At 54.3% G+C, this 461373-nt stretch carries 450 protein-coding genes, 12 tRNA genes, 1 other RNA gene and 4 pseudogenes (2 of these 467 cut by a window edge); 189 read left to right on the top strand and 278 right to left on the bottom strand.

Features of this window, described 5'->3' with window-relative positions; genetic code table 11:
* Together ACTU44_RS10985 and ACTU44_RS10980 are read left to right on the top strand one after the other, a co-directional pair.
* A protein-coding gene (locus ACTU44_RS10985) for an EAL domain-containing protein (protein ID WP_114097582.1) crosses the window boundary here: on the top strand, window positions 1-1120 show its 3' portion. 143 nt of this gene lie to the left of the window's left edge; only the last 1120 of its 1263 coding nucleotides appear in the window; its start codon lies beyond the left edge, outside the window; it ends in the stop codon at window positions 1118-1120.
* A gap of 162 nt (window positions 1121-1282) precedes the next feature.
* Window positions 1283-2650, top strand: coding sequence for a DNA polymerase IV (locus ACTU44_RS10980; RefSeq protein ID WP_462095393.1), 1368 nt, complete (start codon window positions 1283-1285; stop codon window positions 2648-2650).
* Between the two features lie 82 nt (window positions 2651-2732).
* Here the strand turns inward: ACTU44_RS10980 and ACTU44_RS10975 are convergent.
* The 6 genes from ACTU44_RS10975 to ACTU44_RS10950 form a co-directional block, all read right to left on the bottom strand.
* Window positions 2733-2808: transfer RNA gene (locus tag ACTU44_RS10975), tRNA-Glu, on the bottom strand.
* Between the two features lie 39 nt (window positions 2809-2847).
* Window positions 2848-2923, bottom strand: a tRNA-Glu gene (locus ACTU44_RS10970).
* 32 nt (window positions 2924-2955) lie between these two features.
* Window positions 2956-3031: transfer RNA gene (locus ACTU44_RS10965), tRNA-Glu, on the bottom strand.
* Window positions 3032-3267: 236 nt separating this feature from the next.
* Window positions 3268-4518, bottom strand: a complete 1251-nt coding sequence (locus ACTU44_RS10960) for an MFS transporter (RefSeq protein ID WP_462095392.1) — start codon at window positions 4516-4518, stop codon at window positions 3268-3270.
* Window positions 4519-4637: 119 nt separating this feature from the next.
* Entirely contained in the window at window positions 4638-6398 is a 1761-nt protein-coding gene (recJ, locus tag ACTU44_RS10955; protein ID WP_462095391.1) for a single-stranded-DNA-specific exonuclease RecJ, read from the bottom strand.
* 112 nt (window positions 6399-6510) lie between these two features.
* Window positions 6511-7047, bottom strand: a complete 537-nt coding sequence (locus tag ACTU44_RS10950) for a peroxiredoxin (RefSeq protein ID WP_336080663.1) — start codon at window positions 7045-7047, stop codon at window positions 6511-6513.
* Between the two features lie 203 nt (window positions 7048-7250).
* On the opposite strand from ACTU44_RS10950, the gene ACTU44_RS10945 reads away from it, so the two are divergent.
* A complete protein-coding gene (locus ACTU44_RS10945; protein ID WP_258548652.1) occupies window positions 7251-7568 on the top strand; it encodes a hypothetical protein in 318 nt (105 codons plus the stop codon).
* Here ACTU44_RS10945 and ACTU44_RS10940 read toward each other — a convergent pair whose 3' ends face one another.
* From ACTU44_RS10940 to ACTU44_RS10915, 6 genes are all read right to left on the bottom strand, one after another.
* Window positions 7569-8861, bottom strand: a complete 1293-nt coding sequence (locus tag ACTU44_RS10940) for an Hsp70 family protein (protein WP_114097762.1) — start codon at window positions 8859-8861, stop codon at window positions 7569-7571.
* Between the two features lie 79 nt (window positions 8862-8940).
* Window positions 8941-9333 carry a hypothetical protein gene (locus ACTU44_RS10935; protein ID WP_336080662.1) on the bottom strand — a complete coding sequence of 131 codons (393 nt, stop codon included), beginning with the start codon at window positions 9331-9333 and terminating at the stop codon, window positions 8941-8943.
* Window positions 9334-9419: 86 nt separating this feature from the next.
* Window positions 9420-10379 (bottom strand): class II fructose-bisphosphatase, encoded by a 960-nt coding sequence (gene glpX / locus ACTU44_RS10930; RefSeq protein WP_114097576.1) that lies wholly within the window; start codon window positions 10377-10379, stop codon window positions 9420-9422.
* A 145-nt stretch (window positions 10380-10524) separates the two neighbouring features.
* Entirely contained in the window at window positions 10525-11829 is a 1305-nt protein-coding gene (locus ACTU44_RS10925; protein WP_114097575.1) for a homoserine dehydrogenase, read from the bottom strand.
* A gap of 123 nt (window positions 11830-11952) precedes the next feature.
* Window positions 11953-13194: an LL-diaminopimelate aminotransferase gene (locus ACTU44_RS10920; protein ID WP_114097574.1), complete on the bottom strand. Its 1242-nt coding sequence runs from the start codon at window positions 13192-13194 to the stop codon at window positions 11953-11955.
* Window positions 13195-13570: 376 nt separating this feature from the next.
* Window positions 13571-14869, bottom strand: coding sequence for an OmpA family protein (locus ACTU44_RS10915; protein WP_462095390.1), 1299 nt, complete (start codon window positions 14867-14869; stop codon window positions 13571-13573).
* A gap of 327 nt (window positions 14870-15196) precedes the next feature.
* Here ACTU44_RS10915 and ACTU44_RS10910 point away from each other — a divergent pair, with 327 nt between their 5' ends.
* The gene (locus tag ACTU44_RS10910; protein WP_114097572.1) at window positions 15197-16999 is read left to right on the top strand and encodes a PHA/PHB synthase family protein; all 1803 of its coding nucleotides are present in this window, start codon (window positions 15197-15199) and stop codon (window positions 16997-16999) included.
* A gap of 40 nt (window positions 17000-17039) precedes the next feature.
* Here ACTU44_RS10910 and ACTU44_RS10905 read toward each other — a convergent pair whose 3' ends face one another.
* Complete coding sequence (locus tag ACTU44_RS10905) at window positions 17040-17867, bottom strand: hypothetical protein (protein ID WP_462095389.1); 828 nt, start codon at window positions 17865-17867, stop codon at window positions 17040-17042.
* 85 nt (window positions 17868-17952) lie between these two features.
* Between ACTU44_RS10905 and ACTU44_RS10900 the strand changes: the two genes are divergently transcribed.
* Window positions 17953-18825, top strand: coding sequence for an NAD(P)-dependent oxidoreductase (locus ACTU44_RS10900; RefSeq protein ID WP_462095388.1), 873 nt, complete (start codon window positions 17953-17955; stop codon window positions 18823-18825).
* Here ACTU44_RS10900 and ACTU44_RS10895 read toward each other — a convergent pair.
* From ACTU44_RS10895 to ACTU44_RS10880, 4 genes are all read right to left on the bottom strand, one after another.
* Window positions 18822-20081: a cytochrome-c peroxidase gene (locus ACTU44_RS10895; protein ID WP_462095387.1), complete on the bottom strand. Its 1260-nt coding sequence runs from the start codon at window positions 20079-20081 to the stop codon at window positions 18822-18824. The two genes, ACTU44_RS10900 and ACTU44_RS10895, sit on opposite strands and share 4 nt — an antisense overlap.
* A gap of 174 nt (window positions 20082-20255) precedes the next feature.
* On the bottom strand, window positions 20256-21155 hold the full coding sequence (locus ACTU44_RS10890; protein WP_114097569.1) for a DMT family transporter: 900 nt from the start codon (window positions 21153-21155) through the stop codon (window positions 20256-20258).
* Between the two features lie 152 nt (window positions 21156-21307).
* Window positions 21308-22096 (bottom strand): substrate-binding periplasmic protein, encoded by a 789-nt coding sequence (locus tag ACTU44_RS10885; RefSeq protein WP_462095386.1) that lies wholly within the window; start codon window positions 22094-22096, stop codon window positions 21308-21310.
* Between the two features lie 211 nt (window positions 22097-22307).
* Window positions 22308-22835 carry a gamma carbonic anhydrase family protein gene (locus tag ACTU44_RS10880; RefSeq protein ID WP_114097567.1) on the bottom strand — a complete coding sequence of 176 codons (528 nt, stop codon included), beginning with the start codon at window positions 22833-22835 and terminating at the stop codon, window positions 22308-22310.
* Window positions 22836-22986: 151 nt separating this feature from the next.
* On the opposite strand from ACTU44_RS10880, the gene ACTU44_RS10875 reads away from it, so the two are divergent.
* Complete coding sequence (locus ACTU44_RS10875) at window positions 22987-23862, top strand: substrate-binding periplasmic protein (RefSeq protein ID WP_462095385.1); 876 nt, start codon at window positions 22987-22989, stop codon at window positions 23860-23862.
* A gap of 12 nt (window positions 23863-23874) precedes the next feature.
* Here ACTU44_RS10875 and ACTU44_RS10870 read toward each other — a convergent pair whose 3' ends face one another.
* Window positions 23875-24747 carry a DMT family transporter gene (locus ACTU44_RS10870; RefSeq protein ID WP_462095384.1) on the bottom strand — a complete coding sequence of 291 codons (873 nt, stop codon included), beginning with the start codon at window positions 24745-24747 and terminating at the stop codon, window positions 23875-23877.
* 109 nt (window positions 24748-24856) lie between these two features.
* On the opposite strand from ACTU44_RS10870, the gene ACTU44_RS10865 reads away from it, so the two are divergent.
* Window positions 24857-26272 carry an aminotransferase-like domain-containing protein gene (locus ACTU44_RS10865; protein ID WP_462095383.1) on the top strand — a complete coding sequence of 472 codons (1416 nt, stop codon included), beginning with the start codon at window positions 24857-24859 and terminating at the stop codon, window positions 26270-26272.
* Window positions 26273-26341: 69 nt separating this feature from the next.
* Here ACTU44_RS10865 and argC read toward each other — a convergent pair whose 3' ends face one another.
* The 8 genes from argC to ACTU44_RS10825 form a co-directional block, all read right to left on the bottom strand.
* Window positions 26342-27388: an N-acetyl-gamma-glutamyl-phosphate reductase gene (gene argC / locus ACTU44_RS10860; protein WP_462095382.1), complete on the bottom strand. Its 1047-nt coding sequence runs from the start codon at window positions 27386-27388 to the stop codon at window positions 26342-26344.
* A 185-nt stretch (window positions 27389-27573) separates the two neighbouring features.
* Entirely contained in the window at window positions 27574-28866 is a 1293-nt protein-coding gene (locus ACTU44_RS10855) for a hypothetical protein (protein ID WP_462095381.1), read from the bottom strand.
* Window positions 28867-28943: 77 nt separating this feature from the next.
* Entirely contained in the window at window positions 28944-29843 is a 900-nt protein-coding gene (locus ACTU44_RS10850) for a GNAT family N-acetyltransferase (protein ID WP_462095380.1), read from the bottom strand.
* A 131-nt stretch (window positions 29844-29974) separates the two neighbouring features.
* Window positions 29975-30460, bottom strand: coding sequence for a 30S ribosomal protein S9 (gene rpsI / locus ACTU44_RS10845; protein WP_114097560.1), 486 nt, complete (start codon window positions 30458-30460; stop codon window positions 29975-29977).
* On the bottom strand, window positions 30460-30927 hold the full coding sequence (gene rplM, locus ACTU44_RS10840; protein WP_114097559.1) for a 50S ribosomal protein L13: 468 nt from the start codon (window positions 30925-30927) through the stop codon (window positions 30460-30462). The genes rpsI and rplM overlap by 1 nt, the downstream gene beginning before the upstream one ends.
* 155 nt (window positions 30928-31082) lie before the next feature.
* Window positions 31083-31523, bottom strand: a complete 441-nt coding sequence (locus tag ACTU44_RS10835; RefSeq protein ID WP_114097558.1) for a PaaI family thioesterase — start codon at window positions 31521-31523, stop codon at window positions 31083-31085.
* A gap of 180 nt (window positions 31524-31703) precedes the next feature.
* A complete protein-coding gene (locus ACTU44_RS10830; RefSeq protein ID WP_114097557.1) occupies window positions 31704-31991 on the bottom strand; it encodes a hypothetical protein in 288 nt (95 codons plus the stop codon).
* A 253-nt stretch (window positions 31992-32244) separates the two neighbouring features.
* Window positions 32245-33021: a hypothetical protein gene (locus tag ACTU44_RS10825; RefSeq protein WP_462095379.1), complete on the bottom strand. Its 777-nt coding sequence runs from the start codon at window positions 33019-33021 to the stop codon at window positions 32245-32247.
* Between the two features lie 301 nt (window positions 33022-33322).
* On the opposite strand from ACTU44_RS10825, the gene ACTU44_RS10820 reads away from it, so the two are divergent.
* Window positions 33323-34117, top strand: coding sequence for an enoyl-CoA hydratase (locus tag ACTU44_RS10820; protein WP_462095378.1), 795 nt, complete (start codon window positions 33323-33325; stop codon window positions 34115-34117).
* Between the two features lie 96 nt (window positions 34118-34213).
* Window positions 34214-34849, top strand: coding sequence for a LysE family translocator (locus ACTU44_RS10815; protein WP_114097554.1), 636 nt, complete (start codon window positions 34214-34216; stop codon window positions 34847-34849).
* Here the strand turns inward: ACTU44_RS10815 and ACTU44_RS10810 are convergent.
* The gene (locus tag ACTU44_RS10810; protein WP_462095377.1) at window positions 34821-35702 is read right to left on the bottom strand and encodes a protein-methionine-sulfoxide reductase heme-binding subunit MsrQ; all 882 of its coding nucleotides are present in this window, start codon (window positions 35700-35702) and stop codon (window positions 34821-34823) included. The genes ACTU44_RS10815 and ACTU44_RS10810 overlap by 29 nt on opposite strands.
* 196 nt (window positions 35703-35898) lie before the next feature.
* Between ACTU44_RS10810 and ACTU44_RS10805 the strand changes: the two genes are divergently transcribed.
* On the top strand, window positions 35899-36321 hold the full coding sequence (locus ACTU44_RS10805; RefSeq protein WP_114097759.1) for a CoA-binding protein: 423 nt from the start codon (window positions 35899-35901) through the stop codon (window positions 36319-36321).
* 95 nt (window positions 36322-36416) lie between these two features.
* Here ACTU44_RS10805 and ACTU44_RS10800 read toward each other — a convergent pair whose 3' ends face one another.
* Together ACTU44_RS10800 and ACTU44_RS10795 are read right to left on the bottom strand one after the other, a co-directional pair.
* Entirely contained in the window at window positions 36417-37061 is a 645-nt protein-coding gene (locus ACTU44_RS10800; protein WP_462095376.1) for a hypothetical protein, read from the bottom strand.
* Window positions 37062-37234: 173 nt separating this feature from the next.
* The gene (locus tag ACTU44_RS10795) at window positions 37235-38134 is read right to left on the bottom strand and encodes an OmpA family protein (RefSeq protein WP_462095375.1); all 900 of its coding nucleotides are present in this window, start codon (window positions 38132-38134) and stop codon (window positions 37235-37237) included.
* 226 nt (window positions 38135-38360) lie between these two features.
* On the opposite strand from ACTU44_RS10795, the gene ACTU44_RS10790 reads away from it, so the two are divergent.
* The 3 genes from ACTU44_RS10790 to ACTU44_RS10780 all read left to right on the top strand — a co-directional run bounded on the left by ACTU44_RS10790 (window position 38361) and on the right by ACTU44_RS10780 (window position 40579).
* Complete coding sequence (locus ACTU44_RS10790; protein ID WP_462095374.1) at window positions 38361-39329, top strand: mechanosensitive ion channel family protein; 969 nt, start codon at window positions 38361-38363, stop codon at window positions 39327-39329.
* 193 nt (window positions 39330-39522) lie between these two features.
* The gene (locus tag ACTU44_RS10785) at window positions 39523-40104 is read left to right on the top strand and encodes a DJ-1/PfpI family protein (protein WP_114097549.1); all 582 of its coding nucleotides are present in this window, start codon (window positions 39523-39525) and stop codon (window positions 40102-40104) included.
* 160 nt (window positions 40105-40264) lie between these two features.
* The gene (locus tag ACTU44_RS10780) at window positions 40265-40579 is read left to right on the top strand and encodes a ribbon-helix-helix domain-containing protein (RefSeq protein WP_462095373.1); all 315 of its coding nucleotides are present in this window, start codon (window positions 40265-40267) and stop codon (window positions 40577-40579) included.
* 37 nt (window positions 40580-40616) lie between these two features.
* On the opposite strand, the gene ACTU44_RS10775 is transcribed toward ACTU44_RS10780, so the two are convergent.
* The 3 genes from ACTU44_RS10775 to pyk form a co-directional block, all read right to left on the bottom strand.
* Entirely contained in the window at window positions 40617-41573 is a 957-nt protein-coding gene (locus ACTU44_RS10775; RefSeq protein WP_336080643.1) for a hypothetical protein, read from the bottom strand.
* 5 nt (window positions 41574-41578) lie between these two features.
* Window positions 41579-43093: a DUF2336 domain-containing protein gene (locus tag ACTU44_RS10770; protein ID WP_462095372.1), complete on the bottom strand. Its 1515-nt coding sequence runs from the start codon at window positions 43091-43093 to the stop codon at window positions 41579-41581.
* Window positions 43094-43513: 420 nt separating this feature from the next.
* Window positions 43514-44932, bottom strand: coding sequence for a pyruvate kinase (pyk, locus tag ACTU44_RS10765; RefSeq protein WP_114097545.1), 1419 nt, complete (start codon window positions 44930-44932; stop codon window positions 43514-43516).
* Window positions 44933-45208: 276 nt separating this feature from the next.
* Here pyk and ACTU44_RS10760 point away from each other — a divergent pair, with 276 nt between their 5' ends.
* The 12 genes from ACTU44_RS10760 (at window position 45209) to ACTU44_RS10705 (ending at window position 54726) form a co-directional block, all read left to right on the top strand.
* On the top strand, window positions 45209-45682 hold the full coding sequence (locus ACTU44_RS10760) for a deoxycytidylate deaminase (protein WP_114097758.1): 474 nt from the start codon (window positions 45209-45211) through the stop codon (window positions 45680-45682).
* A gap of 280 nt (window positions 45683-45962) precedes the next feature.
* Window positions 45963-46457 (top strand): response regulator, encoded by a 495-nt coding sequence (locus ACTU44_RS10755; RefSeq protein WP_068519226.1) that lies wholly within the window; start codon window positions 45963-45965, stop codon window positions 46455-46457.
* Complete coding sequence (locus ACTU44_RS10750; protein ID WP_114097544.1) at window positions 46454-47008, top strand: transcriptional regulator; 555 nt, start codon at window positions 46454-46456, stop codon at window positions 47006-47008. The genes ACTU44_RS10755 and ACTU44_RS10750 overlap by 4 nt, the downstream gene beginning before the upstream one ends.
* Before the next feature lie 296 nt (window positions 47009-47304).
* Window positions 47305-47381 (top strand) — tRNA-Asp (locus tag ACTU44_RS10745).
* Window positions 47382-47705: 324 nt separating this feature from the next.
* Window positions 47706-47782 (top strand) — tRNA-Asp (locus ACTU44_RS10740).
* A 184-nt stretch (window positions 47783-47966) separates the two neighbouring features.
* A tRNA-Asp gene (locus tag ACTU44_RS10735) sits at window positions 47967-48043 on the top strand.
* Between the two features lie 422 nt (window positions 48044-48465).
* Entirely contained in the window at window positions 48466-50055 is a 1590-nt protein-coding gene (locus ACTU44_RS10730; protein WP_336080641.1) for an ABC transporter substrate-binding protein, read from the top strand.
* 16 nt (window positions 50056-50071) lie between these two features.
* The gene (locus ACTU44_RS10725) at window positions 50072-51139 is read left to right on the top strand and encodes an ABC transporter permease (RefSeq protein ID WP_114099992.1); all 1068 of its coding nucleotides are present in this window, start codon (window positions 50072-50074) and stop codon (window positions 51137-51139) included.
* Window positions 51140-51141: 2 nt separating this feature from the next.
* Complete coding sequence (nikC, locus tag ACTU44_RS10720) at window positions 51142-52065, top strand: nickel transporter permease (protein ID WP_336080640.1); 924 nt, start codon at window positions 51142-51144, stop codon at window positions 52063-52065.
* 2 nt (window positions 52066-52067) lie between these two features.
* Window positions 52068-52910 (top strand): ABC transporter ATP-binding protein, encoded by an 843-nt coding sequence (locus tag ACTU44_RS10715; RefSeq protein ID WP_114099994.1) that lies wholly within the window; start codon window positions 52068-52070, stop codon window positions 52908-52910.
* Between the two features lie 4 nt (window positions 52911-52914).
* Window positions 52915-53679, top strand: coding sequence for an ABC transporter ATP-binding protein (locus tag ACTU44_RS10710; RefSeq protein ID WP_114099995.1), 765 nt, complete (start codon window positions 52915-52917; stop codon window positions 53677-53679).
* A 39-nt stretch (window positions 53680-53718) separates the two neighbouring features.
* On the top strand, window positions 53719-54726 hold the full coding sequence (locus tag ACTU44_RS10705) for a dipeptidase (RefSeq protein ID WP_462097422.1): 1008 nt from the start codon (window positions 53719-53721) through the stop codon (window positions 54724-54726).
* A 45-nt stretch (window positions 54727-54771) separates the two neighbouring features.
* Here the strand turns inward: ACTU44_RS10705 and ACTU44_RS10700 are convergent, their stop codons facing one another.
* Complete coding sequence (locus ACTU44_RS10700; RefSeq protein ID WP_462097421.1) at window positions 54772-55641, bottom strand: LysR family transcriptional regulator; 870 nt, start codon at window positions 55639-55641, stop codon at window positions 54772-54774.
* A gap of 95 nt (window positions 55642-55736) precedes the next feature.
* Between ACTU44_RS10700 and ACTU44_RS10695 the strand changes: the two genes are divergently transcribed.
* Window positions 55737-56726: a zinc-dependent alcohol dehydrogenase family protein gene (locus tag ACTU44_RS10695; RefSeq protein ID WP_462097420.1), complete on the top strand. Its 990-nt coding sequence runs from the start codon at window positions 55737-55739 to the stop codon at window positions 56724-56726.
* A gap of 136 nt (window positions 56727-56862) precedes the next feature.
* Here ACTU44_RS10695 and ACTU44_RS10690 read toward each other — a convergent pair whose 3' ends face one another.
* Entirely contained in the window at window positions 56863-57288 is a 426-nt protein-coding gene (locus tag ACTU44_RS10690; protein WP_114100006.1) for an acyl-CoA thioesterase, read from the bottom strand.
* A gap of 293 nt (window positions 57289-57581) precedes the next feature.
* On the opposite strand from ACTU44_RS10690, the gene parE reads away from it, so the two are divergent.
* Window positions 57582-59564 carry a DNA topoisomerase IV subunit B gene (parE, locus tag ACTU44_RS10685; protein WP_114100007.1) on the top strand — a complete coding sequence of 661 codons (1983 nt, stop codon included), beginning with the start codon at window positions 57582-57584 and terminating at the stop codon, window positions 59562-59564.
* 240 nt (window positions 59565-59804) lie between these two features.
* Here parE and ACTU44_RS10680 read toward each other — a convergent pair whose 3' ends face one another.
* Complete coding sequence (locus ACTU44_RS10680; RefSeq protein ID WP_462097419.1) at window positions 59805-60506, bottom strand: outer membrane protein; 702 nt, start codon at window positions 60504-60506, stop codon at window positions 59805-59807.
* Window positions 60507-60859: 353 nt separating this feature from the next.
* Between ACTU44_RS10680 and ACTU44_RS10675 the strand changes: the two are divergent.
* The 3 genes and pseudogenes from ACTU44_RS10675 to ACTU44_RS10665 all read left to right on the top strand — a co-directional run.
* Window positions 60860-60922, top strand: a pseudogene (locus tag ACTU44_RS10675) (hypothetical protein); the annotation flags it as partial.
* A 171-nt stretch (window positions 60923-61093) separates the two neighbouring features.
* A pseudogene (locus ACTU44_RS10670) lies at window positions 61094-61504 on the top strand (DNA topoisomerase IV subunit B); the annotation flags it as partial.
* Window positions 61505-61707: 203 nt separating this feature from the next.
* The gene (locus ACTU44_RS10665; protein ID WP_462097418.1) at window positions 61708-62292 is read left to right on the top strand and encodes a hypothetical protein; all 585 of its coding nucleotides are present in this window, start codon (window positions 61708-61710) and stop codon (window positions 62290-62292) included.
* Between the two features lie 86 nt (window positions 62293-62378).
* On the opposite strand, the pseudogene ACTU44_RS10660 reads toward ACTU44_RS10665, so the two are convergent.
* A pseudogene (locus ACTU44_RS10660) lies at window positions 62379-62858 on the bottom strand (dihydrofolate reductase family protein); the annotation flags it as partial.
* A gap of 48 nt (window positions 62859-62906) precedes the next feature.
* Here ACTU44_RS10660 and ACTU44_RS10655 point away from each other — a divergent pair.
* The gene (locus ACTU44_RS10655) at window positions 62907-63464 is read left to right on the top strand and encodes a hypothetical protein (protein ID WP_462097417.1); all 558 of its coding nucleotides are present in this window, start codon (window positions 62907-62909) and stop codon (window positions 63462-63464) included.
* An 11-nt stretch (window positions 63465-63475) separates the two neighbouring features.
* Here the strand turns inward: ACTU44_RS10655 and ACTU44_RS10650 are convergent, their stop codons facing one another.
* Both ACTU44_RS10650 and ACTU44_RS10645 read right to left on the bottom strand, forming a co-directional pair.
* Window positions 63476-64237 carry an alpha/beta fold hydrolase gene (locus tag ACTU44_RS10650; RefSeq protein ID WP_462097416.1) on the bottom strand — a complete coding sequence of 254 codons (762 nt, stop codon included), beginning with the start codon at window positions 64235-64237 and terminating at the stop codon, window positions 63476-63478.
* Window positions 64234-64794, bottom strand: coding sequence for a hydrolase (locus ACTU44_RS10645; RefSeq protein ID WP_114100013.1), 561 nt, complete (start codon window positions 64792-64794; stop codon window positions 64234-64236). The genes ACTU44_RS10650 and ACTU44_RS10645 overlap by 4 nt, the downstream gene beginning before the upstream one ends.
* Before the next feature lie 211 nt (window positions 64795-65005).
* Here ACTU44_RS10645 and ACTU44_RS10640 point away from each other — a divergent pair, with 211 nt between their 5' ends.
* Window positions 65006-66850, top strand: a complete 1845-nt coding sequence (locus ACTU44_RS10640; protein WP_462097415.1) for a DEAD/DEAH box helicase — start codon at window positions 65006-65008, stop codon at window positions 66848-66850.
* A gap of 93 nt (window positions 66851-66943) precedes the next feature.
* Here the strand turns inward: ACTU44_RS10640 and ACTU44_RS10635 are convergent, their stop codons facing one another.
* Both ACTU44_RS10635 and ACTU44_RS10630 read right to left on the bottom strand, forming a co-directional pair.
* Window positions 66944-67390 carry an Rrf2 family transcriptional regulator gene (locus ACTU44_RS10635; RefSeq protein ID WP_114100015.1) on the bottom strand — a complete coding sequence of 149 codons (447 nt, stop codon included), beginning with the start codon at window positions 67388-67390 and terminating at the stop codon, window positions 66944-66946.
* Between the two features lie 3 nt (window positions 67391-67393).
* Window positions 67394-67891, bottom strand: a complete 498-nt coding sequence (locus tag ACTU44_RS10630; protein ID WP_462097414.1) for a GNAT family N-acetyltransferase — start codon at window positions 67889-67891, stop codon at window positions 67394-67396.
* 455 nt (window positions 67892-68346) lie between these two features.
* Here ACTU44_RS10630 and ACTU44_RS10625 point away from each other — a divergent pair, with 455 nt between their 5' ends.
* Window positions 68347-68826, top strand: a complete 480-nt coding sequence (locus tag ACTU44_RS10625; protein ID WP_114100017.1) for an Lrp/AsnC family transcriptional regulator — start codon at window positions 68347-68349, stop codon at window positions 68824-68826.
* A gap of 267 nt (window positions 68827-69093) precedes the next feature.
* On the opposite strand, the gene ACTU44_RS10620 is transcribed toward ACTU44_RS10625, so the two are convergent.
* Window positions 69094-70431 (bottom strand): MATE family efflux transporter, encoded by a 1338-nt coding sequence (locus tag ACTU44_RS10620; RefSeq protein ID WP_462097413.1) that lies wholly within the window; start codon window positions 70429-70431, stop codon window positions 69094-69096.
* Window positions 70432-70968: 537 nt separating this feature from the next.
* On the opposite strand from ACTU44_RS10620, the gene ACTU44_RS10615 reads away from it, so the two are divergent.
* The 4 genes from ACTU44_RS10615 to ACTU44_RS10600 all read left to right on the top strand — a co-directional run bounded on the left by ACTU44_RS10615 (window position 70969) and on the right by ACTU44_RS10600 (window position 76486).
* Window positions 70969-71667: an alpha/beta hydrolase gene (locus ACTU44_RS10615; protein ID WP_462097412.1), complete on the top strand. Its 699-nt coding sequence runs from the start codon at window positions 70969-70971 to the stop codon at window positions 71665-71667.
* 323 nt (window positions 71668-71990) lie between these two features.
* On the top strand, window positions 71991-73691 hold the full coding sequence (locus ACTU44_RS10610; RefSeq protein ID WP_114100020.1) for a methyl-accepting chemotaxis protein: 1701 nt from the start codon (window positions 71991-71993) through the stop codon (window positions 73689-73691).
* Between the two features lie 258 nt (window positions 73692-73949).
* Entirely contained in the window at window positions 73950-75656 is a 1707-nt protein-coding gene (locus ACTU44_RS10605; RefSeq protein WP_114100021.1) for a methyl-accepting chemotaxis protein, read from the top strand.
* A gap of 107 nt (window positions 75657-75763) precedes the next feature.
* Complete coding sequence (locus ACTU44_RS10600; protein ID WP_462097411.1) at window positions 75764-76486, top strand: glycoside hydrolase family 25 protein; 723 nt, start codon at window positions 75764-75766, stop codon at window positions 76484-76486.
* 81 nt (window positions 76487-76567) lie between these two features.
* On the opposite strand, the gene ACTU44_RS10595 is transcribed toward ACTU44_RS10600, so the two are convergent.
* The 7 genes from ACTU44_RS10595 to ACTU44_RS10565 form a co-directional block, all read right to left on the bottom strand.
* The gene (locus ACTU44_RS10595) at window positions 76568-77149 is read right to left on the bottom strand and encodes a YceI family protein (RefSeq protein WP_462097410.1); all 582 of its coding nucleotides are present in this window, start codon (window positions 77147-77149) and stop codon (window positions 76568-76570) included.
* A complete protein-coding gene (locus tag ACTU44_RS10590; protein ID WP_114100024.1) occupies window positions 77149-77742 on the bottom strand; it encodes a cytochrome b in 594 nt (197 codons plus the stop codon). The genes ACTU44_RS10595 and ACTU44_RS10590 overlap by 1 nt, the downstream gene beginning before the upstream one ends.
* 80 nt (window positions 77743-77822) lie before the next feature.
* Entirely contained in the window at window positions 77823-78416 is a 594-nt protein-coding gene (locus ACTU44_RS10585; RefSeq protein WP_114100025.1) for a YceI family protein, read from the bottom strand.
* Between the two features lie 341 nt (window positions 78417-78757).
* A complete protein-coding gene (locus ACTU44_RS10580) occupies window positions 78758-79204 on the bottom strand; it encodes a DUF2155 domain-containing protein (RefSeq protein ID WP_336080625.1) in 447 nt (148 codons plus the stop codon).
* An 8-nt stretch (window positions 79205-79212) separates the two neighbouring features.
* On the bottom strand, window positions 79213-79455 hold the full coding sequence (locus ACTU44_RS10575) for a hypothetical protein (protein ID WP_114100027.1): 243 nt from the start codon (window positions 79453-79455) through the stop codon (window positions 79213-79215).
* 154 nt (window positions 79456-79609) lie between these two features.
* Complete coding sequence (mlaD, locus tag ACTU44_RS10570) at window positions 79610-80062, bottom strand: outer membrane lipid asymmetry maintenance protein MlaD (RefSeq protein WP_114100028.1); 453 nt, start codon at window positions 80060-80062, stop codon at window positions 79610-79612.
* Between the two features lie 155 nt (window positions 80063-80217).
* Window positions 80218-80580 carry an NADH:ubiquinone oxidoreductase subunit NDUFA12 gene (locus ACTU44_RS10565; protein WP_114100029.1) on the bottom strand — a complete coding sequence of 121 codons (363 nt, stop codon included), beginning with the start codon at window positions 80578-80580 and terminating at the stop codon, window positions 80218-80220.
* Window positions 80581-81518: 938 nt separating this feature from the next.
* On the opposite strand from ACTU44_RS10565, the gene ACTU44_RS10560 reads away from it, so the two are divergent.
* From ACTU44_RS10560 to ACTU44_RS10545, 4 genes are all read left to right on the top strand, one after another.
* Window positions 81519-85232, top strand: coding sequence for a vitamin B12-dependent ribonucleotide reductase (locus tag ACTU44_RS10560; protein ID WP_462097409.1), 3714 nt, complete (start codon window positions 81519-81521; stop codon window positions 85230-85232).
* 98 nt (window positions 85233-85330) lie between these two features.
* On the top strand, window positions 85331-85903 hold the full coding sequence (locus tag ACTU44_RS10555; RefSeq protein ID WP_462097408.1) for an isochorismatase family protein: 573 nt from the start codon (window positions 85331-85333) through the stop codon (window positions 85901-85903).
* 386 nt (window positions 85904-86289) lie between these two features.
* The gene (locus tag ACTU44_RS10550) at window positions 86290-87960 is read left to right on the top strand and encodes an autotransporter domain-containing protein (protein ID WP_462097407.1); all 1671 of its coding nucleotides are present in this window, start codon (window positions 86290-86292) and stop codon (window positions 87958-87960) included.
* A gap of 324 nt (window positions 87961-88284) precedes the next feature.
* Window positions 88285-89112: a DODA-type extradiol aromatic ring-opening family dioxygenase gene (locus ACTU44_RS10545; RefSeq protein WP_462097406.1), complete on the top strand. Its 828-nt coding sequence runs from the start codon at window positions 88285-88287 to the stop codon at window positions 89110-89112.
* A 62-nt stretch (window positions 89113-89174) separates the two neighbouring features.
* Here the strand turns inward: ACTU44_RS10545 and ACTU44_RS10540 are convergent, their stop codons facing one another.
* The 4 genes from ACTU44_RS10540 to ACTU44_RS10525 form a co-directional block, all read right to left on the bottom strand.
* Window positions 89175-89897: a copper resistance protein B gene (locus tag ACTU44_RS10540; RefSeq protein WP_114100035.1), complete on the bottom strand. Its 723-nt coding sequence runs from the start codon at window positions 89895-89897 to the stop codon at window positions 89175-89177.
* A gap of 6 nt (window positions 89898-89903) precedes the next feature.
* A complete protein-coding gene (locus ACTU44_RS10535; protein WP_462097405.1) occupies window positions 89904-91613 on the bottom strand; it encodes a copper resistance system multicopper oxidase in 1710 nt (569 codons plus the stop codon).
* A gap of 77 nt (window positions 91614-91690) precedes the next feature.
* Complete coding sequence (locus ACTU44_RS10530; protein ID WP_462097404.1) at window positions 91691-92248, bottom strand: cupredoxin domain-containing protein; 558 nt, start codon at window positions 92246-92248, stop codon at window positions 91691-91693.
* A 126-nt stretch (window positions 92249-92374) separates the two neighbouring features.
* Window positions 92375-92695 carry a hypothetical protein gene (locus ACTU44_RS10525; RefSeq protein ID WP_462097403.1) on the bottom strand — a complete coding sequence of 107 codons (321 nt, stop codon included), beginning with the start codon at window positions 92693-92695 and terminating at the stop codon, window positions 92375-92377.
* A 101-nt stretch (window positions 92696-92796) separates the two neighbouring features.
* Between ACTU44_RS10525 and ACTU44_RS10520 the strand changes: the two genes are divergently transcribed.
* Window positions 92797-93321 carry a secondary thiamine-phosphate synthase enzyme YjbQ gene (locus tag ACTU44_RS10520; protein WP_462097402.1) on the top strand — a complete coding sequence of 175 codons (525 nt, stop codon included), beginning with the start codon at window positions 92797-92799 and terminating at the stop codon, window positions 93319-93321.
* A 9-nt stretch (window positions 93322-93330) separates the two neighbouring features.
* Here ACTU44_RS10520 and ACTU44_RS10515 read toward each other — a convergent pair whose 3' ends face one another.
* From ACTU44_RS10515 to ACTU44_RS10505, 3 genes are all read right to left on the bottom strand, one after another.
* Entirely contained in the window at window positions 93331-93951 is a 621-nt protein-coding gene (locus tag ACTU44_RS10515) for a TetR/AcrR family transcriptional regulator (protein WP_114099906.1), read from the bottom strand.
* Between the two features lie 66 nt (window positions 93952-94017).
* Complete coding sequence (locus ACTU44_RS10510; RefSeq protein WP_462097401.1) at window positions 94018-95709, bottom strand: phosphoethanolamine transferase; 1692 nt, start codon at window positions 95707-95709, stop codon at window positions 94018-94020.
* A 191-nt stretch (window positions 95710-95900) separates the two neighbouring features.
* The gene (locus ACTU44_RS10505; protein ID WP_462097400.1) at window positions 95901-96800 is read right to left on the bottom strand and encodes a DMT family transporter; all 900 of its coding nucleotides are present in this window, start codon (window positions 96798-96800) and stop codon (window positions 95901-95903) included.
* 295 nt (window positions 96801-97095) lie between these two features.
* Between ACTU44_RS10505 and ACTU44_RS10500 the strand changes: the two genes are divergently transcribed.
* The gene (locus ACTU44_RS10500) at window positions 97096-97560 is read left to right on the top strand and encodes a RidA family protein (protein ID WP_462097399.1); all 465 of its coding nucleotides are present in this window, start codon (window positions 97096-97098) and stop codon (window positions 97558-97560) included.
* Window positions 97561-97696: 136 nt separating this feature from the next.
* Window positions 97697-98617 carry an NAD-dependent epimerase/dehydratase family protein gene (locus tag ACTU44_RS10495; RefSeq protein ID WP_462097398.1) on the top strand — a complete coding sequence of 307 codons (921 nt, stop codon included), beginning with the start codon at window positions 97697-97699 and terminating at the stop codon, window positions 98615-98617.
* Here the strand turns inward: ACTU44_RS10495 and ACTU44_RS10490 are convergent.
* Window positions 98614-98940, bottom strand: a complete 327-nt coding sequence (locus ACTU44_RS10490; RefSeq protein ID WP_114099902.1) for a DMT family transporter — start codon at window positions 98938-98940, stop codon at window positions 98614-98616. The genes ACTU44_RS10495 and ACTU44_RS10490 overlap by 4 nt on opposite strands.
* A gap of 292 nt (window positions 98941-99232) precedes the next feature.
* On the opposite strand from ACTU44_RS10490, the gene ACTU44_RS10485 reads away from it, so the two are divergent.
* Window positions 99233-100423, top strand: coding sequence for an FAD-dependent oxidoreductase (locus ACTU44_RS10485; RefSeq protein WP_462097397.1), 1191 nt, complete (start codon window positions 99233-99235; stop codon window positions 100421-100423).
* An 82-nt stretch (window positions 100424-100505) separates the two neighbouring features.
* On the opposite strand, the gene ACTU44_RS10480 is transcribed toward ACTU44_RS10485, so the two are convergent.
* On the bottom strand, window positions 100506-101885 hold the full coding sequence (locus tag ACTU44_RS10480; protein ID WP_462097396.1) for an ATP-binding protein: 1380 nt from the start codon (window positions 101883-101885) through the stop codon (window positions 100506-100508).
* 67 nt (window positions 101886-101952) lie between these two features.
* Window positions 101953-102612, bottom strand: coding sequence for a response regulator (locus tag ACTU44_RS10475; protein WP_114099900.1), 660 nt, complete (start codon window positions 102610-102612; stop codon window positions 101953-101955).
* A gap of 208 nt (window positions 102613-102820) precedes the next feature.
* On the opposite strand from ACTU44_RS10475, the gene ACTU44_RS10470 reads away from it, so the two are divergent.
* The 4 genes from ACTU44_RS10470 (at window position 102821) to ACTU44_RS10455 (ending at window position 105413) form a co-directional block, all read left to right on the top strand.
* Window positions 102821-103141 (top strand): PepSY domain-containing protein, encoded by a 321-nt coding sequence (locus tag ACTU44_RS10470; RefSeq protein WP_462097395.1) that lies wholly within the window; start codon window positions 102821-102823, stop codon window positions 103139-103141.
* A 93-nt stretch (window positions 103142-103234) separates the two neighbouring features.
* Entirely contained in the window at window positions 103235-103768 is a 534-nt protein-coding gene (locus tag ACTU44_RS10465; RefSeq protein ID WP_462097394.1) for a cytochrome b/b6 domain-containing protein, read from the top strand.
* A gap of 254 nt (window positions 103769-104022) precedes the next feature.
* Window positions 104023-104637 carry a hypothetical protein gene (locus tag ACTU44_RS10460; RefSeq protein WP_462097393.1) on the top strand — a complete coding sequence of 205 codons (615 nt, stop codon included), beginning with the start codon at window positions 104023-104025 and terminating at the stop codon, window positions 104635-104637.
* 89 nt (window positions 104638-104726) lie between these two features.
* Entirely contained in the window at window positions 104727-105413 is a 687-nt protein-coding gene (locus tag ACTU44_RS10455) for a hypothetical protein (RefSeq protein WP_462097392.1), read from the top strand.
* Window positions 105414-105446: 33 nt separating this feature from the next.
* On the opposite strand, the gene ACTU44_RS10450 is transcribed toward ACTU44_RS10455, so the two are convergent.
* From ACTU44_RS10450 to ACTU44_RS10410, 9 genes are all read right to left on the bottom strand, one after another.
* Complete coding sequence (locus ACTU44_RS10450; protein WP_462097391.1) at window positions 105447-106004, bottom strand: sugar O-acetyltransferase; 558 nt, start codon at window positions 106002-106004, stop codon at window positions 105447-105449.
* Between the two features lie 88 nt (window positions 106005-106092).
* Window positions 106093-107181 (bottom strand): patatin-like phospholipase family protein, encoded by a 1089-nt coding sequence (locus ACTU44_RS10445; protein ID WP_462097390.1) that lies wholly within the window; start codon window positions 107179-107181, stop codon window positions 106093-106095.
* A 125-nt stretch (window positions 107182-107306) separates the two neighbouring features.
* Entirely contained in the window at window positions 107307-108137 is an 831-nt protein-coding gene (locus tag ACTU44_RS10440) for a phosphodiesterase (RefSeq protein WP_462097389.1), read from the bottom strand.
* 39 nt (window positions 108138-108176) lie between these two features.
* Entirely contained in the window at window positions 108177-109358 is a 1182-nt protein-coding gene (locus ACTU44_RS10435) for an ABC transporter ATP-binding protein (RefSeq protein ID WP_462097388.1), read from the bottom strand.
* On the bottom strand, window positions 109358-110173 hold the full coding sequence (locus ACTU44_RS10430; RefSeq protein ID WP_114099895.1) for an ABC transporter permease: 816 nt from the start codon (window positions 110171-110173) through the stop codon (window positions 109358-109360). Before ACTU44_RS10430 ends, ACTU44_RS10435 begins: the two co-directional genes overlap by 1 nt.
* A complete protein-coding gene (locus ACTU44_RS10425; protein WP_462097387.1) occupies window positions 110170-110997 on the bottom strand; it encodes an ABC transporter permease in 828 nt (275 codons plus the stop codon). Before ACTU44_RS10425 ends, ACTU44_RS10430 begins: the two co-directional genes overlap by 4 nt.
* A gap of 76 nt (window positions 110998-111073) precedes the next feature.
* Entirely contained in the window at window positions 111074-112078 is a 1005-nt protein-coding gene (locus tag ACTU44_RS10420; RefSeq protein ID WP_114099893.1) for an ABC transporter substrate-binding protein, read from the bottom strand.
* A gap of 11 nt (window positions 112079-112089) precedes the next feature.
* Window positions 112090-113121: a LacI family DNA-binding transcriptional regulator gene (locus tag ACTU44_RS10415; RefSeq protein WP_462097386.1), complete on the bottom strand. Its 1032-nt coding sequence runs from the start codon at window positions 113119-113121 to the stop codon at window positions 112090-112092.
* 246 nt (window positions 113122-113367) lie between these two features.
* Window positions 113368-114345, bottom strand: a complete 978-nt coding sequence (locus ACTU44_RS10410; protein WP_462097385.1) for an alpha/beta hydrolase family protein — start codon at window positions 114343-114345, stop codon at window positions 113368-113370.
* A 214-nt stretch (window positions 114346-114559) separates the two neighbouring features.
* Between ACTU44_RS10410 and ACTU44_RS10405 the strand changes: the two genes are divergently transcribed.
* A complete protein-coding gene (locus ACTU44_RS10405; protein ID WP_462097384.1) occupies window positions 114560-115147 on the top strand; it encodes a TetR/AcrR family transcriptional regulator in 588 nt (195 codons plus the stop codon).
* A gap of 88 nt (window positions 115148-115235) precedes the next feature.
* Here the strand turns inward: ACTU44_RS10405 and ACTU44_RS10400 are convergent, their stop codons facing one another.
* Together ACTU44_RS10400 and ACTU44_RS10395 are read right to left on the bottom strand one after the other, a co-directional pair.
* The gene (locus tag ACTU44_RS10400; RefSeq protein ID WP_462097383.1) at window positions 115236-115700 is read right to left on the bottom strand and encodes an Sbal_3080 family lipoprotein; all 465 of its coding nucleotides are present in this window, start codon (window positions 115698-115700) and stop codon (window positions 115236-115238) included.
* A 46-nt stretch (window positions 115701-115746) separates the two neighbouring features.
* Window positions 115747-116895 carry a LysR family transcriptional regulator gene (locus ACTU44_RS10395; RefSeq protein ID WP_462097382.1) on the bottom strand — a complete coding sequence of 383 codons (1149 nt, stop codon included), beginning with the start codon at window positions 116893-116895 and terminating at the stop codon, window positions 115747-115749.
* 582 nt (window positions 116896-117477) lie between these two features.
* Here ACTU44_RS10395 and ACTU44_RS10390 point away from each other — a divergent pair.
* A complete protein-coding gene (locus tag ACTU44_RS10390) occupies window positions 117478-120516 on the top strand; it encodes an FAD-binding and (Fe-S)-binding domain-containing protein (RefSeq protein WP_462097381.1) in 3039 nt (1012 codons plus the stop codon).
* Window positions 120517-120771: 255 nt separating this feature from the next.
* Window positions 120772-121083 carry a Dabb family protein gene (locus tag ACTU44_RS10385; protein ID WP_462097380.1) on the top strand — a complete coding sequence of 104 codons (312 nt, stop codon included), beginning with the start codon at window positions 120772-120774 and terminating at the stop codon, window positions 121081-121083.
* A gap of 24 nt (window positions 121084-121107) precedes the next feature.
* Here ACTU44_RS10385 and ACTU44_RS10380 read toward each other — a convergent pair whose 3' ends face one another.
* Window positions 121108-121860: a Cap15 family cyclic dinucleotide receptor domain-containing protein gene (locus ACTU44_RS10380; protein ID WP_462097379.1), complete on the bottom strand. Its 753-nt coding sequence runs from the start codon at window positions 121858-121860 to the stop codon at window positions 121108-121110.
* 87 nt (window positions 121861-121947) lie between these two features.
* Between ACTU44_RS10380 and ACTU44_RS10375 the strand changes: the two genes are divergently transcribed.
* The 3 genes from ACTU44_RS10375 (at window position 121948) to ACTU44_RS10365 (ending at window position 123903) form a co-directional block, all read left to right on the top strand.
* Window positions 121948-123042, top strand: coding sequence for a cyclic GMP-AMP synthase DncV-like nucleotidyltransferase (locus tag ACTU44_RS10375; RefSeq protein WP_462097378.1), 1095 nt, complete (start codon window positions 121948-121950; stop codon window positions 123040-123042).
* Window positions 123030-123695 (top strand): hypothetical protein, encoded by a 666-nt coding sequence (locus ACTU44_RS10370; RefSeq protein ID WP_462097377.1) that lies wholly within the window; start codon window positions 123030-123032, stop codon window positions 123693-123695. The genes ACTU44_RS10375 and ACTU44_RS10370 overlap by 13 nt, the downstream gene beginning before the upstream one ends.
* A gap of 70 nt (window positions 123696-123765) precedes the next feature.
* Window positions 123766-123903 carry a hypothetical protein gene (locus tag ACTU44_RS10365; RefSeq protein WP_462097376.1) on the top strand — a complete coding sequence of 46 codons (138 nt, stop codon included), beginning with the start codon at window positions 123766-123768 and terminating at the stop codon, window positions 123901-123903.
* Here the strand turns inward: ACTU44_RS10365 and hydA are convergent.
* The 5 genes from hydA to ACTU44_RS10340 form a co-directional block, all read right to left on the bottom strand.
* Window positions 123900-125315, bottom strand: a complete 1416-nt coding sequence (gene hydA / locus ACTU44_RS10360; RefSeq protein WP_462097375.1) for a dihydropyrimidinase — start codon at window positions 125313-125315, stop codon at window positions 123900-123902. The two genes, ACTU44_RS10365 and hydA, sit on opposite strands and share 4 nt — an antisense overlap.
* Before the next feature lie 17 nt (window positions 125316-125332).
* Window positions 125333-126583 carry a cysteine desulfurase-like protein gene (locus tag ACTU44_RS10355; protein ID WP_462097374.1) on the bottom strand — a complete coding sequence of 417 codons (1251 nt, stop codon included), beginning with the start codon at window positions 126581-126583 and terminating at the stop codon, window positions 125333-125335.
* A 33-nt stretch (window positions 126584-126616) separates the two neighbouring features.
* On the bottom strand, window positions 126617-127357 hold the full coding sequence (locus ACTU44_RS10350) for an amino acid ABC transporter ATP-binding protein (protein WP_114099913.1): 741 nt from the start codon (window positions 127355-127357) through the stop codon (window positions 126617-126619).
* The gene (locus ACTU44_RS10345) at window positions 127357-128028 is read right to left on the bottom strand and encodes an amino acid ABC transporter permease (RefSeq protein WP_462097373.1); all 672 of its coding nucleotides are present in this window, start codon (window positions 128026-128028) and stop codon (window positions 127357-127359) included. Before ACTU44_RS10345 ends, ACTU44_RS10350 begins: the two co-directional genes overlap by 1 nt.
* Window positions 128029-128124: 96 nt before the next feature.
* Window positions 128125-128922, bottom strand: coding sequence for an ABC transporter substrate-binding protein (locus ACTU44_RS10340; protein WP_114099879.1), 798 nt, complete (start codon window positions 128920-128922; stop codon window positions 128125-128127).
* Between the two features lie 175 nt (window positions 128923-129097).
* On the opposite strand from ACTU44_RS10340, the gene ACTU44_RS10335 reads away from it, so the two are divergent.
* Window positions 129098-129787: a FadR/GntR family transcriptional regulator gene (locus ACTU44_RS10335; protein WP_114099878.1), complete on the top strand. Its 690-nt coding sequence runs from the start codon at window positions 129098-129100 to the stop codon at window positions 129785-129787.
* A gap of 11 nt (window positions 129788-129798) precedes the next feature.
* Here ACTU44_RS10335 and ACTU44_RS10330 read toward each other — a convergent pair whose 3' ends face one another.
* On the bottom strand, window positions 129799-130722 hold the full coding sequence (locus ACTU44_RS10330; RefSeq protein WP_462097372.1) for a LysR family transcriptional regulator: 924 nt from the start codon (window positions 130720-130722) through the stop codon (window positions 129799-129801).
* A 120-nt stretch (window positions 130723-130842) separates the two neighbouring features.
* Here ACTU44_RS10330 and ACTU44_RS10325 point away from each other — a divergent pair, with 120 nt between their 5' ends.
* The 8 genes from ACTU44_RS10325 (at window position 130843) to ACTU44_RS10290 (ending at window position 140868) form a co-directional block, all read left to right on the top strand.
* Window positions 130843-132147 (top strand): aspartate aminotransferase family protein, encoded by a 1305-nt coding sequence (locus ACTU44_RS10325; RefSeq protein WP_462097371.1) that lies wholly within the window; start codon window positions 130843-130845, stop codon window positions 132145-132147.
* 38 nt (window positions 132148-132185) lie between these two features.
* A complete protein-coding gene (locus ACTU44_RS10320; RefSeq protein WP_462097370.1) occupies window positions 132186-132536 on the top strand; it encodes a Dabb family protein in 351 nt (116 codons plus the stop codon).
* A 214-nt stretch (window positions 132537-132750) separates the two neighbouring features.
* Window positions 132751-133056, top strand: coding sequence for a hypothetical protein (locus ACTU44_RS10315; RefSeq protein ID WP_462097369.1), 306 nt, complete (start codon window positions 132751-132753; stop codon window positions 133054-133056).
* Between the two features lie 214 nt (window positions 133057-133270).
* Window positions 133271-133645, top strand: a complete 375-nt coding sequence (locus ACTU44_RS10310) for a hypothetical protein (RefSeq protein ID WP_462097368.1) — start codon at window positions 133271-133273, stop codon at window positions 133643-133645.
* A gap of 263 nt (window positions 133646-133908) precedes the next feature.
* Entirely contained in the window at window positions 133909-134919 is a 1011-nt protein-coding gene (locus ACTU44_RS10305) for an HlyD family secretion protein (RefSeq protein WP_462097367.1), read from the top strand.
* The gene (gene rbbA / locus ACTU44_RS10300) at window positions 134919-137690 is read left to right on the top strand and encodes a ribosome-associated ATPase/putative transporter RbbA (RefSeq protein ID WP_462097366.1); all 2772 of its coding nucleotides are present in this window, start codon (window positions 134919-134921) and stop codon (window positions 137688-137690) included. The genes ACTU44_RS10305 and rbbA overlap by 1 nt, the downstream gene beginning before the upstream one ends.
* 4 nt (window positions 137691-137694) lie before the next feature.
* Window positions 137695-138837, top strand: coding sequence for an ABC transporter permease (locus ACTU44_RS10295; protein WP_114099874.1), 1143 nt, complete (start codon window positions 137695-137697; stop codon window positions 138835-138837).
* A 105-nt stretch (window positions 138838-138942) separates the two neighbouring features.
* Window positions 138943-140868, top strand: a complete 1926-nt coding sequence (locus tag ACTU44_RS10290; protein WP_462097365.1) for an alkyl sulfatase dimerization domain-containing protein — start codon at window positions 138943-138945, stop codon at window positions 140866-140868.
* A gap of 124 nt (window positions 140869-140992) precedes the next feature.
* On the opposite strand, the gene ACTU44_RS10285 is transcribed toward ACTU44_RS10290, so the two are convergent.
* Window positions 140993-141069: transfer RNA gene (locus ACTU44_RS10285), tRNA-Val, on the bottom strand.
* 16 nt (window positions 141070-141085) lie between these two features.
* Window positions 141086-141162 (bottom strand) — tRNA-Val (locus ACTU44_RS10280).
* Window positions 141163-141421: 259 nt separating this feature from the next.
* Between ACTU44_RS10280 and ACTU44_RS10275 the strand changes: the two genes are divergently transcribed.
* On the top strand, window positions 141422-142288 hold the full coding sequence (locus ACTU44_RS10275; RefSeq protein ID WP_114099873.1) for an N-formylglutamate amidohydrolase: 867 nt from the start codon (window positions 141422-141424) through the stop codon (window positions 142286-142288).
* Window positions 142288-142863 (top strand): GNAT family N-acetyltransferase, encoded by a 576-nt coding sequence (locus tag ACTU44_RS10270; protein WP_114099872.1) that lies wholly within the window; start codon window positions 142288-142290, stop codon window positions 142861-142863. The genes ACTU44_RS10275 and ACTU44_RS10270 overlap by 1 nt, the downstream gene beginning before the upstream one ends.
* A gap of 807 nt (window positions 142864-143670) precedes the next feature.
* Here ACTU44_RS10270 and ACTU44_RS10265 read toward each other — a convergent pair.
* From ACTU44_RS10265 to dgcN, 3 genes are all read right to left on the bottom strand, one after another.
* Entirely contained in the window at window positions 143671-144642 is a 972-nt protein-coding gene (locus ACTU44_RS10265) for a GGDEF domain-containing protein (RefSeq protein WP_258548805.1), read from the bottom strand.
* 600 nt (window positions 144643-145242) lie between these two features.
* Complete coding sequence (gene dgcA / locus ACTU44_RS10260; RefSeq protein ID WP_114099870.1) at window positions 145243-146223, bottom strand: N-acetyl-D-Glu racemase DgcA; 981 nt, start codon at window positions 146221-146223, stop codon at window positions 145243-145245.
* 1 nt (window position 146224) lies between these two features.
* Window positions 146225-147229 carry an N-acetyltransferase DgcN gene (gene dgcN / locus ACTU44_RS10255; RefSeq protein ID WP_114099869.1) on the bottom strand — a complete coding sequence of 335 codons (1005 nt, stop codon included), beginning with the start codon at window positions 147227-147229 and terminating at the stop codon, window positions 146225-146227.
* A 270-nt stretch (window positions 147230-147499) separates the two neighbouring features.
* On the opposite strand from dgcN, the gene ACTU44_RS10250 reads away from it, so the two are divergent.
* The 5 genes from ACTU44_RS10250 (at window position 147500) to ACTU44_RS10230 (ending at window position 153496) form a co-directional block, all read left to right on the top strand.
* Entirely contained in the window at window positions 147500-148849 is a 1350-nt protein-coding gene (locus tag ACTU44_RS10250; protein ID WP_114099910.1) for a glutamine synthetase family protein, read from the top strand.
* A gap of 224 nt (window positions 148850-149073) precedes the next feature.
* A complete protein-coding gene (locus tag ACTU44_RS10245; RefSeq protein WP_114099868.1) occupies window positions 149074-150174 on the top strand; it encodes a polyamine ABC transporter substrate-binding protein in 1101 nt (366 codons plus the stop codon).
* Between the two features lie 399 nt (window positions 150175-150573).
* The gene (locus tag ACTU44_RS10240; RefSeq protein ID WP_114099867.1) at window positions 150574-151740 is read left to right on the top strand and encodes an ABC transporter ATP-binding protein; all 1167 of its coding nucleotides are present in this window, start codon (window positions 150574-150576) and stop codon (window positions 151738-151740) included.
* The gene (locus ACTU44_RS10235; RefSeq protein ID WP_336080576.1) at window positions 151737-152666 is read left to right on the top strand and encodes an ABC transporter permease subunit; all 930 of its coding nucleotides are present in this window, start codon (window positions 151737-151739) and stop codon (window positions 152664-152666) included. The genes ACTU44_RS10240 and ACTU44_RS10235 overlap by 4 nt, the downstream gene beginning before the upstream one ends.
* Entirely contained in the window at window positions 152663-153496 is an 834-nt protein-coding gene (locus ACTU44_RS10230) for an ABC transporter permease subunit (protein ID WP_462097364.1), read from the top strand. The genes ACTU44_RS10235 and ACTU44_RS10230 overlap by 4 nt, the downstream gene beginning before the upstream one ends.
* A gap of 98 nt (window positions 153497-153594) precedes the next feature.
* On the opposite strand, the gene ACTU44_RS10225 is transcribed toward ACTU44_RS10230, so the two are convergent.
* The gene (locus ACTU44_RS10225; RefSeq protein ID WP_114099864.1) at window positions 153595-154308 is read right to left on the bottom strand and encodes a TetR/AcrR family transcriptional regulator; all 714 of its coding nucleotides are present in this window, start codon (window positions 154306-154308) and stop codon (window positions 153595-153597) included.
* A 359-nt stretch (window positions 154309-154667) separates the two neighbouring features.
* Window positions 154668-155126 (bottom strand): Lrp/AsnC family transcriptional regulator, encoded by a 459-nt coding sequence (locus ACTU44_RS10220; protein WP_114099863.1) that lies wholly within the window; start codon window positions 155124-155126, stop codon window positions 154668-154670.
* A gap of 204 nt (window positions 155127-155330) precedes the next feature.
* Here ACTU44_RS10220 and ald point away from each other — a divergent pair, with 204 nt between their 5' ends.
* Window positions 155331-156446, top strand: coding sequence for an alanine dehydrogenase (gene ald, locus ACTU44_RS10215; RefSeq protein WP_462097363.1), 1116 nt, complete (start codon window positions 155331-155333; stop codon window positions 156444-156446).
* 74 nt (window positions 156447-156520) lie between these two features.
* Here ald and ilvD read toward each other — a convergent pair whose 3' ends face one another.
* Entirely contained in the window at window positions 156521-158374 is a 1854-nt protein-coding gene (gene ilvD / locus ACTU44_RS10210; RefSeq protein WP_462097362.1) for a dihydroxy-acid dehydratase, read from the bottom strand.
* A gap of 503 nt (window positions 158375-158877) precedes the next feature.
* On the opposite strand from ilvD, the gene ACTU44_RS10205 reads away from it, so the two are divergent.
* A complete protein-coding gene (locus ACTU44_RS10205) occupies window positions 158878-160950 on the top strand; it encodes an O-linked N-acetylglucosamine transferase, SPINDLY family protein (RefSeq protein WP_462097361.1) in 2073 nt (690 codons plus the stop codon).
* A gap of 20 nt (window positions 160951-160970) precedes the next feature.
* Here ACTU44_RS10205 and ACTU44_RS10200 read toward each other — a convergent pair whose 3' ends face one another.
* A complete protein-coding gene (locus tag ACTU44_RS10200; RefSeq protein WP_462097360.1) occupies window positions 160971-161612 on the bottom strand; it encodes a D-glycero-alpha-D-manno-heptose-1,7-bisphosphate 7-phosphatase in 642 nt (213 codons plus the stop codon).
* Window positions 161613-161805: 193 nt separating this feature from the next.
* Between ACTU44_RS10200 and ACTU44_RS10195 the strand changes: the two genes are divergently transcribed.
* Window positions 161806-162681, top strand: coding sequence for an AEC family transporter (locus ACTU44_RS10195; RefSeq protein ID WP_114099858.1), 876 nt, complete (start codon window positions 161806-161808; stop codon window positions 162679-162681).
* A 3-nt stretch (window positions 162682-162684) separates the two neighbouring features.
* Here the strand turns inward: ACTU44_RS10195 and ACTU44_RS10190 are convergent, their stop codons facing one another.
* The 4 genes from ACTU44_RS10190 to glmM form a co-directional block, all read right to left on the bottom strand.
* Window positions 162685-163032, bottom strand: coding sequence for a hypothetical protein (locus ACTU44_RS10190; protein WP_462097359.1), 348 nt, complete (start codon window positions 163030-163032; stop codon window positions 162685-162687).
* A gap of 21 nt (window positions 163033-163053) precedes the next feature.
* A complete protein-coding gene (locus tag ACTU44_RS10185) occupies window positions 163054-163596 on the bottom strand; it encodes a DinB family protein (RefSeq protein WP_462097358.1) in 543 nt (180 codons plus the stop codon).
* Window positions 163597-163645: 49 nt separating this feature from the next.
* Window positions 163646-164443, bottom strand: a complete 798-nt coding sequence (gene thiD / locus ACTU44_RS10180; RefSeq protein WP_336080571.1) for a bifunctional hydroxymethylpyrimidine kinase/phosphomethylpyrimidine kinase — start codon at window positions 164441-164443, stop codon at window positions 163646-163648.
* Window positions 164444-164506: 63 nt separating this feature from the next.
* Window positions 164507-165856 carry a phosphoglucosamine mutase gene (glmM, locus tag ACTU44_RS10175; protein ID WP_114099854.1) on the bottom strand — a complete coding sequence of 450 codons (1350 nt, stop codon included), beginning with the start codon at window positions 165854-165856 and terminating at the stop codon, window positions 164507-164509.
* 245 nt (window positions 165857-166101) lie between these two features.
* Here glmM and ACTU44_RS10170 point away from each other — a divergent pair, with 245 nt between their 5' ends.
* Together ACTU44_RS10170 and ACTU44_RS10165 are read left to right on the top strand one after the other, a co-directional pair.
* Window positions 166102-168141, top strand: coding sequence for a sensor histidine kinase (locus ACTU44_RS10170; protein WP_462097357.1), 2040 nt, complete (start codon window positions 166102-166104; stop codon window positions 168139-168141).
* Window positions 168142-168199: 58 nt separating this feature from the next.
* Window positions 168200-170152, top strand: a complete 1953-nt coding sequence (locus ACTU44_RS10165) for a sensor histidine kinase (protein WP_462097356.1) — start codon at window positions 168200-168202, stop codon at window positions 170150-170152.
* 36 nt (window positions 170153-170188) lie between these two features.
* Here the strand turns inward: ACTU44_RS10165 and ACTU44_RS10160 are convergent, their stop codons facing one another.
* From ACTU44_RS10160 to ACTU44_RS10090, 15 genes are all read right to left on the bottom strand, one after another.
* Window positions 170189-170977, bottom strand: a complete 789-nt coding sequence (locus ACTU44_RS10160) for a response regulator transcription factor (protein WP_114099909.1) — start codon at window positions 170975-170977, stop codon at window positions 170189-170191.
* Between the two features lie 266 nt (window positions 170978-171243).
* Window positions 171244-172359 (bottom strand): dihydropteroate synthase, encoded by a 1116-nt coding sequence (gene folP, locus ACTU44_RS10155; protein WP_114099851.1) that lies wholly within the window; start codon window positions 172357-172359, stop codon window positions 171244-171246.
* A 12-nt stretch (window positions 172360-172371) separates the two neighbouring features.
* Entirely contained in the window at window positions 172372-174315 is a 1944-nt protein-coding gene (gene ftsH / locus ACTU44_RS10150; RefSeq protein WP_462097355.1) for an ATP-dependent zinc metalloprotease FtsH, read from the bottom strand.
* An 84-nt stretch (window positions 174316-174399) separates the two neighbouring features.
* Window positions 174400-175851 (bottom strand): tRNA lysidine(34) synthetase TilS, encoded by a 1452-nt coding sequence (tilS, locus tag ACTU44_RS10145; protein WP_462097354.1) that lies wholly within the window; start codon window positions 175849-175851, stop codon window positions 174400-174402.
* A gap of 21 nt (window positions 175852-175872) precedes the next feature.
* Window positions 175873-177003, bottom strand: a complete 1131-nt coding sequence (gene ybgF / locus ACTU44_RS10140) for a tol-pal system protein YbgF (RefSeq protein ID WP_462097353.1) — start codon at window positions 177001-177003, stop codon at window positions 175873-175875.
* A 153-nt stretch (window positions 177004-177156) separates the two neighbouring features.
* The gene (gene pal / locus ACTU44_RS10135) at window positions 177157-177651 is read right to left on the bottom strand and encodes a peptidoglycan-associated lipoprotein Pal (RefSeq protein WP_068518111.1); all 495 of its coding nucleotides are present in this window, start codon (window positions 177649-177651) and stop codon (window positions 177157-177159) included.
* 129 nt (window positions 177652-177780) lie between these two features.
* Complete coding sequence (tolB, locus tag ACTU44_RS10130; RefSeq protein WP_114099847.1) at window positions 177781-179151, bottom strand: Tol-Pal system beta propeller repeat protein TolB; 1371 nt, start codon at window positions 179149-179151, stop codon at window positions 177781-177783.
* Between the two features lie 40 nt (window positions 179152-179191).
* Complete coding sequence (locus ACTU44_RS10125; RefSeq protein ID WP_336080563.1) at window positions 179192-180148, bottom strand: energy transducer TonB; 957 nt, start codon at window positions 180146-180148, stop codon at window positions 179192-179194.
* 6 nt (window positions 180149-180154) lie between these two features.
* Window positions 180155-180607 carry a protein TolR gene (gene tolR, locus ACTU44_RS10120; protein ID WP_114099845.1) on the bottom strand — a complete coding sequence of 151 codons (453 nt, stop codon included), beginning with the start codon at window positions 180605-180607 and terminating at the stop codon, window positions 180155-180157.
* Window positions 180608-180609: 2 nt separating this feature from the next.
* Window positions 180610-181341, bottom strand: coding sequence for a protein TolQ (gene tolQ, locus ACTU44_RS10115; RefSeq protein ID WP_114099844.1), 732 nt, complete (start codon window positions 181339-181341; stop codon window positions 180610-180612).
* A gap of 7 nt (window positions 181342-181348) precedes the next feature.
* On the bottom strand, window positions 181349-181810 hold the full coding sequence (locus ACTU44_RS10110) for a YbgC/FadM family acyl-CoA thioesterase (protein ID WP_336080562.1): 462 nt from the start codon (window positions 181808-181810) through the stop codon (window positions 181349-181351).
* Complete coding sequence (gene ruvB / locus ACTU44_RS10105; RefSeq protein WP_114099842.1) at window positions 181810-182883, bottom strand: Holliday junction branch migration DNA helicase RuvB; 1074 nt, start codon at window positions 182881-182883, stop codon at window positions 181810-181812. The genes ACTU44_RS10110 and ruvB overlap by 1 nt, the downstream gene beginning before the upstream one ends.
* Complete coding sequence (gene ruvA / locus ACTU44_RS10100; RefSeq protein ID WP_336080561.1) at window positions 182880-183566, bottom strand: Holliday junction branch migration protein RuvA; 687 nt, start codon at window positions 183564-183566, stop codon at window positions 182880-182882. The genes ruvB and ruvA overlap by 4 nt, the downstream gene beginning before the upstream one ends.
* On the bottom strand, window positions 183563-184093 hold the full coding sequence (gene ruvC / locus ACTU44_RS10095; protein WP_462097352.1) for a crossover junction endodeoxyribonuclease RuvC: 531 nt from the start codon (window positions 184091-184093) through the stop codon (window positions 183563-183565). Before ruvC ends, ruvA begins: the two co-directional genes overlap by 4 nt.
* 130 nt (window positions 184094-184223) lie before the next feature.
* Window positions 184224-184970 (bottom strand): YebC/PmpR family DNA-binding transcriptional regulator, encoded by a 747-nt coding sequence (locus tag ACTU44_RS10090; RefSeq protein WP_114099839.1) that lies wholly within the window; start codon window positions 184968-184970, stop codon window positions 184224-184226.
* Window positions 184971-185455: 485 nt separating this feature from the next.
* Here ACTU44_RS10090 and ACTU44_RS10085 point away from each other — a divergent pair, with 485 nt between their 5' ends.
* The 3 genes from ACTU44_RS10085 to ACTU44_RS10075 all read left to right on the top strand — a co-directional run bounded on the left by ACTU44_RS10085 (window position 185456) and on the right by ACTU44_RS10075 (window position 192807).
* Entirely contained in the window at window positions 185456-187630 is a 2175-nt protein-coding gene (locus tag ACTU44_RS10085) for a HAMP domain-containing methyl-accepting chemotaxis protein (protein ID WP_336080560.1), read from the top strand.
* A 362-nt stretch (window positions 187631-187992) separates the two neighbouring features.
* Window positions 187993-190215 (top strand): methyl-accepting chemotaxis protein, encoded by a 2223-nt coding sequence (locus tag ACTU44_RS10080; protein WP_336080559.1) that lies wholly within the window; start codon window positions 187993-187995, stop codon window positions 190213-190215.
* 369 nt (window positions 190216-190584) lie between these two features.
* On the top strand, window positions 190585-192807 hold the full coding sequence (locus ACTU44_RS10075) for a methyl-accepting chemotaxis protein (RefSeq protein WP_462097351.1): 2223 nt from the start codon (window positions 190585-190587) through the stop codon (window positions 192805-192807).
* Between the two features lie 81 nt (window positions 192808-192888).
* Here the strand turns inward: ACTU44_RS10075 and ACTU44_RS10070 are convergent, their stop codons facing one another.
* The 5 genes from ACTU44_RS10070 to ACTU44_RS10050 all read right to left on the bottom strand — a co-directional run bounded on the left by ACTU44_RS10070 (window position 192889) and on the right by ACTU44_RS10050 (window position 195210).
* The gene (locus tag ACTU44_RS10070; protein ID WP_114098691.1) at window positions 192889-193704 is read right to left on the bottom strand and encodes a TIGR00282 family metallophosphoesterase; all 816 of its coding nucleotides are present in this window, start codon (window positions 193702-193704) and stop codon (window positions 192889-192891) included.
* A gap of 133 nt (window positions 193705-193837) precedes the next feature.
* A non-coding RNA gene (gene ssrS, locus ACTU44_RS10065) (6S RNA) lies at window positions 193838-193998 on the bottom strand.
* A gap of 167 nt (window positions 193999-194165) precedes the next feature.
* Window positions 194166-194504 (bottom strand): cell division protein ZapA, encoded by a 339-nt coding sequence (locus ACTU44_RS10060; protein WP_462097350.1) that lies wholly within the window; start codon window positions 194502-194504, stop codon window positions 194166-194168.
* Window positions 194505-194507: 3 nt separating this feature from the next.
* Window positions 194508-194774: a hypothetical protein gene (locus ACTU44_RS10055; protein ID WP_114098693.1), complete on the bottom strand. Its 267-nt coding sequence runs from the start codon at window positions 194772-194774 to the stop codon at window positions 194508-194510.
* A complete protein-coding gene (locus ACTU44_RS10050; RefSeq protein WP_462097349.1) occupies window positions 194749-195210 on the bottom strand; it encodes a hypothetical protein in 462 nt (153 codons plus the stop codon). The genes ACTU44_RS10055 and ACTU44_RS10050 overlap by 26 nt, the downstream gene beginning before the upstream one ends.
* On the opposite strand from ACTU44_RS10050, the gene tkt reads away from it, so the two are divergent.
* The 12 genes from tkt (at window position 195199) to ACTU44_RS09990 (ending at window position 208225) form a co-directional block, all read left to right on the top strand.
* The gene (gene tkt, locus ACTU44_RS10045) at window positions 195199-197181 is read left to right on the top strand and encodes a transketolase (protein ID WP_114098695.1); all 1983 of its coding nucleotides are present in this window, start codon (window positions 195199-195201) and stop codon (window positions 197179-197181) included. The genes ACTU44_RS10050 and tkt overlap by 12 nt on opposite strands.
* Before the next feature lie 113 nt (window positions 197182-197294).
* Window positions 197295-198302, top strand: a complete 1008-nt coding sequence (gene gap, locus ACTU44_RS10040; protein ID WP_114098696.1) for a type I glyceraldehyde-3-phosphate dehydrogenase — start codon at window positions 197295-197297, stop codon at window positions 198300-198302.
* A gap of 124 nt (window positions 198303-198426) precedes the next feature.
* A complete protein-coding gene (locus ACTU44_RS10035; RefSeq protein ID WP_462097348.1) occupies window positions 198427-199149 on the top strand; it encodes a polyamine aminopropyltransferase in 723 nt (240 codons plus the stop codon).
* 12 nt (window positions 199150-199161) lie between these two features.
* A complete protein-coding gene (locus ACTU44_RS10030; RefSeq protein ID WP_462097347.1) occupies window positions 199162-199590 on the top strand; it encodes a hypothetical protein in 429 nt (142 codons plus the stop codon).
* Between the two features lie 77 nt (window positions 199591-199667).
* Window positions 199668-200309 (top strand): thiamine phosphate synthase, encoded by a 642-nt coding sequence (thiE, locus tag ACTU44_RS10025; protein WP_114098700.1) that lies wholly within the window; start codon window positions 199668-199670, stop codon window positions 200307-200309.
* A 196-nt stretch (window positions 200310-200505) separates the two neighbouring features.
* Window positions 200506-201072, top strand: coding sequence for an elongation factor P (gene efp, locus ACTU44_RS10020; RefSeq protein ID WP_114098701.1), 567 nt, complete (start codon window positions 200506-200508; stop codon window positions 201070-201072).
* A gap of 67 nt (window positions 201073-201139) precedes the next feature.
* The gene (locus ACTU44_RS10015) at window positions 201140-201949 is read left to right on the top strand and encodes an inositol monophosphatase family protein (RefSeq protein ID WP_220150324.1); all 810 of its coding nucleotides are present in this window, start codon (window positions 201140-201142) and stop codon (window positions 201947-201949) included.
* A gap of 267 nt (window positions 201950-202216) precedes the next feature.
* Window positions 202217-203422, top strand: a complete 1206-nt coding sequence (locus ACTU44_RS10010) for an OmpA family protein (protein WP_462097346.1) — start codon at window positions 202217-202219, stop codon at window positions 203420-203422.
* Between the two features lie 12 nt (window positions 203423-203434).
* A complete protein-coding gene (locus ACTU44_RS10005; protein ID WP_462097345.1) occupies window positions 203435-204619 on the top strand; it encodes a flagellar motor protein MotA in 1185 nt (394 codons plus the stop codon).
* Window positions 204620-204623: 4 nt separating this feature from the next.
* Complete coding sequence (locus tag ACTU44_RS10000) at window positions 204624-205787, top strand: peptidoglycan -binding protein (RefSeq protein ID WP_114098705.1); 1164 nt, start codon at window positions 204624-204626, stop codon at window positions 205785-205787.
* Between the two features lie 122 nt (window positions 205788-205909).
* The gene (locus ACTU44_RS09995) at window positions 205910-206884 is read left to right on the top strand and encodes a hypothetical protein (RefSeq protein WP_462097344.1); all 975 of its coding nucleotides are present in this window, start codon (window positions 205910-205912) and stop codon (window positions 206882-206884) included.
* 159 nt (window positions 206885-207043) lie between these two features.
* Window positions 207044-208225, top strand: a complete 1182-nt coding sequence (locus ACTU44_RS09990; RefSeq protein ID WP_462097343.1) for a benzoate/H(+) symporter BenE family transporter — start codon at window positions 207044-207046, stop codon at window positions 208223-208225.
* Window positions 208226-208284: 59 nt separating this feature from the next.
* On the opposite strand, the gene ACTU44_RS09985 is transcribed toward ACTU44_RS09990, so the two are convergent.
* The 5 genes from ACTU44_RS09985 to ACTU44_RS09965 all read right to left on the bottom strand — a co-directional run bounded on the left by ACTU44_RS09985 (window position 208285) and on the right by ACTU44_RS09965 (window position 214225).
* Complete coding sequence (locus tag ACTU44_RS09985) at window positions 208285-210069, bottom strand: SulP family inorganic anion transporter (protein ID WP_462097342.1); 1785 nt, start codon at window positions 210067-210069, stop codon at window positions 208285-208287.
* Between the two features lie 58 nt (window positions 210070-210127).
* Window positions 210128-211801, bottom strand: coding sequence for a bifunctional protein tyrosine phosphatase family protein/NAD(P)/FAD-dependent oxidoreductase (locus ACTU44_RS09980; RefSeq protein WP_114098708.1), 1674 nt, complete (start codon window positions 211799-211801; stop codon window positions 210128-210130).
* 18 nt (window positions 211802-211819) lie between these two features.
* Window positions 211820-212704, bottom strand: coding sequence for an MBL fold metallo-hydrolase (locus ACTU44_RS09975; RefSeq protein ID WP_336080548.1), 885 nt, complete (start codon window positions 212702-212704; stop codon window positions 211820-211822).
* A gap of 219 nt (window positions 212705-212923) precedes the next feature.
* Window positions 212924-213577 (bottom strand): Crp/Fnr family transcriptional regulator, encoded by a 654-nt coding sequence (locus tag ACTU44_RS09970; RefSeq protein WP_462097341.1) that lies wholly within the window; start codon window positions 213575-213577, stop codon window positions 212924-212926.
* 201 nt (window positions 213578-213778) lie between these two features.
* Window positions 213779-214225 (bottom strand): VOC family protein, encoded by a 447-nt coding sequence (locus ACTU44_RS09965; protein WP_462097340.1) that lies wholly within the window; start codon window positions 214223-214225, stop codon window positions 213779-213781.
* A gap of 396 nt (window positions 214226-214621) precedes the next feature.
* Here ACTU44_RS09965 and ACTU44_RS09960 point away from each other — a divergent pair, with 396 nt between their 5' ends.
* The gene (locus ACTU44_RS09960; protein WP_462097339.1) at window positions 214622-218104 is read left to right on the top strand and encodes an indolepyruvate ferredoxin oxidoreductase family protein; all 3483 of its coding nucleotides are present in this window, start codon (window positions 214622-214624) and stop codon (window positions 218102-218104) included.
* Window positions 218105-218161: 57 nt separating this feature from the next.
* Here the strand turns inward: ACTU44_RS09960 and ACTU44_RS09955 are convergent, their stop codons facing one another.
* The 4 genes from ACTU44_RS09955 to ACTU44_RS09940 form a co-directional block, all read right to left on the bottom strand.
* On the bottom strand, window positions 218162-218608 hold the full coding sequence (locus ACTU44_RS09955) for an MmcB family DNA repair protein (RefSeq protein ID WP_462097338.1): 447 nt from the start codon (window positions 218606-218608) through the stop codon (window positions 218162-218164).
* A 76-nt stretch (window positions 218609-218684) separates the two neighbouring features.
* Complete coding sequence (locus ACTU44_RS09950) at window positions 218685-218930, bottom strand: DUF2312 domain-containing protein (protein WP_007090950.1); 246 nt, start codon at window positions 218928-218930, stop codon at window positions 218685-218687.
* 100 nt (window positions 218931-219030) lie between these two features.
* On the bottom strand, window positions 219031-220200 hold the full coding sequence (locus ACTU44_RS09945; RefSeq protein ID WP_462097337.1) for a carboxylate-amine ligase: 1170 nt from the start codon (window positions 220198-220200) through the stop codon (window positions 219031-219033).
* A 1-nt stretch (window position 220201) separates the two neighbouring features.
* Window positions 220202-221002 (bottom strand): N-formylglutamate amidohydrolase, encoded by an 801-nt coding sequence (locus ACTU44_RS09940; RefSeq protein WP_462097336.1) that lies wholly within the window; start codon window positions 221000-221002, stop codon window positions 220202-220204.
* Between the two features lie 286 nt (window positions 221003-221288).
* Between ACTU44_RS09940 and ACTU44_RS09935 the strand changes: the two genes are divergently transcribed.
* Both ACTU44_RS09935 and ACTU44_RS09930 read left to right on the top strand, forming a co-directional pair.
* The gene (locus tag ACTU44_RS09935; protein WP_114098716.1) at window positions 221289-222038 is read left to right on the top strand and encodes a FadR/GntR family transcriptional regulator; all 750 of its coding nucleotides are present in this window, start codon (window positions 221289-221291) and stop codon (window positions 222036-222038) included.
* Between the two features lie 55 nt (window positions 222039-222093).
* Window positions 222094-223356 carry a glycerate kinase type-2 family protein gene (locus ACTU44_RS09930; protein WP_462097335.1) on the top strand — a complete coding sequence of 421 codons (1263 nt, stop codon included), beginning with the start codon at window positions 222094-222096 and terminating at the stop codon, window positions 223354-223356.
* A gap of 33 nt (window positions 223357-223389) precedes the next feature.
* Here the strand turns inward: ACTU44_RS09930 and otnI are convergent, their stop codons facing one another.
* The gene (gene otnI, locus ACTU44_RS09925; protein WP_462097334.1) at window positions 223390-224181 is read right to left on the bottom strand and encodes a 2-oxo-tetronate isomerase; all 792 of its coding nucleotides are present in this window, start codon (window positions 224179-224181) and stop codon (window positions 223390-223392) included.
* A 59-nt stretch (window positions 224182-224240) separates the two neighbouring features.
* Window positions 224241-225155, bottom strand: a complete 915-nt coding sequence (gene gcvA, locus ACTU44_RS09920) for a transcriptional regulator GcvA (RefSeq protein WP_462097333.1) — start codon at window positions 225153-225155, stop codon at window positions 224241-224243.
* 122 nt (window positions 225156-225277) lie between these two features.
* Between gcvA and ACTU44_RS09915 the strand changes: the two genes are divergently transcribed.
* The 3 genes from ACTU44_RS09915 (at window position 225278) to hemN (ending at window position 228050) form a co-directional block, all read left to right on the top strand.
* Entirely contained in the window at window positions 225278-225967 is a 690-nt protein-coding gene (locus tag ACTU44_RS09915; protein ID WP_462097332.1) for an FMN-dependent NADH-azoreductase, read from the top strand.
* A 206-nt stretch (window positions 225968-226173) separates the two neighbouring features.
* Window positions 226174-226602 carry an HIT domain-containing protein gene (locus ACTU44_RS09910; protein ID WP_114098722.1) on the top strand — a complete coding sequence of 143 codons (429 nt, stop codon included), beginning with the start codon at window positions 226174-226176 and terminating at the stop codon, window positions 226600-226602.
* A 92-nt stretch (window positions 226603-226694) separates the two neighbouring features.
* Window positions 226695-228050, top strand: coding sequence for an oxygen-independent coproporphyrinogen III oxidase (gene hemN / locus ACTU44_RS09905; protein WP_462097331.1), 1356 nt, complete (start codon window positions 226695-226697; stop codon window positions 228048-228050).
* A 69-nt stretch (window positions 228051-228119) separates the two neighbouring features.
* On the opposite strand, the gene ACTU44_RS09900 is transcribed toward hemN, so the two are convergent.
* Together ACTU44_RS09900 and ACTU44_RS09895 are read right to left on the bottom strand one after the other, a co-directional pair.
* Window positions 228120-228944, bottom strand: a complete 825-nt coding sequence (locus ACTU44_RS09900) for an aldo/keto reductase (RefSeq protein ID WP_462097330.1) — start codon at window positions 228942-228944, stop codon at window positions 228120-228122.
* A 91-nt stretch (window positions 228945-229035) separates the two neighbouring features.
* On the bottom strand, window positions 229036-230220 hold the full coding sequence (locus ACTU44_RS09895; RefSeq protein WP_462097329.1) for an MFS transporter: 1185 nt from the start codon (window positions 230218-230220) through the stop codon (window positions 229036-229038).
* A gap of 168 nt (window positions 230221-230388) precedes the next feature.
* Here ACTU44_RS09895 and ACTU44_RS09890 point away from each other — a divergent pair, with 168 nt between their 5' ends.
* Window positions 230389-231270, top strand: coding sequence for a LysR family transcriptional regulator (locus ACTU44_RS09890; protein WP_462097436.1), 882 nt, complete (start codon window positions 230389-230391; stop codon window positions 231268-231270).
* Between the two features lie 15 nt (window positions 231271-231285).
* On the opposite strand, the gene ACTU44_RS09885 is transcribed toward ACTU44_RS09890, so the two are convergent.
* Complete coding sequence (locus ACTU44_RS09885) at window positions 231286-232236, bottom strand: EamA family transporter (protein WP_336080534.1); 951 nt, start codon at window positions 232234-232236, stop codon at window positions 231286-231288.
* 65 nt (window positions 232237-232301) lie between these two features.
* On the bottom strand, window positions 232302-233309 hold the full coding sequence (locus ACTU44_RS09880) for a mitochondrial fission ELM1 family protein (protein WP_336080533.1): 1008 nt from the start codon (window positions 233307-233309) through the stop codon (window positions 232302-232304).
* 238 nt (window positions 233310-233547) lie between these two features.
* Between ACTU44_RS09880 and ACTU44_RS09875 the strand changes: the two genes are divergently transcribed.
* From ACTU44_RS09875 to ACTU44_RS09845, 7 genes are all read left to right on the top strand, one after another.
* Complete coding sequence (locus ACTU44_RS09875) at window positions 233548-235563, top strand: sensor histidine kinase (protein ID WP_336080532.1); 2016 nt, start codon at window positions 233548-233550, stop codon at window positions 235561-235563.
* Between the two features lie 47 nt (window positions 235564-235610).
* Window positions 235611-236987 carry a sigma-54-dependent transcriptional regulator gene (locus tag ACTU44_RS09870; RefSeq protein ID WP_462097328.1) on the top strand — a complete coding sequence of 459 codons (1377 nt, stop codon included), beginning with the start codon at window positions 235611-235613 and terminating at the stop codon, window positions 236985-236987.
* Between the two features lie 282 nt (window positions 236988-237269).
* Window positions 237270-238259, top strand: coding sequence for a TRAP transporter substrate-binding protein (locus ACTU44_RS09865; RefSeq protein ID WP_114098731.1), 990 nt, complete (start codon window positions 237270-237272; stop codon window positions 238257-238259).
* A gap of 42 nt (window positions 238260-238301) precedes the next feature.
* Window positions 238302-238880, top strand: a complete 579-nt coding sequence (locus tag ACTU44_RS09860; RefSeq protein ID WP_258548731.1) for a TRAP transporter small permease — start codon at window positions 238302-238304, stop codon at window positions 238878-238880.
* Window positions 238881-238901: 21 nt separating this feature from the next.
* Window positions 238902-240311 (top strand): TRAP transporter large permease, encoded by a 1410-nt coding sequence (locus ACTU44_RS09855; protein WP_114098732.1) that lies wholly within the window; start codon window positions 238902-238904, stop codon window positions 240309-240311.
* Between the two features lie 359 nt (window positions 240312-240670).
* Window positions 240671-241924: a multidrug effflux MFS transporter gene (locus ACTU44_RS09850; protein WP_336080530.1), complete on the top strand. Its 1254-nt coding sequence runs from the start codon at window positions 240671-240673 to the stop codon at window positions 241922-241924.
* Window positions 241925-241950: 26 nt separating this feature from the next.
* A complete protein-coding gene (locus ACTU44_RS09845; protein ID WP_336080529.1) occupies window positions 241951-242460 on the top strand; it encodes a DinB family protein in 510 nt (169 codons plus the stop codon).
* Between the two features lie 8 nt (window positions 242461-242468).
* Here ACTU44_RS09845 and ACTU44_RS09840 read toward each other — a convergent pair whose 3' ends face one another.
* From ACTU44_RS09840 to ACTU44_RS09830, 3 genes are all read right to left on the bottom strand, one after another.
* Window positions 242469-243254: an enoyl-CoA hydratase/isomerase family protein gene (locus ACTU44_RS09840; RefSeq protein WP_462097327.1), complete on the bottom strand. Its 786-nt coding sequence runs from the start codon at window positions 243252-243254 to the stop codon at window positions 242469-242471.
* A 116-nt stretch (window positions 243255-243370) separates the two neighbouring features.
* Window positions 243371-245128, bottom strand: coding sequence for a SulP family inorganic anion transporter (locus tag ACTU44_RS09835; RefSeq protein ID WP_462097326.1), 1758 nt, complete (start codon window positions 245126-245128; stop codon window positions 243371-243373).
* Window positions 245129-245252: 124 nt separating this feature from the next.
* Window positions 245253-245525 (bottom strand): helix-turn-helix domain-containing protein, encoded by a 273-nt coding sequence (locus ACTU44_RS09830; protein WP_114098737.1) that lies wholly within the window; start codon window positions 245523-245525, stop codon window positions 245253-245255.
* Window positions 245526-245803: 278 nt separating this feature from the next.
* Here ACTU44_RS09830 and ACTU44_RS09825 point away from each other — a divergent pair, with 278 nt between their 5' ends.
* On the top strand, window positions 245804-246493 hold the full coding sequence (locus tag ACTU44_RS09825) for an orotate phosphoribosyltransferase (protein WP_462097325.1): 690 nt from the start codon (window positions 245804-245806) through the stop codon (window positions 246491-246493).
* Window positions 246494-246586: 93 nt separating this feature from the next.
* On the opposite strand, the gene ACTU44_RS09820 is transcribed toward ACTU44_RS09825, so the two are convergent.
* On the bottom strand, window positions 246587-247291 hold the full coding sequence (locus tag ACTU44_RS09820) for a glutathione S-transferase family protein (protein ID WP_462097324.1): 705 nt from the start codon (window positions 247289-247291) through the stop codon (window positions 246587-246589).
* A gap of 38 nt (window positions 247292-247329) precedes the next feature.
* The gene (locus ACTU44_RS09815) at window positions 247330-247701 is read right to left on the bottom strand and encodes a VOC family protein (protein WP_462097323.1); all 372 of its coding nucleotides are present in this window, start codon (window positions 247699-247701) and stop codon (window positions 247330-247332) included.
* Between the two features lie 119 nt (window positions 247702-247820).
* Between ACTU44_RS09815 and ACTU44_RS09810 the strand changes: the two genes are divergently transcribed.
* The 7 genes from ACTU44_RS09810 (at window position 247821) to ACTU44_RS09780 (ending at window position 255117) form a co-directional block, all read left to right on the top strand.
* Window positions 247821-248693, top strand: coding sequence for a LysR family transcriptional regulator (locus tag ACTU44_RS09810; protein WP_114098877.1), 873 nt, complete (start codon window positions 247821-247823; stop codon window positions 248691-248693).
* Between the two features lie 183 nt (window positions 248694-248876).
* Window positions 248877-249434, top strand: coding sequence for a hypothetical protein (locus tag ACTU44_RS09805; RefSeq protein WP_462097322.1), 558 nt, complete (start codon window positions 248877-248879; stop codon window positions 249432-249434).
* A gap of 150 nt (window positions 249435-249584) precedes the next feature.
* Window positions 249585-250427 carry a universal stress protein gene (locus tag ACTU44_RS09800; protein ID WP_114098743.1) on the top strand — a complete coding sequence of 281 codons (843 nt, stop codon included), beginning with the start codon at window positions 249585-249587 and terminating at the stop codon, window positions 250425-250427.
* Window positions 250428-250625: 198 nt separating this feature from the next.
* Window positions 250626-252017 (top strand): aspartate aminotransferase family protein, encoded by a 1392-nt coding sequence (locus tag ACTU44_RS09795; RefSeq protein ID WP_336080522.1) that lies wholly within the window; start codon window positions 250626-250628, stop codon window positions 252015-252017.
* Window positions 252018-252542: 525 nt separating this feature from the next.
* Window positions 252543-253760 carry a 5-aminolevulinate synthase gene (hemA, locus tag ACTU44_RS09790; RefSeq protein ID WP_336080521.1) on the top strand — a complete coding sequence of 406 codons (1218 nt, stop codon included), beginning with the start codon at window positions 252543-252545 and terminating at the stop codon, window positions 253758-253760.
* Between the two features lie 238 nt (window positions 253761-253998).
* The gene (locus ACTU44_RS09785; RefSeq protein WP_114098746.1) at window positions 253999-254538 is read left to right on the top strand and encodes a hypothetical protein; all 540 of its coding nucleotides are present in this window, start codon (window positions 253999-254001) and stop codon (window positions 254536-254538) included.
* A 72-nt stretch (window positions 254539-254610) separates the two neighbouring features.
* Entirely contained in the window at window positions 254611-255117 is a 507-nt protein-coding gene (locus tag ACTU44_RS09780; protein WP_114098747.1) for a GNAT family N-acetyltransferase, read from the top strand.
* A 51-nt stretch (window positions 255118-255168) separates the two neighbouring features.
* Here the strand turns inward: ACTU44_RS09780 and ACTU44_RS09775 are convergent, their stop codons facing one another.
* A complete protein-coding gene (locus tag ACTU44_RS09775; RefSeq protein ID WP_114098748.1) occupies window positions 255169-255912 on the bottom strand; it encodes an SDR family NAD(P)-dependent oxidoreductase in 744 nt (247 codons plus the stop codon).
* A gap of 201 nt (window positions 255913-256113) precedes the next feature.
* Between ACTU44_RS09775 and ACTU44_RS09770 the strand changes: the two genes are divergently transcribed.
* On the top strand, window positions 256114-256800 hold the full coding sequence (locus tag ACTU44_RS09770) for an SOS response-associated peptidase (RefSeq protein ID WP_462097321.1): 687 nt from the start codon (window positions 256114-256116) through the stop codon (window positions 256798-256800).
* 42 nt (window positions 256801-256842) lie between these two features.
* Here the strand turns inward: ACTU44_RS09770 and ACTU44_RS09765 are convergent, their stop codons facing one another.
* On the bottom strand, window positions 256843-257028 hold the full coding sequence (locus ACTU44_RS09765; RefSeq protein ID WP_114098750.1) for a hypothetical protein: 186 nt from the start codon (window positions 257026-257028) through the stop codon (window positions 256843-256845).
* A gap of 206 nt (window positions 257029-257234) precedes the next feature.
* Complete coding sequence (locus tag ACTU44_RS09760; RefSeq protein ID WP_462097320.1) at window positions 257235-258092, bottom strand: universal stress protein; 858 nt, start codon at window positions 258090-258092, stop codon at window positions 257235-257237.
* A gap of 326 nt (window positions 258093-258418) precedes the next feature.
* Between ACTU44_RS09760 and ACTU44_RS09755 the strand changes: the two genes are divergently transcribed.
* Window positions 258419-258727, top strand: coding sequence for an ArsR/SmtB family transcription factor (locus ACTU44_RS09755; protein WP_336080517.1), 309 nt, complete (start codon window positions 258419-258421; stop codon window positions 258725-258727).
* 88 nt (window positions 258728-258815) lie between these two features.
* On the opposite strand, the gene pdxH is transcribed toward ACTU44_RS09755, so the two are convergent.
* Window positions 258816-259436: a pyridoxamine 5'-phosphate oxidase gene (pdxH, locus tag ACTU44_RS09750; RefSeq protein WP_462097319.1), complete on the bottom strand. Its 621-nt coding sequence runs from the start codon at window positions 259434-259436 to the stop codon at window positions 258816-258818.
* 134 nt (window positions 259437-259570) lie between these two features.
* Here pdxH and ACTU44_RS09745 point away from each other — a divergent pair, with 134 nt between their 5' ends.
* From ACTU44_RS09745 to ACTU44_RS09705, 9 genes are all read left to right on the top strand, one after another.
* Window positions 259571-260062 carry an RT0821/Lpp0805 family surface protein gene (locus ACTU44_RS09745; RefSeq protein ID WP_336080515.1) on the top strand — a complete coding sequence of 164 codons (492 nt, stop codon included), beginning with the start codon at window positions 259571-259573 and terminating at the stop codon, window positions 260060-260062.
* Window positions 260063-260258: 196 nt separating this feature from the next.
* Entirely contained in the window at window positions 260259-261185 is a 927-nt protein-coding gene (locus tag ACTU44_RS09740; RefSeq protein WP_336080514.1) for a J domain-containing protein, read from the top strand.
* Between the two features lie 98 nt (window positions 261186-261283).
* Window positions 261284-261697: a hypothetical protein gene (locus ACTU44_RS09735; RefSeq protein ID WP_336080513.1), complete on the top strand. Its 414-nt coding sequence runs from the start codon at window positions 261284-261286 to the stop codon at window positions 261695-261697.
* Window positions 261697-261948 carry a hypothetical protein gene (locus ACTU44_RS09730; RefSeq protein WP_114098755.1) on the top strand — a complete coding sequence of 84 codons (252 nt, stop codon included), beginning with the start codon at window positions 261697-261699 and terminating at the stop codon, window positions 261946-261948. Before ACTU44_RS09735 ends, ACTU44_RS09730 begins: the two co-directional genes overlap by 1 nt.
* An 88-nt stretch (window positions 261949-262036) precedes the next feature.
* On the top strand, window positions 262037-263365 hold the full coding sequence (locus ACTU44_RS09725) for a mechanosensitive ion channel family protein (RefSeq protein ID WP_462097318.1): 1329 nt from the start codon (window positions 262037-262039) through the stop codon (window positions 263363-263365).
* A gap of 106 nt (window positions 263366-263471) precedes the next feature.
* Window positions 263472-264170, top strand: coding sequence for a thermostable hemolysin (locus ACTU44_RS09720; RefSeq protein WP_114098757.1), 699 nt, complete (start codon window positions 263472-263474; stop codon window positions 264168-264170).
* Between the two features lie 2 nt (window positions 264171-264172).
* Window positions 264173-266209, top strand: a complete 2037-nt coding sequence (locus ACTU44_RS09715; RefSeq protein ID WP_462097317.1) for an AMP-binding protein — start codon at window positions 264173-264175, stop codon at window positions 266207-266209.
* A complete protein-coding gene (locus tag ACTU44_RS09710; protein ID WP_462097316.1) occupies window positions 266199-266987 on the top strand; it encodes an SDR family NAD(P)-dependent oxidoreductase in 789 nt (262 codons plus the stop codon). Before ACTU44_RS09715 ends, ACTU44_RS09710 begins: the two co-directional genes overlap by 11 nt.
* The gene (locus ACTU44_RS09705; RefSeq protein ID WP_462097315.1) at window positions 266984-267649 is read left to right on the top strand and encodes a tetratricopeptide repeat protein; all 666 of its coding nucleotides are present in this window, start codon (window positions 266984-266986) and stop codon (window positions 267647-267649) included. The genes ACTU44_RS09710 and ACTU44_RS09705 overlap by 4 nt, the downstream gene beginning before the upstream one ends.
* Window positions 267650-267732: 83 nt before the next feature.
* Here the strand turns inward: ACTU44_RS09705 and ACTU44_RS09700 are convergent, their stop codons facing one another.
* The gene (locus ACTU44_RS09700; protein WP_462097314.1) at window positions 267733-269091 is read right to left on the bottom strand and encodes a YihY family inner membrane protein; all 1359 of its coding nucleotides are present in this window, start codon (window positions 269089-269091) and stop codon (window positions 267733-267735) included.
* A 204-nt stretch (window positions 269092-269295) separates the two neighbouring features.
* On the opposite strand from ACTU44_RS09700, the gene fabI reads away from it, so the two are divergent.
* The 5 genes from fabI (at window position 269296) to ACTU44_RS09675 (ending at window position 273876) form a co-directional block, all read left to right on the top strand.
* Window positions 269296-270126, top strand: a complete 831-nt coding sequence (gene fabI, locus ACTU44_RS09695) for an enoyl-ACP reductase FabI (RefSeq protein WP_114098762.1) — start codon at window positions 269296-269298, stop codon at window positions 270124-270126.
* 82 nt (window positions 270127-270208) lie between these two features.
* On the top strand, window positions 270209-271312 hold the full coding sequence (aroC, locus tag ACTU44_RS09690) for a chorismate synthase (RefSeq protein WP_462097313.1): 1104 nt from the start codon (window positions 270209-270211) through the stop codon (window positions 271310-271312).
* A 36-nt stretch (window positions 271313-271348) separates the two neighbouring features.
* Window positions 271349-272563 (top strand): hypothetical protein, encoded by a 1215-nt coding sequence (locus ACTU44_RS09685; protein WP_462097312.1) that lies wholly within the window; start codon window positions 271349-271351, stop codon window positions 272561-272563.
* A gap of 197 nt (window positions 272564-272760) precedes the next feature.
* Complete coding sequence (locus tag ACTU44_RS09680) at window positions 272761-273366, top strand: TetR/AcrR family transcriptional regulator (protein ID WP_114098765.1); 606 nt, start codon at window positions 272761-272763, stop codon at window positions 273364-273366.
* A gap of 42 nt (window positions 273367-273408) precedes the next feature.
* Window positions 273409-273876, top strand: coding sequence for a DUF2269 family protein (locus ACTU44_RS09675; RefSeq protein WP_462097311.1), 468 nt, complete (start codon window positions 273409-273411; stop codon window positions 273874-273876).
* A gap of 13 nt (window positions 273877-273889) precedes the next feature.
* On the opposite strand, the gene ACTU44_RS09670 is transcribed toward ACTU44_RS09675, so the two are convergent.
* A complete protein-coding gene (locus ACTU44_RS09670) occupies window positions 273890-274867 on the bottom strand; it encodes a DMT family transporter (RefSeq protein WP_462097310.1) in 978 nt (325 codons plus the stop codon).
* A 145-nt stretch (window positions 274868-275012) separates the two neighbouring features.
* Here ACTU44_RS09670 and ACTU44_RS09665 point away from each other — a divergent pair, with 145 nt between their 5' ends.
* Together ACTU44_RS09665 and ACTU44_RS09660 are read left to right on the top strand one after the other, a co-directional pair.
* Window positions 275013-275888, top strand: a complete 876-nt coding sequence (locus ACTU44_RS09665; protein WP_462097309.1) for a LysR family transcriptional regulator — start codon at window positions 275013-275015, stop codon at window positions 275886-275888.
* A gap of 111 nt (window positions 275889-275999) precedes the next feature.
* Window positions 276000-276428, top strand: coding sequence for a GlcG/HbpS family heme-binding protein (locus ACTU44_RS09660; protein WP_167721798.1), 429 nt, complete (start codon window positions 276000-276002; stop codon window positions 276426-276428).
* A gap of 32 nt (window positions 276429-276460) precedes the next feature.
* Here ACTU44_RS09660 and ACTU44_RS09655 read toward each other — a convergent pair whose 3' ends face one another.
* Window positions 276461-277201, bottom strand: a complete 741-nt coding sequence (locus ACTU44_RS09655; protein ID WP_114098769.1) for a TlyA family RNA methyltransferase — start codon at window positions 277199-277201, stop codon at window positions 276461-276463.
* Window positions 277202-277276: 75 nt separating this feature from the next.
* Window positions 277277-277954 (bottom strand): GntR family transcriptional regulator, encoded by a 678-nt coding sequence (locus ACTU44_RS09650; RefSeq protein WP_114098770.1) that lies wholly within the window; start codon window positions 277952-277954, stop codon window positions 277277-277279.
* A gap of 318 nt (window positions 277955-278272) precedes the next feature.
* Between ACTU44_RS09650 and dctP the strand changes: the two genes are divergently transcribed.
* The 7 genes from dctP to ACTU44_RS09615 all read left to right on the top strand — a co-directional run bounded on the left by dctP (window position 278273) and on the right by ACTU44_RS09615 (window position 286120).
* A complete protein-coding gene (gene dctP, locus ACTU44_RS09645) occupies window positions 278273-279280 on the top strand; it encodes a TRAP transporter substrate-binding protein DctP (protein WP_114098771.1) in 1008 nt (335 codons plus the stop codon).
* 103 nt (window positions 279281-279383) lie between these two features.
* The gene (locus ACTU44_RS09640) at window positions 279384-280073 is read left to right on the top strand and encodes a TRAP transporter small permease (RefSeq protein WP_336080500.1); all 690 of its coding nucleotides are present in this window, start codon (window positions 279384-279386) and stop codon (window positions 280071-280073) included.
* A 12-nt stretch (window positions 280074-280085) separates the two neighbouring features.
* Window positions 280086-281402 carry a TRAP transporter large permease gene (locus tag ACTU44_RS09635; protein ID WP_462097308.1) on the top strand — a complete coding sequence of 439 codons (1317 nt, stop codon included), beginning with the start codon at window positions 280086-280088 and terminating at the stop codon, window positions 281400-281402.
* Window positions 281402-282718 (top strand): malonyl-CoA decarboxylase, encoded by a 1317-nt coding sequence (locus ACTU44_RS09630; protein WP_114098774.1) that lies wholly within the window; start codon window positions 281402-281404, stop codon window positions 282716-282718. The genes ACTU44_RS09635 and ACTU44_RS09630 overlap by 1 nt, the downstream gene beginning before the upstream one ends.
* A 12-nt stretch (window positions 282719-282730) precedes the next feature.
* On the top strand, window positions 282731-284257 hold the full coding sequence (locus ACTU44_RS09625) for a malonate--CoA ligase (RefSeq protein ID WP_181850296.1): 1527 nt from the start codon (window positions 282731-282733) through the stop codon (window positions 284255-284257).
* 253 nt (window positions 284258-284510) lie between these two features.
* Window positions 284511-285224, top strand: a complete 714-nt coding sequence (locus ACTU44_RS09620) for a YkgJ family cysteine cluster protein (RefSeq protein WP_462097307.1) — start codon at window positions 284511-284513, stop codon at window positions 285222-285224.
* Between the two features lie 113 nt (window positions 285225-285337).
* Window positions 285338-286120, top strand: coding sequence for a glucose 1-dehydrogenase (locus ACTU44_RS09615; protein ID WP_462097306.1), 783 nt, complete (start codon window positions 285338-285340; stop codon window positions 286118-286120).
* A gap of 85 nt (window positions 286121-286205) precedes the next feature.
* Here the strand turns inward: ACTU44_RS09615 and dxs are convergent, their stop codons facing one another.
* The 5 genes from dxs to ACTU44_RS09590 form a co-directional block, all read right to left on the bottom strand.
* Window positions 286206-288125, bottom strand: coding sequence for a 1-deoxy-D-xylulose-5-phosphate synthase (dxs, locus tag ACTU44_RS09610; RefSeq protein WP_114098778.1), 1920 nt, complete (start codon window positions 288123-288125; stop codon window positions 286206-286208).
* A 100-nt stretch (window positions 288126-288225) separates the two neighbouring features.
* Window positions 288226-289194 (bottom strand): alpha/beta hydrolase family protein, encoded by a 969-nt coding sequence (locus tag ACTU44_RS09605; RefSeq protein WP_462097305.1) that lies wholly within the window; start codon window positions 289192-289194, stop codon window positions 288226-288228.
* Between the two features lie 23 nt (window positions 289195-289217).
* Window positions 289218-290114: a polyprenyl synthetase family protein gene (locus ACTU44_RS09600; protein WP_114098780.1), complete on the bottom strand. Its 897-nt coding sequence runs from the start codon at window positions 290112-290114 to the stop codon at window positions 289218-289220.
* 28 nt (window positions 290115-290142) lie between these two features.
* Window positions 290143-290406: an exodeoxyribonuclease VII small subunit gene (locus ACTU44_RS09595; protein ID WP_114098781.1), complete on the bottom strand. Its 264-nt coding sequence runs from the start codon at window positions 290404-290406 to the stop codon at window positions 290143-290145.
* Window positions 290407-290518: 112 nt separating this feature from the next.
* Entirely contained in the window at window positions 290519-291448 is a 930-nt protein-coding gene (locus ACTU44_RS09590) for a histone deacetylase family protein (RefSeq protein WP_462097304.1), read from the bottom strand.
* Window positions 291449-292130: 682 nt separating this feature from the next.
* On the opposite strand from ACTU44_RS09590, the gene ACTU44_RS09585 reads away from it, so the two are divergent.
* Window positions 292131-292448: an ArsR/SmtB family transcription factor gene (locus ACTU44_RS09585; RefSeq protein WP_068518198.1), complete on the top strand. Its 318-nt coding sequence runs from the start codon at window positions 292131-292133 to the stop codon at window positions 292446-292448.
* Window positions 292449-292549: 101 nt separating this feature from the next.
* Here the strand turns inward: ACTU44_RS09585 and ACTU44_RS09580 are convergent, their stop codons facing one another.
* From ACTU44_RS09580 to ACTU44_RS09565, 4 genes are all read right to left on the bottom strand, one after another.
* Window positions 292550-293404 (bottom strand): EipB family protein, encoded by an 855-nt coding sequence (locus tag ACTU44_RS09580; RefSeq protein WP_462097303.1) that lies wholly within the window; start codon window positions 293402-293404, stop codon window positions 292550-292552.
* Window positions 293401-294351, bottom strand: a complete 951-nt coding sequence (locus ACTU44_RS09575) for an SPOR domain-containing protein (protein WP_462097302.1) — start codon at window positions 294349-294351, stop codon at window positions 293401-293403. The genes ACTU44_RS09580 and ACTU44_RS09575 overlap by 4 nt, the downstream gene beginning before the upstream one ends.
* A 156-nt stretch (window positions 294352-294507) precedes the next feature.
* The gene (gene aspS / locus ACTU44_RS09570; protein WP_114098881.1) at window positions 294508-296295 is read right to left on the bottom strand and encodes an aspartate--tRNA ligase; all 1788 of its coding nucleotides are present in this window, start codon (window positions 296293-296295) and stop codon (window positions 294508-294510) included.
* 244 nt (window positions 296296-296539) lie between these two features.
* A complete protein-coding gene (locus ACTU44_RS09565; RefSeq protein WP_462097301.1) occupies window positions 296540-297094 on the bottom strand; it encodes a SixA phosphatase family protein in 555 nt (184 codons plus the stop codon).
* 178 nt (window positions 297095-297272) lie between these two features.
* On the opposite strand from ACTU44_RS09565, the gene ACTU44_RS09560 reads away from it, so the two are divergent.
* The 10 genes from ACTU44_RS09560 (at window position 297273) to ACTU44_RS09515 (ending at window position 308545) form a co-directional block, all read left to right on the top strand.
* The gene (locus ACTU44_RS09560; RefSeq protein ID WP_114098784.1) at window positions 297273-299420 is read left to right on the top strand and encodes an RNA degradosome polyphosphate kinase; all 2148 of its coding nucleotides are present in this window, start codon (window positions 297273-297275) and stop codon (window positions 299418-299420) included.
* A 45-nt stretch (window positions 299421-299465) separates the two neighbouring features.
* The gene (locus tag ACTU44_RS09555) at window positions 299466-300944 is read left to right on the top strand and encodes a Ppx/GppA phosphatase family protein (RefSeq protein WP_462097300.1); all 1479 of its coding nucleotides are present in this window, start codon (window positions 299466-299468) and stop codon (window positions 300942-300944) included.
* A gap of 158 nt (window positions 300945-301102) precedes the next feature.
* Window positions 301103-302389, top strand: coding sequence for a DUF1835 domain-containing protein (locus ACTU44_RS09550; protein ID WP_462097299.1), 1287 nt, complete (start codon window positions 301103-301105; stop codon window positions 302387-302389).
* A 134-nt stretch (window positions 302390-302523) separates the two neighbouring features.
* The gene (locus tag ACTU44_RS09545) at window positions 302524-303405 is read left to right on the top strand and encodes a glycosyltransferase family 2 protein (RefSeq protein ID WP_462097298.1); all 882 of its coding nucleotides are present in this window, start codon (window positions 302524-302526) and stop codon (window positions 303403-303405) included.
* Between the two features lie 55 nt (window positions 303406-303460).
* Window positions 303461-304231, top strand: coding sequence for a glucose-1-phosphate cytidylyltransferase (gene rfbF / locus ACTU44_RS09540; RefSeq protein WP_462097297.1), 771 nt, complete (start codon window positions 303461-303463; stop codon window positions 304229-304231).
* 5 nt (window positions 304232-304236) lie between these two features.
* Window positions 304237-305322 carry a CDP-glucose 4,6-dehydratase gene (gene rfbG, locus ACTU44_RS09535; protein WP_462097296.1) on the top strand — a complete coding sequence of 362 codons (1086 nt, stop codon included), beginning with the start codon at window positions 304237-304239 and terminating at the stop codon, window positions 305320-305322.
* Window positions 305319-306551 (top strand): class I SAM-dependent methyltransferase, encoded by a 1233-nt coding sequence (locus ACTU44_RS09530; RefSeq protein WP_462097295.1) that lies wholly within the window; start codon window positions 305319-305321, stop codon window positions 306549-306551. The genes rfbG and ACTU44_RS09530 overlap by 4 nt, the downstream gene beginning before the upstream one ends.
* Window positions 306548-307084: a dTDP-4-dehydrorhamnose 3,5-epimerase gene (gene rfbC, locus ACTU44_RS09525; protein WP_462097294.1), complete on the top strand. Its 537-nt coding sequence runs from the start codon at window positions 306548-306550 to the stop codon at window positions 307082-307084. Before ACTU44_RS09530 ends, rfbC begins: the two co-directional genes overlap by 4 nt.
* On the top strand, window positions 307081-307974 hold the full coding sequence (locus ACTU44_RS09520) for an NAD-dependent epimerase/dehydratase family protein (RefSeq protein WP_462097293.1): 894 nt from the start codon (window positions 307081-307083) through the stop codon (window positions 307972-307974). The genes rfbC and ACTU44_RS09520 overlap by 4 nt, the downstream gene beginning before the upstream one ends.
* Entirely contained in the window at window positions 307964-308545 is a 582-nt protein-coding gene (locus ACTU44_RS09515; RefSeq protein ID WP_462097292.1) for a CatB-related O-acetyltransferase, read from the top strand. Before ACTU44_RS09520 ends, ACTU44_RS09515 begins: the two co-directional genes overlap by 11 nt.
* A gap of 28 nt (window positions 308546-308573) precedes the next feature.
* Here ACTU44_RS09515 and ACTU44_RS09510 read toward each other — a convergent pair whose 3' ends face one another.
* Window positions 308574-309488, bottom strand: coding sequence for a LysR family transcriptional regulator (locus ACTU44_RS09510; RefSeq protein WP_462097291.1), 915 nt, complete (start codon window positions 309486-309488; stop codon window positions 308574-308576).
* A gap of 102 nt (window positions 309489-309590) precedes the next feature.
* Here ACTU44_RS09510 and ACTU44_RS09505 point away from each other — a divergent pair, with 102 nt between their 5' ends.
* Both ACTU44_RS09505 and ACTU44_RS09500 read left to right on the top strand, forming a co-directional pair.
* On the top strand, window positions 309591-310454 hold the full coding sequence (locus ACTU44_RS09505) for an SDR family oxidoreductase (protein ID WP_462097290.1): 864 nt from the start codon (window positions 309591-309593) through the stop codon (window positions 310452-310454).
* Window positions 310451-310906 (top strand): nuclear transport factor 2 family protein, encoded by a 456-nt coding sequence (locus ACTU44_RS09500; RefSeq protein ID WP_114098796.1) that lies wholly within the window; start codon window positions 310451-310453, stop codon window positions 310904-310906. Before ACTU44_RS09505 ends, ACTU44_RS09500 begins: the two co-directional genes overlap by 4 nt.
* 342 nt (window positions 310907-311248) lie before the next feature.
* On the opposite strand, the gene ACTU44_RS09495 is transcribed toward ACTU44_RS09500, so the two are convergent.
* Both ACTU44_RS09495 and ACTU44_RS09490 read right to left on the bottom strand, forming a co-directional pair.
* Entirely contained in the window at window positions 311249-311713 is a 465-nt protein-coding gene (locus ACTU44_RS09495) for a nuclear transport factor 2 family protein (RefSeq protein WP_462097289.1), read from the bottom strand.
* 95 nt (window positions 311714-311808) lie between these two features.
* The gene (locus ACTU44_RS09490) at window positions 311809-312357 is read right to left on the bottom strand and encodes a carboxymuconolactone decarboxylase family protein (protein WP_114098797.1); all 549 of its coding nucleotides are present in this window, start codon (window positions 312355-312357) and stop codon (window positions 311809-311811) included.
* 178 nt (window positions 312358-312535) lie between these two features.
* On the opposite strand from ACTU44_RS09490, the gene ACTU44_RS09485 reads away from it, so the two are divergent.
* The gene (locus ACTU44_RS09485) at window positions 312536-313114 is read left to right on the top strand and encodes a TetR/AcrR family transcriptional regulator (protein ID WP_462097288.1); all 579 of its coding nucleotides are present in this window, start codon (window positions 312536-312538) and stop codon (window positions 313112-313114) included.
* Window positions 313115-313183: 69 nt separating this feature from the next.
* Here ACTU44_RS09485 and rnd read toward each other — a convergent pair whose 3' ends face one another.
* The 7 genes from rnd to ACTU44_RS09450 form a co-directional block, all read right to left on the bottom strand.
* Window positions 313184-314347 (bottom strand): ribonuclease D, encoded by a 1164-nt coding sequence (gene rnd, locus ACTU44_RS09480; RefSeq protein WP_462097287.1) that lies wholly within the window; start codon window positions 314345-314347, stop codon window positions 313184-313186.
* A 130-nt stretch (window positions 314348-314477) separates the two neighbouring features.
* Window positions 314478-315557: a succinylglutamate desuccinylase/aspartoacylase family protein gene (locus ACTU44_RS09475; protein ID WP_114098800.1), complete on the bottom strand. Its 1080-nt coding sequence runs from the start codon at window positions 315555-315557 to the stop codon at window positions 314478-314480.
* Between the two features lie 4 nt (window positions 315558-315561).
* Window positions 315562-316467 carry a 30S ribosomal protein S6--L-glutamate ligase gene (gene rimK, locus ACTU44_RS09470; RefSeq protein WP_114098801.1) on the bottom strand — a complete coding sequence of 302 codons (906 nt, stop codon included), beginning with the start codon at window positions 316465-316467 and terminating at the stop codon, window positions 315562-315564.
* A 137-nt stretch (window positions 316468-316604) separates the two neighbouring features.
* Complete coding sequence (locus tag ACTU44_RS09465; protein ID WP_462097286.1) at window positions 316605-317105, bottom strand: ATP-dependent zinc protease family protein; 501 nt, start codon at window positions 317103-317105, stop codon at window positions 316605-316607.
* An 83-nt stretch (window positions 317106-317188) separates the two neighbouring features.
* On the bottom strand, window positions 317189-317974 hold the full coding sequence (locus tag ACTU44_RS09460) for an HdaA/DnaA family protein (RefSeq protein WP_462097285.1): 786 nt from the start codon (window positions 317972-317974) through the stop codon (window positions 317189-317191).
* Window positions 317975-317981: 7 nt separating this feature from the next.
* Window positions 317982-319079: an AI-2E family transporter gene (locus ACTU44_RS09455; RefSeq protein WP_336080483.1), complete on the bottom strand. Its 1098-nt coding sequence runs from the start codon at window positions 319077-319079 to the stop codon at window positions 317982-317984.
* Window positions 319080-319177: 98 nt separating this feature from the next.
* Window positions 319178-320302, bottom strand: coding sequence for a DUF2066 domain-containing protein (locus ACTU44_RS09450; protein ID WP_258548734.1), 1125 nt, complete (start codon window positions 320300-320302; stop codon window positions 319178-319180).
* Between the two features lie 363 nt (window positions 320303-320665).
* Here ACTU44_RS09450 and purM point away from each other — a divergent pair, with 363 nt between their 5' ends.
* The 4 genes from purM to ACTU44_RS09430 all read left to right on the top strand — a co-directional run bounded on the left by purM (window position 320666) and on the right by ACTU44_RS09430 (window position 323198).
* A complete protein-coding gene (gene purM, locus ACTU44_RS09445; RefSeq protein WP_462097284.1) occupies window positions 320666-321739 on the top strand; it encodes a phosphoribosylformylglycinamidine cyclo-ligase in 1074 nt (357 codons plus the stop codon).
* A complete protein-coding gene (gene purN / locus ACTU44_RS09440; RefSeq protein ID WP_462097283.1) occupies window positions 321727-322401 on the top strand; it encodes a phosphoribosylglycinamide formyltransferase in 675 nt (224 codons plus the stop codon). The genes purM and purN overlap by 13 nt, the downstream gene beginning before the upstream one ends.
* 177 nt (window positions 322402-322578) lie before the next feature.
* Entirely contained in the window at window positions 322579-322962 is a 384-nt protein-coding gene (locus tag ACTU44_RS09435) for a hypothetical protein (protein WP_147252008.1), read from the top strand.
* 107 nt (window positions 322963-323069) lie between these two features.
* A complete protein-coding gene (locus tag ACTU44_RS09430; protein ID WP_220150325.1) occupies window positions 323070-323198 on the top strand; it encodes an aa3-type cytochrome c oxidase subunit IV in 129 nt (42 codons plus the stop codon).
* 75 nt (window positions 323199-323273) lie between these two features.
* Here the strand turns inward: ACTU44_RS09430 and ACTU44_RS09425 are convergent, their stop codons facing one another.
* On the bottom strand, window positions 323274-323819 hold the full coding sequence (locus ACTU44_RS09425; protein WP_462097282.1) for a P-loop nucleotide/nucleoside kinase family protein: 546 nt from the start codon (window positions 323817-323819) through the stop codon (window positions 323274-323276).
* A 347-nt stretch (window positions 323820-324166) separates the two neighbouring features.
* On the opposite strand from ACTU44_RS09425, the gene ACTU44_RS09420 reads away from it, so the two are divergent.
* Window positions 324167-324304 (top strand): aa3-type cytochrome c oxidase subunit IV, encoded by a 138-nt coding sequence (locus ACTU44_RS09420; protein ID WP_147252010.1) that lies wholly within the window; start codon window positions 324167-324169, stop codon window positions 324302-324304.
* A 91-nt stretch (window positions 324305-324395) separates the two neighbouring features.
* Here ACTU44_RS09420 and ndk read toward each other — a convergent pair whose 3' ends face one another.
* A complete protein-coding gene (gene ndk, locus ACTU44_RS09415; protein WP_068518216.1) occupies window positions 324396-324818 on the bottom strand; it encodes a nucleoside-diphosphate kinase in 423 nt (140 codons plus the stop codon).
* Window positions 324819-325241: 423 nt separating this feature from the next.
* Here ndk and ACTU44_RS09410 point away from each other — a divergent pair, with 423 nt between their 5' ends.
* Window positions 325242-327149 carry an ABC-F family ATP-binding cassette domain-containing protein gene (locus tag ACTU44_RS09410; protein ID WP_462097281.1) on the top strand — a complete coding sequence of 636 codons (1908 nt, stop codon included), beginning with the start codon at window positions 325242-325244 and terminating at the stop codon, window positions 327147-327149.
* 180 nt (window positions 327150-327329) lie between these two features.
* The gene (locus ACTU44_RS09405; protein WP_462097280.1) at window positions 327330-328376 is read left to right on the top strand and encodes a helix-turn-helix domain-containing protein; all 1047 of its coding nucleotides are present in this window, start codon (window positions 327330-327332) and stop codon (window positions 328374-328376) included.
* 12 nt (window positions 328377-328388) lie between these two features.
* Here ACTU44_RS09405 and ACTU44_RS09400 read toward each other — a convergent pair whose 3' ends face one another.
* Both ACTU44_RS09400 and ACTU44_RS09395 read right to left on the bottom strand, forming a co-directional pair.
* A complete protein-coding gene (locus tag ACTU44_RS09400; protein WP_462097279.1) occupies window positions 328389-330302 on the bottom strand; it encodes an autotransporter family protein in 1914 nt (637 codons plus the stop codon).
* A 219-nt stretch (window positions 330303-330521) separates the two neighbouring features.
* The gene (locus tag ACTU44_RS09395) at window positions 330522-332483 is read right to left on the bottom strand and encodes a diguanylate cyclase domain-containing protein (RefSeq protein ID WP_462097278.1); all 1962 of its coding nucleotides are present in this window, start codon (window positions 332481-332483) and stop codon (window positions 330522-330524) included.
* A gap of 311 nt (window positions 332484-332794) precedes the next feature.
* Between ACTU44_RS09395 and ACTU44_RS09390 the strand changes: the two genes are divergently transcribed.
* Window positions 332795-333433 (top strand): LysE family translocator, encoded by a 639-nt coding sequence (locus tag ACTU44_RS09390; RefSeq protein ID WP_114098815.1) that lies wholly within the window; start codon window positions 332795-332797, stop codon window positions 333431-333433.
* A 134-nt stretch (window positions 333434-333567) separates the two neighbouring features.
* On the opposite strand, the gene ACTU44_RS09385 is transcribed toward ACTU44_RS09390, so the two are convergent.
* The 3 genes and pseudogenes from ACTU44_RS09385 to ACTU44_RS09375 all read right to left on the bottom strand — a co-directional run.
* Window positions 333568-334368 (bottom strand): MetQ/NlpA family ABC transporter substrate-binding protein, encoded by an 801-nt coding sequence (locus ACTU44_RS09385; protein ID WP_114098816.1) that lies wholly within the window; start codon window positions 334366-334368, stop codon window positions 333568-333570.
* Window positions 334369-334425: 57 nt separating this feature from the next.
* Complete coding sequence (locus tag ACTU44_RS09380) at window positions 334426-335085, bottom strand: methionine ABC transporter permease (protein WP_114098817.1); 660 nt, start codon at window positions 335083-335085, stop codon at window positions 334426-334428.
* Window positions 335086-335166: 81 nt separating this feature from the next.
* Window positions 335167-335895, bottom strand: a pseudogene (locus ACTU44_RS09375) (methionine ABC transporter ATP-binding protein); the annotation flags it as partial.
* Between the two features lie 323 nt (window positions 335896-336218).
* Here ACTU44_RS09375 and ACTU44_RS09370 point away from each other — a divergent pair.
* Genes ACTU44_RS09370 through ACTU44_RS09360 form a run of 3 tightly spaced genes read left to right on the top strand, consistent with a single transcriptional unit; the run spans window position 336219 to window position 340101 of the window.
* A complete protein-coding gene (locus ACTU44_RS09370) occupies window positions 336219-337115 on the top strand; it encodes a hypothetical protein (protein ID WP_462097277.1) in 897 nt (298 codons plus the stop codon).
* A gap of 7 nt (window positions 337116-337122) precedes the next feature.
* A complete protein-coding gene (locus tag ACTU44_RS09365; protein ID WP_462097276.1) occupies window positions 337123-339453 on the top strand; it encodes a protein-arginine deiminase family protein in 2331 nt (776 codons plus the stop codon).
* Window positions 339454-339483: 30 nt separating this feature from the next.
* Window positions 339484-340101: a hypothetical protein gene (locus tag ACTU44_RS09360; RefSeq protein ID WP_462097275.1), complete on the top strand. Its 618-nt coding sequence runs from the start codon at window positions 339484-339486 to the stop codon at window positions 340099-340101.
* A gap of 17 nt (window positions 340102-340118) precedes the next feature.
* Here the strand turns inward: ACTU44_RS09360 and ACTU44_RS09355 are convergent, their stop codons facing one another.
* Window positions 340119-340574: a DNA polymerase III subunit chi gene (locus ACTU44_RS09355; protein ID WP_336080470.1), complete on the bottom strand. Its 456-nt coding sequence runs from the start codon at window positions 340572-340574 to the stop codon at window positions 340119-340121.
* An 82-nt stretch (window positions 340575-340656) separates the two neighbouring features.
* Window positions 340657-342126: a leucyl aminopeptidase gene (locus ACTU44_RS09350; RefSeq protein ID WP_114098885.1), complete on the bottom strand. Its 1470-nt coding sequence runs from the start codon at window positions 342124-342126 to the stop codon at window positions 340657-340659.
* Window positions 342127-342368: 242 nt separating this feature from the next.
* On the opposite strand from ACTU44_RS09350, the gene ACTU44_RS09345 reads away from it, so the two are divergent.
* Window positions 342369-343601: an NnrS family protein gene (locus ACTU44_RS09345; protein ID WP_462097274.1), complete on the top strand. Its 1233-nt coding sequence runs from the start codon at window positions 342369-342371 to the stop codon at window positions 343599-343601.
* Window positions 343602-343613: 12 nt separating this feature from the next.
* Here ACTU44_RS09345 and ACTU44_RS09340 read toward each other — a convergent pair whose 3' ends face one another.
* The 3 genes from ACTU44_RS09340 to amrS form a co-directional block, all read right to left on the bottom strand.
* The gene (locus ACTU44_RS09340) at window positions 343614-344075 is read right to left on the bottom strand and encodes a GNAT family N-acetyltransferase (protein ID WP_336080468.1); all 462 of its coding nucleotides are present in this window, start codon (window positions 344073-344075) and stop codon (window positions 343614-343616) included.
* 234 nt (window positions 344076-344309) lie between these two features.
* A complete protein-coding gene (locus tag ACTU44_RS09335) occupies window positions 344310-344708 on the bottom strand; it encodes a (R)-mandelonitrile lyase (protein WP_462097273.1) in 399 nt (132 codons plus the stop codon).
* Between the two features lie 21 nt (window positions 344709-344729).
* Entirely contained in the window at window positions 344730-345827 is a 1098-nt protein-coding gene (gene amrS, locus ACTU44_RS09330) for an AmmeMemoRadiSam system radical SAM enzyme (protein WP_462097272.1), read from the bottom strand.
* 623 nt (window positions 345828-346450) lie between these two features.
* Between amrS and amrB the strand changes: the two genes are divergently transcribed.
* The 6 genes from amrB to ACTU44_RS09300 all read left to right on the top strand — a co-directional run bounded on the left by amrB (window position 346451) and on the right by ACTU44_RS09300 (window position 352848).
* The gene (gene amrB / locus ACTU44_RS09325; protein WP_462097271.1) at window positions 346451-347920 is read left to right on the top strand and encodes an AmmeMemoRadiSam system protein B; all 1470 of its coding nucleotides are present in this window, start codon (window positions 346451-346453) and stop codon (window positions 347918-347920) included.
* A complete protein-coding gene (locus ACTU44_RS09320; RefSeq protein WP_462097270.1) occupies window positions 347913-348302 on the top strand; it encodes a DUF2750 domain-containing protein in 390 nt (129 codons plus the stop codon). Before amrB ends, ACTU44_RS09320 begins: the two co-directional genes overlap by 8 nt.
* Window positions 348303-348395: 93 nt before the next feature.
* Window positions 348396-349211: a 3'(2'),5'-bisphosphate nucleotidase CysQ gene (gene cysQ, locus ACTU44_RS09315; RefSeq protein WP_462097269.1), complete on the top strand. Its 816-nt coding sequence runs from the start codon at window positions 348396-348398 to the stop codon at window positions 349209-349211.
* Window positions 349212-349637: 426 nt separating this feature from the next.
* Window positions 349638-350633: an L-threonylcarbamoyladenylate synthase gene (locus ACTU44_RS09310; RefSeq protein ID WP_336080459.1), complete on the top strand. Its 996-nt coding sequence runs from the start codon at window positions 349638-349640 to the stop codon at window positions 350631-350633.
* A 13-nt stretch (window positions 350634-350646) separates the two neighbouring features.
* On the top strand, window positions 350647-352059 hold the full coding sequence (locus ACTU44_RS09305) for an FAD-binding oxidoreductase (RefSeq protein ID WP_462097268.1): 1413 nt from the start codon (window positions 350647-350649) through the stop codon (window positions 352057-352059).
* Between the two features lie 39 nt (window positions 352060-352098).
* Window positions 352099-352848, top strand: coding sequence for a DUF4336 domain-containing protein (locus ACTU44_RS09300; RefSeq protein WP_462097267.1), 750 nt, complete (start codon window positions 352099-352101; stop codon window positions 352846-352848).
* Between the two features lie 63 nt (window positions 352849-352911).
* Here ACTU44_RS09300 and ACTU44_RS09295 read toward each other — a convergent pair whose 3' ends face one another.
* The 9 genes from ACTU44_RS09295 to ACTU44_RS09255 all read right to left on the bottom strand — a co-directional run bounded on the left by ACTU44_RS09295 (window position 352912) and on the right by ACTU44_RS09255 (window position 362330).
* Window positions 352912-353766 carry a 5'-nucleotidase, lipoprotein e(P4) family gene (locus ACTU44_RS09295; protein ID WP_114098886.1) on the bottom strand — a complete coding sequence of 285 codons (855 nt, stop codon included), beginning with the start codon at window positions 353764-353766 and terminating at the stop codon, window positions 352912-352914.
* A 177-nt stretch (window positions 353767-353943) separates the two neighbouring features.
* Window positions 353944-354258 carry an acylphosphatase gene (locus ACTU44_RS09290; RefSeq protein ID WP_114098838.1) on the bottom strand — a complete coding sequence of 105 codons (315 nt, stop codon included), beginning with the start codon at window positions 354256-354258 and terminating at the stop codon, window positions 353944-353946.
* A 30-nt stretch (window positions 354259-354288) separates the two neighbouring features.
* Window positions 354289-354672 (bottom strand): DUF1244 domain-containing protein, encoded by a 384-nt coding sequence (locus ACTU44_RS09285; RefSeq protein ID WP_462097266.1) that lies wholly within the window; start codon window positions 354670-354672, stop codon window positions 354289-354291.
* Entirely contained in the window at window positions 354665-355399 is a 735-nt protein-coding gene (locus ACTU44_RS09280; protein ID WP_114098839.1) for an HAD family hydrolase, read from the bottom strand. Before ACTU44_RS09280 ends, ACTU44_RS09285 begins: the two co-directional genes overlap by 8 nt.
* A gap of 236 nt (window positions 355400-355635) precedes the next feature.
* Window positions 355636-357636, bottom strand: coding sequence for an acetyl-CoA carboxylase biotin carboxylase subunit (gene accC / locus ACTU44_RS09275; RefSeq protein WP_114098841.1), 2001 nt, complete (start codon window positions 357634-357636; stop codon window positions 355636-355638).
* Between the two features lie 27 nt (window positions 357637-357663).
* Entirely contained in the window at window positions 357664-359196 is a 1533-nt protein-coding gene (locus ACTU44_RS09270) for an acyl-CoA carboxylase subunit beta (RefSeq protein ID WP_114098842.1), read from the bottom strand.
* 307 nt (window positions 359197-359503) lie between these two features.
* On the bottom strand, window positions 359504-360892 hold the full coding sequence (locus ACTU44_RS09265; protein ID WP_462097265.1) for a diguanylate cyclase domain-containing protein: 1389 nt from the start codon (window positions 360890-360892) through the stop codon (window positions 359504-359506).
* Window positions 360823-361344, bottom strand: a complete 522-nt coding sequence (locus tag ACTU44_RS09260) for a PAS domain S-box protein (protein ID WP_462097264.1) — start codon at window positions 361342-361344, stop codon at window positions 360823-360825. The genes ACTU44_RS09265 and ACTU44_RS09260 overlap by 70 nt, the downstream gene beginning before the upstream one ends.
* Window positions 361345-361610: 266 nt before the next feature.
* Window positions 361611-362330, bottom strand: a complete 720-nt coding sequence (locus ACTU44_RS09255) for an ATP12 family chaperone protein (RefSeq protein WP_462097263.1) — start codon at window positions 362328-362330, stop codon at window positions 361611-361613.
* 271 nt (window positions 362331-362601) lie between these two features.
* On the opposite strand from ACTU44_RS09255, the gene ACTU44_RS09250 reads away from it, so the two are divergent.
* From ACTU44_RS09250 to ACTU44_RS09240, 3 genes are all read left to right on the top strand, one after another.
* Window positions 362602-363624: an ABC transporter substrate-binding protein gene (locus ACTU44_RS09250; protein WP_114098845.1), complete on the top strand. Its 1023-nt coding sequence runs from the start codon at window positions 362602-362604 to the stop codon at window positions 363622-363624.
* Between the two features lie 94 nt (window positions 363625-363718).
* Complete coding sequence (locus tag ACTU44_RS09245; RefSeq protein WP_462097262.1) at window positions 363719-364513, top strand: ABC transporter ATP-binding protein; 795 nt, start codon at window positions 363719-363721, stop codon at window positions 364511-364513.
* 18 nt (window positions 364514-364531) lie between these two features.
* A complete protein-coding gene (locus ACTU44_RS09240; RefSeq protein ID WP_114098846.1) occupies window positions 364532-365302 on the top strand; it encodes an ABC transporter permease in 771 nt (256 codons plus the stop codon).
* Between the two features lie 79 nt (window positions 365303-365381).
* Here ACTU44_RS09240 and ACTU44_RS09235 read toward each other — a convergent pair whose 3' ends face one another.
* Window positions 365382-366206, bottom strand: coding sequence for a dienelactone hydrolase family protein (locus ACTU44_RS09235; RefSeq protein ID WP_114098847.1), 825 nt, complete (start codon window positions 366204-366206; stop codon window positions 365382-365384).
* A gap of 261 nt (window positions 366207-366467) precedes the next feature.
* Here ACTU44_RS09235 and ACTU44_RS09230 point away from each other — a divergent pair, with 261 nt between their 5' ends.
* Window positions 366468-367082: an HAD family hydrolase gene (locus ACTU44_RS09230; RefSeq protein ID WP_114098848.1), complete on the top strand. Its 615-nt coding sequence runs from the start codon at window positions 366468-366470 to the stop codon at window positions 367080-367082.
* Window positions 367083-367153: 71 nt separating this feature from the next.
* Here ACTU44_RS09230 and ACTU44_RS09225 read toward each other — a convergent pair whose 3' ends face one another.
* Together ACTU44_RS09225 and ACTU44_RS09220 are read right to left on the bottom strand one after the other, a co-directional pair.
* Complete coding sequence (locus ACTU44_RS09225) at window positions 367154-367630, bottom strand: SRPBCC family protein (protein WP_462097261.1); 477 nt, start codon at window positions 367628-367630, stop codon at window positions 367154-367156.
* On the bottom strand, window positions 367617-368315 hold the full coding sequence (locus ACTU44_RS09220) for an HAD-IA family hydrolase (protein WP_114098850.1): 699 nt from the start codon (window positions 368313-368315) through the stop codon (window positions 367617-367619). Before ACTU44_RS09220 ends, ACTU44_RS09225 begins: the two co-directional genes overlap by 14 nt.
* Window positions 368316-368517: 202 nt before the next feature.
* On the opposite strand from ACTU44_RS09220, the gene ACTU44_RS09215 reads away from it, so the two are divergent.
* The gene (locus ACTU44_RS09215; protein ID WP_114098851.1) at window positions 368518-368778 is read left to right on the top strand and encodes a hypothetical protein; all 261 of its coding nucleotides are present in this window, start codon (window positions 368518-368520) and stop codon (window positions 368776-368778) included.
* A gap of 122 nt (window positions 368779-368900) precedes the next feature.
* On the opposite strand, the gene ACTU44_RS09210 is transcribed toward ACTU44_RS09215, so the two are convergent.
* The 49 genes from ACTU44_RS09210 to ACTU44_RS08970 form a co-directional block, all read right to left on the bottom strand.
* A complete protein-coding gene (locus tag ACTU44_RS09210) occupies window positions 368901-370001 on the bottom strand; it encodes an RluA family pseudouridine synthase (RefSeq protein WP_114098852.1) in 1101 nt (366 codons plus the stop codon).
* Window positions 369998-370390, bottom strand: a complete 393-nt coding sequence (gene crcB, locus ACTU44_RS09205; protein WP_114098853.1) for a fluoride efflux transporter CrcB — start codon at window positions 370388-370390, stop codon at window positions 369998-370000. Before crcB ends, ACTU44_RS09210 begins: the two co-directional genes overlap by 4 nt.
* 156 nt (window positions 370391-370546) lie before the next feature.
* Window positions 370547-371014, bottom strand: a complete 468-nt coding sequence (locus ACTU44_RS09200; protein WP_462097260.1) for a DUF1499 domain-containing protein — start codon at window positions 371012-371014, stop codon at window positions 370547-370549.
* Window positions 371015-371288: 274 nt separating this feature from the next.
* Window positions 371289-371894, bottom strand: a complete 606-nt coding sequence (locus ACTU44_RS09195) for an FMN-dependent NADH-azoreductase (protein WP_336080446.1) — start codon at window positions 371892-371894, stop codon at window positions 371289-371291.
* A 118-nt stretch (window positions 371895-372012) separates the two neighbouring features.
* Window positions 372013-373323 carry a replication-associated recombination protein A gene (locus ACTU44_RS09190; protein ID WP_462097259.1) on the bottom strand — a complete coding sequence of 437 codons (1311 nt, stop codon included), beginning with the start codon at window positions 373321-373323 and terminating at the stop codon, window positions 372013-372015.
* A 27-nt stretch (window positions 373324-373350) separates the two neighbouring features.
* Window positions 373351-374817: a DegQ family serine endoprotease gene (locus tag ACTU44_RS09185; protein ID WP_462097258.1), complete on the bottom strand. Its 1467-nt coding sequence runs from the start codon at window positions 374815-374817 to the stop codon at window positions 373351-373353.
* A 240-nt stretch (window positions 374818-375057) separates the two neighbouring features.
* On the bottom strand, window positions 375058-375489 hold the full coding sequence (gene rplQ, locus ACTU44_RS09180) for a 50S ribosomal protein L17 (RefSeq protein ID WP_114098859.1): 432 nt from the start codon (window positions 375487-375489) through the stop codon (window positions 375058-375060).
* 189 nt (window positions 375490-375678) lie between these two features.
* Window positions 375679-376695: a DNA-directed RNA polymerase subunit alpha gene (locus ACTU44_RS09175; protein WP_462097257.1), complete on the bottom strand. Its 1017-nt coding sequence runs from the start codon at window positions 376693-376695 to the stop codon at window positions 375679-375681.
* A 122-nt stretch (window positions 376696-376817) separates the two neighbouring features.
* A complete protein-coding gene (gene rpsK, locus ACTU44_RS09170; protein ID WP_044828432.1) occupies window positions 376818-377210 on the bottom strand; it encodes a 30S ribosomal protein S11 in 393 nt (130 codons plus the stop codon).
* Window positions 377211-377225: 15 nt separating this feature from the next.
* Window positions 377226-377594, bottom strand: coding sequence for a 30S ribosomal protein S13 (gene rpsM / locus ACTU44_RS09165; RefSeq protein ID WP_114098860.1), 369 nt, complete (start codon window positions 377592-377594; stop codon window positions 377226-377228).
* A gap of 118 nt (window positions 377595-377712) precedes the next feature.
* Window positions 377713-378357, bottom strand: a complete 645-nt coding sequence (locus ACTU44_RS09160) for an adenylate kinase (protein WP_114098861.1) — start codon at window positions 378355-378357, stop codon at window positions 377713-377715.
* A gap of 29 nt (window positions 378358-378386) precedes the next feature.
* Window positions 378387-379733 carry a preprotein translocase subunit SecY gene (secY, locus tag ACTU44_RS09155; protein ID WP_114098862.1) on the bottom strand — a complete coding sequence of 449 codons (1347 nt, stop codon included), beginning with the start codon at window positions 379731-379733 and terminating at the stop codon, window positions 378387-378389.
* Window positions 379734-379816: 83 nt separating this feature from the next.
* Entirely contained in the window at window positions 379817-380299 is a 483-nt protein-coding gene (rplO, locus tag ACTU44_RS09150; protein ID WP_114098863.1) for a 50S ribosomal protein L15, read from the bottom strand.
* Window positions 380300-380328: 29 nt separating this feature from the next.
* Window positions 380329-380523 (bottom strand): 50S ribosomal protein L30, encoded by a 195-nt coding sequence (gene rpmD / locus ACTU44_RS09145; protein WP_007091489.1) that lies wholly within the window; start codon window positions 380521-380523, stop codon window positions 380329-380331.
* Between the two features lie 6 nt (window positions 380524-380529).
* Entirely contained in the window at window positions 380530-381105 is a 576-nt protein-coding gene (gene rpsE, locus ACTU44_RS09140; protein WP_008892191.1) for a 30S ribosomal protein S5, read from the bottom strand.
* Window positions 381106-381116: 11 nt separating this feature from the next.
* The gene (gene rplR, locus ACTU44_RS09135) at window positions 381117-381470 is read right to left on the bottom strand and encodes a 50S ribosomal protein L18 (protein WP_114098864.1); all 354 of its coding nucleotides are present in this window, start codon (window positions 381468-381470) and stop codon (window positions 381117-381119) included.
* A gap of 11 nt (window positions 381471-381481) precedes the next feature.
* Window positions 381482-382015, bottom strand: coding sequence for a 50S ribosomal protein L6 (gene rplF, locus ACTU44_RS09130; RefSeq protein WP_114098865.1), 534 nt, complete (start codon window positions 382013-382015; stop codon window positions 381482-381484).
* An 11-nt stretch (window positions 382016-382026) separates the two neighbouring features.
* Window positions 382027-382425, bottom strand: coding sequence for a 30S ribosomal protein S8 (gene rpsH, locus ACTU44_RS09125; protein ID WP_114098866.1), 399 nt, complete (start codon window positions 382423-382425; stop codon window positions 382027-382029).
* A gap of 12 nt (window positions 382426-382437) precedes the next feature.
* On the bottom strand, window positions 382438-382743 hold the full coding sequence (gene rpsN / locus ACTU44_RS09120; RefSeq protein ID WP_114098867.1) for a 30S ribosomal protein S14: 306 nt from the start codon (window positions 382741-382743) through the stop codon (window positions 382438-382440).
* Between the two features lie 13 nt (window positions 382744-382756).
* Window positions 382757-383296: a 50S ribosomal protein L5 gene (gene rplE, locus ACTU44_RS09115; protein WP_114098868.1), complete on the bottom strand. Its 540-nt coding sequence runs from the start codon at window positions 383294-383296 to the stop codon at window positions 382757-382759.
* An 11-nt stretch (window positions 383297-383307) separates the two neighbouring features.
* Window positions 383308-383625 (bottom strand): 50S ribosomal protein L24, encoded by a 318-nt coding sequence (rplX, locus tag ACTU44_RS09110; protein WP_114098869.1) that lies wholly within the window; start codon window positions 383623-383625, stop codon window positions 383308-383310.
* Complete coding sequence (gene rplN, locus ACTU44_RS09105) at window positions 383625-383993, bottom strand: 50S ribosomal protein L14 (protein WP_033067181.1); 369 nt, start codon at window positions 383991-383993, stop codon at window positions 383625-383627. The genes rplX and rplN overlap by 1 nt, the downstream gene beginning before the upstream one ends.
* A gap of 34 nt (window positions 383994-384027) precedes the next feature.
* The gene (gene rpsQ, locus ACTU44_RS09100; RefSeq protein ID WP_008892183.1) at window positions 384028-384261 is read right to left on the bottom strand and encodes a 30S ribosomal protein S17; all 234 of its coding nucleotides are present in this window, start codon (window positions 384259-384261) and stop codon (window positions 384028-384030) included.
* 27 nt (window positions 384262-384288) lie between these two features.
* Window positions 384289-384489, bottom strand: coding sequence for a 50S ribosomal protein L29 (rpmC, locus tag ACTU44_RS09095; RefSeq protein WP_114098870.1), 201 nt, complete (start codon window positions 384487-384489; stop codon window positions 384289-384291).
* A 6-nt stretch (window positions 384490-384495) separates the two neighbouring features.
* Complete coding sequence (gene rplP / locus ACTU44_RS09090) at window positions 384496-384915, bottom strand: 50S ribosomal protein L16 (RefSeq protein WP_114098871.1); 420 nt, start codon at window positions 384913-384915, stop codon at window positions 384496-384498.
* A 12-nt stretch (window positions 384916-384927) separates the two neighbouring features.
* Window positions 384928-385614, bottom strand: coding sequence for a 30S ribosomal protein S3 (gene rpsC, locus ACTU44_RS09085; RefSeq protein WP_114098872.1), 687 nt, complete (start codon window positions 385612-385614; stop codon window positions 384928-384930).
* Window positions 385614-385994 (bottom strand): 50S ribosomal protein L22, encoded by a 381-nt coding sequence (gene rplV, locus ACTU44_RS09080; protein ID WP_114098873.1) that lies wholly within the window; start codon window positions 385992-385994, stop codon window positions 385614-385616. The genes rpsC and rplV overlap by 1 nt, the downstream gene beginning before the upstream one ends.
* A gap of 2 nt (window positions 385995-385996) precedes the next feature.
* Window positions 385997-386275: a 30S ribosomal protein S19 gene (gene rpsS, locus ACTU44_RS09075; RefSeq protein ID WP_008892178.1), complete on the bottom strand. Its 279-nt coding sequence runs from the start codon at window positions 386273-386275 to the stop codon at window positions 385997-385999.
* A gap of 16 nt (window positions 386276-386291) precedes the next feature.
* Window positions 386292-387119 carry a 50S ribosomal protein L2 gene (gene rplB, locus ACTU44_RS09070; RefSeq protein ID WP_068518269.1) on the bottom strand — a complete coding sequence of 276 codons (828 nt, stop codon included), beginning with the start codon at window positions 387117-387119 and terminating at the stop codon, window positions 386292-386294.
* Window positions 387120-387123: 4 nt separating this feature from the next.
* Window positions 387124-387426, bottom strand: a complete 303-nt coding sequence (locus ACTU44_RS09065; protein ID WP_068518270.1) for a 50S ribosomal protein L23 — start codon at window positions 387424-387426, stop codon at window positions 387124-387126.
* Window positions 387423-388043 carry a 50S ribosomal protein L4 gene (rplD, locus tag ACTU44_RS09060; RefSeq protein ID WP_114098874.1) on the bottom strand — a complete coding sequence of 207 codons (621 nt, stop codon included), beginning with the start codon at window positions 388041-388043 and terminating at the stop codon, window positions 387423-387425. Before rplD ends, ACTU44_RS09065 begins: the two co-directional genes overlap by 4 nt.
* Window positions 388044-388048: 5 nt before the next feature.
* On the bottom strand, window positions 388049-388765 hold the full coding sequence (gene rplC / locus ACTU44_RS09055) for a 50S ribosomal protein L3 (protein WP_114098875.1): 717 nt from the start codon (window positions 388763-388765) through the stop codon (window positions 388049-388051).
* A 16-nt stretch (window positions 388766-388781) separates the two neighbouring features.
* The gene (gene rpsJ, locus ACTU44_RS09050; RefSeq protein ID WP_007091508.1) at window positions 388782-389090 is read right to left on the bottom strand and encodes a 30S ribosomal protein S10; all 309 of its coding nucleotides are present in this window, start codon (window positions 389088-389090) and stop codon (window positions 388782-388784) included.
* Between the two features lie 120 nt (window positions 389091-389210).
* A complete protein-coding gene (gene tuf, locus ACTU44_RS09045) occupies window positions 389211-390401 on the bottom strand; it encodes an elongation factor Tu (RefSeq protein ID WP_462097256.1) in 1191 nt (396 codons plus the stop codon).
* Window positions 390402-390429: 28 nt separating this feature from the next.
* Window positions 390430-392511, bottom strand: coding sequence for an elongation factor G (gene fusA / locus ACTU44_RS09040; RefSeq protein WP_114100162.1), 2082 nt, complete (start codon window positions 392509-392511; stop codon window positions 390430-390432).
* Between the two features lie 27 nt (window positions 392512-392538).
* A complete protein-coding gene (gene rpsG, locus ACTU44_RS09035; protein WP_114100161.1) occupies window positions 392539-393006 on the bottom strand; it encodes a 30S ribosomal protein S7 in 468 nt (155 codons plus the stop codon).
* A gap of 12 nt (window positions 393007-393018) precedes the next feature.
* Complete coding sequence (rpsL, locus tag ACTU44_RS09030) at window positions 393019-393390, bottom strand: 30S ribosomal protein S12 (RefSeq protein WP_007092427.1); 372 nt, start codon at window positions 393388-393390, stop codon at window positions 393019-393021.
* A 370-nt stretch (window positions 393391-393760) separates the two neighbouring features.
* Window positions 393761-397954, bottom strand: coding sequence for a DNA-directed RNA polymerase subunit beta' (gene rpoC / locus ACTU44_RS09025; RefSeq protein WP_336084065.1), 4194 nt, complete (start codon window positions 397952-397954; stop codon window positions 393761-393763).
* Window positions 397955-398062: 108 nt separating this feature from the next.
* Complete coding sequence (rpoB, locus tag ACTU44_RS09020) at window positions 398063-402229, bottom strand: DNA-directed RNA polymerase subunit beta (RefSeq protein WP_462097435.1); 4167 nt, start codon at window positions 402227-402229, stop codon at window positions 398063-398065.
* Window positions 402230-402608: 379 nt separating this feature from the next.
* Window positions 402609-402986: a 50S ribosomal protein L7/L12 gene (gene rplL / locus ACTU44_RS09015; protein ID WP_114100159.1), complete on the bottom strand. Its 378-nt coding sequence runs from the start codon at window positions 402984-402986 to the stop codon at window positions 402609-402611.
* 55 nt (window positions 402987-403041) lie between these two features.
* Window positions 403042-403560 (bottom strand): 50S ribosomal protein L10, encoded by a 519-nt coding sequence (rplJ, locus tag ACTU44_RS09010; RefSeq protein WP_114100158.1) that lies wholly within the window; start codon window positions 403558-403560, stop codon window positions 403042-403044.
* Between the two features lie 282 nt (window positions 403561-403842).
* A complete protein-coding gene (rplA, locus tag ACTU44_RS09005) occupies window positions 403843-404541 on the bottom strand; it encodes a 50S ribosomal protein L1 (protein WP_114100157.1) in 699 nt (232 codons plus the stop codon).
* Window positions 404542-404545: 4 nt separating this feature from the next.
* On the bottom strand, window positions 404546-404974 hold the full coding sequence (gene rplK / locus ACTU44_RS09000) for a 50S ribosomal protein L11 (RefSeq protein WP_114100156.1): 429 nt from the start codon (window positions 404972-404974) through the stop codon (window positions 404546-404548).
* A gap of 104 nt (window positions 404975-405078) precedes the next feature.
* Window positions 405079-405609: a transcription termination/antitermination protein NusG gene (gene nusG, locus ACTU44_RS08995; protein WP_114100155.1), complete on the bottom strand. Its 531-nt coding sequence runs from the start codon at window positions 405607-405609 to the stop codon at window positions 405079-405081.
* Window positions 405610-405611: 2 nt separating this feature from the next.
* Complete coding sequence (gene secE / locus ACTU44_RS08990; RefSeq protein WP_040824880.1) at window positions 405612-405809, bottom strand: preprotein translocase subunit SecE; 198 nt, start codon at window positions 405807-405809, stop codon at window positions 405612-405614.
* 51 nt (window positions 405810-405860) lie between these two features.
* Window positions 405861-405936: transfer RNA gene (locus ACTU44_RS08985), tRNA-Trp, on the bottom strand.
* A gap of 132 nt (window positions 405937-406068) precedes the next feature.
* Window positions 406069-407259, bottom strand: a complete 1191-nt coding sequence (gene tuf, locus ACTU44_RS08980; protein WP_462097256.1) for an elongation factor Tu — start codon at window positions 407257-407259, stop codon at window positions 406069-406071.
* Between the two features lie 77 nt (window positions 407260-407336).
* Window positions 407337-407410: transfer RNA gene (locus ACTU44_RS08975), tRNA-Gly, on the bottom strand.
* Between the two features lie 37 nt (window positions 407411-407447).
* A tRNA-Tyr gene (locus ACTU44_RS08970) sits at window positions 407448-407532 on the bottom strand.
* Between the two features lie 196 nt (window positions 407533-407728).
* On the opposite strand from ACTU44_RS08970, the gene rlmB reads away from it, so the two are divergent.
* The gene (rlmB, locus tag ACTU44_RS08965) at window positions 407729-408601 is read left to right on the top strand and encodes a 23S rRNA (guanosine(2251)-2'-O)-methyltransferase RlmB (protein ID WP_336083351.1); all 873 of its coding nucleotides are present in this window, start codon (window positions 407729-407731) and stop codon (window positions 408599-408601) included.
* Window positions 408602-408699: 98 nt separating this feature from the next.
* Window positions 408700-408776 (top strand) — tRNA-Thr (locus ACTU44_RS08960).
* 62 nt (window positions 408777-408838) lie between these two features.
* Here the strand turns inward: ACTU44_RS08960 and ACTU44_RS08955 are convergent.
* The 8 genes from ACTU44_RS08955 to ACTU44_RS08920 form a co-directional block, all read right to left on the bottom strand.
* Window positions 408839-409246 carry a GFA family protein gene (locus tag ACTU44_RS08955; protein WP_114099349.1) on the bottom strand — a complete coding sequence of 136 codons (408 nt, stop codon included), beginning with the start codon at window positions 409244-409246 and terminating at the stop codon, window positions 408839-408841.
* Between the two features lie 262 nt (window positions 409247-409508).
* On the bottom strand, window positions 409509-410381 hold the full coding sequence (locus tag ACTU44_RS08950) for an isocitrate lyase/PEP mutase family protein (protein ID WP_462097255.1): 873 nt from the start codon (window positions 410379-410381) through the stop codon (window positions 409509-409511).
* Window positions 410382-410399: 18 nt separating this feature from the next.
* A complete protein-coding gene (locus ACTU44_RS08945; RefSeq protein WP_114099348.1) occupies window positions 410400-411671 on the bottom strand; it encodes a TRAP transporter large permease in 1272 nt (423 codons plus the stop codon).
* A complete protein-coding gene (locus ACTU44_RS08940) occupies window positions 411668-412156 on the bottom strand; it encodes a TRAP transporter small permease (protein ID WP_336083354.1) in 489 nt (162 codons plus the stop codon). The genes ACTU44_RS08945 and ACTU44_RS08940 overlap by 4 nt, the downstream gene beginning before the upstream one ends.
* A 222-nt stretch (window positions 412157-412378) precedes the next feature.
* Window positions 412379-413368 carry a TRAP transporter substrate-binding protein gene (locus ACTU44_RS08935; protein ID WP_114099346.1) on the bottom strand — a complete coding sequence of 330 codons (990 nt, stop codon included), beginning with the start codon at window positions 413366-413368 and terminating at the stop codon, window positions 412379-412381.
* Window positions 413369-413668: 300 nt separating this feature from the next.
* The gene (locus ACTU44_RS08930; protein WP_336083356.1) at window positions 413669-414220 is read right to left on the bottom strand and encodes a GNAT family N-acetyltransferase; all 552 of its coding nucleotides are present in this window, start codon (window positions 414218-414220) and stop codon (window positions 413669-413671) included.
* Between the two features lie 21 nt (window positions 414221-414241).
* Complete coding sequence (locus ACTU44_RS08925) at window positions 414242-414796, bottom strand: helix-turn-helix domain-containing protein (RefSeq protein WP_114099344.1); 555 nt, start codon at window positions 414794-414796, stop codon at window positions 414242-414244.
* A 138-nt stretch (window positions 414797-414934) separates the two neighbouring features.
* Entirely contained in the window at window positions 414935-415339 is a 405-nt protein-coding gene (locus ACTU44_RS08920; RefSeq protein ID WP_462097254.1) for a RidA family protein, read from the bottom strand.
* A gap of 143 nt (window positions 415340-415482) precedes the next feature.
* Here ACTU44_RS08920 and ACTU44_RS08915 point away from each other — a divergent pair, with 143 nt between their 5' ends.
* Complete coding sequence (locus tag ACTU44_RS08915) at window positions 415483-416085, top strand: TetR/AcrR family transcriptional regulator (protein WP_462097253.1); 603 nt, start codon at window positions 415483-415485, stop codon at window positions 416083-416085.
* A 79-nt stretch (window positions 416086-416164) separates the two neighbouring features.
* On the opposite strand, the gene ACTU44_RS08910 is transcribed toward ACTU44_RS08915, so the two are convergent.
* Complete coding sequence (locus ACTU44_RS08910) at window positions 416165-416503, bottom strand: rhodanese-like domain-containing protein (RefSeq protein WP_462097252.1); 339 nt, start codon at window positions 416501-416503, stop codon at window positions 416165-416167.
* Window positions 416504-417107: 604 nt separating this feature from the next.
* Between ACTU44_RS08910 and ACTU44_RS08905 the strand changes: the two genes are divergently transcribed.
* The 3 genes from ACTU44_RS08905 (at window position 417108) to ACTU44_RS08895 (ending at window position 422176) form a co-directional block, all read left to right on the top strand.
* Entirely contained in the window at window positions 417108-419054 is a 1947-nt protein-coding gene (locus tag ACTU44_RS08905) for a PrkA family serine protein kinase (RefSeq protein WP_114099340.1), read from the top strand.
* A 195-nt stretch (window positions 419055-419249) separates the two neighbouring features.
* Complete coding sequence (locus ACTU44_RS08900; RefSeq protein WP_336083366.1) at window positions 419250-420587, top strand: YeaH/YhbH family protein; 1338 nt, start codon at window positions 419250-419252, stop codon at window positions 420585-420587.
* Window positions 420584-422176 (top strand): SpoVR family protein, encoded by a 1593-nt coding sequence (locus tag ACTU44_RS08895; RefSeq protein ID WP_462097251.1) that lies wholly within the window; start codon window positions 420584-420586, stop codon window positions 422174-422176. The genes ACTU44_RS08900 and ACTU44_RS08895 overlap by 4 nt, the downstream gene beginning before the upstream one ends.
* 82 nt (window positions 422177-422258) lie before the next feature.
* Here the strand turns inward: ACTU44_RS08895 and ACTU44_RS08890 are convergent, their stop codons facing one another.
* Window positions 422259-423095: a transporter substrate-binding domain-containing protein gene (locus ACTU44_RS08890; RefSeq protein WP_114099337.1), complete on the bottom strand. Its 837-nt coding sequence runs from the start codon at window positions 423093-423095 to the stop codon at window positions 422259-422261.
* Between the two features lie 69 nt (window positions 423096-423164).
* Between ACTU44_RS08890 and ACTU44_RS08885 the strand changes: the two genes are divergently transcribed.
* From ACTU44_RS08885 to ACTU44_RS08855, 7 genes are all read left to right on the top strand, one after another.
* Window positions 423165-424136: an amino acid ABC transporter permease gene (locus ACTU44_RS08885; protein WP_462097250.1), complete on the top strand. Its 972-nt coding sequence runs from the start codon at window positions 423165-423167 to the stop codon at window positions 424134-424136.
* Between the two features lie 409 nt (window positions 424137-424545).
* Entirely contained in the window at window positions 424546-426078 is a 1533-nt protein-coding gene (locus tag ACTU44_RS08880; RefSeq protein WP_462097249.1) for a multicopper oxidase domain-containing protein, read from the top strand.
* Window positions 426078-426419, top strand: a complete 342-nt coding sequence (locus ACTU44_RS08875; RefSeq protein WP_462097248.1) for a c-type cytochrome — start codon at window positions 426078-426080, stop codon at window positions 426417-426419. Before ACTU44_RS08880 ends, ACTU44_RS08875 begins: the two co-directional genes overlap by 1 nt.
* A complete protein-coding gene (locus ACTU44_RS08870) occupies window positions 426419-427114 on the top strand; it encodes a phytochelatin synthase family protein (protein WP_462097247.1) in 696 nt (231 codons plus the stop codon). The genes ACTU44_RS08875 and ACTU44_RS08870 overlap by 1 nt, the downstream gene beginning before the upstream one ends.
* Window positions 427111-427569, top strand: a complete 459-nt coding sequence (locus ACTU44_RS08865; RefSeq protein WP_114099332.1) for a hypothetical protein — start codon at window positions 427111-427113, stop codon at window positions 427567-427569. The genes ACTU44_RS08870 and ACTU44_RS08865 overlap by 4 nt, the downstream gene beginning before the upstream one ends.
* The gene (locus tag ACTU44_RS08860) at window positions 427569-429173 is read left to right on the top strand and encodes a GMC family oxidoreductase (protein WP_462097246.1); all 1605 of its coding nucleotides are present in this window, start codon (window positions 427569-427571) and stop codon (window positions 429171-429173) included. Before ACTU44_RS08865 ends, ACTU44_RS08860 begins: the two co-directional genes overlap by 1 nt.
* Window positions 429170-430594, top strand: a complete 1425-nt coding sequence (locus ACTU44_RS08855) for a hypothetical protein (RefSeq protein WP_462097245.1) — start codon at window positions 429170-429172, stop codon at window positions 430592-430594. Before ACTU44_RS08860 ends, ACTU44_RS08855 begins: the two co-directional genes overlap by 4 nt.
* 623 nt (window positions 430595-431217) lie before the next feature.
* On the opposite strand, the gene ACTU44_RS08850 is transcribed toward ACTU44_RS08855, so the two are convergent.
* Entirely contained in the window at window positions 431218-432018 is an 801-nt protein-coding gene (locus ACTU44_RS08850) for a DNA adenine methylase (protein ID WP_462097244.1), read from the bottom strand.
* Window positions 432019-432146: 128 nt separating this feature from the next.
* Here ACTU44_RS08850 and ACTU44_RS08845 point away from each other — a divergent pair, with 128 nt between their 5' ends.
* Window positions 432147-432665 (top strand): hypothetical protein, encoded by a 519-nt coding sequence (locus tag ACTU44_RS08845; protein WP_462097243.1) that lies wholly within the window; start codon window positions 432147-432149, stop codon window positions 432663-432665.
* On the opposite strand, the gene ACTU44_RS08840 is transcribed toward ACTU44_RS08845, so the two are convergent.
* The 38 genes from ACTU44_RS08840 to ACTU44_RS08655 form a co-directional block, all read right to left on the bottom strand.
* Complete coding sequence (locus tag ACTU44_RS08840; RefSeq protein ID WP_462097242.1) at window positions 432666-433331, bottom strand: DUF4376 domain-containing protein; 666 nt, start codon at window positions 433329-433331, stop codon at window positions 432666-432668.
* A gap of 12 nt (window positions 433332-433343) precedes the next feature.
* On the bottom strand, window positions 433344-436088 hold the full coding sequence (locus ACTU44_RS08835) for a hypothetical protein (RefSeq protein ID WP_462097241.1): 2745 nt from the start codon (window positions 436086-436088) through the stop codon (window positions 433344-433346).
* Window positions 436089-436091: 3 nt separating this feature from the next.
* Complete coding sequence (locus tag ACTU44_RS08830) at window positions 436092-436679, bottom strand: hypothetical protein (protein ID WP_462097240.1); 588 nt, start codon at window positions 436677-436679, stop codon at window positions 436092-436094.
* Between the two features lies 1 nt (window position 436680).
* Window positions 436681-437265, bottom strand: coding sequence for a YmfQ family protein (locus tag ACTU44_RS08825; protein ID WP_462097239.1), 585 nt, complete (start codon window positions 437263-437265; stop codon window positions 436681-436683).
* 5 nt (window positions 437266-437270) lie between these two features.
* Window positions 437271-438341: a baseplate J/gp47 family protein gene (locus tag ACTU44_RS08820; RefSeq protein WP_462097238.1), complete on the bottom strand. Its 1071-nt coding sequence runs from the start codon at window positions 438339-438341 to the stop codon at window positions 437271-437273.
* Window positions 438341-438790: a phage GP46 family protein gene (locus tag ACTU44_RS08815; RefSeq protein WP_287465591.1), complete on the bottom strand. Its 450-nt coding sequence runs from the start codon at window positions 438788-438790 to the stop codon at window positions 438341-438343. Before ACTU44_RS08815 ends, ACTU44_RS08820 begins: the two co-directional genes overlap by 1 nt.
* On the bottom strand, window positions 438790-439407 hold the full coding sequence (locus tag ACTU44_RS08810) for a phage baseplate assembly protein V (RefSeq protein WP_462097237.1): 618 nt from the start codon (window positions 439405-439407) through the stop codon (window positions 438790-438792). Before ACTU44_RS08810 ends, ACTU44_RS08815 begins: the two co-directional genes overlap by 1 nt.
* Complete coding sequence (locus ACTU44_RS08805) at window positions 439395-440456, bottom strand: phage baseplate assembly protein (RefSeq protein WP_462097236.1); 1062 nt, start codon at window positions 440454-440456, stop codon at window positions 439395-439397. Before ACTU44_RS08805 ends, ACTU44_RS08810 begins: the two co-directional genes overlap by 13 nt.
* Entirely contained in the window at window positions 440449-441642 is a 1194-nt protein-coding gene (locus tag ACTU44_RS08800; RefSeq protein ID WP_462097235.1) for a DNA circularization protein, read from the bottom strand. Before ACTU44_RS08800 ends, ACTU44_RS08805 begins: the two co-directional genes overlap by 8 nt.
* The gene (locus ACTU44_RS08795; protein ID WP_462097234.1) at window positions 441642-443336 is read right to left on the bottom strand and encodes a tape measure protein; all 1695 of its coding nucleotides are present in this window, start codon (window positions 443334-443336) and stop codon (window positions 441642-441644) included. Before ACTU44_RS08795 ends, ACTU44_RS08800 begins: the two co-directional genes overlap by 1 nt.
* Window positions 443337-443345: 9 nt before the next feature.
* Window positions 443346-443465, bottom strand: coding sequence for a GpE family phage tail protein (locus ACTU44_RS08790; RefSeq protein WP_353799161.1), 120 nt, complete (start codon window positions 443463-443465; stop codon window positions 443346-443348).
* Entirely contained in the window at window positions 443465-443752 is a 288-nt protein-coding gene (locus ACTU44_RS08785; RefSeq protein WP_297020806.1) for a phage tail assembly protein, read from the bottom strand. The genes ACTU44_RS08790 and ACTU44_RS08785 overlap by 1 nt, the downstream gene beginning before the upstream one ends.
* A complete protein-coding gene (locus tag ACTU44_RS08780) occupies window positions 443752-444120 on the bottom strand; it encodes a phage tail tube protein (protein ID WP_462097233.1) in 369 nt (122 codons plus the stop codon). Before ACTU44_RS08780 ends, ACTU44_RS08785 begins: the two co-directional genes overlap by 1 nt.
* A 25-nt stretch (window positions 444121-444145) precedes the next feature.
* Window positions 444146-445621, bottom strand: a complete 1476-nt coding sequence (locus tag ACTU44_RS08775) for a phage tail sheath subtilisin-like domain-containing protein (RefSeq protein WP_462097232.1) — start codon at window positions 445619-445621, stop codon at window positions 444146-444148.
* A gap of 1 nt (window position 445622) precedes the next feature.
* Window positions 445623-445982, bottom strand: a complete 360-nt coding sequence (locus ACTU44_RS08770) for a DUF2635 domain-containing protein (RefSeq protein ID WP_462097231.1) — start codon at window positions 445980-445982, stop codon at window positions 445623-445625.
* On the bottom strand, window positions 445979-446545 hold the full coding sequence (locus ACTU44_RS08765; RefSeq protein ID WP_462097230.1) for a hypothetical protein: 567 nt from the start codon (window positions 446543-446545) through the stop codon (window positions 445979-445981). Before ACTU44_RS08765 ends, ACTU44_RS08770 begins: the two co-directional genes overlap by 4 nt.
* Window positions 446542-447054 carry a hypothetical protein gene (locus ACTU44_RS08760; protein ID WP_462097229.1) on the bottom strand — a complete coding sequence of 171 codons (513 nt, stop codon included), beginning with the start codon at window positions 447052-447054 and terminating at the stop codon, window positions 446542-446544. Before ACTU44_RS08760 ends, ACTU44_RS08765 begins: the two co-directional genes overlap by 4 nt.
* A gap of 3 nt (window positions 447055-447057) precedes the next feature.
* A complete protein-coding gene (locus tag ACTU44_RS08755; RefSeq protein WP_462097228.1) occupies window positions 447058-447720 on the bottom strand; it encodes a hypothetical protein in 663 nt (220 codons plus the stop codon).
* A 111-nt stretch (window positions 447721-447831) separates the two neighbouring features.
* Window positions 447832-450189 (bottom strand): phage major capsid protein, encoded by a 2358-nt coding sequence (locus ACTU44_RS08750; protein ID WP_462097227.1) that lies wholly within the window; start codon window positions 450187-450189, stop codon window positions 447832-447834.
* Complete coding sequence (locus ACTU44_RS08745; RefSeq protein WP_287465569.1) at window positions 450189-450557, bottom strand: hypothetical protein; 369 nt, start codon at window positions 450555-450557, stop codon at window positions 450189-450191. The genes ACTU44_RS08750 and ACTU44_RS08745 overlap by 1 nt, the downstream gene beginning before the upstream one ends.
* 295 nt (window positions 450558-450852) lie before the next feature.
* Window positions 450853-451743 carry a phage minor head protein gene (locus ACTU44_RS08740; RefSeq protein ID WP_462097226.1) on the bottom strand — a complete coding sequence of 297 codons (891 nt, stop codon included), beginning with the start codon at window positions 451741-451743 and terminating at the stop codon, window positions 450853-450855.
* A complete protein-coding gene (locus ACTU44_RS08735; RefSeq protein WP_462097225.1) occupies window positions 451740-453155 on the bottom strand; it encodes a hypothetical protein in 1416 nt (471 codons plus the stop codon). The genes ACTU44_RS08740 and ACTU44_RS08735 overlap by 4 nt, the downstream gene beginning before the upstream one ends.
* Window positions 453146-454537, bottom strand: a complete 1392-nt coding sequence (locus ACTU44_RS08730) for a terminase large subunit domain-containing protein (protein ID WP_462097224.1) — start codon at window positions 454535-454537, stop codon at window positions 453146-453148. The genes ACTU44_RS08735 and ACTU44_RS08730 overlap by 10 nt, the downstream gene beginning before the upstream one ends.
* Window positions 454534-455091: a DUF3486 family protein gene (locus tag ACTU44_RS08725; protein ID WP_462097223.1), complete on the bottom strand. Its 558-nt coding sequence runs from the start codon at window positions 455089-455091 to the stop codon at window positions 454534-454536. Before ACTU44_RS08725 ends, ACTU44_RS08730 begins: the two co-directional genes overlap by 4 nt.
* Window position 455092: 1 nt before the next feature.
* Window positions 455093-455392 carry a VpaChn25_0724 family phage protein gene (locus tag ACTU44_RS08720; RefSeq protein ID WP_287465561.1) on the bottom strand — a complete coding sequence of 100 codons (300 nt, stop codon included), beginning with the start codon at window positions 455390-455392 and terminating at the stop codon, window positions 455093-455095.
* Between the two features lie 2 nt (window positions 455393-455394).
* Window positions 455395-455745: a DUF2730 family protein gene (locus ACTU44_RS08715; RefSeq protein WP_287465560.1), complete on the bottom strand. Its 351-nt coding sequence runs from the start codon at window positions 455743-455745 to the stop codon at window positions 455395-455397.
* A 3-nt stretch (window positions 455746-455748) separates the two neighbouring features.
* The gene (locus tag ACTU44_RS08710; RefSeq protein WP_462097434.1) at window positions 455749-455913 is read right to left on the bottom strand and encodes a TraR/DksA C4-type zinc finger protein; all 165 of its coding nucleotides are present in this window, start codon (window positions 455911-455913) and stop codon (window positions 455749-455751) included.
* Between the two features lie 31 nt (window positions 455914-455944).
* Complete coding sequence (locus tag ACTU44_RS08705) at window positions 455945-456148, bottom strand: hypothetical protein (protein ID WP_287465558.1); 204 nt, start codon at window positions 456146-456148, stop codon at window positions 455945-455947.
* On the bottom strand, window positions 456145-456744 hold the full coding sequence (locus tag ACTU44_RS08700) for a hypothetical protein (protein ID WP_462097222.1): 600 nt from the start codon (window positions 456742-456744) through the stop codon (window positions 456145-456147). The genes ACTU44_RS08705 and ACTU44_RS08700 overlap by 4 nt, the downstream gene beginning before the upstream one ends.
* Entirely contained in the window at window positions 456731-457261 is a 531-nt protein-coding gene (locus ACTU44_RS08695) for a hypothetical protein (RefSeq protein ID WP_462097221.1), read from the bottom strand. Before ACTU44_RS08695 ends, ACTU44_RS08700 begins: the two co-directional genes overlap by 14 nt.
* 75 nt (window positions 457262-457336) lie before the next feature.
* Window positions 457337-457717: a hypothetical protein gene (locus tag ACTU44_RS08690; RefSeq protein ID WP_287465555.1), complete on the bottom strand. Its 381-nt coding sequence runs from the start codon at window positions 457715-457717 to the stop codon at window positions 457337-457339.
* Entirely contained in the window at window positions 457710-458444 is a 735-nt protein-coding gene (locus tag ACTU44_RS08685) for a DUF2786 domain-containing protein (RefSeq protein WP_462097220.1), read from the bottom strand. The genes ACTU44_RS08690 and ACTU44_RS08685 overlap by 8 nt, the downstream gene beginning before the upstream one ends.
* Before the next feature lie 105 nt (window positions 458445-458549).
* Window positions 458550-458816, bottom strand: coding sequence for a hypothetical protein (locus ACTU44_RS08680; protein ID WP_462097219.1), 267 nt, complete (start codon window positions 458814-458816; stop codon window positions 458550-458552).
* Window positions 458813-459517, bottom strand: coding sequence for a gp16 family protein (locus tag ACTU44_RS08675; protein WP_462097218.1), 705 nt, complete (start codon window positions 459515-459517; stop codon window positions 458813-458815). The genes ACTU44_RS08680 and ACTU44_RS08675 overlap by 4 nt, the downstream gene beginning before the upstream one ends.
* 262 nt (window positions 459518-459779) lie before the next feature.
* Window positions 459780-460196, bottom strand: a complete 417-nt coding sequence (locus ACTU44_RS08670) for a helix-turn-helix domain-containing protein (RefSeq protein WP_462097217.1) — start codon at window positions 460194-460196, stop codon at window positions 459780-459782.
* The gene (locus ACTU44_RS08665; protein ID WP_462097216.1) at window positions 460193-460849 is read right to left on the bottom strand and encodes an MT-A70 family methyltransferase; all 657 of its coding nucleotides are present in this window, start codon (window positions 460847-460849) and stop codon (window positions 460193-460195) included. Before ACTU44_RS08665 ends, ACTU44_RS08670 begins: the two co-directional genes overlap by 4 nt.
* Window positions 460842-461141 (bottom strand): hypothetical protein, encoded by a 300-nt coding sequence (locus ACTU44_RS08660; RefSeq protein ID WP_462097215.1) that lies wholly within the window; start codon window positions 461139-461141, stop codon window positions 460842-460844. The genes ACTU44_RS08665 and ACTU44_RS08660 overlap by 8 nt, the downstream gene beginning before the upstream one ends.
* 225 nt (window positions 461142-461366) lie before the next feature.
* Window positions 461367-461373, bottom strand: partial view of a hypothetical protein gene (locus tag ACTU44_RS08655; RefSeq protein WP_287465545.1) — the final stretch only. Its footprint extends 218 nt past the window's final position; 7 of the gene's 225 nt are visible here — the last part of the coding sequence; its start codon lies off the right edge, out of view; it ends in the stop codon at window positions 461367-461369.

The raw sequence follows: 461373 nt of genomic DNA, 5'->3' as shown, positions 1-461373 counted from the left end.
CTATCACATTCGTGTGGCGACCAATACCTTTGAAAGCTATGTGAAGCTGTATGTCGGGCGTATCTTTGTTCTGACCAACAATGATCTGATCTTTGTCTGGAAAGACAAATCGATCGCCGATGTCGAACCGGCTGTTGATACCCTGCGCTATCTGTTCCGCGATGATCCCCTGTCACAGGATGACAGCGAAGAAACCGGTTTTTGCACATGGTACAACCTCAATACCGAGTTTCAGGAATTCCTTCTTCTGTGCCAGCACCTTGACGAGCGTGCCAAGAAGCTGCAGCAAAGCAGCAACATGCGCACCGCCCTTCAACGTGAAAAGGATCAGGCGCTTAGCCCGATCAACGCTGAAAATCTGGCCCAGCTCGAAGAAACCATCCATACAGCCGATTTGTCCGAGCATATCCGCCAGCAACCGGTTTGCGTCTTTGCCCATGGCGGATCCAAGGAACTGCATCCGGTCTTTGACGAATTCTTTGTATCGATTACGGATTTGCGCAATGCGCTGATGCCCAATATCGATCTGGCGTCGAACCGCTGGCTGTTCCAGCACATGACCGAAGTTCTGGACAAACGCATGCTCAATTACCTGTGCAAGCGGACGTTCAAGACCCATGCCAGCTCGTTCTCGATCAACCTTAATCTTGGAACCCTGACCTCCAAGGATTTTGACAAGTTCGATGAAACCGTGCGCAGCAAATGGCCGGGCAATGTGATTATCGAGCTTAATCAGGTTGATCTGTTTTCGAACCTTGAAACCTATCTCAGTGTGCGCGATGACTTCCACAAGCGCGGCTATCGCATTCTGATCGATAACCTGACGGTGGAATCGCTTTCATTTGTTGATCGCAACAGGCTGAAGGCCGACTTCATCAAGGTCGCCTGGCGCGAAGAAATGACCGATAATGTCATTCGCAAGAAATATTCCGAGATGGACAACCTTGTGAAAAATTCCGGTCGTGAACGCGTTATTCTGTGCCGGTGCGATACGCCGACCGCGATAAAATTCGGCCAGTCGCTTGGCATTACCCTGTTCCAGGGACGCTATATCGACAATATGATTGCCCGTCAGCGCCGTGCAAAGCGTGCCCAGAAGGCTGCGCAAAAGCAAAAGTGATCTGACGCCACGTGTGATCAACACCTAACAGGCCGGGGATTTCCCCGGCTTTTTCTGTTCAGAACCACCTCCTGACAAAGACTGACAGGAACCTTTGATCATCAGGTGGATTTGCACATTTCACCCCTTGGCACCAAAGGAACAAAAGAAGTACAAATAGATATGTTGTACGCGCTTTGCCCAGACTGCCATCACAAATGGCGACTGCATCTTGACAAGACACTGCCCAAAAGCGGTGCGGGTTCCTATATGCCTTGCCCGGCCTGTGGCGGCAAACGCGCGATTGCCCATGCCGAACTGCCCGAACTTTGCATCGGACATCTTGATTGCGACGCGTTTTATGCATCCATTGAAAAGCGCGACCGGCCGGAATTGATTGATGCCCCTGTCATCATCGGCGGCGGCCATCGCGGGGTTGTCTCGACCTGCTGCTATGTCGCGCGCAAATATGGCGTCCGTTCAGCCATGCCTGCCTTCAAGGCGCGGGAATTGTGCCCGGACGGTGTTTTTCTGAAACCTGACATGGCCAAGTATCAGCGCGAGGGATATCGCATTCGTGACATGATGCGGGCGCTTACCCCGGATATCGAACCACTATCGATTGATGAGGCCTTTATGGACCTTTCCGGTGCACAGGACACCCATGGCAAATCAGCCGCCGAATGTCTGGTAGAGCTGCAATCAACCATCCGCAAGGAAGTCGGCATCACCGTTTCCATCGGTCTTTCCTATAACAAGTTTTTGGCCAAGATCGCCTCAGACCTGAACAAGCCGTTCGGATTTTCCATGATCGGTGCGGCCGAGGCCGTTGATTTTCTCGCCGACAAGCCTGTGCGCATGATGTGGGGCGTTGGCCCGGCCATGGAGCGCAAGCTCCATGACGATGGCATCACCAGCATCGGACAGCTTCAGGAGCTTGATATCCATGCCCTGCAGGGGCGCTATGGCAGCATCGGCAAGCGGTTCTACTATTTCTCGCGCGGGCAGGATAATCGCCGTGTTGAACAAAGCAGCGAACGCAAAAGCCTGTCATCGGAAACCACATTCAATGACGATATCGCGGGTCTCGATGAACTGACCGCCATCGCCACCCGTCTGACCGCGCGCGTTGCCAGCGATCTGGCGCGCAAGGAAATCGCCGGACATACCGTGGTCCTGAAATTGAAATCATCGGATTTCAAACTCCGCACCCGCAATATGCGCCTGACCTATCCGTCGCTGCGTGAAGACGTAATCCTCGAAGCCGCACTGACATTGCTGAAAAAGGAAATCGACGGCACAAAATACCGGCTTCTCGGCGTCGGGGTCACCGATCTGTTTGCCGCCGATCAGGCCGACCCGGTCGATCTGTTTGCCGATACAGCATCCGAAAACGATTTGACCGATGATGACGCCAATCCGGGCACGCCTGCCCCGCGCGCACCCATCGAACTGCCGCGCCCGACGGCAGAACAGCTGCGTGAAAGCCTCACACGGCGGTATCGTCAGCACAAAAAGAAAATCGTGCGACAGCAGCGCTTCAGATTTTAGGGAACAAGCCAGAAATGAAAAATGCCCGCCAGCTGATCGCTGCGAGCATTTACCACTTGGCCAAATCTTTCTTAAAGAAAGATGGCGTCCCCTAGGGGATTCGAACCCCTGTTGCCGCCGTGAAAGGGCAGTGTCCTAGGCCTCTAGACGAAGGGGACACAAGCACGATGTGCCAATGTCAAATGACTTTCGGTTGGTGGCGTCCCCTAGGGGATTCGAACCCCTGTTGCCGCCGTGAAAGGGCAGTGTCCTAGGCCTCTAGACGAAGGGGACATAGCACCAATCGAAGTCATCATGTTAACGAGTGGCGTCCCCTAGGGGATTCGAACCCCTGTTGCCGCCGTGAAAGGGCAGTGTCCTAGGCCTCTAGACGAAGGGGACGCAGCGCGTTAACGAGGCCGGTTTTTAGCGATTGGGTCGGGTCAGGTCAAGCGGCTTTTTCGCCCTTATGACGTTTTTTTTAATCCCCCACCGAAAATAGGGCGATATCCCGCCCAATCCCGAAAAAACCAGGCCTTGATGTTTAACCTGATGGTTCATTTTTTCCATCCACCTGCCAGATGAGAATGAATTCATCCCCCGTCAAGGTCGATATGGATGGAAAAAATATTTCCAGATCAGTCCTTTTTGCGTTTTGCACCGAACCAGAAGGTAATCCCCGCAACGCCAAGACCGATTCCCAAAAACACAAACATTGACTGATATGCTTCCGGTGCACCGGCCTCAAACTGTCCGATGATCAGACCGGCAACGCCCTGCAACACAAAAAGCCCGGCAAAGGTCGCCAGATTGACAGTGGTAAGCGCACGGCCAATCTGATGTTCCGGGACAGCCTGCCGGGAAGCAGCATAGCTCAGCGTTGCACTGGACCCGATAAAGCCGTGAATCAGCATCAGAACAGCCGCCACGCCAACGCCCCAAGGCCCGAGAAAGGCCTGAAGCAAACAGGCCCCTGCCCCGACCAGAACGGCAAAGACAATCAGTCCCTGGGTCTTGGCCGGAAATTTACGTGAAAGCTGTCCATAGGCTGGCGGCCCAAGGATCATGCCGATTGTCATGATCAGCAACACATTGCCAACTTCGACCGGGCCAAGTGCGAAGACATCATGCAAATACGGCCCGCCCCACAATCCGCGTACTGTAAGGATCGCCGGATAGCTAAAGAATGCGACACCCGATAACAGCCAGACCTGACGATTCTTCCAGACAGACACCATGCCCTTAAGGGCATCAAGGACCGTTTCGCCCTTGCGATCAACAACCGCATGACCGGGAGGCATATCGCGCACGAACAAAAGATCAAGCACCACCGAAACCAAACTGATCGCGGCCAGACCAAAATAAACTGTTCGCCAGCCATGAGTTTCGACAAGGGCTGCCAGTGGCGTTGCCGAGGCCAGAACACCCAGCAGGCTAAAGGAGACAATAAGTCCCGATGCGGCTGCGAATTTTTCGGGTGCAGTCCAGCGCGCGGCAAGAACAAGCGCGGCCATGAAAGCTGCTGAACAGCCAAGCCCGATCACCGCCTGCCCGATCATCAGACCGATGACGCTATGAGCATTGGCAAAGATGATCACGCCCGCCACCGTGCCAAGCATCAGGATGCCATTGGTAAGGCGCGGCCCATAGCGGTCAAGCATCACGCCAACCGGTATCTGCATCAGGGCAAAGGCAAAGTGGAAGCTGCCGGAAACCAGCCCAAGCTGTTCCGGGGTGACGGCAAGTTCAACACGCAAGGGTTCGGCCAAAAGAGCCTGGGCCGAACGGAAAAACTGGCTGAGCGAGAAAGCCAGAAGGATCGGCGCGAGCACCAGAATGAAATGACTGGTCCGCGCAATGGGGGGCGAGTGTTTTGTGTGTTCTGTCATGATGTTATCTGGGATAATCCCATCATCACGGAACGGCAAGCCTTTGCATTACATGGCAGCTGCCAGAATTTTTGACACCGCTCTGGAACCGGTGCCCGCCATCCAAAACCGCTGATAGATCAAACAGGTAATGCAACGTCGTCAATAATCAGCTGCACACCCTCATTGCCCTGCCAGGTGTCACGACGCAGATGTCCGAGAATATGCAACGGACGCCCGCCATGCTTGATCAGGATCTGCCCCATATCGTTATCAAGGCATCTGAAAGCAATTGCCTTAAGCCGTCCCTTGCCATTGGCCCCGGTCAGGATACAACGCACATGATCGGCACCGACCACATCGGCTTTGATCGCACGACAATCAACAAACACGAACCGCGGCTCGGCATTGCCTGCCCCGAACGGGCCAAGCTTTTCGAGCGCATTGATCAGCTCAATCGTTGCCCCATGGGCATGAAGCGCGCCATCCACCGTGATGGTTGGGCGAATATCATTTTCTTCGATGATTTTGGCAAACCGTTCTTCAAGAAAGGCCTCAAATGCATCGCGCTTTTCGGGATCAAGTGTAAAGCCCGCCGCCATGCCATGGCCACCGCCATTAATCAGGAGCCCTGCCTGCCGCGCTGCAATGATCGCAGCACCAAGATCTATACCGCGCACAGAACGGCCCGACCCCTTATAAACGCCATCCACAAGCCCCATCACAAGCGACGGCACGTGATAGCGATCCTTAAGCCTGCTGGCGACGATGCCGATCACGCCGGGATGCCAGTCATCCCCGCCGACCAGCACCATTGACGCTACCTTTGACTGTCCTTCGACCGCGCTGATCGCCTGATCAAGGACGATATCCTCGATTGCCTTGCGTTCGCGGTTATATTCATCAAGCTTGCGCGCGATATCTTGCGCCTGGGCGGGGTTATCCCCTGAAAGCAGGGTGGTACCCAGAAAACTCTCACCAACGCGCCCACCGGCATTCACACGCGGCCCCAGCACATATCCAAGGTGATAGGCACTTGGCGTTTCATTCACCCCCGCCACATCGGCAAGGGATGTCATGCCGACATTTGAGCGATGCTTCATGACCTTAAGCCCCTGCGTGACAAAGGCGCGGTTCAGTCCGCGCAACGGCACCACGTCACACACGGTCCCAAGCGCCACCAGATCAAGCCAGTTGCGCAAATCCGGGGCGCGAATACCGGCCTTTTCAAGCCAGCCGCGATTGCGCAATTCACGCAGCATCGCCACACACAGCAAAAACGCCACGCCAGCGGCACATAAATGCCCAAGGCCGCTTTCATCATCAAGGCGATTGGGGTTGACCACCGCAACGGCGGGCGGCAATTCAGGCTCGGCAGCATGGTGATCGACAACAATGATCTCGATCCCGGCATCTTTGGCTTCCTGCAACGGGGCATAGGCCGTCACCCCGCAATCCACGGTCAGGATCAGGTTGGCACCATTGCGTTGCAAGGCCAGAAGTGCGGGCGCATTCGGGCCGTACCCCTCGGTCATGCGATCAGGAATATGGACCGGAACATCCGCGCCCAGCGCAGCAAAGAAACGCTTTAACAGTGCCGTACTGGTTGCGCCATCAACATCATAGTCGCCGAAAACGGCGATTTTCTCGCCCTTTTCAATCGCATCGGCAATGCGCGATGCGGCCTTGTCCATATCCTGCAAGGATGATGGATCCGGCATCAGATCGCGCAAGGTCGGCGACAGGAAACTTTCGGCATCATCAAGACCAATGCCCCGATTTGCCATCACCCTGCCAACGATTTCCGGCACGCCAAAGCGTTGCGAAATCGTGGTTGCCAATCGTTCATCGCTTGCACGTTCGCGCCACCATTTGCCGGTGACGGAACGTTCGATACCCATGAATGTCGTTTCTTGTGCGTGATCTTTCATGCCCTATGAAATAGCGCAATCTCGGGCACGCTTAAACCGGATAATTTGAAGTTCGGCAAACTTCGTCACCGGCCATACGATTTCACCCGCGCGGGTTGTCTCCACACCATTTAAGGACATTCTCGGCATCGGCTGCCGGATCATCGACGGGATAGAAAACCTTGGTGATTTTGCCATCATCAATGACCATGGTCAGCCGCTTGAACAGGCGCATGCCATCGGCTTCGAAATCGGGCATTGCCATGGCTTCCTTGAAGCGGTGATCGGCATCGGACAACAGCGCAAATGGCAGATGAAGGCGTTCAGCAGCCTCTTTCTGATAGTCTGTGGTCTGGCTTGAAAGCCCGTAAAGGTTTTCCACCCCGACTGCCCGCAATTCGGCCGCATGGTCGCGGAACGAACAGGATTGCGGCGTGCAGCCCTTGGCACCGGGGATTTCATCCCATCCTTCGGGCGACGGAACACCCGGTTCGGCTGTGCGCGGATAGGCATAAACGACGGAGCGCCCCGCAAGACTTGAGATATCAACCATCTGATCATTGGTCGCACCAAGCGGCAAGGCTGGCAGGTTTTGGCCGGTCAGCCGTTCGATCACATGTGCGTCACTTTCGCTATTCATTTGCGTTCCTCCCTGAACACCATTTCTCTGATCCTGTTTCGACAGACCGGGCTTATTGAGATTCAAGATAGGTGTGATTTCTCAAACCGAAAAGAAGATGCGTTTGCGCATTGTGGAAAAGTTCACAATGTCACGATGACTTGCAGACAACTCAAAGCTGTGCAGACTGTGACAACAATCAATAAAACAAACGGATACGAGCAATGAACCAGAAAAAGGGCCTGCGGATCGGATTGACCGTCCTTTCCGTGCTTGGTGCTGTGATGTCGATGCCTTTGGTGATGTTCTCACCCATGATGTTCGACGCCCCGGGGTCAGAGGAAAACATCCTTACCCAGTTCCTGTTTTTCAGCGTCCTCGCCTTCCCGGTACTTTGCCTTGCCGGTGGCATTCTGCCATGGGTGTTTCGACGTCATCAGCTTGGCATCTGGCTTTATGCCCTGAGCGGCCTTGCCATCGGGCTACTGGTCAGCGCCTTTGTGTTGCTTGATGTCATGTGCAGCGGGGATTTCAGCTGCTGATCAAACGATGCCTTCGTCAGCAGCAATAAGCGCCAGACCATGCGCAACCGACAGGAACGGCTGGCCGATTTCGATCCGATCCTTGCCAAAGCCGTCTTCAAAGATTTTCCGAACGGCCGGGACATAGGATGTGCCGCCGGTCATGAAGACTTTTGACACATCGCGGGCATCAAGACCGGATTGCTCAAGGCAGTTCTTCGCCGCCTGTTCAATATCGGCAAGATCGGGTGCAATCGCGGTTTCGAAATCGGCACGGGTCAGTTTTTCTTCGATCTCGACCCCGCCATGGGAGAATTGCAGGATTGTGCTATCGCGATCTGACAGTTCTGCCTTGGCCTTGGACACCGTCTGATAAAGGTGGAAGCCCATTTCATCCTCGATGATAGCCACCAGATCTTCAATATCATCCGGGCGCGTTGCCGAACGGATCAGGCTTTTGATTTCGTTGATGGTTTTGGGCTGGTTCATCATGGCAAGTTCATGCCAGCGCGAAAAGGCCGTGTAATATTGACGCGGCACCGGCAACGTCGCGCCCATCGACTTATATTCCGAGCCAAAGCCAAGGCGCGGCCAGACGGCCTTTTGAATGATGCGATAATCAAACCGGTCGCCTGCAATGCCAAGACCGGTATGGGCCAAGGGTTGCACGCCGCGAATGCCAAGACCGGGCGTAAAGCGGATCAGCGAAAAGTCACTGGTCCCCCCGCCAAAGTCGGCCACCAGAACGGTTTCGGGTTTATCAAGCTCGCGCCCGTAATAATAGGAAGCTGCGAGCGGTTCAAACACCATGGCTTCAACATCGAAACCGGCCTGTTCATAAGCCCCGCGCAGGCGCATTTCGGCAAAATCATTGTCGGGATTGCTCCCCGCAAAGGCGACAGGACGCCCGGAAATCACCCGCTGCCCCAACCAGCCAAGGCTGTGCTGCGCGAAGTGATGGATTTGCGTCAGGAACGTGCCAATCAGGTCTTCAATCGAATAGGTCGTTCCGAAAATTTCGGTGCCCTCAAAATCCTTGGCCGCAAGGTAGGATTTCATCGACTGGATCAGACGGCAGTCGTGGCTTTCCTTAAGATATTCGGCAATCGCGAACGGGCCGGAACAGCTTCTGGAATGGGTCGGCGCGCCGGGCGCTGTCAGCTCCTGTTCCTCCCAGAAATAGAGGATCGTGCGATAGGTATCAAAGCTGTTGGCACCGACTTCAAACTTTGCCGACTGAACATTGCCTGCGCTGTCTGCGACCGCAAGAACAGAATTGGTCGTACCGAAATCAAGGGCAATAATTTCAGACATCAGGCAGGCTCCAGAACTTCATCAACGGAATTGGGCCGGAGGGTTTAGCGCAAGCCAGGCGGACACACAAGAAGCAAACTTAAATCGCCTTCGACAAACGCAAAAACCTGCGCATAACAAACATCGCGCCCAGTCCCGAAATATATAACAGGACCCAGTATCCGATTACATTGAAGTAGTACATCGAAAAGGATGTCGACATCAGTGTCTTGGTGACAACCAAGCTCAGACCGAACATCAAAGCCAAATCCGCGGCGATAAAGAGCACGGTACTTATTGCAAACAGCCAAAAATCCAGAACAGAGATAACTACCAAAGCTATCGAAACATAGGAAATCGCCAACATGACGCCTGTTGGCACATCTGCACCGGCTAGTCCCCAAGCATAATGCGCGAAAATGATAACGCTGGGCAGGAACCTAACCGCATGCAATGCAGACATTCCAAGATATGTTGCAATCTTCGCAGTCATTTCTGCCCCAATGAAAAAGTCCCCGACTGAGCGGGGACTTTAAACGCAGAATATATATGTGCAACCTAAACCTTTGGCTGCAGAGATTACTTGTACCAGATTTTCCGGCTGAAATCGTGAACAGCACGGACGTAGCGCACGGTACCGGACTGCGAACGCATCACGATGCTTTCGGTTTCAGCACCGTTGGCAAAACGGCGCACACCGCGCAGCATCGCACCATCGGTCACACCGGTTGCGGCAAACATGACATTGCCCTTGGCAAGCTCACCAAGCTTGTATTTGCGGGTCAGATCTTCGATGCCCCATTTCTTCGCACGCGCGATTTCATCGTCGTTGCGGAAAACAAGACGACCCTGGAACTGACCACCGATGCAACGGAGGGCTGCTGCGGCAAGAACGCCTTCCGGTGCGCCGCCAGTCCCCATGTAAAGATCAATGCCCGAGGTTTTCTGCGAGGTCGCGATCACACCGGCAACGTCACCATCACCAATCAGCATGATGCGCGCACCAGCTTCGCGGGTTTTGGCGATGATTTCCTGATGGCGCGGGCGATCAAGAATGCACACAACCAGATCGGCAACATCGCAACCCTTCGCCAGTGCAAGGCTTTTGAGGTTTTCTTGCGGGGTCGCGTCAAGATCGACAACATCCTCGGGAAGACCGCCACCAACGGCGATTTTGTCCATATAGGTATCAGGCGCATTCAGGAAGCCGCCCTTTTCTGCCATCGCGACAACGGCCAAAGAGTTCGGGCCACCGGTTGCGCAGATGGTCGTACCTTCAAGCGGATCAAGCGCAATGTCGATTTCCGGGCCATTGCCCGAACCGACTTCTTCGCCAATGAACAGCATCGGGGCTTCGTCGCGTTCGCCTTCGCCGATCACGACCGTGCCTTTGATATCCATGCTGTTAAGCGCGTTACGCATCGCGTCAACGGCGGCCTGGTCGGCTGCCTTTTCGTCGCCACGTCCCATCAGGCCCGAGCACGCAAGTGCTGCTGCCTCGGTCACGCGAACCGTTTCAAGCGCTAGATTTCGATCCATATTATCTTCCTCGTAGTGTGATGCAGGGTCTGGGGGCCCCGTCTCGTTGTTGTCTTCTATTTCTTGATTTTGTTATTTTTGCGTCGAAACTTTACAACAGCGCCCCGCATCTTGACAGGTACGAGGCGCTTTGAGCTTTAAAGTTTTAAGATGCGAAGCTTTCGATCCGCATCAGAACCGGCGGCTGCGAATTGCTTTCGAAGGCTGCGATATCATGCACTGCACCCGACATCGCCGCTTCGGTCGTTTCGTGGGCGACGATCACAACCGGCACAACACCGCCTTCGGTTTCGGCCCGGCCATGCTGGATCATCGATGCCATCGACACTCCATGCTTGGCAAGGGTCGCAGTGACTTCGGCCATGACACCCGGACGATCCCATACCATCAGGCGCAGGTAATAGGCGCCGGTATGCTTTTCGAGTGACGCACGCACATTCTTCTTAAGACGTTCGGCAGGAACACCGAATACAGGGGCATTGCGGCCCGCAGCAATATCAACGATATCGGCCACCACCGCCGATGCAGTCGGACGTTCCCCCGCCCCGCGGCCCTGAAGAACCACCGGACCAACATAGTCACCTTCAAGGGCAACGGCGTTAAACACGCCCTCGACCTTGGAAATCTGGGTTGAACGGCTGACCATGACCGGGGAAACGCGCTGTTCGATGCCTTCGGCAGTCTGTTTGGCAATACCAAGCAGCTTGATGCGATAGCCAAGTTCTTCGGCAAGCTGGATATCAAGGGCCGACACACTGCGAATGCCTTCGACAGCAACCGCGTCAAAATCAACTTCGACCCCGAATGCCAGGCTGGCAAGAATTGCAAGTTTGTGCGCGGCATCAATGCCATCAACGTCAAAGGTCGGATCGGCCTCGGCATAGCCAAGTTTCTGTGCCTCGGCCAGAACATCGGCAAAGTCGCGCCCCTGTTCACGCATGGTGGTCAGGATATAGTTGCACGTGCCGTTCAGAATGCCGGTAACGCGAGAAATCGCATTCCCTGCCAGACCTTCACGCAGCGCCTTGATCACCGGAATACCACCGGCAACTGCTGCTTCATAGGCGATGGTGACATTGTTGGCATCGGCAATCTGGGCCAGTTCAACGCCCTTGAGTGCAATCAACGCCTTGTTGGCGGTGACGACATGCTTGCCGTTTTCAAGGGCGGTCTTGCAGACATCATAGGCGATGCCTTCGGAGCCACCGATCAGTTCGACCAGAATGTCGATTTCCTTGTCCGCAGCAAGATCGCGGGCGTCGTCGTACCAGGTCAGGCCTTCTGTCGAAAAACCACGATCACGAGTTCGATCACGCGCCGATACCGCTGTAACGACGATCTGACGACCCGAACGGTCGGCCAGAATGTCGCGATGTTCACTCAGCAGCTTAACGGTTCCGGCACCGACCGTACCCAGGCCTGCCACACCGATTTTTACGACGTCTTTCACGATAACTCCTTAAGCACGTGGTTCGTTTCGCAAGCGCGCAGATAACCGAAACCGGTTATCGCGTCCTGATAAAATAACGCCCGGGACATGTCCCGGGCGAAACACAGAATGCTTTATCGGATATCAGAAAGATTTCTTCAACAGTTCACGTGCAGATTCTGCATCAGGACATTTGGCAAAGAACTGTTTGATGTTCCGGTTGGCCTGACGGATGCGGTGTTTGTTCTCGACCAGTGCAATGCGCACATGACGATCACCATATTCACCAAAGCCAAGACCCGGTGCCACAGCCACCCCGGCTTCCTGTAAAAGAAGCTTTGAGAAATCAAGCGATCCCAGTTCTACGAACGGTTCGGGGATCGGTGCCCATGCAAACATGGTTGCCGCCGGGCTCGGAATGTTCCAACCCGCACTTTGCGCACCTTCGATAAAGATATCACGACGTTCACGATACAGATTACGGAAACCTTCGACGCAATCCTGCGGGCCATTAAGTGCCGCCGTTGCCGCGACCTGAACCGGGGTAAAGGCACCGTAATCGAGATAGGATTTGATACGGGTCAGCGCATTGATCAGCTTTTTGTTGCCGGTGGCAAAACCGATACGCCAGCCTGCCATCGAATAGGTTTTCGACAGCGAATAGAATTCAACAGCAATATCCTTTGCCCCCTTGCATTGCAGGATCGAGGGCGGCGGGTTGCCATCAAAATAAATCTCGGCATAGGCGATATCAGACAGGACATAGATTTCATGCTTGCGGCAGAAATCAACCACCTCCTGATAGAAGGCCAGATCAACCACCAGTGCAGTCGGGTTTGCCGGGAAGTTCAGAACGACCGCACTTGGTTTCGGGACCGAATGTTTCACCGCGCGATGGAGCTGCTCCATAAAGCTTTCGGTGTTAAACGTTCCCTGATCATCATGCCCGATCGGAATATGGCGCAAAGCCGCACCGGCAATGATAAAACCGAAGGCATGGATCGGATAGGACGGGTTTGGCACCAAAAAGATATCACCCGGGCTGGTAATCGCCGCAGCAAGGTTCGCAAGACCTTCCTTGGAACCAATGGTGACAACGGTTTCGGTTTCCGGATCGATATCAACACCAAAACGACGATCATAATAGGCCGCAAGCGCCTTGCGCAGGCCGGGGATCCCGCGCGACATCGAATAACCATGGGTGCGCGGGTTCTGAACAGTCTCGACCAGTTTGTCGACAATGTGTTGCGGCGTGGCCGGATCCGGATTGCCCATGCCGAAATCGATAATGTCCTCACCCGCTCGCCGCGCCGCCGCCTTCATCGCATTTACTTCTGCGAATACATAGGGCGGGAGACGTTTTATGCGGTGGAAGTCTTGGGACATTATCCTACATCCTCATCAAATTGCCGAATTTCGAATTTTATGCGAAAAGCACATCGTCGAATTCACGAAAATTGCGTTTGAGCCATCAAAACAGGCCCGAAGCAGCGTACAATTCGAAGGATGTACCTTTTATGGAAATCATACTCAACGAATTAATGCGCCCGATCCATGGTTAATTCGCGTTTGCGGCAAACCGACGGCGCAAATTCGGCAATATTTCCGAAGTTCAGGATTAATCGCAGCCTTGCAGGCGTCATTGCAAAAACCATCTTGAAACGACAACAGCGCGAAAGGATTTCTCCCTTCGCGCTGCCAAAAGCGTCACCCGGCAAGTCTGCCAGACACCATGTTCAATCGATCACCTCGCCAGTGGCGATCAGTAATCCAGATAGATTTCGACACGACGGTTCCCGGCTTCACCTGCCGGAACACCTTCGTAATAACGCGGATCAGCTGATCCGTCGGCACCGACAAAAATCGCATTCGGGCTGACACCCATCGCCAACAGGCGTGAGACGACCGAGGATGCACGACCTTCGGACACACGACGGTTCACCGCCTGATGCTGTTCAAGCGACATATTGCCGGTGCGCATCGACGCGTGACCGATGATGCGCAGAACTCCACCCGTCTGCTGCCAGGTGCTTGCAACCTGTTGCAGGACGGCATTGTCGGTTCCGCCAAGATTGGTCGAACCATGGGCGAACTGGATCTGGGCGATCTGCATGCCGTTAATGGCCGGCGGCAACTGGTCAACGGAACCGACACCAAGACGCGCGGCAAGTGCATCATTGGTCACGGTCATATCGACCATGCCGGATTCGCCATAGACCGGGGCACTGCCGCCAAGCTGGCTTTCATCGACAATGACCGACCCGTTATCGGAATAAAGCGAATAGTCAAATCCCTGACCGGAATCGACCGCAACACCGGGTTCATCGGCAAAGACGCCCTGACCTTCGGCAAGGCGACGCTGATACTGATCCATCACCGGATCACCTGACGACTTCTGGGCAGCCTCATAGGCAGCAAGCTGCTGGGCGCGCGGATCGGCGGCAGAACCGCCCGATGCCCCTGCAACTGCGGCACCACCGGCGGCGGCACCGGCAATCACTGCCGGGCGTTCAGGTGCGGGTTCCGGGGTTGGAACCGGACCGGATACAGGCGACTTGGCATTCCATTCATCGGCGATTGACGAGCCGGTCGGTGCCGAAGTAACGGCACTGGTTGTTGCAGCGGTCGTCGCAGCAGAAGCCGACGTTGTCGAAGCCATAGCACTGGTCGTAACCGGGGTGGTCGGCGCCGGAGCAATAACCGGCTGGGCAGCGGTTACTTGCGGCGCGGCTTCAAGAGCATTGACCGGCGGGCTGCTTTGACGGCGGCCAGACTGGGAATATTGTGCATTGGCGCGATCGGCAGCAAGACCAGCGATCAGCGCATCGCGTTCGGCATCACCAGTAACAATCGGCTTGTTCGGGGTATCGGAAAGATTCGGATATTCGCCATCTTCACCGGGAATCGCTTCCCCGGATTTGGCACCGGCTGTTTCGTCATCGCCGTCAAACATGTCCCCGACCGACTTCCCCCATTCGACCGGATTGATGGCATCAGGAACAGAGGAACAGGCGCCCAAAGTCAGCACCACCGCCAGCGCAGAGCCGGTCTGCAGAACCATCCGCAGCTTCCCCCTTGCAGTTTCCTGCCACGACCACTGCCCTGTCGTCGATTTCAGAACGCCCATTTGTTTTCGCTGCTCCAAATTCAGTTGGATGACCCTTGCGTTAAAATATCCGCAGAAACGTCACCTTATAATTCTTGTACTACCCCTTGGCGACGCGCTAGGCTAAGACCATGATAAGCTTGGGATCAAGCAGAGTTTCAACCCGGAGCGCCTTTCAGATACCGAACACATAAAACGCTAAAAGTCTTGCGATATTGCAAAGAAGCCCAAAACGTTTTGAAGTCACCGAGTATCTGCGGCGGTATCATAAGGGAATGCCCCATGAGCGATCAACAGGCCATCGAAACCGAAATCACGCACCCGGATCCCGAAAAACTATCTGCAGCAATGGCAGAAATTGCCGAGAGAAGTCAACGACTTGTGTCTGAATTTCTTGCAAAACAGGCAGAAGACCCGGAAATCTCGGACCCGGATCCGCTCAATATCGGGTCGGCATTTGCCGAACTGACCACCCATATCATGCAAAATCCGGCCAAGCTGGTCGAAGCCCAGATGGAACTTTGGCAGCAATATTATACGCTGTGGCACAACACCACCTTGCGCATGCTGGGCGAAGAATCCGAACCGGTCGTCACACCCCAAAAGGGTGACCGTCGCTTCCGCGACGAGGCATGGGAAAACAACGAACTGTTTGATTACATCAAGCAGTCCTATTTGCTTTCGTCGCAATGGATGCAGAATCTGGTCCATGATGTTGACGGGCTGGACGACAAGACCGCCCAGAAAGTCGAATTCTATACCCGTCAGTTTGTCGATGCGATTTCGCCAACCAACTTCCTGATGACCAATCCGGAAGTTCTGCGCACCACCATCGAAACCGGTGGCGAGAACCTGCTCAAGGGCTTGCAGAATCTTTTGGGCGATCTTGAACGTGGCAAGGGCAAGCTGCAAATCCGCATGACGGATCTTGATGCCTTCAAGATCGGGGAAAATGTCGCCACCAGCAAGGGATCGGTGATCGGCAGAACGCCCTTGATGGAATTGCTGCAATACAGTCCCAGCACCGATCAGGTCGCCAAACGCCCGCTGATGATCGTTCCACCATGGATCAACAAATATTACATCCTTGATCTGCGCCCGGAAAATTCCTTCATCAAATGGGCGGTTGATCAGGGGCATACCGTGTTTGTCCTGTCGTGGGTCAACCCTGACAGCAAACTTGCCGAAAAGTCGTTCGAAGATTACGCCAAGGAAGGCGTGCTTGCGGCGCTCGACATGATCGAACAGGCCACCGGTGAAACTGAGATCAACGCCATTGGCTATTGTCTGGGCGGCACACTTCTTAGCTCCACCCTTGCCTATATGGCCAAGACCGGTGACGAGCGGATCAAATCGGCGACGTTCTTTACAACACTCACCGATTTTGAAAAGCCGGGTGAACTTTCGGTCTTTGTAGATGACGAACAGATCGAAAGCCTTGAACGCAACATGTCCAAGGAGGGCTATCTCGATGGCCGGGATATGTCGATGTCGTTTAATATGCTGCGTGCCAATGACCTGATCTGGTCCTTTGTCGTATCAAATTACATGCTGGGCAAGGATCCCTTCCCGTTTGACCTGCTGTACTGGAATTCCGATTCCACCCGCATGCCCAAGGCCATGCACAGCTTCTATCTGCGCAACATGTATAACAAGAACCTGTTGCGCGAACCGGGCGGCATCTCGATTCTCGGTCAGCCGATTGACCTGCGCGATATCAAGATCCCGGTTTACTTCCTGTCGACCCGCGAAGACCATATCGCGCCCTGGCAGGCGACCTATGCCGGAACGCAATTGATGTCCGGACAGGTGAAATTTGTCCTGTCCGCGTCGGGCCATATTGCCGGCGTGGTCAATCCGCCGGCGGCCAAGAAATATTGCTACTGGACCTATAACCGTACGCCCGCCAACCCCGATGACTGGATGGCCAAGGCCACCCAGCACGAAGGGTCATGGTGGACGGACTGGCAGAACTGGATCAGCCGCCGCTCCGGCGGCAAGGTCCCGGCGCGCAAGGAAGGTGACGGCAAGCTCAAGGTACTTGGCCCGGCACCGGGTGAATATGTAAAGGTCACCCTGTCGTAATCCAAAACCAGCACACGCCCCGGCGACGGCTATTTACCCCCTAAGGCATCAGATAGTCGTCGCAGTCGGGCAACCGCACATCCGGTTCATAACGCCCGTTTGCGACATCAAACCGAAAGATACGGTCAAAACTGCATCTTTCATCGACCCTTTCCACAAGGTCTTCATCTCGCAAGCCTGGCAACTGCGTTGAATCCTGATCAAGCAATGCGGTCGCGGGAAATGCCGTTGCCCTGCTTGCATATTCGATCTCTGGCAAACCAACCACCCCGTGGTGGCTCAAACGAATATCGGCCGCAAACCGATATTCGTCGTGGCAGACATCCCGGCGCTTTTGAATGTCGGCTTCGCTAAAACAGGCCCGGATCATTTTCACCGCACCAATTGGCACCGACAGGACAACCGGGTTTGTCGATAACGACGGACCGTCACCTGCATCCAGCCTGATCACGTCAAGAAAATGCGCCTCGATACCGCCACCGGAATAGCCAACATTGACGGCACTGATCACCCCGACAAGAACATCGGCTGACCTGTCGGAATCCGTGATCAGAAACGGCCAAACTTCGCGATCTGTCCCGCCAAAGGAATCGGCATCAGCTAGGATATCATAAGCCAGTGTCCGTTCGCGGCGCGGTTTACCATCCCGTGTGACGGAAACCATAACGCCTCCCGTGTCGGCATCCTGGGCAAGCAGCACGCACCATTTTTGATCCTGTGAACAATGCTTTTCTCCGTCCGGATCAGGCACAAGCGGGATCATGCGATAAGACGCAATATCCGAACTGTTTGCCCCCCAGTCACATCCGCACATCAGAAGTGTACCCAGGACGGCGATTACATTTAAACAGGTGGTGTTTCTTTGCACTTCAGCTTCCCGCCGGGTAATCAATTGACTGCGCACGATCTTTGCGAAACCATCGGAAAACATTTACCAGTTAAAAGCAACGCACATGACACAGAAAATCGGTTTTCTCGGCGCAGGTCGCATGGCCGCCGCCATGATCAAACGCCTTCTTTCCAAAGGCTATCAGATACAGGTCTGGAACCGCAGCCCGGACAAGCTTGAACCGCTGGTCGCACTGGGTGCAGTTGCCTGCGCCACCCCTGCACTTGCCGCCACCGGCGTCGATACCATCATTTCATTCATGGCAGACGACAAAGCTGCAAAAGCCGTGTGGCTTGGTGATGACGGCGCGCTTGAGGCAATGAGCCCCGGGACAATCGCCATTGAATGCTCCACCCTTTCGCATGCCTTTGTGCTTGATCTTGCCAGGACGGTTTCAAATACCGGACATACCTATATCGACGCACCTGTCACGGGTATTCCCGCCGACATCGAAGCAGGCAACACAATATTTTTGATTGGCGCAGAACCGGCCGATCTTGACCGCATCCGGCCGATCCTTGAGGACACAGGCAAACGGATCGTGCATTTCGGCCCGGTAGGGTCAGGAACGGTTTACAAACTGATGCATAATTTGCTGGGCGCAGTTCATATAGCCGCTGCGGCTGAATTGGTGGCGGTTGCCCAGAAGGCCGGATTGGACGGCGCAACCGTGGCCGAAACATTTTCAATTGGCGCGAATGCCAGCGGGTCGGGACTTGTAACCGTACCGGGCATGATTAGCGGAAACCACCATGAGGGGATCCATTTCACCACGGCACTTCGGGCAAAGGATGCATCCTATGCGCTTGCCATGACCAAAGAATATGGCATTTCTGTCCCGGTCGGACAGGCAGCATACGATGTATTCGAAACTGCCAGCCGGGCCGGTTTTGGCGACCTTGCGCAAAGTGCGGTGATCGAAACGCTCAAGCCCTAATTGGCGGCTGCTTTTTCGTGTTCGACCAAAAGCGGTTCATATCGTGCATCAGTCAAGGTCTTGAGGAAGGCAACAACAGCCTTGATGCGCTGGTCATCAAGAGCATCACCCTGCTCTAGCTCCTTAATCGAGATGGTATCGGAAACTTCGGGCGCACCCCACGGCTTGCCGGTTTCCGGGTTGGTCTGGTTGGCTTTGGCCTTGCTGTTATATTTGTTATAGAACCGCACCACGGTTTCCAGATCCGCAAACACACCGTTATGCATATAAGGCCCCGTGATTGCGACATTACGCAGTGACGGGGTTTTGTGTTTTCCGCGATAGGCCGGATCATCAATCGCCGGATTGTCCAGAAGCCCGTTATCGGTAAAGGCGGTATCCTTTCCAACGGCCTTGCGCGTGGCAATGTTGCGCGGCACGCCGATATTGTGGAACTGATAATTGGTGAATGTCTCCCCCTCGGCGGTCGGACTGGTCTTGAGCATATGACAGGTATTGCAGTTGGTGAACTGCTGCGAGAAGAACAGAACCCGTCCCAGTTCTTCCTCCGGAGTCATTTTATATTCACCGCGCAGGAACCGGTCATATTTGCTGTCAAACGGCGCAAAGTCATCGCCTTGCTCAAAGGCCGCAATCGCCTGGGTCATGGCACCATAGGCCTTGTCACTATCTGACCAGATATCATCGCCAAACAGCGCCTTGAAACCGGCGACATAGTCGTCATTCTCCAAAAGGCGCGCCACCACGCCTGCCTTGTCACTCATGCCCATTTCGATGGGGTTAAGCGGCGGGCCACCCGCCTGTTCGGCAAGATCACTTGCGCGCCCATCCCAGAACTGGCCACCGACGGCAATGCCGTCGTCACCCACGTGGAATTTCGGTGAAAATTTCGCATAGGCTGCCATCGGTGCATTTCGATCACCAAGGCTTTTTCCATCGTCCCCCAGAGAAAAGGCGCCATTGGCCACATTCATGCGTGGATCCTTGAACGCCATCGAAGGTTCATGACAGGTCGCACAGGCCTGTGTACGGTTGGCCGACAGATTGGTATCGAAATAAAGCGCCTCGCCCAGTGCCGCTTTATCGGCAAAGGGCGCGTTCCCCGCACTCGCCACTTCCACCATATCCGGCGCTTGTCCGGCAAGACGATGCAGGAAGGTTTCCGGGCTTTCAGCCCGTGCTGACGCGACAAAGCCGACAGTCATCGCCGACGCGATCAGTGCGAAACGGAATGGGTGGGTGTTCTGATGACGCATAAAAGGTACTTCGATCTGATCACAGGATTTGATGGAGGCGCGGCAGGAAGCTCAATCGCGAACGCAACGCATTTACACCCACAGACTTGACCCCTGCTTTGATAAAAGTCAATGGCAGGCCAATTAAGTGACCTGCCATTTCATGTATCAATTCAATCGTTCGGATATTCCCAATCAGATTGCAATCGACGGTCGACGCCGCATCAATGGCAACAACTGAACAGCAATGATCGCAGCAAGGATCACCCCGCAGCCTGCATATTCCTCTGGCGCCAGACGTTCGCCAAGGAACCATGCCCCGGCAATTGCGGCAAAGACCGCCTCGGCGCTCATGATAATGGCGGCATCGGATGCCTCGGTATAATTCTGGGCAACAGCCTGAAGGGTAAAGGCCACCCCGGCTGACATGATCCCGGCATACAGGATTTCAAACCCGGCATTCTGAATGTCGGCGATGCTGAATGTTTCCGTCATTGCCCCCATCGCCATGCCAAGGAGACCGGTAATAAAGAACTGGGTCGCAGCAACAGTCGCGGGCGCATTGGTGCGCGTGACCATCACCCCGATCAAAACCACCTGGACAGCCCAGAACAGGGCACTGGCCAAGACCCACAAATCGCCGCTTCCAAGTCCGCTTAGATCGCCGCCGCTCAGCAAATAGGTGCCATAAACGCACATTGCCCCGCCCGGCCAGACCGACCAGTGCGGACGACTGCGAAACACGACATAGGCCAGAACCGGCACGGTCGGCACATAAAATGCGGTCAGAAACGCCGCATTGGTCACTGTGGTGCTCATGATGCCGATCTGCTGGAAAATACTGGCAAGATACATCGAAATGCCCGTTGCGATCATGCCAAGGATATCTACGCGATCAAGCGAACGACCGGCCCGACCAAGTTTGCGCAACTCGCGAAGTGCAAATGGCAACACTGCAAGTGTTCCAAGCAGAAAACGCACCCCCGTAAAATATTGCGGGCCAATATTTTCCATACTTGTGTGTTGAACGACAAAAGTCGTGCCCCAAATCAGGGCCACAAAGACGATAACGGCATTTGCCTGCCAACGCGTCATATTCCCGGTCCATTTCCTGTGCCCGGGCGTGGTGGCGCACGGCACGTTAAGTGTCGAAGATCGAAACTTGCTAAACCAAGTCGGCTTACTTCGCAACCGGGATCAACCGGTGACCATCTGCTTTCACAAGACAGCATAGATCGATGTGTCAGCTAATTGGTGCTAACACTCTGATTTCCAAAAAGACTGTGATAGCTGTCGGTGAATGTTTCACGCGTAATGGCGTTTGATAATCTCCGGGCCAGCTGCGGCGAAATGGTTTTGGACGAGAACATCAACCGCACTGGCTCTTTGGCCAGAATGAACGGATGCTCTTCAACCCCGCCACTAAAACCAAGCGCCTCGGCCTGCGCAAGATATGCCGCCGGAAGCCCCAACAACAGGTCAATACGCTTTGCCATCAAAAGCTGCGTGCCATGGGGTGCCATCGATACGTCTGCGATATAGGGGGCATTTTCCGGGTTTTCGCTGAATGCCTTGAATTCCTCGCCGCGATAGGCGCCGCGCACATATCCGATCACAAGTTGCTGGCGCACCACATCTTCAAGACTGCTCAGCTTGATGCGTCGCGCGTCCCCCTTGCGCACCACAAACCCGAAGATGTCATTGCGATAGGGAACCGAAAACAATCCATATCTGGCACGTTCCTCGGTAAAGGATGCCGATGGCAGAATATCGATATCGCCATGTTCGATCGCATAAAGGGCCCGTTTCCAGGGCATGAAAACAAACTGGAATTCGCACCCCGTGGCGCGCATAACCCGTGCGATGAACTGGTTGTCAATGCCCGCAGCCATACCGTTCGCATCTTTGATACTAAACGGGCTATAGGTCTCGGATGCACGGATCACCAACGGGCGCGTACAGTCACTGATCGGTTCTGCAAAGCTTGTTTGCATCCCCCCGAACAACAAGACAAACAGCATTGCGATGCCTGGCATAAAATGCCGAGCCGCCATATTTTCCCACGCCTTCTTTACGCCTTGGCATACCGTTTTGTTTTTATGATCGGTTATGCCTGATTATGTGAGAGCGAACGCATCCCCTTTTCGCACCCGGGCTGAATGATGCAGAAAATCCTTGCGCCGTCAAACCACTTTGCAACTTAACCGCGCAAGAAAATACCTGGCACCGCCCCTTGTCCCGCAGTCTTTATTTCAGATCTTCCGGAATGGATTTTACATATTCCTGCGCCAAATCGGCATAGCGATCAGCAGATACCTTGAAGAACTCGATCTCTTCCTGTGTCAGATCGCGCACCTTGCGCGCCGGAACACCTGCCCACAATTCACCGGCCGGAATACGCTTGCCCGGTGCAAGTAGTGCATTGGCACCAAGCATGCCGCCCTGCTCGATCACACAACCATCCATCACAGTGGCCCCCATCCCGACAAAGCTTCGGTCTTCAAGTGTGCAGGCATGAATAATCGCAGCATGGCCGATGGTCACATCATCACCGATATAGGTCCCGAACTTGCCTTTGGCGACATGTACCATCGTCAGGTCCTGAATATTGGTACGTGATCCAATGCGGATTTCATGCACGTCACCACGAATAACACAGCCAAACCAGATGCCGGTCTCTGCCCCGATTTCAACATCCCCGATAATTGTCGCATTCGGGGCAATAAACGCAGTTTCATCGATGGTGGGCATTACCCCGCGATAGGACAGACGCATGGTCAGATGACCTTTCGTAACTTGTGTTCAGACATCGCCACCTTGTGAAATCGTAAATCTCGCGGTGCGGTCTCTCTTGATTTGGCAGTTTAAATTCTAACATGAAAAGATGGAAACCCTGTCGCAACAAATCTTGCTCATGATCATATCCATGCCATCCAGCCTTGTCCTTACAACTGCCACGCGTTTTTTGACCCGTGCTATCGGCGCAGCTGTGGCCGGAATTTTTGCAGGTTTGTTTTTCACAGGCCCGACAGATGCGCACGAACCATCCTTTAACCGGACCGACAACGGATTGCTGATTGCAGCATTTTCCGTCTGGGAACCGTTTGTGATTGAGGATGAAGATGGCTCCCGGCACGGGATTGATGTTGCGCTACTCACCGAAATTGCCCGTCGCCTCGGACTGGAACTTGATTTGCACCCCTGCCCCTGGCGGCGTTGTCTGAAAACACTTGAAGACGGACAAATAGATGTCCTTACAAGCTTTGCCTTCACCAAAGAACGCGCGGAATTTGCCCATTACGTCACCCCGCCTTATAGCCAGGTGACACCGGTCTTTTACTATAATCGTGAAAACCCGGTTTCGATCACCGATTACGGCGATCTGCGCAATCTGACCATTGGGGCTGTGGTCGATTCACGGTATTTTGAACCGTTTGATAGCGACACGTCCCTTGATAAGTTCGAAGCTGGCAGCGAGATCATTTTGCTTCGGATGCTTAATGCCAAACGGCTTGATGCCATCGTTGGATCGGATTCCAACGCCGATTTCGAAATTCGTCGCGATCATCTGGAAGACACAATCGTCAAGGCCCCGTTCCGGTCAGGGCATCACAACGACATCCATATGGCCGTTTCGCGCAAATCCCCCCTGATGGCGCGCACCGAACAGATATCTCAGATCATGCAAGACCTGCTTGATGAAGGCTTCATTGACCGCCTTCACGAGCAATATTGGCCCGACAAGGGGCCGAGCCAGCATTCCCGGGACGACAATCCCGACGCAACGCAGCCGATCCAGTGACGATATCGCAAATCAGGCAAATTTTTTGGCCCCTGCCACACACAACACAACCGCAAGCGTGACGACAATCATCGCCCAGCTGACCGGCTCGGCCAAAATCATTGAAGCCAGCATCAATCCCATGAAGGGTTGTAAAAGCTGCAATTGACCGACCGTGGCGATCCCGCCCAATGCCAGTCCGCGATACCAGAAGAAAAACCCGATCAGCATGCTAAACAGTGACACGTAACCAAGCCCAAGCCATGCCGATAGTCCAATCGCGTCGGTCCTGTCCGGCAGTGTTGCCCCGCACAGGATTACCATCGGAACAAGCGATATCACCAGCGCCCAGCAGATCACCTGCCACCCGCCAAGATGCCGCGAAAGCTTCCCGCCTTCGGCATAGCCAAGACCACAGACAATGACAGCGCCCAGCATATAAAGGTCACCTGAAAGCGCACCGGGTTCACTGCCAATCGCAGCAAATCCGGCCACCAGCACACTCCCCAAGACCGAGAACAGCCAGAAAACCGGGCGTGGTCGTTCGCCTCCACGCAGCATCCCGAAAATCGCCGTGGCAAGCGGCAACAATCCGATAAACACAATCGATCTTGCTGAACTGATATGTTCAAGCGCAAGAGCCGTCAGCAACGGAAAGCCGACAACCACGCCGCCCGCCACCACCAAAAGCGATGTCCATTGCGATTTCTGCGGTCGTACAGGCTTTGATACCAGAAGGATCGCAAGTGCCAGACACCCGGCAATCGCAGCACGGGCCACAGTCAGGAATACCGGATCGAAATCCATCACCGCCAGTCTGGTCGCAGGCAAGGAACCACTGAAAATCACAATTCCCATCATGCCGCTCAGCCAGCCTGCGCGTGTTTGATAAGTAACCCGTGCCATGAATACCTCCATCACAATGACAGAGATATCTTTGACTTGCCCAAGTGCACGTCACCAGACACAATACAATACAAATATAGCAAACTGTACTGAGACGAAAGGCAATACAGTGACCTTTCACCAGCCCGCGAACAACAGCACCACCGGCAAGGGTGGCACCCTTGTTTCCCAAGTCATGGCAACCATCCGTGACCGGATCGCAACGCGCAACCTGCTATCGGGTGACAAGCTACCGTCAATCCGCGCCTGCGCACGTCAGATGGCTGTGTCGAACTCTACCGTGGTCGAAGCCTATGACCGGCTGGTTGCCGACGGCACCATACAGTCACGGCGCGGATCGGGCTTTTATGTATCGGGTCACACTGCGCCGCTGTCGATTGCCCAGATCGGCCCGAAACTTGACCGGGCGATTGATCCGTTCTGGGTGTCGCGCCAGTCGCTTGATGCCAGACCCGATATGCTCAAACCCGGTTGCGGCTGGTTGCCACCCGACTGGATGCCCGAAACATCGATCAGGCGCGCCTTGCGCAATCTTTCGCGCGCAACTGACACCGTTCTGACCGAATATGGTACGCCGCTTGGCCTTGCGCCCTTGCGACAATTGTTGTCACGACGCCTGGCGACTTTCGGGATCGAAGCCGGTCCCGATCAGATCCTTTTGACGGAATCGGGTACGCAGGCGATTGATATGCTCTGCCGGTTTCTGATCGAACCGGGTAACACCGTCCTGATTGACGATCCCTGCTATTTCAATTTCTGCGCGCTTTTGCGTGCGCACCGCGCCAATATCGTCAGTGTGCCTTTTGGCCCGAACGGCCCGGATATTGATGCCTTTGCAGACATCCTCGTCACCCACAAGCCCCGCCTTTACATCACCAATTCCGGCCTTCACAACCCGACCGGTGCGTCTTTGTCACCACAGGTCGCCCACAAGGTTCTGAAAATTGCGGATCAGCATGATCTGATCATCATCGAAGATGACATCTTTGCCGATTTTGAAAACCAACCGTCCCCGCGTCTGGCTGCCATGGGCGGGATGGAACGGGTTATTCACATCGGAAGCTTTTCCAAAACGCTTTCCGCCTCAATACGTTGCGGCTATATCGCTACCCGGCCTGAATGGGTTGACGGCCTGATTGACCTTAAGGTCGCCACCGGCTTTTCAAGCAGCAATCTTGCCCCGGAACTGGTCCATGCCGTGCTTAAGGACGGCACCTATCGCAAACATATGGACGGGCTGCGAGACCGGCTTTCGCACACCATGACCCAGACGGCAAAACGTCTTGCATCACTTGGTATCTATCCCGTTGTTACGCCAAATGCCGGACTGTTTTTATGGTGTGCGTTACCCGACGGGATCGATGCCGAGCAAGTAGCGCGCAATGCCCTTGGCGATGGTGTGGTCCTTGCACCGGGCAATGTCTTTAGCATCTCGCAATCAGCAGGCAATCTGATGCGCTTTAACGTGGCGCAATGTCAGAACCCCAAAATATTCGACGTGCTTGAACGCGCCATGCGCCCATGACCGGCCCCAAAAGCAAAAGGCGCACCCGACTGGGTGCGCCTTTTGTCATTTTATCTGACTTCGGATCGCTTACGGGAACAGCGGCTCAATCTCGAGCCCCATGGTTTCCGGTAGGCCCAGCATCACATTCATATTCTGAACCGCCTGTCCCGATGCGCCTTTGACCAGATTGTCCTCAACCGCAACAATGATCACACGGCCCGGTACGCGATCCTTGACCACGCCCATCAGGACGTAGTTCGAACCACGCACATGGCGGGTCTGCGGGGTCACACCAAATGGCAGGACACGTACAAACGGCTCGCCCTCGAAACGCTTTTCGAGTGCTGCCTGAATGTCTTCGGCCGTGGTGCCATCGGTCATTTTGACATAGATGGATTCAAGGATACCGCGGCTCATCGGCATCAGATGCGGCGAAAAGTTCACAACCACGTCCTGACCGCTCGCCCATGCGAGGCCCTGCTCGATTTCAGGCGCATGACGATGCCCACCGGTGCCATAGGCATGAATGCCCTCGGTCACCTCGGCATAAAGCGTGCCTTCCTTCGGCGAACGGCCCGCACCGGTCACACCGGATTTGGCATCAATGATGATGTCATCGGCATGAACCAGTTTGCCTTCAAGAAGCGGGGTCAGTGCCAGCTGTACCGGGGTTGGATAGCAACCCGGATTGGCAACAACACGTGCATTCTTGATCTTCTCGCGGTGCAGTTCGGTCAGGCCATAGACGACTTCTTTCTGCAAATCCTGTGCGGCATGTTCTGCGCCATACCATTCCTTGTAGGTTGCCGGATCAAACAGGCGGAAGTCCGCCGATAAATCGACGACCTTTACATGCGCGGGCAGACCGGCAATGACTTCCTGCGTGGTGCCATGGGGCAGTGCGCAGAAAATCACGTCAACCGTTGACCAGTCGGCCTCGGCAATCGAGATCATGGTTGGCAATTTGACATGGGCAAGATGCGGGAAAACTTCCCCGAACGGACGCCCGACTCGTCGGTCGGCGGTCAGCAGGGTGATTTCCGCGGCAGCATGATGCGCAAGAATGCGAACCAGCTCTGCCCCGGTATAGCCACTGGCACCGAGAATTCCGACTTTGACCTTGACGTCACTCATTTAAATCTTGCTCCAAGTTAGGCACCCGTGATGAACGGGTATTGATAACGTGCGGATGTTGGCAAACAAGCCCACCAGATGCAAGCAATTAGGCCGAAAATATCCCTGATAAACCGCAATATCCCCATGCAAATTAAGCATGATGCTCAAATGCTTGTAGATGAGGTGCTTGTATATGAGGCCGGTTATTTCTTGCGTGCCCGGCGTACTGTTGACGGACAGGCACGTTTGTCCTGTGGCAGTACGGTATAGAATTTCTCGATCTGCTCATATCCGGTGGGTGCCGCGACCGGGTAGCTTGCGACATATCGTCGATCCGACAAGCCAAAATCACTGGCTTTAAGACCTGATCGCTGCAACCACATGCGACGGTGCGCGTCCGACACCACGACGTCGGGATCGTCGACCAGAAAGATAGTATCGCGCGCCAGCCGGTCATTATATTTGTGATGGCTCGGAAGCCAGGCGGCAAGCTGTTTGCGCAGATTGCCGGGGCTTGGCAAATTGCGCGTGCGGGTGACAAATTTGGTCATCTGGCTGACCAGCTGGCTGATGTCGCTTGGCGGCACCGAACCATGTGTTGCGCGGTCGATGAAAAATGCCAGATCAATCTCGGTCGGATCACGCCTGATAAGCGGTTTTATTGACGCATACAATTTGAAGAATCGCGCAATCTTGCCGCCATCGGCATTGGCCGCATCATAAACCCGGCGATAGGATTCCTGCACCTCGGCACGCGCGCCATAGGCGGCAAAACGCCGGGTAAAATCAGCACGTTCGCGGTCATTCACCCAGATCGCACACAACAAATCAAAGGCCGCATCATTATTACCAAGGGCAAGTCTGTGCATATCTTCGGTAAAGGGACCAAAGATATCACGCAGTAATCCGGGATTGGCGCGCTCGGCCGCAAACAGGATTTGCTGGATTTCGGCCCCTGCCCCGGCGGTTGCCCCGCGCGGCCCCCATGTCAGATAGGCGCGCGGATCATTGGTAAAGCAATATGGATCGCCTTCAAGATACCGCTTGCCGCTGCGCGGATTGGCGGACTGACAGAAATTGAACTGGATCACGTCGTAATCTGTTCCTTCAAGTGCGAAGGTCAGTTGATTGGCCCGCTCGATTGCATCGGGTGGTGGCAATTGCGGCGGCATCAAAAGTCGCCAAAGACCCGTCGTGATCGCCCCGTAACTTTCCGCACCGACCGCAGCACGTACTGCCGAATTCAGGCAGGGCTGAAGATCAATGATCGCCTGACGGGTCTTGGCCCCCACCACGCCATCGGCCTTGCCATAGCTATTGGCAGGCTTGCCGGCACAATTGGCGGCTTGCGCAAAAAGCCGCTGCTGGAATGTCGCAACCGCCCCGTAGCGTCCAAGCGTCAAAGCCCGGTTCTCAAAACGATACAGAACCTGCGCAAGATCCTGTGCCTGCGCACCGTTGCCCGACGAAAACAAACCAAAAGTTCCTGCCAGCAAGATTAAAACTGCTGGCAGGAGCAATTTGGCTGTTCGATTTGACACCAGGCTGCGTTTCAGAGCAGACCTCAATCCGGTTAAGGTTGGCTTTCTAATGCTGCAGAGAGCTTAACCGGGCTTTTAAGCAGCGCCAAGCGATAGCGCCCGATCTTCTGGAAACCAAGCGCCTCATAGGCCCTGGCAGCAGCTTCGCTGTCGGTTGACAGGATCGCACGGGTAACCCCGCGCGCGCGCGCTGCCAGTAGTGTCTTGGCAACCAGAATGCGGGCATAACCGTTGGACCGGAATTCCGGCGGGGTCCAGACCGGCCCGACCTGTACCATATCGGGCATCTGGGCATTGAATCCGGAAAGACTGACCGCCTTGCCATCAACAATCAGCGCCCACATGTTGCGTGCATCAAGGGCATGAACAAGACGTGATGCGATCTTGCTATCCAGAACCGGGGTATCTTCGGCCCCCAGTGCCTCGATCTCATAAGCGCGCAACCAGCTCAGAAGCGTGCTGCGTTCCACCTTTTCCGCATCGACCATCTGAAAATCATCGGCCCGCGCATTGACCGGCACAATCAGCTTGGCAAGATCGAGGTCATAAAGAAAATCTGACGCATTGATCGCAAAATCCGCATCCAAAAGCCCAAGATGACCGAGAAGATCAGCCGCCTGATCCGCATCTCCGAACACACCTGCAACCGGACCCGTCATTTCGGAGCGAAACACATCAACCAGCCCCGACGGCGCGCCTGCTTCATTGCCCGACTGGACAAAAACATTGCCATTGCCAAACTGCGCAATGACAGCACTGATCGCACCGCTTGCATCCACCGCACCAAAATACGTTCCAGAAAGCGGATGACGGCGTCGCTCGATACCGGCAGTTCGCAGGTTCCCGCGCAGAACCATGCTGGTCGCTGCATGATTGGCAAGGAATGCGTTTGCGGCATCGAGGTCGGCGTCGTGCAGCTTTCTGTACTGCATAATGGTGGTCCCTTTCAAATCAGGGGTTTAAAGGCTGCATTTCCACAATTGCCGTGAAAAAAGCACAAAAAAAGAAGGCCCGCTGAACCAGCGGGCCTTCTTGAAATCGCGTATCGCGTAAGCGTGCCGGTTTAGCGCTTCGAGAACTGGAAGCTACGACGGGCTTTGGCGCGACCGTATTTTTTACGTTCAACTGCACGCGAGTCACGGGTAAGGAACCCGCCAGCCTTGAGCGAACCACGCAGTGCCGGTTCGAACAGGGTCAGCGCACGGGAGATACCGTGACGAACTGCGCCAGCCTGGCCCGAAAGACCACCACCGGAAACGGTGCAAACGACGTCGAACTGATCTTTACGATCGGTAACGCCGAACGGCTGGTTGATCACCATGCGCAGAACCGGACGTGCGAAGTAGTCTTCGAATTCACGGCCATTGACGGTGACTTTACCCGAGCCCGGCTTGATCCAGACACGTGCAATTGCGTTTTTACGACGGCCAGTTGCATAGGAACGGCCCTGTGCGTCGATCTTCGGCTCCGGCAGGGTGCCTTCGGCAGCTGCGGTTTCACCGCCCTGTGCCAGATCCTTGAGATCTTCAAGAGTTTTGGTGTCGGCCATTATTTAGCACTCCGCTTGTTCTTTTCGTTCATAGCCGCAACGTCGAGGACTTCCGGCTTCTGAGCTTCATGCGGATGCTCGGTACCAGCATAAACGTGCAGTTTGGAAAGAACCTGGCTGCGCAGCGGACCACGGGACATCATACGCTCAACAGCTTTGATGATCACACGTTCCGGATGCTCACCGTTCAGGAGCTTGTCCATGGTGCGTTCTTTAATGCCGCCCGGGTAACCGGTGTGCCAGTAGAACTTCTTGTTCTGAAGTTTACGGCCGGTCAGTTTGACTTTTTCGGCATTGACGATGACGATGTGATCGCCACAATCCATGTGCGGGGTAAACATTGCTTTGTGTTTACCACGAAGACGGTTGGCAACAACAGCAGCAAGGCGGCCAAGGACGACGTCTTCAGCGTCGACCACGAACCATTTGCGCTCGATGTCGCTCGGTGTCGCAGTGAAGGTTTTCATTATATCTATACTCGAAAACTGGGTTCCACGGAGGGAAACGTCCCTCGTTGAAAGTCGGCGCATTATGCCAGCATTCAACAGGAAAACAACAGGAATATTTCATTTAAAATCAATAAGTTAAACAGATAGGTATTATTTTACCACACGATTTCGGGCTATTTTTGATCCGGTGGCATCGCATACGTCCCGATCACATGCGCACACAGGCTGTTATCAACGTCTGATCGAATATGGCATTCGGCAATCAAAAGCCGCCTGCCCGCCTTGAGGATCTTGGCTTCGGCAATCAGGTCTCCGGGCTTTGCCCCCGATAGGAAATGCACCGTTGCCTCGGTCGTGACCGCCAGATCAGCCTGCGGCACCACAAGCCAGGCCACCGCATAAAGCGCAATATCGGCCAGCGCAAAGATCGCAGGCCCCGTTACCACATTGCCCGGACGCAGATAGCGTTCCGAAAAAGGCAATCTCAGAATGGCGGTATCATGTTCAAGGCTTTCGGTGCGGACCCCCATGTCACCGACAAACGGAACCTTTTCACGCATGATCGCGTCAAAGTCCGCCGGTGTGATCCCGGTCCGGGTTCGGGAATTATTCATGAATGCGGGCCTCCCCAGATTGCCAGTTTTGTCTTGGTTTTATTGATAAAGACACCACAGCCTGACATAACGTTTACGTTAACGTCAATATCTTAGACAAAAAGCAACCCGCATCAGGCAGGCGACAGACTGCCCCTGCACGCCAGAAGTCACAAGATTGGCAATGGAATGTGAACCGGATTAACGCAGAACGATGCCCGCCACATCGGTATAGATCGCCACCACCACACAGCCAATCACAATGGCAACAATGGCGGTCGCCCCGATTTGCGGTAAATTCTCGCGCATCCATTCGCCGGGCGATAATGTCGGGGAAGAACCGGTCTTACGCTTGAAACGCGCTCTGACAGGACCGCGCGACAAATCGACAACAGGCTTAGTGACCTCATCATTGGACGCCCAATGATACCGGTTCTCGGGCAGATAAACAGGGCGGCGGCCTTCCTGACCAGTCTCGTCATTCATCATGGCGATATCACAGCGTCATTCGCTGGCTCCTGCAACAAGGGTAAACGCAAATTTCCGGTCATTTCCATGATGCAATTCAGTGCACCACGATCCTGACGGCCCCCTTATTGATGGTCTGTCACTCACGCCCCGCGTCTATATCAGCCTTGTGTTCTTTTCGATCTGCATATGAACTGCCCCAAAACAGTTCATTTCAAAGCTTGTTTTCATTTTCTATATATGGGGATTACGGCAACTATTCGACAATAGCGGTCTATTTCCCGATAATTGCCGAGAATTCATTAACCGTCAGCACCAGTACATAGCCGACCGCAACCGCCGCGATCATGTAAGCCGCCACACGCGGCAAGAACTTGTCCCATGTCATCGGCTTTCGGTTGGACCGGCGCGACTTGCCGCGCGCCATTTCCTGCTTTGCAAGGATTTCCATCCGTTTGCGATCAAGTTCATCGCGCGCAGCCCAACTTGCTGTGTTGTCGGGCAGATCAATACGCGACTGACGGACTTCCTTTTCCTTGAGGTCATCCACCCGCCCCTGAATGTCTTCCGCCCCGACCAAGTCACCTGAATTGTCCTTTTCTCGGACCCGATCCAGCAAGGTCGCACCGCCATTCAGGCTTTCGACATAGTCGTCATAAGCCGTTTTTTCCTGTGCGATGGCTGCGGCTTGTTCGGCTTCACGGGCGGCATTGTTCGCCACCGGACCATTCATCCCTCCATGCAAGGCCGCCGCCCCGGAAAACTTGTTCTGGACATGCACATGCCGGTTCGGCTTGGGCCGGACCGGATTTCGGACTGGCTCGGGTCTGGTCTCGGCAATTTTCTTGTCGTTGACCATAGGGGCGGGTTTCGGGCCCATCATCACTGGTGGGCGATAGTCATGGAAATCAGTATCGGATGACTGGGGTGTTTCCCCCTCGTCTTCGTCAATAACCTTGGGTTTGGGCATCAGGAAGGCCGGGATATCAAACCCTTTTTGAAGCAGGCGCGCGCGTGCCTCGGCGCGATATCGTTCAAGATCGCGCTCCATTACGTCCTTCCGATCAAACCGTTTAATCGGCGTTTCACGGACGGGTTTCTGCGTTCTTAGTGCCTCCTGCCTTTTCTGGCGGGACACAAAACGGCTCGGCGCCCGGCTGGGACGCCGCGTATCACTATCACTCATCCACAACCTTACGGTTTTTTTGACCGTTTGACTTATTATCCTGGCGACAATCAATGCGATGCGCCTAGAGGGTTTTATTGATGACCCATTGCGTGCAATTCTACTACGATCACCTGTAGAAGAAAAACTAAAAACGACACCACCAACAGGCATCACGGAGGAACCCATGACCACAGAAACAGCCCCGTCCCCACTCGTCATCCGGCATGATCATGATGGATATGTCACCCTTGTCATGTCCAATCCTGCCCGGCGCAATGCCCTGTCGGGCGCGATGATGACGGCCCTTCAGGATGCGTTTGACCAGATCGCAAATTCCCCTGACATCCGGTGTGTCATTCTTGCGGCCGAGGGGCCGGTGTTCTGTGCCGGTCATGACCTTAAGGAAATGGGTGGCATATCGGAATGTGATCAGCATGCCAGCCTGTTTGCACAATGCAGCCGGTTGATGATGCGCATCGTGTCCCTGCCCCAGCCGGTTATTGCGCGGGTTCGTGGCATGGCAACAGCCGCAGGGTGTCAACTGGTTGCGAGTTGCGATCTGGCGGTTGCGGCATCCACGGCGAAATTCGCAACGCCGGGCGTGAATATCGGGCTGTTCTGTTCGACCCCGATGGTCGCATTAAGCCGCAATATCGCTCGTAAACACGCCATGCGGATGTTGCTGACAGGTGATCCGGTTCCCGCCGAACTTGCCTTTAGCATGGGGCTTGTTTCCGATGTGGTTGACGAAGCCGACCTTGAAGCTGCCACTACGGCCCTTGCCGCCGGAATTGCCGCACGTTCCGGCATGACGGTAAGACTTGGCAAACAGGCATTCTACAAACAGATCGAAATGCCGCTTTCCGATGCCTATGGCTATGCTTCCGACGTCATGACCGCCAATATGCAAAAGCATGATGCCCGCGAAGGGATCTATGCCTTTGTTGAAAAGCGCCATCCGCAATGGCGTCACGAATAGCCGGAAGCGAACCGCTATGCATGGTTGCAGGGGGCTTGACACAATCATGCCGACGGTTCTTTGTGAATGGATAATATCTTTCTCGGAGTTACAACCATGCCGTTTGAAATTTGGCTCGCCTTTGTTGTTGCATGCACCGTCATCCTGATTATTCCCGGGCCGACCATCATGCTTGTCGTCAGCTACGCGCTGAGCAAAGGTCGTCAAACCGCATGGGCAACGGTTCCCGGTGTTGCCCTGGGTGATCTGACTGCAATGACTGTGTCGCTTGCCGGCGCCGGTGCACTGCTTGCAACCTCGGCAGATGCCTTTACCGTGCTGAAACTGTGCGGGGCGGGATATCTGATTTATCTTGGGATCAAGATGTGGCGCGAAAAACCCGATATTCTGCAAGACAATCCTGATGCCAAACGCAACCGTCCGTCGCGCATGTTCCTTCAGGCTTATGTGGTCACCGCCCTTAATCCCAAGGGCATTGTCTTTTTCATCGCCTTTGTGCCGCAATTCATCACAGCAGGCAGTCCGGTCCTGCCGCAATTTATTGTCATGACGGCAACCTTCGTGACGCTTGCCGCAGTCAATGTCGCCATCTGGGCCATCATGGCCGGTGCATTGCGTGAACGGTTCCGCAAACCCGAAGCCATGCGGCGCCTGACCCGTGTCGGGGGTGGTGTGATGATCGGGGCAGGCCTTCTGACCGCCCTTACCCGCCGCGCGAGTGCTGCGGCTTAAGACGCAAACTGCCTGCAAGATTTGACATGATTGCCCGCCCGGCACCGTCCCGGCCAAACGGGTAAACCACCACCATCACAAGCGATACCAGCAACACATTCCATGCCGGGCGTAGCGGCCACATCCATTCAAGATTGGCCGCTGCCACCCGATCTGCCGGGATACCGGTAGCCAGTGCGTACCAGGCATATTCAATCCCCGCCGTTGTCAGCCCGGAAACCAGCGCAATGACAATCAGTGTACTGGCAGACCGCAACGCCCAGCCGCGCCAGTGCGCAAACCGGTACAGCATCAGGGCAACAAACAATCCCGCCATCAGGGTCGCCTCACTGACATCGACCTTGGACTGCAAAAAGAAATGGATCACGCCCAGAACGGCAATGGGATAGACCAGCTTGTGCAACCGGCCCCATTTCGCCCCAAGCTTGCGCATGGCGGCCTTGGTCGAGGTCGCAGCAAGAACCGCAAGACCAAGCACCGCAACAAAGCCAATGGTCAGATAGATCCGCAAGACGATCTCGCTTGCTATGCGGCCAAGATCAAGATTCTGGCTGATCGCATACAGGCAAAGATGCATAATCGCATAGCAAAATGCCCCGACCCCGATTTGACGGCGCACCTGCACAAGCTTCGAAAACCGGGTAATGCGGCGCAACGGCGTGATCAAAAGCGAAATCAGCAATATGCGGATCGTCCAGTCACCGCTTTGAAGGATCGCGTCCTTGACCGGAATCGTTGCCCCGCCCTGCGCGATCACCGGCCAGAGTAACAAGGCACCGGGCACAAGCAATGCAATAAAAACAGCCAGTTTGAAAACGGAAAAACGCCCGGACGGGTCAAGCCATGGATACATGCAGTCAAAGCCTGTTCTAGTGTGTCTGTCTGTTACTCAAAGCGCATTTGACCGGCCACGTCATTTAAACTCGTCATCAACTTTCCGCGAGAACGGGCTTCCCGTCTTTGCCTGCCCGCACTTGACCGCAAACAGTTGCACCGCAATCGCAAACATATAACTATCACATCATCACCCCTGATGATGGATGGATCAAATGCCCCAGTTTGAAAACCCGAGTGAGCAGAATATCAAAGCCTTGCTCGAAACCACAAAAACGATTGCGCTGGTTGGTGCCAGCCCCAAAGCCGAACGGCCATCCAATCGGGTGATGAAATTCCTGCTTGATCGCGGCTATCACGTCATCCCGGTCAATCCGGGTCAGGCTGGCGGACAAATCCACGGACAGACGGTTGTTGCCACTCTTGCCGACATTGCCGAACCGGTCGATATGGTCGATATTTTCCGCAATAGTGAAGATGCGCCCGGTGTGATTGACGAGGCCATTGCAATCGGCGCCAAAGCGGTGTGGATGCAGCTTGGAGTCCTGGCCCCGGATGCCGCAATCAAGGCGCAGAAACATGGTATGACGGCCGTGATGGATCGCTGCCCGGCTATTGAAATTCCCCGCTTGTTCTGAGCTGCCATTTCAGATCAATCCCCGATCAACCGGCAAAACAAAAGGCACCGGAAACCGGTGCCTTTATACATTCGATCATAGGGATGGTTATCAGCCTAACCGCGTCCGCATTTTGCCATCAACTCGGGCATCAAGCCCTGATTGCCGATAAAGACCGGCTGAACCGCACTGGTCACATTGTAGGTCGTGGTGTGCTCATCCATGATCTGGTCATAAAGACCCGATGTTTCGAGCACCAGCGACACTACCCCGTCAGGCTTGATGCGAAGGGCCGCAAACCCGTTAGCATATTCGGTGCGTGCGCATTCACGCCCCAGGATCGTATCGAAACGTTCGACCAGGGCATAACGCGGGTTTTCAGTAAGATGTTCGCGTTTGGATATCGAGCCGGGCTCGATACTGGTCTTGGGGATATATTTTCCAAACCGCACCTGGGACTGAACGATATAGCCATCCGGGAAATAGACAGCGACATCTTCGGAAAGAAGAATACGGTCGCCAATCACCTGCCCGGAACGCAAAAGCGCCTTGATGCGTTTCCCCGGAATTTCACCGGAGAAGGCATTAAATCGCAGGTATTTTCCGTCCCCGCGCTGATCAGCATAATATTTTTCAAAAGGCACGACTGGGGTGATATCGGCGGCGATTGCTGCCGGTGTGGTTGCCGCTGACGCCATGGCCAGTGCAAGTATTACGCCCCCCGAGCGTCGCGAAAAGACCGCCTTGATGGCCTTTATCATATGTCCCCGCCTCTCACTCTTACGTATCGAAATCTTTCGCAGAGATTATGCAGATTAATCCGAATTTCAACTGTAATTCCCGCGAAAGTGTCCGGCACGGAAAAAAGCACATAAAAAAACAACGAGGTGGCATGATGCCACCTCGTTGCCAAAGATTTGGTAAATGACGGAAATCAGTCGACCGAAATCGTCACACGACGGTTACGCGGTTCGCGAACACCATCCGGAGTCGGGATCAGAAGATCGCCTTCACCGACGGCATCACTGTCGATCTGGCCGGCTTTAATGCCACGACCGGTCAACTGGTCAAGGGCGGCTTGCGCACGACGCTCGGACAGTTTCAGGTTGTAGGCAGCAGAACCTGACGCATCGGCGTGACCGACGATTGCAACATTGCCCATCGAGGATGCCCACTGTTCCGCAGCCGCATCAAGAACGCGCTCGGAAACCGGGGTGATCGCAACGCTGTCAAAATCGAAGAAGATCGTGAACAGGCGTGCTTCCTTGGCGGCAACCGGTGCAGCCATCGGTGCCGGTTCAACAGCACGAAGCTCGGCCATTGCGGCTTCGAAATCTTTCCAGCACTGGCTGATCAGATCATCCTGCCAGCCTTCCTCGCTTTCCTCGATCCAGCAATCGAATCGTGCCTGCGCAACGGCTGCGGTATCAGGCTTTTCTTCGCGCTTGCCATCATCAAGAAGCGCAATCAGTTCATCGCGAACAGCGCGTTTCTGTGCAATTTCCTCTGCCGAGAAACGCCAGTTTGCCGGATCTTCCGGCAGAATGTTTTCATCTTCGACGACTTTGCCAGCTTTCTTGGCAAAGAAATCAGCATCAAAGAAGTCGTACCATTCGTCAGCTTCACGCTGCGCATAGGCAATATATTCAGCCTTCAGCGCCTTGCCGAATGCGGTTGTGGGTTCGGTACCGGAAATCGCGGAAGATACGGAACTGCTGTATGTCAGTGGGTTACCGCCATACATAGCTGCAGTACCGGAATTATCTACGCTGCTACATGCACTCAGAAGCGCTACACCACCAAGTGCACAAAGAATAGTCGGACGAAGCTGCATGTCTTACCCCTGTCGTGAAGGTTGTTATTCAGCGGATACTTTATCACCAAAGATGGTAATATTATGTCTCAAAACGACCGAAAACGCGATTTGTTCCATACCCGTAGAAAGAAATGGGTGTCGGTACACACTTTTCAAGAACACATAAACCTGTAATGCTTATTCTCTCATACCGTCGTATGAGTATCAACCAATACAACCAAGACACAGAGCGGACGAGGGTCAAATGATCGAAACCGATGTATCCAAGATCACAGTAATGCTAAAGGAGTTTGCGCTCGGCTTTGGCATGGATCTTCTAGGCGCAATTGTCATACTTGCTGTCGGCTGGTGGTTCGCCGGTCGCGCCTCGGCACTTGTGCGCCATTCGCTGAAAAATGCGAAGTTTGTTGATGCAACACTCAAACCTTTGGCAGCAAGCATTGTCCGCTACGCCGTGCTGGTCTTTGTCATCATCGCTGTCCTGTCGAATTTCGGCGTTGAAACCACCAGCATCATCGCGGTTCTCGGCGCCGCCGGTCTGGCAATCGGTCTGGCCCTGCAGGGCACCTTGTCCAACATTGCCGCTGGCGTAATGATCCTGATCCTGCGCCCGCTCAAGATTGACGAGTTTATTGAAGCAGGTTCGGTCTCGGGCACCGTGGTTGAAATCTCGTTGTTCACCACTCTGCTCAAGACGCCGGACGGTGTGTTCATTTCTGCGCCGAACTCGCAAATCTGGAACAGCGCGATCAAAAACTATTCGCGCAACCCGACCCGCCGCCTCGACATCAAGGTTGGCATTTCCTATGACGACGATGTTGATGCCGGACTTGAGTTCCTTAAAAACCTCGTTGCGTCCGATCCCCGCGTTCTCAAAGACCCCGAACCGATGAGCTTTGTCGCCACCCTTGGCGAAAGCTCGGTCGATCTGACCGCACGCGGCTGGGTAGCGACGGCTGACTTCTGGCCGGCCTTCTTTGATCTGACCCGCAAATCGAAAACCGAACTGGAAGCCGCCGGCTTCTCGATCCCGTTCCCGCAACGCGATCTGCACGTTATCGAATCACCGGAAACGGCGAGTGCGACCAAAACTGTTGCCAAACCGGCAGCAAAGGCACCAGCCAAGAAACCGGCGACCCGTTCGCGCGCGACAACGGCCAAAACCGCAACCAAAACCACAGCTGCGAAAAAGCCGACCGAAAGCAAAAGCTGATCCGCGCAAATCACAACCTTTAAAAGAGGCCCCAACGGGCCTCTTTTTTTGTGTCCGTGTCGTGCCAGTTCCTGACGAAAGCTACTTGCTGTCAGTGTAGTAGCCCGCTGTTACCCGCATGCCACCTTACAGGCGTATGATTTCTGACCGTGAAGGACAAAACAAACCACAACATCCCCCGGGAGGATATCAAATGTCTGCCAAAAAAATTCTGATGATCACAGGTGATTTCGCCGAGGATTACGAAACCATGGTCCCGTTTCAGACCCTGCTTGCGGTCGGCCACAAGGTCGATGCGGTCTGCCCGGACAAGAAAGCTGGTGATACGGTCGCAACCGCAATCCATGACTTCGAAGGCGATCAGACCTATAGCGAAAAACGCGGTCACAATTTTGCACTGAATGCGGATTTTGCCTCTGCGCGCGCGGAAAACTATGACGCGCTTCTGATCCCCGGCGGTCGCGCCCCGGAATATCTGCGCCTGAACGAGGACGTCATTCGTCTGGTGCGTGACTTCAATGACGCTGGCAAACCGATTGCTGCGGTCTGCCACGGCGCACAGCTTCTGGCAGCAGCCGACATCATCAAGGGACGCACGGTTTCGGCCTATCCGGCTTGCGCGCCCGAAGTCAAACTGGGCGGCGGCATTTATGCCGACATCGCCATTGATGATGCCTGCACCGATGGCAATCTTGTCACCGCTCCGGCATGGCCTGCGCATCCGAAATGGCTTGCCGCCTTCCTTGCTGTTCTTGGCACTGAAATCAACTTGTAACCGGATATCGCCCAATCGTGAGTTGCGTTTGGGCGATTTTTCCCTGACCATGGACCTCTGGTGTTAAACACTCTGCAGGGTCTGCCTTTGGACTGGTTACGGGCCCTGAAAAAAGCGGTCGGAATACAAAACCGGCCGCATCACAGGAAAGGCCGTCCTCATGTGTCAAATCTATTCAGGTGCCGAACCCGAACTTTATCAATGTGTCAGCCGTTCTGTACGGATCAATGGCGTGGTAACCAGCCTGCGTCTTGAACTGCGATTCTGGCAAATCCTTGATGAAATCTCGTCGGGTGAAGGTTTCACCACCCCGCAATTCCTGGGCAAGATTTATGACGAAGTTGTCGCACAACGTGGCGACATTCCAAACTTCGCATCGCTGTTACGCGTAATTTGCACAATTTATCTGGAAAAACAGATCGGGCTTCATACCCCGTTTGGCAAAGCTGAAACCGCGTCCCGTCTGGTCAGCTGACCCTGCCCGATATTTGTCGGGCACTGTCGGGCGAGTTCTAGTTCAGCCAGGAAGACAGTTCGCGCGTGCTGAACCCACCGCTTCGCATGATCGAAGGGTTGGCATTACGTGCAAGCTGCGGCTCGGCCGGTTTGATGATGGCATTGCGCCGATGCATCCCGGCTGCCGCCCCGAAGTCAATCTGTGAACGCGCCACCAGTTCGGCCGCCGTTGGTTGCTGCTTGCTGGCATTGATCGGGGTTTGCGGCGCCTGTTGCTTTTGCTTGGTCTCGTAGATCCAGCGCAATTCCTGCTTCAGGGTCTGATATTCCGGTGTATCGGGCGCAGAGTTAACCTCGTTAACAATCTGAAGTTTCACCATCTGCGGGAACCGGTCCAGCCGTTCGAGCAGCATGAATTTCACGCTTGGCCGCACCGCGTCTGATCGCATCAGCTTCATCACCAGACGGCGATAGATGTCAATTCGCAGATTTCCGTTTGATGCCAGCTCAATGAATTCTTCGACAAACTCGCGCGCCGCCATCTTGCCATCCAGAAGTGCGCGCAAATTGTCGGCCATCGCCCGGCGATATGCCTCGCGGATTTCAACAACATGGTTGGATGCGCGCGTGCGCACCAGATGGAATGCTTCGGGGCTAAAGGCGTTCTTTGTCAGAAGCTTGGCGCAATCGGCAACCAGCTCATGCTTGGTCGCATCGGAAACGACTTCAAACACGCCGGTAATCAGTTCCTTGCATTTGGCATGCGGCCCCATGCGGATCGCAGCCGCCAGGGCCATCGGGCTTTCCGGGTCACGGGTCGCAATCACGGCAAGTGCCAAAGGATCATCATATTGCATCAATGCCAGATCATTGCTGAGCAAATGCTCCGGCATCAAAAGACGCTGCTGCTTTGCTGCGCCGGTTACGGTCAATGGTTCGCCGCTTTGATAACTTTCCTTGATATTGAGCGCATATTTCAACGCGTCATACGAGATGCCGTGATTGCTGCTCATGGCACTCAGTCTCCTTTTGGACCCTTGGTGAGTCGCTTGTCTGAGACCAAGCCTTCAAGGCCACCGCTGTTGCGTCCCGTTCGCGGCCGGATATTCGGGTTCAAACCGGGGTTCCGCTTGGCGTTTACAGCCGGTGCAACCGTTTCCTTTTCGACACGTGTACGCGCTGTGGCGGGCTTGGTGTCGTTGAAGAAATCGATATACCAATCCATATCGGTTGAGGCCATCGCATACCGTCCCCCCGCTGCCGGGCTTTCGATATTGGCTTCGGGAATGCCGTTGCTGATTTGCAGCACCACCGATGACGGTGCAGTCATGCCCGCACGCCATGCAAGGGCCGTAATCGCGCGCGCGCTTCCGGAATCAAGGATTTTCGAAACTGCACTGACCGGTATCTGTGCGTAATGCGCAAGGGACTGCACGACAAGTGCGTCCTCGTTGCGCGATACCGCATCAAGAATATACTGATCAATCGTCATTTTCTGGTTTGACGCGACTTCCTGTTCGTGATCAAGCATCACGTCATCAGTCACATCCATCGCCATTGTGCTATCGGCTGCATAAAGCGGCATGCGGTTTTCAAACCGGGCCTTTTCAATACGCTGGCGCACGGACTGGCGAAGGGCACGTGCGACTTCGGTGCGCATGCGTCCCTGCTCGACCAGCGTATCAAACAGCGATGCCATGATGAAATGCGCGACACGACGCTGGGCCTGACGCGAAATGCGGCTTTGCCCACCCATAAGGTCGTTGCCCGATGTTGTCGGGGCATTTGTCTTGCGTTCTGCGAAATGCGGGGTCATGGACACTACATTGCGCGGCGCATCGTCAGATGACAGCAACCGGTTCAGAAGACTGCTTTTTTCTTTCTCGGCTTTCTGTTCGATCAGGCGTGCTCTTGCCGCGGCTTCCTGTTCTTCACGCGCACGTTCGGCAGCGGTCTGAACAAACTCGCCGCGTCCGCGCATGATATCAAGGAAATCGGAATCGCTCAGAAGTTCGATATATTCACCGATCGACACCCGACCAATAGCCTGAATGTCCTGGCGCAGGCGGCTTGCAGCCTGACGGGTCATATAAGGCGTATGGCCCAGTTCCTGCTCAATCAGATTGATCACCTGCGGGCGATAGCATTCACCCATATTGGCAATGGCCGCGACAAATTCCTCGACCATCTCAAGGCGCTCGGACGGACTGACATCATGCAGGTGACGGCGCAAACGGCGCGCAACATCCATACGGACATCGCTGTCAAAATCCGGAGCATCATCGTCATCATCAGCATGCGCCATTTCCGTTGAAAGGCGTGCCGCATGTTCAAGCGCGCTTTGTTCTGAAATCTCTTCGCTGGAGCTTTTGCGGGGGATCGACCGCCCACGCGCATTACCGGCATCGGCAGAAAATGCATCAGGTGCGACTGTACGGACAGTTTCAGCAAGATCACGAAGCTTGGCAGTGGCTTTGTCATCAAGCCCCGCGTCACCCGTATTTTTCTGCCGATTGAACATCCAACTCAGCATTATCGCAGCTATTCCCCTGGTCCCTTGCCTGGCGGCATATCAGGCATCAAACAATGCAGATACCTGTGTTTTTTATGTTTTGTCAGAACAGTTTAACCAGAACCGACAGTGATACACAACCAGACTAGACGTATAAATTCATTACCCCAACATCAAAGGCCGAAACCATCAGGCACAGCCTTGATTACCAATAGACTATCGACGCAAAGACTCAAAAAAACATTAACAATACAGCGCACTATACAAACCGGTGATATTCGCCGCGAAAGTTGGGCGAACCTGCTCGCTTTTCCCGCACCGAAATTCACCGACACCGGCCCTCTCCCCGGCCCGTATCCGGCCTTTGGGCACAAAAAAGCGGGCGACCGATCCGGCCGCCCGCTTGTTAAATCTGTTATCAGGATATCTTGATGATCCCGATCAGTTGCTTACCCATGCAATGCGCAGGATATTGGTCGCACCGGGCGTTCCGAACGGAACACCTGCGGTGATCACCAGTGAATCACCCGGACCGGCAAATTCTTCGCGCTGGGCGACTTCACAGGCAATGCCGACCATTTCGGCAAAGTTGGTCGCATCCCGGGTAAAGACCGGATGCACACCCCAGCATAGCGCCAGACGACGTGCGGTCTGAATGCGCGGGGTCAGGCCAAGAATCTGAACTTCCGGACGTTCACGCGCGGCACGGAATGCCGTGGAACCGGACGTGGTATAGTTGACCACGGCTTTGGAGCCGATCGTGGCAGCAACCTGACGGGCTGCGGCACTGATCGCGTCCGGTGCGTTATGTTCCGGATCCGGGCGGTTGGCATCACGCATGCGGTAGTAAAGCTCGTCCTGCTCAACACGGACCAGAATGCGGTCCATGATCGAAACGGTTTCAAGCGGATACTTGCCAACAGCACTTTCTGCCGACAGCATCACGGCATCGGCACCGTCATAGATCGCAGTCGCGACGTCAGATGCTTCTGCACGGGTCGGTGCCGGGTTCGATACCATGGAATCAAGCATCTGGGTTGCCACGATCACCGGCTTGCCAGCTTCACGGCAGGCTTTGATGATCCGTTTCTGAAGAATCGGAACATCTTCCGGCGGGCATTCCACACCAAGATCACCACGGGCAACCATCACCATGTCAGACAGCTCGACGATCTCGTCGAGATGCTCGATTGCCTGCGGCTTTTCCAGTTTGGAAACGATGGCTGCACGGCCCTGGATAAGCTTGCGGGCTTCGGCGACATCTTCGGGACGCTGAACAAACGACAGCGCGACGAAATCGACGCCCATTTCCAGACCGTAAACCAGATCGGCACGGTCTTTGTCCGTCAGCGGCGACAGCGGCAACATGACGTCAGGAAGGTTAACACCCTTGCGGTTTGACAGCGGACCACCGGTGATGACCGTACATTCAGCCGACTTGTCATCGCATTTCTCAACACGCATGCGCAGCTTGCCATCATCAAGCAAAAGGTTCGCACCCGGTTTCAGGGCTGCGTAGACTTCCGGATGCGGCAAGGAAACGCGCTTGTTGTCACCCGGCGTCTTGTCCATGTCGAATTTGAAGGTATCACCAGCTTCGAGTTCTACCTTCTCGTCGGCAAAGGTGCCAACACGGATTTTCGGCCCCTGAAGGTCCATCAAAATCCCGATCGGACGACCAAGCTTTGCTTCGACAGCACGGATAGCTTCAAAACGGGCCAGATGTTCTGAGTGTTCCCCATGCGAGAAATTCAGGCGAAATACATCGACGCCTGTTTTCACGATTTTCTCGAGGATTTCTGGCTTTGAACTCGCCGGCCCCAGGGTCGCGATGATTTTCGCCTTACGTTGACGGCGCATCAGCTACTACCTCTTGTTATTTGGTTTACACGTGAGCCCTACCGCTTCGGCCTGCATCTGCGGCGAGGCGCCAGGGCGTCCTGATATTTTTCTGGGGGTAACCCCTTAATAGTCAATCAGCCCCTATTTGAACAGGGACTTTTCTTTAAATGCCTTTACAAAAATGTGATTTTTCACTGGACAATTACAAGAAGCCCCCTCTTAAAAGAGGTGAAAAGCCGCATTCGCCGCACGCGAAATGCTCCGATCACATTGACGCAAACAGGGCTTCATTCAATGAATAAATGGCACCACCGCTTTCTTGGTCTTGCAGCCCATATCGCAGACTGGTCAAAGGATCGCAGTACGCAGGTCGGCGCGGTTGTCATCGGCCCGAAAAAGGAAATCCGTGCGGTTGGCTATAACGGCTTCCCGCGTGGTGTGGATGACGCTGTCGAAAGCCGCCACCAGCGCCCGGAAAAATACGCCTATACCGAACATGCCGAACGCAATGCCATCTACAATGCCAGCTATACCGGCACATCTCTTGATGGTTGTGCGCTTTATGTTACCCACTTCCCGTGCTGTGACTGCGCGCGCGCCATCATTCAGGCCGGAATCGCCGAGGTCTTCGTGGATAAAACCAAACTTACCGCGGATTTTCTTGAACGCTGGGAACAGGATATGAAGATTTCGACCGAAATGTTTGACGAATCCGGGGTCATTGTTCAGGTGATCGACAATGACGGCACCACAAAGCCGATGAAATAATCTATCACCCTCTTTACAAATGCCCGCCACCTCCAATATGGGTGGGTTCGGACCGGATACGAGCATTCAAAAAACAAGACGTAAACGTCGCAAGTTCAGGCCTGCTGCTGATCTCAGGTCAGTATTTGTCAGATTCTCCAGCATAATCAGGGGCGGTTAGACCTTGCTGGAAACCAGACAAAGGTATAAGGGTTTATACAACAGCAACCGAGATGAATTGCTGCTGTTAGTCCCTGAACAGCGACGCATATTCGTGATGATGCTCAGGAAACGAGGCCGGATGAACGCGAAAATCGACTTTAGTAAAATCAGTTTTCTGATCGTTGACGGGGACAAGATTTCAGCTCAAGTAGTCTACGACACACTGGCCTATCTCGGTGCCAGTCACATTCAGCGCGTAAAAACGCCGAATGATGCCTTTGATGTCTTGCGCAGTGAAAAGATTGATATCGTTGTGTGTGAATGGCGACTCCGTGGCATGGATGGTCTTGAATTTCTTGACGTCATGCGCAATTCGACCAACTCGCCCAACCGGTTCATTCCTGTGATCATGCTGACTGCGCATTCGGAACACCGTTACGTAACAACCGCACGCGACCTTGGTATTACGGAATTTCTTGCCAAACCATTCAATGCCAAGGCACTTTATAGTCGATTGGTATCGGTCATTGCTCGACCACGACGTTTCATCAATACCGGAACGTATTTTGGTCCAGACCGACGCCGCAGGCAGGTCCAGTTTGATGGTCCTGACCGAAGGAGCCTTGACGAATGACCCATTATGACTGGGGAAGCGGAGCAATCGTGAAGCCGGACGCGCCAAAGAAAAAGAAGAATGTACAGATCATTCCCGCCCAAACCGACTTGAAGCGGCGAGCTGTCAACTTCATCAAGGGATTTGATATCAATCTGTCCCCCGAACAGCTCGAAGAGCTTGAACAGGTTGTGCAACGCAGTTCCGAAACCTTTGTCCGCGACGTCGGCAAGGACCTGATGGATTGCCGCCGCCAGATCATCCAGGCACTGGGCGACAAGACAAAACGCAGCGATGCCGTGGCCAGCAGCTCAGACCTTGCCTATTCGGTCAAGGCACTTGGCGGTACGTTCCAGTACCCGTTGATGACCCAGATTGCAAAATCGCTGGAAACTTTCGTTGCGGACCGTACCACCGCCAATGAAAAACAGCTGCTTGTCATCCAGCTTCATATTGATTCGCTTTATGTCATTCTCGCAGGCCGCGTTACCGGCTTTGGCTCGACGGTCGAACAGGCCACCGTCGCTGCCCTGACCAAACTTGCCGAACGCCACGAGTTACCCCGCGAATAGCATTGAGAAACGCAACAGTCTGATGTTGCGTTTCCTCATGTCATCCCCCATTTCCGAGACGATCTGTCTTCTGCATTCGGGTAGGCGCACCGCTATCTTGACCAACCTGTTTCTGCGTCTTCCGTGTCTTCCGTGCTTTGCAATGACATTGTCAAACATGCCCTGAGAGAACCTTGACGCTTCGGAATAACGGGTGGTTTCTACCCACAGAGGAAACCGGGAAGAAATTTCGAATTCAGATCAAAAACCGCTTGCGCCCCCAAAGACCGACTGTTAAAAACCGCGCCACACACCATGCGGGTGTAGCTCAGTTGGTTAGAGCGCCGGCCTGTCACGCCGGAGGCCGCGGGTTCAAGTCCCGTCACTCGCGCCATTCCCTCCCGATGGGAATGAAACAAAAAAGCACCACGGTTTATCCGATGGTGCTTTTTTGTTTTTATCCCCGTTCAGAACGCACATTCACCCGAATTGATTATTGCTGGTCGGACCAGTGTCAGCGCTTTCTGTGCCCGATCAAATGCCTTCGAATTGATGTGCGTCCCGCTGCCATGACCAGCACTGCGCGATCTGGTCTAAAACATTGAAAACAGTCACAATTTCCCACGGATACTGCCATAAAAAACGGCCCTGTCCTTTTTTTGTAAAAAAGCCCTTGCCAGAGTGCACCACCCCTTATATAAACCGCGCCACACACCATGCGGGTGTAGCTCAGTTGGTTAGAGCGCCGGCCTGTCACGCCGGAGGCCGCGGGTTCAAGTCCCGTCACTCGCGCCATTCCCTCCCAATGGGAATGAAACAAAAAAGCACCACGGTTTATCCGATGGTGCTTTTTTGTTTTTCACCCCGAAATCCGGTCAAAACTGCCCCGATTGAGATGGTTTCATTTTTCTTTGAAAAATCGGTCAGAAAACACTTGCCTCCGTCCGGTGGGCTTTATATAAACCGCGCCACACACCATGCGGGTGTAGCTCAGTTGGTTAGAGCGCCGGCCTGTCACGCCGGAGGCCGCGGGTTCAAGTCCCGTCACTCGCGCCATTCCCTCCCGATGGGAATGAAACAAAAAAGCACCACGGTTCATCCGATGGTGCTTTTTTGTTTTTACCCCGAAGCCCCTCCCTTCCTGCCTCGCAGAATCAGATTTCGACCAACAACAATGCCTGCGCACATGACACCGTCGAAAAATCAACCATTTGCACGGTGAATTCTGGTGAAATCTGTCATTTGTTCAGTTTTGCGGCAATCCTGACCGTCTGGTCATTGATTAATCGTATAAATTATGCTCAGCTTTGCGGGCATTAAGCGAAATACTTGCAGGCCGCCCCACTTTCGGGCTTGTAGGCATTGACCGCGATCTGCCTGCCGTGCGCCGACCGGTGCACAGCCCCGGATTGTTGTTTGATTGTCTATCGGTCTTCGCCTTGGCCTGCAGTCCCACAACAACAAACGGGAGGCGCATCATGCGCAAATTAATCGCAGGGCTGGTCATGGGGACCGCGCTCGCTACCATGCCGCTGGCGGCACAGGCTGAAACGCCGAAAAACGTGCTTGTCATGGCGAATGCCATTGATGACATGATCACCCTTGATCCTGCTGGCATGTTCGAGTTTTCCGCCCTTGAGTATGAAGGCAACACATATGATCGCCTGATTACCTTTGATAACGACGATGTCTCAAAGATCTCCGGTCAGGCTGCCGAGAGCTGGGATATCTCCGAAGATGGCAAGACCTTCACCTTCCATATCCGTAAAGGTATCAAATTCGCCTCCGGCAATGATCTGACCGCTGAAGATGCGGCCTTCTCGCTGCAGCGCGTGATCCTGATTGATGGTTCTCCTGCATTCATCCTTGGTCAGTTCGGTCTGACCCCGGAGAACGTCAAAGAAAAAATCCGTGTTATCGACGACTACACCTTCTCGATGGAAGTTGATCAGCCTTACGCACCAAGCTTTGTGCTGTATTGCCTGACCGCTGGCGTTGGTGCTGTTGTTGACAAAAAGGTTGTCCTTGAAAACGAAGTAAATGGCGACCTTGGCGCAGAATGGATGAAAACCAACTACGCCGGTTCCGGTCCGTTCAAACTGAACAAATGGACACCGGGCGAAACCCTTAGCCTGACCGCGAACGAAGACTACTGGGATGGTGCACCCGCAATGAAGCGCGTGATCATTCGTAATGTCAAAGAAGCCGCATCGCAGCAGCTGCTTCTGGAAAAAGGCGATATCGATATCGCCCGTAACCTTGAAGCAGACCAGATCGCAGCCATTTCCGGCAATGACGACCTGAAAGTCATGCCGAAGGGCAAAGGCGCTCTGTGGTACCTTGGTCTGTCCCAGAAAAATGAATATCTCTCGAACCCGAAAGTTCGCGAGGCTCTGAAATACCTTGTCGATTACAAAGGTATTTCCGAAACCATCATGGCCGGTCGTGCACAGACCCATCAGGCATTCCTGCCCGAAGGCTTCCTTGGTGCCTATAACGAAAATCCGTACAGCCTTGATGTCGAGAAAGCAAAAGCGCTTCTTGCCGAAGCGGGCCTTGCTGACGGTTTCTCCGTAACCATGGATACCCGCAACACCACCGCCGTCATGGCAATGGCACAGTCGATTCAGGCAACCTGGTCGCAGGCCGGTATCAACCTGGAAATCATTCCGGGTGACAACAAACAGACCCTGACCAAATATCGTGCCCGTCAGCACGACATCTATATCGGTCGTTGGGGCCCGGATTATCAGGATCCGCACACCAACGCTTCGACCTTTGCCTGGAACCCGGACAATTCCGACGATGCATCGGCAAAGCCGCTTGCATGGCGTAACTCCTGGAACCCGGGCAGCATGACCGAAGAAACCGATGCTGCGATCCTTGAGCGTGACAATGCGAAACGCGAAGCAATGTATATCGAACTTCAGAAAAAAGTTCTGGCTGATGGTCCGTTCGTGATCATGTTCCAGGAAACTGAAATTGCTTCGATGCGTGGTAACGTGAACAACTTCGTTCTCGGCCCGTCATTCGACACCAACTACTATCGCTTTGTCACCAAAGACTAAGGAGACAACGGTCGTAATGTCCGCTGTTACACGCAAAAACCGGGACGGGCGCACACGCGCCCGTCTCATTTCCGGCAAGGCAGGAAGCTTCCTGCGCATTGCCTTCTCGCTCGCCATCACATTCTTTGGCCTGCTGCTTGTTACCTTCCTGATCGGTCGCGTTTTGCCGATTGATCCGGTTCTGGCCGCAGTCGGCGACCATGCTTCACAAAGCACCTATGACCGCGTTCGCGAAGAAATGGGGCTTAACCTGCCACTTTGGCAGCAATTCTTTATTTATGTTTCCAACGTCCTGCAGGGTAATTTCGGCCAGTCGGTTCTGACCTCAAACGCTGTGCTTGACGACATCAAACGTGTCTTCCCCGCGACTTTGGAACTGGCGACCATCGCCACCATCATTGGCGTTGTCCTTGGCATTCCCGCTGGCGTATTTGCTGCGATCAACAAAGGGAAATGGCCTGACCACGTCGTGCGTGTGATTGGTCTTGCCGGGTATTCAATGCCGATTTTCTGGCTCGGCCTGATGGGACTTCTGGTCTTCTATATGAAACTGGACTGGGTTGCCGGGCCGGGACGCCTTGATGCCTTCTATATCGATTTTATCGAGCCGACCACGGGCCTGATGCTGATCGACACATTGATCGAAGGCGACATGGATCTGTTCTGGAATGCGGTATCGCATATCATTCTGCCCGCTTCGATCCTTGCCTATTTTTCACTGGCCTATATCGCCCGCATGACCCGCTCCTTCATGCTTGAACAGCTTAGCCAGGAATACATTCTGACCGCACGGGTCAAAGGCATTTCCGAACATCGCATCATCTGGCGTCATGCGCTGGGCAACGTGATGGTTCCGCTGGTTACGGTAATTGCCCTGTCTTACGCCAACCTGCTCGAAGGATCGGTTCTGACTGAAATTATCTTCGCATGGCCGGGACTTGGTCTTTACATCACCAACTCGTTGCTCAATGCCGACATGAATGCTGTTCTTGGCGGAACGGTTGTCGTTGGTGCGGTCTTTATTGGCGTGAACATGCTTTCTGACGTGCTTTACCGCCTGCTCGATCCCAGAGCGCGGAGATAATCATGAATACACAAGCTCACATCTCCAAACCGGGCCTGAAACAATGGCTGACTTCCGACACGCCAAAATCACGCTTTCAGGCCAAATGTGGCCGTGCATGGCTCGGCTGGATCAAGTTTTCCGAAAACAAGCTGGCCATGATCGGCCTGTCGATTGTGATCGGCCTGATCCTTGTCACCATTTTCGCACCGCTTCTGGCCCCCTATGATCCGCTGGCTGCCGATCTGACCAACCGTATCCAGTCGCCCGGTGCACAACACTGGTTTGGCACCGACCAGCTTGGTCGAGATATTCTGTCACGCCTGATCTATGGCGCGCAATACACCCTCCTGATTGTCGGTCTTGTGGCCATTACTGCCGCCCCGCTTGGCCTTCTGGTTGGCACGGCTGCCGGTTTCTTCGGGGGCTGGGTCGATGCCACCCTGATGCGCATCACCGATATCTTTCTGGCCTTCCCGAAACTGATCCTGGCACTGGCCTTTGTCTCGGCACTTGGTCCGGGACTTGAGAACGCCATCCTTGCAATTGCCATCACCGCATGGCCGCCCTATGCGCGTATTGCACGTGCTGAAACCATCACGGTGCGCAAATCCGACTTCATCGAAGCTGCCCGCTTGCAGGGCACATCGAATATGGGCCTGATCGTCGGCCATATCATGCCGATGTGCATGAGCTCGCTGGTCGTGCGTGTCACCCTTGACATGGCGGGCATGATCCTGATTGCAGCGGGTCTTGGCTTCCTTGGTCTTGGCGCACAGCCGCCGATGCCCGAATGGGGTGCCATGGTGTCTGACGGTCGCCAGTTCCTGCTTGAACAATGGTGGGTTGCGACCGTTCCCGGTATTGCCATCTTCATCGTCAGTCTTGGCTTCAACCTTCTGGGTGATGGCTTGCGCGATGTTCTTGATCCGCGTGGAGGGGATTGATCATGAGTAACGAACCCCTTCTGACGGTCAAGAACCTCGAAGTCACCTTCAACACCCCGAAGGGTGAAGTGAATGCCGTACGCGGTGTTTCCTTTAACCTTGGGCGTGAACGTCTTGGCATTGTGGGTGAGTCAGGCTCTGGCAAATCCCAGACCGGGCGTGCGATCCTGGGTCTTACGGCAGCCAATGGCCGCATTACCGCCGATCAGTTGACCTTCCACGATGTTGATCTGGCCAACCTCACGCCCAAGCAATGGCGCAAGGTGCGCGGTGCGCGTATTTCCATGATCATGCAGGACCCGAAATATTCGCTGAACCCGGTCATGACCATTGGTGACCAGATCATCGAGGCCTATCGCGAACATCACAAGGTCAACGCCAAGGAAGCCCGTCATCGCGCGATTGACATGCTCGAAGCCGTCAAGATCCGTGACCCGGAACGCGTTTTCAATTCCTACCCGCATGAAGTATCGGGCGGGATGGGGCAACGCGTGATGATCGCGATGATGCTGATCCCTGATCCCGAACTGATCATCGCCGATGAACCGACATCGGCCCTTGATGTCACGGTTCAGCTTCAGGTGATGGCAATTCTTGACGATCTGGTACGCGATCGCGGCATGGCACTTATTTTCATCAGCCATGACCTTCAACTGGTTTCAAGCTTCTGCGACCGGGTTCTGGTGATGTATCAGGGACATGTGGTCGAAGAACTTGCGGCCTCTGCCCTGCACGAAGCCAAACATCCCTATACCAAGGGTCTTTTGAACTGCTTGCCGAAAATGGATGGCGATCATGGCGATCTGCCGATCCTTGAACGCGAAGCAAGCTGGGCAGAAGGATAAGAACATGATCGAGATTTCAAAACTCAATGCCTGGTTCGATGATCACCACGTCTTGAAAGACGTCGATATCTCTGTACCTGCAAACGGCTCGTTCGGTCTGGTTGGTGAATCCGGATCGGGCAAATCGACGGTCCTTCGCACCATCACCGGCCTTGTTGATGACTGGGAAGGCAACATACTGGTCAACAGCAAGGAACTGGGTGCCAAGCGCGACAAGGCGTTTTACCGTCTTGCCCAGATGGTGTTTCAGGACCCGTTCGGATCGCTTCATCCGCGTCACACCATCGACCGCATTCTGACCGAACCGGTCAATATTCACGGTCTTGGCAATTCCGATGCCCGTGTGGTCGAGGCGCTCAATCAGGTCGGTCTGGATAATTCGTTCCGGTTCCGTTACCCGCACCAGCTTTCCGGTGGTCAGCGTCAGCGCGTGGCTATTGCCCGTGCACTGATCCTTGAACCCAAGATATTGCTGCTTGATGAACCGACATCGGCCCTTGATGTCTCCATTCAGGCCGAGGTGCTTAACCTTCTCAGCCGCCTTCGGCGCGAGCTTGGCCTGACCTATATCATGGTCAGTCACGATCTCGCCGTTGTTGCGCATATGTGCGACGATATCGCCATCATGAACCATGGCCGCATTGTCGAACGTGCCACCGCAGAACAGCTTGCCGAAGGCAAACTTGAACATCCCTACTCCCAGCAGCTTTACAAGGCCGCCGGGGGTTATGACCGTGCTGTCGTTGACAGCTTTGTCGACTGGGATTGATCTGATCTGTGCAATGCCTGAATACGGGAACCTGATTGAATGACGATTGCCACCAATCCCTCACGCCCGGCAAGCTATCGCCCCAGCTTCACCTGGGATGCCCATGCCTGTCTGCCGCTTGATGAAAAGACGCCCGAAAGCCTGCTTGATGAGTATGTGAAGGGCAATGTGGATTATGTCTGTGTCAATGTCGGCATGGACATGAACACCATCCCCCACATCATGCGTGTGATTGCCGCCTTCCGGGCCAAGATCGCAGCCCACCCGGACAAATACATGCAGATCGAAAAGTTTGACGATCTTGCCATCGCCAAATCCAAAGGCCTGCTGGGTGTCGGCTTTGATCTTGAAGGATCGGTCATGCTCCAGGACATGCCCGAAATGATCCCGGTTTTTGCCAAGCTCGGCGTCAAGCAAATCCACTTTGCCTATAACCGCAACAATTCGGTCGCGGGCGGCTGTCACGATGTAGATATGCCACTCACCGACCTTGGTGTGGAAATGGTCAAATCGGTCAATGCCAGCGGCATGATCATGGATTGCTCGCATACCGGTCGGCAAAGCTCGCTTGATATCATGCGGGTATCCTCCAAACCGGTGGTGTTCAGCCACGCCAATCCCAAGGTTCTTGGCGGTCATGAACGCTGCGTCGATGATGAACAGATCAGGGCCTGCGCTGAAACCGGCGGTGTGATCGGCATTTGCGGTTTCCAGCGTTTCATCAAATCGCTCAACGAACCCGAAGTCCCGGACATGGTCCGCCATATCAAATATGCGGTTGATCTCGTCGGTATCGACCATGTCGGCATCGGTCTTGATACCATGCCCGAAGTCGCCGGATGCAACGACTTCCCCGATGGTGTCGACCGTTCCTATTACTGGCCGGTCAGTAGCGGCTATGGCCCCGGTGCGGGCGGTGCTGCGGTGTTTGATGCCAAAAAGCTCCCTGCCCTTGCCGACGCCCTGATTGGCATCGGCTATTCAACCGATGACGTCGACAAAATCATGGGTGAAAACTTCATCCGGGTTGCGAAGGCCAGTTGGTAGCACATCCCCGTTCGGCAAGCATGCGAGAGAAACTGGAAAGTTTTTTTAGGTATCTCGCATGCTTTCTTTCCCCAACCTTGCAAGTGCCATTTCAAGAAACGCGCGCAATCGACGCGAACGACGCATGTCCCTGTGGTATCCGACCCATGTAGTTCTTGAAGGAGGCCTCTCTGCCAGCGGCAATTCGACAAGCCCGGAATATGATCGGGCCAGCAACCTTGGCAACACAGCAGCTCCAACTCCTTCCTGGCACAACCTTGCCTGAACATCGCGGCTGTTGCTGCGACCAGCAATGTGCGAATTCGGAAACATGGACTTAAGCCACCTGGCGTCGGGCATGTCCGAAAATGCATCGTCCATCGTAATGACATTCATTACCTCCGGCCGGTCGACGTTATGGCCGTCCTGAACATAGACGCCATACTCAACGGTCAGAATTCTGCGTGAGATAACATCAGGCTCGGTAAACGGAGTAATCCGGAAAACGATATCTGCTTCTCTGCGGGGTAAACTCAATAGTCGCGCGTCCGTTAGAAGTTCGACACTGACATTCGGATAAGACCGGCAAAACTCCCCGATCAACGGGGACAAAACATGCCACCCGAACCAGTCTGAAGACGAAACACGCAGGCTTCCATCCAGAGATTTTTCTGCCCCGGTTAACTCACGCTGCAGGGCAAAGGCTTCCTCTTCCATGCGCTCTGCATGACCCAGAATAACGCTACCCTCGTCTGTCAGAATAAATCCGTCCGGTGTTCTCTGAAAAAGGCGGCATCCCAAACTGTCTTCAAGTTTCTTGATGCGCCGCCCCATTGTTGGCTGCGTCATTGCAAGTCGACGGGCGGCGGCGCCAAGCGTCCCTTCCCGTGCGATTGCCAGAAATATTTCGACGTCACTCCAGTTCATCATACCCATTCATTTTTGCATGAACATTTCTCATTATCTTTCGTTTCCATTCACAAATCAAACTCTCACAATCAGACCATCCAAATCAAACAGGAGTAAATCTGATGACCAAAATGAAAGCCGCTTTCCTCGAAGCATATGACCAGCCGTTCCGTATTACAGAGCTTGACCGACCTGTCCCGGCAGAAGGCGAAGTTCTGGTACGTATTGCAGCAAGTGGTGTAAATCCGCTTGATTCCAAAATCCGTTCGGGAAAAGCCGCACATGCTCGTCATCCGCTTCCGGCTGTTCTCGGCATTGATGTCGCAGGAACCATCGAACAGGTGGGACCGGGTGTAACCTCGTTCCATGTCGGCGAAGAAGTTTACGGCATGACGGGTGGCGTTGGCAGCGTCCAGGGATCTCTTGCCCAATACGCGGCTATCGATGCGCGGTTGCTTGCCCCAAAGCCCTCGAATTTTTCCATGCGTGAGGCCGCTGCACTACCACTGACATTTATCACCGCGTGGGAAGGCCTTGTTGATCGCATCGACTTGCAGCCTGGTCAAACCTTGCTTGTGATCGGCAGTGGCGGCGTTGGCATGAATGTTATCCAAATTGGAGTGGCACTCGGCGCCACGGTCTATGCCGTAGATTCCGGTACAAAAGCCGATACGATCAGATCCCTGAGTGCAACACCAATCGACTATCAGGAACAGGCCGTCGAAGACTATGTCAAGGAGCACACCAACGGCAAAGGCTTTGATGTGGTCTATGACACGATTGGCGGCGCAGGACTTGATGCCGCATTTGCAGCAGTTACTCGATTTGGTCACGTTACCAGTTGTCTGGGATGGGGAGCCCACTCCCTCGCCCCTCTTTCCTTCAAGGGTGCCAGTTATTCTGGTGTCTTCACCCTGATGCCTCTTCTCGACAACGAAGGCCGTGCCCATCATGGTGACATCATGCGCAAAGCCACACAGCTGGCCGAGGCAGGCAAGCTCTCTGTTAAACTTGACCCCCGCAACTTTGGGCTGACCGATGTGCTCGAAACCCACAATCTGCTGGAAAACCGCCTGAATGAAGGGAAGCTCGTAATTTCCATTTCACACTAGGTAAAATGTCTCAGGCAATGCCGTGATTTACCCGAACATAACGAAGCCCCGTCCTGCAAGCGCCGACTGATCATCAAGAATGTTAAAACCCGGCTTTGCAGGACGGGGCTTCTTTAAATTTCCGGGATTATCTTGCCTATACCCTGATCTCATCCTTACGCACCGGACGCGGGCGGCCTTCGGCGTCGATGGCGACAAAGGTAAAGGTTGCCTCGGTGACCTTGATGCGTGGCGGCTGGTTGCGGCGAAGCACCCAGGCTTCAAGATGCAGCACGATGGATGTATTGCCGATCCGTTCGATATCGCCATAGACGCAAACCGTATCGCCGACATAAACCGGGCGCAGGAAGGTCATACCGTCAACGGAAACCGTCGCAATACGGCCCTCGGCAACCTGGCTGGCCAGAACACCACCGGCAATATCCATCTGTGACATCAGCCAGCCACCGAAAATATCTCCGCTCGGGTTGGTATCGGCGGGCATGGCAAGGGTGCGGGTACAAAGATCGCCCCGTGGCATGGTGTTTTCACTCATCAAGTTCTGCTCATTTGCTGTCGCCATCAGGCTCACTCCTGTTTCGGGCCTGTCGATAAAGACGGGCCAATTTTTTTATTGGACCTCCCGGTCTCGATTTTCTGCGCCAATGCCGCAAAAATGTGATCTATGGTCAAGACCACTACTTGCATTGAACCTGAAAACACATTTTTATGGGCTGTGCGAACCGACATATGGCACAGACCAGTGGACATATGGTACTCGTTTAGCGCCGAGGCATCCAACGCTCAATATCGAGAAACAGATATGCGTTGTTGGACCTTGTTTTAACACAATTAAAAGAAGTTGCGTTCCGGGGCATGACCGACCTTTTTGAAGATTCAAACCAATCAACAGACAAAGCCTATTCCGCCAAGGATATTGAGGTTCTCGAAGGCCTGGAGCCTGTTCGCAGACGCCCCGGTATGTATATCGGTGGCACGGATGATGCAGCCTTGCACCATCTGGTCGCAGAGATTCTCGATAACTCGATGGACGAAGCGGTCGCAGGCCATGCTGACTGGATCGAACTGGAACTCAGACAGGACAACACAGTCCTTGTCCGCGACAACGGTCGTGGTATTCCGACCGATCCGCATCCGAAGTTCCCGGATAAATCAGCCCTCGAAGTCATTCTGACCACCCTGCATTCGGGTGGCAAGTTTTCGGGCAAGGCCTATGAAACATCCGGCGGTCTGCACGGTGTCGGCATGTCGGTGGTGAACGCCCTGACTGAAAAATTCCGTGTCGAGGTCTGCCGTGACCGCAAGATGGTGTTTCAGGAATATTCGCGCGGTGTGCCGCAAATGCCGCTTCAGGATGGCGGCGCGATCAGCAACCGTCGCGGCACCACGGTCATCTTCAAACCCGATCCCGAGATTTTCGGTGCACGGGCGAAGCTCAAGGCAGCAACCATCTTCCGCATGGCGCGATCAAAGGCCTATCTTTACAAGGGCGTTGAAATCCGCTGGTCGGTTGACCCGCTGCTTCTGACAAGTGACGACCCGACCCCGCAGCAGGAAGTCCTGAAATTCCCGAACGGTATTCTCGACTATCTGGAAATGACGCTTGAGGGTCGCGACCTTGTGACCGAACGTCCCTTTGCGGGCGAAGCCAAGTTTTCCGATAGTCCCGGTCGTGTTGAATGGGCAATCGGCTGGCCCGAAAGCGGCGAAGGCTATTTCCATTCCTACTGTAACACCGTCCCTACCCCGCTTGGCGGGACGCACGAAGCGGGCTTCCGCTATGCTCTGACCAAGGCAATCAAGTCCTATGGCGATATGACCGGCCAGAAAAAGGCCGCAGCCATCACCGCCGAGGACGTGTTTGGTGGCGGCTGCGTGATGCTTTCGGTCTTTATCCCCGACCCGCAATTCCAGGGTCAGACCAAGGAAAAGCTGGGCACACAGGGTGCGACCAAGCTGGTTGAAACCGCGGTCCGTGACCATTTTGACCACTGGCTGACCGGGGATACCGAAAACGCCAAGCGTCTGCTTGAACGCATCATCCTGCGCGCCGAGGAACGTCAGCGCCGCAAGGAGAAAAAGGAAACCAAGCGTCAGTCGGCAACCCGCCGCCTGCGTCTGCCGGGTAAACTTGCCGACTGTTCGCGTTCAATTGCCGCTGGCACTGAAATCTTCCTGGTCGAGGGTGACTCGGCAGGTGGTTCTGCCAAGCAGGCCCGTGATCGCGAAACGCAGGCTGTCCTGCCGCTGCGCGGTAAAATCCTGAACGTTGCGTCGGCGACCTATGAAAAGATGATGGCCAACCAGGAAATCAAGGACATGATCGAAGCCTTTGGCTGCGGTTCTGGTAATGATTTCCGTCTGAACGACCTGCGCTACGAACGCATCATCATCATGACCGATGCTGACGTCGACGGCGCGCATATCGCGTCGCTTCTGATGACCTTCTTCTATCAGGAAATGCCCGGTCTGATCGAAAGCGGGCACCTCTATCTGGCCATGCCACCGCTTTATCGTCTGACCCAGGGTGGTAAATCGATCTATGCGATGGATGACGCCGAAAAGGAAGTCATCCTCAATACCGAGTTCAAGAACCCGAACAAGGTCGAGATTTCCCGATTTAAAGGCCTGGGTGAAATGCCGCCGCAGCAGCTGCGTGAAACCACAATGGCGCATAAAAAGCGTACATTGCTGCGTGTCACCCTGCCCGATGCGGCCGAACCCGATGAACGCGGACAGACCAAGGATCTGGTCAATCGTCTGATGGGCAAAAAACCGGAACTGCGTTTCCAGTTCATTCAGGAACATGCCCGCTTCGTCGAGGATATCGACGTCTGATTTTGAAAGCAGATTTCACCAGAAATCCTGACCACGTGTGAGATGGGCGGTATGGTGACAGGTCAAAGAGTTCTCTTTCCTGCTCCCACGGACACGAAACAACCGCTAGCAATCCAATGTAGCGGTTGTTTTGGCTATGGCATCAGCTACTTGATCACGAAACCGTCAAACGATCCGGAATGCTCCCCCCAACCTAATGACGGGACTTAGCATCTAACGGACCGTAAAGCAGAACTATGTCTAAAAAGAATAGCGCACACCAACCAACAGCGAACTGAACGAAATGTTATTTTTTTCGTGCGTGTGCTCTCTAAACGTAAAGGAGCCAGATGAAATTGATGCCGATGGATTCAAGTCTGGATTGAAGATGTGAAAATACTGATATTGTGTAAATAATTCAATATTATCAGTAACATTCCAACCGATTCCTGCCGTCAGTTGACCGGCTGGTGCCCAATCTGAATCATCGCTTTGACCAAAACTATCAAAGACCTCAAGTTCGACATGCGACATACCAACCCCTGCTCCAATATAAGGTCTTACAGAGGGTACACCTGTGTCGAAGGTGTAAGTTCCATTCACCATCAAGCTATTGCTTTTTATGAAACCATCAGTGCTTAAAACAGTACCTGATGCTGCATTGTAATACCGTTCAGTATTATTAGAACGGTGCGTGTACTCAAGATCGAACCGAACGTTATCATTGTACTTGTAACCAAATGCAACACCACCAGCATACCGGTGCTCAAACTCCATTTTTGTATTGATTGATGTACTGGTTGCACCGGTTGAGATAATACGTGAACTTTTGACATCAGATGCCCTGCTCAAACCACCGCTAGCCTGAACATACCAATCACCGGCATCTGCCTGGGCCGCTAAAGGCGAAAACACCACCAAGGAAAGAGCCAGCAAGTTGATTCTGAAGGCCTTCGCTACCATGGTATATCGCTCCTGAAATCCATCAAACCAAATAGCTGCTTAACTGAACACCAAAGATAATGCACAAGTTATGTCGCTTTTCAATTTTTTTGGACGATGGTATCCGCATTGACGGGATACCTTGCTCTTTATTTATTCAGTAAATCTAATATCGATCTAGATACAGTATTCATCTGGCTTGTTCTGTTTTTGTCTACATCCGCCAAACCGCTTAGACTGGATTGCATAATGTCGCATAATTATGCCGTATCCTTGAACAGATCGCCGAACATGTTGCAACAGCCGATTTTGGCACCGCACGCAAGGCCGATTATATTCCCGCCCTATCAGACGTCCCCGATGATCACTTTGACATGGTGATTTGCGGCATCGGTGAACCGGAATTTGCGATTGGCAAGGCCGACCTGCCCTTTTCAATCCAGAGCATATCAAAGGTTTTCGCCCTTGCACTGGCTCAGCGCGCCTATGGCGACGACTCTGGCACTGTGTCCGGCGCGAACCATCCGGTTCGGCGTTCAATTCCCTGGTCCAGCTCGAATAGGAAAACGGCGTTCCGCGCAATCCGTTCATCAATGCCGGGGCCATCCGCGTCCCTTCTGATGACCTTCTTCTATCAGGAAATGCCCGGTCTGATCGAAAGCGGCCACCTCTATCTGGCCATGCCGCCGCTTTATCGTCTGACTCAGGGCGGCAAATCGATCTATGCGATGGATGATGCCGAAAAGGAAGTCATCCTCAAGACCGAGTTCAAGAACCCGAACAAGGTCGAGATTTCCCGATTTAAAGGTCTGGGTGAAATGCCGCCGCAGCAGCTGCGTGAAACCACAATGGCGCATAAAAAGCGTACATTGCTGCGTGTCACCCTGCCCGATGCGGCCGAACCCGATGAACGCGGACAGACCAAGGATCTGGTCAATCGTCTGATGGGGAAAAAACCGGAACTGCGCTTCCAGTTCATTCAGGAACATGCCCGCTTCGTCGAGGATATCGACGTCTGATTGCACCATATCGAGTATGTCAAAACCCGGCCTTTGAGCCGGGTTTTTTCATGGATATAATCGCCATCACATCGCCGTAAATTTTTCAAACAATGCGGCTTTCACTGTGATCGCAACCTTGTGCACCCGGCCGTTTGTGATCGGATATGCCAGACCTTGCCGTATAGTAGATTGCACCGGAACGCTTCCAAAGGACTTGTCCAATGAACACGCGCAAACATTCCAGACTCTCCGTTGCCGCCATCACAACGACTGCAATGTTGCTTGGCGGATGTGGTGCCGCCTTGATAGAAGCGCCGAACTACAAGGTCTCAGAAGTGTGGAGCTTCAAGACCGCCGGCGCACCAAGCAACGTCATGCTGCTTGAGGTCGTTGATCCCGCCAACGCCCTTCCGGCAAAAACATGGACAGATGCCTTGTCCAATCACGGCTATGCGCCGCGTCTGCGTTTTGTGACCGATCCCGCCGATATCGCCGCCAATGAAACCATCAAACCGGAAAACCGTCTGGTTGCCGTGGTCAATCCGTCCCAGAACACCTTTGGCAATGCGATTTGCACCGATCCACAAACCGGCGGGATGGAAGACATTTCGGATCGCCTGATTGTCCGGCTCGGCTTTTGTGCCGGAGACAGTGTAATTTCCGAAACCCGTGCGCGCTTTGTGAAGGAAAACTTCGAGGAACAGCTGTTTAACAATGCAGCCGTGCTCAGTTTCCAACTGTTCCCGCGCCAGATCCGCAGCAACGATGATGACCGCCGTTGCAGCCCGTTCATCACGAACTGCTAGCCCGCGCAGCCGAAACGATCAGTCCCCGATCAGCCTGCTGGCGAGAACCGGTAATGCAAACGCACGCATCCGCGATCAAGCATTTGCGTGCTGATCAATGTCGGACTGCAGCGAAAACCTGTCTGGGGGAAAAGCGGTTTTCCCCCACCCAGTATTTCCGGCATGACGTAAATTTCAATTTCGTCGAGTGCGCCCCGTTCAATGAACGCCATTTGCAGCTTTCCACCGCCCAGCATCCAGACATCCCCATCATCAAAAGCACGAAGCTCGGAGATCAATGCGTCAACGTCACTTCGCACGTCAATATCCGCGACGGGATTATCAATCGGACGGGATGTGACCACAATTACCCGCTTTCCGTGATAAGGCCATTCCGACGGTTGGCTTGCAACAAAGTCATAGGTTGCCCGCCCCATCACCAGGGTTTGAATGCGCTTGATGAACTTGTTGTAATCGTATGCACCAAGATCCATCCCGTCATATGCAAATAACCAATCGAGATTGTCATTTCTGTCCGCGATCATCCCGTCAAGACTGGTTGCGATATACCCAAGAATTCTTGCCATGACCAAATCTCCATTGATTTATAAACGAATATACGTTTATAAATAATCATGGCAAGAAACAAGACAATTCCCGACAGTCAGGTGCTCGACACCATCTTTGAAACCGTGCTTGAAACCGGACCGTCAAACCTGACATTTGCCCGGGCATCAAAAGCCTGCGGCCTTTCACCAGCGACACTTGTGCAACGCTACGGCACGCGTGATGCTCTGCTCCTTGCGACATTGCTCCGCGCTTGGGACCGGCTTGATGCTGAAACGCATGCAGCGGATCAGGAAGAACCACCAAGTCCGAATGGTGCAATCGAAATTCTGCTGCGCCTGATGCCGCCGGAAACAGCAGACCGGGACACCACCAACGGCTTGCTGGTTCTGCATGAAGACATCCGCAACCCGCAACTTCGCGCACGCGGGGCTGCCTGGGGACATCACCTTGCCGCAATACTTGGCCGCCGCCTGTCGAAGCAGCCCGAAGAAGGAAAAAAGCTTGGTTGGCAAATGGCCAGCATATGGCAAGGGGCACACATATGGTGGGCTTTCACCCGTGAACAACCTGCCGATCAGACAATCAGGGAAATGCTCGAAGAATGGGTTGCCCGCAACATATAAAAAATCCCGCCCTACCGTACGAGAAGATCCAGCAACGCACTGGCGAAAATTTCCGGCTGTTCAAGTGGCACATAATGTCCGGCCCCGGCAATTTCGTGATAGGTCGCACCGGGAATAGCATCCGCCATCTCCCGGTGGCTTTCCGGACTGATGATCCGGTCGTGGGTCCCGACAACTACGCTACAGGGCACAATAACATCGCCAAGATCCGCCATGCTGTCCGGGCGCATGGCTACCGCATGGTTCTGGCGTTCAAACACACCGACCCCGCAGGCGTCACCCATTGCGGTCAACAGTGAAACCAGCGTCTCATCATTGCGATTATCAGGATGCAGCATCTCGTCAAGCATCCCTTCATTGACTGCGACAAACGGTTGCCTGGCTGTCACGAAACGCGATAGCAACAATCGTCGGCGTCGTACCGCCTCGCTGTCGGCTGTTGCCCGGGTATTGACCAGCATCAGGTGACTGACCCGCTCCGGGGCCTGGCGCATGATTTCAAAGGCGGCATATCCGCCCATCGACATACCCACCAGCGCAAACCGTTCGGGTACGGCTTCCAGCACCGCACGCGCCATATCCGATACCGTATCCTGATCAAACAATTCGCAAAATACCGGTACAATGGCGGGCTTTCTGACGTCGCGAAGATCATCATAAGCCGTCAGCGCCTGATGCCACATGCGCTGATCGGCCAGCATGCCCGATAAAAACACAACGGGCACGCCATCGGCTGATGCGTGCCCGATATTCTGATCCGGTCGGGATATCATTTGATCAGCGCACTCAATTCCTTGAATTCCGGGGTACCCGCCACGCGCAGCCATTCAAACATCACACTTTCGCGCGTCACGATCTTTGCTCCGGCATCGCGCATGCGTTCAAGGCCGAAAATCTTGTCTGACATGCTGCGCGATGTTACCGCATCGGCAACCACATAAACCTCGCGGCCACGCTCGATCAGTTCCATCACGGTCTGCAACACACAAACATGGGTTTCCATGCCGATGACCACCACCTGATCACGGCCCGGACTTTCTTCCATTTTCTCGATAAAACCATCGGCGGGGATGGCTGAAAACGCCACTTTGGAAACCACATTTCCGCCTTCTGACGCATCGCTTGGCTTTTCGATCAGATCAAGAATGGGTTTTGCCGTATGCCCAAGGCCCTTGGGATATTGTTCGGTGACAATCACCGGAACACCCAGCCGATTGGCGCATTTCACAAGAAAACAGCAATTGGCGATGATCTGTTCAGGCTCCTGACAGGCCGGATAGAGTTTTTCCTGAACATCGATAACCAGCAAACTTGCACGCGTTGCATCCATCAGCACGGCTTTTCTCCCCTGTGCATTATCTATTTAGACAGGTTACGCCGCCAAATTGTTGCAAACAAGCCTCTCAACAAGGTGTTTATCGGTTTTCCAAGCGAATTTTGCGGCGTTTTTCTTGACTTAATTAAGGGTTAGCTTTACGACGCAAACAGATTTTTGCATATCCGCTTAACTTAACGCATTCTATTGCGGGAAAACGAACCATATGAATTTCGCCGATCTCGGTCTGAGCGAAGATATCCTCAAAGCCGTCGCAGACGCCGGCTACGACACCCCCACCCCGATCCAGGCTCAAGCTATTCCGTCGGTGCTGATGGCGCGCGACATTCTGGGCTGTGCACAGACGGGTACGGGTAAAACTGCCAGCTTCACCCTGCCGATGCTTGATATCCTGCATCATGGCCGCGCGCGTATGCGTATGCCGCGTTCCATCATTCTGGAACCGACCCGCGAGCTTGCAACACAGGTAGCGGCAAACTTCGACACCTATGGCAAATACATGTCTTTGTCGAAGGCATTGATCATCGGCGGCGAGTCTGCTGTCGAACAGGGCAAGATCCTGGAAAAAGGCGCTGATGTGATCATCGCGACGCCGGGCCGCCTGATTGATACCTTTGAACGTGGCAAACTGCTTCTTTCCGATTGCAAATTGCTTGTGATCGACGAAGCCGACCGCATGCTCGACATGGGCTTCATCCCCGACATCGAAAAGATCGTCAATATGCTGCCCAAGCAGCGCCAGACGCTTTTCTTCTCGGCGACCATGCCCACTGAGATCCGTCGTCTTGCCGACAAATTCCTGTCCAATCCAAAGGAAATCACCGTTGCCCGCCCATCCAGCATGGCATCAACGGTTGAACACAAACTTGTGGTCATGGATGACATGGACAAGCGCGAAGCACTTCGCCGTTTGATCCGTGCCGAAGACGTCAAGAACGCCTTCGTCTTCTGTAACCGCAAAAAGGATGTCGACATCCTTTTCAAATCTCTGACCAAGCACGGCTTTAATGCCGGACGCATGCATGGCGATCTGGCACAAAGCGAACGTACCGAAACGCTTGCGAAATTCAAAACCGGCGAGATCACTTTGCTGGTCTGCTCGGATGTTGCCGCACGCGGCATTGACGTAGCCGATGTATCGCACGTCTTTAACTTCGACGTTCCTTTCAACTCCGAAGATTACGTCCACCGTACCGGCCGTACCGGTCGTGCAGGCCGCGACGGCAAGGCCTTTACCCTTGCCGTGCCTGAAGACGGCAAGCTGGTCGCGGCAATCCAGAAGACGATCAATATCGACATTCCGCTGACCGACCTTGAAGGCATTGAAACGCTTGAGCTGGACTTCACCGGCAAGAAGCGTCGCAACAAGAAAAGCCGCAAGTCATCAAACACCCGCGATGACAAACCGGCCCGTTCGGCAAAATCGAATGAGCGTGCAAAACCGGAAGCCCCGGCAAAGTCCCAGACGGATGCCCCGGCTGTCGCCAAGGAAGAAGAAGCTCCCAAGGCACCGGCACGCGACGCCAGAACCAATCATGACCGCCACGAACGTCATGACCGGACCGAACGCACGGATCGTAACGACCGCAATGATCGCAACAACCGCAATCATCGCCGTGATCGTGATGACCGTGATGACAAACCGGTTGTCGGCTTTGGCGATCACGTTCCGTCCTTCCTGCTAACAGCAGTTCCGGCATCAAGCCTTGGTCGCAAGTCAACCGACGACGAAGACGTGAAAGAGGAGCCGAAAAAGGCCCCTGCACGCAAGGCGGCAGCAAAATCGACAAAGACGGGCAAGACCACGCGCGCCAAAACGCCGCGTCGCGCGTCTAAAAAGGCCGCTGACGAAGCACCGGCAGCCGATGCAAGCCCGGCGACCGAGGCACCTGTCTCGACCAGCACAGAGACAGAAGCAGCACCGGTTGCAGAAAAGCCTGCTGAGAAAAAACGCGCTCCGCGTCGTCCGCGCAAAAAAGCAGCCCCAAAGGCCGCAGCTGCGGAAAGCGCCGAAGCTGCTGATACGGCACCGACCCCAAGCGAAGGCTAGGTCGGAAAGTCCGTCCAAAGAAAACCTGTTAAAGACAAAAGGCCGTCAGAACATTCTGACGGCCTTTTTCTATTGTGCGATATGCAACCTGATTTAAACGGCGCGGAACAATCCGGTAGAACTCGGCTTTTCGGGGCGGCGCTTGCGCATCAGTTTGAGCATGGTTTCAATCGTGATTGAAAGCAGCGTCGCATGGGTGATCTCCTCGATCTCGTCCATAACAAGCGAAAGCGCATTTCCGGCATTGGTATTCTGGACAATGCTGTTGGACGGGCCGGTACCGACCTCCTCAAACAGTTGCACCACATCGAGAAGCGTCGTGCGCTTGGCATTCCCACAGAAACGATAGCCGCCCCCCGCACCACGCACGGACTCAACAAGTCCCGCACGGCCAAGATCACGCAGAACCTTTGCCAGATGATTGGTCGAGATATTATACCGCTCGGCGATTTCCGATGCTGACAGCTGACGGTCGGTATCTTCGGCCAGTTCAAGCACGGCATAGAGGGCAAACAGGGTTGCCTTTTGCAAGGACATCATGGCTTAAGCCCCCTCTTCCATATCGGTTTCAAGCTGGATGAACGGGCCGGCCATCATGCCCTGTGACCGGAAGAACGACATAAGGTCGGTGGCATCGCCCGGGATCATGGTACGGACCTTGGTCACCCCGGCATTGCGGAAACAGCGGCAGATTTCGTTATACAGAATGGTGCCGATCCCGCCCATGCGCAGATCCGGCTCGACACTGACCGTCCCGACCCAGCCACACGGTACGGAATTGAATTCCCAGGACCGGACTTCCCCAAAGATACAGCCAAGCAGCGTACCCTCTTCCTCTGCCACCAGGAAAAAGCGGGAATCCTTGCGGTTGCCATAACGGGTAAACAGATCGTCCCAATATTCGGGTTTACGCAAACCTGTGGTGCGGTCATCAAGACCGACGACATTTGGCAGGTCTTCCAGAACCGCCGGACGAATATTGATTTTATGCTCGCCAATCGTAACCAGGTTATATCCCGGCGTATTTTGCGCAGCGTCCACCTTATATGCCTTTCTGTAACGTGGTTGGCCTTGCCAACCTCCCCCGGCTTCCGATCAGGAGAATAACCACAATCAAAATAAGTAAATTGGTACGATTATACTACACTGCACAGATGGCACGCGGCAATGATAAGTTCCGCTGCAGGTGCGAGGGGAATCACACTAAACCCAAGCATTCCAAGGAATTGAAGGACATACTGTTATTCATTAGTTCTTGCAAGACCCAAGCAGGCATCAAAGCACGCGCTATGACTTCATTCATATACAGTCCCGCACCGTAAAAAATGCTGCGTTCGACTACGCAAAGATTGACAGAAACCCGAAGTCATGGCTTATCGCGCAGCAGAAAATACTTACAGCCAGTTCGAAATTTGGCAAAATCTGCCAACGCAATTCGATCCTTAATGGACCGAATGCAATCTGGCTATCTATGACCCAAAGGAGTGTGGCACGCTATGGCGCGCAACGGATTCGACGCAATTGATCGCAAAATTCTTCGTGAAATTCAGGAAGACGGGCGAATCTCCATGGTCGAATTGGCAGACAAGGTCGGCCTGTCTGTTTCGCCCTGCCTGCGGCGACTTCGCAAACTCGAAGAAAGCGGCGTCATTCGCAAATATGTCGCCCTGCTTGATCCGGCCCATCTGCATCTTGGCGTGAATGTCTTTGTCACTGTGTCCCTGACCCAGCATGACGAACCGTCGCTTCGCCGGTTCGAAACCGCCGTTCAGGCTCATCCGGAAATCGTTGATTGCTATGCCATGGTCGGCAATCAGGATTACATGATGCGTATTGTCGTGCCAGACCCGGCTTCCTATCAGCGCTTCCTGTCCGAAGTAATGATGAAGCTTCCGGGTGTTGCCAACATGAAATCAAGCTTCACCCTGCACGAAGTCAAGAACAGCACCACGCTTCCGGTTTCCGACATCGACTGATCAATGCCGGCCTGCCATCGCAGGCCTGACGCCAGAACATGGAACGCGCCATCAGGCACCATCTGGCACCGTCACCCCCGCGCAGGCGGGGACTTCGAACCACATGTTCAAGACACTCTATCTCTGCTCAGGCTCAGGCTCAGGCTCAGGCTCAGGCTCAGGCTATGTCCTGGCTCTGCTCTGCTTGGCGTTGCACTGACGCTGCTCCGTGGCCTGCCCCAGACCCCGGCCCCCACACCGAACACCGCATCCGAACACAGTCCAGCCTTACACCGCTGCCGTACGCCTGTCGGGAATAATGGTCGGAAACAGGATGGCAAGCGTCACCCCGCGCAGCAGGAAGAAGGCGTTAAACGACGCCCATAGCAAATGATTACTGCCCATCGCAACGGCTCCCCACGCCATCAGGCCGTAAATCCCCACAGACACCAGCATCATATTGCGCCAGTGCTTGGTTTGCATCGCGCCCAGAAACACCCCGTCAAACTGAAAGCCCAGAACACCTGTCACCGGCAATATCACCGCCCATAACAGGTACTCGTAGGACGCATCGCGTACTTCGGGAATACTTGTCAGCGCATCAATGATCCATGGTCCGACGGCGGCAAATACAATTACCATCGCAACGGCGGAAACAAGACCCCAGATCGTGGTCTTGCGTACTGCCCACAGAAACTGTTTGCGCCGCTCTGCCCCATACGCCTGCCCGACAAGGGTTTCAGCCGCATGGGCAAAGCCATCAAGGGCGAATGATCCGAACATCAGGAAATTCTGCAACACGGCATTGGCAGCAAGCGTCACCTCGCCAAACCGGGCCGAGAAACTGGTGAACAGCGCAAAGGCCGATGTCAGCGCCATGGTCCGGATAAAGATATCGCCATTGATCTTCATCAGCCTGGCAATCTGGCTACGGTCAAGAATACCGATCCCCCGCCATGTGCCGCCAAGACGTTTGAGATGCGGCTGCATCAAAAACCAGCCCAGCACCACGCCGGAATAATCGGCAATAACGGTCGCCCCGGCCACCCCTTTGACATCCCAGCCGAACCCCTGCACAAACAGGATATCCAGAATGATGTTCAGCGAATTGAGCACCACCTGAAAAATGAACACTGCCCGGCTGTCTCGCATCGCCAATAACCAGCCCAGCATGCAATATTGCATCAGGGTCGCGGGTGACGCCCAGATCCGGACATGGAAATAATCCCGTGCTGCGGCCTCGACCGCTTGTGTCGGCGCAATCAGCGACATTGACAATTCAATGATCGGCCATTGCAGCACCATCACGGCAAGCCCGGCGACAATCGCAATCAGGGCGGCACGGGCAAAGACCGCACGCACGCCATTGGGATCACGCCGGCCATAAGCCTGTGCCGCAAGCCCGGTGGTCGCCATGCGCAAGAAGCCGAAACTCCAGAACACATAGGAAAAGACAAGCGCCCCGACGGCAACCGCCCCGATATAGTGCGGGCTGTCAAGATGACCGACCACGGCAGTATCAACCGCGCCAAGTAACGGCACAGTCGCATTGGACAGAATAATCGGCAGGGTCAACGACAGAACGCGTCGATCCCCTTTGCCGAACCAGCGGCGCGGGCGGTTCATACGGGCCTCTAGATTTATCTTGATACGGGGCGCTCCGGCGAACCGGAAGATTTCTTGTGGCACAGAAAAGCCAACGGCAAAAGGCAGGTTTTTTGATTATACCAGCTCAAAAAATCCACATCGTTGAATGTGACCGGGAGTCATACCTATCATTTCGCGCATGATGATTTTCATTTTGGGGAATTTTCGACAATTTTTCGGAATACCAAAAACTGAAACTTCACCAGAAACCAACGCAGATCACTGTTTTTAAACAGAAAATAATATTTCACAAACCCGACCAACCGCATAAGGTCATTTTCTGAAAACCGATACCAACGGATAGATATCGGCGCGTTCAGACGATAATTCGGCGGCAAATTTGGTAAATTTCGCCTATACGCCCCTTTCCATCCACAAACTTATCCACAGGATAGCCTTGCAAATTGCAATTCCCGAAGAGCCAAAAGCTGACCGACAGTCGATATGACAAAAATGACTGGTCGTCTGACCGCTGCGTTGCTAATCAGGGGGAAAGGTTTATTCAGGAAAATTATGATGAGCACCGACACTTTATTATCTGGTCCGACCCTGCCTGCTGCATCTGGCACAACCAAAAACATTGTGATCCTGCTGCATGGTTACGGGGCTGACGGAAATGACCTGATTGGTCTGGCGCCACATCTCGCACGTGCCCTGCCCGATACCAGCTTCTATTCCCCCAATGCACCCTACCCGTGCGAAATGTCGCCATTTGGCCGTCAATGGTTCAGTCTGGCCGAATATGATCCGGAATTTCTCCGCCGCACGCCAGAAACCATGTCCGGTGCCCTTGCTGCCATGGCCGAAGGTGCCGATAAAAGTGCATCCTTTGTCGACGGCTTTATTGATCACCTGATGAAAACCCATGGCCTGACCGAGGACAAGGTCGCACTTGTCGGGTTCTCGCAAGGGACCATGATGTCGCTTCAGACCGCCCCGCGCCGTGCCAAACAGCTTGCCGGTGTTGTCGGTTTCTCGGGCGCCCTTCTTGGCGATGCAGCCTTTGGCACAGAACTGAAGTCACGCCCGCCGGTTCTTCTGGTTCATGGCACTGCCGATCCGGTCGTCCCGATCGAGGCATCTCGGATTGCAAAGACAACCCTTGCCGCAAACGGCATTGATGTTGCCCTGCATGAACGCCCGAACCTGCAACATGGCATTGACGAGGAAGGCCTTGGCCTGGCGCTTGAATTCCTGCGCAAAAATCTGGGCTGACCACCCGCTTTCCAGACCGCACGCACTGCCTGCACAGACAAAACACCCGCCGGTTCCGGCGGGTGTTTTTTTATTTCCCCGACCGCCAGAACATATTTGCATGCGATTAGCGGTCTGCGTGCGCCAGATCGCCCGAGCACAACAGAATAGAAACATTACAATCAGATATTAAACCAAGCGTTTCAAATAGTTGATGAAATTCGACAAGGAACATGCCTATACTTTTTAACAGGCCGAACCACTCATTTAGACAAACAACAATGCTTTGGTATAGACATCTGTACCTTGGCTAGGACGGAACAGCAGGAAAACGGGTACAGAACATGCTCCAAAACATCCGGATTGGCAAAAAGGTCGCCAGCCTTTCAATATTATCCCTGATCGCGCTATTGGCGATTTCCGCCTTCGAGCTTGTCGCCTTGCGCGACGCTCTTCTGGAAGACCGCAAAGACAAGATTCAGGCCACGACAGCAATGCTGCTCAGTTCAGCAAAGGCATATCAGGCCCGCGTTGACAGCGGCGAACTCAGTCAGGAAGACGCTCAGACCGCCTTCTATTTCTCGGCGGCTGCATCGAAATTTGATGAGGGCACCGGGTATTTCTTTGCCTATGACAGCAAGGGTATCTCGACAATGCATGGCGCGAATGCCGCCCTTGTCGGCACGGATATGAGCAAGGTTCAGGATCCGACAGGATCCTATATCATTCAGGACATGCTGAAAGTTGGCCAGCAACCCGGTGGCGGATTCTTTTCCTATTGGTGGCCAAAGCCCAACATGCCCAAGGAAGAATTGTTTGAAAAGCTGTCCTACGCAGCAACCCTGCCCTGGGGGCATATCATCGGCACCGGGATCTATATTGACGATGTCGATACCGCCTTCTGGGAACAGGCAATTCTGGTACTTGTTATGATTGCGATCATCCTCGCTATCATGAGCTTCGTATCCATTGCGATCGGCCGCAATATCACGGTTGGTTTGAAAAAGCTGTCTGCCCGCATGGCCCGGATTGCCAGTGGCGACCTGAGCGGCGAAATCGAAGGCCAGAATCGTGGTGACGAAGTTGGCGACATGGCGCGTACGGTGGTTTCCTTCCGGCAACAGGCCGTCGAAAACCTCGAACTGCAGGAACGTCAGAAACAACTTGAAATACAGGCTGACAAGCAACGCCGTCAGGACATCACCGACATGGCCGACAGTCTTGAACAGCGGGTCAAGGTTCTGATCAATGCCATTTCGGGTTCCATTACGGAAATGAAACAGGCCACCTCGACCATGGAAGAAGCCAGCAGCACCAACAGCCAGCTTTCAGCGGCCGTTGCTTCTGCTACAACCCAGACATCGACCAACGTGCAAACTGTTTCGGCCGCGACCGAGGAACTTACAGCTTCCTCTGATGAAATCGCCCATCAGATCGCCCAGTCCGCCGACATTGCCAATCAGGCCAATGATCAGGCCACCCGCACCAATCAGACCGTGACCGGACTTGCCGAAGCAGCCCAGAAAATCGGTGACGTTGCCCAGTTGATCGGCGACATTGCCGAACAGACCAACCTGCTCGCACTCAACGCCACCATCGAGGCCGCGCGTGCCGGTGATGCCGGCAAGGGCTTTGCTGTCGTCGCAAGCGAGGTCAAAAACCTTGCCAACCAGACCGCCAAGGCAACCGAAGAAATCAATCAGCAGATCCTGTCTGTTCAGAATGAAACCGGCGAAGCGGTCGAGGCGATCCGCCTGATCTCCGAAACCATCGCCCGCGTTGCCGATAGCTCGACCGCCATTGCTGCGGCGGTCGAAGAACAGCACGCTGCCATCGGTGAAATTTCACGCAACGTCCAGCAAGCGGCTGATGGCACCGCCGAGGTTTCACAGCGTATCGAAACAGTGAACCAGAATGCCGGTCGCGTGTCTTCGGGCACCACCCAGTTGGCCCATTCTGCGGAAAAACTGGTCGAAGAAGCCCAGTCACTTGATGAAGCGGTCGAACACTTCCTCGCCGATTTACGTAAGCGGGCAATCGACTGATATATAGGGACTTTTCATCACATCACAGGAGCCGCGAACACTGGTTTGCGGCTCCTTTTTCATGTGCATTCTTGATAAAATTTGCACAATGAATTGATCCCGGCATCCGGCGTTCCCATATCAAAATCAGCTCATATGAAATTCCACAATGCGAAATTGATTGTGTAATGCGGAGGATAATACTGGCATTACATCAATACATGATAATATTAAAATAATAATAAATAGACCTTGCTGCCAAATTCGTCGGAGGAAACAATGCTCGGCAACATAAAGATCGGTCTCAAGATCACCGCACTGTCTGTCATTGCCTTGCTGGCAGTTGTCGCCATTGCAGCCATACAGCTTCTTGAATTGCGCAACTCCCTGCTTGAGGACCGAAAGGAAAAAATTCGCGCGACGACCGAATATATCGTCACAATCGCCCAGCACTATCAGGACAAGGTAACGTCCGGTGTCTTAACCCAGCAAGAAGCCATCGCACAGTTCCACGAGATCGCCGGGTCCGGAAAATATGATGGCGATATTGGCTACTTCTTTGTCTTTGCCAAAGATGGCATGACGGAAATGCACGGTGCAAACCCTGCTTTGGTCGGCAAGAATTTGGGGACACTTCAGGATTCCGCAGGCAATTATTTCATCCGTGACCTGATCAAGGCCGGCAACAATCCCAAAGGTGGTTTCTCGTCCTATTACTGGCCAAAACCTGGCGAGGACAAGGACAAGACATTTGAAAAAATGTCCTATGCACATCCCCTGCCCTGGGGAACCATTATCGGTACCGGCATCTATATTGATGACGTCGATGCAGTATTCAGGGAACAGGCCATCTATGTCATCCTGATTGGCGGCATTATTCTGGCAATCATGGCAATTGCCGGTCTGCTCATTGGTCGTGACATTACAACCGGACTTCACAAACTGGCTTCGCGCATGCGCGTCATCTCTTCTGGCAATCTCGAAGGCCAGATCGAAGGACAACAACGCAAGGACGAAGTCGGTGAAATGGCCCGGACCGTGGTTTCGTTCCGCGAACAGGCCCGCGAGAATGTCAAACTTCAGGAAAATCAGCGCGCCATGGAACAAAAGGCCGATGCCGACCGGCGTCAGGCCCTGCTTGATATGGCAGACTCCCTCGATCAGCAGGTCAAAGGTCTGATCAGATCCATCTCGACCTCGATCAAGGACATGCAGGCGGCAACTGATGAAATGCGCGATGCCACCAACATGAACAGCGAACTTTCCAACGCGGTTGCGGCCGCCACCACCCAGACATCGACCAATGTCCAGACTGTCTCGGCCGCGACCGAGGAACTCACGGCCTCTTCGGACGAAATCGCCCAGCAAATCGCCAACTCTGCCGACATTGCCAATCGTGCGAACGAAGAAGCTTCCAAAACCAATGAAACCGTCACCGGCCTGGCCGATGCCGCCCAGCGTATCGGCGATGTCGCCAAACTGATCGGTGACATTGCTGAACAAACCAACCTGCTGGCCCTGAATGCCACGATTGAGGCCGCGCGTGCCGGTGATGCCGGCAAGGGCTTTGCCGTCGTCGCAAGCGAGGTCAAAAACCTTGCCAACCAGACGGCCAAGGCAACCGAGGAAATCAACCAGCAGATCCTTGCCGTTCAAAATGAAACCAGCGAAGCGGTTAATGCCATCCGTCGCATTTCCGAAACCATTGCGTCGGTCGCGGACAGTTCAAGCGCGATTGCCGCTGCCGTCGAGGAACAGCACGCCGCAATCGGCGAGATCTCTCGCAACGTCCAGCAAGCTGCTGACGGTACACAGGAAGTCTCCGAGCGGATCGAAACCGTCAACCAGAATGCCGAAAAGGTGTCCTCTGGCACCACCCACCTTGCCGGTTCGGCACAGAAACTGGTCACCGAAGCTGTGGAACTTGATGAAGCGGTCGAAGCATTTCTCGAAAATCTGCGCAACAACGCCCGCATACCGGCCTAGCCTGAATGCCAAGCCGGCATTAAACTGTCTTTGCCGGCTTGGCTCACTACCGTTCCGAAACGAGCAGTGACAGGCTGCTCGTTCTGGTATGCGGATGGTGATTTGAAATGACGTCTGTTCTGGATCTTAAGCACATTTTCTTGCAACTGTCGGGCTGTCTGATGCTTGGCTCGGCGCTGCTTCTGGCCAATAGCTGTGATGCCAGTGCCGATGGAACCAGCCTTGCCCTGCATGGCATTGATACATCCCACCATAATGGCGACATCAACTGGCAACAGGTCCAAAATAGCGGCATTGCCTTTACCTTCGTCAAGGCAACTGACGGGCTGGATTATCTTGATCCGACCTTCACCGATCACTTTGCCGCAGCACGCAAGGCCGGACTTTTGCGCGGGGCCTATCATTTTTATGAAACCAATGATGACGGTGCTGCACAGGCGGCATGGTTCATCAAGAATGTGACGCTTCAACCTGGCGATCTTCCGCCCGTGGTTGATATCGAACGCATCAAGGCCCCGATCAAAGGTGACCTTCACCAGCAATTCGAAACCTTTCTCTCCTTGCTTGAACAGCATTACCATCGCCGCCCGATCATCTATACCGGACGTAAATTCTGGGAACACGCCATGAAGGAACATTTTCCGGGTAATCAGCTCTGGATTGCCGAATATGGTGTTGACCAACCCACCATTCCGGTCGAATGGGCCAGTTGGAGCTTCTGGCAATATACCGAGGAACTGACTGTTCCCGGAGTTCCCACCAAAGTCGATGGCACCTATTTTAATGGTGATTCCAGACGCCTTGGCGAAATCCTTATTCCCGTCCGGTAAGTTCGGGTCCCTTAAAGACAAAGGGCGGAAAGTTATCTTCCGCCCGGTCCTCGACAATTCATATGACGCTGCTGATCAGCGTTATTTAGATGCCTTGATCGTAATGCTGATCGTCACATCATCGCCGACCTGGCTGACATCGGCCCATTGCCCCTGCCCGACACCAAAATCCGTCCGCTTGATGGTAACACTGCCCGTTGCTTCTGCTTCATTGCCATTGATCACCAGATCGAATGGCAGGGTCACTTCCCTGGTCACATCACGGATCGTCAGATCGGCAACCGCCTGATAGGATCCCGGCGCAACTTCGGAAAACGACTTGGTGACAAATTTGGCCGTCGGCCATTCACCGGCATTAAACCAGTCAGCAGAAACAATCTGGCTATCGCGGTCGGCATTCTGGGTATTGACCGATGCAATATCAATCAGCACCTCGACCGACGATCCTGCAAGATCATCTGGCGAAAAGGCAATTGATGCGCTGAAATCTTCAAACGCCCCATTGAATTCCGCGCCAAGCTGCGTGCCGGTAAAGGCAATCGCGCTGTCACCGCCCTCGACATTCCACTGATCAGCCGCCTGTGCAGGCGCGCTCAGTGCCAGCATTGATGCCACCAGACCCGCGGCAAGCGGGCGAAGGGATGTTTTGAAATTCATGCTCATCAGGAATTCTCCTTGGCTGTGTTGGATGCAGGGATATCCCCATCCTGATCACCCGACGCTGGCAACATCCGGCGCAATGTGGCGTCACGGTCAATAAAATGATGCTTGAGCGCTGCGGCAACATGACCAAGCACCAGTACAACAATCGCCCAGGACAAAATGAAATGCGCAGTCCGCAGTGTCTCGAACAGGCCCTGATCCGGCGCCACCAGATTGGGCAGTGTAAACAGACCAAACACACTGACCGGGAAATTTGCTGCCGACGACATCATCCAGCCGGTCAGCGGCATGGCGATCATCACCGCATAAAGCCCGAGATGTCCCAGCTTGGCCGCCAGCCGCTCAATCGAATGTTTGCCAAGGGCGGCCGGGGTTGGTTCATACAACCGCCACAGAATGCGCAGAACCGCAAGCATCAGAACCGTCACCCCAAGCGACTTGTGGCGCGACATCCATTCAAGTTTGGCCATGCCCAGCGGCAGGAAATCCATATACCAGCCAACAGAAAACACACTGATAAACAGGGCTGCCATCACCCAGTGCAGGCTTTTGGTGATACTGCCGAATCCGGTATTGTCACTACGCAGCGCCATATCGCACACCTTCCACGCAAAAGAAGAAAATGGCGGGCTTGCTGAAACGCAGGACCCGCCATATTCAGGAAACCTGTGGCTTATTTCTGCTTCAGGAATTCCGAAGAGATCTGCAACTTGACGTCATCGCCAACGCCCGGAACCAGGAAATTCATGCCATATTCCGAACGGGTCACGGTACCGGTTGCACCGAAACCAAGAACATGGTCGCCGGTCATCGGGTGATCGCCTTCACCGGTCAGCTTGACATCAAGAACCAGCGGCTTGGTTTCACCCAGAAGGGTCAGATCGCCGGTGATTTTCGCCCCATTCTCACCAACCAGTTCAACTGCGGTGCTTTTGAAGGTCGCGGTCGGGAATTTTTCAACATTCAGGAAGTCAGCCGTTTTCATGTGCGCGTTCAGCGCATCGACACCGCTATCAACCTGATTGAGATCAATCGAAATTTCAGCAGACGACGCTGCCGGATTTTCACGATCAAGGGTCAGCTCGCCCGTTACACCGGCAAAACGGCCCTGGAAATCGGAAAAACCAAGATGGTTTACAATAAAGATCACGCTGGTATGCGTCGGATCGAGTTTATAGCTCTCGGCTGCCTGCGCTGCAAAAGATGCCCCCGAAAGACCTGCGGCAACCGCCATTACCAGACCGGCTTTTTTCATCACTTTAAACATTGTCTATTCCCTCATGTTCGACTTACGACCAGTCATGCTGCATCGCAATTTGTGATCCGAGAATGACAGCCCCCACACCTGCTCTCAAGCCGGTGCTGCGGCAACATATATTTTCCATTGCGGAAACAATAATTGGCAACATCGCCCTATTTAGGACAATATCCGAACAGTTAAATATAACGTGACAAGGAAATAATTCCGCCATAAACGGCAGAAAACCGGGACATATGGCCTGACCACAGCCGCAAACCGGTTTCAGAATTTTCTGTGAGTTGAAGGCAACGGCCCGGATCGTTGGCCCGGATCGGTGAACGATCCCGATAGCGGCACCCGACAGGCTGTTACGGGTCTTCCGGTGCCGGTTTGCCCTGCGGTGCCGTCGGTGTGGTTTCCTTGGCATCGGCCGGGTCAAGGCAGTCCTTCAACCAGACATCATAGACCGGATGTTCAAGGCCCGACAGTCCGGGGCTTGATGCAAACATCCAGCCCGAAAACAGCTGTTCACGGGTCGCCTGACCATCGTCACGCACATCTGCGATTTCAAGGAAACTCGCACTTTCCGGGCGCTCTTCCGGCGGGGTGCGATAGCAGGCATCAACCCGGATCGAAAGCGTGCCGAACGAGGCAACCTGCCCGACCGGCACTTCAAAGGTCGAAATGCGGGCCGTAATTTTATCAAGCCCCTGAAGCTGGGCTACCGGTGCAGGACGATAATCAAGGGCGGCATAGGCCGTACCGATCATTGCACATGTCGAACAGATCGCGGCAATCGCAAAAGATCGTTTCATCTTGGAATTCAGTCCTGTTTGTCACTTGTATCATAGGGATTGTGCAGCTCGGCCACGAGATCACGCATCACCTTGCGAAACTGTTCCTCGTCGCAGCCCATCAGAAGCGCATCTTCAAGCGCATCCTGCATCATTTCGCGCAGTTCGCCGAAATTGTCGTTCAAAACCTTGATCTTTTCCACGCAAGATAGCGGCGAACCATCGGTCGCCTGCCATGTCGGGAAATGTTCCATCTGTTCGGTTTTCTTCATCGACCGCTCCGACTTGTCCTTGCAGGGCTTCTTTTCCTGCCTGCGCTGCATATGTTCACCGCAAAAACCGGCAAAATCATGACCGTCTGTTGCCCCCGGACGGGGTATCCGCAACGGGCATCATGCCACGATCACGATATAGTATCTGAACCTGTTAATCGCTGCTGTTGGTCGAAGAATAAATGACCTGACCAATCAGGTCCTCAAGATTGACCGAGCCTTGCGTGTATTCAATTTCACCACCGGCCTGGATCATGTCGATATCGCCCCCCGGTTCAAGGGCAACAAACTTGCCGCCCAGCAGCCCGTCTGACGCAATCTTGGCCGAACTGTCCATCGGCAAGGACAAATCCGAGCGCAGCGACATTTTGACAACCGCCATATAGGTATCAGGATCAAGTTCCTGTGCCGTCACGCTGCCGACCGTGACTCCGGAGATACGGACATCATTACCGACAACCAGACCGTCAATGCGGTTAAAGCTGGCTTTGATCTCATATCCCTCAACCGTATTGATGCCTGCACGGCTGTATGAATAGGCCGCAAATCCAACCGCGACGGCAATCACCGCAGCACCAGCAAGGGTTTCAATCAGTCTGTTGCTCATGGACCTTATCCGATCTGTATCTCATTGACTGGCATATTGTCTTGCACAGCGCCAAAACACAACCGCCCAAAACACAACCACTTAATACAATCACGTAAATACAAACGGGCGCGAGTTACCCCGCGCCCGCTGAAATTTTCAATTCTTCCGGCAGATCAGCCTTCCGGCGACCATGCCTGATAGTCACCGGTCGCTTTCGCGCGCTTGCCACCATTATATTCATGGCCCTGCGGACGATATGCATGCTTGGTCCCGGTCAGGTTCGGCAGATGCTCTTTCTGCCACTCGTAACGGTCTTCGGCTTTTTCAGACAGCGGCGCATCAACGGTGTAATGCAGCCAGGCATGCCATTCAGCCGGAACTTTCGATCCCTCGACCACACCTTTGTAAACGACCCAACGTTTGGTGCGACGGCCCTTGGCCGGAGTCTTTTCGGTGTAATAGACATTGCCGAAACGGTCTTCGCCAACGCGCTTGCCAAACAGCGCAGTAAAAATACGGGTGCCGACGGTGGCCATGTTGGGTCTCTCTCCAGATCTGGTTTGTCCGCCCGAACTGACAAGGCGGAACAGGGAACATGCGGTCTGCCCCCTGTCGAACAAGAGACTTATATGTCGTGATGTTGTTTGAAAGTCAATGTTTCAAGGACATTGACCGGCGCGATATCACAACATTTGGTCACACGGCACATCAGGTGCACAAATCGCCTCAACCCAAACGGGAACTGAAACCCTGTCACAATGATATTTACCGCTTCAAAACAACCCACAACTGCTTGTAGTGCGACGACTCTTTGATCTGCGTATATCTGGGGCGTCTATCCACCCGGTTATCCACAATCACACACATATATGTAGTATGTGCCATCGCTTGATATGCTTTGTTTTGCGCGCATGCTGAAATCAATACTTTAATATAAATATCAAACTGTTATCATGACGACATGTGCTAACAAGGCCAATGAAACAGCACATTTTCAGCTTCATGCTGGAAATGGAACGCAAACAGCGGTAGCTTTGGTCTGTGTTGTGGGGAACCAACCGTCCCGACACTACATCTAGTCCGAGTCTTATGACCGGCATACAATCTCGCGGGGACAGAAACCGCAGTTTTCCGGGCCTCCCGGCCTGATTCAGAGATTGTTAACGAGAATCCCGTCAGCATCGAATCAGCAAGACAGCAACCGACCCACTACATGTTGTGGTAAAAATTGATGTCAACCACAAAGATTAGTGGACTGTGGCGAAATTTTGCCATTATAGTCTTTCCCACGGACCGGATGGTTCCAAGGGGGGACCACACCACCGACTTCAAATAGATGCGACGCGCCAAAAAAGCCGGAAAATAACGGCCCTTGGGGCAGCGCAATAGCGATGAGCAAACTATATAGAATCAGGCGATGTTGGCGCATTACCAGATAGCGCCCCCTTACGTCTGATCAGAACCGGAGCAGACCATGCGGATTACCAGAAAGTTCACTCAGGACGGTGTCAGCCCGTACGCCGACATCGAATTTCGTAAGTCATCTTCTGTCATCAAAAACCCGGATGGTTCCGTTGTTTTTGCGATGAATGACATCGACATGCCCGCTTCCTGGTCACAGGTGGCGAGTGACGTTCTGGCTCAGAAATACTTCCGCAAGGCCGGTGTTCCGGTTGCGCTCAAACCGGTCAAGGAAAAGGACGTCCCGTCCTGGCTGTGGCGTCAGACCGCTGACACCGCCAAACTTGACAAGATGCCTGCTGAAAAACGCTACACCAGCGAAACCAGCGCGACCCAGGTCTTTGACCGTCTCGCAGGTACCTGGACCTATTGGGGCTGGAAAGGCGGCTATTTTGACGCCGAATCTGATGCGCAGGCTTTCTTTGATGAAATGCGCTATCAGCTTTCCCACCAGATGGGCGCGCCGAACTCTCCGCAGTGGTTCAACACCGGTCTGCATTGGGCTTATGGCATTGATGGTCCGGCACAGGGTCACTCCTATGTTGATTTCAAAACCGGCGAACTGACCAAATCGGCCAGCGCGTATGAACACCCGCAGCCGCATGCCTGCTTCATTCAGTCCGTTGCCGACGATCTGGTCAACGAAGGCGGCATCATGGATCTCTGGACCCGTGAAGCCCGTCTGTTCAAATTCGGCTCCGGTACCGGTTCGAACTTCTCCAACGTTCGTGGCGGCGGCGAGACCCTTTCGGGTGGCGGTCGTTCCTCGGGCCTGATGAGCTTCCTGAAAATCGGTGACCGCGCAGCTGGCGCCATCAAGTCGGGTGGCACCACCCGTCGTGCGGCGAAAATGGTCGTGGTTGATATCGATCACCCGGACATCGAAGAATATATTGATTGGAAAGTTGTCGAAGAGCAGAAAGTTGCTGCCCTTGTTGCCGGTTCCAAACTTGCTGAAAAACACCTGACTGCTGTTCTTGCTGCCTGCACCAACTGGGACGGTGCTGCGGATTCCGAAGACCGCTTCGTTCCGCGCCAGAACCCGCAGCTCAAAGAAGCTGTTCTGGCTGCACGCGCCGTGATGATCCCGGATTCCTATATCAACAAGATCATCGAGTTCGCGCGTCAGGGCTTCACTGAAATCAGCTTCAAGACCTATGACACCGACTGGGATTCCGAGGCATATCTGACCGTATCGGGTCAGAACTCGAACAACTCTGTTCGTGTATCGAATGACTTCCTGCAGGCAGTTCTGGACAATTCCGACTGGAACCTGACCCGCCGTACCGATGGCAAGATTTCCAAGACCGTTAATGCACGTGATCTTTGGGACAAGGTTGGTGAAGCAGCCTGGGCTTGTGCAGATCCGGGCATCCAGTACGACACCACGATTAACGAATGGCACACCTGCCCGAACTCGGGTCGCATCAATGCGTCCAACCCGTGCTCGGAATATATGTTCCTTGATGACACCGCATGTAACCTTGCATCGCTCAACCTGATGAACTTCCGTTCTGACGATGGCGGCGTGGACATCGCGGCTTACGAACATGCCGTTCGTCTGTGGACTGTGGTTCTTGAAATCTCGGTTCTGATGGCACAGTTCCCGTCCGACCGTATCGCAGAACTCTCCTATCGTTACCGTACCCTTGGCCTTGGCTATGCCAACATTGGCGGCCTGCTGATGAGCATGGGTATCTCGTACGACAGCGACGAAGGCCGTGCGATTGGCGCGTCCCTGACCGCGATCATGTGTGGCGTATCCTATGCGACCTCGGCCGAAATGGCTGGCGAACAGGGTCCGTTCCCGGGTTATGCCGATAACGCCGATGAAATGCTGCGTGTCATGCGCAACCATCGTCGTGCGGCTTATGGAGAACAGGAAGGCTACGAAGGTCTTTCGATCAATCCGGTTCCGCTGGTTGCTGCTGACAGCCCCTATGCCGATCTTCCGGTAGCAGCGCGTGCTGCTTGGGACAAGGCACTGGAACTTGGCGAAAAGCACGGTTACCGCAACGCCCAGACCACTGTTATTGCCCCGACCGGCACCATCGGCCTGGTCATGGATTGCGACACCACCGGTATCGAGCCTGACTTCGCACTCGTGAAGTTCAAAAAGCTCGCTGGCGGCGGTTATTTCAAGATCATCAACCGTACCGTTCCGGTTGCGCTTGCAACGCTCGGCTATACCGAAAACCAGATCCGCGACATTGAAAAATACGCGGTTGGTCATGGCACACTGGTTGGTTCGCCGGCGATCTCGCATGACGATCTGCGTGCCAAAGGTTTCGATGACGACGCAATTGCCAAGGTCGAAGGCGCGCTTAAAAACGCATTCGACGTCAAATTCGTCTTCAACAAATACACCTTCGGTGATGATTTCTGCATCAACACCCTTGGCCTCGATGCCAAAGCCATCAATTCGATGGACTTTGACATGCTCGCAGCCCTTGGTTTCGACAAGAAACAGATCGAAGCAGCAAACACCTATGTTTGCGGTTCGATGACCCTTGAAGGTGCCCCGCATCTGCGTGACGAAGACCTTCCGGTCTTTGATTGTGCAAACCCGTGCGGCCGTATCGGCAAGCGTTACCTGTCGGCAGAAAGCCACATCCGCATGATGGCAGCGGCCCAGCCGTTCATCTCGGGTGCGATTTCCAAAACCATCAACATGCCGAGCAGCGCCAACATTCAGGATTGCAAGGACGCCTACATGCTGTCCTGGCGTCTGGGTCTTAAGGCAAACGCCCTGTACCGTGATGGTTCGAAACTCAGCCAGCCGCTCAACTCTGCTCTGGTTGAAGAAGACGATTACGCAGATCAGCCGACTGCCGCCAAGGCAACCGCTGCTTCTGAACAGATCGTCGAGAAAATCATCGAACGCGTCATCCGTGGCGACCGTCGTTCGCTTCCGGGTCGCCGCAAGGGTTACACCCAGAAGGCCACCGTTGGCGGTCACAAGGTTTACCTGCGCACCGGTGAATATGAAGACGGCAAGCTTGGCGAAATCTTCATCGACATGCACAAGGAAGGCGCTGCTTTCCGCTCGTTGATGAACAACTTCGCCATCGCAGTTTCCATCGGCCTTCAGTATGGCGTGCCGCTGGAAGAATATGTCGAAGCCTTCACCTTCACCCGGTTCGAGCCGTCAGGCATGGTTTCGGGCAACGATGCGATCAAGATGGCAACCTCCATCCTTGATTACATGTTCCGCGAACTCGCCATCTCCTATCTTGGCCGTAACGACCTTGCCCATGTTCAGCCGTCCGACATCCTTCCCGATGCGGTTGGCGAAGGTGTCGCCGAAGGCGATCTTGGTGAAGAAGGCAAAAGAACCGGCGATCAGGCGATCGAAACCATCCGCAAGGTGGCATCAAGCGGCTTCGTGCGTCGCAACCTCTATGTGGTTGACGGCGGTGCCCAGACCGAAGAACGCGTGATCGAGGTAAAGTCCACCGGTACGGACGGTCATGGCCATAATCACAGCCATGAAACCACCGCAAGTGCTGTGACCACCGCTGCACCGTCAGCACCGCAGAACAATGCGATCCTGACCGCCAGCGAAGAAGTCATCGCCAAAACCGATGCCAAAATGGACAAGATCCGCGAAGCCCGCATGAAGGGTTACGAAGGCGACGGTTGCCCCGATTGCGGCAACTTCACCCTGGTCCGTAACGGCACCTGCCTGAAATGCGACTCTTGTGGCGCGACCACCGGTTGCTCCTAAGGGTTCCGGCCCGAACGATCTTCTGATCTGATCAGCAAAACGGCCGGGATTTCCCCGGCCGTTTTTGTTTCGCCACCCGCCGTCAGAGAAGGAAATAAATGATGCCCCTGCCCGCTCTTGGTAACGATACCGCCCTGATCGTTCTTGATGTGCAAAAGGCGATGGATAATCCGCGCTGGAATGCCAAAAACAATCCCGGTTATGCCGATGTGATTGCCAAACTGCTGGCGGCCTTTCGGGCGGCAAAGCTTCCGATCATTCATATCCGCCACGAAGAAGCCAATCCGGCCTCAAGCTTTTATGTCAACGGTCCCGGACAACCGTTCAAGGATGAAGTTACGCCAATCAGCGGTGAAACCATCATCGCCAAGCAGCAAAACTGCGCCTTTGTCGGAACGCCCCTTGAACAGCACCTGCGTGACCGCGGCATCAAGCGCCTGATCTTTACCGGTGTGGTCATTCATAATTCGATGGATGTCACCATCCGTATGGCCCATTGTCTGGGCTTTGAAAACTGGCTGCCGCTCGATGCCACCACCGCGATTGATGTCACGGATGCCAACGGCAAACGGTTCGATGCCCAAACCGTGTTTGATCTTTATGCCGCCGTGCTGGCTTCGGAATATTGCACGCTTACTCGCAGTGAAGATGTGATCAGCCCCCTGTCCTGAACGACTTTTTCTTGACCAAATCATGCATCTGACCGCATTCGCTATCCACTTATGGTCAATCACTATCCACTTAGTGTCAAAAATCGACATCATCCTCCCTTTAAGAATAGCCCTTCCCATGCACCACCCCTAAAGCTCTTGCAACGGGACCGATCCGTCGGCACCGATCAAAAAGGACATGGGCATGGCGAACAATGCATAAGAACAGAATCACCTTCAAACCGGGACGATCTGATCGTTCGCCACTCACCGCGTGCAAGTCTTTCTTTAAAAAAGGGCTTTATGCGCTGGCCCTGACCGGACTATCCCTGCCCTTTGCCAACAGCGCTTTCGCCCTGAGCACGGGGTGTACTGTTTGGAACACTTCAACCACCAGCAACGGCGTAGTGGCCAGCAACCAAGCGTTTGGCGCTTGGGAGGTGGCCAAGGTCACCTTCAAACACAATGACGCAGGCGGTGCATCGCCAGTTAACTATACCTATACCTATACGGATAATGTAAACGCCGCCAATTCCCGCGCCGCCACGGCGGGCAGCATTAGCCTCGGCGAAACAGTCACCCTCACCATTCAGATTCCGGGCGATACAACAAACGGCAGGCTTTTCATGTCTGGCCCCGGTGCGGAGTACAACATAACGGTAAGCTGCGTTGCCGGATCGCCACCGGCTGAGAATTCAACATCCTCCGCCAGCACGTCATCCGCTGTTATCGGTGCTGTCTCGCGATCCCAAACCACGGTTGTTCAACAAAATATCGCATCGCGCGTCTCATCGGTAATCAGTACTGCCAACACTTCCAATACGGACAATGTGGCGGGCCTTACCACCTCTGTGCGCGAAACCGTCCCCCATCGCGCCAGCCTGATCGACACCACCGCTGGTCATGATGATCGCAACAACAACGGCAACAGCATCACCGACCGCAATGATGCGCTGCGTCGCGTGGCGATGATGGGCAGTTTTGACAGTTCCACCGGTCAGGGCATGCAAATGCTGGGCCTTGGCCCGACCGATCAAGGCGATGTGGGCGGCGCCAGCGGCATTGATGGCCGTGCGGCCTTTGCCACCACCACGCCCTTTACCGTGTGGGGGCATGGCTCCTTTACCTCGGTTGATAGTGACTATGTCAATGGCGGTACGGACAACCGCTATGACGGCGATGTCTGGGGCTATAATGTCGGGCTCGATTACAAATTCGCCGATGCGCTGATTGCGGGCCTGTCGCTGGGCTATAACGATACCGACCTGACCACCGCCTTTAACAGTGGCAGCTATCAGGAAACCGGCTGGGTCGCATCGCCCTATATTATTTATCGCCCGATGGCCAATATCAACATCGTCGCCGAGGCCGGATATGGCATGGGTGATATTGATGTCACCCGCGACAACAATACGGTGTCGGGAAATACAGACTCAGACATGTGGTATGCCGCGATGACCACATCCTATCGGATTCAGCCATATGACACCCTACCGGTGTCCCTGACCCCTTCCCTGGCCTTTATGGCCGCCCGTAAAACCGTCGATGGCTATACCGAAAGTGACGGCACAAACAATGCCACCACCCGGTCGAACACCCGGCAGATCAAACCGGCGATAGAGGCCGCCTATGATTTCGCGCCCACTCAAAGCCTGACCATAACGCCATTCCTTGAAACCGGCCTGATCTATGATTTCACCGATGAAATCAACAATGACAAAACCGCGTTCAATATTGGTGGCGGTGTGCGACTGTCTGACCGCAATACTGGGCTCAATGCCGCCCTTGAAGGCGACTATCTTGCCGGGCGCGCTGATTATACCGAGTACACCATCGGGGGCACGGTGACCTATGGCTTTGCCCTGCTCGATCAGGATGGACGCCAAATCGGGATTGTCACACCGTTCTTTACCAGCAAGCTCAATGAATATGGCAATCAGCGCGTCCGTACCGGCCTTGGCTTTGATGCCGGACGCCTGACCAGTGAACTCGCATTCAGCCACATGATGTCGGTGGCCAATGACGATGACAACAGTGATACCAGTGCGGTTGAAGTTACCATGTCAGTGCCTTTCTGATCGCAGTCTCTGGGAATAGGATAGATCACCGGCTTCAGACATCTGATCTTTACCGGTCTGGTGATCCATACCCTGATGGATCACCATCCGCGGGGCCGAACATTCCCGGTACAGGCTGACATGTGTCTGATCTCCATGCCGCTACTCTTGCATCGGAATATTGCCATCTGACGGACAGCAAAGCCGTCATTTACACCCTGACAATGTTTCCGATTGACCAACAAAACAAGTCAATATCAACACACTGTTGACCAAACGTGACTAGTCAACCGTTCGACCAGAGCGCATATTCACCTCAGATGATTTCATGATCGAGGTAGTTTCATGACCGAGATGTCACATAATTCCGGAAGCACTGCCAAAAGCCTTGCGCCGATATTTATCTCTCACGGCTCGCCGATGCTGGTTGCCCGTCAAAGCACGCCCGCCTTTGATTTCTTTGTTGGCCAGCTTGGCCCTCAGACCGACGGGGTCCGTGCCATTCTGATGGTTTCGGCACACTGGCAAACAGCTGAACCAACCATCTCGACCTCCGCCCGTCAGGAAACCATTCATGACTTTTACGGTTTCCCGCAGCCGCTTTATCAGTTGCATTACGACGTTGCCGGCGACCCGGCACTGGCACAGCAAATCGCCGATCAGATCGGCCTCGCGACGGATCGCACCCGCGGCCTTGATCACGGTGCATGGATGCCAATGATCCTTGCCCGCCCCGATGCCGATATCCCGGTATTTCAGCTTTCCATGCTCGGCCATGGCGGCCCCAAGGAGCATTACGAGCTGGGGCAGAAACTGCGCGGGTTGCGTGACCTTGGTGTTCTTGTGGTCGCAAGTGGTGCCATGACCCATAACCTTCGCGCCCTTGATCGGAACGAAGGTGCGATTGATCCCTGGGCGGTTGAATTCACCAACTGGATGATTGATCGGGTCAGGGCTCGCGATATCGACGCCCTTCTCAATTATCGCAACCTCGCACCGCATGCCGTGATGGCCCATCCCGAGGATGATCACCTGATGCCGCTTTATGTAGCGCTGGGTGCCGCATCCGATGACTTCGAACCCGATCTTCTGCATGACAGTTACGAGTTCGGCAATCTCGCCATGACCGCATTGCGTTTTTATGATCAGGGCGAAGCCAGGATCGCGGCCTGACCCGCTGGCGTAAATTCAACAGAAGCAAAAAGGCCGGAAGAACTCATCTCCCGGCCTTTTGTCTAGAACATCATGCGAATGCCCGTGACCACATAGGTGGCCTCGTAATCCTCCCCGTCATGTTTGGCGAAATCGGCGGTATCCCCGAACTTCCGTTCATAGGCAACCCCCACATAGGGCACAACCGCACGATCAATCAGATCGTAGCTCAGTCGCAAGCCGAACTCGGCACTTGAAATACCCTTGCCGACTTCGATTTCACGATCTTCCGAGAACGCCGCATTGATTTCGAACGATGGCGTCAGGATCAACCGGTTGGTCAGAAGCCCTTCATACTCGACATCAAGCCGCGCAGAACCATCACCGGTCTCGCTGACGAAAAGATCGGCATCGACTTCAAACCATTGCGGCGCAAGCCCGACGACACCAACCGTGCCATACCAGCGATCCGCGCCCTCGGGGGTGTCAATCCGCACACCGCCCTTGGCATCGAAAAAGTCACTGATCGGGGTTTGCAGGACAAACCGGTTTTCCAGCTTCTCGTAGTTATCCGCATCAAGGTCACGTTCGCCCTCTCCCTGCCAGCGCAGTTTCAGTTCGTCCGTGCCGACAAAGGCGTCCGTATCCCAGACAAGGCGTTTTTCGCTTTCGTCACCGACGCGGTATTCAAACTGTTCGGCCTGAAACCCGTAATAAATCCGGGCGTCCATCGCCATACCGGCACTCGAAAACGAACCCAGCGCCAATGCGACACCGCCGCCAATCATCAGATCAAATCTTTTCATGATGGATCAATTCCCGTTCTCAAGTTTGGCGACCGTTGGTCCGCCCTCGACAATGACCTTGCGGAACATCCCGGTCGCCATGTGATAGCTCAGATGGCAATGGAATGCCCATTCACCGGGCTCATCGACTTCGGTTTCCGAATAGACCGTGGTGCCGGGATTGATGCTGATCGTGTGTTTGACCGGGTTCCACTTGCCCTGCCCGGTATCAAGGATCGACCACATGCCATGCAGATGCATCGGATGGGTCATCATGGTTTCATTGACGAACTTGAACCGTACCCGTTCACCGTATTTCAGGCGGATCGGTTCGGCATCCTCGTATTTCACGCCATTGATCGACCAGCTATAGCGTTCCATATTCCCGGTCAGGCGCAATTCGATCTCGCGGGTGGCCGGACGTTCGGCATAAAGCGGCTTCTGTGCTTTCAGATCTGCGTATGACAGGAACTTTCCGCCATTCGCCGCTTCGGGGATCAGGCCACTGCCCGCCGCATAAAACGGATCAGCCTTGTCAGCCATACCCATCATCGAATGATCCATTCCGGCCATGTTCGAATGGTCCATCCCCGGCATGGTATCCTGTGCGTTGCTATCCATTTCCTCCGTTGCCGCCGTCGCCATCGCACCATGATCCATTCCGGCCATGTCACCGTGGCTCATGCCCATATCAGCCATGGTCAGAAGCGGTGCCTCGGTTCTGAGTTCCGGCATTTCGGCGCGCATGCCTTCCCGCGGGGCCAGCGTGGCAAAGGCAAATCCCGACCGCCCCATGGACTCGGCCATGATCGGATAGGCCTTTTCTTCCTTGGGCTGAACAATCACGTCATAGGTTTCGGCAACCGAAATACGGAACTCGTCAACCTTGACCGGTTGCACATTATTGCCGTCGGCCTGCACCACCGTCATCTCAAGCCCCGGTATCCGCACATCGAAATAGGTCATGGCCGACGCATTGATAAACCGAAGCCGCACCCGTTCATCGGGCTTGAACAAGCCGGTCCAGTTCTGATCGGGCGACATGCCATTGATCAGGCCAACAAAGCCCTGCACATCCTCGATATCGGTCGGCATCATCCGCATCGAACCCCAGTCGCCGCGTTCCGAAAGCGTCGCCCCCAGACCGTTTTTCGACACATCACCGATAAAATCGGCAAGGGTACGCTGATTGCGGTTGTAATAGTCCGGCATCATTTTCAGGTTACGCAGAATGCGGTCACCCGAATGCGGATGCTTGTCTTTCAGAACCACCACATATTCGCGGTCAAACTTGAACGGTTCGCGCTTTTGCGGCTCGATAATGATCGAACCATAGGCCCCGTCCGGCTCCTGAAAACCGGAATGGCTATGGAACCAGTAGGTGCCGCTTTGTTTGACCGGAATGCGATAGGTAAATGTCTCGCCCGGTTCAATTCCGGGGAAACTGATGCCCGGCACCCCGTCCATCTGATAGGGCAGGATCAAGCCATGCCAATGGATCGATGTTGCCTCATCAAGATTGTTGGTGACCTTGATCACCGCTTCTTCGCCTTCCTTGAACCGCAAGGTCGGACCGGGGGATGACCCGTTATAGCCAATCCCCGTTGTTTTCATCTCGCCGGTATCAATCGTGACGTAATCGACCGACAGGTCATAGCTCGCAGCCTGACTGCCCGAGGACAGGACAAGTGCTGCCAACGTGCCCAAAAGGGCACCTTTGACATAGTGATTTTTCATTTCTTGAATTCCCAAAAACTCGGAAACGCCAGAGGCATCGGTATTTCCCCGGCCCCTGGCATCGCAAACCGGTTGGCCTATGACTGCAGACGGACCTTGCCCATCATGCCGCTCTCATAGTGGCCTGGCACATTGCAGGCGAATTCAAGCTCGGTATCGGCTGGGAAGGTCCAAATGATCTCGGCTGTTTTTCCGGGTTCAAGAAGCACACTGTTGGGATCGTCATGCTCCATGGTCATGCCGTTCCCCATGTCCATTTTCATCATGTCCATGTGGATTTTGTCGGCATCAAGCGCACCATGCTCCATCATCATCATCATTTCTTTCTGATGGCTGGCATGCATCGCCGCAGTACCGATATTGAATTCATGAACGAATTCACCCTTGTTCACGATCTCGAACCGCACGGTTTCACCGGCGCGCACCTCGATGGTTTCCATATCAAAGAAATTGTCTTCCATCGTAACCTGGATGGTCCGGGTTACATCGGCTACCTTGCCCGGCGCACCGATATTGGTGGTCTGCGCACCATGACCGGGGCTGGCAAAACTCGCCACCGGTGCACTCATCAGGGACCCGATAATCGCGGTTGAAAGAACAATACGGGCAAGGAAAGTCGATTTAGAGTTGGGCATATCATGCTCCTGAAAATAATCATCGAACTGATCGCCGCCGTTGCACAAACACATGCGCAAGTTTTGCTGTTTCACCCTGAACGGATCAAACAAACGACGGCATTTATCAAAAAGAAGGGATTATTTTCAGGCGCGGGGCAGTTTGTAGCTGCCATCCGCCTCGGCGGAAACAACGGTCCGTTCCCTGACCCAGAAGGTCACAGTCGAAACCACCGGCATGAACAATGCCTTGCTGATCTGTTCATCGACATAGGGGCCGCAAACCGTCATGCCGCAAATATCGGCATGCGATCCGTGGGGATCGAATGAAGCCGGTTGCGCGGCATCGACCATCACGGCGTGATGCGTTTGACCCGCATGGCCGGATGCTGCCTGCACGGTATCATGCCCCGACAGCAGAACTGTCAGACTGATCAGGATCACAAGCATGCAGGAAACGAAACGCAACAGATTTATTCCAGTTCAAAGTTAACGGCCAAATCGTTATGCGCACACCGCGATTTGGTCAAGTGGCAATATTGTGGCACGCCATAACACATTGTAAAATTGTGATTTTAACCGAATTTCTGCGCATCATATTTACCGGCCTTGTCATCGCATCACCGGCCTTTTACGATCAGGCCGCCCCCATCATCACCGGACAAAATGCCATGCTGCGTCAGGAACAAGTCACCTTCGAAGTCAAAACCAGTGCTCAGGGTCTGATTGAAATCACCGATCAGGTGCAGTCATGGATTGGCCAGACCGGCATCATGCGCGGCCAACTGACCGTCTTTGTCCGACACACATCGGCAAGCCTGACCATTCAGGAAAATGCCGATCCCGATGTCCGCCTTGATCTGGAAACATTTTTTGACCGGCTGGTTCAGGAAAATCCGAGCCTTTATCGCCATACCTGCGAAGGCCCGGACGATATGCCTGCCCATATCAAATCAGCCCTGACCGACGTGTCCCTGACCATTCCGGTTGATAATGGCCATGCGATGCTTGGCACCTGGCAGGGGATTTACCTGTTTGAACATCGTCACGCACCGCATCGGCGGAGCGTGATCCTGCATCTGATCGGGGAATAAACCGATATATCAGACAGCAAGTTCCGGCTTGCGCGCCCACAGACCGATCGTCTGGACTTCGATCAGTTCACGCAATGTCGCGCACATGTCTTCGCAGTCAAAATTCTGCGTGCTCATATGCTCGTGAACCGTAAACAGAAACAGCGCCATCAAAGTTTTGCGGATCAGATCCGGTGAAAGATCGGGATTGAGTTCGCCACAAAGCTGGGCTTCCTCAATCAGGTCGCGCGTCGCCTTGAGCAGTCCGCTACGATCAAGCATTTCATTGACCGCCCCCTTGCGCGGGGAAAAGGCCACCTGTTGCATGATCATGGACCAAAGCCCCGGATGCAGGCCGATCTGCGTAAAGCGATAGGAGGCCACATGCATCATCTTGTCCACAAAGCACCATTCCGGGTCCATGGTATGCAGACCCTTTTCAATGGCTTCGGCCAGTTGCGTGCAGACACAACTGATGATGAGTTCTTCCTTGGTCGGGAAGTGATGAAAAATGGTGCCTTCGGCCACCCCGGCCCGCTTGGCGATTTCGCGCGTCGATGCGCCTTCAAAATCACCTTCTTCAAGGCAACTGCGCGCAGCCTCAAGAATCTTCTGACGGGTTTCCTCGCGTCTGGTTGCCCGGATGCTCATCGGGGCCCTCCAATTGGTCAAGTGAACTCACTGAGTAAACTCAATTAATACGAAGAGCCCTTTCTGTCAATTCCTCTGAATCGTCCCTGACATGTCGAGTGCCGCTTCAAGAACCGGTTTGCTGCAACTGGCCAGAATGTCTTTTTTCTGCTGATAAAGGCTCGTGGAAACATGCATTGCCCCCAGAACCGTCGAAAACAGATTGTCATGTGAAAATGCCGCATCCCGGGCCGCAGATGACAGGCAATCACCTTCGATTTCACGTGACGCCTGATAGTCCTCGGACATCCACATCATCATCGGAACATGGGTCTGCTCGTCCGGTGCGAACATATAGGGCGCACCATGCAGATAAAGCCCGCCCTCGCCCAGAGACTCCCCATGATCGGAAACATAAAGCAGCACCGTGTTATAGCGATCCTGATAGCTTTTCAGCTTCGCGATCAGCTGGGCGACAACATAATCGGTATAGCGGATCGTGTTGTCATAGGTATTGATCAGTTCCTGTGTACTGCAATTCTCAATATCACTGCGCGCGCAATCCGGGGCAAAGGCACGCTGGGCATCAGGATAGCGTTTGTAATAGGTCGGCCCGTGGCTTCCCATCAGATGAAACGCAATCAGCTGGTTCTCGGCCTTGTCTGAAACCTGCTGATCAAGCTGGCGCAGCATGACCTCGTCAAAGCAGGTGCCAAGAGCGCATTCTTCGGGGAAGTCCTTGGGCGAAATCTCGATGGTTGGCACACGGTCGCAAACGCCCTTGCATCCCTCGTCATTGTCTTTCCAAAGAACCCTGACCCCCGCATGGCTCAGAACATCCATCAGGCTTTCGCTATGGCGTGCCACCTCGCCGTCATAAACGGCGTGATCCATCGGCGAGAACATGCAGGGTACGGATACCGCCGTTGCGGTTCCGCAGGATTGCACATTCTGGAATGCCACCAGCCCGTCAATCTTGCTGGTAAAGGGCGATGTTGCACGCCCATAGCCATTCGCGGCAACACTTTGCGCACGCGCTGTTTCCCCGATGACAAGGAACATCAGGGTCGGTTTGTCTTCATGCGGTTTGGCAACGATATGGGCATCCTCGCCAATCTTGCGGAACGGCATATCGGCATAAAGATAGCGCCGCTTGATCAGCTGAATGGTCCCGGTGATGAAGTTTGACGGGATGATTTCCTTGCCGAGCACCTTGTGATTGCGCCCGACCGATGCGTAATCCTTGAAATAAAATCCGGCAATCCCGCCCAGCATCACCAGGGGCACGGCAATCATCACAAAACGCTGTCCGACCCCGTGCAGGATTGTTTCGGGATACCGAACCGGCACCACAATCAGGATAAGCGCCGGAAGCAAACCGGTCACCACAAACCACAAAGCCGCCGTCAGATTGAAATAGGAAAATGCTTCAAGCTGGTTGGTCTCGATCACATTTTCCATCATGCCACGGTCAAACACGATGCCGTATTTGGCCATCCCGTAATGCGCAAGCGCACTCAGCATGATCAGCAAAACAAAAAACGGCTTGAACAGATAGCGGAATGAAAAGGGCGTAAAAACAACAAGCGATGCCAGGATCAGAACAAATGGCGCACTGATCGCAAAACCGCGATCATAATCACCAAGCTGTCCGAGAATATCGTAAAAATGACCAAGAATTCCGCTATTGAAGACCAGCGTAAAATACACCGCCAGCACCACCAGAATGACGCGATAATCAATCGGCTTACGGATCGGCAACAACCGGGAACGGGGCATGAAGGGTTACCTGTTACGTGGCACATATACCCCGCACAACACCGCCTCATCACCCGTTTCAGGCAATCGTGACACGCATGTTTCGCGGGGCAATTGGCCCGATGGCCAACCCCGCAACATCTAGGATATCAACCTGACAGAAAACTGAACGCCCTGAAAACGCGCTTGGAGAACCGGACGGAAACAGCCGGTCAGACCGAAGCCCCCACCCGCATCCGGCGGACTTCGCGAATTCCCAGAAAACTATGAACCACCAATGTCGCAATCACCACCGTCCCGCAAATCAATGTGGTCTGGCTGGGCACTTCCCCGATAAACACCCAGACCAGAAAGGACCCGAATATTGCTTCATTGAGCATGATCAGCCCGACCTCGGCGGCGGGGATTTTGCGCGCCCCGGCCGAGATAAACAAAAATGACACCGGCAACACCCAAAAGCCCAGCAACACCAGCCACAACCAGTCAAGCCCGGTCACCGTAAACGGATCGGCACTTGGCAACAGGATCAACGCCCCCAAAAACGCGCCCAGCAACATCGCCTTGACTTCATTGGTGTGCGGACGAGCGCCAATGACGTTAAAGAACCCGGCCATGCAGGTCGCTGTTCCCAGCGCCAGAATATCCCCAAGCGCATTCTTGCCGCCAAATCCGGCCCCGACAATCATTGCAAGGGCGACCAGAACCACAAGCGACGCGATCCAGGTCCGCATCGGTTGTGACCGTTTGAAAACAAAGACCCCCATCAAACCGGCAATCAGCGGCGCTGCGGCAATGATCACCAAGGTATTGGCGGCATCAGTATTGCGTACCGACAGGATGAAAAAGATCGTCGTGCCACAGAAAAACAGCGCTGCCGGGATTTCGGTTTTGCTCGGGGTGATGGATTGCAAGACACCCTCGCCGCGACGATGCCCCTTCCACAGTGCCATCAGAAGCGATGCCACACAAAGCAGCGTCACCCGCCAGAACGATGCCGTCATGTCATCAACCTTGATCAACCGGATCAAAAGCGCATCCGGGCAAATGACCAGCACCCCGATCAGGGCAAGCCACGCACCGTGCAAATTTTCCATCCGTTGACGAAGTGACATATGCTGCAACCTTCAAATAACTGGTTTCATTATAAAAACACGCCCGAAACTTGATCCCTGGCGTCAATTTTCTGCACATAGTTGTGGGGCGCTTTGACGCCGATGGCAATTTGATTTTTCTCAACTGTCGGTGAAACGATCCTTTTGGCGGTCCCGGTGCTGAACCGGCCGCAGGTTTTGGCACCGTCAGTCTGCAATGATGCAGCGCATCCAAAAGAAACTGTTTTGTTCGGCCCGCAAGGTCGCTAAGTTTGCGTCAAACTACACGTCCCCACAGTTAAAAGGATGGATCTTCATGGCTGGTAAAATTGACGCACGCCTTGCCGAACTTGGCATCACCCTGCCACAGGCCACCGCACCGGTTGCGAATTATGTGCCCTATGTCGTCTCGAACAATCTGGTTCACATTTCCGGTCAGATCACCATGGAAAATGGCGAACTGAAATTTGTCGGTAAACTCGGCAAGGACTATCAGGTCGAAGACGGTCAGAAAGCCGCCCGCCTCTGTGCACTTAACCTTGTCGCACAGCTCAAGGCCGCCATTGGCGATCTTGATAAGGTCACCCGTGTGGTCAAACTCAATGCCTTTGTCAATTCCGCCCCGGAATTCACCGATCAGCCCAAAGTCGTCAATGGTGCGTCTGACACCATGGTCGAAGTCTTTGGCGATGTCGGCAAACATGCCCGCTCGGCTGTTGGCGTTGCCTCCCTTCCGCTTGGTGTGGCGGTCGAGATTGATGGCATCTTTGAATTTGCCTGATCTGCTCAGCAATAAGCGCATCAAAGCCGGGCACTTGCCCGGCTTTTTTCATGTCTGGCTTTATGACAAAACTCCTTGACCTCAACCATACTTGAGGTCCGATAACAGGGCGCATCGACATATTTAGGGAACTCCAATGCGCATTTTTATCACCGGTGGCACCGGCCTGATCGGATCGGCCATCATTCGCAATCTGATTGCCCGTCATCACAAAGTCTTTGCCCTTGGCCGATCAGAAACCAGCCGCAACAAACTGATCGCGCTTGGTGCCACCCCGATCACCGGTGACATTCATGCACCGCAAGACTGGTGTGATGATCTGCCCGAGATTGACGGGGTCATTCATGCCGCCTGCGATTTTTCCGACGCCATGACGCAAGTCGATCAAGCCCTGCTTGACCATCTGATCCCCGTCCTGCATCGCATGCCAGATCGCGTAAGGTTCCTCTATACCGGTGGCAGCTGGTTATTTGGCGCAAACAGCCCCGATCAGTTGATTGATGAAGCAGCACCCTTTGATCCGCTTCCGGAATTTCGCTGGATGATCGACGGCATCAACCGGGTTCTTGACGATAACAGGCTTGATGGCATGGTCATTCATCCGGCCTGCGTCTATGGCACCGACCCGCACGGGCACACCGGTCTTCTGGCCACCAATATCGAGACGGCGCGTACCCGCAATTACGTTCATGCAGTTGGGGGCAACATGGTTCATCTGCCAATAGTCCATAACGATGACCTTGCCGATCTGTATCGTCTGATGCTTGAACATGCGAAACCCGGTGCCGCCTATTTTGGCGTTGGCATCAACGGCATTTCGAACCGGAAGGTTGCCGAACGGATTGCCAGTCATTTTGGCCGCGCAGACTGCGATATCAGGGACATGACGCCTGCCGCTGCCATGAAGGAATATGGCAACTGGGCGCGCGGGCTTGGTCGCAACCAGTTTCTTTCGGGCAGGCGTGCGGCGGCTGACCTTGGCTGGAAGCCGCGTCACACCGATCTTGAAACCGATATTGCCAGCATCGCAAAGTCACTCGATGCCGTGCAGGCCTAGCTGTTGCTGCCGACCGTCTTGAGGCCAACCACGCCGCCGATAATCATCAACAGAAAAACACCCTTAAGGGCGGTCATCGGTTCCTTGAAAAATACAAGCCCGATGATCGCAATCGCCGCCGTCCCAAGCCCCGACCACACCGCATAGGCCGTGCCGATCGGGATCACCCGCAGACACAGCGAAAGTGTCCAGAAACTCAGTCCGTAAACCGTCAGGCTCAGGACGGTAAAGCGCCAGTCGGTAAATCCGTTTGAAAATTTAAGCGACACCGTCCCGACAATTTCAAGACAGATCGCAACAAGCAGATACCCCCAGGCAAGCATGGCAAATTTCCAGTGACAACAATCAATTGATGATCAAAACTGGCTCCAAAATGGCCGATCCGGTCATTTGGCGCAATCCCGGGATTATCCCCCTCTGTTTTTGTCATCTCGTCGTCACGATCAGATATGATCCGGCATGGTTATGGCTCTCGTGCCCGATCTGTATCAAATCCGCCCCTAAAACATTTGCGTATGATCCCCCAAACGGGCAGATTGCCCGATAGAAAGACAAGACCCGTCACATATGGCCAAATCGCCTTGCCGTGACGCGCGACGACAGGAAAGAACGATCATGATCGAAACCGATATTCTGATTGCAGGCGGCGGGATCGCCGGAATGAGTGCCGCGGCACGCTTTGCCGCTGACGGACATCAGATCGTGATTGTCGACCCGGCCCCCGCTGATATTGGCGAGGGGACTGATCTTCGCACCACCGCCTTCCTTGAACCGGGCATTGAAACCCTTAAAAAGGCTGGCGTCTGGGATGCGATCAAACCGACCGGTGCGGAACTGCGCGTCATGCGGATTGTCGATGCAGGTGGCGACGAATTCCGCCCGCGCGAAACGGCTGATTTTGACGGTGCTGAAACCACGCAAGGGTTCTTTGGCTGGAACGTATCAAACAAGGCAGCCCGCGTTGCCCTGATGGCCAAGCTTGCCGAACTGGACAATGTTGATTTCCGGTTCTCGACCACGGTGACGGGCTTTAAAAATACCGCGCGCTTTGCCGATGTTACGCTTTCAAGTGGTGAAACCGTGCGCGCCAGGATCGTCATTGCCGCTGATGGTCGCAATTCATCGCTCCGCGAACTGGCCGGAATCAAACATAAACGCTGGGCCTACGATCAAAGTGCGATTGTCTTTGTCGTCACCCATGACAAACCGCATGACAATATCTCGACCGAAATTCATCGCACCGGCGGCCCGCTGACCCTTGTGCCGATGCCGGATCTGAATGGCAAGCCCTGCTCGTCCGTGGTCTGGATGACGCCTGCTGCCCGTGCCGATGAACTCAATGCCATGAGTGACGATGCCCTCTCGGCCGAAATCACCCATGACACCATGAACCTGTTTGGCCCGCTTACGGTGGCATCGCCGCGCGCGGTCTGGCCGATGATTGCCCAGGTTCCCAATCGCCTGATTGCCGCGCGCCTTGCCCTGATTGCCGAGGCCGCCCATGTTGTCCCGCCAATCGGTGCGCAGGGACTTAATATGAGCCTGCATGACATTGAGACGCTGGCTGAACTGATGGCAAAGGCCAAGCTGCATGGCAAGGATATCGGCGAAACCCCGCTTCTGAAATCCTATGAACGCCGCCAGCTTCCCAAAACGCTGGCCCGTGTCGGCGGCATTGATCTGCTCAACCGTGCCTCCATGTTGGAGCCCAAACCGCTCCGCGATCTGCGCTATGCCGGGCTGTCGGCGATCAACCGCATCGGCCCGCTTCGCAAACTCGCGATCAAGGTCGGGGTTGGCAAGTAATCCACACCAATTGCCCGAAACGCTCCTGAAACACAAAAGGCCGCCCCGTAAAGGCGGCCTTTTTTAATGCATGACTGTTACCTTAACTCCGATGCAATCGCAGTTCGGCCATAAAGCCGTCCGTCTTGCCCGGACGCGGTGAATAAAGGTTCAGTTCGGACTTGGTGTTGCGGGCAATCGCATCGACAATCGCCAGTCCAAGCCCCGCACCATCCCCGCCATTATGAGACCGTTTGAACCGGGTTTTCAGATCATCAAGGTTCCCGGTCGCGACCACCGGCCCGCCATTGCTGACCTGAATGATATGGCGATCCACCACCCTGATCTCGACGGGTTCATCCGTCCCGCCATATTTAAGGGCATTCTCGATCAGGTTGCGCAGGCAAATTGCAAAGGCATCCAGATCGATATTGGCTTCAAGCCCGTCGATATTTTCGCCATCAAACCGGATCGCCCCGCCATCGGCCCCCGAACGGACCAGATCATCCACCACCAGCGCCAGTGTCGACCCAAGCTTCTGATTATGGCCGGTCGGGCTGAACCCGCCGCCCGCTTCGGCCCGCGCCAGTTGCAACAGCTTTTCGGCAAGTCGCGACAAGCGTTTCAAAGACGCCTCGGTCTGAAGCGCACGCTTGCGGCTTTCATGGCCTTCGGGCAGTTCAAGAACCAGTCGCTGGGTCTGCGCCAGCGCAACCGCAATCGGGGTTCGCAATTCATGGGCACTGTTGGCGGTAAAGCTGCGCTCGACATTAAGGGCCGCCTCAAGCTTGCCCATCAGACTGTTGACCGCCAAGACAATCGTGGTGATTTCCTCGGGCGCTTCTTCCTGTTCAATCGGGGTCAGGTTACCCTCCCCGCGGGCCTCGATTTCATCGCGGACCCGTTGCACCGGCACCAACCCCTGCCGGACACCAAGGATAATCCCGATAATCACCGCCGGGATCAAAAGTGCGATGGGCAGGAACTGCGCAACCACGCTTTCAAACAGCGCCTCGCGCCGATGCTCAAGAGGCTCTGCCACCTGTATGATACGCTGTCCGCCCAAAAGCTCGGCGGTATAAATGCGATAGTCCTCGTCATCGTAAAATCCCTCGACAAGGGGAACGGTAAACGGATGTTCGCGCGCATTAAATGACCGCAGCAAAAGCCGCCCTCCACCGTCAAGCACGTGATACATCAGATAGTCTTCGCCAAGTTCCTCATCCCCGTCCCCGTCACCACGGTCGTCACCATGATCATCTGCATGATCATCTGCATCGTCATCCTTCCGGATTTCGCCCTTGGCCGGGCTTGGCAGCACTTCCCTGGCACCGCCGCCCTTGTGACCCTTCAGATAATCGTCAATAAGCGGTGCATAGCGGTAGGCTGTCGAAACAAGACTGTTGTCAAAGGCTTCCTCCATCTCGTGATACATGGTGAACCCCGCCAGAACCGATCCCGCCAGCCAGAAAAGGCTCAGCATCAAAGTCAATCGTCGCGTCAGGATTGACTGAAGACTTCTATTGGCCTTTTTGCGCATCACCGTCACCTCATGCCCCAACCCGATAGCCAACGCCGCGTACGGTTTTGATGACATCCTTGCCAAGCTTGCGGCGCAGTCGGCTTATATAGACCTCGACCGTGTTGCTTTCGATCTCCGCGCCAAATTCATATAACGCTTCTTCAAGCTGCCGTTTTGAAAGCGTCTGACCGGGCCTGCGCACCATCTGGTCAAACAGTGCCCATTCCCGCGATGTCAGATCGGTCTGCACCCCGTCAATCAGGATGGTGCGCCCGGCAAGGTCGACCTCGACCCCGCCATCAAGACTTATGAACGGATTGGGATTGCCGCTATAACGCCGTGCAACTGCGGCAAGCCGGGCCGAAAGCTCGTTCAGATCAAACGGCTTGACCAGATAATCATCGGCCCCGGCATTAAGCCCCTCGATCCGGTCGGAAATCTGGTCCTGTGCGGTCAGAATGATGCAGGGCGTTGTCGATCCGCTGCGCCGAAGGCCACGCAAAAGATCAATCCCCTTGCCGTCGGGCAAATTGAGATCAAGCAACAGCACATCGTAATTCGTGCCACGCATCATGATCTCGGCATCGACCACACTGTCGCTATGGTCCACCGCCTCGCCTGCGGCCAGTAAATGGTCCCTGACCGCATCAGCCAGCATCAATTCATCTTCAACCAGAAGAATGCGCACAAGCGCCCCCTCATAACAGCGGTTCCAAACCCAACCGAATATTTCCCGATCCTGACATTCAGCTGAACGGCATCAAGCAGCCTTTTCAGTTAGCTGTCAGGAAACAGCGGCAATCTTGGTCCTGTCCGACGCATCCCACGTCACGTTGCCCCGCGTCTTGTCACTCTCATCCATGACACCCTGACGCTAGTTATGAAGGAATATGACCATGAAAAGAACTGTTTTCCCGAAAGTCATTGCTGGTGTTTTTGCCAGTGCATTTACCGTTACCCTGCTGGCCGGTGGCAGCCTCGCCCTGACCTCCGGTGCTGCCCGCGCCGACGATGATTATTGCAACGTTCCGAAGTCGGAATGGAAAACCACCGACGCGCTCAAGGCAAAACTGATCGCCGATGGCTGGGACGTGCGCAAGATCAAGGAAGACGAAGGCTGCTTCGAAGTTTACGCCATCACCCCCGATGGCAAGAAAATCGAAGCCTATTTCAACCCGGCCTCGTTTGAAATCGTCAAGCAGGACAAGGAAGACTAGTTCCGCCTGCCTCTGATCAAGGACCTGGGGTCTCTGGCGGCGATACTGCCCCATCCCCGCCAGAACCGAAACCCGCCATCCAGGAGAATTTAAATGTCCGTCAAGGTCTGGGACCCGTTTATCCGTCTGTTTCACTGGGGATTGGCCGCAAGCTTCGTGATCGCATGGATCACCGCCGATGAATGGGATACCCTTCATCACTGGGCTGGCTATGCTGCCGGAAGCCTGATTGCGCTGCGCCTTGTCTGGGGGCTGGTCGGAACGCGCTATGCCCGCTTTACCCAGTTCATCAAAAGCCCTGCGGCGACAATTGGCTATTTGCGCGATATCATGCGCGGCCGTGAACAGCGCTATCTCGGGCATAACCCGGCCGGGGCTGCGATGATTGTCGCGTTGATGCTTGCCATGGCGGGCTGTGCCTTTACCGGCTGGCTTTCGACCACCAATGCCTTCTGGGGGTCTGACTGGCTCGAAGAAATCCATGAATTCCTCGCCAATGGCCTGCTGATCCTTGTGCTTTTGCATGTTGGCGGCGTGCTGCTGGCAAGCCTGCGCCATCACGAAAATCTGGTCCGTTCCATGGTGAACGGTCGCAAACGCCGTCCGATGTCTGATGATATCGCCTGAACCAGCCTGACGTGAACCTGACTTGAACGTTCCTGCCTGATCCGTCCCGATCAGAACCGAACCTTCTACTCTGAACTCCCTCATACTTGCAACCTTGCGGCAGCCGTCCTGAACCCCTTACGGCTGCCGTTTTTTATGCCCGGCCCAAACCGGTCCGGGCATTTTTGCTGATTGCTTTTTGCTTATTGTTTTTTATCCGGCGTGTTTTCGGGTTAAGCTTTGCCATCGTGAATTGAAACCGGATCGGATATTTCATGCGCCCTGTTGCCCTTGTCACCGCCCTTGGTCTGACCCTTGCCACTCTTGCCGGCTGCACCGGCAAAACCGGCGAATATGCAGGACAAGGGGCCGGGATCGGCGCGATATCAGGTGCTGTTGGCGGCTTTGTCACGGCGGCGATCTTTGGCGGTAATCCGGTGGAATCTGCGGCCCGTTCGGCGGCCTTCGGGGCGGCGGCGGGCGGAACGGCCGGGGCGATTTCCGGCGCATCGGCCGATGCCGCCACCAAGGATGCCTATGAAGCCGCCCAAAAGGAAAAACGTGATCGCATCCAGGCCAAGATCGGCGATGATGCCTTTGCCGGGCTGACCGCCCTTGCCAAATGTGACCATGCCACCGCCACCAGCAAGGCCGGTGTCGCGCAAGCCTCGACCAACAGCGATTTCGTCATTGCCGGATTGTGGCTTGAAGCCCTTGCCTATTCCGATCAGGGTCAGGAAGACCGCGCACGCGCGATGTATGGCGACATCATCGCCAGGGACCCCAAAATTTCCGATGAAACCGCCGCCGAACTCCGCCGCCGCGAACTGGCCGACGGCCTGTCTGAAATTCGCGGCGAATATGACCTGCCCAAGGTCTGCCCGGCATAAAAAAACCAAAAACAGCCCGATAAAGAAACCTGTGAAGCAGCCAATTCATCCACATAGGATTGCTAGTTCCCCCAAAGGAGAAAGTGAAGATGAACGAGGAACTTATTACGTGGGAAGCCGGTCTTAAGTTCTTTTCAGTTTACTTGCCTAGTCTAATAGAAAGGTATCAAAATCTCATCGCTGGCTTTTGCGCGATCGGAGCTGCAAGCATTGCTCTTTTCGGGGTAAACACTCAAGTTAAGGCGAACCAAGAAAGAGATAACAAGGCGCGAGAAGAAGAAATGCGCGGCTCCGTAGTCGCAGTTATTACAGAGCTGCACACAGTTAGCATGCACTTGGCTAAACACGTAATCGCAGCAAACAGAAGTAAAGATTGGGGTGCATTCACTATCGATTTTCTACCAACTAATTATGCAATTTACGATACCAACCCGTTGATAATATCGAAATTACGACCCAACACAGCGGTCGTGACGGTTACCGCATACCAAGCTCTCAAAGCTGCGACCACCATCAAGACTCAGGCGCTTAAGCTGATAAAAGAGTCCGATTTTGCTCCAGCTGACGAAATAAACAGAAAAACCAAAATCGGTGTAGATGCGCACTTTGTAGGAGCAGTCGACCTTGCAGGTAAAGCCATACGTGTCTTATGTGAAGATCTAAAAAGTGACGACCTGCACAAGAGATGGATTGCCGAACTTGCTACTGTGACGCGGACTAATGTTCAAATTTGGGAGGATTTGAAAGACTTAGCCACAAGGACAAACGCAGTTTGATCCTACACTTTTATTCCTGCTGTGATCGGAGGATTACGGTAAGAGCATTGGTCGTGCCGGATTGCCCACAACCGTGGTGCCCGGTGCAACATCCTTGGTCACAACCGAACCGGCACCAATAATCGCATTATCGCCAATGGTAATCCCGGGCAGAATAATCGCCCCGCCACCGATCCAGACATTGCTGCCGATTGTCACGGGCTTGGCGATTTCGAGATGCTGTTTGCGAAGCTCCGGATCGCGATGATGATCGGCACAGTAAATCTGCACATTCGGGCCCAGCATCGAATGATCGCCAATCCGCACGGGTGCGGTATCAAGGATCACGCAGCCGACATTCAAAAACACGTCCCGGCCCAAATGGATATTGATGCCATAGGCACAATGAAACCGCGCCTCGATCCGCACATCCTCGGCGCACTCGGCAAACAGCGCGCGCAGGCGCGGCCCGATATTGCCGCGTTCTGACGGATAGAGGTGACTATGTTCGTGGCTGGCCTCAAGTGCGCGACGGCGCAGCACGGTCAGTTCGGGATCAAGGCAGCTATACCATTCCCCCGCCTGCATTTTTTCAAATTCGGTTTTCGACATTTCCGGTGGCGCTTTGCTGTTTGTTCTTATGACGCGGGTGAAATCCTACGCCTTTGCCCGCAAACGCGCAATCACACCAGATCGCCTGTTACGTATAATCCGGCGCAAACAAATCAAGATCCAGCGACGGCCGCACACCGATATCTTTTCGGTGCTTTGTCAAAAATGCACTGGCCGCATCGCGCCCTATATCACGCAGCATGGTCATAAAGCTCCATTCCGCATTGAGCTTGGATGACTGGTCAAGATCAAGCATATCGTCGCTGGCAATACAATGCATGCGCATCGCCCCCCATCTGCTGGCTTCGCAGACATGCTCGGGCGCATCCTTGCGCAGGATCGAAATCATCCGCAATTCCTTCATCAGGCTGCTGTTGAACGACACTTCATTCAGACGATTGGCGATCTCGCGCGATGATTTCGGCACACCGGGCCGTCTGACCGGATTGATCTGCACCAGAACCGTGTCATCGGACCCGCATTCGCGCACCAGCGGGCCAAGGCTCGGATTGCCGGAATATCCGCCATCCCAATAAGGCACGCCGTCAATTTCGACCGCCTTGTAGATCGTTGGCAAGCAGGCCGATGCCAGCAATACCTCAATGCAGATATCGGGATTGCGAAATATCCGCGCCTGTCCGGTTTCAACATTGGTCGCCGTGATGAAAAGCTTGGCCGGACTGCTGTTAAGCGCCTTGAAATCGACCACATCACGCAGGATCGCAGCCAGCGGATTATCCCCCGCCGGATTAAGGTCATAGGGCGAAAACATCTTGGCACTCATATCCAGCCACATATAGGCCAGCGAGTTTTCAAGCGACCAGTTCCCAAACAGGATATCAATCGGGCTGCGCTGAAGCGGACTAAAGCGGGCTGCTTCGGACACCGCCCGCCAGAAGGTCTCAAGATCGGCCCGCGCGCCTTCATATCCGCCCTTGGCAAAGCCCGACGTCACCACGGCGGCATTCATCGCACCCGCCGAGGTACCCGAAATCGCCTCGATGGTGATTTCCTCATCCTCAAGCAACCGGTCAAGCACGCCCCAGGTAAACGCCCCGTGCGACCCGCCGCCCTGAAGCGCCAGACTGATTGTCTTGCCGGGTTTCCTTGATCCGTTGCTGGCTGCCGGCTTCTTTGCCGCCTTGCCGGTTCTGCTCCCGGTTTCGTCCGCGCTCATATCCGCTCCTGCGTCACATCATCAAAGTCACCAACAAAACTCTACCCTGATGATATGTCGCAGGATTTACGGATTACCAGCTTGAAACAGTCAAAAGCCGCAAACGGCACAGCATCCTGCCCTGCCTAGACGATCAGTTTGCCATTGGCATCAAAGAACGGATACGGGCCGTCATAGCGCTCAATATAAGCCAGATGGGTCAATAAACATCCCTGTGCCGGGTCCCAGACATGCAAATGCATCGCCGGTGGCTCCATCACAAAGGCCGATGGTCCGGCCGGATCAAGATCAAGCGCAACCTGATGGGCAACCGATGGCCCGATAATCAGCGGCACCCCGGCCCAAACCGTGTGGATCGGGCGATGCACATGCCCGCAAATAATCGCCTTGATGCGGTCCTTGTGTGCCTCGACGATCCGGGCCAGTCGCGCCGCCCCGTCGCCAAGATTCTGAACATCCATATGCGTGATCCCGACCGTGATCGGCGGATGATGCATGAACAGCAAACAGGGCTTTTCAGACCCGTCTGACAAGGCCTTTTCAAGCCAGTCCAGCGTCTCTGGCGCAAGCTTGCCCTCCGGGCGGCCTTCATCAAGCGTATCAATGCCGATCAGACGGATCGGGTACCCCTCAATCACGTAATTGACGTATGTCTGATCCGACCCAATCGGGGTGGCGGCGGGAAATGCCTTTCGCATCGGCATGCGCTGGTCATGATTGCCCGGCACCATGAAATACGGCACCTCAAGGGCGCTCAATATCTCTGCGACAAGGCCATATTCCGCATCAACGCCAAGATCACCGATGTCACCGCTAAACAGAACAATATCGGGGCGCGGCACCATATGATTGACGCGTTCCACCGCCTTTTCCAATGCCCCGGCCGTATCAACCTTGCGATAGGCAAGACGTCGACCTGCCCCGATATGCAGGTCGGTCAATTGTGCAATTATCATGCTTTTTGATCTTTCTTGTTTCGTCGCATTCAAACGCCGTCAGACCGCTTTTTCACGGCAATCAGCGCCCATATTTCGTGTAAAAACCGTCAGGCGTTCCGGGTTGAAACAGCAATGGATGTCATCCCCGACAGCGATCTGATAATCGGGATCGACATCAAGGGTGACCGGGCTTTCCCCAATGCCCGAAACCGTCAGACGCGATTTCTCGCCAAGATAGGAAACAGCCTCGACCCGACCGCGTAGCTGCGCCTGTTTCGGGTCACAAATCGAAAGCCCGTCGGCCCTGAAGAAAACCTCTGCCGGAATATTCCCGTCATCTCCTTTGCCATGCTGGCTGCCACCGGTCGAAATCGCATGACCGATCTGATCAAGGGCGATTTTCACATCGCCAAGCACAAGGCTGTCCTGTTCAATCCGGCCTTCAAGCCGGTTACTGGCCCCGACAAAATCCGCCACAAACGGCGAAACCGGCGCGCGGTAAATCTCGCGCGGGGTGCCAATCTGGGCAATTGAGCCCTTTTGCATGACGACAATCCGGTCCCCCAGCGCCATCGCTTCTTCCTGATCGTGGGTGACATAGATCGCCGTGATGCCCAGCTTGCGTAACAGCCCGTTAATTTCCGAACGCAACCTGACCCGCAATTTGGCATCAAGGGCCGTCAACGGTTCATCCAGAAGCAACACCCGCGGGCGCAAGGCAATGGCACGCGCAAGCGCAACACGCTGGCGCTGCCCGCCCGAAAGCTGATCAATCCGGCGATCGGCCAGCATATCGATATGCATCATTTCAAGCATCGCACGCACCCGCTCGTCGCGTTCGCGCCGCTCGACTTTCTGCACCTTAAGTCCATAGGCGACATTTTCGGCCACCGTCATGTTCGGAAACAGGGCATAGGACTGAAACACCATGCCGACCCGGCGTTTTTCAATCGACTGACGGGTCACATCATCGTCGCCAAACGTGATCTTTCCGCCCGCATCGGGAAATTCCAGACCGGCAATCAGGCGCAAAATCGTGGTTTTGCCACAGCCCGACGGGCCGAGCAGAACAAGCGTCTCTCCGCCATTGATCGTCAAGTCAAACGGCAAAAGCGCGCGTGTGCCATCGGGAAAGGTCTTGGTGCATCCGGCAAGCTCGATACGGGTACTTGCCCTGTTTTCATTCCGGGCATTCTGGTTATTCTGGTCGGCGGGTTGCGCCATTTCGGTCGCATTCATTATTCGTCCTCCGCCAGTTGCGATGCCGTGTGACGTTTCTTGCCCGGCCGGGCAAGCATCTGCATGGCGATCAGCAACGGCATGATCAATACAAAGAAAATAAGCGTATAGGCGCTGCCGATCTCAAGACGCATCGACGCATAGGAATCCGCCAGTCCGACCGGCAATGTCTTGGTCAGCGGGGTATGGAGCATCCAGGTCAGATTGAATTCGCCAATCGAAAGGGTGACCACCATCAACGCCCCGGCAAGAATGCCCGGCATCGCATTTGGCACAATCACATGCAGGAACCGGTGCCAGAACCCGGCACCAAGGCTTGCCGCCCCTTCTTCAAGCGTCTTCATATCCATGGCCGACATGACAGCTGCGACCGAGCGCACCATGAAAGGCAGGGTAAACAGAACATGCCCGATCAGGATAAACACCCAGCTGCTTCTGAAACTGCCAAACCCGCCATAGGTAATCAGTAACGCCAAAGCCAGTGCCAGCCCCGGAATGGCAACCGGCAAGGTCAGGATTTCCTCAAACATCCGGGTCAGCCTGTTTGGCCGCCGCACCAGAACATAGGCCAGGGGCACACCGGCAAGCGTCGTCACCACAAGACACGCCACCGCAAGCCAAAGCGACAACAGAATGCTTTGCGCATACAGGTCCCAGACCTCAAAAATCCAGCGCAATGTCAGGCCCGATGACACCCCCTTGAAGATATTGACTGTCACCCCCGCCAAAGCCGACATCACAATCGGAACCACAATGAACAGACACAGCAAAACCGTCAGGCCAAGCTGCGCATAAAACGAATAACCGCGTCTCATGCGCCCCCCCGTGTCGTTACATCGGCGGACTCACCAACAAAGAACCGCACTGCACTCAGGCACATCCACGTGATCGCACCAAGTGCTATGCTCAGCGCGGCCGCCACGGCGATATTGGCGTTTCGGGTAAATTCGGTATAGATCACCATCGGCAGAACATCGATATCGGTCGCCAGCGTAAAGGCGGTGCCAAAGGCCCCCATCGCGGTTGCAAAACAGATCGCACCCGATGAAATCAGACCGGGCATCAATCCCGGAAGGATCACATCGCGCACCACCCGCCATCGCGGCGCGCCAAGCGACCGCGCGGCTTCTTCAAGCTGCGGATCAAGCTTTTCAGCCGATGCCATCACGGCAAGGATCACCCGCGGAATGGAAAAATACAGATAGCCGATAAACAGCCCGGCAATGTCATAGGCAAAAACAATCTTCTCGCCGGTCAGTGCGTTGCTGATACCGCCAATCACCCCTTGCCGACCGGCCAGCATGATCACCATGAAACCGACAACCGTTCCGGGAAAGGATAATGGCAGGGTCAGCAACCCGATCAGGATACTGCGCCCGGCAAACTGGTTGCGCACCAGAAACATCCCGACAACCCCGCACAATATCAGGGCAACAATTGTCACCCCTGCGGACATCATCAATGTCTGGATCAGACTTTCAAGATAGCGGCCATTGGTCAGGATCACCAGATAGGTCGCCCAGCCATCCGGGCCGTCGGTGACCTTGATCGCCACCAGAAAAAGCGGGATCAGGAAAAAGGCCGCGATAATCGCAACACCGGGCGTCATCAACGCCAGAAACGTCGCCGGACTGGCCATCGCCGAACGCGATGCCCCGAACGATTGGAAAAAAGAAGGGCGCGAACGCCCTTCTCCAGGATGTTGCAAACCCACCTTAACGTACCTCGGACAGGTAACGCTCGGCGAAACCGCCCTGTGCGGTTGCCATTTTGGCGTAATCAACCGGATTGGAACGCGCATAATCCGCAGCCGGAAGGAATTTCGCAGCCGCGTCTTCGGACATTGCACTTGCAATCACCGGACGCAGGAAGGCATTTGCCCAATGGGCCTGACCTTTGTCCGACATCACGTAATCAAGGATCTTCTTGCCGTTGTCGGCATGAGGACCATTTTTAACAAGGCTCATGACATAGGGAACGGCAACCGTCCCTTCGGCCGGAATAACGAATTCAACATTCGCGCCGTCCTTGTATTTCGCGCGATAGGCATTGAAATCATAATCAATCAGGATCGGAATTTCGCCCGACAGAACACGCGCATAGGCGGTCTGTTTCGGCACGATCGGATCGTTTTCCTTAAGCTTTTTAAAGAACTCGATCCCCGGGGTGAAATCATCAAGCGACCCGCCCATCGCACGGTTGATCGCAACCGCACCGGCATAACCGACAAAGGCGCTCGACGGATCAAGATACCCGACCATGCCCTTGTATTCCGGCTTCAAAAGATCGGCCCAGCTTTGCGGAACAGCCGCACCTTCAAGGGCATCTGCATTGACAAACAGGCCAATCGTGCCCGAATGGATGGCAAACCAGCTGCCATTCGGGTCTTTCAGACCATCGGGAATGGCATCGAAATTGACCGGCTTGTAGGCGCTGACAACGTCGGCTTCCTTGGCCTTGATCCCGAAAGAAACGCCATAATAGGCAACGTCGGCAACCGGGTTTTCCTTTTCAGCCAGAAGCTGCGACAGGGTCTGGCCGGAATTCTTGTTGTCCTGCGGGACATCAATACCAAGGTCTTTGGAGAAGTTCTTAAGCTGTCCGCCCCAGTCTGCCCATTCTGGCGGGCAGTTATAGCAAATGGCAACATCTTCGGCGAAAGCAGGCTGCGACGCGGCAACAGCCAGTCCCAGACCCAGTACAAGTTGTTTGAAACGCACTTTTGATCTCCCTATAATCGGGGTGATGACGAATGCCGGGCGGGCCCGATTGACTCACCCGTGCTAAGTTGATGAGGCAGGATCAAACTTTGCGGGTTTGCCTGCCCCCTTATCAGGCCACGCAGGAATGCAAGCGCCTGCTGGCCCATCTCCTGGGTGGGTTGAATGGCCGAACACAGTTTCGGTGAAATCAGCCCACCCACCGCAATTCCATCAATCCCGCCCACAGACACATCACCGGGAACACTCAAACCGTGGTCACGGCATGCGCTGATCGCGGCAATTGCCAGCATGTCGGTGGAACAAACCAGACCGGTCACCGCATCCGGGCCGGTCAGAAAACTTTTTAACGGGGTAAACAGCTCGGTTTCGCCAAACCCGACCTGACACAGGCGCGCCGCACCCAGTCCGGCATCGGACAATGCCTGACCAAATCCGTCAAAACGCTGCTTGGAACGGTCCGAACTTTCAAACCGGCCGGCCACCATTGCAAGGGATGTGTGCCCTTGGGCAATCATCGCCTGTGTCATGTCATAGGCCGATCTGGCGTTATCGACGCTGATCGATGCGACATCTCTGCGGGCGGGCTGGTTAAACAGCAAAACAAACGGAATGTTCTCTGCCTTCAACAGATCAATCACCGGGTTGTCATCGGCATTGGCAAGCGTCAGGATCAACCCGTCAACCCGGTTATTGAGCAAGGTCGACACCGCCCCCAATTCGCGTTGCGGGTCATAATTCGATGATGTCAGCAAAACCGTCAGGCCGTCTTCATGCGCAGCCTGTTCGATCCCCTGGACCGAGGTCGCAAAGACCGGGTTGGCCATGGTCGGGACCAGAACCCCGACGGATCGTGTTTGCGCCATCTTGAGACGGCGGCCATTGATGTTGGGACGATAATTCAGATAACGCATGGCGGCACGGACCCGCTCGACCGTTTCGGTCGGCACTTCATCGGGGCTGTTGATCACCCGTGAAACGGTGGCAATCGACACACCGGCCTTGCCCGCAACTTCGCGCATGGTTGACTTCGACGTCATCATCCAATCTCCTCTGACGGCCAACACCATAGCCGACAAAAAAGACAGTTCGATAACGCCTGCGTTTCAGTTTTATGAACATTTGAAACGTTTACATTGGCAGTTTTCCGCCATTTATTTTGTTATTAAACCGCAACAAAACCGACACCCGCCCGCCCCGCTGCGCAAATATTCAATCCACCACAGGGGCCGGAGAGTGGACAACAGAACATCCCTGTCCGGTTGATCGGGGTCGGGATAAACCCGGCATTAGCGGTCTGTTTTCCCCTCAATATAGGCCAACTGATTTGCATGGGTCTCAAGGCCCGTGCACGCGCTTTCCCAAGCCGGATCATCATCATAAAGGGCGGATCGCAAATAGGCCCATGTCATGCGCTGGGTGATGGCAAGGCGGTCCGGGTCTTCGTCATCGGTTTCCTTGGCATCATATCCGGCAATCCCGCCCAGCCCGTGCTTGCCGCCGATCAGGGTCAGCAAATATTCCCCGCCCGGCCCATAATGGAACGGATCGGTGTGCCAGGCCGCCCCGCATGTCGTCAGGTGCGGGTTGATGTCCTGATCCCCCGCCACCACCAGCGTTCGGGTCGTCATATGCGAAAAGTCCGGATTAAGCGCCGTATAGTTCTTGCGCGCATGTTCGCTCAGGCTATCCCCGCCCCGGCCCGGTGCGGCCAAAAGGACACCGGCCCGGATGCGCGGTTCGATCAGATTGACATCCTGCGCATCCGGGTCCGCACTGTCACTCAGGCGCGCGCCCAGCAACATGCCCACCGTCTGCCCGCCCAGCGAATGGCCGACCGCCGCCACCCGGCCATGGTCCAGCCGCCCGTCCAGAACCGGGCTGGCGCGTTCGATCTCGCCCAGATGATCGAGAATGGTTTTGAAATCCTCGACCCTTGATCGCCAGAAAAACGGCGCACCGGGCACATCCGCACCAAACCCCGCCACCTTGGAATTGCCGTGGGTTGGCTGAATCACGACAAATCCGTGCTCGGCATAGAAATTGGCCAGCGGCCCATACCCATCCTTTGACGGGATATAAAGCGATGGCCCATGCCCGTGCGACAGCAAAATGATCGGCAAATCCCGGCCCTGTGCCGGGGCGGTGACCCGCATTTCAATCGGTTTGGCCCGTCCGGGGGCGGCAAGGATCACCGGGCAGACCGAAATGGTCGAAACTGCGTCATTGACCGGAATATGCCGGGCCTTGTCGATCAGGTTATTCATGTCTGCAATCCTTTTCCGATTGGCGAAACCGGGTGTTTCACCTATATATCTGGAAACGGAACATTGATCCGATACGCTTGGCGTCATAAGTGGATCAGCGTTCCGCTTGCAGGAATGCAGATATGGAACAATGTTCCGTTTAGCAAGTGAAAAATTTGACGGGTGGATTCTGTCTGCACGTCTGAAACTGAATTTGTTTTTGGAAAACAACAGGATGACCGACGACACCACCGGCACAAAAAAAAGCATCCGTGCCGATGCCCTGCGCAATGAGGACGCCCTTCTTGAAGCCGCCAAGGAGATTTTTGCGACCTCTGGTGTCGATGCACCGGTGCGTGAAATTGCCGCCAGGGCCGGGGTCGGGGTCGGCACGCTTTATCGTCGTTTTCCCAAACGCAGCGACCTTGTGGTCGGGGTGTATAAGCGGGAGGTCGATGCCTGCGTCAGTGCCGCCACCGAATTTACGCAGCAATATGGCCCGGGCGACGCCCTGAGCCACTGGCTCAAACGCTATTGCCAGTTCATCCTGACCAAAAAGGGACTGGCCGCCGCGCTTTATTCCGGCGATCCGGCCTTTGATGCCCTGCCCGCCTATTTCCGGTCCAACTTCGAACCGACCCTGCAATCGCTTTTGAAGTCCGCCGCCAAGGCCGGTGAAATCCGGGGCGATATTGATGCCTATGACCTTCTGCGCGCCATCGGCAATCTGGCCTCCACGGGCGGCACCGAGGGTGCGGAACACACGCATCGCATGCTTGAACTGATGATTGATGGCTTGCGGTTTGGTGCCAAGGGTCGCTAAGCACCTAAGGCCCGCCTAACACAGTTCCCGGCAACACTCCCCCGTCACCCAAAACACCCGACATCGGCCTGAAATCATCGGCCTGAATTCAGGTCCCAAGCTCCCCCGTCTCCGACGCCCCACGCAACAGCTCGTCCATCAGCGGTGCGATTTTCTCTTCCGTCGACGCCCATTTGGAAGCATTAAGCCCGCCGCCACCAAACGGCGCGTCTGGCAGCTTGTAGAAAACCTGACCAATCATCTCGTTATCTTCAAACAGGCGAATGTCGGCTTGGCTCAAAAACGTTGTGAAGTCCCATTTTCGGTACGCGACATATGTCAGACGATATGCGCAATCATCCGGCACATCCCGATAGATCTTGGGCTTATAGCCATGCGACGAAATGCTGTTTGTGATGACGGAAAGTATCTCCGGCTCTGTCACGCGCGGGTTCTCCTCGACACAGATCACCGCGCCCGGCTCAATTCCGCCAGCAACGGGCATCACGTTCCGGGTGATGCTACAACCGGCCAAAACAGGCACCAGACCTAACAATATGAGTGCTCTTTTCATTGGTCCTCTCTTTTCGGAAACATCCCCTCGCAAATCCTGACTGGCTTCAATACCACTCCAGCGCCGCAGGCAGATCAAGGCTTGCGGCCTGATCGCGGACCTCGCTTAAAAACAGGCTGGCAATCGGCGACAGGCTTTTGCTTTTGCGCGTGATGATGCCGATATGGCGCTGGCGCACCGGGGCGGATAGCGGCACGAAAACCAGTCCCTTGTCACGGGTCATGTCCGAAACCCGTGCGGCCAGTTCCGGCAGCACCGTGATCCCCACCCCTTGCGCGACCATGGCGGCCAGCGTGAGGGTGTTTGATGTTTCCACCGTCGGGCGTGGCAGGGTTATGGGGGTGTCATTACCCGCCAGGGACCGGGATTTGGCGGATTTCCCTGCATTGCTGGCGCGTATATCGGCCAGTTTGTTCTGGGCTGCGGCCAGTTTTTCGGCCTGTTTCATTACGTCCCGGGCCTCGGCAATACCAAGGGCGGCGGCATCCTTGATGGCGGAACTGGTGAAATCTGATCCGCTTTGTTTGCTCTGACGGGTCTGATTGCTGCTTGTCGCACCGCCAACCCCGGCCATCATCGCCGATGTCCCGGATTCCGGGCCCAACCCGACAAACGGCTGATCAGAAAGCTCCGCCCAGGTCACGAAAGTCTGACTGGCAAAGGCATGATCGGCCCGGCACAGCACCCCGAACCGGTCGGAAAACAGCGGGCGAAACGCGATATCGGGTAGTGGCTCCCACTCCCCGGCAATGCCGAAATCGGCCGCACTCGCGGCCACCGCCTCATGGACTTCACCGGCATTCATTTCATCAAGCCGTAATCGCGCATCGGGGTGATCGACCACAAAGCGCGAAATCACCGCGGGCAATATCCGGGTCAAAACCGACGGGGCGGCGGCGATGGTGATTTTCCCGCCAATCCCCCTGGACAGCGCATCAAGATCGCCCAAGGCTTCCTCAAAATCGCCAATCAGACGCCGGGCGACGGGCAAGAACCGCTCCCCGGTGTCGGTCAGGGTGACTTGCCGTGTCGTGCGATCAAAAAGGGCCGCCCCCGTCACATCCTCAAACTGGCGGATGGTGGTGGTCAGGCTGGGCGGCGTAATTCCAAGCTCCGCCGCCGCCGCCGTAAAGGAGCCGTGATCAGCCACCGCAACAAAGGACCGCATATGGCGCATATTCAGTGATGAAAACATCCAAACTCCCCCATAATTTCCAGCCGGTATTCCGGACTTATATTTCCCAAAGGGCATTCTCGAACCGGCACTCTCGAACTGGCACTCTCGAACGGACCCGACACAGGTCCTCTGCCTTTCGGCAGCACGGCCTCGGGACCATGCCCGTATCGGTTCAGATCAGATCAACTCGAACACCACCACCGGGCGACGTCAGCCTGGAATGACGAACAACTGACCGACGCCGCCACTGTAAACTTTTCTTTACACCCGCGTTGCGTCGACCTCACCGTTTCGATGCCATCCCTCAAAGCCACATCACCGGGAGAACCAATCCTCATACCATTAAGACCCGGAACGATCGGAAATGGTGCCCGATTTTTGCATTTGTCGTCGATGATCCGGAATTTCTGTCAGCAGATGTCAGTAGCCGGGCTTTGTAACCTCGATCTGGCGACCTTCGATTATTAGGCTCAAACTAATAATCATTCGGAATTTTCAATTTGTCCAATTAATCCTGATAGGGTCAAATAGGGTAAATTAACCCAAAAATCCGATCTGGAACCGGAAGCCAATCCGGGGATCGCAGACAGAGAGATCACCATGCCCGCCGCCAAAAGCGTTATTGCCAAATTGCCCCGCCTGACCCCGGACCGGTCGCTGGACAGTTTGACGCTGAGTTTCCTTAAAACCCTTGAATCCGAAGGAAAATTTAGCGGCGAGATCCATGCAGATTTCCCAACCCGTCTGATCCATGCCACCGATAACAGTGTCTATCAGGTGATGCCGCGCGCCGTGTTGCAGCCGCGTTCGCGCGATGACATCAATATCGTCATGGAAATGGCCGGTCGCGACAAATTCAGCGAGGTCAAAATCACCCCGCGCGGCGGTGGTACCGGCACCAATGGCCAGTCGCTTAACAACACCATCATTCTCGATACATCCAAGTATCTCAATAACATACTGGGTTTTGATAAGGAAAAGGCACTGGTTCATGTCGAACCGGGCGTGGTGCTGGATCAGCTGAATGCCTGGCTCAAACCCCATGGCTATTTCTTCCCGCCCGCTGTTTCAACCGCAAGCCGCGCCACCGTGGGCGGCATGATCGGATCGGACAGTTCGGGCAAGGGTTCGCGGATTTATGGCAAAACCAGCCACTATATCCATGACATGACCACGGTCCTGATTGATGGCACCGATTTCAACACCCGTGCGTTAAGTGCCTCAGAAGCCAGGGAAATCATGGATCGCGATGACCGCACCGGTCGGCTTTATCGCAAGGTCCATGACGAAATCGCGCCGCGTCGTGATCAGATCAATGCCACCTTCCCGGAAATGAACCGGGGATTGACCGGCTATAACCTCAAGGAAGCCGTTTCTGATCAAGGGGATATGAACCTTTCCTTCCTGATTGCCGGGGCCGAGGGCAGCCTTGGCATGGTCAAGGAAATCACCTTCCGCGTCATTCCGCTTCCCAAGCACAAGGCCATCACTGTTGTCCGGTATGACAGCTTTGATAGCGCCCTTCGTCACGTGCAAGCCCTTGTAAACTTTGATCCTGTTGCGATTGAAAGCATCGATGACAAGGTCATGAAACTGGCCGAGCAGGATGAAAGCTGGCACATGCTGGGCAAGCTTTTGGGCACGGAAAACAGTACTGTTGCTACGCGCGGCTTTAACGTCGTTGAATTTGTCGGCGAAACCCCCGAAGAAGTCGCCGCCAAACAGGACGAGCTGCGCGCATACCTTGATGGCAATCCCGACACGGATTACGCCCCCATCGGCTTTGTGCAGGCAACCGACCCCGGCCAGATTGCTGCGATCTGGTCAATCCGGGCCAAATCGGTGGGCTTGCTCGGCAATCTTGAAGGCAAACGCCGCGCGACACCATTCGTCGAAGATACCGCCGTCCCGCCCGAAAACCTTGCCGATTTCATTGCCGAATTCCGCGCCCTCCTTGATGCCGAAGGCCTTGATTACGGCATGTTTGGCCATGTCGATGTCGGGTGCCTGCATGTGCGCCCGCTTTTGGATATGGTAGATGAAGAAGACGAAGCGCGCCTGCGCCGGGTATCGGACGCAGTGGCAGAACTGACCAAGCGCTATAACGGCCTGATCTGGGGCGAACATGGCAAGGGATTCCGCGGCGAATACAGCCCGATCTATTTCGGGCCGGAGCTTTATGATGTTCTACGTCGCATCAAGGAAGCCTTTGATCCGGAGGGACAATTAAACCCCGGCAAGATCGCATCACCCTATTCCAAAAACATTCCGATCACCAAAATCGACGAAGCCCCGATGCGCGGGCAGATTGACCGCCAGATCGAAGATGCCCTTCGCGATGAATACCTTAATGCGACGCGCTGTAACGGCAACGGGGCCTGCTTTAACTGGGACCTGATGGATGCCATGTGCCCGTCCTATAAGGTCACGCGATCACGTGTGCATTCGCCCAAGGGCCGCGCCGGGATGCTGCGCGAATGGATCCGGCAGTTATCCGTCGGCACCGACCCAATGAACCAGGATTTGGCGGTGATCAACGGGCGCGATTTCTCGCACGATGTCTATGAATCCATGGCCGGTTGCCTGTCATGCAAGGCCTGTGCGGGGCAATGCCCGGTCAAGGTCGATATCCCGGAAATGAAATCCCGGTTTTTGGAGACCTATCACACCCGCTATAAACGCCCGGTGAAGGATTATGTCATTGCGAAACTTGAATATATGGCCCCGCTTCTGGCAAGTGTGCCCGGCCTGTTCAATGCCCTGCAATCGATCCCGCCGATGCCGTGGATTTTCAAACGTTTCATCGGTCTGACCGACCTGCCGAAGCTCCATAGCCAAGGCCTTAAATCGGGCTTGCGTGCGCGCGGGATTGGCAAATTCCGGCAGGCTGATCTTGATGTGCTAAGCTCTGAAGAAAAGGCCAGGTCGGTCATTATCCTGCAAGATTGCTTTACCACGCATTATGACACCGACGTGTTCCTTGCCCATGTGGATTTGCTGCAACGCCTTGGATACCGGGTGTTTGTGCCGCCCTATCGCCCCAATGGCAAGGCCATGCATGTCAAAGGGTTCCTGAAGAAATTCGATTATCAGGCCAAGCAAAACGATATCGTTTATGGCCGCATCGCCAAATCCGGTGTCGCCATGGTCGGGATCGAGGCCAGCGTGACGCTCACCTATCGCCAGGAATATGCCCAGCGCCTTTCAGACCGGCCGGACTACCGTGTGCATCTGTTCCATGAATGGCTGGCCGCCGAAATCAGTGACGGTCGCCTGATCGCACCCAAAATTGATAACGCCGTTAACATGGATACTCCGGCAAACCTGTTCCCCCATTGCACGGAAAAAACATCGATCCCCGATGTCGGCGTGAAATGGCAGAAAATCTTTGAGGCCTTTGGCCTTAAACTGACGGCGGAGAAAACCGGCTGCTGCGGCATGGCGGGCGTTTACGGCCACGAAACCCGCCACCAGGAAACCTCGCGCGAGTTGTACGATCTTAGCTGGAAAAAGAAAGTCGATGCCACGGGGGCCGAAAACATGCTGGTGACCGGCTATTCGTGCCGCTGTCAGGTGGACCGCTATGAAGGGGTCAAGCCGCAGCATCCGGTGGAATATCTGGCGCGGCATTTGGTTTGAGGATAAGAGATGGAACTTATACAAAACATTCTTGGTACGATCTTCGCGCTTGCAGTTGGCGTATTCGTCATACGGGTTTTCTGGGTAAGCGGTCGAGATCGCCGATCCAGCGACGGTCGAGAACATGGCTCACTGCCCGGCGCGCGGTACTATTCCGGATCAAATAGCGGCACCGGATCTGATCCTGGTGGTCGACCATAAATATCTCTGACAGTCCAACGTCTAAGGCTACGAAAGCCGCCAACCGGAGTCCCCATGATCCGTCACATCGTACTGACCAAATTCAAGGCCGAGGTCACCAAGGCCGAAATCGACAGCCTGTTTGCCAAGCTGGCAGACCTTCAAAGCCACATCCCCGGCATGCGCGGCTTTGATGGCGGCGTTTCGGTCAGCCCGGAGGGCCTGGAACAAGGCTTCCGCTACGGATTTTCAATTGACTTTGACGATGCGGAAGCACGTGACGCCTATCTGGAACACCCAGAGCACAAGGCCCTGGGCGGGCAGTTGGTTGGGCTGCTGGAAGGTGGTGTCGCCGGGTTGGTGGTGTTTGATCTGGTTGTCGAGTGATCTTCCTAATCTGGCAAAACCAGACTAATACCCAACTTCGCGTTTGCGTCTCTCTGCAATTGCCCTTAGTTCGCCAGCGCTAACTAATCTGTTCGACACGCGTTTCAACTCCAGCGTACCAGCTGTATTTCGCCCGTCTTTCCATCTCCTTTTCGTCCAGTAGACGCCATTCGCTTCGTTGTATTTGTCAGAGCGCAAGATCAAATCTGCGGCTCCCAAATGACACTCTTCGTCTGTCTGAACATGGCTCTGGTTCTCTTGCCGATAAACGTAGGAAAGATGAATATCCTCAGTGTGTTGATGCCTCCAAGGCTTGGCTGTAATTGAGTACGATTCCCCGTCAGTGGAAGTTAATACCGCTTGTATATGCACTCTAAACAATGAGTTTTTTATCTGTACGGCAATAGTATTGGGCTGCTCAGGAAGATCAAAAAGTTCTTCTTCGGTGATCGTTTCTGGCGATTGTGAACAAGCAATGAGCTTTTTGATTTTGGGCCAGTTCGACGACGTGGTTCCAAGCCACACACCGTTTAAATCGGGGAAAAACTTATTCAACATCGGCACCCAGCGCCAAAGTATCCGCCAAGGGGCGAAATACCACTTCGGACCAAAGAAGAATGAAACAATGAATAAAGTGATTAGTGGCAAAAACCGAACAATTGTTCGATCAGCGACTTCCTCCCCAAACGCCCGAAACATGTCGTCCACATAAACAGCACAACCCGTAAAAATCACGAGTAGAATTGAAACGATTTTCCAAGGCAGTAGTGGATACATAACGTTACTACACTTTTTTTTAATATATACACTTGCGGCTGACGAGTAACGCTACATATCCTAGGTTGCAAAGACACGGAGCACAACATGTATGATTACTCAAAGAGACTTGGCAAGTTCCACGAAGAAAAAGTACGACTAACACGGGAACAGCAAACAGATATGCGTAAGCGTCGGGAAACCAATCTCGACCGTATCAAGTCTGGACTGGAGGCACTGGAAAAGCCCGCTTTTGTTGAGACAATAAATCAAGGTGGCTACGCTCAGAAGACTATGACACAGCCGCCCGAGGCTGATCAAGAAAGCCGATATGATATTGATCTTGGGATAGTTTTTGATAGTGACGTTTCCGCAACGCCACGAACCACCCGTAAATGGGTTCGGGATGCGATCGCCAAAAAGTCTTCGAACATGAAGAACGACCCTGAAACCAAGAAAAAATGCGTCCGCGTGGTCTATGCAGACGGATATCAATGTGACTTTCCTGTTTTTCGCAAGTCTTTCAAAGCAGGTGCTTGGGTATACGAACTTTCCAACGGAGACGAGTGGATTGAGTCTGACCCGCAGGCAATGAACACTTGGATAGAAAATAGGGTCTCAAATCTGAGCCCAGAAGACTCCGGAAGCTACCAACTTCGGCGCATAATCCGCTTTGGAAAGTTCTTTGGAAAGGTTCATGCGAAACGCATCAACCGCAAGCTGCCAGCTGGGTTAGTAAATACGGCACTTTTCATAGAAGCTTACACCCCACACTTGAAACGGGATGACAAAGCGTTCCGCGAGACGCTTCGCAACATTTCAAACCGATCCAAAAATACTCCTGTTTATGCGAATGGAGTGCAAGTTTCCGATGCCAAAGACGTTGATCGAATTGAAAGACTGATTAGCCAAGCCAAGGATGCCGTCGAACAACTAGACAAGCTTGATCAGATAACTTCCGATGCTGAAGCGCAAAAAATCTGGAATAATGTGTTCAAACACAGCTTCTTCAGCGACGAGGATGAGAAATCGAGTACGGCGAACGAGACCCATAGTAGTGCTGGCATAGCAGCTGTTGCCTCCCCTTTCGTTGCATCCAAAGCCGCTGCGGAACTGACTGCAGAGGAAAAAGCACGGCGCATGGAGTCCGCAGTTCGGTCAAGAAGTGATAGCGGTGGTGGCGGGAAACCTTGGACCAACTAGCAGTTCCAGCTGACTTCCTCAATGAGGTCAAAGATGTCGTCGAAAAGCATCAGCCCGAGCTTTCGGTATATCAGAAACAAGGCATCGTCGTTCTAGAGGGTGTTTTTGTGGTTTCTTCTCCTGAGGAAGGCCCATTCGACTCATTCCAGATTCGGGCTGGGATATCACCTAATTTCCCCGAGAAAGAACCCTGCGTCTTCGAAACAGGGGAAAGAATTCCAAGAACGGCTGACCGGCATGTTTACCCAAATGAAGGACATTGCTGTCTCTGTATTTGGGAGGAATGGCTGCACACGACACCAACACCCTCGTTCGAGAACTTTCTAACCGGTGTCATGCATGATTACTTTGTCAGTCAAGTGTACTTCGAAACAAAGGGTGATTGGCCATACGGCCACCGGGCTCACGGTAGCGAGGGCGTAGTCGAGAGTTTTTCTGAACTACTCGGAGTTGAGCCTGATTTAGAAGTTATAGAGAACTACCTTCAAACTTTAAGCATGGGAAAACTTAAGGGGCACAATGACTGTCCATGCGGCAGCGGAGAACGCATCAGAAAATGCCACCGGGAACAGATAAACCAGCTTTCAGTGAAGTTCTCAAAAGTCTCAGCAACAGCAATGCTTGAACGCCTCAGAAATTCACTACCTGCGTAAAGATGGGATATCGATCATCCATTTTGATATCTTTTTCAACCTCGTAAAACGGAAGTATCTTGGTGAAGTAATGAGTAAAGGCAGCGCCTATTTCGAGCGCTGCCTTTTGGTTCTGATGCGTGTGGCGCGAGATTCCCGCCTTCGCGGGAATGACGGTTTGGGGTGGTGGCGGTGTGGTGATGGCGGCGGGTTGTGCCGGTCTGATTAGACCGGCGTTGACGTCACCAGATTGGATTTCTGCCGTGGCAGATATTTGCCGTCGCCTTTTTGCCCCGTAACTTCGCCGTCTTTGACCACGGTTTTGCCGCGCACGATGGTGTGGACGGGCCAGCCTTTGACTTCGAGGCCTTCATAGGGACTGTAGTCGCAGCCCTGTTGCAGGATGTCGTTGGTGATGGTGACGTTTTTGTTGGGGTCCCAAAGGGCGAGGTCGGCGTCCGAGCCAATCGCGATGGTGCCCTTTTGCGGGTACATGCCGTAAAGCTTGGCGTGATTTGTGGCGGTGAGTGCGACAAAGCGGTTGAGGTCGATGCGGCCTTTTTGAACACCTTCGGAAAACAGGATTGGCAGACGGGTTGCCACACCGGGGATGCCATTGGGGATCCAGCGGAAGCTTTTCTTGCCCTTTTCATTGAGCTTGCCTTCCGGGTCGTTAAAGCGGAACGGGCAATGGTCGGACGAGAACAGGTCAAACACACCGCGTTCCAGGCCATCCCAACAGGCGTCCTGACTTTCCTTGTCGCGTGGCGGCGGGGAGCAGACGAATTTCGCCCCTTCGAGTTCATTCTGATCAAGATCATCAGCCGTCAGCATGAGATATTGCGGGCAGGTTTCGCCCACCACCTTGCTGCCGCGCACCCGCGCCCGTTCGATTTCTTCCATGGCCTGCTGGTTCGACACATGGACAATCACAATCGGGGTATCGACGATTTCGGCCAGTGACAGCGCGCGATGGGTGGCTTCGCGTTCGGCGGCAATGGGGCGCGTGGTGGCGTGGGACTTGGCGGAGAATTCGCCGGCGGCCTCGTGCTGGCCGATCAGGAAGCGAATGGCGTCCTCGTTCTCGCAATGCACCAGCACCAGCGCGCCGGTATTGCGCGCGGCATCGAGCGTATCGAGGATTTCATTATCGCGCAGACGCAGGTTTTCATAGGTCATGAAGACCTTGAAGGAGGTATAGCCGTCCTCGACCAGGGCCGGGAGTTCCTGGCCCAGAACCGACGGCGTCGGGTCGGTGACGATCAGGTGGAAGGCCACATCAATATGGCAATTGCCATCGGCCTTGGCGTGATAGACGTCCAAGGAATGACGCAGGCTGTCGCCCTTTTCCTGCATGCAGAACGTAAGGATCGAGGTATTGCCGCCAATGGCGGCCGAACGAGTGCCGCTTTCGAAATCATCGGCCATGACGATGCCATCGCCGGATGGCTGATCAATATGGACGTGACTGTCGATCCCGCCCGGCATGACATAAAGCCCGGTGGCATCGATAATATCGTCGGCCCCGTCAAGGGAGGCAGCGATGGCAGAAATCCTGCCATCCTTGATGCCAAGATCGGCGACATAAGTGTCGCTGGCGGTGACGATGGTGCCGTTTTTGATGATGCGGTCAAACTGCATGATATGGCCTGCCCCCTTTATTGATCGGTTGTATCAAGCAGACGGTCAAAGGCCGCGGTCAGACGGTCCACCTGTTCGATGGTGTTATAATGCACCATGGAAACACGAACTGCCCCGCCATTATCAGACAGACCCAAAAATTCGACCAGACGGCGGGAATGAAAATCCCCAAAGCGGATGGCGATTTTTTCGCGGTCAATGATCTTGCAGACTTCCTCGGCGTTGCGATTATCGAACCGGAAACTGATGGTTGGAATGCGCGTGCCGTCGCGATTGTCGGCCTGCCCGATCACGACGCAGTCATTGCGCCCGCGCAGGTATGACAGCAACCGGTCGGTCAGGGCATTTTCCTGATTTGTGATGGCCTCATAGGCGGCAACGATTTTGTCACGCACCGATCCGGTTTCCCCGGCCCGTTCGCCCAGTTCGCACAGGTAATCGACAATACCGCACACCGAATAGGCCATTTCATAGCTTGGATTGCCGGGCTCGAGCTTTCCGGGGACTTTATCCTTGCCATAGAAGTAATGATAAAGCGTATCAAGTTCGAGAAGCAGGTCATACTTCCCGTACATCATCGCCCCGTGCGGACCATAGGTTTTATAGAGGCTAAAGACATAATAGTCGGCGTCAAAGGCCTGCACATCAATTGCGCGGTGTGGCGCATAGGCCACCGCATCAATACAGATTTTAGCACCATTGGCATGGGCATAATCGGCGAACTGACGCACCGGATTGATTTCACCGACAATGTTTGACACATGGGTGACACAGACCAGTTTGGTCTTGTCGGTCATCACGGCCTTAAGCCCGTCAAGATGCAGGCGCCCGGTCTTGGCATCGGGTTCCCAGAAGCGGATTTTGACGCCGAATTCTTCGAGTGCCACCCACGGCCCGATATTGGATTCATGATCGCCGATGGTAACAACGATTTCATCGCCAGCGGAAAACTGGCTGCGCATGGCGCGGGCAAGATTTTGCACAAGAACGGTGGTCGACGCACCGAAAATGATTTCCTCGGGGCGCGATGCATTGACCAGCTGTGCCGCGCTTTTACGGGCATCCATAAGGGCCTCGGCTGCGAGTTTGGAAACCTCGTAAGACCCGCCGATCTGCACATTACGATTGATCAGAAAGCTGTTGATGCGATCAAGCGCCTTGGTCAGGATCTGCGATCCCCCGGCATTGTCAAAGAACGTCCAGCCATTTGAAAGTGCAGGAAACTGGCTGTGGACATAATCCATATCAAGGGTGCGTGTGTTTGCCATGAAAGGCATCCTCCGGGTGTATGGTTTCTATTTTTAATGATCGAGAACGGCGTGGAGGAAATTCCGCGTGCGTTCTTCTTTGGGGGCGTCGAATATTTCGGTGGGTGTGCCGGCCTCGATGATGTTGCCACCATCCATGAACAGCACCCGGTCGGCGACCTGACGGGCAAAGCCCATTTCGTGGGTAACGACGACCATGGTCACACCAGTCCCGGCGAGCTTTTTCATCACGTCAAGCACCTCGCCGACCATTTCCGGATCAAGGGCCGATGTGGGTTCATCAAACAAAAGCACCTTGGGTTCCATGGCAAGCGCACGGGCAATGGCGACGCGCTGTTGCTGACCGCCGGAAAGCTGACCGGGATATTTATCGGCCTGCACCGAAATGCCCACACGTTCAAGCAGATCGCGCGCACGTTTTTCGGCATCGGCTTCGTTCATTTTGCGGACCCGGATCGGGGCCAGCATGACATTGCGCAAAACGGTCATGTGCGGGAACAGGTTGAAAGACTGAAACACCATGCCGACTTCGGCCCGAACATCGGCAAGATCGCGACCGGGGCGCACCGGAATGCCATCAACGATGATCTCGCCATCATCCTCGAACGGTTCGAGATGGTTGATGCAGCGGATCAGCGTTGATTTGCCAGATCCCGAAGGCCCGACAACACAAACCACCTCGCCCTGCGAAATTTCAAGATCGATGCCGTGCAGGACAGTGAAATTGCCATAGGCCTTACGGAGGTTTTTGATTTTGATCAGGGGCGCTTTCATCATGTTCTCCCGCGGCTAAAACGTTTTTCAAGACGGGCGACGAAACGCACCATCGGCAACAGCAAGATCAGATAGATCACAGCCGCCCCGATCAGTGGCGTCGGGTTGGCAGAAAGGGCCTGTGCCTGTGTTGCCTGTTTGAGCAGGTCGGGCATGGCAACAACCGATGCCAGTGCGGTGTCCTTGAGAACGTTGATGCAGTTATTGGTCAGTGGCGGGATAACGATGCGGATCGCCTGGGGCAGAATCACATCGGTCATGGTATAGCGGTTGGAAAGACCAAGGGCGGCGGATGCCTCGAACTGGCCTTTGGGGATGGCTTCGATCCCGGCGCGGAAGATTTCTGCGGTATAGGCCGCCGAAACCAGTGTCAGCGCCGTCACCGCCGAAAAGAACGGCGACAGACGAATGCCCACAAAAGGCAGCGCGTAATAAACAATGATCAAAAGCACCAGCAGCGGGATCGAGCGGAAAACATCAATATATCCGCGCACCAGCGCATTGGTCACCGGCCCGGCATAAAGCCGCAAAACCGCCAGAAAAAGACCGCCGATCAGACCGGCAATAATACTTGTGATACCAATCCCGATAGTCACAAGCAGGCCGTTTAGCAATTGCGGCAGGCTGGCAACCAGTACGGGGATGTTAAAGAAAGTCGAAAATAATTCCATTTCACCACCAGTTCAAATTCACCCTGCCGACAATGCCGGGAGCCGCATGCCAATATCGGGGGCATCACCGGCAGGGTTGATGTGCGATATGCGCGATTATTTCAGGGTCGGCATATCGAGCACTTTGACCGTCGAGGTGGTGTCTTCGGGAACGGCACCGAACCAGGTTTCATGCAGACCGGCGATGAAGCCTTCTTTTTTCAGTTCGGTGATCACATCATTGACCTCGGTTGCCAGCGGGGCATCCTTGTTGAACATGATCGAGTATTTTTCACCCGTGGTGATGCGCTCAACAACCTTGAGGCTCGGCTTGTCCTTGACGTAGTAAAGCAGTGCCGGAATGTCGCTGATATAGCCGTCAATACGGCCTGCGGTCAGATCAAGCATCGCAGGCGAAAGGCCTTCGTAGCGACGGACATCTTCGATGCCATATTCGCCACCGTTTTTGGTGACCCACATATCCCCCGTGGAGCCGGTATCAACACCGACAACCTTGCCCTTCATGGCATCAAGACCGGTGACACCGCCTGCTGCGGTCGCGGTCAGGGACTGGTCACTATCGTAATAAGGCTGTGCGAAGGTCACAGACTCAAGCCGCTTGTCGGTGATGGTGATCGAGGAAACTGCCATGTCGATACGGCCCGATTGCACCGCCGGGAACAGACCGTTGAACGGAATGTTGACGAATTCGACGCTTTTGCCCAGACGCTTGGCGATTTCATTGACCAGATCGACTTCAAAGCCAACCACGGTGCCGTCTGCGGTTTCGAATTCCCACGGAACGTTGCCGATATTCGCCCCGACCGTCAGATCGGCGGCATTGGCCGAGCTTGCGACACCCATCGCAAGAACCCCACCGACAACGGAAGCCGCAACATATGAAAAGAGCTTCATTTTATTATCCTTGTGTTTTTCGATATCCCTGATAACTACTGGTCTAACTGGTCAGACCAGTTAGACCACAAGGAAACATAAATCCGGAACCGTTGCAAGTGGGTTGGAGAAAAATCGTGACAAGCACACAACCAGCGCGGTATTCGCTTTAAGAACAAGGAACGAGGGAAGAGCAATGTTCAACAGGACCCTTTTGCCACAATCAGTGGCACGGGAAATTCAGGGGATGATTCAGGACGGCACCCTGAAGCCCGGCGAAAAGATTCCCTCGCAGCGCGAATTTGCTCAGAAATTCGGGGTAAGTCGCGCGTCGCTTCGCGAAGCCCTTTTAACGCTCGAAACCCTTGGCCTGATCAAGACCGAAGCCGGACGTGGCACCTTTGTTACCGCCGGTGGCACAAAATCAGAAGGCGATATGGCGCCCTGGCGCTATTCGGAAACCCATAGCGTTTTTGACGTTTTCCAGACCCGTCTGATCCTCGAAGGTGAAATCACGGCACTGGCCTGCGGCCGGTTGGCAGCAACCCAGTTTGAAGCCATGGAAGATGCCACCAACCGCATGGAAAAATGCTGGGCCGATCAGGACCTTATTGCCAATGTCGAGGCCGACCTTGAGTTCCACGGCACCATCGTGGCGGCATGCAGCAACAGCATGTTGCGTGATCTTTACAAAACCGTGCGCGATCAGATCACCGAAACCCAGCGCCAGCCGATTCCGATCACCGATCCGGAACGCATGCGCGAATCCATTGGCGAACATCGCAAAATCATGGCGGCCCTGCGCGACAATGACGCGGACCGTGCCCGCAAGGAAATGCAGGCACATGTGCGCAATACCGCACGCTGTGCGGGTTTACAGGCCTAGCGCCCCTCCCCTTACAAAAACGGCAGCATGTTTTTGACGTGCTCGGCGAAGGCGGTTGTAGCGGGGTTTTGGGTGCCCTCGCCTGCCATCACCTTAAGGCCCAGCTTGGGCAAGGCCGGTAGCGGCGCTTTGAGGATGTAAAGGTCATTGGGCACCGCCTTTTGCATCATCACACTGATGGCAAGCCCCGAACGGGCCACCGCGATCAGGCCGGTCAGGCTGCTGCTGGCATAGGAAATCTTGTAGGGAATTCCGACGGCCTCGATGGCATCACAGGCGGCCTTGTGATCAAGGGCATTTGATGCGGGCAAGGCCAGCGGGATGGTTCGGGCGGTTGTCCGGCTGTTGCCTGCCCCCTCTCCGATCCCGTTTCCAATCCCGTTTCCGCCCCCTGTGCCGAAATCATGCAGATCAAGGGTCGGTTTGGCCCCGACCCAGGCCAGTTGTTCGGTCCTTGCGATATCGGGTTCCCCGTCCGGGTTGGCGACCGAGACCAGTGCGAGATCAATCTGGCGCGCGCGCAGCATTTTATGCAATTCCGGCGTCGGGGCCGAAACCACCTTGATCTCCACATCCGGATAGATCGTCCCGAAGCTTTTAAGCAGGGCCGGGAAGAAGGCGATCAGGTAATCCTCGGGACAGCCAAATACCATGGAACCGCGAAGGCCCCGATCGGAAAAGGCAAAGACTGCCTCGTCATGGAGTTTTAATATCCGTTCGGCATAGCCAAGGAACCGTTCACCACTTCCGGTAAGGCGAACGCCACTGCCACTGCGGTGAAAAAGCGTCTGGCCCAGCGCATCTTCAAGACGTTGAATTTGCATGGTGACGGTTGATTGCGTGCGCCCGACCTGAAGCGCGGTGGCACTCAGCGTCCCGGAATGGGCGGCGCGCACAAAGGTCGTCAGCAGTTTGAGATCAAGCAAGGTTTGCATCGCTTTGACACCGCATATCAATTTTTCCAATACCGGAATGCCATCATTATCAATTTTACGAAGATATCAACAGCCGATACCCTGTGACCATCAAAGACACATGCTGACGGGGAGCCGATCATGTCAAACAATGCCGATCCGAAATTCTGGGATGCTGCCCAAAAACACCTGATCCGCTATGGCGGAACGTTTGAGCCCGCAATCATTGAACGTGCCAAGGGATCGTTTGTCTATGACGCCGACAACCGCGCGATCCTTGATTTCACATCCGGGCAGATGAGTGCGGTTTTGGGACATGGGCACCCGAAAATCGTCGAAACCGTGCAGCGGCAGGTCGAAACCGTTGCCCATCTGTTTAGCGGCATGTTGAGCCGCCCGGTGGTGACCTTGGCCGAACGGTTGGCCGCCCTTGCGCCGGGGCTTGATCGCGTGCTTTTGCTGTCGACGGGGGCCGAAAGCAACGAAGCGGCCATTCGCATGGCAAAGCTTGTGACCGGCAAACATGAGATTGTGGCGTTTTCCAAAAGCTGGCACGGGATGACCGGGGTTGCGGCATCGGCAACCTATAGTGCCGGGCGCAAGGGATATGGCCCGGCAGCCGTCGGATCGCTTGCCATCCCCGCCCCCAATGCCTTTCGCCCGCGTTTCAGGAATGCCGACGGGTCGCTTGACTGGCAGGCCGAGCTTGATGACGCCTTCACCCTGATTGATGCGCAATCGACCGGCAATCTGGCGGCATTCGTCGCCGAACCGATCTTATCCAGCGGCGGGATGCTGGAGCTTCCCAAGGGATACCTCGCAGCCCTTAAGCAGAAATGCCAGGAACGCGGGATGTTGCTTATTCTGGACGAGGCCCAGACCGGCATTGGCCGCACCGGCACCATGTTTGCCTTTGAACGCGATGGCGTGATGCCCGATATCATGACGCTTTCAAAAACCATCGGGGCGGGATTGCCGCTTTCGGCCGTTATGACCACGCCCGAAATCGAAGATGCCGCCCATGAAAAGGGGTATCTTTTCTATACCACCCACGTATCCGATCCCCTGCCCGCCGCCGTGGGTGTCACGGTGCTTGATGTGGTGGCCGAAGAAAACCTTGTGGCGCGGGCGGGTGTGATGGGCAAACGGCTGTTTGACGGGCTGGCCGTACTGAAAGACCAGTATTCATGTGTTGGCGATGTGCGTGGACGCGGGCTTATGCTGGGTATGGAGATCGTCAAGGATGGCGGTGCGCCTGATCATGATCTTGGCGCTGCGATTGCGCGTGAAGCGTTTAAACGCGGGCTTAGCATGAATATCGTCAAGCTTCCGGGCATGGGCGGCGTGTTCCGCATTGCCCCGCCCCTGACCATTTCCGAAGAAGAACTTGATCTTGGCATTTCGATCATTGGTGACAGCATTGCCGCAAGCCTTAATGGTCGCTGATCACGTTCAGATCAGTTGACAGACCAGACGAAACAAAGGTGAAATCAGGCAAAGTCAACCTTCACAAAGGCACTGTCATGATCCGCCATATCGTTCTGGTCAAATTCCAACCCGGCATCAAACAGGATGAAATCAACAGCCTGTTTGATGCCCTTGCCAATCTTGGCACCGTTATTCCCGGCATGCGGGGATTTGACGGAGGCGTTTCCGTCAGCCCGGAGAAGCTTGAACAGGGTTTCCGTCATGGTTTCTGCATTGATTTTGATGATGCCACCGCACGCGATGCCTATCTTGAACATCCCGAACATCAGAAACTCGGCGGGCAACTGGTCGGGATGCTTGACGGCGGATTGTCGGGGTTGGTGGTGTTTGATCTTGAGATTACGTGATCAATTTTAGCAACTTCCTTCCTGCTCTTATGAACAGTATCCCAGCATGTTCAATACTTTAAGATGGAAAGACATTTGGACGCGCAAGAGCAGGAAATTTGAAGAAATGCCAAACGAGTGCATTTGTGAGAAAAGTAACTCACGTACTTATATCGACGTGCACTGTGAGACATGTGCGGGGAAAATACGTCGCTTCAAGGTGCGGAAACCCTTCATGATGATAGCGTTGATTTCCTCACTTTCCGCTGCAGGAGGAATTTGGGCCGAGAACGCGATATTGCAAAACCGCTTACCCATGGAAGAAGAATACTCCTTAATCTCAGCATGTGTTGATCAGGAAAGCCGAAAATCTCTACTTTCCCCATCTCAACGAATAAAGTTGGAAGAGGACGCACTAAGTCTGTGCGTTTGCACCTTCTCAAAAGCATTGAATGACACTCCCGACCATACTGAACGCGCCTTTGCAATTGCCCTCGAAGAGAGTGCTAATGAATGTAAAAAGGATGACGGCTGGTTTTAGCCGTCATCCAAACAAACTTTCTACTTACCTTTCGGAGGATTGTTTCCGCGACCTCCTCCCGACTTCTCGCCAGTCGTGGACGGCCAATTCGGATTAGAATTACCACCTGATTGTTTTGCCATTTTTAGCTCCTGAATGTTTGATTAAATGTTCAGACTGAACAACGAAACCATAAATCAGGGGCCGGGGACACTTGGGGACATTAGCCACAGAAATGACCAATCCAGTTGAAATTTCTGCAAAAATTCGAACACTTCTCGAGCAACATGACATAAGTGTCAAAGCTTTCTCTGATCTCATTTTAGGTACCGATGAACGAAATGGTCCCGAAAACATGAGCGACGCTGAAAGAAAAAAACACTACGAAAGGCTCAAGAAATGGTTACGACGGGCTTCGCCTAAACTAGTGCCTTGCTACAACATTTTGCTTGATTACCTTGATGCTGTACCCAACTCCCAAAAAAGCATCGAACACGAAATCCAAAACACCCGTCAGAACCGAATCCCTCATAACTTTCAGAACATGGCCCGAGGCATAGGAAAAGAAATCCGCGAGCATCTTGAGGAACAAATCACAGAGTATGACTAATGGTTCGTCAAGACCATCAGCTGATTAAAGGGCTCTCACTATGAGAGCGGACCATTCGAAGTTTACTGTCAGCGTCCAGACTTTGAAGAGCTTCACTTTGCGCAACATCAAAGAATGCAGTGCGGCAACCCATTAGGATCATTCCAGAAAATCGGACATTGCAAGCGTAAGCGAACTCTGGTCAGATAATACGATCCGAGATTGTAAATTCCTTGCCGACATGTTCGAGGGTCAGAACCCTAGCCCCGTTTCCGGAGGATGGAATGAAGAACCTGCGTTCTTTGATGATTGTTCTTGTGGTGATTGTTGCAGCGGCCAGTGGCGGCTTTGCCTATTGGAAATCGCAGCAATCCGAACTTCCATCCTATATCGCATCGGGCAATGGCCGCATTGAAGCCGAAGAAATCCGGGTGGCGACCAAATATGCCGGGCGGATTGATGAAGTCCTTGTCGATGAGGGCGATACAGTCACGACCGGTCAGGTTCTTGCACGCATGGATACCGCCGAACTGATGGCCAGTCAGGCGCGCGCACGGGCCGAAGTTGCCGGTGCCGAACAGGGTATCGCCGAGGCCGAGGCCCTGATTGTCCAGCGCCAAAGCGAGCTTTCCTTTGCCCAGCAGCAATTGGTACGCGCCAATGAACTGGTCAAAAACAACAACATTTCGCGTGAACAGGTCGATCAGCGCCGCGCAGACCGCGATGTTGCACAGGCCGCGCTCAGTGCTGCCGAGGCCCGGCTGGTCAGCGCCCGGCGCAATGTCGAGGCGACCGAGGCCGAACTCAGACGCATCCAGGTACAGATTGATGATTCTGTCCTGAAAGCCCCGCGTGACGGGCGTGTGCAATATCGCCTTGCCGAACCGGGTGAGGTTTTATCGGGTGGCGGACCGGTCATCACGTTGATTGATCTGACCGATGTTTACATGAATGTGTTCCTGCCAACCCGTCAGGCAGGCCTTGCCTTTGTCGGTAACGAGGCGCGCATCATTCTGGATGCGGCACAGGGCTTTGTGATCCCGGCCAGGGTATCGTTTGTCGCCGATGATGCGCAATTCACCCCGCGTGAAGTCGAAACGCGGTCGGAACGTGACAAGCTGATGTTCCGGGTCAAGATCCGCATTGATCGGGAATTGCTTTCTGAACATATCAAGCGGGTCAAAACCGGCCTTCCGGGTGAGGCCTATATCATGCTGGCCGATCATAATGACTGGCCCGCCGAATTCACCCCCAATGTGCCCGATGACGCCACCCTTCGCCAGAGCCTGCAATAATGGCGGGCGTGGCGGCGCATCCTGATCCCGGCACTGATTTTGCCGTGCGGCTTCGTGATGTTTGCCATCGCTATGGCAAGGTCACAGCCCTTGATCATATCCATCTGGAAATTCCGACCGGACAGACTGTGGGCTTTATCGGCCCCGATGGTGTGGGGAAATCATCGGCCCTTGCCCTGATATCAGGTGCGCGCAAAGGTCAGGACGGGCTGGTCGAGACACTGGGCAGATCCATGAGCGACAGCGCGCATCGCAATGCGGTCCTGCCCCGGATTGCCTATATGCCCCAGGGGCTTGGCAAGAACCTTTATATGGACCTGACGATCCGTGAGAACCTTGATTTCTTTGGGCGTCTGTTCGGTCAGGGCAAACGCGAGCGCAATGAACGCATTGCGTCGCTGACCAGGGCAACCGGACTGGCCCCGTTTACCGAGCGCCCGGCGGGCAAGCTTTCGGGCGGGATGAAACAGAAGCTGGGGCTTTGCTGCGCGCTTATTCATGATCCCGATATCCTGATCCTTGATGAACCGACCACCGGGGTTGATCCCCTGTCGCGTCGGCAGTTCTGGCAACTGATTGATGCCATCCGCGAAACCCGAAGCGAAATGACGGTTCTGGTCGCCACCGCCTATATGGATGAAGCTGCGCGGTTTGATCATCTGATTGCGATGAATGACGGCAAGGTATTGGCGACCGGTAGTGCCGACGAGATTTTAAGCCGGACGGGGACCGAGAGCCTTGAAGCAGCCTTCATCGCGCTTTTACCCGAAGAAGAACGTAGCGGGCATCATGAGCTGATCATTCCGCCCCGCACGAAAAATGGCGACATACCGGCCATCGTTGCCGAAAATCTTACCCAGCGATTTGGCAATTTTACCGCCGTCGACAATGTCAGTTTTCGCATCGAAAAAGGCGAGATTTTCGGGTTCCTCGGATCAAATGGCTGTGGCAAGACCACGACCATGAAGATGCTGACCGGGCTTTTGGCAGCGACCGAAGGCACGGCAGAACTTTTTGGCAAACCGGTTGACGGGCAGGATATCGAACTGCGCCGCCGGGTTGGCTATATGAGTCAGGCCTTTTCACTTTATTCCGAACTGACCGTTCTTCAGAACCTTGAGCTGCATGCAAGACTGTTTCACCTGCCCGATGATCAGATCAAACCGCGGATTGCCGAACTTTCAGACCGGTTCGGGCTCAGTGAATATCACGACGATCTGTCCGAACGCCTGCCACTTGGTGTGCGACAGCGCCTGTCGCTTGCGGTTGCGATCATTCATGACCCGGAAATCCTGATCCTTGATGAACCGACATCGGGTGTGGATCCGGTGGCACGTGACGGGTTCTGGGAATTGCTGGTCGAGCTTTCACGCAAACAGGGCGTGACGATCTTTATTTCCACCCATTTCATGAATGAGGCCGAGCGATGTGATCGCATATCGCTGATGCATGCGGGCAAGGTTCTGATCAGCGACACACCCGACGCCATTACCAGGGGGCGTGGATGTGCGACACTTGAAGAAGCCTTTATCAGCTATCTGGTGGAAGCCAGCGGCGAACAGGAAAGCGCACCTGAACCGGACCCCGATCAGATTGCAGGCGATGATATCCAGCCTGATCACTGGAAACCGGCAAAGGCATCGATCTTCAGCCCAAGGCGGTTATGGGCCTATTCACTGCGCGAGACCATGGAACTGATCCGTGATCCGATCCGGTTGATGTTTGCCCTGATCGGGACGGCGATCCTGATGCCTGTCTTTGGTTATGGCATTACCTTTGACGTTGAAAACCTGACCTATGCGGTTTTGGATCGCGATCAGACGCCAGAAAGCCGGACCTATATCGAAAACCTGTCGGGATCGCGCTATTTCGAAGAGCAACCCGCACTGATCAGCAATAACGATCTTGAGGCGCGGTTGTTGTCAGGTGACATATCGCTGGCGATTGAAATTCCGCCGGGTTTCGGACGGGATGTCGGCCGGGGGGCAAGCCCGGAAATCGGGGCGTTCATTGACGGAACCATGCCATTTCGGGCCGAGACGATTCACGGCTATGTCGAAGGCATTCATCAACGATACCTGGCCGAAAGTGCACGTCGCGCGCAAGGCAGCGCGTCATCCCCCCTGCCGATCCGGATCGAAACCCGGTATCGCTATAATCAGGATTTCAAAAGCATCTATGCCATGGTGCCATCGGTGATTGCCCTGCTTCTGATGTTTATTCCCGCCGTCCTGATGGCGGTAGGCGTGGTGCGCGAAAAGGAACTGGGATCAATCACCAATCTTTATGTGACGCCGGTATCGAAACTTGAATTCCTGCTGGGCAAACAGTTGCCCTATATCGGGCTTGGGCTGATCAACTTTGTTCTGATGACAGCGATGGCGCTGTTCTGGTTCGAGGTACCGTTGCGTGGCAACGGATTGACGCTTTTGGTCGGTGCAACCCTGTTTGTGATTGCGACCACCGGGCTCGGACTTCTGATTTCGTCCTTTACCAGCACCCAGATCGCCGCCCTGTTCGGCACAGCGATCATTACCATGGTGCCATCGGTGATGTTTTCAGGGATGATGCAGCCGATCTCGTCGCTTGAGGGCGCGCCTGCGGTACTTTCGACCATCATCCCGACATCCCATTTCATGTCGATCAGTGTCGGCACCTTTACCAAGGCGCTGGGCTTTGCCGAACTTTATCCCGAACTGATCAAGCTTGCGATATTCTTCCCGGCCCTAAGTGTGATTTCGATGCTGCTTTTGAAAAAGCAGGAGGTGTAAGGCGATGTTTTCAAGACGGATTGGCAATATCTATCGCCTTGGTATCAAGGAGCTTTACAGTCTCAGGCGCGATGTCGTTTTGATGGCCCTGATCGTCTGGGCGTTTTCATTTGCGATCTATAACGCGGCGACCGGTTTTTCGCATGACCTGAATAATGCATCGATTGCAATTTCCGATCAGGACGGATCGGCCATATCGCTTCGCATTCGGGATGCTTTCCTGCCGCCATTTTTCCAGACACCGGTGCAGATTGCCGAGCGTGATCTGGATGCAGCAATGAATAGCGGTGCCTTCACCTTTGTCCTTGTTATCCCGCCACGGTTTGAGCGCGATCTGATTGGCGGGCGCAATCCGGAAGTGCAGCTTAATATCGATGCCACGGCCATGATGCAGGCCGGGATCGGTCAGGGCTATGTCAGCAACATCATCGCACAGGAAGTTTCAAGCTGGCTGGGGGGAAAATCGGCCTATGCGGGGGCCAATACGGATAGTGCGGCACAGATCGTCACACGCTATGCCTATAACCAGAATGCGACGAGTTCCTGGTTTACGGCGACCATGGAAATCATCAATGCCATCACGATGCTGTCGATCATTCTTTCGGGGGCGGCCCTTATTCGAGAACGCGAACATGGCACGATTGAACATCTTCTGGTGATGCCGCTTGATCCGTTTGAAATCATGATGGCAAAGGTCTGGGCCAACGGCCTTGTGATCCTGATTGCCAGTATGCTGTCACTGATCTTCGTGGTTCAGCTGGTGCTTGGCGTGCCGGTGATCGGATCAAAGCTTTTATTCATGGCGGGGACGGTCTTGTATTTGTTCTTTGCCACCGCACTTGGCATTTTCCTTGCGACCATGACCCGATCAATGCCGCAATTCGGATTGCTGTTTATCCTTGTCGTCCTGCCGCTTCGCATGCTGTCGGGGGGAACGACCCCGCTTGAAAGCATGCCCGAAACCCTTCAGAACATCATGCAGATCGCCCCATCAACGCATTTCGTAAAATATGCGCAGGCCATCCTGTTTCGCGGGGCGGGCATTGATGTGGTGTGGCCGGAATTCCTTTTGGTCTTTGTAATTGCCAGTGCGTTTTTTGCCTTTAGCGCCATGCGGTTCAGGAAAAGTATTGCGCAGATGCGTTAAGCCCCAGACGACAGCACGAAAGCCACCGAAAATAGTTTTTACATCAGCGCAACCCAACCTATAATACCAATAGCAGTCAAACAGAACTGGAACAGGAGCAATCCAATGGTCCCCTCAACGGTGTCAAGAAGAGCCTTTACCAGAAATGGTACACGTCTGGCATCTTGGTGCATTGCCGCTTCTATTGGCGCATCAGTTATTGTCACAACCGACAACGTGCACGCCCAGGATACATATCCTTCGCCCTATATGGGGGCCAAGTCGACACCGCTTTTTGAGATAGATAGCGGTGCAAAAGTTGCGCAGCCAACAGTGGATTACTGGTCCCTGCCGAGCGACTCACCGATGCGGACATCTTATGACGAGGATGTTGTTGTCGAAGTCGCAGACGGTGTGTGGACGTTTGGAACGCACAGCATTGTCAACAGCCACGCCGTTCTGGGGCCGGAGGGATTGATTGTCTATGACACCGGCGACAATCTTGACGATGGCAATAAATTTTACACCATGTTGCGATCCGTATCGGACGCACCGATCCGCGCCATCATCTATTCCCATGAACATTATGTGAATGGCGCAAAAGTCTTCATCGATCGCGAGGCCGAGCGCGGCAATACCGACATCAAAATCATCGCACACAGCAACCTGAATGATGCTTTTGCGAAGACCGGCGGGGTTGCCGCTGCACACCCGGAAGTCTCCAGCGTTCTTTACGCGCGAACAGTGCAGCAGTTTAACCTCTATCTGCCCAAGGATGGCCCCGATAGCGGTTATAAAAACACAATCATTCCCGGTGCTGGCGGCTTTGTCCCGGCAAACACGACCGTTACTCATGGACAAACGATGAAGGTCGCCGGACTTGATGTTGTCTTTTACACAGAGGATATCGGCACCGACACGACCAATCAGGTGCTGGTGTGGATACCCGGCAAAAAACTGGTCATGAACAATGTGCTTTGGGGATGGTTTCCCAACATATATAGCGCCCGTGGTGGACGCTATCGCGATCCGAATGGATGGATTTACGCGCTTGATTTCATAAGAAACTTGAAACCGGATATCCTTCTGAGTACCCACAGCACATCATTAAGCGGTGCTGACAAGATAGAAACCCGTTTACAGAACTACCGTGATGGCCTCGCCTATGTCCTTGACCAGACCCTTAAAGGCATTCTTTTGGGACTAAGCCCGGATGAATTGCGTTACAGTGTAAAACTCCCCGAGAGACTGGAAAAAGCGCCGATACTTGTTCAGAACTATGGTGAAATCTCGACCATGCCTCCGCGGATTTACACCGCCATTTTCGGGCAATTTGACAATAACCGCGTCGAAACCCTGAACAAGTTGCATCCCGCAGAAGAAGCAGCCCGCATGATTGATGCGATGGGCGGCGAAGTGGCGACACAACAAAAGGCACAGCAGGCATATCAGGACGGCGATTATCTTTGGTCTGCTCAAATTGCCGGATATCTTGTGGCAAACAACAATACCGGGACAAACCGCCAGATCAAAGCCGACGCATTGCGCCAGATGGCTTACCGTACCACGTCGACTAACAGCCGGTCCTGGTATCTATCCGACGCACTGGCACTTGAGGGCAAAGTTGCAATCATCTCGGCCGTACCTGCCGATGCCGCATCCGTCAAATCCAACCTCGGCGATTATGTGAATTACTATCGGGTGCGGATTAACCCGGAACGGTCAGCAACAACCAATCAGTTGCTGACACTTGATTTTGGAAAGGGTCAGCATTTCGGACTTCGCATTCGTGAAAGTCTTGTCGACTTCATTTCCGAGCCAGCCAAAGAACAAGCCAACTCCGATCTTGCCATTTCTCTGAGCCCGGAAGACTGGACGGTTATCTATAACAATCTGGCTTCTGTCGATGATCTTATCGAACAAGGGGCGATCAAAATAACCAAGGGAAGCCGTGCAGATATCGTTGCATGGTTTGGTCAGTTCGATCCGGTCTATGACTGGCAAAACGACCCGGCGCTTCGCGCACTTAAGGCACAAATGACAGCCCAATAAACAACAGGCGCCCATTTGCACAGACCCCGGCAACACCAGCCGGGGCTTTTTTTTCGGTATCTGACGGGTCAGACACAGAGCCAGAAAACACAAAACCCCGCGCGGCAACCCGGCGGGGTGGGAATGGTGGGCCTAACAAGACTCGAACTTGTGACCTCTCGCATGTCAAGCGAACGCTCTAACCAACTGAGCTATAGGCCCCTATGGGTGTGAAAGATGGTGGGCCTAACAAGACTCGAACTTGTGACCTCTCGCATGTCAAGCGAACGCTCTAACCAACTGAGCTATAGGCCCGCAAATCCATCTTTCAGAAGACCGCCCCGATCATATCGAAAGGATTGGTCTGTGCCGTTTGCGTCGGCGAGGCGGTATTTAGCCCAAGGCAGACAAAGGCGCAACCCCAGAAATGGTTTTTTGACAAAAAATCTTCATCAATTCTGCTCCAATTACCATATGCTAGAGGAACATATTGCCCCTGATCAGGTGCAATATGATTTTTGGGGACCGCGGGACATTCAACACACCCATTCAGGGATGGACATTACGAAAGACAATGAACCAGTTGCCTTCGGAAATTGCCTCTAGCGGGCCTGCTACTGTTATCCTGCCGCCACGGCAGACCTTGCCTGTGGTCTTTGCATCCCCGCATTCGGGGCGCCAATACCCGCAGGATCTGATTGAAAGCGCACGGATCGGATCGTTTGAATTACGCGCATCGGAAGATGCCTTTGTCGATCAGCTTTTCAGCGCGGCCCCGAAACTCGGTGCGCCGCTGCTGTGCGCGACCTTCCCGCGGGCCTATGTCGATGTGAACCGGGCGGCGATGGAACTTGATCCGCGCATGTTCGAGGGCGACCTGCCCCATGATGCGGAAATCAATTCGATGCGCGCGCTTTCGGGACTTGGGTCGATTCCACGTGTGGTCAGTGGCGGGGTCGAGATTTATAAAGGCCGCCTGCCCGTCGAAGAAGCATTCGAACGCATCGATACCTATTACCGTCCCTATCACCGGGCCTTGCAGAAGCTGATTGAGCAGACGCGCGATACATTTGGCTATTGCATCCTGATTGATTGCCATTCGATGCCCGGCGATTCCACCGACAGCACAAAAAACCGCGTTGATCTGGTGCTTGGCGATTGCTATGGAACATCATGCCACCCGTCACTGACGCGGTTTGTGGATGATTGTCTTCGCGATATGGGATTTGGCCCGGCGCACAATGACCCCTATGCCGGGGGATATTGCACCCGCCATTACGGCCGCCCCGAGGAGCATGTGCACAGTCTTCAGATCGAGCTGTCGCGCGCGCTTTACATGGATGAAGCCACAATCACCCCGCATCGCGGATTTGACGTTTTGCGCGACCAGATGACCAATCTGATTGCGTCCTTCCATGATCTCGACGGGAACCCGCTTTAATGACCGATACCGCGACCAGTGTTGTTTTGCACGATCTGGTGATCCGTGACGCAGAACCCGAAGATTTCGAGCGCATCACTGAAATCTATGGCCATCATGTCCTGCATGGGCTGGCTTCGTTTGAGGAACGCGCCCCGGAAATCGCCGAACTGACATCGCGCTGGCAACATGTGCGCGAGCGCGGCCTGCCCTATCTGGTCGCAGAGCTTGACGGCCGGGTTGAGGGATTTGCCTATGCCGGGTCCTATCGTACACGCCCGGCCTATCGTTTTACGGTCGAAGACACGATCTATATCGCACCAGATGTCGTCGGCAAGGGTGCGGGTCGCGCGTTGCTTTCAGAGCTGATTAAACGGTGCACAGCGCTCGGTTATCGCCAGATGGTCGCAGTGATCGGTGACAGTGCCAACGTAGCCTCTATCGGCCTGCATGCGCGTCTGGGCTTCCGGGTTGCCGGAACCCTGCAATCGGCGGGCTTCAAACTCGGTCGCTGGGTCGATAGCGTGATCATGCAGCGCGGGCTTGGGGATGGTGACGGCACGATTCCCGAAGGCAACCCGACCCGAGAGAAGTAATCTCAGAACATTCGAAACCGCGAATTCCAGGGCGCCATTGCAGAAACAACTGTGATGGCGCCCTTTTTAACACTTGAACCGAATCAACAGGGCGCGATGTTCGGTAAAAGCATCCTGCGGTACACAAGAGTTCACACATACAAAAGACACAACCGCATCAGCAAAACCGGAAATTGATTTGCAGCGCACAATAATATTTTCAGAGCAGGGGGATTTTGGACCAATCGGTTAGTTTCAAGCACAACCATCAACCGAAACGGCAGAATTCAGGCAAAAAAGAAGGCCGCCTGTGACAGCGGCCCAAGTCTAGGGAGGAAACGTCCAAGAAACGAGCGACAAGTCGCTCGCCGGAATGCACTGCGTCCTACCGCAGCGCACAAATGAACATTACCGATTTGCCGGGGAGGACGCAACAGCTTTTTGACTATTTTTTCGCCAAAAATATTATTGCACGTTTTTTCATCACAATTTTATGACAATGCCCGTCAATCGCCCTGAAAATCCCCAGTCAGAGATTATTTTTTGATCACTGAAGAAAAGCGTATTTTCACAATCGGAAAGAGAATCGGCGCGAATCTGGTTTCAGGCAGGACCAAAAATCGCCTGTCCGCCACCATCATTTCCCGTTGAACGGTTATTTTGGCCTCTAATTGCACCGGAAATGATCCAAGGGATTCGCAAATCCGCAGCCCAAGCGATCACAATGATGACTTTGGCCGCGCCTAAAACACGTTCCTGTTGTCACAATCCAGCAAGACTGGTGTTTTAATACAAGGATCAAAATAAAATCAGGAAAGCTCTGAAAGCCTAGTTCAGCGTCCGGTCAACAGGCTGAACCTTGGCACTGCAGGGAGCACCGGGATTGCGCGCCACAGCGTTGCGACGCCCCGAGAGGCTATTGGCGATCATATCATCATGATCGCGACGTTTCTTGGCCTCATACATGCGACGATCAGCCAGCTCGATCAGGTTTTGCGGCAGGGCAATCGCATCTTCGATCCGCTCTGAGAGGCCAACACTGGCCCTTTGAACCTGACCATTTTCGAGTGCCGCCAGCCCCGGCGCCATAACACGGTCCAGCACTTCGGCTGCACGCGCATGATCAAGCTCGGGCAGCAGAACAAGGAATTCCTCCCCGCCCCAGCGGACAACAAGGTCGGATCGCCGGAACCGGGTTACCAGATTTTCCCCGACCTCGCCCAGAATGCGATCCCCGTAATCATGACCATAGCGGTCATTGATCTGCTTGAAGTCATCAAGATCGATAAAGGCCACGGTGTAAGGGGCGCGTTTGCGAAGCGCACCATCGAAGCTGACCTTGATCATTTCCATGCCAAAAGCCCGGGTATAACAGCCCGTAAGCGGGTCGATCGCAATTTCCTGGGCAGCCATGATCGTCCGGTAAAGCTGCACAAGGGCCGAAAAAACGGCAAGCGGCAGCAAGACCGACAACAGCATTTCAAGCGGGATGACCCCGGTTGCCAGATCGACGTAACTGCCAACGATCAAAAGCGCGATGATGGGAAGCGATAGCAAAATCGCCTCGACCAGGGTCACCGGCATGATCGCAATCATCAGCACAAGGCCCAGCATCAAACAACTATGGGCGGAATGCATCAAGATAGTGGATTCGGGATCATTGCCGGAAAAGATGCTGAGCAAACAGGCCGCAACGATCAGCATCAACATCGGCAAATAGGGAAACCGGCGTCGCAACCGCGCACTGACAGCCCGATTGGTAATGACCGCCAAGGCAACCAAACCAACCAGCAATCGCATTATAACAGTCTGTGACGACCAGATATCGGTGGAAAAACTGTGATCCCAGAAAGGGGCCGCCAGCAGAAGAACGAGAACAAAAAGAGCGGCAAAACGTGCGGAAAGCTGAATCGACTCCTTGCGCCGCAAATGCATCAATTCTGCATGCCTTGGCGTATAGAGGAAGTCACGATAGCAACACCGCAAAGATCCGGCAGTGCGTCTACTATCTTTAAAGGGATCAGATAGCACGCAGTACAGCTCCAGCTTCAGTTTTTTAAAGGGCCCTACCTGTCCCCTCATATGAGCATCATGGTTCCCTTATTTAACCCAAGATACAACTATCCATTAGAGGTGGAAGTACCCGACCGGTGAGTATTTCGATACTTTTCCGTTGGAAATCTATACGTAAGCACCTGAAAACAAATAACAATTTGTTAACCAATATTTTCAGCACCGCTTTAAGAAAAATGCAACTTTCTTGATCGGCACCGTGGGTCATCGGCCTGTCAACGACCTTTCCCGAACGAACAAGGCCGCACCGGATCTTTCGGTGCGGCCTTGTATATCGTAACAGGGATCAGAATTGCCCGATCTCGGGCAATTTCCGGTACATGATGATCAGCCCCAAAGAGCACGATCAGGAAGCCCCATGACCCCATTGTTAAAGGTCAGGGCATTTTCCCGGTCCTTGGCCATCCAGATCGGGCCATCGAGATCGACAATGCGTGACATTGCCCCGGTGATCATGGCCGGTGCCATCGCAAGCGAGGTCCCCACCATACACCCGGTCATCAGCTGCATTCCGGCCTTGGAAGCGGCTTCTGCCAGTTCCAGCGCACCGGTAAGACCGCCGGTCTTGTCGAGCTTGATATTGATCATGTCATAGAGATTGGCCAGACGCGGAATGTCGGCAACCGTGTGAACCGACTCATCGGCACACAACAGAACCGGACAGTCGATATCGATCAGACCATCATCCTGCCCCGCAGGAAGCGGCTGTTCGATCATTTCAACGCCAAGCCCGTCAAGTTCCGAGCCGATATCGGCAAGCAGATCCAGCGTCCATGCCTCGTTGGCATCAACAATGATACGGGCCTTGGGTGAACCTTCGCGAACCGCACGCACGGATTCGAGAACATTTTCACCATTCAGCTTGACCTTCAACAAAGGCGCATGGGCAATTTTGCGTGCCGCTTCGCGCATGTTGTCAGGCGTATCGATGCTGAGCGTTTCGGCCGTCACCAACCCTTCGGGGGCCTTGTGACCGATCATTTCCCAAACGCGGCGTCCGGTGCGCTTGGCTTCGAGATCCCAATAGGCACAGTCGACAGCATTGCGCGCTGCGCCGGCTTTCATGGCATCCTGAAGCTCGAGACGCGTCATGCCACGTGACAGCGCATCAGCCTGTGCATTGATGTCAGCAATGACACCTTCCACAGTTTCGCCGTAACGGGCATAGGGAACGCATTCCCCATAGCCCGTATGCGTGCCGTCCGTCAGGGTCACCTTGACCACATGTGCCTCGGTCCGCGCCCCGCGCGAGATTTTGAAAACCTGCGCCAGAGGAAAGACTTCGGAAATCACACTAAGCTGGGGCAACTTAAATCTCCTGAAGCTTGTCGACAATCGGACCGACGCCGATGCGAACCGGATCAACCGCCGGCAGACCGAATTCCGCTTCGATCTCTGCCAGAAGTTTCTTGGCAGCGGCATCGTCAAGCGCCTTGGTGTTGATTGCAAAACCGACGACTACACAATCGGGGTTGGTCAGTTTGGCATGCATCAGGTTGACGTCCATGCAGGTCTTGAGATCGGGCAGTTTGTAGCCCGGAAGACCGCGCATATGCGCACGGGTCGGTTCGTGGCAAATCACAAGCGCGTCAGCCTGCGAACCGTGGATGAGGCCCATGGTTACACCCGAGAAGGATGCATGGAACAGGCTGCCCTGCCCTTCGATGACGTCCCAGTGGTCTGCATCATTTGCCGGTGCGATGGTTTCAACAGCACCCGAAATGAAGTCGGAGATCACCGCATCAACCGAGATGCCTTCACCCGCGATGAAAATGCCGGTCTGACCGGTCGCGCGGAAGTCGGACTTCATGCCGCGTTTTTTCATCTCTGCATCAATGGCAAGCGTGGTGTACATTTTACCAACCGAGCAATCGGTACCGACGGCCAGAACACGCTTGCCGGAACGTTTTTCACCGTTACCGACCGGAACCTTGCCATCGAAGTGACGCACGTCAAACAGGTTCACGCCCTTGGCAGCGGCAGCTTCAACCAGTTCGGGAATGGTCGAAAGGCGGGTATGCAGACCGTTGGCGATATCCATGCCGGCATCGATTGCTGCCAGAAGGGTTTCCATCCATGCCGGACCGATAATGCCGCCACGGTTGGCAACGCCAAGTACCAGAGTCTTAACACCTGCTGCCTTTGCTTCGGCAATGGACATTTCCGGAAGGCCCAAGTCGGCCTGACAGCCCGGAAGGCTGAGCTGACCGACGCACCATTCCGGACGCCACTGTTTGATGCCGATTGCGGTTTTTGCTGCCAGTTCGTCCGGCGCGTCACCAAGAAACATAAGATAGGGATGTTCGATTTTCATAATACCTCCTTGACCAGCGTCCAAACGCTGCCCTTATAATCTGGAGCACTTATAGCGCAATATGGTGGAAGCGTTCCAGAGATATGAATTGATATCTTCGACGATAACACCAATATTTCGACTATAATTCGAAAAACAAAGACAATAAGAAAATTAAATACAAAAATCTTCGAAGACCAACATTCTTTCTTGTGAATTTTGTCGGGAATGGCCCGAAAAACGCAAGAAAATGCAATTTTGAAGGACTGGCGTGAAAGCGCCCGACTACATATGAGCACCGATCTCAAGAAGTGGCTATCTGAGCGTAAAATCGAAGAAGTCGAATGCATCGTCCCCGATATGTCAGGGGTTGCAAGGGGTAAGGTCCTGCCGACGCAGAAATTCCTGCGCGGTCTGGAGGCCAAAAGCCTTGCCATCCCGGAGGCAATTTTCTGCCTGACTGTGACTGGCGGCTATCCCGAAGAAACCGATGCATTCCTTGATCCCGCCGAGAAAGACGTTGTGATGGTTCCTGACCCGAAGACCATCCGCGTTGTGCCCTGGTACGAGGAGCCGACTGCTCAGATCATCTGCGACTGTTATCATTTCTCGGGCGAGGAAGTTTCGACCTCGCCGCGCGGGGTTCTCAAACGTGTTCTCAAGGCTTTTGAGGAACGCGGCATGACACCGGTCATTGCCCCTGAACTTGAATTTTATCTGGTGGCAAAAAACACCGACCCGGACAACCCGCTTGAGCCGCCGATTGGACGTTCCGGGCGCCCGGAACGGGCATCGAACGCGTTTGGAATCGACGCGATCAACGAATTCGATCCGCTGATCGAAGACCTGTATGACTATTGCGAGGCCATGGATATCGATGCCGATACCATGAGCCACGAATCCGGTCCGGCCCAGCTTGAAATGAACTTCAACCATGGCGAGCCGCTTGAACTGGCCGATCAGTCGTTCCTGTTCAAACGCACCCTGCGCGAAACTGCACTCAAACACGGAGTCTATGGAACTTTCATGGCAAAGCCGATGGGCAACCATCCGGGTAGCGCCATGCATATCCATCAAAGTCTGATCGACATCAACACTGGCAAGAACCTGTTTGCCGATGATGATGGCGAGAACTCCAAGATGTTCCTGAACTATATTGGCGGCCTGCAGCGTTACCTGCCTGCGGCCATGCCGCTTCTGGCTCCGAACATGAACAGCTATCGCCGTTTGCAGCCCTGGTCGGATGCGCCGATCAACATGCACTGGTCCCTTGATAACCGTACCGTCGGCCTGCGTCAGCCCAATGGGCCGGCTGCGGCACGTCGTATCGAAAACCGGATCCCGGGCGCGGATGCAAACCCGTATCTGGCGGTTGCCGCATCACTTGCCTGTGGCTTGCTTGGCATCATTGAAGAAATCGAGCCAACCGCACCGATCGAGGGTTCGGGCTATGACCGCGCCCATTCCCTGCCCCGCCATATCCATGAAGCATTGGCGAAGTTCCAGCGTTGCAAGCCGCTCAAAGAGCTGCTTGGCGAGGAATTCTCGGCAGCGGTTCTGGCGGTCAAGGAAGCCGAGTGGGATGCCTATCAGACCGTGATCAGTGCATGGGAACGCGAGCATCTTCTGCTGAACGTTTAAAACTGCGGGTCGAATTTTGCGCCGGGTGTGAAGTCCCGGCGCAAGATTATTGCATCGAAAATGCCTAATTTTTTACTTGATGCGAAAAATGCACAATTTTCCATCTTGTGTTTGACAATATCCTGATGCATTCGAAGGATATTGGACGTGTCCTCGGGTCCTGGAGGAAGCAAACAACAGGATCACCAAACTTTCAAACGCTGCCACATGGGAGGCTCAGCGAAATGAAATCTCTTCTTAAATCTTCAAGCCTTGTCGTGCTTGCCTCGATCGGCTTTGCCGGTGCAGCGCAGGCCGAAGATGTTCTGAACATCTACAACTGGTCTGACTATATCGGCGAAGAAACCATTGCCAATTTCGAAAAAGAAACCGGCATCAAGGTTAACTACGACGTCTATGACAGCAACCAGGTTGTCGAGGCAAAGCTTCTTGCCGGCAATTCCGGTTACGACATTGTTGTCCCGACCCTGGCCGATGCCCAGCGCCTGATCCAGGCGGGCATTTTCCAGAAAGTCGACAAGACCAAACTGACCAATTTCGGCAACCTTGATCCGGTCATTCTGGCCCAGACCGCAAAATACGATCCGAACAACGATTTCGCTGTTCCGTATCTTTGGGGCACCAACGGTTTTGGTTATAACGTTGCCAAGGTCAAGGAAGTCCTTGGGGATGACGCGCCGCTTGACAGCTGGTCGCTGATTTTCGATCCGAAATATGCCGAAGCCCTGTCCAAATGCGGCCTGACGCTTCTGGATGATCCGGGCGAGATCGTCCCGCTTGTGAACTTCTATCTTGGTAATATGCCGGAAGGCGCACCGACCGCAGAAAGCATCGAAAGTGCGATGGCCGAGCTGGAGAAAATCCGCCCGTACATCACCTATTTCCACAGCTCGCAATACATTAACGACCTTGCCAACGGCAATGTCTGCGTATCTGTCGGCTGGTCGGGTGACGTTGGTCAGGCAGCAGCCCGCGCAGAAGAAGCCGGCAACGGCAACGAGATCAAATATGTGATCCCGAATGAAGGTACCCTGATCTGGTTTGACGTGATGATGATCCCGGCCGATGCACCGCATGCCGAGCTCGCACACAAATTCATCGATTATGTCCTGCGTGCCGATGTTGAAGCCGACATTGCAAACTATGTCGCCTATGCAACACCGAACCTTGCAGCCATGCCGATGATCGACGAAGCGCTGAAATCTGATCCGGGCGTTTACCCGTCTCAGGAAGTCAAGGAACGTCTGCGTTCGAAAATCGAACCGGGTCCCCGCGAATTGCGCACCCGTACCCGTCTGTGGACCAAACTTAAAACCGGTCAGTAAGAAATCTGTTGCGACCATCGCTTGATGGTCGGACCTTCTGAACGTCAAAGGGCGCGATTTTGATCGCGCCCTTTTTGATGTGCAGCCGGGCCGTGATGTGACTCGCGATCCTGTGATGATATTCACACCTGCCCGACCAACAGCCCGCATCCTGAGGCCCGTTGAATAATGCACATTTTCTGAACACCCCAAGGTCATTTCCTGCCATTTTTGGCGGCATATACGAGTTGTTGTTCAAAATATCGCACACCCCTCTTTACAGATTGTAGAATTGCTTCATCCTGTTATCAGAGCGAACCGACATACCGGCGCCGACGCAACATTCAAAGATTGCGCAGCAGATCATCAGGGACTGTCGTCTGGAATTATCGGTTCATCATGAATTTGAAACAGGGGAGAATGCTGGTGCCTGAGGCGGTTTTGGATCGCGCGCATGAGGACGTGCATAAGACGCAACCTTGGAACAACCCGGATGCGGTTCCCTATATCCGCTTTGAGAATGTGACCAAGAAATTCGGTGACTTCTACGCCGTTGATGATGTTTCCCTTGATATTTATCGCCACGAGCTGTTTGCCCTTCTGGGCGGTTCGGGCTGCGGGAAAACAACGCTTCTGCGCATGCTGGCCGGGTTCGAGGAACCGACATCGGGAAAAATCTATATTGATGGCGTCGATATGGACGGTGTTCCGGCCTATGAACGCCCGACCAACATGATGTTCCAGTCCTATGCCCTGTTCCCGCATATGAGCGTCGAGCAGAATGTGGCATTCGGCCTTGTGCAGGACGGGGTTTCGCGCAGCGAGATCAGGGAACTGGTGGCCGAGATGCTTGGCCTTGTCCAGATGAGCAAGTTTGCCAAACGCAAACCCCATCAGCTTTCGGGCGGACAGCGCCAGCGCGTTGCCCTTGCCCGCTCACTGATCAAGCGCCCCAAGGTTCTGTTGCTTGATGAACCGCTTGGCGCACTTGACAAGAAGCTTCGCGAACAGACCCAGTTCGAACTGGTCAATATTCAGGAAAAAGTCGGCACGACCTTTGTCATGGTGACCCATGACCAGGAAGAAGCCATGACGATGGCATCACGTATCGCCGTGATGAATGAAGGCGTGATCAACCAGATCGGAACGCCGTTCGAACTTTATGAATATCCCAACAGCCGCTACACGGCGAACTTCCTTGGTCAGGTCAACCTGATCGAAGGCGTTCTGGTTGATGATGACGAGAAATACGCCGTCATCAAATCCGACGAAGCCGGTTGCGAAATCTACATTGATCACGCGGTTCAGGGCCACGAGGGCATGACATTCTGGGCCGCCATTCGCCCCGAACGCCTGCGTCTGACCAAAGAGGCACCGGAAGACACCAAATATAACTGTGTGTCGGGCAAGGTTGAAGAGATCGGCTATCTTGGCGGCATTTCGACCTATCACGTGCGCCTTGCAAGCGGCAAACGCATCAAGGTGACCGAACCGAATTCCACCCGCCAGATCGAACCGCGTTACACGTGGGAAGACAGCGTCTGGGTATCGTGGGAGGCCGGGGCTGCTTCGGTTCTGAACCAATGAGCAGTGACAAGCTAACCCTGAAACAACGTTTTGATCGCTGGATGATCAAGCATGGCCGGGTACTGGTCATAGGTATTCCGTATTTCTGGCTTTTCCTGTTCTTCCTTGTGCCGTTTCTGATCGTTCTGAAGATCAGTTTTTCCATGGCCGAATATGCGCAGCCGCCTTATAGCGCGCTGTTCGCCTGGATTGATGAAGGTGTAACGATAACGCTTAATTTCGGGAACTACCTGTTCCTGTTATCAGACAGCCTTTATGCGACGGCCTATCTGAATTCGATCCGGATTGCCGCGATCTCCACCGTCATCACCCTGCTGATCGGCTATCCGATGGCCTACGGGATTGCCCGTGCGCGCGGATCGATGCGCAGTGTGCTTCTGATGCTTGTGATCCTGCCATTCTGGACCAGCTTTCTGATCCGTGTCTATGCGTGGATCGGGATTCTGGATCGCGAAGGCCTGATCAATGCATTCCTGCTGTGGACCGGCATCATTTCAGAACCACTGATCATGCGCCAGACCGAGTTCGCGGTCTATGTCGGGATTGTCTACACCTACCTGCCCTTCATGATCCTGCCGCTTTACTCGACACTTGAGAAAATGGATGTCAGCCTGATCGAGGCAGCCCTTGATCTTGGCTGCAAGCCCTGGCAGGCCTTTGTCAAAGTCACCCTGCCGCTGTCACTTCCGGGGATTCTGGCGGGATCGCTTCTGGTCTTTATTCCGGCTGTGGGCGAATTCGTTATTCCGGAACTTCTGGGCGGTCCGAACACCCTTATGATCGGTCGAACGCTTTGGAACGAATTCTTTGCCAACCGTGACTGGCCGATTGCATCGGCGGTGGCGATTGCGATGCTGGTCTTCCTGGTTGTTCCGATCATGTGGTTCCAGCATATCCAGACCAAGCAGGAGGAAGGCCAGCAATGAGTGGTAAACGTTCAACCTTCCTGATTTCGGCACTGGCCTTTGGCTTTGCCTTTCTTTATGTGCCGATCCTGCTTGTCATCATCTATTCGTTTAACGAAGGCAAGCTGGTGACCGTATGGTCGGGCTTTTCGACCAAATGGTACGTGTCGCTGTTTAACAATGACGGTATGATTGATGCAGCCTGGAACAGCCTTCGGATCGGTGTGATGTCGGCAACCCTTGCACTGGCACTTGGCACGCCAGCCGGGCTTGTCATGTCGCGCTTCGGCCGGTTCAAGGGACGCACCCTGTTTTCAGGCATGATCGCAGCCCCGCTTGTGATGCCCGAAGTCATTACCGGTCTGTCGCTTTTGCTGTTGTTTGTAACCCTTGAACAAATTGTCGGCTGGCCGGCAGGACGCGGGATTTCAACAATCACGATCGCGCATTCGACCTTCTGTGCGGCCTATGTCGCGGTTGTTGTGCAGTCGCGCCTGTCGGGGATGGATATCTCGGTCGAGGAAGCCGCGATGGATCTGGGTGCAAAGCCCGGCAAGATCTTTTTCGTCATCACGCTTCCGATGATCCTTCCGGCCCTTCTGGCGGGCTGGCTTCTGTCCTTTACGCTGTCGCTTGATGATCTGGTGATTGCAAGCTTTGTCGCCGGACCGGGGTCAACCACCCTTCCGATGAAGGTCTTCTCGTCCGTGCGTCTTGGGGTATCGCCAGAGATCAACGCATTAGCCACACTGATCATTCTTGCCGTGTCGATCTTGATTGTGATCGCAAGCATCATGATCCTGCGATCTGAACGAATGCGCAACCGCTCAGCAAATGCGAGCGACATATAGACCCGATTTCCTGAACCAAAATGCTCACACAAAAACAGCGCCGAAAGAAATCTTTCGGCGCTGTTTTCATGTAATCAGATGATCTGAAAACCTGTTGCTCAGGAACATTCACCTGCTGCGGCACGTCGCATCATCTCGCGACATTTCATGCCCGGTGCAGCAACCTGCCAATAAGACACCACGGCCTCTTCGGCAGCTTCTCCAAAATCGATGATAAGGCTGTTCAGGGCGTTCTGTTCCATCAGGCGCTTCACCCGTTCCGGAAGCTGTGACATCTGCCACAACCCAAGCACCAGCGCATAGGAAGACCGCATCAGCTTGCTGGCCTCGTCTGGCGTGATCGCATAAAGCTCGGCCAGGGCATCAGCCGTACGTTTGACCATAGAGGCTAGAAAACGGCGCTGACCGACGACCATTTCATCGTCCGAGCCTGATTCCAGAACGCCTTGTGCCAAGGATGCCAGACAGAGAAACTTCTCGTTCTTCACCAGATATTGCACGAATTCGCGCGCCACGCGGGTAGAGTCCCGTTCTTCGGGGCGACGCAATGCTTCCTGATCAATGATATCAAGATTGTTCTCAAACCAGCCCTTCTGGAAATGGCGCAGCACTTCAAGAAACAGGGCTTCCTTGCTTGAGAAATAGAGATAAAGGGTTCCCTTGGCCAGATTGGCCTTTCGAGCAACCTCGGCTGCCGATGGCAAGGTTCCATCGCCTTCAAGATACAGCGCACGTGCAGCCTCAAGGATATCAGCACGACGCTTCAGTTTCTGTTCGTGGCTTCGCGCACGAACAAGATTTTCTTGTTCCATATTTATTAGCTTCCCCCAGCGTTTTTCCCCGCAATATTATTGCATTGTAATTCACCTAAAAGTCAAACCGTGGAACGAGAATAAATAGACAAAACTTATGACACCTTGAAAAAACAGGGATTTTATCTGTGACACATCCTCTCCGGTAGATGAATAACGGTCACATAAAATCAACCAGCACCAAATTTCCGAACAAATCTTGCGAATCTGTACATTTCCCTGACGAGTCGCAGATACCGAAACCGGTTTTATCCCGCCGCACGACTTTTAAAAGATCAAGGCAAGGTACCATCAAGGCCCGTCAGATAACGGGCCTTGTATTCGCATCAGAGATGCACACGTTCAGTATTTCAGAGGTTCTAGACCGGCAATTCGGTGGTGCGTTTGACTTCGCGCAGGGTGATCACGGTTTGAACGCGCTCGACACCGGGAAGCTGGGTCAGAACTTCGCTGTGGATGCGCTCGTAATCGGCGGTGTCACTATAGACAACATGCACCAGATAATCGCTTTGTCCGGCCAGAAGATAGCATTCGACAACCTCGGGCACCTTCTGAACTTCTCGTTCAAAGGTCTCAAGTGCTTCGCGGGTCTGACGGGTAATTGCGATATTGACGAACGCATTGCCCGGTTTGCCAATCCGGGCCGGATTGAGCAGCATCGTGTAATGATCAATAAAGCCCGCCTCTTCGAGCAGGCGCACACGCCGCAAACAGGCCGAAGCCGACAGGTTGACCTTTTCAGCAAGGTCCGCGTTGCTGATGCGACCATCTTTCTGCAACAAACGCAGGATCATGCGGTCACGTTCGTCCATCTGCATTAGAATAATCCTCCGAGATTTAGGTCATTCTTTTAAATTATCTAGCAATGATATCACCAAACAGGTCTGGAATTGAAGATTAATTGCCCCATTTTTAGGGTATCATGCACAAACAATCAAAAATGGGCGCGAAATGCCCGGGAGTCCCCGGTCAAAGCCGGGAGATAACCCGATTACCACCTGAATTCGTCGGGAGAAAACGAAATGCTGATTGGTGTTCCAAAGGAAATCAAAAACAACGAGTACCGTGTCGGACTGACGCCAAGTTCAGTCCGGGAGCTGACCATTCATGGTCACAAGGTAAAAATCGAAACCATGGCAGGTGCCGGGATCGGTTGCAGTGATGAAGATTATGTGGCTGCGGGTGCGGAAATTGTCGGAACCGCAGCCGAAATTTTTGCCACCGCTGAAATGGTTATCAAGGTCAAGGAGCCGCAGAAGGTTGAATATGAACAGCTACGCGAAGGTCAGTTGCTGTTTACCTATCTCCATCTTGCCCCGGACCCGGACCAGACCGCAGGCCTGATCAAATCTGGCGCAACAGCAATTGCCTATGAAACCGTGACGGACCGGAATGGCGGCTTGCCACTTCTGGCACCGATGTCCGAGGTGGCAGGACGCATGGCCCCGCAGGTCGGTGCAACCGCCCTTCAGAAAGCAAATGGCGGACGCGGGGTCTTGCTTGGCGGTGTTCCTGGTGTGGCACCAGCAAAGGTTGTCGTGATCGGTGGCGGTGTTGTCGGCACCAATGCCGCAAGGATCGCTGCGGGCATGGGGGCTGATGTCACCATTCTCGATAAGAATGTCAAACGCCTGACCTATATTGATGACGTTTTCGGCCCCCGCATCAAAACCCAATATGCAACGATTGACGACACCGAAGCCCTGGTATTTGATGCCGACATGGTTGTTGGCGCGGTTCTGATCCCCGGTGCTGCGGCCCCCAAACTGATCCGCAAGGAACAGCTTTCAAAGATGAAACCCGGATCGGTGATTGTCGATGTCGCCATTGATCAGGGTGGCTGCTTTGAAACATCCAAAGCCACTACCCATGCTGATCCGACCTACATCATTGATGATGTCGTGCATTACTGCGTTGCCAATATGCCCGGTGCCGTTGCACGCACATCAACCTTTGCACTGAACAACGCCACCCTGCCCTTTGCCCTTGCACTGGCCAACAAGGGGTGGAAACAGGCCTGCAAGGATGATCCGCATCTGGCTGCGGGCCTTAATATTCATAGTGGCAGGGTCACCTACCAGGCGGTGGCAGATGCGCTTGGATATGACAATTTACCACTGGAACAGGCCCTGTCCTGAATGCGGGCATTCCAAAACAAAAAAAGGGCACCCAAAGGTGCCCTTTTTCATAACTGTTGTTGGTGCAGGACCGATCAGAACTCGACCTGACTGACATCACGAACTGCCCCCTGATCGGCACTGGTTGCCATGGCGGCATAGGCGCGAAGGGCGGTCGAGACTTTACGCTTGCGCGGCTTGGCCGGACGCCATGCCTCGGGACCCTTGGCCTCCATCGCCTTGCGGCGTTCGGCGAGAACAGCGTCGTCCACAGCGATTTTGATCGAACGGTTCGGAATATCGATTTCGATCATATCGCCCGGCTCGATCAGGCCGATATCCCCACCAGCAGCGGCTTCCGGAGATACGTGACCGATCGACAGGCCCGAAGACCCCCCCGAGAAACGACCATCCGTGATCAGAGCACAGGCCTTGCCCAGCCCCATCGATTTCAGATAGCTGGTCGGATAGAGCATTTCCTGCATGCCCGGTCCGCCTTTCGGTCCTTCGTAACGGACGATGACAACGTCACCTTCCTTGACTTCACCACCAAGAACCTTGGCAACAGCCTCGTCCTGGCTTTCACAGATCACGGCCGGACCGGCGAATTTCAGGATGCTTTCATCCACACCACCGGTTTTAACAATGCAGCCATTGACCGCAAGGTTGCCAAACAGAACCGCAAGGCCGCCATCCTGACTGTAGGCGTGCGCCACATCACGAACGCAGCCCTCTTTTTCGTCAAGATCGAGATCGTCCCAGTAGCGTTCCTGAGAAAAGGCCGTCTGGCTCGGAACACCGCCTGGCATCGCACGATAGAATTTGTGGACAGCTTCGTTGGTGGTGCGTTTGATGTCCCATTTTTCAAGGGCATCGGCCATGGTTTTGGTATGCACGGTCGAAACATCGGTGTGCAACAGACCGGCACGATCAAGTTCACCCAGAATACGCATGATGCCACCGGCACGATGGACGTCTTCCATGTGGAATTTCGGGTGGTTTGGCGCAACCTTGGAAAGATACGGGATCTTGCGTGACAGGCGATCCATATCGGCCATGGTAAAATCGACCTCGGCTTCCTTGGCAATCGCCAGAAGATGCAGAACCGTATTGGTCGAGCCACCCATTGCGATATCAAGCGCCATGGCGTTTTCAAAGGCCTCGAACGTGGCAATACCACGCGGGGTCGCAGTTACGTCTTCTTCTTCGTAATAGCGACGTGCGAGCTTGACCGAAGTCCGTGCTGCTTCAAGGAACAGTTCCTTGCGCGCAGCATGCGTTGCCAGCACAGATCCATTACCCGGAAGCGCAAGACCAAGCGCCTCGGCCAGACAGTTCATCGAGTTCGCGGTAAACATGCCCGAGCAAGACCCGCAAGTCGGGCATGCAGAACGCTCGACCACCTTGGCCTGTTCATCGGAAACATTCGGATCGGCAGCCTGGATCATCGCATCAATCAGATCAAGGTGATGCTCTTCGCCGTTCAGAATGACCTTGCCTGCTTCCATCGGGCCACCCGAAACGAACACAGCCGGGATATTAAGGCGCATCGCAGCCATCAGCATACCCGGGGTAATCTTGTCACAGTTGGAAATGCAGACCATCGCATCGGCGCAATGGGCATTGACCATATATTCGACAGAATCGGCAATGATTTCGCGCGAAGGCAAACTATAGAGCATGCCGTCATGGCCCATCGCGATACCGTCATCAACGGCAATGGTGTTGAATTCCTTGGCCACACCGCCAGCAGCCTCGATCTCGCGGGCGACCATCTGGCCCAGATCCTTGAGATGGACGTGACCGGGCACAAACTGGGTGAAACTGTTGACGACGGCGATGATCGGCTTGTCGAAATCTTCGTCAGTCATACCAGTGGCGCGCCAAAGGCCGCGCGCACCAGCCATATTGCGGCCATGGGTTGTTGTACGGGACCGATATTCCGGCATGGAAGGAACCTCTCTAAATCTTCGCGGGGTCTGTTTCTTTAATATAGTCGCGTTCTAGCACAGTATTCGCGCTTTTTGACAGTTTTTTGCCTGAAAATTTCGCACGGACCGATCATTGGGTATGATTGCTACGCGACCATCCACTTTGCACATGATAATCAGACAAGATAACAGACCATTGCGGAAATAAGTGAACCACTTCACACCATTTATTCCATTATCCTGAAATACCTACCCCAAATACCAAAGCCACTATCCCCTTGGATAGGCGATCTTCATCCAAACAATCCATATCTTAACAAGTGATTATCGCCGCCAGGCGATTCTCCCACTCCCATTCTCGCCCCGGACCCGTAACGGTTCGGGGTTCTTTTTTTTCCGATTTGGCAACCGTCTGCCCGCCTGTCACAACTGACCACTTTAAAGGTTCCCCCAAACCCTTTAATGTCTTGAGACCAATTGCAGAATTCAGAAATGATGATCCGGCGGAGAAACGCACCCCCATGTCCGACCAACTCAAGACATTGTTGCGACGCGGACTTAGTGCGCATGAGGGCAACCGCCCCGAAGAAGCCGAGAAGATTTACCGCCAGGTTCTTGATATCGCGCCCAATAATGCAGAGGCCGAGCATCTTCTGGCAACACTTCTGACCGGACTTGGACGCCATGGCGAGGCGATTGATCTTTTTGAAAGCTGCCTTTCAAGTTTCGGGGCCAATCCGGCCGCCAGATGTAACTATGCGATCGCGCTTGAGAGTTCAGGCCAGATTGAAAAGGCAATTGATCAGTTCAAACAGGCCATCAGCTATCATGGCGACTTCCCCACAGCCCTTTATCATCTGGCGCGTCTTGAAATGCCGCGCGGGCATCTGGGACAGGCGGTTGATCTTTTGGGGCGTTTGCTGGGGTTAAAACCGGATCATTACGAAGGCTTGTTGCTGTTTGGTGATGCGCTGCACGCACTGGGTCAGGAAGAAGCGGCTTTGACTTCGCTTGAACATGCGGCCCGGACGGCGGGGATTTCACCGGAATATATCTGTCGTGTTGGCGGCGCTTATTTGCGGCTTGGGTATCCTGAGCTGGCGCAAGGCCTGTTTCAGCGCGCGCTCAGCATCAATCCGAAATTCGTTCCCGGATTGCGCGGACTTGGACAGGCACTTGCCCATCAGGGGCAATATGCCAAGGCAATTGCGCTTTTGAAAACCGCCCGGCAGCTCACCAAGGATACAGCCGATATTGATCTGGTTCTGGCAGATATCACGTTGAAATGCGGTGATATCGCAGCAACCATCGAAACCCTTGAAGCGATCCTTAAAAAACATCCTGACCATGCGACTGCCGACGCCCTTTTGCTGCGCACCAAGGTCAAACTGGCATCCGCAAACACCTCGGACCATGCCAAGGCCGCAAAGAACTGGGCAAAGCATCATATGCCAATTGCAGCAAAACCGGTATTTGCCAATAGCAGGCAGGCAGACAAGCGTTTGCGCATCGGGTGGCTGTCACCATTTTTCTGCGAGCATCCGTCGCATGCTCTTTTGGGGACGCTGGCGCGCCACCTGAACCGGCATGAGATCGAGCTGTTCCTGTATTCGGCAACACCGCGACCTGATGATGTCACACGGTCCTGGCAAGTCATGGCTGATGGCTGGCGCGAGGTATTTGGTCAGGACCCGATGCAGATTGCCGATCGCATTCGCAAGGACAAGATCGATATCCTGATTGATATTTGCGGCGCGCACCCGACCCAGCCGATTGAGGTCTTTGCCCTTTACGCCGCACCGGTTCAGGCCAGCCTTTCAGCGGCAACAACCGGGATTGCGCAGATTGACTATCTGATCGGGCACAAGGAAGTGTTCAGTGGCAGCCTTGCCGATAACAAACAGTTTTCCGAACGCCCCCAGAGACTGGAGATGGGGCCGTATCTTCCGGCTGAACGAGATGATGCTTTACCTGTCAGCCCGCTTCCGGCGGCATTCGGTGACGAAATTATCCGGTTTGGCTGCATTGACCGGGTTGCCAATATCAGTGACGAAACGCTGATTTGTTTTGCCCGCATCCTCAATAAAGTCAAAAACAGCCGCATCGTCATTCAGGACGACGTTCTTGAGGATTCATATGCCGCCAAGACGTTCCTGGACCGCATCCGTCAGGCCGGGATCAATCGTGACCGACTGGATCTTGCCGGTGCTGTTGCCAAAGAAGATCGCCCGGCGCTGTTTGCCCAGATTGATATCGGTCTAGCGCCGTTTCCCGCCATGTCGCTTGAAAACTATTTCGAGATGCTGTGGTCTGGTGTGCCGTTTGTATCGCTTGCCAATGACCTTCCAGGGTCTCGACTGGGGCTGGGATTACTGAGTGATATCGGGCTTGAGGCATTATGCGCACAAACCGAAAAAGGGTATGTCGATAAATGCATCATGCTGAGTTCCGACCTTACCGCCCTTGCCAGCATCCGCGAAAACATGCGTGAACGCATCCGCAACAGCAAGGCGTTTCACCCACCGGCCATTGCCCGAGAATTCGAAGAGGCCTGCCGCGAGATGTGGCAGAACTGGTGCCTTCAACGGGGGTAGGCCCCTGACAACTCAGCGCCTTATCGGGCGATCATTGAATCCAGAATGATATCTGTCGCAGTGGCGAGATCATCGGCAATCACGTCTGCTTCGGCTGCTTCGGGCAGTTGCGTTTCCTTGGCTCCATGCCCGGTTCGCACCATGATCGCGCGCGCGCCCGCGCCATGTCCTGCGCGAACATCATTGATACGATCACCAACCAGCACACTGTCCGGTAATGAAATGGCGAACTCGTCCGCCGCAGCCAGCAACATGCCTGGTTGCGGTTTGCGGCAGGTTGTTTCGCGCCGATAATCCCCCTCGCCCTTTTCATGATAGGGGGAATAGAAAATGCCCTGCAACGAGGCCTTTTGTTCGGCCAGCATGGCGACAAGTGCCTTATGAATATCCAGAAGCTGATCTTCCGAGATATAGCCACGGGCAACCGCTGACTGGTTGGTGACAACAATCACCGGAATCCCGGCCTCGTTCAAACGACGGATGGCGCTTGCAACACCGTCAATCAGACGCAAATCCTCGACACGTGACAGATAATGGACTTCTTCATTGATCACGCCGTCACGATCCAGAAAGACCGCAGGAAGCAAATGCCGCCGATCCCGAAATCGGGGTGCAGGATCAATCAGATGACGTTTGACGGAATCATGGGACGGGCTTTGCATCAGCAACCTTTTACGCAATCAGTTTCGGGCAACAATGCCGCAAGCTTTGCCAATATGGCAAGTTCGCGGGCAAAAGGCACCCCACATTCCGCAGCGCGAAAAACAAAGTGGTATTACCATTATTCGCTTGCAGAAATATGGCCCGCCGTGACAGGTTCTGGTTAAAAGAACCTGATCAGAGAAAGCGTATTCAATGTTTGCCGATATTCTAGCCATTCTGGCACCGGTCTTTATTACCGCAGGACTTGGCTATTTCTGGGCCCGTGCCGGCAAGCATTTTGATACCAACCTTGTAACATCCATTGTCACCTATTTCGCGACACCCTGTTTGACCTTTGCCGCCCTTGCCACGGTCGAACTTGGGGGGGATGCCCTGATTTTAATGGGAACGGCTGCCCTTGCGGCGAACATTCTGTTTGCACTGATCGGCTGGCCGATCCTTAAGGTTTTCAATCTGTCTCCGCGGACCTATTTGCAATCGCTGACCTGGCCGAATGTCGGCAATGTCGGCTTGCCGCTTTGCATGCTGGCTTATGGCAAGGAAGGTCTGGCTTTGTCGGTGGCGTTTTTTGCCACCTATGTTGTTTTGCAACTGACCATCGGGGTTGCTTTTGTCTCGGGCAGTTTCTCGATCCGATCACTGGCCAAGATGCCGATCATTCCGGCAACCCTGATTGCGACGGTTTTCCTTGCGACCGACACCGACGTTCCGGCATGGCTTTACAACACCACCAACCTGATCGGGCAGCTGACCATTCCACTGATGCTGTTCACGCTTGGTGTGTCACTGGCCAAGCTACGTCCGGTCAGCCTTGCGCGCAGCACAGCGCTTAGCCTGTTGCGCCTTGGCATGGGGTTCGGGGTTGGTCTGGGTCTTTCGGAAGTCATGGGGCTGGAGGGCATCGAACGCGGCGTTGTGATCTTGCAATGTTCGATGCCGGTTGCGGTGTTCTGCTATCTGTTTGCGCAGCTTTATAACCGCGAACCAGAAGAAGTCGCAGGCGTTGTCATCAGCTCAAGCTTCCTTGCCGCCATCGCCCTGCCTGCCCTTCTTTGGTATGTGCTTTAGGGCCTAGCGGACAATCAGCCGATAGTCGCCGGTCACGGTCTTTTTTTCCGCATCCCTTTGCGGGTAAAAGCCGACTGCACATTCAAAACTGCCTTTTTGAAGGTCAGGATCACTACGCTCGGCCGCCAATTCCATGACATGGTCACGGCAGGCAGCAACATCGGCAAAGACGGCTTCGCTGATTTCGATCTTGAGAGGCTCCGCTGCATCAGGCGTATAGACCGCTGTTACCTTTTCCCAGGGGGCGGCATCATTCTTCCAGATCAGATCGGCGATGTGGCGTTCGGGATCGCCATAGCTTGCCGCGGCAAGAACAACAATCCCGCCCACCAAAATTGCACGACGTAGCATTCGTTTATTCATCGGTATCCTTCAGGCACCTTTACCGCCGGGAATTGCAAACCCCGTTCCGGGAAAAGGCGCATCATATTCAAGATGATAGTCATCAAGTGGTGGCGGTGACTGTGTGGTCTGGCCCAGCAAAACATGGACCTGCCCACGATGATGGGTTTGATAGACAAACAGATGAGACAGAATATCGGCGACGGTTTCGTGTGTAACCCCGTTATTCTGACGTTCGAGTTTCACGTCACGCATGGCATCCTTTTCGCCCAGCTGTTCACAGAAGGTCATCAGTTTATGATCTGTGTCGCGCTGGGCAGCGGCCAGTTTGGCGATATCGCGAAACGGCATTTCATTGATCAGGCAATCAGCCCCCCGTCCCCCGTTGGTAAGAACGTCGAGATAATACCAGTCAACGGTCAGCATATGGTTCAGGGATTCAAGAATTGAGGGCGAAAAATTTGTTCGTTTGGCATCAAGTTCGTGCGCTGTCAGCTTCTGACAAACCCCGAACAGACGGTGATTGGACCAGGCATTATTACGCGCCTGATGAAAAAACGAAGTTCCCGGCATACCGCAAGTGTCCCAACTTTTGGCGCCCTGTGACATTTCGTTAAGTGACTTACCCGGTCACAGGATGCGCATGGTTTAGCGGACCGTTTCCTTTGCCGTAATTTGGTGCGGTTCGGATGGCTTCACGGACATAAGCCCGTGCGCGAGCAACAGAATCACTCAATCCCATGCCCTGTGCCAGCCCGGTTGCAATCGAACTTGCTAACGAGCAGCCCGTACCATGATTATTTTCAGACGGAATACGAGTTCCTTCAAAGCCCTCGATATCGCCATCCCGGCGCCACAGGATATCGACGATTTTATCACCCTCGGCGTGACCACCTTTTATCAGAACAGCCTCGGCACCGAGATCACCAATTTTGTGCGCCGCAGCAATCATATCACCTTCGTCGGTAATTTTCATGCCTGACAATGCTTCCGCTTCGGGAATATTTGGTGTCAGAACAGTAGCCAGGGGGATCATCTTGCCAATCAGGGCCGAAACAGCGTCTTCCTGCAACAGGGGGGATCCGCTTTGCGATACCATCACAGGATCAACAACAACCGGAATACCGGCTGCCTTTTGCTTGATGAATTCCGCCACTGCTTCGATCACCGGCACGCTGTGGAGCATTCCGGTCTTGATGGCATCAGCACCGATATCATCAATCGTCACAGTCGCCTGATGAACGATCATCTCCGGGGCGATGCCCAGAACGTCGAAGACTCCGGTCGTGTTTTGCACCGTCAAGGCGGTAATCGCCGTTGCAGCATAGCCACCAAGAGCAGTTACCGACTTGATATCGGCCTGAATACCTGCCCCGCCCGAACAGTCGGATCCGGCTATAATCAAGACACGACCTTTCATGATCGACTTCCTTTATGCATGCAAAGTGTTGTTATGACGTCAGTAAACGGCGTTTAACCGGCATCAGCCTGCCACTGCGGTAATTTGTGCGACAATGCGGTCAACGATCTGTTCGACCTTGACCGCGTCATCGCCCTCGGCCATGACGCGGATCAGTGGTTCGGTACCCGATTTACGAATCAGAACACGACCGTCGCCGTTAAATGACTTTTCAGCTGTCGCAATAGCCTCGATCACGCTGCTATCGGAAAGCGGATCAGAACCGGCAGAATAGCGCACGTTTTTAAGGATTTGCGGCAGCGGATCAAACACGCGGCTCATTTCCGACACGCGCCCCTCGCGGCTGGCAAGGACGGCAAGCACCTGAAGGGCTGCCAGAAGGCCATCACCGGTCGATGCGAAGTCGGATAGTACGATATGCCCGGACTGTTCCCCGCCAACATTGCAATCAAGGGCGCGCATCTGTTCAACCACATAGCGGTCACCGACCTTGGTGCGGATCAGGCGCACATCATTGCGTTCAAGGTATCGTTCAAGCCCAAGGTTTGACATGACCGTCGCCACCAGCGCGTTACCACGCAGCTGACCGGTTCGTTTCCAGTGGGTGGTCACAAGACCCATCAACTGATCACCATCGATCAACTGACCTTTTTCATCACACATCTGAACACGGTCGGCATCCCCGTCCAGCGCAATACCGACATCAGCCTTTTCGGCGAGAACGCGATCGCACATGGTTTTGGTATAGGTCGAACCGCATTTGTCATTGATGTTCAAACCATTCGGGCTGGTGCCGATTTCGATCACATCGGCACCGAGTTCACGCAGAACCTTGGGCGCAACCGAATATCCGGCACCATGGGCACAATCGAGAACGATGCGCATGCCTTCAAGGGTGACCGAACCGGGCAAGGAGGATTTGACAGCCTCGATATAGCGACCCGGCGCATCATCAATGCGTTTTGCCCGTCCAAGTGCATTGGCCGGGACCAGCTTGCCGGAAAGGTCGCTTTCCATCAGGGCTTCGAGTTCCAGTTCGACTTCGTCTGACAGTTTGAAGCCGTCCGGACCGAACAGCTTGATGCCGTTATCCTGAAACGGGTTGTGCGAAGCAGAGATCATGACACCGATATCGGCACGCATCGATTTGGTCAGCATGGCAACAGCGGGGGTCGGCATTGGCCCGACCAGCATCACATCCATCCCCATGGAGGTGAAACCGGCAACCAGTGCCGGTTCAAGCATATAGCCCGACAGACGGGTATCCTTGCCGATGACAACCTTGTGCCGATGGTTCCCGCGCGTGAAATAATGCCCGGCAGCCATTCCGACCTTCAACGCAACCTCGGCGGTCATCGGGGCCGTATTGGCCGTTCCACGAATTCCATCGGTACCAAAATATTTGCGGCTCATGTTCTTTTCTCTGCTTACGTGACGGACAGTGATCACCGCCTCATGAATTCTGACTGCCGGTTATATCAAAGTGACGCTTCAATGCTACTCTTCAATCATCCTGACAAGGGCTAGATTTTACGCCCAGTCTGCCATCAATACGTTAACGCGATTACATGCTTACCTTCTGATAAAAGCAATGACCTGCTTTCAAAAACCCGCTATCAAAAAGGTCATCGTTTTAAAGGATTGAAACCGGGGGAATTTTGCGCGTTTTTCGCTCAAACATGGCGGTGATTGTGCTTTGGGCAATCATTATCGCTGTTTTCATTGAAATGTTCCCGGCGCCATCCCGCGCCCATGACAGGCAGCAACATTTCGTAATCGGAAACAACGGTCCGGCCAGTGATATCACCCTTGATCATTTTCTGACCCGTCTGACGACAAGCCGGGAAATATCGATCCCGGCCGACGTCATAAATATTCCCGAAACCGAATTTGAAACGATTTATAACAGGCCCGGCCCCGGATATACCGACCAGCCGGTCTGGTATCGCGCCCCGTTTATCGTTGAAAGTCGATTTGACAGCCCGGGTACCAATGCTTTTATCGAGCTGGGAGCAGCTTATCTCAACGATATTTTATTAACTGTTCTTTCCCGGGAAACAGGAAAGGTGCTTTGGGAAGACCGGGTTGGTGACAGGGTTCCCAACGATCCCGGCGCCCCGGCCAACCTTAAATATATAAGTCTTTGGCCCGAACTTGCCCCCGGTCACTACTGGCTTGTCATCCGGGTTGTCACAAACAGCGCACATGTCCTTGAAGCCAAGCTTCAGACTCAGGAAACATTCATTGCAGAAACCGGTTCGCAAAGTTACCGCAACGGCAGTTATCTTGGGGTTTTGCTTGTTGTTTTTGCCCTTTATATGACGTTTGGCGTGTTTTCGCGCGATGCATCTGTGAGCTGGTATGCGATATATATTCTGGGGTTGTTCCTGCTTAATCTCGGAACCACAGGATATGCCCAGCTGTTATTCAAGGATGTCTCGTTATATGCAAACGACCTGATTACCGGGACCGGAACGGCGATTTCTATCGGGTCATCTGTCGCAATGTGGGCCCATATTATTCGCCTGGACAAGCACAACCCGTTCCTGTTCCGTGTGATGATGGGTCTTGCCGGTCTCATGATTTTGGGGGCTCTCACCTCCACATCGGACCTTTATATCTATTATGCCAAGCTGTTCTTCATTCCCCATACATTCCTGCTTTTCATCTTGCTTGGCTATCTGATCGCGACCGGGTACCGGGAAAACAATACACTGATGTATTGGTTCTTCCTTCTTGCTCTGGGCTTTCCGACGCTGTCGGCCTGTATTCATCTTTTGATGCTGATTGGCAGCCTGCCAATCAACAGCCTAACGTCCAACATCTACAAGGCCAGCTCGACAATCCATCTGGTCATGGTTGCAATTGCCATGGGTGTTCGCGTCTATCGACTTGCACACAAGCGCATCCATGCCTATCAGAGCAATCAGCGCGCATCCCAGCTTGCCGGAGAACAACGTACATTCATCACCATGCTGTCGCATGAGTTCCGCACACCGCTTGCAATCATACAGCGCTCTTCGGAAATTCTGGGATTGCATATGCGTGATGAAGATGAATCCGTTCATAACCGACTGACGACAATACGCCGAAATGCCGGACAGCTATCAGCTCTTGTTGACGCCTTTCTGACCAAGGAAACCCTTGATAGTGCGACCTTCACGACATCGCGTGAACAGGTTGCCATCGACCAGTTTCTGACGGATCTGATTGCACGGCGGTCCATAGAAGTTCAGGAGCAGAATGTCAGCCTGATCAATGCAGATTTCGCGATCGTCAATATTGATCGCATTCTGCTGGAACGTGCCATCATAAATATCATCGAAAATGCCCGCAAATATGCACCGGGCGCCCCGGTATGGATTGCCTGCAACCGGTCTGCCAACGGCTATGTCTATATCCGCATTGTCGATGAAGGCCCCGGCATCGCGCCGGATGAACTGGGCAAGGTCCAGAATGCGTTTTATCGCGGCCGGGAATCTTCGGTGACACAGGGTGTGGGACTGGGTCTGCATATTACCAACCGGATCATTGAAGCCCATAAAGGCAGCATGTCACTTAGTGTCGGCGAACATGGCGGGACAACGGTATTGCTTAAGCTGCCCTACAACCTTCAAGCAACAGCCGGGAAAACCAACGAAATCCAGTTCGGCCTTTCGGGGAAGCTGCCCTTGATACCCTCAGACAAAAGGCGCTGACCCTATGTTATCAGCGTTAGCATCCATCAGAAAAAAGCTTGGCCATTTGGTGGTCACGATGACTGTGGTCACGGGTTTGATCGTCATCGCCCTTAATGTCACGACAATTCAATCGGCGCAGGCGCAACAAGCCCCTGAGCCCAGTGAATATTCCAGACTGAAACTATCAAGCTTTATTCCCGGACCGCTTGAAATTACGCCCTATCTTCGATGGTATGTCGACAAGACTCGCCGTATGGTATTAAGCGATATCAGGGGGCTTCCTGACAGCGCCTTTGTCATGACCACCGGCATCCCGTCCTTTGGCTATAGCCGGGATGCAATATGGTACAGGCTGGACATCACAGTTCAGGACAAACTGACCACAAAGCCGCTCATTGAACTTAATCCCACCTACCTGAACTTCATTGATGTGATGATTGTCGCTGACAGCATACGCGACCCGATCTGGCAAGATCATCTCGGAGATCACGTTCCGGCAAGCGAACGGACCTATGCGGGATCAACCCAAGTGGCCGCCCTGCCATTGCTTGACTCTGGCGACTACCAGATGTTCATCCGGGTAAAAAGCAACAGTGCGAATTTTCTGCGGGCAAAATTGTGGCCTGCGGGTGATCTGATCTCGTCGCTAACCTATCGGAACATTGCGACCAATGTGTTCTTCGGGATAATCGCAACACTTGGCTTTGCCTATCTGGCGCTTGGCGTTATGGCGCGCGACCCTATTGTGGTTCTGTATGGAATCTGGGTAGCCAGCGTCGGGGGTGTTGTCGCAATTGTAAACGGTGTTGTATTAAGCGATATCCGACCGGAAACGCCCTGGATGAATGATCTTCTTCTAGGGCAACTAAATGTCATCTCGCATGCCGCCACGGCGTTCCTGTGGTTACATATTACCGGGATCAGGAAACGACATCCCCTGATGTTCAAAATCTATTGCGGCTATAGCGCAATGATTTTGTTTTTCCTTTTTGGAGCAACCAACGATCTGTATACGGTCTTTGGCACCTATATTATTCCGAGCCATTCAGTATTCATGGCCCTGATGTGCCTTCACATCATCAGACGACTGTTCAAAAATGTTCGCAACAAGATGAGCTGGGCATTTCTGATCGTTCTGGTGATGCCGACAGGCCCTGCCATCATGCTGCAACTTGCCCATGTCGGACTGATAGAGGCAACACCGATGCGTCTGGGACTGCATCAATTCACATTGCTGTTCCACATCATCGCAATGAGTATCCTGATGGGCTTTCGTCTGGCGTCTATGGATCGTGAACGTATCTCTGTTGCAATGAAGGCAGCTGAGACCACCACACTGGTTGAAGAACAGCGCAAACTGATTTCGATGCTGTCGCATGAGTTTCGTACACCACTTGCGGTAATCCAGAGGTCGGCTGAAATGCTGATGCTGCGCCTGAAAAACCATAAGGGCGATGTCATGGATCGACTGCAACGGATCCAGCTTCAGGCGCGCAAACTTGCCCGCCTGGTCGATATATTCCTGAGCAAGGATGGCATTGATAATCAGGAACTTTCACTGGCGCGCGAAGTGGTTTCCGTTGATCGTTTCATGGAAGAATTCGTTGCCAACACCACCCGTGAAGGAGCCGAAATTTTCCTGACCATCCACCATGCCGAAGGTGTCGAGGCCTACATTGATGAAACGCTGATTGGCCTTGCTATTACCAACCTGATTGAAACATCCCGACGTTTTGCCCATGGCAATCCATTGCATCTGGTATTGCAGCGGCAAAGCAAATGGCTAGTCGAAATTGCTATTCCCTGTAGCGGTCCGGAACTTGATGATGAGGAAATCCGCCTGATCGGGGCAGCCTTGTTCCGCAAGGACGTTGAGTCCGGTTCGCAACGCAGTGCGCTTGGCCTTCATATTTCGCAACGCATTGTCGATGCCCACGGAGGATCAATCAAATTGCGTGACCGCGGACAGTCCGGGATAGAACTGTGCTTGCTTTTGCCCATCAAAGAGCCCGCTATCAAGACACCCTGAAAGAAGATCGACAGGAAAATGGATCGTAACGCCGCGTTATGATGCGTCGGCAGCGCCCAGAACAACCCCGGTCGAAGTAAAGGCATAACCACGACCATAGGCCGTTCGAACCGGCAGTTCTTCACCAATTTCCTTAAGGATTTTCTGGCGAACACGGCGGATGGCCGTATCGAGGTTGCGACAGTTTTCTGCGGTATCGGCCTTGCCAAGTTCCATAACGATTTCCGGGCGGGTCAGCCAAGCACCATTGGCTTCGATCAGCAATCTGATGATCGTGCGTTCCGTTGCAGTAAGGCTCGCCTCGTTCCCGTTTGGATTACGCAGGGTCCAGTTCAGCAGATCCAGCACCCAGCCATCATCAGGCACAACCTGTTCCTGGCCTGTGTCCATGTCACTGCGTGTCGTGCGGCGCATCAGCGGTTTCAGGGCGGCTTCAATGACCGAAAGCGGGCTGTCCTTGGTCAGATAGACATCCGCACCGGACTTGTAGCCGGTCAGATGATTATCCATGCCCGAAAGCGACGTCAGCATCATGATCCCGCAATCAATATTCTTGCGGACATGTTGCGCCAGTTCATAACCGTCCGCATCCGGAAGCATGATATCAAGAATGACAGCATCCGGTTTTCCGGTTTTGAGCGCACGATAAAATGCCGCACCGGTTTCGCATCCGACGACATCGAAACCGCACATATCAAGATATTCGCACAGATCCTTGTTCAGGTCTGTGTTGTCTTCCACGACGAACACACAGTGTTTCATAGCATCCCGGCCGGAAGTGGCACCGTCGAATACGGACTGCGCCAGACCCTCAAATCCGTTCATACAAAGACCTTCGCATTTGCTTTTGCGCCAACCAACAGTTGTGACTTTTGAGTCACTTTTATTCATTCACTGTTTGGTATGTGACGATGTGTCCCAATGTGCAAGCCCCAACCTTCAAAGGTCAGAAAATGCCAGAATCCCGACAAAAAAAAGCAAGACCAACTCAGGTTGAGAATATCTTTCTTCAACAACCTGACTGATCTTGCTTTTAATCAAACCGTCAAAAATCACAAGCTATACAGCCAGTGATATATCGACCTGTCTTGCTATACGATTGAGGTGGAACTGGCCACGGAAAGCGCCTGTACGGTTTCCTGAACGTCATGCACGCGGATCATCTGAACCCCGTGACGCCATCCATTAACCGCCGATGCAATCGAACCACCCAAACGCTGTTTGGGTTCTGCCTTGGGATCGATTTTGCCGATAAAGGATTTACGCGACGTTCCAAGAAGGATCGGACATCCCAAGCCGTGGAAAATCGCCAACCGCGACAGAAGTTCCAGATTGTGCGACAGCGTCTTGCCAAATCCGATGCCCGGATCAATGCAAATGCGATCACGTGAAATCCCTGCCCGTTCGCAGCTTTCGATGCGATCAAGCAAATAGTCATAAACATCGAGAACAGCGCAATCATATTGCGGATCTGCCTGCATCGTGCCCGGTTCACCCTGCATATGCATCAGCATGACCGGCTTGCCCGATGCAGCCGCAACTTCCATCGCGCGTTCATCACCCTCAAGTCCGGTAACGTCATTGATGATCGCAGCACCGGCCTCAATCGCGGCCTCCATTACCGAAGCATGGCGGGTATCAATTGAAATCACATGACCGTCGGCAGCAAGGTCACGGATGACCGGTACAACGCGGTTGATTTCTTCTTGTTCAGAGACTTCATCCGCACCCGGTCGGGTCGATTCGCCGCCGACATCAAGAATGGATGCCCCCATCTCGACCATCTTGCGGCCACGAGCAACCGCGTCAGCAGTCGTGTTGTAGTCCCCGCCATCGGAAAAACTGTCGGGCGTGACATTGATGATGCCCATGACGTGACAGGAAGCCATATCAAGCCCGGCATATTCCGGACGCTTGGCCATCAGCCGGTCAAGGACATTGTTGATTTCATCCACGCGCCCGCTGTTCTGAACCCAGCCTTCGAGAGCCAGAAGCGGCAGGATCATGCTTTCAGCACCACCACCTTCGCGACGACGAATGATTTCAAGGGCAGAAAACCCGCGCCGTGATCCCGCAAGCGGCAGCGTATTGGGATCATCGGCATGATCAATGAAACCCGTGGGTGCGTAGTAAAGCGGTCCATCAAAATCAGCAAAGCCCCGCACATCGGCGGGGCTTCGCAGGACCGATCTTTTGATCTCGTCCATCAGTCTCTTTCGTTAGCTTCCCGGTTGCGGTTCGGGAGAAAGATCTCCGCCACCTTCACCAGGGTTATCCTTGCGGGCACCACCGGTGGTCGGCACGGTGGAACGGCGTCCACCACCGGCATCCTTGCCACCGCCAGTCGAATGGCCCGAACGGTTGAGTTCCTCGCCGCGCAGCAGCGCGTTGATTTCATCACCCGAAAGGGTTTCATATTCCAGAAGCCCCTTGGCCAGAATATGCAGATCATCAAGATGTTCGGTCAGAACACGCTTGGCGAAAGTATAGGCCTCGTCAGAATAACGACGCACTTCCTCATCGATCAGCTGTGCAGTCTTCTCGGAAACATTCTTGTGCTGTGCCACGCTGTGACCAAGGAACACTTCTTCCTGATTATCAACGTATTTGACATTGCCAAGTTTGTCCGAGAAGCCCCATTCCGTGACCATCTTGCGGGCATACTGGGTCACCATATTGATGTCCGAGGATGCACCCGTGGTGACCTTGTCCTTGCCAAAGATGATTTCCTCGGCAACACGACCACCCATTGCAACTGCAAGATCGGAGATCAGCTGTTCATAGGATTTGGAAACCTGATCACGTTCCGGCAGACGCATCACCATACCCAGCGCACGACCGCGCGGAATGATGGTCGCCTTGTGGATCGGATCAGATGCCGGGGTGTGAATAGCAACCAGCGCGTGACCACCTTCGTGATAGGCCGTCAGCTTTTTCTCGTCATCGGTCATGATCATGGAACGACGTTCCGCGCCCATCATGACCTTGTCCTTGGCGTTTTCGAAATCGGCCATGGTAACGACACGCTTGCCAAGACGGGCTGCAAGAAGAGCTGCTTCGTTGACAAGGTTTGCCAGATCAGCACCCGAGAAGCCCGGCGTACCACGTGCGACCGTACGCAGATCAACATCCGGCCCCAGCGGCACCTTGCGGGCATGGACACCAAGAATGTGTTCACGGCCTTCAAGATCAGGGTTCGGAACAACAATCTGACGGTCAAAACGGCCCGGACGCAGCAATGCGGGGTCCAGAACGTCCGGGCGGTTGGTCGCAGCCACAAGGATCACGCCTTCGTTGGCTTCGAAACCATCCATCTCGACGAGGAGCTGGTTAAGTGTCTGTTCGCGTTCATCGTTACCGCCGCCAAGACCGGCACCACGATGGCGACCAACAGCGTCGATTTCATCGATGAAGATGATGCAAGGAGCGTTTTTCTTGCCCTGTTCGAACATGTCGCGCACACGCGATGCACCGACACCAACAAACATTTCAACAAAGTCCGAACCCGAAATGGTGAAGAACGGAACGTTTGCCTCGCCTGCAATCGCACGTGCCAGAAGCGTCTTACCAGTACCCGGAGGACCAACAAGCAGCATACCTTTGGGGATTTTACCGCCAAGGCGCTGGAATTTCTGGGGATCGCGCAGGAAGTCGACGACTTCTTCAAGCTCGCCCTTGGCTTCCTCGATGCCTGCGACATCATCAAAGGTCACGCGACCGGATTTTTCGGTCAGCATTTTGGCCTTGGATTTGCCAAAGCCCATGGCTTTGCCGCCGCCGCCCTGCATCTGGCGCATGAAGAAAATCCACACACCGATAATCAGCAGCATCGGGAACCAGCTGATCAGCGCGCTCATGAGTGGCGAAAGGCTTTCTTCCGGCTGTGCAATGATGCGCACACCCTTGTCATTCAGTTTTTCGACAAGGTTCGGGTAATTCGGGGTGTAAACATTAACAGAGCGACCGTCGCGCGTTTCTGCAATCAGAGTATTGCCCTGGATGGTGACTTCCGAAATCTGGCCGCTATCAACTTCGGCAAGGAAGTCCGAGAACGCCAGCGACGACTGGCCGGACCGTCCGGAGGGCGACTGAAACAGGTTAAACAAGGCCACCAAAAGGATGGCAATGATAACCCACAGTGCGAGATTTTTTCCCATATTCATTCCAAGCTACTGGTCGCAATTATGTGTGCCGTGACGCAAAACTTCCTGCGCAAGGCTTGAACATCAGATAGTCACAAGCCCTGCTTACGCAAGTAGGTTGCCGGGTTTCGGCGACGATTTGAAACCACTTTCCCACAAAGGTACCGGAGGTGCAAACCGCCATCGCCCGCCAAATGAAAATTTCCCCCTGCCCGGGGGCCATTCGCAGTCGGCGGCGGATAATACGTCGGAAAGCTCCGAAACCTCAAGCCCGCCAACGGATCGCAAGCCTTCTTTATCGTAGAGTGCAGGCATTGATGCAAGGGCTGCGCGTGGCAAATCACCAATAAATGGTACAATTTCGCGTAATGCAGCCCGAAATGCTTTCGTGTGACACACATCACAACGATCCAAAGGCGCAATCCACATGTGATCCTGTGGCGTTAATGTCTGCCGATCAAAGACCAATTCGAACCGGTTATCCCACCTTATAAAACTGTCCAGACCAACAATGTCCCTTGCAACACGAACCGGCTCCCGGTCCATACGGCCAAGTTCCCGATAAACGCAAATCTTGCCTTTGCGACCATGCAAGACGCAGCCCCCAAGACTGACACGCGCAGACGGGGCTGCTGCCAATCTGGCAAGTGCAGCAGCCAAACCGTCAATGGCCGGCATATAGGCGGCCCCGCCAACGGTGCGCACCACCTGCCCCAGCGCATAGACCCGCACAGCTTCGGGGATTTGGGTGTCGGTCAACAGATCGCGGGCGCATTGCACCACACCATTGCCATGCAACGTGACCGCCTGTGCCAGCAATCGGCCGATAGCGGCTTCAAACCTGATGCGCTCCGAAGCATCATCAAAAGATACCAAACCCGCACCTTGTGTTTGCAGCTCGTTGCGAACCCGCACGCGTTCGAATTTTTCGTTGCAGTTTGACGGGTCTTCCACCCATTCCTGACCCGATTGCCGAAGCGTTGCGATCAGATCGGTTTTCGGAACCGACAGCAACGGACGCAAGACACGCCCGTTGCGCAGGAAACGCCGGGCAGACATGCCCGCCTGCCCCATAATCCCGGTCCCCCGGGCATCACGCATGGCAATGGTTTCGGCCTGATCACCACCATGATGGGCAACCAGCAGATGGAAAATGCCGCGATCAGCCATGAACCGATCAATCAGATCATAGCGTGCCTGGCGGGCGCGTTCCTGCACAGCACTGGCGGGTTTTGTCCCCTCCCAGCGCAGGATGACATGCTCGATCCCGTATCTGGAAAGCTGATCACCGACCCATCGGGCTTCGGCAGCAGAACCGGATCGCAGCCCGTGATCAACCGTGAGCGCAACGACCGAACCACCACGCGCCTGACACCATTGATGCGCCAAAAGGGCAAGCGCCATGCTGTCCGCGCCCCCCGAAACGCCAACGACCAATTTCGGAGCAACTTCGAACGGTGCGAAGGCCATCATCAGGCGATCAAAGACAACGGCGTCCAATGGAGTTCCACTGGACGCCGCCGAAAGATCGGAATTTGTCGGGACGCTGTCGGTCATGACATGCCTTTTACAGTCGGCTTACTGCGCGCATCCGCGATTTTTGCGTTCCTGACGGGCGCGATCAAGCACAACATTCGACGCGTTCGGGAAGTTATCAATCAGATGACTGAATGCAGTGCAGGCATCTTCATTCTTGCCAAGATTGGCAAGCGACATGCCAAGCTTCAGCAGATTGTCCGGTGCCTTGGTGCTATCGGGGTATGTCTGGAAACCTTCGGTAAAGGCGATGGCAGCGTTTTCAAACTCCCCGCGCACATAATAGGTTTCGCCCAGCCAGTATTGCGCATTGCCCGCCAGCGGATCATTCGGATGTGCGGAGACAAAGCTGCTAAGTGCCTTTTCCGCGGCCGGGAAATCCTGCTTGCGCAGCAGACCGAATGCTTCGCGATACTGTTCTTCGGGTGTGCCACCAGACAGGGCAGCAGACTGGGTCTGTGCACCGGCAGTTGCAGCGGCGCCTGACGGAATTTTCGGCGGCTGACCTTCGCTTTCGATCACGCCAAACAGTTTGGTTCCGCGATCATTAAGCGGTTCGCCAGTACCGGCACCTCCGCCAAGATCACCCGATGAAACCGCGTTACCGGTCGGGGTCGCTGTATTTGCCTGCCCGGCTGCAAGCGGGGACGCGCCAGTTGCACCACCCGAAACGGCAGCGCCGCCTTCAAGCTGCCCAAGGCGGAAATCAATATCAGCCACCAGCCGTTCAAGCCGTTCTTCGATCTTGCGGATGCGGAAATCGAACTGCTCAAGCTGTCCGGTCAGTTGGGAAGAATTGCGTTGAAGTTCGTTAATCTGGACCTGCTGACGGGCCGCAGCCGGGGTCGAGGCGTCTGCACCGCTTACCGCACTCCCCGCAGCAGCGGCTGCACCATTGGTACCCTCGCGATAGACATAGCGCTGTAAAAGATCAAGATCCTTGCGCAGCTGTTCGACCTGCCGGGACATGTTCGCATCCTGTGCATGCACAGGAACAGACCCAAGTGACGTCATGCCAAGCACTGTACCAATGGCAAGTGCGACAAGAAAGTTGCGGCCTTTGCGCGAAGTTGCGGCCCCTGTTACGCGTGAAGCTGTGATATTGGCCCAAACAGAACGGGCGTGATCACAGGCAATAATTTGCGATTCAGTCGTGGGTCGAACTCGGATCATTATCAGGTCCTTTGTCGTCAATGCGGTCTTCGATGCGTCACTATGAACAGGACAGCATGACATTTTCAACATTTTCAGGCGGCAAAAATAAGGCGCCTGCCCCGGATGGGACAGGCGCCTTGATATTCAAGTCAGGCTTTCACCTGCACGCGCTTAACGGATAACCGATACAGCGCGGCGGTTTTTCGCCCAGCTTTCTTCGTCATGGCCAAGAGCAACCGGGCGCTCTTTACCATAAGAAATGGTCTCAACGCGCGACGGGTCGATACCCAGAGCGATCAGGTAATCTTTAACCGAGTTCGCGCGGCGTTCGCCGAGTGCAAGGTTGTATTCACGGGTGCCGCGCTCGTCGGCATGACCTTCAACAACAACTTTGTACTGCGGGTATTTTTTCAGCCAAGCGGCCTGCAGTTCGAGGGTGCGACGTGCTTCACCGGCCAGATCGTATTTATCGAAACCAAAGAAGACGCGGTCACCAACGTTAACAGCGAACCACTCTGGGCTGCTTTCCGACAGCGACGTGCTGGTGGACGGCTGGTTTACAGTCGATACACCCTCGCCACCAGTGGTCGCAGAGCTATCAGGTGCAGTTTCACATGCAGCCAGAAGAGCGGCAGCAGCAAAAACGCTGAGAATACGAAGTTTCATTTAAGTTTTCCCCTTAACACCGGACGCATTCGCCCGAGGTTGGTGTTTTCCATGTCTCGCGACACCGAAAATGCCCGCGATTAAAGCGAATCGCATTCAGTGCTTCGCGATGACTATACTCTTGAGATATCAGGGAATCAAGGGTGACCATGCTGGGTCCGACCCATCCGCAGGTGTAACGATCTCTCGTTCGTTATAACCTGTGAGATCGATCGAATACAGACGATAGCGATCCTTGGTCCCGTCCCTGGACGGGTGCTGGCGGTGATACATCAACACTCTTCCGTTCGGAGCCCATGTTGGTCCCTCGACGAGGAACCCTTCGGCCAACAGCCTTTCACCACTGCCGTCTGGCCGCATGACACCGATATAGAACCGACCTCCTTGTGATTTGGTGAATGCAATCAGGTCTCCGCGAGGCGACCAGACCGGGGTGGCATAAAGACCGCCACCAAAGCTGATACGCTGTACGCCCCCACCATCTGCATTCATCACGTAAATTTGTTGTGACCCACTGCGATCAGAGTTGAACGCAATGCGCGAACCGTCAGGCGAGTAGGAAGGCGAGGTATCCACGGCCGGATGTCGCGTCAGCTGGTGCTTTTCGCGCGTGCGCAGGTCCAGTTGATAAATTTCACTGTTCCCGTCAAGCGCTTGCGACATGACAACCGAGTTCCCGTCTGGCGCGAATCGGGGTGCAAAGGTCATCCCCGGAAAATCGCCCAGCAATTCCAACTCGCCGGTATCAATGTCCAAAACATAAACGCGTGGCTTGTCGTTGAAGTACGACATATAGACCACTTCCTGTGCTGTCGGCGAGAAGCGCGGGTTCAGCACAAGGAACCGACCGTCCGACAGGAACCGGTGGTTTGCACCATCCTGATCCATGATCGCCAAACGTTTCACACGTTTGTCGGCCGGGCCTGTTTCAGACACATACACAATTCTGGTATCGAAATATCCGCTTTCGCCGGTGATGCGCTTATAGATCTCGTCGGCGATCTTGTGCGCAATCCGGCGCCAGTTATTGGGCTGTGTACGATAGGCAACCCCTGACATCTGGGTTTCTGCCAACACATCCCAAAGACGGAATTCGACACGAAGCAATCCGTTTGGTTCCGTAACAACGCGACCATTGACCAATGCCTGGGCATTGATGGCGCGCCATTCGGCAAAGTTCGGGTTGACCGCCAGCGAAGCAGCACTCTGGATGAATGCCTTTTCATTGATCGGTGCAAACAGCCCCGAACGTTCGAGGTCGGCGGCAATCACCTGTGTCAGGTTTTGCCCGATCTCGGTCTCGGCAACACCGTCGCCCGGGAAACGGGTGACAGCAATTGGCATCGGCTTGAGTTCACCCCGGGTGATGTCAATCCGGAGTTCCGCCTTTGCCGGCGACATGAAACCGACATTCAGGCCAGCGACAACGGCAAGGGCACACAGTGTGGCAACACCGCTTCTTACCCAAAATCGTTTTCCTGCGTTGGTCTTGATCGTCATCCTGCCTCGCTATTTTCCACGCGTGTTCAAGAACTTATCACTAAAGGCCCAGCATTTCACGCATGTCGAAATTAAACGTGAATGTGCGCCACATTTCGTATTTATCCAGCGGCAGTTTTAGAGGACTGCATTGCGGATTTAGCACTGCTCGCAAAGCACTTTCTGCAATCGTACGGCGAGAAGAATCGCCCTGAATGTCATTCAGATTACTGATGCGTGCCTGTCGAACAGTTCCGTCGGGATTTGCGCTGACATGAATTTCAACAGCAAAGTTCCCTGCTTCCTTTGCACCCGCCGGCGGGCTCCAGCAGCGTTCAATCTGACGTTTGACCGCATCAAGCTCGCTCATGGTCAGATTGGCATCCAGTCTGGTTGCAACAACCTCGCTGGCATTTTCCTCTGGAACGTCATCGGGTTGCGTATCCGGTGTTGCCTGTGCCGTCTCCTTTAGCTTGCTCACATCCTTGAGAACGCTCATGAGGTCGCGTTTCTTCGGTTCTTCCTTTTTCGGTTCCGTTTTTTTCACCGGCTCCGGTTTGGGAGGCTGAGGTTTGCTATCGGGTTTGACCGCTGCCAGTTCTTTTGGCTTTGGTTCAGGTTTTGGTTCAGGCTCTTTTTTAACCTCGGGCACGGGCACCGGTTCCGGTTTTGGTTCGGGCTTCGGCTCGGGTTTCGGTTCCGGCTTGGGTTCCGGTTTCGGCTCAGGCTTTGGCTCGGGTTTCGGTTCCGGTTTCGGTTCGGGCTTCGGCTCCGGCTTTGGTGTCGGTTTGGGTTCCGGTTTCGGCTCAGGCTTGGGTGCAGGTTTGGGTTCCTTTTTCGGTTCGGGCTTTGGCAAAGCCTTGGTCGGGGCAGCAGAAAACTCGTCCACTGTCACGACTTCGACCGAAATGGACTGCAATTCCAGCGGCGTTTCATCAAACAGGTCAGGCAAACCCAGCCATGCGACCAGAAACAGCGCAAGATGCAAACCAAGCGATATGAGAGCGTAACGCAGCATCGTCTGTTACGAGCCCTTTTTGGGCAGTTCGGCGATCAGGGCGACCTTGGTAAAGCCGGCATCCTTGATCAGCCCCATGACTTCCATCACGCGCCCATAATCAATGGCCTTGTCCCCACGGACAAAGATGCGTGTGTCAGCCTTGTTGTCGGTAATCGCGGCGAGCTTTTCGCTCAGGGTGTCCTGGGCGATCTCGCTATCCATAATATAGATGGTGCCTTCGCGTGATACCGAGACAACAAGCGGTTCGTCCTGCCCGGTCATCGGGGCAGCACTGGTTTCAGGCAGATCAACCTCGACACCGACCGTCATCAGCGGGGCTGCGACCATGAAGATCACAAGCAGCACCAGCATGACGTCAACCATCGGTGTGACGTTGATATCGCTCATTGCGGCACGCCGGTTATTGCGACGTCCGCGGCGACCTCCGCCAGATCGAGATGCGAGTTGTGCGCCCATGATCAGTCTCTCGAATCGTCAAGTTGGCGCGAGAGGATCGAGCTGAACTCGTCCACGAAAGCTTCCAGACGATTATTGTAACGATTAAGGTCGCTGGAAATCTTGTTATAGGCAACAACCGCCGGAATAGCGGCAACAAGGCCCATGGCGGTTGCAAACAATGCCTCGGCAATACCCGGTGCAACCACAGCCAGCGACGTGTTTTTCGAAGCCGCAATCGACTGGAACGATACCATGATGCCCCAGACCGTCCCGAACAGACCAACGAACGGTGCGGTTGAGCCGACCGATGCCAGGAAGGTCATGTAACGTTCAACCCGGTCCATTTCACGGCCCAGCGTAATTTCCATCGACTTTTCAAGGCGCTGCTGCAAACGGGCCCGCATGGTGTCCCCATGGACGCCGCGTGCGTTCGAACGACGCCATTCGCGCATTGCCGATACAAAGATCGCCGACATCGGATCACGCGGCTTGTCCGCAATCCGGTCATACAGGTCTTCAAGCGAACCGCCCGACCAGAAGGCTTCTTCAAAGGTATTTGCCTGCGCGCGCAGTTTGCGAAGGCGCAAAATCTTTTCGATTACGATCGCCCATACCCAGACAGAAGCCATCAAAAGCCCGATCATCACCGTTTTGACGACCAGTCCAGCCTGCATGAAAAGTCCCCACAGAGACATGTCATGCGCCATGACCGACTGCCCCAGCGTTACCGCGTCGACCACTTGATTTTCCATATTCCCGTCAGTCCTTGTTCACATCCAGATATCGACTAAATATCGTTCTTAATTCGTCGGGCAGTCTTTGTGCCCGAAGTTCTTCCAGCGACATGCAGGCGAGATAAATCTCGATCACCACAAGTATTTCCCCGTCGCGCATGACTTTCTGTTCGAAGCCAAGCGATGCGCCCCCTAGCTTAATCACCCGGCTTTCCACCGTCAGGCGGTCTTCCAACTGGGCAGCGCGACGAAAATCGACGGTACAGTGTCGAACCGCTATGGCAACTTTGTGGCGTTCTGCAACATTTCGATTGGTAAAGCCCAACAGGTTAAGCATCGCTGAACGCGCACGCTCGGCAAATGCAAGATAGTTGGCATGATAGACAATTCCGCCCGCATCAGTGTCCTCATAGAAGACAACAAGCGGATAGACATGCCGGGTGCCATCCATATAACCCAGCAACGCATCGTGATGATTGTGTGACATCAGGAATCGCCCCCGGACGACCCGTTAATCTGCCGGTCAAACAGGTCCGATATCGGCATCCCGCCCGCCTCGCGCGGCGGTGTCAGACCAAGATGCTGGAACCCCTTGATGCCCAGCATACGCCCGCGCGGGGTGCGCTGAATCAGGCCCTGTTGGAGCAAATAGGGTTCAATCACGTCTTCGATGGTATCGCGTTCTTCTGACAGGGCTGCCGCCAGCGTATCAACACCAACCGGCCCGCCGCCATAGTTCCCGGCAATACAGTTCAGATACCGGCGGTCCTGACTGTCCAGACCAAGATTATCGACTTCAAGCCGGGTCAGTGCGGCATCGGCAATAAATTTATCAACCGGTGACTTTTCGGCCACAGCGGCAAAATCGCGCACACGACGCAGCAACCGTCCGGCAATACGCGGCGTTCCGCGCGACCGGCGGGCAATTTCCATCGCGCCTTCTTCGGTCATATCGAAATGCAAAAGCCGCGCCCCACGCGAAACGATGCTAACCAGCTCTTCGGGTTCATAGAACCTAAGACGCAACGGAATCCCGAAACGGTCACGCAACGGCGTGGTCAGAAGCCCGGACCGGGTGGTTGCACCAACAAGGGTAAAGGGCGGCAGATCAATCCGCACAGAGCGGGCAGCAGGCCCCTCGCCGATGATCAGATCAAGCTGGAAATCTTCCATCGCCGGATAAAGGATTTCCTCCACCGCGGGGTTCAGACGATGAATTTCATCAATGAACAGAACGTCACGCGGCTGAAGGTTGGTCAGAAGTGCGGCCAGATCACCAGCCTTGGCGATCACAGGACCGGAAGTTGCGCGGAAACCGACACCAAGTTCGCTGGCAACGATTTGCGACAATGTGGTTTTGCCCAAGCCCGGAGGCCCGAAGAACAGGACATGGTCCATGGCTTCTTCACGCGCGCGCGCAGCCTGAATGAACACATCAAGATTTTCGCGCACTTCTTTCTGCCCGGTGAAATCATCCAACCGGCGCGGACGCAGCGATCCATCCTGATGGTCTTCTTCGCGACGCTCACCACTGAGCAGGCGATCTTCTTCTTCGCTCACGCGCTAAGCTCCTTTAGTCCCAGACGGATCAGGGTATCAATCGATTTGTCTTCACCCGCCTGCTGGGCTGCTTTGCCCACCGCCCCGAAGGCCTCGGAGCGGCCATATCCAAGATTAACCAGTGCCGAGACGGCATCAGCCATCACCACACTATCATCGACAACCGGTTCGACCGGGGCTGTGTCCACGCTCACATCGGCTGATGATTTGTCAGATTTCTTTGATTTCGTCGGCTTTGCCGGTTCCGGGGCCGCGGGTGCTGCCACCGGACCAAGATTGAGCTTGGCGGCCTTGTCTTTAAGTTCGCCAACGATACGGGTCGCGACTTTCGGGCCGATGCCCGGTGCGCGACACAGGGCTGTTGTATCCTGGGCAGCAAGCGCGCGCAGAAGATCCGTCGGGCTAAGAACAGACAAAAGTGCCAGTGCAACCTTGGCCCCGACACCCTGTACGGTGGTCAGCAAGGAAAACCACTGCTTTTCCGCATTATCGGCAAAACCATACAGATGAATGTGATCTTCGCGGACATGGGTTTCGATCATCAAACCGGCATCCCCGCCCTTTTGAGGCAGCATGGATAAAGTCCGGCGCGAGGCAAAGACCAGATAGCCGACACCATTCACATCAATGATGACACTGTCTTCGCCAATGAAATCGACAATTCCGCGCAGTTTCGCGATCACCTGTATCGTCTCCCGTTTCCTGTTGGTTTGGCCGCCATGCTTGCCGCAAGCGATCTGTTTCCGGCATGTTGCGCGTGACAAATGGCAACTGCAAGCGCATCAGCCGCGTCCGCCCCGGCAATTTCACATCCCGGAAGCAAGGTCGAAACCATCATTTCCACCTGCTGTTTGGCAGCATGACCCGCACCCACAACAGTCTTTTTGACCGCATTGGGTGTATATTCCGTTACCGGAATACCATTCCGTGCGGGTGCCAACAATGCGACACCACGGGCCTGACCAAGTTTAAGGGTGGATACCGGGTTTTTATTGACGAAGGTTTCTTCGACTGCGGCTTCGTCAGGTGTCCAGATCCGGATCACTTCGATCAGTCCGGTATGGAGCTGATCAAGGCGTTCTGCCAGGGTCAAAGACTGGGTCGAGGTAACAATACCGTTGGCCACATGGCGCATGCGGTTGTCCTGAAGGTCAATGATCCCCCAGCCCGTACGTTGAAGACCGGGGTCGATTCCGAGAACTCTGACCACAGTGTCACCCTAAAATTCAGAAACCAGATACAAAACACCCGCCATTCACAAAATGAAGGGCGGGCATAGAACCGTCCCCGAATATGATGGCCTTGGCAACCATATTCGGGGGAGAGGTTTTTAAACAAGTCTAGTTATCGAGACCGGCAACGATTTCGTCGGTCCAGGCAACGTTGGTCCAGACGTTCTGGACGTCATCGTTGTCTTCAAGCACATCAACAAGTTTCATGATGCTCTGTGCCTGATCGACATTGATTTCGGCTTCGGTTACCGCACGGAAGACCATTTTCGCACTTTCCGGATCGCCGAACTTTTCAGTCAGCGCTTCGCGCACAGCGTTAAGGTCTTCAAGTTCGGTATCGACAACGTGGCTGTTTTCATCAGATTCAACATTCGCCGCACCCGCTTCGAGGGCTGCTTCGAAGATTTCGTCTGCATCCGCAGCATCGGCCGGATAAACGATTTCACCAAGACGGTTGAACATGAAGCCGACCGAGCCGGTTTCGCCAAGGTTACCACCGCTTTTTGCAAAGGCAGCACGCACTTCCGACGCCGTACGGTTACGGTTGTCGGTCAGGGCTTCGACGATTACGGCAACACCTGCGGTGCCATAGCCCTCGTAACGAACTTCTTCGTAATTGTCGCCGTCGCCAGCACCGGTCGCCTTTTTGATCGCGCGATCGATGTTGTCCTTGGGCATGTTCTGCCCGCGCGCCGCTGCAATTGCCGCACGCAGACGCGGGTTGCTGTTGATGTCGTCACTGATCTTTGCCGACACGGTGATTTCGCGGGCAAGCTTGGTGAAAATCTTGGCGCGCTTTTTATCCTGCGCACCTTTACGGTGCATGATGTTCTTAAATTGGGAATGGCCGGCCATAACCTGTAACCTGTATTCATTGAACTCGATGTGGAACGGTATCGGCTGATACCACGCCGGTCATGCGGGAGTTCCCTGTCAGACCAGCCCGCTCGGGCATCCGCAAGACTGTTTTATGTCATCTGCAGCAGACACGAACGAAAAATTCGACCGCTCCTATAGCGTGTTTACCTGTGAAGGTCCAGCGATGCTTGGCATTCCGAACACGATCTCGTCGATGACACTCCCCGCCAGCCCGACGCCAGCCCTTTGCAACACCGTAATTTTCTTGCAATTCGTGGCACCTGTTTGGTTTGATGTTGCAGATGTAAGGATATTCTTTCATTAATAACAAGAAGGGTACTTATTAAACTAAAGAAGAATACTCTCAGGGGTCCAAGAAACCGGCTATCAGCAAAGGGAGCAATGCCCTTTCAAGCGGTCGAGTTAACCCGAATGGACAAAGAAGCCATACGGGAACAGTCAGGAAACAAAGGTTAGATAGAATGGGAACTAAATTCGGGGTCCAAAGCAAATTACTGATTTCATTTGCTCTGGTTGGACTGATGGCGGTTATTTCCGCTGTCGTCGGCGCGGTTTCTTTCAATAAGTTCGGTGATGCTCTTACGACCATCACAGAAGAAAAGCTTCCGCCAATTGCAGCAGCCCAGGCACTGGCAACAGAAAGTGCCGAGATCGTCGCCATTGCACCGCGCATTGTTGCCTCTGCGAATACCGACGAAGAAAATGCGATTAACGATGAACTCGCCTTGCGTCTTCAGGAACTCGTTTCGAAAATCAACGAGATCGAAGCCACCGGTTTCATGCCCGAGGTTATTGCCAGCATCAATAACAATCGCGGACTTTTGCAGGACAACCTGGAAAAGCTCCACACGGTCACGCAGGAACGTTTCCAGATTTCTGACCAAAAATCCGAGAAACTCGCAGAATTCCAGAATTTGGCAAAACGTTATGCCGATACGCTGAAACCGGTTCTGTCTTATACGCAAAACGATATCTCGCAGGGCGGACAGTTCGCCGCATCGCTGAAAGATGATCCGGCAAAGCAGTTCAGCACTGACAAAGAAGAAATTCTGGAGACCTTCCAGAAATATGCCTCGGCAATTGATGTCCGCACCCCGATCCTTGATATCGAGCGTCTGGGTTCTGCTGCGGCCAACATGATTATTTCGAGCACCACGGAAACGCAGGCCGTTCGCCTTTCGATCATCCCTGTGCGAATTCGGGGCACCTATACCGACGCACTCAGCAAGCTTGACTCTCTTGGCAATGAACGGCTTAAGGCGTTCTATGTCGATCTGATCGAAAAGATGCAAGCCCTTTCGATCGGCGAAGGCAGCCTGCCCGAATTGCGTAAACGTGAACTTGAAGCCAGCGAACAAAGCCAGGCACTTGTGGTTCAGAGTGGCGAATATGCCAACGCCATGCGCGCAAGCGTGAATGAACTGGTTGCCGGCCTTAATCAGGAAGTTAACGATGCCGCGGCCCAGGCAAAGGTTGTTGAAAAACAGAGTTTGACGGCCCTTGTTGTCGTTGCAGCCATTGGCGTTGTCATTTCACTTCTGATCTATGTTCTGTATGTCCGGGGTAACGTTCTGCGTCGCCTTGGCAGCTTGCAGAAAACCATGGTTCAGCTTGCCGATGGAAATCTGGAAGTTATCGTTCCGGCCAAAGGTAATGACGAAATCAGTGCCATGGGCCGTGCAGTCGAGGTCTTTAAGGACAATGCCCTTAAGGTTCGTGAGATGCAGGCCGAGGAAGAACGCCTTAACCGCGAACGCAACGAGGCACTGCGCGACGAACTTCTTGCCCTTGCCGACACCTTGCAGGGTGAAGTCGAAACAGCGGTGAATGAAATTGCCGCACTGGGCGAGCAGCTTCAGGGCGTTTCGGGTCAGATGACATCAAGTGCCGAACTGGTTTCCGGCCAAACCGAAGATGTTGCCAATTCTGCGCAGGAAGCCACCGGCAATGTTGAGACGGTCGCAGCTGCAACCGAACAGCTTTCGGCATCGAATGCGGAAATCAATCGTCAGATGGCGGAATCCACCCGCATTTCCGGCGAGGCATCAACCCGTGCCCAGCAGACCAACGAACTGGTGGTCAGCCTGTCACAATCGGCTGATCGCATTGGCGAGGTTATCGCACTGATCACCGACATTGCCGAGCAGACCAACCTTCTGGCACTGAACGCCACCATTGAGGCGGCCCGTGCTGGCGATGCCGGCAAGGGCTTTGCGGTTGTTGCCGCCGAGGTCAAAAACCTTGCCAACCAGACCGAAAAAGCGACCGAGGAAATCTCGGGCCAGATTGCCGGCATTCAGAAAGCAACCGGTGAATCTGTCAACGCGATTGGCGACATTGGCCGCATCATTGAAAATATCAATGAGATTGCCACCACGATTTCGGCGGCGGTCGAGGAACAGGGTGCTGCAACCGACGAGATCACGCGTAACGTGCGCGGTGCGGCGGATCGGACCCGGTCTGTCTCGGCCTCAATCACGGAAGTCGCCAGTGAAACCGGCAAAACTGGCGAACTGTCCGGCCAGGTTCTTGCAACCGCACAGGATGCGTCCGAGAAGGTCGAAAACCTGCGGTCACGGATCAACGGTATTCTTGATGATCTGCGCAAACAGGCACATGACCGGGCAGCGTCCTGATCGAAGCCTGAACACTCCTGACTTCAAGGGTCCGCCACATGGCGGGCCCTTTTTCGTTTCTGTGACCTTTGTTTACCAAGACAGTCCACCTGTCAGCGTTAGCCACAATATACGCAAAAGCAACACAACCTATACGTCTGGTTGAGCATAAAAACTCATGCCTAGTTTGTACTCTGTGTGCTATATGAGCGGTAACTATAAATGATAAGTCACTTTTTCCGGTCATGCCGCCCCACGATCTGGCTGATCGGCCTTCCTTAAGTGACGCCTCCGGGAAGCTACATCTGAGAGACCCGTAATTAGTGTGTCGATGCAGTTCTGCGTCGATACTCGACTTATTCGTCTATGGGGTATCAAGAACTATGGGACTTAACTTTAAGCGCGGCACCTCCCCGTCGTCATCCAGTAAAACAAAAAAGTCAGGACTGGGGGTTCGCGAAAAACTTGCTGGCGCGTTCTTTCTCGTCGGTCTGATTGCCATCCTTGCAGCAAGTGTATCGGTATTCTCGTTCAACAAGTTTGGCGGGCAGCTTGACGACATTACCTATGAACAGCTTCCTCCAATGTTCACAGCCCAGCAACTGGCAACCGACAGTGTGAAAGTTGTAGCAGCAGCACCGCGCATCGTCGCGGCAACCTCGCCCGAGGAAGAACAGGTTGTAAAAATCAAACTTGATATTCTGCTCGACAGTCTGCGCGAGAAACTTGACGTACTGGCAAGTTCGGGATTGCCCACGTCTGCCCTGTCGCAAATCGAGGTAGATGGCAAACAGCTTGCCCAGAATCTTGAAACCCTGCACGAAACGACACTTCGCCGCTTCGACGCCGCAAATAAACTTGCGGAAGGCATCGGCAAGTTTCAGGACCTGAACAGCAAATATAACTCGATGCTCAAGCCGTTGCTGGCAATGTCGCAGAACCAGATCAACAATATCGGCAATCAGGTTGAAGAAATCCGCAAGGATGTTTCATATCTGACATTTGAACAGAAAACCCAAGGCACAGAACTTCTGATCAAACTTGACGATGCCATTGCCGAACGCGAACCGGTTCTTGAGCTGTCCAAGCTTGGTGGCGAAATCGCAAACACCGTGCTTGGCGCAGCATCCAGCAACGACGAGACACGCCTCAAGATCACAGGCGTACAGGTCAATGCCGCGATCGGTGCAGTTGAGACCCTGATCGAAGGCCTGAAGAACAAAAAACTCCAGAAATACTATTCCGACCTTATGAGCGAGATCAAACCGCTTGCCGTTGGCGATAACAGCATCCCGGCCATGCGCCTGTCCGAACTTGCGCTGATCAAGGAACAGGCGGATGTTGTTGCGGAAAGTGGTGAATTTGCAACGGCGATGGAAAGCGGCGTTGATGCGCTGGTTCAGTCCCTGCAAACCGGCGTTGACCGTTCTGCCGGAGCAGCAAAGACCCTGAACACCCAAAGCACCTACGTGATGTATGCAGTCGGTGCCTTGGCGATTGTTCTGCCTCTTATGATCTTTGTTTTCTATGTCCGTGGCAGCCTTTTGCGTCGCCTTGCCGGTATGCAGAAAACGATGGTGTCGTTGGCCGAAGGCGATCTTGAAGTTGATGTCCCGTCAAGCGGCAGTGACGAGATTGCAGCAATGGGCCGTGCGGTTGACGTGTTCAAGGAAAACGCCATCAAGGTCCGCGACATGCAGGCCGAGGAAGAGCGTCTTAACCGTGAACGCAATGAAGCCCTGCGTGACGAGTTGCTCAGCCTTGCCGATACGCTTCAGGGTGAAGTCGAAAGTGCGGTTAACGAGATCGCTGCCCTCGGGGAACAGCTTCAGGGCGTTTCGGGTCAGATGACCCAAAGTGCCGAACTGGTTTCCAGCCAGAGCGAAGATGTCTCATCCTCGGCTCAGGAAGCCACCGGCAACGTTGAAACGGTTGCCGCGGCTACCGAGCAGCTTTCAAGCTCGAATGCGGAAATCAACCGTCAGATGGCGGAAACCACCCGCATTTCCAACGAAGCCGCCCAGCGTGCCCAGCACACCAACGAACTGGTGGTCAGCCTGTCCCAGTCGGCAGGTCGCATTGGCGAAGTGATTGCACTCATCACGGATATTGCCGAACAGACCAACCTTCTGGCCCTGAACGCCACCATCGAGGCGGCCCGCGCCGGTGATGCCGGCAAGGGCTTTGCCGTGGTTGCCGCCGAGGTCAAAAACCTGGCCAACCAGACCGAAAAGGCGACCGAGGAAATTGCCGGGCAGATTTCCGGTATTCAGAAGGCAACCGGTGAGTCCGTGACTGCAATCGGTGAAATTGGTGCGATCATTGATAATCTCAATGAAATTGCCACCACGATCTCGGCGGCTGTCGAGGAACAGGGCGCTGCAACCGACGAGATCAGCCGCAATGTTCGCGGGGCTGCTGATCGCACCCGTGCGGTTTCGGCATCGATCACCGAGGTTGCAAATGAAACCGGTCGCACCGGTCAGTTGTCGGGCGAAGTTCTGACAACATCCCGTGCGGCATCCGAGAAGGTCAATGAAATGCGCAACCGCATTGCAACCATTCTTGAGGACCTGCGCCAACAGGCACATGATCGCGCAGCATAGGCGTTGAACGCCCTGCCCGACCAGATCAACAAAGGCCCGCCATCCGGCGGGCCTTTTTCTTTTACCGGAAAATTGGGGACGTATTCTTCGCACGATTACGGTACCTATTTGCCTCATTACAAAAACCTATACCGGTGCATAGATCAAAAGGAAAATCCTGCGAATACAACGAATAACGTGCTATCGATTATTCTAATAAATATAAAAGCAAGCCGTGCCTTTCTATTCCCGCAACACCGCCTCCGGGCGATATGCGGGTCTTCCCGAAGTGGCTTGACCAGGAAACAAAGTCCAAGAAACACGCATCTTTTGCGTCGACGCTTTGCCGTGTCGGCTTTTGGCTTTTTGGTCTACGGGGTTACTAGAAATATGGGTTTGAACATAAAGCACGGCGTAAAGCCGTCATCGTCTAACAAGACGAACAAATCAGGGTTCGGCGTTCGTGAAAAGCTTGCTGCTGCTTTCTTTTTAACCGGATTGATTGCCATCCTTGCCGCCGCAGTTGCGGTTTTCTCATTCACAAAATTCGGCACCCAGCTTGGCAAGATTGCCCACGAGCAACTGCCACCCATGTTTGCTGCACAGCAACTGGCTGCGACCAGTTCGAAGATCGTAGCGTCCGCACCGCGCATTGTTGCGGCAACCAGTCCGGAAGAGGAACTTCTGTTCAAGTCCGAGCTTGATGGATTGCTGGCCAATCTGAATGACTATCTCGGACAACTGGAGCAATCAGGTCTTCCCGAAGACTCCCTGACCCTGATTGAACAGAATGGCAAAGACCTTGCCAACGCCCTTGCAGAACTGCATCAAACCACCATTGACCGGTTCGCAATTGCCAAGGAACTCGCCGCATCGCTCGGCAAGTTTCAGCAATTGACCGGACGGTTCAATTCAATGATCCAGCCGGTTCTGTCTGCTTCCCAGACCCAGCTGACCGGGGTTACCAGTCAGATCAAGGAACTCCGCCTGAGCGGAGCCTTCATGACCGCCGAACAGAATGCATCAACCAAGGGGCTTCTGTTCAAGCTTGATGAAATCATGACATCACGCGCACCGGTTCTTGAGCTTGCAAATCGCGGCGCTGAAATCAGCAATACCATCCTGTCAGCTGCATCTTCAAACGATCCGATGCAGCTCAAACTGATGGGGGTTCAGGTCCGAGGGTCTGTTGGTGTGGTCAATAGTACCGTCGATACCCTTGAGAACGAGAAACTCAAAAAGTTCTACAAGGGTCTGATGGAAGACATCACCGATCTAGCCACCGGAGAGCGCAGCATTCCGACCCTTCGAACAACCGAGCTTGAACTTTCGGCACGGCAAATTGATATTGTCAGTCACAGTGCAGAATATGCATCGGCCATGGAAGACGGCGTGAATGCCCTTGTCGATACGTTGCAAACCGGTGTTGATAATGCGACGGAATCGGCAAACACCCTGACCCAGCAAAGTACGGTCGTGATGTATGCCGTGGGTGTCGCTGCAATCCTGATCCCGCTTCTGATCTATGTGTTTTATGTGCATGGCAGTTTGCTGCGCCGTCTGGCGGGTCTTCAGAAGTCGATGGTTTCTCTTGCCGATGGCAATCTTGAAGTTGCGATCCCCTCCAGGGGCAGTGACGAGATTTCCGCCATGGGCCGTGCGGTTGACGTGTTCAAGGAAAACGCCATCAAGGTCCGCGACATGCAGGCCGAGGAAGAACGTCTTAACCGTGAACGCAATGAAGCCCTGCGCGACGAGTTGCTCAGCCTTGCCGATACGCTTCAGGGTGAAGTCGAAAGTGCGGTTAACGAGATCGCTGCCCTTGGGGAACAGCTTCAGGGCGTTTCGGGTCAGATGACCCAAAGTGCCGAACTGGTTTCCAGCCAGAGCGAAGATGTCTCATCCTCGGCTCAGGAAGCCACCGGCAACGTTGAAACGGTTGCCGCGGCTACCGAGCAGCTTTCAAGCTCGAATGCGGAAATCAACCGTCAGATGGCGGAAACCACCCGCATTTCCAACGAAGCCGCCCAGCGTGCCCAGCACACCAACGAACTGGTGGTCAGCCTGTCCCAGTCGGCAGGTCGCATTGGCGAAGTGATTGCACTCATCACGGATATTGCCGAACAGACCAACCTTCTGGCCCTGAACGCCACCATCGAGGCGGCCCGCGCCGGTGATGCCGGCAAGGGCTTTGCCGTGGTTGCCGCCGAGGTCAAAAACCTGGCCAACCAGACCGAAAAGGCGACCGAGGAAATTGCCGGGCAGATTTCCGGTATTCAGAAGGCAACCGGTGAGTCCGTGACTGCAATCGGTGAAATTGGTGCGATCATTGATAATCTCAATGAAATTGCCACCACGATCTCGGCGGCTGTCGAGGAACAGGGTGCTGCAACCGACGAGATCAGCCGCAATGTTCGCGGGGCCGCTGATCGCACCCGTGCAGTTTCGGCATCGATCACCGAGGTTGCCAATGAAACCGGTCGCACCGGTCAGTTGTCGGGCGAAGTTCTTACGACTTCCCGTGCGGCATCTGAAAAGGTCGGTGAAATGCGAAACCGCATTACCACCATTCTTGATGCATTGCGTCAGCAGGCCCGGGACCGCGCGGCGTAATTATCCTGCCCGACCTTAACAAACAAAGGCCCGCCATTTGGCGGGCCTTTTACATTGGTAATCCGATAATGGATTTCGCGATCAGGCGCTTGGCCAACTGCCCTTAAGGCGTCCGCCAATCCGCACTGATTCAATACGTTTTGCCAGACCGGTCTTATCATCGGTTTCGACAAAGACGCCACAAACTGTTGCAGGCCCCTCGGCCGGTTCAAAACGCCCCGCCGGCATCTTGGTCAGGAATTTACGGACCGAGTTTTCCTTTTTCATGCCGATGACGGAATCAAAGTCACCACACATGCCGACATCCGTCTGATAGGCCGTGCCATTGGGAAGAATTTGCGCATCTGCCGTCGGGACATGGGTATGCGTTCCCAGAACCAGCGATGCACGACCGTCACAGTGATGCCCGAAGGCCATTTTTTCCGACGTGGTTTCCGCATGGAAATCAAGAATGATCGCATCAACATTCTTGCCAAGCTTATGCTTGGAAAACAGCTTGTCCGCGCCCTGGAACGGACAGGAAAGCGGATCCATGAACAGGCGCCCCATCATGTTGATCACGCAAACTTTCTTGCCTGATCTGGTTTTGAAAACATAATCGCCATTGCCCGGCGTCCCATCAGGGAAGTTCCATGGCCGCAAAAGCTTTTCGTCTTCATCGATATAGGCAATGATTTCGCGCTGATCCCAGACATGGTTGCCTGTGGTCAGGACATCGGCCCCGGCAGCGTAGAATTCCTTGCAGATCTTTGCCGTTACCCCGAAGCCGTGCGCGGCGTTTTCAACATTCACCACTGCGACGTCGACTGACAAACGATCGCGGAGCATCGGCAATGCCTCAAGTGCTGCCTTGCGACCGGTTTGGCCCAGAACGTCGCCAAGATGAAGTAAACGCATATTCTTTCCTGTGTCTTTTCCATGTCCGAATATTTGGCATGGCTTTTTTATCAATGCACCCTATCCGGGACGCACAGCATATTGCACTACGCAAAGGAGAAGGGAAATGTCCGGATCAAAATCCGGGAGATAAGCGGGAGCCACCGCTGCCGTTGGCCATGTGGTAATTCCTCGTGACCTGCAGGTGCAGGTGGGCGCCGTATAACCAGACCACGGCCTGGAAAGGGACAGCTCCCTAGAGAAATGAGCATCGGCCCCGGGAATTAGCGAACCTGACGAACAGGGCAGCCCCCTTATGCTGGGTTCTTGATCGCCGCGAACGACGCATCGCAAACTGTCAGCGCCCGGAACTTAGTCCCCGGACGGCTGAATTTCAAGTAGATTGCATCGATATGCCCGCTGCGCGTTAGGCGCAACCCTTTGCCAGACCAAGCTCGGCTGACCGATATGCATCGGGATAATCAGTTTTGGGCAAGCTTTTCGGCGATTGCTTCGACGCGCGCGGCCATGGTTTCGATATTGTCAGCCAGGGCATCACTTTCCGCATCCGACAGCCCGGGCACCTGAGCCGACTGCTGCGCACCGTTTTCAAGCTTTTCCTGGGTGTTCCCAAGTTCATCGGCAATCAGAAGACTTGCCATGACCAGCAAACGTTGCTCGCCGATCTGGCCGACGGCCTCGGCGATTTCCCTGACCCGTTCGTTGACATAACCGGCAAGGGCGTTAATGCGATCTTCCTGCCCGTCATCACATGCGATGTCGTAGCTGCGACCGTTAATGCGAATGGATACCTGTGCCATGGGTTATGCCTGTTTCTTTACGGGGTCTTCGGAAAGAACGAATTTAAGCTGATCAACCGCCCCATCAAGACGGGCAGAAACCGTTTCGGTCGCCTCGGTCAGACGGTCGTAATCAGCGCGCATTGCCGAAAGCTGGGCACGCAGTGCTTCAACTTCCTGTGTATCTGAAACTGCAGACTGGTCTTTTTGAGCGATAGCCGACTCCGCGACCATTTCAAGACGGTCCAATGCTGTTTTCAGCCGATCACTTGCCTGTTGCAACCGCGACATTGATCACTACCCGATTGTTTGCTGTTTTACCCAAGACCACAGAACGAACTGAACTGTGACGAATCACCAAAGGCGACATCAAGCCCGGCGAAGATGTCATGATAATGGCTGATTTAGCATCCAGTATCCCGATCAACAACATTTTTGCCCGATTGAACAAGAAATCTGTGAATTGTTTGAAGACCGGTAAAGCAATGAAAACACTGTATGACAATTGCAGGCAGATCAGCAAGCGCGTCACCAGCCATGCACTATTGGCACATCTGTTAGCCAGAATCCGGGTAACAGGTACAGTTTTTCGACAGAAGCGGTTGACGTATGCCCCCTGTAAGGGCATCTTCCGCGCGAATTCCGTTAATTCTGGAATAACCGTATCTAAAGTGTTTTGATCGCCCGACCGCGAAACCCCCAGGAACCGCATCACATGACGACGCAAGTAGAACACAACCGCATGGCCAATGCCATCCGCTTCCTCTCGGCAGACGCTGTTGAGAAGGCCAATTCCGGCCACCCCGGCATGCCGATGGGCATGGCAGACGTTGCGACTGTTCTTTACACCAAATTCTTGAAATTCGATCCGAAGCATCCGAACTGGCCGGACCGCGACCGTTTCATCCTGTCCGCAGGTCACGGTTCGATGCTTCTTTATTCGCTTCTGCACCTGACCGGGTACGAAGATTTCGATCTTGATCAGATCAAGAATTTCCGTCAGATGGGCTTCCGCACCGCCGGTCACCCGGAATTCGGCCACGGTGCCGGTATCGAAACCACCACCGGCCCGCTGGGTCAGGGTATTGCGACCTCGGTCGGTTTCGCACTTGGCGAACGCATCATGAATGCGCGCTTTGGCAACGACGTTGTTGATCACTTCACCTATGTGATCGCAGGCGACGGTTGCCTTATGGAAGGCATCTCGCAGGAAGCCATTTCGCTGGCCGGCCATCTGAAACTGTCGAAACTGATCGTTCTGTTTGACGATAACGGCATTTCGATTGACGGCCCGACCTCGCTTTCGACTTCTGAAGATCACACCAAGCGCTTTGAAGCAGCAGGCTGGGACGTTCAGGAAATTGACGGCCATGATCCGGTCGCCATCGAAGCCGCCATTGCCAAGGCAAAAACCACCAACACCCCGTCGATGATTGCTTGCAAAACCGAAATCGGTTTTGGCGCACCGACCAAAGGTGGTACCTCGGCAACACACGGATCCCCGCTTGGTGCATCCGAACTTGCCGGCATGCGTGAGAAACTCGGCTGGACTTCCGAACCGTTCGATATCCCGGCAGACATTCGTGATGCATGGCTTGCAGCAGGTTCGCGTGGTGCAGAAGACTTCAACGCCTGGGGTGGTCGTTTCGAAAACCTCGAAGCTGCCCTGAAAGACGAATTCGAGCGCCGGGTTGAAGGCAAGCTTCCGGAAAACTGGATCGAAGCATTCAACGACTATAAAAAGCAGATCACCGCTGATCAGCCGAAAGTCGCAACCCGCAAGGCTTCGGAAAACGTTCTTGAAGTTCTGACCAAAGCTATTCCGGAAATGATCGGTGGTTCTGCCGACCTGACCGGTTCGAACAACACCAAGACCAGCGTTCAGGCACCGATTACCGCCGCAGGCGGTTATGAAGGTGCGTATATCTATTACGGTATCCGTGAACACGGCATGGCAGCAGCCATGAATGGTCTGGCGCTGCATGGTGGTGTTCTGCCTTATGGCGGCACCTTCCTGGTCTTTACCGATTACTGCCGTCCGTCGATCCGTCTTTCGGCTTTGATGAACCAGCGCGTTGTTTATGTCATGACCCATGATTCCATCGGTCTTGGCGAAGACGGCCCGACCCATCAGCCGGTTGAACATGTTGCTTCGCTGCGTGCGATGCCGAACGTCACCGTGATCCGCCCGGCGGACGCAGTCGAGACGGCAGAAGCATGGGCAATGGCAATCACCAATGAAAGCGGCCCGACCGTTCTGGCCCTGACCCGTCAGAACCTGCCGACGCTTCGTACCGACTATCGTGAAGACAACCTCGTCGCACGTGGCGGTTATGTGATTTCCGATTGCGACGGCGACCGTCAGGTCACCCTGATCGCGACCGGTTCCGAAGTTGAAATCGCAGTTGCCGCACAGGCCAAGCTGAAAGCAGACGGCATCAACGCCGTTGTTGTTTCGTTGCCAAGCTGGGAACTGTTCGACGCCCAGTCACCGGAATACCGCAAAGACGTTCTGGGCAGCGCACCGCGCGTTGCCATCGAAGCTCTTTCGGTCTTCGGTTGGGAAAAATATGTTGGCGATAACGGCAAGGTTATCGGCATGCACGGTTTCGGTGCTTCGGCACCTGCCCCGGTCCTTTACGAGCATTTCGGCATCACCGCCGATGCGCTGGTCAAAGCGGCCAAGGAACTGGTTTAATTTACAGGGCCGGATCGGTAACATGCCGATCCGGCCTTTTTTCTATGGGTTTGAAACCCTAAGCCGTGATTGATACTCCCCAGGTAGCAATCATTATAATTTTGGAGGGATGAATGGCTATTCGCGTAGCGATTAATGGTTTCGGTCGTATCGGCCGTCTTGTTCTGCGTTCTATCGTTGAAAGCGGTCGTACCGACGTCGAAGTTGTTGCCATCAACGACCTGGGTGACGTTGCCACCAACGCGCATCTTCTGAAATATGATTCAGTTCATGGCGTTCTGGCCAATGACGTCAAAGCCGAAGGCGAAAATCTGGTCATTGACGGCAAAGCCATCAAAGTTTGCTCCGAGCGCGACCCGGCGAACCTGCCGTGGGCGGCCCTGAATGTTGATATCGCATTCGAGTGCACCGGTATCTTCCTTGACGAAGCGGGTGCCGGCAAACATCTGACGGCTGGCGCAAAACGCGTTCTGATCTCTGCCCCGGCAAAGGGCGACATCAAGACCGTTGTTTACGGTGTTAACTCCGACACCCTGACGGCTGATGACGTGATCGTTTCGAACGCATCTTGCACCACCAACTGCCTTGCACCGGTTGCAGACGTCCTGAACAAAACCGTTGGCATCACCAAAGGCTTCATGACCACCGTTCACGCCTTCACCGGCGACCAGAACACCGTGGACAGCCTGCACAAAGATCTGCGCCGTGCGCGTTCGGCATCGCTTTCGATGATCCCGACCTCGACCGGTGCAGCAAAGGCTGTTGGTCTTGTTCTTCCGGAACTCAAGGGCAAACTCGATGGTACCGCCATCCGCGTTCCGACCCCGAACGTTTCCATGGTTGACCTGACCTTCGTTGCTGGTCGTGACACCACTGTCGAAGAAGTCAACGCCGCAATCAAGGAAGCAGCAAACGGCCCGCTTAAAGGCGTTCTTGGCGTTTGCGAAGCACCGCTGGTTTCGGTTGACTTCAACCACAACCCGAACAGCTCGACCTTTGATGCGACCCAGACCCAGGTTATGGACGGCAACTTCGTTCGTATTCTGTCCTGGTACGACAACGAATGGGGCTTCTCCAACCGTATGAGCGACACCGCTGTCGCCATGGCGAAATTCCTCTAAGCATCGCCTGGATCAAATTTCAAAAGTGCCCGAAGTATTCTGCTTCGGGCACTTTTCTTTTGCAGACCAATCGGTCAGTCTGTCTGATCAGACTTTCGCCCATTAAAAACACAGGAGCCCGGACGTGAGCCTTTTATTCAAGGAACTCGATTACCGGCCTACCCCGATGGGCGTTCTTAGCCTGCGTCGTCGGCGCGAACTTAGTCTCGATATCGACGTCTACGAGATCAAGCTTGATGACGAATATCTGATGTCGAGCCTGTTCACCGACGCCGAGATTGCCCTTGCCGATCTGGGACTGGCAGAACTTGACCGTGATAACCTTGATGTTGTGGTAGGCGGATTGGGACTTGGCTATACCGCCAAGGCGGCCCTTGATAATCCCAAAACCGGAAAGCTGACCGTGCTTGATACCTTGCCCGAGGTCATCGAATGGCATCAGCAAGGCTTGCTACCGCTTGGCGCGCAACTTTCGAGCGATCCGCGTTGCGCGCTGGTGCATGGGGATTTCTTTGGCGCAGCCCTTTCGGAAACGGCCGGAATGAACCCGGATGCCCCCGCAACAAAACATGACGCCATACTGCTTGATGTTGACCATTCACCGGGCAATGTTTTGCATGATGATCATAAACGCCTTTATACCAAGGATGGCCTCCAGAAACTTGCACAGCACCTTGTCCCCGGTGGTGTTTTTGCCCTGTGGTCAACCGAGTTGCCCGAACCGTGGTTTGAAGAAAACCTGTCAGCTGCCTTTGACAATATTCGTGCAGAGGTAATTACATTCCGGCATCCGTTGATTGATCGCGAAGACATCAACACCGTCTATGTTGCCCGCACCCCTTCATAACGATACGCGCCCATGACGTCAGAGCTTGATCCCATCATCCGAATTCAGGGCATTTCCGGTGCAAGATCGGCATGCCGCGTTATGGGAAACCGGTCCTTCGTCCTGCTCTCACCTGAAAATGCCGCCCTTTCGCATGGTGCGCAGTGGTTCGGTGATCTGGTCACGCTGATCCGCAGCGAATTCCCCGACGCCCGGTTCAAGGCAACGCTTGATTGTCGTGGACGCCTGTCGGGGGCATTGGCCGCAATCGAGATCGGCATTGATTGTGTTATCATTGATCCCCTTGACGAGGTGCAAGTCCAAAGCCTGCGCGATCTGGGGCGGCAAGCCGGATGCGCGATCATGACTGCACATCCGGCGGCAATCGCAATTTATGAGATGGAAGATGACCGATTGCCCGACCATGAACTTGACCGGCGTTTGAAAACCAGTCTTCGATAAGCCCCTTCCCCAAGGCAATTGCCAAAAGCACCGCCAAGGGTTACATAACACGCAGGAAATCATCAGGAATTATCATTGTGAATACTGACGAACTTGCCGGTCTTTATCTTCTGACCCCGCCGAAAATCGAACTTTCTTCCTTTGGCGAGAAGCTGAAGTCCGTTCTAGATACCGGTGCGGTTGATTGCCTGCAGCTCCGCCTTAAAGACGTCAGCGACGATGAAATCCGCAAGGCGATTGATACCATCCTTCCGATGTGTAACGACCGCGACATTCCGCTGATCCTTAATGACCGTCCGGATCTTGCCAAAAAATCGGGCTGCGACGGCGTTCATGTTGGCGAGGAAGATGCCAGCTATGACGAGGCGCGCGCGATTATGGGGGAAGAGCATATTGTCGGTGTTTCCTGCTATGACAGCCGCCACCGCGCGATGATCCTTGGCGACAAGGGTGCTGACTACGTTGCATTTGGTGCGTTCTATCCGACCGAAACCAAAGAAGCCAAAACCAGCGTCACGCCGGAAATCCTTGAAATCTGGACGACCTTTACCACCGTCCCTTGCGTTGCAATTGGCGGAATAACGGCCGAAAATCTTGGCCCGATTGTGTTGGCCGGGGCTGATTTCATCGCAGTGACCGGTGGTGTCTGGAACCATCCCGACGGGCCCGAGGCCGGGGCAAAGGCGATCAAGGCAGCAATTGCGGCCACTGCAATCTGATTGCGCAATCCGTCATAAAGATATTGGGTGACAACCGGTTGGCCTCAGCCATGCGGGAATGACAGGCTGTCATGCACGACAACCCTGATCAATCTGCTTGCAGCAAAAACGCCAAACTGGTACTTAACGCACCTTAAATGGGGCAAGTGCCCCTTATTGCATTGTGAATCTGTGATCTGAAAGAACGGTTGGTGCCATGAAAATCAACGGCAACGAAATCCGTCCGGGTAACCTTATCGAACATAAAGGTGCCCTGTGGCGTGCAGTAAAATGCCAGGCTGTGAAGCCGGGTAAAGGCGGTGCTTTTAACCAGGTTGAACTTAAAGACATTCGTACCGGCACCAAGCTGAACGAACGTTTCCGTGCATCGGAAACTGTCGAAAAGGTTCGCCTTGAGCAGAAAGAATACACCTACCTGTTTGCCGATGGTGACATGATCACCTTTATGGACAGCGAAACCTACGATCAGATCACGATTAATGCTGACCTTGTTGGCGAACCGGCTGTTTATCTTCAGGATGGCATGGTTGTTACCATCGAATCCTTCGAAGGCGAGCCGCTTGGCGTGACCCTTCCGGAACATGTTGTCTTCCAGATTGTTGAAGCCGACGCCGTTGTCAAAGGTCAGACCCAGTCTTCTTCTTTCAAACCAGCCGTTCTTGAAAACGGTGTTCGTGTGATGGTGCCCCCGCATATTGAATCGGGTACCCGCATCGTCGTGAACACGGTTGAAGGCACCTATATCGAGCGTGCCAAGGACTAAGGGCGTTATCCGCTCTCTGGTTTAGGGTTTTTGCCCTCCCTTTAATTCAAACACCGGGAGATATGCCGTGCGAGGCGCCGCCCGTCGTTCTGCGAATATCAACGTTATGTACAAGGCTGTTGAAAAAGCAGCCTATGGACTGAAACGCGACTTCGGTGAAGTCGAAAACCTTCAGGTGTCGATGAAAGGCCCGGCAGATTTCGTATCTGCGGCTGATCACCGTGCCGAGAAACGCCTGCGTGAAGAGCTGGAACGTTCCCGTCCGGGTTACGGCTTCCTGCTTGAAGAAGGCGGTGAGGTCAAGGGATCCGATCCGGAACATCGCTGGATCATCGACCCGCTTGATGGCACCACCAACTTCCTGCATGGCATTCCGCATTTTGCCATTTCGGTTGCCCTTCAGAAAGGGGACGAAATCATCGCTGGCATGATCTATGACGTTGCCAAGGATGAGTGCTTCTGGGCGGAAAAAGGCCTTGGTGCGTTTCTTGACAACCGTCGCCTGCGTGTTTCCGGCCGCCGTCGTATGAACGAATGCGTTCTGGCTTGTGGCGTTCCCCATCTTGGCCATGGCGATCATGCTGCCTTTGAAAAACAGCTGCATTCGGTCATGGATCGTTGTGCAGGTGTTCGTCGCATGGGTGCTGCATCTCTTGATCTGGCTTATGTCGCAGCAGGCCGTTACGACGGTTACTGGGAGTCCCACATCAATGCGTGGGATATCGCAGCAGGTCTTCTGATCGTGACCGAAGCTGGTGGCTATGTCCGCGATATTAACGGTGGTACCAACATGCTTGGCACCGGTAGCGTCGTTGCTGCCAACGACTATATCCAGCCGGTTCTGGCTAAAACGCTGAAGAAAGCGATCACGGACTAACATCCCGCTTTTATTACCGTTTTTTGAAAGGGGCACTTCGGAATTTACCGAAGTGCCCCTTTTGCTTTATCGGTCAAAGCGGTTGTCCATTACCTGTCTCTAAGCTATGGTGCTTGGTACTGAGTGGCCTTTGAACGGGCTGCCAGACAACAGGGGCGGCATTCGGTAAATTTTTGCGGGTGCCTAACGATCGACACAAAACTGTGTGAAAAAGAAAAACGTTATAAAACGATTTCAAACACAGGGTATTAAGGGGCCTGCGATTTGATGAAGGGGTATTCCAATATTTCCGTGCTTGCGATGGCAGCTGCACTGGGAACCGGCGTGTTCTATGGCAGTGACGCATCCGCACAGCAATACTCCCCCGTCTCGGTTGATAATAGCGTACAGGTAAACTGGGATGTCGCAGACGGGTTTGGCGATCAGCCGACCGTCCCGCAATATCTTTCGCCAACCGTTTCGCGCGAACATATCGTGATGCCCGGTGGAGATCTGATTTACCCGGAAACCAAACCTAAATCCGAGTTCCTTGCAGGCGACCAGTTCGCCGGTGCCTCTGCATCGGGCAGCGATGACAGTGGTTATGAAACCGTTGTTATTGATGGTGCAGGCAGCGGCAACGCATTTCCGAGCCAATCCGAATTTTATGGCGTTCCGGGCGTGAGTGCATCGGCGGCAATGGATGATGGTGCAAACCAGACCATTGCCCTGCAACAGCCTGAACCGACGTCTGCGCCGCGCAGCAAACCGGCCGCACCGGTTATGGCAGAAAGCAGCGCATCAAATACGCCAACGCCCTTGACCAAACCGGCGCCGGAACCTGCACCTGCGGCACCGACCATGGCAGCAGCACCGGTTGCAGCACCGACTGCAGCGCCGGCGGCCGAAACAGCCGAAGTTATTGAACTGCCAAAGGCCCCGCCGCTTCTGTCTGAGGACAGCGCAGCCCCCGCCGCACCAAGTGCGCCAGTGGTTGAACCGATCGCCAAAAGCACCGAAGTTCCGCCTGCACCGGCACCCTCACCTGATACGACCCAGTCTGCACCGGCGATGGCCGAAGCCGCACCGAAAGCCGAACCGGCACCTGCACCGCAACCAGTTGCTGAGGAAGCCGCTATTCCGCCCGCAAGCACTGCACCGGCACCGATGCCTGCAAGTGGTGGCGATGAATACAGCCTGGGCTTTGCCGCCGACAGCTTTGAACTCAGCAGTCAGGCAAGAAGCGAGCTTGATCAGGTGATCGCCGCCATGAACAAAGATGACAGCCTTCGCATTCAGCTTCAGGCCTATGCGCAGGGTGACGGGGCGAATGCGTCAAAGGCGCGTCGACTGTCGCTTTCGCGTGCACTTCAGGTCCGTTCCTATCTGATCGATCAGGGCGTGCGCTCCACGCGCATTGATGTTCGTGCCCTTGGCTCGAACGTTCCATCCGGCCCTGCTGATCGCGTCGATATCAAAACCGTTCAACGCTAGGATTAATCCGTCATGAGCAGTCATTCGGCCAATGGTGCAGGCACGGTCCTGCCCATTACCAAACCCGGAAGTTATCTGACACGTATGGCAATCTTTGTTGCCATTATCGTCGGGGTCGGCGCATTGCTGTTCCCAACATTGTCTGATGCCTTTATGGCCAATGCTGTTCTCAATGGTCTGATCCTTGGCGTGTTTGTGGTCGGGGTTGTTTATACCTTCCGCATGGCGGCAAGCCTGTCACCGGAAGTAACCTGGATCGAAGATTTCCGTCGGTCACGTCCGGGCCTGACATCACAGGTTCCGCCGAAACTTCTGGCCCCGATGGCCAGCATGATGGCCGAACAGCGCCGCGATCGTCCGCAGCTTTCGACCACATCGACCCGGACCATCCTTGATTCCATTCGTTCGCGCCTTGATGAGAGCCGCGAATTGTCGCGCTATGTGGTGGGACTTCTGGTGTTCCTTGGCCTGCTCGGCACGTTCTGGGGCCTGCTTCAGACCGTCAACTCGGTCGCGGATGTCATCGGGAATGTCAATGTCGGCAGCGGGTCGAACCTTGATCTCTGGTTCTCCGATCTTAAGGAAGGCCTGTCTGAACCGCTAAGTGGTATGGGCACAGCGTTTTCGTCATCACTGTTTGGTCTGGCAGGGTCGCTTGCCCTTGGCCTTCTTGATATGCAGGCAGGCCAGGCACAGAACCGTTTCTTCAATGATCTTGAAGAATGGCTTTCAAGCATTACCCGTCTGGGTTCGGGCAGTGCACTTTCGGATGGCGAACAATCGGTTCCGGCCTATCTTTCGGCCCTGATCGAACAGATGGCTGACAATATGGAAGGCTTGCAGAATTCGATCCAGCGTTCTGAAAGCTCGCAGATCAAGTCGCATAACACCCTGATTGATCTTGCTGACAAATTGTCGACCCTCACCGATCAGATGAAAGCCGAGCAGCAATTGATGGTCAAGCTGGCCGAAAACCAGATGCATCTGAAACCGGTTCTTGATCAGCTTGCAGACTCCATGAAAATGGGCAGCTTTGGCATTGATGACAACACGCGTGCGCATATCCGTTCGCTTGACAACCAGTTGAGCCGTGTCGCCGAAGAACTGACCATCGGCCGCCAGCAATCCACACAGGAAATCAGAAGCGAAATCAAACTTCTGGCCCGTACCATCGCCGCCATCGCCGAGGAGGGCTGATCGCATGATCGGGCTTTCGCGCCGTCGTAACCGCGATGTAAATACCTGGCCGGGCTTTGTTGACGCGCTGGCAACATTGTTGATGGTGATCATCTTTCTTTTGATGATCTTCGTGATTGCGCAGGTCTATCTTGGCGCGGCTCTTTCGGGTCGTGATGAAGCGCTGAGTGATTTGACCGCACAGGTCAATGAACTGACCAATCTGTTGTCGCTTGAACGTGGAAATAACCAGCGGATGGAACTGGAACTGACCCAGTTGACCACTGAACTTTCCAACACCAGTGACCAGCGTGATGATCTTAAGGCGCGCGCGGCTGCATTGGCGACGCAGCTTTCTGATGCCAAGCTTTCGGCTGACGAGATCGAGAAAAAGCTTCTGGCTGCCCTTGCCTCACTTGAAGACAAGGAAACCGAGCTTTCCGAACTGCGCAGCAACAGCGAAGAAAAAATATCGGATCAGGATGCCCGTATCGAAGAACTTTCTGCCCTTCTGGCATCGCGTGCGGCCGAACTGGAAACCCAGAAAAACCTGAGCACCGAGGCACAGGCACAGGTTGCCGCGCTGAACCAGCAGATGCTGGCACTGCGCCAGCAATTGCAGAAAATCGAAGCAGCCCTTGAAGCATCCGAACGTGAAAATGCCGACAAGCAAGCCCAGATCGTCAATCTGGGGCAGCGCCTGAACGCGGCATTGGCGACCAAGGTCGCGGAATTGCAGCGATACCGGTCAGAATTCTTTGGCCGCCTGCGCGAGGTCCTTGGCGACCGTCAGGATATCCGTGTGGTTGGCGATCGCTTTGTCTTCCAGTCAGAAGTCCTGTTTGCATCGGGTTCTGCGGATCTGGGCGAAGGCGGTCAGGAACAGCTCGCCAAACTTGGCGAGACGCTTAAAACCATTGCGGCGGATATCCCCGACGATATTGACTGGGTCATGCGCGTTGACGGCCACACTGACAAGGTACCGATCCGGAACCTGAAATTCGCATCGAACTGGGAACTTTCAGCCGCGCGCGCCATCTCGGTGGTCAAGTTCCTGATTGATCAGGGTGTTCCGCCAAATCGTCTGGTTGCAGCGGGCTTTGGTGAATATCAGCCCCTTGATAACCGCGATGATGAAATCGCCTATCGCCGAAACCGGCGTATCGAGTTCAAAATCACGGAACGTTAGGCAATCCTGATTATTCCAAACGAAAAACAGCCCTGCAATTCAGGGCTGTTTTTATTTTGGCATGGGCAATTTAAGGTGGAACTATACACCCCTATCCGTCAAAGTATGCTGGAGTTCAATGTTTGGAAAAAGAAAGAACGACAATGCTTCCGAGACTACTTATTCCCGTTATCCTCGCTGCAACATTGGCGGCATGTGTTACCACGGACGGACCGAGAGATGTCAAAGGTCAATCCCTGAAGATTGAAGATAAAGGCACGTTCCAGCCCATAGAAAGCCGGTTCAATACGTTTGCATTTCTGACGCCTTCTAAAGAATACATCACCCATGCTCGGCAAAGGAACAATGGTCAGGGCTGGGTAGAGACAATCACGTGGGATTCGGGGCGCTCTTTCATTGAAATTGAATTTCTCACGACGGCTTGGTTTTCAATCAACACCGAAGAACGCATGGCTGATCGAACGATCTTTTCACAGCTCGCCAAGAAATTTCCCGTTTCCGGTGATAGTTATGCTGAACTTGATCAGGTTTCCCCTCGCACCAAAGGCTGGCTTGCGAATACGGGAAAATGCAGCGTTGGCGGGTTTGCCAAGCGCTTCAAAAGCCATACACCTTACGACAATGATCGCGGTTGGTCCGACGCAGTTGTCCGGTTCGGAACATGCGGAGACAATTTCACCGTCTCGCCGGAAGAACTCGTCCAAAAAATTGATCTGATCACCGAGGCCGACAAAGTCAGCATCGCGGCGGCTTTTGCGGACGTTGGACCATTGCCGGGAGCACAAAAATCCGGCCCCAAGAAACCATTGACAACGATGAAGGGATCCTGGCAAGGCGTCTCCGATGAATTGTCTGGCGTGATTACCCGTGAAACCGCAGCACAGACTGAATTTAAATTCACCTTATCTGAACAGAATGCCGAGTGTTCTGGAATTACGGTAAATGCTGAAAAGACCACTGAAACCGGGCGCTGGAAAATCACTTGCACAAATGGCCTCAGTGCAGACGGGATTTGGACAAACCGATCCTTCCAGAACTTTATCGGCAGTGGCTCAGACACGGAAAAACGCAAAATCATGTTTGAACTGATCTCCTGAGGCACCATTTCCGGAAATCTGATACGCGTCCCCCATCGTCGCCCCGTAAACACCTGTTTGCGGGGCTCTCATTTTTTCTGGTGAGATCAATGACTTCCCTTTAGGGTCGCAATCTGCGTCACTGCGAACAACCATACACTTTTATATTTCGGAGCCATCATGCTGCGCGATATCTCGCCCCAAAGTATCTTCATGGGCCTTTTGGCCGGTTTTGTCGGGTTTGCCAGTTCATTTGCCGTTGTCCTGCAGGGATTGACTGCCGTCGGGGCATCGCCCGAACAGGCAGCGTCCGGGCTTATGGCGCTTTCGGTTTCGATGGGTCTATGTGCGATCGTCCTGTCATTCAAAACCCGCATGCCGATCAGCATTGCATGGTCAACGCCCGGAGCAGCACTTTTGGCGACGTCCGGAGCAGTTGACGGGGGATTTGCCGTTGCTGTCGGTGCCTTTATCGTTTGTGCGATCCTGATCGTTATAAGCGGTGTCTGGCGTCCATTGGGCCGCGCGGTCGCGGGCATCCCTGCCCCGCTGGCCAATGCGATGCTGGCCGGTGTTCTGCTGGGACTTTGCCTTGCGCCGGTCAAGGCCGTTGCCTTTAATCCATTGCTTGGTCTGCCAATTGCCGTTGCCTGGCTGGTCGTCGGGCGTTTCAATCGTCTATTGGCGGTTCCTGCGGCTCTTCTGGCCTTTATTGCCGTCATGATCTTTGGCGTGGAGTTTCCGGAAAACGCACTTGCCGATCTTGGTAACTCAATCGCCCCGCCGGTCGAGTTTGTCATACCGGAATTCACGTTAAGCGGCCTGATCGGTATTGCCCTGCCGCTGTTCATTGTCACCATGGCATCGCAGAATATTCCGGGGACGGCTGTTTTGCGGGCCAATGATTATGATACACCACCGGGTCCTCTTTTCACCGTAACCGGTATCTTTTCACTATTGTCCGCGCCATTTGGCGGACATGCGGTTAACCTTGCTGCAATTACGGCGGCCCTTTGTGCAGGCAAGGACGCCCATCCTGACCCATCAAAACGCTACTGGGCAACAATTTCGGGCGGTGTTTTCTATATCGTCTTCGGATTGCTTGCCGGCTTGGTGACCGCCTTTGTCAGTCTGGCACCAAGCATCCTTATCGAAGCAGTTGCCGGGCTTGCCCTGATCGGGGCTTTTGCCGGATCAACCGTTGCCGCCTTCAAGGAAGAAGATGGCCGCGAAGCTGCGGCTGTGACCTTTATCGTTACGGCCGCCGGACTGACATTCTACGGGATTTCAGGTGCGTTCTGGGGGCTGCTGGCTGGGGGGCTGATTTATCTGCTGCCCCACCTTGGGAAACGAAAGGCCTGACCCAAAAAACAAAAGCCCGGTATACGCAGTGCCGGGCTTTTGTCGTTTTATCGTGGCGATCAAACAGCCTTTGACGCAGGCTTTTCATCGCCATCTTCTTGCGTGACTGAGGCGACGGAGACCAGCGGCGCCTTATACAGATCACTCATCGCGTCATATTGCGACAGGAAGACTTTCCCGGTCAGTTCATCAAGAAAATGGGCACATTTCAGGCGATCCATCACCGGGCCCTTGACCTCGGACAGATGAAGGGTGATCCCCATTTCATCCAGTCTGTGATTGATCGCTTCAAGCGATTCAAGGGCACTCAGATCAATCTCGTTGATCGCCGAACACATCAGAATGACATGCTTGAGCCGGTCATCACCGACTACACGATCAAGGATGTAATCTTCAAGGAAACGGGCATTGGCGAAATACAGGCTTTCGTCAATCCGGATTGTCAGAACCGAGGGATCAGTGATCACTTTGTGGCGTTTGATATTGCGGAAATGCTGGGTACTCGGAACCAGACCAACCTCCGCAATATGTGGACGCGATGTCTTGTAAAGGAACAAACCAATCGACAGCACCACCCCGGACGTCACGCCGACCTCAACCCCGAAACCAAGGGTCAGAAGAATGGTTGCCAGAACCGCAACGAAATCTGCCTTGGAATAGCGCCAGCTGGTTTTAAGGATCGAGAAATCCACAAGCGACAGCACCGCCACAATGATGGTCGCAGCCAGAGTTGCCTTTGGCAGGAAATAAACCAGCGGGGTCAGCGCAATCGCAGCAATCGCAAGACCAACTGCGGTAAAGGCCCCGGCAGCAGGCGTTTGGGCACCGGCATCAAAATTCACGACAGAGCGCGCAAAACCCCCGGTTACCGGATAGCCACCGGTAAAAGCGGCACCAAGGTTTGCCGCGCCAAGACCGATCAGTTCCTGATCCGGATTGATCCGCTGACGACGTTTTGCAGCCAGCGTCTGGGCCACAGAGATCGATTCAACAAAACCGATCACCGAAATCAGAAGGGCCGGAATCAGAAGATCGGAAACCAGACCAATCGAAAAATCCGGCATGGTCAGTGGTGGCAGGCTTTGCGGTACATCTCCAACGATTTTCACCCCGGCATCCGCAAGCTGGAATTTCCAGACCGCCAATGTCGTCACCACGACGGCAGCAACCGGCCCCGCCTTTGTTATGACATCGGCAAGACGTGCACCAACGCCGATCTTGCGCAAGGCAGGTTTGAGCCCCTTGCGAACCCAGAACAGAAATACGGTCGCCATCCCGCCGATCAGCAACGTGATCAGGTTGGTCGATGGCAGATGGTCGACCAGCGACATCACCATTTCCCAAAGGTTATGACCACCGGCATTCACACCCAGAATATGCTTGAGCTGACTTGCGGCAATGAGGATGCCCGATGCCGTGATAAAACCCGCGATTACCGGATGAGACAGAAAGTTCGCAAGGAAACCAAGCTTGAACACCCCCATCGTCAGCAAAATGGCACCAGATAAAGCCGCCAGTGTCAGGGCAGCAACGGCATAGCCCATGGTTCCCGCCTGGGCGACATTGCCGATGGCGGCCGCCGTCATCAGGGACACGACGGCAACCGGCCCGACAGCAAGCGCGCGGCTGGTTCCGAAGATCGCATAGAGAATGATCGGTACAATCGATGCATATAACCCCGCCTCGGGTGGCAAGCCTGCCAGAAGCGCATAGGCCAGCGATTGCGGGATCAGCATGATCGTCACAATGATGGCAGCGACCATGTCATTCCCGAACGCGGTCCGATCATAGCGCCGCCCCCAATCCAGGACGGGAATATATTTTACAAACGACTTCAAAAGCATCGATTGATCTCTTCGATCAGAGTTAATCGGGGGCGACAAGCGCCCCCGACATCATTGGTCAGTTGGCAGAAATCTTTTCCGGCTTTGCCATCCATTCCTTGCCGCGCAGCATCGCTTTCCAATAAATCGGAGGCAGGATCTTTTCCTTAAGCAACCATGCAAGGCGTGACGGATGCGTGCCATCAATCAGCCATTTCGGGAAGGATGGTCGCAGTGCGCCGCCATATCCGAACTCGGCCAGAACGATCCGGCCACGCTCGACCGTAAGCGGACAGGAACCGTAACCGTCATATTGTGCTATCGGTGATTTGCCATCGATATCGGCGACAACATTTTCCGCAACGACAGGTGCCTGCTTGCGCGCAGCGGCGGCCGTTTTGGCGTTGGGTGCATTCATCACATCGCCAAGCGACCAGATATTGGCAAAGGTTTTATGACGCAGCGTTGACTGATCAACATCGACCCATCCCGCAGCATCCGCCAGCGGTGACACCCGGATAAAGTCCGGTGCGACTTGCGGCGGGCAGACATGGATCATATCAAAGGATTTCTCAACCCGCTGGACCGCGCTATCTGGTTTGACCACATCAAACCAGGCCTTTTTCGCAACACCGTCAATCGCCACAAGATTGTGGAAGAAATTCAGTTCTGCGCCATAACGGTCGATGTATTTCTCAAGTGCCGGAACATAGTCCTTTACGCCGAACAACACGCCACCGGCGTTATAAAACCCGATATTGATGTTGTTGATCGCACCATTGCGATACCAGTGATCGCCCGACAGATAGAGCGCCTTTTGCGGGGCACCGGCGCATTTGATCGGCATCGGGGGCTGTGTAAACACCGCCTCGCCTTCACGCATCGACGATACCAGTTCCCACGTGTAAGGCGCCAGATCATAGCGATAGTTCGACGTCACACCATTGCGGCCCAATGTCTCGACCAGACCTTCAATACGATGCCAGTCAAGTTTCAGCCCGGGACAGACGATCAGACGGCCATACTTAACCACCCGGCAACCATCAAGAACGATGGCATCATCCTTTGGCTCGAATGCAGCAACAGCCGCCTTGATCCAGTGAACACCCTTCGGGATCAGTGATCCCATCGTCTGTGCCGTGGTGCTTGCATCAAAGACACCACCGCCCACCATCGTCCAGCCCGGCTGATAATAATGGATGTCGGCCGGATCAATGATTGCAATTTCAAGCCCCGAACGGCGGGCCTGCAAACTTGAGGCAACGGAAATCCCCGCAGCCCCGCCACCGACAATAACGACATCGTAGCGGGCATCGCCATTATCGGTCGGAGTTTTGCCGCCATTAACGATACGGCGAACAACGCCGCCCATGTCATAGCCTGCGGCCTTGGTTGCGCGCAGAATTTCACTGGCACCAAGACGGGTCGCCTGACTTAGCGACCAGAGCGTTGCCGATCTGGTTCCGGTCCGGCAATAGGCAAATACCGGTTTTGGCAATGCATCAAGCGCCTGACCAAAATCATCGGCATCACGATCACTTACCTTTCCCGACACAATCGGAAGATAGCGTGCTTCCAGTCCTGCCTTGACAGCGGCTCTGGCAACTTCGTCGAAGGTCGGCTGATCCGCGCCTTCGCCATCCGGCCGGTTACAAATGATCGACCGAAAGCCAAGTTTGGCGATTTCGCTGACATCATCTGGCGTGATTTGCGGACTGACCGAAATCCCGTCACTGATCTTTCTGGTATCCATGGGTGATCCTCCCGACAATTACAGGCCGTTGACCGGCACTTTAAGAACCTGATGACCGCTTTCATCGGTTGGCAGTCGTCCCGCACGCATATTGACCTGAAGAGACGGAATGATCAGACGCGGCATATCAAGCTGCGCGTCGCGCTCGGTACGGAAGGCGATGAACTCTTCGCGGGTTTTGTTGTTACCAACATGAATGTTGTTCTGCTTTTCCTCGCCGACCGTTGTTTCCCAACGGATTTCCCGGCCATTCGGACCATAGTCATGGCACATGAACAAACGCATATCGTCTGGCAGCGCGAGCAATTTCTGAATGCTGTCATAGAGAGTTCCCGCATCCCCGCCGGGGAAGTCAGCACGTGCTGAACCACCGTCCGGCATGAACAATGTATCGCCCACAAAGGCGGCATTACCCATGACATGGACCATGCATGCCGGCGTGTGTCCCGGCGTGTAGATCGCAAAGCAGGTCATCGAACCGACCTGATAGGTGTCGCCATCTTCGAACAGACGATCGAACTGGCTGCCATCACGCTGGAACTCGGTGCCTTCGTTGAACACCTTGCCAAAGGTGTCCTGCACAACGGTGATTTGTGAACCAATGCCAAGCTTGCCACCCAGCTTTTCCTGAATATATGGCGCTGCCGAGAGGTGATCGGCATGAACATGGGTCTCGATAATCCATTCAAGCTTGAGATCATTTTCCCTGATGAAGGCAATGATCTTGTCAGCATGGTCGAAGCTGATCCGGCCTGCCGCATAGTCAATGTCCATCACGGAATCAACAACAGCACAGGCGTTGCTTTCCGGGTCCTTGACCACATAGCTGATCGTGTTGGTATCAGGATCAAAGAATGCTGATACGACTGGATTTACAGACATGTTTACCGGGTAATCAGACATAATTCCTCCTAAACAGTACGGCCTGCAAGTTGTGGTTCACAGCGCAGGACAGACAAGGTTGGGATGAGCCCTGTTCGGTGCTTTTCCGAACAAATCATCATGTTATGCCGTTCATTTTATGCATTCTGGCCTGGGTGTTCAGTGACCTTGTCACCAAACAACGAAACATCATGATGTATTAATAAAAATATCCTGCAAAAGCCGGAAAACATTGCGACATCAGCTTTTTGCAAGCTTGCCGATCTCGTCACGGTCGATCAGTCTTATTGTGCCACGGGTCTGCTCAATCCAGCCGCGCCGCTGGAATTCCTGTAATTGCCGCGACACGACTTCGCGGGCTGTTCCCAGTTCGACTGCCAGCTTCTGGTGGGTTGATGATACTGTGTCCTCAGCCCCACAAAGTTCAATCAGCTTCTGTGCCAGTCGGATATCAAGTCTGCGAAAGGCAATTTCCTCGATCACAACAAACAGGTCGGTGATGCGTTTGGAATAGGCGGTGAACACAAACTGGCGAAACTCGATGGAATCAGACACCAGTTTGTCAAAGGCTGCTCTGGGTATTGCGACGGCGCGGGTCTGTGTCTCGGCGATACCCTCTGCGGAATAGTCCTCATAGGCCAGAAGGCAGGCGGTGGTCAGGACGCAACTTTCCCCGGCATGCACCCGATATAAAACAATTTCGCGTCCGGCATCTGACGTTTGCTGTACCCGAACGGTTCCTTCGAGCAATAACAACAAATTTTCTGGCGACTTTCCCGGGCCAAAAATGACCGTATTGGCCGGAACCGTAACGATCTTGCTTTCTTCAAGGAGATAGTTTCGAATGGTGTCAGGCAAACGCGAAAGACCCTGAAACTGGTCAATCCAACTCACGATCCTGATCCCCCTGTTTAGCGTACAAATACTGATCGCTCATTTTAATGCGACCAATAATACATTCACGTTGTGTAAAACGAATTTCCCCCTGATGCAACCTTGCAGTCCATTCCCCCATGCCATTTGACGCAATCCGGACATAAAAAAGGGCAGCACCCACGCACTGCCCTCTTTCGCATCCTCTATCCCTGGCAAGTGCTATTCCGCCTTGCTGGGAGGAATGATCAAATTCCCTGCAGGATCAATTTCCCAAAACGGGTTAAAGGCAATCTCCCAGGCATGTCCGTCAAGATCACGGAAATAGCCGGAATAACCACCCCAGAAAACTTTCTCGGCCGGTTTCTGAATTTTTGCTCCGGCCTTCTCTGCATCGGCCATGACCAGATCAACTTCTTCTTCGCTGCGCGCGTTATAGGCCAGGGTCAGCCCCGCAAATGTCGCACCGGTATCATCATCAAAATGCCCATCCTTTTTCAGGTCTTCGCGACCGAAAAGACCAAGTGCCAGACCATTGGACAACTGATAGAAAACCACCTGGCCTTCGACCATCTCGGTCATTTGCCAGCCAAGGCCGTCCTCGTAAAAGCGACGTGACCGGTCCAGATCGGCCACCCCCAAAGTAATCAGCGATACACGCTGTTCCATATTATGCTCCTCGGTGTCAGAGCACCCAAAACCCGTGCCACTTTAACACGGTCCTTTTGCGTATCCGAGCCCGGACTCGACATGCCGTGAAGTTTCGCACCGCAGCAGAGGCGCAATTATATTGCGCGCAAATCGGTACTGAAATAAGTAAATAATAAGTTGACCCAACGTCAACCGATGCAATCAGGCGTTTTACGCATTGCGATGCGAGTTCACTTTGAAAAAAGGTCAGTATTCATTACCATTCTTGTATCCGGTATCTGTCCCGCAAGCTGTCACCGGATGAAAGACAAACAGGTCATACCGAAACACTGCAATAACACCCATATCAATAAATGCAGTGCGAACGGCCCGAAATGACCCCGCATATCAGAGAGATCCCAAGGGAGACCGGTCATGGCACAATTGGCGGCAATCAGCCTGGACGACAAATATACGCTCGAAGAAGGTCGTGTTTACCTGACGGGCATTCAAGCGCTGGTACGCTTGCCCCTGATGCAGCGCCAATTGGATGCGCGCGCGGGCTTGAATACTGCTGGCTGCATTTCAGGCTATCGCGGATCGCCGCTGGGGGGCCTTGATCAACAGCTTTGGCGTGCCAAGAAATTCCTGACCAAACAGCAAATCGAATTTCAGCCCGGTGTGAATGAAGACCTGGCTGCAACTGTCGTCTGGGGCAGCCAACAGGTCAATATGTATAAAGATGCCAAATATGATGGCGTCTTTGGCATGTGGTATGGCAAGGGCCCAGGTGTTGACCGGTCGGGTGACGTGTTCAAGCACGCCAACCATGCTGGCACCTCAAAACATGGCGGTGTTCTGGTTCTGGCCGGGGATGACCACAGTTGCAAATCATCCACCCTGCCCCATCAGACCGAATATGCCTTTATCGATGCGCAGATCCCGGTTCTTAACCCGTCAGGTGTGCAGGATATTCTTGATTTCGGTCTTCATGGCTGGGCGATGAGCCGCTATTCCGGGTGCTGGGTGGCAATGAAAACCATCGCTGAAACGGTGGAAAGTTCGGCCGCTGCAGATGTTGCGCCAGATCGCATCACCCCGATCATTCCCGAAGATTTTGCGATGCCCGAAGGTGGTCTTCACATCCGTTGGCCTGATACGCCAAAGGAACAGGAACACCGCCTGATGAAATACAAGCTATATGCCGCACTGGCATATGCGCGCGCCAACAAGCTCAATAAAACCGTGATCGACAGCCCGAATGCCCGTATCGGCATTATTACTGCGGGCAAGGCTTATCTTGATGTCATGCAGGCCTTTGACGATCTCGGCATTTCCGAAGCCGATGCTGCCAAGATCGGTATTCGCGTTTTGAAAGTCGGCATGAGCTGGCCGCTTAACCGCGATGACGTTCGCGAATTTGCCATGGGGCTGGAGGAAATCATCGTCGTCGAGGAAAAACGCGCGGTGATGGAAAACCAGGTCAAGGAACAGCTTTATAACTGGCGCGAAGATGTGCGCCCGACGGTGATCGGCAAGTTCGACGAAAAAGGCGAATGGATCCTGCCATCCATGGATGAACTGACCCCGGCCCGGATTGCTGTGGTTCTGGCCGAACGCATCAAGCGTTTCTATGACAGCCCGGCCATCCATGAACGCATCAACTGGCTTGCTGAAAAAGAAAAGGAAATCGCCGAACCGCGCCCGGATGTCGCGCGTATTCCATGGTTCTGCCCGGGGTGCCCGCATAACAGTTCAACCAAGGTGCCCGAAGGCAGCCGCGCCATGGCCGGTATCGGTTGCCATTACATGGTCAACTGGATGGACCGTTCGACCGAAACCTTTACCCATATGGGCGGCGAAGGTGCGACATGGATCGGCCAAGCCCCGTTCACCCATACAAAGCACGTTTTCCAGAACCTTGGCGATGGCACCTACTATCACTCCGGCTCGCTTGCTGTGCGGGCGGCAGTCGCGTCAGGCGTCAATATCACTTACAAAATCCTGTTTAACGACGCAGTTGCCATGACCGGCGGGCAGCCGGTTGATGGTCCGCTTACGGTTCCGCAGATCACCCGTCAGATGTTTGACGAAGGTGCCAAACGCATCATCGTCTTGTCAGACGAGCCCGACAAATACCCGATGGGCGCGGACTTTGCGCCCGGCGTTGATATCCGTCATCGTGACGAGCTTGATAATACGCAGAAAGAGCTTCGTGAAATCGAAGGCGTTACGATCCTGATCTTTGATCAGACCTGTGCGGCCGAAAAACGCCGTCGCCGGAAGCGCAAGCTGATGATTGATCCGCCCAAGCGTGTATTCATCAACGATCTGGTGTGCGAGGGCTGTGGCGATTGCGGTGAGAAATCCAACTGTCTTGCCGTTGTCCCGGTTGAAACCGAGTTTGGCCGTAAACGTGCGATTGACCAGTCCGCATGTAACAAGGATTTCTCTTGCCTGAATGGCTTCTGCCCGAGCTTTGTCACCATCGAAGGCGGTTCGCTCCGCAAGCCTGAAGCAGCCGCAAAGGGCGACAAAACCGGTGATGCCGTTTTTGCCAGCCTTCCACGTCCGACCTTGCCGGATATCAATGATCCATGGTCCGTGCTGATCACCGGTGTTGGTGGTACGGGCGTTGTCACCATTGGCGCATTGCTTGGCATGGCAGCCCACATCGAAGGCAAAGGCATCGTCGGCCTTGATATGGCCGGTCTTGCCCAGAAAGGTGGTGCTGTGGTCAGCCATATCCGTTTTGCCAATGATCAGAGCAAACTGCATGCCGCGCGTATTCCGGCGGGTGAAGCAAACGTGGTTCTGGGCTGTGATCTTTTGGTGGCGGCAAGTTTTGAGGGCCTTGCCAAGATGCGCCGCAACTTCACCCAGGCAGTAATTAATACCCATGAAACCGTCACCGGTGCCTTTACCCGCAATCCGGACTTCCAGCTCAGAACCAGCGAGCATATGAAAGTCATCAACGATGCCTGCGGGGCGGATGCGGTTCATTTCGTTGAGGGCAGCGACATTGCCACCCGTCTGATGGGCAACTCGATTGCAACCAACCTGTTCATGCTTGGTGTTGCCTGGCAGCGTGGCCTGATCCCGATCAGCGAAGAAGCCCTGATGCAGGCGATTGAACTTAACGCCGTTGCTGTGGACATGAACAAGCAGTCCTTCCATTGGGGCCGCCTTTATGCCCATGATCCAAAACGCGTCATCGAAGTCGTCGGTCCGAACGAAACCGAAGCCCATCCGATTGCAACCGACCTTTCCGAAATCGTTGCCAAACGCCGGTCCTTCCTGACCGATTATCAGAACGCGGCCTATGCCGATCGTTTTGTTGCATTGGTCGATAAAGTCAGAGCTGCGGAAAAACGGCTTGGGGACGGAGACGAACTGTCGCGGACGGTAGCCAAATATTACTTCAAACTGCTGGCCTATAAGGACGAATACGAAGTTGCCCGTCTTTACACGGACCCGGCGTTCCTGAAGAAAGTGGCAAAGAATTTTGCAGGCGATTACAAAATTCACTTCCATCTTGCACCGCCTGCCATTGCCACACAGGACCCGGAAAGCGGTCAGCTTAAAAAGTCCACCTATGGTCCCTGGATGATGAGTGCGTTTCGTGTTCTTGCGAAATTCAAGTTCCTGCGCGGAACTGCACTTGATCCGTTCGGACGCACCCATGAACGCAAGATGGAACGCCAGCTGATTGCCGATTACGAGAAACTCGTGACCGAGGTCGTTGATGGCCTGAATGCGGATAATGCCCGTATTGCAAATGCCCTGCTTGCCCTGCCCGAACAGATCCGTGGCTATGGCCACATCAAGGATGGCAATATCGACAAAGTCAAAAAGCGCGAGGCAGAATTGATCGAACAATTCCGCAACCCGCCAGAACACCTTAAGGCGGCGGAATAACCCCGTTGATCAACAAAGGCCCTGAACATATTTCAGGGCCTTTTGTTTTGAGCAAGATCAGGTGATGAACACCGCATCACCTCCCCCACCCTGAAGACGGGTAGCGGCGGTTTGACCAAACGAAATCAGAAGCTTTTTGCGCCTTGCAGCAGAAAGTGAGCATTCCTCACATTGTCGGATGATCGCGGCTTCATATCGATCTGCAACGATCAAACCAACATTGTCAGGGATCAGTTCCTTTGGAAATTCCATCGGCACGGCAAAGAAAAATCGGTCGCAATAATCAAGATAGCTTTCCCATTTCTGATCGACCCGGAAATCCTCCACAGAAGATTTGACCTCAACCGCCCACAACTCCCCCTTTGCCCCCAATGCCAAAACATCCAGTCGCCGACCATTACCCAGACGCAGCTCTGTCAAACAAGCCATCTGGTGATGATACAAGAGCCGACAGACGCCAGCTGTGACTTCAGATGTGATTTGGGGGCGGGTTCTTGTTTCCATGGCGAAATCTTACAAAAACAAAAGCCCGCTCGAAAGCGGGCTTCATGGGATCGTGTATGTCTACTGACAAAAAGTGTCAGCTCATGCCCAGTGCGCGTTTGTAAACCTCGAGGATTTCTTCCTGTTCGGTGCGCTCGTGGTCTTCCATTTTGCGCAGGCGGATGATCTGGCGCAGGATTTTCACGTCATAGCCCAATGCCTTGGCTTCGCCATAGACTTCCTTGATGTCAGCCATCAGGTTGGCTTTTTCTTCCTCAAGGCGTTCGATACGCTCTACATAGCTCGCAAGCTGATCGGCTGCGATACCACCGACTTCGGTCATCAATTCTTCTCCGATGATGGATTGCACAGCGGATATCCGGTGCGCGAAATTTTTAATGCGGCGCGACGATACTCAATGGATTGCCTGCTGACAAGTGTCGTTAGGACGCAATTCCCGATCCAGGCACTGTTCGTTCAATCAGACGGTCTGCCACGGCAAGCAATGCGTCGTTCGGGCTTGCCCCCTGCTCGATTGCGGCATTGTAAATCTCGCGCTGGCGCCGGGCACTTGTACCACGATGGATGATTTCGCGGGCATGTTCGACTTCGGCCACGCACCCAAAGAATTCTGCATCAGGCCGGATCAGCTCGAGGATTTCCTCAACCAGATCGGCATAAGGGACAATCTCTGCGCGACCAAAATCAATAAGCCCTGCCTTGTCACCCGGATCACTGCCATAGCGGCAGGCCCGCCAGCGGTTTTCGCGCACCAGCATGTTGGAATAAATCCGCCAGCGCTGATTGTTACGCCGCAGCCGATAGAGCATCCGCATCACGCAACGCGTAATGGATGCGACGCAAATCGCATCTTCAAGATCCGTACAAACATCAGCAATACGCATTTCAAGCGTTGGCCAACGGTCACTCGGACGCAGATCCCACCAGAGCTTGGTGCCGTCTTCAATCACCCCTGCCTGAATAAGCATATCGACATGGCGGCGATATTCCGCCCATGAACCAAACACTTCGGGCAAACCGGTGCGTGGCAGATTATCAAACACCGAAAGCCGGAAGGTCTGAAGCCCCGTGTCCCTGCCCCGCCAGAATGGCGAGCTTGTCGTCAATGCAAGCAAATGCGGCAGGAAGTAGCTGGCCTGTGCCATCAGTTCGATCCGAAGATCATTATCCTCGATCCCGATATGGACATGCATCCCGCAGATCAGCAGCCGATCAACCACAGTACGCAAGTCCCGCGCAATCGTGTTGTAGCGTTCGCCATCGGTATGTTTCTGACTATCCCACTGCGCGAACGGATGGGTAGATGCGGCAAGCAGTGCCATATCATACTTCCCAGCGACTTCACACAAGGTCGAGCGCATATGTGTCAGTTCCTGCCGGGCCTCGGCCGCACTGTTACAAACCTTGCTTCCGATCTCGACCTGGCAGCGCATGAATTCGCTTGAAACCTGATCGCCAAGCTTTGCCTTCGCATCTTTCAGGAAATCGGCGGGCGGGTCCTTGGCAAGATCGCGGCTGTGGCGATCAACAAGCCAGAATTCTTCTTCGATGCCGATGGAAAATCCCGGTTCCTGTGCACTGGACCCAACCAAATCAGTCTCTCCGGATTTTATAAAGGTTCGGGTCGGCAAGGATATCGACAAAGGCATCGCCAAGGATCTTTGCCCATTTCTCGCAACCTTCATCAGTATCAATCAGATCCTGGCGAATTTCAATCGACACACAGGGCAATCCCCCTGCTTCGCCATGATGATCAATAGTGTAGTCGGCCATATGCTGCCCGGAATAGGGTTCATTGTCGCCAATGGTCAGGTCCGGGTTCTGTTCACGCAATTTCGCAAGCAACGGCACCGGAATACGATCATCCTGATCCCAAAGAACACCAATTTCCCATGGGCGTTCGAAGCCCTGGAACACGGGCGTAAAGCTGTGGATTGCAATCAGGGCCGGGACGATTTTATGCGCATGGAAATTGGCAATGCGTTCTTCGATCGCACCGTGATAAGGCAGGAAAATCTCGCGAATACGCTTCATATGTTCCGTCGGCGAGATATTCTTATTGCCCGGAACTACCGTTTGGTCGGCAATTTCAGGCATTCCGGTCGGGTCCCAAAGCTGACGGTTGCAATCGATCACCAGACGGGAATATCCCCCCAGAACCGCCGGACAATCAAAACGGTCAACCAGAATCTCTGTCACCTTGCGTGCGCCGATATCCCAGCCGATATGGCGTTTGCGTTCTTCTTCGGGCAGACCGAGGGTACCGAGACTTTTGGGAATAACGCGCGATGCGTGATCACAGACAAAAAGCGAATGCCCCTTGCCTGCTTCATTCAAAATTTCGAACGGGGCCGGATCATCCTGACCCAACAAGGTCCCTGCATGGTGAGGCACGCATATTCTCCTGAAAGTCGGTATTTGCTGTGTGGTGGCGGGTTCTGTCGACAGGTCACTGTCCCGATAGAAGCGGTGCCTGTGATCCGTCCGACATCTGTTGAACTATCAATTTATCGATCCCGAGACAAGATTTGCCCTGCATTATGCCATCACTTCGCGCATCGACGCTTTGCGTCCATCGCAAACATCCCGTAAAGTGGTATGACCATTACGTTCAGGATCACGTTGCAACCGCTTGAGCAACCGCGTTGGCATAGAAGAAAACGATTGGAGTAAACCCAACATGCCGTCTGCCAAACCAGCAGCCGTAAACGACGATCAGGAAGGCAAGCGCCCCAAAAGGATTGCCGATCAGGTCGCAGATCAGATTCTTGAAAAGATTTCGGACGGCATTTTCCTGCCCGGTGACCGACTGCCCGGCGAGCGTCAGCTTGCCGAAAGCATGAAAGTCAGCCGGGTTTCGGTTCGCGCGGCATTGCAAAAGCTCAAGACGCGCGGTTATCTCCGTGCGGTTCAGGGTGGTGGTACGGAAATCCTGTCATCGACCGGGATCGACATGGACACGGCGATGACCGATCTGGTGCGCGATTCGATCAACAATCTGCGCGATCTGCAGGAAATCCGCTGTACGCTTGAAACATGGGCTGCCCGCCGTGCTGCCATCAATGCCAGTGATGAAGATATCAAATTGCTGCGTCTGGCCTTCCGACAGGCACATGATCCGCGGCGTGCCGCCAAATACCGTGCAGATGACGATCATCGCCTGCATATGATGATTGGCCGCGCCACCGGATCGATCATTTATTATCACGTGATGAAGATGCTTCACGATGTGCTGCAAGCAGCACTGACTGAAATCCGGTTTAACTCCATGAGCGGCCCGTCCTTCGACCGCATGGTACAGGATCACCACCGCGACATTATCGAAGCAATTGCAGCCCGTGACCCGGATGCCGCGGAAAAGGCAATGTCCAACCACCTTCAGGCGGTACTTGATTTCTTTAAAACGGCCTCGGACAAGCAATCAACCTGATCGCAAAAAACAACAGGGCCGATAACAAAACAAATCCATTCAGGGGAAAACCGACATGACGACCTCGCGCGAGAAACTTCTGGCTTTGATGGATGCCGCACTGAAGGCAGCTGATCCGGGCGTTCAGATCCCGCTCAACATGCCATCACCGCCAAAGGGGAAAACCATTGTCATCGGTGCTGGCAAGGCATCGGCGAACATGGCGCGCGCGTTTGAACAGGCATGGAAAGGTGATCTCGAGGGGCTGGTCGTAACCCGTTATGGCCATGCTGTTCCATGCGAGAAAATTGAAATCGTCGAGGCATCCCATCCGGTACCGGATGCCGCAGGCGAAGAAGCCGCAAAACGCATCCTCGAAATCGTCAAATCCGCTGGCCCGGATGATCTGGTTGTCTGCATGATTTCGGGGGGCGGCTCGGCCCTTTTGGCCCTGCCCGGTCCGGGACTGACACTGGATGACAAACAATCCATCAACAAGGCGCTTCTGCGCAGTGGCGCGACAATTTCGGAAATGAATTGTGTGCGCAAACACCTTTCGGCGATCAAGGGCGGACGTCTTGCCAAGGTGGCGGCACCGGCGCGCATGCTGACATATCTGGTGTCAGATGTTCCCGGTGATGACCCGGCGATTATTGCATCGGGCCCGACCGTTGCAGACCCGACCACGGGTCAGGACGCGCTTGATATCATTCGCCACTATCAGATCGACATTCCCGAAGCCGCCGAAACGCTTCTTCGCAGTGCTGCTGATGAAACCGTCAAACCCGATGATCGGTGCTTTGACGGGCATGAGACAATCATGCTATCGCGCCCGCAAGACAGTCTTGAGGCCGCCGCATCGGTTGCCCGCGACATGGGGCTGAACCCGGTGATCCTTGGCGATGCCATCGAAGGGGAATCTCGCGAAGTCGCCATCATGCATGCCGGTATCGCCCATCAGGTTTCCAATCACGGACAACCCGCCGCGAAACCCTGTGTTCTGCTTTCTGGTGGAGAAACCACCGTGACGGTTCGAAGCAAAGGCGGCCGTGGCGGCCGCAACAGCGAGTTTTTGCTGTCACTTCTGATCCAGCTGCGCGATCAGCCGGGGTTCAGCGCCATTGCCATTGACACAGATGGCATTGATGGCAGCGAAGACAATGCCGGTGCGATCATGGATGGGACAAGCTGGAAAAAGGCACAAGAGCTTGGCATCGATCTTCGTGAATATCTTGCCAATAATGATGCCTATAGCGCCTTTGCCCGGATCGATGATCTGATCATTACCGGCCCGACCCTGACCAATGTGAATGATTTTCGCGCAATCCTGATCGAATAGGATCAGCCGCTAAAATTTGGGCAAAGGACGGGCTCAGGCATCAGGCTTTGGCATCCATGGCCGGACCCAGCCAAGCCCGTCTTCGGTTCTGCCATGCGGTTTGTATTCACAGCCGATCCAGCCGTCATAGCCAATGCGATCAAGCATATAAAACAGGAATGGATAGTTCAGCTCGCCACTGTCGGGTTCATGTCGCCCCGGTGCTCCGGCCACCTGAATATGGGCAATTTGGTCAAGATGCTTGTCCAGACGGGCGGCAATATTCCCGCCAACAATTTGCGCATGATAAATATCGAACTGAAGCTTAAGCCGCGGATGGGCAAGCTGTTCCAGGATAACCGCCGCCTGCTCGACCGAGTTTAAAAGATAACCCGGCATATCAATCGGATTGATCGGCTCGATCAGGATATCTATTCCCGCCTGATCGGCAAGATCGGCAGCATAGAGCAGATTGTCACAATAAAGACGGGCCAGCTCGCCGGAATTCTCGTTCTGTCCCATCACACCGGCCATACAATGAAGCATCTTGCAGTCGGTTGCCGCCGCGTAATCAAGCGCCTTGATCACGGAATCCCGAAATTCGTCCTCGCGCCCCGGTCGACAGGCAAGACCCCGGTCACCGGCCTCCCAGTTGCCAGCCGGAAGATTAAACAGCACCTGTTCCAGCCCGTTATCCTTTAGAAGCGATTTGACCGTTGAGAGCGGCATGTCATAGGCACCGATATATTCGACACCGACAAACCCCGCCTCAGCCGCAGCAGCAAACCGTTTCTCGAATGGAAGATCGGCAAACAGAAATGAAAGATTGGCGGCAAAGCGTGGCATATCGCACCTGACGGGTGAGTGAAAATTATCCGGTATGGTTTCCCATGCGCCACACAAGGTCAATCATCAATCAGTGAATTCTCAAGATGCAGTTGTGATTTTTTGACTTCGGCCAAAAGCCAGTCCCCGAACATCTCGACCTCCCCCCGGTTATTGCCGCGCCCGGTATGGACGAAGTGATAATTGTGACCTTCAAGATACAGATCAAAGGGCATGGTCAACAGACCGGCATTGATCTCCTCGCGGGCCATGGCGGGACTGGCAAGAACCACGCCCTGCCCGGCAATGGCGGCCTGAATGGCATGCGTATCATCAGAAAAGCTGATCCCGCCCGATGTTCCAAGCCCCTTCACCCCGTTGACCTCAGCCCAGCGTTCCCAGGTCGGGGTAACGTCATCAGGATTTAACCAGTCAAGATGTAGCAAGGTTGCCCTGGACAGATCATCAAAGCCTTGAATACCCAACGCCGGACTGCAAAGCGGTGCGAAAGTTTCGCGAAACATCGTTTGAACCACAAGCCCGTGATGCGGGCCACGGCCATACCGGATCGCTGCGTCAACCGTCCCGCTTGCAAGGTCAACCACCTCTGCCGAGGTATGAAGATGCAGATGAATGTCAGGATGACGTTTTTGAAAATCCGGCAAACGGCGCAACAGCCATTTGGCGGCAAAGGACGGAAGAACCGAGACGGTCAAACCGCGCGATGTCTTGCGGCGACGAACACGATCAATTGCATTTGCAAAGGAGACAAACCCGTCGCGAAGCACCGGGTAAAGTTCCTGTCCGGCCAGGGTCAACACCACCTGTCTTGGTTTGCGATCAAACAGGCGCACACCAAGAGTTTCCTCAAGAAGGCGCACCTGATGACTGATTGCCGTTGGTGTCACGGCAATTTCGGCAGCTGCTTTTTTAAAGCTTTGATGGCGGGCGGCGGCTTCGAACGCACGCAAGGCAGCAAGGGGCGGCAAAGACATATGGATGAATTTAACTCATCTGATACGTGAAGAATTCGATTTTGCACTAACCTGAAAAACAAGACAAGTTTTGGTCATCACCCAATCAAAGATGAATTAGAATCATCAGATGGAGCCCCAAAATGACCAGAATTCTTCACATCGACAGCAGCGCCCGTCCCGGTCGTTCCGATCAGAAACCTCACGGATCCCACAGCCGCCGCCTGTCGGCCAAATTCATCGAACACTGGCGCGCCCTTCGCCCGGATGATGAGATTATCTATCGTGATGTCGGTGCCAATCCGCCAGCACCCGTCACCGGTGACTGGGTCCATGCTGCATTTACCAAACCCGATGATCGCGAAGACTGGATGCATGACGTCCTTCGTGAAAGCGATCTTCTGGTTGATGAACTTTTGTCGGCTGATGTCATTGTCACCGGTGTCCCGATGTATAATTTCGGCATGCCCGCCCAGATGAAGGCATGGGTCGACAACATTGTTCGCGTCGGGAAAACATTCGGCTTTGACCGCTCACGCGATGGTGTTCCCTATTGGCCGATGATAACCGATGACAAATCAGTTGTCGTTTTGTCCTCCCGCGGAGATTACGGCTATGACCCCGGCGGCCGGGTCGCGCATTTGAACTTTGTCGAAGGCAGCCTTTTTGCACCGCTTGAATATCTCGGCATTACGGACAGCTATGGGGCAGCAATTGAATATGATGAGTTCGGCGATGATCGCACCGAACGATCAATTGCCATGGCAGAGGCAGAAACAATCGAAATTGCAAACAAGCTGATCAGGAAACACAGCACAAGAAACGCTGCATGAAATCATACGACCGGGCAAGGATTCTGTCCCGGCCCGGTCGTGTCCCTGATCAGATGCCACCGACCGGACATGCTGATAAATTCGGTTTTCTCATGATATCGTCCAGACCTTTGCTTGTGATCTTCGAATGCACACGCAACCCAAGACAAGCCCGCACCTTGTCGCTATAACAACGGTCTATTGTGATCATGATAGAGGCCCCAAGCATGAACAACGCCTTTGCCCTTCATCCCCAACTTGCCGCTGACACGACCCTTGTGACCGATGGTCCGTTGTCGCATGTGCTGCTGATGAATGATGCGCGTTATCCCTGGCTGATCCTTGTGCCCAAACGTCCCGATCTTGTTGATTATGATGATCTGAGCACCGAGGATCGCATCACCCTTGGCAACGAGGTCGCGGCAGTTTCGAAAGTGATCAAGCGCCGTTTTGAAGCGTACAAAACCAATGTTGCCATGCTGGGCAATATGGTTCCGCAGCTTCATTGCCATGTCGTTGGCCGTTTCAAGAACGATCCGGCATGGCCCGGCCCGATCTGGGGCGTTGGAACGGCTCAGCCATATGCAGAAGATGCAGGTCGCGATCGTCTTGCTACCCTGCGGGCCGATCTGATTTCCGCTTTCAAGCATCTCTAGATATTCAGGCAGCCCTGCTTGACGCACATCAAGGCACCCCAGATTGGAATAATGCAAAAGACGGATAGAACGAATTAACCGGGATATCCGTCATGCAGCTTGCACTTTACGAAAAATACGATCTGCGACTGCCACGTTATACCAGCTATCCGACCGCCCCCCATTTCCATGCTGGCGTAAATGGTGACGTATTTGAAGGATGGCTTGGTGACCTTGATCCCGACCAGCCGCTTTCCCTTTATCTGCATGTCCCCTATTGTCAGGAAATGTGCTGGTTTTGTGGCTGCAACACCAAGATCACAAAACACTACAAACCGGTCGCCGGGTATGTCGACGCACTGGTTGGCGAAATCCAAAGCACGCTGAGCAAGCTTCCCGCAGGCAAGAAATTCAGCGTTTCACATATCCATTTTGGCGGTGGCAGCCCAACCATCATGAAAGCCGATGATTTGCGTGCGATCATGACAACCATACGGGCCCGGCTTGATATTCTTGACGATGCCGAAATTGCCGTTGAGATGGACCCGCGGACAGCCAAAATCGATTTCATGGATGCCATGATCGAGTTCGGCTTCAACCGCGCAAGCATCGGTATTCAGGACTTTAATGAAACTGTGCAACGGGCCGTCAACCGCATCCAGAGCATGGAACTGGTCAGCGATGTGATTACCAATCTGCGTGATCGCGGCATTACCGGTATCAATGTCGATCTGATGTACGGCTTGCCGTTTCAGACTCTTGAAACATTGCGCGAAACGGTTGATCAAACCGTCTCATTGCGCCCTGATCGCTTGTCTGTATTTGGCTATGCCCATGTTCCCTGGATGAAAAAACATCAGCAACTGATCCCGACAGAAGCCCTGCCAAACACGCAGGAACGCTGGGCCCAGTATGAGGAAATCCAGAACCGTCTTGCCATGCACGGATATGTTGCCATCGGGCTTGATCACTTTGCCCATGAAGCCGACAGCATGGCGATTGCCCTGAAAAACGGGAAACTTCACCGCAACTTTCAGGGTTACACCACCGATCGCGCAGAAGCGCTTATCGGCTTTGGCCCTTCGGCGATTTCATCCCTGCCGCAAGGATATGCGCAAAATGATCCGGCCCTTGCGCGCTGGCAACGCAATGTCGAAGACGGCAAATGCGCCATCGAAAAAGGCGTCGCCCTTTCAGCCAGCGACAAGCTGCGCCGCGAAATCATCAATGAATTGATGTGCAACCTGACCGTTGATCTTGATGTCGTCTGCGCACAGTTTGGCACATCGGCGGACCGGTTTGCGCCCGAACTTGAACGCATCAGCGCCATGAGCGCCGATAACATCGTCGAAGTTAACGGCAATAACATATCCCTGACCGAAACGGGACGTCCTTTGGTGCGTGCTGTCTGTGCAGCGTTTGATACTTACCTTGATCCCGCACATGGTCGACACTCCCAGGCAGTTTGATCCTTTGAATAATCCAACAAAAGGGGCCAATTGGCCCCTTTTTTCATTGATCGAACGGAGTTGAAAAGATCAGTCCCACTGCGGCGCCAGCCCATCAGGACTGACGATGCGGCCATTTGCATCAGCAAGATCGTGAATGACCGTCATTTGCGCGCTCGACAGTTCAAAGTCAAAGATATCGAAGTTTTCCTTCAACCGGTGCTCGTCAACAGTTTTGGACAGGGTAACCACACTGTTTTGCTGGATCAACCAGCGGAGAACTATCTGCGCAACCGATTTTCCGTGATCGGCGGCTAATTCTTTCAGGGTGTCATTTTCAAATACCTTACCATCGGCCATGGCAAAGTAACTGGTCAGAGACATCCCGAACCTGTTTGCCGCATCCATCACAACGGATTGATCAAGGAACGGATGATATTCGACCTGATTGGTTACAATCGGAGCATCTGAAAGCGATACCGTCTCGGCCATCAGAGCGGTACTGAAGTTGCTCACCCCGATATGGCGGACCTTCCCGGCCTTGTGAACGGCATTAAGTGCGCCTATCTGCTCAGCCAGCGGCACATCATTGTTCGGCCAGTGCAAAAGCAAAAGGTCAACATAGTCTGTACGCAACTTGCCAAGACTTTCATCAACAGACGCAATGAAATCATCATGACGGTAATTGCTGACCCAGACCTTGGTGGTCAGGAATATGTCTTTGCGCGGAATACCTGACATTTCGATGGCTTCGCCCACTGCGGCCTCATTCTCATAAATCTGCGCGGTATCGATATGACGAAATCCGGTTTTCAGAGCCTGCGGGACGATGCGCTTCACATCATCTTCGGCGATGCGAAACGTCCCAAATCCAAGCGCAGGAATGCGCGCGCCATTTGCGGTTACATCAAACATTTTCAATCCTCGTTTTGTTGCGTTTTGATGGCAAACATCCATTTGATGTTTGCGTTTCAAACTGTGGAATATTTCGTAGGCGGGAATGCGTTCACCGGGCAGGCTGAAGACTGATCTCGTGACGTCGATCAAGCGATCCACTCAACACAGTCAAACCAAGTGCAACAACAACCAGAATGGCACCAATCCAGGGCGTCGCGACCAATCCCAGACTTGATGCGACAATCTGCCCACCAATCCAGGCGCCAAGAGCAATGCCAAGATTGAACGCCGCGATATTGAGTGCAGAAGCGACATCCACACCATTAGGGCGATGTTGTTTGGCCAGTTTCACGACATAAAGCTGCAGCCCCGGCACATTAGCAAATTGCAGGAACCCAAGCGCCCCCAAGGTCGCAATCGTCGCAATCGGCGAAATGACAGCAAAGCTGAACAGAACAAGGACTGCCGCCTGCAAGATAAACAATCCAGTCAGGGCACGGATGGGATTGCGGTTGGCAAGCTTCCCACCCGCAAGATTACCAATGGCAATCGCGACACCGTAAAAGATCAGGATCAGACTGACCGATGATTCGGTAAAGCCGGTGATTTCCTGCAAGATCGCTGACAAATAGGTAAAGGCAACGAATGTCCCGCCATAGCCGAGTGCCGTCATGCCATAGACAATCAACAAACGCCCACTGCCCAGAACACGGAGCTGATCGCCAAGCCCTGCCGCTTCACCACGCTTGAGATTCGCGGGCAGCAATGCCGCAATCCCGACAAAGGAAATAACCCCCAGAAGGGCAACTCCCCAGAATGTCGCGCGCCAGCCGAACATCTGACCAATAAATGTTCCCAATGGAACACCGGTGACAATTGCAACCGTCAACCCCATGAACATCATGGCAATTGCCGATGCCCGACGATCTTCCGGAACAAGGTCCGCTGCAATCGTCGCCCCGACCGAGAAAAACACACCATGTGCAAAGGCGGAAATCACCCTTGCGACCAACAGCAGCTCGTAACTCGGACTTAGTGCTGCAATCGCATTCCCGATAATGAACAACCCCATCAATCCCAACATCAGGGATTTGCGGTTCATCCCACCGGTAAGCGCGGTCAGGATCGGTGCACCAAAAGTAACACCAAGAGCATAGACACTGACGATCAGGCCCGCCATCGGCAAGGTCACGGCAAGATCCGTTGCAACCGTCGGCAACAGGCCGACGATCACAAATTCTGTTGTCCCGATCGCATAGGCTGCGATGGTCAACGCAAACAAGGCAAGTGGCATCCAAATTCTCCTTCCGCAGATGATGCGGATAATTGTGTTTCATCGGGATTTCCCGGAATTTGGTGTGACTATGCCAAGCAAAACCTTGCGCGATAATCTGGATTGCGCGACAACCATATATGAATTCAATTCAAAGATGAGGCACAATTGGACAATCGCGCAGGTGAAATGGAGACCTTTGTCAGAGTCATCGAGCATGGTAGCTTTTCCCAGGCCGCACGGGATTTGCACATGTCTCCGTCCGCCGTCAGCAAACTGGTCACGCGCATTGAGGACCGCCTTGGCACAAGATTGCTTGTCCGATCCACCCGCCAGCTGCAACTGACACCTGAAGGCGAAATGTATTTGCGCCGTGCCCGGACCATTCTTGATCAGATTGATGAAACCGACCGATTGATCGGCGGCGGCGGTCAGGTTGCACCACGTGGCAAGCTTAGCGTTAATGCATCTGTCGCCTTTGCACAGGTTTTCATTGTGCCCAACCTGCCGCGTTTTCTGCGTCAATATCCCGACATCGAGCTTGAACTGACCCAGACCGATGGCATTGTTGATTTACTGGAAGAACGTGCTGATATTGCCATTCGTTCAGGCTTGTTACCGGACTCCAACCTGATGGCGCGCAAGCTTCTTGAAACGAAGCGCAAAATCGTCGCATCCCCGGACTATTTGGCAGAACATGGCATCCCGCAAACACCGGCCGACCTCGCCCATCATAAATGCCTACGCTTCAGTTTCATCAAGGGTCGGAATTTCTGGCCATTCACCGATCCACAAACCAATCGACGCTTTGAACAAACCATCAGTGGTGATTTTCTGGGAAACAACGGCCCGCTGGTCAAGTCTATGTGTCTGGCAGGTATCGGCATAGCCCGGATTGGCAATTTTCATGTTCAGGATGCAATCGACCGTGGTGAGCTGATCGAAATTCTTAAAGACTGGACTGCGGATGACGTGGAAACGGTGCATGCTGTCTGGGCCGGTCACGATCATCTTGCCACCCGTGTTCGCGCCTTTATCGACTTTGTCGCAAACTGCGTCAAAGAAGCCTGAAATCAATGCCCCGGACTATGCAGACTTGCGCAAAGTCAGAATGACAATGCCACTGACAACAATCAGGCCGCCAACCATCTGGATAGGGCTGATCATCTGGTCAAGCACCACCCAGCCAAACAGCAGGGTCGCAATCGGCTCGACATTCATCACCGGCGCATTGCGCGCCATATCCAGTCGCGGCACGGTGATGAACAGAACGGAAAACGCACTGCCATAAAGCGTGACCAGAACGGCAAGTCCGATCCAGCCCGGCAAGGCTTGCGGTGTTGCCATGCCACCGGGCAGTACATCACCGATTCCGGCCATGATCATGGCGATAAAGACTACTACCATCGTAAACATGGACCGAACAGAACCATTCAAAGCAGCAAGCTTGTGATCGGTCACCCAGAACGCCACCGACAGGGCGGTTGCGGCCATCAGGGCAAAGACAATGCCAAGCCACCATTCATCAGTTACAGCAATACCGCCCCCCAGGATCCCCGGCAGATCAAGCGCCAGGACAAGCCCCGAAAGAATGAACAGCATCAGAGCAGCTGATTTCAGTGTCGGGCGCGCACCACCCAGCCCCCATGTCAAAAGGGCCAGAATGATCGGAAACGTATTGGCCGTCAGCAAGGCCAGCGCCACAGGTACACGCGCGACCGCAGAATAGAGGCACAGGCTCTGGATCGTGATCATCAGACCAAGTAGTAATTGCCACCGTCCCAATCGCCTGGGAAGGCGAATGGAATGACGCTGCATGGTGATGATCGAAATCAGGATCAGCAACGCCACACCTGATCGGCACAGAACCGCCAGCAGCAACCCGGTGCCATTTTCAAATGCAAGCCGTGCGGCGACATGGTTGCCCGCAAAGCTGCAGGCGACAAGCGCCAAAGTCATCACAGCAATCTGGCGGGGAAACAGTGCGGGGGCAGCATTCGGGTTTACCGGGGACGGATCGTGACGGGCGGCGGACATTCAGTTTAATCCTGACTGGTTGGGGCGCACCGAATAGACCTTATACCCCTTGAACAATCAAGGCGTTATATGGAGTCCTGAAGTTCCGCAGCACTTAGAAGTTCAAGACATCTCTGTGCAACCAGACGTGCGGGCTGCAAAGACGGATGATGAAACGGCACAAGCTCGGTCCCGGTTTGCATCGGCCGGGCATAGCCCCCTTCATAGAGCGACTGTTGAAACCGTCGGTGACGTTCCGAGGACAATCCATCGGGCGCATAGATATAAACCCCACCGGACGCGGCCGCTGCTTCACAACACATCGAAACGGAATCACCGGTTACAATCACCACATCGGCAAGTGCGAGATATCCGAAATAGGGATTTTCGTTCTGCGATGTCCAGTCGTGATAGTGATAGGCAAGCCCCGATGCTTCCAGACGACTTGCGATCAGGGCTTCATTCTCAGATCCCGTGCGTCGGCTTGTCGTGACCATCAGGCTGCCATCGACAGCCTGGGCGGCCTCGATTGCCTTTGAGATCAGCTCGTCGGCCATCACACTTGTAAATGTTGTCTTCTTGGTATTGCCCCCGACAATGACGGCAAAACGCGGTGACGGCAGCCCCTTGAAAACAGGGCGCCATTGATCGGCCTCGATCAAAAGACGCGTCTCGGTGACCCGATGCGGGGCACCAGGAATTTCGACAATATTTTCGCGGATCGTGATCTGGTCATGCGCAGGAACCGCAATCAGATCAAACGCACCTTCGCCACCATCCGGACGCATGATCTGGCAGATGCGGCTGTGACCCCGGCTTTGCTTTTTGATCCATCTGGCGATCGGCGCAGTCCTGCGACCGGCAGAAATCACAAGGTCTGGCCAAGGCGCGGTCAATCTGGTGCGCGAAGACATATCAACACCGATCAAACTTGATCCACGGATGAAGTTTGGCAGACGCGCCCATTTGGTATAACCGATATCGATACGCTTGAAGGGTTGCGCCAATGCCTCGGCGACACCGATTGCCTGATTGACATTTCCGGCCCGATCATCGGCCAGAACCCATATCAGATGCGTGTCTTGCTCGGTCATTCAGGGAAACTTTCCTGATTTGATTATTGTTTTTCGACGATGGCACAAAACAGATTATCGTTTTTGCCTGTCCGGGTCGATGGATGCTGATCTGATAGGTACAGTCAGATTATGGGTTTATCAAGCATCCACGCAAAGTCATGAAATTGGCGCTGGGCAATGAAACATTTTTGTAATTTAATCATTCGCCCCTACCTATTCTTTAGGATGGGAAACTTATTACTCAGGCGCAGGCAGAATGCTCGGCTCATCGGTATCGGTCAAAAGAACTTCAAGAACTGTCCTGTGCATCCTGCTTGCCTTGCTGCCGGTCACTGTATGGATGGTGACCGAATTCTGGCGCGAAACCAAACTTGTCGACATCAGCGAGGATGGCCGGAACAAGCTTGAACTTTATCGCTCCAACCTGCAGGGCGCGATCAAGGAACATGAATATCTTCCGATCACGCTGGCCTCGGACAAACGCATCATTGATCTCGCTCTCGGGGCCGATCCGGCGACCGCAGCGGCGGTTAATGTCTATCTTGAACGGCTTACGGCAGACAGTGGCGCATCTGATATCTATTTCATGGATGAGAGTGGTGCGACTATTGCCGCTAGCAACTGGAACAGCCAGGCATCCTTTATCGGGCGCAACTTTTCATTCCGCCCCTATTTCCAGCAAGCCCGCATGGGCATGACCGGTCATTATTTTGCGTTTGGTATCACATCGAATGTTCCGGGTTACTATATCTCCCATCCGGTCCGCCCGGACGGCACGACCTTTCAGGGGGCTATGGTGGTCAAAACCCATCTTGAGGCCCTTGTGCAACGCTGGGCAAGGGGCAGTGAAAGCGTTCTTGTCACCGACGAAAACGGTATCGTCATTATTGCGTCTCATCCTGAATGGCGGTTCCGCGATCTTGACGGATTGCCGACAAAGGAGCGACCGCGGATCATTGCTTCACGCAAATATGGTGACCATTCACTTGATCCGATGCCATTGATTTCCGGTGACTGGCCAAAAGGCAATGACCTTGGGACCCTTACACTTGGCGGAACACCACGCAATGCGGGCGATCAAGACATCTCCCCCGCGCCCGAAACCGGTCAGCTCCGCACCGAAAAAGCCAAACCCGAACTGGCGAAAACCACCTATCTTGTGACGGGCAGCACCCTGCCAACACAAGGGTGGCGGATGTATTTGCTGACCGACAAATCATCACTGGATCGTTCGATCATCAGTGCCGGTTTGATGGGCGGTGCTGCGCATATCATTTTCACCGGTCTGGTGTTTATCATCTTGCAGCGCCGACGCGCGATGCTTGAACAACTTGAAATTCGTGACTGGTCACAGCGCGAGCTCGAACGTCAGGTTCGCCTTCGTACCGCCGATCTGATGAGCACCAACCTGCGTCTTGCCCAGGAAATCAATGAACGGTCCCGTACCGAAGATGCCTTGCGATCAGCACAGGCAGAACTGGTCCAGACCAGCAAACTCGCAGCCCTTGGTCAGATGTCAGCGGGCATTGCCCACGAAATCAACCAGCCGCTAACCGCCATTCGAAGCTATGCCGAAAACGCCCTTAAATTCATTGCGCGCGGCAATGAAGAAACGGCAAGCCGCAATCTGCAACGCATCTCGGAACTGACCGACCGAATGGGGCGGATCACGAACAACCTCAAGACATTTTCGCGCCGTCCCGAACAGGACAATCACCCGGTTGACGTCCCCAAACAGATGCAAACGGCGATTGATCTTGTTCATGAAACCGGTCGTGCCGGCATGGCCGAGATTGTTATGACCCACGATGAAAATATTCGCCCCGTCATCGCAGAGGCCAACCAGCTGACACAGGTCTTTACCAATCTGATCAGCAATGCCGCAGATGCCTGCAACAGTATCGAAAACGCCAAAATCGAGATTTCGATTATCGAGCGTGAAGACCGTGTCCTTGTTAAGGTCAAGGATAACGGGCATGGCATCCTGCCCGAAAACCTGCCGAAACTTTTCGACCCGTTCTTTACCACCAAACCCTTTGGCGACGGTTTGGGACTGGGTCTTTCAATCTGTTATGGCATCATTCGAAGCTTTGGCGGCACCATCCGTGCGGAAAACCGCCCAACTGGCGGATCATCCTTTATCATCGAGCTTCGCCATGATGGTGTTGGCGAGGAGAGCCGGGAAAACAGTGTCTCGACGGGAAATGCAGGGCCTGATAAAAACCAGAATCAAATCGCATCTGCTCTTGATGTGCATGGGGATCAGGCCTGACCGCAAACCGGCTTTCTGATCCGGTATCAGGATCAAAGGATACGCCAGTGCCCGCCACCGCCGAATGTGTTCTGTTTGTTGATGACGACGCCGATGTGCGTGAAGCCGCACAACAAACACTTGAGCTCGCAGACATCCCGGTCGAACTTTTTGCCGATGCCACATCCGCCCTTGCCCGCCTGCGCAAAGGATGGCCCGGTGTGGTCGTCTCTGACATTCGCATGCCGAAAATGGACGGGCTGGAATTCCTGACCGAGGTCAAAAAAATCGACCCCGACATGCCGGTGATTATGGTTACCGGGCATGGCGACGTCGCAACCGCGGTAAAGGCCATGCAAAACGGGGCATTCGATTTTATCGAAAAACCCTATGCCCCGGACATGTTCGTGGATGCGACCAGGCGAGCAATGGCACATCGCAGCCTGATCCTTGAAAACAGAACACTGCGCATCGAGCTCGCCAAACATACGAAAAATGCGTCTGACTTCATCGGCCGCAATCCGGCAATGGAAAAATTGCGCACCCTGATTGCCAATATTGCCAGCACCAATGCCCATGTCCTGATCAATGGTGAAACCGGATCAGGCAAGGAAGTCATTGCGCGCAATTTGCATGAAATGTCGGGGCGTAGCGGCCCGTTCGTTGCGGTCAATTGCGGCGGCATGCCAGAAAACCTGATTGAATCCGAACTGTTTGGTCATGAGGCCGGTGCATTCACCGGTGCCGATCACAAACGCATCGGTAAATTCGAGTTTGCCGACAAGGGTACGATCTTCCTTGATGAGATCGAAAGCATGCCGCTTTCCCTGCAAATCAAGCTGTTGCGTGTCTTGCAGGAACGCGCCCTTGAACGGCTTGGGTCAAACCGGGTGCAACCGATTGATCTGCGTGTGGTTGCCGCCACCAAAACCGATCTTCGGGCAGCATCATCACGCGGGGAATTCCGCGAAGATCTGTATTACCGGCTAAATGTCGTGCAGCTTCACATCCCGCCGCTGCGCGACCGCAAGGATGACATCCCGCTTCTGTTCGAACATTTCACCCGGGATGCGACCAAACGGTTCGACCGCTCGGTAAAACTGGTAACACCTGCTGAAATGGCGCAATTCACGGCCTATGACTGGCCGGGAAATGTCCGCGAATTACGCAACGCTGCCGAACGTCGTGTTCTTGGTCTTGATCCTTTGGCAAGCGACAATGACGCGGCACCGCAAAGCGGATTGACGCTGCCCCAGCAGGTCGAGGCCTTTGAAAAAAGCCTGATCACCGAGGCCCTTCGCGAGCATCGCGGTAACGTGACCACAACCGTCAGCGCGTTGGGCGTCCCGCGCAAGACATTCTATGACAAGCTGACCAAATACGACATCACCCCCTCCGAATTCAGAAAAACCCGCAGCAACAGCAATGAAGAGCCCGCCAGCTAGGCGGGCTTTTTGCTTGAGACGATGCCACACCCAACTTGTATGGATATCCACACAAACAGCAAATAATCATGTGCGAGATAACTCACAAATCAACAAAATATACCGCACCGCAATAGCATCAGATTCACCTTAATAAGCTGATTTAAAATAATAATTTTTAATACCCCCAAACTGGCCCGTCCCTTGCTGATTACGGCACAGCGCCAAAAGGCGTTTCAAAACGACGCCACAAAAGGCGCGCTAACGGGAAAACGCATAAGCCAGTCAAAGGGAGACAATCGAATGCGTCCTATCACCAAACATATCCTCGCAGCAGGCGTTGCCGCCGCAGCACTCATGGGTGTCAATGCAGCCTCCGCACAGGAAGTTATCAAGTTTGCGCACGTTGTTGCGCCGAACACCCCGAAAGGTCAGGGTGCGGAATTTTTCAAAAAGCGTGCAGAAGAAATTCTGGGTGACAAAGTAAAAATCGAAATCTATCCGAACTCCCAGCTTTTTGATGACGACAAGGTTCTGCCGGCCATCCTGCGTGGTGACGTACAGTTCGGGGCGCCGTCGCTGGCGAAATTCGGCAAATGGACCAAAAAACTGCAGGTCTATGATCTTCCGTTCCTGTTCAAGGACATGGATGCCGTTTCCTGCTTCCAGAATGGCGAAAAAGGTCAGGAACTCCTGAACTCCATGTCGGGCAAGGGCCTGACCGGTGTTGGCTACTGGCATAACGGCCTGAAACAGCTTTCGGCCAACAAGCCGCTGCGCGCACCCGAAGATGCCGCAGGCCTGAAATTCCGTATCCAGTCATCTGACGTGATTGCTGCACAATTCGAAGCCATCGATGCAGTTCCGCAGAAAATGGCATTCTCCGAGACCTACTCTGCCCTTCAGACCGGCGTTGTTGATGGTCAGGAAAACACCTGGTCGAACATCTATTCGAAGAAATTCTTCGAAGTTCAGGATTACATCACTGAATCCAACCATGGTCTTCTCGACTATATGGTCGTCACCTCGACCAAGTGGTGGGATGGTCTGGATCCGGAAATCCGCGCGGGCCTGACCCAGGCAATGAACGAAGCATCCGATTACGCAAACGGCCTGTCGGCCAATCTGACCGCTGAACAGCGTCAGGCAGTGATCGATTCCGGCGAAACCGAAATCCTTTCCGTTTCAGCAGATGACTTTGCCAAATGGCAGACAGCAATGAAGCCGGTTTGGGATGAGTTCTCTGGCGATATCGGTCAGGACATCATCGACGCCGCTGCTGCGTGTAACTGATCCTAGCTTTTTCCCCACTTTATCGGAAAAGGGCCGTTTACGATGATCTCGACGGTCGTTACCCGGCTGGAGGAGGGCATTATTGCCCTCCTGCTTGCCGCCATGACATCGCTTACCTTTGTAAACGTCGTCATGCGTTACGTTTTCAACTCCGGTCTCACCTGGGCCTTGGAAATCACCGAATTCCTGTTTGCCTGGCTGATCCTGTTTGGCATGTCCTATGGGGTCAAGGTCGGTTCCCACATTGGTGTGGACGCACTTGTCCGTCTGTTCCCGGATCGGGTACAGCGCGTGATTGGCCTGATCGTTGTCGCAACAGGCATCCTGTATTCGAGCTGGTTGATCATTGGTGGCTGGGAACTGGTCAGCTTCAACCACATGCTTGAAATGGAAGCGGAAGACAGCCCGCTGATGCTGTGGTTCGTTTATCTGATCATGCCCGTTGGTGCAGCTTTGCTGGCATTCCGTCTGGCACAGGTTGGCTGGCGCATCATCACCGGCAAACAGGTTGGCTTTAATCTGGCAGACGAAGCACGCGAAGCGATTGATCAGCTTAATCATGCTGGCAATTCAGCTGCAAACGGCGACAAGTCCGCCGACGCATCAAAGCCAAATGCGTAAGCCGCGCGGGGGACATTTTTCATGACAATTGCATTTCTGTTTATCCTGCTGTTCGGCTTGATGGCCATGGGCGCACCGATCGCCATTTCGCTTGGCGTATCTTCGCTTGCGACCATTTTGATGTTTGGTGATGACAGCCTTGCCACGCTGGCCGAAAAGCTGTTTGGCGGGATGGAACATTACACCCTTCTTGCCATCCCGTATTTCATTCTGGCCTCGGCATTTCTTTCGACCGGTGGTGTTGCCCGCCGTCTGATCCGCTTTGCCATTGACACTGTGGGCTGGTTCCCCGGTGGTCTTGCCATGGCATCTGTTCTGGCTTGCATGCTGTTTGCGGCCGTATCCGGATCAAGCCCGGCCACGGTCGTCGCCATCGGCTCCATCGTGATTGCCGGTATGGTCCGCGCGGGTTACCCGCAAAGCTTTGCGGCAGGTGTGATCTGTAATGCCGGGACGCTTGGCATTCTGATCCCGCCATCCATCGTCATGGTGGTTTATGCAGCCGCGACCGAGGTTTCGGTTGGCCGCATGTTCCTTGGCGGGGTTATCCCGGGTATCATGGTTGGCCTGCTTTTGATGATTGCCATCTATATCGTTGCACGCATCAAGAAACTGCCAAGCCAGCCACGTCCAAGCATCGGAGAATGGGGCGGAGCACTGTTTTCAGCATCCGGTGGCCTGTTGCTGGTTCTCCTGATCATGGGCGGCATTTATGGCGGTGTCTTTACCCCGACCGAGGCCGCCGCAGTAGCAGCCTTCTATGCCATGTTTGTTGCTGTGCTGTTTTACCGTGACATGGGCCCGATCAAGAACCTTTCATGGGTTCCGGAAAACGGCAATACCGGCTTTGGCAGCCTGATTGCCCATAATATTCCGAAGATGGGCAAGGCTTTGGCATTGCTACCGTTTGACAAGGAAGTGCGTCACGTTCTGCTGGATGCGGGCAAAGTCACCATCATGCTGATGTTCATCATCGCCAATGCGATGCTGTTTGCCCATGTTCTGACATCCGAACGCATTCCGCATACCATTGCCGAAACCATCATTGGCTGGGGACTTCCGGCATGGGGCTTCCTGATTGTGGTCAATATCGTTCTGTTGATCGCCGGAAACTTCATGGAGCCAAGCGCGATCCTTCTGATCATGGCACCGATCCTGTTCCCGATTGCCATGCAGCTGGGCATTGATCCGATCCATCTTGGCATCATCATGGTGGTCAATATGGAGATCGGCATGATCACGCCGCCGGTGGGTCTCAACCTGTTTGTGACTTCGGGAATCACGGGGATGCCGCTTCTCAAGGTCGTCAAGGCAGCCCTGCCTTGGTTGATGATCCTTCTGGGCTTCCTTGTGCTCATCACCTATGTCCCGGCCATCTCAACATGGCTTCCGACAACCCTGATGGGACCGGAACGGATAATGACCCACTAGACGGTTCTGATTTTCCGGAAACAAACCTGAAAAGGGCGGTGTTCGACGTGACACCGCCCTTTTCATTTGGCCACATAGCAGCCATTCCAGCGGATCGGATTGAGGCACTTGGAAAAAACAGCGATCTTGTGGATAATGGGATTTCTTCAATTGTTTCAGGTTTCTGTCCCTGAAGGTGTGGCATGTGTCGCACAATCGCGGACGCAGAATTGACGCCACCCCGTTTGCCTTATCCCGTTAAAACCGCGTTCGATATCGTGCGCGGATTTACGCCCGACTTGGCAAATAACTGTCAGCATGCCTGGAACGCCGAGGAATTTCGCCCCACTTGCCACTGCATGAAACGGAAAGCAGACCAAATGGCACAAAGCACGCCCGATACAAGGCCCGATCCCAAACGTCTGGCTTTGCTGCTTGCAGCCCTGATTGCAACGGCCCCCTTTGCAATCGACACCTACCTGCCAGCGATCCCGGCGATGGCCGCCGACTTTGGTACTGCAACCCACGCGGTTGAAATTTCAATCAGTACATTTCTAATCGGATTTGCCCTTGGGCAACTGATTGGCGGCCCGTTATCTGATCGTATCGGGCGGCGTCCGGTCGCGCTGACCGGGCTGGTTATCTACATCATCACCAGCGCGCTTATCACGGGCGTTGAAAGTGCTGCGGCACTAAATGTCATGCGCTTTATTCAGGCAATTGGCGGCGGCTTTGCACTGGTTGTTGTCGGCGCGTCCGTTCGTGATCTTTATGAAGGCAAGGAAGCGGCAAAGATGTTTGCGCTGATTGCCGTGATCATGATGATCGCGCCACTGGTGGCACCAACAGTGGGATCAGCACTTCTGGTCTGGTTTGACTGGCAGGCGATCTTTGTTCTTCTGATCATCTATGGCAGCCTGATGCTGTGTGTCGTCTGGTTCAGGATGCCCGAAACCACCAAATACCGTCCGCATTATGCCGGACCAACCCGGCGTGTCTGGTGGACCTATCTTGAGGTCCTGCGCACGCGCAAGGCCGTTGGCTTCATGCTGACCCATACGGGTGCGAGTGCCGTCATGTTCAGCTTTCTGACCGACAGCCCGTTCATGTATATCGACTTTTTCGGTTTTACCCCGGCACAGTTCCCCTATCTGTTCGGGGCCAATGTTGTGGTCATCGTGCTGTGCAACCGCTTGAACAATCCATTGCTACGCCGGATGGAGCTTCATCAGATTCTTAAATACGGAACAGGCATTCAGTTTGCGGCTGTGATCGGACTGTTTCTGGCGATCAATGTGTTTGAGCCAAGCCTCTATAGTGTTGTGCCTCTGGTCATGATTTCGGTCGGAATGATCGGGCTGACCGCGCCAAATGCAACGGCATCTTTCATGCAATATTTCCCCCATATCGGCGGAACCGCGACCGCATTGATGGGAACCATCCAGTTCGCAACCGGGGCACTTGCCGGCATGATCATTGGCCATTTTCATGATGGCACGCTTTTGCCTGTCACGCTTTCGATGCTGATCTTCGGGTTATTTGCCAATGTGATGGTTCATTTCGTCGCAGAAGCAAAACCGACCGACGTCACCGCAAATTTACGAGAAACATCCGCGACAGATGCCGCAGAATAAAAGATTGAACAGGAGAACCACCGATCATGGCAAAGATGAATTTCAATGATTACGGTCGTTGCATGGCGACCTATAACAGCTGGCAGAATGGGGTGCTGTTTGATCTTTGTGCGCAAATTGGCGACGAAGAACGCCGCCGTGACAGGAACATGTTTTTTGGCTCAATCCACAACACGCTGAACCATCTTCTTTATATTGATCTGCGCATTTTGGGCATTCTGAAAACCGGTCAGGCCGGAACCTATGATGCATGCACCATCGTTGCAGATGACTTTGAAGATCTCAGGGAACAACGTATTGCGATGGACAAGGAAATCAGTGCCTTTGTCGATGCAACAGATCATGCATGGCAAGATGATTACCGTGAATTGATGGGGCTGGACGGGGTCACAAGAAAGCTTCCCCGCCAGTTATTCCTGATGCAGCTTTTCAACCATCAGACCCATCACAGATCGCAAATCACCAGTGAATTGCACAAGATGGGTCTTGATTACGGCATCACGGATGTACCGCTCACCCCCGATTTGCCGCTGTAAGGTCGGGATTATTTCCCGGTAAAGACCGCTTTGCGCTTTTCAAGGAAGGCGGTGTAGCCTTCCTTGAAATCCGCACTGTCAAAGGCGCGATAACCTTCGTCGAATTCGCGCGCGTCAATCGCACCGCCCTGACGGAGACGGTTGATCATTTTCTTGTGCAGGCGCTGGGTAATTGGTGCACCACCGGCAATGCGGTGCGCCGTTTTGTCGATCTCGGTATCAAAGTCGGCAATCGGCACATGACGGGCAACAAAGCCGATCTCACGCGCGCGCTCGGCATCAAAGACCTGCCCTTCAAGCAGGATTTCAAACAAGGTTGCCTCGCCCAGAAGATCAAGCATGATCTCAAGCTCCGGATAACCCAGCGTCGCACCAAGCTTCATTGGCGGAACTGCAAATTTTGCATTATCTGCCGCAATGCGCAGATCACAGGCCGATGCCAGAACGAAAGACGCCCCCATGCAAGGCCCATCAATGGCCGCAATCACCGGATGGGTGCAGTTCTGGATCGCTTGCAGGGCTTCTGCATGCAAAAGCCCATAATCACGGGCCTTTTCAAATCCGGCCCGTTCACGCACGAATTCATGAATATCTGCGCCAGCACCGAAACCGGACCCCTCACCACCGCGAATAACGACACAGCGCAAATCCAGATCACCGGAAAGTTCCTGTGCGATATTGGCAAGCGTGCCCCACATCGGCTTTGTCAGGGCGTTTTTGCGGTCGGGCTGACAAATGGTAACAGTCGCAATGCCATCTGCAATGGCGACATTCAATCCGGTCTGGTCGGTCATGACATTTCCTTTGGGGCTTGCTGTGTGGACACAGCTTAATTCGGCATAACTATACCGAATAAACCGAAACAGCGGTCTTGCCAATAAAAGACAAGCAGTTTCCGGTCACTAGAACATCAGACACCATGACTTTCTGTCGTCACAGATGCCGTTTCCCGTGATTTGTTCAGCCTTTTGTCCAGCCATGCCACCGCCTCATCGATATCAGCCTCGTAATGGACTGCTGGCGGCTTCATGCCATGCACGAACAGATCGCGGCGGATGTCGTGTTTTGTTCCGCAAAAAACGATCTGCCCGCCACGCCCGCGCACCTTTTGCACAAGTCCGGCCAATGTATTTGCCGCCGTTGAGTCCAGAAATGGCACAGCCGAGAAATCAACAACCAGAGCACGACGTGTATCGCCGATACGATCAAGTACCGAGCCGAATGCGGCTGTCGCCCCGAAGAAAAAGACACCCGAAATCCGAAACACAACAACATCGGGATCGCCAGCCGACACCGCATCGCTATTGGGCGCAACCAGCGTGCTGTCTGCCAGATCTTCTGCAACAAACGGGGTGTGGCTTTCGACATCTGCCATGCGAGACATCCGGCGAATAAACAAAACCGACCCAAGCGCAAAACCGACAATGATGGCTTCGAGCAGATCGCGAAAAACGGTGAGCAACAACGTCGTCAATAAAACCGCCGCATCGCCGCGCGATGACCGCAGCAATGTAAAAATCGCGTGTTTTTCGATCATGTTCCAGGCCACAACGGCCAACACACCGGCAAGACATGCCAAGGGAATGAAACTTGCCAGCGGAGCCGCAACCAGAATGAACACCAACAGGAAAAACCCGTGCAGGATACCGGCCACCGGTCCATGCGCCTTGGAACGCACATTGGTTGCCGTACGCGCAATCGTGCCGGTCACACAAATCCCGCCAAACAATCCCGATGCAACATTCGCGACCCCCTGCGCCACCAGTTCACAATTTGATCGGTGTCTGCGCCCCGTCATGCCGTCCGCGACAACCGCAGACAACAGGGATTCAATCGCCCCCAAAAGCGCAAATGCAATCGCATTGGGCAAAACGGCCTGCATCTTGGCAAAGCTGATCTCCGGGAGCGACGGCACAGGCAAACTGTCGGGAATTCCACCAAAGACACTGCCAATGGTTGAGACCGGCAGGTTGAAGAGTGCCGTTGCCGCAGCCGCGCAAACAACAGCAACCAGCATACCGGGCCAATGGGGCCGAACATGTTTCAATCCGACAATGATCAGAATGGTCAATCCGGAAAGAATGACCGTTGTCGCATCCGTTCCCGGCAAGGCGTTCCAGATAACCGGGATCTTGTCCAAAAGCGGTCCGGGCTCTTTTCCTTCAAGGGTCAGTCCCAGAAGGTCCTTGATCTGGCTGGCAAAGATGATGACAGCAATCCCGGCCGTAAAGCCGACCGTCACCGGATAGGGAATGAACTTGATATAGGTCCCCAGACGCAACAGCCCGATCAGAACAAGGATGATCCCGGCAAGGATCGTGGCCAGAAGCAAGCCATCCATCCCGTGTTCCTGAACCGTTGCCGCGACAAGCACGATAAAGGCCCCTGCCGGTCCCCCGATCTGAAACCGGCTGCCCCCCAGAAGGGATACCAGAATACCGCCGATGATCGCAGTATAAAGCCCCTGTGCGGGCGTAGCCCCCGATGCAATTGCAATCGCCATCGACAGGGGCAACGCAACGATTGCCACGGTCAGCCCAGCAATGGCATCGGCGCGCAAATGCGCAAGCCCATAGCCTTCGCGAAGAACGGTTACGAGCTTCGGCGTAAACAGGTCGACAAAACCCGGCTTGCGATGCCGTTGGTTTGCAGATGTTGCTGTCTTCATTTCCCGTTGCAACCTTGTGGATATTGATTGCACAAAACCAATGCCCTATCGGGCACCCGCATTTCCCGTTTGGCAGAACATGTTCACCATGCCTTCTGCACCGGATAAAATCCCGAAACCGAAGCTAGTCGTCGCCCGATGACCGGATGACCGGTTCTTTCAGTCGCACGCCCCGACCAGTAGCAAGACTTGGTGCCTGCTCCCCGATCAATTCAACCCCCGCACGATCAAGGGCCTCGATCACCTTGGACAAGGTATCGACGACTCCGCGAACATTTCCGTTGCTGGCTTCCATCCGCTGAATGGTCGGAACAGAGACCCCTGACATTTCCGCCAGCATTTTCTGATCAATCCCCAAAAGGGCCCGCGCCGCGCGCATCTGTCCGGCTGAAATCATCAAGGTCCCTTTCCCAAAGGCAGGCCATCATTCTTTAGGGGGCAAATCTAGCACCTGAGAAATGATATTTCAAAGTAAATAAGTGATGTTTTAAACATCAACACTGCCATATTTTATAAACATGGTTCTTTTCATCCCGCCGCCCACACCCACCCCGGATTGTCAAACACAGGACAGCCAGCAAACCTGACCAAACGGTCAGCGGCTTTTCTTTGCGCTTTTGGGCAGAAAGCGTTAAGAGGTCGGCAAATATTCGATCCGAGAAGGGTATATCCGCCATGACCAACGAAAAACCGACCGCGCATTGCACCTATGCTGCGAAGACCGTCGCCAAGATTTTGCTTGATATTGGTGCGGTAAACTTCCGCCCGGAAGAGGCCTATATCCTGACATCCGGCTGGGCCAGCCCGGTCTATATTGATTGCCGCAAACTGATTTCCTTCCCGCGCGCACGCCGCAAGGTCATTGAACTCGCCGCCCGTCAGGTATCCGATGCGGCTGGCTACGAGGCCTTTGATGCGGTTGCTGGTGGTGAAACGGCTGGTATCCCCTATTCCGCATGGCTTGCCGATGCGCTTGACCTGCCGATGCAGTATGTCCGCAAAAAGCCCAAGGGCTTTGGCCGCAAGGCGCGTATCGAAGGTGACATCCACGAAGGACAGCGCGTTCTTCTGGTCGAAGACCTTGCCACCGATGGCGCATCGAAAGTCAATTTCGTCAACGCCATCCGCGAAGCCGGTGCCGAGTGCAAACACGCCTTTGTCGTCTTCTTCTATGACATCTTCGAAGGTGCGCTTGACGAACTGCGCAAGGACGATATCGAAATGCATTACCTTGCGACCTGGGCCGACGTTCTGGCCGTTGCCGAAGAAGGTGAATATTTCAGCAAGGATGCCATCGAAGGCGTGCGTTCCTTCCTGAACGACCCAATCGGCTGGTCAAAGGCCAATGGTGGCAAGCACGACTAAGCTGCAACAAACCCAAAAGACAAAACGCCCGCGGGTTCAACCAAGCGGGCGTTTTTTATTGCCTTTATTGCGCATCACAACGCAATCACATCATCAGCTTGGTGGCGCAAGCACGATGTTGTCTTGCGGTATCATGCGCAAACGGTTTGCCAGATATCCGTCCTTGCACGCGATGAATTCGTGCAGTTCCCGATAATAGGTGGCGGGCACTGCGTTTCGGACCGTCTCGTGCTTGGCCAAATCGCTTGCCCAGCCACGCAACCCGGGAAAACCGGCAAACAAATCCCGGTTTAGCCCGACCGCTATCAGGGCAAAAGGCCGAAAAACCGTCGCAAAAACGATATCGAGCATCGAAAGCTCTTTGCCCGCGTCCAAGGCCTGTGGCAGCACAAGACCGGACACAATCGACATCTGTTTGTGGATCTGATGCATCGTTGCATCGACGCTGTTTTCAGACAGATCGCGATAAATCAGATCTGCGGTGAGGGATAATAACTTATCCCCAATCGCAACCACCGCCTGTGCCAAGGCAAGGTCATAGGCATCCGTCCCACACGGTTTTTTCCCCGTTATTGCATCAAGGTATTGGCAGATGGCGGCGGCCTCAAACAAGGTCCGCCCATCATCAACCACCAGAACAGGAACATTTCCGGTTGGGCTTAGCGCCAGAAACCAGTCCGGCTTGGCATCAAGGGCAATGTCTGTGCGTTTGTGGGCAATACCATTTTGCGCCAGAACCATCGCGACACGCTGGACATAGGGGCAAAGCCGGTGACCGATCAAATGATACGATGTCATCAGTTCATCCCCCCGCAGCATCACAACCAGTCATCGCCCTAGCCCATATGATGGATGTTGAGTTTGTTACCATCCAGATCGCGGAAGTAGGCCGCGTAAAACCCGTTTTCATGGCGTTGCCCCGGCTCGCCTTCCGACGATGCACCAAGCGAGATCGCATTTTTATAAAGCGCATCGACCTGATTACGCGACGCGGCTGAAAGGGCGATCATCGTGCCATTTCCAACCGTTGCCGCATTCCCGTCAAACGGAACATGCATCGAAAATGCCGGGCTGTTTTCGCCAGCACTCCAAACGATAAAGTCCGGCTGCTCAAAGACGCGCTGCGCACCAAAACCGGCAAGCAATGCGTCATAGAACGCGCCCGAACGGGATAAATCATTAGTGCCGAGTGATGTGTATCCGATCATGTTTTCTTTCCTGACATATGAAGGTGAATTCCGTATGCCGACCACCGTAGGTAATTTCAATTTTGCAATACATAGGCACTTTTGTAGTATCTGATTGCAAATTTGAAATGGAGCATTCGGTGGATTGGAACTACATCAAGTCATTCCTTGCCATTGTCGAAACGGGAAATCTCGAACAGGCAGCACAGAAAATCCGGGTAAGCACCACCACGGTATTTCGCCATATCCACGCCCTGGAGGAGCAAACCGGAAGCCGGTTGTTTGATCGAATACGCGGTCAGTATCACTTGACCGACACGGGAAATGAAATGCTCGTTCCCGCCCGTCAGATCATGAATAGTTTCGATACCATCAGCACCCATGTTGCCGGTGCCGATACTGACCTTGGCGGGCTGGTCCGATTAACCGCCCCAACCAGTTTTTCATATTTTCTCTTGCCAGATTGCATCGCCAAACTTCATCAACGCTGGCCCGAAATTCAGGTGGAATTGCTTGCCAGCAATCTGGAATTCAATATGACACAGCGATATGCAGATATCGCCATTCGCGTTGCTGCAAACCCGCCAGACCATCTCGTTGGCACCGAAGTCCGGAAAATTGAGTGGGGCATATACGGCGCAACAGGAAAATACACACCGGACGGGCTAGACACGATGTTCGATCACACGTTCATCGGTGGCGCAGGAAACCTTGTGGGTCACGCGACGTTCAAGTGGCTCGATCAACATATTCGCAAACCATACAAACAGCGAACAGATGATCTGATTGCCATGGCGCAACTTGCACATGCGGGATGTGGCCTTGCCTGTTTGCCAGCTGATCTTGCCCGGCCCGGTTTGCAATTGCTGGCAAAGCTGCCTGATGTTCCTGCAAACAGGCTTTGGGTTTTGACCCATCCTGATCTGCGCCATATTTCGCGCATCCGCGAAACCATGCGCTGGATCAGCAAGTCCTTGAAAAATGATCCTCGGCTGAATCTTGCACAGACTTAGGTGTTTGGCGCACCGAACATCGCAATGATGGATTGTTCATCCTCGCAGACTGGACAGCGTGAACAACCACGTTCAATATGTTCCCAAGTAAAAGCAAAGCCATAGACCGAACTATGGCAGATATCCGGGACAATACACAGACGCGATCAGGGCAAGATTACCCGACGGTCAAAGGAGCAACCCATGTCGATGCACAAGACGGCCAAATGCCTGACCATGATTGCAATGGGCTTTGCCTTGTCTGGCTGTTTGCTTGACGCCAAGGAACCGGTCACGGTTGCCAATGAGTCCCAGACGCTGGTCACGCCCTGGGGCGCACCATCATCAACACGCAGTACCGCAACGAGCAGCAGCGACAGCAATCTGGTGATGATGGAAGACGCCAACCGCAAGGCGCTTGACCAGATTCAGCAAAAACAGATCGACGAGGCGCGAATTGCCCTCGGCATCCTTGATCGCATGGCAAAGCGTTGCGTTCAGGATGGCGATGCTGCGGCCTGCGCGACACTTCAGACCAATTGGGCACCCCTGTCGCAACAGTTGCATAAAACCCTGTCGATGATGGCCGGGGACAGCATGCAGATGCCGATGACCGATCCTTCAAATGATCCGGCGATGGCGCCCGCAAATGACAGTCCGCCAAGGCCTCCGGCTCCGGCAACGAGTGCGCCTGCAGGCGATAGCGACACCCCGACAATGGAAAAGATCATTCCCATGAGCAGTTCGGGCTCGGACGGCTGAAGATCTTTTCAACTCAATGAGCTGCACTTTGAGATAGAACAAAGAAAACTTCCGGTTACTTCGATATCGTGCTTGGCATGACGTTTAGACCTGTAGGGTTTGGCACCGTTCCGGTCTGCGCCACGTCTTTTATGCAACGGAGATCAACCTATGTATCGGGATATTCTTGTTCACATCGACACCTCGCCAGCGTGCAAGGAACGTCTTTCGGTCGCATTGAAAATCGCAAAGGCACAGAACGCCCATCTGACGGGTCTGTATCTTTTGCCATACCCCGAAATTCCGCGTTTCATGGAAGTTCAGATCACCGAGGAAATCATCTCCCAGCAGCGCGCAGCCATGGCGGAAACCGGCAACGTTGCCCGCAAGGAGTTCGAAAGCACCTGTGAAGCAGCAGGCATTTCGTTCAGTTGGCAACAGACTTCCTGCCCGGCATCCGAAATTGCCGAAACCACCGCCATGTATGCCCGCCACCACGATTTGACTGTCCTGGGGCAGCGCGATCCGGAAAGCTCCGATCCGTGCTCGGTCTCTGAAATGCCTGACAAGGTTATCCTGACATCTGGCGCACCGGTGCTTGTCGTTCCCTATGTCGGGCGTTTTGACGCCATTGGCGAACGCGTCATGGTCGCCTGGAAGCCTTATCGCGAGGCCGTTCGTGCGGTAAATGACGGTATGCCGTTCCTTGAGAATGCCAAATCTGCGCTGGTGCTATGTGCGGATCCGAACAAGGGTGCGCGCGATACCATGCCGGTGCCGGGCACCAATGTAACCGCACGCCTTGAACGCCATGGCATCAAGGTTCGCCGTGAAACCATGAATGCAACCGGGATCAGCGTTGGGGATCTGCTGCTGTCGCGTGCGGCGGATGAAAGCATCGATCTGATCATTTGTGGTGCCTATGGCCGCCCGCGTCTGCGCGAATTGATGATGGGTGGTGTCACCCAGCATCTGCTGCGCCACATGACGGTTCCGGTTCTGATGTCTCATTGATCCCTTTTGATCAGTCTGCACAATCGCAAAGCTGTAAAACCGGTCAGGAAACTGGCCGGTTTTATGCTTTTAAAGTCGATTTCCGGATCAAAGATCAGACACGGCACAGGAAAGAGTTGCGCCGCAAAACGGTAGGCTTAAAGTGCAATAAACTGCTTTCGGGTTTCAGGGACCCATATCAAAATACAGAGGTTCGAAATGACCATCGACGCCACCAACGTCAATCCGACCATCCCGGGCAATTCCGATGCCAGCCGCGATGTCGCAAGCTATCTGCATCCCTATACCAATCTGGTCACGCACGAAAAAACCGGCCCGCATATCATCACGGGCGGGAATGGTATCTATGTGACCGATGACAGTGGCCGCAACCTGATAGAAGGCATGGCCGGCCTGTGGTGTGCGTCCCTTGGCTTTAGCGAAAAGCGTCTGGTTGACGCCGCGACCAAGCAGCTCAGCACCCTGCCCTATTACCATACCTTTGCGTCCAAAAGCACAAACCCGGCGATTGATCTGGCAGAGAAGCTGCTTGAACTGGTTCCGGTCCCGATGTCGAAGGTCTTCTTTGCCAATAGTGGCTCGGAAGCAACGGATTCTGCGGTCAAGATGGTTTGGTACTATCACAACGCCATCGGTCAGCCTGAAAAGAAAAAGATCATTTCGCGCAAGAAAGGCTATCACGGTGTCACCGTTGCAGCTGCGTCAATGACCGGTCTTCCGGGCAACCACAAACTGTTTGATCTGCCGATTGATCGTATCCTTCATACCGACACCCCGCATTACTGGCGCGAAGCGCAGCCGGGCGAAGAGGAAGAAGATTTCGCAACCCGCCTTGCCGAACAGCTTGAAGACCTTATTCAGGCCGAAGGCCCCGAAACCGTCGGTGCCTTTATTGCCGAACCGATCATGGGGGCCGGTGGCGTGATTGTTCCGCCACGCACCTATTTCGAGAAAATCCAGGAAGTCCTCAAACGCTATGACATCCTGTTCATTGCCGATGAAGTGATTTGCGGCTTTGGCCGTACCGGACGGATGTTTGCGACCGAGACCTTTAACCTCAAACCGGACATGATCACGGTCGCCAAACAGCTGTCATCGGCTTATCAGCCGATTTCAGCCCTGTTCATCAATGACACGATTTATCAGGCGGTCAAAAAGGGCTCCAACGAGGTTGGCACCTTTGGCCATGGCTTTACCTATTCCGGCCATCCGGTTGCGGCAGCAGTTGCCCTTGAGACTCTTAAAATCTATGAGGAAGACGGCATTATCGAGCATGTCCGCAATGTCATGTCGCCGTTCCAGAAACGCCTGAAAGACCTGAACAAGTTTGATCATGTTGGCGAAACCCGTGGTCGCGGCCTGATCGGGGCGTTTGAACTGGTTGCAGACAAATGCGCAAAAACCCCGTTCGAGCCTTATGGCGCTGCCGGCAAGGCCGTTGCCGAGGCCTGCCTTGAACAGGGCGTGATCCTGCGTGCACTGGGTGACACGGTCGCCTTCTGCCCGCCGCTGATCATTACCGAAGACCAGATCAATGACATGTTTGATAAGGTCGAAGCCGGTCTGGCGGCTTGGCATGCAACCCGGTAGGCAATCACTTTTTCCGGTGTGAGTCACACTTGACGCTTACATCCCGTGCAATCAAACCGGTTGCACGGGATTTTCCATTTTATGTCATTTGCAATGAAGATCGCCGAAAAATAGAAAACACGACACCAAGAACCAACAGTCAATTGATTTTTCCTATAACTAAAATCAATATAATTGTGACGGCAAAGGCGTTCAAATCCTTGCCAAATGAAGCCAATAGGCCCAAATTGAAAACTGTATTGAGATGGGGCGAGCCCGCATATCCCGCGATGGCGCGCCTCTTGGGAAAAGATCGACAAACGAGAGACGGAACACCTTCTCTGTTCGAACGGTTCCAAACTAAACTGGAATCGCTTTAATTTTTGACAAGGGTCAATGCCGGATCGGTCGCCATGTCCGATAAGGGAATAATCAAGCCCCGGTCAAAACAGACAGATATGTTCTGATCAGGTTCCTGATCCGGGCGCTGACAGAGCTTTGTGACCAACCAGTCTGGTCACACAGAGACAGGCGAAAGAACCAAAGATGAATTATAACAACTTCTTCAAAGACGCATTGTCCGGCCTGAAAGCAGAAGGCCGTTATCGCGTGTTCGCCAACCTTGAACGTATTGTCGGCAAATTCCCGAAGGCCATGTATCATCCCGGCAACGGCGAAGCCCCGCGTGAAATTACTGTTTGGTGTTCTAATGACTATCTTGGCATGGGACAGCATCCGAAAGTAATTGAAGCGATGCAGAATGCCATTACCGGCCAGGGTGGTGGCGCAGGCGGTACGCGCAATATTTCCGGTTCCAACCATCTGCATGTCGCGCTTGAGCAAGAGCTCGCCGATCTGCATGGCAAGGAGGCCGCCCTTTTGATGACGTCGGGCTATGTCGCAAACTGGACGACGCTTTCGACCCTTGGCTCCAAACTTCCTGATTGTGTGATTATCTCGGACTCGCAGAACCATAATTCCATGATCGAAGGCATGCGTCATTCCAAGGCCGAACGCCGTATCTGGGAACATAATGACGTCGAAAATCTTGAAGCGATCCTTAAGGATATCGGGCCCGAGCGCGCCAAGATTGTCGCTTTTGAATCCGTTTATTCGATGGATGGCGATATCGCCCCGATCGGTCAGATCCTCGATCTTTGCGAAAAATACAATGCGATTTCATATCTGGACGAAGTCCATGCGGTCGGTATGTATGGTCCGCACGGCGGCGGTGTTGCCGAACGTGACGGTGTCATGGACCGCGTTGACATCATTCAGGGCACCCTTGCCAAGGCGTTCGGTGTGATTGGTGGTTATATCGCGGCCAAGCCGGAAATCGTCGATTTCGTTCGCAGCTTTGGCAACGGCTTCATCTTTACCAGTTCCCACCCGCCAAGCATTGCAGCTGGTGCATTGGCATCCGTCCGTCATCTCAAGAAAAGCAACGAAGAACGCCTTGCCCAGAAGGAACGCGCAGAAACCCTGCGTGAGCGCATGCGGGCTGCGGGTCTTCCGGTAATGGATGCGCCAAGCCATATCGTGCCCTTGATGGTTGGCGATGCCGCCATGTGCAAGGAAGCAAGTGACCGACTTCTGTTCGAACATGATATCTATGTTCAGCCGATCAACTATCCGACGGTGCCGCGTGGCACGGAACGTCTGCGCTTTACCCCCGGCCCGCTTCATGACGACGCGCTGATTGATCACCTGATCGACTCGCTTCTGACCGTTTGGGGACAGCTGGGAATTTCCAAGGCAGCCTGACGCCAAAAGCTAATGACAGATCAAAGGCCGGTGGCATACGCCCCGGCCTTTTTTCGTGATCCGGGTGAATTGCGACACCGTAAGTCAGATCATTGACGTCTGACATTTGCTTTCGCGACGGGGCGCTCTATATTGAGGGTCCGCAAACCGATCACCCGCCCATAACTGGCAAGATCGAACTTGCAATTAAGAACCGTTCGCGTTAACGTCGGACCTGTGATCAATCAGGGACCGCATCATGTATTCGGATAGAACCTTGCTTCCCAAAGAATGTCTGCGACTTTGTGCGCTTGGCACCCTTGCCCTTTCCGACAAACCGATCAGCTATGCTGATCTGGCCAATTCGGTGCGCCATTTCATGTCCCACATCATGGGACCATCGCTTGATATGATGGGAAGTTCCCTTCAGCTTCTGAAACTTGAAGGTCTGGTCAAGGAAGACACATCCAACGGATCCTTTTCCGATGCACAACTGAGCCTGACACCGGCTGGCCATGAGAAATTCATCGAACTGATGCAAGGTAACCTGCGTGACACGTCGGGTGAACTTTCGCGTCTGATCATGGCGCTTAAAATGCGGTTCCTGCATCTGCTTGATGATGACATTCGCGCCGAACAGGTCGAGATTCTCCATGATGTCTGCGAGCTTGATCTGGACCGTGTTCTTGCCCTGCGCGAAGAACATGCCAGCGAAGCCGGAAACTTTGCCGGTTGGCTCGAAATGGAAGTAAAACGTCTCGAACAAAAGCGCGACTGGCTCAAAAGCCTGTTGGCCTGACGCATTTTCCCGTTATAGTCGTGATTGAAGGCCAGCAGGAAGCCGGTCTAACGTCACAGGCAGGGACGGAAAATGTTGATACGTGAAGAAACCGAAGACGACTTCGCGGCAATTAATGCGCTGTTGGCCAGTGCATTTGAAACGGCCCCTCACAGCCAGCAAACCGAACATCTGATTGTGGATGCTCTCAGACAAAGCGGTAAATTGACGCTTTCGCTAATTGCCGAAGAAGACAATGAGCTTGTCGGTTGCATTGCCTTTTCACCTGTCCTGATCAACGGCAAGAAATCCGACTGGTACGGGCTCGGCCCGGTTGCCGTAACCCCGGATCGTCAGGGTATGGGCATCGGATCGGAACTGATCCAAAGTGGCATTCGCCATCTGCGTGCCAATGACGCGCGTGGCTGTGTGGTCCTTGGAGAGCCGAACTACTACAGCCGGTTCGGCTTTGCCACCCTGCCCGATCTGAAACTTGAAGGCGTGCCCGATGAATATTTCATGGCGCGACCACTGGTCGATGAGATCCCCCAAGGGATGGTGGAGTACGACCCGGCATTTGCAATTGCCCCCAAAACATAAGGCAGCCACACCGGACTGCCTTTCGCATTTGGCCAGATATCGGTGACATCATCAGTAAAGGTGCTGCCCGCCAGTCACAAAAATCTCGGTCCCGGTGACATAGCTGCTGTCATCGCCGACCAGATAATGAACCGCTGCTGCCACATCTTCGGGCGTGCCCATGCGGTTCATCGGGATACGTGGCACCAGTGCCTCATATTCCGGGGAAATCATATCGGTCTTGATCTCGCCCGGTGCCACCGCATTGACGCGCACCCCAAGCTCGGCAAATTCCACAGCCATTTCGCGCGTAAGCCCGGAAAGTGCCGCCTTTGATGTTGAATAGGCAGAGCCCGCAAACGGATGCACATAATGGCCTGCGATCGATGTGATGTTGCAAATCGCCCCTTTGCCGCGATGAAGCGCTGCGGCAAATCCACGCGACAGGGTCAGCGGGGTAAAGAAGTTCAGCTCAAACACATCTCGCCAGGCTGCAATATCACCATTCAAACAGCCCAGCCGTTCCTTGTAGGGCGTTTTGGGTGACACGCCGGCATTATTGACCAGTGCATGCAGCGGATCATCACCAAGCACTTCATTGGCCTGCGCAATAAAAGTTTCGACATCTTCGGGTTTGGAAAGATCGGCACGGATATGAATACCCTGTGCCGGATCACGCGGACAGCTGGGCGGCGGCGCTTCGCGTGAACAACAAATCACCCGCCAGCCACGTTTGGCAAAATATCCAACAGTGACATGGCCGATGCCACGACTGGCACCAGTCAGAACGACAGTTTTCGGGGCGCTAGTGGTCATTTATCCTGCTCACTTCCAAGCTTGGGCATGCATCCATGCTTTTGATTGCCCTCTTATAGCATTCCGTTGCCAAACCCTTGAAGAAAAAGCCCGAAATCAGTCATTTTTTTGGCTGCATCAATTGCAAACCGAAACCATGCCTGTTTGGCATGTCTGGTGAAAATCGCTATGATCCCGGGACAATGCGAACAAGGGACTCAAATGTGCAGCCGATTTGATCTCAACAGTGATATCCGGGCATTTCAGGCTCAGCTTGCGCTGGATATGGAAAATATCCGTCGCATGGCAATGGACGAGAATAATAACGCACTCTATGAGCAGGACAACGCATCAGACGATCTTGAAACCGCGTTCGACAGCCTGACCGGCACAAGACGACCAACCGACCCGATTGCGGTTATCCTGCCAGATCGCTCGATAGCCATTCGGTCATGGGGGTTAAGTGTACCCGGTCTGAAGGCGCCGATGATCAATGCCCGATCTGAAACACTTGCCGAAAAACCGACTTTCCGCCCTCTTCTGGAACGGCGGTGCCTGATACCGGCAACCAACTGGTATGAATGGCGCAAGGACGGCTCATCAAAACACAGGAACCGAATCACCCTGCCCGATCATCAGCCGTTTTTGTTTGCCGGGCTGGAAAACGGGCACGAGGCCACCATCATCACCTGCGCCCCGTCTGCATCAATTGCGCATATTCATAACCGCATGCCTGCGGTTATTGGCCCCAGCCACCTTGCCCATTGGCTCGATCCGGCGATTGTATTTCGCGACCTGCACCACATGCTGGCCCCGTTGCCAGATCATGTCTTGTCCTGGCACGAAGAAACAGCGCGTCCCGACAATGCCGATCAGGATCAGAACCAGATTGATCTGTTTTCAAAATAGGATGGACTGAATCCGTTCGAGCGATCCGGTCGACGAAAGGTTTTAGTCCAGATCGACATCGTTGGCGGCACAGGGTGTTGCACCGCATCCACGAACCGTGCTGCCATATCCCGTGTTCCCGGCAACGACCGCGCCAAGATCAGGAAGCCCGATTTTGGGGTTATTGAGCTCTTGCGCCAGATCCTCGGACATGGCTGCGAAATCAATGATATCGCGCAATGACAACATGGGAGTTCCCCTGCCAGACGTTTCTTTTCCTCGGTGCGAAACGCCTCGTTTATCGGGGTTCCGTCTTTGTAAGATTTCCGTAACCCTGTCGTGAATTGTTCGCGAGTGCAACAAAAAAAGGCGCATTTTCATGCGCCTTTCCCTGTTTGCCTGTGCAAACCGATAATTTAAATTTGTGATTTCAGGCAGTTATCATCACCAAAACGTCAGTGCATTATCCAAAGGGGCAATGTGCATTTTCCCAGCATATCCTGCGTAACACCGCCAAGGATCATCTCCTTGAAACGCGAATGGCTGTAGGCACCAAGAACAATGGTATCTGCCCCGCATTTTTCCGCCTCGGAAATCAAGGCATTAGCAACGTTCGACGTTTCAGTGTTATCGACAACCACGGCTTCGACTCCGTGCCAGCGGAACTGTTCGGCCAGTGCCTTGCCACAAGCCCGGCCATAGGGCACATCCCCGATGCTGACAATCGTGACTTCCTTTGCACTGCGCAGAAGCGGCATCGCCGAGGTGACGGCACGCGCGGCCTCTACCCCGCCATTCCAGGCAATCATGACCTTCTCGCCAACCGTCGCAGGCGACTTTTCCGGCGCAACAAGGATCGGGCGGCCCGTTTCCATAAGTGCGGCATCAAAGGTCAGGGATGCAGACGCTTCCTTGGGATCGCGTCCGATCACGACAAGATCAAACAGCCGACCTCGACGGGCAACAGTTTCATCCTCGCGACCGCTATCCTTGCGCCATGCACAGGTTGGTTTGGCATCGCTGGACGGCACGTCGGTCGCTTCAACCCCCGAGGCTTTCACAGCGGCCTCAAAGGATGCCTTGCCACTGATTTCGCGCTTTTGGGTTTCGTTTTCGGCCGCACGGATCATTTCTTCGATGATCAGTCCGGACATGCCTTCGCCAACAATCGGAATTGCGTCCTGCGGTTCGGCTGCGACGAACAACGCTTCAAGGTGGGCGTCAAACCGTTTGGCCATCCGAAAAGCCGTTTCCATTACTCTTTCATCAATGGCCGTCCCTGCCACTGGAGCCAGAATTGTTCGTATTGCCATTTCTCACACTCCCGCCAATCCGTTTGATAACCGCGTGGCCCGGAAACCGGGTCGGGTTCATTTCAAGCCAGTGTTAAGTCTGCAATTTTTCAGTGCCATTTTCTTTGTTCAAGATCAAATCCCGGCAAACATCATGAACATTCATTCAAATACCGTACATTTGATCAGATTTAGTGAAGCCTAACACACAAAATGATTGTATCATCTATGGTTGTGATTACGATGGCGGTTTCAATATCAAACCAAAATTTTCGCCCTTCAAAAAACCGCAAATTTATGACAATGGGCGAAGTGAAACATTGAACTTAGAATGGGTCGTCTGCCGAATGGATTATGAAGCACTCCATGAGAATGCCCGCGAAGCAGCGGAATTTCTCAAAACCTTGGGCAATGAGTGGCGCCTGATGATCCTGTGTTCGCTCGGGGATCTGGAAAAGTCTGTCGGCACGCTGGAAAACGAGCTGGGCATCAAACAGTCTGCCCTGTCCCAGCATCTGGCACGGTTGCGCCGCGAAGGACTGGTCAAAACACGCCGTGATGCTCAGACAATCTATTACTCCCTTGCCAATCCCGACATCATGAAGATCATTGCCGTCTTGCAGGAAACCTTCTGCCCGCCGGAAGAAAACGCTTAAAGGCTGTTTCCCCTCTGACAAAAACAAAAACGCACAAAGTCCCCGACCTTGTGCGTTTTGTTTTTTTCAGCTACCGACCGTTTCGAACTTACGGGAACAATTTATCGATGTTCCACCCGGCGTCATCAGAATCGCGGGTATAGAGTTTTCGGTCATGCAGGCGGAATTTGCCCTCGGACCAGAATTCGATACGATCAGGTACTAAACGGAACCCGCCCCAGTGATCTGGCCGTGGCACTTTGCCAAGACCAAACTTTGCGGTGAACTCGGCAACACGTTTTTCCAGATCAAACCGGCCACTCATCGGGCGGGACTGGATTGAAGCCCATGCGCCAAGCTGACTGCCACGCGGGCGCGTTGCGAAATATTCATCTGACTCAGCGGCGTCGACCTTCGATACCTTGCCTTCGATACGGACGCATTTTTCCAACGTTTTCCAGTGGAAGCAAAGGGCAGCATAGCCATTCGCGCCAAGCTGCTCACCCTTGCGGCTTTCATAGTTGGTATAGAAAACGAAGCCCCGCGGATCAAATTCCTTAAGAAGAACAATCCTGGCCGACGGGCGACCTTGCGCATCGGCAGTCGCCAGTGTCATTGCGTCCGGATAGGCCTTTTCGGCAGCTTTGGCTTCATCAAACCATTTCTGGAACATTTCGTAAGGGGCGTCGTGGGGTTCGTGCCCAAATTTTGGCGTATTTTTTTCGTCCATTGGGAAAAGATTTCCTTTGGCTGATTGAAATTAGTCGCCGTGCGGTTCAACTAATTTGGAACATTGGTGGCAGACACGTCGTTTGCTTCTCATATATATACGCAAAGAATATCGGTTGGGACTGTAAAGACAAGATGGGCAAAACAAACATGAAATTCCGTCATATCGTAATTCCGGTCATCATGACCGCCTTCATCGCTGGCTGCGCCCAGGATCAGGGTCAGAAACAAACCGCTGGCACCTTGCTTGGTGCGGTTGGTGGTGCGGTTGCTGGCGCACAATTTGGCAAAGGCAGCGGCCAGCTCGTTGGCGTTGCGCTTGGCACGCTCGCCGGTGCCTTTATCGGTAGCGAAGTCGGACGTTCGCTGGACAATGCAGACCGTGCAATCATGGCGCAAAGCACCCAGCGCACGCTTGAAGCGACCCCGACAGGTCAGACATCCACCTGGCAGAACCCGGATACCGGTGTTCAGGGTACGGTTACACCGACCCGCACCTATCAGGAACCCAAGACCCAGGAATATTGCCGCGAGTACCAGCAGACCGTCATGATCGGTGGTCAGGAAGAAACCGCCTATGGTACTGCGTGCCGCAAGCCTGATGGCAGTTGGCAGGTCGTTAATTGATCAATAACAGCCAACACAGGCTGTCAAAAACTATCAAGGGCGGTGCAATCCATGTGATTGTCACCGCCTTTTCATTATCGCGACCAGACAAGATGGTCGTTCTCCCACCTTGCTGATCGCAATTAAGGTTCATATTTGACCGATCATGTTCTAATAATGAACCTACGTGCTTTTAGTTTTTACAACCGGTCAGTACATGCAGGATCCCTATAAGATACTTGGTGTTTCCAAGGGTGCCAGTCAGGAAGAAATCAAGAAAGCCTATCGTAAACTGGCGCGTGAACTCCATCCCGACGTAAATCCCGGCGACGCGAAAATCGAGGAACGCTTCAAGAAGGTTTCAAGCGCCTATCACCTGCTTGGTGATGCCGAACGCCGCAAGAAATTCGACAATGGCGAAATCGATGCCGACGGCCGTGAAACCAGCCCCTTTGCGCGTGGTGGCGGACGCGCGGGCGGGTTTGGTGGCGGCAATGGTGATCCCTTTGGATTCTCGGGGGCGAATGCCGAAGACATCTTTGACGAGATTTTCGGCAAGGGGCGTGGCCGGTCCGGTGGTGGCTTTGGCGGTTTTGGCGGTGAACGCAAACCGCAAAAAGTCAAAGGCCCGAATATCTCCTATGAGCTGAGCCTTGATTTCAGCGAGGCGATCCTTGGCGCAACCAAACGTATCAATCTTGCCAGCGGCAAAAGCCTTGAAGTCCGTATCCCGCCCGGAAGCGAAAATGAACAGACCCTTCGCCTGAAGGGGCAGGGCATGGCGGGCATGAATGGCGGCGAGGCTGGCGATGCACTGATCAAGCTTCATGTTCATCCCGACAAGACATTCCGTCGCGAAGGCAATGATATCCATTGCGATCTTGCGATCAGCCTGCCCGAGGCCCTTCTTGGTGGGTCGATCGAAGTACCGATCGTCGATGGCAAGGTGAATATGAAGATCCCGGCCAATGCCAATAGCGGCACCAAATTGCGCCTGCGCGGTAAGGGTGCCCCCTATGATCGCGGCACCAAACGTGGTGACCAGTATGTTCACCTGACGGTCAAGCTTCCTGATGAACGCGATGATGAACTGATCGACTTCATCAAGGAATGGTCTGAAAAACATCCCTACAAAACGCGCTAGGCCACGGCCCTGCCCGTGGCTTGACAGGACTCAAGACTCGGTCGGGCGCAAACACGTATTTTCCCTTTGGAGTATTTCACCGCACAAAGGGAAAAACCATGCGCCCGATTTCATTTGTTCCCATTCTCGCTGGCATTGCCCTTTTGGGGCTGACTGCATTTGTCGGCACTGCACGCCCGACAATTGAACTATCCTATTCGGCCAACTGCAAGAATGTCGACGGCTGGAAAGAAAGCCTTATGGCAGAAGGGTTTGACATTGAACTTTCCCCTGTCAACGAGCTTACCCTTTCCGAGCAACAGGCGATGATGTCGCTTCCCGAACCAATGCGTGACTGCAAGATTGCAAGCGTTGCGGGCTATCACGTGATTGGTGATGTGGCCTCTGGTGATATCGTAACCCTTCTTCGGCGCAAACCGCTTGATGTTGTCGCCCTTGCTCAAGACAAAGCAACCCTTGAAACTGTTGCCCTTCACTATGACGGCACAGTCGAACGCCGGAAGGCCCAGTGATGAAATTCGTATCGCCCTTGCGACTGGCTTTTACCGCAATAGGGATTGGAGCCATCGGCCTTCTTTGGGGAAGTGCTGCAATCGTCTGGTTGTTGCTGCCCGGAGGATCTCCGAATTTCCTGCCACCTGACAGCCTGTTTCCGGCCCTGATCCTGAGCCTGGTTATTTTCGGCGGATTGGGCTTTGGCGCTGCCATTCTCACTGAAAGCTGGGAAGACGAAGCCCGCCAGAGACGCCACCAGATCAAATAAAGTCAGTCCTATCTGACTTTATGGCACCTGAAAAAACCGGTTCTTGTTCCCATATGGTGTGAAGGGCAAAACAGACCATCAGGGGATAATGGAACAATTTACCAATCCGGATCAGTACGTTCTGTGGATTGAACAGGCGATAGACTGGCTTTCGGCCAATGTGTTGCTGATCCCGATCCTGATACAAATTCTGGTCTGTGTGGTTGTTGCTATTCCCGCGTTCCTGTTGCGCGGCAGACTTGAAACATTGCTGTCGCGTCTGCAAAACTGGAAGCCGCTTTTGCAATATGCCGGGTTCCGTCGCTTTGCCACGGTCCTGCCCGGTTTGGCCTTCCCGCTTCTTCTTGTCATCCTTGTCTGGCTGCTTGATGCCGTCGCTGTTCAGGCGGGGTATCGCCACAATGTCATTCGACTGGTTGCAAGCCTTTTGAATGCATGGATCGTCATTCGGCTGGCAGCAGCCATCGTCAACGACCCGGTATGGTCACGTACGATTGCAACCGTGGCCTGGGGTCTTGCCGCCCTTAATATTGTTGGCTGGCTTGAACCAACCATCGAGATTCTTGACAGCCTTGCCATGCAGGTCGGCGATTTCCGGGTGTCGGTCTATGGCATTCTCAAAGCCGTATTATCACTTGCGGTTTTGTTGTGGGTTGCATCCTTTGCCTCGCGCCTGTTTGAACAACGCATTCAAAAGGTCCACCGCCTGACCCCGTCGGTTCAGGTCCTGATGGCAAAGCTTTTGAAGCTTGTCCTGCTGTCGGTTGCAGTTCTGTTTGCGCTATCGACGATTGGCGTTGATCTGACGGCTCTTGCGGTATTTGGTGGCGCGGTTGGCGTTGGTATCGGCCTTGGCTTGCAACGGATCGTCGCCAACCTGATCAGCGGAGTCATTCTGCTTCTGGATCGGTCGATCAAACCCGGTGACGTCATTGCCATCGGCGAGACATTTGGCTGGATCCAGTCCCTAGGAGCGCGATATACCGCCGTTCGCACCCGTGACGGCACCGAATTCCTGATCCCGAACGAAGACCTGATTACCACGCAGGTCGAAAACTGGAGCCATTCGGACGTCAAACTGCGCCTGAAAATTCCGGTCGGCATTGCCTATAGCTGTGATCCGCATTTCGCGATCAAGCTATGCAACGAAGCGGCAGCAAAATGCCAAAGGGTTCTGGAAAATCCCGGTCCAAATACATTGCTGCGCGGATTTGGGGACAACTCTGTTGATCTTGAAATCCGCTTCTGGATTGATGATCCGCAGAACGGGCGCGGCAATATCATCAGCGAAATTCTGCTCAATGTCTGGGATGCCTTCAAGGAACACAATATTGAAATTCCGTTCCCGCAACGCGACCTGCACCTGCGTAGCGGCGATGCGCCCATTCGCGTCGAGATGACCTCACCAACAAACTAGGCAGACAAACAGCATCAAACCTTTTTTGTGATCTGGATCACATATTCAGGTTGCTGTCAGGTAGGCGCGCCAAACTGCGACCTTAACGCAGTCAAAGGCGCCCGAAATGCTTCTGTTGAATTACAATGAGAATGGAAATCCTGCGGCACGATTAAGCCTGCAGAAGAATGGTTTTCTGGCTCGCGTGCAAATGCGCGCCTGTGCGATCTCCATTCTGACCAGCCTTGCGACCGAACGGGCCGAGGTGGAGGATTTCATTGCCGCGACCTATGCCAACGCCTATGACGCGTCGATCCGGGTGCAATATGACACGCTGATGAGTGTGCGTGATGACAGCGGCAAGATTGTTGCAGCCCTTGGCTTTCGCTCTGCCGGTCACGGACCACTTTTCCTTGAACAATATCTGCCCTGCCCGATTGACAACATCCTTGGCATTTCTCGCCATCAGATTGTCGAAATCGGCAATCTGGCTTCGTCCGGGGGCGGCGGAACATCGTTCCTGTTCACCGCCCTTTCGGCCTATCTGTATCACAATGCCTATAAGCAGGCAGTCGTCACCGGTACCGACAATATCGAAAAGCGTCTGCGCAAGATGGGTTTGAACCCGGTGCGTCACGCCATGGCCGATCCATCGCGTCTGGCCGAAAAGGACACCGATTGGGGCCGCTATTACGAGCGCTGCCCGCATGTTCTGTCCGGATCGGTCGCATATGGCTACCGACAGCTGCAATCGCTTTATGGCGCTGAATATCTGCATATGCGCCCGCGTCTTTATCCCCACTTCCAGCATAATGGCGAGATTTGATCATGCTGTTTGAACGTATCCGCAATCATCCTGGTCATCGTCCTGCCCTGCGCACAGGCACCGCCGAAATTAACTATGGCGACCTGATCCGTCATGTTGAGGAACGCAGCATCCTGTTACAGGATGTTGATGTTCTGGGCATCGCACTTGATAACGGCATTGACTGGCTGCTCTGGGATCTTGCGGCCCTGCATACCGGGATCATCTGCATCCCGTTACCACCCTTTTTCACCAAGGATCAGATTGACCACAGCATTGCGACTGGCGGGATCACGCACATGGTCACACCGGGCGGGCTTGTTGCAACCGGCTTTGACCGTTCGCCATTGATCCCCGAAGGAACGGCAAAAATCACCTTCACCTCTGGCTCGACGGGCACCCCAAAGGGCGTTTGTCTGTCGGAGACCGCGATGTTCAATGTCGCACATGCCATCCACGCGGTTCTCGGCGATGACTTTGTCGGAACACATGCCTGTGTCCTTCCACTTGCCGTTCTTCTGGAAAATGTCGCCGGGGTCTATGCCGGTCTGATGGCCGGATGCACAATCCATCTGACAGGGTTGCAGGAATTCGGATCGCAATATCTCAATCTGTACGATGTCCTGAAACAGGCCCGCGCAAATTCGGTCATTCTGGTCCCGGAAATCTTGCGTGCCCTGATGATGCAGGTCCACGCCAAAGGCCCGCTTCCTGATTTGAAATTCATCGCTGTTGGTGGTGCACGCGTTGCCCCGCGCCTGATCGCCACGGCGCGCCAGCTTGGTCTTCCTGTCTATGAGGGCTATGGCCTGTCGGAATGTGCGTCGGTTCTTTCGATGAATATCCCGGGCAAGGACAAACCGGGCACGGCTGGCACATTGCTTCCCCACGTAAAGGCAGAAATTCGGGATGGCGAAATCTATGTCCACCGCCCGGGTTTCCTTGGCTATATCGGAGCAACAGACCAGTCGGACGGCACCGTTGCCCAGTGGTTTGCCACTGGCGATATCGGCGACATCGATGCGGACGGATTTGTTCACGTTACCGGCCGCAAGAAGAATGTGCTGATAACCTCGCATGGCCGCAACATATCGCCTGAATGGCCGGAGTCCGTTCTGTTGGCGCAACCGGAAATCTATCAGGCAATCGTCTATGGCGATGACCAGCCACATCTGAGCGCCCTGATCGTTCCAAGCAATGCGACCGCCAATATCGCAGCCGCGATTGAGACGACCAACACCGTTCTCCCCGACTATGCGCAGATACGCGATTTCCAGATCGTCCCGCCTTTTAGCGTCGAAAATGGCTGCCTGACCGGCAATGGTCGGCCCAAACGCGACGCAATTTCAGCCCGCTACCTTTCTCCTCAATTTACCCCGGAGCCTTCCATGAACTTTTATGATCATCTTGTTGCAGAAACCGCAGAAGCACGTGCAAGCCTTTATCATGTCCCGCAGCTGGTGGACGGACTGCAGGGTAATATTTCGCGCTCGACCTATGTTGCCTATCTGACCGAGGCCTATCACCACGTCAAACACACCGTCCCGTTCCTGATGGCGATGGGATCGCGCCTGCCTGAGGACAAACGCTGGTTGCACAAGGCGATCATTGAATATCTTGAAGAGGAAGAAGGCCACGAAGAATGGATTCTCAATGACATCGAGGCCGCTGGCGGCAATCGCGAAAAAGCGCGCAACGCAACGCCGAACCTCGAAACCCAGGTCATGGTTGCCTATAACTATGACTATATCGCGCGCAAAAACCCGGTCGGGTTCTTTGGCATGGTCTTTATGCTTGAAAGCACCTCGACCCAGATCGCAAGTCAGGGTGCTGATGCCGTCATGAACGGCCTTGATCTTCCGAAATCGGCATTCAGCTATCTGTTCTCGCACGGGTCGCTTGATATCGAGCATATGAAATTCTTCGAACAGACCGTCAACAAGATCACCGATCCCGATGATCGGGCAGCGATCATTGAAGTGGCCCAAAACACCTTCCGTCTGTTTGCAAACCTGTTTGCTGCCATTCCGCATGAAGGACAGAGAAAACATGTTGCTTGATGGAAAAAACGTCTTTTTGACCGGGGCGACGGGCGGCATTGGCAGGCCGCTTGCCGCCCTGCTCAGGGGACGCGGTGCTCATGTCACAACCTATGACCGGGCCCAGCAGGGTAATCTGATGGAAAATATCGATACCACCTGCAAGGTCCTGCGCGAAAACACGCCCGACATTCTGGTCAATCTGGCCGGGATCAACGAGTTCGACCTTGCCGAAAAGCAGGATTACGACGCGCTTCTGACCTTGAACCTGCTGGTGCCGATGCGCTTGTGTCAGGCGGTCTTGCCGACCATGCGCGCACGCCGTTCCGGGCAGATCGTCAATATCGGATCGATGGCGGGATTGATCCCCCTGCCGCACATAACCGGTTACGTCGCGGCCAAATCCGGGCTTAAGGGATTTAGCGACGCCCTTCGACGCGAAATGGCAGATTGCGGCGTCAAGGTTTCCCACATTGCACCGCGTGCTGTTCACACCGAAATGAATGCCGGCAAACTTGGTTTGCTGAACAAGCGGACCCATACGACCGAAGACCGCCCGCGTGACGTGGCAAACCGTATCATCAACGCCATCGAACGCAATGAATCCGATGTTCGGATCGGCTGGCCCGAACGCCTGTTTGCGCAACTTAACGCCCTGTGCCCTTCCCTGATCGACAAGGGTCTTCGCAAGAACACGGCCATTGGCGTCGATATTCTCAATTCCGAACAGGAGGATAGCGCCGAGCCACAACCTCTTGCCGCCCCAAACTGTGACGCCCAGCGGAGGAACATCGCATGAAGCTCAACCCCCTTATTCTTTTCTGTGCCCTAGCGGTATTGCTGCCCATGATTGGGCATGCAGAAACCACCAACGGTGCGGTGATGGATGGCGTATCACATCTTCAGACCGAATGGGCGCGGATCAAATACGACCTGTCGGACAAGGACCAGCAAGTAGAAGCCCTGCATCAGCTTGAAGCTGATGGCGCAGAACTGCTTGTCCGGTTCCCCGAAAGCCCGGAACTGCAGATCTGGCAGGGAATTTTGCTATCAACCGATGCCGGAATTGATCGCGGTATTTCCGCACTTGGCAAGGTCCGTGATGCCCGCGAGCTGTTTGAAAAGGCGATCAAAACCAATCCCGATGCACTTGACGGTTCAGCCTATACCTCGCTTGGGTCATTATACTATCAGGTCCCGTCATGGCCGCTTGCCTTTGGTAGCGACACCAAGGCCGAGGAATTCCTGAAAAAGGCGCTGGCCGTTAACCCCGACGGCATCGACCCGAACTACTTTTACGGTGACTTCCTGCTGCAGCAGGATCGCAGCAGCGAAGCTCGCACCTATTTCGAAAAGGCCCTGAAGGCACCGGACCGTCCCAGCCGTCCACGGGCGGACGCCGGACGTCGCGCAGAAATCGCCAGGGCCCTGAATGAGATTGCCCGCAAGTCCGCCAAATAGCGGATTGAACCATTCGCAGCAGCACATATGAAAAGGCCGGAACAACTGTCCCGGCCTTTTTGGTTCATATCTCGGGTCGCGATCTAGCTGATGATATCGGTCATGTCTTTTTGTTCAACCTGATTGGCCTTGAGATGATGAGGATCAGCTTCGACCTGTTCGGGTATTTTGTTTTCCGGTCTTGGCGTATCGAGCAATGCCCCTACCGGCACAGCAAGAACAGACTGGCGCTTTTTCTCAAGCTCTACCAGACGTTCTCGCATGACAATCGGCCAGCCACCATCGGTTTGCACCAGCAGCAACCGGTCATAATCAAGAAACAGTCCCATCCGCGTCATCAGTTCCGTCAGGGTAATGCGCGACAGGTCCCCGGAAAGCAACCAGCGATGATCTTCGGACCGATCAATCAGTTTCTCGCGGCGAAGAGCGGCCAGCGCCCAGTTGAGATCACGTCCGCCAAGTTTGAGCTCACGCATCATCTTGCGATAGGTCGGCGGTTTTGCCGCGTCATGGAACCGCGCCTGCAGATATTCCAGCACCCGCAGCACGGCAATAATCCGCTCCATATGCCCGGGCACGGCACCGCGCGGGTCGGGAATAAGACCCGCAGCCCGTGCAGCACGCCATTCCGATTGTGCGGCGGCCACCTGAGCGCCGAGCAGGATCACAATCCATGTCAGATACATCCACAACAGGAAGATCGGAACAATCGCCACCGCACCATAAATGGTCTGATAGGTCGGAAAGTTGGTGACATAGAACCCGAAACCCTTTTTCAGGGCTTCGAACAGCATGGCGGCAACAAAACCGCCGACGAGTCCGTCAATGATTGCAACCGAACGGTTGGGCATTCCGATGAACAACAGCGAAAATGCGGCTGTAGACAACAGGAACGGTGCAATGAATGTCAATTGACCGATCTGCTGGCCAAGCACCTCGCCCCCAACCAGATGACGCATTGCAAAGATATAGGATGCAAGCGACAGGCTTAACCCCAGCAACATCGGACCGACAGTCAGAAGTGTCCAGAACACGACAAGTCGTGCCAATAACTTGCGCGGACTCGTAACGCGAAAGACATCATTCATCGCCCCTTCTATCGCGCCAAGCAGCATGACAGCAGTCAACCCCAGTACCATGGTACCGATCGCCGTCATCTGTCCGGTATTTTGCAGGAAGTTGCCTAGATAGTCGCTTACCTGCTCCCCGGTTTCGGGCAGAAAGTTGTTCAGAACGACATCCATGATCTGATCTTTGAACTGATCAAATACGGGAAAGGCAGACAAAACTGTCAGGGCCACAGCCAGAAACGGCACCATTGCCAGAAGCGTCGTATAGGAGAGTCCCGCTGCACGCTGGACCGATTTATCGTGAATAAACCGCATAATTGCATAGCGCCAAAATGCCGTTCGGTCCGCGATCATTTTCTGAATTTCGACCATTAAACGCTTATCCCCACGCATTTTCCGGTTATACTGCATGTGATCAACAAGATAGCGCGCCGATACATGATATGACAGGCCAGATTGACCTTGGCCTAGCTTTGTGTAGGATGCGCCGAATGTCTAATGCCTTCTGTGCCGGTCGCGGCTTTATTTGAATGCTTCTACCTGCCAGAAAATGAGATCGTGGGAACGAGAGGAAAAATGAGCCTGTCCACCGAAAACATTTCGGGCCTGATGGCCGGTAAGCGCGGCCTGATTATGGGCGTCGCCAACGATAAATCCATCGCATGGGGTATCGCGCGCGCCGCTGCTGCCGCGGGTGCCGAGGTTGCTTTTACTTTCCAGGGCGAGGCACTTGAAAAGCGCGTACGCCCGCTTGCGGAGTCTGTCGGCAGCGATATCGTCTTGCCATGTGACGTCACCGATGCCGCAAGCATCGACGCTGTTTTTGACACGCTCAAGGAAAAATGGGGCAAGCTGGACTTTGTCGTCCATGCCATCGGTTTTTCCGACAAGAACGAACTGCGCGGTCGCTATGTCGACACCTCGCCGGAAAACTTCGCGCTTTCAATGAACATCTCGGTCTATTCTTTCACCGCTGTTGCCCAGCGCGCGGAAAAACTGATGACCGATGGTGGCTCGCTTCTGACCCTGTCCTATTACGGTGCAGAAAAAGTCATGCCGCACTACAACGTCATGGGCGTTGCCAAGGCAGCACTTGAAGCAAGCGTGAAATATCTGGCCAATGACCTTGGCCCGGACCGCATCCGTGTCAACGCAATTTCGGCCGGTCCGATGAAAACCCTTGCCGCTTCAGGTATCGGCGACTTCCGCTATATCCTGAAATGGAACGAATACAACTCGCCGATGCGCCGTAACGTCACGCTTGATGACGTTGGCGGTTCGGGGCTGTACTTCCTGTCGGATCTTTCGACCGGTGTCACGGGTGAAACCCATCATGTCGATTGCGGTTACCATACCGTTGGCATGAAGCAGGCAGACGCACCTGACATCAATGTTCAGAAATCCTGATCTGAACATGATATGATTTTGCGGGCTGCCCTTATGGGCGGCCCGTTTTGTCTCTTTAATATTTGAATTCTGGAATTCGGTTATGGCTGGCAACAGTTTTGGAACGCTCTTTCGCTTCACCACCTTTGGCGAAAGCCACGGCCCGGCAATCGGCTGTGTTGTAGATGGTGTGCCTCCTCTTCTTGAGCTGACCGAGGCCGATATCCAGGAATTCCTTGAAAAACGCAAACCCGGTCAATCGCGCTTTACCACCCAGCGTCGCGAACCTGATCAGGTCAAAATTCTTTCGGGCGTGTTCGAAGGCAAAACCACCGGCACCCCGATCGGGCTTCTGATCGAAAATGTCGATCAGCGATCCAAGGATTATGGCGAGATTAAAAACCAGTTCCGCCCGGGCCATGCCGATTACACCTATTGGGAAAAATACGGCACGCGCGATTATCGTGGCGGCGGCCGTTCATCGGCCCGCGAAACAGCAATGCGTGTTGCGGCCGGTGCCATTGCCCGCAAGGTTCTTGGCGATGACATCAAAATCCGTGGCGCACTGGTCAAGATGGGCACCAAGGAAATCAATCGCGATAACTGGGACTGGAACGAAGTTGATAACAACCCGTTCTTCTGCCCCGATCCCGAAGCCGTTCCGGTATTCGAGGAATATCTCGACGGCCTGCGCAAGGACGGATCATCGGTTGGTGCAGTAATCGAAATTGTCTGTTCGGGCGTTCCGGTTGGTCTTGGCGATCCGGTTTATGACAAGCTTGATGCCGATCTGGCCAAGGCGATGATGACCATCAACGCGGTCAAGGGTGTCGAAATCGGCAACGGCTTTGAAGCCGCCGAACTGACCGGCATCGAGAATGCCGATGAAATGCGCTTGGGCAACGACGGCAAACCCGTCTTTGGTTCGAACCATGCCGGTGGCATTCTGGGTGGTATTTCGTCCGGTCAGGATGTTGTCGTTCGCTTTGCGGTCAAACCGACCAGCTCGATCCTGACCCCGCGCAAAAGCATCGATATTTATGGCAAGGAAGTCGACGTTGTCACCAAGGGCCGTCACGACCCGTGCGTTGGCATTCGCGGCGTTCCGGTCGGCGAAGCCATGGCGGCCATCGTGCTTGCCGACCACCTTCTGCGCCATCGCGCGCAATGCGAAGGCTGGAACATCAACAAGCATTTCCCGAGCTGATCCCTTAAACAGATAATTCCTGTCACAATCGGGTTGATGCCACGTCTTGATGGCATGAACCCGATATTGCTCAAAACCCTGATCTCGCTTGCTGCATCAAACAACAAGTCCGCCAAAGGCGGATCGCTTGGCACTGATGCACAATTGCGCAACCGCACGATCCTTTACCCGGACGAGGCACTTGACCTGCCGGAATGGGGAATTGCCGGAATGCCCGGCATGATCCTGGGAGCGGCCCCGCAAACCTGCCTGTTTGTCAGCGATCTTGAAATGTCTGGCTCAGATAACGCCAGCTCAGGTGAAAGTTCCGACACGGATCAGGATACCGAGGCCGAGCCTACCAAAACCTCAGACGGATCATCCGCCGGGATTGTCTCCTTCAGTCTGACCCTGAAATGCAATCCCGATCCCCAAAGCAATTTGAAGTCCTGCACCATTGTCTGGAAGCTCTCGCTTCCGATTGCAGGATATCGGGATATTCAAACCAGCAGCAGCAGCGAAAGCGTGCGCGCCCCTGTCATCCATACCCGTATGAAAATTCGTGGTATCGAACGCGACGTTGAAATCGGGCTTCTGGAAATGACCGGTCTCGAACAACCGCTTCTGATCGGGCAGGATACGCTGGGCGACAAGTTCCTGATCCGCCCGGATCGCGACAAAAAATACTTACAAGCACCAACGCCTTCCGTTGACCTGAACCCCACAGAATCGTCTGATCCGTCTGAGATGCCTGAGACGCCTGCGCCGTCAGAGCCGAGCGCCGCGCAGATCAAAACAGACACTATGCCCGAACAAACCAGTTCACCCGAACAGACCAAGTCTGATGCTCTCCCCCATAAAGACGTGGACACCACAGGCACGAAGGGCACGAAGGACACGACACCGGAAACTCCGCCGGAGCCAGCCTCAAACAACCAGGACGGTTCAGACGCCGCCGCAATGCCTGCAACACCGAATGCAGATGCGTCAAATCCGTCAAATACAGTGCGCCCAGAGGATCAATCAGCAGACAGCCAAAATCCTGCGGTGCCGGTAACACCACCACAAAACGAGCAATCCCAAACAGACGCAGCAAACACACCATCAGAAGACGTACAGCCAGAACAGCCCAAAGCGGATGCCACTGAAACCAACCCGGCAAGCGCACCACAAGCCCCGGCAACCGGGGATGACAGCACCAATACGGTACAAGCACAGACACAAACGCCGGGACCATCGGATGATCCAAAACCGGTAACTGATCCTGCCTGATCCCCTCTGTTCTTCAGATAACCTCCTGAACGTACTGCACCGCTTCTTCCAGAAGCGGTGCTTTTTTAAGTCCTAACAAAGGACAGCCTTGTTTTACTGGCATATTTTGTCGGTTCGAGATCAGTTTAGCCTTGAAATACCAGATATCATTCGATAATGTTAACTCAGTTAACATAAGAAAATCGAGATACGAGCTAATGGGGAAATACCACCACGGTGACGTCCGCAATGTTCTTTTGCAAAAAGCCGAAACCATCCTGACCGAAGAAGGCCCGACCGGTCTTTCGCTGCGACGTCTGGCGCGCATGACCGGTGTTTCAGAAGCCGCTCCCTATCGTCATTTTGACGGAAAGGATGGCATTTTGGCGGCAGTGGCCATATCGGCCTTTGAACGTTTTGCCGAACAACTCGAAGCCGTTGCCGCAAATGTTGAACATCACGAAGAGCGCATCATGCATCTTGGCGCGGCCTATGTCGGGTTTGCGGTTGAGAACCCGCAGCATTTCCGCCTGATCTTTGGCCGGGAACGCCCGCCACTTGATCAATATCCGGAACTGCGCGAAGCCGCCGACAATGCCTTTGATGTTTTGCAGCGCGCTGTCACGTCCGTTGATCGCAAGGCCGAAATGACCCTGACCGAGGCCGCCACGGCCTATAACCGTGCCCTTGCCGCCTGGAGCCGGGCACACGGGATCGCGATGCTGGTGATTGACGGCATGATTGTTCCACCTGCTGATCAGAACCTTGGCAGCTTTGTACTTGGCCTTCTGGCCGAAGATTTAAACGCCCCCACAGGCATGTAACGCGCATTCCCGCCCATTGTCCCCTGCCAACCGGATTCTCCGATGGAATATTTCACCGTTAAATTTATCCACGTGCTTGGTGTCGTGCTTTTTCTGGGCAACATCATTGTCTCTGCCCTTTGGAAAACGCAGGCTGACCGGACACAGAACCCGGTCGTCATCGCCTTTGCCTGTCGGCTGGTGAATATGGCCGACCTGTTCTTTACCGCGTTCGGGGCTGCGTTGATTACGATTGGCGGGATCGGATTGTTTCACGCAACAGGCATCACAATTTCCGATGCCCCGCACCTGACGATTGGCATCGGCATGTTTGGAATGGCTGCGATGCTCTGGCTGACAGGGTTGCTGCCTCTTCAGATCTACATGTCAAAGATTGCCGCCAAAACCGTTCAGGCCGGGGAAAGCACCATGCCAGCGGCCTATGAAAAAAGCCGCAAGCTTTGGAACATCATTGGCGGGATTGCTGTCTTGCTGCCGCTGGGCACGCTTTACTTCATGATTTTCCGCTAAAACCTGATTGTCCTTACGCGGGTCTGCTACGGGCCCGCGTGGCAATCAGCAAGGCAAACACCACCGCAATATTGCCCAGCATGTGCCAGCCATTCAAAACTTCGCCAAGCACCAATGCACCAAGCAAGGTCGCGACAAACGGCTGGACCAGAAGGACCATCGACCCCGTCGCCTCATCGACCGATTTAAGCCCGACAGACACCATCCCCTGTCCAAGGGCATGAACCAGTATGCCAAGGGCGGCCAGCGCCAACCAGCCAGTCATATCTGTTGGCGCAACCAGATCACCCTTGATCGCGGCAAATACGCCAATGACAATCGCAGTGACAACGGTCGTGCCGCTCATGGTAACAGCGGCACCGATATGCCGCCGCAATCTTCCGATCACGATCAGATAGCCCGCATAGAAAACAGCGGCCAATAGCCCAAAGGCATCCCCGGCCATGCTACCGGTTCCGGCATCACTTGCCCGAAACAGGCACCAGGCCCCAAAACCGGCAAATGGCAATCCGAACCAGAACATCCTGCCCGGACGTCGCGCAAGCCCGACAAGTCCAAGCAGACCGATGATAACCGGGGCCAGATTGGCAAGAAGGATCGCATTGCCTGCGGTCGTGAGCTCAATCGCGACATGGCATGCAATCAGGTCTGCAGCAAAAAAGACACCGGCCAGAACCATCCAGCCCGCAATCACGGCTTTCCCGACGCTTGTCGGGCTCGCCTGATCGGGGCGTGCCGGTCTGGCCGGCACAAGGAATGCGGTTGCGCATAACAAAGGGGCGGCAAGCGCAACGCGCCAGAACGCAGACGCATCAGCCGAAACACCACTGAATCGCACAAGAATTGGCGACATTCCAAGCAACCCGCCCGCAAACAGCAACAGGCCGATTGCCCAAAGCGGATTGAGATGACTATCACCAGCCTTAATCGCGCCTGCATCCACGCATTTGGTGGCGGAGGGAGTACAAACAGAACTTTCGGCATGGGACATGGCGCTTGCTTTCAGGTGGCATCGCAGTTGGTTGTGCAAATGACCGGTGAAAGATCATCTGATGCGTCTGCGGCTGGACACAGGATGGTTGATTGCGCTATCGAAGTGAAATTGCTTCGGCTTATAGTGCAAATAACGGGCGCTTATGACCCTTCTCAATGTTGACATCGATCTGTTGCGAACTTTCCTGACGGTGCTTGAAACGCAAAGTTTCACCCGCACGGCAGAACGGCTATTGCGCACACAACCCGCCATCAGCCAGCAGATCAGAAAGCTTGAAGAAACCGTCGGCACGCCCCTGATCACTCGGGACCGCAAGGCCATCACACCAACCACCACGGGTCTGGTCGTCAAATCCTATGCCGAGGGGATTATAGGCCTTAATGACCGTATGCTGGCCGATCTTGTCGATGCCGCACCGTCGAGAATTCGCGTCGGTGTGCCTGATGATTACGCCGCAGTCTATCTGCCCGAACTTTTTCGGGTTGCGGCACGGCGGCTTCCCGACACCGAAATCACCTGTCACGCCGATCTTTCACGCAATCTTTCAAAGCGTGTGGCAAATGGCGACCTTGATCTCGCAATTCTGACGGCCGATCCTGATACACCATCCCTGCATGTGGTTTCCGAACCGTTGGTCTGGGTTGCGCATCCTGATTTCGATCTGTCACAGCGCCCCTTGCCGCTGGTGTTGTTTGAAGACGGGTGTGTCATCCGTGATGCGGCAATATCCGCACTTAAGAAGGCGGGCACTCCCCATCGCATCAGCCACAGCAGCGACGCCAATACCATGATCATTACCGTCATTAATGGCGGTCACGCGGTAGGGGCAATGCCGCGTTGTACGGCGGAACATGCGGGATTGCACCAGCTTTCTGATGATCTTCTGCCACCCTTGCCGTCGGTTGATATCAGCCTGATGGTGCGTGATCGTGCCAACCCGGCAGTGCGCGAGCTTGCCCTTGGTGCGATTGCAGCCCTTTCCCCCGATGACGTAACACCGGACGCAGTTCCAGCCTGATTGGCAGACCCCATTCTTCCACCATGTGAAAAGACGTTTTATGTGATTGATCGGCTTTTGCCCGACCACATAAGATGCGCCAGCTTATATCCAGAACACCGGAGACATCCCATGCTGACCATCAAACGCCTGTCAATCGAAGACGCCTACATCCTGATTGAAGGCGCGCGCAACCGTGCCAATGAAATTGGTGTTCCGATGTGCATTGCCATCACCGATGAATCCGGTGTTCTCATCGCCTTTGAACGCATGGATGGCGGCAAGGTCACCAGTGCCACGATTGCCCAGGATAAATCATTCACTGCCTCGGGTGCGCGCAAAGGCACCCACGAATACGCCGCCGCCGCCCAGCCGGGCAAACCGGCCTATGGTATTGATTCCGAAATCGGCGGGCGCCTGTCGATTGTTGCGGGTGGTCTTCCGGTCTTTGTCGATGGCGAATGCGTTGGCGGCATCGGTGTGAGTTCCGGCACGCCCCCGCAGGATCAGGACTGCGCCCAAGCCGGGATTGATTTCTTCATGAAGAAAATCGGCAAGTAATCAAAATTCGCGCGATGGAAATCGGCCTGTGATCAGGCTGATTTCCGTCCACAGATCAAAAACTCGACATTACCTTCGGGCCCGGTGATCGGACTTGTGGTAATGCCCAGAACTTCCCAGCCCGGCAAATTCGACAGCCAGTCGGAAATGGTGTCACACACTTCCTGATGCAGCTCGGGTTCGCGCACGACGCCCTTTTTACCGACGCGCTCCTTGCCGACTTCAAATTGCGGCTTGATCAGTGCAATCAGATGCCCGCCCGGTTTAAGGCGCTCCATGCTGGCCGGAAGAACGGTGCGCAGGCCAATGAAGCTGGCATCACACACGACGATATCGACCAGATCGGGAATCTGTTCTTCAGTGATGTGGCGCGCATTGGTTTTTTCCATGACAACCACCCGGTCGTCATTGCGTAATTTCCAGTCAAGCTGCCCCTGCCCGACATCCACGGCATAGACCTTTGCCGCACCGTTTTGCAGCAAAACATCGGTAAAGCCGCCTGTGGAGGCCCCAACATCAATCCCGATAAAGCCGGTCACATCAATGTTGAATTCGGCAAGCCCCTTTTCCAGCTTTAACCCGCCGCGCGAAACCCATGGATGGGGCTGTCCGCGCAAGGTGATCGCCATATCTTCCTTGCACTGCATGCCCGGTTTATCAAGACGCTGCTCGCCGCTAAAGACGTTGCCCGCCATAATGAAAGCCTGCGCCTTGGACCGGCTTTCCACCAATCCGCGTTCGACAAGCATCTGATCTAAACGTTTCTTTGCCATAAGCGCGTTTTAGCGCACCCATGAAAAAAGGTCACGCCCAATAACGGTAATTTCACTGTGATCGGAACAGATCGCCTAACTCGCCAGCGGTTCAAGATATCCGCGCGGGACAATGGCGAGAAGGTCGTTAAGGGCTTCGCCCTGAACAGCGACATGTTGCTGCATCAGCTTGCCGGCGACATCGGCCTCGCCGTTTGAAATGGCGCTCAGGATTTCGGCATGTTCATTGTTTGATTTTTTAACACGGCCCGGACGATGAAGCTGCAACCGACGATAGGGCGCCAGACGATTGCGGACATTTTTGGTCTGGCGTTCCAGAAAACTGTTCCGGCAACCGGCATAGATTGCTTCGTGGAAACGCACATTGGCCTCATAATAGGCATCTGCATCCGCATGCCCCTGAAGCGCGCTGCACTCTTCAGACAGTGCAATCAGGTTTTCAATATCAGCACGCGGCATCCGGCGGGCGGCGAGACGTGCGCACATGGCCTCAAGCTCGGCCATGACTTCAAACATCTCGATCAGTTCGGCGACTGTGATTGACGCAACAATCGTTCCGCGGCGGGGCATGGTTGCCACAAGACCGGAACCGGCAAGAGTCTGCAGAGCCTCCCGGACCGGTGTACGCGAAACGCCGAACCGTTCGCTCAGCGAACGTTCGTCAAGCTTGTCGCCGGGCTTGAGAATGCCGGTCACAATATCGCGTTCAAGTTTCTGTACCAGATCCGCAGCAAGCTTACCGTTTTGCGCCATAAAACGCCCTCATCCATATTCGGTTACTGGTATACCAGAACACATAAAATGGTACTAATCAAAGCCTTTTCTCTGCTGCTTTGCAGAGTTTCAATATTGCATCGCAAAAGTTACATGCCGATTTCCGCCAGTTTGCAGGCAAATACTCAAGCGCGGGTTTGTGGCACTGCAAAACGCATTTCTGGTATACAAAATTGCATAGACAGAATGCCAGAAATCTGTAACGCTTTCGACTAATGCGAAAACCGCATCAATAATAAGACGCGCAAAAAGCCGTCAAAATGCATCCAGAACGCATGCTTCATCCGGGAGGAAAAGATGAAGATTTTCAAGAAGACCCTTTCGGCGTCTGTCGCCGCCATTACTCTGTCTGTTGCCGCTTTTGGCATGTCCGCATCCGCCAATGCAGAAACGCTGAAACTGTCACATCAGTGGTCGACCAGCGATATCCGCCACAAGGTTGCCGAAATCATTGCCAACGAAGTCAAAGCCGCCAATGTTGATCTGGAAATCCAGATCTTCCCGTCCGGTTCCCTGTTCAAGGCAAAGGAGCAGTGGACTCCGATGACGCGTGGCCAGCTTGACATGATTGTTTATCCGCTGGCCTATGCCGGTGGTCGTGTCCCTGCTGCCAACCTGACCCTGATGCCTGCACTGGTCAAAAACCATGACCACGCAAACCGCATCAACACCTCCCCGTTCATGGACAAGATTGAAGGTCTGCTGAACGAAGATGGTGTTGTTACGGTTGCCAAGGGCTGGCTTGCCGGTGGCTTTGCATCGACCAAGGGCTGCATCCAAAAGCCGGAAGACGTAAAAGGCCTGCAGATTCGTGCAGCTGGTAAATCGTTCGAGCAGATGCTTGAAGGTGCCGGTGCTTCAATCGCTGCGATGCCAAGCTCGGAAATCTATCCGGCAATGCAGACCGGCGTTCTTGACGCCACCAACACCAGCTCGTCGAGCTTCGTTTCCTATCGCATCTATGAGCAGGTCAAATGCTATACCCCGGCAGCAGGCAATGCGCTGTGGTTCATGTATCAACCGGTTCTGATGTCGAAGAAAAGCTATGACAAGCTGAATGATGCTCAGAAAGATGCCCTTGCCGCTGCGGCAAAGAAAGCGGAAGAATATTACACCACCGAAGGCCGCAAGCAGGATTCTGACAGCATCGATGTCTTCAAGAATGCCGGTGTGGAAATCGCAGAACTCACCGATGAGGATTTCGCAGAATGGCAGAAACTTGCCATGGAAACCTCTTACAAGAAGTTCGTCGAAGAGACCCCGAACGGTCAGGAACTTCTTGATATGGCACTTGCTGTAAAGTGATCCATTGATGATGCGCTGGTGGTGCCGAGGCGTTCGGCACCACCCCATTTCCCGAATAATATAAAAATACAGAACAATCAGGTTCCGTCAGAGGAGTACGCGCGTGTCCAACGCCATGTCCCCGCACCCACTTCCAATTGATCTGCCCGATGATTTCGCGCAGACCCCAAGTGCGTCGCATTCCGTTAAATCCGATATGCCGCCCCCGCCTGATGTCGAGCCCATCGACGATCAAAATGTCAATGCCGCCAATCGTGCGGCTCCGCCCAAAGGGCCGCTTGATGCATTCATTGCCGTCATTCATACGGCATCGCGCATTTGCGGAATCGCGTCGGCATCCATGTTCGGCATTTCAATGCTGATCATCTGCCAGCTGGTTTTCATGCGCTATGTGCTTAATGAATCGACTGTCTGGCAAACCGAAGCTGTGATTTTCCTGATGATCGGCGCAACCCTGATCGGCCTGCCCTATGTCCAGCTGTTGCGTGGCCATGTGAATGTGGACTTGCTGCCGCTTTATCTCAAACACGGCGCACGCATGACGCTTGCCGTTCTCACCCTTCTATGTGGAATGGCCATCAGCGCCATGTTCGGCTTTTACGGACTTGAGCTTGTGATCGAGGCATTTGAAGGCGGATGGCTGTCTGAAACGATCTGGGCTGTTCCGCTTTGGAAACCATATACCGCCCTGCCAATCGGTTTTGGCCTGCTGTTCTTGCAGTTCCTTGCCGACTTCCTGTCCCTTGTCACTCGCCGGTCGACCCCGTTCGATCTGCGCGATGACGCATTCTAAGGAGGCCGCATTATGGATCCTTTGCTTCTTGCGGCCATTGTTGGCATCGCAACCACCGTTGTCCTTTTTTCCGGCATTCCTGTCGGCATCGGCCTGCTTCTGGTCAGTGTCGGGTTCATCATCATCTTCGATGGCACCGGTTCCCTGCCTTTGCTGCCTGAAATCCTGTTTGGCAAACTTGAAAGCTTTGAAGTTCTTGCCATCCCGATGTTTATCCTGATGGGGGCGGTTGTGGCCTCGTCACGTGCCGGTGGCGACCTTTATTCCGTTCTTGATCGCTGGTTGACGCGCGTGCCAGGAGGATTGGTTATTTCCAACCTGGGGGCATGTGCGATCTTTTCGGCTCTTTCGGGTTCTTCACCTGCAACCTGTGCTGCCATCGGCAAGATGGGCATTCCTGCAATGCGTGAACGCGGTTTTCCCGACACCGTGGCCGCCGGCTCCATCGCAGCGGGCGGCACCCTTGGCATTCTGATCCCGCCAAGTGTGACCATGATCGTGTATGGTATTTCGACCGAGACCTCGATTGGTCGGCTTTTCCTTGCAGGCCTTCTGCCGGGTCTTCTGGTTACCGCCCTTTTCATGACCTGGTCGCTTTATTCGACCTGGCGTCAGGGCAATGCCCAGGCTGCGCTTGGCGTGATCAAATACAGCTGGAAGGAAAAGTTTGAAATCCTTCCGCGTGTTCTGCCCTTCCTTGTCATCATCGGCGCGGTTCTGTTTGCTCTTTACGGCGGCGTTGCGACCCCGTCGGAAACGGCCGGTGTGGGTGCACTGTTCTGCCTGATCACCGCAATGATCATTTACAAGATGTGGAAGCCCGGCCAGCTGTGGCACGTCATGCGTGACACCACCAAAGAGTCGGTGATGATTCTTCTGATCATCGGGGCTGCAGGCCTGTTCAGCTATATGCTGTCATCCCTGTTCATCACCCAGTCGATCGCACAATGGATTTCAGCACTTGAAGTAAACCGCTGGGTCCTGATGGGCTTCATCAACCTGTTCCTGCTGATCAGCGGCTTCTTCCTGCCGCCGGTTGCCGTGATCCTGATGAGTGCGCCGATCCTGCTTCCGGTGATCATCAATGCCGGCTTTGACCCCTACTGGTTTGCCGTCATCCTGACCATCAACATGGAAATCGGCCTGATCACCCCGCCGGTCGGTTTGAACCTGTATGTCATCAATGGCATTGCGCCAGATATTCGCCTGCAGACGATCCTCAAAGGTGCCATGCCTTATGTGCTGTGCATGGTCGTTGCGATCATCATTCTTTGCTTCTTCCCGCAAATCGCCACCTGGCTTCCAGAAACGGTTATTGGAGGACGCTAATGTCAGGGATTTCTGTCAGGAGCTGGATTTCAAGCATCGCCGACCGTGGTCGGGAATTGCTTGATCTGCCAATTTCCACCCCGCAGGACCCGTTTGCGCAGCTTCGCGCCATGTGCAAGGACCTCGTCTCGCAAAAAGGCGAGGCCCGTGGCACCGCCGTTGCCCGCGAAGTGGTCCGGCTTTGGGAAAATCTGCCAGAGGAGGATCATCTTCGGTTCTTCCAGATGATGCAGAACGACTTTAGTGCAGATCGCGCCAAGGTCACCAAGGCCGCCGATGCCTTTGCCAAGGACCCGTCAGAAACCAATCTGGCGGCCCTGACCCAGGCATCAGAACCTGCACGTCAGGAATTGCTACGCCGGATCAATATGGCACCGGGCGGAACCCGGGCCATTGTTGATATGCGTGAAATCCTGATCGGGCTTTTGAAAACCAACCGCGATCTCGAACCGCTGAATGCCGATATGCAGCATCTGCTGACCAGCTGGTTTAACCGTGGTTTTCTTGAACTGCGTCACATTGACTGGGATACCTCGGCTGCGATCCTTGAAAAGCTGATCCGCTATGAAGCAGTCCATGAAATTCAGGGCTGGGATGATTTGCGCCGCCGTCTGGCAACAGACCGGAAATGCTTTGCCTTCTTCCATCCCGCCATTCCCGATGATCCGCTGATCTTTGTCGAAGTCGCACTCGTTCATGGGCTGGCCGATAGTGTTCAGGCCCTTCTCGCACCCGAGATTGATGAAAAGGCTCCTGATACAGCCAATACTGCAATCTTCTATTCAATCAGTAACTGTCAGGCCGGGCTTAAGGGCATTTCGTTTGGCAACTTCCTGATCAAACAGGTTGTCGAGGAACTCAAACGCGAGTTCCCGCAACTTAAACAGTTTGCGACCCTGTCGCCCATTCCGGGCTTTATGGGCTGGCTGCGGACCCGCCAGAAAAGCAAGGCCGATGACGCCGGTCTTGCCAGTCAGGTTCTTGAAGGGCTTAGTGATGATCACTGGATTGATGATCCGGAAAAGGTCGAAGCCCTGCGCAAACCGACGATTGCCCTTTGTGCGACATATCTTGCGACTTGCAAACGCGGGAAATCACCGCTTGATCCCACCGCACGTTTCCATCTTGGCAATGGCGCACAGCTTGAACGGCTGAACTGGCTGGGAGACACATCAATCAAGGGACTGCGCCAAGCGGGCGGCATGATGGTCAATTATGCCTACCACCTTGACAGCATTGAGAAAAATCACGAAGCGCTGATGAATGACGGAAAGATCGCAACATCGAAATCCGTCGCACAGCTTGCCGGCATTTAAGTAGGTATGACCATGTCTGATAATCTTTTTCAAACCTTCCTCGACCGTTTCCCGGCAGACAAGTCGCGCACGTTTCTGATCGAACGTGACGGCACGGAACGCAGCTTTGCATGGTTGCTTGATCGAACCGGTCGCTATGCCGCTGTTCTTGCTTCCCACGGGGTGGTCAAGGGTGACCGCGTCGCAGCCCAGGTCGACAAGTCATCTGACGTGATTGCGCTTTATCTTGCCTGCTTGCAGCTTGGTGCCATTCACCTGCCGCTCAATACCGCCTATACCGGTGACGAAATTGCCTATTTCCTTGGCGATGCCGCACCGCGCGTTTTTGTGTGCCGACCTGCCCATATTGATGCTGCCACGGCCCTTGGCGATCAGAACAATGTTGCTGCTGTTCTTTCCCTTGGCTCCAATGGCGATGGCAGCCTCAACGATCAGGCCGCCAGTGCAACACCGATGACCGACATTGTAAGTGCCGACAAGGATGATGTTGCAGCAATCCTTTATACCTCGGGCACGACGGGGCGGTCCAAGGGCGCGATGCTGACCCATAACAATCTGGGTTCAAACGCCAGGACGCTTCATTCGGCGTGGGGTTTCAAACCGGGCGATACGCTTTTGCATGCGCTGCCGCTGTTTCACACCCACGGTCTGTTTGTGGCAATCAACATCATGCTGATGAATGGTGGCAAGGTCATCCTGCTTCCGAAATTCGATGCTGATGACGTTATTGAACGTCTGCCACAATCTACCGTCTTGATGGGCGTTCCGACCTTCTATACCCGCCTGCTGTCTCATCCGCAGTTCAATAAGGATGTTACCGCCAACATCCGGCTGTTTGTGTCGGGGTCCGCACCGCTTCTGGCCGAAACCCATGATGCGTTCTTTGAACGTACCGGTCATAAAATTCTTGAGCGTTACGGCATGACCGAAACCTGCATGAACACGTCGAACCCGCTGGACGGTGAACGTCGTCCTGGTGCGGTTGGCCCGACCCTTCCGGGGATCGAGGCACGGGTTTGTGACAAGGATGGCAATGTTCTGGGCGCTGGCGAAATAGGCGTTCTCGAAGTGCGCGGGCCGAACGTGTTCAAAGGCTACTGGCAGATGCCGGAAAAGACCGCCTCGGAATTCCGCACCGACGGCTTCTTTATCACGGGTGATCTCGCAACCATCGGTGAAGACGGCTATGTCACGATTGTCGGTCGCGACAAGGACCTGATCATTTCGGGTGGTTTCAACGTCTATCCAAAAGAAGTCGAGGAAGTCATCGCCGAATATGACGAGGTCGAGGAAGTCGCCATCTTCGGCCTGCCCCATCCCGATTTCGGCGAAGCCGTTGCCGGTGTCATTGTTGCCGCCAAGGGCGAAACAGCCGACACCGATACCATCATCAAACGCACCCAGGACAAGCTTGCAAAATTCAAGGTTCCCAAGCGCATCTGGGTGATCAAGGAATTGCCGCGCAACACCATGGGCAAAATTCAAAAGGCCGAACTGCGCAAGCAATATGCCGACACCTTTACCTCCCCTGCTGCATGATGTGATGTAGCCAATATCTCCCGCTGTCCTGACAGACAGCACCCAAAGGGTCATAGACCCAACCTTCCGGTCAGAGCCGATCTGGCCGGAATTTTTTTGTCTGAACGCAGGCCATCGACCCGACGTTTCCCCTTCCGTTACCTGCTGTTATGTCCTTGTTAGGATTTAGAACGCCAAGATGCTAAATTAGAAAACAGATAACAACCACGGCGCTGGTAACCTTAATGCGCCCATCAGGAAGACGCTGGGATATATGGCCGAACTTGACGACGCCATTGACAAGATATCGCAAAGTATTGCCACCACAGGTGCGCTCACCTGCGAGGCATCCCGTCGCTATGACGATATGTTCCAGACCTTCCGGCGCGAACTTGAACATGCCCTTGATGCCCAGCCAACCATGGCCGATGCCGCACGTTTGGCAATGTCCATGGTCGACACGGCCTCTAAGGCCATCGCATCAAGTTTCCCAAATCCGCAGCATCACGATTGCTGCGATCAATGCAGTGCTTGCTGCAATCTGTTTGTCAGTGTTCCACCCGGTGTCACAAGCCTGATTGCCGATCACATACGCAAGACATTTGATCACCGCGAACAGACAGACCTTCTTGCCCGTTTAAAAAATGCCGCAGCGATCATCGAACAGTCGAAAACAACGGCCGAGGTTCGCGTGCGCTGCCCGCTTCTGGGCGAAGATAACCGCTGTAGCATCTATGATGTCCGTCCGCTGTCCTGCCGTGCCTTTACCTCATCGGATGCAGGACGCTGTCACAGGATGGTCTTTGGGGATGACAGCGAACGTGCAACAACAATTGATCAGGACCCGGGCCATTACCGCCTGCATATCGAGGCGACCGACGCCCTGCAACAGACAGCCTCGCGGCGAAACCTGAACCCGCGGCAAAAGGGCTTTGTGCATGCGCTGCTTGATCAGCTTGATCCCGCGATCAAGTCGCCATCTGTCTGAGCAATCTGCACTTCCGCGCCACCAGCCATTGCAATCCCTGAAAAACACGACCATTTTCCGCAAGTCGGCTGTTCTGGCCGATCCTATTTTCCACACTCGAACACGGGGCAAATATGAGCAACGCGTCTGATCAACTGGTCGCTTTTGTCACAGGTGCGGCACAGGGTCTGGGTCTTGGCATTTCAAAACACCTTCTTGATACCGGTTGGCGGGTAACGCTGTTTGATCGCGATGAAGACGCCGGCAAAGAGGCCTTTGACGCCCTTGCCCCCGAACAGCAGGACCGCGCCCTGTTTATCGCTGGTGACGTCGCAAACGAAAGCGACGTCAAACTTGCTGTTCAGCAAACCGTTGACCGGTTCGGGCGCATTGATGGTCTGGTCAATAATGCCGGCATTGCAAATCCGCGTTCGGGTGGTATTGAGCACCTTGAATGGGATCAGTGGCAGCGTGTGATCAATGTCAATCTGGGTGGTGTGTTCCTTGCGACCAAACATGCAACACAACATCTGCGCCACACCAAGGGTGCGATTGTGAACATCGCATCGACCCGCGCGTTTCAATCCGAAGCCAATACAGAATCCTATGCCGCATCCAAGGGTGGTGTCGTTGCCCTGACCCACGCCCTTGCGGTCAGCCTTGCGGGCGACGTTCGCGTCAATGCCATTGCCCCGGGCTGGATCGAAGTCGGCGACTGGCAGAAATCATCCAACCGATCCCGACCCGAACATAGTGAAACCGACAAATCCCAACATCCGGTCGGGCGCGTCGGCACCCCAAACGACATTGCACAGGCGGTAAGCTTCCTTCTGGATGCAACGAAATCGGGCTTTATGACGGGTGAAACCATCCGCATTGATGGCGGCATGACGCACAAGATGATTTACGTCGAATAAGGTCCACCAGTCTCCGAAATGAAAACAGCGCAGATATCGCTATCTGCGCTGTTTGTATTTCAACAGACCCGATGATCAATCCGGTTTAGGCCCGCGCCTTGCTCTCGCTCAGACCAAGCGCACCAAGGGCCGTCTTGACAATAGCTGCGGCATCCAGACCGGCTTTCTGATACTGGATTTCCGGCTTGTCGTGATCAATCAGGCTATCGGGCAATGCCATGGTACGGATTTTAAGACCGTTATCCAAAAGCCCCTGCCCTGCCATGTGCTGAAGGACCATCGCGCCAAAGCCGTTGATCGAGCCTTCTTCGATAGTGATCAGGACTTCATGATTGCGGGCAAGATCGGCGATCAACTGGTGATCAAGCGGCTTGGCAAAGCGTGCATCGGCAACCGTTGCCGGAAGACCGCGCGCTGCCAGATCCTCTGCCGCCAGAAGGGCTTCTGCCAGACGGGTACCATAGGACAGAATGGCAATCTTTCCACCTTCGCGCAGAATGCGGCCCTTGCCGATTTCAAGAACCTGTCCCTCGGTCGGCATTTCAACACCAACACCCTCGCCACGCGGATAGCGGAACGCACTCGGCCGGTCATCAATCGCCCATGCGGTCGTGGTCATGTGAACCAGTTCCGCCTCATCAGCAGCAGCCATCAGAACAAAGTTCGGCAAACAACCAAGATAGGCAATGTCATAGGCCCCGGCATGGGTTGCACCATCCGCGCCGACCAGACCTGCACGGTCCATTGCAAAACGCACCGGAAGGTTCTGGATCGCAACATCATGAACAACCTGATCATAGCCACGCTGCAGGAAGGTCGAATAAAGCGTGCAAAACGGCTTGTAGCCCTCGCACGCCATACCGGCGGCAAAGGTCACCGCGTGCTGTTCGGCAATGCCAACGTCAAAGGCACGATCCGGGAAACGGTCGGCAAAGATATTCACACCGGTGCCCGATGGCATGGCGGCGGTAATTGCCGTGACTTTTTCGTCCTTTTCACCAAGCTTGACCAGCGTTTCGCCATACACCTTGGTGTAGCTTGGCGCATTCGGGGTTGGCTTGGCCTGTTTCCCGGTCACCACATCAAACTTGGCAACGCCATGATATTTGTCTGCGGCACTTTCGGCCGGGCCATAACCCTTGCCCTTTTGCGTGACCGCATGGATCAGGATCGGACCATCAACATCGGCATCACGTACATTTTTAAGTACCGGCAACAGATGATCCATGTTGTGACCATCAATCGGACCGACATAGAAGAATCCCATTTCTTCAAACAGGGTCCCGCCCGTGACCATGCCACGGGTATATTCTTCAAGCTTGCGCGCAGCTTCTTCGATCTGGCGCGGCAGATGCTTTGTCAGGCCCTTCGCAGCGTTGCGCAGCCCCTGATAGCCCTTGCCGGAAATCAGGCGTGACAGATAACCCGACATGGAGCCCACCGGCGGGGCAATCGACATGTCGTTATCGTTCAGGATGACAATCAAACGCTGGTCGGTGGCCGCAGCATTGTTCATGGCTTCATAGGCCATGCCCGCACTCATCGACCCGTCGCCGATCACGGCAATGACATTCTTGCGCTTGTCATCGGAAAGCTGGTTGGCCACCGCCATGCCAAGACCGGCCGAGATCGAGGTGGAGCTGTGGCCCGCCCCGAACGGATCATATTCGGACTCGGATCGCTTGGTGAAACCCGAAAGACCACCGCCCTGGCGTAGCGTGCGAATACGGTCACGACGCCCGGTCAGGATTTTATGCGGATAGCACTGATGGCCGACATCCCAGATCACGCGGTCATACGGCGTATCAAACAGGTAATGGATCGCAACCGTCAGCTCAACCACACCAAGGCCTGCACCAAGATGTCCGCCCGTGACAGATACGGCATCAATCACCTCGGCGCGCAATTCGTCTGCCACCTGTCGCATCTGCGCAGGCTGCAATTTGCGCAGCTCGTCAGGAGTGTTAATCGTATCCAACAGCGGGGTCTTGGAGGTCGTGCTCATACCGATCTCGATTTTCAATTTTTATATGGCGTAGATTACAACAGGGTGACGTTTCCATGTCCAAGTTGCAAGCTGCGTAAAATAGCGAGGTTCAACTGAATTAGCGACCCTGAATTTCACCTGATTTCACACGTTCGAGAAAGCCGTAAACAACTTGTTCGACAGTGCGATGAATGGCATCGCGTTCACGACCAAAATCACGGCATAAATAGCCAAAGTTTTCAGCAATATACGGGGTACATTGAGGTAAGAATGAATAGTGCCCGGCCCCTTTGACCCGGACAAACTTTGCCCGCCCGCGCAGAAGCTTTCGGAAATGCGCGGCATTGACGTGATCATGCAGGATTTCGTCTCTATCGGCCTCGACAAACAGCATCGGCACGGAAACATCCGACAGGCCATCATCAGTGGCCGCCACACCAAATGCCGGTGTCACTGCAATGATTGCCGCAATCCTCGGATCATATTCCGAAACCACCGGCCCGCCATTGGCGGCATGAAGCTGGTCAATGTGATCATCCGTTGGCGCAAACTGGCAAATCACCCTGTCACTTTCGGCATTGAGCGCACAGTAACTTTGCCAGGCCTTGGCATCAAAATCCCATCCCGCCAGCTTAAGGACCGTCGCCCCGCCAGCCGAATGGCCCAGCGCGTAAATGCGATCCGGGTCGATGTGATCGGCGATTTCCCCATGATCAAGCAACAGATCAAGCGCCAGACGCATTTCGCGCGGGCGTCGTTCAATGATCGTCAATTGCCTTGCATCGGACGCATCAAGGTAATTATCCCCTTCATGCTGCGGGGCGGCCACAATATAGCCGCGCCGTGCCAGATATTCGGCCAACCAGAACTGGTTAAACCGATGGCCTTCCGATCCATGCGAAAACATCACAATCGGAAACAGCCCGTCACCGGCAAAGGGCACATTGCGCGCCGCACTGGATGCCACCCCCATATGACGCACCGGTTTTTCCGGCATTTCTGCCGGATACCAGATCGCAAGCGGGAACGGGTCCTTGTCAAACAGCCGGTCACGAAAACCGGCTGTATATTTTGGCTGATCAGTCATGGTGGGGCGCGTGACTGTCTGGATTACCGGCCGCGTTCAACAACGAACCGCGCCACTGCACGCAGCGGTTCGGCTTCATCGTCAAAGCAGCTCAGATGGTTGATCGCCTGATCACACAGCATCTTTGCCTGATCGCGAGCCTGTTCCAGCCCCAGCAATTTGACAAAGGTCGACTTGTCCTGATCGATATCCTTGCCTGCAGTCTTGCCAAGTTCTTCGGAACTTGCCTCGACATCAAGCAGGTCATCCTTGATCTGGAATGCCAAGCCCATGTCATGGGCATAGGACCGCAACGCCATGCGAATGCTTTTGGGTGCCTTGCCAAGAATGGCACCGGCTTCGCAGGCAAAGGCAAACATCCGACCGGTTTTCAGCAGATGAAGGTGGGTTACCTGTGCCTGATCAAGGGACTGGCCTTCGCCCGCCAGATCGATCATCTGCCCCCCCACCATGCCATGCGGCCCCGCCGCACGGGCAAGCGCACGCACAAGATCGGTACAGACACGCGGATCAGGATGGGTGTCTTCGTCTGCCAGAACTTCGAATGCCTGGGTCAGAAGCGCGTCACCGGCAAGGATTGCGGTCGCCTCGTCAAACTGCTTGTGGCAGCTTGGCTTGCCGCGCCGCAGATCATCATCATCCATCGCGGGCAGATCATCATGGATCAGCGAATAGCTGTGAACCATCTCGACCGCCGCAGCAACGCGCAAAGCAGAATGGCGTGACACCTTGAACAAAGATGCCGAGCTCAGCACCAGAAACGGGCGCAGGCGTTTGCCCTCGCCCAAGGTGGAATAACGCATCGCCTGAAACAGGCGCTGCTCAATCTGGCCATTGGCACGCGGTAAAATTTTGTCGAGTGTCTCACCAAGATCGGCAGACGCTGCACTCAGTCCGGCAAGCAGGTCGTAACTCACCACGGTCTCCGAAAGTTAAGGGGCAATCGCCCTATTCAATTTCAATTGGGGTTGCCGACGGGCGGCCATCCGCATTCAGGGTGATTTTTTCAATGCGCTCTTCGGCCGCACGTAACTTGTCCGCACAATGACGTTTCAGGGCTGCACCACGTTCATATGATGCAATCGCGTCATCCAGTCCAACCTGGCCCTGCTCAAGCTGGCGGACAAGGGTCTCTAGCTGACCCAATGCCTCTTCAAAGCTGAGTTTTGCGATATCATCAGGGATGGCGGAAGATGAAGTAGCCTCGGACATGTAAGCTCCATTTCTTTGAGTGCGCCGGAGTTTACGCGTAAGTCCTGATCAGGGCAACCAGACAGAGTGGAATTTCGTCTTGTCTAAACATTAGGATAACAGTCGCCATCCCTTAGCCCGTCATAAGGGTTCGTACATGCTGCAGCACACTTTCGGCAAGCGACGGCAAATCATATCCGCCCTCAAGAAGCGACACCAGACGCCCGTCGCATTGCGCATCGGCAAGCGCCATTAATTGCCGGGTGATCCAGACGAAATCGTCGGTCTCGAAGCACAGGCCTGCCAGCGGATCGTTCTTGTGGGCGTCAAACCCCGCCGAGACGATCAGAAGTTCCGGCTTGAAAGCTGAAATGCCCGGAATCACGGTTTCATTAAAGGCCGCCTGAAGTTCGGCTGTTCCGGCACCTGCAGGCAATCCGACATTAAGGATATTGTTGGCACAGCCCCGTTCGGTCTCGGCACCGGTGCCGGGATAAAGCGGCCATTGATGGGTCGAACAATAAAACAGATCCGGATCGTTAAAGAACAAATCCTGCGTACCATTGCCGTGATGAACATCAAAATCCATCACTGCGATGCGTTTCAAACCGTAACGCTTGCGCGCGTAATGGGCGGCAATCGCGGCATTGTTAAACAGACAGAATCCCATCGCCCGGTCATATTCGGCATGGTGCCCGGGCGGGCGCGTGGCAACAAAGGCATTATGTTCATGACCATCCACGACCGCGTCAACGGCAACGCATGCCCCGCCGACAGCACGCAGCGCCGCCTTGCCCGATTTTGGCGAAATATAGGTATCGCCATCAAGTGACTTGATGCCGCTTTCCGGAATAGACGCCATCACCTTGTCGACATAGGCCGGATCATGCACAGCCTTGATCAGGTCCATATCGCCCAGCGGGGCTTCTTCACGGTGAAGAAACATGAATTCCTCGGCCTCGAAAACACGCTGAATGACGCGCAATCGGTCCGAGCTTTCCGGGTGGCCCGGGCCGGTATCATGTTCAATGCAATCGTGATGCGTAACGAACAGTGTCGCCATCTCTTTTGGTCGCCTTCCTGATTGGATCAGCAATATGATCGGGTCTTGCAGGATTATGCTGCGCATCTCCTGCTTATATGCGTGATTTTGGTATCATAATCGCGACGCCGGGCGCGCCGCTTTGTTCTAAATCAGCATATCCCCCATGGGCGCTGCAAGTTCTTTGGTTGTTTTTTAAACCAAACCGGGCGACCTCTGACCGTTAAAATTGTAATCACTTTCACAGTTTCGCCTTTTTCTCGATGTTAGATTTGCGTAATCGACGAAGTTCCTGAAAGCGACGCAAAAGACACCTTTAGACGATAAATTGCCCGTAATTCGGCGCATTTTTGCCTTTAAGCCTTGCAAAAGTCAGGGGGTGGATCAAGAAACGCTTATCAGTGAACTTTCTGATATCAACGCGGAAATCCGGTGTATCGCGAGGTATTCCAACCGAGTAACAATCAAATGATGTCCTGTTGAGAATAAACTGCATCTTGACAGAACCGGCATATACTTGAGAATAAGAACGAGCCAAACATTAGTGTTTGGTGGGTTCAAGAGCCACAACCTTTCAGGTTGTATAAGGAATGGAAACTCCGGTCGCATGATCTTCATCTGCTTTGATGGGATCAAATGACAAAAAAAATCGGATTTTCATTGGGACAATGGCCGCTTGCGGCCAGGCTTATAAGGAAGCCAAATGGAACTAAACCATTTAGAACAAAAGGCCCAACAGGCGAGCACCCTGTTAAAGGCCATGAGCAATCAGAGCAGACTGCTTATTCTTTGCCAACTTAACGAAGGCGAAAAGTCCGTTGGCGAACTAGAACGTATCGTCGGGCTAAGCCAGTCCGCCCTGTCGCAGCACCTTGCACGCCTGCGTCGTGACAAACTTGTTAAAACCCGTCGCGAGGCACAGACCATTTTCTACTCGTTGCATGGTGACGAAGCTCTGCGTGTCATCAAGACACTCTATGGGCTTTATTGCGATACCAGCAGCAATGCCGCTGCTGCGTGAAAATGATCAGGGTAATCCCCCACAAAAAAAAGCCTGCCATTTGTGGCAGGCTTTTTTTTGTGGCTTAACACCATATCACACGCAACAGCATGCCCGTCGGGTCATGACCCGCAATCAGGCTGCGGCAGCAACGATACCTTATCAAGCGTTCCCAGCACCTCGAACTCGCCATAGTCGAACCGCATGGCATGGGCGACCCCATTCAGCCCGAAATCCACCGCCATCTCGGTCGAAGGACCATTTTCCGCAGCACCCAGCGGATAGAATGCCAAATTCATGCGATGGAACAGCGTCGTTGCGATCTTGTCAGGATCATCAGCATTATGGTCCGGCTTCTTTTGATCTGAAATGACCACGGCAATCCGGTTGGTCGGTGTTTCACCACTGCCATCAAAGACAAGATCATTGCCAAATTTCTCACCGGCCGCTGCGCGCTCAAGCAACATTGCCGAATGCTGCGTCGGGAACATCGTATCTGCCGGAAGCTCCTCGGTCACTTCAACCGGGACCTGATAGCTCACCTTGACAGCGTCGCTTTCACGGACGGCCGATCCGACGATTTCATCAACCTTGGTACCGTCAAGATAGTCGCTCATCCGGAAACGATAATGCGCGCCAGCAAAGTCTTCCCACTGGGTCATGGAATAGGCTGAATTGATTGCGGTTCCTTCCGCGCCTTGCAGAATCATGATCTGCTGCATTTCAGTGACCCAGCCATCGCACATTTTTTCAAAGCGATAACCAAGGACACCCGATGCATCAACCACCGAACTCCCCTGATCAGAACGGGTCATCTTGAAATGATATTCCGCGACATGCGGGATCATTGCACTTTCGACACTGGAAACACTTCCAGCCTGTGCCGCACATCCTGCAAGCCCCAAACACAAGATCAGCGTTCCTGCGAAGGAACGCCGACTTTCTTCAAACTTCGAAAACAAAACCGACAATATCACTCTCCGGTGGCGCCAATCCCGACAATCCAGGGATCTTTAACACCCTTTTTGACAGCAAGAAGGCGTAAATCATTTGCATGTTCTGCCGAAAGCGGACCGACTGCAACCCGCATATAATTGCGACCATTCACAAGTGCAGTCAAAAGCCGGGGCTGATATTCGTTGTAAATCTCAAGGGCCTTCTGCGCACGGGCTTCATTGGCAAAACTTGCCAAGATCACATAATCACCCGGCAGAGGTGCTGCAAGTACATCGCCAGCCAATCCCTTGCCATCGACCGCTGCATCAATCCCGGTTGCATTGGCCACAGGCGCATTGTCATCGGTCATAACCGCGGCATCAACCAGGGCAGCTGTCATTGTTTCGGGCTGCGCGGTTTCTGCCGGTTTGGCGTCGGGAACATAACCGGCAATCGCGGCATCGGCTTCGGCCTGCGGATCAAGCACATTGCCTTCATTGCCATAGGACACAACATCACCGGCATCGAACTGCTCGGATGCCGAGGCAACTTCGACCGGCTTTTCACTTACGGGCGTGCCAAGTTCGGTTTGGGCAATTGTTGCACGCGGCGGAAGATCGGTCTTGATAATCGGCGTTGCATTCATATCAACCGGGCGTGACCAGTTCTCAGCGGGCGCATTGACCGCATAAATCTCGGGTCGGGCGGTACGGATTTCCTGTTTGATTTCCGGCTCGCCCAGTGGGGCGAGTGCTGCTGCTTCTTCGGCAAGAACGATTTCGTCGTCCTTGCAGATATCCTGATCAAACAGCGGACGATGCAGCGCGCAATCCTGTTCGGCAACGATGGACACAGCATGATCTGTCGTGCTTTTTCCTGTGGTCACATAGCTGATCAAATCACCTGCCAGCTTGGCGACGGTAAGCTCAATCGGCCCACCGCACGCACCGAGTGCCAATGGTGCAGCCACAACGAGTATCTTTTTCACAGGCCATCCCCCGAAGGATCAAATTTGTTATCTTCGCGGTACTTTGGCGCATCGGCAGTTAATATTAGGTAACCAGTTGGCACAAAAGAAAACGGCCCGGACAAACCCGGGCCGTTCATCACATGATATATCCGGGCCCGAAGCCCCGAAACATAATCAGTCTTTTTTCGCCTTCGGCGGCAGCTGAACACGCAGATGCAGTTCTTTAAGCTGCTTGTCTTCGACATTCGAAGGCGCGTTCATCATAAGATCCTGTGCCTGCTGGTTCAGCGGGAAGGCAATGACTTCGCGAATGTTCGGCTCGTCAGCAAGCAACATGACGATACGGTCAACACCCGGGGCAGAACCACCGTGCGGCGGTGCGCCGAATTTGAACGCGTTAAGCATGCCGCCAAACTGTTCTTCGACCACGTCCTGACCGTAACCGGCAATTTCGAACGCCTTGTACATGATGTCCGGACGGTGGTTACGAATGGCACCCGACGACAGCTCGATACCGTTACACACGATGTCATACTGCCAGGCCTTGATATCAAGCGGGTTCATGTTTTCAAGCGACTCAAGACCGCCCTGCGGCATCGAGAACGGGTTGTGGCTGAATTCGATCTTGCCGTCGTCATCTTCCTCATACATCGGGAAGTCAACAATCCAGCAGAACTTGAACATACCTTCTTCGCGCAGTTCAAGTTCGTCACAGACCTTGTCACGGACCTTGCCTGCAAACTTGGCCGCAGCCAAGGCCTTGTCACACACGAAGAACACAGCATCGCCGTTCGATACGCCTGCGATTTCCTTGATCTGCGCAATACGATCGGCATCAAGGTTCTTGGCAATCGGGCCTTTTGCTTCGCCGTCTTCGCCATAAACGATATAGCCAAGACCAGCCGCACCCTCGTCACGTGCCCATGAGTTCAGCTTGTCAAAGAAGCTGCGCGGACGCGAAGCGGCACCGGTTGCCTGAATGGCGCGAACGACCGAACCTTTTTCGATGTTCGAGGCAAAGATACCAAAGCTCGAACCACGGAACGGCTCGGTTACATCGGAAATCAGAAGCGGGTTACGCAGATCCGGCTTGTCCGAACCGTATTTCGCCATCGATTCATCGAACGGAATACGCGGGAACGGGAACGGGGTAACATCACGACCACCGCCGAACTCGACAAAGATCTCATAGAGAACCGGCTCGATCGCGGCGAACACGTCTTCCTGGGTGGCAAAGGCCATCTCGAAGTCGAGCTGATAGAATTCACCCGGCGAGCGGTCAGCACGTGCATCTTCATCGCGGAAGCACGGTGCAATCTGGAAGTAACGGTCAAAGCCAGAAACCATCAGAAGCTGTTTGAACTGCTGCGGAGCCTGCGGCAGCGCATAGAACTTGCCCGGATGCATACGCGACGGAACCAGGAAGTCACGTGCGCCTTCCGGCGAGCTTGCCGTCAGGATCGGGGTCTGGATTTCAAGGAAGCCCTGTGCAGTCATTTTCTGACGCATGGCCGAAATGACCTTCGAACGCAGAACGATGTTCGAATGAACACTTTCGCGACGCAGATCAAGGTAACGGTGACGCAGGCGGATTTCCTCGCCATATTCAACGTCGCCAAAGACCGGCATCGGCAGAACTTCAGCCGCGGACTGAACTTCGATATTCGATGCATAAACCTCAATCTCGCCGGTCGGCAGATTCGGGTTGATGGTTTCCGCAGTACGTTTGACAACCTTGCCATCGACCGTGATCACGCTTTCGGCGCGCGCTTTATCAAGCGTTTCAAACAGCGGGCTGGAAATGTCGATCACGACCTGGGTGATGCCGTAATGGTCGCGCAGGTCAACAAACAGAAGGTTGCCGTGGTCACGCTTACGGTGAATCCAGCCAGACAGACGAACTTCCGCATCTGCGTCAGTCGCGCGCAGCGCATTACAATTATGTGAGCGATAAGGATGCATTGTCATTCCAGGTTGCTTTATATTTTGGGCCGCCAATTTGGCCGCAAAGGTGCATGCCAGACCCGCGCTGTCAAACAAAAAACGCACCACAACAGACCCGTTCCGACATTTTCGGAACGTTTCGCGGTGATGTGTTCACTGCCGTTCATACGCGGCGTCAAAATTTCCGCGGTATAAAACGCTCTCGAAGGCGGCGCGTCAAGTGCCCGTCTTGCATATCACCAACTTGCAGATCGCCAGTTCGTCACGATCCGACCTTGATTGCCTGCAAATCCTTGACCTTGGTAAAGCCGATCAGGGTGCCGGAGCCAAAGGTGATATCCGTCCAGCTTTCCACATCAAATTTGAAATGCGCCAGCGCGCATGTCGGATATTTGCGCGCCATTGCATCTCGGGCCTCGGCGTCCCCGGCCCCGAACAGTGCCTGCGCAAACATCTCGATACCGGGATTATGACCGATAAACATCACCGACGTCGCGTCTTCATGGGTGTGATGAAGGCTTTCAAGCAACACGCTTTCACCGGCCATATAAAGATCTTCGCTATAGATCACATCGGCATGGGTGGCAAAATCGCGCCCCAGAAGACCAAGTGTCTGCACCGTGCGGGCCGCCGTCGAACACCAGACAAGATCAGGTATCAGGGCCTGCTCACGCAGGAAACGCCCCATAAATGGTGCCGCCTTTTCGCCGCGACGGTTGAGTTCACGGTCATGGTCGGCCCGACCGGGGTCGGACCAGCTTGATTTTGCATGCCTGAGCAACAGCAACGTCTTCATGTCTTCGGTCTTTACAGCCATGAATGATGATCAAACGGTGTTCTTCCATGCCATATAGAAGCCTGTAGCGCCATCAGAAAAACTGACACATAAATTTAAGAAAATTGCACGGGCGCAAACAGTTATCCTATACTCCATTTGCAACCGGGAACTGTCGCATAAATTCAAAGACATTCCCTCAATCCGCAGGAGGCATAGCGTGACACACGCCGCTGCAGTTCAATCAAGCGCGATCACCATTGATTCGGAAAGCCGTTTCATAAACCGCGAACTTTCGTGGCTGGCTTTCAACAATCGCGTTCTTGAAGAAGCCCAGAATAGCGGGCACCCGCTGCTTGAACGCTTGCGCTTTCTGTCGATCTCGGCCAGCAACCTTGATGAATTTTACATGGTGCGTGTCGCAGGTCTTGTCGGTCAGTTGCGCGCAGGCATGACCAAGGTCAGTCAGGATGGTATGAGCCCGTCCGAGCAGCTGCGCGCCATTACCTTTGATGCCAACCAGCTGATGCAGGATCAGCAACGCATCTGGCGACAGCTTAGCCGTGAAATGGAACAACAGGGCATTTCGGTCATTGATCAGTCCGACCTGACCCAGACGGACCGCAAATGGCTTGATGGCTATTTCATGCGCGAAATCTTCCCGACCCTGACACCGCTTGCCATTGATCCGTCACACCCCTTCCCGTTCATTCCCAACCTTGGCTTTGCCATTGTGATGCAGCTGTTTGATCCGGCTGACGGGCACAATATGCGCGGCCTGATCCCGGTCCCGCAAAAGATCGGGCGCTTCCTGCGTCTGCCGGGTCGCAATGAACGCTATCTTCCGGTCGAACAGGCGATCTTGCTGTATCTTGGCAAGCTGTTCCCGGGCTTTGACATGATCGAACATGGCTTCTTCCGTGTCATCCGTGACTCGGATGTCGAGATCGAGGAAGAAGCAGAAGATCTGGTGCGCGTTTTCAAAACCGCCCTGAAACGTCGCCGTCGCGGCAGCATCATCCGCCTTAAGGTCAATGCGGCAATCCCCGAAGACCTTCTGGACTTTGTCATTGATGAACTTGATGTCGCCCTTGAAGAAGTCGTCAAGGTTGACGGCCTTCTGGGGGTCGTCGATGTCAAACAGCTGATCGATTCCGATCTGCATCATGACCTTTTGTTTGCCCCCTATGCGGCGCGTTACCCGGAACGTGTGCGTGACTTTGGCGGTGATTGCTTTGCTGCCATCAGCAAAAAGGACCTTGTGGTTCACCACCCGTTCGAAGATTTCGACGTGGTGGTGCAGTTCCTGCTTCAGGCTGCACGCGACCCGGATGTCGTCACCATCAAGCAGACCCTTTATCGTACCTCGGAAAACAGCCCGATTGTCAAAGCCCTGATTGCGGCTGCCGAGGCCGGTAAATCCGTCACCGCCATGGTCGAACTCAAGGCCCGCTTTGACGAGGAAGCCAACCTGCGCTGGGCGGCCGACCTTGAACGTGCCGGCTGTCAGGTGGTTTATGGCTTCCTTGACTGGAAAACCCATGCCAAGGTGTCGCTGGTTGTCCGCCGCGAAACCCACGGCCTTAAAACCTATGTCCATTTCGGGACCGGGAACTATCACCCGATCACCGCAAAGTTCTATACCGACATTTCATTCTTCTCCTGCGATCCGGCTTTGGGGCGCGATGCGGCAAGCATCTTTAACTTCATGACCGGTTATGCGACCCCGCGTTCCCTTGAAAAGATCGCGATTGCCCCGCATACACTCCGCCCGACACTTTTGACCCATATTGATCAGGAAATCGAAAACTGCAAGGCTGGCAAGCCATGTGGCATCTGGGCCAAGATGAACAGTCTGGTCGATCCGGTTGTGATTGATGCGCTCTATCGGGCAAGCCAGGCCGGTGTGCATGTTGAACTGGTGGTGCGCGGGATTTGCTGTTTGCGTCCGGGTGTGCCGGGGCTTTCGGAAAATATCCGGGTCAAATCAATTGTCGGTCGCTTCCTTGAACATTCGCGTATTGTGGTCTTTGCCAATGGGGCAAAGCTTCCGTCGCGCAAGGCCAAGGCATTTATCTCGTCTGCGGACTGGATGCCGCGTAATTTGAACCGTCGTGTTGAAACCCTTGTTCCGGTTGAAAATCCGACCTGTCAGCGCCAGATTGTTGAACAGATCATGATTGCCAACCTCAAAGACACGGCACAGGCTTGGTACCTGCAAGCTGACGGTTCCTATGAACGCTGCGAAGCCGGTGAAAAGGCGTTTTCGTCACACCAGTATTTCATGACCAACCCGTCCCTGTCAGGCCGCGGTAGCGCCCTGAATGAAGAGGACCCGAATGTCCCCGTTCTGCAGCTTGATGATTGATCCTTCCAAGATGCCGACACACGACCAACAGGTGCCATCAACAGTATGCTAACTGACCAACGGGCTTCCAACCGCATCGCGATTATTGATGTTGGCTCAAACTCTGTGCGCCTTGTCATTTTCGATGGCATGACACGTGCCCCAGTCCCGATTTTCAACGAGAAAGTCATGTGCGGACTGGGACGCGACCCCGAAGACACCGGCAAGCTCAACCCCGAGGGGGTCGAGCTTGCCGTGGTCGCCATGCAGCGGTTTGCAACGCTTTTACGTGCCATGAAGGTCGCTCGTGTAGATGTTCTTGCCACCGCTGCTGTGCGCGCGGCAAGTGATGGCAAACTGTTTTGTGATCGCATTGCCAGGGAAACCGGACTGACGGTCAAGGTAATTGACGGCCTTGAAGAAGCGCGGCTTTCTGCCCTTGGCATTATTTCCGGTGACCCGGTTGCAAGTGGCATTATGGGTGATATTGGTGGCGGGTCGCTTGAACTCGTCCTGCTTGATCGGGGCGAGATTAAAAAGCGCGTCAGCCTTCCCCTCGGGGCCATGCGTCTTCATGCCGTATTCGGTTCGAACCGTGCGCGCCTGACCGCCGAAATCACCCGTTATCTTGACAGTGTCGACTGGCTCTCCGAAGCAAGCGGGCAGCAGCTTTTTGCGGTTGGCGGATCATGGCGTTCGATTGCCAAACTGTTCATCGCTCAGGAAAACTATCCGATTTCTGTGGTGCATAACTTGGCAATGCCCCGATCCGAAATGGATGAACTGACCCACATTATTTCGCAGCAAAGCCGTATCTCGCTTGAAAAGATTGGCGGTGTCTCCAAACGCCGTGTCGACAGCCTGCCCCATGCCGCCCTTGTCATGAACATGCTATTGGCACGCATGCGCCCGAACGAGGTCGTCTTTTCCGGCCATGGCCTGCGTGAAGGCTGGATGTATGAAGTCCTGCCAGAAGACTTGCGTCAGCGCGACCCGCTTCTTGATGCCTGCCTCAGCTTCGCCGAGGACGGTGAACGCTTTCATCAGCATGGTGAGGAAGTCGCGCGCTGGTGTGCGCCCATCTTCTCCGAACTGCCTGACAATATCGAACGCTTGCGCCTTGCAGCCTGTATCATTGGCGATGTCGGCTGGAACGAACATCCTGATTATCGCGCAATACAGAGCTATAACCGCATTCTGCGTCACCCCTATCTTGATCTGAACCATCATGACCGGGTGTTTCTCGCCTACACAATCGGGTCGCGCTATACCGGCAACTTCAAGGGTGATGAAGCCAGCGACCGGATCCTTGATGATGATGCCCGTCTGACCGGCCGCCTGTTTGGTCATGTCATTCGACTTGGGCATACGCTTTCGGGCGGGGTTGAGGGCATTTTGCAACAAACCCGGCTTCTGCTTGAAGGTGACAAGCTGATCCTTGAGTTCGATGAAAAGGTCTCGACACTCTATGGCGAGGTTGTTGAACAACGGCTTTCAAAGCTTGCCAAACTGATGAACCGCGAAAGCGAAGTCCGTCTGAAATAATTCAGGAACGGTTTGCTTTCGCATACAAAACCGCTATTTTGGGGTTGCCTTCCGGCACCCCGTCCGCGGAAAGGGCTGCGCCCACTCTAGAACGCATATGAAACAGACGGTTTCCTTGCCTGTCAGGCGGACACAGGCCCCATCATCAGGGGAATCGTATGTCCGCGTCACGTACATCCAAATCCGACAAAACCTCTTCTGCACCATCACGTCTTGTCTTTGACGGGCGCTTGAGCCTTGAACAGCAACGCAAACGTGCCAAGGAACTTTTGCGTGCCCTGCACGCTTCTGATCCCGATGCAATCGAACGCTTTGCGCAAAACGGCCAAACGATCCCGGATACAGAAATTTCAGAGACCAAGCTCGCCGATGCTCAGATGGTGATCGCACGCGAGAACGGCTTTGCCAGTTGGCCAAAGCTCAAACATCACATTGACCGTATCACCGAACACACCCGCCAGATCGCAACCGGCACGCAGCCGATGCCTGACACCGGGAACACCCTTCATCTGCGATGTGGTTCGGATATCCGGAACGGACTTCAGATTGCCGGTTTCCTGGGAGACTTTCTGGAATTTGCCGACCCGTTCTGTCAGGGGCCGGTGCCAAACCTGCCGCTTGATGAATTTGTATCGGTCAGGGCCGATTTCATTGCCAGTAGCTATCAGATTACCCCCAAAGATGCTCTTGCACGATGCCAACGGGAATATGGCGCTTTAACAACCCTTGGCGATTACGAACATGTTGTTCTCTGGTTCGAACATGACAGTTACGATCAGCTGATTTTGGCATTTCTGATGGATTTCATCGCCGCCACCCGACCGAACACACGCCTTGAACTGATATCGGTTGGACAGGTCCCCGGCGTTGAACGCTTCATCGGTCTGGGGCAGCTCTCCCCGGAACTTCTGATCTGGTGCTGGGAGAACCATCGGGTACCTGTGTCCGAAGCCATGCTGCGTGCCGGACAGTCGGCTTGGCAGGCCGTTCGATCATCCAGTCCTGATGCCCTGCAATCCGTCATTGAAAAAGGCGACACGTCCTTGCCCCATATGATTGCGGCATTGAAACGTCATCACGCCGAACGCCCCGATCCGCAAACCGGGCTTGGCCTGACCCAGAAACTGATCCTTCAAATCATTGCCAACCATGGGCCGCTGACCGTCGGGAAGGTCTTTGGTCATCTGATGCGAAGTTACGACCAGCTTCCCTATCTTGGCGACCTGATGTTCTGGACCGAAATTCAGACAATGATGAAATCCACGACGCCACTTTTCACCCTGTCAGGCGACAACAATCAGGATTGGCCAACCCGCACCATCTCCCTGACGCCGGAAGGTACCGAAACCCTGTCGGGAAAACGCAACTTCCTGAAAACCTTCACCGGCACCCGATGGGTCGGCGGAATTGAAATTTCGTCGCGAACAACTGGCATAGATCAATGACCTTCGGACTTAAATTCACCGTTGCTTTTCAAGTGCCGGCTTTTTTGGCAAATGAACAAACTCTGGTTGGACATTGCCCAAGGATTGAATATGTTCACCCGCATGGGACAGCATAGATTCTTCGGGGAACATGTATGACGGCGAGAACAACTGTAATCACGATCACCCACAATGGTGGGCTGGTTATTGGTGGCCTTCTGAAATCGCTGCCGGCCAACCTTCCCCTGATCGTTGTTGATAACGCATCCACAGATGACACCCTCGATATCGTGACTGCATTGCGTCCTGATGCAAAAATCATCCGCAACAAGATCGGCCTTGGTTATGGTACAGCGGCCAGTCAAGGACTTTCGGAAGTAACAACAGAATTTGCCCTTCTGGCAAATCCTGACTCTCTGATGACAAAAGATGCGATTGATGCACTGGTCGACGCTGCAGATCAGTATCCCGACGCCGCGATGTTTGGGCCACTTCACAAAGATGGTAACGGAAACATTGAGCCAAGCCACAATGTCGAGATTTGGAAGCGCAATTCCTACGGGAAACAGGCCTATCGTTGCGTTCCTGAAGGCCCCCTTTGTGTCGAATTTCTATCGGGTGCGGTCAACCTTGTCCGTATGGATGCAATGAAGCAAGTCGGGTTTTACGACCCGGAGATCTATCTTTACTACGAAGATGATGACATGTGCGTGCGCCTTCGCAGGGCAGGTTACATGCTTATTCTCGTTGCATCTTCTGTCGTCACACATCTTAACGGCGGTTCTGTACGCCCGAACCGAGCCTATTATTGGGAAAAATTCTGGAACATTGCATGGTCCAGAATATACTTTGAAACCAAATACAAAGGTCGTCTGGCCGGGAACTGTCTTGGCATAAAGTACGCTTTACGGTTTGCTGGAAAAGCACTGATGTATGGTGTCGTCATGAAACAAGCAAAATGTTGGCGTGATCTGGCCCGGTCTGCGGGTTCATTGGCCGCCGTAATTGGTATCAGGGCTTCAAAACTTCCGCGTTGACAGAGCTGTTCACAAGAACTGACGTACAAATCTGGATGAATGGATATCTATTCTGATGAAGGCAGTAATTCTTGCTGGCGGTTACGGCAGCCGACTGAGCGAAGAAACTTCGGTCAAACCGAAGCCGATGGTCGAAATCGGCGGTAAACCGATCCTGTGGCACCTTATGAAAATCTATTCGGCGCATGGGGTAAATGAATTTGTCATATGCCTTGGCTACAAGGGCTATGTCATCAAGGAATATTTTGCGAATTACTTCCTGCACCACGCCGATGTCACCATCGATATGGCCTCGAACCAGCTTGAATATCACAATGCCAATGCAGAACCGTGGAAGATCACACTTGTTGATACAGGTTTGAACAGCATGACCGGCGGCCGCATCAAACGAGTTGCCGATTACCTTGATGACGAGAAACCGTTCTGCCTGACCTATGGTGACGGCCTCGGCAATATCGATATTACGGCGAGTATCGAGTTCCACAAAAAGCAGGGTCGAAAGGCGACCATGACGGTTGTCTCACCTCCGGGACGCTTCGGTGCAACCGTTCTTGACGGCGACCAAGTCACGGCATTTCAGGAAAAGCCGCTTGGCGATGGCGCACGTATCAATGCCGGATTCTTTGTTTGCGAGAAGTCCGTACTCGCCGAAATCAAAGACGACCAGACGGTGTGGGAAGCAGAACCGCTTCGCAACCTCTCGGAAAACAACGAACTTTCTGCATGGCGTCATGACGGGTTCTGGCAGCCGATGGACACATTACGCGAAAAACACATGCTCGAAGGCCTGTGGTCTGATGGCAGTGCGCCGTGGAAGGTCTGGTAAAATTGATGCGACCGAGTAACAACCTTCGTTCTTTCTGGTCTGGAAAACGGGTCCTTCTTACCGGTCATACCGGATTCAAAGGCAGTTGGGCAGCCGCATGGTTGATGAAGATGGGAGCCGAAGTCCACGGCTTTGCCCTGGCACCTGAAACCGATCCAAATTTACATGACTTGCTTGACCTTGATTATGCCTCGGAAATGATTGCCGATCTTCGTGATCGTAGTGACGTTCAGAAGATGGTGCACGATGTCCAGCCGGATCTGGTTTTACATATGGCGGCACAGCCGCTGGTGCGCCGCGGCTATCGCGAACCGGTAGAAACCATGGCAACCAATATCATGGGAACAGCCCATCTTCTTGATGCACTGCGTGATTGCGAAACAGTCAAAGGCATTCTGGTCGTCACCAGTGACAAGGCCTATGACAATGACAGCTATGATCAGGCCCATGGTGAGATTGTCTTCCGCGAAGGCGATGCGCTGGGCGGACGCGATCCCTATAGCGCTTCCAAGGGCTGTCAGGAGATCGTCGCGCGCAGCTTTGAACAAAGCTATTTCCGTGCAAAGGGCATTCCGCTTGTCACTGCACGCGCAGGTAATGTCGTCGGTGGCGGTGATTGGTCCGAAGACAGGTTGATGACCGACATAATCCGGGCGGCATCAAAAAACGAAGCTGTCGAATTGCGCAGTCCCGGCACAACGCGGCCTTGGCAACATGTCATTGAACCGGTCGCCGGGTATCTGATGTATTTGCAGGCTGCTGTTGAAAAGAAGACCTCTACGTCAGCTTTGAACTTTGGTCCGAAAGGTTCTCACACAGTTGCACATATGACGAGCCTCGTATTGCAGGCGTGGGGGTGTGATGCTGGCACACGACAACAAGATGTCTCCGGCGCAAGCAAGGAAGCATTGACGCTTGCGCTGGACTCCAGTCTTGCGAACTCTACCCTTTCATGGGAACCACGCCTGAACCTGTCGGAATGTGTCGACTGGATTGTTAAATGGCACAAAGCACATTTGACCGGCGAAAACATGCGCAATATTACAGAAGCACAGATTACTTCGTTTGAAGCGATGATGGATAAAGAATGACAACGCCAACTTGCCGTGCTTGCGGCACCGATCTTGAACATACTCTTGTTGATCTGGGTCTCAGCCCGCTTGCGAACTCCTATGTTCCACTTGATCACAAGACCGATACCGACCCGGCTTACCCGCTGCACGCGCGTGTCTGCGGCAAATGCTTCCTTGTTCAGGTCGACGACGTTGTCCCGCCATCCGATATCTTTAGTCACTACGCCTATTTCTCAAGCTATTCGAGCAGTTGGGTCGAGCATGCTCGCAAATATTGCGAGAGCGCCACGGAACGACTTGGCCTGAACGAAAACTCATTCGTTGTCGAGGTAGCGTCCAACGATGGTTATCTGTTGCAGCATTTCGTTGCCAACGGCGTGCCGGTTCTTGGCGTAGAACCGGCAGGCAATGTCGCAGCCGAAGCCGAGAAGAAAGGCGTCCGTAGTCTGGTCGCCTTCTTTGGCAAGGAAACGGCTGAGAAAGTTGTCGCTGAACACGGGCATGCCAGTTTGACAGCAGCAAACAACGTTCTGGCACATGTACCCGATATCAACGATTTTGTGTCTGGCTTTGCGATCATCCTCAAGGATGACGGCGTATCGACCTTTGAGTTTCCCCATCTGTTGAACCTGTTGGAGAAAACGCAGTTCGACACAATCTATCATGAACATTTTTCTTACCTGTCATTGTACGCGGTTGAAAAATGCTTTGCGGCAAACGGGCTTAAGGTCTTTGACGTCGAAGAACTGCCAACCCACGGTGGCAGCCTGCGCGTCTGGGCTCAGAAGATGATCGGGACGCGTCCGGAAAGCGATCGTCTGATTGCGTTGCGCTCCAAAGAAGCAGACGCGGGCATTTCAACACTTGTCTGCTACGAAGGTTTTGAAACCAAAGTTCAGAAAATCCGCGACGACCTGCTTGCCTTCCTCAAAAAAGCGAAGGCAGAAAACAAGACGGTCGCCGGTTACGGCGCAGCAGCAAAGGGGAATACCCTTCTGAATTACTGTGGAATTGGGGCTGACCTGATTGACTTTGTTGTCGACGCAAATCCGCACAAGCAACAGACGCTTCTGCCCGGAAGCCGCATTCCGGTCCACGCCCCCGACACCCTCAAAGAACGCAAACCTGATTACGTGCTTATTCTGCCATGGAATTTACAGAACGAGATCATGAATGATGTCGCATACGTAAAGCAGTGGGATGGAAAGTTTGTGGTCGCGGTACCTGAAGTTGCAGTCGTGGGATGAAACTAACAAAGACAGATATTGAGGGTGTCGACCTGATCGAGCTTGAAAGACACGAAGACGACCGCGGTTTTTTTGCACGATCCTTTTGTGTCGAAGAACTGGGTCAACATGGTCATGATTTTACAATCCATCAGGCCAATCTGTCCTTCAATCATCATGTCGGCACATTGCGTGGAATGCATTACCAACAAGAGCCCGTTGGAGATCCCAAGATCGTGCGATGCATTGCCGGATGCATATTTGACGTCGTTATTGATCTGCGCGCGGGCTCTCCCACTTACTGCCAATGGACCTCAGCCGAACTTTCATCCCGCAATCGTAAATCATTGATCATTCCGGCCGGTTGTGCTCACGGGTTCCTGACACTCGAGGACAACTCAGAAGTCATGTACCTGATGGGTGCGCCATTCAAAGCAGATCTCGCCGGCGGCGTTCGATGGGATGATCCCGCATTTGCAATTGAATGGCCAATGGCACCGACCATCATCAATGATCGTGATGCAAACTATCCCGACTATGAGCGACTGAAATGAAAGTCCTTGTAACTGGCGCCAATGGCCTGATCGGTTCACATGTTTACGCATCACTGCGTGCATCGGGACATGATGTTCTGAGCTGCGGGCGTTCCGGTTCGCAGTCATCCACCCATCTGGTGGGTGATCTGCTAGATGTCGAATTTCGATCCCGTATCATTCATGACGAGAAACCTGACGGCTTGATCCATCTGGCATGGCAAACCAGACATGGGCATTTCTGGAATGCACCGGATAATCCCGACTGGATGGCTGCATCCATCGACTTGCTAAGCCGGTTTCTGGATCACGGTGGCAAGCGCGTAGTTCTTGCCGGAAGTTGTGCCGAATATGACTGGACAACCACAAAGCCGGGCCAGAAGACACGCGAAACTGATGCGTGCAACCCAGCAACACTTTACGGTCAGGAAAAGCTCAAACTGGCGGATCACTGCCTGCGTTTGAACGATCAGGGTGCTTCAATCGCATGGGCTCGATTGTTCCTGCTCTGCGGACCGGGCGAATATCCTGCCCGCTTCGTCCCTGCTGTTACCAGGGCATTACTTGCCAACGATGTTGCAAAGATGAGTTCCGGCACGCAAGTTCGGGACTTCATGCATGTCGAGGATGCAGGTTCGGCCTTCTCGAAGATATTCGATAGTCAATTCACCGGTATTGTCAACGTAGCCAGTGGCGAAGGACACTCGCTTCTGTCTGTTGCAAACATGCTGCAAAACATGATCGGACAGGGACAGATATCTGCGGGCAGCCTGCCTGACCGGCCAGATGATCCTCCCTACCTGGTTGCGGATACATCTGTTCTTGCAGAAACAATCGGCTTCAAGCCGAAATTTGACCTCGCGTCAGCTTTGGAAAGCTGTGTCGAATGGTGGCGAAATCATGAAACTTAAAGATCGCTTGCGCAAACTGCTGGGCATTAAACCCAAGAGGAAACAGCTACCTTCCTATGTAACCATCGGAAAGCACTCCTATGGTTTGCACAAGAATATGATCGCAGGAGTTTCTTCTGACGCATCCCTGACAGTAGGTAGTTACTGTTCAATTGGTCCTGATGTTCTTTTTCTGTGCAAGGTAGATCACCCTCTTGATCACCCAAGCACTTATCCCTTCAAGACGCTTCTGTGGGACACTGAAAATGGTAACCAGGACGCAATTACCAAAGGTCCGATAAGTCTGGAACATGATGTCTGGATCGGCGCGCGTGCCATCATCTTGTCGGGTGTGAAAATCGGAACAGGTGCAGTGGTCGCCGCCGGAGCAGTTGTAACAAAAGACGTCCCCCCATACGCTATTGTCGGGGGAAATCCCGCCAGGATCATTCGAAAGCGGTTCGACGATGAGGTAATCGAACAGCTTCTTGAAACATGCTGGTGGGAGCTTTCTGATACAAAGCTCAAGGAACTGTCACCATTGTTGTACGGTGCACCCAAGGAATTTATAGAAGCAGTTCGCCGCCAATGAGCGAGCTCGCAATAACGGCGATGTTCCGTTAAACCAATCCGCGTGCAATCCTGAAAATCTCGCTGCGGAGCCATTTATGTGCAGCATTCGCCGCATTCCGGACATGCCAGTATTGAGCAAATCCATATCCGGGAAACGCCAGCGGAAACTCGCAGGTTGCAAAGCCCCCCATCATGTTTTCTGACAGCCGTGACGGTAATGTCGCGATGATCTTGGTCCCGCGGATCAGGTTTGGAATACTGGCAAAGGTTGAAACTTGTAGTGCCGTGCGGCGAGATCGGCCAGCTGCACGAAGCATATCATCAATCGCCGACACATCATTCGCCCCGATGATCACACGCGCATGATCTGCTGCGCAATAACGATCCACGGTATCGGGTGGCCCATCGTGAAAAGCCGGATCATAAAAGCAACGCATCCGTTCGCGAAACAGGGCCTGCATCGCGATATCAGCATGTTTGCCCGCTGACTGAATACTTATGGCATGGTCAATTTTGCCGTTGCGGAGCAAGCTGACAAAATGGTCCTCGCCATTAATCGACAGAATCTTGAGCCGGATATCCGCCTTGCACGCCTGTAAACGTTGCATCAAGGCCGGCAGGACCACCGCGACTTCATAGTCATTGGCACCAAGAGTAAAGCGCGCAAAGTGATCCGGATTATCGGGATCAAATGTTACCACGCGGGTCAGATCCCGCATGCCTTGCAACAGCACGCGAATTTGCGGCGCAATTTCATCGGCATGTGCGGTTGGCGAGATCGACCGTCCCGATCTTACAAACAACGGATCACCAACGATCTGGCGCAACCGGTCAAGCCCGTGACTGACGGTTGGCTGACCGACACCAAGGCGATTGGCCGCAGCTGTTACCGACCCTTCGTCATAGATGGTCAGAAACAGACGCAGCAAACGATAATCAAGATCCAATTCATCGATATTCATGCATATTAATTATCATATTCATCGAATTGATCATATAACTTATTGCCGTCAAACTCCGTGTTATTCACAGGCGCCGCCTGCCCCTTATCCGGAGAATTTGACATGAAAACACTGATTACCGGCGCAACCGGCCAACTTGGAAGCCTCGTTGTAAAACATCTTCTGGATCACCTTCCCGCCAATCAGATCGCCGTAAGCGTTCGGACACCTGCAAAGGCCGATCAGCTTGCCACCCAGGGCATTGATGTGCGCCATGGCGATTTTGACGACCTTGCTTTGATGACGACCGCGTTCAAGGGCATTGATACCGTCCTGATCATTTCGGCAGAGGCCGATAACGCCACGCGCATTGCACAGCATCGCACCGCTGTTGATGCAGCCAAGGCTGCCGGGGTCAGACATCTGGTCTATACCAGCATTGTCAATCCGCGTGCGGATGCCGATTTCACCTATTCGGCCATCCATCTTGATACCGAGAATTACATCAAGGCAAGCGGCCTGGACTATACCCTGCTGCGCAACAGCTTCTATGCCGACCTGCTGCTGGCCGGTGTGCCGCATGCTCTTGAAACCGGCGCTTATGGCGCACCGGCTGGGGATGCCAAAATCACCTATATCCCGCGCAATGATCTGGCCGAAGCAGCAGCAACCGTACTTGCCAATCCGGCCGCACATATCAACAAAATCTATGATCTGACCGGCGGCAAGGCCGTCACCCATACCGAGATCGCAGGTTACATCGCCAAGGCCACCGGCAAGGATATTCAGTTTGCCGACCTGCCCGCTGATGTCCATGTCGGCATCCTCAATGGCATCGGGCTGCCGGGCCATCTGGTCGAAGCCCTTGCCGGTCTTTATGTTGGCGCCAAGAAAGGTGACTACGAAACCGTCAGTGACGATTTCGAAAAACTTGTCGGACGCAAACCGCAATCTGTTGAGGACTTTATTGCCGGAGCGCTCAAATGATCGGATCAAAATCCATTCTGCGGTCAGCGTTACTCATGGCCTTGCTCACTATCACGCACCCGCTTCACGCAGGCGAGATAGAGGATCGCAATACCGCCAATACCGTCGCATTCTATGAGATGGTCTTTAACCAGCATAATGTCGATGGCGCGATTACCAAGTTTATGGGCGATGAATATATTCAGCATAACCCCTTTGCGCCTGACGGCATTGAAGGGTTCCGCTCAGCCATCACAGGCTGGTTGAAGGCCGATCCTTCGATCCATGCCGACATCGTCCGGACAATTGCCCAGGATGATCTGGTCACACTTCATGTTCGCTCCACGTCCGCACAGGGCGAAAGTGCAGTGATAGATATCTTCCGGCTTGATGCAGATGGCAAGATTGTCGAGCATTGGGATGTTTCCCAGCCTGTTCCTGACCAACAGGCTCACGACAACACCATGTTCTAGACCACTGGCACCGCAACAAACAAACAGCCGCCCGACATTCCGGGCGGCTGTTTGTCTAGATAAGAAAACGGGGCCCAAACGGGCTCCGGCAAGTTTACAGGGAGACATCCTGGAACTGACATTACGGAGCAAACGCCAGCAGGGAAGAAACGAAAAGCACGGCGGTCGATGTGATCGAAAAGACGACATATTTGACAATCATGTTCAGGTTCCTTTGCGGGGAGGCAGGCAAGTCGGCACCGGGGACGCACCACCTTGCCTGCCGGGTAGAACTTGCTTCCGCCGAACTTTCCTATCCGTTTAAGGAACCGGAACATGGCGGGGTAATCGGTTTGGGTTGTTTCAAAGTCCGAGTTCGGACAATCCCGGATGATCATCGGGACGGCGGCCAAGCGGCCAGTGGAACAGCCGTTCCTGTTCAGTGATCGGCTTGTCATTGATCGAGGCAACGCGATGGCGCATCAGGCCGTGTTCATCAAATTCCCAGTTTTCATTGCCATAGGCACGAAACCAGTTGCCGCTGTCATCGAGATATTCATAGGCAAAACGCACCGCAATTCGATTTTCCCGGAATGCCCAAAGTTCCTTGATCAGACGATATTCCCGCTCCTTCTCCCACTTGCGGGTCAGGAAGGCGACGATGTTTTCACGTCCTTCAAAGATCTCGGCGCGGTTACGCCAACGGCTGTCCTCGGTATAGGCCAGTGCAACTTTACTCGGGTCTTGCCCGTTCCAGCCGTCTTCGGCCAAGCGAACCTTTTGCGTAGCGGTTTCAAGATCAAAGGGCGGAAGTGGTGGACGTGACATGGTTTTCATCCTTGGACTGTCATCAGGAAAAAGACCCCGGTCGACGCGGGCAGATATGCGGAGGGGGGACCGTCGACCGGGGGCGCACCGGAATGTTACGCAGCCGCAGCGCGCACTACCGGGAAGTCAATCGGGGTGCCAAATGCCTCGTTGAGGTAATTGGTGAGGGTGTTCAGCGCGACATGCGCAACAATTTCGACAAGCTCGGCTTCGCTGTAACCAGCTGACTTGACGGCATTGACGTCTTCCTCGCTGACCTGCCCGCGCTGGTGAACCAGTGCAACCGCGAAACGCACGGCAGCATTGGCCTTCTGATCGCTCGACTTGCCATTACGGTTGGCTGCGATTTCGGCATCATCAAGCTTGGCAAGGTTTTTACCAAGATAGCTATGCGCTGACAGGCAATAGTCACAACCATTGATCTGGGCAACAGCAAGCGCGATGCGTTCGCGGGTCTGGGCGTCAAGTGCGCCCTTTGCCAGGGCACCATTCAAACCAAGATACCCTTCAAGGGCAGCCGGGCTGTTTGCGGTCAGACGGAAAAGGTTCGGCACGACACCGAGCTGTTTGTTGACGGCCTCAAGAAGCGGCTGGGCAGCTGCAGGTGCGGCGTCAATCGACGCAGGAAGTGTAATTCTGGTCATGGGGTTTTCTCCTCAATAGCGAAATGTTCGTGTTCAAGTATCAATATCAATACAGACAGGTCTGTCTATTTGTCAAACATATTTTTAAAACGATCATTCTGAAATTTTGAAACTATTGCTTTTCTGCGACTTTCAGGGCAAAAGAATACAGACCGGTCTGACTATTGGAGATATAAAAGTGCGATCAAAACGCGACGATCTTGTCGATACTGCCTTGCGCCTGTTCTACACACAGGGCTTCAATGCCACTGGAATTGACAAAATTCTGGCCGAGTCCGGCGTCGCCAAAATGACTATGTACAAGCACTTCAAATCCAAGGATGAATTGATCCTTGCCGCGCTGCAACGCCGGGATGAACAGTTTCGTGAATGGCTTGCCGGCGAGATGACAAAGGCATCTGATCACCCGCGCGAACAGCTTCTTGCGATGTTTGATGCCCTGGAACAATGGTTCCGGGGACGTGCCTTTAAGGGACTCGGCTTTGCGGGCTGCGCCTTTATCAATGCATCGGGCGAGTTTTCACAATCCGATCATCCAGCCCACCGCCTTGCAGCTGAACACAAACAATCGGTTCTCGACTACATCGCCGGTCTTTGCGCGGATGCAGGTGCCAAGGATCCGGTCACACTTGCCGAACAACTCGCCCTACTCAAGGAAGGCGCAATTGTGACCGCTCAGGTACGCGGCCTTCCTGATGCCGCCCAAACGGCAAAATCGATTGCCAAGGGATTGCTTGACGCGGCCCTGCCCGCTTAGGACCCACCCCACAAAACAAAACGGGGCCCGTTACGGCCCCGTTTTTGTATATCCGGTCGTCAGATTTACCTAGTCGTTCAGATCAACAAGAACAACTTCGCCATTCTGAAGTTTCAGACCAAGCTGCCCGTGTTTAAGGCGCAAGGCATACTGACCAAAAAGATCACGACGCCAGCCATGCATGGCCGGAACATCGGCATTGTCATCAGCCGCAATGTTCTGAAGATCATCGCCAGATGCCACCAGACGCTGGGCAACACCCTTTTCCTCGGCGCAAAGCTTTAACAGCACCTTAAGCAGTTCTACCGTCGGACCAATCCCGGCCGGAAGTTCGATGCGCTGCTTGGGCTTCGGCCACAGGTCCTGCGGACTGTCCAGGGCTGCCTTGATGGCCTCGATGATCGCCTGACCGGGTTTGGAGCTTCCGAAATTTCGGCCAACACCCCGGGTCTTGTCGAGATCTTCTTCACTCATCGGCTGACGCGCGGCGATATCAAGAAGCGTGTCATCGCGCAGAATGCGATTCCGCGGAAGGTTCTTGCGCTGGGCCTCGGTTTCACGCCATTCGCCAAGCGCACGTGCAACTGCCAGAAACTTCGGGCTGTTGGACCGTGTCTTGAGGCGCAACCATGCTTCCGCCGGATCAATCGAATAGATCGACGGATCGGTCAGACGTTCCATTTCCTCATTGAGCCATACGGCACGGCCATTGGCCTCAAGACGATCATGGAAGTCTTCAAAGATCACCCGCAGATGGGTGACATCCGAAAGCGCGTAGCTGATCTGTTTCGATGAAAGCGGACGGCGCGACCAGTCGGTAAAGCGCATCGATTTATCAATGCTTTTGCGCGCCACCTTGTTGACCAGCGTTTCATATCCAACCTGATCACCATAGCCCAGCACCATGGCAGCCACCTGGGTGTCAAACACCGGATGGGGCACCTTGCCAGACAGATGAACAAAGATTTCGATATCCTGACGGGCGGCGTGAAACACCTTGATCACGCTTTCATCCTGCATCAGGTCAAACAGCGGAGTCAGGTCAATGCCCTCGGCAAGCGGATCGACCGCGGCACCGTTGTCGGAATGTTCAGGGCTTGCAAGCTGCACAAGACACAGTTGCGGCCAATAGGTCGAATCCCGCATGAATTCGGTATCGACAGTGACATATTCGAACTTGCGCAAGCTTTCACACAGTGAGCGCAGTTCTTCTGTAGTTGTAATAGGTTCCATGAGGATTGCTATAGCATTGCCCGGATCAATTCGCCAGTAGCTTCGATGCAGGTCTGGTCATCAATATATTCAGACAACAGCAGATACCCAGACATCGCCGCAGCCCACTCAAGTCCCTCGGATAATCTCGTCAGATAATCTCGTCTTCATCCAGCAACGGATCAGATTGCAGATGGGTTTCGATGGCATCCATGCGTTCCTGCACTTCGGATGGTCGCTTGATCGAGGCCACATGAAACAGCGCGTCCCCCTGATTGACAATCGGAAGGTTGGTACGCCCGATAATAAGGCCATCCTCACGCGCAAAGACTTCTTCATCGGTTTGCCCGAACGGGTCGGCCACGGCGGCCACCACGTCGCCTGCATGGACAAACTCGCCGGCAATCTTGAATGTGCGCAAGATGCCGCCGACAGGCGCGCGCAGCCAGTGACTGTTCGATGACTTGAACGACTTCACGCGCGGTTCGCGTATGGTCCGTTGCGATATCATGCCCAGTTTGCGCATCACGCGCAAAACACCCGATACTCCTGCCCGGATCGACATTTCATCAAAGCGAAGCCCCTCGCCTGCTTCATAAAGCAGGATCGGCACCCCCAGCTCGCGCGCGGCCTGACGAAGCGATCCTTCGCGCAGAGGGCTGGTCAGAATGATCGGCGCGCCAAAGGCCTCGGCATATTCCATGATGTCAGGATCGTCTTCATTGACCCTGATCTGGGGCAAGTTAACGCGGTTAACAGCCGCGGAATGAAGATCAATTCCGAAGTCCGACCTTTCAACAATTTCATGGAGGAAAAGATGGGCAAGCTGGGCGGCCAGCGATCCACGCGCATGCCCCGGAAAACTACGGTTAAGGTCACGGCGGTCAGGCAAATAGCGCGTATGGTTCAAAAAACCGAAGGCATTAACCAGCGGCACTGCAAGCAAGGTGCCGCGCATCCCGCGCAGTCCAGCTGATTTCAGAACACGGCGGATGACTTCGACACCGACAATCTCGTCACCATGCACCGCCCCGCTGACAAACAGAACAGGACCGGGGCGTTTCCCGTGAACGACATTGACCGTCAGATTGACCGGCGTGTGATTGGAAAGAAGCGAGATCGGAATATCGACAATCTTGCGTGTCCCCGGAGCAACCTTTTTCCCGCCAATTTCAAAATCAGGGGTCTTGGGAGTTTTGTTTTTTCCCTTGGCCGTTCCGGTTTCGCTCATGCCGTCATCCTTTGCCTTTGGTCCGGACCTTGCCCGGACGGTAATCTTTCTCAAGGAATTCGATAATCATGCTGGCAATATCCTTGCCGGTAGCACCTTCGATCCCCTCAAGGCCCGGTGACGAGTTGACTTCCATCACGACAGGCCCGTGGTTCGAACGCAAAATATCGACACCACAGACATTTAGCCCCATTGCCTTGGCGGCTTCAACTGCTGTTGATCGCTCCTGCGGAGTAATACGCACAGAGCGCGCCGAACCACCGCGATGGATGTTCGACCGGAAATCGCCCTCGGCCCCCTTGCGTTCCATGCTGGCAACGACCTTGCCACCAATCACAAAGCAACGGATGTCAGTATTGCCCGCTTCCTTGATGAATTCCTGAACCATGATGTCCACGCTGGCACCTCGGAAAGCCTCGATAACCGATTTCGCCGACTTTTCGGTTTCGCCAAGAACCACACCGATCCCTTGCGTTCCTTCAAGCAGCTTGATCACCACCGGCGCACCACCAACAATCGACAGAACCTCGTCGGTTTTCTTCGGATCGTGTGCAAAGGCCGTCACCGGCAGACCAACACCACGGCGCGCAAGGATTTGCAGCGACCGCAGCTTGTCGCGCGAACGGCCAATCGCAACCGATTCATTGAGCGGATAAACACCCATCATCTCGAACTGGCGAAGAACAGCCAGACCGAAGGACGTAACCGAAACGCCAATGCGCGGAATGACAGCTTCGTACCCCAGAAGCTTTTTGCCGCCATAATAGATTTCGGGTTTCATCGACGTGATATTCATCGAAACACGCAAGGTGCTGATGATGTCGATCTCATGCCCACGCGCTTCGGCAGCCTCGACCAACCGTTTGTGGGAGTAAAGATTCGGATTCCGCGCAAGCATCGCGATTTTCATACAATGAACTCCCGTGGTCGGCATCAAAAGGCGCGCGAACGATCCAGACGTCGTTTGCGGGGCTTTGAAATACTGTCAGAAAGAAAAAACGATCCTGCCGGGAATTTGTTCCGTCACACGATCGTTCTTCTGCGCATCTAACTCTGTTCGGGCTTCCCTGCAAGATAAGATTTCGATGGCAGCACCAAAAATCTTCCTGCCTTCATCGCCGTGCGCCCCAAAAGCATGGGAAACCCCATGATTGAGCGGTTGGCAAGCGACACTTCAACTTTCAATTTGTGATGCCCGACGACGATATGGGTCGACACAATGAACCGTTCTTCGGCATTTCCGTTCGACGAACGAATCTCGCGAAGTTCGACCAGCGGGGCACAACACTGGATGCGCCCGTGACCATCACCGCGATAATGGGGCAAGACGAACTGAACATAATCGCGTCCGTCCAGGGTAATCTGTTTGGGATTAAGCGCGTGCAGCGACGACGTCCTTGCCCCTGTATCGACCTTGGCCTTGATCTGCGGAACATTAAGGTCGGGGAGTCCGATCCATTCCCGCCAGCCCAGAACATGTCCATCAGCAATCAGGGCTTCGGTCTGGGATTTTAATGACGGTTTTGCTTTAACGCGTTGCGGGCTCACATGCACAGTCCGGTAATTGATAATGCCTTGAATATAGACTGCAAATGGCTGAATGGCACACGGATTTAACGCATCCGGACGATTTAGTCCGCGCGATTACCCTGCCCTGTGGCCATCTGGATATCTTCCATCACGCTGCGCACCAGCGGCAAGGTTACGGCGCGCTTTTCAGCAAGCGCACGGCGATCAATTGCCGCCACCAGATCGGTCAGTGCCACAAAGGACCGTTCGATCCGGGGCAGGATATAGCTGATGGTTTGCGGGCCTGCCTGAATTTGCCGATCCGCAAAAAGCTTAATCAGCAATCCGACCATAAGGTCATCATCGGGCGGCGAAATCTCGCAGACCAGTGCCGCCCCAAGACGCGATTTCAAATCGGGCAAGGTCACTTTCCAGCGCGCAGGCGGCAAGGTTGCCGTCAAAAGCAAATGCCCGCCCCGTTCCTTGAGCATATTGTAAAGATGAAAACAGACCGTCTCGTCGAGACCGCCATCGGCGTCCTCGATGACAAGCCCCTGCGCATCACCAAGAAGCGCGTCGGGATCAACACCGCCAAGATCACCTGCAGCAACGCTAAGGGCTGCGGACCGAGCCCGCCACACTTCGGCCAGATGGCTTTTGCCACATCCCTTGGGCCCATAAAGACACAATGTCGGCACCGGCCAGTTCGGCCACTGGTCAATCCAGGCCACCGCTTCGCGGTTACATTGGGCAACCATGAAATCATCACGTCCAAGAGCCGGACGCAATTCAAGAGCCAGTGGCAGTTGTTGCGGGGCGACTTCGGGCGTGATTGCCGCGTGGTCATCCTGCACATCCGCCACCGGATTGTCTGTTTCATTGGCCGGATTGTTTGTTGCCCGGGTCACGATGGTCTCAATTCTCGCCGTCTGTAACCGCATCACCGCGTGGATGATCCGGTCCGTGGTCATATAGATGACTACTGAGATACTGCCTTAAACCGTAACGCACAAGTACGCCGATCACCGCCGCAACCGGAACCGCCAGCATCACCCCAAGCAAACCGAACACCGCACCACCGGCAAGCAAGGCAAACATCACCCAGACCGCATGAAGACCGACTTTGTCGCCAACCAGTTTGGGGGTCAGGAAGTTGCCTTCCAAAATCTGTCCGATCCCGAACACCAGCGCGACAAGACCAAGATCAATACCAAATCCGAACTGGGCAATCGCAACCCCCATCCCGACTGCAAAGCCTGCGATCATGCCAAAATACGGCACAAAGGATACCAAACCGGTCATAAGCCCGATCACAAAGCCGAATTCAAGTCCGGCAAGCGTCAGGCCCAATCCGTAAAACAGGCCAAGCAAGACGCAAACGGTCGCCTGCCCGCGCACGAACCCGGCAAGGGTTTCATCGATCTCGCTGGCACATTGGCGGATATCCTCGGCCGAACGACGCGGCAGATAGCTATCGATCTTGGCAACAATCTTGTCCCAGTCGCGCAACAGATAGAACGACACAACCGGGGTAATAAACAGCAAACTCAGGAAGTTCAGAAGCGCCAGACCACCGGAAAGCACATTGGTCAGAACATTGCCAACCCACTTTAGCGCATTGGCACTTTGGCCCTTAACAGCATCGGAAACACTTTGCAGGGTCTCGGGCGCAACGCGGTCAAGGATATGCTGCAAATACGGTGCAACATTGGTGCGCAACGCATCGACATACCCCGGCAACCGTTCAAGGAACCCGGCAAGCTGGCTTCCGATCATTGGTACGATCAAAAGCAGGACCAGAATAAAGACAAGGAAGAACAACACCGTAATGATGCTTGTCGCGATGGTTCGGCTAGCGCCACGCGCTTCAAGCTTGTCTGCCAGCGGATCAAGGAAATAGGCAATCGCCATCCCGGCAACAAACGGCAACAGGATGCCCGAAAACAGCCAGACCAGAAAGAAGAAGGCGACAGTGAATAAAAGCCAGAAACGTGCCTTTTGCCGTAACGTCATGTCTGGGTACCCCTTTTTGCCAGACGCCCGAAACCTGTGGCGAAAACTCAGGGGGCGTTAACCGCCCCCCTGTTAGGCTTGATGGCGCGCCGCTTGGCTTATCCGCCAATCGACAGGCCCTGCAAACGGTCCGAACCGGTCGGCTGGATGAACCAGAGCTCGCCCATGCGACTCAGATTAAGGTTCTGCTGGTTAAGGGCCGTCTGCAGCTGACTGGTCGAACCGACGAAATCCAGCGACAGCTGAACTTCGCGGCGTGACATCGCCACCACGCGCGAATTGCGCACAACCGGAAGACCGATCAGCTTGTCCTCGATCTTGGCCCAGTCCTGCAAACCGGTAATCGGGATAAACACCATCAGGCTACCGCCCGTGCTGTAATTGATCAGGTTCGCACGCTTCCAGCCATCGGCAAGCTGGTCCTGTACCGACTTCGCGGCACGCACCAGCGTCTCGTTCAGCGTTTCACCAGGAAGCGTATTTTCCTGAACACCAAACACCTGCGGGCCGCTGTTGGGATCATAGCGGGTCACGGTCACATTGACACTTTCCCCGCCGGTCGGTCCGGCAACATCTGCACTTGCCACCACGGCGACACCCGCCCCATAGCGATTTGCCAGTGTCGTAAGACGTTCCATCGACCCATTTTCCGCCTGTTCGGCTGAAATGGTGCCAATATCGGTCAGATCTCCAATCGGTGCCTTGACCGGAACAAGTCCCGATGTCGCGATATTGCGTGACCAGACATCGCGCCAGGGATTGGGATCATCCCACAGGCTGACATAGCCCGATGTGCGATATACCGGGACGATCATCACCGGTTTTGATTGCAGCTCGGCAAAGGAGATATCGCGGAACCGCAAGAAACGGCGCAATTCATCATCCTTGAAGCGCACGGTCATGTCCGCGATATATCGTACCGACGACGTTTTTTCGTTCGACAGGCCGAAATCGCGCACCATATTGGTGATTTCCGAGGTCGCAGGAATCTGCAATCCGGCGCGGTCTTCGGGCAGCGTCAGGCGCGCAACCACTTCTTCGAATGCTTTGCGCTGTCCGATTTCCAGTGCCTTTTCGCGCGCAGCTGCGGCGGTTTCCGCACTTTCATCGACATGAACGCCCGTTACGGTGAAAATGTCCTGTGCGAAAGCCGGAAATGCCATCAGCGCAGAAACGGTAACGGCGCCAGCCAACATCTTGATGTTTTTCAATGAAGTAAGCACGTATGCCTCGTTGCCCTAATCGTGTCTTGTCGAATTCTTGTGCAATGCTCTTTGTGGCATGTTGCACGCATTCTGCAAAGAAAACTCTGTCATGCGCAGGTGATCATTGCATATTGTCCGCGTTTGAGTATTTTCGGCCCAGCGGAAATTATCAAGCCCGCGTTTTTTATCAGTAGGACTGACGAATATTCCTGCATCTGATTAAAGGCGTCAGTAAGGCGGATTGGTCAAACAGCAGCATATCCGCTGCGACCCGGCCCGCAAATGCCCGGTGAACGTCGATTGGAAGTCGGTACGTATTGATGAAAAACGCGGGTTATGCCGCCCTTTTTTCATGCATGCTTGATGCCAAGGATCACCAAAATGACCGCCTCCAAAGGCCTTACCTATAAGGACTCCGGTGTCGATATCGATGCCGGTAATGCCCTTGTCGATCGAATCAAACCGTTGGCCAAGGCCACCTCGCGCTCCGGTGTTTCCGGCGGGCTTGGCGGTTTCGGTGCACTTTTTGACCTGAAGGCTGCCGGTTACAACGACCCGGTTCTGGTTTCCTGCACCGACGGTGTCGGCACCAAGCTCAAGGTCGCCTTCCTTGCCGACAAGCACGACACCGTCGGTATCGACCTTGTCGCCATGAGCGTCAATGACCTTGTCGTTCAGGGCGCTGAACCGCTTCTTTTCCTTGATTACTTCGCAACCGGCAAACTGTCGGTCGATAATGCCGCCGACGTGGTTGCGGGCATCGCCGAGGGCTGCAAACAGGCTGGCTGTGCACTGATCGGTGGTGAAACCGCTGAAATGCCGGGCATGTATTCGGATGGCGAATATGATCTGGCCGGTTTTGCCGTGGGTGCCGCCGAACGCGGTGAACTTCTTGATGGCAGCAACGTTGCCGAAGGTGACGTGATCCTTGGTCTGGCATCCAGTGGCGTTCACTCGAACGGTTATTCGCTGGTCCGCAAGGTTGTCGACAAGGCAGGCCTTGGTTACAGCGACGAAGCCCCGTTTGCACCGGGTAAAACCGTTGGCGAAGCCCTTCTTGAACCGACCAAGATTTACGTCAAAAGCTGTCTGGCAGCCCACAAGGCCGGTCTGGTCAAGGCCCTTGCCCACATCACCGGTGGCGGCCTGACGGAAAACGTTCCGCGCGTTCTGCCGGAAAACCTGACGGCTGTCTTTGATGCCGGCACCTGGGAATTCCTTCCGATCTTCAAATGGCTCGCCAAAGAAGGCGGCATTCCCGCCGTCGAGATGGCACGCACCTTTAACTGCGGCATTGGCATGTGCGTTGTGGTTCCGGCTGATAAAGCAGACGAGGCCGAAGCCATCCTGCGTGAACATGGCGAAACCGTCAGCCAGATCGGTGTGATCGGCCCGCGTGCCGGTGACGGCCCGCAGGTCGTTATCAAGAACATGGGCCCCGCATGGGAAAAGTAAGCAAGCTTAAACTCGCCGTCCTGATTTCAGGCGGCGGGTCCAATTTGCAGGCTATCATTGATGCCTGCAATGCAGCTGACTACCCTGCCGAAATCGTTCTGGTTTTCTCAAACCAGCTTGACGCAGGCGGGCTTGAACGCGGCCGCAAGGCAGGCATCCGTGCCGAAGCCATCCCGCACAAGGGCTATCCCGGCGGGCGCGAAGCCTATGACGCGGCGGTCAGCACCCTGATCGAGGAAAGCGGTGCGGATCTTGTGGTGCTTGCCGGATATCTGCGACTGGTCAGTGAAAGCTTTGTCACCCGCTGGAAAGACAGGCTGATCAATATTCACCCGTCGCTTCTGCCAAGCTTCAAGGGCCTGCATGTTCATCAGGCTGCCCTTGATGCCGGGGTCAAATTTGCCGGATGCACCGTGCATTATGTTGTCCCCGAAGTCGATAGCGGCCCGATCATCGCCCAGGCAGTCGTCCCTGTTCTCCCCGGCGATGATGCGGGCAAACTCGCCCAGCGCATCCTTAAACAGGAACACCGCATCTACCCGCAGGTCATCCGCTGGATCGCCGAAGGCCGCGTCTCGGTCAATGACAAGGGCATCGTGACGGTTGCCGACGCCCCGCAGGCCGATTTTGCTGAAATCAACCCAGCACTCGAGCCCGGATGAAAGAACCTTTGGCGCTGGCTGCGCAGGTTTCTGAACGCATAAAAGGCGGGACATACCATATGTCCCGCCTTTTTCTTGGCCTGCTGCCAGATCCGCAAACCGGGGTCATAATCTTTGCGCATTCTGATGCTGTTATGGGATCAACGAATACCACCACCGCCACGGAAAACCGATACCATGATGCGCAAGCTCTCCGGACTGATCATCCCCTTCGCCCTTTTGGCCATGCTCACCAGTCCTGCGATGGCCGATTCCGATCCAGATCTGGACTCCTACAAGGCCGATATGCAAACGGGTGAAAAATCCTGGCGGGCACAAAAATGCGCTGTCTATCAGGAAACCCGGGATGAAATGCTTGATGAAATTCCGCGCGGCGCACTCAGCCCCGAATTTGCCAAGGCCGAGGAAGACTATATCGAGAATGGCTGTGCCGGGCGAGCCTATGCCTGCCCGAAATCCAAGACAGAGCTCGACTACGCCAACGAGATGTCACTTGCGATGATGAGCCACGGGCTCACCGGTACCTTCCTGCCTTATGGTTGTCGCAACGATGGTCAATGAGCCAGTGTGACCTTGGTCAAAGGGATGATATTTATGGTTAATCTTGGGCTTGCCTCACCTCAACCCAGCAGATATAAATTTGAAAAATTCAAACCTAGGAGGCAATCTTGCAGGGTAACGACTACGAACTTACCGACACCCATGTCGCGATTTATGACGGTTTCACCAGCTTCGTGAAATGGTCGACCATTTCGGTTATCGCCATTCTGGTCCTGATGGCCATTTTCCTGCTGTGATCTGCCTTTGGCATTGATCTGATTGCATCAAGCCGGAATTTAAAAAGCTGCCATTCTCTGGCAGCTTTTTTGTTTTCAGATCGTATCTGTCACATAAGTGACGACATCAAAGCCCTCGTGAATGGCTGGTGGTTGAAAAGCCGCACAAATCTGGTGGAACTGGGTGTCACTGGCCGCAAACTGATGCGTTCCCGTCCGGTTGCGTGCCCGCAGGCGCTGCTTGCAGACATCTTCATCCAGATCAAGAAAATGCAACTTGTGACCGGCACCGGCATCTTCGTATATCTGCCGCATCCAGCCGCGCAAGGTCACGGTATTGGCCGGAAAATCAAGCACCACGGAAATCCCCGACATCAGCAACATGCTGACATGCGGGCCCATGACGGTGCGAAGTTTCCCTGAAACACGGATATAATCGGCAACAGAGGTCATCTGATCGCCAAACAAGGCCGAAAGCCATTCATCCTCGGCAATCAGAACTGTTCGGGGTTTTCGCGCCAGTTCTGCGGCAAGCGTGGATTTTCCGGCGGCGATCTTTCCGCATAACATATGCAGCACGGGGGCTGGTTCGGCTGGCTCGGCTGGTTGACGTCGATCTTGATGCGATGGCGCAGGCTGCATTTAAATCTCCCTTGTTCAAAAATACCGGGAGACAGCCACAAAAAACCCGCCTCGCCGGCGGGTGGGTTTCATTTGGTCAAAACGTCGCTACCCCGCCATCCTGTGAATGACGGTAAAAATTCGTGCAGATGCATTGGTTACAACATTTTCCATACCGGCATCATTGCATGGGGACCCTGCCTTGTCCACAACGTTGCGGCGCACAAAACGATCCGTGAACAAAAGATATTCACCCACAGGTTAAATATCGCTAAGATTTGTCTGTTGTCTTGATTGATAGCCGGGGTACCCCCGAAATCCGAAACAATCGGACCCAGCAATTGGGCCCAGAAATTGGGGAGGAAACAATGCAAGGAAGCGACTACGACGTCGAACTGGTCAAGGTCCATGAAACGGGCTGGCACAACTGGACCAAGTTCGTTCTCTGGAGCATTATCTCCATTGCTGTTTTGCTGCTTTTGATGGCGGCTTTCCTGATAGATTGATCTCTCATTCCAGAACGCAGGCACAAAAAAACGCCCCGCAATCTGCGGGGCGTTTTCTTTACCGGATGAACCGGAATTCTGTATTCCAAGCTTAGCCGACGATCTCGGTCTGAGCGAAGAAGTAAGCAATTTCGATTGCAGCGTTTTCGAGCGAGTCCGAACCATGGACCGAGTTCGCTTCGATGGATTCTGCAAACTGCTTACGGATGGTGCCCTCTTCGGCGTTTGCCGGGTTGGTTGCACCCATAACTTCGCGGTAGGTCGCGACAGCGTTTTCGCCTTCCAGAACCTGGACGACGACCGGGCCGGAGACCATGAAGTCTACGAGCTCACCGAAGAACGAACGTTCTTTGTGAACTGCATAGAAACCTTCAGCCTGAGCGCGGGTCAGTGCGACGCGCTTCTGTGCGACAATGCGCAGGCCAGCTTCTTCGATGACGGCATTGATTTTGCCAGTCAGGTTGCGGCGCGTTGCGTCCGGCTTGATGATCGAAAGAGTGCGTTCGACAGCCATTGGTTTCACCTAGCTTTTTAAAATTTCGTTACCCCCCAAGAGGGCTTCCAAAAGGGCCTGCGGAACATAAAGGAGCCATAGATTAGAGCTCCCTTATCATCCACAGACCCAAAGGTTGGCGCTATATAAACGGGCTTGAAGCGCAACGCAACAGATAGTTCTGCCCGCGCAATACAGACCTGCAGTAGCTGCATTGACCTCAAAACCATCACGAAAATGCGCAAAAACGCATAAAACTGCGATTCTTCCGATGGTTATAACCTTGCTGTTTCCGGTGATTTTCCACGGGTTACAGTTTCAAGAAACCTTGCTTCAAACGGCACTCTGCCCTATTGAAAGCACAGAAATCCTTGCGATTCCCCCGACCACTGGCGGGAATGCTCGGGAAAACCGGATTACACGATCAAGAGAACGACCGATAAAATGCTGCAAATTACCGATCTCACCTATCGTATTGGTGGCCGCGTCATTCTTGACCAGGTTTCCCTGACCATTCCCGATGGCCATAAAGTCGGCCTGATTGGTCGCAATGGTGCTGGCAAATCCACCCTGCTCAAGCTGATCTCGGGCGAACTGGCAACCGATGGTGGCGACATTGTCCTGTCAAAGCGTGCCCGCATGGGCGTGGTTTCACAGGAAGCTCCTGCTGGCAGCCGGTCCCTTCTTGATACTGTTCTTGCCGCGGATACCGAACGCGCAAGCCTGCTTGACGAGGCCGAAACAGCCACCGATCCCCATCGCATTGCTGAAATCCACACCCGCCTTGCCGATATTGATGCCCACACCGCCGAAGCGCGTGCTGCATCGATCCTTTCGGGCCTTGGCTTTGACGCCGAGGCTCAGCAACGCGCCTGTGATGACTTTTCCGGTGGCTGGCGCATGCGTGTGGCCCTGGCGGCGACCCTGTTCCTGCGTCCTGATCTGCTGCTGCTTGACGAGCCGACCAACCACCTTGATCTTGAAGCCACCATCTGGCTTGAAAACTATCTGATCAACTATCCCGGCACGATCATCCTGATCAGTCACGATCGCGATCTTTTGAACCGCGTGGTCAAAACCATTGCCCATCTGCATGATGGCACGGTGACGCTCTATGGCGGCAATTACGACAAATTCGCCAAGACGCGCCGCGAACAGATGGAACTGGCCTCCAAGCATTATGAAAAACAGATCGCCCAGCAAAAGCATCTGCAATCCTTCATCGACCGCTTCCGCGCCAAGGCCAGCAAGGCCAAACAGGCGCAAAGCCGTGTCAAAATGCTTGAAAAAATGGGCCCGGCCATTCCGGTGGTCGAGGATCGCGGTATTTCCTTTGACTTCCCGAGCCCCAAGGAACTGCCGCCGCCCCTGATCAATATCCATAATGGTGAAGTCGGCTATGAGCCGGGCAAACCGGTTCTGCGCAATATCAGCCTGCGCATTGATATGGATGACCGCATCGCCCTTCTTGGCGCCAATGGCAATGGTAAATCAACACTGGCCAAACTGCTGTCGGACCGGCTTGAACTGACTGACGGCGAAAAGACATCCTCGAACAAATTGCGCATCGGGTATTTTGCCCAGCACCAGACAGATGAACTCCGCGGCGATGAAACGCCTTATCAGCATATGGCATCCCTGATGCCCGATGTGATCGAAAGCAAGGTCCGCGCCCAGCTCGGCCGTTTTGCCTTCGAAGGCGCGAAGGGCGACACCAAGGTCAAGGACCTGTCTGGTGGTGAAAAGGCACGTTTGCTGTTTGCGCTCATGACGCTTGATGCCCCGCATATGCTGATCCTTGACGAACCAACCAACCATCTTGATATCGACAGCCGCGATGCGCTCAACCATGCGCTCAATGCCTATGAAGGTGCGGTCATCATCATCAGCCACGATCCCTATCTGATCGAGGCCTGTGCGGATCGTCTGGTTTTGGTGGCGGACGGCACGGTCACATCGTTTGACGGCGACGTTGCCGAATACCGCCAGTATCTTCTGGATCGTGCGCGCATGGAACGCCGTGCCAACAAGAACGGCGGCGAAGACGGAAACGGCAATGGCAAGCCCGCCAAACGCGACCGCAAGGCAGAACGCCAACAGGCCGCCGAAAAACGCAAGGTAGCAGCCCCCATAAAGCGCGAAGTCGAAAAGCTTGAAAAGCAGATGGAAAAGCTTTCCGAACGCAAAGCCGGCATCGAAGAAAAAATGGCCGACCCGACCCTTTACGAAGACGCCAACGCGCAAAAACTGGCCGACATCCAAAAGGAACTCGGCCAGATCGAAAACGAGCTTGCCATGGTCGAACAGAAATGGCTCGACAAGCAGGAAGAGTATGAGGCGATGGTGGCCTGAAAAAGGCAGAACCACCAGGATATTGGGCCCACACCACCCTTAGAAAGCTTCTAATGGCGCTTGTCTAAAGCGATGTGACGAAATATAAATTAGCTGCAATCATCAACCTTCGGTTAATTTAAAAACGGGTGAGGGACATCGTTTTGGCCCACCTGCTTGCCTTACCCGCAATGTGAAAGAATGTTCAGATTGTCCGAAACGGCACAGGTTCCGATATCGCATTTTGACACGGCCAGTATCGAGCCAGATCATCGCTTTGATGCCTGGCAAGAAAATATCGGCGTCTTTTTCGATCTTGCCATGCCCGATGGCGGGAAGCAGTCAACGAATGTTCATGCAAAAATCGATGTCTGCAATCTCGGCGACGCCGTTTTTGGTGTAACCAGATCACAAGCCCAGCGATTCACGCGCAATACCCGCCGGGTGATACAGGATGATATGGATCACATTCTGGTTCAGCTTTTCCTCAAGGGCAGCGGTGTTACCAAAGACAACGAGCATATCGTTGCAGGCGACATGCTGATCATTGATCTTGATCAGCCCCATGACATGATCAACAGCGATTTTGAAAACCTGACCCTTGTCCTCCCACGGGACAAGCGACCGGAAGTTTCAGACCGGTTATCGGCACTGCATGGCAGGAAACTGCCATCAAACAATCCCCTGGTCAGCTTCATCGGCAACAGCTTTTTAAATCTTTGGCAAAGCATTCCCGACATGACAATCAGTCAGGCGGACAGCGCGGTGCAGGGTACCCTTGATCTGATGCAGGGATGCCTGCTGCGCAAGGGGCTTTTTCCCGATGAATACGATGTGCCCGCCTCGACCGCTTTAACCCGGATCATCTACCGCTATATCGACAACAACCTGTCCGAAAACATCACTCCGGCATTGCTCGCCCAGACCTTTCGAATGTCACGGTCGCAGATTTACCGCATCTTCGCCCCCCATGGCGGTGTCGCGACTTATTTGTGGGACCGCCGTTTGCAGCGCAGCCTGCATTTGCTGTCACAGCCCCGCTTCAGCCACAAGAATATTGGCACCATCGCCTTTGAATGCGGATTTAACAGTGAATCCCATTTCAGCCGGGCCTTCCGCGCCAAATTCAACGCCGCACCAAGTCAGGTCCGCGCCGAAGCCCTCGATGCTTACATACGCAACCGGGACACTTCCCCGTCATCCCCCAGTTATGCCGCAGGGTTGCCGCACTGGGTGCGGCAACTTTAACGCCCCCTGCTCCTAGAACCGGTATTCCAGCCCAAGATACCCGCTGATGGACCGTTCCTCGTTTGTGGCAGCGCCCATTTCCATATCGGCGACAAAGGTCATGCGCCGGTCAATGTCATAGCGCATGTTGCCCCCGACATACCCCCCACGCGATGACGTATCCCCTGTTCCCTGATAGCGTGTCATCGGTCCGTTCCTCAGGCCGACATCAACGCTGTCGCGCCCGAAATAGCTGTATTTCATCCCGCCACGCAATTCGATTTCGCCAAGCCCGTCGGCAATATCCTGCCGGGCGGCCAGTTGCAGACGACCATTGATCACATCCACCCCGTGCCCCTTGACGGTCAGGTTCGATGATGTCGTGCCGGTTTCACTATATTCCCCGTAATAGCCATAGGTGTAATTCACCTCCGCGGACGGACGCAGCTCTATGCCCCCGGCAAGATCAATCGACCGGATCAGCGCCAGGGAGGGGCTGATATAGACACTGTTGTAATCCGATTGGGCTGTTTCCTCGCCCTTCAGGTTATCGACCACAAGACGTTCATCCTGATGGTGCTGGTATCCGACAACCACCGCCCCGTCGAGGGCCCATTTCCCGAAAACATATTCCCCGTATCCGCCGATGAACACACCGTTGCTGTCACTTTCAACCGATGCCTCGTCGGTTTTCATGCCCGCAACCGATGCTCCGCCAAACAGGCCGATGCTGTGATCATCAATCGGCTTTTCATATCCGGCAATCACCCCGCCAACCCGGCTTGAATAGGCCAAGGCCGCCCCGTCATCGCCACGTTGAAGGTAACTGCCAAAAACCTGCCCCCATGCAAACGGCATTTCTTCGACAAACAGCATGCCGGGCTCCAGCTCATCGGCGGCGACCACAATCAGGTCCGGCTTGTTCGACCGTGCCAGTTGCTGGCTGACAGCCTGATGAATGCCCACTGTGGTTGACCCCAATGCCGCCCGGTTGGCCGCAAGGCCCGTGGGATCAACAATCGCCACTGTCGAACCGCTTTGCACGGCCAGTCCGTCGCCCCCCGACGATGGATTGATTGTTCCGGCATTGGTAAAGGTCAATGTTGAAGACCGGCCGCCCCCCGACGCATCGATATTGATCACGCTGGTTGCACCCCCCGGATCAATGGTCCCGACAATCGTCGCGCCTGCATTGATATTAATGATGCCACCGGTGCTTGTGAAACGAATCGCTTCTGTCGCACTCCCGGTCGCCATAATCGTTCCGCTGACCGTGACTGTCGTATTCGCACCCGTACTGATAATGCCCCGGGCACTGGCCGCCGACACATTGACGATCCCGGTATCAGTAACAGTAATTTTATTGTTGCTACCTGATAGGTCAATGCCGGAACCACCGGTCGAGGTGATTGAGCCACTATTGATACCAGTGCCGTTTGAGATATCGAAAGACATCCCGTTACCGGCTGAGGAAATTGTCCCAGTGTTGATAAGCGTGATGTTGGTTCCGACGGTGGTCCGGAGGCCGAAGGCATTCGCGCCAGTTGTTGTAATTGACCCGTTATTGATCACCGTACTGCCGGTTCCTTGCGCAACCATCCCGGACCCAAACGCGGCGGTTGTTGAAATACTGCCGTTATTTGTAAACCGGGCATTGGTTGACGTCGCACCACCATTGATTGCCGAGTTTGTTGATGAAATCGTGCCATTATTCGTCACCGTCACGCCATCGCCCGCAACACTGATCGACGTCCCCGCTGCAACATTAAGAACCCCGCCCGCCTCGATCAATCCGGTTTCCCCGGCCGTCAGCGATTTGGCCGTTGTGTCGGTAACACCACTGGAAATCGTGAAATCCGCCGCCTGAATTGCTGTTCCCGACAACAAGGCCACACCAAACGTCGCAAGACCTAATCCCCGACGCTGCCCCCAAAAACCCATCGCCATTTTTCCCCCAACGACAGACATTCAATGTCAGAAGAATACACATGTCCCCATCAACAGTTTTGATTGAGCATCCCAAAACTCTGTCACCAGTGTTCCAGCCTGCTGATTTTGATAATCATGGTATCCGGCATTTCGAACTTCTGATCTGCTCCGGTTAAGGGTACAAAAAAACGCCCAGTCATGGTTACAAGACCGGGCGTTTGGGGTTGGCTTTTTGTGTTACTTCAGGGCACTGGCCAGATCACCACTCTTGGATTTTCTGATCCGCTTGTTCTGGTACATTTTTTCATCTGCCAGTCCCAGCAGCGCGACCGTTTCCTTGCAATCTGTCGGGAAAATCGCGATCCCGACACTTGCACCAACGGTAATGCTCAGCGCATCAATCTCGATCGGGCGCTGGATGGATGCTGCAATTTTCTGAGCGACCCATTCGGCTTCTTCGCGCCCGTTCACGTCATCGGCAATCACCGCGAACTCATCCCCGCCAAGACGTGCGACCGTATCGCCCTGACGGATTGTATTCTTGATCCGCTCGCCAACCTTGCGCAGGACCTGATCGCCGATTTCATGGCCATAACGATCATTGACCGGCTTGAAGCCATCAAGATCGATATAGAGAAGCCCGACCGAATGCCCTTCATTCTCGGAATGACCACACGAGACTTCAAGACGGTCCTCGAACAAAAGCCGGTTCGGAAGCCCGGTCAGCGCGTCATGATTGGCCTGACGCCACAATTCCTGGGCGTTTTCCATATGGCGCGAGATATCAAGTCCCATCTCGACAAAATTGACATCCGATGTTGTGGGGTCGGTAATCGCGCTGACCACCACATTTGAATAGAAGAAATCCCCGCCCTTGCGACGGTTGCGCACTTCGCCTTCCCAGATGCCATTGGCGCGCGCCGACATCAGGATATCGTCGAGCGCTTCGGCATTTTCGCGCTGGGCACGCAGGAAGGAAAGCGGTTTGCCGACCGCCTCGTTGGGCAAATAACCCGTCATTGCCGTAAAGCCCGGATTGACCTTAAGGATGATGCCATTCTCATCGGCGACGACCACACTGTTCTTTGAGGCCCGCAGCACCTGTTCGGACAGGCGGGCATCAAAACTGGCAATAATCTGGTTCTGGCGAGTCCAGGCATAGGCGGCACTGCCCACCGCAATCAGCAAAAGAAAGGCTGCTGAAACGATGATCAGTGTGTCGCGCTCGGGCGAAAGAAGCTGGTTTAACGTATCGGTGGGCAGCCGGGCACCGACATAAAGGTTCAAACGGCTGCTTTTTTCGTCGTCACTGCCAAAAATAACCGCCAGCGAACGCAACGAATTGCGTGCCAAAAACAGGTCGGAAACATCAAGACGCTGTACCGAATAAAATCCGCTATCAACCCGGAAACTTTGCAGGCCAAGCTGCATGTTCTCCCACGCCTTCGGATAACGGTCGCCGATGCTTGATGGTTTGCCGGTCAGTTCCTCCGACCAGTTTTCCCCCTCCTCGCCGCCAAGCATCCAGCCACCATCGTCATCAAGGACAAAGGGCTCTGCGCCATCAAGGCGCAAGGCATCGACGACCTCGTTAAAGATCGGAGCCGCACGCAGGTTCAGAACCATGACACCGTGGCGCTCGCCAAACTTGTCAAACACCGGTGCAGACAACCGGACCACAGGCTTGATCGGTTTTTCGATCTGTCCGAATTCCTCGTTCAGATCAACGCCCGAAATATAGATCGTCCCGCGCGGTGCATTTCTTGCCATCCGGAAATAGGAGCGGTTGCTTTTGTCCTGAAGCTCGCGCATCGGCACGGAAAATGGGATGCCGCTGCCATAATTGACGCGCACAACTTCAATACCGTCATTATCAAGCAGGCGAATCTGGTCATAGAGACCGCGGCGCAGGGAAAAAACCGCAAACTCGTCCGCAAGTTCCGTCAGGTTTGATGTGCCCGCAACAACCGCGTCAATCTGCTTGCTTTCAGACAGGATCAAAAGATCGGAAATAACAATTTCAATACGTTCCCGCAGGACCGAGATCGACTTCTCAAGAGCATAGCGCTGGTCATCGGCAATGGCCTTTTCCCGGACAGAGCTTCCCTCCCATGCCAGAAATCCGACAATGCTCAGAAAGACGGCGGACAGCGGTGCGAAACACACCATAAATGACTTCACATGGCCCAGTTTGATCATCGCCTTCCTGCTTCTGTCAGTCGCACATTGCGCAAGCCGCCAAAGCCTGCCCACACCCAAGGCACCCTATTCTCAAGTATGACACCTGCAAATAATACCCGAAGAACAGACTTTCGCACACAAATTGTCCCGCCCCGTGAAATGTTCTTTTGGTTCAACATCTAATATAAGCAACCCTACATTACAATGGTTCCAGATTATTCCCGCCAGAAGGATCATCATGCGACCGACATTCCTGACATGATCCTGTCAGGAGCGCCCTGCTAGCTTCCGGGTGACAAACTTTTACGAACCCCGATGCAAGGCGTGCCATGACCTATGTTGAAAATCTCTGGCTATTTTTCGTTCTGCTTTCGGGCATCATTATCGTGCCCGGAATGGATATGTTTTTTGTCATCGCCAATGCCCTGACCGGCGGGCGGCGTGCCGGTCTTTCGGCAACGGTCGGTATCATGCTTGGCGGGGTGTATCACACCCTGCTTGGCGCAATCGGCATCAGCGCCCTTCTGGCCATTGCCCCCTGGCTTTTGAATGTGATGCTGTTTGCCGGGGCGGCCTATATGGTCTGGATCGGGGTTACCCTGATCCGAAGTGCGATCACCGTCGGGGCGATCCGGGCGGCAAAACCATCATCACTGTGGATCGCCTTTCGTCAGGGCATGATCACCTGCATGCTCAATCCCAAGGCCTATCTGTTTATCTTTGCGGTCTATCCGCAATTCATCCGCCCGCAATATGGCCCGCTTTGGTCACAGGCGCTGGTGATGGGGATCATGACGGCTGCGGTTCAGCTTGCCGTTTATGGCGCGCTTGCCCTTGCTGCCGGAACCAGCCGCAATCTGATCACGGGCAACCCGGTCGCCACCATCTTTATCGGGCGGGCGGCAGGATTGCTGTTTATCGGGGTTGCCCTTCTGACCGCATGGCACGGCATGGTCACACTTGATTGATGACTGTACGTTGAGGGTTGAGGGTTGCGGATTGAGGCCAAGCTCGATCCCCGACAATCAGGAACCCGAAATGAAAATCGCCCGCGGACCGGAAGGCACGCGGGCGATTAACTTAAATTGAATAATCAGGCTGATTATTCAGAAATTTTAAAGACCGGAAGAACCGAACCTTCGTATTTGGTTTCGATGAACTCGCGGATTTTGTCATCGTGATAGGCCTCAACCAGCGTCTTGACCCAGGCCGCATCCTTGTCCTGGGTGCGGGTGACGATCACGTTGGCATAGGGGCTGTCATTGCCTTCAATCGCAATTGAATCCTTGATCGGGTTCAGACCGGCTTCAAGCGCATAGTTGGTGTTGATTGCCGAGGCATCAAGATCAGCCAGCGAACGCGGCAGCTGTGCAGCATCAAGCTCGACAAAGCTGATGTTTTTCGGGTTCTCGATGATATCAAGCGGGCTGACAACCAGACCGGCTGCCGGATCAACCTTGATCAGGCCCTGTGCCTGCAGCACCAGAAGCGCACGACCACCATTGGTCGGATCGTTCGGAATGCCGATTTCCGCACCGTCTTTAAGCTCGTCGAGGCTTTTGATCTTGTCGGAATAGATGCCCATCGGGGTCAGGATGTTATAGCCGACCACTGCCAGATCATAACCACGATCCTTGATCTGGTTATCAAGATACGGCTTGTGCTGGAAGCTGTTGGCCTGCAGATCGCCATCATCCAGCGCCTGGTTCGGAATGACATAATCCGAGAAGCTGACGATTTCGATATCAAGACCCTTGGTCGCCGCAACCTTGACGACTTCTTCCATGACCTCTTCATGCGCACCCGGGGTGACGCCGATTTTGATTTTTTCGTTGGCAAGTGCCTGACCGGTCAGGGCCGATGCCAGAACGGCCGCAGCCGTCAGTTTAAGCAGAAACCGCATTGTAAAACTCCTTGTTTTAGCTGGTTCTTTGCGGGAATTTCAAAATATGAGGATTGCTCATATATTACGTTTATCAGCCTTGCGCGCCATCCAGTCGCCAGAGCTTTGAACAGCCTGCACCACAACAATCAGGGTGATCACAACAGCCGCCATCACGTCGGGGCGGAAGCGTTGATAGCCATAGCGAATGCCAAGATCGCCCAGCCCACCGGCACCAACGGCACCGACCATGGCCGAATAGCCGATCAGGGTCACCGCAGTCAGGGTCAGGCCATGAATGATGCCGGGCAATGCTTCGGGCAGCAGAACCTTGGTCACAACCTGAACCGGGCGTGCGCCCATGGCTTGGGCGGCTTCGATCAGGCCGCTATCGACTTCACGAATGGCACCTTCGATGATTCGCGCAATGAACGGGATCGCCGCCACGGTCAGCGGCACAATCGCCGCGGACGTACCAATTGACGTTCCGACAATCAGGCGGGTGAACGGAATGATCGCCACGGCCAGAATGATAAAGGGAACCGAACGGGTCGCATTGACAATCGGGCCAAAGATACGCTGGAACCAAAGCGCTTCAAACAGTTCGCCACGTCCGGATGTGGCCAGAAGCACACCAAGCGGCAGGCCCATCGAGGTGCCCAGCGTCAAGGCAGCAGCAACCATGTAAAGGGTTTCCCCGGTCGCCTGAAGCAAGATCGGTGCGAGTGTCGAAAACATGAATTAACCCTCCTGCCCGTTAGATTGGTCGCTGGACTGGTTACTGGACTGGCCGGCGCGGAATTCGACGAATTCATCGGCCAGAAGCGATTTGGTGGTGTCGTGAACCGGATTGGCGAAAATGCCGTCAACCAGCCCCTCTTCGACAATCACACCGCCATCCATGACCGCAACACGATCACACAGCGCCTTGACCACCGCCATTTCATGGGTGATCACCACCATGGTCAGACCAAGACGTTTATTGATGTCTTTAAGCAGATTAAGGATCTGGCGGGTGGTTTCCGGATCAAGGGCCGAGGTCACCTCGTCACACAAAAGAACCTTGGGGCTCGATGACAGGGCGCGCGCAATACCGACACGCTGTTTCTGACCACCGGACAATTCCGCCGGATAGCGATCCCGCTTTTCTTCCAGTCCGACCAGCGGCAAAAGCGGATTTACCGCCTCGGCGATTTCGGCCTTGCTGGCACCGGCCAGTTCAAGCGGAAGCGCGATATTGTCATAGACCGTGCGCGACGACAGCAGATTGAAATGCTGAAACACCATGCCAAGCTGGCGACGGAACAACGGAAGATCACGCTTGGAAAGCTTGGTCACGTCCGTACCATCCACAACCACGGAGCCCGAGGTCGGCGTTTCAAGCAGATTGATACAACGGATCAGGGTAGATTTACCGGCACCGGAACGGCCAATGACACCAACAATCTCGCCTGCTGCAATATCAAGATCGATACCGCGCAGCGCTGTATGTTCTTCACTGCCACGCCGGGCAGCATAAGTCTTCTGGACGTTCGAGAGCCTGATCATGGACCCCAACCTTTCCGTAGATACAAAAAAACCGCCGCGGCTTAACCGAGGCGGTCGTACATACGGAGCATATACGCCCTCTCGCTTTAGCCGCATTTTTATCGCGCCCGCAAGCTGAGGAGCAAATCGGCGCGTTCGATTGCTCTTGTGTACCTGACTGGACGCCGTTCATCAATGGCAATGATCATGCATTTTACGCATAGCTTTCATGAAGTTGAAATATACAACACAAATATTTTGTTCAAAATGTCCCGCCGGTCGGCATTCACAAACCCGCTGCTGTCCCGTCTAGGGATGGTCAATATCAAAGCGGGATTGGACAGATGGCCTATGCCGACCGGATCAATGACCTTGCCAGAACACTGGCCCAGTACCCGACCGTCGTGACGGTCACGGGCAACAAGGTGGATGTCCGTACCAAGACACAGCTTTCCACCCTGTCATCGGAAACGGCGTCGCTTGAAAAGCTAGCCGCCGAAGGTGATGTGGCGATTGCCAGCGGCAAATGCCCCGATGCCGCAAATCTTGCATCCAGACTGTCCTCCGGCGCCGGTCAGATATCGGCGACCCTGTCGGCCTTTAGCGCGCAGGACGCCGAACGCCTGAAATCCATGAGCATCTTTAGCAAACAGAAATTCGATGCCAGTGCCGCAACACGCTATCAGGCCGAGAAACGCTTTGCTGATGAAATAGCAAAACTTCTGACCCAAGAATCCCAGGCAGTCGGTGCCCTGCAAGGTGGCAGCGGCGTCAAACCCGATCCCAAGCCACAGCCTCAGCCGCAACCAACACCGGTCCCGACGCCAGTTCCGACCCCAGTTCCGACCCCAACGCCAACTCCGACGCCAGCACCGGCCCCCTCGCCCGTGCCGTCCTTGCAGGATGTCGTCGCATCTCTGCCCGGATACTTGCAGATCACCATTCCCGATGCGGTCGCGGGCTACGACGCCGACAGTCTGGCGAACGCCAGCAAAGCCGCCGGGGATGCCGCGATCAAGCTTGGCGCGAAAACCCCCGACGGGATCACTGATTATGCGACGGCGCAATTCACAGGTGGCCCGGACGTCTTCAGCCAGCCTTGGGCCAGCGCGATCCTGAAAGATACCGGTCTTGGCACCATTGATGACCGGATTGCGGTTTTAAACAACGCACTTCAGGCACGGCAACTGATTGCCGATGCGTTGCACGAACCCCCATCCCACGAACCTAGCAGCCGCTGAGGACGCCATGGCAAATTACACCGTCCAGCTGACCGCCCCCGCCGGAGTTTACCCGTTTAACACAGTACGTGTTTCATTTACTTGCGTGGGCCAGCCACAACAAATCCAGAATGTCGTCCTGACGCCGAATGTCGCGGTTTCGCGTGTATTCAACATCGCAAACGGTACATGGGATCTTGAGATTTCCGGTGCCGGTTTCGTGCCTGTCAACGAACAGAACATTGTTGTGAATGGTGATGCCGTCAATGCGAAGAATCTCGATGTTGTCTGGTATACGCTTCATACTGATCGCAATCGCGATGGCAATCTGGATGATGCCGGTCTCCTTAATCAGGTAACACCGGGGGCAATCACCTATGGCACCGCCGGTGTGGGCGCGATCATTCCGGTCAACTGCAATCGTGACGGCAACAATACCGCTGCCGGATACACGGATAATCAGGATCAGCGGGTCAATGGCAACAATGACCTTGTCACCGGCACATCCCGCCTTGAAATCCGGCGAAATGCCCTTGGCCCGAATGCAGGTGCCCCGGCTATTCCGGTGGGCTGGAGCTTGCTGTTAAGCGTGATCGGAACCCTTGGCGAAAACCCTGCCCAACAGCATTTGCGGATTTTCGACGGCATCCTGAATAACAGCGCCGAAATCATTGGCCCCGAAACGACCCACAGCGTCCCGATCACCACCGTCACTGTCGGTGCGTCCAAACTCTATGCAGTTGAAGCCGTCCGGTTTGCGGGCACAGGATTTACATCCGGGCAAATCCGCATCGCCCTAAACGTGATCCAGCAGGAAGTCACAGGCAATGGCAATCCCACCTATCTCTTTGCAGACCGGGTTGTCGTTGCGCGCTGGATCGGCAATCATCATCGTCAAACTGTTTCGCAGATTTATGTTGTCGATGCCAATAATGCCAACTTTCAAGCGGCCCTTGGCGTTCCCGTCGCCAACGAAAACCCGCCCTATGCCCTGACATTGGCCACACCGGGCACGTCCGCACTCACACACGTTCCCTATCTGAACGGCAATGCCTGGCAGAATTTCATTGCTGCGGGAAGAATCGCGAGGCCCGGCATCAGCAGGGATCGCTGGATGCGCGATACCATTGTCTCAGGTCACAGTGTCTGGCCAGGAAACGGAGCAGGTGTTCAAAGCAAGGACACCTTCATGAAAGCTCATCGCTGGCGGTCATTGCAGAACTGGATTTACCAAACGCTGATCAGCCAGAATGTAGGGCTGTATTACCCTGCGGCAGGGAGTGCTGATGGCATTAATGATGGCAATTCCGGGGGTAATATTGCCGTTACGCCCCCCGTGCAGAAAACGGTGAACGGCGCGACAACCTATTACCGATATGGACGGATCTATTTCGGCAACAATGTCCAGAGCACCGTGGATCAAAGCAGCAGAGACTTCTTTGATGCGCAGAACATGCAGCCGCCAATCACACTGAACACTGACTGGTTGGCGGTTGGTCATGTGGACGAGATGATGACATTCGTTCCGGACGACAACCCGGCCAATGCCTTCAAGAAATGGAAACTGCTGATCGCAAGTCCGGCAACGGCCTATGGCATTCTGCGCAATAACCGCAATGCACATGGCAACGCACCACTTCTTGCGCGCCCACCACATTCGCCGGGCAATGCGACCCCAAACTTTGCGGGGCTTAGTATCGGCAACGCCATAGATGCGACAGGTACGATCACCGACTTTCTCGGCAACGGGCAGGCCCCAACAAGCTGGCAGGATATCAATACCGGAAACCTGCAAAACTACACATACAAACAACTCAGAGACTGGAATATCTATGGTATTGAAAATCTGATCAATCAGAACATCCGTCGATTAAAGGCAGCGTTCGATCTGACGGACAATGATATCATCAAGGTGCCCGTAATCTTCATTCCAGTGCATCAGATCAATGGTAACTTCACAATTTCCGACAAGATCAGCTTCTGGACAATTGGCGCAGATAATGGCTTCAATATTTATCCGGGTCGAGAATGCGGTTTCCGCAGTGGCGCCATGACCGGGGATATGGTCAATATGTTCGTCGGGAACGACAAACTCATGATTCCCAAGCCTTTTGGTCCCTGGATTGTCGACAACACAATGCCCAATAACGGTCATGATCTGTTTGAGGACGATATCAGACAGAAGATCGCGGCAATTCAGAACGGTCCGGAATGCGTCTTTATTGATGATTGGGACGACTACCATGTCGCGCATGGCGAGATTCACTGCGGCACAAATGAACTTCGCGCCCCCTATGACGGCCAGACGGCCTTTGGCAATGCGCGCTATGCAAACTGGTGGACGGCGGTCGATGCCTGATATCATCGCACATGAAAAGGGAGTTTCCCGATGAGTGCACAAAGTGACTATCAACAGGCCCTCAAAGATATTTCCAGTCTTGCCAGCTCGATAGAAGACCGCATTTCAAATCGCCCCGCCCCTTACACGGTTGATCAGATTTTCCGTCGATATAGTGGCACGATTGCGACCCCGATGATTGACGATCTCAAGGCCGGGGTCTGGAAAAAATGGGAAAACTGGCAGCTTGGCGGGGCGATCTCCTATCTGGGAAGTTATGGCACGTCGGCCGCTGTCGCGCCGTTGCGCGAGATCGAACAAAACTATCCGGTTACCGATATTCAGAAACAGGCAAAGGAACTTGCCGATTTGTTGGCGACACTTGATGTTGCAGTATCGGAGGCCAAACAAATCCCGCAGGTTCAGGACGCGATCAAAAGCGGTGATGCCGATCAGATGGCGCGGAGCATGCTGTTGGGACTTGCACAAATTGATCCCGACTGGCCAGTGCGTGCATCCGAAATTCAGTCAAAGCTGTTTGACCTGGCATCCGACAGTTTCCCGGCAATCAATGAAATGGCTGCGGGAAAACTGACCGAGCAAGACGTGACAAAAGCGCTGGTGGAAATCCTGTTTGAAGACGTCACATCCGGTTCAGGAACGACTTGATCACCGGAAATGATCAATCAGCTCTCTGCCTTTTTCTCCCACGCGCCTTGCGGGGATTGCTGCCAGTAGGACAGCTTGTGACCGGCGTCTTTCCAGTCTTTCCAGCGCGTGCGGGCCTCGGCCACCGCATCATGGTCGCGATCATCAAACAGCATGATGACGCGTTCGTAATCCGCGACCTTGTCGCTCATCGCACGGTCGGTCAGGAACAGGAACTGTGCGCCATTGGGGTTTTCATCCTCGGATGTCAGCCAGACGGGCTGCATTTCCGGATCACCATCAGCGGCAGAACCATGGGGCAACCAGCTTGCCGGATCATAGGTCCAGAGAAGCGTGTTGATCGCATCAATGCGCTGATCATTACCGGTCATCACCACAGCACGTTTTTCCCGCTCCAGCGTTTTGGAGAGCAGGGTGGGAAGTGCGCGTTCCAGCGGCAAGCTGGTGAGATGATAAAACCAGATGTCAGCCATACAGCGTTTCTAGCCCGAACATGAAAACGGGGCAAGGTGATCCACACCCTGCCCCGCAAATTACGGCCGATGAAAACCGAAATCAGTTTTCGTAGTTATCGGCAACAAAGCGATCAAGCAGACGCACACCAAAGCCCGTACCGCCTTTTGGCACGACTTCCTTATCCGCGGTCGACCATGCCATGGCCGCGATATCAAGATGCGCCCAGGGGCGATCCTTGGTGATAAAGCGTTTGAGGAACTGGGCCGCGGTGATCGAACCGGCCGGACGACCGCCAACGTTTTTCATATCGGCAATGTCGGATTTAAGCTGCTTGTCATAGGCAGGCGACAGCGGCAAGCGCCAGACACCTTCATCAACCGCAAGACCGGCTGTTGAAATCTGGGCAGCCAGATCGTCATTATTGGAAAACAGGCCGGCATTTTCATGACCAAGGGCAATGATGACCGCACCGGTCAGGGTCGCCAGATCAACGATCAGACGCGGATCGTATTTTTCCTGCACATAGGTCAGGGCATCACACAGAACCAAGCGGCCTTCGGCGTCGGTATTGATGACTTCAATCGTCTGGCCCGACATCGAGGTCACAACGTCACCCGGACGTTGGGCTGTCGAGGACGGCATGTTTTCAACAAGACCAAGAACCGCAACCACGTTGCATTTCGCCTTGCGGCCCGCCAGTGCCTTCATCAGACCGGAAACAACACCGGCACCGCCCATGTCCCATTTCATGTCTTCCATGCCAGCCGCCGGTTTGATCGAAATACCACCGGTGTCAAAGGTCACGCCCTTGCCGACAAAGGCAATCGGGGCGTCTTTTTTCTTGCCGCCATTCCAGCGCATGACAACCATGGCCGGTTTCTTGGCCGAGCCCATGGCAACGCCCAGAAGCGCGCCCATGCCGAGCTTCTTCATTTCCTTTTCATCAAGGACGTCAATCTCGACACCGAGCTTTTCAAGCGCCATGACTTCCTTGGTGAAGGTTTCCGGATACAGAACGTTGGCCGGTTCGGAGACAAGATCACGGGTGAAGAACACGCCTTCGACGACCTTTTTGGCGGTATCGAACTGTTTCTTGGCTTCCTTGTGATCGCGGGTCGCGACATCAAGGGATTTCAGAACCGGCTTGTCTTCCTTGGTCTCGGTGGTGCGGTATTTATCAAAACGATAATCACGCAGCATCGCACCGGTTGCGAAATCACAGGCAAGGTTTTCCATATCAAACAGGACAGAGACCTCTTTCTCGCCGGTTGACAGCGCGCGTACGGTCACAGAACCGCCAAGCTTCTGGGCAGCGATCACGTCAAACTCGGCTTCCTTGCCAATCCCGAAAATGATCACGCGCGACAGATCAACATTGGCCGGTGCCAGAACCTGAAGGCTTTGTCCTGCCTTGCCCTTGAAGGTCGAGGATTTGATCGCCCTGGTGATCGATCCACCGGTTGCTTCGTCCAGTGCGACGGCACTTGGCATCAGATCGGCACCCTCGGTCGCAAAGGCAATAACGGCACCGCTGGACGGAATGGCGAGATCGGAAAACGTGATCTTCATGGTGAACAGGACTCCTGTCATGTTTCGGGGCGCACAGCTTGAACACTGTGTCTGAACAATACTGCCCCTAATCTAGCGCGATAAATGCGCTTGAAAAGGCTTATCATCGAAAAAGCTCCGGGATTTCACTTAACAGCAATGTGTTAGCGTTGCGAATTGGCTTCGCTCCAAATTGCCCAATATCAAGTCCGGATGGTCAAAACCCGCTATGATGGCCCATTCCCCTATGCAGGAGCCCCGTCATGTGCGCCAAGCCGGCACCGATTACCATTACCGAGCCGCCAAAATCTCCCCATCCATTCTGGAGTGGTGCCTTCCGCCCGCTTTTCCTGCTTGCCGGTCTTTTGGCGATTGTGGCTGTGGTCTGGTGGGTGGCGGGATTTGCCCACGGAATTGTCGTGCCAAGCCTTGGCACGCCGTCATACTGGCATGCCCATGAAATGATATTCGGTTTTGGCGGGGCGGCGATTGGCGGGTTTCTGTTAACGGCAATTGCCAACTGGACCGGACGACCGGCCATTGCCGGGCCGATGTTAATGGGCCTTACATCAACGTGGCTTTTGGGGCGGATTTCAGTCGGTTTTGCCGACAGCCTGCCACCGGTTCTGGTGATCCTTGGCGATCTTGCCTATTTCGCCTTTCTGATTGCGCTGGGCGCACGCGAACTGATTGCGGCGCGCAATTTCAAGAATATGCGGGTTCTGGCCGTGATTGGCGTCATCGCACTGTTTGACGGGCTGTTTATTGCATCCTGCCTGGATGTCATCGCCCTTGATCCGGCCATTCTTTATCAAACCGCGATCCTGACGATCATTTTGCTGATCAGCCTCATTGGCGGGCGGGTGATCCCGGCCTTTACGCGCAACTGGATGCAGCGCGAACAGATCAATGCGCCGATGCCCGCCATGTTTGGCCGGTTTGACATGGCCTGTATGGCCAGCATTGTTGTCGCCATCCTGAGTACGATTACCGCACCTGGCACGCCATTGTCTGGCAGTGTGCTTCTGGTTGCGGCCGTGCTGCATGCCGTGCGCCTGATCCGCTGGCGCGGGATTTACAGCTGGCGCGAGCCGATTGTTGCCATGCTTCATCTTGGCTATTTCTGGGTGCCGGTGGGGCTTGCTCTTCTGGGGGCGTCACATATCTGGCCCGATACGATTGGCAGTCGCGATGCGCTGCATGCGCTGACCGGCGGGGCGATGGCCTGCATGATCATTGCGATTTCCGGGCGGGCGGCCCTTGGCCATACCGGGCGCGAATTGCGCGCAAGCGGGATGCTTAATGCTGCCTTTGGCCTGATCTGGCTTTCAACCGCCTTTCGGATCATCGCCGGGCAAAGCAATGAACACTATGTCACGATCCTTGCGATTGCGACCCTGATGTGGCTGGGCGGCTGGCTGGCATTTCTGATTGGCTATGGCCCGGTTCTGTTGGGCCCGTCGCAGAAGAAAACACGCGGCATTCCGGTGCGCTAGGTCCTTCGTGCTCTAGAAATCAAACAGCGAAAGCGACGGGTTGGATTTGATATATTCGACATCGTCGTTTTCGACATCCCCGGTACTGTGCCAGCCATGCATTTCATAAAAGCCATGGGCACGGTTTTTCGGATCTGCACCGGTGGTGAGCGAAATGTCATTACATCCTTGGGCAAACAGCCATTCCTCGGCCGTGCGCAGCAAGGCCGCACCGACACCGCGCCCTTCGAAATCGGGATCAACAAACAGCGCCCAAAGGGTGGCTTCACTCGGGATGGCGATGGCAAAGCCCGCCGCCGATCCGTCCAGATCGGCAAGCCAGATGCCATATCCCTGTTCCAGCCATTTACCAAAGGCCGCCTTGGTGATGCCGCGTTCGGCCAGTTCGGAGGCGGAAAGATGGTTTTCACGCACGCGGCTTCGAATGGCAAAAATTGCCCCGACATCGCCCAAACGGGCTTTGCGAATTTTCATCCCGGCCACTGCGTGTGCTTTCTTTCCTACCGCGTCAAACTGTGCGGCAATTTAGCGATATGACGCGAGAGTGCCAGCGAAATCGTCAGGTGTTAAGTAATGCCTCCACCGCCGTCATCCCCGCGAAGGCGGGGATCCAGTCGGGCAGCACCATGACCTCAGAGCGATGGATTCCGGGTCTGCGCTTTGCTCCGCCCGGAATGACGACGTGGGCCGGATTGTCAGACCAGCGGTTTATTTACCGAGATAATCCGCATCCGTCACGGGCTCCAACCAATCGACTGGCGAGCCATTGAGTTTTTCCTGAATGGCGATATGGGTCATCGCGGTTTCGGGACCGGCCCCGTGCCAGTGCTTTTCACCCGGCTCGAACCAGACGATATCGCCCGGACGGATTTCCTCGACCGGGCCGCCTTGGCGCTGCGCGCGCCCCACCCCGGCGGTGACAATGATCGTCTGGCCCAGCGGATGGGTGTGCCATGTCGTGCGTGCGCCCGGCTCAAACGTCACATTGGCTGCGGCAACCCGTGCCGGGTCGGCGGCACTGATGATCGGATCGATCCGCACCCGTCCGGTGAAATATTCCGGTGACCCGGTGGTTGAGGCTTGCGATCCGGCGCGTTTGATATCCATGACGTCCCTGCCTTCCTGTAATTATGTTTTTGAAATCAGTTTCACCGGCTGGCGCTTTGGCCCCCATGTTCCCGGGTTGGCCTGAAACACCCCGCCACAATGAGTGCCGCAATTCTTGCAGGCCCCATGGGCATCAAGGTTCCAGTCCGATAGCTGATACCAGTCCCGCCCGATCAGGATACCGCCACAGCCATGGCAATAGGTACTTGATCCCGCCTTGTCATGGACATTGCCGACATAGGCATAGCGGATGCCGTTTTTGATCGCGATGTCCCGCGCCCGCATCAGGGTCGCGGGCGGTGTTGGCGGGGTATCCATCATTTTCCAGTCCGGGTGAAAGGCACTGAAATGCATCGGCACATCCGGACCAAGTTCGGACTGCACCCAGCCGGTCATTTCATCAAATTCCCCGTCCCCGTCATTCTCGCCGGGAATGACCAGATTGGTCAGTTCAAACCACACCCCGGTTTCGTGTTTGAGGTATCTAAGCGTTTCAAGCACATCCTCAAGATGGGCCGAACAAAGCTGATGATAAAAGCGGTCGGTGAAGCCTTTTAAATCCACATTGGCCGCATCCATATGGCGGAAAAATTCCTCGCGTGCCGCCTCCCCGATATAACCCGCCGTCACCGCTACCGTCCGCAGCCCCATCTCGCGGCAGACCTGTGCGACATCCACCGCATATTCAAGGAAAATGACCGGATCGTTATAGGTAAAGGCCACGGCCGAACACCCATGTGCCTTGGCGGTCTTGGCAATCATTTCCGGGGTCGCGAGCGATGATAGCTTGTCCATCTGGCGCGCCTTGGAAATCTCGTAATTCTGGCAAAACTTGCAGGTCAAATTACAGCCCGCCGTGCCAAAGGACAGGATCGGCGTTCCGGGCAGAAAGTGGTTCAGCGGCTTTTTCTCGATCGGATCAATGCAAAATCCAGATGACCGCCCCCAGGTGGTCAGAACCATCTGATCGCCTTCGCGAGCCCGGACAAAACAAAGCCCCCGCTGCCCGTCATTGAGCTTGCAAAAGCGCGGACAGACATCGCACTGAATGCGGCCATCGTCGAGATGGCGCCAATAGCGGGCGGGGACCGTATCGACCTGCGGGGTGGTCATATTCATGGCGCGGGCTTTCTTTTGGCAAAGCTTCCTCTTTGAAAATCTAGTCCTGATCGCTATCTTTTTCAAAAGGTCGCTGAGAAATCTCCTGCTGCAATGAGCATCTAACTTTAGGACAACGCATTGGATATTTTAGATCACTTCCTTTCCCGTGACCCTCACAAAGTTTGGCTGGCCAGCTGTGAAATTAGAAAGTTACGCGATAGAGATAAGCTTCTCGAAATTTCCGAGCACTTGAAAAAAATTAGAAAGGAGACAAAAAACATCTTTAAGAACAGTGGCCCTGGCTTGTTGTCTAATGATTACCACCTGAACTTTGCATTGAAGAAACTGAGCTTCATTAGAGAGACTGAGGCTTGCCAATGCGAACTTTACCCAAGCAACATGTTTTTCAATCCGAACAAAGAAGCGGAGGAAGGATTCGTTGTCATAACTGATAAAGTGGAAGACGCCCAAAACTGGTCCGCCGACTATAGATGCGAATGCACAATTTGTGGGAATAAATTCAGCGTCCAACAGGGAGTATATCACTATACTTGGTACCATTGGACCAATTTGAGTCCAAGCATTCCAAACCCCTCTGAAACATCGCTTCAAAGGGCTTTCAGGTACATCAGAGGAAAGCTATGACCATCATCCGCCCGCCTGCCGTTGCCGGAACCTTCTATCCTGCTGATGCTGATATCCTGCGCAGCGAGATTGACGGGTTGATTGATGCTGCCTTGCATGCCGATGTCACGCAAAACAAAACCATCCCCAAGGCAATCATTGTTCCCCATGCCGGTTTGATGTTTTCAGGAAGCCTTGCCGCCCTTGGCTTTGCCACCGTGTGCGCCCTTAAGGGGCAGATAAAGCGCATCCTGATCATTGGCCCGGCGCACCGCATGGCATTCCAGGGCATTGCGCTGGCCAAGGCCGATGGATTTGCAACCCCGCTTGGCACCATGCGCTGTGACCTTCCGGCGCTTCAAGCTGCGTTAGCCTTGCCGCATGTTCAGATGCTTGATGATGCGCACAGGCTTGAACACGGGCTTGAGATCGAGTTGCCATTTATTCAGCGCCTGTTTGGCGAAACGGCCGATATCGGCATTGTGCCGCTTCTGGTCAGTCGATGCAGCCCGCGTCAGGTCAGTGAGGTCATTGAAAAGCTGTGGGGTGGCCCGGAAACCCTGATTGTCATTTCATCAGACCTGTCGCACTTCCATGATTATGACACCGCCAAACGCATGGATGCCAATACCCGCAAAATGATCGAGAATTTCGATGCGGAAAATATCGGAAGCGATGACGCCTGTGGCGCGCTTCCGGTGGCGGGCATGTTGCTGTCGGCACGAAGCCGCAATATGCGGATCGAAACATTGGGCATGCGTAATTCCGGTGATGTCACCGGCGACAAGTCACGTGTGGTCGGCTATGGCGCATGGGCGCTTTATCAAAGTGACGAGTTGCCCGATACGAGACCGGACGCCACAGAAGACAATTTCGCCAAGGCGACCGAGGATTTGATCAAGGCTCATGGCCCCGCCATGCTTGATCTGTGCCGCAAATCAATCCTGCACGGGCTTGATACCGGTGCGCCATTGCATGTCTCCACCAGCGAAGTCCCACCGGCCCTTGCCGCACCGGGGGCCTGCTTTGTGACGCTTAAAAAATCCGGGCAATTGCGCGGCTGCATCGGATCAATCATTGCGCACGCCGATCTTGCCACCGATCTTTGTGAGAACGCCTTCAAGGCCGCATTCCGCGATCCGCGATTTGCCGGGCTTTCACGTGATGAAATCAGTGATGATCTTGAACTGTCGATCTCGGTCCTGTCGCCGCCCCATCCGTTCCCGTTTAAAGACGAGGCTGATCTGATTGCCAGACTGACGCCGTTTGAAGACGGCATAATCCTGTCGGATGGCAATCGGCGGGGCTTGTTCCTGCCACAGGTTTGGGATCAATTGCCCGATCCCAAGGATTTTGTAGCCCACCTGAAACGCAAGGCCGGATTGCCGATGGATTACTGGTCGGGCAGCCTGCAAGCCCAGCGGTTCATCACCCGTGGCATTTCCGCCCTCGACATAACACCAACCGGTTTCTGGCGCGATGTCTGACGCCGCTTCAGAACATCCGAACGACAACCGGTATCGGGAATTTCTGCAAGAAGTCGGGAAATGGGAAGGTCTTTGGGGGCTTTTTCATCATGGCTGGTTGCTGCATACCCATGAGGGTCAGACATTCTGCCCGCTTTTTGCCACCCGCGATGCCGCGCAACGCTGGGGGGCAAGCATTCGGACCAACCATGTTGCCGGTGCGATCACACTGGTTGATGTGATTGAGCATCTGATACCTGACTGGCAGTCCCAAAATATCATGGCGGGCATTTGCCCGACACCGGCACTGGGGCCGGTTTTGATCCGGCCCGATAAATTGAGTGCCGATTTGCTTGGCGCGCTTAAGGCCGCGATGACGGTTCAATTCGGCAGGAAATCCTGAAACCGGAATTATTTGCATGTGCAGGCTGGACCTTGGGTCGAAAATTCCCTATCCCCATCAATCAACATATTCACGCAAACGCACGAGACCGCAATGACCATTGCCCTGCCAGCCAAAGCCGACGCCCTTGAAAACGGACTGATCGAAATTGCCCGCAAGGCCGGTGCGGCCATGATGGAAATCTACAAAACCGATTTCGAAGTCCGCTCCAAGGATGATGCAAGCCCGGTGACCGAAGCCGACGAAGCCGCCGAGGCCGTGATCCTTCCGGGGCTGCGCGCGCTGACCCCGGATGTCAAAATCGTGTCAGAGGAATCAGCGGCCAAGGGTGATGTGCCAGATGTGAATGGTGAAACGGAATTTTTCTGGCTGGTTGATCCGCTGGACGGCACCAAGGAATTTATCAAGCGCAATGGCGAATTCACCGTCAACATTGCCCTGATTGCCAAGGGTCAGCCGGTTCTGGGCGTGGTCTATGCCCCGGCCATTGAAAAGCTTTATTACGGCGGCCCGGATGGCGCGAAACTGATCGAGGACGATGTTAACCCGACCATCACCAACATCACCGTGCGCGATATGCCAGAAGACGGCGTTGTTGTTGTCGGGTCGCGTTCGCATGGCGATCCCGAAGCCATGAAGGCCTTTCTTGGTGATCTTCCGGTCAAGGAACTGCGCCCGGCGGGCAGCTCGCTTAAGCTTTGCCTTGTCGCCGCAGGCGAAGCCGATCTTTACCCGCGTCTGGGTCCGACCATGGAATGGGATATCGGGGCTGGTCATGCGGTTCTGGCAGCCGCAGGCGGCGTTGTTGAAAATATGGACGGATCGCGATTCCTTTATGGAAAAGACGATTTTCGCAATCCGTTCTTCATCGCGCGCAGCCCGTCCGTACCGGTGAAATATCAAGTCTGATTTACCGCTACGCAAAGACCTGGACGAATTCATCAGCATCATCAGCGGCTTGTCCCTTGTGCATCGCACATATGACAGGCCGCTTTTGTTTTGGCGCAGAAAAAACACCGTAAAAACCGCAGTTTCATTGACTTTTCGCGTATTTTGAAATATACAGAATGTATCGCCACACTGAGTGTAGGTGACGTAAATAGCCGCCGGAATAACGGCGACGCGGTCCAGTTTCACCACCGCGGGGCGAAATCGGGCTAGAGCGTAAATTGGAGCCGCCATTTTATGGCGGCTCTGCGCTGTTCGGGCCCAAGTTCCTTCCAGATATGTCATTCTTTTTTGGCTGCCATCACGTAACCGTGCGGCGTTCTTCCTTGTCATGGGCGCGCATCGTCGCTAGGTATCTGAGTAGATTGTCTTTTCACGGATACTTGCATGTCACCCGCACTGACCATTCGACCCTATTCCGAAGGTGCCCTTAGCCAGGCTGCAGCAAAACTGCGCGCCGGTGAACTTGTGGCCTTTCCGACCGAGACGGTCTATGGGCTGGGTGCGGATGCCACCAATGCCGATGCGGTTGCCGGTATCTATGCCGCCAAGCAGCGACCAAGCTTCAACCCGCTGATCAGCCATTTTCCAGACCGCGACGCGGCGGCAAAGCATGCGGTCTTTGATGCCCGTGCCGACAAACTGGCCGGGGCATTCTGGCCCGGTGCGCTGACACTGGTTCTGCCCCGTCAGAAAGACAGTAATGTTTGCGAACTGGTCACCGCAGGTCTTCCAAGCATTGCCGTACGTGTTCCTGCCCATCCGATGGCGCGTGAATTGTTACGCGCGGTCGGCCGGCCGATTGCCGCCCCGTCTGCGAACCGTTCCGGGCGCATCAGCCCGACCACGGCTGGCCATGTTGCCCATTCCCTTGGCGATGCGATCAGCATGATCCTTGATGGTGGTCCTTGTGGTGTCGGGCTTGAAAGTACGGTCATTGACCTGACCACGGATCGGGTGGTGATGCTGCGTCCCGGCGGGATTACCATGGAACAGGTTGCAGAGGTTCTTGGTTGTGCGGTCATCATGGCCGAAACCGACGATACCGCACCCAAAAGCCCCGGCATGCTGACCAGCCATTATGCGCCGGGTCTGCCGGTACGCCTTGATGCGAAAACCGCTGATAGTGCCAAATATGGCAATGAAATCCTTCTGGCATTTGGCGATTGCAACACCAGGGGATTTGACGCGGTTCTTTGGTTATCCAGAACCGGCGATGACCGCGAAGCGGCTGCCAATCTGTTTGCCAAACTTCATGAAGCCGACCAGAAACGTTTTGACGGCATTGCGATTGCGCCAATCCCCGATAGCGGACTTGGACTTGCGATCAATGACCGCATGAAACGTGCCGCAGCCCCGCGCGCACCGCATCCTTCGCCCTGACACGGATATCGCCATGCCCTTTTTGCCAGACGGCGCGATCAATGATCTGAAAGACCTGCTTGGCCCCAAGGGCTGGAGCACCGATCTTGACGTTCTGGCACCACATAATGCCGAGGCCCGTGGCAAGTTCAAAGGTCAGGCGGAAATTGTCCTGTTTCCGGCCAGTACCGAAGAAGTCGCAAAGGCGGTTGCGATCTGTGCCGCCCATGAAATTGCCATTGTTCCGCAAGGCGGCAATACCGGACGATGCGGCGGGGCAGTTGCAGGTTCCAAACAGGTTCTTTTGAACCTGAAGCGCATGAACGCGATTATTGAAATTGACGAGCGCGATTTTACCGCGACCGTCGAAGCCGGTGCGATCCTGCAAACCATTCAGGAAGCCTGTGCCAGGCATGACCTTCTTTTCCCGTTATCACTCGGGGCCGAGGGCAGTTGTCAGATCGGTGGCAATCTTGCGACCAATGCCGGTGGCTTGAACGTCATTCGTTATGGCAATGCGCGGGATTTGTGCCTTGGCCTTGAGGTCGTCCTGCCTGATGGCAGCATCTGGAACGGGCTTTCCAAACTGCGCAAGGACAATAGCGGGTATGATCTTCGCGATCTGTTTATCGGCGCCGAAGGCACACTTGGCATCATCACCAAGGCAACGCTTAAACTGTTTGCCCGTCCCCAGCATGTCGCCACCGCATGGCTTGCCGTGCCATCGCCGGAATGCGCGATTGATCTGCTGGCCCTTGCCCGCCGCCATACCGGGGACGCGATTGCCGCGTTCGAACTGATCAGTGGCTTTGCCCATGATATGTCGGTGACTTACCTTAAGGGGCTGACACGTCCGCTTGCCACCAAGACAGACTGGCATGTTTTGATCGAGCTGACCTCGTCACGCCCGGACGATGATCTACAGGGACTTCTGGTCGACCTTTTAAGCAATGCGGTCGAGATCGGTCTGGCATCTGATGCCACCATTGCACAATCGGAAAAACAGCGCGCCAATCTGTGGGCAATCCGCGAAGGCATCCCCGAGGCCCAGGGGTTCGAAGGCGGCTCGATAAAGCATGACGTGTCCGTGCCGGTATCGCGTGTGCCCGATCTTCTGGATCGTGGGATAGCTGCGGCCAAGGCCCTGATCCCCGGTATCCGCCCCTGCCCGTTTGGTCATGTCGGCGATGGCAATATCCATTTCAATTTCAGCCAGCCGGTCAGCATGGAGAAATCCAAGTATCTAGCCCGCTGGGAAAGCCTCAATAGCGTCATCCATGACATTGTCACTGATCTTGGCGGATCGATCAGTGCCGAACATGGCATCGGGCAGCTCAAACGTGACGAGCTTGCGCACTATGCCAGCAACGAAAAAATGAAGCTGTTGCGCGCGATCAAGACAGCGATTGATCCCGATGCCAGGTTTAATCCCGGTAAAGTTGTTTAACCTTTACACAAACACCCCACCATACCGGAGACAAGCCCCATGTTCTCTGTCGATACCTATGCCCCGCTCGATACCCCCAAACCGGTTGCAGAAAATATCTGGATCATTGATGGTCCGGTGATCGGGTTTCAGAATTTCGGGTTTTCCATGCCCTTTCCCACGCGAATGACCATCGTGCGCCTGTCGGGAAACAGGCTGTTTGTGCATTCCCCGATCCGTCTTACCGATCAGTTGAAGGCGGCAGTCGATCAACTGGGCACAGTAACCTGGCTGATTGCATCAAACACCATTCACTATGCCGGTGTGCCTGACTGGCAGAAGGCCTATCCGGATGCACTGGCATTTTGTGCGCCCGGCGTGATCAAGCGTGCCAAATCGGTTGGCATATCAGTACGCTTTGACGGTGAACTGGCTGACAGTGCCGAGCCCGACTGGGCCGATGACATCAAACAGGTGCTGGTTCGGGGCGGCTATCTGAACGAAGCAGTCTTTTTCCACAGCGCTTCCGAAACCCTGATCCTGACCGATCTGATCGAGAATTTCGAACCGCAAAAGGTCAAAAGCCCGTTCTGGCGGTTCATGCTGCGTCTGTTCGGAACCATGGATCCGGATGGATCCGCCCCGCGTGACATGCGGGCAACCTTTATCGGCCATCGTGGTCATGTGCGCAAATGCGTTGAAACCATGATCGGCTGGAACCCGAAGCGCGTCATTCTTGCCCATGGGCGCTGGTACGACACCAATGCAGTTGCAGAGCTTAACCGTGCCTTCCGCTGGGTCCTGAAATAAATCGAATGCAAAAAGGGCGCCCCGCGGGACGCCCTTTTCAGTTTCATGGTCAAAGTCGCAGGCTTATTCGCCCGGACCGGCCCATGGATCCATGGCATTGAGCTTGTCCTGACGACGGACCTCAGACGACTTTTTCCAATCGCCACCAAATGCAGCTTCTTCCCACGAGCCGTAGCTCGGGTTTGGCAGCATGAACCAGCGCTCGCCCCAATAGGTCGCGTATTTGTCCATGACTTCAAGGCGTTCTGCGATCGAACCATCAATCTCGTCGGTGAAGTCGCCGAAATTGTCACCAAATTGCATGATCACACGGTAATCATCCGCAACCGCCTTGCGACGCGGCGTTTTGTTCGATCCCCATGCTTCGACTTCACCACGCAACATGACGTGTTTTTCGTCAGCATAGGGGAAACCGTATTTTTTCAGGTTTTCGATGGTCGGTGTTTCTTCCGGTGCCTTGCGGTTTGACACATAGAAGACTTCCACACCCTTGGCCGCAGCGGCCTTGGTGAATTCAAGCGCGCCCGGGGTCGGGGTCGACACCATGTCATGAACGAATTTCGCCCAGGTTTTGGAGCTGTAATGCGTGCTCTCGGTTACAACCCATGCCTGATATTTCGAGTTGTCCAGAACCGTCTCATCAACGTCCAGAATAACTGCCGGCGGCTTGGACATATAGTTGCCGTCCTGCTCAAGTGCTGCGGTCCAGCTGTGATCGCCAATGGCCGCATCAAGCAGACGGGTCGCACCGGCATAGACCGAAATGGCGGTCGTTTTATATTCGACCGAGGTCTGAAGCCAAAGGGTGCCGTTCAAACCGTCATTCTGTGCAGGTTCCTGCGCCTGTGCACCAAAAGCACAAAGGGCGCTGGTCGCCACAATGGCGGCCACACCAAATGATTTTGCGATAAAGGTCATTTTATATTCTCCCTGTTGATTTCCCGACCCGATGGATGCTGACCATGCAGACAGGATTTCAACAGCATGCCACTGCACTGCGACAAATAAAAAGCCTTTTTCCAGTTCTTGCCGGAAAAAGGCTTTTGCCAGCGGTTTGAAAATAACGCCAAACCGGTGATTATATTTGGAATTCACTCAGGCCGTGGGACGCTTTTCAAATATGTCAAAGCCGTCTTCCAGTGCGGGTTCTTCGTGAATTTTGTCGACGCGCGCATGGGGAGGCCCGTCGTAACAGGCCGTAATCATCGATTGCACCACATCGACCGGACCGCAAAATACCGCCTCTACCGTGCCATCGGTGCGATTGCGCACCCAGCCGGTAAGATCGCGCTTGCGGGCTTCCTCGACGGTCCATGCGCGATACCATACACCCTGTACCCTGCCCTCGATCCGGGCATGAACAGATATGTTGCCAGATCCGGTCTGTGGATCGGGGCGTGTGTCGGTCATGAAAACCTCCCTCGCCTTGGCGTTTCCGGGTTACTTGGCACCCGGAATTTTTGCATGCAGATGGGCAGTATCAACGAATTTCTGTTTCTGTTCTTCCGATGCCGGGGCCTGATGGTTGTCCTTCCATGCGTCATAGGTCATACCATAGACAACTTCGCGCGCCCCGTCATAATCCATCGCAACGCCATGGTCGCGTGCAGCAGCCAGATACCATTTGGCAAGGCAGTTACGGCAGAAACCGGCAAGGTTCATCAGATCAATATTCTGAACATCCTTGCGGTCCTGAAGATGCAGGACAAGACCGCGAAAGGCCGCAGCTTCGAGTTCCAGCTTGGTTTGCGGAGCAAGGTCGGCGGCCGGACCATTAGCCAGAACGGCCTCGGTTGACATTTCAGAACCGGCGCAATCAGACATGCTCCATACTCCCAGCAGTGCGGTGTTGTTCAAGTTGTTCAATCATGGCCGGAACGTCGGCGATGCTTTCTGCGGTCACGACATTCTGGTTTTCAATCTCGGTCTGGTCGACCATTTCATGAACCCAGGTGATTTCATAGGGAATGTGGATCGCAGCCCCGCCGCACGCAAGGACCGGCAGGATATCGGATTTCATCGAATTGCCGATCATGATCGCGTCTTCGGGCTCGACACCATAGCGCCCAAAGATGTTGCGATAGGTCAGCGGATCCTTTTCCGAGACAATCTCGATCCCGTCAAACAGGTCTTCGAACCCGGAACGGTCGATTTTAAGCTGCTGTGCGATCAGATCACCCTTGGTGATCAGAACGACCTTGTAGCGTGGATTTTCCGCATAACGGCGCAGAACTTCGACCGCACCATCAATGATACGGGTCGGGGCGCGCAGCATGGATTTGCCGATCTCGGCCAGTTTGTGAATATCTTCTGCACTGATCTTGCGATCAGAAAGCTCGATCGCGGTTTCAATCATCGACAGGGTAAAGCCGGTGATCCCGTAGCCATAGATCGACAGGTTTGCCAGTTCGGCCTGATACAGGCGGTCATCGACCTGTTCGGGGGCAACATAATGGCCCAGCATTTCACGCAACTGAATGTGGGCTTCGCGGAAAAGTGGCTCGTTGTGCCACAGGGTATCATCGCCATCAAAAGCAATCAGTTTATACATTCTTTCGCCTCGTTTCTTGTTATTGGATGGCCGTGTTGATCGGGAATCACAGCCTCGATTTGCGACCATATGGCAGTGCAAACCCGCAGTAAAGCCCCGTTATCTGTATTTAATATTCGCAAATGCACAGTGAAAGGGGTTGAAACTACGGCGGCGTGATCAGATTAACAGAAAAGGCGCCAGCAAATTAATCGCCAGCGCCTTCCTAAAGCATCACCCTTGAGGGATCAGGTGGCTTATTCGTCTTTTTCGAACTCGATGATGATGGCATCGACCGACAGGTTTGCACCCTGCTCGGCATGGATCTTTTTGACCACGCCCTTGCTTTCGGCCTTCAGCACGTTTTCCATCTTCATGGCTTCGAGGATACAAAGTTCCTGTCCTGGCTGAACCGTCTGGCCTTCGGTCACGGATACCTTGACCAAAAGACCCGGCATCGGCGATTGCAGGAAGTTAGACATGTCTGGCGGCGCCTTGAACGGCATCAGTTTCTGGAGCTCTGCCACGCGGGGCAGCAGCACCTTGAAGCTGCGCTGAACACCGTTTGACGACAGGCGGAAGCCAATACCTTCGATATCGATCTGAACGCAGACCAATCCACCATCGATTTCACCGACAAACATCGGATCACCGATTTTCCAGTCCGACACCACGCCATAGCTGCGATCACCGATGGCCACAATGTAATCGCCGTTAACACCGTCAAACTCGATATCAAACGGGGTGTGCTCATCGCCGCTGACCGCAACCCAGCTTTCGGAAACCTTGATCGGGTGGTCGCTGACCTGCCCGGTGATGCCGGAATTGCGTTCGGCATAACGCTGATTAAGGTAGGCGGCGACAACAATCAGGGTCGAAGGATCTTCATCGGGAAGATCATCGGACGAGAAACCGTCGGGATATTCTTCTGCAATGAAGTTGGTGGTGATATTGCCATCCTGGAACCGTTTATTGGCCATGACAGCGGCCAGGAACGGGATATTGTGGGAAATCCCACGGATGTAATAGGCATCAAGGGCGCTACGCATTTCGGCAATCGCCTGATCACGGGTTTCCCCATAGGTGATCAGTTTTGCGACCATCGGATCGTAATACATCGAAATCTCGCCGCCTTCATAGACGCCGGTATCAACGCGCACCGTCGCACTTTCTGCGGGCGGTTGATATTTCACCAGACGCCCGGTAGATGGCAAGAATTCACGGAACGGGTCTTCGGCATAGACGCGGGTTTCCATCGCCCAGCCGGTCATGGTTACGTCATCCTGTTTAAGGGTCAGTTCCTGCCCGTCGGCGATCCTGATCATCCATTCGACAAGATCCTGGCCGGTGACAAGCTCGGTCACCGGATGTTCGACCTGAAGACGGGTGTTCATTTCAAGGAAGTAGAAATTCTTGTCCTTGTCGACAATGAATTCCACGGTCCCGGCCGAGCAGTAATCCACCGCACGCGCCAGTGCCACGGCCTGTTCGCCCATGGCCTTGCGGGTTGCCGGATCAATGAAGGGTGACGGGGCTTCTTCAACGACCTTCTGATGGCGGCGCTGAATGGAACATTCACGCTCGCCGAGATAGATCGCATTACCGTGCTTGTCGGCCAGCACCTGAATTTCAATATGGCGCGGTTCTTCGACGAATTTTTCGACAAAGACACGGTCATCACCAAACGAGCTTGCGGCTTCCGACGTCGCACGTTCGAACCCTTCGCGGCATTCGGCGTCATTGCGCGCGATACGCATACCCTTGCCACCACCGCCCGCGGATGCTTTCAGCATCACCGGATAGCCGATTTCGTTGGCGATCTTGATGGCCTCGTCGGTATCCTTGATCACGCCCATATAGCCCGGAACCGTGGAAACCCCGGCATCCGCGGCGATTTTCTTGGATGTAATCTTGTCACCCATGGCGGCAATCGCACCATTCGGCGGGCCGATAAAGGCGATATTGGCGGCATCAAGCGCCTTGGCGAAGGCCTGATTTTCCGACAGGAAACCATAGCCCGGATGCACGGCCTCGGCACCGGTTGCCTTACAGGCTTCGATGATCTTGTCGATGATCAGATAGGACTGGTTGGTCGGGGCCGGACCGATATGGACGGCCTCGTCAGCCATCTGCACATGCAGGGCAGCTTTATCCGCATCGGAATAAACCGCGACGGTTTTGATGCCCATCTTGCGGGCTGATTTGATCACACGGCAGGCAATTTCACCGCGGTTGGCAATCAGGATTTTCGAAAACATGGATGTCTCCCAATATGTCTTGGCGGATTACAACGGAATGTTGCCGTGTTTCTTTTCCGGGTTCTTGATGTCTTTGTTGCGCAGCATGCCAAGCGCCTTGCAAATGCGGCGGCGTGTACCGTGCGGCATAATGACATCATCGATAAAGCCCTTGCGGCCTGCGACAAACGGGTTGGCGAATTTTTCGCGATATTCCTCGGTGCGGGCTTCGATCTTGGCCGGATCATTCATGTCCGAGCGGAAGATAATTTCCACAGCCCCCTTTGGCCCCATCACCGCAATTTCCGCGGTCGGCCAGGCATAGTTGACATCACCGCGCAGATGTTTGGACGCCATAACGTCATAGGCGCCGCCATAGGCCTTGCGCGTGATTACGGTGACTTTTGGCACCGTTGCCTCGGCATAGGCATAAAGAAGCTTGGCACCATGTTTGATGATCCCGCCATATTCCTGTGCGGTGCCCGGCATGAAGCCCGGCACATCAACAAGAGTGACAATCGGAATGTTATAGGCATCGCAGAACCGCACAAAACGCGCGGCCTTTTTGGAACTGTCGATATCAAGGCAACCGGCCAGAACCATCGGCTGGTTGGCGACAACACCGACGGTACGGCCATCCATACGCGCCATGCCAATGATGATGTTTTTGGCGTAGTCGGGCTGAATTTCAAAGAAATCGCCTTCATCGACGATCTTTGCAATCAGCTCCTTCATGTCATAGGGCATGTTGGGGTTTTCAGGCACCAGCGTATCAAGCGAGAAGTCATCACGCGTGATCGGGTCTTCGCACAGATGGGCGGGTGGGTCTTCCTTGTTACACAGGGGCAGGAAGTCCATGAAACGACGGGTCTGCAGCAACAGATCAACGTCATTGTCAAAGGCCAGATCGGCAACGCCCGAAACCGATGTATGCGTTGACGCACCACCAAGCTGTTCGTGGGTGACTTCCTCGTGGGTCACGGTCTTGACCACATCGGGACCCGTCACGAACATATAGGAGCTGTCCTTGACCATGAAGATGAAGTCGGTCATGGCCGGGCTGTAAACAGCGCCACCGGCACAGGGCCCCATGATCAGGGAAATCTGCGGAATAACGCCCGATGCCTCGACATTGCGCTGGAACACATCGGCATAACCGGCAAGACTTTCGACACCTTCCTGAATACGGGCACCACCGGAATCATTCAGGCCGATGACCGGAGCACCGACCTTCATCGCCTGATCCATGATCTTTCCGATCTTGCGCGCGTGCGCCCCGGAAAGTGCGCCGCCAAACACGGTGAAATCCTGTGAAAACACAAAGACAAGCCGACCATTGATCGTACCGTGACCGGTGACAACACCATCGCCCGGGATGCGGTTTTCGGTCATGCCGAAATCCACACAATCATGTTCGACAAACATATCCCATTCTTCGAAGGAACCCTCATCAAGCAACACATCAAGACGTTCACGTGCAGTGAGCTTGCCTTTGGCGTGCTGATTATCAATGCGTCGCTGGCCACCACCCATGGCGGCTTCGGCGCGTTTCGCTTCGAGCTTGGCGATGATTTCTTGCATCTTGCGTTTTCCTTGCTGTGAACGGGCGTTTTGCACATTTCGCCCAATGTGCGCGTCCTGAGAATGAAATAGCATTATTCGGTACTGGAATGCCAATTATTTTTGACAGTTTGGTCTCATGCCAAAATCGACCGCAAAGGCCTGATTTCCCTAACGTCATTGCAATATGTGAGAAGAAGCTGGACTAAAGTCTAGAGGTTGGCGCTGGCAAGCTTCATCAGAAACCGCGATTTACCCGTTCAGCAGCGCCACAAGCAACCGCCCTCATCAACAATCCGGGGCAGCACAACTTCTTCAGCCCCGATCACTATGCTTCGCGCTTTGCCGCCATCTCATGAATGAGTGATGACAAACTCTCGCCGCACAAGAGCTTATCACATTCTTCGCAGCTTTCCGCGACGCCCGTCTTGTGGAAGCAATATTTATTCCGCCCGCATTCCTTGGCACGATAAAGCGCCCGATCAGCATCGTTGTAAATCAGCTCCGGATTGCTTTCGCCATCGTGACAGGTTGTTATGCCGATGCTTGCACCCACATGGATTGTCTGGCCGTCAATGATATGGGGCTTTGAAATTTCCTCGATGATCCGGCTGGCAGGTATTGCGGCATCGGTCACTTTTTCAATCAGCGGCAGGATAATCGCGAATTCATCCCCGCCAAGCCGGGCGACAACATCCGCGCCACGCGAATGGGTCTTGATGATTTCGCCAACCCTGATCAGAAGCTTGTCGCCCATCGGATGACCGTATGTGTCATTAACGGCCTTGAAGTAATCAAGATCGAGCAACATCAAAACCACGTTCTTTTTATAACGGCGGTTTAGCTGCACGATCTGCGAAAGCATTGTATTGAACTGATAGCGGTTGGCCAGACCGGTCAACTGATCGGTTTGGGCAAGACGTCTGATTTCTTCCTCAACCGCTTTGGACGGTGTGATATCGGTATGCGTGCCCGACATACGAAGCGGTTTGCCCGCATCATCCCATTCCACAACCTTGCCACGGTCAAGAACCCAGACCCAGTGTCCGTCCTTGTGGCGCATCCGGCATTCACATTCGTAATACTCGTCCTGTCTGGCAAAAACCCGTTCAAGCCGCGTATTGGACTGTTCAAGATCGTCCGGATGACAATAGGTAATCCATGTTTCGATGCTGGTATTGCCAAGCTCTTCAAGACGATAGCCAATGATATCGGCCCATCTTTCGTTAAAACGAACATCCCCGGTCTGGACGTGCCATTCCCAGGTCCCGACATTGGTCCCCCAAATGATTTCATCAAGGCGTTGACGTTCACTTGACAGGGCATGGTTCACATCAACCAGCTGTTGCTCATAGTTTTTACGATCAGTCACATCGAAATTTGTTGAATGGATAAACTGGCGCTCGTCAAGTTCGATCAGGCCGGCATGGATCTGGATGTCACGCAAGGATCCGTTGGCCAGCCGATGCTGCACATCAAAACTTGCCGCTCCCTTTTCCAGAACATCGATAATATGTTTTCTGACTTCACCACTACCATTCACATTAAGATCGAGAATGGTACGTCCGATCAGACCGTCATTCTCAAACCCGTAAAATGCCTTGGCCGCATTACTGGCATCAACAATACGCCCGTCAGCGGGATCAATCAGCAAATTGACCGCTGTCGTATTCTTGAACATCTGGCGATAGAGCCGTTCGCGTTCCTGGATGGCCACTTCGGCCTTTTCACCACGTTGATATCGGCAAAGGATACGATGACACCATCAAAGCTTTTGTTGTCTTCGCTAAATAACGGTTCGGCATTGATCCGTATCCAGGAAAACGAGCCATCTGGCTGATTAACCCCCATCACGATATCGGCCTGGCTTTTGTGGGTCGCCATAACCTTTGCCGCCGGATGATCTTCGCCCGGAAAAGGAGATCCGTCGACATGCACACAATTCCATCGCGGATCAATCGGCGTGACCCCGGTTAACTCGTCCGCCGTGAGGCCAAGGATCGAAAGGGCCGCATGGTTAAATTCGACAATTGCGCCCGAAGCATCATGAACAACCACACCTTCGGCCAATGCTTCAAGAAGGCGCTTGTAGCGTCGCTCGGCATCGCGCGATGAATCTTCACCGCGTAACTGGCTCTGTTGTGCTTTCATATTTGCAGCAGGCGTCATTCGGATCGTTGCCTTCAAATCAGTCCAGACCAGCTTTGATCGGCCTGTTTTCATTCCTCACCCACGTTCCACCACACATGCGACAGAACAAAGAAACTAATACTACGGTATATAATACACTTCCATCACTTATACCATTGGAGAGTGCGCACCAATTGATTTCCAGCATAACCACGCGTGTAAAAAAGCGCCGAAACACCAAAACAAGAAAAGGGGCAGTTTCCTGCCCCTTTTCTTGTGAAATCTCTGAAATGTTTCGGCCGGTGTCAGTTGCCAGACAGCAACTCCAGAAATCGGCCGGTTGCCAGCAATTCTGTCTTGTGGCGCTCACATCGTGCCACGGCCTCGGCATCATCACCCCACTGCTCAATCGCGTATTCTTCGTCAAGCATCGCGCATTCAAAGGCGTGCTGCGCATCGATCTCGCGCTTCATCACGGCAAGACCAATGACCACGGAACCCGATACCGTGGTCAGACTGTGCAAGGCGGTCAGATGATAGTCATCAAAGCTTTTTACATGGTCCTGCAAACGCAAAAGCGATTGATCATCCTGACTGATCGGCATTACGCCTTCAGTCACGGCAAGCGCAACATCAAGATCGGACTTTGCCCAGTCAAGAAGCGGTTGCCATGCCCTGGCCTGACGTTCGATCAGGTCCTTGGGAAATGATGCCCGATAGCATAACAGGTCAGACCGGCCATAGCCGGTAAGTTCGGCGATAACCGCATCGCGGTGCGGACGCACCCGGTCAATGGCGGTTGCAGCCAGTTGCATGATCGGCATGGTCGCCGGTTGAACTTTTTCCCCCTGCGCATCCCATTCAGCAGCAATTTCGCGCGCCAGAATTCCAGAAGGCAGCAGGAATTCTGCCTTTGCAGGTGACTTTACCGCGCGACCATCAAGATGCACGCGCCATCCCGAACCGCTGTCATCGGCAGCAGCTTCGGCTTTTTTATAGAAGCGATTGATCGTTTTTGTAAGCATGATCGCCATATGCCTAAAAGCGGCGCGCTGTGCAAGGGCTTTTCACCGCATCAGATTGCAGTTTGGGCGATTATCAATAATTTCTGTATAATTTTTGATCAATTTACCCCATTGACCAAATAATAAACAACTCTACTCTGCTTGATGAAGATTACAAATCCGCAACAAAGCGGGCGCATTCGCGACATGGCATACGAATTGCTGTGTCATCAGGGGATTATTCGGTTGCAGGGTCGGCATAATCGACCCAAAACAGGAGGCTTCTTAACAAATGACGACTTTTACAAACCGGCTCTTGGGTGCAGCACTCGGTGCTGCGGTTGCACTTGGCGCACATTCAGCCATGGCTGAAATGGCGATCAAATTCTCGCTCGACTGGAAATTCGAAGGTCCGGCAGCACCGTATCTTCTGGCCAAGAAAAATGGCTATTTCGATGAAGAAGGTCTGGATGTGACCATTGACTCGGGCAACGGCTCGGTCGGCGCGATTACCCGTGTTGCCAGCGGTGCCTATGATGTGTCGCTTGCTGATATCAACTCGCTGGTTGAATTCAATGCATCGAACCCGGATCGTGCCATGAAGTCGATCTTCATGGTCTATGACCGCCCGCCCTTCTCGCTGTTCATGCTCAAGAAATCGGGCATCACCAAGCCGGAAGACCTGATTGGTAAAAAACTCGGCGCCCCGGTCTTTGATGCATCGCGCAAGCTTTATCCTGCATTTGCTTCGGCAACCGGTCTTGAACTTGATGCCGTAACCTGGGAAAGCATGGATCCGCCGCTGCGTGAACCGATGCTGGTACGTGGCGATGTCGATGCAATTTCCGGCCACTATTTCACCTCGATCCTCAACCTTCAGGCACAGGGCGTTACCAAGGATGACCTGACCGTTTTCCAATACAAGGATTTCGGTATGGACTTCTATGGCAATGGCCTTCTTGCATCGCCTGACATGATGGAAAACCATGCCGAAGAACTGCGCGGTTTCCTGCGCGGTGTCGTCAAAGGCTGGCGTGCGGCAATTGCCGACCCGGCATCGGCAATCGAGGCCCTTAAGGAAGTCGATCCGCTGATCGACCCGGCCCTGGAGCTGCAACGCCTTCAGATGGCGATTGATGAAAACGTCGTCACCCCGGACACCCTTGAAAATGGCATGGGCATGGTCAAAACCGACCGTATGGCCAAGGCAATCGATCAGGTCGCACTCGCATTCGGCTTTGAAAACAAGCCGACCGTTGGCGACGTCTTCACCGACGTTTTCATGCCGGGCGCAGAAGACCGTAAAATCAAGTAAGTCACATGACATTCCGGGGCGGTCGATCATCCGCCCCGGTTTTCTATTGATGACCACCAATCCATAATAAGAACGACCGAGACAAGCAGGGGGAATGACTCCAGTGTCGAAGAGCTTTGTCGAACTCAACAATGTCAGGCTGCGCTATAGTGAAGGCGACGAGCTGGCGCTTGAAACCACCAATATGAAAATTGACAAGGGGGAATTTATTGCTGTTGTCGGCCCGTCAGGCTGCGGCAAGTCTTCCTTGCTTAAACTTGTTTCCGGTCTGATGCCCCCGTCCGAGGGCAATGTCATTGTCGACAACAAGGAAGTCAGTGGCCCGCTCAAGATCGTTGGCATGGCTTTCCAGAACCCGACCCTTTTGCCATGGCGGACCACGCTCGATAACGTGCTGTTGCCAATGGAAATCGTTAAACCGCATCGTAACCGACTGCGCAAGCATCGCGCCGAATATGAAGAACGCGCGAGCAAACTTCTGGCCAGTGTCGGCCTTCAGGGACATGAAGACAAATATCCGTGGGAACTGTCGGGCGGAATGCAGCAACGTGCATCACTTTGCCGCTCACTGATCCATGAACCTGATCTTTTGATGCTTGATGAACCGTTCGGGGCACTTGATACCTTCACCCGTGAAGAATTGTGGGACATCTTGCAGAACCTCTGGATGGTGCGTCCCTTCACCGTCATTCTGGTGACACATGATCTGCGCGAGGCAGCCTATCTGGCTGATACCATTTATGTGATGTCCAAGCGTCCGGGCAAAATTCTGGTGGCACGTGAAAACACCCTGCCCCGCCCGCGCGATCAGGAAACCACCTTTACCCAGCCATTCACCGACCTTGTCCATGAACTGCGCAGTCACATCCGTGACGTGCGAGAATCCTGAGGGGGGCGGGCAGATATCATGAAAAAGAAACTCAACCTTTCCAAAGCAGCCCCGTGGCTTAGCGCAATTGGCCTTTTTGTTCTGTGGGAACTGATTGTCCGTATCTTCAACATTCCGCCCTATGTCCTGCCAACCCCGTCCGAAAGCATCATTGTCGGCTGGCAGTTCCATGAAGCGATCTGGATGCATGCGGTTCACACGCTTTATACAACGCTTGCCGGCTTTGCCATTGCGGTTGTGTTTGGCGTTGTGCTTGGGGCGCTGGTCGGCTCAAGCCGGGCGATATATGATGCGGCAAACCCGCTTCTGGTCGGCTTTAACTCGGTCCCGAAGGTTGCCCTTGTCCCGGTTCTGGTCATGTGGTTTGGCATCGGGACAGTTCCGGCGATCATCACCGCATTTCTGATCTCGTTCTTCCCGATTGTGGTCAACGTGGCGACGGGTCTGGCGACCCTTGAGCCGGAATTGCGCGATGTGTTGCGTTCGCTTGGCGCGACCCGTCGCGATATTCTGGTCAAGGTCGGTTTTCCGCGTGCCATGCCCTATTTCTTTGCATCGCTTAAGGTTGCGATCACGCTGGCCTTTGTCGGATCGGTGATTTCTGAAACCGTGGCATCGAATGTCGGGGTCGGGTACCTGATGCTTTCGGCGTCATCGAAATTCAATATGCCGCTGGTCTTTGCCGGTCTTCTGGTGATCGCGGTGATGGGGATTGCGATGTACGAAATATTCAACGTGATAGAGCGCCGTTCCACCAAATGGGCCAATCGCGGCAATCAGAACATCTGATCGCATTCATCAGACAAATAAAAAGGCCGGGATTTTCCCGGCCTTTTTTGGTCTTACAATAGCAAGTCGTGGCTTTGGGCTAGGCCAGATGATCACCAAAGAATGCCATGGTGCGCTCCCAGGCCAGCATCGCATCTTCGCTGTCATAGCGGGCACCACTTGGATTGGCAAAGGCATGGTCGGCTTCGTACCAGTAGAACTGATAATCCGATTTACCCGCGATCCGAAGGGACTGCTCGAACCCGTCGACCATTGCCTTGTTGATGCTTTTATCAAGGGTTCCGAAATGCCCCAGAAGCGGCGCATTGAGGGTTGCGACCTGTTCCGGGGTCTTTTTGACATTGCCGTAATAGATCACAGCCGCATCAATATCGGTGGCAAGCGCCGTATTGAGCGACCAGCCCCCCCCAAAGCACCAGCCAACAGAGCCAACCTTGCCCGTTGAATCCTTGTGATTGCGCAGGAATTCGACCGATGACTGCAATTTGCGGGTCGCCACAACCGGATCAAGCCCCGCCATCAGCGCCTTTGCACCATCGGGCGTGGTTGCTGGCGGCTTGCCATAGAGATCAACCGCAAGCGCAATATAGCCCTGTTTGGCATATTCGGCAGCAACGGCACGGATCTGATCATTAAGCCCCCACCATTCGTGGATCAGGATCACGGTCGGCGCAGGCAATGTTGCGGGCATGGCAATCTCGGCTGCCATCTGATCGCCTTCGGGGGTCGTGATCGTTACTTTTTCAAGCATCGACCCGGCGGCATGGGCGAGCATCGGGTCGGCAAGAATAACAGCAAGCGGCAGCGCAATAGCGCCCTTCAGAAACAGTCGACGGTCCTCATCTGTCGCCTTGGGTGGCGGACCAAGATCTTCGTGGGAACCACATCCATCAAGGGTACACATGTTCAAGCCTCCTCTGATTCTTGTTTTGTGGAATTTCCATCTTTTGCGAAAAGGCGGGGTCTTGGCAAATGACAATCATGTCATCGCCCTGGCCACGCCATAACCCCGAACATCAGATTATTCTGCCCGGTGCCTTTAATACGGTCGCATCACTGCACAAGATCATGTCGGCACGCCAAACTTTGGCAAACTGCAGCTTGCGATTGTACCTCACAGCTGGTTTAACCATCCCGTTACACGCCATTGCCGCAGGGAGACATCATGCGCGATATCGAAACCGTCCTGTTTGATCTTGGTGGGGTTCTTGTCGACTGGGATCCGCGCCATCTGTATCGCAAGATTTTTACCGACCCTGCGGAAATGGAAAAGTTCCTGTCCGAAGTCTGCCATCCGCACTGGAATTTTTTGCATGACAAGGGTGCGCTCAGCTTTGCCAATTCCATCCCGGATTTGCAGCATCGCTATCCGCATTACCACGATCAGATCGCGGCATGGAATGATCGCTGGCCGGAAATGATGAAAGGCCCGATTGAACGCACAGTCGGCATCCTCGAAGACCTGAAGGCCAGAAACAAGGTCCGTCTGTTTGCCCTGACCAACTGGTCGGCAGAAACCTGGCCCCATGCGCTTGAACGGTTCGAGTTCCTCAATCACTTCGAAGGCATTCTGGTTTCTGGTCAGGAAAAACTCGCCAAGCCAGATCCGCAGATTTTTGATCTTGTCTGCGCGCGCTTCAAGCTCAATCCGCGCGAAACACTGTTTATCGATGATAGCGAAAAGAACATCCAGCAGGCACGCGAAATGGGCTTCATGACGCACTGGTTCCGCGATCCGGTCAAATTGCAGCGCGAAATGATCGAAGATCGCCTGTTTTAACAATGGTCCGCCACAAATGACAAAGGGCACCCGAACGGTGCCCTTTATTTTGATCCGGTCAGATATCGGGATTATCGGCGACCATTGCGCAGATAATTGCCAAAGCATTCCCCGAAGACATATTCCCAGCCCGACAGATATCCCTCACGCAGGGCCGGAGCGATATCACCGACATTTTCCCACGCCCTATGTTCAAGGCGGATCACACAGCGCCCGAAATCATTCAGATCAAACCTGACATCAATCAGGGTAAAGTCCCCGACATCCCATCCCGGATGCCAGGTAAAGGACAGGGCTTCACCCGGTTGCCAGTTTTCAATCCGGCCCCAGACGATGTCTTTCTTGCCTTTTACCCGCTCGATAATCTTGCCGCCCGCAACGGGATCAAGCTCAACCGCAAGACAATCCTTTTTGGAAATCGAATGGCTGTCGGTTGGCCACCAGCTGCCAAAGCCCTTGGTAAAGGCATCAAAGGCGTCTTGCGGGTCAATCGCCACCACCAGCTCGAAGCTGATCGGGGCCAGTTCCGGGTTTTTAAGCGGCGTCACGATCGTCTTCCCAGATCTTGTCGAGTATGTCAGGCAGATCGTCAAAATGGCTGATCACGGCATGTGCGCCGGACGCGTGAAGCGTTTCGACATCGTGATAGCCCCAGTCAACGCCAATCGCGATCATTCCGGCTGCACGGCCCATCTCGATATCATAGCTGGTATCCCCGACAATAACAGCATTGGGCGCATCGACACCGGTTTCATCAAGAGCTGCCATGAGCATCGCGGGATTGGGTTTTGACGGATGGTTGTCGCAGGTCTGCAAAGTCACAAACCGGCCTTCAAGTTCATTGCGCGCAAGTACCGCGTCAAGACCTCGGCGCGCCTTGCCGGTTGCGACACCGCTCAGCCACTGACGACGATCAAGCTCGGCCAGAAGTTCACGCACACCGGGGAAAAGCGGCTCGTAGAAATCAGGCGTCTGGCGCAGGGTAAAGAAAGCCGTTTTATAAGCCGCAGTCACCGCTTCAATCAGGGCATTGTCAATGCGATTGGGAGCAGCCAGCTTCGTGATGGCTTCGGGCAGGCTCAGACCGATGATCGTACGGGTATTTTCAAGCCCCGGGCAATCCAGACCATGTTGTGCAAACGCATGATCCATGCAGTGCGCAATCGCATGCTGGCTGTCAACAAGGGTGCCGTCACAATCAAATACAACAAGTCTGAGCGGGTCGGTGGTCATGCGGGGTCTTTCATCCTGAATTTCAGAAAGCCAGAACCTAATGCAAACGGAACCAAAGATCGAGTCCCTGACCAACGCAATGCAGAACCATTTTTAGTCACCCGCGAAGCATTGGAAACCACAGGTAAAATTTGATCTTCTTTTGATCACCTCAAAGACGCGATATTATGGTCTTCTGACCTTGTAACGGCGGAGGCAACCCGTGCTCACGCTACGTGACTGCATCGATTTCAGTGATCTGAAGGAGGAAGAAATACTCGCGATTGCCGAGTGTGAGCATATCCCGCTTGTATCGGCCTTGGAGGAAGGCGAAAGCATGGTACACACTGCACATGGACGCAAACGTATTGCGTGCATGATCAAGGGTCAGGCCGAAATGTGTGAACGCATGGGAAATACGGTTCATGCCCAATATCTGAACCGGGTGCATGATGCCTTCATCAAACGTTTCGGAAAACACTAACTTACCGCTTATAAAGCTCGAATGTCATTCAACGCCTTTTGGTTTTGACCTCTGACAGGGACGAAAAAGCCGACGCACTGCGTCGGCTTTTCGCGGTTTCAGGCCAGATCAAAAGACCGGCGTTATTTTTTGCGCGACCGGGATGGTTTCGCCTTGGGTTTCGGTTTTTCTTCCTTTTCGCGGTGAATTTCAGGCGTCAGGAATTTGGTCGGCGTTTTCGGATCAAAGTTGAGAGCCTTCAAGGTCTCGGCAAAGTGCGGCGGCACTGGAGCCTCGATGATCACGCGATGCCCGGTCACAGGATGCGGGAAATCAATCGCACGTGCATGCAGATGCATCTGGTTGGACAAACCATCAAGGAATGCCTTGGCCCCGCCATATTTACCATCCCCAAGGATCGGGCATTCAATGGCCTCGCAATGAACGCGCAACTGGTGCGTACGCCCGGTCAGTGGCGACAGCGCAAGCCAGGCTGCCTTGCGTCCGGCGCGATGAAGCTGACGGAACACGCTTTGTGCCGATTTGCCAAGCTTTTCGTCGATGACCATCTTTTCCCCGCCCTTGCCTGCGAGTTTGGCAAGCGGCGCATCAATCAGACCTTCGCGTTCGGCCGGTGCACCAGCAACAATCGCCCAATACAGTTTGCGGGTTGATTTGTCCTTGAATGCCTTGGTCAGGGCATGGGCAGCTGATGCCGAACGGGCCAGCAGCAAAACGCCGCTGGTGTCCTTATCAAGACGGTGAACCAGCTTCGGACGTTCCTTGCTGTCAAGTTTCAGGGCATCAAGCATGCCGTCAACATGAAGCGACGTGTTGGTTCCGCCCTGTACGGCAAGACCGGCAGGCTTGTTGATCGCGAGAACCACTTCGTCATAGAAAATCACGGAATCGCGCAATGCCTGAAGATCTGCCTCGCTGGCATCGGACTTGGACGGTCCGGCCTGTTTGCGCTGCTGGACTTCGGCGGGGTTATAGGCCCCGTCCTGCGCCCATGGTTCAGCCCCGCCACCGGACATGACCGGTACGGGCGGGACACGGATTTCCTGTCCCGGCTCGACGCGCTGGTTGGCCTTGGCACGTTTGCCGTCGACGCGGATCTGACCGCCACGCAGAAACTTTTGAACCTGACCGAATGTAAATTCCGGGCAATTGCGCTTGAACCAGCGATCAAGCCGCAAATCGGCTTCGTCAGCTTTGACCTTGCGCAGAGTGACACCACTCATTGCAGAATACCCCTTACCAGCGCCATCGCGCCAAACAGTGCGGAAATACCAACCACGACAGAAACAATCACATACAGGGCCGACAGGCCAAGATTGCTTCGTTCATATAGGGTCGCCACATCCAGCGAAAAAGTCGAAAAGGTTGTAAATGCCCCAAGAAAACCGGTCACAAGCAGTGCGCGCATTTCCGGCCCCATCGAAAGTTTAAGGGCCGAAAGTTCGATCAGCACGCCCATCAGAAACGAACCGACGATATTGACCGTAAGCGTTCCCCAGGGAAATCCATTACCCAGAAGCGAGCCCATCATCACAGAAACACTGTGACGTGCGATCGCACCAACGGCGCCACCCAAGGCAATGGAAGCGATAAACAACGGTGAAAATTGCATGGCGCGGAACCTATTCTTTCAAACACCAAAAGTCACGCGTGAAAACCGCATGGGCCCAAGGCAATATCAGAACCCCGGCACGCTTACGACCAGATCGCAGATCAGGTCTGCTATCTGACCTCAGTGTACTTTTAATTTCAATGATCTAAGTTTGGATTAACCCGCCGGTCCCATTCTGGTGACAATATCGGCAATCCAGGCCCGGGTGCGTTTCTCGTTTTGCTGGATATCGTCAAGACCATAGACCGACTGGGCAAACAGGCAAAACGAAATATCACCGCCCTTTTCGGGCAGGACAAGCTCGACCTCGACCCAGTCGGGAAAATGGAAAATCGGGCTGCGTGCAAGGAAGTACAGGCGTCCGGGCTCCGCACCACTGACACCGGTTTTGGCTGTCATGCCGTGTGCGGGAGCCGTTTCGATCATGACATCGGCCAGTGTCGATGCCGCCGCATTAAAATACGGGCTTTGCATTGACCGGTCTGTTTTGGGCAGCAGATCATCCGGGCAGGCCACGAAGAAGTTGCGTGTTTGCGGCACCGGCGTATCAGGTGCGAAGGTGAATTTGGGCGGCTCACCTGCCGGTAACATATGGTCGATCAACCCGGTAAAGCGAACGACCACAAATATCCCTGTGAGTACTACCAGGCCCCATATTGCAAACATTACCAGCCGTCTCAATCGCACCACCTGTCTGTTTGCACGCAAGCCAGCCCATCTGGCACACGCCGACACGGCGATTACAATAATACGAATTGGGCAGGAATCAAAATGCCCGACTGGGGAACAGTCGGGCACCGGGAGATGCGAAATACAGCAATCAACGAACGGGGGGGGGGGGGGAATTGGTTTCGTTGATCAGCAAATTCGCACTGCATTCGCAGTCAAGGTTGTTCGATCAGGCGACAGAAGGCAATGCAACTGCTTCGACATTGGCGATGGCGCGCTGCATGGCTTCTTCGGCATTTACCGCAAAGCCGGATGCGTCAATGATTTCAACTTCCGAAATCCCGACGAAACCAAGCACCTGTTTCAAATACGGGGTCGCAAAATCCGCAGGGCTGTTGACCGGCACGCCGCCAGTCGCAACAACAACATAGGCTTTTTTGCCGCCGAGCAGGCCAACCGCGCCGTTTTCGGTGTATTTGAAGGTCACACCAACACGGGCAATCAGGTCAACCCAGGCTTTGAGGGTCGAAGGAACGCTGAAGTTATACATCGGCGCACCAATGACAAGCACATCAGCCGCCTGAAGTTCGGCAACCATCTTGTCCGAGACAGCAATTACTTCTTTCTGTGCGTCGGTACGGGATTCTTCCGGGGTGTAGAAGGCCCCAACAGTTTCACCGGTCAGTGCGGAAATTGCTTTATCATTGGCATCACGCTCAACGACTTTGGCGGACGGATCGGCAGCAACGATACGCTCGATCAGTTTGGAAGCGATCTGACGGGAGTTGGAATTCTCACCGTTCACAGATGCGTTCACATGCAGAATATTGGTCATTTGAGGTCTCCAGAAACGTGTTCGTTTGTTGACCTGAAACTACTCTTCTCTGCCGTTCCTGTTTATCCCAAGACTGTTCACCAGATTGTTTCCAAAATGATAACTAACCAACCGTCAGTTAATCTTTAGGCCGCTTTTGTTGCCGATCCTGACGCAGACGGTCGAAATATTCGACCCGCTTTTTCAGATCGCGTTCAAATCCACGCTCGACCGGCTCATAGAAATTCTGCCGACGCATGCCATCGGGGAAGTAATTCTGACCGGAAAAACCATCTTCCTGATCATGGTCATAGGCATAACCGGTACCATAACCGATATCTTTCATCAGCTTGGTCGGCGCATTAAGGATGTGGGCCGGTGGCATCAGGGAGCCGGTTTCACGCGCGATTTTGAGCGACTTCTTATAAGCCGAATAACCGGCATTCGATTTGGGCGCCAGGGCGAGGTAAATCACAGCCTGGGCCAGAGCAAGCTCGCCCTCGGGGCTGCCAAGCCGCTCATAGGATTCCCAGGCACCAATGCAGAATTGCTGGGCTTGCGGATCGGCCAGCCCAATATCCTCAACCGCCATACGGGTCAGACGGCGCGCAACGAATTTGGGATCCTCTCCCCCGGCCAGCATGCGGTTAAACCAGTAAAGGGCCGCATCCGGATCCGAGCCGCGAATGGATTTATGCAGCGCACTGATCAGGTTGTAATGGCTGTCATCACCCTTGTCATAGATCGGCATCCGCTTTTGCACTGTACGCGCAAGCTCGGCAACGCCAAGCGGGCCATCGTCACTGGGCGGCATCGAAAACAGTTCTTCGGCAAGGTTGAGCAAATAACGCCCGTCGCCGTCAGCCATGGCACGCAGGGTTTCTCGCGCTTCGGATGTGAGCGGAAGCTCAAAGCCCATTTCCTTTTCCGCACGAACCAGAAGTTCTTCAAGTCCCTTATCATCCAGACGCTTGAGAACTAGCACCTGACAGCGCGATAAAAGGGCGGCATTGAGCTCAAAGGACGGGTTTTCGGTTGTCGCACCAATAAGCGTAATCGTCCCGTCTTCGACATAGGGCAGGAAGCTGTCCTGCTGGGCCTTGTTGAAACGATGGATTTCATCGATGAACAGCAAGGTCGCCCCGCCGGTGGCGCGGCGCCCGCGGGCGCGTTCGAACACCTTGCGCAGATCAGCAACCCCGGAAAAGATCGCCGAAAGCGGTTCAAAAGCCATATCGGCCACATCGGCCATCAGACGTGCCAATGTGGTCTTGCCACAACCGGGCGGCCCCCAGAGGATGACCGAGGGCACGCGCCCGGTTTTAATCATGCGGGTGATCGGACCGTCATCGCCAAACAGATGCCCCTGCCCCACCACCTCGTCGAGCTTGGCGGGGCGAAGTCTGTCGGCCAAAGGCCGGGATACCTGACTTTCAAACAGGGATGGCATAAGCGGTCTTCTCGTTACGGGTGGCCGTTACAGGGTAAACTCGCCTGTCAAAACCTTGCCATCACGTTTTACCGCAATTTTCCAGTCCCGGCTGCGTTCGCCTGATTTGACAACTTCCTTCAGGCGCGCGACCGAGTCAATCTTCTGACCATTGATTTCAACAATATAGTCACCGGCCTGAAGACGTGCGCGACGGGCAAGACTGTCGCGTGCGACCCCAAGGATGACCACGCCTTCGGTCAGGGTATCAACCCCGAGCTCGTCAGCCAGTGCCGGGTTCATGTTTGAAACCTTGGTGCCGCTAAACGGGTTATTGCCATCAATCACGCTTTCATCGCGAGCCGGTTTTTCCGGTGCGACTTCAAGCGGCATCGACAGCACGGTTTCCTTGCCACGGCGTAGAACCAGAAGTTCTGCATCGTGGTTCAGTTCAAGGGTCGCGATCCGGAATTTCAGTTCATTGGGGTTATCAACCGGAAGGCCGTTTACCGCCACGACAACATCGCCGGCGCGAAGTCCCCCGCGGTCGGCCGGGCTGCCGTCGCGAATAGCACTGATCAGAACACCATGCGGACGATCAAGTTCAAGCGAGGCCGCCAGATCAGCCGTCACCGCCTGACCACTTGCCCCGACCCATGGACGGCGTAAATCGCCACTGATCAGACCGCGCATTACGACCTTGACCATATTGACCGGAACAGCAAAGCCGATGCCGTTCGATCCACCCGACTTTGTAAAGATCGCCGAGTTGACACCAATCAGCTTGCCATCAATATCAATCAGCGCCCCGCCCGAGTTCCCCGGGTTGATCGCCGCATCGGTCTGGATGAAGGATTGATAATCCTGCCCGGTAACACCGGCACGTGCCAGAGCCGACACAATCCCGCTCGTGACGGTTTGCCCTACGCCAAACGGGTTACCGATGGCCAGAACAAGATCACCGACCTCGACCGCATCGGAATCGCCAAACGAGATGGCGGGCAAGGCACTTTCGACACCGCGCAACTTGAGAACGGCCAGATCGGTACGTTCGTCCGATCCGACAAGCTCGGCATCAAATTCCCGGTTGTCATGCAGGACCACACGGATCTCGCTTGCGCCATCAATCACATGGTGGTTGGTCACAACTGTACCGTCGCCAGAAACGATAACACCCGAGCCAAGAGACCGTTCCACCCGTTGGCGCGGCGCGCCAAATGCACCTCCAAACCGCTCCCCAAAGAATTGCTTGAAGAACGGATCATTGAAGAACGGTGTGCGCTGACGCTCGGCGACGACCTTCTTGGTATAGATATTGACCACAGCCGGTGCGGTCTGTTTGACCAGCGGCGAGAAAGACATTTTGACTTCGGCCTGACTGGTTGGCAGTCGGCGATCTTCAGTATGATTTGTCCGGGTTTGGGCCTGTGCTTCCCCGACTGGCGCAACGCCAACAAGGGCGGCCATGGAAATCGTTGCGATTGTCAGAATGGCTGGAATCCATCTTACCTGCACGTCGTTCTCTCTCACTGCTGTCAAACCATGTGATGTGTCTGAGTAAAGGATCGTGTTGCCGGCAATCCACAGACATATGAATTAGGAAAACAAGATTTGCCGCGCAACATTGGCGGAAATATGAACAAAATTCCTGACAGGCACCTTAAGTGACGTCAGGGTAAAAGGACCAGAATAAAAGAAAACGGGCGACACCATATGGCATCGCCCGTTTCTGTTTCTTAAAGGCCGAAGCGATGCTTATTCAGCAGCTGCTTCTTCGCCTTCGCCCTCTGCTTCGAGGCGAGCGCGGTCAGCCGCGCCTTTTGCATCGACGTTGCGATCAACAAGTTCGATCACAGCCACCGGTGCCGCATCGCCGTAACGGAAGCCTGCCTTGAGAACGCGGGTGTAACCACCAGCACGCTCTTTGTAGCGATCAGCGATTTCGCCGAACAGCTTGGCAACGACTTTATCGTCACGCAGGATCGAAATAGCCTGACGGCGTGCATGCAGGTCGCCCCGCTTGCCCAGCGTAATCAGTTTTTCGACATACGGGCGAAGATCCTTGGCCTTCGGAAGAGTGGTTTTGATCTGCTCGTGGGTGAGCAGCGAAACTGCCATGTTGGCAAACATCGCCTTACGATGGGACGAAGTACGATTAAGCTTACGGCCTTGCATACCGTGACGCATGGTAACTCTCCTAAATAGCCTGGCTTCGCTCACGAAACCGATTGTAAAACCGCGCCGCCACCCTGAGCAAAGTCAGGTCATGCACGTGCGGTGTGGGCAACTAGCCCGCCGGAAATGCCAAACAGTTCGGTCTTTCCGGTTTGGAGCAACAATTGCTCCGAAAACGGCCCGAAGGCCGAAGACCCGTTCTTAGAACGGATCTTCGAACTTGCGAGCAAGTTCTTCGATGTTTTCCGGCGGCCAACCGCCGACTTCCATACCGAGATGCAGGCCCATCTGAGCCAGTACGTCTTTGATTTCGTTCAGCGACTTACGGCCGAAGTTCGGCGTACGGAGCATTTCTGCTTCGGTCTTCTGAACAAGATCACCGATATAGATGATGTTGTCGTTCTTCAGGCAGTTTGCCGAGCGTACCGACAGTTCAAGCTCGTCAACCTTACGAAGAAGGTTACGGTTGAACGGAAGTTCGTCTTCTTTCTTCTCTTCGACAACCGCTTCCGGCTCTTCGAAGTTGACGAACAGGGACAGCTGGTCCTGAAGGATACGGGCAGCAAGTGCAACCGAATCTTCCGGGGTCAGTGCGCCGTTGGTTTCAACAGTCAGCGACAGCTTGTCAAAATCGGTATCCTGACCAACACGGGTGTTTTCCACCTTGTAGGCCACTTTACGGATCGGGCTGAAGATCGCATCAATCGGAATAAGACCGATCGGTGCATCCGAACAGCTGTGCGAGCTTGCTGCGACATAGCCTTTACCGTTATCAACGGTAAATTCGATGTTCAGCGTTGCACCATCGTCAAGATGGCACAGCTCGAGATCCGGGTTGAGGATTTCGATATCCGCGCCGGTTTCGATCTGACCTGCGGTGACGGCACCGGGGCCGGTCGCCTTCAGAACCATTTTCTTCGGACCTTCAGCATGCATACGCACGCCCATGGTCTTGATGTTCAGGATGATGTCGGTAACATCTTCACGCACACCCGGAATCGACGAAAATTCGTGCAATACACCGTCGATCTGGATCGCAGTCACCGCCGAACCCTGGAGCGACGACAGCAGAATGCGACGCAGCGCGTTACCCAGAGTCTGACCAAAACCGCGCTCCAGCGGTTCCGCCACGATCGTACCGATGCGGCTGGCATCTGTACCCGGAGTAACATCAAGCTTCGTCGGCTTAATCAGTTCCTGCCAGTTCTTTTGAATCACGAGACCCACCTTCGCAACTGGAGCCTATGGTAAGGAGGACAAAAATTTGCCCTCGCGAGAAACGCGAAGGGGCCCGGCGTATCCGGGCCCAAACGCGGGGTCGTCCGCAAAGATCGACGCGATTAGACGCGACGACGTTTACGCGGACGGCAACCGTTGTGCGGAATCGGCGTTACGTCTTTGATCGACGTAATGGTGAAACCGACAGCCTGAAGCGCACGCAGTGCAGATTCACGTCCCGAACCCGGGCCTTTAACCTGTACTTCAAGAGTTTTCATGCCGTGTTCAGCAGCTTTTTTACCTGCGTCTTCGGCAGCCATCTGTGCAGCATACGGAGTCGATTTACGCGAACCGCGGAAACCCATACCACCAGCGGTCGACCAGGAAATGGTGTTACCCTGAACGTCGGTGATGGTGATCATGGTGTTGTTGAAGGTCGCGTTTACGTGCGCGATACCATTCGTAATATTCTTACGCTCGCGGCGACGGACGCGAGTCTGAGGAGCTTTCGCCATTGTCGTTCCCCTACCTTACTTCTTCTTGCCAGCAATCGGCTTAGCCGGGCCCTTACGGGTGCGAGCGTTGGTGTGAGTACGCTGACCGCGTACCGGGAGACCGCGACGGTGACGGAGACCGCGATAGCAGCCCAGATCCATCAGACGTTTAATGTTCATTGCGGTTTCACGACGAAGGTCGCCTTCAACGGTGTAATCAGCGTCGATGACTTCACGAATCTTCAGAACCTGGTCATCAGAAAGCTGATGAACGCGGGTCGCTGCTTCGATTCCGACCTTTTCGCAAATTTCTTTCGATTTCGCCGGGCCAATGCCGGTGATGTAGGTAAGCGCAATCACGACGCGCTTCGCGGTCGGGATGTTTACGCCAGCAATACGAGCCACTATGTGAACTCCTGTTTCCTGTTAACAAACCCAAGGGCAGATCCGGTAGGGTAGAACGCTGCAAAAGCGGGCCAGCATCGCTGCTAACCCGCAAGCAAAAAACGCCCTGCCCGGGAAATTACCCCAGGATGGCTTCAATCTCGCGCGTAACTTCGTCGATTTCAGCCATCCCGTCAACTGTTTTCAGCTTACCGACCTTTTCATAGTAAGGAATGATCGGTGCTGTCTGCTTGTGATAAGCGTCCAGTCGCGAGGTGACCGTCTCGGCGTTGTCATCCGCACGGCGTTTGAATTCAGTGCCGCCACATACGTCGCAGACACCTTCTTCAGCGGGTTTCTGGAACTCGTCATGATATCCCTGCCCGCATTTGGCACAGGTATAGCGGCCCACGATGCGGGCAACCAACGCTGCGTCATCGACACGCAGTTCAATCACATAATCAAGTGCCAGACCTTTGGTTTCCAGCATGACGTCAAGGGCTTCTGCCTGTGCCGTCGTGCGCGGGAACCCGTCCAGAATGAAACCACCCTTGGCGTCATCCTGGTCAAGTCGTTCGGAAATCAGACCGATCATCAGATCGTCGGATACAAGCTGTCCTGCATCCATGACTTCCTTTGCCTTCATCCCCAACTCAGTCCCGGCAGCAACCGCTGCACGAAGCATGTCACCAGTCGAAAGCTGGATCATGCCGCGCCCCGTTTCGAGACGCTTGGCCTGAGTGCCTTTCCCTGCACCGGGAGGGCCAAGAAGGATAATATTCATCGTCTTCCCCCTGAATTCCGCAGTCGTTTTTATCGGCGGCGACCACGCAGTTTGGATTTCTTGATCAGGCCTTCATACTGATGAGCCAGCATATGAGACTGGATCTGCGCAACGGTATCCATGGTTACCGTGACTACGATCAGGAGGCTAGTCCCACCAAAGTAGAAGGGCACAGACCATTCCGCGATCAGCAGTTCCGGCAGGATACAGACGAATGCGAGATAAGCTGCACCGATAACCGTCAGGCGGGTCAGAATGAAATCCAGATGATTTGCGGTATTTTTGCCCGGACGGATGCCCGGAATAAAGCCACCGTGTTTCTTCAGGTTGTCTGCCGTGTCTTCCGGGTTGAAAACAACCGCAGTGTAGAAGAAGGCAAAGAAGACGATCAGGCCGATATAAAGCGCGATGTAAAGCGGCTGGCCACGACCAAGCAGTGCGGTCGCCGTTGTCAGCCATTCCGGCGCATTGCCACCCGCAGTGAACTGAGCAACCGAAAGCGGCATCAGCAGAAGCGAGCTTGCAAAGATCGGCGGAATAACACCGGCAGTGTTGATCTTGAGCGGCAGGTGCGAGCTCTGACCTTCCATGACCTTCATGCCGACCTGGCGTTTCGGGTACTGGATCAGAACGCGACGCTGTGCACGCTCAACAAAGACGATGAATGCGATAACCGCAATCGCCAGAACGATGATCGCGACGATAACCAGTGCAGAAATCGCACCGGTACGGCCAAGTTCCAGAGTACCGGCAATCGCGCTCGGAAGACCGGCAACAATACCGGTGAAGATGATCAGCGAAATGCCGTTGCCGATGCCACGCTGGGTGATCTGTTCACCAAGCCACATCAGGAACATGGTACCACCAACAAGCGTCACAACAGCGGTAAAGCGGAAGAACATGCCCGGGTCATGAACAGCAGCACCGGTCGAACCGGTCATGCTTTCCAGACCAACAGCAATGCCCCACGCCTGGACCGTCGCAATCAGCACCGTCAGGTAGCGGGTATATTGATTAATTTTCTTACGACCCTGTTCACCTTCTTTCTTGAGAGCCTCAAGAGACGGCGAAACAGTTGTCATCAGCTGAATGATAATGGAGGCCGAGATATACGGCATGATATTCAGCGCAAAGATCGTCATACGACCCAGCGCACCACCGGCGAACATGTCGAACATGCCCAGAACGCCGCCCGCATTCTGACGGAAAATGTCAGCAAGAATGGACGGGTCAACACCAGGAACCGGAATATAAGTCCCCAGACGGTATACAATAAGCGCTCCCAAAGTGAACCAGATACGCTTTTTAAGCTCGGTCGACTTAGAAAAAGACGACCAATTCAGGTTCGCGGCAAGCTGCTCGGCGGCCGATGCCATGCACTCATCTCCCAATACACATAAACTGGAGGGTCCGGTCCCGCAAATTACTGGAACCGGACCCTCACGAAGTCATTCTAGGCTTATTCTGCTTTTTCTGCAGCGACCGGAGCAAGAACCTTGACCGAACCACCGACTTTCTCGACAGCTTCAACAGCTGCTTTGGAAGCACCGGAGATTTCGATGTTCAGTTTCGCTTTCAGTTCGCCTTTAGCCAGAAGGCGCAGACCGTCTTTCTGCGGACGGGCAAGACCTTTTTCCGCCAGAACAGCGATGGTGACATTTGCACCTTCTTCAAGAACACCGTTATCAACGGCGGTCTGAAGGGTACCAAGGTTCACAACACCGAACTGTTTCTTGAACGGGTTTTTGAAGCCGCGTTTCGGAAGACGGCGATAGACCGGCATCTGCCCGCCTTCGAAGCCATTAATGGCTACACCTGAACGGGACTTCTGACCCTTCTGACCTGCGCCAGAAGTTTTGCCTTTGCCCGAACCGATGCCGCGACCGACGCGGGTGCGCGCCTTGCGGGCACCCGGGTTATCGGCAAGTTCGTTGAGTTTCATCGTTCAACACCTTTTCGATCTGGGGTCAATCAAGCCTCGTCCACACGGACGAGGTGTTTGACCTTTGCGATCATACCGCGAACAGCTGGGGTATCTTCCAGCTCACGAGTCCGGTGCAGTTTGTTCAGGCCAAGACCCACAAGGGTCTGGCGCTGATCAGCCGGACGTCCGATCGGCGAACCCGTCTGGGTAACGCGTACGGTCGCTTTTTTCTTAGCAGCCATATCGAATTACTCCTTTTCGAGAACGGCGGCAGCAGCCGAACCGCTATCGCGACGGGCAACGACGTCACCGACTTTCAGGCCACGCTTAGCAGCGACCTGACGCGGGGATGCACCGTTGACCAGAGCGTCAAGGGTTGCGCGGATCACGTTGTGCGGGTTGTTCGAACCGGTGCATTTGGACACAACGTCCTGAACGCCCATAGTTTCGAAAACCGCACGCATCGCACCGCCGGCGATGATACCGGTACCAGCCGGAGCCGAGCGAAGGATAACCTTGCCTGCACCGAAATGGCCCTGCGTATCATGGTGAAGGGTACGACCTTCACGAAGCGGAACGCGGATCATGTTGCGTTTAGCAGCTTCGGTAGCCTTACGGATCGCTTCCGGAACTTCACGGGCTTTACCCGTGCCGTATCCGACGCGACCACGCTGGTCACCGACAACTACCATTGCGGAGAAAGCAAAGCGACGGCCGCCCTTAACGACTTTCGCGACGCGGTTGATACCAACCAGCTTGTCGACGAGTTCGTTTTCTTCACGGGCTTTCGGTGCCTGCTGCTGTTGATTCTGGTTACGTGCCATGGTCGTGCTCCTTAGAAGTCCAGACCGCCCTCACGGGCGGCATCGGCCAGAGCTTTCACCCGGCCATGGAACAGATACCCGCCACGATCGAATACGACCGTTTTCACACCAGCTTTGACTGCGCGCTCGGCAATAGCTTTGCCAACCAGAGCAGCGGCTTCGGCATTGCTGCCTTTGCCTGCCAGATCTTTCTCCGCGGTCGAAGCAGCCACCAGGGTGGTGCCAGCGACATCGTCGATGATCTGAGCATAGATGTGAGCGTTCGAACGGTGCACGCTGAGGCGCGGGCGACCGGCCGCTTTCTGGCGGATCGCAAAACGAACGCGACGCTTGCGGCGTTCGAAGAGGCTTCTCACGTTTTTCATCGTGCCTGTCCTTACTTCTTCTTGCCTTCTTTGCGCAAGATATACTCGCCTTCGTAACGGACACCCTTGCCTTTGTAAGGCTCCGGACCGCGCCAGCCGCGTGCATTTGCAGCGAACTGACCAACGAGCTGTTTATCTGCGCCAGAGATGGCGATAAGGGTCGGCTTTTCAGCAACAACGTTCAGACCCGCAGGGATCTCCATTTCAACGTCGTGTGAGAAGCCAAGCTGCAGAACCAGGTTTTTGCCCTGTACCTGCGCACGGTAACCAACACCGGTGATTTCCAGTTTCTTGGTAAAACCTTCCGAGACCCCGGTGACGAGGTTCGCGATGTTCGCACGGGTGGTACCCCAAAGGGCACGAGCGCGCTTGCTATCGTTGTTCGGTTTCACCCAGAGCTGGTTGTCTTCCTGGGTAACGGTTACGTCCGAGGTCAAGGTAAGGTTAAGCTCACCGAGCTTGCCTTTTGCACTGATCTGCTCTTCGGTCAAGGTGATGGTAACGCCGTTAGGCACAACCACCGGATTTTTTCCTACTCGCGACATCGTGGCCCTCCTTAGAATACTTTACAGAGGATTTCGCCGCCGACATTCTGCTCGCGAGCCTCCTGATCCGATAGAACCCCTTTCGGAGTGGACAGGACTGCGATGCCGAGTCCGTTATATACCTTCGGAAGATCCTTGATCTTCGAATATACACGACGGCCCGGGGTCGAGACGCGGTCGATCTGCTTAATCACGGCATCGCCCTCAAAATATTTGAGTTCGATGGTGATTTCGCTGACGCCCTTGCGAATTTCACTAACATTATAACCGCGGATATAACCTTCGCGCTGGAGAACATCCAGCACACCGGTACGCAGTTTCGAAGCCGGCGAGACAACGCTGGATTTACCAACGCGCTGACCGTTACGGATACGCGTGAGCATATCACCGACTGGATCAGTCATCGACATGTGATGTCCTCCTTACCAGCTCGACTTCACCATGCCCGGAATCTGACCACGCGAAGCAAGTTCACGAAGGGCGATACGGGACAGGCGGAATTTGCGATAGACACCGCGCGGACGACCGGATACCTGGCAGCGAATACGCTGACGGATACGAGCCGAGTTACGCGGCAGCTGGGCGAGTTTCATCACAGCCACGATACGGTCCTCAGGGGACGTCTCGCGGTTTGCGATAACCGCTTTAAGAGCGGCACGCTTGGCAGCAAACTGCTTTGCCAGGCGTTCACGTTTGAGTTCACGCTCTACTGAGCTTTTCTTGGCCATGGGCCAACCTCCGTTAGTTTCCGAACGGAAGATCAAAACCCTTAAGAAGGGCAAGAGCTTCGGCGTCGGACTTAGCCGTGGTACAAATGATGATATCCATCCCGCGAACAGAGTCGACTTTGTCGTACTCTACCTCAGGAAAGACGAACTGTTCCTTCAAGCCCATGGCAAAGTTGCCACGACCATCGAAGGATTTTTTGTTCAGGCCGCGGAAGTCACGAACGCGCGGAAGCGCGATGGTGACCAGACGGTCCAGGAACTCAAACATACGGTCGCGACGCAGGGTCACTTTACAACCGATGTTCATACCTTCACGAAGTTTGAAAGCCGCTACCGACTTTTTCGCTTTGGTGAAGATAGGCTTCTGACCGGTGATTGCAGCGAGATCCGCAGCAGCACCTTCCAGCTTTTTGCGATCCTGGGTGGCGTCGCCGACACCCATGTTGATCACGATCTTTTCGAGGCGCGGAATCTCCATGGTGTTCTCGTAGGAGAACTCCTTCTGGAGTGCGTCACGCACCACTTCTTTGTAATGTTCGCGCAGGCGCGTCATTTTTCCGTCCCTCAGTTGTCGATGACTTCGCCGCTGAGCTTCGCGAAGCGAACCTTGCGACCGTCATCAAGGGTCTTGAAACCGACGCGGGTCGGCTTGTTTTCTTTCGGATCGACAATCGCGATGTTGGAAACAGCAATTTTTGCTTCCTTCTCGACGATGCCGCCAGCATCAGCACCGGTCGGGCGCTGGTGACGTTTCACCAGGTTGATGCCCGAAACCAGAACTTTATTCTCGGACGGGAAAGCGGCGAGAACCTCGCCGGTCTTCCCTTTGTCTTTACCCGTCAGAACAATGACGCGGTCGCCCTTTTTAATCTTGGCAGCCATTACAGCACCTCCGGAGCGAGCGAAATGATCTTCATGTAACCTTTAGAACGAAGTTCACGGGTTACCGGGCCAAAAATACGCGTGCCGATCGGCTCGCCGTTCGCATTAATGAGAACGGCAGCGTTACGGTCAAAGCGGATCGCCGAGCCATCGGCACGACGAATTTCCTTTGCGGTGCGAACGATGACAGCTTTGTGAACTGCACCCTTCTTTACGCGACCGCGCGGAATGGCTTCCTTGACGGAAACCACGATAACATCACCAACATGAGCGGTTTTGCGCTTCGAGCCGCCCAGCACCTTGATGCACTGGACGCGGCGAGCGCCGCTGTTGTCGGCAACGTCCAGATTGGACTGCATCTGGATCATGGGTTTACCCCTTGACTATGATTGGGCTGAGGACTCACTCCTCGACCACTACTTCCCAAGACTTCAACTTCGAGATCGGTTTGCATTCGCGAATGCGAACAACGTCACCCGTTTTGAAGCGGTTCTCTTCATCGTGCGCGTGGAATTTCTTCGACTTACGCACGTACTTTTTATACAGCGGGTGCATGACCTGGCGTTCCACACGGACCACCACGGTCTTGTCGTTTTTGGTCGAAACGACTGTCCCCTGCAATACACGCCTCGGCATGTGTGTTTACTCCTCTGCGTGTCCAGTTTAGGCCGCGGTCGCACCCTTCTCGTTACCGAGAAGGGTTTTGATGCGGGCAATATCACGACGGACCTGACGGACCCGCGCAGTGTTCTCAAACTGACCGGAAGCCTGCTGGAATCGCATGTTGAACGATTCTTTACGTAGGTCCAGCAGCAGCTGTTTCAGTTCGTCAGCGCTTTTAGCGCGGAGATCAGCAACTTTCATCACTAATTACTCCCCTTCACCAAGACGAGTGACAAACTTGGTCTTGATCGGCAATTTTGCCGCTGCCAGCTCGAAAGCACGGCGTGCAAGATCCAACGGAACACCGTCGAGTTCAAACATGATCCGACCCGGTTTAACGCGTGCCGACCAGTATTCAATCGAGCCTTTACCTTTACCCTGACGGACTTCGGCAGGCTTCTGCGAGACCGGGAGATCCGGGAAAACGCGAATCCACACACGACCCTGACGGCGGATGTGGCGGGTGATCGCGCGGCGAGCCGCTTCGATCTGACGCGCCGTTATACGCTCAGGCTCCAAGGCTTTCAAGCCATAAGCACCGAAATTAAGATCCGTACCACCTTTGGCCTCACCTTTAAGGCGGCCTTTGAAGGCTTTACGGAACTTTGTACGTTTCGGAGAAAGCATATCTGTATCTCCTTACTTACGGTTGGTACCAGCCGACTCGAGAGCTTTACGCTCTGAAGCCAACGGATCGTGTGCCATGATTTCGCCCTTGAAGATCCAGACCTTCAGACCGCAAACACCATAGGTGGTGTGTGCTTCCGAAGTGCCGTAATCAACGTCCGCACGCAGAGTGTGCAGCGGAACGCGACCTTCACGGTACCATTCGGTACGGGCGATTTCAGCGCCACCAAGACGACCAGCAGCATTGATACGAATGCCACCAGCACCGAGACGCATTGCGTTCTGAACCGAGCGCTTCATAGCGCGACGGAACGAAACACGGCGCTCAAGCTGCTGGGCGATGTTATCAGCGACCAGCTTGGCATCGATTTCCGGCTTGCGGATTTCGATGATGTTAACCTGCACTTCGGCATTCGCCAGTTTCTGCAGATCGTTCTTGAGCTTCTCGATGTCCTGGCCTTTTTTCCCGATCACAACGCCCGGACGAGCGGTGTGGATCGAGATGCGGGCTTTTTTCGCCGGACGTTCGATAATCACCTTCGCTACACCAGCCTGCTTGAGGCGGTCGAAGATGTATTTACGGATCGCAAGGTCTTCATGAAGAAGACCAGCGAAATCGGCCTTGTTGGCGTACCAGCGGGAATCCCAGGTACGGTTAATCCCAACGCGCAGACCGATCGGATTTACTTTCTGACCCATTACTCGGTCTCCTCACGTTCGCAAACGACGATGCGCATGTTGGAGAACGGCTTAATGATCTTGCCGACGCGACCGCGTGCACGGGCGCGCCAACGTTTCATCACGAAGGCCTTACCAACAGATGCCTCTTTAACGTAGAGACGGTCGACATCGAGCTGATGGTTGTTCTCGGCATTAGCAATTGCCGATTCCAGCAGCTTTTTGACGTCCTGCGAAATACGTTTATTGGAGAAGGTCAGTTCTGCCAAAGCAGCTTCTGCCTTCAAACCACGGATCGACTCGGCGACGAGGTTGAGCTTACGCGGGGAAATGCGTACTGCCCGGAGCGAAGCCGCAGCCTCGTTATCCGCCAGCCGACGGATGTCAGCTTTCTTACCCATCGTTACTTCCTCTTCGCCTTTTTGTCGGCCGCGTGACCATAATAGGTACGGGTCGGCGAGAATTCACCGAACTTGTGACCAATCATGTCTTCGGTCACCAGCACCGGCAAGAATTTCTGGCCATTGTAAACCCCAAAGGTGAGGCCTACGAATTGCGGCAGAATCGTCGAACGCCGCGACCAGGTCTTAATTACCTCATTCCGGCCTGAGGCACGGACAGTATCGGCTTTCTTAAGAAGGTATCCGTCAACAAACGGACCCTTCCAAACGGAACGCGCCATAGTCTAGCCTCCTCCGTTAGCTCTTGTGACGACGGCGCATGATGAGCGCGTCGGTCTTTTTGTTCGAGCGGGTACGTTTGCCCTTGGTAGGCTTGCCCCACGGCGTAACCGGGTGACGACCACCCGAAGTACGACCTTCACCACCACCATGCGGGTGATCGATCGGGTTCATGGCAACACCACGAACCGAAGGACGCTTGCCGAGCCAGCGATTACGGCCGGCTTTACCAAGGTTAGTGTTCTGATGGTCCGGGTTGGACACGGCACCGATGGTAGCCATGCATTCACCACGAACCAAACGTACCTCACCGGAGGACAGCTTAAGCTGGGCGTAACCCTGGTCCTTACCAACGAGCTGCACGTATGCACCTGCTGAACGTGCGATCTGACCACCTTTACCGGCTTTCAGTTCGACGTTATGGACAATGGTACCGACCGGAATGTTCTTCAGCGGTGCGGCGTTACCCGGCTTGATGTCTACGCGTTCAGCGGCAACAACGTTGTCGCCGACAGCGAGACGCTGCGGTGCGAGGATGTAGGCCAGCTCGTCGTCGGAATAGCGAACCAGTGCGATAAACGCGGTACGGTTCGGATCATATTCCAAACGCTCGACGGTACCGACGACGTCAAACTTGGTACGTTTGAAGTCGATGAGACGGTAACGACGTTTGTGACCACCACCAATACGACGGGCGGTGATACGACCAGTGTTGTTACGGCCACCTTTCTTGCGAAGACCTTCGGTCAACGCTTTGATCGGCTTGCCCTTGTGGAGATCGGAACGATCCACGAGAACCAGCTGACGGCGACCAGGAGAGGTTGGTTTAAACTTCTTCAAAGCCATTGTCTTAGATTCCCGTAGTCACGTCGATGGACTGACCCTCTTCGAGGGTAACCATCGCTTTCTTGAAATCACTCCGACGACCGGAAACACCGCGAAAACGCTTGGTTTTTCCTTTTACCACAGAGGTATTGACCGCCTTGACCTTCACCCCGAACAGACCTTCCACAGCAGCCTTGATTTCCGGCTTGGTGGCGTCGATCGCAACTTTGAACGCAACTGCGTTGTGTTCAGAAATCAGCGTCGACTTTTCAGTGATATGCGGGGCGCGGATGACTTCGTACATCCGCTCTTTGCTGATGATCGTCATTTGAGACGTGCCTCCAACGCTTCGACCGCACCCTTGGTCAGCACCAGGGTGTCACGGCGCAGGATGTCATAGACGTTAGCACCGATCTCCGGGAGCACGTCAATCTGCGGGATGTTGCGCGCTGCGCGTGCAAAACCTTCGTTGACCTGCGCACCATCGATGATCAGTGCAGATTTCCAGCCGAGTTTACCGAAAACTGCGACCAGATTCTTGGTTTTGGCGTCCGAGAATTCCGCGTTATCAAGAACGATAAGCTTACCGTCCTTTGCTTTAGCCGACAGAGCGGTTTTAAGCGCGAGTTTACGGAACTTCTTGGTCAGATCGTGTGCGTGGTCGCGAACGCGCGGACCGTGCACGGTACCACCACCACGGAACTGTGCAGCCTTACGGGAACCGTGACGAGCACCGCCACTACCTTTCTGACGCACGAATTTTTTCGTGGTTGCGGAAACTTCTGACTTTTCCTTCACCTTGTGGGTCCCGGCGCGACGTTTTGCCAGCTGCCAGTTCACCATGCGGTGCAGGATGTCACGACGTACTTCCAGACCAAAGATCTCTTCTGCAAGATCGATGTTACCTGCCTTGGAAGCGTCAAGTTTAAGAATGTCGAGCTTCATGATGCTTATTCCTTATCCTCGGCGACAGCTTCTTCAGCAGCCGGGGCAGCACCCTTAAGCGCGGCCGGGAACGGAAGACCTTCCGGTGCAGCACGCTTCACAGCATCCTTAACAAGGACGTAGGCGCCCTTGTGACCCGGAACTGCACCGTGGATCAGGATCAGGCCTTTGTCGGCGTCGGAAGCGACAACCTTAAGGGACTGAACAGTCACACGAGCGGCACCGAGGTGACCAGCCATCTTCTTACCTTTGAAGACGCGGCCCGGATCCTGGCACTGACCGGTGGAACCATGCGAACGGTGCGAAACAGACACACCGTGCGACGCACGCAGACCACCGAAGTTATGACGCTTCATCGCACCGGCAAAACCTTTACCGATGGAAGTGCCGATAACGTCAACGTACTGGCCTTCTACGAAGTGAGCGGCAGAAAGTTCTGCACCAACTTCGATCAGGCCGTCTTCGCTAACGCGGAATTCAGCAAGTTTGGCTTTCGGCTCAACCTTGGCTTTGGCGAAGTGGCCACGCATCGGCTTGGATACGTTTTTCACTTTCGCTTTGCCATAACCAAGCTGAACAGCGACGTAGCCGTCGGTGTCGTTGGTACGGTTGGCGACAACCTGAAGATCTTCGACCTTCAGTACGGTTACAGGAAGGTGGGAACCATCGTCTTTGAAGACGCGGGTCATGCCTACCTTCTGGGTAATAAGTCCACTACGCATTGCGGCTTACTCCCGATTAAAGTTTGATCTCGACGTCGACGCCGGCAGCCAGATCGAGCTTCATAAGAGCATCGACGGTCTGTGGGGTCGGGTCGACAATGTCGAGAAGACGCTTGTGCGTACGGATTTCGAACTGCTCACGCGATTTCTTATCGATGTGCGGAGACCGCAGAACAGTGTATTTCTCAATGCGGGTCGGCAGCGGAATCGGGCCGCGGACCTCTGCGCCAGTGCGCTTCGCCGTATTGACGATCTCGCGCGTGGACTGATCCAGCACGCGATGGTCAAACGCCTTAAGGCGAATGCGAATGTTCTGACTATCCATGTAATTATGTACCGGAGCCCTCAAAAGGACACCGGCCCCTCAACTGGAGTTGACGATTGCCGCAAAAGTGTTGCGGGCGGCTTACATAGCCGCCCGCTTCACAAAGATCAAGAGAAAAAATTACTCGATGATCTTGGCAACAACGCCCGCGCCGACGGTACGACCGCCTTCACGGATTGCGAAACGCAGACCTTCGTCCATTGCGATCGGTGCAATGAGGGTCGCGGTCATCTGGACGTTGTCGCCCGGCATAACCATTTCGGTGCCAGCCGGCAGCTCGATCGAACCGGTAACGTCAGTCGTACGGAAGTAGAACTGCGGACGGTAGTTCGAGAAGAACGGCGTATGGCGACCACCTTCATCCTTGGTCAGGATGTAAGCTTCTGCGGTGAACTTGGTGTGCGGCTTGATCGAGCCGACATGCGCCAGAACCTGGCCACGCTCGACGTCTTCACGCTTGGTACCACGAAGCAGCGCGCCGATGTTGTCGCCAGCTTCACCCTGATCGAGCAGCTTGCGGAACATTTCAACGCCGGTGACGATCGTCTTGACGGTGTCTTTGATACCGACGATTTCGACTTCTTCACCAACTTTCACGATACCGGTTTCTACACGACCGGTAACAACCGTACCACGACCCGAGATCGAGAACACGTCTTCGATCGGCATCAGGAACGGACGATCTTTCGGACGATCCGGTGCCGGGATGTAGTCATCAACTGCTGCCATCAGTTCGAGGATAGCATTCTTGCCGATTTCATCATCGCGACCTTCCAGAGCAGCAAGAGCCGAGCCCTTGATGATCGGAATATCGTCGCCCGGGAAGTCGTAGGACGACAGAAGTTCACGGATTTCCATTTCGACGAGCTCGAGGAGCTCTTCGTCATCAACCTGGTCAACCTTGTTCATGAACACGACCAGTGCCGGAACGCCAACCTGACGTGCAAGCAGGATGTGCTCGCGGGTCTGCGGCATCGGGCCATCTGCTGCCGAAACAACCAGGATGCCACCGTCCATCTGTGCCGCACCAGTGATCATGTTCTTGACATAGTCAGCGTGGCCCGGGCAGTCGACGTGCGCATAGTGGCGGTTTTCGGTTTCATATTCGACGTGCGCGGTCGAGATCGTGATACCACGAGCTTTCTCTTCCGGTGCCTTGTCGATCATGCTGTAGTCCTGGAACGAAGCGCCACCCTGTTCTGCAAGAACTTTGGTGATCGCTGCGGTCAGCGTGGTTTTACCGTGGTCAACGTGGCCGACGGTGCCAACGTTAACGTGCGGTTTTGTACGCTCAAACTTTTCTTTAGCCATTACTAACTCCGTTTATTCTGGCTTGGCCTTAGCCGGCCGATTTGGCTTTGACTTCGTCCGCAACTGCCTGCGGGACGTCTGCATAGTGATCAAACTGCATCACGAACTGGGCACGGCCCTGGGACATGGAGCGCAGCGTGTTGACGTAACCGAACATGTTCGCCAGCGGTACGAACGCGTTAACAACGCGTGCGATGCCACGGGAGTCCATGTCACGAACCTGGCCACGACGGCTGTTCAGGTCGCCAATGATGTCGCCCATATACTCTTCCGGGGTCACTACTTCGACTTTCATGATCGGCTCGAGCAGCTTCGGAGAAGCTTTTGACAGACCTTCTTTGAATGCTGCGCGAGCAGCGATTTCGAAGGCCATGACGCTCGAGTCAACGTCGTGGTAGGCACCGTCGGTCAGCTTGATCGACAAGTCGGTTACCGGGAAGCCTGCGATAACACCGCTCTGCAGCGAGCTTTCGAGACCTTTGGCAACACCCGGGATGTATTCCTTCGGAACGTTACCGCCAACGACGGTATCGGTGAAGGCGAAGCCCGTACCCGGTTCACCCGGGGTGAAGGTGAGCTTGATACGCGCGAACTGACCCGAACCACCCGACTGTTTCTTGTGGGTGTAGTCGATATCGACTTCTTTCGAGATCGTTTCGCGGTAAGCAACCTGCGGCGCACCAACGTTTGCTTCGACTTTGAATTCACGCTTCATACGATCGACGATGATGTCGAGGTGAAGTTCGCCCATACCCGAAATGATGGTCTGGCCGGATTCGTGGTCGGATTTAACGCGGAACGACGGATCTTCCTGTGCAAGACGTGCAAGGGCGAGACCCATTTTCTCCTGGTCGGCTTTCGATTTCGGCTCTACAGCGATCTCGATAACCGGATCCGGGAATTCCATACGCTCAAGGATGATCGGCTTGGAGGGATCACAAAGGGTATCACCAGTGGTGGTATCCTTCATGCCAACCAGAGCAACGATGTCGCCCGAGCAAGCGTATTTGATTTCTTCGCGGTTGTTCGAATGCATGAGAAGCATACGGCCGATACGTTCTTTTTTCTCTTTAACAGAGTTGAGAACGTAGGAACCAGCTTCCAGAACACCCGAATAAATACGAATGAAGGTCAGCGAGCCGACGAACGGGTCAGACATGATCTTGAACGCGAGCGCCGAGAACGGTGCTTCGTCGGTCAGCGGACGGGAGTCCGGCTCGTCTTCGGTGTTCGGCTTGACGCCACGAACATCGTCGATGTCGTCCGGTGCCGGCATGTAATCGATGACGGCATCGAGAAGCGGCTGAACGCCCTTGTTCTTGAAGGCAGTGCCCAGAAGAACCGGAACGAGATCGCCAGCAATGGTGCCCTTACGGATGCATTTCTTGAGAACTTCCTCGGACGGCATTTCGCCTTCGAGGTAAGCTTCCATTGCAGCTTCGTCGCACTCAACAGCCTGTTCGATCAGAGCTTCACGGTATTCTTCAGCCTGGTCTTTCAGGGAATCGCGGATGTCACGATACTCGAATTCTGCGCCAAGGGATTCGTCTTTCCAGACGATTTCCTTGTTGCGGACGAGATCGACAACACCTTCGAATTCCATCTCGGAACCAATCGGCAGCTGCATGACAGCGGCATTGGCACCAAGACGTTCCTTGATCATCTCGACGCAGCGGAAGAAGTCTGCACCGGTACGGTCCATCTTGTTGACGAAGCACATACGCGGAACGTTGTACTTGTCAGCCTGACGCCACACGGTTTCGGTCTGCGGCTCAACGCCGGAAACGGCGTCGAAAACAGCGCAGGCACCATCGAGAACACGGAGCGAACGTTCAACTTCAATGGTGAAGTCAACGTGGCCCGGGGTATCGATGATGTTGATACGGTGGTCGTTCCAGAAGCAGGTCGTCGCAGCAGACGTAATCGTAATGCCGCGTTCCTGTTCCTGTTCCATCCAGTCCATCGTAGCGGCGCCGTCATGGACTTCGCCGATTTTGTAGGACTTGCCGGTGTAGAAAAGGATTCGCTCGGTGGTCGTTGTTTTACCAGCATCAATGTGAGCCATGATGCCGATGTTGCGATACCGAGAGATCGGAGTACGTTGAACCATAATCGACTCTTGATCTTGAGGTCTGAATTACCAGCGATAATGAGCGAAAGCCTTGTTGGCTTCGGCCATACGGTGGGTGTCTTCGCGCTTCTTGACGGCGGTGCCACGGTTGTTGGCAGCATCCATCAATTCACCGGCGAGACGACCGATCATGGTCGTTTCGGAACGCTTGCGGGCAGCGTCAACCAGCCAACGAATGGCCAGAGCCTGACGACGCTCGGAACGAACTTCAACCGGAACCTGGTAAGTAGCACCACCAACACGGCGCGAGCGAACTTCTACGTTCGGCTTCACGTTATCCATTGCTTCGTGGAACTGAGCAACCGGGTCTGCACCCTTGCTTTCCATAACTTCCAGAGCACCATAAACGATTTTTTCGGCGGCAGATTTTTTACCGTCGAGCATAAGACCGTTCATGAACTTGGTGAGAACCTTATCGCCATATTTGGCGTCAGGCAAAACTTCGCGCTTCTCAGCAGCGTGACGACGTGACATCTGAGCTGCTCCTTATTTCGGACGCTTCGCGCCGTATTTCGAACGACGCTGCTTACGGTCTTTGACACCCTGTGTATCGAGGGTACCGCGAATGATGTGGTAACGAACACCCGGCAAATCTTTTACACGGCCGCCGCGGATCATCACGACAGAGTGCTCTTGCAGGTTGTGGCCTTCACCCGGAATGTAGGAGGTAACTTCGTAGCCGTTGGTCAAACGGACACGAGCAACCTTACGAAGTGCCGAGTTCGGCTTCTTCGGGGTGGTGGTGTAGACACGGGTGCAAACGCCGCGTTTCTGCGGGCATGCTTCCAGTGCCGGAACCATATCGCGCTGGGTGCGCGGAGTCCGCGACTTGCGGATCAACTGGTTAATAGTGGGCATTAACTTTCCCTTTTACTTCAACGGACGCCACTAGGGCGCTGCTCTTATCGACGCACGACGAGCGACCACGCGTCTCCATACAAGTACGGAAACACGCGCGGACGCCCATAGATGCAGGAGTTCCTGCCTCGACGGCCGTCAGAGTCGCACTCAAGCGATGGGGGGCGAAAACCGCCCGCTACCGCACAAAACGGCACCGGCACAGTTACACCCCCCTAGATTCGGTGGGCGCATACTAGTGACGGCCCCCTTTTGCGTCAAGCAAAACCATGTGGACCTTCGAGTTGGCGCTTCAAACGCCGAGACGAACCGGTGCGTCGATAAGAGTTCCGGTTCGCCTCTGATTCTTTAACTGTCTGGCGCGACGAGCTTATTCGCCTGCCGGCAGTGAAGTGGTATCGGCATCGGCCTGCGGGCCAAAGTTGTCGCCGATTTCCTCTTCTGCCTCGATCTGTACCGATTTGTCGCGTTCGGCAGCCAGTGCACGGAAGCGGTTCATCACCGCACCGGTACCAGCCGGGATCAAACGACCCACGATGACGTTCTCTTTCAGACCGATAAGAGTATCGGTTTTGCCCGAAACAGCTGCTTCGGTAAGAACGCGCGTGGTTTCCTGGAACGACGCGGCCGAGATGAAGGAATGCGTTTGCAGCGAGGCTTTGGTGATCCCCTGGAGGACCGGAGCGCCTTCTGCAAGTTCGCCGCCGTCTTTAAGCGCACGATCGTTTTCGGCATCGAAATCAACGCGGTCAATGATCTCGCCAACCAGAAGAGTCGTGTCACCCGGTTTGGTGATCTCGACTTTCTGAAGCATCTGGCGAACGATGACTTCGATGTGCTTGTCGTTAATCTTCACGCCCTGCAAGCGGTAGACTTCCTGGATCTCGTTGACCAGGTAATCTGCCAGTGCCGGGACGCCCATAACACGCAGGATATCGTGCGGAACCGGCGAACCATCAAGGAGCTGATCGCCCTTCTCGACGAAGTCCCCTTCCTGAACGGCAAGATGCTTGCCTTTCGGGATCAGGTATTCGACCGGTTCGGTCAGGCCCGAGTCCTCGAGCGGATGAACGATGACGCGACGCTTGTTCTTGTAGTCCTTGCCGAATTCGACGCGACCCGGAATATCCGAGATGATTGCGTGTTCTTTCGGTTTACGGGCTTCGAACAGCTCGGCAACACGCGGCAGACCACCGGTGATGTCACGGGTCTTCGAACCTTCGCGCGGGATACGTGCAAGCACGTCACCCGCATGAACTTTCTGACCGTTCTCGACCGAGAGAATAGCGTCAACCGACAGGAAGTAACGGGCTTCAAGACCGTTATCCAGGTTAATGACCTCGCCGGATTCGTTACGCAGGGTAACGCGCGGCTTAAGGTCGGACGCCTTGGGCATGCTCTTCCAGTCGATAACCGTTTTCGAGGCAATACCGGTCGCTTCGTCATAGACTTCGCGAATGGTTACGTTCTCGAGAAGGTCGACATAGTTCACATAACCTTCTTTCTCGGTGATGATCGGCAGGGTGTACGGATCCCACTCGGCCAGTTTCTGGCCGCGCGCTACCTGCGCACCTTCATCGGTGAGAAGTTTTGCACCGTACGGAACGCGATATTTCGCACGCTCGCGACCGGTTTTGTCGATCAGAAGGATCTCGAGGTTACGCGCCATAACGATATTGACGCCTGCCGAGTTCGCAACGACTGCACGGTTTTTGAGTTTAACCGTCGCATCGAAGTTCGCTTCGACACCGGAAACCTCTGCACCACGCTGTGCCGCACCACCAATGTGGAACGTACGCATGGTCAGCTGGGTACCCGGCTCACCGATCGACTGTGCGGCGATAACACCGACAGCTTCACCGATGTTCACCGTCGTGCCGCGCGCCAGGTCGCGACCGTAGCAATGACCGCAAACACCGGTTTCGGCGTCACAGGTCAGAACAGAACGGATGCGGGCCATTTCGACGCCGGCTTTTTCGATGATATCGAGGTGATCTTCTTCAACCATCTCGTTCTTCGGTACGATGATTTCGCCGGTTGACGGATCAACGATCTCGTCAGCGGTGAAACGACCGAGGATACGATCTGACAGCGTTTCGATAACTTCACCGGAATCGACGACGGCTGCGATGTCGAGGCCACGATCAGTACCGCAATCATGCTGGGTGATGATGCAATCCTGGGCCACGTCAACGAGACGACGGGTAAGGTAACCCGAGTTCGCCGTTTTCAGTGCGGTATCGGCAAGACCTTTACGAGCACCGTGAGTGGAGTTGAAGTACTCCTGCACGGTCAGGCCTTCTTTAAAGTTAGAAATAATCGGGGTCTCGATGATCGAGCCGTCCGGTTTCGCCATCAGGCCGCGCATAGCAGCCAGCTGACGCATCTGGGCGGCAGAACCACGAGCACCGGAGTGCGCCATCATGTAAACCGAGTTCACATTGTCACCTTCTGCCGTCGCCGAGATGACTTTCATCATCGCTTCGGAAACGTCGTCGGTGCACTGCGCCCAGGCGTCAACAACCTTGTTGTATTTCTCACCACGGGTGATGAGACCGTCCTGGTACTGCTGCTCGTATTCCTTGACCTTGTCATGGGTACCACCCACCAGCGGTTCCTTGGCATCAGGAATGATCATGTCATCCTTGCCAAACGAAATGCCGGCTTTACATGCCCAGTTGAAACCAAGGCCCATCATGCGGTCAGCAAAGATAACAGTCTCTTTCTGGCCACAGTGACGGTAAACGACATCGATAACGTTCGAGACGTCTTTTTTGGTCAGCAGCTTGTTGATGGTCGAGAACGGAATGCGCGGATGACGCGGCAGAAGTTCCGACAGCAACATGCGGCCCGGGGTCGTGGCAACACGAACGGTGATCGGTTCGTTGTTTTCATCAACCGTGTGATAACGGGCATTAACCTTGGAATGCAGGTTTACAACACCTTCATCCAGAGCCTGCTCGATCTCGGCGATGTTCACAAACGACATGCCCTCGCCCGGCTGACCGTCACGTTCCATGGAGATGTAGTACAGACCAAGGACAATATCCTGCGACGGCACGATGATCGGTTTACCCGAAGCCGGCGAAAGGATGTTGTTGGTCGACATCATCAGGGTACGTGCTTCAAGCTGGGCTTCAAGCGACAGCGGTACGTGGACAGCCATCTGGTCACCATCGAAGTCCGCGTTAAACGCAGTACAAACGAGCGGGTGCAGCTGGATGGCCTTACCTTCGATCAGGGTAGGTTCGAACGCCTGGATACCAAGACGGTGCAGGGTCGGTGCGCGGTTAAGCATGACCGGGTGTTCACGGATAACCTGCTCGAGGATATCCCAAACTTCGGCACGCTCTTTTTCCACCATGCGCTTTGCAGCCTTGATGGTGGTGGCCATCCCGTACAGTTCCAGCTTCGCGTAAACGAACGGCTTGAACAGTTCGAGCGCCATTTTCTTCGGCAGACCGCACTGATGCAATTTCAGGTTCGGACCCACGGTAATAACGGAACGACCGGAATAGTCGACGCGTTTACCCAAAAGGTTCTGACGGAAACGACCCTGTTTGCCTTTGAGCATATCCGACATCGATTTGAGCGGACGCTTGTTGGCACCAGTGATCGGACGACCGCGACGGCCGTTGTCAAACAGCGCATCAACCGATTCCTGAAGCATACGTTTTTCGTTACGCACGATGATATCAGGCGCACGAAGCTCGATCAGGCGCTTCAGACGGTTGTTACGGTTGATGACACGACGGTAAAGGTCGTTCAGATCCGACGTTGCGAAACGGCCACCATCAAGCGGAACCAGCGGACGCAGTTCTGGCGGGATGACCGGAATCACTTCAAGGATCATCCATTCCGGGCGCGCGCCCGATTCCTGGAAGGCCTCAATCAGCTTGAGACGCTTGACCAGCTTCTTGCGCTTGGCTTCGGAATTGGTTTCCTTGAGGTCGATTTTCGCGGTTTCGCGTTCTTCATCAAGATCGATTGCCGCAAGCATATCGCGGATGGCTTCTGCACCGATACCGGCACGGAAGCTGTCTTCGCCATATTCTTCCTGGGCAGTCATATACTGGTCTTCGGACAGGAGCTCACCCATTTTCAGCGGGGTAAGGCCCGGTTCGATAACCACATAGTTTTCGAAGTACAGAATGCGCTCAAGATCCTTGAGCGTCATGTCCAGCAGCAGACCGAGACGGCTCGGAAGCGACTTCATGAACCAGATATGGGCAACAGGTGCCGCCAGTTCGATATGGCCCATACGTTCACGACGTACTTTGGCCAGAGTCACTTCAACGCCGCATTTCTCACAGATAATGCCGCGATACTTCATACGCTTGTACTTGCCGCACAAGCATTCGTAATCCTTCACCGGACCAAAAATGCGCGCACAGAACAAACCGTCGCGTTCCGGTTTAAAGGTCCGGTAGTTGATGGTCTCCGGTTTCTTGATTTCACCAAATGACCAGGAGCGGATACGCTCCGGGCTGGCAATCTGAATCCGGATCTGATCGAAGCTCTGGGTGCCCTGCGGCTGCCCGAAGATCTTCATCAACTCGTTCATAAAGGCTCTCCCGCTATGCCCGGTCTCGCCGGGTTTCGCCAATTTCAGGCCGAAAGATGCGAATTGGCGACCGGGATGCCCGGATGGGCACCCCTGTCAGCCAAACACTTAGTATTCGTTCTGCTCAAGTTCGACATTGAGACCAAGCGAACGGAGTTCTTTAACAAGAACGTTAAACGACTCCGGAATGCCTGCCTCGAAGGTGTCTTCCCCACGAACAATGGCTTCGTAAACCTTGGTACGGCCCGAAACGTCATCCGACTTGACCGTAAGCATTTCCTGGAGGGTGTAAGCAGCACCGTAAGCTTCGAGTGCCCAAACTTCCATCTCCCCGAAACGCTGGCCACCGAACTGCGCCTTACCACCCAGCGGCTGCTGGGTAACAAGAGAGTACGGACCAATCGAACGTGCGTGGATCTTGTCGTCGACCAGGTGGTGCAGTTTGAGCATGTAGATATAGCCCACTGTCACCTTGCGATGGAATTTCTCACCGGTACGACCGTCATAGAGGTCGACCTGGCCAGAACCATCAAGGCCGGCTTTTTCAAGCATACGAACAACATCCGGCTCACGTGCGCCGTCGAAGACCGGGGTGGCCATCGGAACGCCGCGACGCAGGTTGTTGCCAAGCTCGATGACTTCACCATCCGAGAGCTCTTTGATGCCGGCGATGTATTCTTCGCCTTCATAGACATCATTAAGCTTGCTACGCAGGTCATCCATCTCGCCACGACCGTCAGCAACAGCATCGACGAGTTCGCCGATCTGTTCGCCAAGACCACGCGAAGCCCAGCCAAGGTGGGTTTCAAGGATCTGGCCGACGTTCATACGCGACGGAACGCCCAGCGGGTTCAGAACGATATCGACCGGCGTACCGTCTTCGAGGTGCGGCATGTCTTCAACCGGCATAATGCGCGATACGACACCCTTGTTCCCGTGACGGCCGGCCATCTTGTCACCCGGCTGCATTTTACGTTTAACCGCAACAAAGACTTTGACCATCTTCATCACGCCCGGCGGCAGTTCGTCACCAGCCTGCAGCTTGTCGACCTTGTCGTCGAAACGAGCCTGAAGAACAGCGATCGATTCCTCGAACTGCTTTTTCAGAGCTTCGATGTCAGACATGACATTGTCATCAGCAACGGCGATCTGACGCCACAGACCACGTGCGACACCCGACAGGCTGTCTTCGGTGATCTCGCCCGTCATGCCCTTCGGACCATCAACGAGCTGCTGACCAAGCAGAAGGTTTTTCAGACGACCATAGAAGTTGCGCTCCAGAATGGCGCGCTCATCGTCACGGTCCTGTGCGAGACGTTCGATTTCCGAACGCTCGATTGCCAGGGCACGTTCGTCCTTGTCGACGCCACGACGCGAGAACACGCGGACTTCAACAATGGTACCAAACTGTCCCGGCGGGACACGCAGCGACGTATCACGGACGTCGGATGCTTTTTCACCAAAGATGGCGCGCAGAAGTTTTTCTTCCGGCGTCATCGGGCTTTCGCCCTTCGGCGTTACCTTACCGACAAGGATATCGCCCGGTTTGATTTCCGCACCGATGTAGACAATGCCCGCCTCGTCGAGGTTTTTGAGCGCTTCTTCACCGACGTTCGGAATATCACGGGTGATTTCTTCCTGACCCAGCTTGGTATCGCGGGCCATGACTTCGAATTCCTCGATGTGGATCGAGGTGTAAACGTCATCACGGGCGATACGCTCGGACAGAAGGATAGAATCCTCGAAGTTGTAACCGTTCCAGGGCATGAACGCGACGAGCACGTTACGACCCAGAGCCAGTTCACCCATATCGGTACACGGACCATCCGAAATGATGTCGCCCTTCTGGACCACATCGCCAACTTTCACCAGCGGACGCTGGTTGATGCAGCTGCCCTGGTTGGAACGCTGATATTTCAGCAGGGTGTAAATATCGACACCCGATTCCGAAGCAGCAATGTCACCAGTTGCGCGGATAACCATACGGGTCGCGTCAACGGATTCAACAACACCGTCACGGCGTGCGATCAGGGTTGCACCCGAATCACGTGCCACCGGAACTTCCATACCGGTACCGACATACGGAGCTTCAGAGCGGATCAGCGGAACCGCCTGACGCTGCATGTTCGATCCCATCAGTGCGCGGTTCGCGTCATCGTTCTCAAGGAACGGAATGAGCGCGGATGCGACCGATACCAGCTGCTTCGGCGAGACGTCCATAAGGTCGATCTCTTCGGAGCGGGCCATATAGTGGTCACCGGCTTTACGGGTGTTGATCAGTTCGTTGGTGAAGCTGAAGTCATCGTTAAGCGGTTCGTTCGCCTGTGCGATGACATAACGGCCTTCCTCGATCGCCGAGAGGTAAATAACCTCTGCGGTGACGTTACCGTCGACAACCTTGCGGTACGGGCTTTCAATGAAGCCGTACTGGTTGACGCGGGCAAAGGTCGCCAGCGAGTTGATCAGACCAATGTTCGGACCTTCCGGCGTTTCAACCGGGCAGATACGACCATAGTGGGTCGGATGAACGTCACGAACTTCAAAGCCTGCACGCTCACGGGTCAAACCACCCGGACCAAGCGCCGAAAGACGACGTTTGTGGGTAATTTCCGAAAGCGGGTTGGTCTGGTCCATGAACTGCGACAGCTGCGAGGAGCCGAAGAATTCACGAACAGCAGCCGCAACCGGCTTCGCATTGATCAGGTCATGCGGCATGACGTTGTCGATCTCGACCGAGCTCATACGCTCGCGGATCGCACGTTCCATACGCAAAAGACCAACGCGGAACTGGTTTTCCATCAGCTCGCCAACCGAACGCAGACGACGGTTGCCAAGGTGGTCAATATCGTCGATTTCGCCACGACCGTCTTTCAGGTCGATCAGAACGCGGACGACTTCCAGAATGTCTTCACGACGCAGGATACGAACAGTGTCTGCACATTCGAGGTTCAGACGCGCATTCATTTTCACGCGGCCAACCGCGGAAAGGTCATAACGCTCTGCATCGAAGAACAGGCCCTTGAACATGGCTTCCGCACCCTCGAGGGTCGGCGGCTCGCCCGGGCGCATGACGCGATAGATATCCACAAGGGCTTCTTCGCGGTTGCTGTTCTTGTCCAGTGCCATGGTGTTGCGCAGATACGGACCAACCTGGTTGTGGTCGATCATCAGCAAGCGAACGGAATCTACACCCCATTCCTTGAGCTGCTCGAACACACCTTCGGTCAGTTCGTGACCGGCTTCTGCCAGGATCTCGCCGGTTTCGCCGTCAATGAGGTCATCTGCCATGAACCAGCCGTTAAGCTGCTCTTCCGGAACGATGATTTCCTTGACGCCCTGCTCGGTGATTTTGGCAGCAGAACGCTTGGTGATTTTCGAACCGGCTGCTGCAACAACTTCGCCGCTGTTGGCATCAACAAGATCGTGAACCAGCTTCTGGCCGATATAACGGTCTGCGTTGAAATCGGTTACCCAACCATCTGCGGTACGGCGGTATTCAGCCGACTCATAGTAATAGTTGAGGATTTCTTCCGGGGTCAGGCCTTCGATTTCCGACGGATCGACAGAACGCCCTTCTTCGGCACGCTGTGCACGCAGCTGTTCGGACTCTTCATTTTCAAGAGCCATAAGCAGCGTGGTCGCCGGCAGTTTGCGGCGACGGTCGATACGGACATAAAGAATGTCTTTTGCGTCGAATTCGAAATCGAGCCACGAGCCACGATAAGGAATCACACGCGCGGCAAACAGATATTTGCCCGAGCTGTGGCTCTTACCTTTGTCATGGTCAAAGAAGACGCCCGGCGAACGGTGCATCTGAGAAACGATCACGCGCTCGGTGCCGTTCACGATAAAAGTACCGTGTTCGGTCATGAGCGGCATATCGCCCATATACACGTCTTGTTCCTTGATATCGCGGATCGAACGGGCACCCGTGTCCTCGTCGATATCCCATACTACCAGGCGCAGCGTTACGCGCAGCGGTGCGGCAAAGGTCATGCCACGCTGGCGACACTCTTCGGTATCGTATTTCGGCTGCTCAAGCTCATACGAAACGAATTCAAGAGTTGCGCGTTCCGAAAAATCTTTAATCGGAAAGACGCTCTTGAACACTTCCTGGAGACCTGCATCGTCCCGCTGCTCCTGCGGGGTCCCGGTCTGCAAAAACTTGTCGTAGGAATTCTTTTGAACCTCAATGAGATTCGGGAGCGGAGCGACTTCGCTGATCCGTCCAAAGCTTTTGCGGATGCGCTTTCGACCAGTAAAGGACTTATCCATCATCGTTCCTTTAATCGCGCCTCCCCACACCGTCCGAACTCGTTCGTCCCTGCCCTGCTGCGTTTCCGACTTGCGCAAAACGCATACAGCACAACGACGCCCGAGCCCCGTACGGGGCGGGCGTTCACTTGATTATGACCGTGGATGTGTTTTGACATCCAACTTGATTGAGATCACTGATCCCTCGGCTGTCGACGCCGTCAAAGATAACCTCTGACCTAAACGGCCTTACGTTATGTACGATTACCTTTGGCAGCGTCAACCGTTAAATTCCTGTTCGCGCCTCTGCACAGTCCTTGGCCCTATTGCCGGGGTGCACAGAGACGGAAGGGCCGGCGCCCAGAGGACGCCGACCCAAACCTTGGCAAGAAGCCGTCGATTACTTGAGTTCGACGGTTGCGCCAGCTTCTTCAAGCTGTTTCTTGATTGCTTCGGCTTCGTCCTTAGCAACGCCTTCTTTGACGGCTTTCGGAGCGCCTTCAACCAGGTCTTTGGCTTCTTTGAGGCCAAGACCGGTGATGCCGCGAACTTCTTTAATGACGTTGATTTTCTTGTCGCCAGCAGAAGCGAGGATAACGTCGAATTCGGTTTTTTCTTCAGCAGCAGCACCGCCGGCAGCAGCGCCACCAGCAGCAGCAACAGCTACCGGAGCAGCGGCGGAAACGCCCCACTCTTCTTCGAGCATTTTGGAAAGTTCTGCAGCTTCAATAACGGTGAGCTTGGAAAGCTCTTCAACGAGTGCCTTAAGATCGGCCATTTTGTATTACTCCTAGGCTTGAACTTAGATATCAGTGATATCTGGATAATTTGGTTTACGCGGCTTCGCCTTTGTCGGCATATGCCTTCAGCACCTGGGCGATCTGAGCCGCCGGCTTGGAGGTCAGCGTAGCGATACGCTGTGCCGGGGTCTGGATCATACCAACCAGTTTCGCACGAAGTTCGTCCAGCGACGGCAGTTCTGCCAGAGCTTTAACGCCCTGCTCGTCCAGAATCTGTTCGCCGATGGCACCAGCAACAAGAACAAGCTTGTCGTTGGATTTTGCGAACTCGGAGGCTACTTTTGCGACCGAAGCCGGATCAGCTGAATAGCCAATCGCGGTCGGGCCGGTGAAGTAGTCTGCAAGACCAGCAAATTTGGTGCCTTCCAGAGCAAGTCGCGTAAGCCGGTTTTTGGTGACCTTGAAGCCCGCACCAGATTCACGCATCTGCGCACGAAGAGCGGTAATTTCAGCAACCGTCAGCCCTTTGTACTGGGTGACGATGACGCCTTCCGCACCTTCGAACACTTCGCGCATCTCTGCTACGAACTGTTGTTTATCATCGCGGTTCACTTTTAGTCTCCGACATTGCTTATTGCCCTGAACCCCACAAGGAGGTTCACAGACGCGACCAGTCCTTTCGAACCGGTCTGTGACGCCCGTCCGTTTGCCAGATGTTCAAGCCTTGTGTGATGCCCCGTTCGGGGAAAAACTTAAGTACCGGAACCTCTGCCTATGCAGGGAATTAAGAGTGATTGATTTCACTCACCTGCAGTCTGGGACAGACAGGTAGAGAGGGCCTAGAGCCCTCTCCGGTCCTGACCGACCCTAAGATCGGTCAGAATTCGAAAATTCTTATTTCGACGCGATGTCAGCAACCGACAGCTTGACGCCAGCACCCATGGTGGAGCTGATCGCCGCGCGCTGCAGGTAGGTACCTTTTGCGCCGGTCGGTTTTGCTTTTACGATCGCATCGACGAATGCTTTTGCGTTCTCGACGATCTGCTCTTCGCTGAACGAAGCCTTGCCGATACCTGCATGTACGATACCGTTTTTCTCGGCGCGGAACTGGACCTGGCCAGCTTTAGCGTCGGAAACTGCGGTTGTAACATCCATGGTAACGGTGCCGAGTTTCGGGTTCGGCATCAGGCCGCGCGGGCCGAGAACCTTACCGAGACGACCGACAACAGCCATCATGTCCGGGGTCGCAATAACGCGATCATAGTTCAGATCGCCTTTCTGCATTGCTTCCATCAGGTCTTCTGCGCCAACAGCGTCTGCACCAGCTTTCTGTGCTTCTTCTGCTTTTGCGTCTTTTGCGAAGACTGCAACGCGCATGGTTTTACCGGTACCATGCGGAAGGGAAACAACACCACGGACCATCTGGTCAGCGTGACGCGGATCAACACCAAGGTTCATTGCGAATTCGATGGTTTCATCGAACTTTGCTTTTGCACCTTCTTTGACGATCTTTACGGCAGTTACCAGATCGTACTGGGTGTTACGGTCGATGCCCTCATAGGCCTGGGCAAGGCGTTTACCAGTCTTGGCCATCGTCTTACTCCACAACCTCGAGACCCATAGCACGGGCAGAGCCCTCGATCATAGCCATCGCGCCGTCAATGTCGAATGCATTGAGGTCAGCCATTTTGGCTTCTGCGATTTCTTTGACCTGTGCTTTGGTAACCTTGCCAACGTAACCTTTGCCGGTGGTGCCGGAACCCTTGGCGATACCTGCTGCCTTTTTCAGGAAGTAGGATGCGGGCGGGGTTTTGGATACGAACGAGAAGGAACGGTCGGAATAAACGGTGATGACGACCGGAATCGGCATACCTGGTTCCATCTGCTGGGTAGCAGCGTTAAACGCCTTGCAGAATTCCATGATGTTCACGCCGCGCTGACCAAGAGCCGGGCCGACGGGCGGCGACGGGTTGGCTTTGCCGGCGGGAATCTGCAGCTTAATATAGCCGTCGATTTTCTTCGCCATTAGAGTACCTCTTACAGAAGCGCGCGGTCCGGCCATGGCTGACCTCCCGCGCCTTGAATGCTGCCTGCGTATACAGGCAGCGACTTAAATTTTCAAGATCGTTTTTAAAGCTTCTCGACCTGGGTGTATTCCAGCTCGACCGGAGTTGAACGACCGAAGATCGAAACCGACACCTTCAGGCGCGCACGTTCTTCATCAACCCCTTCGACAACACCGTTAAACGACGCAAACGGTCCGTCAGAAACACGAACTTCCTCGCCAACCTCGAATGCGATAGTCGGCTTCGGACGGTCAACACCCTCCTGCACCTGATGCAGAATGTGTTGAGCTTCCTTTTCGGAAATCGGCATCGGCTTACCACGGCTACCAAGGAAATCGGTAACTTTTGCGGTATTTTTGACCAGATGCCAGCTTTCGTCAGTGAGTTCCATCTTCAGCAGGACGTAGCCCGGGAAAAACTTCCGCTCGGCATTGACCTTGGCGCCGCGACGCATCTCGACTGTTTCTTCAGTCGGAACCAGGACCTCTTCGATTTCGCCCTCAAGACCTTTCTTGATGGACTGTTCGCGGATCGACTGGGCGACCTTCTTTTCGAATCCGGAGTGAACGTGCAGTACGTACCAGCGATGTGCCATAATCAGCCCCCGACCCCAAAGACCAGCTTAACACCCCAAGCGAGGAGCTGATCGACAACAAAGAAGAAAACCGACGCCAAAGCAACCATCACAAAAACCATGATGGTCGAAACAGTCGTTTCCTTGCGGGACGGCCAAGAGACTTTCTTTGCCTCTGAGCGGACCTGCTGTACGAATTGTGCTGGCGACGTTTTAGCCATTGTCGGGGTTACACCGCTTTCTAATGCTTTGTTTCACGACCCGGAAAAAATTGGCAGGAGAGGAGGGACTCGAACCCCCGACACTCGGTTTTGGAGACCGATGCTCTACCAACTGAGCTACACTCCTACAAGATCGTCAGAAAGTTGAAAAGCTTATCTTCTTTCTGGCTCATCCCCACCCGGGTGGTGGGGTGTGCGGGCGGTTTATAGCCGCCCGCACATCCAAGATCAAGCACTCAATCGTGCAAAATCTTAAAAATTATTCGATGATTTTCGCAACAACGCCCGCGCCGACGGTACGACCGCCTTCACGGATTGCGAAACGCAGACCTTCGTCCATTGCGATCGGTGCAATGAGGGTCGCGGTCATCTGGACGTTGTCGCCCGGCATAACCATTTCGGTGCCAGCCGGCAGCTCGATCGAACCGGTAACGTCAGTCGTACGGAAGTAGAACTGCGGACGGTAGTTCGAGAAGAACGGCGTATGGCGACCACCTTCATCCTTGGTCAGGATGTAAGCTTCTGCGGTGAACTTGGTGTGCGGCTTGATCGAGCCGACATGCGCCAGAACCTGGCCACGCTCGACGTCTTCACGCTTGGTACCACGAAGCAGCGCGCCGATGTTGTCGCCAGCTTCACCCTGATCGAGCAGCTTGCGGAACATTTCAACGCCGGTGACGATCGTCTTGACGGTGTCTTTGATACCGACGATTTCGACTTCTTCACCAACTTTCACGATACCGGTTTCTACACGACCGGTAACAACCGTACCACGACCCGAGATCGAGAACACGTCTTCGATCGGCATCAGGAACGGACGATCTTTCGGACGATCCGGTGCCGGGATGTAGTCATCAACTGCTGCCATCAGTTCGAGGATAGCATTCTTGCCGATTTCATCATCGCGACCTTCCAGAGCAGCAAGAGCCGAGCCCTTGATGATCGGAATATCGTCGCCCGGGAAGTCGTAGGACGACAGAAGTTCACGGATTTCCATTTCGACGAGCTCGAGGAGCTCTTCGTCATCAACCTGGTCAACCTTGTTCATGAACACGACCAGTGCCGGAACGCCAACCTGACGTGCAAGCAGGATGTGCTCGCGGGTCTGCGGCATCGGGCCATCTGCTGCCGAAACAACCAGGATGCCACCGTCCATCTGTGCCGCACCAGTGATCATGTTCTTGACATAGTCAGCGTGGCCCGGGCAGTCGACGTGCGCATAGTGGCGGTTTTCGGTTTCATATTCGACGTGCGCGGTCGAGATCGTGATACCACGAGCTTTCTCTTCCGGTGCCTTGTCGATCATGCTGTAGTCCTGGAACGAAGCGCCACCCTGTTCTGCAAGAACTTTGGTGATCGCTGCGGTCAGCGTGGTTTTACCGTGGTCAACGTGGCCGACGGTGCCAACGTTAACGTGCGGTTTTGTACGCTCAAACTTTTCCTTGGCCATTGCCCTCAGATCCTATATCCGAACCAAAAAAACACGTAGTAACCCACCGCACGAGCCGACGGGTTGCATAATAAAATTGGAGCGGGTGAAGGGAATCGAACCCTCGTCGTAAGCTTGGAAGGCTTCTGCTCTACCATTGAGCTACACCCGCATATTTTTATCTGCGAGCTCTCGCGAGGGCGAGAGAGTGGTGGAGGGGGCAGGATTCGAACCTGCGTAGACTAAGTCGGCGGATTTACAGTCCGCTGCATTTGACCGCTCTGCCACCCCTCCATCAAGGTCTTAACGCCGTCCGGGTTTTGAGCCCGGCCTCGTTGCGGCGAGGGAGGGAATACGGTGGAGGGGCATGTGTTGTCAACAGCAAAAAAAACACGAAATCGTATTTCCTTTCCTATATGTTCCCCAAGCTCTGCTTTCAGAGTCAAACAAAGTGCATTCAGTTCCTTACGGCCCGGAGGTTTCCGCCATTATGTCGCGTCGCAACAAATCACGTTCAGGAAATCGTCACCCCGGTGACGTCGGGCAGGACAACCTCCCGCAAAGCGATGAAAACCGCGAAGGTAATTCGCGTCGTGGACGAAAGCGCGGTCGCGACAGCGGACCGTCGGGCGGAAATTCACGCCTGATTCTCTTCGGCCGCCACCCGGTAATGATGGCAATTGCCAATCCGCAACGCACGATTCACAAAATCTGGGCGACCGAAAATGTGCGCGACGAGATTAACGCAGCCCTTGCTGATGCCGAACGCACCGACGTCGCCGTTGATTCCGCCGGGCGTACCGACCTTGACGAGATGTTGCCGCCGGGCACCGTCCATCAGGGCATGGCCATTCATTGTGCCCCCCTGCCCCAGCTGTCGGTCGAAGAACTGATCGCTGACCACCGGGATTCGGAACAATGTACGGTACTTATCCTTGATCAGGTAACCGACCCGCATAACGTGGGCGCGATTCTTCGAAGCGCAGCCGCCTTTGGCGCGTCAGCCGTTATCGTACCGGACCGTCACGCACCGCCTGAAACCGGCGTACTGGCCAAGTCGGCCAGTGGTGCACTTGAAACCGTTCCCTATATTCACGCAGGCAACCTCAACCAGACGCTTGAAAAACTTAAAGCAGCCCATTTCTGGCTTGCCGGGATGGACGGATATGCCGAACAGACTCTGGCCGAGGCCAAGCTTCGTGGTCGCGTGGGAATCGTCATGGGGTCCGAGGGTGAAGGCCTGCGTCGTCTGACGCGCGAAAGCTGTGACTTTCTGGTCAAGCTTCCGATGTCTGATCGCATCGAAAGTCTCAACGTTTCCAACGCCGCCGCGGTTGCCCTTTACGAGCTTTATCGCAAGTAAACAGCAACCCGATTTGCCCCGAAGCAGGGGGATGTAAATTTCCCTGCTTCAAAGTCTTGCAATCATCTGCGGCCCGGATTATGTTTCGCGCCGCTCGAGCCGGCATAGCTATAATTGGTAGAGCAGCTGATTTGTAATCAGAAGGTTGGGAGTTCGAGTCTCTCTGCCGGCACCACTTAAAGAAAACCCCGCAAGCCGATGGCTGCGGGGTTTTCTTTTGGCTTCGACAAATCGCAGCTATCCGGGCATTCCCGCCACCTTTGTGACCCGTTCAAGCCCATCATCCCAGTTGGCCTTGCTGCCCGTCATGATGTGCGCATCAGGCACATTGGTGACCGGGGTATCAAGGCTTCCTGCTGGCACTACAACCAGTTTGCCGCCCATCTGTTCGCCTGGAACCGCAGAGCCACACGCCGAACAGAATGATTTCGCATGACGGGTTCCGGGCAAGGTGAAGGATGTAACCTTGTCTTTTCCGGTAAGCCAGCTGAGCTTCGCGCCTTGTGAAAACAGGTTGGCCGCGTGCGCGGAACCCGTGTCTTTCTGGCAATATTTACAGTGGCACAGGAAAAAGGCATCAAAAGTGCCTGTTACCTCAAATGTCACCTGCCCGCACAGGCAGCTTCCGCTGTGTTTCTCGCTCATAATTTCCCTGCTTCGATCTGCCCTGCCCAATAGCCACAGGGTTGTTCTTTTCTTGTCGCCAACAACAACCGGTGATCGACATTTTAAGACATCACTTAGTGACTTGGTATCCCCTTCCCCTGCCCGCTATGCGGCAAGAAAGACCGTTCCAGTCATAAGTGTGCTCCGGATTCGTTAAAACGCGCTGGCGGTCCATACAAACGCTCAGGGCGACGCAATCCTTCCGGTGCATCGCCCTGAAACATTCATTCAGTCTGCGTGCCTAACCGTCGCGACGCGACGAAGCATAGCGTTCCGATTCTTCATAATATTCGTCGAACCCGATACGATTGCGCAGATCAGCCCAGTTCATCAGCTTGTCATCACGCGGTTGCCCTGCCTTCATGGTCTGCAAGGTTTCAACCATCGCCTTCATCGCTGCTGCCATCAAAGACAGAGGATAAGCCGCGATCTGATACCCGATTTCCTTAAGCTCTGCGGGTGACAGATCCGGGGTTTCTCCACCTTCGACGATATTGGCCATTTTCGGGCCCGGTAGCTCGGCGCAAAGGGTACGCATTTCATCAACAGTCTTCGGCGCTTCGACAAACAGAATGTCGGCCCCCAGTTCCTTGAACTTTGCCGCACGGTCAATTGCCTCGGACAGGCCGTGCTGATGACGGGCATCGGTGCGCGCAAGGATCAGGATATCTGCCCCGGCTTCGCGGGCATCAACGGCGGCACGAATCCGGTCGAACGCCTCATCGCGGCCGACCACTTCCTTGCCCTTGGTATGACCGCAGCGTTTTGGAGCCAGTTGATCCTCGATCATCACCGCAGCACAACCGGCCTTGGCAAAGCCGGTGACCGTGCGTCTGACATTCATGGCATTGCCATAACCGGTATCGCCATCGCCAATCAGCGGGATCGAGATGGCATCAGTAATGTTGCGGGCCTGATCAAGAACCTCGCCATAGGACATCAGGCCAAGGTCGGGCGCACCGATCCGGGCCGCAGATGTCGCGAATCCTGACATGAAGGTCAGAGCAAACCCTTCCTGTTCGATCAGCTTGGCAGAAAGCGCATCAAAACAGCATGGCATGGTGATCAGATCGCCGGTGGCCAGCAGCACACGCAAACGATCCGCAGGTGTCATTATATGTGTCATCAGTCTTTACAGTTTGAACGGAATATAGAGTGCAAGGTCGTGCCAGACATAAAGAATGGCCGCACACAGGAACATCAGCATCAGGAACGGTGCCACACCACTCGCGACCTCACCCAAGCGGGCTTTGGCCACAGACTGGATGACATAAAGATTCAGCCCGACGGGCGGTGTAATCAGGGCACATTCGACCATGATCACCATATAGACGCCAAACCAGATCGGATCGAAACCAAGCGCAAGGGCCGCTGGCAACAGAACCGGCGTCATGATCAGAACCATTGATAATGCTTCGAACACAAGCCCCATCACCAGAAGAACAGCAGTTACAACCAGAATGAAGCCAAGGTCGGTATCTATGCCCTGCGTGATCATCATCGAGATGTCTTGAGGGATTCGATAGAGCGTGATCGCCTTGCCAAAGATTTTTGCCCCGGCAATGATCAGAATGATCGCAACCGTGGTTGCCATACTGTCAAACACTGCCTTTTTAAGCGCATCCCATGTCAGAACCCGCATGATCGGGCCGGTAATGATCAGCGACGCGGCAAATCCGATTGCGGCGGCTTCGGTTGGCGTAAAGGCGCCTGAATAGATCCCCGAAATAATCAGAACCGCAAGAATGACAGACGGCAAAGCCTTAAGCGTTGCACGACGACGTTCTGCCCAGCCCTGTTTGGGTTCGCTTTCCTGTCCGCCCATACGGGCATAGATCATCGAGAAAATAATAAAGAAGACCAGCAACGCGATCCCCGGCCCGATTCCGGCAAGGAACAGCGAGATCACCGATTCTTCGGTCACAAAACCATAAATGATCATCGGAATCGATGGCGGGATCAGAATGCCAAGCGTGCCACCCGCAGCCAGAAGACCGTAAACGAACTTCTTGTTGTAGCCGCGATTGATCATTTCCGGAATGGCGACCGTCCCGATGGTCGCAGCGGTCGCAACCGACGAGCCCGAAATAGCCGCAAACACGCCACAAGACAGAATGGTTGCAACCGCAAGCCCGCCCGGCCAATGCCCTACCCAGGCACTCACCGCCGCAAACAGGTCATTGCCGACCCCCGCACGCAGCAGGATGTTCGACATCAACAGAAACAGCGGTACCGCCAGAAGGATAAAGCCATCAAGGGTGGAAAGAACGGCTTGCGGGGCCATCAGTGGCGAAAAGCCGCCCAGCAGCAACATCGCAAGACCAAGGCCGCCAAGGGCAAAGGCAACAGGCACGCGCATCAGCAAAAGCGCGAACATTGCCGCAAGGGTCAGAAGAATGGTCATTCATGTGCCCCTTTCGGAATTTCCTTGCCGCGCAGAAGGCCGACAATTTCAATAACGGACTGCACTGCGAGTAACGCAAATCCAAGTGCCACCGGCAGCTCTGCCACCCAGGCCGGAAGATCAAGCATCGTGCCACTGGTCCGGCCGCGCTCGTAACTTTCGTAAAAGATTTCCCAGCCCTTGAAAGTCACCATCACCGAAAAGGCAAAGATGCAGGCCATGGCGGCAATTTCGATGCCACGCTGAACCGGTTCGGAAAACAGGCGGGTGACAGCATCCACCGAAATATGGCGACGTGCTGCCAAGGCCCAGGGCATACCAAGCAACGCGCCCCAGATCAGGCAAAGTTGCGAAAGCTCTGCCGCCCAGATCGTCGGACGGACAAAGAAATAGCGCGCAATGACTTCATAGGTCAGCATGCAGCCAGCCAGCACAAACAGGATGGCCGCGACCCATGCCAGACACAGCATTAATCGATCAAACATCTTAAAAACGAATGCCGTTGCTCAGGTGCAAATGATTGTGCGACCCGACAACAGTCATCTCCTGATCTCAAAGGGGGCGGAAAATCATCATCGTCCCAACCGGCCGGGCGACACTTGGCCGGAAATATGGCCTTAAAGCCCGGGATCAGGACGATGATGCGATCAGATCAAAGGCGATCATCGGGTCATCACACGTCAAACCTGTGATGACCCGTTTGATGATCAGAATTTCTGGGCTGCTTCGAAGACCTGTTTGCCAAGGTCACCGGTATGGGCAAGGAATGCCTCGTAAACCGGTTTGGCAGCTTCGCGCCACGCAGCCATTTCTTCCGCAGTCGGGTTGTAAATGGTCATGCCGTTCGCCTTGGCTTCTTCATATGCAGCAGCCTCAATTGCCGTCATGCGATCACGAACATCATTTTCGGCATTCACTGCCGCAGTCGAGATGATGTCACGCTGTGCATCGGTCAGGCCGTTCCAGAAATCGGTATTCACAACCACGATGAATTCAATGTCAGCGTCGTTGGTGGTGGTGACGGTGTCCATGACTTCCCAAAGCTGACGGGATTTGACACCCGACATGCCGGTCATGCCAACATCAACCGTGCCGCGCTGATAAGCGATATACTGCTCGGATCCGGAAATCAGGGTCGGAGCACCGCCAGCTGCAGAGATGAAATCACCCTGCGTTTTGGAGAAGACGCGAACTTTTTGACCTTTAAGGCCATCCGGGCCTTTGATCGGGCCGCCATTCGACAGCATGATCGACCCGCCATAAGCCTGCCACCACAAAACCGTCGCACCGGTTTCAGCAATCGCGGCATCAAGCGGCGCGCGGACCGGAGAATCCGGGGAAACGGCCTTGCGGACCTTTTCTTCGTTATCAAGAAGGAACGGCTGATAGAAAACGTCAACAGCCGGAACATCACCAACATAGCGGGTCAGCGACGCCACACCCATTTCAATGGCACCCGAACCGACAGCAGCGGGCACTTCCTTGTCTTTGTAAAGCTGGGCTGAGTCGTAAATCTGAACTTCGATGTCGCCGTTCGATTTCTGCTCGACCTCGTTCTTGAACATCAAAAGGTTCTGGCCAAGGTGGCTTTTCATTGGCAGCTGCAGCGAAATGCGCAGGGTCAGATCAGCCGCGTGAACCGCACCGGAAAAGCCGACAGCCGTCATCAGGGCCGCCGCAAGGGCAAATTTCTTCATAATGAGCTTCCTCCAGGAACTTTTATTCTAATTCTTTATGCCGGACGGCAAAGATGCGCCTATTTTCCGTTGGCATTCAACATCTTTTGCGTTCGACAGTGCTCCTATCAGAAAACCCTTAGTGCAACGCACAAGACCCTGAAGCACGGGAATTAAAAGGAATATCGGGAAAGAATTCAGAAATTTGTCGCAATGCAAAATTGCGAATTCTACCGGCAGCTTACCTGCATCCTTTGGTTCTGGCATGCCAGAACCGGCATATTGGATACAATTTCGGGAATCGCCCGTAGTATCAAAAGGCTAGTCTTTCAGGCGCTTAAACATAATTGTGGTTGCGCTGAGCTTGTCGGAAAACGGATCGCGGGCATAGTCCGGGATCACCCCGGCAGTTTCAAAACCAAGGGACGTATAAAGCCGTTCGGCACTGTCCCCTGTGCGGGTGTCGAGTGTCAGCAAACTGCGTCCCAGCTCCCGGGCACGATCTTCTGCCGCCAGCATCAATTCCCTCGCGATCCCGCGACGCCGGCAATCGGGGCGCACCATCAATTTGCTGATATCGCCACGATGGGCCTGATTGGGCATGGTGTCGCAGTCAAGCTGTACGGTGCCGACAATCCGGTCATCGTCAAGGGCCGCAAAAAGTGTTCGTCTGCCACCGGCCATGGCCGGAAGAGTCCGGTAGCGCCAGAACGCCACGGCTTCGCTGATCGGGAACGGCTCAATAAAGCCGATACTCGCCCCGTCATGAACGCAGGCATGGAGCATCTCGCCAAACTGATCAAGACGAGCCTCAAGCGTGTCTGCATTCAGGCGCACAATCAACGGGGCATCAGTAATTTCAGATTTGGTCATGGTGGCGGACTTCCCGGATGGTCATTCGACAATAAACAGGTGATAGCGGGCACCGGAATGCCTGGGGGTCTGGAACACATTGCCACCGCGCAACTGATAGCGCAGGCAATCCCCGGCCTCCAGATTGTGGCTCTGGTGATTGACCTCCATGATCAATTGGCCCTCAAGCATCACCAAATGATGTTCCAGCCCGTCACGTGGCGTCCCGGCATATTCGATCCGCGTATCCGCATCGATTTCGACTTCAAGCACCTCGCCCGACAGATTGCGCGATGTGGGTGAAACCAGACGGCGACGATATCCGGTTTCCGGATCGGTCCAGACCTCCTGACGGGCGCGTGTGATCAGCGGGATAAAATCCTCTTCGACCATTTGCATCAATCGCGACAGCGTGACACCAAAGGCAACGCAAAGCTTGCCAAGAACACTTGCCGTCGGACTGACCTCGCCATTTTCGATGCGTGATAGACTGGCACGGCTAACGCTGCTGCGTTTTGCCAGCTCATCAAGCGACCATCCCCGTTCCGAGCGCAGGGATGACAGGCGTGCGGCAAGTCGTTTTTCGATGTCGTCCATCTTTCACCTTTGATCTCAATAACGGGATATTTTTCCATTTACGAGAAATCGTCAAGGTAAAAAACCGGCCCCGCCTTATCAATACGGGGCCGGTTCACGCATTGGTCCGTCTTGTTTCGATGCAGTCAGATTGCCCAATCAGGCATTTGACGCGGGAATGCGGGCGATCACCTTGATTTCGAAATCAAAGCCGGCAAGCCAGTTCACGCCAACTGCCGTCCAGTTCGGATACGGGGCCTTGTCAAAGACAGCCCCTTTTACATCCATGATATCTGCAAACTGGTTTTCCGGATCGGTATGAAAGCTTGTGACATCAATGATGTCCGCAAGACCGCATCCGGCAGCGGCAAGGATGGCCTTGAGGTTTTCAAATGCCAGCGCGACCTGTTTTTTAAAATCGGGCTCAGGCGTGCCGTCTTCACGACTGCCAACCTGACCCGAGACGAAAAGCAAGTCACCGGATCGGATGGCCGGGGAATAACCGTGTGCGTCGTAAAGCGCATGACGGTTTGGCGGAAAGATTGCTTCACTTACGAGGGTCATGAGGACCTCCTTTTCAGGAAAATTCAGAGTGTATGGTGTTTTGATCTCATTTCAGATACGCTGCGTATGTGAAATGAGAGATACTCACATACGCAGCGTATGTCAATTAATATACGCCGCGTATGTCAAACTCGGAGTGCCTGATGGCTGCCAAAACCCGTGCTGAAAAAATGGAAGAAACCCGCGTCAAGCTGATCGCCGCCGGACGCAAGGCCTTTGCCGAAAAGGGATATGCGAGCGCATCAATGGATGAACTGACTGCAACGGCCGGTCTGACGCGTGGCGCGCTTTATCATAATTTTGGGGACAAGCTCGGACTGCTTGGGGCCGTGGTCGATGAAATAGACTCGGCCATGGCCCAAAAGGCCAAGGACGCGGGTGAAGCAGCAGGTGGCGGCTGGAACGGGCTTATTGCCGAAGGCCGCACCTATATTGAATTGGCACTTGATCCCGAAATACAGCGCATCGTTCTTCGCGATGGCCCGGCGTTTCTGGGGGATCCGTCACAGTGGCCAAGCCAAAACCGCTGTTTGCAGGCAACAATCAAAACCCTGAACGAGCTGGCAAAGAACGGCGCAATCAAACCGGTTGATATAGAAGCACTCGCCAGACTGCTGAATGGCGTTGCTCTTAATGCTGCACTTTGGGTCGGGACAAGCGAAGATCCGCAAGACACACTTCACAAGGCCATTGCGGCCTTTGAATGCCTTGCATCAGGTGTATTGGTAAAGCCTGCCTCAGAATGACGCCGGCCTGAAACGGGGCGGGAAATTCGGGGCGGTCACGTCACATTCCACCCCCTGCCCCGTCAAAAGAACGGCAGGCTTATTTGCCGCCCTCAAGATCAAACCCGGCACGCACCCAACTTTGAATGCCCCCCTTAAGGTTGCTGACCGCGCAATCGACATGGGCCAGAACGGCATTGCCCGCCCCAAACGAGCGTTGCCCCACCGCGCAGACAAAAACCAGATCGGTGTCCTGTTCGTCGGTCAGATCAACAAGGGCCGCAATATCAAAATTCGAGGTCGGCATATTGATTGCGGTTTCGATATGGCCGGTTGCAAATTCATCGGGCTCACGGACATCGATCACGGTCACACTTTCCTGCCCGATCATAAGATCGAGTTCATGCGGTTCGACAAACTTTACGGCACCGTCGGTCATTTCATTTTCCCTGTCTGGCGATCCTCGCCGCCACTGTTCTGACATTCCTGATCAGGGGCAGTGATAGCGCCGGGCAATCGGCTTGTGCAAATGCAAAATAATTTTGCCTCCGCGCATGACGGGCAAGCTCCTTGCTGACAGCCTGCCTTGGTCACTCAACCGTGATCAATCTGGCGGAAATTCCTTGGATAATACTTATGTCTTACCTTGCGGAACCGATTGCAGCTTCCCAAGTCAATTATAGGAACATTTTACAGTGGCGACGATCATGGTCATCCCGACAGGTTGGCGCCCGTTCAGGTCTTAAGTTGATCGAAAGGGTTGCCGCAACGGGGCCCAAATACCGCAACCCAAAGTAGCAAATATTCAATTGTGAAATGGCAAAGACAACAGCTTCAAACTCTTGGCATCTTCTGCCGCACATTAACCTTAAGCTAAATACAGTTCGTTATAATATTTACTGTCAGGCAAATGCATCGAAACGACTTTTGCTGACGTACACAGAATCAGGCGGCCGCAATCAGGTATGCTGCACCGCAAAACACGCAGGACAGGAAACGATAGTTCGACACCAGAGAGATAACGTTTGAAAGGAGACCGCGCCATGGCTGAAGAGAAGGATATCTTCGAGCTGTATGCGGAAGGATATGACGGAAAGCAAGAAACCGAACTGACCATCCGTGACTACCTCAATCTCTGTCGCGAAGATCCAACGGCCTATGCCTCGGCCGCTGAACGCATGATCGCAGCGATTGGCGAGCCGGAACTGATCGACACGTCGACAGATTCCCGTCTTGGCCGCATTTTCCTAAACCGAACCATCAAACGTTACCCGGCTTTTGCCGATTTCTTCGGAATGGAAGAAACGGTCGAACGCATTGTCGGATTCTTTAAATACGCGGCTCAGGGGCTTGAGGAACGCAAACAGGTTCTCTATCTGCTTGGCCCGGTTGGCGGAGGCAAAAGTTCACTGGCCGAACGTCTCAAGGAACTGATGGAACGAGAACCCATCTATGTTTTGAAGGCCGGTGATCAGATCAGCCCGGTTTTCGAAAGCCCGCTTGGCCTGTTCAACCCTGCCAAAATGGGCGATGCCATCGAAGACAAATACGGCATTCCCAAACGTCGCCTCACGGGGCTTATGTCGCCCTGGGCTGTTAAGCGCCTTGACGAATTTGGCGGTGATTTGACCAAATTCTCGGTCGTTAAGCTGATCCCGTCACGTCTGCGCCAGATTGCCATCGCCAAAACCGAACCGGGTGATGAAAACAATCAGGATATCTCGTCACTGGTCGGCAAGGTCGACATCCGCAAGCTTGAATATTACAGCCAAAATGACCCGGATGCGTATAGCTATTCCGGTGGCTTGAACCGTGCCAACCAGGGCATTCTTGAATTCGTCGAGATGTTCAAGGCCCCGATCAAAATGCTGCATCCATTGCTGACTGCAACGCAGGAAAGCAACTATATCGGTACGGAAAACCTCGGCGCGATCCCCTTCCAGGGCCTTATCCTTGCGCACTCAAACGAATCAGAATGGCAGACATTCAAGGCCAACAAGAATAACGAGGCCTTCATCGACCGTATCTCGGTGATCAAGGTGCCCTATTGCCTGCGGGTCACCGAAGAAACCATGATCTATGAGAAGCTGCTTCAGGGATCAGAGCTTGAACAAGGGGCCTGTGCGCCCGGAACGCTCAAGATGCTGGCACAGTTTTCGGTCCTGTCGCGGTTGCAGGAACATGAAAACTCCAACCTTTATTCCAAGATGCGTGTCTATGACGGCGAGACATTGAAAGACGTCGACCCCAAAGCCAAATCCATGCAGGAATACCGCGATACGGCCGGTGTGGATGAAGGCATGGATGGTATTTCAACCCGCTTTGCCTTCAAGGTGCTTTCGGAAACCTTCAACCATGACACCCTTGAGGTTGCAGCCGACCCCGTACATCTGATGTATGTCCTTGAACAGGCGATCCGGCGTGAGCAATATCCGGAAGAACGTGAAAAGGACTATATGGACTTCATCAAGTCCGAACTGGCCCCGCGTTATGCCGAGTTTATCGGGGCGGAAATCCAGAAGGCCTATCTCGAAAGCTATTCCGATTACGGGCAGAACCTGTTTGATCGTTACGTATCCTATGCTGATGCATGGATCGAGGATCAGGACTTCAAGGATCCCGATACGGGTCAGCTTCTTGATCGCAAGATCATTGATCAGGAACTTTCGAAAATCGAAAAACCGGCGGGCATCGCCAATCCGAAGGACTTCCGTAACGAGGTCGTCAAATTTGCCCTGCGTGCACGCGCCAATAACAAGGGCAAAAACCCGGCATGGACGTCTTATGAAAAACTGCGCGATGTCATCGAAAAACGCATGTTCAGTCAGGTCGAAGACCTGCTGCCGGTGATTTCGTTCGGCTCGAAAAAAGACAGCGACACCGAAAAGAAACACAACGAGTTCGTCAAACGCATGATCGATCGGAGCTATACCGAACGTCAGACCCGTCGTCTGGTTGAATGGTATATGCGCGTGAACAAGGCCGGATAAGCCACGCCCTCGGCTTTCCGACCCTGCCGGGCGGTTTCTCCCTTGTCCGCCCGGTCTTTATCCCGTCACAGGATGGGCAAAAACCGGCCCACCCTGTGACGCCCAAGGCCCGGACGACCTGCATTTTGCACCATAGAACCCGTTGCAGGGATGCGCCCCGGTCCATGGACGAGATCGCCAAGGATGTGACTGCCCATGCTTTATATCGTTGACCGCCGCAAGAACCCGACAGGCAAAAGTCTTGGCAACCGACAGCGTTTCATGCGCCGGGCCAAGGCTCAGATCAAAAAAGCTGTCGAAAACACCATCCGGTCGCGTGGCATTACCGATATTACCAGCGGCGATCAGGTCACCATTCCCGGCAAAACCCTTAAGGAACCCGGTTTCCACCATGCCGGACGTGGCGGCAATCGCAACTATGTCCTGCCCGGTAACAAGAAATTCGTTCAGGGCGATCGCATTGCGCGCCCGCAAGGCGGGGATTCCGGGGCTGGCGGATCGCAGGCAAGCCCCGATGGCGATGGAGAGGATGATTTCCAGTTCACACTTACCCGTGACGAGTTCCTTGATATCTTTTTCGAAGACCTCGAACTGCCGGACCTTTTGAAAAAGAGCCTGAAACAGACCACCGCATTTCGCAATGCGCGCGCGGGCTTTTCGGTCGAAGGAACCCCGGCCAATCTCAGCCTTGTGCGCACCATGCGCAATTCACTTGCCCGGCGGATTGGCCTGAGACGCCCCAAAACTGCCGAAGTTCGCGAACTGGAAGAAAAGATTTCCGCCCTTCAGGACAAGGCCGAAAAGCGCCCGTCAGGCAAACTGACCAAGGCTGATGAAGATACATTGCATGGATTGCTGGCCGATCTGGAAGAAGCCAAACGCCGCATGAAGGCAATCCCGTTCATTGATCCCATCGACACCCGCTATAATCAGTTTCAGCAAATCCCCGATCCCAACACGCAGGCAGTGATGTTCTGTCTGATGGATGTTTCGGGTTCGATGTCCGAACAGATGAAGGAACTGGCAAAGCGGTTCTTCATGCTGCTGCATCTGTTCCTGCATCGCCGCTATGAACATGTCGAAGTGGTGTTCATTCGCCATACATCGCGCGCGTCCGAGGTGGACGAGGAAACGTTCTTCTATTCGCGCGAAACCGGCGGCACCATCGTTTCCACCGCGCTGGAAGAAATGAAAAAGGTCCTTAAGGATCGCTATCCGACCGATCAATGGAACATCTATGCCGCACAGGCATCCGATGGTGACAACTATTCCAATGACGGGGTGAAATGCACCACCCTGCTGGCCGAAGACCTTCTGCCGAAATGCCAGTATTACGCCTATATCGAAATCACTGACGAACGCGAGGCCGAGATTTTCGCCGCCGCCGAAGGCGAAACCGCGCTTTGGAAGGCCTATGCCCCGCTTGCCAGTCACAATCCGCGCTTTGCACTTAAGCGCGTGACCAAGGCATCCGACATCTTCCCGGTATTTCGGGAACTCTTTGCCAAAAACCGCACGGAGGCCCGGGTATGAGCACCAAAGCCAAAACCAACGACACCCCGGCACCAGATACCAGAAAACTTCTCTTCACCAGTGCGGACTGGGATTTCGAAACGCTGAAATCGACCTATGACGCGATCGAGGAAATCGCGCTGAATGAACTCAAACTGGATGTTTATCCCAATCAGGTCGAAGTCATTACATCCGAACAGATGTTGGATGCCTATTCATCGATTGGCATGCCGCTGATGTATCACCACTGGTCATTTGGCAAACGGTTCGTGCGCGATGATGTCATGTATCGCAAGGGTTATCAGGGACTGGCCTATGAGATCGTGATCAATTCCAATCCCTGCATTTCCTACGTGATGGAAGAAAACACCATCGTCATGCAGGCTTTGGTCATCGCCCATGCCGCGTTCGGGCATAACCACTTCTTCAAGAACAACTATCTGTTCAAACAATGGACCGATGCCGAAGGCATTCTGGATTACCTGCAATTTGCCAAGAGCTATATCGCCAAATGCGAGGACCGTTATGGCTTTGATGCGGTCGAGCGGGTTCTTGATGCCGCACACGCCCTGATGGAACAGGGTGTGAACCGCTATTCGCACCCGGAAAAACCCAATCTTGCGGTCGAGCTTGAACGCGAACGCGAACGGGCGAAATACGAAGACGAGACCTATAACGATCTGTGGCGCACCCTGCCCCAGCCTGATCAGGGCGATCAGGATATGGACGAGCTCAAACGCAAAATGCGGATCGAGGAACGGCGTGCGCAGTTCGGCCTGCCGGAAGAAAACCTTTTATATTTCCTCGAAAAGAACGCGCCGTCCCTGCATGCGTGGGAACGTGAAATCATCCGCATCGTGCGCAATATCGGCCAGTATTTCTATCCGCAGAAACAGACCAAGATGATGAATGAAGGCTGCGCGTGCTATGTGCATTACGCGATCATGAACAGCCTGTATGACAAGGGCCTGATTTCCGAGGGTGCTATGATGGAATTCATCGACTATCATTCCCGCGTGGTGTTTCAGGCCGATTTTGACGATCCGCGCTATTCGGGTTTCAACCCCTATGCGCTGGGCTTTGCCATGATGCAGGATATCCACCGCATCTGCATTGACCCGACCGAGGAAGATCGTAAATGGTTCCCCGATATTGCGGGCAATAATGAACCTGTGGAAACGCTCAAGGAAGCCTGGGCGCATTACCGCGATGAAAGCTTCATCCTTCAATTCCTCTCGCCCAAGCTGATGCGTGACATGCGGATGTTCATGATCGACGATCAGAACACCACGCCGCATCTGGAAGTCGCCGCCATCCATGATGACAATGGCTATCGCAAGGTCCGCCGGTCGCTTGCCAGAATGCATGACATTTCTGTGCGCGAACCCGACATGCAGGTTGTCGATGTTGATATTCGCGGCAACCGCCAACTTTATATCCAGCACACCGAGCATGACGGCATCCGTCTTGAAAAATCCGACGCCCAGATGACGCTTGGCTATATCGGGCAGCTTTGGGGATATGGTGTTACCCTTCAAGCGGTCGATTACGAAACCGGCGAAATCCTTCATGAGATGAGTTACACGCCAGAAGATCTGGCCGGTAACTGATATTCGTCTTTCACACAGCTCAAACGAAAAGAGCCGCCCTTGGGCGGCTCTTGGTCATTGAAAACGGCGTCTCTGGATGTGATCACTTCACGGTGGTCAAATCCACACCAAACCATTTCTCCGAAAGCACCTTAAGCGTTCCATCGGTCCGCATGGCATCAACAATCTCGGTAATTTTTGCGGAAAATTCCGGGTCGCCCTTGTCCACTGCAACTGCCAGCGGTTCATAAACAAGCGGTTCGCCCACCATGCGGAACGGCATGTTGTTTTCAATCGCCGCCGTTGCGGTCGGAATGTTCGAAAGAACCGCATCGACACGCACCCCATCGCCAAGACGCAAATCGTCAAAGGCCATGCCATCAGACTCATAGGTCTGAATACGACCCGGCGTGACTTCATATTCGAACGGTGGCACTCCTTCGACATCCATCACCAGCTTGTGGTTCAGATAGTCTTCATAGGAACAGGCTGCACAAGCGCCAACAACCTTGCCGTCAAGATCCGATGCCTTCTGGTAGGTGGCATTGTCCTTGTGCGCGACGAGGATGGCCGGGGTGTAATAATAGACCGCCGGGAAATCGAGAACTTCGGCGCGGGCCTTGGTCGGGGTCATAGAACCAACTGCAATATCCCAACGACCGGCCCAGTTACCGGCAACCTGTGCTTCCCATGACGGCGTGACAGGTTTGAATTCCGCGCCAAGCCGTTTGGCAATTTCGCGGGCAACTTCAACATCAAAACCGGTCAGCTGGTTATTTTCATCGGTAAAGGCGACTGGCGGGTAACCGTCTGCCGTTGCACCGATCAGTGTTTTGGTTTCCATGACCCGGTCAAGCGTTTCACCGGCATGCGCAGGTACAAGCGGTGCCACAACCATCGCCATTCCTGCCAGAAGCATCTTTGTTGCGTTAAAGTTCATTTCACTTGGCTCACTTTTTGTGTAGTTCTGTCGATCTTGTATACAATTTAATGAAATTTGTCAGCGCCGATGAATATGCCCGTATCCGAAATGCAATCGACCCCGCCGATGCCCCATAAACCGGGCTGGCCGCTTGGCCTGTTTTCGGGAATATGTGCCACAATCCTTCTTTCGGCGCGCCCCGGCCTGTGGTTCGGCTTCGACAGCTACGGGGCAGATATCGCACTTGCCATCGTGGGCGGCATCATTCTGTGGACGCATTTCAGGCTTTTGCACCGCCTTAACTTCAAGCTGCAAACAACCATCATCTGGGCAGAGCTGCTGGCACTTTTCGCCACCTTCTTTCTAAGCTTCGATCTCAGCTTTGAGTTCATCGGGTCGCGCATTCCCTATTTGCTTGGCTTGCAACTTCAGGGGGATTTCATTCAGGGCGCGGTTCTGACCCTGTTCATTTCCCTGATTTCAATTTTCTGCGCCACCCTGCTTGCGCTGTTTGCAGCGCTTGGCAGATTGTCAAAAAGTGGTGTGTTTTTTGGTCTTTCGACCTTCTACACCTCGTTCTTTCGCGGAACGCCGCTGTTGCTTCAGGTCATGCTGATCTATCTTGGCCTGCCACAGATCGGGATTGTCCTGTCGGCGGTGCCTGCAGGCATCATTGCGCTGTCGTTATGTTATGGCGCCTATATGGCCGAAATTTTCCGCGCCGGCATCGAAAGTGTCCCCGAAGGCCAGACAGAAGCAGCCCTGTCACTGGGATTGAAGCCCTGGCAAGTGATGCGTCTGGTTGTTTTGCCACAGGCCTTGCGCCTTGTGATCCCGCCCACCGGCAACCAGTTCATTTCGATGCTGAAAGATTCCTCGCTCGTCTCTATCATGGGTGTTTGGGAGCTGATGTATCTTGCTCGCACCCACGGACGATCCGAATTCAAATATATGGAAATGCTGATTTCGGCAGCCATAATCTATTGGGCTATGTCGGGAATATTTGAGTATATCCAAAGCCGGATCGAGAAAAAACTGGGCAAGGGTGTGCGCGTCTAACCCGCTGTTTGATCCATGATGGTCATCCGGAAATCCGCATCAACTACAGTCGCGGATTTTTCGTTACGCATGCGGAATTCATCTATTGCGGTCAGACGATTATCCCTAATTGGATCAAACTGCCGTCTCGCAGGTCGCCTGTTCGCTTTGAAATAGCGGGCGAGATATAAACTTAACAAATAAACCCCAACCATTGATTGATAGATTGACCAAAATGGCTAAAATGTTTTTGGTTCGATTTTAAGAATAATTGTTCTAAATCAGCCCGCTGTGACAGCTGCCACAGCGCATAACAGCGAAGGTTTATATCTTCGTACAAGAACCAGCCCTCAATCGCAGGGCCAAGAATAATTCGGGCATGAAGCAAACCGGTTCCCGAATACAGCCGGCTTGTTGAGGGAGACAATAAATGGTCACGCGTCGCGGACTCTTGAAGGGGTCGGCCGCAGCAACCCTTGCTGCTGGCATTGGACCTTTGCCATGGCTGGTATCGCCATCCAGCGCCATGGAAACAGTTACAAGCAAATCACCTGTCGGCATTTCGGATGATCTGGCAAATCCGATGGAAATCCATTCGGTTAATGGCCGCCTGAAAGCCGATTTTTATATGGAGGCAACCGATTACACGTTGCCCAGCGGCCCGACCAAACTTCGCATATTCAATGCATCCCTGCCCGGTCCTACCTTGCGCCTTAAACCGGGCGATACTTTGGAGCTGGCATTTGAAAACCGCATGCCGCCCAACAAGGATGCCCGCAAACCGGTCGTAACCAATGTGCCCAACCGGTTCAACACAACCAATGTCCATTATCACGGTTTCCATGTCAGTCCGCGCGGGAACAGTGACAATGTCTATCTTCAGATTGAACCGGGTCAGAGCTTCAACTATGTCGTTCAGCTACCGGTCGATCATCCTGCCGGTAACTACTGGTATCATCCTCACCGCCATGGATCGGTTTCAGCCCAGATCGCATCGGGTGCGGCGGGCATGGCCATCATCACCGGAACCCTTGATGATGTGCCCGAAATTGCCGATGCCATTGAACGTGTTTTGGTGCTTCAGGCGCCAATCGCCGGAATTGACGGATTGCTTGAAAGCGAAAAGCCGATCTGGCCGCTTGATGCCGAACGTGATTTTCTGGTCAATGGTCAATACCGTCCGAAAATCTATATCCGCGAAGGTGAAGTTCAGCATTGGCGCATCCTTAATGCCGGGGATGCCCAGTTCATACCTTTGCGAGCGGACGGACTAGAAATGCATCTGGTCGGCCTTGATGGCAATCCATTGCCAATGGCCCAACAGACCGATGAATTCACCCTTGCACCGGGCAACCGCGCCAACCTTTTGATCAAGGCACCCAAAACGGGCACCTATGCCCTTAAACGCCCAGCCTTCATGCAGGGCAAGGCCAGCCTGCCAGAAGAACATCTGGCCGATATCATTGTTGTTGCCGCAAACGATCCGCGCATCGCACCGGGCATCAAATTCGGCAAGGAGATTCCAACCGACGAACTGCCCAAAAATGAAATCCTGACGGATATCAGTGCCGATGAAGTCACCGTGAAGCGGAAATTCGTTCTGGGCGTCAAGGATGTCTCGGGCTTCTTTGATGACACCGAATTTACCATCAATGGTCGGGGATTTGATCCGCGCCGTGACGATGTGGTGGCAAAACTGGGCGCGGTCGAAGAATGGACTTTGATCAATACAACGCCCTTCCCCCACCCGCTGCACATTCACGTCAATCCGTTTCAGGTCATCGACATCAACGGCGAACCCGATACCCGCAAACCGTGGATGGATACGATTGCCGTGCCTGCGGCAGGCACCGTTACCTTCCGCACCCGGTTTGTTGATTTTACCGGGCGCTATGTCATGCATTGCCACATCCTGCCCCATGAAGACACCGGCATGATGATCAACGTCAATATCGAGGTATGATGATGCGATCCCTTATTCACCGCACCAAAGGTGCAGCAGCCATCGTGATCGCATGCTCGGTCCTTGGCATCACATCGGCCAAAGCCGATGACAGCAAGAAAGCCGAAATGCCGGTGGCGGCGTCACAATGCCTGTCGTGCCATGGCACCAATGGCAACCCGGCACTCAAGGATGTTCCGATCCTTCTCGGCCAGCAGCCGCTTTATCTCGAAAACGCCATTCGCGCCTATCAGGAAGGCCGCCGCACCGGTGGTCAGGCGCTGGTTATGCATGAAATCGTAAAAGATCTGAGCGATGCCGATGTAAAGGCCATCGCAACCTGGTTCGGAGGGACTCAATAATGAAACGCGTTATTCTGCCTGCCCTTGCGGGCCTCATGATGATCACCCCGCTGGCATTTGCCAATGCAGACGAACTGATCTATCTGACCGATACCAAGGGCACTGAGATTTTCAAGGATGCCGAATTCACTGGTCCTTATTTCGAACTGGCAAGCTATCTTGAAAGCGAACATATCCTGACCTTCTGTGGCCCGGCGAGTATCGCTGCCACCATGAACAGTCTGGGTGTTAAGCGTCCGCAGCCCTATCGCCTTTATCCTTGGGGCTTCTTTACGCAGGAAACGGTTTTCACCCCTGAAAACCAGAAGGTCAAATCCTATGCCATGGTCGAACATGACGGCCTGATCCTGAGCCAGATTGCCACTTTCTTCGAAAATCTTGGCGTGAAGGCCAAATACCACCATGCCAATAATTTCGATGAGGTATGGCTGCGCGATACCATCAAGGCAACGCTTGCCGACCCGAACAAGCGTCTGGTTGCCAACTATTCACGCAAACCGATCGGTCAGGTCGGTGACGGTCATGTATCGCCGATTGCCGCCTATGACGAAGACACCGACCGTGCACTGGTACTGGATGTTGCCAAATATAAATATCCGCCCGTCTGGATGACGATTGCTGATCTGCGCACTGCGATGGCAACGATTGACGATGGCTCCAACAAGGCCCGTGGTCTGGTCGTGGTAAGCAAATGAATATTTCGCGCCGCGCCCTGCTGGGATCGATTTCGTTGCTGCCTCTTGCGCCGGTTGCCGCCCGCGCGCAAGGGTTCGGTGGCAATGCAGCCTTTTACGACATCGTCCGTCAGATCGGCGGGATTGCCGATATCTCCGACCATCTGATGGACGCTGCCAATACCGAGTTTGTCGCAACTTACGGTGAACTTGCGCAGCGTAACTTTGTCTATGCCCTGCGCACCGGTTCGGTTTCTGATCGCATCAAACAGGCAAGTCCTGCAATTCAGGAACAGGCCGCCTTCATCGCCCGCCTGCTTTATACTGGCGAAGTCATGCGCGATGGTGCCTATAAGGCGGTTTATTATCCGTGGTGTCTTGGATGGAAGTCCCTGACATTTGCCACCGCACCGGGGACGTGCGGCGGACCGGCCTTTGGTCACTGGGCGCATCATCCGGTTGCGGGGGACATGTGATGGAAGCAACTGTCGTCATTATCGGATCGGGCATGGCAGGATCGCATCTGGCCTTTAGCCTTGTGCAGAAAGGCATTGATGTCATCATGCTTGAAGCCGGGCCAAAACGTTCGCGTGCGGAAAACCTGAAAACCTTTTACGAAAACCCGGTCAAGGGCCCGCAATCGCCCTATCCGTCACAGCCTTATGCGCCACACCCCGAAGACGGGAAATATAACGATTTCTACGTTCAGGGCGGACCCGATCAGTTCATCGGGGCCTATTTGCGCCTGTTTGGCGGGACGACCTGGCACTGGACCGGCTTTGCCGACCGCCTGCGCCCGCATGACTTCAAGATGAAATCGACCTATGGCGTGTCACGTGACTGGCCGATTGATTACGATCTTCTGGTTCCCTATTACGTCGAGGCTGAAAAACGCTGGGGTGTTGCGGGCGATCCGGATTATCCATGGGGTGCTCCGCGCGATGGTGCCCCCTACCAGATGCAGCCGATCCCGATGAGCTATATGGATCAACAGGTCACAAAGGCGCTTGATAAGCTCGGCCTGCATTCTGCACCGTTTTCTCATGCCCGCAATTCCGAGATTTATGACAATCGCCCGGTATGCTGTGGCAACAATACCTGTGTGCCGATCTGCCCGATTGGCGCAAAATATGATGCATCTGTTCATGCCCAGAAGGCCGAGGACCTTGGCGTACGCGTCGAGACAGAAGCCCTTGTGACCTTTATCGAGGTTGGCGCGAACAAGAAAGTCACCCGCGTAAAAGTCCGCAAACCGGACGGATCGGAATTCTGGGTCAGTGGCAAATATTTTGCCGTCTGCTGCCACGCAATTGAAAACCCGCGTCTTCTTTTGAATTCGGCACAGGAAACAGCCCCCAACGGGGTTGCCAACAGTTCCGATGCGGTTGGCCGCAATCTTTTGACACAGGCCAATCAGGACAGTTGGGGCATTCTTGATGAACCGATTTTCCCCTATCGCGGCCCGCAACAGACCGGTGGTCTGGTGGAACTGCGCGACGGTGCATTCCGTTCAGACTATGCCGCGGTTGGCACCAGCTTCATGAATGATGGCTGGTCGGGTAATTCCGATGCGACCAATCTGGCCAAGGATCTGATCAAGAAAGGCATGTTTGGTCAGGAACTGGCCAAAACCATTAATGACCAGATATCGCGTCATTTGCGTCTTAACAGCTCGGCCGAGGTGCTGGCCAACTGGAACAACCGGGTTGAACTGGCCGATGAAAAGGACAGTTCGGGTATTCCGCGCCCCAAAGTCACTTTCACGTTGGATGACTATACCAAAAAGGGTCTGGCAAACGCGCTTGAGGTCAACCGCAAGATTTTTGCGGCCCTTGGCGTGAATGACATTCAAACCGATACGCCGTATCTGTCCAACGCGATTATTGGCGGCACCACGATCATGGGAACCGATCCGAAGACTTCGGTCGTATCGCCCGATCTGGTGACCTATGATCACGACAATCTCTATATCATCGGGGCAAGTACCCATGTCACAACCCCGGTCAATGCTCCGTCCTTGACCATCGCGGCACTGGCAATCCGTGCTGCCGATCATATGGCCGACGCATTGACCAAATGACTTCACCACTCAAGCAACTGGTACTGATTGAAACGGCACTTCTGGGCCTTTTCATTCTTCTGGGTAACGGGCTTCGGTCCGTTGCCACCATGACGGTTTCTGTTTCTCAGGGCGAATTTGCCAGCTTCCTGAACATATCGGTCGAACGCACCGACATCCTGATCGAGGTTCTGATTGGCGGGGCGGTCATGGCCCTTGCCATTGCCCCGTTTGTGATCAGCAGCAAGACCGCACGTCGCGTTTGCATTGCGACAGCTTCGCTGGCAAGTGCCTGCTATGCCGCCGTCGGTTTGACCATGCATTGGGACCCGGCACTATCGGTGCGCGAGATCATTATTCTTGCAAGCTTCTGTCTGGGCGGCTTTGCCATTTCATTTTTCGCCCCGCTGGCACAGCTTGCCATCAGTCAGGCGAAAACCGACCGGGAAAAGTCCCTGCTGACAACAATCTGGACTGCGGCCCAGCCGATTGCCTTTTTGATCGCCCCGCAGCTTGTCAAATATGTCGCCTTTGATGTGGGAACCGGAAACTATTTCCTGATCCTTGCGGCATTACCCATGCTGTTCCTTGTCATCATGCCCGTCGTGATGAAGGCGGCAGATCATCATGCGCCAGACGAAACCACGCCAAAGCCCAAGACAAACTGGAAACCGGTTATCCTGTTTCTGCTTGTAGTGATTTCGTTCGAAGCCTGGACAACAGCCAACAGCTTTGCCGGTGTCGAGAGCATGCTGGGTCTTGGCCTTATGGCTGTATTCCTTGCCTTTGCCATATGTCTTTATCTCGGCGCACGTTCATGGATCCCGCGCGATGCCAATCTGCCCTCGGATGCAATTTTCCTGCTGGCGGTTTTGTTCATTCTCGAAATCCCGACCACCGGCGTCTATGACACCGCCTATCTTGTCCGGCATCTGTGCACGTCATCACTGATTGATGACCGCGCCACACTCGGTGCTGCAAGTCAGGTATTGATGGTTTTTGGGGCCGGGGCCTTGATTGCACGCAATCCGCATTGGCGGGAACGGCTTTGGCTGATTGCCATTCCCTGTCTGATCATCTCGTCGATTGCGACAATCTTCTATCCTTATCCGGCAACCGATGCGCTTCTGTTTTATTGGACCAAGATGCTTTCGAGCATCGGCATAGGGATTGCCACCACTCTTGTCGTCAGTGCCGTGATTGCATCGGCGAATGGTAACAAGCTGATCACCCTGGCACCGGCCTTTGTGATCATGTTCGGAACCGAAGTCGGGATCGAACTTCTGGAAATCACCTTCCAGGTTTCAAAGCTTGCCGGACTTGATGTCACCAAAGCCTATCAGATGGTGTTTGTCGTACAGGTCGCTGCCGTGTTGCTGGCAACGGTTCTATTGATCTGGCGGCACTTTGCGCCCATGACCAGACCGGCGGCTGCCGCCTGATACATCTTGGTATTGGTTCATTTCGGTCGATGATTATGGCCGGGCTTGGCGGGAAAAGTCGCCACCCGGTCATTTTCCCCTTGACCAAGTGTTATGATATAACATAACAAACATTAACTCATCCCTCCTGCAATGAACCGGATTGAACACATGCCCTCCTTCCCCCTTGCGCTTCGTCGTTTCCTTTTGGCTGCCCCGCTGTAGCGCGGCACTTGGTTTTGGAGTGCCCGCCACTTAAAGTTGGAGCATAGCAGTTTTTGTCATACCGGATCAATCTTGGTTGGATGGTCCGGTATTGCTTTGCCGATTCCGGCGCAATTTCTTGGGTAGCCGAGCCGAACAGTGAAGTCCCGCTCTCCGCACGATTTACAGCGCAGGCGACGGGTAAGTATCCAAAGTCCGGTTTCTGGTGGTGCGAGCTTCAGCAGCTCTTGCGGGGTCTTTGAGATCGATCTGTGGCAGGTACGGCAATAGAAGTGTACGGCTTCGAGATCGTGCCTGACTGTCTCACTCAGCGGTATTCCGTCATTGGCAATGTCCATATGGCCTCTCAACAATGGTCATCACCTGTCCCGATCGGGAATTTAAGAGGGTTGGGCGACCCTTTCAAGCCGCCCGCACCATCAGATGTTTGAAATGATCAACTCCCCATAGGCACGACGGCTTTCACCCTGCTTTGCGATCGAATAGTTGACCTCGGCCGTATCCATTGAGAACCCGTCGAATATCCGGCGCACTTCTGGCGTATCGTTCAGAGACAGGATAAAGCGTCCTGAGAGGCCTCTGAGATGCTCTGAGAGCTTCTCAAAATCGGCACGCTCAAAGATGTTTTTCCCATAGTCATTCTCGCCGCCATAATACGGTGGATCGAGATAGAACAGTGTCTCCGGACGGTCATAGCGTTTGATGAAGTCACCATATGGCAGGCATTCAATCACCACACCTGAAAGCCTGGTGTGCAGATCATCAAGCATCGGCCCCAGCTTGGTGATATCGAACCGGCCACCACGCTCGACAGACACCCCGAAATTCCGGCCGGAAACCTTGCCGCCAAAAGCCGTTCTCTGAAGATAGAGGAAGCGCGCAGCACGCTCGAGATCTGTGAGAGTGCTCGGATCTGTTCTGACCAGACGATCAAACTCTGCCCTGGTCGTGATCTGGAACTTCATCATATCCATGAATGGCACATAGTGGCGCTGCAAGATGCGATAGAAGGTCGCCAGTTCCTTGTTGATATCGTTAATGACTTCGGCCTTGGGTTGACGGATTCGGCGCAGGAAAACACCACCCATACCCACAAATGGCTCTGCATAGGTGGTGTGATCAATCTGATCAATTATGGCCACCAATCGCTTGGCCAGATTGCGTTTGCCCCCAAGATAGGGGGCGACAGGACGGACAGGCGTAACTGTTTGAGTCGACATAGCTAAACAAGTCTTTCTAATCTGTACCCGCCGTTGCAACGGTGGCGGGGCGATTTATCGTGGGAGCTAGTCCCTCCCGGTTCAGGGTGTTGGCGCACCCTGACCCCCGCCTAGAAACGGGGGAACCGATGAGCACGTACGACAATCAAAAATCAGGCAATCAACGGGGCTGGTTCAGAAATGCGTTGGATTTCCGCCGGAACCACGCAGGCGCACGAAAAATCGGAAAACACCCCGAAGAACTCAGTGTGATCTATAAGTCGATCGACGAGTACGATCAGGAAGTCCGGTTGAAGTGGAAGACCTTCCAAAGCTTCATCCTGAGAGGGCTTTGCGGCGGCTTGCTGGCGTCCCTTACATTTGTAGGGTCTCAGCTCTTTACCGGCCCCCTAAAGACCAATGTTGCCATCCTCACTGCTATATTTATCGGTGGCTTGGTCCTTCAGGGGCTCCGAATGATTATCGAGGGATTCGGAGCGCTTGAACGCTTTCATAGCCTTGCTATGCCGGTCTACCAGAACAAGCCGGGGTTTCAGCCTGGAAAGGGCTGGTCATTCCTGCCTGTTGTGTTGGATGCCTTTTCGCTCGTTATTCTTGTCGTCGCGGTACTTTTTGCGCTGTTCTTGCTATTTAGCGTCACACAATAATTAAACTGCCACAGGGTCTGGCGCCGCCGGGAAAGCCGAGCCACAATCAAACGCGATACAGTCAGCAACATCTGTTAATGCATCAATCGCAGTCTCTTGCGCGGACTGCGCATCATAGCAATCCCCGACCATAGCGCCGACGGCCAGCGCCATATTGATCAACTCTTGCTGGGTCAGGGTCGGGTAGGAATTGTCGCCCATACGCCAGCCACGACCATCAGGCAGATAACCATTCACGGCCAGCGCAAAGGTGCTGTCGATCAGGCTGCGACTATCAGCATCGGTCTGGACAAGATAGGTCGTTTCGCCAACGGCAAACTCGATCCCGCCATCCATACGGGCGAACTTGCACGCCTTGACCTTCGCCCGCAACTTCTCCTTCGCCCGGTCAAGACTGATCGGGGCAGTTGGCCAAGACAGCTTTGCGGTTTGTTCTGCGCCTTCGCCTTCAAGCACAACGTCCGGATGGCTTCCAATATCCTGCCATTCGTCTGATGGCTTCTGCGTTTGGGTGATCGGCTTGACGAAATGCTCCAACAGGGTCTCCACCGAATGTTTGGTGGCATCGGTGAAATTGCGCCCGGTGGTCGCGGTGAAGCTGTTCCCGGTTTCGGTTCGGTTCAGCGACCAGTCATCGTTAAAGATCGCATATTTCGGGGTGGTCATTTTGATTTCTCCTTAACGCGCTTTTGCGAATTTTCCGGGGGTGAGTGCGTACATGCCGGTGTAATATTTCCCGCCGTTGGCGTTGGTATGCTCCCCGCCTGTATCGGAGGCATTGGTCGCACATTTCGCACCGTTCGATAGAAGGTAGAATTTGTCCGACAGGGTGTTTGGACCGGTGTTCCAGTCATAGCGCAATTCGTTGATAACCGGGTTCACATCTCCCGCCCGCAAGGTGCGGACGGTATGTGCGCCCGCAGTATCCCCGCGCACGACATCAAGGTGAAGAGGCGCGAAATCAGCGGGGATCATCGGCCCATCGACAACCCCGTTCCCTGTGCAAACGTCAAAGCTACTAAAGCCCGAAACACCATGATCAAGAAGAAGAAGGTGCCGACCGACGACCGACGCACCAGCGAGGGAAACTGTGTTGACCGTGGAGCTGAACCAGTCCGGGTCATTGCCACGACCAGCGGTGTTGACAAGAGTGTAATCACCTGCTGGCATTTTGTGGTGGAACTGGCGAATATCACCCCCATCCAGCGGAATGTCCCAAGCACGATGGATCGGGCCACCACAATTATGGGCGATCGTCGAAACCTGCCCCACGACATGATTGTCAATGATGACAAAATCCATTCCTGCCAGCGCACTGGCACGCCGAACAGAATGTTCGCATGTGCCCTGATATTCCGTATCCGAACCCAGCGTGAAACCGTTCGTGGTGAAGGTCAGTCCGTCTACGTCAAAAACCTGCGCCCCACCCTCATCAATCTCCACGGTGTACTGCTCACCGTCGATCAAGACGTTCAACCTCCAACCGGAGTTCGCGATATCCAGACGCTTTGAAATCGCGAGCGTCTTGTTGGTGACACAGTTCCAAAGCGAAGTCACCGCACCACCACCGATGGTAATCGGTGCTTGCACATATCGGGACGGGTCCGTAATGACCGGGCAGTCTGCGCTATCCCATTCAAGCGTCTTTGCGCCTGCAATCGGGTGGAGCATATCGGCAAGATTGGTGTAGACAGTCACTGCGCCCTCGTTTAGCCCGGCCTTGGTTCCACCAACAAAGTAGGGGCCGGCGAAAGGCATAGAGATCACACCCTGCGAAGCGCCGCCCTTGAAGAACTCAACGGTCTGATTGTCAGCATCAATCAAAACGCCCATGCGGTCGCTTGGGAACGTGGGACTTCCCCACGCGACCCCGTAGGCAGACCATGCCCCGGAAACATATTTCTGACCGTCCGTTCGGTAGTGGACAGTTTGGGCGGTACTGTTGAAATTCGGATCATTGGAAACGCGAAGGCTACCGGAGTTTGTGTTTCCGTAACCAATTTCAAGCTCGACCTGGACGACACCGGTCTTGATCGGATGCGACAATGATGAATGCACCGAGTTATTCCCGATTACGGTCGCGTTTCCGTTCAGAAAATTGCCTGCATCCCCCGCAATATTCGGATCAAAATTGACCGTGTTACTGGTCGGGGTATCGGTGATCCGCCCAACTGTCCCGACGGTCTCAAAATCCTGCCCGCCCCGCGCAAAGCCATCGGTTTTCGCATAACCATAGTTGCGACTTGCCTCGCGCACATGCATCTTGCGCACGCGCAGGATGTTGCCGATTGCTTGCGCATTGACCGACAAGTCTGCATCACAGATTTCAAGCCGCATTTCCTGCAAGGTTTGACCCGCATTCGCCACCACCTCAAGCGAACAGCGGACAAAGCCGTCTGACAGGGCGGCAATATCGGCACTGACCACCGTTAGCGTACCTTGGGCGCTACCAACAGCCAGCCCGGCCAGGTTGAACCACTGACGAATTTCACCCACCCCATCGTTGACGAAAACGGAACAGAAGGGATTGCTTGCGGGGTCGATTTCAACATCAATCAGGTAGCTGTCATCAAGTTCGACTGCGAGGGTTTGATGGATATAGGGGTTAAAGGCATCGGCGGCTTCGAATGTTTCCGCGTCAATTTTGGATACGCGCTGCGCAATCCATACGGGATGGGAAACATCTTCGGAATGCAAGCAGGCATTGCGCGGGGAAACATCCCGGCCCATGTCGGCGGCCTTGGCAAAATCAAACCGACGACCATGACGACCATAAGCACCCCGATAGCGTTTCGGCACAAAGACGCCATCCGTGTTGAAATAGCCGAAGTATTCCTTTTCCACGCTGTCAACATCGTCCCCGGTGATGATGTCAACGGATGCGATCTTAAAGCTGCTATTTGATGAAATCAGACCGCCAGCCGAGTTGATATTAGCGCCTATCGCCTGCCAGTATTGCGGGTCCATCAGGAACAACGAAATCGCGTCCCCCATCAGGTTTACATCCAGCGCATAGGTATACCCGCCGATGGTGAATTCTGCGCGATTGGCCGCAAGGGTCCCGCCCGTGGTATCGGCTTTGATCAGTATATGCCCCCAAGCAGCGGCGTCCTTGTGTTCGGCGGCAATGGAGGCGGTGTTGACCGTACTCCCATCACCGCGACCGATGGCGGTTGACGTGATCCATTGTGATGCAGGGGCAGAAATCCCCGCACTGATCAGCGGGCCAATCGCACCGCCAACCGTGACGGCCTTCACCCAGCCTGAAAACGCAACTTTATAGCTGGGATCAGCGGCACCCGGCGCACAACGCAAATAGCCGGGATTGGACGAACTGCCATTCAACAAGGCGGCAAATTCGATCAATTCACCCGGATCACCGCAACCGATTTTGGCGACGCTGTTTTCCATCAAAAGCGACATAGGTTAAGCCTCCGGTCGATGGGTGATCACAACGTCGATCACGTCATCTGCGCTGTCGTATTGAAGGTGACAAAGGCTGACTGAATTGGCTTCGTAATTCACAGCCCCGACAACACGGTATTTGCTGCCCCAGTCGACCGCACGGTTGCCCGTTGCATCCTGCGTGAGCTTGATCAGAGCGGGACCTGCATTCGGGATGACCGCAGGGTTGTCGATCATGATCGGCCCGGTCAGAGCGTGCTTGAACCGGCTACGTGCAGTTGGATCAAATGACGCCACACCACCTGCGACGGTCAGGTCCATAAATTCGGTGTTGAAACCAGCTGTCAAAACCGCCGAGACATTGCCACGCAAATAGTTACCGTTAGCCAGCTTGGCCGTAATCGCGGCTGCCAACTGTGTCCGGTTGTTTTCGTCAAGGGCAATGCCCTGTTCTTCGATGAAATTGGCGATCTCTTCCTGAACGTGGTCAAACCAGCTTTCGTCAAGTTCGGTCGCCGGCGTCGGGATCGTCGGGTTGCCATTGGTGAAGCCATGCTTACCTGCACCAAACTTGTCCGTTGCCTTTGTTTGAGTATCGATGCGTTTCATATCAGGCTCCGTAGGTGAAAATGACTTTGGTATGCGCGGGCTTTAGACGATTGAAATTGCATTCAAGCGGAGCATTGCCCCAAGTCCGCAATGGCTCCGAACAGCCGGACTTGACCGTCATGGTACGAATGGTCTCGGCCGGTGCGTTGACCTGCCAGACAAACCGCCAATCGCCTTGTGTCAGCGTGTCACTGCATTTCGAGATGCATCTGAAAGGGCGAAATTCCGTGATCGTGACCACGTAGCCAAGGTTACTGGCCAGCTCGATAAAGAACGGGATTGACTGGCCACCGCGTGCTGCAAGTTTGGCGACAACCTGATCGCGACGTTCAGCAAGACTTTCGGGCTGGCCACTGCACGGGTCAGGCAATCCGCAAACACGTTCCCAATCGGGCAGGAGTTCGACCGACGTTCTGGGATCAGCCTCATCAATCAGATCAACTGCCCGGTTGTGAACCCGCATGAGAGGCGTTGCAAAGGCACGTAATAGCCGTGTCAGACCCGCCTCATTTTCGCGTGCCCAGGCTTTGCCCTTTGGCATCAGGGATCGAAGATTGTTGAGGTATTGATCAATGGTTGCCCGCATGTCCCTCAGCTCCAGGTAATGTTGCCAAAGGTGAAAATTTCATGCGTGTCCGCGATCAGGTTCGCGTTGGGCGCAACCAGCACATGATCGGTCTCGCCGGCCGCGATCGAGATCGCCTCGCGAATGTGACTGATCAACAGTGTGCTGCCCGGCTCTGCTTCACGGCGGATCAGATCGCGAAGCTCGGCCTCGATCGCAGAACGGACCGCTGCATTGCCTGGTGTCAGGCCAGAGATCTCGAACACCACTGCAACCGCCACCGGCGGTACCACTGTCACGTCGGCCGTGACGGGATGGACTTCAGCAATATAGCTTGCGACAGTCGCCACATCAGCGGGCAGCGGAATGCCATCGCCGTATGTGTCGTCCATCATGAAGCGCACGACAACCGTACCCAAGCCAAGTTCGAGCGGATTTGACCAAGCCCGCGTTACATCGATGCCATGTGCTTCTTGATCCTTTGCCCAGGTAACATAGTCGTCCTTATTGCCCCCATGTGGCGGACGTTGGATGCGATTGAGCAACCGCGCCAAAAGTGATTCATCATCCTCGGCGTCGCTACCCTGCGACAGACCACCGGCCGCGACCGTCACATTGGTCTGAACACCGACGATCGGCTCAACAAGTGCCAGAGTTGCGCCCGCATCCAGATTGCCGGTGGCACCGCCCGCAATCGCCTCGACCGCAACAGTTCCGGTTTCTGCAGTAAGGTCCAAGGCGGCGAGCGTGACGTACTCGACCCCGTCAGAGCGCTGAAGGACCGTATCAACCGGGATGGTAGATCCGATTAGTCCGGTGAAGGTTACATTGCCCGTCGCCGCCTGTGCAGGCTTTGGCTTTACACCCCAGATCGAAGCCCAGCGGCGCAAAAATGCCTTCTCGGCCGTATCGGGAAAGACCTGCTTGGCAACATAGGAAATAAACCCGTAAAGCCCATGCAACGCACCGGCGAATGCGCGCGACAGAACACCCAGAACGGTACGACGCAGCCAGGCATTCGCATCGGTCAGGTTGCTCTTGATATCGCTTGAAATCTGGTTGACCAGATCCGCCAATGTCGGACGCGAGAATGGCATTACAGGTTCTCCCACAGCTGATTAAAACGCCAATTCACCTGGTCGCCATCGGGTTTGGTGATTTTGATCTCTTCGGCCAGAACACCGCGTTCGATCCATTCGGTCGTAACAGACACGGACGCTGCGATCCCGTCATCGATCAGCCACTGCAGGGCTTCCTGATCGGCTTCCCGGATCTTCTCAGCGGTTTCTGGTGATTGCTTCTCACGGACATAAAGCCAGCGGCGTGATCCGATCTTGTCGCCTTCGACTTCGGGCAACAAATCTCCCCACCAGCCACGTCGATCCGTTTCACCGGCTGGCAATTCATCGTCCGGGTTGGCCAGTGCGTCGGTAAAGATGCTGATGACAACTGCAGTGCGGATCGAAGGGTCCGTTTCAAGGTCGCCGGCAACAGTTTTGATGTCGCCGATCAGAAGCTTGTCATCAAATGCGATCAAGACATCCATCAACCGGCCCTCACTTTGTCAGAGCCAGAAACAATCGGCCACTGGCCTGCAGAGCTGCCCGAAGCAACATCGACCAGATCCCCTACACGGGCGATCGGCTGCCCACCTTCAGCGCCGAGATGAATTTCATCACTGTTGATAACGGCCTTGGCCGCGTTCACCGTGACTTCGGTCGCGTTGGTTGTAACCGTGTCCGAATTCACCGTCGCTGCAGGCGCATTGACCGTCACACCAGATGGTTGGCCTGTCTCAATCAGAATGCCGTCGCGCTTCAAGTGCACCTTCTGGCCAAGATCGTCGTACAGGGCCACTTCACCAGGTGCGAGGTTCTTCAGGCGAAACCGGCGATCATCAACGGCGATCACGATGGTATGAGAACGATTGCCGCCGACGGCCGTTACCACAGCCTCGGCATTGCCCAGTGGTGAGGATGTCAGACCGTATTCCTGGAAACGCTCGATCCCCTCAAGAAGCTCACCGTCATAACCGACGGCCTGAAGCTTCTGAATGCCCTCGGCGTCATTCACGACCTTGATCACCGCACGGGACACCATCAGAAACACGCGCCGCTTCAAAGGCCGGATCAGGCGGTTAAACATCAGGGTCACTCGATCCATTTGAGCGCCCCCTGATCTTTGAGTTTCTTCTCTTTGGGTGGTTCGATATCGAACGCGGCCGGTGGCAACAGCGTGAGCTCGGTAACGGTTCCGGACTGATCCTTGGTATTGATCACCTGAGAGATCAGAAGATCCTGATCGACCTTGAGTGTTGCTGATTTGATTTGTACGAGGCGGTTGGGCTGCCAAAGCGTGCCGTTTTCAGTTTCACGCCATCCCTGCACGCGCACTGTGATCTGCTGACTGCGAGCGGCACGGACATTGGCCTCAAACTGCGCACGCTTGCGCGCGGAGTTCCTATCGGCGGAATCCTCTGCCAGGATCACCATCGGACGATAGCGCGAAACGCCTGCATCGGTCTGTTCGGCAACGACCTGGGCAATCTGATCGACAGACAAGTCGTCCGATCCCGGCTGTTGTGCCTTGACGATATAGCGCGAGAAACGTTCATTATCCGAATAGCCAGCAGATCCGGACAGAAGGTTCACACCTTCTTCCAACCGCACAGAAGCCCGCGCAACGCCGGGTTTGGTAATAACGAGGCTTCCCTTGCCATCACTGATGGCCAGAACTGACCGCATGCGGCAAGCCCGATCGATGGCTTCAAAGGCGGTCTCGCCTTCCTCGATCCGGAACTTGCTAAACCTCGTGCCCGTGGCTGTCTCGATCCTTACTGGAATGGCAAACAGCCGCGCGATATCGGTGACAACCTTGTCGAGCGTGGCATTCAACCATTCACCCGGCCGATTGATTGCCGAGCAGTCGATAAGGTCACCTGTCACATCACGACCGGCTGCGCGGATCTCGCGCGACTTTGCATCAAAGCCCGGATTATCGTCATAGACAAAACCCGTGATGACAGTTTCGCCATCGATGGCCACCTTGCAGGCAGATCCGCGCGAAATGACTGGAATGCTCCCCTCGGCCGGATAGCGGTCGCTGAGCTGCAGGTCAAAGGTGCCTGCCATATGCTCGATCGAGCGCGTGATGCGCACGCGCTTCCAGCCACCGTAATTGGTACCGCTGAGGCTAAGCGTGACGTCAGACATTGCTCAGCACCTCGATCGTTTCCCCGCCAGGCACAAAACCCGGATGCGCCACACCGTTGCGCGTGGCGATCTCATCGGCACGGCCGGCGTCCTGGTACAGGCGATAAGCCGTGACCAGTGCCGGTTCTGTCACCGGAGCCACTGTATTGATCAGCTGGGCTGTGCGGGGTGACTGGGCATTGATGTAATCGGTGGTCGCCGTGCGGAGTACGCGGAGCGTCTCGAACAGTTGATCATCCTCAGCCTCGCTGGCGCGATCCATCGCGGTATCGAGATATCCGCCAATCTCGTCGCGCGTTGCAAAGGCATCATCTGTTGTCGTGAACTCGGTGTTTATGACGTTCCTGGCCATCTCGATGACAGCCGAGTTGGTTACAAGGGAAACGACAGCATTCTGATTGAGGGCCTGGACTTTTCGGGTTGCAGTGGTCAGCGGTACCGCAGCGAGCTGCGTGCCAAACTGAGCAATAGGACGAAGCGCCTGCATGGTGTCGGCACCAGCACCGGCAGCTTCGCCAGCCTGAACAATCAGATCGCCCAACTGATTGGCCAGACCCGACGGGTTCTGAACAAAGGTCAGCGCTTCGTTGCCGATCTTGCTAAGTGCACGGGCAAAGGTGCCGTCGCCCTGGTCACTGACAGCGCCATCGATCTCGCTGGTTGCCTCCGAAATCACATCAACCGACTCATAGGCCAGAAACGCCGGTTTTCCCGCGACAGTGAAGTCGTTGGCAAAGCTCTCACGGTTTGATGCGTGGGCGGCTTCGACGGCCTGCGTCAGTGCAAAGGATTGATCCTTGCTCGATGTCGGAAACTGGTTTGTGCCACCCTCAACAAAAGTGAGCTGAAGGCGTGCCATGCGTCCTTCATCGGCCCGCTCTGAGAGTTTACAGCCAGTACAAATGGCGATGATTGACCCCAGATACGGATGTATCAGCGTGCCCGAACCTTCGCTGTCACACGCACTGATCAGCTGATCACGGGCCGTCATGTAGTCTTCGCCAATCACATAGGCGGCAAAGCTGAAATTCTTGGTTTTGCGGCGCATGTCTTCGGGATACGGCACATCGCGGCCGGGATACTCGTGCACCTGGACTTCACGACCAGCCACATCGGAATCGTGACCTTCGATATGGAACCGCGCACCCTTGTAACTGGCTGGCCGCAGCTTGTCTTTCCAGGACATCACGACCCTCCCATCGCGTAGCCGGCATAGACCGATGGCACGAAATCGGGATTGTCGGATTTGACTTCCTTGACCCGCATGTTTGACGGCGCGTTATCAAAGGAAACCTTGACCTCACCGGCAAATCGACCCTGTCCTTGGCCGTTCTGCTGACCAATTGCAGGCGCAACTGCCGATGCGACATTGCCGACCGCGCCCGCAGGCATCTGGCCAAGGCCACCTGCATCCAGTCCGAGGCGTTCTTTAACCCAGTCTGGCATCCAGTCCATCAGTGAAGTAACGGCGGAACTCAACCAGTCGACCAGTTCCGCCCACTTGGCTTGCATTCCGTCCCAAAGGCCGCCAATCCACTCGCCGCCAACCTTGGCCAGATCGATACCAAACAGGTACGCGATCAGTGCATTGACACCCTTGGCGATCCAGATCGTCGGGTTGAAGACTTCAAGAACCTTCAGCACACCTTGGACGAAGCCCTGGTCAAAGGCTGATTTGATTTCTGCCCATAGGCCGGAGAAGAAATTACCGATAGGAGCCCAGGCGCGCACTATTGCAATCGCGGTCTTTGCGAGGAACGCTTCAACTTCATCCCAGTGTTTGATGATGAGAAATGCTGCGCCGGCAAAGGCGGCAACAACCAGACCGATCGGGGAAAAAATCAAACCTAATCCAGTAGCTAGTACGCCAAATGCCGAAGCGGCCAAGCCGACACCTATCGCCAGCGGCCCAACTGCGGCCGCCAAAATTCCGATGAATGCAACTGCTTTGGCAAGCTGAGGATTAGTTTCAGCAAATGCAGCAAATGTTGCGCGAAGAACCTGTACCTTTCCGATCAAGAAGTCGATGCCATCTTTAACACCAAACATCTCATCAAGTTTCTCGCCAAGATCCGCGAACAGCAGGAACAGGTTATCTTTCAACGTTGAAAGCTTGCCAAACAGCGTTTTGGACTGCTCTTCCATCTGCTTGAAGAAGATACCGCCTTCGGCTGTCATGGCTTGCATTGCACGTTTCAGAATATCGAAGCTGATCCGTCCTTCAGATGCCAACTCGAAAATCTGATCCTTGGACTTGCCAAGTCCCTTGGCCAGGACATCAATGATCGGAATACCGCGATCCGAAAGCTGCAACAGTTCTTCGGTCATGGCCTTGCCCTTGGCTTTGACCTTGCCGAAGATTGCCGCCATTTCATTAAGCGGCACGTTGGCGCCAGCACCGATATCGCCCAGCATCCGCAAATTTTCGATGATCTTTTCCGGCAGTACGCCAAAGGACAGCAACTGCTTTGTAGCCTGACCAATACCTTCCAGCTGAAACGGCGTGCTGGCCGCGAATGTTGTCAGCTTTTCCATCATCTGGCGTGCGGCTTCTCCGCCACCAAGCATCGACTTGAAGGATGTGGTCAGTTGTTCGATCTTGCCATAAGCGTTAAAGGCAAACCCGCCTGCCAATGCCAGTGGCGCTGTCACCTTCGTCAGAGCGCCGGTACCGAAATCCTGAAACCGCTTACCCAAGTCGCGCGCAGCAGTGCCCATCGATGACAAACGCTCACGCGCAGCCAGCAATTTGGCTTGCAGATGATCAAGACGGGCGCGACGGGCCATATCGCCCATAGCATTTCCCATCTGGCGTGCCGGTTTTGTTACCCGGTCTATCGCCTGGACGATCATCTTCAATGTGAGTTCGCGGTTTGCCATCTAGGGTCGTTATCCATGCAATTTCTTGTGAATATTGCGGGCACCGTTGTGCCATTTGAGAAGTTGGCTCACCTTCATGCGCTCCAGCTCGGATGGCTGGAAATGAAAGGTGTACGCCACTTCCTCCATCAGCTCGCGCCAGTTGGGAGGAACTCTCCCAAAAAATCCATCACCGCTGGCGCAATGTTCTTCAGGTCCGAGATCTTGATCTGCTTGGCGGCTGACGGCGGGATACCGGCCATCGACGCGATGATCTTGTGAAGGTCACCAAGATTGATCTTGATCGTACCTTCCATGCTGACCGTGAGATCGACGCCATCAAGGCCGCCGAGGTCGGGTTCGTTGAGCGTGAGCTCGCTGACTTTCTCGCCATGTGCTTCGATCGGCGTCTTAAGTTTTGCAGTGATGGGCTTCATTACTTCATCTCCTCGGCGCTAATACCTTCGAAACGGACCGGAATTTCGGCCTCTTCTGAGCTGCCGGTTCCTTCACCGGCCCACCAGGCGTTGCGAAGGACGATGGTTTTGCTGTTGGCCAGCTCAAGGGTGACTGTCACACCGTCCAGTTCCAGGACGGACTTTAGGTCCATGTCCGGACGGTCTGTCACAGCACCTTCGATGAACGGAACCTGCGGCATGGCTTTGTAACCGTGCACACCGTCCGCCCCGACAATGCCGTCGCGCTTGTCTGCGCCCAGGTTGTAACTGAAGCTGCCCTTGGCATCGTATTGAGTGCCATCGACCTTGAAGTAGATCCGCCCGGCGCGGCGATTTGGGTTAGACATTTTCTTGTCTCCTCACGGAAAGCGGTTAGAGAATGAAGCCGATCTTGGCCCCGCCAACACGGAACTGGTTCATAAGGTCCGGTGGCAGATACCAGTCGAGCCGGTTCGGATCGCTTTCATTGCGCTCGCAAATCAGATCGTTTTTGAACTGATCGATGTTCTCGACCAGACCCTGTTCTTCCCATACGCGGAAACGTGCGATCGCCTCGGCCTTGCCGAGCTTCGGCGTCATGATTGCCTGGCCGGCACCGTAGTTCGTGCTGTCATTGCCAAGTTTATGACGGGGATATTTGCGCAGGATGTAATTGCGGAAATCGTAGCGCAGATAGCCAAGGGTCAGCGGCGTATTGACATCGAGGTAGCTGATGTCTTCCGCACCCTGCGGGTTGGTCTTGTAGGTCGTAATGAGACGCTGAATACGAACCAACCCGCCATCATCAACCATGAAGGTCGAAATGCCGTCGAACAGCAGCAGGTTGTTTTCCTGCAGCGTGAACCGATCCTGCGTCTTCGGTGGCAGGATGCCATCCAGCGTCAGCGTCTGGAACGGACGGGCCGGATCAATGTTGGCGTAGTACGAAACCTTGCCTGCAACAGCGGCCGCAATTTCCCAGGTAGGCGACGGGCTGCCGGCACCGTTCATGATAGAGACATGCGGGCTGTTGCGGCTGTCGCCAAGTGTGCCCAATGCAGAATGTGTTCCCGTGGCTGCGCTGAAGGCCATCGCCTCAATCATGCGCAGCGGTCCCCAACGATCGACCAGTTCGGTCTCGAGCGCTGTTAGGTTAGCAGCATCGGTGTAGGGGTTGGTGATGACGTTGTAGTGTTCATCACCGATTGCAGCCCACACGTCTTCGATATCCGGGTTTGCCTGCCCACCAGACATGGCTGTGATCGTCAGCGTCAAGCCTTCAGGCAGGCTCTCGCCATCGTAGTAGTTGACGCGGATATCCAGATCGTTCCCCGCAACGCCCTTGTTACGTGCCGTCAGGTTGACCTTCTCGGCCGTAACGCCGTCAACAGCAGCCGAGACCGACAGATCTGTGTTGGCCGTTATCGCATCAACAATGTTGCTGGCGATATCGCTCAGCGCATCATCGCCAGACACACCAACCTTTACACGACGACCACCGATGTAGAGATAAATGACGCCGGCCGTAACCGTGCCACCTACGGTCAAAGCGCCGGTTGCGGCCTGTGCGGCAGCATCATCATCAAGTGCAATTGCCCAGGTCTCGGTAACGCTATTGTTCTGCAGCTGGCGTTCAAGCATCTGGGCAAGCATCGAACCAGCACCGAAATAGTTCTTTGCCTGGGCAGGGCTGGTGACCCGGATCGGTGTCAGAGCAGCAATGGGCTGACCACTCGCAATGCGCTGGCCAATAACCAAATTGCGATAAGGCATCAATGCCGGACCGGATACCGCGTTCGTGTTGTCGAACTCGGCATACACGAACGGAACTCGCAAATTCGTCGGGATACTATCGAAGCTGATCGACATTTCAGGCCTCCATTTCCTTCAGGGCCGCGTCAACTTCCTTGCGCGTCACACGGCGATTAAGAATGTCTGAGAGATAGGTGAGAGACGGTTTTCCATCCTCTGTCGCTTGCGCCTGGTCGCTATAATCAAGCGCCTTGAGAAGCGAGCCGAGAGTGACCTCCTCTTCGACCACTGGCGTGTCGGGCTCATGGGTCTCTTCAGGCAAATCTTTAACCTGTTTGAGATCACCTGCAGCGATCCGACGGCGATAATAGGAAGTGAGCGAAACGCTCTCACCTTTTGGGCGGATATGGCGGGCACCATTTTCGGTACGCACCTTCAAGCCATCCTTTCCAGGCACAACATTGACTTTGTTGGTCATTGGTCTTGCTCCAGTGTGATCGTGTCTTTGGCATCGGTCGTGCCGTCAGGTGCCGCGAGATCCCACTCGGGGACACCAGTGTTGAAACTGTCGATCGCGATTTCCCCGACGTCGACAAAGCCCCGCGTTTGCAGGGAAAGGCGCGCACGATGGCAGAGAGTTCCGGCAAACATGACAGGCCCGCTGTCTTCGAGCTGGACACCGGCAAGGCCGTCAACCAGCGTCGTCTCGACAACACCTCCGATTGTCTCGTCATGGCGGAAAGCTGCTCTAATTTGCTCAATCAGATCGTCGAATACGATCTCGCTCTGATTGGCATCATCGAAGCTCATAACCCCCTCAATGCGCCAGGAATGGATTTCGCGGTTCGCATTCGTTGAGTCTTCCTGCTCGACCGTCCGCACCCGGCGCACGAACCACCCGCACACCTTGTTTTCCGATACATAAAGGTTGCGAAAATCCTTCTGAGCCACGGCATAACGCTCGTAGCGATGAACTTTCCCGGCCCCCGGCACCGTCGCGATTTTTGCAGCGATTGCGTCTCTGATCTCAGTAAGGCTCATGCTCGGCCTCCCATGCGATCGGCAATCCGGACACGCGCTCGGTCGAAGATCCGCTGCACCTGAAGATCGTTGTCCTCAAAGGCCCGCTCGAACATATGCGCCCCCTTGGTACCGGTGCGGCTGATCTTGCGGGCAATCGCGAATGCAGCCCCCTGCGCTTCGGCGGGCGAAAGTCCAAGTTTGTGCTCGGCCCAGTCCGCAAGCGGCTGCACTGGAGGAAAGTGCGGGCGGGTTCCAAGTTCGACTGGGACTGCGTAATCAAGGGGCGTGCCCACCATTCCGATCACATTGTCGGACAGCACTTCCGGCTCTCGCGCGCTGATAGATCCCTTGAGACCGCCACCACCACCGACGCCAGTTGGCGTGTTTTCCTTGACCTCACGCTCCAGCAAAAGGCTCGCTTGCCACGTCGCGGCAGTAAGCTCTTCGGTCACAATCTTCGGTGACTTGTCAAAAGCATCAGCCAGAGCGGCGGCTTCACGAATATCAATACGGACGTCGAAAGCCATTGCTCAACGTCTCCGCTGCTTATGAACGATACGATCGCCACCGAGCTGATCACGCAGATCGAAATTCACAATAGCTCCACATGGGACCGTGCGTTTCGGATCAATTCCAAGGTGATTGAGATAGTTCTCGCGCAAGCGTTTGGCGCGTGCCGCATAGTCCCGGCCTTTGGATTGCCAATCGGTTGTGTCGCCCTGAATAGTGGGCTCGCGATGACCGGAATAAAGACTGGATAGCTGTTCAAGCAGCAACTGTGCTGCCCAGCTTGCGACGGCCTCACGATCTCGCACCGGGACTGTATCCACCAGGTCTGTCACCTCGTGCAGAATGGAATACTCAACATGCACTTCTGTCCCGGCTGCGAGATTCTCAGCGAGCCGGATGCGCAGCCCCGCCAATGTGTTCTCAAGTCTCCCTTCAAGTGGAACGCGCCCACTGTCGCTGGGAAGCCAAATCGCCTGAAGAGAACTGAAGTTGAGTGCCCAGTCTTCCGGAAGGTCGAGAAGGTTACCGGTACCGACAATGGCTTCGATTGCCGATCGTGGCCGATCAGTCGAATAGCGGACGACGGCCAGATTGATAGCCTGGTCACGTTCATTTTCCGATACCGCGCTGCTTTCGTCACGAACCAGTCCATCAACCAGTGTCTGAAAATCTACGAACGCCATTGCTCTCACCAATAAACAGGAAAGCCGATCTTTCCCGGCAGTCACCCCTAAATCGGGTATGTCGCTGAGAGGCCTTTGACAGACCTCTCAGCCAAGGTTCAAAGCGCCGTACTAGGCAACCACGCCTTTGTAGAGGCCACGGAAGTCGACCGGGGTGCCGCCATAAATGTGACGGATCTTGTAGGTCAGCTTGTCGCTGGCGAACATTGAGCCGTTTGTCGGGTTGTCCTGGACAAACAGTTCCGGCTCTTCATTACCATCGAGGAAGCCGATCTCGATGCTCGGAATGTCGTTTTTGTCGGCCGACAACGCCCAGTCGTTTGCATCGGTCCAATACCAGACAGGAACCACCTGGACATTCTGTGCCTGGATAAAGTTCTTGTCGTTTTCGGTATTACGACGGAAGAGATCGACTGCCGTTTCTTCGAGGGTATCGGGAACCCACAGGAAGGTCGGCGGAATACCCATCTTCTCGCCACTGTCCTTTTCGGTCTGCTCAAGCATCGCAAGACGGCCGGCAGCGAAAGAGGCTTTGTCGAGCGCCGCAGCACCCAGGTTACCGTGCGTGGCATGGAACAGGGTTACGCCGTCGTAAATGACCGGGTTGTCCTTGATAAAGTCGAGAACGAACTTGCCGAGGGTACGCTTGGCAGACCGAGACATCTTGATCGGGATCTGACGAATGACACCAACATCATCGTTCTTGATCATTTCAAGCGTGATGCTTTCGGTCCCGCCTTTTTTCGCGACAGCATAGGTCGCCTTTTCGTCCGTCGGCGAAGCAAGAGCTGCATAGTCTGCACCCTGGGCGACAGCCGGAAGATCGCCATAGCCGCCAAAGCGAGTGCGTTCCTGCGAACGGAAGTCGGCAACATTCACGATGTTGGCCAACTGACGCCAGACGTCATAGCGCGTCGGCACGTTATAGTCGGCGATCATACGGCGTGTTATTGAATCACCCAGCACGTCGCCAAAGGTTCCAGAAGCCAATGCCTCACGCATCAGCGACTGGTCGCAGTTGCGAATGGAACCAGTGACATACTTGTCGCCAGTTACCTGCACATAGCATTCCTTGAAAGAGCGCGCGTGGCGATGATCCTTGTGGTCCGGATCAAAGAACGCTTCGAACATCTGAGAGGTTTTTTCGAACCGGTCTTCACCAATCTGAATACGCGACCCGACGGTACCGAGCCCACGGACAGAACCACTTTCCGTGAAGGTCGCGATGTAGTCTGCTTCGTCGGAGATGGCTTCACGAACATTTGCATCAGTGAAACTGTCCATCGCATCAAACTTCGCCTTCAGGCGCAGCTTTGCCTTATCCGGCAGCTGGCTGGCATCGATCAAAACGCGAGCACTTGCACGCGCTTCGACCATACGAAGTTCTGCCCGCGTGACCGGGGAGTTTTCATCTTCAGCTTCGCGAAGATCGTCCGCACCTTCATCGGTTTCGGGATTTACGGCTTCGGTCAGCATGGCGATCAGCTGATCATCCGACAGCTGTTCTGTATCCTTGTCTTTGAGAAGCCCTTTGGCTTCAAGCAGAGCGATGATTTCGTCGCGTCCCATGACTGCGGTTCCTTGTGCTTCAAGAAGGTTGATAATGCCGCCGCCTGCGCCTGGCTCAACGATCAGATCGACGGAACTTACTTTGAGAAAAGAGACAGCCTCGCGGACGCGCTGACCATCCTTGTTGATCACACGGGCTTTGGCCCGTGCATCAATCGAGAAGCCAAACAGGTCAGTTAACTGCTGCTTCCATGCTTCCCGAATTTTGACTGCGATATCGCCTTCCGGCTCGATCAGCAGGAGATCGGCGTGAATTTCACCCTCGGCTTCGACAAAGGCAGGATTGCGCAGAACACCGATCAGGTTGCGGACATCCTTGCCCTGGCCTTTAAGGTGTTCCTCGTCAGACTTAACGAAGACACGCACGCCATCGAACAGTGGCACGGCCTCGCGGAGAACATCTGCTGGGTAAAAGTTCCGGTTTCCTGAAACGCCTTGGCGAATTACGCGAATGCGATACTGTGTGGCTTTGCTATCCGCTTCGATGAAAGGCCCGACAGCCTCGCGCATACCGCCGTCAGTGACAGGTTCGAAAGTCTTGATGACTTCCTGCGGATTTCCAAGAGACACCTTTGTCCCGTCGACTTCGTAGGGATACCGGAGCAACTTGCCATCCTTGTTCTCGACAACAATGAAGTCGTCGAACAGGCCGTGGATATAGGGCCACCAGTCTTCCTCGCCGGAAAGTTCAAGCGCTTTCTTGATTGCCCCCTGCAGAAGATCCTGCAACTGGCGAAGATCGCCCTCGAAAGCTTCGCGGACCGCATCAGGACCGATCAACCCCAATGCCGGAATTCCCTGTGCTTCCCGGAAATCGGTAATGAAGGTTTTTGCCGAGGTCGCTGAAGCCACGAGCGCGGCAATACCGGCAGATGCCAGAAAAAGTTTGCTGCGGGCCATTACTTCAGCTCCGCCTGGTGCTTCTGGCCATCAATCGTGACAGCCGTCAGAGCTTTGTCACGGACGACCCATGACAGTATGTGTTCGGCCTTGACGGGCACTTCGTCGGTGACCGGCCCGCGCTTCTTGTCGACCGATTTGACGACAAGAACCTTAACGTCGAGCTGCTTTGCAACAGCCTCGGCATCGAGATCAGGTTCTGCATCATCTGCCTTTTTGGAAGTCGCCGCCTTTTTCGCGGGTGCCGCCTTTTTGGCAGGCTCGGTTGACGGCTGGTTTGCACCGGCCGTTGCATCCTTGTCCTTGTCGGCTTCGGAATTAATTTCCGTGGAAGCGGTCGAAGGTTCTGCAGCTTTCGAACTGGACATTGCTCTCACACCTTGTCGGATGAAACACAAACGGCCTTGATCGTCAGGCCGCTTTGGTGCCAATCTATCGGTGTGATTGCTTGATCGCGTGTCCGGAACAGTTCCGGGCCACGGCTTCGCCCCCGGACTGATCAACAATCCGGTTCCCCAAAGACATAAATATTCGGTTTTAAGAGGCTTTAAGAGGCTGTGAGAGGCCTAAGAGCCCGCTAGGAGCAGCAACGCCCCATCTATAGAGGCAACTGCGCCTGTATGGCAAAATAAATCCGTTACGTCATTTTTGCTCTCCGTTGGTTCAATTCAGTTCGCGTGCCAGATCACGTTTGCCGGGATTGCGATAGATTTCGTCCTCGCTAAAGGGCATGCGTTCGGCATGTTTGACTTCCCAATTCGCCATGTGCGGAAGAGAGATACAGCCGCAATTAATCGTCTCTTTCGCCGGGGCCTTGGGATCGCGCGGATACATAAGTTCGACACCGCCAATAATGAACGGCTCGTCGACTTCAGCAATCTGACCATCCGCAAGGTCGTGGCTCCTGCGACTGTGAACCTTTCCTGATCGCCGCCACTGTTTTTGCAGACCAGGCAACATTTCGGCCGCCTGTTTCTGACGTTCCTGCGACGCGACGGAAAAAGCACGCCCCATCTCGGTACGAACAATCGTAAGAGCCCGGCTTCTTTCGCTCTCGATCAGCATGGAAACAGACGTGGCTGCATCGGCCGGTGTCTGGCCACCGATCATGACAAAGCCGATCTGGCCCTTCACCTTGCTGGCAACGTCCGCGCTGACATTCTTCAGGCGATCGGTAAGGAATGACCGGATCGCCATCAGTTGGCGGCGATCAACATCAGGCAGTAGTCCGGCAATTCGCAACCCACCAGCGGCCAAAGGCTTCTCGATAAGATCGATGCCAAGCGAATGCGCTGCGGCCAAATGTTCACTACCCGAACTGGCCATCTCTTCGCCGATCTCTCTAAGAACCTTGTCGATCGATTGCTGGATGTTGGGCAGTTGCCATGCCTGAAACTCACTCGCGCCTATCGCCAGTTCGGCGGCAATGCGTTGCCGACCGACCTTAAGGATATGGACAACGTCTCTGAGGGCGGTGCGCATTTCTTCAGTGTAAAGCTTCACTTGGCGTTTGCGCTCTTTCCGAAAGGCTTTATCCCGCGGGTCGGTGGTCATGCGGCCTCATCCTCTTCGAAGCCCGGAAAACTGTCTTCTTCCTGCTGCTTGCCCTTGTCTGCCAATGCCTGCTCGAGTTCTGCGTCAGGATCGACTTCGAGGCCCATACGACCGGCAACCAGGGCAATAAGAGCGACCGCAGATGTCTGGCTCAACAAATGACGATCAACAGCGGCCGCAACCGCCGTGACCACACTGACCAGGGCAGTTGCGTATTTCGAGGTGTCGCTTGCAATCATTTCTGCGAACACGGCCGAGACCTCGTAGTCCTCCGGCTCATTGCTCTGATCGGGTTCCGAGCCATAAAGGACCAAAGTCTTTTGACGAATGACGAAGGTGCCAATCTCTTCAAGCATATGCTTGATATAGCGCTGACGCATGGACAGATCCTTGAAGGTCGGTTCGCCCATCTCGCCCGCTGTTGCGCGGTTGACATCGCCGCCGCCACCAAACCAGTGCTCGGGGATCGAACGGCCACCAAGAATATGGTTGCGGAACAAACGCGCCGTTTCATTGTTATCGGCTCCATTAAGTTCCGGAACGACGGCGTTCCATGTTTCGCTGTCGTTATGGACGCGCACGCTGCCCGGTCGCGGCGGTGCAATCTCGCGGGCACGCTGGTTGACTTCCTCGGGCGTTGCCCCCTTCAGGGTCACATCCCAAACAAATGCGCGCAGAAAGTCCCAGCGCTCGAGTTCGCCAAACAGTGAATGGTCGTAACCATCCAGCCAGTCAATCTGGGGCAACAGGTCAGAGTGTCCTCGGGTCGCGTTCGACAAATCGTTGACCGTGAAATAGAAGCAATCACCATCGGTAAAGGTTTCGCGGATATCGCGTGTCCGTTTTGAAAATGCTTCTTCAGGACCATTCACGATGATGCGATAGCGCCGTGCAATACCTTTTCGGTCTTTCTTGGTCACCACCCCGATCGGCTGTTCGATATTGTCCGGATCGGTGACAACCGTTTCGATCAGTCCAGGATCGAGATAGCCCAAACGGACATGGCCGTTCATTTCGTTGACGAAGGCCGGATAGCATTGCTCCCCATAAAGGGCCAGTTCACGGACCTTCTTGGGCAGCTTGATATCCATATTGTTGATCGGGTCATTCCAGAATTTGCGAAGCCATTTCTGGGCCTCTTCATCCTTGACCTGAAGCGTGACACCTTCGGCCAACAGAAACGCCACCGGGAGCTCGATAAGACGATTGGCCAGCGGATTGGTCCGCCACATATAGACGCCAAGTTCCTGCATGCGGGTCTGTGTGATCGATGACAGATCCCGGCGTGCATCGCCGGTCAGTCGACGCCAACCTTCCTCGTCATTATCGATCGTCTTTCCGGCCGCTTCTCTTACCGTCGTCTCCTTCTTCGAAAACAAACCGCCAAACGACAGAAAATGTTTCAAGCCCATGTGCGTTTTCTCCCGTCAAAAGGCGTTCCCGGCCGTTGCAAAAGACGGTTAGCATCCCGGCCCGGCATGCTCCGAACGTCATAGATTTCCGGATCGTGGTCTACGGTAGCACCCGCCGCTGGCAGCGCAGCTTCGCTGGCCGCAGCAATAGCCAGCATTCCCGCCCAGAACCGGTCAGCGTGTCCCTCTGCATCATCATCAGCAACCAGCCGAATACCCCCGGTGACACCTGTAACCTTGCGAACCTTGTGAAGGTCGGCGCGCAATGCAGGATCGCCGGCAGGAATGCGGATTTTGCGATCCTCGAATTTCTGCTTTCCCATCGTCGCGATATTCAGGCGCGTTGCACCCTGAAGCAAAACGCCATCCACCCTCAACTCGCCATAACGCTTCTTGGCATCTTCAACGGGCTTCTCGCCCATACCGCCTTGGTCCATTGCGATGCGCACCGGGTTGTAGCGGTAAAACAACTCGTCCATGATTTCGTCCTGTCGGGAGAAAGAGATATTTTTCTCGGCACGGATTTCCCTCGTGACCAGAACGTCCCCGACCTCTTCTAAAACCCAAGCAACCCAGAGGTTGTTGCGTCGTGCAATGTCGTTGCCGATAAACGTTTTGCCACCTGTGAACTTTGACGGATCACCAGAATCCTCCGCTTCACACGGCATGATCAGTTCGTAGGTTAGCCAGGCTGTCGCCTCATCGGCCCATTTGAGCTCATATTCCTGTTCCCAGGCATCCTGATCTGCGATGCCCTGTTTCAGTTCATCAATGCTTCGAGGCAGCCCATCGCTCACCGCACGATAGATATCAACCTCGTGACGCGACCAGGTGCTATCCCCGGCCGTCATCAGCTCATAGAATTTGTTACCCTTGCCGTTTGGCGTGCTTGTTACGCGAAGTTTGTGACCAGCACTGATCACCGGGAATAGGGCCTTCCAGATTTCGCGAGAGTCCCGATGGAAAGCGAATTCATCAAGGAAAACATTGGCAGAGAAGCCACGAGCCGTATCAGGGTTGGCCGGCAATGCAGTAATGCGCGATCCCCCCGGAAGAACGACCTCGAGCGCTTTGTAACGGCTGTCATCTGCACCGGAGACCTCATACTCCAACTCTTCGAAGCCCATCTGATAGGCTTTGGCATGAAGCTTGATGCCTTCATCCATTGCTTCTTTGGCTTGCCGTTCACCACGGGAGAGAATGACCCAGCGGGCGCGTTTGCCGTTGACCCACGCATCGAAACAATCATCAACGATCTCAAGGCCCGTCGTAAACGTCTTGCCTGTTTGGCGGGCGAACATGCCGATTTTGAAACGCGACCGGTCAAGAAACCAGTCACGCTGATATTTGAACAATGGAACGGCAGGCTGGGTTTTGGTCATTCGACGATGATCCCGTAAACTTCTTCACGGATGCGCTTCAGTACAGCTTTCGGATCGGATGTTTCTGTGTCACCCAGTTCGCTCTCGACTGTTTCAAGCTTGCGATCGACAGCATCCCGGATCTGTTCTCTGAGCTTGTTTTCAAAGTCTTGATCGAGACGCAGCGCTTTACCCAACTCAGCCAGCCCCTTGCCCAACATCATCACATCTTTCGTATCGAGCTCAGCATCCTCTTCCTGAAACTTCATCAGCATGTCAAATACAAGCGTCCTGGTCATCTCGACCAAAAGACGACCCTGCTTACCTTGCACAGCCGCATCACCAAGTTCGGTGGTGATTGCTTCCGTGATCTGTCGGGATTCCCGGAGGCGCGCCGCCACACGTTCAAAGTTCTGGCTATATCGACCGACGGACGAGCGGGAGATTTCATAACCCCGCTTTCCAAGCCAACCAACAAGGTCATCGATAGAGCAACGTCCCGTCGCCATCAGGTGCCGGAAGGCTCTCAGATCCTCTTCGGAGAGTTCTGTTTCGATCTTGGGTTTCGTCGCCATTTCAGGCCCCCGGTCCGGGGCGAGCGACACCGGCAACACGTACATTGCCAGATGCGACGTCAATACCGCGCTGGGTGATGGTTGCGGTGTGGACAGAGGCCGACAGTTCCTCGACCGTTACCAAGCCCATATCGCGCAACCAGGCATAGTCGCCCCGCACCATATCGCGCGAACAACTGAACCCGAAATGATCGACAACCGAATGCATCACACTGTCGTTCGCCGAGTATCCGTTTTCTTCTTTCAGATATCGCAGAATGGTCAAACGGCGTTTTTCCGCGACAAAATCAGGATAGCTCACGGTTATGCCCCTTTGTTGGTCAGCAGGAAATCTTCGATGCGATTAAGAACACGTTCGTATCGATCCTGATTTCGGTACGCAGCCTCGACACGTTCCATCAGCCCGCCCATTTTTCCGGACAGCTTCTCAAGCGCCATGCTCAGATCGTGGATCTCGGACTGGTCGGGCAGATCCTCGAGCATCTCCTCAACCCTTTTGACCCGGCTTACCAAGCCGTCGAGTTGCTTTTTGTCTTCCTCATAGTCTTTGCGAGTGACAAAGCGTTCCTTGATCGACCAGCCAATCCAAGCGATGAAGCCCTGAAGAACCAAGGCGATGAGCCAACCGTATTTTGTCAGTAGTTCAAGCGTCACGACCTATTTCCCCCGCTCAAAATCGCTCTGGCAACGCACGCAGCGAACTGCATGTGGATTTGCTTTCCGTCGCGCTTCCTTGATCGGTTCACTGCAATCGATACATTCGGCGCGCCCGGCCCCTGTTTGGTTGCGGCGGGACTTGGCCTTTGCCTGGTCCCGCCACATTTCCTCGTTCGCCTGTGCGGCGTCGATCATGTCAGGCATCGATGCCGCCTTGATGCAGCTCGTTGCGCAAAGCATCGGTCAGGGCATTAAGCTCGGCCCATTCTGCGTCGGTTGGATCTCGATTTTCGGCGATCATCCTGTCAATCGCTTCCTTTGCCTTGATGGCCATCGGCACACCGGCCGAAACGGCATTGCCGATCTGGATACCAAGCAGGATCAGTTGTGCGATGCTCACGGCAGGGCTCCTTTCTTCGAAAGATATGCCCCGAATTCGGCCAGGGCTGATCGCGCTGCCGAGATCGCCACCGGAATGGCTGGACTATCCCCGGCCCGAACGGCTCCCTGCGCCTCCTTCAAGGCGTCATGTGCAGCAATTTCCAGCCGCTTGACGATATCGGCCGTTGCGGGATCGGTCTGCGGACTTCGGACAAACTCGGTCGCCGCGACCAGCGCTGTGTTGTAATCAGACTGAAGGGCGAAAACCGTCTGTGCGGGTGTCGCGCCCTCGGTCTGATAGGCGGTGTAGGAGGCGCAAGCCACCGGCCCGCCAAGCCCGATGCCACCAAAGACAAGTAACGCAATGGCAATCGACCGGATGGCATTCTTATCCACCTTGCCGATGGTATGGCTGGCCTTGATCCGGCCATAGATCGAAAGACCGGTACCGACCACACCGCCAAAGGCAACCAGAGCCGTGACGATTTCAGTCTGCATTTCCGGTGCGATTGTGACGCCGAGGCTCGCGCAAAGCGTCGAGATCAACGATACGAGAGCACCGATAATGGTTTTGGACTGCCACCATTGTTTGGTGGCGATTTCAGGCGTGGACATTTTCCGTCTCCTCGTTCATGTCCCAAAGACCCCGCACATCCTCGATCGCGCGCAGGAAATGCTGATGCGTTCCTGCACCTGCAGGCGTGTTGTAATGCTGTTTCCAATAGGCGGCGATATCGGGCCAATCACCTGCGGATGGCAGCGGATCGGGAGACATCCAGTATTTGAGCCGTGCCAAAGCGCAGCCAAAGAACGGGTTGCCATACAGCTCATCAATTGCCTTTTCCCGCCCCGGCAGGACGCGAAGGCGATGAACAATATCTTCCAGGGCGCGTTTGCGCTGGACCTTAAGCCAGCGTTCGAAAACGTCATTTGCCGTTGCCGGTTCGATCTGGAAAAATCCACGTGCGGGACCGCCGCCGTGTTGAGAAACAGCCGCAAGCCCGCTTTCCGCTAAGGCGGTGCCCAGCAGCAATTGCTCGGCTGCCACACTATTCAGACGTGGGTCAACTGAACTAAGGCTTGAAAGCACCGGTCGAATGACGGTGCCGAGAAATAGCTTCGGGGGAAACATGACTTGCTCCAACTGTGTTGGTAGCAAGATGCGCGATCTTGATCTTATCGCGCGTGGCCGGAACTGTTCCGGCTATCACTCTTTTTCGGAAAAAAGGTCCGGCTGGGTCTGTTGACGCACTTCAGAGCGGACTTTGCGTACATATCGCTGTGAACAGCCAAGCGTCAAGGCAACGGTTCGATTGGTCCCATCAGCGTCCATAATGCGGGTTTTCTTGAGGTCGCGGAAGGTACCGCGCGGAATCTCGATCTTGCGTCCGCCGAATTCAGCACACAAAGCCTCAAGCCGGTCAAGCCCGATGATATCGGTGAATGAGTGAGAAGGGTTAGCCGTGATCGGAATATAAATGTCCTCGGTTCCTCCAAATGCTTCTGCAAGACGCACGGCTGCGGCCGGGCCGATGACTTCGGCCAACCTGCGTAACCCGACAGGCCAAGAGCGGATGTCTTCAACCATTACCCCCACCTTGCAAAAGCAGTGGGTCACGCGATGCGCCGGTCACACCTGGATCAATCGTTACCTTGTCACCTGCACGATATCCAACGACGCGCGCACCATCAAAGCGACGATCCGGTAGCTTCAGGCTTGGACGATTTACAAACTCGACCCCGCGTCGTGCAATATCGGCTGAAATGCGTTCGATATGCGATGTGTGATCAAGATAGAACTTTTCCGCATCTCCCGTTGCCTCGGCGCGGGTCCACCAAAGATCACCAAGGCGCTTCGCCAGACGGGCAACAAGGGCCAGTTGAAACGCCTTTACCGCTGCGTTGCGCGTCTTGGCTTTGCGTCGCTTGGTGTATTCTGGATGCTTGCGAAACTCACCCGTCGCAAATTTGACCGCACTGCTGAGAAGATCATGAAGGTATTCAGCGACAGCAACATCAACTGGTCGCCCGGTATAGACAATGCGCGTCCGGTCAGACTTTTCATAATAGACGTGGCACGCACAGACTTTGCCAACGACAGCCCATAGACCATCGACGACAGTTCTGCGTGCCCCATAGCTATCTGCGCGAAGCTGCTCAAATTCCAAATCACCGTCGGCCAGCCCGTATTCAGACATCAAGCGAAATGCCATAGCCATTGCAGAGTTGGCTTCTGCTTCCGTGCAACCGTTTGCTACGGTTTTATTCCGCAGGTTTCTGATCTTCTCGCGAATTTTCTTCAGGTCTTCGTTCATTATCCTTGGTCCCTTCCTTCTGACCATTGCTCTTGGTGCATTCGGTGCAAGGCCAAATCCAAAGCCACCCCGTGCCATCACATGCCCGGCATTCGCTCTCAGCCATCACCGCACCCTTTTCTTGTCAGGCCAGACAGTGACCAGGCAGTGCAAACGAGCGTCATAGGTCACAACCAGCCACTGGTCAGCATGGCGAACCGTCAGACGATATCTGGCCTGACCATCGCGAACAAAGGCACGCTCAAGGCGTTCAATCGCATCCTGCAGGCTCTCGATTGCGGCGGGTGAAAGATCGATGTGTCTGGCGCGCGCCCGTTTCAGCACGTGCAGAAAACAATGAGTGCGGTGCGCGATCAGTGCATCAAGGTTCACTTGGCACCGCCTTTCAGCGCACGCACACGCGCACCAAGGGCCTCTATTGCCTGATCGGCCTGATCATCAGTCAGGTGAACATGCGAAATCTGGCGCGGGCTCTTCACAAACCGCTCAACCCACCGGCAGAGATCGAGGATGTCAAACTTTCCGGGATGCAGGATCTTCCATTGCGCTTCGAGAATGCGGCAACGCGGTCGTTCGATTTTGTCGCGGAACCCGATCGGATAGGGCGACCAGTTGACTTTGGCTTCGCGCTCAGCCCAACTTTTGAGAGCTTCAATCACTTTGTAGGCTTGTTCCGGCACCAAAAAAGCAGCGTCATCGACCTTGGCTTGCCGTTTGATGAATGCCCCCAAGGCGCTCTCAGAGGGGTCTGAGATAACTCCGAGATGATACAAAGAGATCCATAGCGCACGGATTTTGCGCGCAGTATCACTGTCCGCAAGCCGTGCCCTACCAGCACGTTTTGGCGCTTTGCGCTTCGGCTTGAAGCCAAGTGTTTTGAAATGATCAATCAGCTCGCCCAATTGTGCGGTGCCAAGCTGGGTCCGGCTTGTCTTGCCGTCGAAACGCTGCGCTATGATAGCGCGATAAGCATCGTCATCGAGTGCCAGCTCTTTCTTGGCGATTTCGATCTTTGCATAAAGGCTGCGACGGAACGGATCGATCTGCTTTTTGGGTTTGCGAACAGCACTCATGATTGATCTCCGCGTTTTGACTTGGCAACCAGACGCTCAAGCGGTGTGAGAGGAAGGTTGCGCAGCCTCTCTTCTGGTGTCACGAACCGGGAAAGGTATTCGCGTTGCGCTTTGCACCATGCCTTGTATGGCCACATGCTGCGCTCACCCCAGGGGTAAGCCTCGCGAACAGCCTTCCGTCGTTCTTTTAGCGACAGGTCAGCGGGCAAACCTCGGTCCAACTCGGCTATGATCTTGCGAGCGGTTTCGTACCAGGACGCATTCATTTCGCATGCCTCCTAAGCCAGTAACCGCGACCATGCTCGACCACGATCTGCTCAGTTCCGCCGACACGTTTGATGAGCCTTCTGAGCTTGCAAACCCGAACACGGATTTGATCCGCCCAATAGTCGGGCATGTCATCCGGATGCGGCCAAAGCGCTTCCATCAGGATTTCATCTGTCGCAAGCCGATGCCCCGATATGGCCAACAGCAAAACCGCTACGCTTGACGAGACAGCAACCACATCCTTTGGTCCGGCAAGAATCCACCCGCCCGTGTAAAGCAGGCGCAAAGAGTCAAAGGACCGCGTTTTGAGCTGCTCAATCCTGATCGTGCGGTGGTCATACTTTTTCTTGCGCGGCGTTCTGGCAAAGATTGATCCGGCTGGCTTGGTGCTGTTTGACGCGATATGGTTCATGCCGCGTCTCCAAACTTGTCGACCTGGTTGCCCCATGCCGACCAGCCTTTTCGGCGCTGACGCGCAAACAGCTCGATATATGGACCGTCAAACATCGTTTCGATCCGGTCATATTGTTCGTCAGGTTTCCGGGAGTGGCCGCGCGCTTTGGCGCGGATCTCGACATCAGGCCACCACTCCATCCAATCGCGGACAGAGCGCACCCCTTCAGGGACGCTCCCGACACCAAACAGATCATCAGGCAGCTCGGATTTAAGCGACGGATTTCCGCGTGTTGCCAACAGGCACGGCTCCAGGTTCTTTCGCGTGCCGTAGCCGGTGCCGAACGCATATTTTCCAGTGTCCGGATTGAATTTGCGCCACTCCCATGCAAGCCCTTTGAACTCAAAACCCCATGCTTTCAGAACACGGTTCCATTCGGGCATAAGCGGCCAAGTGACCCACATGAATAAAGCGCAGTCATCCGCAGCCAGAAGTTCAACCGGCATGGCTGCAATCTCATCCACTGTCATGCAGTCATAGTGGGCGGATGGTCCTTTGCCTTCACCTTTCGGGGAAAAATTGGCAAACGGCCAAGCGGCATCCGCCAGGATAACGCGAAAGCCTCCCACAGGTCGCAGATCTGCAAACTGCTTGCGCATTGTGTTAGTCATGACGCCGCGTTGCCCCCTCAAGTGAATGGCGACTGACGGCCGCGACCAGGGCCTGCCAATTGCCACCAGCCTCGATGTAGGCGCGAACCAACTGTTCAGGGTCGGAGATCGTTACAGAATGATCTGCAACCGAACCATCGGCCCTCAACGCTTCGTTCGCTTCGTGAATGGCCTTGCGGAGATGTTCGCGGGCCTTCATTCGGCCGCGACCGCGCACAAACCCGGCCGCGACGATTGCCAGATTGGCAAGCACCTTTCGGCTGTCAGGGGTTTGTCCGCGAAGCGAGGCCATTGTTTTCAATCACCTTGTTATCGTTTGCTCTGTCCCGCCAACTCAGCGGGTGGTGCAGCGGACCATTCCGGTCGGCCTTGCGGCCTTGACGGTTTTGGCAATAACGCCCTCATCTCCGCTCGCCGCTGCACCAATCAGCAGTCCGTGGACTGCTCGTTGCTGAAGCGGTACCGGGACCGAACCAAAAGCACTTGCAACAGGTTCGGGTCGGTCCCGGTTGGCTCATCAGCCA

This window comes from Thalassospira sp. SM2505 (assembly GCF_054901115.1).
Note: the sequence above shows the minus strand (reverse complement) of the source record. Positions and strands in the feature narration are given on the sequence as shown.

Excerpts from the sequence above, each read along its gene's own strand:
- ACTU44_RS10980 (WP_462095393.1), top strand. The coding sequence starts at position 1,283 with ATGTTGTACGCGCTTTGCCCAGACTGCCATCACAAATGGCGACTGCAT.
- ACTU44_RS10960 (WP_462095392.1), bottom strand. The coding sequence starts at position 4,518 with ATGACAGAACACACAAAACACTCGCCCCCCATTGCGCGGACCAGTCAT.
- recJ (WP_462095391.1), bottom strand. The coding sequence starts at position 6,398 with ATGGGTATCGAACGTTCCGTCACCGGCAAATGGTGGCGCGAACGTGCA.
- ACTU44_RS10950 (WP_336080663.1), bottom strand. The coding sequence starts at position 7,047 with ATGAATAGCGAAAGTGACGCACATGTGATCGAACGGCTGACCGGCCAA.
- ACTU44_RS10945 (WP_258548652.1), top strand. The coding sequence starts at position 7,251 with ATGAACCAGAAAAAGGGCCTGCGGATCGGATTGACCGTCCTTTCCGTG.
- ACTU44_RS10940 (WP_114097762.1), bottom strand. The coding sequence starts at position 8,861 with ATGTCTGAAATTATTGCCCTTGATTTCGGTACGACCAATTCTGTTCTT.
- ACTU44_RS10935 (WP_336080662.1), bottom strand. The coding sequence starts at position 9,333 with ATGACTGCGAAGATTGCAACATATCTTGGAATGTCTGCATTGCATGCG.
- glpX (WP_114097576.1), bottom strand. The coding sequence starts at position 10,379 with ATGGATCGAAATCTAGCGCTTGAAACGGTTCGCGTGACCGAGGCAGCA.
- ACTU44_RS10920 (WP_114097574.1), bottom strand. The coding sequence starts at position 13,194 with ATGTCCCAAGACTTCCACCGCATAAAACGTCTCCCGCCCTATGTATTC.
- ACTU44_RS10915 (WP_462095390.1), bottom strand. The coding sequence starts at position 14,869 with ATGGTTCTGCAGACCGGCTCTGCGCTGGCGGTGGTGCTGACTTTGGGC.
- ACTU44_RS10910 (WP_114097572.1), top strand. The coding sequence starts at position 15,197 with ATGAGCGATCAACAGGCCATCGAAACCGAAATCACGCACCCGGATCCC.
- ACTU44_RS10900 (WP_462095388.1), top strand. The coding sequence starts at position 17,953 with ATGACACAGAAAATCGGTTTTCTCGGCGCAGGTCGCATGGCCGCCGCC.
- ACTU44_RS10895 (WP_462095387.1), bottom strand. The coding sequence starts at position 20,081 with ATGCGTCATCAGAACACCCACCCATTCCGTTTCGCACTGATCGCGTCG.
- ACTU44_RS10890 (WP_114097569.1), bottom strand. The coding sequence starts at position 21,155 with ATGACGCGTTGGCAGGCAAATGCCGTTATCGTCTTTGTGGCCCTGATT.
- ACTU44_RS10885 (WP_462095386.1), bottom strand. The coding sequence starts at position 22,096 with ATGCCAGGCATCGCAATGCTGTTTGTCTTGTTGTTCGGGGGGATGCAA.
- ACTU44_RS10880 (WP_114097567.1), bottom strand. The coding sequence starts at position 22,835 with ATGCGTCTGTCCTATCGCGGGGTAATGCCCACCATCGATGAAACTGCG.
- ACTU44_RS10875 (WP_462095385.1), top strand. The coding sequence starts at position 22,987 with ATGCCATCCAGCCTTGTCCTTACAACTGCCACGCGTTTTTTGACCCGT.
- ACTU44_RS10870 (WP_462095384.1), bottom strand. The coding sequence starts at position 24,747 with ATGGCACGGGTTACTTATCAAACACGCGCAGGCTGGCTGAGCGGCATG.
- argC (WP_462095382.1), bottom strand. The coding sequence starts at position 27,388 with ATGAGTGACGTCAAGGTCAAAGTCGGAATTCTCGGTGCCAGTGGCTAT.
- ACTU44_RS10850 (WP_462095380.1), bottom strand. The coding sequence starts at position 29,843 with ATGCAGTACAGAAAGCTGCACGACGCCGACCTCGATGCCGCAAACGCA.
- rpsI (WP_114097560.1), bottom strand. The coding sequence starts at position 30,460 with ATGGCCGACACCAAAACTCTTGAAGATCTCAAGGATCTGGCACAGGGC.
- rplM (WP_114097559.1), bottom strand. The coding sequence starts at position 30,927 with ATGAAAACCTTCACTGCGACACCGAGCGACATCGAGCGCAAATGGTTC.
- ACTU44_RS10835 (WP_114097558.1), bottom strand. The coding sequence starts at position 31,523 with ATGAATAATTCCCGAACCCGGACCGGGATCACACCGGCGGACTTTGAC.
- ACTU44_RS10830 (WP_114097557.1), bottom strand. The coding sequence starts at position 31,991 with ATGATGAATGACGAGACTGGTCAGGAAGGCCGCCGCCCTGTTTATCTG.
- ACTU44_RS10825 (WP_462095379.1), bottom strand. The coding sequence starts at position 33,021 with ATGGAGCGCGATCTTGAACGATATCGCGCCGAGGCACGCGCGCGCCTG.
- ACTU44_RS10820 (WP_462095378.1), top strand. The coding sequence starts at position 33,323 with ATGACCACAGAAACAGCCCCGTCCCCACTCGTCATCCGGCATGATCAT.
- ACTU44_RS10815 (WP_114097554.1), top strand. The coding sequence starts at position 34,214 with ATGCCGTTTGAAATTTGGCTCGCCTTTGTTGTTGCATGCACCGTCATC.
- ACTU44_RS10810 (WP_462095377.1), bottom strand. The coding sequence starts at position 35,702 with ATGTATCCATGGCTTGACCCGTCCGGGCGTTTTTCCGTTTTCAAACTG.
- ACTU44_RS10805 (WP_114097759.1), top strand. The coding sequence starts at position 35,899 with ATGCCCCAGTTTGAAAACCCGAGTGAGCAGAATATCAAAGCCTTGCTC.
- ACTU44_RS10800 (WP_462095376.1), bottom strand. The coding sequence starts at position 37,061 with ATGATAAAGGCCATCAAGGCGGTCTTTTCGCGACGCTCGGGGGGCGTA.
- ACTU44_RS10795 (WP_462095375.1), bottom strand. The coding sequence starts at position 38,134 with ATGCAGCTTCGTCCGACTATTCTTTGTGCACTTGGTGGTGTAGCGCTT.
- ACTU44_RS10790 (WP_462095374.1), top strand. The coding sequence starts at position 38,361 with ATGATCGAAACCGATGTATCCAAGATCACAGTAATGCTAAAGGAGTTT.
- ACTU44_RS10785 (WP_114097549.1), top strand. The coding sequence starts at position 39,523 with ATGTCTGCCAAAAAAATTCTGATGATCACAGGTGATTTCGCCGAGGAT.
- ACTU44_RS10780 (WP_462095373.1), top strand. The coding sequence starts at position 40,265 with ATGTGTCAAATCTATTCAGGTGCCGAACCCGAACTTTATCAATGTGTC.
- ACTU44_RS10775 (WP_336080643.1), bottom strand. The coding sequence starts at position 41,573 with ATGAGCAGCAATCACGGCATCTCGTATGACGCGTTGAAATATGCGCTC.
- ACTU44_RS10770 (WP_462095372.1), bottom strand. The coding sequence starts at position 43,093 with ATGCTGAGTTGGATGTTCAATCGGCAGAAAAATACGGGTGACGCGGGG.
- pyk (WP_114097545.1), bottom strand. The coding sequence starts at position 44,932 with ATGCGCCGTCAACGTAAGGCGAAAATCATCGCGACCCTGGGGCCGGCG.
- ACTU44_RS10760 (WP_114097758.1), top strand. The coding sequence starts at position 45,209 with ATGAATAAATGGCACCACCGCTTTCTTGGTCTTGCAGCCCATATCGCA.
- ACTU44_RS10755 (WP_068519226.1), top strand. The coding sequence starts at position 45,963 with ATGAACGCGAAAATCGACTTTAGTAAAATCAGTTTTCTGATCGTTGAC.
- ACTU44_RS10750 (WP_114097544.1), top strand. The coding sequence starts at position 46,454 with ATGACCCATTATGACTGGGGAAGCGGAGCAATCGTGAAGCCGGACGCG.
- ACTU44_RS10730 (WP_336080641.1), top strand. The coding sequence starts at position 48,466 with ATGCGCAAATTAATCGCAGGGCTGGTCATGGGGACCGCGCTCGCTACC.
- ACTU44_RS10725 (WP_114099992.1), top strand. The coding sequence starts at position 50,072 with ATGTCCGCTGTTACACGCAAAAACCGGGACGGGCGCACACGCGCCCGT.
- nikC (WP_336080640.1), top strand. The coding sequence starts at position 51,142 with ATGAATACACAAGCTCACATCTCCAAACCGGGCCTGAAACAATGGCTG.
- ACTU44_RS10715 (WP_114099994.1), top strand. The coding sequence starts at position 52,068 with ATGAGTAACGAACCCCTTCTGACGGTCAAGAACCTCGAAGTCACCTTC.
- ACTU44_RS10710 (WP_114099995.1), top strand. The coding sequence starts at position 52,915 with ATGATCGAGATTTCAAAACTCAATGCCTGGTTCGATGATCACCACGTC.
- ACTU44_RS10705 (WP_462097422.1), top strand. The coding sequence starts at position 53,719 with ATGACGATTGCCACCAATCCCTCACGCCCGGCAAGCTATCGCCCCAGC.
- ACTU44_RS10700 (WP_462097421.1), bottom strand. The coding sequence starts at position 55,641 with ATGGGTATGATGAACTGGAGTGACGTCGAAATATTTCTGGCAATCGCA.
- ACTU44_RS10695 (WP_462097420.1), top strand. The coding sequence starts at position 55,737 with ATGACCAAAATGAAAGCCGCTTTCCTCGAAGCATATGACCAGCCGTTC.
- ACTU44_RS10690 (WP_114100006.1), bottom strand. The coding sequence starts at position 57,288 with ATGGCGACAGCAAATGAGCAGAACTTGATGAGTGAAAACACCATGCCA.
- parE (WP_114100007.1), top strand. The coding sequence starts at position 57,582 with ATGACCGACCTTTTTGAAGATTCAAACCAATCAACAGACAAAGCCTAT.
- ACTU44_RS10680 (WP_462097419.1), bottom strand. The coding sequence starts at position 60,506 with ATGGTAGCGAAGGCCTTCAGAATCAACTTGCTGGCTCTTTCCTTGGTG.
- ACTU44_RS10665 (WP_462097418.1), top strand. The coding sequence starts at position 61,708 with ATGAACACGCGCAAACATTCCAGACTCTCCGTTGCCGCCATCACAACG.
- ACTU44_RS10655 (WP_462097417.1), top strand. The coding sequence starts at position 62,907 with ATGGCAAGAAACAAGACAATTCCCGACAGTCAGGTGCTCGACACCATC.
- ACTU44_RS10650 (WP_462097416.1), bottom strand. The coding sequence starts at position 64,237 with ATGATATCCCGACCGGATCAGAATATCGGGCACGCATCAGCCGATGGC.
- ACTU44_RS10645 (WP_114100013.1), bottom strand. The coding sequence starts at position 64,794 with ATGGATGCAACGCGTGCAAGTTTGCTGGTTATCGATGTTCAGGAAAAA.
- ACTU44_RS10640 (WP_462097415.1), top strand. The coding sequence starts at position 65,006 with ATGAATTTCGCCGATCTCGGTCTGAGCGAAGATATCCTCAAAGCCGTC.
- ACTU44_RS10635 (WP_114100015.1), bottom strand. The coding sequence starts at position 67,390 with ATGATGTCCTTGCAAAAGGCAACCCTGTTTGCCCTCTATGCCGTGCTT.
- ACTU44_RS10625 (WP_114100017.1), top strand. The coding sequence starts at position 68,347 with ATGGCGCGCAACGGATTCGACGCAATTGATCGCAAAATTCTTCGTGAA.
- ACTU44_RS10620 (WP_462097413.1), bottom strand. The coding sequence starts at position 70,431 with ATGAACCGCCCGCGCCGCTGGTTCGGCAAAGGGGATCGACGCGTTCTG.
- ACTU44_RS10615 (WP_462097412.1), top strand. The coding sequence starts at position 70,969 with ATGAGCACCGACACTTTATTATCTGGTCCGACCCTGCCTGCTGCATCT.
- ACTU44_RS10610 (WP_114100020.1), top strand. The coding sequence starts at position 71,991 with ATGCTCCAAAACATCCGGATTGGCAAAAAGGTCGCCAGCCTTTCAATA.
- ACTU44_RS10605 (WP_114100021.1), top strand. The coding sequence starts at position 73,950 with ATGCTCGGCAACATAAAGATCGGTCTCAAGATCACCGCACTGTCTGTC.
- ACTU44_RS10600 (WP_462097411.1), top strand. The coding sequence starts at position 75,764 with ATGACGTCTGTTCTGGATCTTAAGCACATTTTCTTGCAACTGTCGGGC.
- ACTU44_RS10595 (WP_462097410.1), bottom strand. The coding sequence starts at position 77,149 with ATGAGCATGAATTTCAAAACATCCCTTCGCCCGCTTGCCGCGGGTCTG.
- ACTU44_RS10590 (WP_114100024.1), bottom strand. The coding sequence starts at position 77,742 with ATGGCGCTGCGTAGTGACAATACCGGATTCGGCAGTATCACCAAAAGC.
- ACTU44_RS10585 (WP_114100025.1), bottom strand. The coding sequence starts at position 78,416 with ATGTTTAAAGTGATGAAAAAAGCCGGTCTGGTAATGGCGGTTGCCGCA.
- ACTU44_RS10580 (WP_336080625.1), bottom strand. The coding sequence starts at position 79,204 with ATGAAACGATCTTTTGCGATTGCCGCGATCTGTTCGACATGTGCAATG.
- ACTU44_RS10575 (WP_114100027.1), bottom strand. The coding sequence starts at position 79,455 with ATGAAGAAAACCGAACAGATGGAACATTTCCCGACATGGCAGGCGACC.
- mlaD (WP_114100028.1), bottom strand. The coding sequence starts at position 80,062 with ATGAGCAACAGACTGATTGAAACCCTTGCTGGTGCTGCGGTGATTGCC.
- ACTU44_RS10565 (WP_114100029.1), bottom strand. The coding sequence starts at position 80,580 with ATGGCCACCGTCGGCACCCGTATTTTTACTGCGCTGTTTGGCAAGCGC.
- ACTU44_RS10560 (WP_462097409.1), top strand. The coding sequence starts at position 81,519 with ATGCGGATTACCAGAAAGTTCACTCAGGACGGTGTCAGCCCGTACGCC.
- ACTU44_RS10555 (WP_462097408.1), top strand. The coding sequence starts at position 85,331 with ATGATGCCCCTGCCCGCTCTTGGTAACGATACCGCCCTGATCGTTCTT.
- ACTU44_RS10545 (WP_462097406.1), top strand. The coding sequence starts at position 88,285 with ATGACCGAGATGTCACATAATTCCGGAAGCACTGCCAAAAGCCTTGCG.
- ACTU44_RS10540 (WP_114100035.1), bottom strand. The coding sequence starts at position 89,897 with ATGAAAAGATTTGATCTGATGATTGGCGGCGGTGTCGCATTGGCGCTG.
- ACTU44_RS10535 (WP_462097405.1), bottom strand. The coding sequence starts at position 91,613 with ATGAAAAATCACTATGTCAAAGGTGCCCTTTTGGGCACGTTGGCAGCA.
- ACTU44_RS10530 (WP_462097404.1), bottom strand. The coding sequence starts at position 92,248 with ATGCCCAACTCTAAATCGACTTTCCTTGCCCGTATTGTTCTTTCAACC.
- ACTU44_RS10515 (WP_114099906.1), bottom strand. The coding sequence starts at position 93,951 with ATGAGCATCCGGGCAACCAGACGCGAGGAAACCCGTCAGAAGATTCTT.
- ACTU44_RS10510 (WP_462097401.1), bottom strand. The coding sequence starts at position 95,709 with ATGCCCCGTTCCCGGTTGTTGCCGATCCGTAAGCCGATTGATTATCGC.
- ACTU44_RS10505 (WP_462097400.1), bottom strand. The coding sequence starts at position 96,800 with ATGTCACTTCGTCAACGGATGGAAAATTTGCACGGTGCGTGGCTTGCC.
- ACTU44_RS10500 (WP_462097399.1), top strand. The coding sequence starts at position 97,096 with ATGGCTGGTAAAATTGACGCACGCCTTGCCGAACTTGGCATCACCCTG.
- ACTU44_RS10495 (WP_462097398.1), top strand. The coding sequence starts at position 97,697 with ATGCGCATTTTTATCACCGGTGGCACCGGCCTGATCGGATCGGCCATC.
- ACTU44_RS10490 (WP_114099902.1), bottom strand. The coding sequence starts at position 98,940 with ATGCTTGCCTGGGGGTATCTGCTTGTTGCGATCTGTCTTGAAATTGTC.
- ACTU44_RS10485 (WP_462097397.1), top strand. The coding sequence starts at position 99,233 with ATGATCGAAACCGATATTCTGATTGCAGGCGGCGGGATCGCCGGAATG.
- ACTU44_RS10480 (WP_462097396.1), bottom strand. The coding sequence starts at position 101,885 with ATGCTGAGCCTTTTCTGGCTGGCGGGATCGGTTCTGGCGGGGTTCACC.
- ACTU44_RS10470 (WP_462097395.1), top strand. The coding sequence starts at position 102,821 with ATGAAAAGAACTGTTTTCCCGAAAGTCATTGCTGGTGTTTTTGCCAGT.
- ACTU44_RS10465 (WP_462097394.1), top strand. The coding sequence starts at position 103,235 with ATGTCCGTCAAGGTCTGGGACCCGTTTATCCGTCTGTTTCACTGGGGA.
- ACTU44_RS10460 (WP_462097393.1), top strand. The coding sequence starts at position 104,023 with ATGCGCCCTGTTGCCCTTGTCACCGCCCTTGGTCTGACCCTTGCCACT.
- ACTU44_RS10455 (WP_462097392.1), top strand. The coding sequence starts at position 104,727 with ATGAACGAGGAACTTATTACGTGGGAAGCCGGTCTTAAGTTCTTTTCA.
- ACTU44_RS10450 (WP_462097391.1), bottom strand. The coding sequence starts at position 106,004 with ATGTCGAAAACCGAATTTGAAAAAATGCAGGCGGGGGAATGGTATAGC.
- ACTU44_RS10445 (WP_462097390.1), bottom strand. The coding sequence starts at position 107,181 with ATGAGCGCGGACGAAACCGGGAGCAGAACCGGCAAGGCGGCAAAGAAG.
- ACTU44_RS10440 (WP_462097389.1), bottom strand. The coding sequence starts at position 108,137 with ATGATAATTGCACAATTGACCGACCTGCATATCGGGGCAGGTCGACGT.
- ACTU44_RS10435 (WP_462097388.1), bottom strand. The coding sequence starts at position 109,358 with ATGAATGCGACCGAAATGGCGCAACCCGCCGACCAGAATAACCAGAAT.
- ACTU44_RS10430 (WP_114099895.1), bottom strand. The coding sequence starts at position 110,173 with ATGAGACGCGGTTATTCGTTTTATGCGCAGCTTGGCCTGACGGTTTTG.
- ACTU44_RS10425 (WP_462097387.1), bottom strand. The coding sequence starts at position 110,997 with ATGGCCAGTCCGGCGACGTTTCTGGCGTTGATGACGCCCGGTGTTGCG.
- ACTU44_RS10415 (WP_462097386.1), bottom strand. The coding sequence starts at position 113,121 with ATGATGACGTCGAAGTCAACCATGCGCGAAGTTGCGGGCAAGGCCGGT.
- ACTU44_RS10410 (WP_462097385.1), bottom strand. The coding sequence starts at position 114,345 with ATGAATAACCTGATCGACAAGGCCCGGCATATTCCGGTCAATGACGCA.
- ACTU44_RS10405 (WP_462097384.1), top strand. The coding sequence starts at position 114,560 with ATGACCGACGACACCACCGGCACAAAAAAAAGCATCCGTGCCGATGCC.
- ACTU44_RS10400 (WP_462097383.1), bottom strand. The coding sequence starts at position 115,700 with ATGAAAAGAGCACTCATATTGTTAGGTCTGGTGCCTGTTTTGGCCGGT.
- ACTU44_RS10395 (WP_462097382.1), bottom strand. The coding sequence starts at position 116,895 with ATGTTTTCATCACTGAATATGCGCCATATGCGGTCCTTTGTTGCGGTG.
- ACTU44_RS10390 (WP_462097381.1), top strand. The coding sequence starts at position 117,478 with ATGCCCGCCGCCAAAAGCGTTATTGCCAAATTGCCCCGCCTGACCCCG.
- ACTU44_RS10385 (WP_462097380.1), top strand. The coding sequence starts at position 120,772 with ATGATCCGTCACATCGTACTGACCAAATTCAAGGCCGAGGTCACCAAG.
- ACTU44_RS10380 (WP_462097379.1), bottom strand. The coding sequence starts at position 121,860 with ATGTATCCACTACTGCCTTGGAAAATCGTTTCAATTCTACTCGTGATT.
- ACTU44_RS10375 (WP_462097378.1), top strand. The coding sequence starts at position 121,948 with ATGTATGATTACTCAAAGAGACTTGGCAAGTTCCACGAAGAAAAAGTA.
- ACTU44_RS10365 (WP_462097376.1), top strand. The coding sequence starts at position 123,766 with ATGAGTAAAGGCAGCGCCTATTTCGAGCGCTGCCTTTTGGTTCTGATG.
- hydA (WP_462097375.1), bottom strand. The coding sequence starts at position 125,315 with ATGCAGTTTGACCGCATCATCAAAAACGGCACCATCGTCACCGCCAGC.
- ACTU44_RS10355 (WP_462097374.1), bottom strand. The coding sequence starts at position 126,583 with ATGGCAAACACACGCACCCTTGATATGGATTATGTCCACAGCCAGTTT.
- ACTU44_RS10350 (WP_114099913.1), bottom strand. The coding sequence starts at position 127,357 with ATGAAAGCGCCCCTGATCAAAATCAAAAACCTCCGTAAGGCCTATGGC.
- ACTU44_RS10345 (WP_462097373.1), bottom strand. The coding sequence starts at position 128,028 with ATGGAATTATTTTCGACTTTCTTTAACATCCCCGTACTGGTTGCCAGC.
- ACTU44_RS10340 (WP_114099879.1), bottom strand. The coding sequence starts at position 128,922 with ATGAAGCTCTTTTCATATGTTGCGGCTTCCGTTGTCGGTGGGGTTCTT.
- ACTU44_RS10335 (WP_114099878.1), top strand. The coding sequence starts at position 129,098 with ATGTTCAACAGGACCCTTTTGCCACAATCAGTGGCACGGGAAATTCAG.
- ACTU44_RS10330 (WP_462097372.1), bottom strand. The coding sequence starts at position 130,722 with ATGCAAACCTTGCTTGATCTCAAACTGCTGACGACCTTTGTGCGCGCC.
- ACTU44_RS10325 (WP_462097371.1), top strand. The coding sequence starts at position 130,843 with ATGTCAAACAATGCCGATCCGAAATTCTGGGATGCTGCCCAAAAACAC.
- ACTU44_RS10315 (WP_462097369.1), top strand. The coding sequence starts at position 132,751 with ATGATGATAGCGTTGATTTCCTCACTTTCCGCTGCAGGAGGAATTTGG.
- ACTU44_RS10310 (WP_462097368.1), top strand. The coding sequence starts at position 133,271 with ATGACCAATCCAGTTGAAATTTCTGCAAAAATTCGAACACTTCTCGAG.
- ACTU44_RS10305 (WP_462097367.1), top strand. The coding sequence starts at position 133,909 with ATGAAGAACCTGCGTTCTTTGATGATTGTTCTTGTGGTGATTGTTGCA.
- rbbA (WP_462097366.1), top strand. The coding sequence starts at position 134,919 with ATGGCGGGCGTGGCGGCGCATCCTGATCCCGGCACTGATTTTGCCGTG.
- ACTU44_RS10295 (WP_114099874.1), top strand. The coding sequence starts at position 137,695 with ATGTTTTCAAGACGGATTGGCAATATCTATCGCCTTGGTATCAAGGAG.
- ACTU44_RS10290 (WP_462097365.1), top strand. The coding sequence starts at position 138,943 with ATGGTCCCCTCAACGGTGTCAAGAAGAGCCTTTACCAGAAATGGTACA.
- ACTU44_RS10275 (WP_114099873.1), top strand. The coding sequence starts at position 141,422 with ATGAACCAGTTGCCTTCGGAAATTGCCTCTAGCGGGCCTGCTACTGTT.
- ACTU44_RS10270 (WP_114099872.1), top strand. The coding sequence starts at position 142,288 with ATGACCGATACCGCGACCAGTGTTGTTTTGCACGATCTGGTGATCCGT.
- ACTU44_RS10265 (WP_258548805.1), bottom strand. The coding sequence starts at position 144,642 with ATGCGATTGCTGGTTGGTTTGGTTGCCTTGGCGGTCATTACCAATCGG.
- dgcN (WP_114099869.1), bottom strand. The coding sequence starts at position 147,229 with ATGAAAATCGAACATCCCTATCTTATGTTTCTTGGTGACGCGCCGGAC.
- ACTU44_RS10250 (WP_114099910.1), top strand. The coding sequence starts at position 147,500 with ATGAGCACCGATCTCAAGAAGTGGCTATCTGAGCGTAAAATCGAAGAA.
- ACTU44_RS10245 (WP_114099868.1), top strand. The coding sequence starts at position 149,074 with ATGAAATCTCTTCTTAAATCTTCAAGCCTTGTCGTGCTTGCCTCGATC.
- ACTU44_RS10240 (WP_114099867.1), top strand. The coding sequence starts at position 150,574 with ATGCTGGTGCCTGAGGCGGTTTTGGATCGCGCGCATGAGGACGTGCAT.
- ACTU44_RS10235 (WP_336080576.1), top strand. The coding sequence starts at position 151,737 with ATGAGCAGTGACAAGCTAACCCTGAAACAACGTTTTGATCGCTGGATG.
- ACTU44_RS10230 (WP_462097364.1), top strand. The coding sequence starts at position 152,663 with ATGAGTGGTAAACGTTCAACCTTCCTGATTTCGGCACTGGCCTTTGGC.
- ACTU44_RS10225 (WP_114099864.1), bottom strand. The coding sequence starts at position 154,308 with ATGGAACAAGAAAATCTTGTTCGTGCGCGAAGCCACGAACAGAAACTG.
- ACTU44_RS10220 (WP_114099863.1), bottom strand. The coding sequence starts at position 155,126 with ATGCAGATGGACGAACGTGACCGCATGATCCTGCGTTTGTTGCAGAAA.
- ald (WP_462097363.1), top strand. The coding sequence starts at position 155,331 with ATGCTGATTGGTGTTCCAAAGGAAATCAAAAACAACGAGTACCGTGTC.
- ilvD (WP_462097362.1), bottom strand. The coding sequence starts at position 158,374 with ATGCCGGAATATCGGTCCCGTACAACAACCCATGGCCGCAATATGGCT.
- ACTU44_RS10205 (WP_462097361.1), top strand. The coding sequence starts at position 158,878 with ATGTCCGACCAACTCAAGACATTGTTGCGACGCGGACTTAGTGCGCAT.
- ACTU44_RS10200 (WP_462097360.1), bottom strand. The coding sequence starts at position 161,612 with ATGCAAAGCCCGTCCCATGATTCCGTCAAACGTCATCTGATTGATCCT.
- ACTU44_RS10195 (WP_114099858.1), top strand. The coding sequence starts at position 161,806 with ATGTTTGCCGATATTCTAGCCATTCTGGCACCGGTCTTTATTACCGCA.
- ACTU44_RS10190 (WP_462097359.1), bottom strand. The coding sequence starts at position 163,032 with ATGCTACGTCGTGCAATTTTGGTGGGCGGGATTGTTGTTCTTGCCGCG.
- ACTU44_RS10185 (WP_462097358.1), bottom strand. The coding sequence starts at position 163,596 with ATGCCGGGAACTTCGTTTTTTCATCAGGCGCGTAATAATGCCTGGTCC.
- thiD (WP_336080571.1), bottom strand. The coding sequence starts at position 164,443 with ATGAAAGGTCGTGTCTTGATTATAGCCGGATCCGACTGTTCGGGCGGG.
- glmM (WP_114099854.1), bottom strand. The coding sequence starts at position 165,856 with ATGAGCCGCAAATATTTTGGTACCGATGGAATTCGTGGAACGGCCAAT.
- ACTU44_RS10165 (WP_462097356.1), top strand. The coding sequence starts at position 168,200 with ATGACTGTGGTCACGGGTTTGATCGTCATCGCCCTTAATGTCACGACA.
- ACTU44_RS10160 (WP_114099909.1), bottom strand. The coding sequence starts at position 170,977 with ATGAACGGATTTGAGGGTCTGGCGCAGTCCGTATTCGACGGTGCCACT.
- folP (WP_114099851.1), bottom strand. The coding sequence starts at position 172,359 with ATGGACGAGATCAAAAGATCGGTCCTGCGAAGCCCCGCCGATGTGCGG.
- ftsH (WP_462097355.1), bottom strand. The coding sequence starts at position 174,315 with ATGAATATGGGAAAAAATCTCGCACTGTGGGTTATCATTGCCATCCTT.
- tilS (WP_462097354.1), bottom strand. The coding sequence starts at position 175,851 with ATGACCGACAGCGTCCCGACAAATTCCGATCTTTCGGCGGCGTCCAGT.
- ybgF (WP_462097353.1), bottom strand. The coding sequence starts at position 177,003 with ATGATCCGAGTTCGACCCACGACTGAATCGCAAATTATTGCCTGTGAT.
- pal (WP_068518111.1), bottom strand. The coding sequence starts at position 177,651 with ATGAAACTTCGTATTCTCAGCGTTTTTGCTGCTGCCGCTCTTCTGGCT.
- tolB (WP_114099847.1), bottom strand. The coding sequence starts at position 179,151 with ATGACGATCAAGACCAACGCAGGAAAACGATTTTGGGTAAGAAGCGGT.
- ACTU44_RS10125 (WP_336080563.1), bottom strand. The coding sequence starts at position 180,148 with ATGCTGCGTTACGCTCTCATATCGCTTGGTTTGCATCTTGCGCTGTTT.
- tolR (WP_114099845.1), bottom strand. The coding sequence starts at position 180,607 with ATGGGCGCACAACTCGCATCTCGATCTGGCGGAGGTCGCCGCGGACGT.
- tolQ (WP_114099844.1), bottom strand. The coding sequence starts at position 181,341 with ATGGAAAATCAAGTGGTCGACGCGGTAACGCTGGGGCAGTCGGTCATG.
- ACTU44_RS10110 (WP_336080562.1), bottom strand. The coding sequence starts at position 181,810 with ATGTCACACAATCATCACGATGCGTTGCTGGGTTATATGGATGGCACC.
- ACTU44_RS10090 (WP_114099839.1), bottom strand. The coding sequence starts at position 184,970 with ATGGCCGGCCATTCCCAATTTAAGAACATCATGCACCGTAAAGGTGCG.
- ACTU44_RS10085 (WP_336080560.1), top strand. The coding sequence starts at position 185,456 with ATGGGAACTAAATTCGGGGTCCAAAGCAAATTACTGATTTCATTTGCT.
- ACTU44_RS10080 (WP_336080559.1), top strand. The coding sequence starts at position 187,993 with ATGGGACTTAACTTTAAGCGCGGCACCTCCCCGTCGTCATCCAGTAAA.
- ACTU44_RS10075 (WP_462097351.1), top strand. The coding sequence starts at position 190,585 with ATGGGTTTGAACATAAAGCACGGCGTAAAGCCGTCATCGTCTAACAAG.
- ACTU44_RS10070 (WP_114098691.1), bottom strand. The coding sequence starts at position 193,704 with ATGCGTTTACTTCATCTTGGCGACGTTCTGGGCCAAACCGGTCGCAAG.
- ACTU44_RS10060 (WP_462097350.1), bottom strand. The coding sequence starts at position 194,504 with ATGGCACAGGTATCCATTCGCATTAACGGTCGCAGCTACGACATCGCA.
- ACTU44_RS10055 (WP_114098693.1), bottom strand. The coding sequence starts at position 194,774 with ATGTCGCGGTTGCAACAGGCAAGTGATCGGCTGAAAACAGCATTGGAC.
- tkt (WP_114098695.1), top strand. The coding sequence starts at position 195,199 with ATGACGACGCAAGTAGAACACAACCGCATGGCCAATGCCATCCGCTTC.
- gap (WP_114098696.1), top strand. The coding sequence starts at position 197,295 with ATGGCTATTCGCGTAGCGATTAATGGTTTCGGTCGTATCGGCCGTCTT.
- ACTU44_RS10030 (WP_462097347.1), top strand. The coding sequence starts at position 199,162 with ATGACGTCAGAGCTTGATCCCATCATCCGAATTCAGGGCATTTCCGGT.
- efp (WP_114098701.1), top strand. The coding sequence starts at position 200,506 with ATGAAAATCAACGGCAACGAAATCCGTCCGGGTAACCTTATCGAACAT.
- ACTU44_RS10010 (WP_462097346.1), top strand. The coding sequence starts at position 202,217 with ATGAAGGGGTATTCCAATATTTCCGTGCTTGCGATGGCAGCTGCACTG.
- ACTU44_RS10005 (WP_462097345.1), top strand. The coding sequence starts at position 203,435 with ATGAGCAGTCATTCGGCCAATGGTGCAGGCACGGTCCTGCCCATTACC.
- ACTU44_RS10000 (WP_114098705.1), top strand. The coding sequence starts at position 204,624 with ATGATCGGGCTTTCGCGCCGTCGTAACCGCGATGTAAATACCTGGCCG.
- ACTU44_RS09990 (WP_462097343.1), top strand. The coding sequence starts at position 207,044 with ATGCTGCGCGATATCTCGCCCCAAAGTATCTTCATGGGCCTTTTGGCC.
- ACTU44_RS09985 (WP_462097342.1), bottom strand. The coding sequence starts at position 210,069 with ATGCTTTTGAAGTCGTTTGTAAAATATATTCCCGTCCTGGATTGGGGG.
- ACTU44_RS09980 (WP_114098708.1), bottom strand. The coding sequence starts at position 211,801 with ATGGATACCAGAAAGATCAGTGACGGGATTTCGGTCAGTCCGCAAATC.
- ACTU44_RS09975 (WP_336080548.1), bottom strand. The coding sequence starts at position 212,704 with ATGTCTGATTACCCGGTAAACATGTCTGTAAATCCAGTCGTATCAGCA.
- ACTU44_RS09965 (WP_462097340.1), bottom strand. The coding sequence starts at position 214,225 with ATGGAACAGCGTGTATCGCTGATTACTTTGGGGGTGGCCGATCTGGAC.
- ACTU44_RS09960 (WP_462097339.1), top strand. The coding sequence starts at position 214,622 with ATGGCACAATTGGCGGCAATCAGCCTGGACGACAAATATACGCTCGAA.
- ACTU44_RS09955 (WP_462097338.1), bottom strand. The coding sequence starts at position 218,608 with ATGGAAACAAGAACCCGCCCCCAAATCACATCTGAAGTCACAGCTGGC.
- ACTU44_RS09950 (WP_007090950.1), bottom strand. The coding sequence starts at position 218,930 with ATGACCGAAGTCGGTGGTATCGCAGCCGATCAGCTTGCGAGCTATGTA.
- ACTU44_RS09935 (WP_114098716.1), top strand. The coding sequence starts at position 221,289 with ATGCCGTCTGCCAAACCAGCAGCCGTAAACGACGATCAGGAAGGCAAG.
- ACTU44_RS09930 (WP_462097335.1), top strand. The coding sequence starts at position 222,094 with ATGACGACCTCGCGCGAGAAACTTCTGGCTTTGATGGATGCCGCACTG.
- otnI (WP_462097334.1), bottom strand. The coding sequence starts at position 224,181 with ATGCCACGCTTTGCCGCCAATCTTTCATTTCTGTTTGCCGATCTTCCA.
- gcvA (WP_462097333.1), bottom strand. The coding sequence starts at position 225,155 with ATGTCTTTGCCGCCCCTTGCTGCCTTGCGTGCGTTCGAAGCCGCCGCC.
- ACTU44_RS09915 (WP_462097332.1), top strand. The coding sequence starts at position 225,278 with ATGACCAGAATTCTTCACATCGACAGCAGCGCCCGTCCCGGTCGTTCC.
- ACTU44_RS09910 (WP_114098722.1), top strand. The coding sequence starts at position 226,174 with ATGAACAACGCCTTTGCCCTTCATCCCCAACTTGCCGCTGACACGACC.
- hemN (WP_462097331.1), top strand. The coding sequence starts at position 226,695 with ATGCAGCTTGCACTTTACGAAAAATACGATCTGCGACTGCCACGTTAT.
- ACTU44_RS09900 (WP_462097330.1), bottom strand. The coding sequence starts at position 228,944 with ATGTTTGATGTAACCGCAAATGGCGCGCGCATTCCTGCGCTTGGATTT.
- ACTU44_RS09895 (WP_462097329.1), bottom strand. The coding sequence starts at position 230,220 with ATGCCACTTGCCTTGTTTGCGTTGACCATCGCAGCCTATGCGATCGGG.
- ACTU44_RS09890 (WP_462097436.1), top strand. The coding sequence starts at position 230,389 with ATGGAGACCTTTGTCAGAGTCATCGAGCATGGTAGCTTTTCCCAGGCC.
- ACTU44_RS09885 (WP_336080534.1), bottom strand. The coding sequence starts at position 232,236 with ATGTCCGCCGCCCGTCACGATCCGTCCCCGGTAAACCCGAATGCTGCC.
- ACTU44_RS09880 (WP_336080533.1), bottom strand. The coding sequence starts at position 233,309 with ATGACCGAGCAAGACACGCATCTGATATGGGTTCTGGCCGATGATCGG.
- ACTU44_RS09875 (WP_336080532.1), top strand. The coding sequence starts at position 233,548 with ATGCTCGGCTCATCGGTATCGGTCAAAAGAACTTCAAGAACTGTCCTG.
- ACTU44_RS09865 (WP_114098731.1), top strand. The coding sequence starts at position 237,270 with ATGCGTCCTATCACCAAACATATCCTCGCAGCAGGCGTTGCCGCCGCA.
- ACTU44_RS09860 (WP_258548731.1), top strand. The coding sequence starts at position 238,302 with ATGATCTCGACGGTCGTTACCCGGCTGGAGGAGGGCATTATTGCCCTC.
- ACTU44_RS09855 (WP_114098732.1), top strand. The coding sequence starts at position 238,902 with ATGACAATTGCATTTCTGTTTATCCTGCTGTTCGGCTTGATGGCCATG.
- ACTU44_RS09850 (WP_336080530.1), top strand. The coding sequence starts at position 240,671 with ATGGCACAAAGCACGCCCGATACAAGGCCCGATCCCAAACGTCTGGCT.
- ACTU44_RS09845 (WP_336080529.1), top strand. The coding sequence starts at position 241,951 with ATGGCAAAGATGAATTTCAATGATTACGGTCGTTGCATGGCGACCTAT.
- ACTU44_RS09840 (WP_462097327.1), bottom strand. The coding sequence starts at position 243,254 with ATGACCGACCAGACCGGATTGAATGTCGCCATTGCAGATGGCATTGCG.
- ACTU44_RS09835 (WP_462097326.1), bottom strand. The coding sequence starts at position 245,128 with ATGAAGACAGCAACATCTGCAAACCAACGGCATCGCAAGCCGGGTTTT.
- ACTU44_RS09830 (WP_114098737.1), bottom strand. The coding sequence starts at position 245,525 with ATGATTTCAGCCGGACAGATGCGCGCGGCGCGGGCCCTTTTGGGGATT.
- ACTU44_RS09825 (WP_462097325.1), top strand. The coding sequence starts at position 245,804 with ATGACCAACGAAAAACCGACCGCGCATTGCACCTATGCTGCGAAGACC.
- ACTU44_RS09820 (WP_462097324.1), bottom strand. The coding sequence starts at position 247,291 with ATGACATCGTATCATTTGATCGGTCACCGGCTTTGCCCCTATGTCCAG.
- ACTU44_RS09815 (WP_462097323.1), bottom strand. The coding sequence starts at position 247,701 with ATGATCGGATACACATCACTCGGCACTAATGATTTATCCCGTTCGGGC.
- ACTU44_RS09805 (WP_462097322.1), top strand. The coding sequence starts at position 248,877 with ATGTCGATGCACAAGACGGCCAAATGCCTGACCATGATTGCAATGGGC.
- ACTU44_RS09800 (WP_114098743.1), top strand. The coding sequence starts at position 249,585 with ATGTATCGGGATATTCTTGTTCACATCGACACCTCGCCAGCGTGCAAG.
- ACTU44_RS09795 (WP_336080522.1), top strand. The coding sequence starts at position 250,626 with ATGACCATCGACGCCACCAACGTCAATCCGACCATCCCGGGCAATTCC.
- hemA (WP_336080521.1), top strand. The coding sequence starts at position 252,543 with ATGAATTATAACAACTTCTTCAAAGACGCATTGTCCGGCCTGAAAGCA.
- ACTU44_RS09785 (WP_114098746.1), top strand. The coding sequence starts at position 253,999 with ATGTATTCGGATAGAACCTTGCTTCCCAAAGAATGTCTGCGACTTTGT.
- ACTU44_RS09780 (WP_114098747.1), top strand. The coding sequence starts at position 254,611 with ATGTTGATACGTGAAGAAACCGAAGACGACTTCGCGGCAATTAATGCG.
- ACTU44_RS09775 (WP_114098748.1), bottom strand. The coding sequence starts at position 255,912 with ATGACCACTAGCGCCCCGAAAACTGTCGTTCTGACTGGTGCCAGTCGT.
- ACTU44_RS09770 (WP_462097321.1), top strand. The coding sequence starts at position 256,114 with ATGTGCAGCCGATTTGATCTCAACAGTGATATCCGGGCATTTCAGGCT.
- ACTU44_RS09765 (WP_114098750.1), bottom strand. The coding sequence starts at position 257,028 with ATGTTGTCATTGCGCGATATCATTGATTTCGCAGCCATGTCCGAGGAT.
- ACTU44_RS09760 (WP_462097320.1), bottom strand. The coding sequence starts at position 258,092 with ATGGCAATACGAACAATTCTGGCTCCAGTGGCAGGGACGGCCATTGAT.
- ACTU44_RS09755 (WP_336080517.1), top strand. The coding sequence starts at position 258,419 with ATGGATTATGAAGCACTCCATGAGAATGCCCGCGAAGCAGCGGAATTT.
- pdxH (WP_462097319.1), bottom strand. The coding sequence starts at position 259,436 with ATGGACGAAAAAAATACGCCAAAATTTGGGCACGAACCCCACGACGCC.
- ACTU44_RS09745 (WP_336080515.1), top strand. The coding sequence starts at position 259,571 with ATGGGCAAAACAAACATGAAATTCCGTCATATCGTAATTCCGGTCATC.
- ACTU44_RS09740 (WP_336080514.1), top strand. The coding sequence starts at position 260,259 with ATGCAGGATCCCTATAAGATACTTGGTGTTTCCAAGGGTGCCAGTCAG.
- ACTU44_RS09735 (WP_336080513.1), top strand. The coding sequence starts at position 261,284 with ATGCGCCCGATTTCATTTGTTCCCATTCTCGCTGGCATTGCCCTTTTG.
- ACTU44_RS09730 (WP_114098755.1), top strand. The coding sequence starts at position 261,697 with ATGAAATTCGTATCGCCCTTGCGACTGGCTTTTACCGCAATAGGGATT.
- ACTU44_RS09725 (WP_462097318.1), top strand. The coding sequence starts at position 262,037 with ATGGAACAATTTACCAATCCGGATCAGTACGTTCTGTGGATTGAACAG.
- ACTU44_RS09720 (WP_114098757.1), top strand. The coding sequence starts at position 263,472 with ATGCTTCTGTTGAATTACAATGAGAATGGAAATCCTGCGGCACGATTA.
- ACTU44_RS09715 (WP_462097317.1), top strand. The coding sequence starts at position 264,173 with ATGCTGTTTGAACGTATCCGCAATCATCCTGGTCATCGTCCTGCCCTG.
- ACTU44_RS09710 (WP_462097316.1), top strand. The coding sequence starts at position 266,199 with ATGTTGCTTGATGGAAAAAACGTCTTTTTGACCGGGGCGACGGGCGGC.
- ACTU44_RS09705 (WP_462097315.1), top strand. The coding sequence starts at position 266,984 with ATGAAGCTCAACCCCCTTATTCTTTTCTGTGCCCTAGCGGTATTGCTG.
- ACTU44_RS09700 (WP_462097314.1), bottom strand. The coding sequence starts at position 269,091 with ATGGTCGAAATTCAGAAAATGATCGCGGACCGAACGGCATTTTGGCGC.
- fabI (WP_114098762.1), top strand. The coding sequence starts at position 269,296 with ATGAGCCTGTCCACCGAAAACATTTCGGGCCTGATGGCCGGTAAGCGC.
- aroC (WP_462097313.1), top strand. The coding sequence starts at position 270,209 with ATGGCTGGCAACAGTTTTGGAACGCTCTTTCGCTTCACCACCTTTGGC.
- ACTU44_RS09685 (WP_462097312.1), top strand. The coding sequence starts at position 271,349 with ATGCCACGTCTTGATGGCATGAACCCGATATTGCTCAAAACCCTGATC.
- ACTU44_RS09680 (WP_114098765.1), top strand. The coding sequence starts at position 272,761 with ATGGGGAAATACCACCACGGTGACGTCCGCAATGTTCTTTTGCAAAAA.
- ACTU44_RS09675 (WP_462097311.1), top strand. The coding sequence starts at position 273,409 with ATGGAATATTTCACCGTTAAATTTATCCACGTGCTTGGTGTCGTGCTT.
- ACTU44_RS09670 (WP_462097310.1), bottom strand. The coding sequence starts at position 274,867 with ATGTCCCATGCCGAAAGTTCTGTTTGTACTCCCTCCGCCACCAAATGC.
- ACTU44_RS09665 (WP_462097309.1), top strand. The coding sequence starts at position 275,013 with ATGACCCTTCTCAATGTTGACATCGATCTGTTGCGAACTTTCCTGACG.
- ACTU44_RS09660 (WP_167721798.1), top strand. The coding sequence starts at position 276,000 with ATGCTGACCATCAAACGCCTGTCAATCGAAGACGCCTACATCCTGATT.
- ACTU44_RS09655 (WP_114098769.1), bottom strand. The coding sequence starts at position 277,201 with ATGGCAAAGAAACGTTTAGATCAGATGCTTGTCGAACGCGGATTGGTG.
- ACTU44_RS09650 (WP_114098770.1), bottom strand. The coding sequence starts at position 277,954 with ATGGCGCAAAACGGTAAGCTTGCTGCGGATCTGGTACAGAAACTTGAA.
- dctP (WP_114098771.1), top strand. The coding sequence starts at position 278,273 with ATGAAGATTTTCAAGAAGACCCTTTCGGCGTCTGTCGCCGCCATTACT.
- ACTU44_RS09635 (WP_462097308.1), top strand. The coding sequence starts at position 280,086 with ATGGATCCTTTGCTTCTTGCGGCCATTGTTGGCATCGCAACCACCGTT.
- ACTU44_RS09630 (WP_114098774.1), top strand. The coding sequence starts at position 281,402 with ATGTCAGGGATTTCTGTCAGGAGCTGGATTTCAAGCATCGCCGACCGT.
- ACTU44_RS09625 (WP_181850296.1), top strand. The coding sequence starts at position 282,731 with ATGTCTGATAATCTTTTTCAAACCTTCCTCGACCGTTTCCCGGCAGAC.
- ACTU44_RS09620 (WP_462097307.1), top strand. The coding sequence starts at position 284,511 with ATGGCCGAACTTGACGACGCCATTGACAAGATATCGCAAAGTATTGCC.
- ACTU44_RS09615 (WP_462097306.1), top strand. The coding sequence starts at position 285,338 with ATGAGCAACGCGTCTGATCAACTGGTCGCTTTTGTCACAGGTGCGGCA.
- dxs (WP_114098778.1), bottom strand. The coding sequence starts at position 288,125 with ATGAGCACGACCTCCAAGACCCCGCTGTTGGATACGATTAACACTCCT.
- ACTU44_RS09605 (WP_462097305.1), bottom strand. The coding sequence starts at position 289,194 with ATGACTGATCAGCCAAAATATACAGCCGGTTTTCGTGACCGGCTGTTT.
- ACTU44_RS09595 (WP_114098781.1), bottom strand. The coding sequence starts at position 290,406 with ATGTCCGAGGCTACTTCATCTTCCGCCATCCCTGATGATATCGCAAAA.
- ACTU44_RS09590 (WP_462097304.1), bottom strand. The coding sequence starts at position 291,448 with ATGGCGACACTGTTCGTTACGCATCACGATTGCATTGAACATGATACC.
- ACTU44_RS09585 (WP_068518198.1), top strand. The coding sequence starts at position 292,131 with ATGGAACTAAACCATTTAGAACAAAAGGCCCAACAGGCGAGCACCCTG.
- aspS (WP_114098881.1), bottom strand. The coding sequence starts at position 296,295 with ATGCATCCTTATCGCTCACATAATTGTAATGCGCTGCGCGCGACTGAC.
- ACTU44_RS09565 (WP_462097301.1), bottom strand. The coding sequence starts at position 297,094 with ATGGCTGTAAAGACCGAAGACATGAAGACGTTGCTGTTGCTCAGGCAT.
- ACTU44_RS09555 (WP_462097300.1), top strand. The coding sequence starts at position 299,466 with ATGCTAACTGACCAACGGGCTTCCAACCGCATCGCGATTATTGATGTT.
- ACTU44_RS09550 (WP_462097299.1), top strand. The coding sequence starts at position 301,103 with ATGTCCGCGTCACGTACATCCAAATCCGACAAAACCTCTTCTGCACCA.
- ACTU44_RS09545 (WP_462097298.1), top strand. The coding sequence starts at position 302,524 with ATGACGGCGAGAACAACTGTAATCACGATCACCCACAATGGTGGGCTG.
- rfbF (WP_462097297.1), top strand. The coding sequence starts at position 303,461 with ATGAAGGCAGTAATTCTTGCTGGCGGTTACGGCAGCCGACTGAGCGAA.
- rfbG (WP_462097296.1), top strand. The coding sequence starts at position 304,237 with ATGCGACCGAGTAACAACCTTCGTTCTTTCTGGTCTGGAAAACGGGTC.
- ACTU44_RS09530 (WP_462097295.1), top strand. The coding sequence starts at position 305,319 with ATGACAACGCCAACTTGCCGTGCTTGCGGCACCGATCTTGAACATACT.
- rfbC (WP_462097294.1), top strand. The coding sequence starts at position 306,548 with ATGAAACTAACAAAGACAGATATTGAGGGTGTCGACCTGATCGAGCTT.
- ACTU44_RS09520 (WP_462097293.1), top strand. The coding sequence starts at position 307,081 with ATGAAAGTCCTTGTAACTGGCGCCAATGGCCTGATCGGTTCACATGTT.
- ACTU44_RS09515 (WP_462097292.1), top strand. The coding sequence starts at position 307,964 with ATGAAACTTAAAGATCGCTTGCGCAAACTGCTGGGCATTAAACCCAAG.
- ACTU44_RS09510 (WP_462097291.1), bottom strand. The coding sequence starts at position 309,488 with ATGAATATCGATGAATTGGATCTTGATTATCGTTTGCTGCGTCTGTTT.
- ACTU44_RS09505 (WP_462097290.1), top strand. The coding sequence starts at position 309,591 with ATGAAAACACTGATTACCGGCGCAACCGGCCAACTTGGAAGCCTCGTT.
- ACTU44_RS09500 (WP_114098796.1), top strand. The coding sequence starts at position 310,451 with ATGATCGGATCAAAATCCATTCTGCGGTCAGCGTTACTCATGGCCTTG.
- ACTU44_RS09495 (WP_462097289.1), bottom strand. The coding sequence starts at position 311,713 with ATGTCACGTCCACCACTTCCGCCCTTTGATCTTGAAACCGCTACGCAA.
- ACTU44_RS09490 (WP_114098797.1), bottom strand. The coding sequence starts at position 312,357 with ATGACCAGAATTACACTTCCTGCGTCGATTGACGCCGCACCTGCAGCT.
- rnd (WP_462097287.1), bottom strand. The coding sequence starts at position 314,347 with ATGGAACCTATTACAACTACAGAAGAACTGCGCTCACTGTGTGAAAGC.
- ACTU44_RS09475 (WP_114098800.1), bottom strand. The coding sequence starts at position 315,557 with ATGAGCGAAACCGGAACGGCCAAGGGAAAAAACAAAACTCCCAAGACC.
- rimK (WP_114098801.1), bottom strand. The coding sequence starts at position 316,467 with ATGAAAATCGCGATGCTTGCGCGGAATCCGAATCTTTACTCCCACAAA.
- ACTU44_RS09455 (WP_336080483.1), bottom strand. The coding sequence starts at position 319,079 with ATGACGTTACGGCAAAAGGCACGTTTCTGGCTTTTATTCACTGTCGCC.
- purM (WP_462097284.1), top strand. The coding sequence starts at position 320,666 with ATGACCGCCTCCAAAGGCCTTACCTATAAGGACTCCGGTGTCGATATC.
- purN (WP_462097283.1), top strand. The coding sequence starts at position 321,727 with ATGGGAAAAGTAAGCAAGCTTAAACTCGCCGTCCTGATTTCAGGCGGC.
- ACTU44_RS09435 (WP_147252008.1), top strand. The coding sequence starts at position 322,579 with ATGATGCGCAAGCTCTCCGGACTGATCATCCCCTTCGCCCTTTTGGCC.
- ACTU44_RS09425 (WP_462097282.1), bottom strand. The coding sequence starts at position 323,819 with ATGCAGCCTGCGCCATCGCATCAAGATCGACGTCAACCAGCCGAGCCA.
- ACTU44_RS09420 (WP_147252010.1), top strand. The coding sequence starts at position 324,167 with ATGCAAGGAAGCGACTACGACGTCGAACTGGTCAAGGTCCATGAAACG.
- ndk (WP_068518216.1), bottom strand. The coding sequence starts at position 324,818 with ATGGCTGTCGAACGCACTCTTTCGATCATCAAGCCGGACGCAACGCGC.
- ACTU44_RS09410 (WP_462097281.1), top strand. The coding sequence starts at position 325,242 with ATGCTGCAAATTACCGATCTCACCTATCGTATTGGTGGCCGCGTCATT.
- ACTU44_RS09405 (WP_462097280.1), top strand. The coding sequence starts at position 327,330 with ATGTTCAGATTGTCCGAAACGGCACAGGTTCCGATATCGCATTTTGAC.
- ACTU44_RS09400 (WP_462097279.1), bottom strand. The coding sequence starts at position 330,302 with ATGGCGATGGGTTTTTGGGGGCAGCGTCGGGGATTAGGTCTTGCGACG.
- ACTU44_RS09395 (WP_462097278.1), bottom strand. The coding sequence starts at position 332,483 with ATGATCAAACTGGGCCATGTGAAGTCATTTATGGTGTGTTTCGCACCG.
- ACTU44_RS09390 (WP_114098815.1), top strand. The coding sequence starts at position 332,795 with ATGACCTATGTTGAAAATCTCTGGCTATTTTTCGTTCTGCTTTCGGGC.
- ACTU44_RS09385 (WP_114098816.1), bottom strand. The coding sequence starts at position 334,368 with ATGCGGTTTCTGCTTAAACTGACGGCTGCGGCCGTTCTGGCATCGGCC.
- ACTU44_RS09380 (WP_114098817.1), bottom strand. The coding sequence starts at position 335,085 with ATGTTTTCGACACTCGCACCGATCTTGCTTCAGGCGACCGGGGAAACC.
- ACTU44_RS09370 (WP_462097277.1), top strand. The coding sequence starts at position 336,219 with ATGGCCTATGCCGACCGGATCAATGACCTTGCCAGAACACTGGCCCAG.
- ACTU44_RS09365 (WP_462097276.1), top strand. The coding sequence starts at position 337,123 with ATGGCAAATTACACCGTCCAGCTGACCGCCCCCGCCGGAGTTTACCCG.
- ACTU44_RS09360 (WP_462097275.1), top strand. The coding sequence starts at position 339,484 with ATGAGTGCACAAAGTGACTATCAACAGGCCCTCAAAGATATTTCCAGT.
- ACTU44_RS09355 (WP_336080470.1), bottom strand. The coding sequence starts at position 340,574 with ATGGCTGACATCTGGTTTTATCATCTCACCAGCTTGCCGCTGGAACGC.
- ACTU44_RS09350 (WP_114098885.1), bottom strand. The coding sequence starts at position 342,126 with ATGAAGATCACGTTTTCCGATCTCGCCATTCCGTCCAGCGGTGCCGTT.
- ACTU44_RS09345 (WP_462097274.1), top strand. The coding sequence starts at position 342,369 with ATGTGCGCCAAGCCGGCACCGATTACCATTACCGAGCCGCCAAAATCT.
- ACTU44_RS09340 (WP_336080468.1), bottom strand. The coding sequence starts at position 344,075 with ATGAAAATTCGCAAAGCCCGTTTGGGCGATGTCGGGGCAATTTTTGCC.
- ACTU44_RS09335 (WP_462097273.1), bottom strand. The coding sequence starts at position 344,708 with ATGGATATCAAACGCGCCGGATCGCAAGCCTCAACCACCGGGTCACCG.
- amrS (WP_462097272.1), bottom strand. The coding sequence starts at position 345,827 with ATGAATATGACCACCCCGCAGGTCGATACGGTCCCCGCCCGCTATTGG.
- amrB (WP_462097271.1), top strand. The coding sequence starts at position 346,451 with ATGACCATCATCCGCCCGCCTGCCGTTGCCGGAACCTTCTATCCTGCT.
- ACTU44_RS09320 (WP_462097270.1), top strand. The coding sequence starts at position 347,913 with ATGTCTGACGCCGCTTCAGAACATCCGAACGACAACCGGTATCGGGAA.
- cysQ (WP_462097269.1), top strand. The coding sequence starts at position 348,396 with ATGACCATTGCCCTGCCAGCCAAAGCCGACGCCCTTGAAAACGGACTG.
- ACTU44_RS09310 (WP_336080459.1), top strand. The coding sequence starts at position 349,638 with ATGTCACCCGCACTGACCATTCGACCCTATTCCGAAGGTGCCCTTAGC.
- ACTU44_RS09305 (WP_462097268.1), top strand. The coding sequence starts at position 350,647 with ATGCCCTTTTTGCCAGACGGCGCGATCAATGATCTGAAAGACCTGCTT.
- ACTU44_RS09300 (WP_462097267.1), top strand. The coding sequence starts at position 352,099 with ATGTTCTCTGTCGATACCTATGCCCCGCTCGATACCCCCAAACCGGTT.
- ACTU44_RS09295 (WP_114098886.1), bottom strand. The coding sequence starts at position 353,766 with ATGACCTTTATCGCAAAATCATTTGGTGTGGCCGCCATTGTGGCGACC.
- ACTU44_RS09290 (WP_114098838.1), bottom strand. The coding sequence starts at position 354,258 with ATGACCGACACACGCCCCGATCCACAGACCGGATCTGGCAACATATCT.
- ACTU44_RS09285 (WP_462097266.1), bottom strand. The coding sequence starts at position 354,672 with ATGTCTGATTGCGCCGGTTCTGAAATGTCAACCGAGGCCGTTCTGGCT.
- ACTU44_RS09280 (WP_114098839.1), bottom strand. The coding sequence starts at position 355,399 with ATGTATAAACTGATTGCTTTTGATGGCGATGATACCCTGTGGCACAAC.
- accC (WP_114098841.1), bottom strand. The coding sequence starts at position 357,636 with ATGTTTTCGAAAATCCTGATTGCCAACCGCGGTGAAATTGCCTGCCGT.
- ACTU44_RS09270 (WP_114098842.1), bottom strand. The coding sequence starts at position 359,196 with ATGCAAGAAATCATCGCCAAGCTCGAAGCGAAACGCGCCGAAGCCGCC.
- ACTU44_RS09260 (WP_462097264.1), bottom strand. The coding sequence starts at position 361,344 with ATGACGCCTGCTGCAAATATGAAAGCACAACAGAGCCAGTTACGCGGT.
- ACTU44_RS09255 (WP_462097263.1), bottom strand. The coding sequence starts at position 362,330 with ATGCTTACAAAAACGATCAATCGCTTCTATAAAAAAGCCGAAGCTGCT.
- ACTU44_RS09250 (WP_114098845.1), top strand. The coding sequence starts at position 362,602 with ATGACGACTTTTACAAACCGGCTCTTGGGTGCAGCACTCGGTGCTGCG.
- ACTU44_RS09245 (WP_462097262.1), top strand. The coding sequence starts at position 363,719 with ATGACTCCAGTGTCGAAGAGCTTTGTCGAACTCAACAATGTCAGGCTG.
- ACTU44_RS09240 (WP_114098846.1), top strand. The coding sequence starts at position 364,532 with ATGAAAAAGAAACTCAACCTTTCCAAAGCAGCCCCGTGGCTTAGCGCA.
- ACTU44_RS09235 (WP_114098847.1), bottom strand. The coding sequence starts at position 366,206 with ATGTGTACCCTTGATGGATGTGGTTCCCACGAAGATCTTGGTCCGCCA.
- ACTU44_RS09230 (WP_114098848.1), top strand. The coding sequence starts at position 366,468 with ATGCGCGATATCGAAACCGTCCTGTTTGATCTTGGTGGGGTTCTTGTC.
- ACTU44_RS09220 (WP_114098850.1), bottom strand. The coding sequence starts at position 368,315 with ATGACCACCGACCCGCTCAGACTTGTTGTATTTGATTGTGACGGCACC.
- ACTU44_RS09210 (WP_114098852.1), bottom strand. The coding sequence starts at position 370,001 with ATGAGTGGTGTCACTCTGCGCAAGGTCAAAGCTGACGAAGCCGATTTG.
- crcB (WP_114098853.1), bottom strand. The coding sequence starts at position 370,390 with ATGCAATTTTCACCGTTGTTTATCGCTTCCATTGCCTTGGGTGGCGCC.
- ACTU44_RS09195 (WP_336080446.1), bottom strand. The coding sequence starts at position 371,894 with ATGACCAATATTCTGCATGTGAACGCATCTGTGAACGGTGAGAATTCC.
- ACTU44_RS09190 (WP_462097259.1), bottom strand. The coding sequence starts at position 373,323 with ATGCCATCCCTGTTTGAAAGTCAGGTATCCCGGCCTTTGGCCGACAGA.
- rplQ (WP_114098859.1), bottom strand. The coding sequence starts at position 375,489 with ATGCGTCACGGTATGCAAGGCCGTAAGCTTAATCGTACTTCGTCCCAT.
- rpsK (WP_044828432.1), bottom strand. The coding sequence starts at position 377,210 with ATGGCGAAAGCTCCTCAGACTCGCGTCCGTCGCCGCGAGCGTAAGAAT.
- ACTU44_RS09160 (WP_114098861.1), bottom strand. The coding sequence starts at position 378,357 with ATGAATATTATCCTTCTTGGCCCTCCCGGTGCAGGGAAAGGCACTCAG.
- secY (WP_114098862.1), bottom strand. The coding sequence starts at position 379,733 with ATGGCATCGGCCGCCGAGCAGCTTGCCGCGAACCTGAATTGGTCGTCT.
- rplO (WP_114098863.1), bottom strand. The coding sequence starts at position 380,299 with ATGAAACTCAACGAACTTGCCGATAACCCGGGTGCCCGCAAGGCGCGC.
- rpmD (WP_007091489.1), bottom strand. The coding sequence starts at position 380,523 with ATGGCTGCTAAGAAAAAAGCGACCGTACGCGTTACCCAGACGGGTTCG.
- rpsE (WP_008892191.1), bottom strand. The coding sequence starts at position 381,105 with ATGGCACGTAACCAGAATCAACAGCAGCAGGCACCGAAAGCCCGTGAA.
- rplR (WP_114098864.1), bottom strand. The coding sequence starts at position 381,470 with ATGAAAAACGTGAGAAGCCTCTTCGAACGCCGCAAGCGTCGCGTTCGT.
- rplF (WP_114098865.1), bottom strand. The coding sequence starts at position 382,015 with ATGTCGCGAGTAGGAAAAAATCCGGTGGTTGTGCCTAACGGCGTTACC.
- rpsH (WP_114098866.1), bottom strand. The coding sequence starts at position 382,425 with ATGTCGATGACTGATCCAGTCGGTGATATGCTCACGCGTATCCGTAAC.
- rpsN (WP_114098867.1), bottom strand. The coding sequence starts at position 382,743 with ATGGCCAAGAAAAGCTCAGTAGAGCGTGAACTCAAACGTGAACGCCTG.
- rplE (WP_114098868.1), bottom strand. The coding sequence starts at position 383,296 with ATGACGCGCCTGCGCGAACATTACAAAGAAGTGGTGCGTGACGCACTC.
- rplX (WP_114098869.1), bottom strand. The coding sequence starts at position 383,625 with ATGGCTGCCAAGATTAAAAAGGGCGACCGCGTCATTGTTCTGACGGGT.
- rplN (WP_033067181.1), bottom strand. The coding sequence starts at position 383,993 with ATGATCCAGATGCAGTCCAATCTGGACGTTGCCGACAACAGCGGCGCT.
- rpsQ (WP_008892183.1), bottom strand. The coding sequence starts at position 384,261 with ATGCCGAGGCGTGTATTGCAGGGGACAGTCGTTTCGACCAAAAACGAC.
- rpmC (WP_114098870.1), bottom strand. The coding sequence starts at position 384,489 with ATGAAAGTTGCTGATCTCCGCGCTAAAAGCGCTGACGAACTGAAACAG.
- rplP (WP_114098871.1), bottom strand. The coding sequence starts at position 384,915 with ATGCTTTCTCCGAAACGTACAAAGTTCCGTAAAGCCTTCAAAGGCCGC.
- rpsC (WP_114098872.1), bottom strand. The coding sequence starts at position 385,614 with ATGGGTCAGAAAGTAAATCCGATCGGTCTGCGCGTTGGGATTAACCGT.
- rplV (WP_114098873.1), bottom strand. The coding sequence starts at position 385,994 with ATGGGTAAGAAAGCTGACATCCGTCGGCTGGCGGATAACGAGGCTGCG.
- rpsS (WP_008892178.1), bottom strand. The coding sequence starts at position 386,275 with ATGGCGCGTTCCGTTTGGAAGGGTCCGTTTGTTGACGGATACCTTCTT.
- rplB (WP_068518269.1), bottom strand. The coding sequence starts at position 387,119 with ATGGCTTTGAAGAAGTTTAAACCAACCTCTCCTGGTCGCCGTCAGCTG.
- ACTU44_RS09065 (WP_068518270.1), bottom strand. The coding sequence starts at position 387,426 with ATGACGATCATCAGCAAAGAGCGGATGTACGAAGTCATCCGCGCCCCG.
- rplD (WP_114098874.1), bottom strand. The coding sequence starts at position 388,043 with ATGAAGCTCGACATTCTTAAACTTGACGCTTCCAAGGCAGGTAACATC.
- rplC (WP_114098875.1), bottom strand. The coding sequence starts at position 388,765 with ATGCGTAGTGGACTTATTACCCAGAAGGTAGGCATGACCCGCGTCTTC.
- rpsJ (WP_007091508.1), bottom strand. The coding sequence starts at position 389,090 with ATGGATAGTCAGAACATTCGCATTCGCCTTAAGGCGTTTGACCATCGC.
- tuf (WP_462097256.1), bottom strand. The coding sequence starts at position 390,401 with ATGGCTAAAGAAAAGTTTGAGCGTACAAAACCGCACGTTAACGTTGGC.
- fusA (WP_114100162.1), bottom strand. The coding sequence starts at position 392,511 with ATGGTTCAACGTACTCCGATCTCTCGGTATCGCAACATCGGCATCATG.
- rpsG (WP_114100161.1), bottom strand. The coding sequence starts at position 393,006 with ATGTCACGTCGTCACGCTGCTGAGAAGCGCGAAGTTTTGCCTGACGCC.
- rpsL (WP_007092427.1), bottom strand. The coding sequence starts at position 393,390 with ATGCCCACTATTAACCAGTTGATCCGCAAGTCGCGGACTCCGCGCACC.
- rpoC (WP_336084065.1), bottom strand. The coding sequence starts at position 397,954 with ATGAACGAGTTGATGAAGATCTTCGGGCAGCCGCAGGGCACCCAGAGC.
- rpoB (WP_462097435.1), bottom strand. The coding sequence starts at position 402,229 with ATGGATAAGTCCTTTACTGGTCGAAAGCGCATCCGCAAAAGCTTTGGA.
- rplL (WP_114100159.1), bottom strand. The coding sequence starts at position 402,986 with ATGGCCGATCTTAAGGCACTCGTTGAAGAGCTTTCCAAGCTCACCGTT.
- rplA (WP_114100157.1), bottom strand. The coding sequence starts at position 404,541 with ATGGCCAAGACTGGTAAACGCCTTGCCCAGGCCTATGAGGGCATCGAC.
- rplK (WP_114100156.1), bottom strand. The coding sequence starts at position 404,974 with ATGGCGAAGAAAATCGACGGCTATATTAAGCTGCAGATTCCCGCCGGC.
- nusG (WP_114100155.1), bottom strand. The coding sequence starts at position 405,609 with ATGGCACATCGCTGGTACGTACTGCACGTTCACTCCGGATTCGAAAAG.
- secE (WP_040824880.1), bottom strand. The coding sequence starts at position 405,809 with ATGGCTAAAACGTCGCCAGCACAATTCGTACAGCAGGTCCGCTCAGAG.
- tuf (WP_462097256.1), bottom strand. The coding sequence starts at position 407,259 with ATGGCCAAGGAAAAGTTTGAGCGTACAAAACCGCACGTTAACGTTGGC.
- rlmB (WP_336083351.1), top strand. The coding sequence starts at position 407,729 with ATGTCGCGTCGCAACAAATCACGTTCAGGAAATCGTCACCCCGGTGAC.
- ACTU44_RS08955 (WP_114099349.1), bottom strand. The coding sequence starts at position 409,246 with ATGAGCGAGAAACACAGCGGAAGCTGCCTGTGCGGGCAGGTGACATTT.
- ACTU44_RS08950 (WP_462097255.1), bottom strand. The coding sequence starts at position 410,381 with ATGACACCTGCGGATCGTTTGCGTGTGCTGCTGGCCACCGGCGATCTG.
- ACTU44_RS08945 (WP_114099348.1), bottom strand. The coding sequence starts at position 411,671 with ATGACCATTCTTCTGACCCTTGCGGCAATGTTCGCGCTTTTGCTGATG.
- ACTU44_RS08940 (WP_336083354.1), bottom strand. The coding sequence starts at position 412,156 with ATGTTTGATCGATTAATGCTGTGTCTGGCATGGGTCGCGGCCATCCTG.
- ACTU44_RS08935 (WP_114099346.1), bottom strand. The coding sequence starts at position 413,368 with ATGAAGAAATTTGCCCTTGCGGCGGCCCTGATGACGGCTGTCGGCTTT.
- ACTU44_RS08930 (WP_336083356.1), bottom strand. The coding sequence starts at position 414,220 with ATGACCAAATCTGAAATTACTGATGCCCCGTTGATTGTGCGCCTGAAT.
- ACTU44_RS08925 (WP_114099344.1), bottom strand. The coding sequence starts at position 414,796 with ATGGACGACATCGAAAAACGACTTGCCGCACGCCTGTCATCCCTGCGC.
- ACTU44_RS08920 (WP_462097254.1), bottom strand. The coding sequence starts at position 415,339 with ATGACCCTCGTAAGTGAAGCAATCTTTCCGCCAAACCGTCATGCGCTT.
- ACTU44_RS08915 (WP_462097253.1), top strand. The coding sequence starts at position 415,483 with ATGGCTGCCAAAACCCGTGCTGAAAAAATGGAAGAAACCCGCGTCAAG.
- ACTU44_RS08910 (WP_462097252.1), bottom strand. The coding sequence starts at position 416,503 with ATGACCGACGGTGCCGTAAAGTTTGTCGAACCGCATGAACTCGATCTT.
- ACTU44_RS08905 (WP_114099340.1), top strand. The coding sequence starts at position 417,108 with ATGGCTGAAGAGAAGGATATCTTCGAGCTGTATGCGGAAGGATATGAC.
- ACTU44_RS08900 (WP_336083366.1), top strand. The coding sequence starts at position 419,250 with ATGCTTTATATCGTTGACCGCCGCAAGAACCCGACAGGCAAAAGTCTT.
- ACTU44_RS08895 (WP_462097251.1), top strand. The coding sequence starts at position 420,584 with ATGAGCACCAAAGCCAAAACCAACGACACCCCGGCACCAGATACCAGA.
- ACTU44_RS08890 (WP_114099337.1), bottom strand. The coding sequence starts at position 423,095 with ATGAACTTTAACGCAACAAAGATGCTTCTGGCAGGAATGGCGATGGTT.
- ACTU44_RS08885 (WP_462097250.1), top strand. The coding sequence starts at position 423,165 with ATGAATATGCCCGTATCCGAAATGCAATCGACCCCGCCGATGCCCCAT.
- ACTU44_RS08880 (WP_462097249.1), top strand. The coding sequence starts at position 424,546 with ATGGTCACGCGTCGCGGACTCTTGAAGGGGTCGGCCGCAGCAACCCTT.
- ACTU44_RS08875 (WP_462097248.1), top strand. The coding sequence starts at position 426,078 with ATGATGCGATCCCTTATTCACCGCACCAAAGGTGCAGCAGCCATCGTG.
- ACTU44_RS08870 (WP_462097247.1), top strand. The coding sequence starts at position 426,419 with ATGAAACGCGTTATTCTGCCTGCCCTTGCGGGCCTCATGATGATCACC.
- ACTU44_RS08865 (WP_114099332.1), top strand. The coding sequence starts at position 427,111 with ATGAATATTTCGCGCCGCGCCCTGCTGGGATCGATTTCGTTGCTGCCT.
- ACTU44_RS08860 (WP_462097246.1), top strand. The coding sequence starts at position 427,569 with ATGGAAGCAACTGTCGTCATTATCGGATCGGGCATGGCAGGATCGCAT.
- ACTU44_RS08855 (WP_462097245.1), top strand. The coding sequence starts at position 429,170 with ATGACTTCACCACTCAAGCAACTGGTACTGATTGAAACGGCACTTCTG.
- ACTU44_RS08850 (WP_462097244.1), bottom strand. The coding sequence starts at position 432,018 with ATGTCGACTCAAACAGTTACGCCTGTCCGTCCTGTCGCCCCCTATCTT.
- ACTU44_RS08845 (WP_462097243.1), top strand. The coding sequence starts at position 432,147 with ATGAGCACGTACGACAATCAAAAATCAGGCAATCAACGGGGCTGGTTC.
- ACTU44_RS08840 (WP_462097242.1), bottom strand. The coding sequence starts at position 433,331 with ATGACCACCCCGAAATATGCGATCTTTAACGATGACTGGTCGCTGAAC.
- ACTU44_RS08835 (WP_462097241.1), bottom strand. The coding sequence starts at position 436,088 with ATGTCGCTTTTGATGGAAAACAGCGTCGCCAAAATCGGTTGCGGTGAT.
- ACTU44_RS08830 (WP_462097240.1), bottom strand. The coding sequence starts at position 436,679 with ATGAAACGCATCGATACTCAAACAAAGGCAACGGACAAGTTTGGTGCA.
- ACTU44_RS08825 (WP_462097239.1), bottom strand. The coding sequence starts at position 437,265 with ATGCGGGCAACCATTGATCAATACCTCAACAATCTTCGATCCCTGATG.
- ACTU44_RS08820 (WP_462097238.1), bottom strand. The coding sequence starts at position 438,341 with ATGCCATTCTCGCGTCCGACATTGGCGGATCTGGTCAACCAGATTTCA.
- ACTU44_RS08815 (WP_287465591.1), bottom strand. The coding sequence starts at position 438,790 with ATGGATGTCTTGATCGCATTTGATGACAAGCTTCTGATCGGCGACATC.
- ACTU44_RS08810 (WP_462097237.1), bottom strand. The coding sequence starts at position 439,407 with ATGGATCGAGTGACCCTGATGTTTAACCGCCTGATCCGGCCTTTGAAG.
- ACTU44_RS08805 (WP_462097236.1), bottom strand. The coding sequence starts at position 440,456 with ATGTCTGACGTCACGCTTAGCCTCAGCGGTACCAATTACGGTGGCTGG.
- ACTU44_RS08800 (WP_462097235.1), bottom strand. The coding sequence starts at position 441,642 with ATGTCCTGGAAAGACAAGCTGCGGCCAGCCAGTTACAAGGGTGCGCGG.
- ACTU44_RS08795 (WP_462097234.1), bottom strand. The coding sequence starts at position 443,336 with ATGGCAAACCGCGAACTCACATTGAAGATGATCGTCCAGGCGATAGAC.
- ACTU44_RS08790 (WP_353799161.1), bottom strand. The coding sequence starts at position 443,465 with ATGGAGGAAGTGGCGTACACCTTTCATTTCCAGCCATCCGAGCTGGAG.
- ACTU44_RS08785 (WP_297020806.1), bottom strand. The coding sequence starts at position 443,752 with ATGAAGCCCATCACTGCAAAACTTAAGACGCCGATCGAAGCACATGGC.
- ACTU44_RS08780 (WP_462097233.1), bottom strand. The coding sequence starts at position 444,120 with ATGTCTAACCCAAATCGCCGCGCCGGGCGGATCTACTTCAAGGTCGAT.
- ACTU44_RS08775 (WP_462097232.1), bottom strand. The coding sequence starts at position 445,621 with ATGTCGATCAGCTTCGATAGTATCCCGACGAATTTGCGAGTTCCGTTC.
- ACTU44_RS08770 (WP_462097231.1), bottom strand. The coding sequence starts at position 445,982 with ATGACCAACAAAGTCAATGTTGTGCCTGGAAAGGATGGCTTGAAGGTG.
- ACTU44_RS08765 (WP_462097230.1), bottom strand. The coding sequence starts at position 446,545 with ATGAGCCTTACTGAGATCAGAGACGCAATCGCTGCAAAAATCGCGACG.
- ACTU44_RS08760 (WP_462097229.1), bottom strand. The coding sequence starts at position 447,054 with ATGGCTTTCGACGTCCGTATTGATATTCGTGAAGCCGCCGCTCTGGCT.
- ACTU44_RS08755 (WP_462097228.1), bottom strand. The coding sequence starts at position 447,720 with ATGGCGTTCGTAGATTTTCAGACACTGGTTGATGGACTGGTTCGTGAC.
- ACTU44_RS08750 (WP_462097227.1), bottom strand. The coding sequence starts at position 450,189 with ATGGCCCGCAGCAAACTTTTTCTGGCATCTGCCGGTATTGCCGCGCTC.
- ACTU44_RS08745 (WP_287465569.1), bottom strand. The coding sequence starts at position 450,557 with ATGTCCAGTTCGAAAGCTGCAGAACCTTCGACCGCTTCCACGGAAATT.
- ACTU44_RS08740 (WP_462097226.1), bottom strand. The coding sequence starts at position 451,743 with ATGACCACCGACCCGCGGGATAAAGCCTTTCGGAAAGAGCGCAAACGC.
- ACTU44_RS08735 (WP_462097225.1), bottom strand. The coding sequence starts at position 453,155 with ATGGGCTTGAAACATTTTCTGTCGTTTGGCGGTTTGTTTTCGAAGAAG.
- ACTU44_RS08730 (WP_462097224.1), bottom strand. The coding sequence starts at position 454,537 with ATGACCAAAACCCAGCCTGCCGTTCCATTGTTCAAATATCAGCGTGAC.
- ACTU44_RS08725 (WP_462097223.1), bottom strand. The coding sequence starts at position 455,091 with ATGGCGACGAAACCCAAGATCGAAACAGAACTCTCCGAAGAGGATCTG.
- ACTU44_RS08710 (WP_462097434.1), bottom strand. The coding sequence starts at position 455,913 with ATGTGGCGGGACCAGGCAAAGGCCAAGTCCCGCCGCAACCAAACAGGG.
- ACTU44_RS08700 (WP_462097222.1), bottom strand. The coding sequence starts at position 456,744 with ATGTCCACGCCTGAAATCGCCACCAAACAATGGTGGCAGTCCAAAACC.
- ACTU44_RS08695 (WP_462097221.1), bottom strand. The coding sequence starts at position 457,261 with ATGTTTCCCCCGAAGCTATTTCTCGGCACCGTCATTCGACCGGTGCTT.
- ACTU44_RS08690 (WP_287465555.1), bottom strand. The coding sequence starts at position 457,717 with ATGGTTGAAGACATCCGCTCTTGGCCTGTCGGGTTACGCAGGTTGGCC.
- ACTU44_RS08685 (WP_462097220.1), bottom strand. The coding sequence starts at position 458,444 with ATGAACGAAGACCTGAAGAAAATTCGCGAGAAGATCAGAAACCTGCGG.
- ACTU44_RS08675 (WP_462097218.1), bottom strand. The coding sequence starts at position 459,517 with ATGAGTGCTGTTCGCAAACCCAAAAAGCAGATCGATCCGTTCCGTCGC.
- ACTU44_RS08670 (WP_462097217.1), bottom strand. The coding sequence starts at position 460,196 with ATGAACCATATCGCGTCAAACAGCACCAAGCCAGCCGGATCAATCTTT.
- ACTU44_RS08665 (WP_462097216.1), bottom strand. The coding sequence starts at position 460,849 with ATGACTAACACAATGCGCAAGCAGTTTGCAGATCTGCGACCTGTGGGA.
- ACTU44_RS08660 (WP_462097215.1), bottom strand. The coding sequence starts at position 461,141 with ATGGCCTCGCTTCGCGGACAAACCCCTGACAGCCGAAAGGTGCTTGCC.